The following is a 461,373-nucleotide window of genomic DNA, read 5'->3' as shown; positions in this document are numbered from 1 at the left end:
TCGGCGGGGGCGCTGCCGGTATTGCGGCCCGCCGACACCAGGTCCAGTTCGGCGCGGAGCCGCTCGGGCGCGGTGGCCCGGATCGCCTCAAGTCCGGCTTCCAGCCCGCCACCGGCTCCGGGCGGAGTGAGAAAGTCCGGGAAATAGCCGCGCGGTGGGACCAGAGCCGACAGCAGGCTTGTTTCACCATTCAACCGCGCCCGGGCTTCCGATCGCCATTCGCCGAACATCTGAGCGCGCCGCCGCTCCCTCAATCGGTGAAAACTGAGAATCGTTTCCCACAAGGCGTCAGGCTTGACGGCCATTCGCACCCTGGCGAGGTCGTCGCCGGTGAAATGGATACGCAGCACGGAACCCCCACTGTTGCACCCGCAATTGCCCCCGATCATCGAGTATGCACCCCATCACAGCCGGTTACCACGGGGTTTCAGCCAGAGTTGAAATGTCTCGCCCGGGTTGGGTGCGAACCGAAAGGCTGTACGGCGTCGGGCAGGTTCCTTCTGTCTCCGATGGATGCACGAAGACCGTGGGGGGCTTCGCACATCCGGCGGCGGGTGACAGACGGTGCGGCTCCCTGTCCGGCTGGGGTAATGGGGCGCGGCCGTGGATGGGGATCTACGGCCGCGCTCCGCCCTGCATATTCCCCCGCTTCCCGCCCCCGTTCAGCGGGTCGAACGGTGTGAATTGGCGCACGTGCGGCCCGTGCCCGTTCCCGGATGTGTTCGGTCTCACAGCCCACCCACTTCGGTGGTACTTCGACGCCACTTCGGTACCACTTCCGCGGCCCACGAGCCGATAAATCGACAGGGTCTTTACAGAAACCACCGCCGGAACGGGCAGCCCCGGAGGAAGATCCGCGGGAAGTCCCGGGACACCGCGGGACGCCCCGGCGAGAAGACGATCAGCGGCCCCCGCCGTGCCGGGAGAGAAGCGCCGCACGGCCCGCCTCCAGCCGCGCCACCGGGATGCGGAACGGCGAGCAGGAGACATAGTCCAGGCCCACCTCGTGGAAGAAGTGCACCGACTCCGGATCGCCGCCGTGCTCCCCGCAGACCCCCAGCTTCAGCCCGGGCCGGGTGGCCCGCCCGGCCGCCGCCGCGCTGCGCACCAGCGAGCCCACGCCGTCCCGGTCGATGGTCTCGAAGGGCGAGACCCCGAAGATCCCCTTCTCCAGATACGCGGTGAAGAAGCTGGCCTCGACATCGTCCCGGGAGAAGCCCCACACCGTCTGGGTGAGGTCGTTGGTGCCGAAGCTGAAGAACTCGGCCGCCTCGGCGATCTGCGCCGCCGTCAGCGCGGCGCGCGGCAGCTCGATCATGGTGCCGAGCGCGAGCCGCAGCCCGACCCCGGTGGCCCGCTCCACCTCGGCGATGACCTGCTCGGCCTCGTCGCGGACGATCTCCAGCTCCTGGACGGTGCCCACCAGCGGGATCATGATCTCGGCGCGCGGGTCGCCCTTGGCGTTCTTCCGGGCCGCCGCGGCCTCGGCGACGGCCCGTACCTGCATGGTGAAGAGACCGGGGATGACCAGGCCGAGCCGGACCCCGCGCAGCCCCAGCATCGGGTTCTGCTCATGCAGCCGGTGCACCGCCTGGAGCAGCCGCAGATCGTTCTCGTTGTGGTCCTCGCGGGCCTCGGCCAGCGCGACCCGTACCGACAGCTCGGTGATGTCGGGCAGGAACTCGTGGAGCGGCGGGTCGAGCAGCCGTACCGTCACCGGCAGCCCGTCCATCGCCTCGAACAGCTCGACGAAGTCCTGCCGCTGGAGCGGGAGCAACTGCTCCAGGGCCTCGGTGCGTTCGCCCTCGGTGTCGGCGAGGATCAGCTTCTCCACCATGGAGCGCCGCTCGCCGAGGAACATGTGCTCGGTGCGGCACAGGCCGATGCCCTGGGCGCCGAAGCGCCGGGCGCGCAGGGCGTCCTCGGCGTTGTCGGCGTTGGCGCGCACCCGCAGTCGGCGGACCCGGTCCGCGTAGGCCATCATCCGGTGCACGGCGACGACGAGTTCGTCGGCGTCCTCGGCCCCGGCGTGCATCCGGCCCTCGAAGTACTCGACCACCGGGGAGGGCACGACGGGCACCTCGCCCAGGTAGACCTTGCCGGTGGAGCCGTCGACAGAGACGACGTCGCCCTCCTCGACCACCGTGCCGCCCACGGTCATCCGGCGCCGCTTGGTGTCGACGTCCAGCTCCTCGGCCCCGCAGACACAGGTCTTGCCCATGCCGCGGGCGACGACGGCGGCGTGGGAGGTCTTGCCGCCGCGCGAGGTGAGGATGCCCTCGGCGGCGATCATTCCGTCGAGGTCGTCGGGGTTGGTCTCCCGGCGGATCAGGATGACCCGCTCACCCGAGCGGGACCACTTGACGGCGGTGTACGAGTCGAAGACGGCCTTGCCGACGGCGGCGCCGGGGGAGGCGGCGATGCCCCGGCCCAGCAGCTCGACCGTGGCCTCCTCGTCGAACCGGGGGAACATGAGCTGGGCGAGCTGGGCGCCGTTGACCCGCCGCAGCGCCTCGGCCTCGTCGATGAGTCCCTGGTCGACGAGTTGGGTGGCGATCCGGAAGGCGGCCCCGGCGGTCCGCTTGCCGACCCGGGTCTGGAGCATCCAGAGCTGTCCGCGCTCGATGGTGAACTCGATGTCGCAGAGGTCCTTGTAGTGGTTCTCCAGCGTCTCCATGATCTGCATCAGCCGGTCGTACGACGTCTTGTCGAGGGTTTCCAGCTCGGCGAGCGGGACGGTGTTCCGGATACCGGCGACGACGTCCTCGCCCTGGGCGTTCTGGAGGTAGTCGCCGTAGACGCCCTGCTGGCCGCCGGCCGGGTCGCGGGTGAAGGCGACGCCCGTGCCGGAGTCGGGGCCGAGGTTGCCGAAGACCATGGAGCAGATGTTGACGGCGGTGCCGAGGTCGTGGGGGATGCGCTCCTGGCGGCGGTAGAGCTTGGCCCGGTCGCCGTTCCACGAGTCGAAGACCGCCATGACCGCGAGGTCCATCTGCTCCCGGGGGTCCTGCGGGAACTCCCGCCCGGCCCGCGCCTTGACGATCTTCTTGAACGCCTTGACGAGTTTCCGCAGCTCGTCCGGGCCGAGATCGGTGTCGACGGTGGCCCCCTTGGCGGTCTTGGCCGCCTCCAGCGCCTCCTCGAAGAGGTCGCCGTCGATGCCGAGCACCGTCTTGCCGAACATCTGGATGAGCCGCCGGTACGAGTCCCACGCGAAGCGCTCGTCCCCCGCCTGCCGGGCGAGACCGGCCACGGACGCGTCGGACAGACCGATGTTGAGGACGGTGTCCATCATGCCCGGCATGGAGAACTTGGCGCCCGAGCGCACCGAGACCAGGAGGGGGTCGTCCGCCTGGCCGAGCCGCTTGCCCATGCGCCGCTCCAGGGCGTCGAGGTGCGCACTCACCTCGTCGCGCAGGGCGGGCGGCTCCTGTCCGCTGTCGAGATAGACCTTGCACGCCTCCGTGGTGATGGTGAAGCCCGGCGGAACGGGCAGCCGGAGGTTGGTCATCTCAGCGAGGTTGGCGCCCTTGCCGCCGAGCAGGTCCTTCATGTCCCGGTTGCCTTCGGTGAAGTCATAAACGAACTTCTGGGCCGGGTGATCTTCGCGTTCCGACACGGCTCTCGACCTTTCGAGGCTCGGTGGCTGCCCTGACGGCGAGGAACATACCCAGATCGAAGGCGTCTGGGTACGTCCACTTGGTCGTCATACGGCTGCAACCACCCGTCCGCCAGCGGATCGAAAGGTGAGGCTCCATCGAGGGACGGAGCATGCTTTCGTTCAAGCCTTGAAGCCATCCCCACGGAAGGCGACCCGCTGCCCGCGTAGAGCTGACACAGAGTGCCGTTCAAGTGGAAGGGTGAAGCCGGAAGGGGTGGCACTGGGTGCCACCCCTTCAGAAAGATGCCGCCCCTCACAAAGTGCTCATCTGAGCGAGACCTCTATCAAGGGTGGCGAGAATCACGTATGGACGGAGGGCCCGCACCCGGGACCGCGGCCGTAGCTCAGCCGCCCGAGGTGTCCAGTTCGGCGTCGGCGCTGACGGCGGAGCAGTCGTAGGGGTCCTTCAGCCAGCCGTCGGGCAGCACCACGCGGTTGTTGCCCGAGGTACGGCCGCGCGGGCCGTCCGCCCCGAGCGGCCAGGGCTGGTCCAGGTCCAGCAGGGCGAGCTGCTCGTCCAGCTCGGCGAGGGAGGAGGTGATCGCCAGTCGCTTGCGCATCTCGGAGCCGACCGAGAAGCCCTTCAGATACCAGGCCACATGCTTACGGAAGTCGATCACTCCGCGCGCCTCGTCGCCGATCCACTCCCCCAGCAGCTCCGCGTGGCGCCGCATCACGGCGGCGACCTCCCGCAGGGTGGGGGCGGCGGCCGAGCCGTCGCCCTCGAACGCCGAGACCAGATCGCCGAAGAGCCAGGGCCGCCCCAGACAGCCGCGCCCGACCACCACGCCGTCGCAGCCCGTCTCGCGCACCATCCGCAGCGCGTCCTCCGCCGACCAGATGTCCCCGTTGCCCAGCACCGGGATCTCCGGCACATGCTCCTTCAGCCGGGCGATGGCCTCCCAGTCCGCCGTGCCGCCGTAGTGCTGGGCCGCCGTGCGCCCGTGCAGGGCGATCGCCGTGACCCCCTCGTCGACCGCGATCCGGCCCGCGTCGAGGAAGGTGAGGTGGTCGTCGTCGATGCCCTTGCGCATCTTCATCGTGACCGGGAGCTGCCCGGCGTTCGACACCGCCTCGCGCAGGATCGCCCGCAGCAGGGGGCGCTTGTAGGGGAGCGCCGAGCCGCCGCCCTTGCGGGTGACCTTGGGGACCGGGCAGCCGAAGTTGAGGTCGATGTGGTCGGCCAGGCCCTCGTCCACGATCATCCGCACCGCCTTGCCGACGGTGACCGGGTCCACCCCGTAGAGCTGGATCGACCGCGGTGTCTCGCTCGCGTCGAAGTGGATCAGCTGCATGGTCTTCTCATTGCGCTCGACCAGGGCGCGGGTGGTGATCATCTCGCTGACGAACAGCCCCTTGCCACCCGAGGCGCCACGCACCGGGGGCCGTCCCCCGAACGCCCGGGAGCCCTCGGCGAACTCCCGGCACAGGGTCCGGAAGGGCGCGTTGGTGATCCCGGCCATGGGGGCGAGCACCACCGGGGGCGACACGGTGTGGGGTCCGATGGCCAGCGCGGGCACGGCCGGCGCCGGGGTCGGCGACCCGGCCGCCGGGGCGGCGGTCGGCGCGGGCGTCGGAACGGGGGCGAGCGTGGTCATCCGTCCATTGTCGCGTATGGTCCGCGCTTCACCGGGCACATGTGATTAGTTAGTCGTACTATCGACAGCATGCCCGAGCTGACTTCCCGACGGCGGCTTCTGGTGCTGGCGATCTGCTGTATGAGTCTGCTGATCGTCAGTCTCGACAACACCATTCTGAATGTGGCGCTGCCCTCCATCGGCAGGGAGCTGAACGCCTCGGTCACCGGGCTCCAGTGGACGATCGACGCCTACACCCTGGTCCTGGCCTCGCTGCTGATGCTCTCCGGCTCCACGGCCGACCGGATCGGACGGCGCAGGGTCTTCGTCGCCGGACTGGCCCTCTTCACCCTCGGCTCACTGCTCTGCTCGCTCGCGCCCAGCCTGGAGACGCTGGTCGTGTTCCGCATGGTCCAGGCGGTCGGCGGCTCGATGCTCAACCCCGTCGCCATGTCGATCATCACCAACACCTTCACCGACCCGGCCGAGCGGGCCCGTGCCATCGGGGTCTGGGGCGGGGTCGTGGGCATCTCCATGGCCGCCGGGCCCCTGGTCGGCGGCCTGCTGGTGGACACCGTCGGCTGGCGCTCGATCTTCTGGGTCAATCTGCCGGTGGGCATCGCCGCCCTGCTGCTGACCCTGCGCTATGTGCCGGAGTCCCGCGCGCCCCGGCCCCGGCGGCCCGACCCGGTGGGACAGGTGCTGATCATCGCCCTGCTCGGCTCGCTCACCTACGCGATCATCGAGACCGACGCCGTCTTCGCGGGGATCGCGGTCCTCGCCCTCGCCGGGGTCCTGTACTACGAGCCCCGGCGCCGGGAACCCCTGATCGACCTGCGCTTCTTCCGCAGCGCCCCGTTCAGCGGGGCCACCGTCATCGCCGTGTGCGCCTTCGCCTCGCTCGGCGGCTTCCTCTTCCTGAACACCCTCTACCTCCAGGACGTGCGGGGGTACACGGCCCTCCACGCCGGGCTCTACATGCTCCCCATGGCGGGACTCACCCTGATCTGCTCCCCGCTGTCGGGGCGGCTGGTGGGCAGCCGGGGGCCGCGGCTGCCCCTGCTGATCGCGGGGACCACGATGGGGGCGTGCGGGGTGCTGTTCGCCGCGTTCGAGGCCGAGACCTCGAACGCGCTGCTCTTCCTCGGCTTCGCGCTCTTCGGTATCGGCTTCGGCCTGGTGAACACGCCCATCACCAATACGGCGGTCTCCGGGATGCCGCGCGCCCAGGCGGGCGTGGCCGCCGCCGTCGCCTCCACCAGCCGCCAGATCGGCCAGACCCTCGGCGTCGCCGTGATCGGCACGGTGCTCGCGGCGGGCGTCACCGTCGGCGCGCACGGCCCCGGCTACGCGGCGGCCTTCGTGGCCGCCAGCCGCCCGGCCTGGTGGATCATCGCCACCGCCGGGCTGGTCATCCTGGTGGTGGGCGCGGTGACGAGCGGACGGTGGGCCATGGGCACGGCGCTGCGGTGCGCCGACCGCCTCGACCGCCCCGAACAGCGGGGGGCGCCGGAACACGCCCGGACGCAGGGGCCCTGACCCCGAGGGCCCCGGCCGCCGGGGCGTCCGGCCCGGCACGCCCCGGCCCGGGACATGCCGGGCCGGGCACGGCGGCCGGGGCGGAGTCGACCGCGCGGTCCGGGCGGCGTCCGGGCCGTTCCGGGCGGGAGTCCCCGGGCCTGACCGGGCCGGGCGTCCGGCCCGGTCAGGGAGGAAAAGAGGAAAAGGGGTGGGGAGGAAGGGGCGGGGACGTGCTCCGGACCGGGTGGGACGGCCGTCCGCGCGGCCACCGCACGCCGTCGCGCCGTCCCTCCGTACCGTCGTCCGTCGGCCCACCGGCGCCGCCACGGCACAGGAATCTCTCATGAGACCCACATGAGTCTCTGTGGTTCTCCACAGCGGGCTCCGCCAGGATGCGGCGGATGAGGGTCGACCGAAGGTGCGAGATATGCGGGACCGGTCTGCCGGGCCGGGGCAGCCGCGGGGGCCGGCCGGCCCGGTACTGCTCCGGTGTCTGCCGACAGCGGGCCTTCCGCCGCCGGACCACCACCCCTGTCAACGCCCCCGCCGCCAAGGGCGTCACCACCGCTGTCACCGGCACCGCCGCTGTCACCGCCGCGGACCGTACCGCGGGGCACGGCCGCTCCGGGGCCGAGCGGCACCCCGCCGCCGTCCGGGGCAGAGCGGACGGCACCGCTCCGGCCGTCCGGACCGGCACGCCCCGGGGGCCCGCCGACACCCGCCCCCCGCATGCCCCCTCCGGCGGGGAGACGATCCTCCCCGGACCCGGCGGAGCCTCCGGCGACCGCTCCGGTGGCACCCGGGACGCCCCTCCCGGGAGCGAACCTCCGCGCCCCCTGGACCCGTTCGTCGGCCGCCGCCGCGAACTCGACCGGCTGCGCACCCTGCTGCGGACCTCCCGGCTGGTGACGGTCACCGGCCCCGGCGGCGTCGGCAAGACCCGGCTCGCCCTGGAGTACGCCGCGGCGCGCCGGGGACCCACCCGGCTGGCCGAACTGGCCCCGCCCACCGGGCCCGTCGGGGCCGACGGGCTGTCCCGCGCCGTGGCCGCCGCGCTCGGCGGCGCCGCGACCGTCCCGGGCGGACCCGGCGGGGTCGGCCCCCTCGCCCGCGCCCTCGACGGCCACCGGCTCCTCCTCGTCCTCGACAACTGCGAGCACCTGGCCGACGCCTGCGCCCGGCTGGCGGCGGAGCTGCTGGGCCGCTGCCCCCGGCTGCGCATTCTCGCCACCAGCCGCGAGGGGCTGCGGGTCCCAGGCGAAGTGGTGTTCCGGCTGGACGAGCTGCCCCTCCTGCCCGCCGGGCCCGGTCGGCCGTCCGACGCCGTACGGCTGTTCATGGAACGCGCCGCCGCCACGGTCCCCGGCGCGGTCCCCGGCGCGGGAGCGGCGGTGTACCCGCGCGGGAGCGGGGACGGAAGCCGGGACGGGAGCCCGCACGGCGGCGCGCGGCGGGACCTGGCCGTGATCGCCGAGATCTGCCGTCGGCTCGACGGACTGCCGCTCGCCATCGAACTGGCCGCCCGCCGCGCCGCCGTCCTGCCGCCGGGCGAGATCCTGGCCGGGCTCGACGAGGGTCTGACCCTGCTCTCCGACGGCAGCAGATCCGGCCCGGGGCGCCACCGCGACCTGTCCGCCGCGATCGACTGGAGCCATCGGCTGCTCACGCCCCGGGAGCGGGAGGTGCTGCGGAAGCTCTCCGTCCTGCCGGGCGGCTTCGACGCGGACGCGGTCGCCGCCGTCTGCGCGGCGGACAGCCGTGCGGAGGTGCTGCGGACCCTGTGCGCGCTGGAGGCGAAGTCCCTCGTCGTCCGGGTCCCCGGGCCCGGCGGCCACGAGCGCGCCCGGTTCCGCCAGCTCGGCACCGTCCGGGCGTACGGCCTGGCCCGGCTCACCGCGTCCGGCGAACTGCACGACACCTGGCGCCGGGCCGTCGAGCGGCTGACCCGGCTGGTGACCGCCGAGGACCCGGCAGGGACAGTGAACCCTGCGGGGACGGCAGGGACGGCAGGGACGGCGGACGCCCCGTGCGCGGCGGACCCGGCGGACACCACACGCATCGGGACCACCGGGAGCACCGAAGGCACCGGGAGCGGACCGGCGAGGCCAGGGGAACGGGGCACCGTACCGGCCGCCCCGGGGCCCCGGCGGCGCACCTTCCCCGACCACACCCCCGCCCCCTGGGACCACGAACGGAAGAATCTGGCCGCCGCCGTCGCGTACACCGTCACCCGGAACGGCACTCCGTCACCGCGGCTCGCGCTGGAGCTGGCCCGGACGCGCTTCCGGCAGGAGGAGCCCGCCGCCGCGTACGCCCTGCTGGCCGACGCCGGGCTGCTCGCACCGCACGCCTCACACCGGAGCCACGGCGGTCACGAAGGTGACGACAGCGCGGCGACGGCCCTCGCCGCCCGGGCCCTCCACCGGGCCGGAGACCCCGCGACCGCGTTCCGCCTCGCCGCGCGCGCGGTGGCGGCGGCGCGCGCCGGCGGTGACCCGGCGCTGCTCGCCAACGCCCTGGACGCGCGGGCGGAGGTCCGGTCCCACGCGGGGGCCCCCGCCGAGGCCGTCACCGATCTGACCGAGTGCCTGGCCCTCGTCGCCGCGCTCGGCCGCCCCGTCGACACGGCCCGGTGCGAACAGCGCCTCGCCTGGGCGCTGCTGCACACCGGCGCCGCTGCCGAGGCGGAGGCATGGATCGTCCGCTGTCTTCCGGTACTGCGCCCTCAGCCCTTCCGCCACGGACGGTCGGCGGCGCTCCGCACAGCCGGGGCGATCCGGCTGGAACTGAACGATCCGGAAGGGGCTCGGGAGCTGTTCGCCGAGTCTCTGCGACACGCCGGGGAGCCGGACCGGGAGGCCCTGTACGCCCTGGAGGGGCTGGCGGCGACCGCCGTGGAACAGGGCGCGGCACACCGGGCGTTACGGCTCTTCGCCGCCGCGTCGGCGGTGCGCGGACGGCTGGGCGCCGAGGCGGACGCCCCCTGGCGGCGGCGGACCGCCGGCGCGGCGGCCCGCGCGGAGGCGGCGCTGCTGCCCGCGGCACGGGAGCGGGCCCGTGCCGCGGGCCGGGGGCCGCGCTGGCCGCGGCTGTGTGCGTATGCGCTGGCCGACGGTTCCGCCCCGGGCCCGAGCGGCGGTTCCGCTTCCTTGTCTGCGGCCGTTCCGTTCGGGGTTGACTCCCGGTCCTCGGCCGACCTTCCCGGGGCTCTTGAGGGCGGTCTCACCGGTCGGGAGACGGAGGTCGCCCTGCTGCTCGCGGAGGGGCTGACCAACCGGGAGATCGCGGTCCGGCTCCGGCTCTCCCCGAGCACCGTCGCCACCCATCTCAATCACATCCGCGACAAGCTCAACATCCGTTCCCGCACCCGCATAGCCCTCTGGGTCACCAAAAATCACTCTGCAACTCTCGCACCTCTCTCGTCACGCTGGTGACCCCTCAGACGCTCTCCCCTGTCCGGTAATGGCTGTGGCTGGAACCCAACTCGACAAGCGGGGGTGGTGCGGTCACGCTGCTGCTCTAGCGGCAGTCAGGGGGCTGCCCAAGGGGGAGACCATGCCCCAGGGGGGTGCCGTCGTGCACGGCGGATGTCCCCAGGGGTGCCGGGGGGACATCACGTTCCACTTCTCGGCTCAGTGAGGTCAGTGAGAAACCGGCGCCCGGAGCAGCCGCTGTCCGCTCCGGGCCCGTGAGTTCCCGTTCTTACCTTCTCGAACCGGAAAGCAGGGCACGCTGTGCGCACACCACACCCACGTATCACGGGACGGACCGGCCCATGGAGAAGTCTGCGGGACCGGCTGCGGTTACGGCTGCTGGCACTCGCCGCCGCCTCCGCCGTCCTGGTCGTGTCACCGGGGCTGACGGCGACGGCCGGGGCGGCTGAGGCGACCGGCGCGCCGCCCGCCGCCGCGTCCGGCCCGGCGGCCGGAACCGCGCGGGACACCGGCACCCGGGCCGTACCGCTGTGGGGCTCGTCCATCGCGGTCGCCCGCAACGCCGACGGACGGCTCCAAATCTTCGGCACCAACAGCTCCGACCACGTCTACACCCGTGCGCAGAGCTCGCCGGGCGGCCCCCTGTCCGGCTGGGTCCGGTTGGACGGCGCCCTGCGGGCGGTCGCCGCCGAGACCAACGCCGACGGCCGGGTCGAGCTGTTCGGCGTGAACGGCGCCGGGGACATCTACCACCGCTGGCAGACCTCACCGGGCGGGGCCTGGTCGGGCTGGTCGCGGATGGACGGCAACCTCACCTCGATCGCGGCGGCCCGCAACGCCGACGGACGGCTCCAGATCTTCGGCGCCAACAGCGCCGGGGACATCTACACCCGCTGGCAGGTCGCCGCGGGCAGCGGCTGGAGCGGCTGGACCCAACTCGACGGCGGACTGACCCAGGTGGCGGCCGAGACCAACCTCGACGGCCGCATCCAGCTCTACGGGGTGAACAGCTCGGGTCAGATCTGGCACCGCTACCAGCTCTGGCCGGGCGGCCCGTGGGGCGGCTGGGACCAGATCCCCGGTTCGCTGGACTCGATCGCGGCGGCCCGCAACGCCGACGGCCGACTGGAGATCTTCGGCAGCAACGCGAGCGACGCGATCTACCAGAACTACCAGCAGTGGCGGGGCGGGCCCCTGGTCGGCTGGAGCCAGATGGACGGCCGGCTCACCCAGGTGGCCTCCGAGGTCAACGCCGACGGCCGGATCGAGCTGTTCGGCGTGAACCGCGCCGGGGACATCTACCACCGCTCCCAGACCGTGCCCAACAACGGCTGGGGCCCGTGGGTCCGCACGGACGGCTCCCTCAGGCCCTGACCACCGGCCCGGACACCACCCACCGGGCCCGTACCGGCGGGGTCCCGCGCCGTCCCGGACGACCCGGACGGCCCCCGTCCGGCGAGCACCCGGCGAACAGCCGGTGGGCATCCGGCACGCACCCGGTGAGCACCCCGTAGGCACCCGCGCCACGAAGACCTCCGGCACGACGACGGCCCACCGTCACCGTGCCGGAGGTCTTCCGCGTGCCCGCCACACATCTCCCCCGCCCTCCCCCGTTGCTCCGGTCCTCCGGTCCTCCGGTCCTCCGGTCCTCCGGTCCTCCGGTTTCGTAACGCGGTGGCGTCACCGGCACACCCGGCCGACCAGGTGACCGATCCCCGGCTCCGCCCCGGCGGCCACGCTGGACAGGCGGGGCACCTCATACAACACGTTCGTGGGTCCCCGGGGGTGCCCCGCCTCTGTTCGGCGTTCACCCGCGCTCACCATCCCCCCACCGCCCCCGGACGAACGAGGAGAGAAGACCCCCATGCACGACGACCACCCCGGCCGCCAGACCGGACAGGACCCGGGCGCCGACGGCACCACCCGGCCCGGCTCCCGCAGATCCTTCATCAGGACCGGTTCGCTCACGGTGACCGCCGCCGCCATCGGCGCGGCGGGAGCCTCGGCGCTCACCCCCTCGGCCGCCGCCGCGCCGACGACCTCGGTGGAGGAGGCCCGCCGGGCCGGGCGCCCGGTGCCCCTGACCCCCGCGTGCGGCGGCCACGAGACGCCCTCCGCGGTAGAGGGGCCGCTCTTCAAGCCGGAGTCCCCCGCGCGGACCGATGTGGTGACCCCCGGTACCCGGGGCGTCGAACTCGTGCTGACCGGAACGGTCTACGACACCGCGTGCCGCCCGCTGCCCGGCACGCTGATCGAATTCTGGCAGTGCGACCAGAACGGCGACTACGACACCTCCGGCTTCTCCCTCCGCAGCCATCAGTACGCCACCGGACGGGGCACCTACCGGCTGCGGACGATCGTCCCCCGGGACTACACGGGCCGCTGGGGCACCCGCACCCCGCACATCCATGTCCGGGTCCAGACCCCCGGCGGACCGCTGCTGATCACCCAGATCTACTTCCCGGACACCACCCGGGCGTACGGGCGCGACTTCGCCGCCCTCAACGCGGCCGACCAATTCTTCAACCGCTCCTGCCTCATCGCCCTCGCAGGCCCCACGGGCGGCGCGTACACCGGCGCCTTCGACTTCGTCGTCAAGACCACCGCCCCGTGACCGGCCCCCGTCCCACACCCCGCGGAGAGGAAGAGAGCAGAGCCGTGCTGACCCAGAGGACCCCGACGACACAGACGACGGGCAGAAAGGCGAAGGGCCTGCGGTGGCCCGTGCTGACGGCGGTGCTGACAGCCGGGGCCATAGCCTCCGGCGGTCTGCTCACCGCGGACATCGGCGCCGACCGCCCGGCGTCCACCGCGCCGGTGGCCGCCGCCGCCCCGCTCGCGGCCGACGGCCCGTGGCGTGCCACGGCGGTCCCGGTCAAGAAGGGCGATCTGACCGCCGTGGACGGCCTGGACGCCGCGAACGTCTGGGCCGTCGGCTATCGGCTGATCGGTCTCTCCGGCGGCGAGCCGGTGGCCCTGCGCTGGAACGGCACCTCCTGGCGGGAGGAGTCGAAGCTGCCCACCGGCCTCTGGCCGCAGGCGCTGTCGGTGCGTTCCGCGAACGACATCTGGGCGGCGGGGGCCCAGACCGCGCACTGGAACGGGACCTCCTGGACGCACCACACCCTGGCCGCCGACCCCGCGGGCCAGGTCACCCCCGACGCGCTGGACACCGCGCCGGACGGCTCCGTCTGGGTGGCAGGCCGGGCGATAACCAGCCCGGGCAGCATCAAGGTGGCCGCACCCGCGGTCCAGCGGTGGAACGGCACAGCCTGGCAGCGCCAGCCCCTGCCGGACGTCGGCGCGGGTGAGCTGTCGGCGGTGAAGGCCGTCGCGGCCGACAACGTCTGGGCCGTGGGCGCCTCCTTCGCCCCCGAGGGAGGCAAGCAGTCCGCCCTCGCCCTGCACTGGAACGGCAGCTCCTGGAAGCGGGCGACGCTCCCGGCCGCACGGGCGGGCGAGCACCGCTGGTTCAACGGTGTCACCGCGACCCGGTCCGGTGAGATCTGGGCGGTCGGCGCCACGGTGGCCGCCGACGGCACCGAGCGCCCGTACACCGCCCGCTGGGACGGCCGGACGTGGACCGAGCCGAAGACGCCCGCGGTCGCGGACGGCAGGCTGCGGTCCGTGACCGAGACCTCCGACGGCGCCCTGTGGGCGGGCGGCGGCAAGGGCGCGGCCTCGCTGCTGCTGCGCTGGGACGCCGCGAACCGCCGCTGGGAGAAGGCCGCCGACCCCGGTCTGACCGTCCGGTCGATCACCTCGGTACCGGGGAGCCGGACCCTGTGGACCGTGGGCGTCGCCACGTCCGGCGACATGCTGCCGACGGCGGCCCGACTGCCGCGCTGACCTGTCCCGTCCCCGCTGATGGACCAACTGTTGGACCAACTGATGGACCGGCCGGTGGACCGGTTGTCGTGTGCTGCCCCGCGAGGCCCCGCCCGGTAGGACCGTACGACCGTACGCATGTGTGAAGAACGACGGGCCCCCGGACCGGGATCGGTCCGGGGGCCCGTCGGTACGGGGCTGCCTCAGCCGTTCGCGCCGCCGTCGGCGGCGGGGCCGGAGGCACCCGTGGAGCCGTCGGTACCGGCCGCGGCGGCCGTGCCCCCGCTCCGCTCACGCATCCGGCGCAGCAGCTCCGCCTTCTGGTCCGCGGCGTTCTTGCGGTCGGTCTGGCCCGAGGGGCCGTTGCCCTGCTGATCGGCTCGGGACAGCTTCTTGCGCTGTCCGCCCACGCCGAGCAGGTTGTTGCGGCTCTTGGCCATGGGGCTCTCCCATCGTGGTGAGAAGTGGCTGGGACTTTCGTCGGACGCTGATGAGGACGGACCCGGTCCGCCGCTCTCTCACTCGTAGATCTGGAAGAGAAGCATGCGGGTGAGCGTACGCGCACCGCCGCCCCGCCCGCATCCGCGTTTCGCCGTGGCGCCCGCGGTACACCGGGAAACACCGCAGGCCGGCCGGGCGATACGGCCCGGCCGGCCTGCGGCGGCGTACGGGATTCAGCCGGCGGGACCGGCCCTCCGGTGCGGGACTAGCAGCCGAGGAGCCGCGCGCCCAGGTACGCCTGGATCTGGTCCAGGGAGACCCGCTCCTGCTGCATGGTGTCGCGCTCGCGCACGGTCACCGCGTTGTCGTCGAGGGTGTCGAAGTCGACGGTGACGCAGAACGGCGTGCCGATCTCGTCCTGGCGGCGGTAGCGGCGGCCGATGGCACCGGCGTCGTCGAACTCGATGTTCCAGTGCTGGCGCAGGTCCGCCGCGAGGCCCTTGGCCTTCGGGGAGAGCTGCGCGTTCCGCGACAGCGGCAGCACCGCGACCTTGACCGGCGCGAGGCGCGGGTCGAGGCGCATGACGGTGCGCTTCTCCATGACGCCCTTGGCGTTGGGGGCCTCGTCCTCGTTGTACGCGTCGAGCATGAACGCCAGCATGGCGCGGCCGACACCCGCCGCGGGCTCGATGACGTACGGCGTCCAGCGCTCGCCGGCCTCCTGGTCGAAGTACGACAGGTCCTGGCCGGACGCCTTGGAGTGGGCGCCCAGGTCGTAGTCGGTGCGGTTGGCGACGCCTTCCAGCTCGCCCCACTCGTTGCCGCCGAACTGGAAGCGGTACTCGATGTCAGCGGTCCGCTTGGAGTAGTGGGACAGCTTCTCCTTGGGGTGCTCGTACCAGCGCATGTTCTCTTCGCGCATGCCAAGGCCGGTGTACCAGTTCCAGCGCTGGTCCATCCAGTACTGCTGCCAGTGCTCGTCCTCGCCCGGCTTGACGAAGAACTCCATCTCCATCTGCTCGAACTCGCGGGTGCGGAAGATGAAGTTGCCGGGCGTGATCTCGTTGCGGAACGACTTGCCCATCTGCGCGATGCCGAACGGCGGCTTGCGGCGCGAAGTGTTCTGCACCAGGCCGAAGTTGGTGAAGATGCCCTGCGCGGTCTCGGGCCGCAGATAGGCGACGGAGCCGGAGTCGGCGGTCGGGCCGAGGTGGGTCGAGAGCAGACCGGAGAACTGCTTCGGGTCGGTGAACGTGCCCTTGTTGCCGCAGTTGGGGCAGTTCAGGTCCGCGAGGCCGTTCTCGGGGGCGCGGCCGTTGTGCTTCTCCTCGTACGCCTCGATCAGGTGGTCCGCACGGTAGCGCTTGTGGCAGGAGGTGCACTCGGTGAGCGGGTCGGTGAAGGTGGCGACATGGCCGGACGCCTCCCAGACCTCGCTGGCCAGGATGACCGACGAGTCGATTCCGACGACGTCCTCACGCGAGGTGACCATGTAGCGCCACCACTGACGCTTGAGGTTCTCCTTCAGCTCCACGCCCAGCGGCCCGTAGTCCCAGGCGGCACGCTGACCGCCGTAGATCTCACTGCACGGGTAGACGAAGCCACGGCGCTTGCTGAGGCTGACGATGGTCTCGATCTTGTCGGCGGCCACGGTGCTCTCTTCATTGATGACGACGGCGAACGGCGATTGATTCAGGTTACCGGCGCCCGTACCCCTCGGACCAAATCGATTGCCCGGGCAAAGGACGGTGTTTGCCCTGCTGGCGGGAGCCCCTGGACGACCGGTCCGGCCAGGGACCCCCCACCCCGCTTGTTGACAATCGTTTCCACTTTTGTTGAAAATGACTGTCATGAACGTACGACGCCACATACGCACCACCGCCATCGCCGGGGCCCTCGCCCTCGGGCTGATGGCGGTGTCGGCCTGTTCCCTCACCGACGGCGGGGACGGGCGGGAGGGCGGAAAGCTGAAGGTGACGGCGTCGTTCTATCCGATGACCTTCCTCGCCGAGCGGGTCGGCGGGGCGCATGTGACCGTCTCCACCCTGACCAAGCCGGGTGTCGAGCCGCACGATCTTGAACTCACCCCGCGCCAGACCGCCCAACTCGGCGAGGCGGGCTGGATTCTCCACCTCAAGGGCATCCAGCCCGCCGTGGACAAGGCCATCGAGCAGGCGGACGTGGCGCACAAGACGGACGCCGCCACGCTCACCGCGAGCGACCCGGGGGCTCCGGAGCGCACCGGGTCCGCCGCCGGGAAGTCGGCGGCGCCCGCCCCGGCCACGGAGCCCGCCACCCCTTCCGCGGAGCCGGAGAGGAAGTCCGCGGAGCCGCGGAAGCAGGATGGGCACGGCGACCACCCGGGGCACGAGGACCACACGGACCACGGCGGGTCCGGCCATGAGGCCCACGGCGCCCAGGGCGCCCAGGGGGAGTCCGACCACACCGACCACACCGATCACGGCGACCACGGTGACCACGGCGGTCACAGCGGCCAGGACGACCACGGCGATCACGGCGACCACGGAACCGGGTCCGACGGCGCCACGCACGGCGGGACCGGCACCGCAACCGACGGCACCGATGGCAGCGACAGCACCGGGGCCACCGGCGGCGGCGACCACGACGGCCACAGCCACGACCACGCGGGCGGCGGCGATCCGCACCTCTGGCTCGACCCGGTGAAGTACGCGGAGATGGCCCGGGGCGTCGGCACGGCGCTCGCGAAGGCCGACCCCGAGCACGCCGACACCTACCGCGCCAACGCGGACACGCTGGCGGACGAGCTGACCGAGCTGGACACCGCCTTCCGCGAGGGCCTGCGGACCGTCGAGTCGAAGACCTTCATCACCACCCACTCCGCCTTCGGCCATCTCGCCGGGCGCTATGGACTGATCCAGGAGGGCATCTCGGGCATCAGCCCGGAGGCCGAGCCCAGCCCCGCCCGGATCAAGCAGCTCCAGACCATCGCGGAGCAGGACGGGGTGACCACGGTCTTCTTCGAGACCCTGGCCAGCGACCGGACGGCGAAGACACTCGCCGCCGACACCGGGATGCGCACGGCCGTCCTCGACCCCCTCGAAGGGATCACGGACAAGTCCCCCGGCTCGGACTATCTGGAGGTCATGCGGGCCAACCTGGCCGCGCTCCAGAAGGCGCTGGGGGCGAAGTGACCGCGCCCGCCCCGGCCGCCCCCGGCACCACCACCGGCCCGGCCGGACCCGACAGGACCCAGCGGAGATCGGAGACCACGGTGGGTGACAGGACCGCGCACGACCCCGCCATACCCGTCCTCTCCCTCCGGGGGGCGCGGGCCTCGCTCGGCTCCCGCCCCGTGCTGCGCGGCGTGGATCTGGCCGTGGCCCCCGGCGAGGTCGTGGCCCTGCTCGGCGCCAACGGCTCCGGCAAGTCCACCGCCGTGCGCGCCGCGATCGGGCAGGTCCCCCTCTCCGAGGGCGAGATCTCCCTCTTCGGCACCCCGCTGCGCCGCTTCCGCCAGTGGCACCGGGTCGGCTACGTCCCCCAGCGCACCACCGCCGCGAGCGGAGTGCCCGCGACCATCCGCGAGGTCGTCTCCTCGGGGCGGCTCTCGCGCGCCCGCTTCGGCCTGCTCTCCCGCGCCGACCGGGCCGCCGTGGACCGGGCCATCGACCTGGTGGGCCTCGGCGACCGGGCCCGGGACTCCGTCGCCGCCCTCTCCGGCGGCCAGCACCAGCGGGTGCTGATCGCCCGCGCGCTCGCCGCCGAACCCGAGCTGCTGATCATGGACGAGCCGATGGCGGGCGTCGACCTGGCCAGCCAGGAGGTCCTGGCCGAGACCCTGCGCGACCAGGTGGCCGCCGGGACCACCGTCCTCCTCGTCCTCCATGAGCTGGGGGCCGTCGAGCCGCTGATCGACCGGGCCGTGGTCCTCCGCGACGGCTGCGTGGTCCACGACGGACCGCCCCCGGAGGCCGTCGGGCAGCACGCCCTCCCCGGCCACGACCACGTACATCCGCACGCGGCCCATGAGCCGCTCCGCACGGGACTGCTGACCTGACGGACATGGAAATCCTCGAAACCGCCTTCATGCAGCGCGCGCTGCTCGCCGCCCTGCTGGTCGGCGTGACCGCGCCCGCCATCGGCATCTATCTGGTGCAGCGCCGCCAGGCGCTGATGGGCGACGGCATCGGCCATGTGGCGATGACCGGCGTCGGCCTCGGCTTCCTGCTCTCCACCAACCCGATCTGGACGGCCGCCCTGGTCTCCGTGGCCGGTGCGGTGATCATGGAGCTGATCAGGATCTACGGGCGCACGCGCGGCGACATCGCGCTGTCGATGCTCTTCTACGGCGGCATGGCGGGCGGTGTGCTGCTGGTCAATGTCTCGGACACCGGCTCCACCGGCGACCTCGGCTCCTTCCTCTTCGGTTCGCTCTCCACCGTCTCCGACGCCGATCTGCTGGCGATCACGCTGCTGGCCTTCTTCGTGCTGCTGGTCTGCGTCGGGCTGCGCAAGCAGCTCTTCGCGGTCAGCCAGGACGAGGAGTTCGCCCGGGTCACCGGGCTGCCGGTGCGGGCGCTGAATCTGCTGATCGCGGTCACGGCCGCGGTCACGATCTCGGTCGCCATGCGGGTCGTGGGGCTGCTGCTGGTCAGCGCCCTGATGGTGGTTCCCGTCGCGGCGGCGCAGCAGATCTCCCGCTCGTTCCGCGCCACGTTCGCCCTGGCGGTCGGCATCGGTGTCGCCGTGACGCTCGCGGGCACCACCACCTCGTACTACCAGGACGTGCCCCCCGGCGCGACGATCGTGCTGCTCGCGATCGGGATCTTCGTGGTGCTGGCCGCGCTGGCCGGGCCGCTGGCGAGGTACCGGGCCCGGCGGGCCGAGCCGCCGGGGGCCGGGGGCGCACGGGCCGGGGCCCGGGCGTGCACGGCCGCCGACTCCGCGACGGTGCCGCCCGCCCGCGCGCCCCGGCGGGAAACGGAAGCGGACGACGTACGGATCTGAGCCGCCCGCCACCGCGGTCCCGCCCCGCCGGTGGGCGGGCCACCAGCGGGAAAAGGAGGCGCGGAGAGGGAGGACGTACGATCCGGAGAGGCCGGCCTGGCAGAATTGGCCCCGACAGGAATGGGTGGGGCTAAGCGAGGAGGCACCTGTGGCCACGGCGCCAAGCGGAGGTAACACCGTCCCTGTGCGAGGCCGGTCGACCCGGCAGCGCGCCGCGGTGGCGGCGGCGCTCGACGAGGTGGACGAGTTCCGCAGCGCACAGGAGCTGCACGACATGCTCAAGCACCGGGGCGACTCGGTGGGACTGACCACGGTCTACCGCACGCTCCAGTCGCTGGCCGAGGCCGGCGAGGTCGATGTGCTGCGCACGAGCGACGGCGAGTCCGTCTACCGCCGCTGCTCGACCGACGACCACCATCACCACCTCGTGTGCCGTCTGTGCGGCAAGGCCGTCGAGGTCGAGGGCCCGGCCGTGGAGCAGTGGGCGGAGACGGTGGCCGCCGCCCACGGCTTTGTGAACGTCGCCCACACGGTGGAGATCTTCGGTACCTGCGCGGAGTGCGCCGCGAAGTCCTGACCCGGGCACCGCCTCAGGGGCGGGTCACTGCGGCTGGTCGATCTGGTTGGGGATGGCCCCGCCGAACCGCCGGTCCCGCTTGGCGTACTCCAGGCACGCCCGCCACAGGTCACGGCGGTCGAAGTCGGGCCAGAGCACGTCCTGGAAGACCATCTCGGCATAGCTGCTCTGCCAGATCAGATAGTTCGACGTGCGCTGCTCACCGCTGGGGCGCAGAAAGAGGTCCACATCCGGCATGTCCGGGTAGTAGAGGTACTTCTGGAAGGTCCGCTCATTGACCTTGCCCGGGTCCAGCCTCCCGGCCGCCACATCCTGGGCGATCTTCTGCGCGGCGTCCGCGATCTCCGCCCGGCCGCCGTAGTTGACGCAGAAGTACAGCGTCATGGCGTCGTTGTCCTTGGTCATCTCCTGCGCGACCTGGAGTTCCTGGACGACGGACTTCCACAGCCTGGGCATCCGGCCGACCCAGCGGATGCGGATGCCCATCTCGTTCATCTCGTCCCGGCGGGCCCGGATGACATCCCGGTTGAAGCCCATCAGAAAGCGGACCTCGTCGGGGGAGCGCTTCCAGTTCTCGGTGGAGAAGGCGTACAGGGAGAGATTCTGGACGCCCAGTTCCAGACAGCCCTTGAGCACGTCGAGGACGACGGCCTCGCCCCGCTTGTGCCCCTCGGTGCGGGGCAGGCCGCGCTCCTTGGCCCAGCGGCCGTTGCCGTCCATGACACAGGCGACATGGTTCGGGACGAGTTCGCCGGGGATCTTCGGGGGCTGCTCACCGGAGGGGTGCGGGTCGGGGGCCCGGTAGTCGCGGCGGGGTCGGCCGAGCATTCCGCGTCGTGCCATGCGGCTCACATCTCCTAGCTGATTCTTTACTTCTCGACGTACCGGAGCGATCGCAGGCCACGCTCCAGATGCCAGTGCAGATACGCGGACACCAGCCCGCTGCCCTCTCTGACATGACGCGCCTCGCACGCTTCCGCCGCGGGCCAGTCGCCCGTCAGCAGCGCGCTGAGCAGTCCTATGGCCTCGGCTGAGGGTACGACGCTACCGGGGACCCGGCAGTCCCCGCAGATGACTCCCCCGGCTGCGACGGAGAAGAAACGGTTGGGGCCGGGCAGACCGCAACGGGCGCAGGCGTCGAAGCTGGGCGCGTAGCCGTTCACGGCGAGGGAGCGGAGGAGGAACGCGTCCAGCACCAGATGGGGCGCGTGCTCCCCCCGGGAGAGTGCCCGCAGGCCGCCGACCAGCAGCAGATACTGCTGCACCGCGGGCTCGCCCTCGTGGTCGGTGAACCGCTCGGCGGTCTCCAGCATGGCCGTGCCCGCGGTGTAGCGGGCGTAGTCGGTGACGATGCCGCCGCCGTAGGGGGCGATCGTCTCGCTCTGGGTGCAGAGCGGCAGCCCGCGGCCCACCAGCTCGCTGCCGCGGGCGAAGAACTGCACGTCGACATGGGAGAACGGCTCCAGCCTGGCGCCGAACCTGGACTTGGTGCGGCGCACCCCGCGGGCGACGGCGCGGACCCGGCCGTGGCCCCGGGTGAGCAGCGTGATGATGCGGTCGGCCTCGCCCAGCTTCTGGGTGCGCAGGACGACGCCGTCATCACGGAACAGGCTCATGGCCCCATTCTCCCGTACCCGGGCGCGCTCCCGTACGCGATGGCCCGGCCGCCGCGGCCCGGTACCCGGAGGAACGGGCCCGAAGGCGACGGCGACCGTCGGAAACACCCGTCACCGGCGGGGAAGTTGAGTAGCGCATGTCACATAACTCTCGACACGGGGCCTCCGGGGACGCCACAGTCCGTACGGGCGTACGCCGAAGATCAAGGGGAGGACGAACATGCGGAGAACGCTGATAGCGGCCGTGTCGCTGGCGCTGCTCACGGGCACCGTGTCGACGGCGGGGGCGACGGCCGCCGAAGCGCCGGAGGCGGCGGAGACGGTGGTCCGCGCCGGGGCGGACACCCGGGCGGACATCAGGGAGCGACTGCTCGCGATCCCGGGTATGGCACTCGTCAGTGAGGAGCAGGTCGGTCGGCACCGCTTCTTCATCCTCACCTATGAGCAGCCCGTCGATCACGAGGACCCGTCGAAGGGCACCTTCCGGCAGCGGCTGTCCCTGCTGCACAAGGACACCGGCCGCCCGTCCGTCTTCCACACCACGGGCTACCACCTGTGGCCGAACCCGGAGCGCTCCGAGCCCGCCCGGATCATCGACGGCAACGAGGTCTCGCTGGAGCACCGCTACTTCGCCCCGTCGATCCCCGCGCCCGAGGACTGGACCGAGCTGAACATCCGGCAGGCCGCCGCCGATCAGCACCGGCTGTTCACGGAGCTGAAGAAGGTCTACCCACAGAAGTGGATCTCCACGGGCGCCTCCAAGGGCGGCATGACGGCGGCGTACTACGAGCGCTTCCACCCGGGCGACATGGACGCCGTGGTCGTCTATGTCGCCCCCGCCGACGTCCACGACAAGGAGGACTCGGCCTATGACCGCTTCTTCCGCCGGGTCGGGACCACGGAGTGCCGCGACCGGGTCAACGCCCTTCAGCGCGAGGGGCTGATCCGGCGCGCGCCCCTGGTGCGGGCGCTGACGGAGGCGGCGGCGCGGGACGAGGTCACCTTCCGGCAGATCGGCGGGGTCGACCGGGCCTACGAGAGCGCCGTGACGGGGTGGTCCTGGGGCTTCTGGCAGAACTACGGCCTCGACTACTGCGGGGAGCTGCCCGCCGAGCCCGCGAAGGCGGCCGACGGGGAGCTGTTCGCCGCCTTCCGGCAGTTCGGGGGCTTCTACGGGGGCAGCGACGACAGCCTCGCGACCTACCGCCCGTACTACTACCAGGCGGGCACCGAGCTGGGCTCCCCGTCCACGCGGACACCCCGGCATCTCAGGGGGCTGGTGCGATACCCGGAGCAGGGTCCGCGCGACTATGTGCCGAGCGAGATCCCGATGGCGTTCCAGCCGAAGGCGATGAAGGACATCGACCGCTGGGTTCGGCGCAACGCCGACCGGATGCTCTTTGTGAACGGCGCGTGGGACCCGTGGTCGGCGGAGCCGTTCCGCCTCGGCGGGGGCGCGCGGGACAGCCATGTCCTCACCGCGCCGGGCACCGGCCACTGGGCGGACGTCTCCTGGCTGCCGGAGCGGGAGCGGGCGTTCGCGACCGCCCGGATCCAGCGGTGGGCCGGGGTCGCGCCCGCCGTGGTGCGCGCGGACCCGTCGAAGGCGAGGCCGCTGGCGCGCCATGACGCACGGCTGGACGGGAAGGACCGCGAGCGGCAGCAGCGGAGGCTGGGGGCGCTGCCGCGCTGACCCGGGGCGGCAGCGGTACCAGTGGGGGGCGGGCCCTCGGCGGCCCGTCTCCCCGCGTTCCTCCGCGCTTCTTCCGCCGCTTCTTCCGCCGCCCGGCCCGGAAGGTCCGAAGCGCCCGAAGGGCAGGGGGCTCAGGGGCTCAGGGGCTCAGGGGCTCAGGGGCTCAGGGGCTCAGGGGCTCAGGGGCTCAGGGGCTGAGCGTACGGGCCGTCGACAGCAGCCGGTCCGTGTCGTCCGGGTGGAGCTGGAGGGCGGCGCCCACCGTGGCCAGCACCTCGCGCTCGGCCGGGCTGTAGGGGCCGTCGGCCAGCGCGATCCGCGCGCCCTGGAGCAGGATCGATTCACGTCCGGCGGGAGCGAGGTGCGGGGAGAGCGGCTCCAGGGCCTCGTGCAGCTCGATGGCGAGGGCCGCGCCGTAGGGGCCGACATCGGTGACGAAGCGCCCGGTGTCCGCCGCCAGCGCCTCGATGAGCCCGGTGAGCTGGTCCTCGGTGCAGTCGTGGAGCCCGGCCGCGCGAACGGTGGCCACGGCCGTCTCCCGCACCGGACGGGAGGAGGTGCCGCCGGAGGCGAGCACCGCGAGGGCGACGGTGTGCACCGCGTCACGGAGCATCGCCGAGAAGCGGGCAGTGGTCGGATGATCGAGGGCGTCCATACCGAAGTGGCCCTGACAGGCCGCGCACTCGACGACCGGCCCGGCCGAACCCCGGGGCATCAGCGGGACACCGAGCAGGGTGAAGCGCCGACGGCCCGTGCGGCGGCGGTAGTTGCGGTCGCCGCCGCAGCCGGGACAGAAGAACTCGCCGTCCCCCACTGTGTTCCATGACGTATGAATGCCGCAGACCATCAGCTTTCGGCCAAACATACCCCGGTCTGCGCGCACCGCGACCTCCGTGACGCTCCAGCAACCTGCAACCAACCCCGCGTTGACGTGATGTTAGCCACATGCTCACGGTGTCGTCAGCACCCCGGCGGCCGGACGCCCGCACATGGCCGATTCCGCGCCCTGGCCGAAGGGCCCCGGAAACCGGCCCGCCCCCGGTCGCGTCTTCCGTGGAAGGCGCCGGGGGCGGGGTGGTTGAAGGTGAACCCGAATCAGCGAGCCGCGCGGTTGACGGCCGAGACAACCGCCTTCAGCGAGGCCCGGGTGGTGTTGGCGTCGATGCCGACGCCCCACAGCACCTGGCCGTCGATGGCGCACTCGATGTACGAGGCGGCCTGGGCCGAAGCGCCCTCGCTCATGGTGTGCTCGGTGTAGTCGAGCAGCCGGACATCCACTCCGACCGCGTTCAGCGCGTCGAAGAAGGCGGAGATCGGACCATTGCCCGTACCCGTCAGTACGGTGGTGGCGCCGTCGACGACCGCCTCGACGGTCAGCGTGTCGACGCCGTCGGTGTCCGCCGTCGACTGTCCGGAACGCAGTTGGATCCGGCCCCAGGGGTTCTCCGGGTTCGGCAGATACTCGTCCCGGAAGACGTCCCAGATGGCCGCCGGGGTGACCTCGCCGCCCTCGCTGTCCGTCTTCGCCTGGATGATCCGCGAGAACTCGATCTGCATCCGCCGCGGCAGATCCAGCTTGTGGTCGTTCTTCAGCACATAGGCGATACCGCCCTTGCCGGACTGCGAGTTGACCCGGATCACCGCCTCGTAGGAGCGGCCCACGTCCTTCGGGTCGATCGGCAGATACGGAACATTCCACTCGATCTCGTCGACCGGCTTCCCGGCCGCCGCGGCGTCCGCCTCCAGCGCCTCGAACCCCTTCTTGATCGCGTCCTGGTGCGAACCGGAGAACGCCGTGTAGACCAGGTCGCCCACATAGGGGTGGCGCGGGTGGACCTCCATCTGGTTGCAGTACTCGCTGGTCCGGCGGATCTCGTCGATCTGCGAGAAGTCGATCTGCGGATCGACGCCCTGCGAGAACAGATTCATCCCCAGGGTCACCAGGTCGACATTGCCGGTCCGCTCGCCCTGCCCGAACAGGCACCCCTCGATCCGGTCCGCCCCGGCCATGATCGCCAGCTCGGCGGCGGCCACGGCCGTGCCCCGGTCGTTGTGCGGATGGACCGACAGACACACGAACTCACGGCGGGACAGATTCCGCGACATCCACTCGAACCGGTCCGCGTGCGTCGACGGCGTGGAACGCTCCACCGTCGCCGGCAGATTCAGGATGATCTCGCGGCCCGGCTCCGGCTGCCAGACGTCCATCACGCCCTCGCAGACCTCCAGCGCGAAGTCCAGCTCGGTGTCCGTGAAGATCTCCGGGCTGTACTGGTAGCCGAAGACCGTCTCGGGGCCCAGCAGCTTCTCGGCGTACTCCATGACCAGCCGGGTGCCGTCCACCGCGATCTGCCGCACCTGCTCCTTCGAGCCGCGGAAGACGACCCGGCGGAAGGTGGGGGCGGTGGCGTTGTACAGGTGCACGGTGGCGCGGTGCGCACCGCGCAGCGACTCCACGGTGCGCTCGATCAGCTCCTCGCGCGCCTGGGTGAGGACGGAGATCGTCACATCCTCGGGGATCAGCCCCTCCTCGATGATCGAGCGGACGAAGCCGAAGTCCGTCTCGCCCGACGCCGGGAAACCGACCTCGATCTCCTTGTATCCCATCCGCACCAGCAGCTCGAACATCTCGCGCTTGCGGGCCGGGGACATCGGGTCGATCAGCGACTGGTTGCCGTCCCGCAGATCCGTGGACAGCCAGCGCGGCGCCTTCGTGATCCGCCGCTCAGGCCAGGTGCGGTCCGGGATCTCCACGGCCTCGTACCGGCGGTACCGGTGGATCGGCATCCCCGACGGCTTCTGGGCGTGCGTGGCATTGGTGACGGGCGTGGCCCGGCCGACGGAGATCTCCGACGGCGCGGACGGATCGGACGGCACGGAAGGGGGTACGGACTGGGTCACGACAGGGCTCCTCGGATGAAGCTGCGGTTCCGGCGGAATCCCCCGCCTCGTCCAGGGCCATGGCGGATGGCGGGAGGCTGGGGGTCGAGGCCGACGGAGTCGAAGCAGCACGCGATCCCGCGGGGAGGGGGTCGGCCTACGACTACAGGCCCTCGCCGCGGCAGCTAAGAAGAAGCAGCCCGAAGTGCATGATGCGCCGAAGCCTAACCGAGGACGCCGCCGCACGCGCCCCACGTTTCACTATGCGGGACAGCGCATGACGACACACCGCGCCCACGCCCTCACGGTGCGGATTCTCCGCCCGTCAATCAGCCAACCCGCATGTCACTCTATTTCCGTAATCGCCATTACTTCTCGCGACAACACCATCACGTGATGCGACATTGCGGGCATGGCGAACTCGCACCCCACGTTCTGCACGATCATTCCGCCCCATGTCCTCGACAAGGTCGCGACCTCCGGTGACCCCGATCTCGCGCCCGTCGCCCGCCACACCCTGGAGACGGACGCCAAGCAGCGCACCCGGAGGCAGCTGAACATCGCCCTCGGCGTCCCGGACGAGGTCGGCATCATCCGGGGCAGCGGCCCCACGGAGCACCCGACCCGCACCCTCCACGACTGCGGCAACAGCACCCGGCTGCCCGGCGCCAAGGTCCGCGACGAGGGCCAGGACCCCGGCCAGGACGCCACCGTCAACCGGGTCTACGCGGGCCTCGGCTCCACCTTCGAGCTGCTGCTGTCCGGCTACGGCCGCAGCTCGCTCGACGGCGAGGGGCTGCCGCTGGTGGCGAGCGTCCACTACGGCCGCGGCTACGCCAACGCCTTCTGGAACGGCCAGCAGATGGTGTTCGGCGACGGGGACGGGGAGGTCTTCCTCGACTTCTCCCAGTCCGTCGACGTCATCGCGCACGAGCTGACGCACGGCCTGACGCAGTACACCGCCAACCTCACCTACTTCGGTCAGCCGGGCGCGCTCAACGAGTCCGTCTCGGACGTCATCGGCTCCCTCGTCAAGCAGTACGTCCTCGACCAGACCGCCGACCGGGCGGACTGGCTGCTCGGCGCGGAGATCCTCGGCCCCCGGGTGAACGGGGCCGCGCTGCGCTCGCTGAAAGCGCCGGGGACCGCGTACGACGACGAGATCCTGGGCAAGGACCCGCAGCCCGCCACGATGGACGGCTATGTCCGCACCGGACGGGACAACGGCGGGGTGCACATCAACTCCGGCATCCCCAACCACGCGTTCTACCTGGCCGCCACCGAACTCGGCGGCAAGGCGTGGGAGCGGGCGGGGCAGATCTGGTTCGACACCCTCACCGGGGGCGCGCTCCACGAGGACGCCACCTTCCGGGACTTCGCGGGCGCCACCCTGGACGCGGCGCGGGAGCGCTACGGTGACGGCGAGGAGCTTCAGGCCGTCACGAAGGCGTGGGCCACCGTGAAGGTGCCGACCGGCTGACGGCGACGATCACCGCTCCGGCCCCGGACCGCGCGGACGGGGGCGGACGGATCAACCGGACCGGACGGGCCCGGGGCGGCGGTCCAGATCCTGACGCCCCGGGCCCGTCCTTGAGAAGGGGAGCCATGCGCATCCAGGTGACACGGACGGGCGGATTCGCCGGCATCGAACGGCAGGCGGAGATCGACACCGACGCCCTGCCCGAGGACGTGTCCGAGGGCGTGTCCGACGCCGCGGGCTGGCGGGACCTGGCCTCCCGCGCGCTCGCCGAGGCACAGGGCAGCCCGCACACCGGGGTGCCGGACGGCTTCAGCTACGAGATCACCGTGGACGGCCGCACCGTCCACTGCTCCGACCCGGAGCTGGGCGAGGCCCAGCGCGAACTGATCTCCCGGGTCCTCCGCACGGGCGCCTGAGCCCCGGCCGCCGTCGCTGCGCGGACGTCTGCCTCCGCCCTGCGGGCGAGTGAGCCGAAGGGGTGCCGCGGGTGCCGAAAGCGGAGAGCGCGCGGAGGTTCCGAGGAACGAGGAACCGAGCACGGTCGACCGTCGGCGCACGCTCTGGCACCCCGGAGGCGAACCGAGCCGCAAAAGGATTCAGAAGCCGAGGCGGCGGAGCTGCTTGGGGTCGCGCTGCCAGTCCTTCGCGACCTTCACATGCAGATCGAGGAAGACCGGCGTCCCGAGCAGTGCCTCGATCTGCTTGCGGGACTTCACCCCGACCTCCTTCAGGCGCTTGCCCTTGGGGCCGATGATGATCCCCTTCTGGCTGGGGCGCTCGATGTACACGTTCGCGTGGATGTCGAGCAGCGGCTTGTCCGCCGGGCGGTCCTCGCGCGGCAGCATCTCCTCGACCACGACGGCGATGGAGTGCGGCAGCTCGTCGCGGACCCCTTCCAGCGCGGCCTCGCGGATCAGCTCGGCCACCATGACCTGTTCGGGCTCATCGGTGAGATCGCCCTCCGGGTAGAGCGCGGGGCCCTCGGGCAGCAGCGGGATCAGCAGGTCGGCGACGAGCTGGACCTGCTGGTCGCCGACGACCGAGACCGGGATGATCTCGGCCCACTCGATGCCCAGCTCCTCGCCGAGCCGGCTCACGGCGAGAAGCTGTTCGGCGAGGGTCCGGGAGTCGACTAGGTCGGTCTTGGTGACGATCGCCACCTTGGGGGTCTTCTTGATCCCGGCCAGTTCCTTGGCGATGAAGCGGTCACCGGGGCCGAGCTTCTGGTCGGCGGGCAGACAGAAGCCGATGACGTCGACCTCGGCCCAGGTGGTGCGGACCACGTCGTTCAGCCGCTCGCCGAGGAGGGTGCGCGGCTTGTGCAGACCGGGGGTGTCGACCAGGATCAGCTGCGCCTCGGGCCGGTGGACGATGCCGCGGACGGTGTGCCGGGTGGTCTGGGGGCGGTTGGAGGTGATCGCCACCTTCTGGCCGACGAGAGCGTTCGTCAGGGTGGACTTGCCCGCGTTGGGGCGGCCGACGAAGCAGGCGAAGCCCGACCGGTGGGGGACGGACTCGGAGGACTGGGTACGAACGCTCATGCCGCCCATTCTCCCTGATGCCGGGGGCGCCGGTGCGCGCGAGGGCCGCGTTCGGGCCGCCGGGTGCGCCGAGCGGCGGTCATCGGCAGGTCAGAGGGGTGATGGTTTCGGCTGCGGGGCCCGGGTTCCGTCGGGGCGGCGGGCCGCCCGCCGCCGGAGGGCCGCGCGGGCGGCGAGGAGCGCCGCAGCCACCGCGAGCAGCCCGGCGGGCAGCCAGGGCACGGCGAGGAAGGAGATCGCGGCGGAGTCCCGGGCCGCTGCGGCCTCGGCGGTGACACGGACCTCGCCCCGGTCCGCCCAGGGCGCGCCGGGCCATCGTTCGGTGAGCCGGACGCGCTGGCGGGGCAGGAGTTCGGAGGGGACCCCGGTCGCCCCCCGGTCCAGCAGTCGCCGTCCGAAGAGTCCCCCGGCGGTGATCCGGACCCGGGGGCTCAGGGTGACATTGCCCCGGTTGTGGAGGGTGTACGAGACCAGAGCACTGCTCTCGCCGGTGCCGGGCACCAGCGGCCGGTCCTGGTCGATCCGCAGGTCCTCGACGGTGAGCGCGGGGACGGCGGGACCGTTCACCCGGAGATAGATCCGGGCGCCGACGGCCTGGCGCACCCCCAGACCGGTCCCGGTCCCGGCCGCCGCGACCCGCTCGTCGAGCGCGACCAGCGCTCCGGGGTGATCGCCGGGCGGGGCCTCGTCCGGGACGGTGATCGTGTACGGGACGGTGACCGAGCCGCGCGCCGGTACGGTGACCCGTTCGCGCTCGGGCCGGGCCCAGGCGCCGACACCCCGTCGCCGCTCCTCCGGGGCGCGGACCGCGAACCCTCCGTCGCGGGCGGTGTTGTGGGCGTCGGCCGCGTACAGCCGGAGGGTGAGCGGCGCGGCGGTCCGGTTGGTGACGGTGACCTCGTCCCGCAGGGTCTGCCCGGGGTCGGCGGAGAGATGGAAGTACGGCCTGCTGCCGGGCTGGGATGCGGCCGGGAAGACGGACCAGTGGCCGTTGTCGGCCGCGCGGGCCGGGGGCGCGAGCAGGAGGGCGACGGCGGCGAGGGCGGCGGCGAGCGGCGCGGGGAGCGTCCGGCAGCGCCGGAGCCGGTGCCGGGCCGCCGCGGCGGAACGGGGGTGGGGGTGCGGTAGGGGCATGGGGTCGTGGGCGTCCCCTCGGGTCGGACCGGACGGGCGGACCGGGCGCGGGCCCGGTCCGCCCCTGTGCGACAGCCGTTGCGGGCGGTTCAGGTGAGCGTCAGGGTGAGCACCCCGGCGTAGGCACCGGGCGGGGTGAAGGCGGGGACCTTCAGCGAGAGCCCCGCGTCCACGGTGAACTCGCCGCCCGTGAGAGCTCCGTCGGGCGCCGACGCGAGGGTGGCGCCGGAGCTGCCGACCGGCCCTTCGGACCCGGCGGCACAGGTGCTCGGGCTGCCGGGCGCGGTGGTGCAGGCCGGGGCCCAGTGGAACCGGTCGGCGCCGATGGTGCTGCCGCCGGGCCCGGCGAAGTCGCTGACCCTGCCGGTGAGGGACCACCCGGCCGGGCCGCCCCGGAAGTCCTTCACCGTCACCGTCCGCAGCGCGCCGTCGGCGCCCCCGCCGGTGCCGAAGTCGACCTTCGAGAGCTGGACGGTGTCCCCCGCCTGGGACATGGACAGGGTGCCGTTGGCGACCAGGGCATGGATCTTCTGGGTGTTCTTCGGCAGCGGGCTGTCGTCCTTGACCGTGTACGGGGCCGGGCCCGCGCCCTTGGCCCCGGTCCAGGAGGCGCCCTCGTACGCCACGATCCCCGTGGTCGCCGTGTCGTTGACCTTGAGCCGGGCGGTGAAGCCGCCACCGGAGTCGGTCGTGAGCGTCATCCTGTCGGCGGTCTGGGCCGCGCCCGCCCGTCCGGCGACGGTGACCGCGGTGAGCGGCGCGAACTTCGTCCCGGTGACGGTGACCCGCTCGCCCGGCTTCCCGGACGCGGCGCCGAGCGTCACGGCGCGCTGGTTCGCGACCGGCCCGCCGCTCGCGGTGATCGTCAGGGAGACCGGCGCGGGCGGCCGGGAGACGGCGCAGGGGGTGTCCAGCTCCATGATGTAGCTGGTGTGGATGGTGTAGTCGCCCGGCGACAGGGTGATCGACCCGGCGGCGGTGACCTTGAACGTGCCCGTCATCGAGAAGCCGGGGAACGCGCCCTTCCCGGGGACCGGTGGGTTCTTCTTCGGCCCCTTGACGGCGATCTGCCCGGTCTGCGCGCCGCCGAGGACCACTTTCCCGGACGGGGTCATGATGTCGGCGGGGAGGGCGATGTCCACCGGGTTGCTCGCGGCGGGCTTGGTCACCCGGTAGGTGACGGTCACCGTGTCGCCGACCTTCGGAGCGGTCCTGTCGACGGAGATCTCGGCGGTGGTGGTGCCGTTGATGGGCGGGAGACCGGCGACCGGCGGCGGTACACAGCGGGTCGCGAAGTTCACCGGTACGGGTGGAGCGGCGCGCGCGGTGGCGGGTGCGGTGAGCGCCGCGCCGGTGGCGGCGAGGGTGAGCGCGCCGAGGCCCGCCGCCCAGCGCCACCGGGCCGGGCCTGCTGCTCTTCGGGCGGTGGGCGGTCGGGTGGCCAAGGCCATGGGATGCCCCCTTCGACGATGTGCAGGGGGCCATTGACGGGTGGGGGCCATGAGAAGTCAATGGCGCCGGGGGTGTTGGCTGACGGTTCGTCAGCCCTGGCGCCGCGCGCCCGGAGCCGGTGCCGTCGGGGTGCGGCACCGGCTCCGGGAACCTCGGGAACGGCCCGGACGGCCGTCGGTCAGCTGTAGACGAAGGGGCCCGGTGTCTGCGAGGTGACCGCGTCGCAGTTCACCGGGAAGCCCAGGACGTTCATGGTGAGAGCGGGCCCGGCGAAGAAGGAGTTCAGGCTCGCGCCGGAGGTCACCGTCCCGGTCAGGGGGCCGATCCGCACCGCGCCGCCCGCGGGGAGCGCCGGATTCTTCCGCCCGGTGAACTTGACCGTGCCGCCGCCCGCCTTCGCCAGGGTCAGCGTCGCGTTGATGGTGTCCCTGGCGACCGCGATGGGGGTGGTCACCGCCGAGGTGATGGTGATGGTGGCCGATGTGCCGTTCTGGGTGGCGGCGAGCGTGGCCGCGCCGCCGCCCCAGGAGCCGCAGTCGTATCCGGCCTGGGCCGTGCCGGGGGTGACGGCCGCCGCGGCGGGGGCGAAGACGAGGGCGCCCGCGGCGAGTGCTCCCGCCGCCAGGGCCGTGCCGATGAGTGGTCTGCTGCCTCGCATGGGGGTTCCCTCTCCCGTTCGGCGCAGGGGTGCGCTGGGGTCATCGATACGGTGGAGAGCCGTGGGCGGGGTGCGCACGCCGCACGGACGGGCGGTGCGGCCGACGGAGTACGGGACGGCGGCTCGGTCCCGGCCGAGCCGTCCCGCGGAAACTGACGGTCCGTCGGTGGAACTGCTGTTCATTGAGACGCACCCGGGCGGCGATTGCAAGACAGAGTCGGGTGATTCTTCCGCCGGACAGCGCGGGTGCGCCGGACTGCGCCGGGGCTCATCGGGTTACGCGCTCGCGCGCCGTCGCGACGGCGCGCGAGCGGTGACGCCGGGGTGGACGCGGGCGCGGGCCGCGCGGGCTCCCCGGCGGGCGGGGAGCCCGAAGGCGGAGGGACGGGCCCGGAGCGCGGCGGGCCGAAGAGTGGGCGGGGGCCGGGGAGCCCGAAGGGCGGGCGGGGCGCGGCGGCCCGGGGCTCAGCCCGCGGCGACGGTGGAGCGCAGGGCGCCGTCCGGCCCCGCGAGCAGGACCGGCGTACCGGCGCCGCCCAGATCCGCCACCGCCGCGCGGTCGGCGTCGGTGACGGCGTCCGCGTCGGCGACCACCGCGGCGGCCTCCAGCGACTTCGCGCCACTGGCGACGGCCATCGCCACGGCGGTGCGCAGCGCGCTCAGCTCCAGCGAGGGCAGCGAGACTGTGCCCGCGACATAGGTACGGCCGGTCTCGTCCCGCACGGCCGCGCCCTCGGGCACTCCATTGCGGGCCCGGGCGCTGCGCGCCAGGGTGATGATCTTGCGGTCCTCGGGGTCGAGTTCGCCGGTGCCGGTGGTCTGCGTCATGGCCCGAGCATAGTTCGGCCCCGTCCCGGCCCTGGTGCGGGCCCGGGGCGGCGCGGGGTCAGCCGCGGACGCCCGCGACGAACTTGTCCCCGGCGCGCCGCGCGAGATCGGCGAACTTCTTCTTGTCGGCCTCCTGGCCCGGGACATGGGTGAGGCGGGTCATCCCGGTGCCCTCGCTCGCCACCAGCACCTGGATGTCGAACGTCATCTGGAGCTGCTTGATCTCGGTGGTGAGGTTGAGGCTGTGGGACTCCTCCCCGACCTCGGGGCCGTCGATCTTCCGGACGCCTATGGTCATCTTCTCGCCCGCCACGGAGGCGCCGAAGTCCGTGCACCGCTCCAGCGCGGCGCCGATCCCCCGGACGAAGCCGGCGGCCTCTCCGCCGGGGAAGGTGAACACCTGCTGGGAGAGTTGGGTACCGCCGCCGGGGCCCTCGAAGTCGACGGACCCGCCCTTGGCCGCGCCCTTGATGGTGTCGTTCAGGAAGACCGCGATCGGCTCGCACTCCGGCTTGTCCGCCGTGGTGGCCGGGCCACCGCTCGGCCCCGGCTGACCGGCCTGGTACCCGGACGGCAGATCCTCGGCCGTCAGCAGGGCCGCCTTCATCGTCGCGGCGCTCAGCTCACCGTTCTTGCCCGCCTTGTCGCCCTGGTCGTCGCCGGAGCCGCAGGCGGCGGTGAGCAGCAGGCCGGAGACGGCGAGTACGGCGGCGGCGCCACGGCGGATACGGTGCGGCATGTGGGTGACACTTCCCTGAGAACGTGGTGCGCTGGGGAGTCTCCCCCCTCCCCGCCGGACTGTTCGAGAATAGAGGAAGGCGATCGTCCGCTCATGGACGGGGCGGATCGGGTCGCCCGCCCCGGGCAGGGGCGCCCGTCCGGCCCGGGGTTCAGGAGAGACGCAGTCTGACCGCGCGGGGAAGGCCCGCGACCACCAGGTCGTAGGAGTCCTCGATCAGCTCCTCGACCATCCGCGCGGGCAGCTCCGGGACCGTCACCGTGTTCCAGTGGCGCTTGTTCATGTGCCAGCCGGGGACGATCGCCGGATACTCCGCGCGCAGCCGGAGGGCGATCTCCGGCTCGCACTTCAGATTCAGCCTCAGCGGCGCCGCGTCCAGCGCCCCGAGCGCGAACATCTTTCCGGCGACCTTGAACACCGAGGTCTCGGGGCCGAAGGGGAACTCCTCCACCGCGTCGTTGAAGTCCAGGCAGAACGCCCTGATCCCGGACGCCGAGGCGCGTCCCGGCGGTCGGCCCTGCCCGGCCGTTCTCCCTCTCGGCACCCGTGGCACCCCTTCGGCTCACTCGCCCCGGAGCCCGGGGCGATCGGCTACACAGACATGGGCCCGGACTCGGACTCGGGCTCGACCAGCACGGTCACGATCTTGTTCCGGCGGCCCGCGGGGGACTCCGCGGTCAGCCGCAGCGCACGGCCGTCCGGGAGGTCGACCACCGCGGTCGCGCCCGCGATCGGGACCCGGCCCAGGGACTTGGCCAGCAGACCGCCCACGGTCTCCACGTCCTCGTCGTCCAGCGCGTCCACGCCGTAGAGCTCGCCCAGATCGCCGATGTCGAGCCGGGCCGTGACCCGGCGGCGGTCCCCGCCCAGCTCCTCGACCGGCGGCAGCTCACGGTCGTACTCGTCGGTGATCTCCCCGACGATCTCCTCCAGGATGTCCTCGATGGTGACGATCCCGGCCGTGCCGCCGTACTCGTCGATGACGACGGCGACATGGTTCCGCTTCTGCTGCATCTCCTTCAGCAGATCCCCGGCGTTCTTGGTGTCGGGGACGAAGACCGCCGGGCGCATCGCCGTGGCGACCAGATCGGCCTCGGCGTCCCGGTTGATGTGCGTCTTGCGCACCAGGTCCTTGAGGTAGACGACACCGACGATGTCGTCCTCGTTCTCCCCGGTGACGGGAATCCGGGAGAAGCCGGAGCGCAGCGCGAGCGTCAGCGCCTGGCGGACCGTCTTGTACCGCTCGATGCAGATCAGATCGGTGCGCGGGACCATCACCTCCCGGACGAGGGTGTCGCCCAGCTCGAAGACGGAGTGCACCATCCGGCGCTCGTCGTCCTCGATCAGCGACTCCTGCTCGGCCAGGTCCACCAGCGCCCGCAGCTCGGCCTCACTGGCGAAGGGGCCCTTGCGGAAGCCCTTGCCGGGGGTGAGGGCGTTGCCGATCAGGATCAGCAACTGGGGGACGGGGCCCATGATCCGGGCCAGCGGCAGCAGCACATAGGCCGCGGCCGTCGCCGTGTTCAGCGGGTGCTGGCGGCCGATCGTACGCGGGGAGACACCGACGGCGACATAGGAGACCAGGACCATCACCGCGATGGCGACGGTCAGCGCCTCCCAGGTCTCGGCGAACTCCTGGAGGCAGACATAGGTGACCAGCACCCCGGCCGCCATCTCGCAGGCGACCCGCACCAGGAGGGCGACATTGAGATAGCGGGTGGGGTCGGCGGCGACCTGTTCCAGCCGGGCGGCGCCGCGCCGCCCGGAGCGGACGGCCTCGGCGGCGCGGAAGCTGGAGATCCGGGCGATGCCCGCCTCGGCGCACGCCGCCAGCCAGGCGACGACGACCAGCGCGACCGCGCCCAGGACGAGGGGGGCCGTCATGAGACGGTCGGGGCCGGGGAGGGACCCGTCAGCCCCTGCTCGGCGCGCCAGCCGTCGACGATCGCCGCCTGGAGCCCGAACATCTCGGCCTTCTCGTCGGGCTCCTCGTGGTCGTACCCCAGCAGATGGAGCACCCCGTGGACGGTGAGGAGCTGGAGCTCCTCGTCCATGGAGTGCCCGGTGGGCGCCTCGGCGCCCTGCCGGGTGGCGACCTCGGGGCACAGCACGATGTCCCCGAGGAGGCCCTGCGGGGGCTCCTCGTCGTCCTTGGCCGGGGGACGCAGCTCGTCCATCGGGAAGGACATGACATCGGTCGGACCCGGCAGGTCCATCCACTGGATGTGCAGCTGCTCCATGGCCTCGGCGTCCACGACGATCACCGACAGTTCGGAGAGCGGGTGGATGCGCATCCGGGCCAGGGCGTAGCGGGCGATATCGAGGATCGCCCGCTCGTCGACCTCGGTTCCGGACTCGTTGTTGACGTCGATCGACATGGTGTGCTGTACCGCTGCTTCCCGTTTACTTGCCGCTGCCGCCGCGTCCGTGGCGGGCGGAGTCCTGTCCGCCGCTCCGGCCGCCCTGGTGGTGGCCGCCGCCGTTGACGCGCACGTCGTACTTCTCGTACGCGTCGACAATACGGCCGACGAGCTTGTGCCGTACGACGTCGTGGGACGTCAGCCGGGAGAAGTGGACGTCGTCCACCCCGTCCAGGATGTCCTGGACCTGGCGCAGACCGCTCTTGGTGCCGCCGGGCAGGTCGACCTGGGTGACGTCACCGGTGATGACGATCTTCGAGTCGAAGCCGAGCCGGGTCAGGAACATCTTCATCTGCTCGGGGCTGGTGTTCTGGGCCTCGTCCAGGATGATGAAGGCGTCGTTGAGCGTCCGGCCGCGCATGTACGCCAGGGGCGCGACCTCGATGGTCCCGGCGGCCATCAGCCGGGGGATCGAGTCGGGGTCGAGCATGTCGTGCAGCGCGTCGTACAGCGGGCGCAGATAGGGGTCGATCTTCTCGTACAGGGTGCCGGGGAGGAAGCCGAGCCGCTCCCCCGCCTCGACGGCGGGCCGGGTCAGGATGATCCTGTTGACCTGCTTGGACTGGAGGGCCTGGACCGCCTTGGCCATGGCGAGATAGGTCTTGCCGGTGCCCGCGGGGCCGATGCCGAAGACGATCGTGTGCTTGTCGATCGCGTCGACGTACCGCTTCTGGTTGAGCGTCTTGGGGCGGATGGTCCGGCCGCGGCTGGAGAGGATGTTCTGGGTGAGCACTTCGGCGGGGGTCTCGGGGCCGTCCCCACTGCCGTTCTCGCTCGCCCTGAGCATGGCGATCGAGCGTTCCACTGCGTCCTCCGTCATCGGCTGCCCGGTGCGGAGCACGAGCATCATCTCGTCGAAGAGCCGCTGGACGAGGCGGACTTCCGCCGCGTCCCCGACGGCACTGATCTCATTGCCCCGGACATGGATGTCGGCCGCCGGGAAAGCCTTCTCGATCACACGCAACAGGGAGTCGCCCGAACCGAGGACCGTCACCATGGGGTGCTTGGCGGGAACGGCGAACTCGGCTCGTGCCTGCGGGGGCGCGGTCTTCTCCCCCGGGCCCTCGGAGCGTCGGGACCTGGACTGGGCTGTGGGTGTCTGAGTCATGGGCCGGCTCTGTGGCCTGCGCATACCTCCCGTTGCAGGGTTCTCGCCGCTCGACAACCTCTGGACACCAAGCGTACGACGCCACACTGACAAGGGCCGAGGGCTTTTCCGGTACGCGGCGGGAGTGCCGCGCCGGGTACCCGGGGAACCTCGCCGGGTACCCGGGGAGCCGTGCCGCCCACCCGGGGGGCCGTGCCGGGACCGCTCAGACCGGGGGGCGGAAGCCGATGGTGGGGACGGCCCGGCGCAGCGGCCAGGGGCGGGCGTCCGCGGGCAGCAGCTCGTCCAGGAAGGCGTAGCGGCGCAGCGCGTCCGGTGGCTGCCCGGTCAGCGACCGGACCTGCCGCCACCAGCCCGCGATCTCCAGCCAGCCGGGCGCGGAGAGCGAGCCGCCGAACTCCTGCACGGAGAGCGCGGCGGTGAGGCCCGCGAAGGCCAGCCGGTCCGCCAGCGGCCACCCGGCGAGGGTCCCGGTGACGAACCCGGCGACGAAGACGTCACCCGCCCCCGTCGGGTCCAGCGCCTCCACCGCGATGGCCGGGACCTGGGCGCTCTCGCCGGTCGCCCCGTCCACCGCGTACGCGCCCCGCGACCCGAGGGTGACGACGGCGACGGGCACCCGCCCGGCCAGCGCGTGGGCGGCGGCCAGCGGGCAGTCGGTGCGGGTGTAGCGCATCGCCTCCTCCGCGTTGGGCAGGAACGCCTCGCAGTGCTCCAGGTCCGCGAGGTCGGCGGGGTCCCAGCGGCCCGACTCGTCCCAGCCCACGTCGGCGAAGATCCGTGTGCCCGAGCGGGCGCCCTGCCCGATCCAGGTCTCGCGGCGGCCCGGGGTGAGCGAGGCGACGGCGGCGCGCGCGGGCGGCGGGCAGTCGGGGGCGGGCCCCGGCGGCGGGGCCTCGTGGCCGTGGGAGACCATGGTGCGCTCGCCCTCGTACGCCATCGAGACGGTGACGGGCGAGTGCCAGCCGGGGACCGTGCGTGACAGCGAGAGGTCGATCCCCTCGCCCTGCTCCAGGGCGTCCCAGCAGTAGTCCCCGTAGTGGTCGTCGCCGAAGGCCGCCGCGAGGGAGGTGCGCAGCCCCAGCCGGGCGAGGGCGGTGGCCATGTTGGCGACGCCGCCGGGGCTCGATCCCATGCCGCGGGCCCAGGACTCCGTACCGCGCACGGGGGCGGAGTCGAGGCCGGTGAGGATGATGTCCAGGAAGACCGTGCCGGTGAGATAGACGTCCCGGTCCGGGTCGCCGGGGGCGCGCAGCCGCGCGAGCGGATCCAGGCACGGGGGCCGGTCACCGGTCGCCGGGGTGCCGTGGTGGGTGCCGTGGGTGCCGTGCCGAGTGCTCACTGTGCCGCCGCTCCTGCGCTGCGCTGCGCCTGTGCTGGTGCCTGTGCCGCCGGTGTCCGCCGTGTGCCGCTGCCGCCGGTGCCGTCCGTGCCGCCGCTGCCGCTCTGTCGTCCGGGGGCTGTCCGTGCCGCCGCCGCCGTCCGTGTCACCGGTGTCCCCCGGTGACACGGACCGCACCGGTGCGATCCGTCTGCCGCCCGGACGCGGTGCCGCCACCGGTACGTCTGCCCCGGTGTCCGGGGCCGACGCCGCCCGCCCCGCTACTCCGGCAGCTCCACCGTGAAGTCGTAGGCGTCGACCTCCGCGATCAGCCGGGCCCGCCGCTCCTCGTCGTCCTCCAGGAAGGAGGCGAGGAACGAGTTCCGCGCCAGCTCGCGCAGCCGCTCCTCGTCCAGGGCCAGGGCCTCCCGCACCGCGTGGAAGGTGTCGCCCACATAGCCGCCGAAGTAGGCGGGGTCGTCGGAGTTGACGGTGCAGAGCAGCCCCGCGTCCATCATCCGGGGCAGCGGATGGTCCTCCAGGACGCCGATGGCGCGCAGCCGGACATTGGACAGCGGGCACAGCGTCAGCGGAATCCGCTCCCTGGCCAGCCGCTCCACCAGCGCCTCGTCCTCCATGCAGCGCAGCCCGTGGTCGACGCGTTCCACACCGAGGACGTCCAGCGCCTCCGTGATGTAGGAGGGCGGGCCCTCCTCGCCCGCGTGGGCGACCTTGCGCAGCCCGAGGGCTCCGGCCGCCTCGTACACCTCGCGGAACTTCGACGGCGGATGGCCGACCTCGGCGGAGTCCAGGCCGACGGCGGTGATCCGGCGCAGATACGGCTTGGCCTCCTCCAGTGTCCGCAGGGCGGACTCGGCGGACTCGTCGCGCAGGAAGCACATGATGAGCCGGGTGGAGACGCCGTGGCGGCGCTCGCTCGCGTCGAGCGCGCGGGCCAGGCCCTCGATCACGGTGCCGATGGGGACGCCGCGGGCGGTGTGCGCCTGCGGGTCGAAGAAGATCTCGGCGTGGCGCACGCCCTGGGCGGCGGCGCGCTCCAGATAGGCGTCGGCCAGCTCGGCGAAGTCGTCCTCGGTGCGCAGGACGGCCATCAGCCGGTAGTAGAGGTCGAGGAAGGACTGGAGGTCCTCGAAGAGATAGGCGCGGCGCAGCGCCTCGGTGTCCGGGAAGGGCAGCTCGACGGCGTTGCGCCGGGCCAGCGCGAAGGCCAGCTCGGGTTCGAGGGTGCCTTCGATGTGGACGTGCAGTTCGGCTTTGGGGAGGGACACGGATCCAGCTTCGCTCATGGGTGACGTGGGGGCACAGGGACGCGCAGAAGGTCGGACGCGACGGTGAGACCGCCGGTGAACCCGGCCGCGCGCGCCTGCTGTTCAAAGACGGCGGGGTCGCCGTAGCGCTGCGAGAAGTGGGTGAGGACGAGATGCCGTACGCCCGCGTCGCGCGCGACCCGGGCGGCCTGTCCCGCGGTCAGATGGCCGTGCTCGGCGGCCAGCCGCTCGTCCTCGTCGAGGAAGGTCGACTCGATGACGAGCAGGTCGCAGCCGTCGGCGAGGGCGTGGACGCCGTCGCAGAGACGGGTGTCCATGACGAACGCGAACCGCTGGCCCCTGCGGGTCTCGCTGACCTCGTCCAGGGTGACGCCGCCGAGCGCTCCCTCGCGCTGGATCCGGCCGATGTCGGGGCCCTCGATGCCGTGGGCGGCGAGCCGTTCGGGCAGCATCCGGCGGCCGTCGGGTTCGACGAGGCGGTAGCCGAAGGACTCGACGGGGTGGGAGAGCCTGGCGGTCTCCAGCGTGTACGAGGGGGTGCGCGCGAGCACGCCGTCCGCGGCGACGGGGGCCTCGGTGAGACGGACGGTCTCGCGGTAGGCGGTGGCGTACCGCAGCCGGTCGAAGAAGCGCTGTCCGCTCTCCGGGTAGTGGGCGGTGACCTCGTGGGGGACCCGGTCCAGATTGATGCGCTGGATGACTCCGGCGAGACCGAGGGAGTGGTCCCCATGGAAGTGGGTGACGCAGATCCGGTTCAGGTCGTGGGCGGCGACCCCGGCGCGCAGCATCTGGCGCTGGGTGCCTTCGCCGGGGTCGAAGAGCAGCCCCTCCCCGTCCCAGCGCAGCACATAGCCGTTGTGGTTGCGGTGGCGGGTGGGCACCTGACTGGCGGTGCCGAGGACGACGAGTTCACGTACGGACACGGGGAGCCTGCTCGTTCCAGTGGTGGTGCCGGTGGTGCCCACCGGATGTGGACCGGCCGCGGGCCGCGCGGGGTGCTCCGCGCGGCCCCGGGGCGGTTATCCGGGGGGCCATTCCAGGCCACGGCCGCCGAGCACATGGGCGTGCGCGTGGAACACGGTCTGCCCGGCCCCGGAGCCGGTGTTGAAGACGACCCGGTAGCCGGTGCCGTCGGTCTCCTCCTGCTTGGCGACCTCGCCCGCCTCCCGCAGCACGTCGGCCGCGATCGTGGGCTCGGCGGCGGCGAGGGAGGCGGCGTCCGGGTAGTGCGCCTTCGGGATCACCAGCACATGGGACGGCGCCTGCGGGTTGATGTCGCGGAACGCGACCACCGTGTCGGTCTGCCGTACCACCGTCGCGGGTACGTCACCGGCCACGATCTTGCAGAACAGGCAGCCTGCCTGGGGTTCTCCCGCCATACCGGGGTTCCTCCTCGCGTGGTTCGTCTCGTCGGCCCCGAGCGGGCCCGGCCGCGGCGCGTGGTCCCCGGTGCCCGGTCCTCGATCAGTCGGCCGAATACCGGGCCATGCTAGCGAGCCCCGCTCTCGGCCCGGCCTCCGCGCCCGGGACTGACCCGGGCGCGGAGGCGGCGGAGGCCGAAGCAGGCGTACCGCTCAGAGCAGGGTGGGCGGGATCGCGGCCGGGGTGGCCGCGAGGGCGTCCAGGGCGATCGAGACGGACCTGTCGAGCTGGGGGTCGCGGCCCGCGACATGGTCCTGCGGGGTGACGACCACCTCGACGTCCGGGTCGACGCCGTGGTTCTCCACGGACCACTCGTACCCTTCGAGCCAGAACGCGTACTTCGGCTGGGTCACCAGCGTCCCGTCCACCAGGGTGTACCGGCTGTCGATCCCGATCACCCCGCCCCAGGTCCGGGTCCCCACGACCGGGCCGATCCCCAGGGCCTTGATGGCCGCGTTGACGATGTCCCCGTCCGAGCCGGAGAACTCGTTCGCCACGACGACGACGGGGCCGCGCGGCGCGTCCTGCGGATAGCTGTACGGGCGGCGGTCGCGGGGGAAGTCCCAGCCCACGATCCGGCGGGCCAGCTTCTCCACCACCAGTTGCGAGGTGTGGCCGCCGCGGTTCTCCCGGACGTCCACGATCAGGCCCTCGCGCGCCACCTCGCACCGCAGATCGCGGTGGATCTGCGCCCAGCCAGCGCCCTGCATGTCCGGAACATGGAGATAGCCGAGCCGTCCGCCCGAGCGCTCGTGCACATAGGCCCGGCGGTCGGCGACCCAGGCGTGGTAGCGCAGCGGCTCCTCGTCCGCGAGCGGCACCACGACGGCGTGCCGGGGGTCGCCGCCGCCCGCCGGGGCGACGGTCAGCTCGACCGGTTTGCCCGCGGCGCCCATGAGCAGCGGGCCGGGTCCGGCGACCGGGTCGACGGGGCGGCCGTCCACGGCGAGGATCGCGTCCCCCGCGCGCACGGCGACACCGGGGGCGGCGAGCGGGGAGTGGGCCTCCGGGTCGGAGGTCTCCGAGGGCAGCACCCGGTCGATGCGCCAGGCGCCGTCCTCGGCGCGGGAGATGTCCGCGCCGAGCAGCCCCTGCCGGGTGGAGCGGTTCCCGTACCAGCCCCGGGGGGTGACATAGGCGTGCGAGGTGCCCAGTTCGCCCTGGACCTCCCAGAGCAGGTCCACCAGGTCGTCGTGGGTGGCCACCCGGGACAGCAGCGGACGGTAGCGGGCGAGGACGCCGTCCCAGTCGACGCCGCCGAGGTCGGCCCGCCAGAAGTTGTCCCGCATCAGCCGGCCGGCCTCGTCGTACATCTGGCGCCACTCGGCCCCCGGGTCCAGCGGCTGCCGCACCCGGGAGAGGTCGACGGTGATGTTGGTGTCGCTGTCCTCGTCGCGCGAGGCCCGGCGGTCGCTGGGGACGACCTTCAGCGCGCCGTCCAGCCGCAGCAGCACCCTCTTGCCGTCGCCGCTGACGGAGTATCCGCCGACATCGGCCGCCAACTCCTCGCCCTGCCGCTGGACGAGGTCGTAGCGCTCCAGGGCGGTCCGCGGGCCGGGGGCGTCCGGCGTGGCCTTGGTGGCGCCCAGCACCCCCCGTACGGGGTGGCGCAGCCACAGCACCCCGTCCTTGGCGGCCCGCAGCGTGGAGTAGCTGCCGGCCTCCACGGGGAACGGCACTATCCGGTCGGCGAGCCCGTCGAGGTCGATCCGGGTGACGGGGGTCCCGTCCCCGCCGCCCTCGCCGCCGGTGCCCTCGCCCGCGGGGTCCTTGTCCGCCTCGAAGGGGCGTCCGTGGCGCTGTGGCCCGAACGGGGACGGCGTGGTCGCGGCGAGCGTGATCAGGTGCGGGCGGCAGCCGCCGACGAACGCCAGGTCGAAGACATGGGCGTCGTACACCGGGTCGAATGCGCGCTCGGAGAGGAACGCGAGGTGCTTGCCGTCGAGGGTGAACGCGGGCTGGTAGTCGCGGAAGCGCAGCGGGGTGGCCTCGGACACCGACAGATCGGCGGTGTTGGCCAGTTTGAGCTGGCGCAGCGGGGTGGGGCCCGCGTGCGACCAGGCGAGCCACCCGGAGTCGGGCGAGAAGGTCAGCCCGGTGGCCTCGCCGTGCTCGCCCCGGTCGACCTCCCGGATCTCACCGGACTCGCGCTCCACGAGCAGGACACGGCCGTCGTGGGAGGCGACGGCGGCCCTGCTGCCGTCGGGGGCGACGGCGAGGCCCAGCACCCGGCCGAGCCGTCCGGCGCCCAGCCTGCGGGGCGCCGCCCCGGCCGTGGCGCCGGTGGCGGGCGCGAACTCCAGCGCGTCCTCGCCCTCCGCGTCGGTCACCCAGACGACGTGCTCCTCGCCGTCGGCCCGGAAGACGCGCGGAATCCTGGCCCGTACCCCGGGTTCCACGGCGAGCGCCCGCGCCGGGCCCTCGCGGTGGGTGACCCAGTGGACGCCGCCGCGGATCTCGACGGCGCTGCCCCGGCCGGTGTGGTCGGGGGCGGCGGAGCCCACGAAGTGGTCGGCGTGGATGATCCGGGGGCGCAGATCGGTGCGCTGGCCGCCGAGGCGGACGGGGACGGGGCGGGGTTCGCTGTCCTCGCCGAGGCCGTCGACGATCCACAGCTCACCGGCGCTCGCGTAGACGACGCGGGTGCCGTCGGTGGCGGCGTGGCGGGCGTAGAAGCCGTCGACGGGGGTGTGGCGGCGCAGCCCGGAGCCGTCGGGGAGGGAGGAGTAGAGCGCGCCGACGCCCTCGTGGTCGGAGAGGAAGGCGATCCGCTCCCCCACCCACAGCGGATACTCGATGTTTCCGTCGAGGTCCTCGTGGATACGTGTGAACTCCCCGGCGCCCTCCCGGTCGATCCAGAGTTTGCCCGCCGTGCCGCCGCGGTAGCGCTTCCAGCCCGCGGCCTCGCGGCCCATGGTGGCGGAGAGCAGCAGGACGCCCGCCGCGCTGTGGGCCACGTCCCCGACCGGGCCGTACGGCAGGGTCGCGGCGGGGCCGCCGTCCAGCGGCACGGCCCGCGCCAGGGTGCGGCGCAGGGATGCCTGGCCCTGGGCGGAGACGGCGAGGATCTCGCCCCCGGGCGTCCAGCCGCGGACGCCGGTACGGGCGCTGCCCCAGTGGGTGAGCCGGGTGGTGGGGCCGCCGTCCAGGGGTCCGACATGCACCTCGGGGGCCCCGTCGCGGCGCGAGGTCCAGGCGACATGGGTGCCGTCGGGGGAGATACGGGGGTGGTCGACCGGGATGTCGTCGGAGCTGACCCGCCAGGCGCGGCCACCGTCAAGCGGAGCGGCCCAGACGTCGTCCTCGGCCGTGAATGCGATCAACTCGCCATGAATATGCGGATACCGAAGGTAGGCATGCTGCGTCACACCGTCACCCTAGGCAGGTCAGGGCGGCCCGGTCAGAGGTTTTCCGGATCAGACCCTCCGGGGTGGACCCCAGTACACGCGGACGGTACGGGAGCCCGCCCCGAGGGCGCGGAACGGAACGCGGGCGGCGCGCGCCGGGGCGCGGACGCGCGGGCGGCGCCGTGAGCCGCGCTCTGTCCCCGCGGCCCGTGCGCTGTGCCCCGGGGGCCGCCGGCGGTGTCCGCCGCCCCGGCGACCGGTCGTCAGGTACGCGGCACGGCCGTGACGGTCTCGGTCACGGTGACCGTCACGGTGGGCCGGGGCCGGGGCTCGCCGCCGGGCGTGTAGGGGGTGTGACGTGGCGTCACCGCGCTCGGCCGGGCCGAGCAGTCCCCCAGATAGGTCGCGTCGAAGGCGGTCCGGCCGCTGATCCGCACGGTGAGGTCGCCCCGGACGCAGACACCGCCCCGCTCCTCCGTGACCCGGCCGGTGAGTGTGATCTTCTGGCCGGAGTCGGTCTCGCCCCTGCAGTCGACGGTCGCGTGGGCGGGCGGGGCGGAGGCGCCCTCTCCGGCGACATCCGCATCACAGGTGAACCAGTTGACCGCGACACCGAGCCGTTCCAGGGTCTTCGTGGTCATGCGGTCGGTGGTGAGCGCGACGGAGCCGGAGCGCAGCCGCTCGCCCGATCTGGGCTCGCAGGCGGCCGTCCCGGCGGCGATCGCCCCGGCGACGGCGATCGCGACGAGCCCCCGGGAGCGGCGGCGCCCGCGCGCCGTGCCGTGGATGGTCATGCCGTTCATGGACGGCAGAGTGACACCGGGCGGCGCTCAGTGAAAGAGCGGTTGCGGCCACAGATGACCCGTACGGGGGATGTACGGGAGATACCGGAGACTGCCTTCCGGCTATTTTCGGCCATTTCCGGCGACCACCCCGGCCGCGCGCCCCGCGAGCACCCCGGTGAGGAGCCGGGACGGGAACGGCGCCCGCCCCGGACGGTCCCCCGATCGCGGCCGGGGACGGTCCGGGGGCGGTCGGCGGCGTCCGGCGCGGGGCTACGACCAGCGGCCGGTGCGGCCCAGCAGCAGGGCGACGCCCGCCGTGCCCGCCGTGGAGGTCCGCAGCACACTGTGGCCCAGCCGGAACGGGCGCGCCCCGGCCGCGGCGAAGGCGTCCAACTCCTCCGGCGACACGCCCCCTTCGGGGCCGACCACCAGCACGATCGAGCCCTCGGCGGGGAGTTCGGCGGTGGCCAGCGCCTCGGCGCCCTCCTCGTGCAGCACGGCGGCGAAGTCGGCCTCCGCGAGCAGCGCGGCGACCTGCTTCGTGGTCGCCGCGTCGGCGACCTCGGGGAAGCGGAGCCGCCGGGACTGCTTGCCCGCCTCGCGGGCGGTGGCCCGCCACTTGGCGAGGGACTTGGCGCCCCGTTCCCCCCGCCACTGGGTGATGCAGCGGGCGGCGGACCAGGGCACGATCGTGTCGACACCGGTCTCCGTCATGGTCTCGACGGCGAGTTCGCCCCGGTCGCCCTTGGGGAGCGCCTGGACGACGGTGATCCGGGGCCGGGGCGCGGGCTCGTCGCGCAGCTCGCGCACCTCCACGACCAGGGTGTCCTTGCCCTCGGTCCGCAGCACCGCACCGGCGGCGCCCCGGCCCTGCCCGTCCGTGAGGACGATCTCCTCGCCGCTGGTGAGCCTGCGGACGGAGACGGCGTGGCGGCCCTCGGGGCCGTCGAGGGTGAACGGGGTGCCGGGAGCGGCACCGTCCAGGGAGCCGACGACGAAGACGGGGGCGGTCATGACGGGACCCCCGGCAGCCGGGTGGACGGAGCCTCGGGGGCCCGGCCGGGCCTCCGGGGCTCCGGGGGCTCCCCCGGTGCCCGCGCGGCGCCCGGCGCGGCGGTCCCGGCCGCCGTGTCCCCGGCGGCTCCGGGGCCGCCGGGAGCGGCAGGGCCCTCTGCGACAGCACGGGCGGCGGGGGCGAACTCCGCCCGCGCCGCGGCCAGCTCGGCGGCCAGCGCCTCCACCAGTTCCCCGGCGGGCAGCTCGCGCGCCAGCCGGTGCCCCTGCCCGGCCCACAGCGACATGCCCTGCGCGTCGCCCACCTTGGCGGCGGCCTTCCGCAGACCGCTCGTCAGATGGTGCACCTGCGGGTAGGCGGCGGGCGCGTACGGCCCGTGCTCCCGCATGAACCGGTTGACCAGGCCCCGCGCGGGCCGCCCCGAGAACGCCCGGGTCAGCTCCGTCCGGACGAAGAGCGGATCGGTCATCGCCTGCTTGTGCAGGGTGTGGGCGCCCGACTCGGGGCAGACGAGGAAGGCGGTGCCGAGCTGCGCGGCGCTCGCCCCGGCCGCGAGCACGGCGGCGATCTGGTCGCCCCGCATCAGCCCACCGGTGGCGATCACGGGCAGCCGGACCGCCTCCCGGATCAGCGTGATCAGGGTGAGCAGCCCGATCCCGGCGCCGTCCGTCGCGGGGTCGTCCCGGTGGGTGCCCTGGTGGCCGCCCGCCTCGACACCCTGCACACACAGGGCGTCGGCCCCGGCACGCTCGGCCGCCAGCGCCTCGTCGGGGGTGGTCACGGTGACCACGGTGGCCGTCCCGGCCCGCGCGAAGGACGCCAGTACCTCGGGCTCGGGACACCCGAAGGTGAACGAGACCACGGGCACAGGGTCGTCGCGGAGAATGGCCAGTTTCGCCTCGTACCCGTCGTCGCCGCCGGACTCGGGATCGCCGAGCGGGGTCTCGTACCAGGAGACCTCACCGGCGAGCTGCTGGCTGTAGACCTCCACGGCGCTCGGATCGGCGGTCGCGGGCTGCGGCATGAAGAGATTGACGCCGAAGGGACGGTCCGTCAGTCCCCGGATCTGCTTGATCTCCTGGTACATCCCGCCCGCCGTCTTGTATCCGGCGGCGAGGAACCCGAGCCCGCCCGCCTCGCCGACGGCGGCGGCGAGCTGCGGGCACGAGGCCCCGCCGGCCATGGGGGCCTGCACGATCGGATACCTGGAGAGATCGGTCAGTACGGAGGACATGCCTGCATCGTCGCATGCCGCTCGCACACCACCGAACCGGGCGCCCCCGGGCACGCGTCCCGGTGCGACCGCGCGGAAACCGGGGCCGAAGAACGCAGAGAACGCAAAGAACACAGAGAACGCGGCGGGACCGCCGTTCCGAAGGGGTCCGGGGAAAGCGGCGGGGCCGCCGTTCCGAAGGGGTCCGGGGAAAGCGGCGGGGCCGCCGTTCCGGAGGTTCCGGAGCGACGGCCCCATCGACACGGGGGTACGGGCGTCGGAGCCCGTCCCGCGCCTGGTGGCTAACGGCCGTTGAACGCGTCCTTCAGCCGGGAGAACAACCCCTGCTGCCCGGGCTGGAACTGCCCCATCGGGCGCTCCTCGCCCCGCAGCTTCGCCAGCTCGCGCAGCAGCCGCTCCTGCTCGGTGTCCAGCTTGGTCGGGGTCATGACCTCGACATGGACGATCAGATCGCCGCGTCCGCCGCCCCGCAGATGGGTGACGCCCCGGCCGTGCAGCGGGATCGACTGCCCGGACTGGGTGCCCGGCCGGATGTCGACCTCCTCCAGCCCGTCCAGGGTCTCCAGCGGCACCTTCGTCCCGAGCGCGCCCGCTGTCATCGGGATCGTCACCGTGCAGTGGAGATCGTCGCCGCGCCGCTGGAAGACCGGGTGGGGCAGCTCATGGATCTCGACATAGAGATCACCGGCCGGGCCGCCGCCGGGGCCGACCTCGCCCTCTCCCGCGAGCTGGATCCGGGTGCCGTTGTCGACACCCGCCGGGATCTTCACCGTCAGTGTGCGGCGCGAGCGGACCCGTCCGTCACCCGCGCACTCCGGGCACGGCGTCGGGACTACGGTCCCGAAGCCCTGGCACTGGGGGCAGGGGCGGGAGGTCATGACCTGGCCCAGGAAGGACCGTGTGACCTGCGAGACCTCACCACGGCCCCGGCACATGTCACAGGTCTGCGCCGAGGTGCCCGGCGCCGCGCCCTCACCCGAGCAGGTGGTGCAGACGACGGCCGTGTCGACCTGGATGTCCTTGGTGGTGCCGAAGGCCGCCTCGTTGAGCTCGATCTCCAGCCGGATCATCGCGTCCTGGCCGCGCCGGGTCCGCGAGCGCGGTCCCCGCTGCGACGCCGTTCCGAAGAACGCGTCCATGATGTCCGAGAAGTTCCCGAAGCCACCGGCGCCGAAGCCACCCGCGCCCGCACCGCCCGACTGGGAGAGCGGATCGCCGCCGAGGTCGTAGACCTGCTTCTTCTGCGGGTCCGACAGCACCTCGTAGGCGGCGTTGATCTCCTTGAACCGCTCCTGGGTCTTCGGATCGGGGTTGACATCCGGGTGCAGCTCGCGGGCGAGCCGCCGGAATGCCTTCTTGATCTCGTCCTGGGAAGCGTCGCGGCGCACGCCGAGTACGGCGTAGTAGTCCGTGGCCACTTACGACTCCGCCAGGATCTGTCCGACGTAACGTGCCACTGCGCGTACTGCTCCCATCGTTCCGGGGTAGTCCATGCGGGTCGGTCCGACCACGCCGAGTTTGGCGACTGCCTCGTCGCCCGAACCGTAGCCGACCGAGACCACGGACGTTGCGTTGAGCCCTTCATGGGCGTTCTCGTGACCAATGCGGACGGTCATGCCCATACCGCCCGACTCCTTGGCCTCTCCGAGCAGCTTGAGCAGCACCACATGCTCCTCCAGCGCCTCCAGGACGGGCCGGATCGTCAGCGGGAAGTCATGACCGAAACGGGTGAGGTTCGCCGTGCCGCCGATCATCAGCCGCTCCTCCTTCTCCTCCACCAGGGTCTCCAGCAGAGTGGAGAGAACGGTGGAGACGGCCCCCCGGTCCTCGGGCTCGAAGGAGTCGCCGAGGTCCTGCACCAGATGGGGCACGTCCGTGAAGCGACGGCCCACGACCCGGCTGTTGAGCCGCGCCCGCAGATCGGCGAGGAGATTCTCCCCGACCGGCGCCGGGCAGTCGACCAGGCGCTGCTCGACCCGTCCGGTGTCCGTGATCAGTACCAGCATCAGCCGCGCGGGAGCCAGGGACAGCAGCTCCACATGCCGGACGGTGGAACGGGTGAGCGAGGGGTACTGCACGACCGCGACCTGACGGGTGAGCTGCGCCAGCAGCCGCACCGTACGGCCCACGACGTCGTCGAGGTCCACGGCGCCGTCGAGGAAGCTCTGGATCGCCCGGCGCTCGGCCGCCGACAGCGGCTTGACCCCGGCGAGCTTGTCCACGAACAGGCGGTAGCCCTTGTCCGTGGGGATCCGTCCCGCGCTGGTGTGGGGCTGGGCGATGAAGCCCTCGTCCTCCAGAACGGCCATGTCGTTGCGCACGGTCGCCGGGGAGACCCCGAGCTGATGACGCTCGGTGAGCGCCTTGGAGCCCACCGGCTCCTCCGTGCCCACATAGTCCTGGACGATGGCACGCAACACTTCGAGCCTGCGTTCACTGAGCATCGCGCGCACCTCCAGTGGTGTTCCCTCGGTCGTGCTTCGGTCACTGTCTGGCACTCACAGGTGGCGAGTGCCAGTTTTCCCCGTGCCAGTGTACGGCCGTGGGGTACACCCCTAGCAAGGGCGACCGACCACGCTACCGCGCGCCCGCGCTGGTCGTTGCCAGTAGCGTCGCGGTATGAACGTGAGTTGGGAAGACCTCGGCTGGGAGCGGCTGGCCGCGGGGGTGGGACGGCGCAGGCTCCCCGGCTGGGACGCGACCTGTGGATTGATCGTCGGCACGGAGGGCGTCCTCCTGTACGACACGGGCTCCACCCTCACCGAGGGCACGGAGCTGAGGGTCCAGGTGGAGACCCTGCTCGCGGGGAGGCACGTGACACATATCGCACTGAGCCATCCCCATTTCGACCATGTGATGGGCACCGCCGCGTTCCCGGGGGCGGAGGTCTTCGGCGCCGTGGGCCTGGACGCCCTGCTGCGGCGCGAACGGGAGGAGCTGCGGTCGGACGCCGTGCGCCACGGCGTGGACGGCGCGGAGGCGGCGCGCTCCGCGGAGCTGCTGGTGGCGCCGGGCCACCTGGTCACCGGGGAACGGATGCTGGACCTGGGGGGCGGACGGCGGGTGCTGCTCGCGAACGTGGGTCCCGGGCACACCGGCCACGATCTCGCCGTGCTGGTGCCGGGCGAGCCCGAGGTGGTGTTCTGCGGCGATCTGGTGGAGGAGTCCGGCGAGCCGCAGGCCGGTCCGGACGCCATCGGCGCGCGCTGGCCCGCCGCGCTGGACCGGCTGCTGGCGCTGGGCGGCGAGGACGCGGCCTATGTCCCCGGGCACGGCGCGGTGGTGGACGCGGCCTTCGTCCGGGCCCAGCGCGCGGCGCTGGCGGAGCGGTTCGCGGTGTCGTAGCGTCGGCCGGATGCGCAGCTACAGCCCCGATCTGACGCCCCCGTGGAAGCGGCCCGGCCGCCAGGCCGTCCCCGAGGTGCCCGCCGAACCCGATCTCGTGGTGGAGGAGGTGGCCACCGGGTACTGCGGGGCGGTGATCGGCTGCGAGGCCGGGACGGTGACCCTGGAGGACCGCTTCGGCAAGCGGCGGGTCTTCCCGCTCGCCCCGCGGGGCTTTCTGCTGGAGGGGAGCGTCGTCACCCTGGTCCGCCCGGCACGGTCGCCCGCCGCCCCGGCGCGCACCGCGTCGGGCTCGGTGGCCGTCCCCGGGACACGGGCCAGGGTGGCGCGGGCGGGCCGTATCTATGTCGAGGGCCGCCACGACGCCGAGCTGGTCGAACGGGTCTGGGGCGACGATCTGCGGATCGAGGGGGTGGTCGTCGAGTATCTGGAGGGCGTCGACGACCTGCCCGCCGTGGTCGCGGAGTTCGCGCCGGGGCCCGACGCCCGGCTGGGGGTGCTCGTGGACCATCTGGTGCCGGGGTCCAAGGAGTCCCGGATCGCCGCGTCGGTGACGGGGCCGGACGTCCTGGTCGTGGGGCACCCCTACATCGACGTCTGGGCGGCGGTGAAGCCGTCCTCGCTGGGCATCGGTGCCTGGCCGGCGGTCCCGCGCGGCCAGGACTGGAAGACGGGCGTCTGCCGGGCCCTGGGCTGGCCCGAGCGGACAGGCGCGGCCTGGCAGCACATCCTGTCGCGGGTCCACTCGTACAGGGACCTGGAGCCCGCGCTGCTGGGACGGGTGGAGGAGCTGATCGACTTCGTGACCGCGCCCCCGGGGGACGGGAACGGCTGACGGGGCCGGGCGCCCCCCCCCCCCGGTGGACGGGGAACGGCCGGCCCCCGGTGGGCAGGAGAACGGCCGGGGCTCAGTCGACGAGGTCGCGTACCACCGCGTCCGCCAGCAGGCGCCCCCTCAGGGTGAGCACGGCACGTCCCCCGTCGTACGCGGACGCTTCGAGCAGTCCGTCGGCGAGCGCGCGGCGCGCCGCTTCGAGCCCGGCGGGCCGCAGCAGCGACAGCGGCACCCCGTCGACGAGCCGCAGCTCCAGCAGGACCCGTTCGACCCGGCGGTCCTCGTCCGACAGCAGCTCCCGGCCCGCGCCCGGCGACCGGCCCTCGGCGAGCGCGGCGGCATAGGCGCCCGGGTGTTTCACGTTCCACCAGCGCACCCCGCCGACATGGCTGTGGGCCCCGGGTCCCGCGCCCCACCAGTCCGCGCCCCGCCAGTACAGCTCGTTGTGGAGGCAGCGCCCGGCCTCGGAGGTGGCCCAGTTGGACACCTCGTACCAGGAGTAGCCCGCTTCCGCGAGGACGGATTCGGCGATCAGATAGCGGTCGGCGTGCACGTCGTCGTCGGTCATCGGCACCTCGCCCCGGCGGATGCGCCGCGCGAGCTGGGTGCCCTCCTCCACGATCAGGGCGTACGCGGAGATGTGGTCGGGGCCCGCGCCGACCGCCGCCGTCAGGGACGCGCGCCAGTCCTCGTCGCTCTCGCCGGGGGTGCCGTAGATCAGGTCCAGGTTCACATGGCCGAAGCCCGCCGCACGCGCCTCGGCCACGCAGGCTTCGGGCCTGCCGGGGGTGTGGGTGCGGTCGAGCACCTTCAGGACATGCCGCCGGGCGCTCTGCATCCCGAACGAGATCCGGTTGAAGCCCCCGGCCCGCAGCTCCTCCAGATACTCCGGACCGACGGACTCCGGATTGGCCTCGGTGGTGATCTCCGCGTCCTCGGCGAGGCCGAACTCCTTCCGGACGGTCTCCACCATCGCCACCAGGTCCCGCGCGGGCAGCAGGGTGGGCGTACCGCCGCCGACGAAGACCGTGCGCACCGGGCGGGGGTCGTCGCCGAGCACCGTACGGGCGTGGCGGACCTCCTCCGCGACCGTCGCCGCGTAGTTGTCCCGGGAGGCGAGCACACCACCGGAACCGCGCAGCTCACTGGCGGTGTAGGTATTGAAGTCGCAGTAGCCGCAGCGGGTGGCGCAGTACGGCACGTGCAGATAGAAGGCGAGCGGCCGGTCGGCGGCGCCGTCGAGCGCGGCGGCCGGGAGCGACCCGTCCGGGGGCATGGGCTCACCGTCGGGCAGTACGGAAGGCATGCCCCCATTGTCCGTCACCCGGCCCGTGCCCCCGCCCCGGCCGGGCGGCCGGGGCGGATCAGCGCGGTCCGCGGGGGCGGCGGGAGGCCGTCAGCTCTCCCGGGCGCCCTGGTACATCTCGTCGATCAGGTGCTGGAACTCACGCTCGACCGCCGGGCGCTTCAGCTTGAGGCTCGGGGTGAGGTCGCCGTGCTCCACGTCGAGGTCCCGGGGCAGCAGCCGGAACTTCTTGATCGTCTGCCAGCGCTGGAGCCCCTCGTTCACCCGGGCCGCGTAGCCCTGGATCAGCTCCCGGGTGGCGGGCGCCGCCACCACCTCGGCGTAGGAGCGGCCGTCGAGCCCGTTCTCCTTCGCCCAGCCGAGCACCGTGGGCTCGTCGAGCGCGATCAGCGCGGTGCAGAAGTTCCGGTCCGCGCCGATGACCACGATGTTCGAGACGAAGGGGCAGGCGGCCTTGAACTGGATCTCGATCTCCGTCGGGGCGATGTACTTGCCGCCGGAGGTCTTGATCAGGTCCTTCTTGCGGTCGGTGATCCGCAGATAGCCGTCGGTGGAGAGTTCACCGATGTCGCCGGTGTGCAGCCAGCCGTCCGGCTCCAGCACCTCGGCGGTCTTCTCGGGCTGCCCGTGGTAGCCCTGCATGATGCCCGGGCCGCGCAGCAGGATCTCGCCGTCGTCGGCGATCCGCACCTCCGTGCCGGGCAGGGGTTTGCCGACCGTGCCGGTGCGGTAGGCCTCGCCCGGGTTGACGAAGGAGGCGGCGCTCGACTCGGTCAGCCCGTACCCCTCCAGGATGTGGATTCCGGCGCCCGCGAAGAAGTAGCCGATCTCCGGCGAGAGCGCGGCGGAGCCGGAGACGGCGGCGCGCAGCCTGCCGCCGAACGCCTCGCGCAGCTTGGAGTAGACGAGCGCGTCGGCGACCTTGTGCTTGGCGCTCAGCGCGAACGGGACGGAGCGGGTGCCCGTCCGGCGGAAGTTGTCCTGGCCGGCCTTGGCGTACTCGCGCGCGACCTCGGCGGCCCAGCGGAAGATCTTGTACTTGGCGGGTCCTCCGGCGCGCGCCTTGGCGGCGACGCCGTTGTAGACCTTCTCGAAGATCCGCGGCACGGCCGCCATATAGGTCGGCTGGACCACCGGCAGATTGTCGATGATCTTGTCGATGCGGCCGTCGACGGCGGTGACATGACCGACCTCGATCTGGCCGGAGGTCAGCACCTTGCCGAAGACATGCGCGAGCGGCAGCCAGAGGTACTGCACATCGTCCGCGTTGACCAGGCCGGAGGCCCCGATCGCCCGCGCCATGTACGACCAGTTGTCGTGCGGCAGGCGGACACCCTTGGGACGGCCGGTGGTGCCCGAGGTGTAGATCAGGGTCGCGAGCTGGTCGGAGGTGATCGCCCCGACGCGCTCCTTGACCGCTCCGGGGGTGGCCGCGAGGTACGCGGCGCCGCGCGCCTCCAGCTCGGCCAGGGTGAGCACCCATCCCTCGGGGTCGGCCGCGTCCGGCTCGACGCCCGTGGCGTCGATGACGACGACATGCCGCAGCCCCGGCAGCTCGGCGCGGCGCTCCCGCGCCTTGGCGAGCTGTACGGCGTCCTCCGCGATGAGGACCCGGCTCTCGGAGTCCGCGAGGATGTACGCCGACTCCTCGGCGTTGGTGGACGGGTAGATCGTCGTCGTGGCGCCGCCCGCGCACATCACCCCGAGGTCGGCGAGAATCCACTCGATCCGGGTGGCGGAGGCCAGCGCGACACGGTCCTCGGGCTCGACGCCGAGGCCGATGAGCCCCGCCGCGACGGCGTGCACCCGCTCGGCGGCCTCGCTCCAGCTCAGCGACTTCCACTCGTCAGGGCCCTGGCCCGACGCGGACGGCACCGGGTAGCGGAACGCCTCGGCGTCCGGAGTGGCCGCCACGCGCTCGGCGAAGAGGACCGCCACGGAGGGCGGCCGGTTCTCGATCAGGGTCTGTGTGTCGCTCACGACGTCCTCCGGGCCTGCGGCAGCACTGCACGACGGGCTGGTTTATAACTGGCGAGTAACCATCGAGCCGTGATCAGGGTAGAGCGCCCTGTCCCGGTGCGTAAGGGTCTACGGTCCCTCGCTTCAAAACCGCTTCAAAACGCTTCCCCACCGCTTCCCCGCCGCTTCAGGGCCGCTCCACCGCGGGGAGTGGTTTCCGGGCAGGCCCCGAAGGGCCCCGCGGCACCGGGCCCCGGATGATCCGGGGCCCGGCCTCCCGCCCACTTCCTGGTCCTGCTCCTGGTCCTGTCCCAGGTCCTGCTTCTCGGTCCTGTTCTTGGTCCTGCTTCTCGGTCCTGCCGTGCTACTTCTTGGTCTTGCCGCCGCTCTCGTCGCTGGACAGCACCGCGATGAAGGCTTCCTGCGGCACCTCCACGCTGCCGACCATCTTCATCCGCTTCTTGCCTTCCTTCTGCTTCTCCAGCAGCTTCCGCTTACGGGAGATGTCACCGCCGTAGCACTTGGCGAGGACGTCCTTGCGGATGGCGCGGATGGTCTCCCGGGCGATGACCCGGGAGCCGATGGCCGCCTGCACCGGCACCTCGAACGCCTGCCGCGGGATCAGCTCCTTCAGCTTGGCGACGAGCCGCACCCCGTAGGCGTACGCCTGGTCACGGTGGGTGATCGCTGAGAAGGCGTCGACCTTGTCGCCGTGGAGCAGGATGTCCACCTTCACGAGGTGGGCGGACTGCTCGCCCGTGGGCTCGTAGTCGAGCGAGGCGTATCCCCGGGTCTTCGACTTCAGCTGGTCGAAGAAGTCGAAGACGATCTCGGCGAGGGGCAGGGTGTAGCGGATCTCCACCCGGTCCTCGGAGAGGTAGTCCATGCCGAGCAGGGTGCCCCGGCGGTTCTGGCACAGCTCCATGATCGAGCCGATGAACTCGGTGGGCGCGAGGACGGTGGCGCGGACCACCGGCTCGTACACCTCCGCGATCTTCCCCTCGGGGAACTCGCTCGGGTTGGTGACCGTGTGCTCGACGCCGTCCTCCATGATCACGCGGTAGACCACATTGGGGGCCGTGGCGATCAGATCGAGGCCGAACTCGCGCTCCAGCCGCTCCCGGATCACATCCAGGTGCAGCAGACCGAGGAAGCCGACGCGGAAACCGAAGCCGAGGGCCGCCGAGGTCTCCGGCTCGTACACCAGCGCGGCATCGTTGAGCTGGAGCTTGTCGAGGGCGTCGCGCAGCTCGGGGTAGTCCGAGCCGTCCAGCGGGTAGAGGCCGGAGAACACCATCGGCTTGGGGTCCTTGTAGCCGCCCAGTGCCTCGGTGGCGCCCTTGTTCTGCTGGGTGATGGTGTCGCCGACCTTGGACTGGCGGACATCCTTCACACCGGTGATCAGGTAGCCCACCTCGCCCACGCCCAGACCGTCGGCGGACAGCATCTCGGGCGAGTTGGTGCCGATCTCCAGCAGCTCGTGCGTGGCCCCGGTGGACATCATCCGGATGCGCTCGCGCTTGCCGAGGGTGCCGTCGACGACCCGGACATAGGTCACGACGCCCCGGTAGGAGTCGTAGACCGAGTCGAAGATCATGGCGCGGGCGGGCGCGTCCTTGACCCCGACGGGGGCGGGGACGTCCCGGACCACGCGGTCGAGCAGCGCCTCCACTCCCAGACCGGTCTTCGCGGAGACCCGGAGCACATCGCCCGGCTCGCAGCCGACCAGGTTCGCCAGTTCCTCGGCGAACTTCTCCGGCTGGGCCGCCGGCAGGTCGATCTTGTTGAGGACGGGAACGATGGTGAGGTCGTTCTCCATCGCCAGATAGAGGTTGGCCAGGGTCTGCGCCTCGATCCCCTGGGCCGCGTCCACCAGCAGGACCGTGCCTTCGCAGGCCGCCAGGGAACGGGAGACCTCATAGGTGAAGTCCACGTGCCCCGGGGTGTCGATCATGTTCAGGATGTGGGTGCTGCCCTGGCCGGGGCCCTCGGTGGGGGCCCAGGGCAGCCGGACGGCCTGGGACTTGATCGTGATGCCGCGCTCACGCTCGATGTCCATCCGGTCGAGGTACTGCGCGCGCATCTGCCGCTGCTCGACCACCCCGGTGAGCTGGAGCATCCGGTCGGCAAGCGTCGACTTGCCGTGGTCGATGTGCGCGATGATGCAGAAATTGCGGATCAGCGCCGGGTCGGTACGGCTCGGCTCGGGCACGTTGAGAGGAGTCGCGGGCACGCAGGGTCCTGATTCTTGAGACGCCGGGCGTCTCGTCTCGGGCGATGGCGGATCGATACGTAGCCTCCATCGTCCCATGGGTGCGGGACTGCGACCGGTTTGGGCCGCCGGGAGAGCTGCTGGTAGCGTAGACAGCTGTGTCTCGTGTCATGGTGCATGCCAGGACCCACGGGACACACCTCAGAGATCATTCGAACCTGAAAAGGCTCTTTCGTGGCGAACATCAAGTCCCAGATCAAGCGGAACAAGACGAACGAGAAGGCGCGCCTGCGCAACAAGGCCGTCAAGTCCTCGCTCAAGACCGCGGTCCGCAAGGCCCGCGAGGCCGTCGCCTCCGGCGACCTCGAGAAGGCCACCGTGGCCGCTCGCGAGGCCGCCCGCAAGCTCGACAAGGCCGTCTCGAAGGGTGTCATCCACAAGAACGCCGCCGCCAACAAGAAGTCGGCGCTGGCGTCCAAGGTTGCCTCCCTCCAGGGCTGAGCCTCCGCGGTAGCTCCGGGGCCCGGCCCCGGACTTCCGGCAGCGGCCCTGGTGCCGATCCGTCGGACCACTTGATCGCCGAACGGACCCGAGCGGGCCCTCTCTCATCCGCTCCCCGTACGGCATCCCCCGGGCTCGCACTTGGACCTGCGTTCGCCACGCGGGTGCGAGCCCACCCGGCAATACGTTCCGAGGCCCCGGCCGCTTCCCTCCCCGCCCTTCCCCAGGGCGGACGGAAAGCGTCCGGGGCCTCGGCATATCCAGGCCCGGGGCAGCCGACCGGCCCGCCCGGCGACCGTGACGGGCCCGCGCGGACGGACGGACCACGGCCGAACAGCCGGAGCGTGACGCCGTCCCCGCCCCGGCACCGGGATCGGGATCGGTGACGGCATCGGTGACGGGACGGACGGCTCCGGCGGACAGAAGCCCGGGCCGACGGAGCGCGGCCGGAGCCCGGAGCCCGGAGCCCGGCGGGCGGAGCCAGAAGGGCCGAGCCAGAAGGGCCGAGCCAGGGGCGGGCGGCGCGCCGCCCGCCGGGGCGGTGGCGGGTCAGCGGCGGGAGCGGGCGGCGCGGGCGATGGTCACGACCGCCTTCTCCAGGGCGTACTCGGGGTCGTCCCCCCCGCCCTTCACCCCGGCGTCGGCCTCGGCGACCGCGCGGAGCGCGACCGCGACCCCGTCCGGGGTCCAGCCGCGCATCTGCTGCCGGACCCGGTCGATCTTCCACGGGGGCATCCCCAGTTCCCGGGCGAGATCGGCGGGCCGTCCTCCCCGCGCGGCGGACAGCTTCCCGATCGCCCGCACTCCCTGCGCCAGCGCGCTGGTGATCAGCACCGGCGCCACCCCGGTGGCCAGCGACCACCGCAACGCCTCCAGCGCCTCCGCCGCCCGGCCCTCCACCGCGCGGTCGGCGACCGTGAAACTGGACGCCTCGGCACGGCCCGTGTAGTACCGCCCGACGACGGCCTCGTCGATCGTGCCCTCGACATCGGCCGTGAGCTGCGAGGCCGCGCTCGCCAACTCCCGCAGATCGCTGCCGATCGCGTCCACGAGCGCCTGACACGCCTCCGGTGTCGCGGACCGGCCCAGCGTCCGGAACTCCGCCCGCACGAACGTCAGCCGCTCCGCGGGCTTCGTCGTCTTCGGACAGGCGACCTCCCGCGCCCCCGCCTTGCGGGCGGCGTCCAGCAGCCCCTTGCCCTTCGCACCGCCCGGGTGGACGAAGACCAGGGTGATCTCCTCCGCCGGTGCGGTGAGATAGCCCTTGATGTCCTTGATCGTGTCGGCGGACAGATCCTGGGCGTTGCGGACGACGACGACCTTGCGCTCGGCGAAGAGCGACGGGCTCGTCAGCTCGGCGAGGGTGCCGGGCTGGAGCTGGTCGGCCGTGAGGTCCCGGACGTCCGTGTCGGCGTCGGCGGCGCGCGCCGCCGCCACCACCTGCCGCACCGCGCGGTCGAGTAGCAGATCCTCCTGGCCCACGACGAGAGTGACGGGGGCGAGCGGATCGTCGGTCGAGTTCTTCCTGGTGGCCATCGCCTCCAGCATCCCACGGGCCACTGACACTCCCGCCCGTGCCGGAGAATGAACGGATGAGCGAAGGACGTCATGTACTGGTACTGCCCGACCGGGACACCGCCGAGGAGGTGGCGCGGGAGCTGGCGGACCGCTTCGGCGTGACCGACGAGCCCCAGCTCGTCCGGGACTCGCTGGCCGGTGAGGACGACGCCGAGGACGCCCAGTGGCTGGTCGTCGTGGAGGACCCCGGGGGACGGCTGGACCCCGACGCCCTGGACGACTTCGCCGCGGAGTTCGACGGCTGGCTGGAGGCTTCGTAACGGCCCTCCCCCGCCCCGGCGGCCGGAACCCGCGTACTCAGCCCCGCCCGCCGCGCGGATCGCGCGGCAGCCGGTCCAGACGCAGCCCGAAGTGGTCCCGGTAGGCGGCCAGCACGGCCGCCCCGTCCGCCAGCAACTCCTCGTGCCGCTCCCCGTCGGCGGTGACGACCAGCTTCCGGCCGCTGAGGGTGACCCGTCCCCCGGTGGTGACCAGGGAACAGACCAGGGACCGGGTGAAGGGGGACCCGGGGGACGTCCGGTGCCACCAGGCCCCCACCCGGAAGTCCGCCAGCTCCCGCGCCCCCGGCTCCAGCCGGTACTGGCGCCGGCCGTCCCGGGACACCTCCAGCACACCGCCCCCTGCCGCCTCGACCCGGAAGACACCCGCGGGGTCCCTCTGGTCCCCGCGCTCGTCCCAGGCCAGCGGCTGGTGGGAGTTGTCCCCGAAGCCCACATCCACCAGCCAGGGGCGGCCGTCCTCGGTCTCCACGCGCAGCGCGAGATGGTCATAGGGGATGCCGGGGCGGCCGTCGCCGCCATAGGCACGCGCCTGGAGCAGGGCCACCGTGAACCCGAGATGCCGCAGCAACGCCGCGAAGGCGCCGTTGAGTTCGTAGCAGAAGCCGCCGCGCCCCCGGTCGACGATCTTCGCGAGCAGGGCGTCCTCCTCCAGGACGATGTCCTCGTGGAGATGGATGGAGAGATTCTCGAACGGCACCGTCCGCACATGGCACAGCATGAGCGAGCGCAGCGCCGCGGGATCCGCCCGCTCCGGTCGCCGTGCTCCGATCCGGCGCAGATAGGCGTCCATGACGGATACGACGGTGTCGGCTGGTGCTTCCCTGGCGTCCATGGCAGCAGTCTGACCGCCACGACGATCACGGGCCATGCGTCTGCCGACCGGTAACAGCCGCCGACGGTCCTAGATCCTCCGCCCGATGCGGGCAGGGCCGCGGGCCGTCTACGGTACGCGGCGTGAACGAGACCCAGCCGACACCGGCACCGACGCCGACGAACCTCCAGCAGCCGGAGCGGGACCCCGCCCGGGGCCGGAGCACCGGGCCGGACCGGGGCGAACGGCCCGGCCCGCCGCCCGCCCGCGCGGCCGGGCAGCGCAAGCGGGACACCCTGGCGCGGCTCACGGACGACACCGACGCCTGGGTCGCCACCGCGTCCGCCGCCGGAAGGCCGACCCTGGTGCCCCTGTGGTTCCTCTGGGACCGCGACACCCTGCTGATGGCCACCCGGCGCACCAACCCGACCGCCCGCAACGTGACCCCCGCCGGGACCATGGTCGTCACTCTCGGCCACACTCGTGACGTCGTGCTGATCGAGGGCCCCGCCCGGGTCGTGGAGGGCGGGGCCCTGGAAGCGGACTCCGGCGACGCCTTCGCCGCGCGCTTCGACGGCTGGGACCCGCGCACCACCCCGTCGTGGGTGTTCCTCCGCTGCGCCCCGCAGGCCGTGAAGGCATGGCGGGGGGTGAACGAACAGGCCGGACGGGAGCTGATGCGGGATGGACGGTGGCTGGTCTGATCTGCGCCGCCCGGATCGCCCCAGGGCCGCACGCGGCGGACCGCCGTGTCCCGGCACCGGGGCGGCCGGGCGCGTGCTCCGGTCCACGGCGGCCCCTCGGCGGACATGCGCCCGCAGCCGGGGGCCCGTGCCCGTGACCGCGATCGCCCCGTGCCGGTCGGTACGGAGCACCAGGGCGCCCGCGTCGCGGAGTGCGCCGACGGTGCTCGGCGCCGGATGCCCGTAGAGGTTGTCCCGGCCCGCGGAGATCAGGGCGAGCCTCGGCCGCACCGCCCGCAGCAGACCGGGGTGCTGATGGGCGGAGCCGTGGTGCGCCACCTTCAGCACGTCCACCGGGGGCAGCGCCGGATGCGCCAGCAGCAGACCGCGCTGGGCCGGTGGTTCGAGATCTCCGGGCAGCAGCAGTGTGGGGCCGCCCGCGACACGCACCAGGAGGGTCACACTGGCGTCGTTGGCCCCGGACCCGGGCTCCTCGGCGTACCCGTCCGCCGTCGTGGCCGCCCACGGGGGTCCGGCCGGGGGCCAGAGGACCTGCCAGTCGAGCCGCCCCAATCTGCGGCGCTCGCCGGGCACCGCCCTGAGCAGGGGCACTCCCGCCGCTCCCGCCGTCCGGCGGACGAAGGCACTCTGCTCGGGCGGCTCGTCCAGCGTCGTCGTCTGCACGGCACCCACCTCGCGGCCCCGGAACACCCCGGGGAGCCCGCGGACATGGTCCGCGTGAAAGTGGGTCAGCACGACGAGGGGCACCCGGGTGACGCCCAGCTCCCGCAGACAGCGGTCGACCGGCCCGGGCTCGGGGCCCGCGTCCACGAGCACCCCGCGCCCCGTCCCGTCCCCCGCCGCCAGCACCGTGGCGTCTCCCTGCCCGACATCGCACACCGCGACGGCCCAGCCCGGCGGCGGCCATCCCGTGAGCACCCGGGTCAGCGGCGCCGGGCGGACCACCACGAGCAGGAGCAGCAGCGCGCAGACGGCGGCCGCCCAGGGACGGCGGCCCAGGGCCCGCAGGAGGAACAGCAGCGGCACGAGCGCACCGGCCAGGAGCAGCCCGCCGTCGAGGCCGTCGGGCCAGTCGAACCAGGCTCCCGGCAGCGAGGCCCCGAACCGGGCCACCGAGGCGACCCACCCGGTGGGCCACCCCGCCGCGCCGGCCAGCAACTCCGCCACCGGCATCGCCAGCGGAGCCGCCACGAGCGCCGCGAACCCGAGGACGGTGGCAGGAGCCACCGCCACCTCGGCGGCCAGATTGCACGGGATCGCCACCAGGCTGACCCGGCCCGCGAGGGCGACCACCACCGGCGCGCACACCACCTGCGCCGCCCCGGCCGCCGCCAGGGCCTCCGCGAGTCTCGGCGGCACCCCCCGCCGCCGCAGCGCCCCGCTCCAGCGGGGAGCGACGGTGAGCAGCGCGCCGGTGGCGAGAACGGAGAGCAGGAATCCGGGGCTCCGGGCGAGGCCGGGCAGGAGGAGCACCAGCAGCAGCACAGCGGCTGCCAGCGCGGGAAGGAGCGATCTGCGGCGGCCGGTGCCGATCGCGAGCAGGGCGATCGCCCCGCAGGCCGCGGCCCGCAGCACACTCGGCTCCGGTCGGCACACGACGACGAACGCCAGCGTCAGGGCTCCGCCGGTCAGGGCCGTCCCGCGCAGGGAGAGACCCAGCCGGGGCGCGAGACCGCCCCGCTCGGCCCGCACGGCCCTGCCCGGCGGCCCGATCAGCAGCATCAGGACCACCGTGAGATTGCTCCCGGAGACGGCCAGGAGATGGGTGAGGTCCGTGGCCTGGAAGACCTCCCGCAGCTCCGGGGTGATCCGTGAGGTGTCCCCGACGACCAGCCCGGGGAGCAGGGCGCGGGCGTCCGGGGCGAGCCCGTCCGACGCCTCGCGCAGTCCCGCCCGCAGCTCTCCCGCCCCGCGCTGCACCGCGGTCGGGCCTCCGACGACCTCCGGGGCGCCGCCCTGGACCCGCAGGTCGGCGGCGTACCGGTCGGCGCCGTGCAGGGGCGGGGCGAGGCGGCCCGTCAGCCGGAGCCGCGTCGAGGGCAGCAGCCCCTCCCACCGGTCCGGCGCGGCACGGGTGCCGGGCCGCACCACGACCCGTACCGGCGTCCGGGTCCGGGTGGCCGTGCCGTCCCCGGTGGTCACCCGGGTCGCTTCGGCATCGAACAGCAGGGCCGTCGGGGCCATGCGGTCCCCGCGCACCCGGGGTACCGTCCGCCGGGCGTCGGAGGTGAGGGTCAGCTCCACCGTGGCGGTGGCGTAGCGCTCGGCGAGCCCGGGCACCGGTCCCCGCCGCAGATCGGCACCGTGCAGCCCACCGGTGGCCGCGCCCGCCGCGAAGCACAGCAGCGCCCCGGCCACCGCGACACCGCCGTGCCGCGTCCTCCCCCACCGCCGGGACCGGGACCGGGCGGCCCGGACGGCGACGAACGCCACGACGGCCGGGGCCACCCCGGTGCAGAGCAGGACCACGGCGGCCGTCCACCGGCCCGGGGCGTCCAGGGCCAGCGCCGACCCGGCCCAGGCGGCCAGCGCCGGTGGCACCAGCCGCAGATCGGCCAGCCCCTCCCGGCGCCGGTCCGCCCCGTCCGGGGCCGACTCCGGCACCCGGTGCTCCGCACGGCTCCCCCCGGTGGTCACGGACGTCATGGGCGGACCAGCGGGCGGAGGTCCGCGAAGCGGCGGTCACCGATCCCCCGCACCTCACGGAGCTGGTCGACCGAGCGGAAGCCTCCGTGCCGGGTGCGGTGGTCGACGATGTGGCGGGCGAGCACCGGGCCGACACCCGGCAGCGCGTCGAGTTGCTCCACGGTGGCCGTGGCGAGGCTCAGCGGGGCCGTCGGCTGCGCGCCGCCCACGCCGCCCACCACCGGGCCGTGACCCGGTGGCTGGGGTGGCGGAGGCGGGGCGCCCACCACGACATGCTCACCGTCGGTGAGGACGCGCGCCCGGTTGAGCCCCGTCACATCCGTCCCGCGGACGACGCCTCCGGCCGCGGCGAGCGCGTCGGCGACCCGGGACCCGGTGGGCAGCCGCAGCACCCCCGGCCTTCTGACCTTGCCGCTGACATCGATGACGACCCGGGCTCCCGCCCGTTCCGCCGGGGGCAGCGGAGGAGGCAGGGGCCGCGGGGCCGGGACGGACGCACCCTGCCGGACGGTCTCCGGGGCGCGCACCTCCTCGGGGCGGCCGGTCAGGAAGTGGTGGGCGGCGAGAACGACAGCGGCCACCAGGACGACGGAGAGCGCGGCGAGGGTCCGGGGCGCGAGCCCGCAGCGGAGCCGGAACCACAACGGCAGCCGCTCCCCCGGCGCGGGCCCCGGCCGCCGCCGCACCCCGCCCGGGGCCGCTTCCCGGCCGTCCGGCTCCCGGGCCCCTCCCCCGCCCGGTAAGGGGCCGGTCCAGGCGGTCAGGCGTCCGGCCCGGGCCCGGGAGACCGCCGCCGCGTCCCGCACGGCGGCGTCGGTCTCCCGGGGCCGCCGTACCGGCCTCGCGACCGCCACGGCGGGCCGGTGCCCTCCCCGTACGCGTAGCGCCGGACGGGCCGGGGCACGGCTTCTCCCGGGACCCGGACCCGCGCCCCGCCGGACGCGGGAACGGCTGTCGGACACCGGGGCGCGGCCCGGCCCACTCGTTGCGGTACGTGTTCGTAGAGCCATGGACAGGACGGTAGGCACATCCGTCCGAACCCGCTGAGCCGCGTCGATTCCGGTGGACAACCGTCCCGTTGTGGATAACCCGGCCACTCGTACGGGTGGTGTTTCCGGGCCGTGGAGCACCCGCCCGCCCGCGTTCGGCGCACCAGGGGCAGGACGGGGACGCGACACAGGGACGCCGCGGGGCGCATCAGGGTGCCCGGCACGGGCGATCGGAGTCCCGGACCGGCGAGCGGCCGTCTCAGCGCGGGGAGATCACAGCCCCGAGCAGACCGGGCCCCGTGTGCGCGCCGATCACCGCGCCCACCTCGCTGACGTGCAGCTCGATCAGCCCGGGGACCCGCTGTCGCAGCCGGTCGGCGAGGGCGTCGGCCCGCTCGGCCGAGGCGAGATGGTGCACGGCGATGTCCACCGCGCTCGTACCCGCCCGCTCGGCGGCGATCTCCTCCAGCCGGGCGATGGCCCGGGACGCGGTGCGGACCTTCTCCAACAACTCGATCCGGCCGCCGTCCAGTTGCAGCAGGGGCTTGACCGCGAGCGCCGATCCGAGCAGGGCCCGCGCGGCACCGATCCTGCCGCCGCGCCGCAGATGCTCCAGAGTGTCGACATAGAAGTAGGCGGAGGTGTTCGCGGCGCGTTTCTCGGCCGCCGCGACCGCCTCGTCCAGGGTTCCGCCCGCGTCCGCGGTCTCCGCCGCCGCCAGGGCGCAGAAGCCGAGGGCCATGGCGACCATCCCGGTGTCCACCACCCGTACCGGCACGGGAGCCTCCCGGGCGGCCAGCACGGCGGCATCGTAGGTCCCGGAGATCTCCGCCGACAGATGCAGCGAGACGATGCCCGTCGCCCCCGCCTCCGCCCGGGCCCGGTAGACGGCGGCGAAGGTCTCGGGGCTGGGCCGGGAGGTCGTGACCGGCCGCCGCTTCTGCAGGGCCAGGGCCAGGGCACGGGAGGCCGTCTCCGTGCCGTCCTCCAGCGCCCGGTCACCGAGGACGACGGTCAGGGGCACCGCCTCGATGCCGTGGCGCTCCATCGCCGGCGGCGGCAGATAGGCCGTGGAATCGGTGACGATCGCGACATGGCGGGACATGAGCGGGAGGTTACCGGTCCCGGGCTCCGGACGGCAGCCCGCTCCCGACCTGTGGTCTTCCCTGGCCGGGAAACACCCGGAGGGCGGCTCTGACCTGCCCGGGAGCAACCGTCGTCATCTGCCCGCACACCGTGCGGGAGTCAGTTCGTGGTCTCCGGGCGGGTGGTCTTCCGGGTGGCCTTCTCCCAGGAGTAGGTCATCCGCTGCTGCGGGTCGGACGCGGTGATGGCACGCGGCTCCCCCGTACCGTCCGCCGCACCGGGCTCCGGCCGGTCCTGGCCCGCCGTGCCACCCGTTCCCGCCGCGGCCGGGCCGCCGTCCGCCGTACCGGCCGACCGGCCGGGCGGACCCTCCGCGGGGTCGGCACCGGTCTCCGCGGCGGACCAGTGCCGCAGCGCGCCCGCCTCCATGTCGATCTCCGCGCTGAGCAGGTCCAGCTCGTCGTCCGCGAACTTCTGTGCCCGGTCACGGGCCGCCCAGCGCAGGGACTCCGCCGAGTGCACGATCCGCTCGGTGCGCTCCTTCAGCTCGGGCAGCCGCGAGGAGACAGCCGCCCGGTCGGGCTCCCGCTCCAGCCGCTTCAGCTCCTCGTCCAGCTCGTGGCCGTGCGTGCTCAGCCGCTCGAAGAGGGCGATGGACTCGGAGAGCGAGGCGTCCTGCTCCGCCCCCGCGTGCAGGGCGTCCTGGGTGGCGCGCATCGACGTCCGCAGCTTCAGCCGGAGCTGGGCCAGCTCGGCGGCCGGGCCGCCCTGACCATAGCTCTTGGCCCGCAGGGCGGTGTCCTCGACGGTGCGCCGCGCCCGCTGCGCCTGGGTGACCGTCCGTTCCACGCCCCGCTTGGCGGCCTTGACGGCCTTGGAGGTGGCGTAGGCGCCCAGGGCCAGGAGGGCGAAGAGCAGCAGCACGACCAGCGTGATCACGACTTCCATGGGCGCCCCTTCGGCGTCGGCTGCTCCGGTCCGGCCCGCTCCGTCCGGCGGGGTGTCCGTCCCGCCGGTCTTCCCGGTGTTCTTCTCCACCGTAAACGGAGTGGGCGGGCCGAGGGTTCCATCGAGAACCCCCAACCTGCCTTTGAGGAATACTCCTCCGTGCTCTCCGGGTGCGGACGGCGGCGCCCGCACCCGGTGTCCGGCTAGGCCGGGACGATGTTCACCAGCTTCGGCGCCCGCACGATCACCTTGCGGATCCCGGCGCCACCGAGGGCCGCGACCACCGCCGGGTCGGCCAGCGCCAGCGCCTCCAGCTCCTCGTCGGAGATCGACGGGGCCACCTCGATCCGCGCCTTGATCTTGCCCTTGACCTGAACCACGCAGGTCACGGACTCGTCCACAACATAGGCAGGGTCGGCGACCGGGAAGGACCGGTGGACCACGGAGTCCTGGTGGCCCAGGCGGCGCCACAGCTCCTCGGCGATGTGCGGAGCCAGCGGGGCGATGAGCAGCACCAGCGGCTCGGCCACGGCCCGGGGGAGCGGGCCGCCAGTCTTGGTCAGGTGGTTGTTCAGCTCGGTGAGCTTGGCGATGGCGGTATTGAAGCGCAGGGCCGCCAGGTCCTGTCCGACGCCGTCGATCGCCTTGTGCAGGGCGCGCAGCGTGGCCTCGTCGGGCTCGCCGTCGACGACCGTGACCGCGCCGGTCGACTCGTCGACGACGTTGCGCCACAGCCGCTGGAGCAGTCGGTACTGGCCGACCACGGCACGGGTGTCCCAGGGCCGCGAGACGTCCAGGGGGCCCATGGCCATCTCGTACAGACGCAGGGTGTCCGCACCGTACTCGGCGGCGATCTCGTCGGGCGTGACGGCGTTCTTCAGGGACTTGCCCATCTTGCCCAGCTCGCGCTTGACCGGCTCACCGGCGTAGACGAACGTGCCGTCCTCGCGCTCCTCGACCTCGGCGGCGGGCACCGCGAAGCCTCGGCTGTCCCGGTAGACATACGCCTGGATCATGCCCTGGTTGAACAGCTTGTGGAACGGCTCCGGGGAGGAGATGTGCCCCAGGTCGAACAGCACCTTGGACCAGAACCGCGCGTACAGCAGATGCAGTACGGCGTGCTCCGCGCCGCCCACGTACAGGTCGACACCGCCGTGCGGCATGCCCTCGCGGGGGCCCATCCAGTACTGCTCGATGCCCGGGTCGACCAGCTTCTCGCTGTTGTGCGGGTCCAGGTAGCGCAGCTCGTACCAGCAGGACCCGGCCCAGTTGGGCATGGTGTTGGTCTCCCGCCGGTAGGTGCGGGGACCGTCGCCCAGGTCGAGGGTGACCTCGACCCACTCCTCGTTGCGGGAGAGCGGCGGCTCGGGGCGGCTGTCGGCGTCGTCGGGGTCGAAGGTGCGCGGCGAGTAGTCGTCGATGTCGGGCAGCTCCAGCGGAAGCATCGACTCCGGCAGGGCGTGCGCGATGCCGTCCTCGTCGTAGACGACCGGGAAGGGCTCGCCCCAGTACCGCTGGCGGCTGAACAGCCAGTCACGCAGCCGGTAGTTGATCGTGCCCTCGCCGATGCCGCGCTCGGTCATCCACCGGATGATGCGGGACTTGGCCTCGTCGACGCCCAGGCCGTCCAGGGAGATCTCGTCGTTGGAGGAGTTGATGGCCGGGCCCTGGCCGGTGTACGCCTCGCCCTCCCAGCCCTGGGGCGGCTGCACGGTGCGGACGATCGGCAGCCCGAACGCCTCGGCGAACTCCCAGTCGCGCTCGTCCTGGCCGGGGACGGCCATGATCGCGCCGGTGCCGTAGCCCATGAGGACGTAGTCGGCGACGAAGACCGGGATTCGAGTGCCGGTGACCGGGTTGACGGCGTACGCGCCGGTGAAGACACCGGTCTTGTTCTTGTGCTCGGTCTGCCGCTCGACGTCGCTCTTGGTCTGGGCCTGCTTGCGGTACGCGGAGACGGCCTCGGCGGGGGTGCCCGCGCCCGAGGTCCATGCCTCCTTGACGCCCTGGGGCCATTCGGCGGGCAGCACGGAGTCGATCAGGTCGTGCTCGGGGGCCAGGACCATGTAGGTCGCGCCGAACACGGTGTCGGGACGGGTGGTGAAGACGGTGATCCGGGCGTCGTCGTGGCCGTCGACCCGGAACTCGACCCGCGCGCCCTCGGAGCGGCCGATCCAGTTGCGCTGCTGGAGCTTGATGGCCTCGGGCCAGTCCAGGGCGTCCAGGTCCGCCAGCAGGCGGTCGGCGTAGGCGGTGATGCGCATGTTCCACTGGCGCAGGTTGGCCTTGAAGACCGGGAAGTTGCCGCGCTCGGACCGGCCGTCGGCGGTGACCTCCTCATTGGCCAGCACCGTGCCCAGGCCGGGGCACCAGTTGACGGGGGCGTCGGCGGCGTACGCCAGCCGGTACCCGCCCAGCACGTCGGCGCGCTCGACGGCGCTCAGTTCGCTCCAGGCGCGTCCGTCCGGGAGGGCCCGTTCGCTGCTCTCGAACTGCTCCACCAGCTCGGCGACGGGGCGCGCGCGGCCGGCCTCGGTGTCGTACCAGGAGTTGAAGATCTGGAGGAAGATCCACTGCGTCCAGCGGTAGTACTCGGGGTCGATCGTGGCGATCGAGCGGCGCTGGTCGTGGCCCAGGCCCAAGCGGCGGAGCTGGCGCTTCATGTTCGCCATGGCGTCCTCGGTGGACACCCGGGGGTGTACCCCGGTGGCGACGGCGTGCTGCTCCGCGGGCAGGCCGAAGGCGTCGAAGCCCAGCGTGTGGAGCACGTTGTGGCCGGTCATGCGCTGGTGGCGGGCGTAGACATCGGTGGCGATGTACCCCAGGGGGTGACCGACGTGCAGACCGGCGCCGGAGGGATAGGGGAACATGTCCATCACGAACTTCTTGGGACGGGCCGCCACGGCCGGGTCCCCGGCGAGATCGCCGCTCGGGTTCGGGGCCTCGTAGGTGCCGTCGGCCTCCCAGAAGTCCTGCCAGCGTGCCTCGATCTCGGCGGCCAGCGCGGCCGTGTAGCGGTGGGGCGCGGCCACCTCGGCAGCGGAGGCAGCGGAATTCGTCTCGCTCATGATCCTTAAGGCTCCATCGATCGTCTCTGCCAGCGGTTCACAGCGGCAGGGCCCACAAACAAAAGGACCCCTCGCACAGGAGGGGACGCCGCGCTGATTCCGACCGGACCGTCGTCCGTTCGTCGGGACTGATCAGCGCGGCTCGCTAAGCAGAAGGCGTACGGCACGCATGGCGCCAGGGTACCGCAGGGGCGGTTCCAGCGCTCAGGAACGGGCGCCGGGACGGCCCGGGGGGCGGACGGGGCGACGGGGCGCGGACGGGCCGGGAGCAGACAGAAGCGGCGGCTCACCCGATCGGGTGAGCCGCCGCCTGTTTCCTGTGGAGCTAAGGAGAATTGAACTCCTGACCTCTTGCATGCCATGCAAGCGCTCTACCAACTGAGCTATAGCCCCTTGCGAGATGTCCTCCGCCCCGGTTTTTCCTCCCCGTTGCGGCGACGTGGACAACATTAACCCTGCCCCCCGCGCTTCACCAAATCCGCTCCCCCGCCCCCGGGAGAGGGGTGAGCAGGCATACCCGTTCGGGTCGGTTTGCCATGGGATGCCCGTTAGCGAGCGGGCGAGTGTTCACGCGGTGGCGAAGGAGTAGAAGCGTTTGAGCGTGCAGTGCTCGTCCAGGAGGCGGCCGTAGATCGGCTCGCCCTCCAGTTCCCGATAGGTCTCGATCGGGTCGCCTTTTATGATCAGCGCCCGCGCGCACTCCTCGCACCAGTACTGGTACTCGGGGTTGAGAGGTTCCATGTCCCGGACGATGGGCGTGCCGCTGCCGCACCAGTCGCACTTACGCCTGTGTGCCCCCATCACTCAGCTCCAGCTGTGACCGCATGACGTGCACACGTAAGTAACCCCGCCGTTGTCGCCGAGGACCTGGGCGACATTCACCGAGCCGCAGGACGGGCAGCTCAGGAGGACGGTCATCACGCCCTCCCCCCGTCCTGGCCGGATGGTCCAGTCCGGCCGTCCGATTCTGCCACGGCAAGGGTCCGAGGTCAGCGGCGTTGACACGACATTCCCTCCTCAAACGCGAAATCCCGCCCTCTTGCGAGGACGGGATCGGCGTGATGCGTTCTGTGGAGCTAAGGAGAATTGAACTCCTGACCTCTTGCATGCCATGCAAGCGCTCTACCAACTGAGCTATAGCCCCTTGCGTTCTTCGCGCTCTGCGCTGCGAACAAGAAGAACTTTAGCCTGTGACCTGCCGAAAAGTGAAATCCGGCGGTCGGGGCGCCCGGACCGGGCCGCCGGGGTGGTGCCCGGCGGCCCCGCGGACCGTCACCGCACGGCCGCCCCCGGCACCCGGACGAGGGCCTGTGCTGCGTCCGGACGGGGGTCCGCCCTGGTCTGTGCGGTGCCCGACCGGGTCAGTCGTCGTCGCCGAGGACCGGCTCCGGGAGGGTGCCGGCGTTGTGCTCCAGGAGACGCCAGCCCCGCGCGCCCTCGCCCAGGACCGACCAGCAGCAGTTGGAGAGCCCGCCGAGGCTCTCCCAGTGCCGCGGTTCCAGACCGAGGAGCCGCCCGATCGTGGTGCGGATCGTGCCGCCATGGCTCGCCACCACCAGGGTGCCGTCCTCCGGGAGGCGCTCGATGTGGCGCAGCACCACCGGGGCGGCCCGGTCGGCGACCTCGGTCTCCAGCTCACCGCCGCCGCGCCGCACGGGCTCACCCCGCTTCCACGCGGTGTACTGCTCCTCGTACCGCTGCTTGATCTCCTCGTGGGTCAGCCCCTGCCAGACCCCCGCGTACGTCTCGCGCAGAGCCTCGTCGTAGACCACGGGCAGACCGGTCAGCTCGGACAGTTCGACGGCGGTGGCCGAGGCCCGCTTGAGGTCGGAGGCGATGATCGCGTCCGGCTTGAGGGAGGCGAGCAGCCGCGCGGCCCGGCGCGCCTGGGCCACGCCGCTCTCGGTCAGCGGGATGTCCGTGGTGCCCTGGAAACGGCGGTCCAGATTCCATGCGGTCTGCCCGTGCCGCCACAGGACGATGCGGCGGCCGGTGCGCTTGTACGCGTCCTCGTTCAGCTCAACTCACCGTCCGGGGAGCCGGTGCCGGTGCTGCCGGTGAGCTCGGCGTGTTCCTGGGCCTTGCCGCGGGTCTTCTGGGCGTCCTCGGGCAGCGGCAGCTCGGGGCAGTCCTTCCACAGCCGCTCCAGGGCGTAGAAGACCCGCTCCTCACTGTGCTGGACGTGGACCACGATGTCGACGTAGTCGAGCAGGATCCAGCGGGCGTCGCGGTCGCCTTCCCGGCGCACCGGCTTGGCGCCCAGCTCCTTGCTCAGCCGCTCCTCGATCTCGTCGACGATGGACTTGACCTGGCGGTCGTTGGGCGCGGATGCGAGCAGGAAGGCGTCGGTGATCGACAGCACATCACTCACGTCGTACGCGATGATGTCGTGCGCGAGCCGGTCGGCAGCCGCCTGGGCGGCGAGGTTGACAAGCTCGATGGAGCGGTCCGTAGCGGTCACAAGCAGGCTTTCGTCAGCGGTCCGATAGTCCCCTCCAGGGTCTCATGTACCGCCGACAGTCCTCTCCAGGATTCCTCACCCCCACTGATCGACATGCCGTTCTCCCTGTTCAGCGGGGGTGGGACAGGGTGTGGACCGCGCCCGCACACCGGCTCGGGACCCGGCCGGGAGCCCGGCGGCGGCCCCCGGTCCGAGCCGGGGGCCGCGCTTCGTCAGCCGGTGGGGAAGTCCTGGCCGAGCACCACGGCGACCGCGCTGCCCGCTGCCCGGTCCGTCTGCCGTACGGCGCTTTCCGGGAGTCCCAGGGTCTTGGCGACCTCCACGGCGTCCGCCCTGCGGGCCTCTTCGCCGTAGCTGACCTCGGAGGTGGCCGCGGGATCGGCCGTTTTGCTGTCGGTGACCGAATATCCGCCGTTGACCAGCAGAACCCGGGCGCGCTCGGAGACCGACGGCTGTCCGGTGGCGTTGCGGATCTCCACCCGGAGGGCCGCGTCCTTGTCCGGCGTGGCGACCGAGCCGCCGAGGACGTCCTTGACGACCGCGTCCACCGCGTCGGCGGTGAGGCCGCCGTCCTGCTGAACGGGAAGCAGCTCGGTGCGGTAGTCGCCGCCCTTGGCGTACTCGGAGAGCGTGGCGAGGGACGCGCCCAGGGCGCTCTCGGTGAGGGAGGGGTCGAGGATCTGGCCCAGGGTCTCGACGGTGACCGTGGCCGATTTCGCATCGCTCGGGAGCTTGCGCAGGACCGCCTGCATGATCTGGCCGAACCGCTGGAGCTGAGCGGTCTCTGCCTCGCCGGTGCCCCGGTGAGTGGCGTAGGCGACGGCGGCTCTCCCGTTGAGTGTCTGGTTCTCACCCTTGCGGACGAGGGGGTCACCGCCCTTGGGAGCCGGGACGGCCGTGTCGGTGGTGAGGTCGACACCGCCGACCAGTTCGACCAGGTTCTCCAGGAAGGGGGTGTCGAGCCGCCAGGTTCCGGTGATCTCGGCGCCGAGCAGGGCGCCGACGGCCTCACGGGTGCCGTCGGACCCGTCCTCGTCGACGGAGGCACCGAGAGTGGTGCCGGTGCCGTCGTCGCGGGTGACGGACAGGGCGTTGGGCAGCAGCACGGTGGCACCCTGACGGGTCGTGGAATTGGCCACGAGGAGCGCTGTCGACGTGCCCTTCTTCTTGGTGTTGTGCAGATGCACCACGATGAGGTCCCGCTTCTGCGGCCCGGCTGCGGCCGTACCCGCGGGGCTGTCCTCGGAACCGCCGGGCAGACCGCCCGAGTACCAGAGATAACCGGCGCCGCCCGCGAGCAGCAGGACGACGACGGCCACGAGGGCGATGACCCGGTTGCGCCCGCGGCGCCGGGCCTCCTCCCGCCGCTCGGAGCGGCTCTCGGTGAACTTCAGCCAGTCGATGACGTCTTCCGACGTCTCGTCCTGCTCCTCGATGAACGAGAACTGCCCGGTGCGGTACTCGCCGCCGTCCGCCGAGGGCCCGCGCTGGTCCGGCACGGTGAACACCTGCGGGGCGGGAGCCGGGGCCGGTGCTCCGCCGGTGCCCTCGGGGTACTGCGGGAACGGCGACGGCGGATGCGGATACGGCTGCTCGTACGGCACGGCCGGCTGCGGCTGCGGCTGCGGGGGGAACGACCCGCCCTGCTCATAGCTCTGGTACGCGTACGGGTCGTACTGCGGGGGCTGCTCGTAGACCGGCTGCCCGTACTCGTCGTAGCCGATGAGCCGCGGCTGCGGGTAATACGGGTCGTACGGGTTCTGCTGGTCGTTCACCGATGCCCCTCTCCACGGCTCATGTGCCGCGGTACAACTGGCGCTTGTCGATGTAGCGCACCACACCGTCGGGCACCAAATACCAGACGGGATCGTCCTTGGCGACCCGGGCGCGGCAATCGGTGGACGAGATCGCCAGCGCCGGGACCTCCACCAGCGACACCTTGCCCTCGGGCAGCCCGTCGTCCGTCAGGTCGTGACCCGGCCGGGTCACCCCGATGAAGTGGGCCAGGGAGAACAGCTCGGTCGCGTCACGCCAGCCGAGGATCTGCGAGAGCGCGTCCGCCCCGGTGATGAAGAACAGATCCGCGTCCTCGTTGAGGGCGTGCAGATCCCGCAGTGTGTCGATGGTGTACGTCGGCCCCGGACGGTCGATGTCGATCCGGCTGACCGAGAACTGCGGATTGGAGGCCGTGGCGATGACCGTCATCAGATAGCGGTCCTCGGCGGGCGACACGGCCTTGTGGGTCTTCTGCCACGGCTGCCCGGTGGGAACGAACACCACCTCGTCCAGATGGAACAGGGCGGCCACCTCGCTCGCGGCCACCAGGTGGCCGTGGTGGACCGGGTCGAACGTCCCGCCCATCACCCCGAGCCGCCGCCGGCCGCCGCCGGAACCCCTCGGCACTTCCTGCTCTCCCATGCGTGCAGAGCCTACTGACACAGTCGCGCGGTGCGCCCCGGCCGCCCCGTTCAGCGGTCGCGGTTGAAGCTCACGGTGATCCACAGCAGCAGGAGCAGCGCGATCAGCGCTCCACCGCCGGTGACCAGCGGCTCAAGGCTGGGGTGGTTGAGCGCCTTGTCGCCCTCGGCGAGAGTGACCAGGTTGGCTGAGGTGCTGGTGAGGCTCATCTTCGGCGGGCCCTTATCGAATCGGAGGAACAGAAGCGGAGAGACTTCGCCCACATCGTATGCGGCACCCTCGGGCACGCTCACGCCGACTCAGGCGTTGTGAGGATCAAGGCGCCGTTCCAGCGGTGCCGCACCGCCGGGCCAGGGGTGGGGACACCTCCCTTTCCAGGTTATCCACAGGCTCCGCGCCCGGCGATTCCACCACCTACGCTGAGATCCGTCAGGGGGCGACTCCGGATCGGATACGGATCGACAGCACCCACGCACGACGTATCAACCGGTTTACAGGGGGCATGAATGTCCGAAAGCAGCCAGATCAACGTGCCGAGCAGGCAGCGCAAGCGCTTCCCGGGCATCTCCTCACGGGCGTACGAGCACCCCGCGGACCGCTCCGCGCTGGTCGCCCTGCGCAAACTCACCGGCTTCGACACCGTCTTCAAGGCCATGAGCGGGCTGCTGCCCGAGCGCAGCCTGCGGCTGCTCTTCCTCTCCGACTCGGTGCGGGTGGGCGATGAGCAGTTCGCGCACCTCAACTCCATGCTGAGGGAGGCCTGCTACATCCTGGACCTGGAGAAGGTCCCCGCGATGTATGTCACGCAGGACCCCCGCCCCAACGCCATGTGCATCGGCCTCGACGAACCGATCATCGTGGTCACCACCGGTCTGGTGGAGCTGCTGGACGAGGAGGAGATGCGGGCGGTCGTGGGGCACGAGGTGGGCCACGCCCTCTCGGGTCACTCCGTCTACCGCACGATCCTGCTGTTCCTGACCAATCTGGCGCTGAAGGTCGCCTGGATTCCGCTGGGCAATGTGGCGATCATGGCGATCGTCACCGCGCTGCGGGAGTGGTTCCGCAAGTCGGAGCTGTCCGCGGACCGGGCGGGGCTGCTGGTGGGCCAGGATCTCCAGGCCTCGATGCGGGGGCTGATGAAGATAGCCGGGGGCAACCACCTCCATGAGATGAACGTCGACGCGTTCCTGCGCCAGGCCGACGAGTACGAGAAGGCGGGCGACCTCCGCGACTCCGTACTGAAGATCCTGAATGTGCTGCCGCGCTCGCACCCCTTCACCACGGTCCGCGCGGCGGAGCTGAAGAAGTGGGCCGAGAGCCGCGACTACCAGCGGATCATGGACGGTCACTACCCGCGGCGGTCGGAGGACCAGGACACCTCTGTCACCGACTCCTTCCGGGAGACGGCCTCGCACTACGCCGACACAGTGCGCACCAGCAAAGATCCGCTGATGAAACTGGTCGGTGACATAGCCGGTGGCGCGGGCGACCTGGGGGGACGGCTGCGCGACAAGTTCACGGGCGGCGGCAGCGGCGACGGCGCCAAGGGCGGGGAGGGCAAGGGAGGTACCGGCGGCGACGCCTGAGGCCCTGGGCCCCGGGAGCGACGGAGCCCCCGGCTCCGCCGGTCCCGTCCGTCCCTGCGGCCTCACGGGGGACGGCGCCCCGGCAGAGCCTGACAGCCGGAGCCACGCCGGGGCCCACCGGGGCGGTCATGGCCGTCAGGGGCGGGCCCCGGAGCCGGCCGGGGCACTCGGCTGGGCCGCGGGGGCGAGAGAGCCGCAGAGAGCTGCGGGAGCGCCCTCCGGGGCGTAGGGGTCGGTGACAGCCGGGAGACCCGTCACGGCACGCTGACCGGCCAGCAGCGGGCGCAGCACGCCGGACGTGTCGGTGGAGCAGTTGTGCGGCCCCGCCTGGACACGGCTGGAGAACAGTTCCGCACGGCGGCGGTCCAGGTCGTCCCGGTCGAAGCGGAAGTGCAGCTCCCGCCGGACGGTGAAGAGCGAGGCATCGTCGATCCGCCCCGCTCCACTCACTCCGGCGCCTGGCGGGACCAGCCGTCCCCCGGCCGCACCGGCGGCGCCGATGGCCGGGCCCGCGCCGGAAGCCGGACGGTCCGCGTCCCCGGACAGCCCCTGTCCGGTGCGGCCCTCCGGGCCCGCGGCCGCAGGGCGGAGGGCGTAGACGAAGGTGTGGTCGGACATCACCTCCAGGGCACCGGAGCCCGTCTCGGTGACGGTCAGTGTGCCGCGCACCCTGACCGCGGGATCGGCGAGGGAGACCCGGGCGGGGTCGTAGCGGACGAGCCATCCGGTGGCCGCGTGGCGGCCGTCGGGCACGGGGGCGGTCATGCTGCGGTCGAACTGCTGATGCTGCTCGGGATCGAGGAGCAGCCGTACGGGGCGGACCGCGCCGCCCGTGAGGACATCGGGGTTGAGTGAGGACTCCACCAGGTAGTCCTTGGCGATGGTGAGAGCGGCCAGCACCTGGCCGGTGGAGAAGTTCTCGGTGCGGCGGGCACCGGGCAGGCCGATGCCGGCCGCACCGGCACGGAAGTGCGCGGCGGGGCCGCGGGCGTGGAGATCGGCAGGGGCACCCCCGGGGACGGGGCCCTGCGGAGCGAGAGGGATCACGGTGATGCGCAGCGGGGCGGGCCGCACGGCCGGTCCGGGGGCGAGGGAGGGATGGATGCCGAGATAGACGGCGGTGCCGAAGACCAGGGCGATCAGCAGGGAGAGCAGCCCGACGACGAACAGGGTCGGCAGGGAGCCGGACCTCGGCGCACGGGAGGGGAGGGTGCGAACGGCACGGGTGTGCCCGTCGAGCCGTTCCAGGGCGGAGTACTCCTGGAGCCGTGCCGCCTGTACGAACGATTCATCGAAGACGATGGACCTGTACTCGTCCTCGCCGCCGTCGGGGAGACCGTCGGGGGTTCCTTCGGGCGGGTCTCTACGACCAGTCATACCTTGAGGGTTGGTTCTCCGGGGCCGCGATAAACGTGACGACCCAGGGCATATGGGGGAGCAAGGGGGTGTCAGGGGGCGCTCGGGTCGGCCGCTACCGGGGGTCCGGAGCGCACCGACGGGGCTGTGGGAGTGACCGGGTCGACGGGGGCCGCCCCCGGGGGCACGGTGGCGTCGACACCGGTGGGAGCGGGGGACGGCACCTGACTCTCACGGCTGCCGGAGGCCCCCCGGTAGACGGCGGCGAAGGCCAGAGCCACCATCCCGATGCCCATCAGCAGAGCCAGCACCCAGGCGACCGGCCGGTGCCAGCGGGCGCTGCTCCGATAGGGGCGCAGGGTCCCGCCGTGGGGGCCGTACGGGTCGAGGTCCGCCAAGTCGTCTTCGGCGCCGCCGAGAACCCGGTCACGGCCGTCGTAGATGTCGTCGTGGACCCCCATGGCCGCTCCGGCGGCACGGGCCTCGGCCTCGGCACGGGCCTGGGCGGCGGCGAGAAGGCGTTCCACCGCGGTGGGCTCGTGGATCGTGGCGGCCCTGACGAAGTCCTCGTCGAACACCACGGAGGCGAAGTCCTCGTCCGCGCCTCCGCGGTCGTCGTCGGGCTCCCAGCCGTCCGGGAACGGCCTGCCCCCCACGTCGTCCGGCACGGAATCAGAGTAGACCCGGCCGGGGGGTTTGGGCAGTGCGGGACGGAATCCGGCGGGGGTGGGGACGGGGTGGAGGGGTGCGGGTGGAGCGAGGTGGGCGGGGGCGGGGTGGGGGGCCGGGGGGGGAGGGGCCCCCTCCCCCCCGGCGCCTCTTTCCGGTGTCGGTGACCGGCCGCCCGGCCCCTGCCGGCCCCGGAGGCAGCGGGATCAGAGGGTCAGCGGGTGTGGCCGTCGCCCGTCACGATGTACTTGGTGGAGGTCAGCTCGGGCAGACCCATCGGACCCCGGGCGTGGAGCTTCTGGGTGGAGATGCCGATCTCGGCGCCGAAGCCGAACTGGCCGCCGTCCGTGAAGCGGGTGGAGGCGTTCACGGCGACGGTGGTGGAGTCGACCAGTTGGGTGAAGCGGCGGGCCGCGGCCTGGGAGGTGGTGACGATCGCCTCGGTGTGGCCCGAGGACCAGCGGCGGATGTGGGCGACGGCGTCGTCGAGCGAGTCGACGACGGCCGCGGCGATGTCGTACGACAGGTACTCGGTCTCCCAGTCCTCGGGGGTGGCCTCGACGACGGTCGCCTTGGTGGCCGTGGCGTGGGCGCGGACCCGGTCGTCGGCGTGGACGGTGACTCCGGCGTCCGCGAGGGCGTCCAGGGCCCGGGGGAGGAAGGCGTCGGCGATGTCCTGGTGGACGAGCAGGGTCTCGGCGGCGTTGCAGACGCTGGGGCGCTGGGCCTTGGAGTTGATCAGGATGTCGACGGCCATGTCGAGGTCGGCGCGGGCGTCGACGTAGACATGGCAGTTGCCGGTGCCGGTCTCGATGACGGGGACGGTGGACTGTTCGACCACGGTGCGGATGAGTCCGGCGCCGCCGCGGGGGATGAGGACGTCGACGAGTCCGCGGGCCCGCATCAGTTCCTGCACGGACTCGCGGGACTCGCCGGGGACGAGCTGGATCGCGTCGGCGGGAAGGCCCGCGGTGGCGACGGCGTCGCGCACCACGGCGACCAGGGCGGTGTTGGAGGAGTAGGCGGAGGACGAGCCCCGGAGCAGGACGGCGTTGCCGGACTTGAGGCAGAGGGCGGCGGCGTCGGCGGTGACGTTGGGGCGGGCCTCGTAGATGATGCCGACCACGCCGAGGGGGACCCGGATCTGCCGGAGGTCGATGCCGTTGGGGAGGGTGGAGCCCCGGACGACCTCGCCCACGGGGTCGGGCAGGGCGGCCACGTGGCGGACATCGGCGGCGATGGCGCCGATCCGCTCGGGGGTGAGGGTGAGCCGGTCGATGATCGACTCGCTGGTGCCCGCTTCCCTCGCACGGGTGACGTCCTCCGCGTTGGCGGCGAGGATCTCGTCGGCACGGGCCTCCAGGGCGTCGGCCATCGCCAGCAGCGCCGCGTCCTTCGCCGAGCGCGGCAGCGGTGCGATGTCGGCGGCGGCGGTGCGGGCCCGCCGGGCGGCCTCGGTGACCGGGGAGAGGGTGTCGTGCGGCGTGGGCGACGTGGCGCTGGTCATACCCCGCAGGGTAGTGCGCCTGCCGGGGAGCCCGGCCCCGATGGGCGGTCCGTCCCGTACTGCGAGACGGAATGCCCACGGAGCGGGCCCCGCCGGAGCCCGGGCCGCTCAGGGGCACCCGGAGCACCTGCGGCACCCGCCCTGGCACGGGCGGCCCCGGCCTTCCGGTCGGGTGCCGTTCGATCACCCGCCGTCCGGTCATGTGCCGTCCGGTCATGTGCCGTTCGATCACCGGCCGTCCGGTCACGTGCCGTCGCACGGTCACCCGGCCCGTGCCGTCCGCGACCACTCCGGTGGTGCGGTCGGCACGGGGCCGGGCGGGCGAAGGGTTCAGAAGGGTCAGAAAGGGTGGACTCCCACCGGGGACGCGGGTGGCGGGCCGTAGCCCTCCGCGATCCGCTGGTGGTAGGTCTGGCGGTCGATGACCTCCAGTCCCACGATCTTCCACGGCGGCAGCTTGGCGGTGGAGCGGTGCTCGCCCCAGAGCCGGAGCGCCACGGCCGCCGCGTCGTGCAGGTCCTGGGCCTCCTCCCAGTAGCGGATCTCTGCGTGGTCGTTGGCGTAGCGGCTGGTCAGCAGGAACGGGTGGTCGTGTGCCAGCTGTTCGAGGCCGCGCCGCACCTCCTTCAGCGGGGCTTCCTCCCCGGAGACGCTGAGGGTGATGTGCCACAGCTTCGACGGTGTCCGGTTCTCGTCGGTGGGGTCGGTCTCGTTCTGTGGGGTGCTCCGGGGCTCGCCCGTTCCCGGTCCGGCCGGCGGTTCCTGGCCCGTGTCCCGGCCCGCGGCCCGGAAGCCGCCTCCGCGCGGGCCGCTTCCACGCGGGCCGACGCCGCGCGGGCCGACGCCGCCGAGACCGTACGGACCGACGGGTTCCGCTCCGCCCGGGGCTTCGGCGCCCTCACCCGCCGTCCCGGACCCGCTGTCGATATCGATGACGTTGATGTCGTCGGCGACAGCGGCGGTGTCGTCGGCGCCGGTGACTGCTTCGACGGCCCTGAGCGTCCTCTCCTCGCCCGCTGCCCTGCGCACGGCCTCGGCCGCCGTTCTGCGGGGCTGTTCGCCCTTTGTCCTGCGGGTGTCCCCCGCGGTCCTGCGGGTGGTCTCCCCCGCCGGCCTGCGGATGTGCGGGACGACCCCGTTCCCTCGGGGCACATCCCCTGGGCGCGCTCGTCTCACCGGCGGCCTCCTGTTTGCATGGTCGTCGTGCTGTACCCCGTCATCCCCCCGCAACAAAGTTGACCAGCCCCGGACCGACCGTGGGGGGCTTTTGGTAAAGGTCCCTGTTGGTTGGCGGGACTTTCAGCCGTTTCAGGGGTGGAGAACGACCAGATCGTCCCTGTGTACGACTTCCCGCTCGTACGCCGGGCCGAGTTCCGCCGCGAGTTCGCGGGTGGAGCGGCCGAGGAGCTGGGGGATCTCCTTGGCGTCGAAGTTGACCAGACCGCGGGCGACGGCGGTGCCCGCCGCGTCCCGCAGCTCCACCGGGTCCCCGGCGGAGAAGTCGCCCTCGACGGCGGCGATACCGGCCGGAAGCAGCGACTTCCGGCCGTGCACCACGGCCTGGACGGCGCCGTCGTCCAGGACGAGCGCGCCCCGGGGCGTGGAGGCGTGCGCCAGCCAGAGCAGCCGGTTCGCGGAGCGCCGCCCGGTGCGGTGGAAGAGGGTGCCGGTGGGGCGGCCCGCCAGGGCGTCGGCGGCGTGGACGGCGGAGGTGAGGACGACGGGGACGCCCGCCGCCGCCGCGATCCGGGCCGCGTCGACCTTGGTGACCATGCCGCCGGTGCCGACGCCCGCCCGGCCCGCGCTGCCGATCTCGACATGGGCGATGTCGGCGGGGCCGCGTACCTCGGCGATCCGGGAGGTGCCGGGCCGGGCGGGGTCCCCGTCGTAGAGGCCGTCGACGTCGGACAGGAGCACCAGCAGATCTGCCTGGACCAGATGGGCGACGAGGGCGGCCAGCCGGTCGTTGTCGCCGAAGCGGATCTCGTCGGTCGCGACGGTGTCGTTCTCGTTGACGACGGGGACCGCGCCCATGGCGAGGAGCTGGTCCAGGGTGCGGAAGGCGTTGCGGTAGTGGGCGCGGCGGCTGGTGTCGTCGCCGGTCAGCAGTACCTGGCCGACGCGGACGCCGTAGCGCGCGAAGGAGGCGGTGTAGCGGGCGACCAGGAGGCCCTGGCCGACGCTGGCGGCGGCCTGCTGGCGGGCGAGGTCCTTGGGGCGGCGGGCCAGGCCGAGGGGGGCGAGTCCGGCGGCGATGGCTCCGGAGGAGACCAGCACGATCTCCTTCTCCCCGCCGCTGCGCACGGTGGCGAGGACGTCCACGAGCGCGTCCACCCGGTCGGCGTCGAGTCCGCCCGACGCGGTGGTCAGGGAGGAGGAGCCGACCTTGACGACGATTCGGCGGGCCTGGGTCACGAGCTGTCTTGCCTCTGTCACGGACCGAATCTATGCCAGAGGGCGGGTGCGGCGCGGGGCCATTTCAGCGGCTGGACAGCGCCGTGGGTCCTGTGCTGGTAAAGCCGCCGGGCAGCGCCCTGGGTGGTATGCCGGCACAGCGGCCGGAACGGCCGGGGGCCCGTACGGGATGTTCCGTACGGGCCCCCGGCAGCGGTCGGAGCGAACCGGTCGAAGCCGACCGACCGGAGCCGACCCGGTCGAAGCCGGGCGGACCGGCCAAAACCGACCGGGCGGAGCAGACCGGCTCAAGCGGCCCGGCGGACCGGCTCGGTACCGGCCGACGCGACACCGGTCGGCGCGACACCGGCTCGATGTCAGCGCGGCAGCGGTGCCTGGGCGTCGCCCGCGCCCGTGGAGCCGAACCGCCCCGAGCCGAGCGTGTCCGTGCCGAAGCCCTGCCGCGCCCCGAAGGACCCGGCGGCGCCGGGGCCGTCGCCCTCCCCGAGCGCCAGCTCCGCCAGCCGCTGTTCGACGCCCGCGTTCCGGGCCTCGGACTCGGCGGACAGGGCGCGCACGGCGTCGTTGAAACGGTCCATGGAGGTGGGCTCGTCGGGGCCGAGGAGGTACTCCTTCAGCTCCTTCCGCGCCTGCGCCAGGGTGTCGCGCTCCAGCGAGGAGACCGCCGCGAGCAGTTCGTCCAGCTCGGCCGCGCTGTTGGTGAGGATCACGGCGGCGCGGGCGGCGGTGTTCTGGAGCCGGAACTCGTCGGCGCCCAGTTCGGCGGAGTCGGTCAGGGCGTAGGGCTTGCCGCTCGCCATGAAGTCGGAGACGACGCTGGAGATGTCGGAGACCATGGCGTCGGACTCGTTGAAGCAGTCGTAGAGCCGGGGCTCGGGGCCCGTCACGACGAGGTGCTCCCACCAGCCGACGGAGCGCCAGTAGGCGTCGTTCCAGTCGGCGCGCAGGACCTTGATCCGGGCCAGGCGCTGGGGGTCGGCGAGGGAGTCGCGGGAGAGCTCGGCGCCGTCCCGGCCGGACTTGCCGGTGATGGCGAGTTCGGCCAGTTCGGCCTCGATGCGGACCATCTCGGCCTTGGCGGCTGCCTGGTCCTGCTTGGCGGCGACGGCCTGGGCGGCCCAGCGGGGGTCGGCGGCGCGGGCGGCGTTGGCCTCCGCGATCATCGTGGTGATGGTCGCGGAGACGATCTTCGCCTGCTTGTCGCGGATGCCGGTGAACGGGTGCGGCTTGAAGATGACGCGGACCGGGTTCTCGGCGTTGAGCAGCCTGCGGATGATGTTCTCGCCGGCGAGCAGGATCGAGGTGTTGCCCGGGTTGGTGTCCCAGCCCTCCCAGGTGGGGGCGTAGAGGACGGTCGGGACGGGGTTCTTCGGGGTGCCGTCCCAGGAGGTGATGGGCGCGAGCTGGGGCCGTCCGACCTCGACGATGTCGTCGTCGCGGACGCCGACGTCGGCGAGCGCGTAGCGGTCGCGTCCGGCGCGTCCGGCGGTCCAGACCTCGTCGTACACCTTGCTGTACGGGTTGACGCTGGCGAGCTTGTCGCTGTCGCCGTGGCCGATGAAGACGTGCTGGATGGTGGGGACGCGCAGCAGGTGGATGTTCTTGCCGACGTTGGCGGGGTAGAGGGCGACCCGGACGCTGGAGAGGTCCAGGTTCATCAGGTGGGTGGCGCCGGGGACGCAGATGACGGGGACGGTGGTCGGCTGGAGCTTTCCGACGAGGCCCCGTTCCCGCATGATGATCAGCGGGCGGCCCTCGATGTCCTCCATCGTCTCCAGCCACATGTTGCCCTGGTAGGCGGATTCGCTGGAGCCGGAGAAGTAGAGGACAGCGGTGGGCTGGTACTGGCGCAGCCACTCGCTGACGGCTTCCAGGACGACGGGGGCGGCCGGGACGCGCTTGTCGCGGCGGAGGTAGGGGGCGAGCGCGGCGATGTAGCCGAGGCCGAGGGCGACGCTGAGGGCGAGGCCCGCGTATCCGATGGCGGTGGTCCCGAGGGCGGCGGCGAGCAGGACGCCGAGCATGGCCGGGATGTCCATGTGGAGGATCTTCTCGGCGGCGCGGCGGCGCAGGAAGAGCGGGGCGGCGTCCGGGATACGGATCTGGAGGTCGACGTTCCGGGTGACGACGGGCATCGCGCGGCGCAGCCGGATGAGGGTGGTGAGCGCGCCGTGCGGGGCCTGGAGCGCGTAGAAGACGAGGAATCCGGCGACGGCGGAGTAGAAGAGGGGGTCTTCGGCGAGGCCCTCGCGGGCGAGCAGCAGGACCAGCAGCACCTGGCGGAGCAGGAAGCGGATGGTGAGGCCGACGCGGACCTTGGCCAGGCGGTTGATCAGGTAGCTGCCTTTGTGGTGCAGGTACCAGTCGGCCGCGTAGGTGACGGTCGCGAAGGCCGCGAACAGCCAGACGTTCGGCAGCAGCGCGGCGATCATGACGCATGGATAGCCGAGTCCGATGAGCGCCGCGGCGATCAGCTCGGATGGGCTGCCGACGCGCGCCAGACGAATGGCGGTGGAAATCACGAAGAACCTGCTCCAAAGGGTGCCGATGTGGTCCTTTTGCGAGAATTGCCGAGGACGGCGAATCCGGAACTTCGCGACCCGAAGACGGAGTCAGGACCTCTCACAGCACATGACCGGGCCTCCGCGGCCCCTGATCGTCCCCGGTGAAGGTGCACGTCGGGGTGGGTTCGCGGAGGCCCAAAACTGCTGTGGCAGCATTCATCGCTTTAACAGCGAATTATTGCATATCTTCGCCACGGGCCAGGACGGCGGCGAGTGCCTGCTCGAATCCGGACGCCTCGCTCGCGCCGCGGGTCGGGTCCTGCTGACGCACGTCGATCACATGTCCGGTCAGCTCGGAGAGGAGGACGTCGAGCGAGGTGCGGGCCACGGCCTCGGAGGAGAGCAGGGAGCCCGCGGGCTCGGTGCCGAACGCCTTGGTGCGCATGGGGGTGGCGGTGCGCTCGGGGTTCACGCAGTTCACCCGGATACCGTCGCCCGCCCACTCGTCGGACAGCGCCTGGGTCAGGTTCACCATGGCGGCCTTGGTGGACGAGTAGAGGCTGTACTCGGCGCGGCCCCGGGTGTAGCTGGAGGAGGTGTAGAGCAGCAGCTGGCCCTTGGTCTCGGCCAGGTACTTGTAGGAGGCGCGGGCGATGTGGACGGGCGCCAGGTAGTTGACGTTCAGCGCTTCCTGGATGGTGTTGTTGTCCGTCTCGGCCAGCTTGCCGATGCGCAGGACGCCCGCGGTGTTGATGACGTAGTCGATGCGGCCGGTCTCGGAGTACGCCTTGGAGAGGGCGTCGTCCACATGCTCCGGGTTCTCGACGTGGGTGCCGGTGGTGGAGCGGCCCAGGGCGTAGACCTTCGCCCCGTACTGCTCGGCCAGCGCGGCGATGTCGGCGCCGATGCCGTACGAGCCGCCGAAGACGACGAGGGTGCGGCCCTGGAGCAGCTCGCGGTAGGCGGCCTCGTCGGCCTGGGCGGGCGCGGCGGTGGAGCCGAGCTGGAAGAGCTTGTCGGCGATGAAGACGTCGACCGGCTGGGTCACCTTCATGTTGTACTCGTCGCCGGCGACCACGTGGATCGGGACGTCGGGCAGGTACTTCAGCACCACGGAGCAGTCGTCGGTGGCCTGGAAGTTGGGGTCGCCGGCGGCGACCTCGTAGGCCCGGCGGATGGTGGAGAGCTTGAACGCCTGCGGGGTCTGGCCGCGGCGCAGCCGGGAGCGGTCGGGGACGTCGGTGATGAACTCGCCGTCCTCGCCGTGGGTGCGGGTGACGATGATGGTGTCCGCGGAGGGGATGGCGACGTCGACGGCCTGGAAGCGGTCGAGGGCGTCCACACAGTCCTGGATCACTCGCTGTGACAGCAGCGGGCGGACGGCGTCGTGGAAGAGGACCTTGCGGTCCTCGCCCTCGGCCAGGCCCTCACCGAGGGCGGCGATGGCGCGCTCGGTGGTCTCATTGCGGGTGCTGCCGCCCTCGATCACCTTGACGACCTTGTTCAGGCCCGCCTTGGCGACGATCTTCTCCACGTCGGGGACATAGCCGGGGGCCATCAGGACGATCACGTCGTCGATGGAGTCGGCCTGCTGGAAGATGGTCAGGGTGTGCTCGATGACAGCCTTGCCGGCGATCTTCAGCAGCTGCTTCGGGATCGACAGACCCACGCGCTGACCGGTACCACCGGCCAGGACGACAGCCGTGGTACGGGGCTTGGCTTCGTGCGGCACAGACACAGAACGACCTACCTTCAGACGAATGAGACCGTGCGATGGTCGCACTCTGTGTGACCGTCTCGCAAGGTGGACAACGACCGCCCCTCCCCCGTCGGCCACCGGGTGTCCACCGTGGGAGCTGGGCGGTTGGCTCCGACGGTACGGCCCCGTGAGGTGACGGAAACCACAGTCTGACCCGGTTTGGCAGGCCCGGCCGCCGGAGCGGCCGGGCGGTGCGCGGCCGGGTCAGCGATCGGTCACCCGCACCAGGAGTTCGTTCTCTCCTCCGTAGATCAGCGAGATCTTCACGAGTCGCTGTTCACGGCGCTGGAGCTTGCGCAGGGCGCGGCGGGCGAGCAGCAGCGGGCGGGGCTTGTGGGTGAGGGCGTCGGGGTAGACGAAGACATCACCCTTCTGGATCACGTCGTCAAGGAGTCGGCCCACCCGTACCGGCTCGTGGCCGGAGGTGAAGCGGAGGCGGACGTCCCACAGGTCCTTCTCGCCGCTCTGGCGGCGGGCGAGCGCGGCGCCGGGGAGGGTGACCTGGAAGCCGCGGGTGCCCTCGCGGGTGCCGGGGAGGACGAGTTCGTCGGTGGCGTCGCCGCGGCGGCGGAGGACGAGCGCGGGCTCGCCGGAGGGTTCGACGGGGCCGAACACCCGGCCTTCGAGGATCATGTCGGGTCCGTTGCGGCGGATGCGTCCCGCTTCCACGTGCACGGGCCGTACCCAGGAGCGGAGCGCGAGGTGCTGCGCGGGGGCCTGGCGGTGGGCGACGAGATGGCGGACTCCGGCGTCGACGGCCATCCGGTCGGTGACTCTCAGTGAGCCGCGCTGGTCGACGGAGCGGCAGGAGAGGGGGGCGCGGCGGCCGGTCGCGGGGTGTTCGGCGCGGCAGGTCCAGCGGCCCTCGGCGAACTCGTCGTCCGCGGGGATGACGACGGTGCCCGCGCGGTTGAAGGGGTAGACGCGTTCGTCGGCGGTGCCGTCGGAGCGGGTGCGGGAGCAGACGAGCTGGAGCCCGGGGTAGGTGCGGAAGGCGTCTTCGGGCGCGGGCGAGACGACGGTGACGGTGAGGGAGCCGTCGGCCTCGGCGACGCAGTCGGCGACCGGGGCGAACTCCGCGGCGGCGGGGGCGGCCTTCGCGGCGCTGTCGGCGGGGGCGGCGGGGGCGCGGCGGCCCGTGGTGTCCTCGGCGCCCAGTTCGGCGAAGAGGTCCAGATAGCGCTGGGCGACGGCGCCGGGGTCGAAGCGGCGGGAGTTCTCGATCGCCGCCTTGCCCATGCGGCGGCGCAGTTCCTCGTCCTCGATGAGGGTGAGGAGGGCGCGGGCGACGGCGTCGGCCTTGCCGACCGGTACGAGGAGTCCGTCCTCGCCGGAGGTGATGATCTCGCGGGGGCCGTAGTTGCAGTCGGTGCTGACCACGGGAAGTCCATTGCGCATGGCTTCGACGAGGGTCATGCCGAAGGACTCGTGGCGGGAGGTGGAGACGGCGATGGCGCCCTTGACCCACTCGGGGTCGATCGGTGAACGGGGGCCCATCAGCTGTACCTGGTTGGCCAGTTTGTATTTGAGGATGTGCCGGCGGAGATTGTCCTTCTCGCCGCCCCAGCCGCACATACGCAGGGTCCAGTCCGGGTGCTTGGCCGCGACCTTGGCGAATGCCTTGATCAGAATCTCGTACTGCTTCTCGCGGGAGAGCCGTCCGGCGGCGACCACGAGATTGCCGCTGAGATCGGACGGGGCGACCGTCGGCTGGGGGACGCTGTTGGGGATGGAGAGGATACGGGTGTCCTCCAGCGGCATGTGCTCGCGCCAGACGGCGGCGTCGCCCTCGGAGACGGTGACGAACGCGTCGAGGTCGGCGAGGAAGGGGCGCATCTCCTCCCGCAGCGCCTTCTTGTGGTGGTTGTGGGTCATGTGTTCCTGACCGATGACCACCGCGCCGCCGGGGGCGAACTGGGAGACGTACGCGACCAGTCCGGGCCGGGTCCCGATGACGACGTCCGCGTCCGACGCGGCGTAGTGGTCCCGCACCCGCTGGTCGATGAGCTTGCTGTACTCCTTGTAACGGGCCTCGTTGCGGGGGAACGCCTCGGCGGGCTCCTTGTGGAGCGGGTTCTCCAGCTCGCAGCCGGGGGACTTCTTGTTGTTGTTGAAGAGCGGTACGAGGCTGATCCGCGGGTCTATGTCGAACGCGGAGTCGTCCCGGTGCTTGAAGATCGACACGATCTCGATCTCATGCCGGCCGACCAGTTCCTCCGCCAGATTCAGCGTGGTGCGGATCGTGCCACCGATCCCGTAGATCGTGTGGATGAGGAAAGAAATCTTCACCGGTGCTCCGCTCGTCTTCCGGGACCCGTCCTGCGTGCCCGAGTGATAGACGGACAACAGGGGTCGAGGGTTGTACGGAATTTCGAAAGGAATCTGAGACGAAAAACGCATCGGCGCGGGGTTGCCCACGGATGGTGGGGCGGCCCCGCGCCGATGCGGTCGGTCACTGGAAGGGGTCGAACTCGTCGTAGGCCTGCTGGGACTCGTCGCGCTCGGCGTCCCGGTCGCGGCGGCGCTGTGCCGCGGGCCGCGGGGCCTCCATCCGGTGGTCCTCGCCGCGGCGGCCGAGCATCTCGGCCCCGGCCGTCATGGTGGGCTCCCAGTCGAAGACCACGGCGTTGTCCTCGGGGCCGATGGCGACGCCGTCGCCCGCGCGGGCGCCCGCCTTCATCAGCTGGTCCTCGACGCCGAGGCGGTTGAGGCGGTCGGCGAGATAGCCGACGGCCTCGTCGTTGTTGAAGTCGGTCTGGCGGACCCAGCGCTCCGGCTTCTCGCCGCGCACCCGGAACAGCCCGTCGGCCTCGCGCACCACGGTGAAACCAGCGTCGTCGACGGCCTTGGGCCGGATCACGATCCGGGTGGCCTCCTGGACCGGCTTGGCCGCGCGGGCCTCGCCGACGATCCCGGCGAGCGCGAACGACAGCTCCTTGAGCCCGGTCCTGGCGACCGCCGACACCTCGAAGACGCGGTAGCCGCGGGCCTCCAGGTCGGGGCGGATCATCTCGGCGAGATCGCGGCCGTCGGGGATGTCGACCTTGTTGAGGACGACGATCCGGGGCCGGTCGCCGAGGCCGCCGTACTCCTTCAGCTCGGCCTCGATCACATCGAGGTCGGAGACGGGGTCCCGGTCGGACTCCAGTGTGGCCGTGTCCAGGACGTGCACCAGCACCGAGCAGCGCTCGACATGGCGCAGGAACTCCAGGCCGAGGCCCCTGCCCTGGCTGGCGCCGGGGATCAGCCCGGGGACGTCGGCGATGGTGTAGACGGTGGAGCCCGCGGTGACGACGCCGAGGTTCGGCACCAGGGTGGTGAAGGGGTAGTCCGCGATCTTCGGCTTGGCCGCGCTGAGGACCGAGATCAGCGAGGACTTGCCCGCGCTGGGGTAGCCGACCAGGGCCACGTCCGCGACGGTCTTCAGCTCCAGGACCACATCGCGGGCCTCGCCCGGCTCGCCGAGCAGCGCGAAGCCGGGGGCCTTGCGGCGGGCCGAGGCCAGGGCCGCGTTGCCGAGGCCGCCCCGGCCGCCCTGTCCGGCGACGAAGGTGGTGCCGTGGCCGACCAGGTCGGCGAGGACCTCGCCGTGCGCGTCGAGGACGACGGTGCCGTCCGGGACGGGGAGCACCAGGTCGGTGCCGTCGCGGCCGGAGCGGTTGCCGCCCTCGCCGGGCATGCCGTTGGTGGCCTTGCGGTGCGGGCTGTGGTGGTAGTCGAGCAGGGTGGTCACCGACTGGTCGACCACGAGGATCACATCGCCGCCCCGGCCGCCGTTGCCGCCGTCGGGGCCGCCGAGCGGCTTGAACTTCTCCCGGTGCACGGAGGCACAGCCGTGGCCTCCGTTACCCGCGGCGACATGCAGCTCGACGCGGTCCACGAAGGTGGTCATGGTGGTGCCTCCAGTACTGAGGGAATGGGTCTAGCTGTAACACAGCGAAGGCGGACCCGCTTCCCCGGGAGAGCCCCGGGGAAGTGTGGTCCGCCTCCGCAGAAAAAACGTCGTGGGGACGCCGTGATTACTCGGCGACCGGAACGATGTTCACGACCTTGCGGCCACGGTGACGGCCGAACTCGACCGCACCGGCGTTCAGCGCGAACAGGGTGTCGTCGCCGCCGCGGCCGACGCCCGTGCCCGGGTGGAAGTGGGTGCCGCGCTGGCGGACCAGGATCTCACCGGCGTTCACGACCTGACCGCCGAAGCGCTTCACGCCGAGCCGCTGAGCATTGGAATCGCGACCGTTCCGAGTGGACGATGCGCCCTTCTTATGTGCCATGTCTCCTCAGTCCCTTACTTCGCGGCGGCGGGGATGCCGGTGACCTTGATCGCCGTGTACTGCTGACGGTGACCCTGGCGGCGGCGGTAGCCGGTCTTGTTCTTGTAGCGCAGGATGTCGATCTTCGCGCCCTTGTGGTGGTCCACGACCTCGGCCGTGACCTTGATTCCGGCCAGCACCCACGGGTCGCTGGTCACGGCGTCGCCGTCGACCAGGAGCAGGGTAGAGAGCTCTACCGTGTCGCCGACCTGGGCGGTGGAAATCTTGTCAACCTCAACGATGTCGCCGACAGCAACCTTGTGCTGGCGACCACCGCTGCGCACGATGGCGTACACGCGGAACTCTCTCTCGCTCGGAACGGGACCTCTGATGCCAGCCGCCCGCACGGGCCGGGGCCCGTGACGATCCGGAAGGACGAACGGCCTCTCCCGGTCCGGCGCACCGGCCGCCGTGTCCGGCTGACGCACGGAGGGGACGGGGCCCGGCGGCACCGGTGGGAGGAAGGTGCTCAGGGGTGGGTGTGCAGGGAGACACACCGAGGGTCAAGGTTACGGTGACCGCTCCGGAGGGTCAAACCGGGCCCATGCCCGGCGCCCGGTGTCCGCGTACGGAGAGGGCGTCCCCGGGTGCGGTACAGGGTACGGCCCACCGCGCGGATGGACCCGGGTGCCGGGATCGGCGCGGGCGGCGGCGTCCGGGAACCGGCCCGGAACCGGGAGCAGAAGCGGAAGCGGAAGGGCGCGAACGGTCCGACGGCCCGGTCCGCCGCCGTCCCGGGTGCCGCGGCGGCCCCGGGCCCGCCCGCCCGCCGCACCGCAGGCGTACCGGTACCGCGCCGCGCCGGGGTGCACCGCGGCTCACCGGATGTGCGGCGGGCCCGGGCGGTCCGGCAGCAGCCGGGTGTAGAGCTGGTCCAGCACCCGCGCCTGCGCCTCCCAGGTCCAGCCGTCCAGCAGCCCCGGCCGCTCGTACGCCGCGCGGTAGCGCCCCGGGTCGGCCAGGACCGCCTTCGCCGCCCGGACGAAGTCCTCGGTGTCCCCCGCCCGGAAGACCTCCCCCTGCCCGGTGGAACGGACTGTCCTGGCCATCGTGCGGACGTCGCTCACCAGCAGCGGCAGCCCGGCCTGCGCGTACTCGAAGAACCTGTTGCTCAGGGCCAGCTCGTGGTTGGCCAGGTGCTGGAGCGGGCTGACGGCCGCGTCCGCCGCCGCGAGGAAGCCCGGCACCTGCCAGTGCGGGACGTACGGCAGGAAGTGCACCCGGTCGGCGACCCCGGCGGTCGCGGCGGCCCGGCGGGCCCCGTTCACCGCCTTCATCTTCCGCGGGGTCACCGACACCAGCGCCAGATGGACCCCCGGCAGCGCGGGCAGCGCGGCGACGACCGTGTCCACCCCGCGGACGGGGCTGATCCCGCCCGCGTACACCAGCAGCGGGACCCCGGGGCCGATGCCGCACAGCTTCCGCAGATCGGGCACCGGCGGGGCCTCCGCGACCTCGTCGGCGGCGGGCTCCATGACCGGGGCGTTCAGCACCACGGAGGGCAGCTCCCGCAGTCCGTGCCCGCGCTGGAGCATCCGGGCCAGCGGCGGCGAGACGGTGATCACCGCGTCGGCGAAGGCGGCGTGCTCCTTCTCCCAGGCGATGTGGCCCGGCAGCCAGCGGCCGTGCGGCGCGGGCAGCCCGGGCACATACTCATGGGCGTCCCAGACCAGTCTGACCGCGCGGCCCCCGGCCCGGCCCCGGACGGCGGCGCGCGCCCCGACCCCCAGCATCCGGACGTCGTGGGCGTGGATCAGATCGGGTTCGAAGGCGTCGATGTGGGCGGCGAAGGCCAGCTCGTAGTCCCAGAGGTTGGGCGTCAGCCGGCGCCAGGCCCGTTCGCCGAGGAGGAAGGACCACAGGGCGGTCGCGGCGCGGTCCACCGGGGCGGTCAGCGGGGCCCGGGTCTTCTGGAGCGCGGCGGTCTGGCGGGTCCGCAGCCGTACCCAGGAGTTCAGGGCGCGGGCCAGCAGCCGGGGCAGCAGCAGCCGCAGCGCGGAGCCGCCCGCGTGGTGGCCGGGGTGCCCGGCGCGGGCGGCGCGGGCGGCGGCCCGGCGGAAGGCGAGGTCGGAGCGCCATGCCTTGACCGACTGCACCCGGTAGCGGGCGAGCTGCTGGGAGCGGTACGCGAGCGGGCGGCGCAGCAGGGGGTGGCGCAGCTCGTGGCGGCGGGGCTCCAGATGGGCCGGTTTGGGCACCAGGCGGACCTGGGCGCCGCCGAGCCGGAAGGTCTGGATCTTCGCGGTGGGCGACACCCCGAAGAGGATGACGTCCCAGCCGGCGCGGGCGGCGGAGCGGGCGGCCTTCTGGACCCGGGAGTCGGCCTTGACGCCGTTGTCGACGAGCATCACCACCCGGCCCCGGGCCGCCGTCCGCGCCGCCGGGTCCGCCGCGTCCGCCGCCCCGTCCGGTGGTGCGTCCGCCGTGTCCGTGGCCGGTGTCGTCCCGTGGCTCATCCGCGCACCCTTCCGCCGCCGCTGTCGCCTGTCGCGCTCCCTGCCGGTGCGGGCGGTTCGGTGGCCGCCGGTGCGCCGGGCACCATCGTCCCGTTCCGACCTGGTTTCCGACACATTCGCCACGCGCCATGTGGCCCCGTTGTCCCCCCTGTCCCTCTGTCCGTAGATCCGTGCTCCGCGCGGACGGCCCCGGGAGAGCAGCCGGATGAAGGGCCTCCACGTCGTCGGTGCCCGGCCCCGGTCCGTGGAGCCGGTGCCCGGTCGCGGCGGCCCTCGCCACCACCGGGCACCGGCATGTGATCGTCCACACGGGCCGGTACGACGACCCCGGGCTGTCGGACGTCTGTCTTCTCCGGGCCGGCGATCCCGGCGCGGAGAGCCGTCCCGGGGGTGGGCTCGGGCCGTCACGGGGAGCAGCCGGGGCGGCACTCGCGGGGCTGGACCCGGTGGTGCGGGAGCGGCGCCCGGACTCGGTGCTGGTCCACGGCGACACGCGTGCGATGCCGGCGGGCGCGCCGGCGGCGGTGAAGCCGCGGCTGCCGCCGCCGCGCGGAACGTGCCGCCGGGCCCTCGGACACGCGTGCCCCCGCCCCGGGGTCGGGGCGGGGGCACAGTGCTCGGTGCGGCGCCGGGGTCAGCTCTCGGCGGACGCGGTGACCGAGGCGGGTGACTGGCGCTCGGCCGCGGCGGTCTTCTTCGCCGTGGCCTTCTTGGCGGTGGTCTTCGTCGCCGCCTTCTTCGCCGTCGTCTTCTTCGCCGCGGTCTTCTTGGCCGCCGTCTTCTTCGTGGCGGCCTTCTTCGCCGTGGCCTTCTTGGCGGTCTTGCGGGCCGCCTTCTTGGCCGGAGCGGGCGTCTCCTCGTCGGCCACCGGCTCGGACGGCGTGTCGACCACGACGACCGCGGCCTCCTCGGCGCCCGCCGGAGCCCCGGCGGGGGCGCTGGCCTTACGGGTCACCCGGCGACGGGCCCGCGGGGGCGCGGCCTCCGTGTCCGCGGGGGCCTCCGGCGCCTGGGGCGCCTCGGGCTCCACGACGGGCGCGACGGGCTCGGGGGACGGTGTCTCCTTCGCCTCGATCACGACCTCCGACCCGGTGGACCTGGGCGCACCGGCCGGAGCCGATGCCCTGCGGGTCGCCCGGCGGCGGCCACGGCCGCGGAACGCGGCGGCCTCCGCCTCGGCGGCGCTGCTGTACAGCTCCTCGTCCGGGACGAACGCGGGCTCCGGCAGCGCGACGGGCTCGGCCACCTCGGCCGCGACCTCCGCCACGGTCTGCGGCGCCTGCTCCGGCTCGGGGACCGGGGCGGCGGCCTGCTCGTGCTCGTGCGGGTGCTCGGCACCGCCGCGCCCGCGCTTGCGGGCCCGCTTGCCGCCGCCACCGCCGCCGCCGACGGCCTGCGGCTGCTCCATGTGCACGATCACACCGCGGCCGTTGCAGTGGACGCAGGTCTCGGAGAAGGACTCCAGCAGACCCTGGCCCACCCGCTTGCGGGTCATCTGCACCAGACCCAGCGAGGTGACCTCGGCGACCTGGTGCTTGGTCCGGTCCCGGCCCAGGCATTCCAGCAGCCGCCGCATCACCAGGTCCCGGTTGGACTCCAGGACCATGTCGATGAAGTCGACGACGACGATCCCGCCGAGGTCGCGCAGCCGGAGCTGACGCACGATCTCCTCAGCCGCCTCCAGGTTGTTCCTGGTGACGGTCTCCTCCAGGTTGCCGCCCTGGCCGGTGAACTTCCCGGTGTTGACATCGACCACGATCATGGCCTCGGTCTTGTCGATGACCAGGGAGCCGCCCGAGGGCAGCCAGACCTTGCGGTCCAGCGCCTTCATCAGCTGCTCGTCGATCCGGTACGTCGCGAAGACGTCGACCTCGCTGGTCCACCGCGTCAGACGGTCCGCCAGGTCCGGCGCGACATGCGAGACATAGCCGTGGATGGTCTCCCAGGCGTCGTCACCGCTGACGATGACCTTGGAGAAGTCCTCGTTGAAGATGTCGCGCACGACCCGGACGGTCATGTCGGGCTCGCCGTACAGCAGGGTCGGGGCGCTGCCGCTCTTCGCCTTCTGCTGGATGTCGGCCCACTGCGCCTGGAGCCGCTCCACATCGCGGCGCAGCTCCTCCTCGCTCGCGCCCTCCGCGGCGGTGCGGACGATGACGCCGGCGTCCTCGGGGACGATCTTCTTGAGGATGGTCTTGAGCCGGGCCCGCTCGGTGTCGGGCAGCTTGCGGCTGATCCCGGTCATGGAGCCCTCGGGCACATAGACCAGATAGCGGCCGGGCAGCGAGACCTGGCTGGTGAGCCGGGCGCCCTTGTGTCCGATGGGGTCCTTGGTGACCTGGACGAGCACGGACTGGCCGGACTTGAGCGCGGCCTCGATCCGGCGCGGGCCGTGGCCCATGCCGAGTGCCTCGAAGTTGACCTCGCCCGCGTACAGGACGGCGTTGCGGCCCTTGCCGATGTCGACGAACGCGGCCTCCATGGACGGCAGGACGTTCTGCACCTTGCCCAGGTAGACGTTGCCGACGTAGGAGGTGGCCTGCTCCTTGTTGACGTAGTGCTCGACGAGGACGTTGTCCTCCAGCACGCCGATCTGGGTGCGCTCGCCCGCCTGCCGGACGACCATGACCCGCTCGACGGCCTCACGGCGCGCCAGGAACTCGGCCTCGGTGATGATCGGCACCCGGCGGCGGCCCTGCTCGCGCCCCTCACGGCGGCGCTGCTTCTTGGCCTCCAGACGGGTGGAGCCCTTGATGGACTGCACACCGTCCTCGGTGGTCTCCTCGGCGCGGGCCCGGGCGGCACGCGGCTCGCGCACCTTGACGACGGTGCGCTCCGGGTCGCCCGCGGTGGCGGCCTCGTCGCCCAGCGCGTCACCGCTGCGGCGGCGACGGCGGCGACGGCGACGGCTGCTGGAGCTGCCGGCGGAGGCGGAGCCCTCGTCGGTCTCGTCGGCCTCCTCTAGCTCCTCGTCGGCCTCGTCGGCCGCGGAGTCCTGCGGCTCCTCGTGGGCCTCGGCGCCTTCGGCGTCCTCGGCGGACTCGCCACGGCGGCGGCGACGGCCACCGCGGCGACGGCGGCGGGAGGGACGCTCCTCGAACTCGTCCTGCTCGTACTCCTGCTCCTCGGAGACCTCGGCCTCGACGGCCTCTTCGGTCTCGTCCGTCTCCTCGGCCGCCTCAGCCTCTTCGGCGTCCTCGGCCTCCTCGGTGACGGGGTGCTCCGCGACGGGCGCGGGCGCCTCGGCGCTCTCGCCCCGGCGACGGCGGCGACGGCGGCCGGTGGGCTCGGCCGGGACCTCCCGGACCTGCTCCTGCTCCTGCTCCTCCTCCTGCTCGACGGCCTCCTCCTGGGCCTCCAGCGCGGCGGCGGCAGCGGCGGCGGCGGCAGCCGTCTCGGGGGTCTGGAACATCGGCTCGGTGAACACCGGCGCCTGGAAGACGGCGACGGCGGGCCGCGCGCCGCGGCGGGCGGGCGCGGCCTCGACGGGCTGCCCGGTGAACTCGGGCGAGACGACCCGGCGGCGGGCCCGGCCACCGCGGGTGGCGGTCGCCGTCGGCTCGGCGGTCTCGGCGGCGGGCGCGGTGGCCTTGCGGGTGGCACGACGGCGGGTACGCGGAGCCGGGGCCTCGACAGCCTCGGCGGCGGCTTCCCCGACGTTCTCAGCGGTCTCCACGTTCTCCGCGGACTCCACGGCGGGAGTGCTCACGGCACGCGTCGCACGACGACGCGCACGCGGCGCCGGAGCCTCGGCGGCCTCGGGCTCGGCTGCGGCGGGTTCGGCCACGGCCTCGGCGGCCGGAGCGGACTCGGCGGTACCGGCGGCGGTCACCGGGGCGCTCGCGGCACGCGTGGCGCGGCGGCGGGCACGGGGCGCGGGGGCCTCGGCCACCGGCTCGGCGGCGGGCTCGGCGACAACCTCAGAGGTCTCGACCGACTCCACCACCTCAGCGGCGGGCGCCGTCACCTTACGCGTGGCACGACGACGGGTACGCGGAGCCGGGGCCTCAGCGGCCTCGGCGGCGGCTTCCTCGACGACCTCAGTGGACTCCGCGGTCTCCACGACCGGAGTGCTCACCGCACGCGTCGCACGACGGCGCGCACGCGGCGCCGGAGCCTCGACAGCCTCGGCGGCGGGCTCGGCAGCGGCTTCCTCGACGACCTCGGCACCCTCCGCCACGGGCGCGCTCACCGCACGGGTCGCGCGGCGGCGGGCACGGGGCGCGGGGGCCTCGGCGGGCTCGGCCACCGGCTCGGCGACAACCTCAGAGGTCTCGACCGACTCCACCACCTCAGCGGCGGGCGCCGTCACCTTACGCGTCGCACGACGACGCGCACGCGGAGCCGGGGCCTCAGCGGCCTCGGCGGCGGGCTCGGCAGCGCCCTCCTCGACCGCCTCCACGACCGGAGTACTCACCGCACGCGTCGCACGACGACGCGCACGCGGAGCCGGAGCCTCGACGGCCTCGGCTGCGGCTTCCTCGACGACCTCGGCGGCGGGCGCCGTCGTCTTGCGCGTCGCACGGCGGCGCGTACGCGGGGCCGGGGCCTCAGCGGCCTCGGCGGCAGGTTCGGCAGCGGCACCCTCCGCGGCCGTCGGCTCGGCGGTCGTCACCGATCCGCCCGGCGGACCCGCGGGCCGCGACGCGGCCCGCCGCCGACGGCGCGGCGGCAGCGTGTCGCTGGGGGTGCTGTTGTCGATGGTGTTGTTGGTGTCGTCCCCGGTGGTGCCGGGTTCGTTGGGCTCGTGCATGCGGGCGGTTCTCCCGTCACGCTCCCGGGCGCCGCGCCGGTGTCCGGCCGACGGACCGCGCGGGGCGCGGCACGTCGCCCGGGGCGCGGGCGCCGCACGGGAGCTGCTCTGTCTGGCTCGCCGGTTCCGTACGCGAGCTGCGTACGGCCTGGCGAAAGTCTCCTGTGGTGGTGCGCGACCCGACCCAGGTGGCTCCCGAGTACCAGGGCCGCGCTGACAACGACTGCCTGTGGGCGCGGCGGGACCGGACATCCCGCCCGCGGGGGACCCCCTGCCGTGGCTAGGGGGAGGCGGTACCGGCGGCCATGGGTGATGCGGCCGGAACTGCCTCGCGGTCGAGCGCGAGCGGATCGGTCACCGTGCCGGACTCCTCGTCGAAGAGCCCCTGCGCCAGCCTGGTCACCGCTGCGGGGACCGGCGGCGCCAGGTCGGCCACAGCGCGGAGACCGGACAGGACGTCGTCGGGTCGTACGGCAGGTGTTACGTGCCGAACAACCAGCCGCAGTATCGCACAGGGGCCGTCCACGGGCCTATCAGGCTGTGGACGGACCACCTCCAGCTCCACCACGGCACCGCGCGCGTCGAAGCTCCGCATTCCGTTCTTGGTCCTGCGCTGGACCTCGACGGTCCCGGCGGCGAGGAACGCCGCGACGGCGTCCTTCGCCGCCTCCTCCGGGACACCGTCGAGCCGCAGCTCCCACTCCGACGCGGTGAGCCGGTCGGCGAAGGCGGACGTCCGCGCTTCGACGGCGTCCGTGATGTCGAGGCCGACGGGCAGCGACTCGTCGAGCAGTTCCCGCAGCGTGGCGGGGTCGCGCCGCTCGACCAGGGCGATCTCCAGGAACTCGGCCTCGCTGCCCGTGCCGGTGGGTGCGGCATTGGCGTACGACACCTTCGGGTGCGGGGTGAAGCCCGCCGAGTACGCCATGGGCACCTCGGCACGCCTCAGCGCCCGCTCGAAGGCGCGCTGGAAGTCACGGTGGCTGGTGAACCGGAGGCGGCCACGCTTGGTGTAACGCAGTCGGATGCGCTGCACCGCCGGTGCGGGCGGCGGGCCTTCGGGCTGTCGCTTGCCCAGTGGTTCTTCTCCTCGGTGCGGGACGGCGCGGGGAGCGCCGCCCTCGGAATGCGGGTGCCCCGCGCGGGCCCGCCCGGCTCACCCCCGGTAGGGAGGGATCTCGGGCCCGGCCGTCGCGCCGGGAGCAGTCGTTGTACCCCCAGAGTACGCGCCGCCGGGGCGCCGGGTTCCCGGGGACCGGCCCCGAGCGCCCCACCGGGCCCCGGGGGCGCTCCCCCGCGGGCGCTCGCGCACCCTCCGCCCCCCGGGTGCCACCCCGCCCGCCGCTTCCGGCACCCGCGCAGCACACCCCCCGCCTTTATCGCACACCAGTTTGGTTTGTCGGGGGCAGCACGTCGCCGCCCGCACCGGAACAGGCTCCCGGAGTGCACGAGGGCCCGGCCCGGGTCTCCCCGGCGCCGGGCCCTCGCCCCGCACGCGTACGGCCGCGCGGCGCGTACGCGCCGACGGACAGCTACTTGTTGACGACCGACAGCGGCAGCAGCTTCTTGCCCGTCGGGCCGATCTGGATCTCGGTGCCCATCTGGGGGCAGACACCGCAGTCGAAGCACGGCGTCCAGCGGCAATCCTCGACCTCGGTCTCGTCGAGGGCGTCCTGCCAGTCCTCCCAGAGCCAGTCCTTGTCCAGACCGGAGTCGAGGTGGTCCCAGGGGAGCACCTCCTCGTAGGTGCGCTCCCGGGTGGTGTACCAGTCGACGTCCACCCCGAAGCCGGGGAGCGTCTTGTCCGCGCAGTTCATCCAGCGGTCGTACGAGAAGTGCTCGCGCCAGCCGTCGAAGCGCCCGCCGTCCTCGTACACGGCGCGGATGACCGCGCCGATCCGGCGGTCGCCCCGGGAGAGCAGGCCCTCGACGATGCCCGGCTTGCCGTCGTGGTAGCGGAAGCCGATGGAGCGGCCGTACTTCTTGTCGCCGCGGATCTTGTCCCGGAGCTTGGCCAAGCGGGCGTCGGTGTCCTCGGCGCTGAGCTGCGGCGCCCACTGGAAGGGGGTGTGCGGCTTGGGGACGAAACCGCCGATGGAGACGGTGCAGCGGATGTCCTGGGAGCCGGAGACCTCACGGCCCTTGGCGATCACGTTGACCGCCATGTCGCCGATCTGGAGCACATCCTCGTCGGTCTCGGTCGGCAGACCGCACATGAAGTACAGCTTCACCTGCCGCCAGCCGTTGCCGTACGCGGTGGCGACGGTGCGGATCAGGTCCTCCTCCGACACCATCTTGTTGATGACCTTGCGCATCCGCTCGGAGCCGCCCTCGGGGGCGAAGGTCAGTCCGGAGCGGCGGCCGTTGCGCGTCAGCTCGTTGGCGAGGTCGACGTTGAAGGCGTCCACACGGGTGGAGGGCAGCGAGAGGCCGATCTTGTCCTCGGTGTACCGGTCCGCGAGACCCTTGGCGATCTCGCCGATCTCGGAGTGGTCGGCGCTGGACAGCGAGAGCAGGCCGACCTCCTCGAAGCCGGTGGCCTTGAGTCCCTTCTCCACCATCTCGCCGATGCCGGTGATGCTTCGCTCCCGCACGGGACGCGTGATCATGCCGGCCTGGCAGAAACGGCAGCCGCGGGTGCAGCCGCGGAAGATCTCGACGGACATCCGCTCGTGGACGGTCTCCGCGAGGGGGACCAGCGGCTGCTTGGGGTAGGGCCACTCGTCCAGGTCCATGACGGTGTGCTTGGAGACCCGCCACGGCACACCGGAACGGTTGGGCACGACGCGGCCGATCCGGCCGTCCGGCAGATACTCCACGTCGTAGAAGCCGGGAACGTAGATGTTGCCGGTCCGCGCGAGCCGGAACAGCACCTCCTCGCGTCCGCCGGGGCGGCCCGCGGCCTTCCACTCCCGGACGATCCGGGTCATGTCGAGGACGGCCTGCTCGCCGTCGCCGATGACGGCGCAGTCGATGAACTCCGCGATCGGCTCCGGGTTGAAGGCCGCGTGGCCGCCCGCGACCACGATCGGGTGGTCCACCGTGCGGTTCCGGGCCTCCAGCGGGATGCCCGCGAGGTCCAGCGCGGTGAGCATGTTGGTGTAGCCCAGCTCGGTGGAGAAGCTGAGGCCGAAGAGGTCGAACGCGCCGACGGGCCGGTGCGAGTCCACGGTGAACTGCGGGACGCCGTGCTCGCGCATCAGCTCTTCGAGGTCCGGCCAGACGCTGTAGGTGCGCTCGGCGAGGACGCCCTCCTGCTCGTTGAGCACCTCGTAGAGGATCATGACGCCCTGGTTGGGCAGACCGACCTCGTAGGCGTCCGGGTACATCAGCGCCCACCGCACATCGCACTCCGCCCAGGGCTTGACGGTGGAGTTCAGCTCACCGCCGACATACTGAATGGGCTTCTGCACATACGGGAGCAGCGCTTCGAGCTGAGGAAACACCGAAGCAGCGGCAGTACCGACAGCAGACTCAGCAGCAGACATCTCGGACCTTCGTGGGCGGGCAGGGGGTGATCCCCAAGCGTAACCCGCCGATGGGCCGCGCCGGGCCGTCCGGACCCGGCCCCGTACGGCCCGGCGCGGGTCCCCACCGGCCCGGCGCGGCACGGGTCAGCCGTCGAGCAGAGCCCGGATCTCGTCCGCCGACGCCTGCTCCCAGACCCCGGGCAGCTCCCGCTCGCGGTCGGACGCCGAGCGCTGCTCCTGGCCGTGGAGCAGCCCCCAGGTGAACGCGGACTCGCCCGCCTGGTGCGCCTGGACGGCGATGCTCCGCAGCGCGTCCCGGGCGACGACGCTGTCCTGGTGGTCGCCGAGCACGGTCTGTACGGCCTTCATCCGTCTGGCGAACCGTTTCGCGGGCCGTCCGAGCGCGGGGCCTGCGGCCTCTCCGGCGTAGCGGGCGCGCTTGGCGGCCTTGCGGGCGTCGTGCAGCGCGAGGTCGCGCTCGGGGCCCGGCTCCAGTGCCAGGGCGTGGCCGACGCGTTCCGCGAGCCGGTCCCAGTCCTTCAGCAGCGCCCGGGGGATCTCCCGCTCCGGGGCGCCCCCGGCGGCCTTCAGCAGCGGCGGATCGGCGAGCAGCGCGTCCAGGGAGTCCAGCAGGGCCAGATAGCGCTTGCTGTCGAGGGTGACGAGGGCCTTGCGGCGGGCGCCCGAGCCGTGGGAGCCGGACCAGATGCGCAGCCGGCCGCGGACGGGGCCGAGCAGCAGGGTGCGGGGCAGTTCGACGATCCGGCCGCGCAGCCGCTCGGTCAGCACCTCCTGGTCGCGGGCGTGGCCCAGCTCGGCGGCGAGCCACTTCAGCTCCTCGCCGACGGGGTCGGTGACGGTGCGGTCGAGGATGCGGCGGTAGGTGCGGAAGGCACTGCGCAGGCGGCGGGTGGCGACACGGGTCTGGTGGACGGCGTCGGGGAGGTCGCGGCGGACCCCGGGGTCGTGGGCGAGCAGGGCGTCGACCTGTTCCCGCAGATAGGCGAGGACGTAGTCGCCCGCGGTGTGCGGCGGGGCGTGTTCGCGGGGCGCGGGGACGGGCACCCCGGTCTCGGCCAGGGCGCGGGCCAGTTTGGAGGGGAGGTCGGCGGGGCGCAGCCCGGCCTTGCGGAGCTTCTTCGCGATCCGGTCGAGGAGCCGGGGGTCGGCGCCCTCGGCGAGTTCGACCTCGATCTCGTCCCAGGCGGCGCGGCCCTCCGCCGGGGTGCCGTCGGCGGGGGCCTGCGGGGTGTCGGAGCCGTTGGCCCGCGGGAGCCGTTCGGCGCGGACGGCGTCCCGGCTCAGCTCCGCGAGCGGGGTCCCTCCGGCGCCGGTCAGGAGGGTGAGCCGGCGGGTGGAGCGGAGCCGGATCACGGGGGTGAGCGGGGCGCCCCGGGTGCGGGCGCGGACCAGGCCCGCGAGGACCCGGGGGACGGTGCCGGAGAGCGGGGCGTGGATCTCGTCCCGTACCCCGGGGGCGACGGGCAGTTTGAGATGCCAGCCCGCGTCGTCGCCGCCCGTTCGCCGCCGGAGGGTGAGGGAGGCGGCGGCGAGCCGCAGATCCGGGGTGTCGTAGTAGACGGCGTCCAGTTCGGCCGTGCCGCGGTCCTCGGCCGCGGCGACTGCGGGCACCCGGGTCAGGTCCGGCAGCTCGGCGTCGGGGGTGGCTTCGTATTTCCGCTCGATCTCGCGCTTCGTCTCCGCCATGCACCGAATCTAGTCCGCTCCGCGCGCTCCCGGCAGACCCGGAGATCCTTCCGGTCCGGATACCGCCGCCCCGGAGCAGGGCCGGGGCGGCGGTATCCGCTGTCTGCCGCTATGCCGATATCGGCCGTTGCACCCGGATGGACTGGAGCAGTCCGATCGCCACCCAGACCGCGAACATCGAGGACCCGCCGTAGGAGACGAAGGGCAGCGGCAGCCCAGCGACCGGCATGATCCCGAGCGTCATCCCGATGTTCTCGAACGACTGGAACGCGAACCAGGCGACGATCCCGGTGGCCACGATCGTGCCGTACAGCTCGGTGGTGTCCCGGGCGATCCCGCAGGCGCGCCAGAGGACGACGCCGAGGAGGACGAGGATGAGCGCCCCGCCGACGAAGCCCAGCTCCTCGCCCGCGACGGTGAAGACGAAGTCGGTCTGCTGCTCGGGGACGAACTGTCCGGTGGTCTGGGAGCCCTTGAAGAGGCCGGTGCCCAGCAGTCCGCCGGAGCCGATGGCGATCCGGGCCTGGTTGGTGTTGTACCCGGCGCCCGTGGGGTCGAGCGAGGGGTTGGCGAAGGCCGCGAACCGGTTGATCTGGTACTGGTCCAGCAGTCCCAGCGCGGCGACCAGCACCGCTCCGGCGACCCCGCCGCCGATCAGTCCGAGAATCCAGCGGTTGGGCGCGCCGGAGGCCATCAGCACGCCGAGCACGATGACGACCATGACCATCACCGAGCCGAGGTCCGGCATCCGCATGACGATGAGCATCGGCAGCACGGCCAGGCCGAGGGCCTTGGCGACCGTGCGGTGGTCGGGATGCTCCTGGTCGCCCGCGTCGACGCGGGCGGCGAGCAGCATCGCCATCCCGAGAATGATGGTGATCTTGACGAACTCGGAGGGCTGGAGGGAGAAGCCGCCGCCGACCACGATCCAGGCGTGCGCCCCGTTGATGGTCGCGCCGAGCGGGGTGAGCACCAGCAGGATCAGCACGATCGAGATGCCGTAGAGCACCGGGACGGCGCCGCGCAGGGTGCGGTGGCCGAGCCAGATGGTGGCGATCATCAGGGTGATGCCGATGCCGGTGTTGAGCAGATGGCGCAGCAGGAAGTAGTAGGGGTCGCCCTGGTTCAGCTCGGTGCGGTTGCGGGTCGCCGACCAGACGAGCAGGGCGCCGATGCCGGAGAGGGCGAGCGCGCAGAGCAGCAGGGGCCAGTCGAGTCGGCGTACGACGGAGTCGCGGGCGGAGAGCCGCTGCCAGACGCCGCCGCGCCGCGGCCCGTATCCGGAGACGGAGAAGCCGCTGGTGTGTCCGGCCATGGGGTTCAGTCCCTCCCCACGGGCGGGCCCGCGAGCTGATTCCTCTGGGTGGTCCCCGGCTGCCGTCGGGTGTCCGGCGGGGTGGTGCGGGGCGGTGCGGTGGCGGGCGGTCTCACCGCGGGCGGGCTCACGACGGGCGGACTCGCGCCGGGCCGGGTGGTGCCCGGCCGGGTGGTGCCCGCGGGCTGTCCGTCCTCGCCCTCCGCCGGGGGTTTGGGCGGCTGGTAGGGGCGGACCTCGGGCGCGTCGATCGAGCCGTCGGGCTGGATCTTCGGCAGGGTCTTCTGCGGCACGGGCAGCAGCGCCCGGCCGAGGTCCTGGTTCCCCTTCTCGTCCAGCCCGTAGAGGGCCTCGTAGATCTTGCGCACGGCCGGTCCGGAGGCGCCCGATCCGGTGCCGCCCTGGGAGATCGTCATCACGATCGTGTAGTCCCGGGTGTAGGTGGCGAACCAGGACGTCGTCTGCTTGCCGTAGACCTCGGCGGTGCCGGTCTTGGCGTGCATGGGGATGCGGTCGTGCGGCCAGCCGCCGAAGCGCCAGGCCGCGGAGCCGACGGTGGCGACCCCGGCGAGCGCCTTGTCGATCTTCTTGGCGGTGGCGGGGTCCATGGGGAGCCTGCCGTGCGGCCGGGGCTTGATCTCCTCGACCGTCCTGCCGTCGGCGCTGACGACGGCCTTGCCCACGGTGGGGTCGTGGAGGGTGCCGCCGTTGGAGATCGCGGCGTAGATGGTGGCCATCTGCACCGGGGTGACGAGGATGTCGCCCTGCCCGATGGAGTAGTTGACGGCGTCACCGGCGCGCATACGGTTGCCTTCGAGGCAGTTCTCGTACGCGATCTGCTCCACGTAGTCGCCGCCCTTCTTCCCCTCCCGGCACCAGCTCTCCTTCATCTGCTCCCAGTAGCTCTGCTTCCACTGGCGGTCGGGGACCCGGCCGCGGATCTCGTTGGGGAGGTCGATGCCGGTCCGCTCGCCCAGGCCGAACTGGTGGGCGGTCCGGTAGAACCAGTCCCCCGGGTTCTTCTTCGGCTTGATGCCGCCGTCCTTCAGCCACTCCCGGTGGGCGAGCCCGTAGTAGACGGTGTCGCAGGAGACCTCAAGGGCCCGGCCGAGGCTGATGCTGCCGTAGCCGCGGGACTCGAAGTTCTTGAACTCCCGGCCGCCGAAGGAGAGGGAGGAGGGGCAGGGGTAGTTGCCGTCGAAGGGGTAGCCCGCGTTGACGGCGGCCGTCGACGAGACCACCTTGAAGATCGAGCCGGGCGCCGCGCCGCTCTGGATGGCCCGGTTGATCAGCGGGTAGTTGGACTTCTTGTCGGTGAGCCGCTGGTAGTCCCCGCCGGAGATGCCGCCGACCCAGACATTGGGGTCGTACGTGGGCAGCGAGGCCATCGCGACCACCCGGCCGGTACGGCTCTCCAGCACCACGACGGCCCCCGCGTCGGCCTTGTAGTTCACCCCGGTGACGTTCTTGTCGATCTCCTTGCGGGCCGCCTTCATCGCCGCGTCCAGCTCGTACTCGGCGACGGCCTGCACCCGGGCGTCGATGGAGGTGACGAGATGGGCCCCGGCCACCGCCTGGTCGTGCTCGGCCTCGCCGATGACCCGGCCGAGGTTGTCCACCTCGTAACGGGTGATCCCGGCCTTGCCGCGGAGCGCCTTGTCGTAGGTGCGCTCCAGACCGGAGCGGCCGACCTGGTCGGAGCGGAGGAAGGGCGACTCGGTCTCCTTCGCCTCCTCGATCTCCAGATCGGTGACGGGGGAGAGATAGCCGAGCACCTGCGCGGTCCTGGCCTTGCCGGGGGCGGTGTAGCGGCGGACGGCCGCCGGTTCGGCGGTGATGCCGGGGAAGTCCTCGGCCCGCTCGCGGATCTGGAGGGCCTGCTGGGTGGTGGCGTCGTCGGTGACGGGGATCGGCTGGTACGGGGAGCCGTTCCAGCAGGGCTTGGGGGTCTTGGCGTCGCAGAGCCGGACCTTGTCCCGTACCTCCTGGGCCTTCATCCCGAGGACGTCGGCGAGCCGCCCGAGCACCACCCGGCCGCCGTCGCCCATCTTCATCAGCCGGGTGCGGGAGGCGGAGACGACGAGCCGGGTCTCGTTGTCGGCGAGGGCCACGCCCCGGGCGTCGAGGATGGAGCCGCGCACGGCGGGCTGCACCACCCGCTGGACGCCGTTGTTCTTGGCCTGGTCGGAGTAGTCGTCGCCGTTGCGGACCTGGAGGTACCAGAGGCGTCCGCCGAGGGTGAGGAAGAGGGAGAAGATCAGTACCTGGAGGACGACAAGCCGGATCTGGACCCGTGGGGTGCGTCCGGTCTCCGGGATGGCGCTCACAGTCGCTTGGCTCCCCTGAGGCGTCCGGCGCGGGAGACCCGGCCGCGGGCGGACCTCATCCGCATACCGCCGCGCTGGCTGCCGATGCGCAGCCCGGTGCCGGAGGCGAGCCAGCCGGAGGAGACGTCGCCGGACGCGCCGCGGTCCTCGGTGAGCGGATCGCTGTCGGCCCGCCGGGCCAGCGCCATGATGAGGGGAACGGTGAAGGGCGCGAGCAGCAGGTCGTAGATGACGGCGGTGAGGAGCAGCGAGCCGACGCCGCCGGGGGCGGTGTCCCCGACCAGGGTCCCGACCAGCGCGTACAGCAGGGTGGAGCCGATGGCCGCCGCGACGACCACCAGCATGGGGACGGTGGCGGACTTCAGCCGTCCGCTCTCGGGGCGGGCGAGACCGGCGAGATAGCCGATGACGCAGAGGACCAGGGCGTAGCGGCCCACCGCGTGGTCGGCGGGGGGCGCGAGGTCGGAGAGGAGTCCCGCGCCGAAGCCGACGAGGGCGCCGGTGACATGGCCGTAGACGAGCGCCAGCCCGAGGACGGTGAGCAGCACCAGATCGGGGACGGCTCCGGGGAGCTGGAGGCGGGCGAGGACGGAGACCTGGAGGACGAGCGCGACCACGGCGAGGGTGGCGGAGAGAAGCATCCGGTTGAAGCGCATGGCGGCTCAGCTCCTAGTGCTGCTGCTGGGTGTTCTGGTCGTCGCTCCGGGGGGACGCGCTGCCCCGCGGGTCCGGGGAGAGGCGGGGCGCCGGGGAGTCCAGTGGGCGGCGGTCGCCCTGGACATCGGTGCCGTCGGTGCCGTCGGTGCTATCGGTGCCGTCGGTCTCCGTGGCTCCGTCGGTCCCGTCCGTGCCCTCGGCCCCGTCGGGCCCGCCGGTCGCGCCCGGGGTGACGGTCACCGTGACCGTCGGCGCGGGCCGGGGCTTCTCGGGCTTCGGCGGCAGTACGACGTCCCGGGGGTCGGTCCGCGGCGCCTGCACCACCACACCGACGACGTCGAGTTTGCTGAAACCGGCGTACGGCTCCACGTAGATGGTCCGGGTCAGATCGCCGCGGGAGGGGTCGACCCGGACGACCTCGCCGATCGGGACGCCGGGGACGAAGGGCCGGTCGGCCTGGGAGCCGAAGGTGACGAGCCGGTCGCCCTTCTTCACCTTGTGCTTGCCGTTGAGGAGCTGCACGGAGAGCGGGCGGTCGCCCTGGCCGTTGGCGAAGCCCAGCTCGTCGCTCTTCTCCAGCCGGGTGCCGACGGCGAAGTCGGGGTCGATGGCGAGCAGCACGGTCGCGGTGTGCGGGCCGACGGTGGTGATCCGGCCGACCAGTCCGTCCCCGTTGAGCACGGTCATGTCCCGCTTGACGCCGTCGCGGGAGCCGATGTCGATGGTGACGGTCCAGGAGAAGCCCTGGGCCGCTCCTATGGCGACGACCTCGGCCGCCTTGATGCCGTACTGGCCGGCCCCCGCGGTCCGCAGGATGCGGTCCAGCTCGCGGGCGCGGCTGCGGTTGCGGTCGTCGCTGCCGAGTCTGGTCCGCAGCTCGGCGTTCTCCCGTTCCAGGGTGCGGACACGGTCGTGGCGCTCGCCCGAGTCGCGGACGGCGGCGATGGCGTTGCCGACCGGGTCGACGGCCGTGGCGACCCCGTTCTGCACCGGTCCGAAGACCGTGGCGGCGGCCTGCCGGGCGCCGTCGAGCGGTGAGTCCTGTCCGCCGCGGATGTCCACCGTGATCAGTGCGAACGCGATGGCGATCAGCAGCACCAGGAGCAGACGGCTCTCTCGTGTGTCCCTCACGTGCGGCGGCCGTGCCTTCCTCGTAGGAATGGAGATGTCTGTATATCAACGATCAGCTGCATGGACCGGCAGGCACCCATACAGGGGCTCCCCCCGGGACCCGAAGGGACCCAGGGGGACGGATCGCGCCCCCCGCTCTCGACCGGCCGCGGCGCCGTCAGCGGCGCGGCTGGGCGTCCAGCACCTGCTGGAGCGCCTCGAACTCCTCCACGCACTTGCCCGAGCCGAGGGCCACCGAGTCCAGCGGGTCCTCGGCGATATGGATCGGCATTCCGGTCTCCCGGCGCAGCCGCTCGTCCAGCCCGCGCAGCAGCGCGCCGCCGCCGGTGAGGACGATGCCCCGGTCCATCACATCGCCGGACAGCTCCGGCGGGCACTTGTCGAGGGTGGTCTTGACGGCGTCGACGATCGAATTGACGGGCTCCTCGATGGCCTTGCGGACCTCGGCCGCCGAGATGACCACGGTCTTGGGCAGTCCGGAGACCAGGTCACGGCCGCGGATCTCGGTGTGCTCGTCCTGGTCCAGGTCATAGGCCGAACCAATGGTGATCTTGATTTGCTCGGCGGTCCGCTCGCCGAGAAGAAGGGAGTACTCCTTCTTGATGTGCTGGATGATGGCGTTGTCCAGCTCGTCCCCGGCGACCCGGATGGACTGCGCGGTGACGATCCCGCCGAGCGAGATCACGGCGACCTCGGTGGTGCCGCCGCCGATGTCCACGACCATGTTGCCGGTGGCCTCGTGGACGGGGAGACCGGAGCCGATCGCCGCGGCCATCGGCTCCTCGATGATGTGCACCTGACGGGCTCCGGCCTGGGTCGACGCCTCGATGACCGCGCGGCGCTCCACTCCGGTGATCCCCGAGGGCACACAGACGACGACCCGCGGCCGGGCCAGATAGCGCCGCTTGTGGATCTTGAGGATGAAGTAGCGCAGCATCCGCTCGGTGATCTCGAAGTCGGCGATGACGCCGTCCTTCAGGGGCCGGACGGCCACGATGTTGCCCGGGGTCCGGCCGATCATCTTCTTCGCCTCGGAGCCGACGGCCAGGATGCCGCCGGTGTTGGTGTTGATGGCGACGACGGACGGCTCGTTGAGAACGATCCCGCGGCCCCTGACGTACACCAGCGTGTTGGCGGTCCCGAGGTCGACAGCCATATCACGGCCGATGAACGACATGTTGTTCCCCATGAGGATGCGTCTGGCCTTCCCAAATCGAGCGTTGACGGCTTTTCAGGATGGCGAGGTGGGTGCTCTGGCGTGAGGGTTCCATCGTAATGCCGCTTCCCTGCGCACGGCGCGGTGGTCCACCTCTGTACAGGTGACGAAGTGTTGCGTCGATCCGTTCCCGCATTGCGTTCGCATATACCGAAGGGCGACCGAATTCCTTCGGTCGCCCCAGGTCAAGAGCGCTGTTTGGCTGAGGGAAGGTCAGGAGAGTCCCGGAAAGAAAATCTTCAGTTCCCGAATGGCGGACTCCTCCGAGTCCGAGGCGTGGATCAGGTTCTCCCGGACGATGGTGCCGAAGTCGCCACGGACGGAGCCGGGGGCGGCGGCGATGGGGTCGGTCGGCCCGGCGAGCTGCCGGACGCCCTCGATGACCCGCTCGCCCTCGACGACCAGCGCGACCACCGGGCCGGAGGACATGAAGGCCATCAGCGGCTCGTAGAAGGGCTTGCCCCGGTGCTCCCCGTAGTGCTGCTCCAGGGTCTCAAGACCGAGAGTCCGCAGCTCCAGAGCGGCGATGGTCCAGCCGGCCTTGGCCTCGATGCGGCCGATGATCTCGCCGATCAGCCCGCGCCGGACGGCGTCGGGCTTGAGCAGGACGAGGGTGCGCTGGGTCATGTGGCAGCTCCTTGCAGACATACGTGTGCGGTGAGCCGAGGCTACAGGGGGCCGTCACAGGGGCAGGCGCGGCCCCCGTTCCGGTACGGACCTCTCCGGTACGGACTCGTTCCGGGAGGGACCTCGCCGGGAGGGAGTCGTTCCGGTGGGGCCCGTTCCGCCACCCGGTGCGCCCGCCACCCGGATGCGGGTACGCGCGCACCCGTGTACGAGGGGACGGCGCCCCTATCCCGCTGCCTGCTCCGCGCCCTGATCGGCGGCCTGCTGCTCCGCCCAGCGGGCCTTCGCCGCGTCGATCTTGCCGCCGTAGTGGACGGAGGCCCACCACAGACCGGCGAAGCAGGCGCCGAGGAAGAACATCACCGGGACCACGAAACCGCTCAGGACCAGGCCGATCTGGAGCACCCAGCCGAGCTGGACCCCGCCCGGCCGGGAGAGCGTCCCGCACAGCAGGACCGACAGGACCATGGCGACCCCGCAGACCGTCCAGACCGTGCCCATGGTCAGGTCCGGGTCCTTCATCGCGACCAGACCGGCGAAGCCGATCACGAAGAACTCACCGATCAGCGTGGAGGCGCAGAGCGTGCGCATATCCGTCCTCAGCCCTTCCCCAGCAGCAGCCGGGCCTCGCCGACCGTGATCACCGACCCGGTCACCAGCACCCCGGCACCCGCGTACTCGGCCTCCTCCTCGGCGAGCGTGACCGCCGCCTCCAGGGCCTCGTCCAGCCGGGGTTCGACCACCACCCGCTCCTCGCCGAAGACCTCCACGGCCAGCGCCGCCAGCGCGTCCACGTCCAGGGAGCGCTCGCTGGAGTTCCGGGTGACGACGATCTCCGCGAGGATCGGCTCGAACGCTTCGAGCAGCCCCCGGACATCCTTGTCGCCGCTGGCGGCGACGACGCCGATCAGCCGGGAGAAGTCGAACGCCTCGGTGACCGCCTCGGCGGCGGCCCGGGCGCCCGCCGGGTTGTGGGCCGCGTCCAGCACCACGGTGGGGCTGCAGCGGACCACCTCCAGACGGCCCGGGGAGGAGACCGACGCGAACGCGGTACGGACGACCTCCACGTCCAGCGTGCGGGCGTGCTGGGCGCCGATGCCGAAGAACGCCTCGACCGCGGCGAGCGCCACGACCGCGTTGTGCGCCTGGTGGGCCCCGTACAGCGGGAGGAAGATCCCCTCGTACTCGCCGCCGAGGCCGCGCAGGGTCAGGAGCTGGCCGCCGACCGCGACCTCCCGCGAGACGATGCCGAACTCCATGCCCTCACGGGCCACGGTGGCGTCGACCTCGACGGCCTTCTTCAGCAGCACCTGCGCCGCGTCCACCGGCTGCTGGGCCAGGATGACCGTCGCGTCCTGCTTGACGATCCCGGCCTTCTCGGAGGCGATCTCGGCGGGCGTGGCGCCCAGCCGGTCCGTGTGGTCCAGCGAGATGGGCGTGACCACCGCGACGGAGGCGTCGATGACATTGGTGGCGTCCCAGGCGCCGCCCATGCCGACCTCGACGACCGCGACATCGACCGGGGCGTCCGCGAACGCCGCGTACGCCATACCGGTCAGCACCTCGAAGAACGACAGCCGGTGCTCCTGCGCGGCGTCCACCATCTCGACATACGGCTTGATGTCCGCGTAGGTGGCGATGAACCGCTCGGCGTCGATCGGCGCGCCGTCCAGGCTGATCCGCTCGGTGACGGAGTGGATGTGCGGGGAGGTGTAGCGGCCGGTGCGCAGCTCGAACGCGGAGAGCAGGGCCTCGACCATGCGGGCCGTCGACGTCTTGCCGTTGGTGCCGGTGATGTGGATGGACGGGTACGAGCGCTGGGGCTCGCCCAGGACGTCCATCAGGGCCTCGATCCGGGCCAGCGAGGGGTCGAGCCTGGTCTCGCCCCAGCGGCCCGCGAGGTCGGCCTCGACCGCGCGCAGCGCCTTGTCCACCTCGGGGTCTGCGGGGCGGGACGGGACCGCGTCCGCCCCGGGCGCCCCGGTACGGGCGCGCAGGGTACGGCTTCCGGCCTCGATCACCGCCAGATCGGGGTCACGGTCGGTCTCGGCCGCCACGATCTCGTCGAACTCGTCGAACTCGTCGAAGGGGCCGGGCTCCGCGGGATGCTCACTCACGGGGTCCAGTCTAGGGTCCGGGCACTCCGCGGCCTCTTCGGGCTCACCCTCCCGGGCGAGCGGGGGGTTTCCCCGGGGTGCGGGGCGCCCCGGGGGCGGCGGGCGGCGGGGGCTCCGCGGCCCGCGGGCGCGGGTGTCCCAGGGGGTCGGGCGCCCCAGGGGTACGGGCAGCCCGGGGGGGCGCGGCACCTCAGGGGGTGCGGCACGTCGGGGGGTACGGGCACCCCAGGCAGTACCGGCGTCTCAGGGGGTGCGGGCCGCCGAGCCCTCCCCCATCCACCAGCGGCCGGGTTCGGGGCGCAGCCAGCCCGCGGGCAGCAGGGCGAGCACCTCGTAGCTCCCCGAGTCGGCGTCGGCGCGCGCCGTCAGGGTGCCGCCCATCGAGCGCACCCGTTCCCGCATGGAGAAGGTGCCGGTGCCGCTGGAGACGGGTTCGGTGGACGGCGCGGACTGCGGCAGCGCGTTCCGGGCGACGATCCGCAGCCGGGAGCCCTCCAGTCCGATGGCGACGGTGACCGGCTCCCCGGGGGCGTGCTTGGCCGCGTTGATCAGGCACTCCTGGACCACGCGGTAGACGGCCGTCTGGCGCAGCGGGGAGAGCCGGCTGGCGTCCGCGCCGATCCGCAGGGTCACCGGGCTGCCCAGCCGGCCGCTCTCCTCGGCCAGCGCGGGCAGGCCCTCCAGGCCGGGGGTGGCGGTGCGCTCGTCGGCGCGGTGCACGATCGTGTCGTTGAGCATGAGGTGGGCCCGCCGGGCGGTGTCCGCCAGCTCCTCGAAGTTCTTCTCCTGCGGGGTGCCCCGGGCCCGTACGGAGAGCACCTCGGCCCGGACCGCGAGGACGGTCAGCTCCCGTCCGACGAGGTCGTGGACGTCCCGCGCGACCGATATCCGTTCGTCGCGCACGGCCTGGAGGGCGGCGGTCTCGGCCCGGCGGGCCTCCAGTTCGCGGACGAGGTCGTGCCGGTAGGCGGCGACGCCGACGCCGGAGGCCAGCACCCCGACCGGGACGATCAGGCTGAGGAAGTCGCCGAGGGAGCCCGCGTGGTGCTCGGGCCAGCCCGGCAGATGGAAGAGGACGAAGGCGACGAGGACATAGCCCGCGGTCGAGAGCACACCCGCGCGGCGGCCCCGGAACCGGCCCAGGGAGTAGAGCGCGAACTGCGCCAGGGTCAGTTCGTGCAGCCAGGCCAGGAGCAGCAGGGCCACCCCGTAGGGCAGCCAGGGGGCCCGCCGCCGCACCAGCAGGGACGCGGCCCCGGCGGTGAGCACCAGGGTGGCGGTGAGGCTGGTGAGACGGTTGTCGCCGTCGGCGAGGCCGGGTACGTCGAGGACCATCAGCGCGAGACAGCCGATCGCCGTGATCACGTCGACCGCGCGCGGGGACGTGGTCCAGCGCTGCGCGTATCTGCGGCTCACCGCGACGAGGCGGCGCCGCCCGTACGACGCGGTCGTGAGCTGCATGCCCCCATCATCCAGGGCCGGTCCCCGGCCCCTCACAGGGGGTGGCGGGCCGGTCCCCGGGAGCGGCCGGGAACGGCCGAAGGCCCCGGCGGGTGCGCCGGGGCCTTCGGACAGGGTCAGCTCCCTCTCACGCCTCGGGGAGGCGGGAGAGCTGGGCGGTGATCCGGTCGATGTCCTCCTGGGCCCGCTCCAGCCGGGTGCGGATCTTCGCGACGACCGGCTCGGGCGCCTTGGCGAGGAAGGCTTCGTTCCCCAGCTTGGCCTCGGCCTGCTGGCGCTCCTTCTCGGCCGCCGCCAGGTCCTTCGCCAGCCGCTTGCGCTCGGCGGCGACATCGATGGTGCCGGAGAGGTCCAGCGCCACCGTGGCCCCGGCCACCGGCAGGGTCGCCGTGGCGCTGAAGCCCTCGCCCTCGGGCTGGAGCCGCAGGAGCTGGCGGATGGCCGCCTCGTGCGGGGCCAGGCCGGTGCCGTCGAGGCCGAGGCGGGCCGGGACCTTCTGGCCCGGCTGGAGCCCCTGGTCGCTGCGGAAGCGGCGGACCTCGGTGACGACCCGCTGGACCAGCTCGATCTCCCGCTCGGCGGCCTCGTCGCGGAAGCCGCTGTCCACCGGCCACTCGGCGGTGACCAGCGTCTCCTTGCCGGTGAGGGTGGTCCACAGGGTCTCGGTGACGAACGGGACCACGGGGTGCAGCAGTCGCAGCGTCACATCCAGGACCTCCCCGAGGACCCGCGCGGAGACCTGGGCCTGCTCGCCGCCCTCGAAGTACGTCGTCTTGGACAGCTCGACATACCAGTCGAAGACCTCGTCCCAGGCGAAGTGGTAGAGGGAGTCGGAGACCTTGGCGAACTGGTAGTCGTCGTAGAAGGCGTCGGCCTCGGCCACGGTCCGGTTCAGCCGGGACAGGATCCAGCGGTCGGCCGCCGACATCTTCTCGGCGGGCGGCAGCTCGCCCTCGACGGTCGCGCCGTTCATCAGCGCGAAGCGGGTGGCGTTCCAGATCTTGTTGGCGAAGTTGCGGGACGCCTGGACCCAGTCCTCGCCGATCGGGACGTCCGCGCCCGGGTTGGCGCCGCGCGCGAGGGTGAAGCGGACGGCGTCGGAGCCGTACGCGTCCATCCAGTCCAGCGGGTCCACCGAGTTCGGGTTGGACTTGGACATCTTCTTGCCGTGCTCGTCGCGGACGAGTCCGGTCAGGGCGATGGTGTGGAACGGCGGCTCGCCGTCCATCGCGTACAGACCGAACATCATCATCCGGGCGACCCAGAAGAAGATGATGTCGTGGCCGGTGAGCAGGACATCGGTGGCGTAGAACTTCTCCAGGTCCGGCGTCTGCTCGGGCCAGCCGAGGGTGGAGAAGGGCCACAGGCCGGAGGAGAACCAGGTGTCGAGGACGTCCTCGTCCTGGGTCCAGCCCTCGCCGGTGGGCGGCTGCTCGTCGGGGCCGACGCAGACGACCTCGCCGTTCGGCCCGTACCAGACGGGGATGCGGTGGCCCCACCAGAGCTGGCGCGAGATGCACCAGTCGTGCATGTTGTCGACCCAGTCGAAGTAGCGCTTCGACAGCTCGGCCGGGTGGATGGCGACCTTGCCGTCCCGGACGGCGTCGCCCGCGGCCCGGGCCAGCGGGCCGACCTTGACCCACCACTGGAGCGAGAGCCGGGGCTCGATGGTGGTGAAGCAGCGGGAGCAGTGGCCCACGGAGTGGACGTAGGGGCGCTTCTCGGCGACGACGCGGCCCTGCTCGCGCAGCGCCTCGACGATCGCGGAGCGCGCCTCGAAGCGGTCCAGACCCTGGAACGGGCCGGGGACGGTGATCACCCCGCGCTCGTCCATGATCGTGAGGGATTCCAGCTCGTGCCGCTGCCCGATGGCGAAGTCGTTCGGGTCGTGCGCCGGGGTCACCTTGACGGCGCCGGTGCCGAACTCGGGGTCGACATGGGCGTCCGCGACGACCGGGATGGTCCGGGCGGTCAGCGGGAGCTTGATCCGCTTGCCGATCAGATGGGCGTAGCGGGGGTCCTCCGGGTGGACGGCGACGGCGGTGTCGCCGAGCATCGTCTCCACCCGGGTGGTGGCGACGACGACGGTCTCGTCGCCCTCGCCGTACTTCAGCGAGACCAGCTCGCCGTTGTCGTCCTGGTACTCGACCTCGATGTCGGAGATCGCGGTGAGACAGCGCGGGCACCAGTTGATGATGCGCTCGGCGCGGTAGATCAGCTCGTCGTCGTAGAGGTTCTTGAAGATGGTCTGGACGGCCCGGGACAGGCCCTCGTCCATCGTGAAGCGCTCACGGCTCCAGTCGAGCCCGGCGCCGAGGCGGCGGAGCTGACCGAGAATCCGGCCGCCGTACTCGTCCTTCCACTGCCACACCCGCTCCGTGAAGGCGTCCCGGCCCAGGTCGTGGCGGGACTTGCCCTCCTCGGCGAGCTGCTGCTCGACCTTGTTCTGGGTGGCGATGCCCGCGTGGTCCATTCCGGGGAGCCACAGGGTCTCGAAGCCCTGCATCCGCTTCCGCCGGGTGAGGGCGTCCATCAGGGTGACCTGGAAGGCGTGTCCCAGGTGGAGGGCGCCGGTGACATTCGGCGGCGGGATGACGATGGTGTACGGCGGCTTCTCGCTCGTGGCGTCCGCCGTGAAGTAACCGCGCTCCACCCAGCGCTCGTACAGCTTCCCCTCTACCTCGGCCGGCGCGTACTGGGTCGGCAGTTCGGGGTTGCTGGCTGGCGTCTGCTGAGTTTTCTCGGTCACGCGCACATTTTAGAGGTGTCACGGCGCCGTACTGAAACAGGAAAGTTCCGTAACGGTGTGACCCCCACCGCTTCGACGGGCCCCGCCCTGGGTCAGGATGTTCGAACAAGATAAAGATCTGGAGGGGAACCCAGAAATGAGCCATAACGAGGCGGGCCCTTACGGCGGAGCGCACCAGCAGCCCGGCCCGTACGGCGGGCCGGGGCCCTATGGCCTGCCGCCTCAGACCCCCCAGCAGGGATACGGCCACTCCCCCCAGCCCGGTTACGGCCACTCCCCGCAGCAGCCGGAGCCGGGCTACGGCTATCCGCAGCAGATGCCCGGCCACGGGTATCCGCAGGGCGCCGGGGTCCAGTCCCCTCCGGGCGTGCCGCCCCAGCCGGGCGCCGGGCCCAACCCCTACGCCCAGCAACCGGGGCCGAACCCGTACGCCCAGGAGCCGGGGCAGCCGCAGCCGAACCCGTACGCCCAGCCGCAGCAGCCGGGCGGCTGGGGTCCGCCGCCGGGGCAGCCCGGGGTGTACTCGACGCCGCAGTACCCCGGCGAGGTGCCGTACCCGCCGTCGGGCGGCGGCAACCGGAAGAAGACCCTGGCGATCGTCGGCGCGGCCGTGGTCGCCCTCGCGGTGGTGGCCGCCGGTGCCTATCTGGTGCTGAACGGCGGCGACGGCGGCAGCGCGGTCTCGTCCGCCACCAAGGGGTACAGGCTGACCCCGCCCGCGACGGTGGCGGAGTTCGAGCGCAAGGAGCTGCGCGACGACAAGCGGATGGGCGACGCGGACCGCGAGGAGGCCAGGAAGATCGGCATCAGGAACCCCCAGGAGGTCCAGGCCGAGTACCAGGCGGGCTCCCCGGCCGAGCCGCTGAAGCAGCGCATACTGGTGGTGAACGGTGTCTGGGGCGAGATCGACGACCCCGAGCGGACCATCGACCGGCACTTCGCCCTCGCCGAGAACGACGTGGCCGAGACGGGGGGCACCAAGGTCAAGCTGACGGGCACGGCGAAGTCCGTCTCCCCCGCGGGGCTCGACGGCGCCGTGATGAAGTGTCAGAAGGCCATCTTCACCCCGGGCGGGGCCAACGCCTCCCTGTCGAAGAACTGGGAGGTCCCGATCTGTGCCTGGGCCGACCACAGCACCGTCGCCACGGTGATCGCCCTCGATCTGGCCACCATGATGGGCGGTCAGGGCGAGTTCACCGAGGAGTCGCTCGCCGCCCTGGCCGCCAAGCTGCACGCCACGGGCCGGACCAAGGTCTGACCACGGCCACCGCGCCCGTCCCGTGGGGACGGACGCGGTGGCCGGTACGGGACGGCCGGGACGACCGGCACAACGGAGAAGGGGCGCCCCCGAGCGGGGGCGCCCCTTCCGTGATCCGTCGCGGCTCAGGCCGACTTCTCGTGCCGTCCGTCGTTCTTGACGATCCTCGGCACCAGCGTCGGATTGACGTTGTTGCGCACCACGTCCGCTGTGATGACGACCCGGGCCACGTCCTTGCGGGAGGGCACCTCGTACATCACCGACTGGAGGACCTCCTCCATGATGGCGCGCAGTCCGCGGGCGCCCGTGCCGCGCAGGATCGCCTGGTCGGCGATGGCCTCCAGGGCGGGGCGGTCGAAGTCCAGCTCCACACCGTCGAGTTCGAAGAGCCGCTGGTACTGCTTCACCAGCGCGTTGCGCGGCTCCACAAGGATCTTCAGCAGTGCCTCGCGGTCCAGGTTGTGCACGGAGGTGATGACGGGCAGCCGCCCGATGAACTCGGGGATCATCCCGAACTTCACCAGGTCCTCCGGCATGACCTCCTGGAACTGGTCGCTGGCCTCGATCTCCCGCTTGGAGCGGATCGTGGCGCCGAAGCCGATGCCCTTGGCCCCCGCCCGGGACTCGATGATCTTCTCCAGACCCGCGAACGCGCCGCCCACGATGAACAGGACGTTGGTCGTGTCGATCTGGATGAACTCCTGGTGCGGGTGTTTCCGTCCGCCCTGCGGCGGCACCGAGGCGGTGGTGCCCTCCAGGATCTTCAGCAGCGCCTGCTGCACACCCTCGCCGGAGACATCACGGGTGATCGACGGGTTCTCGCTCTTGCGGGCGACCTTGTCGATCTCGTCGATGTAGATGATCCCGGTCTCGGCCTTCTTGACGTCGTAGTCGGCCGCCTGAATCAGCTTCAGCAGGATGTTCTCGACATCCTCGCCGACATAGCCCGCCTCGGTGAGCGCGGTCGCGTCGGCGATGGCGAACGGGACGTTGAGCATCCGGGCGAGGGTCTGCGCCAGCAGGGTCTTGCCGGAGCCGGTGGGGCCCAGCAGCAGGATGTTGGACTTCGCCAGCTCGATGGCGTCCTCACGGCCCTGCGCGCCGCCGGTCTCCCCCGCCTGGACCCGCTTGTAGTGGTTGTACACCGCGACGGAGAGAGCTTTCTTCGCGGGCTCCTGCCCGACCACATAGCCTTCGAGGAACTCGTAGATCTCACGGGGCTTGGGCAGTTCCTCCCAGCGCACCTCGGAGGACTCCGCCAACTCCTCCTCGATGATCTCGTTGCAGAGGTCGATGCACTCGTCGCAGATGTACACACCGGGGCCTGCGATGAGCTTCTTCACCTGCTTCTGGCTCTTTCCGCAGAACGAGCACTTGAGCAGGTCGCCGCCATCACCGATGCGTGCCACGAGGTGCTTCCCCTTCGCCTGGGAGCGGCTTGGTGCAGCCGACTCCTGGTGCCTCATATCCGACGGTACCTTGCCGGGGCCCGTGTTCGGGCCCCCCTTGGCGCGGTTCACAAGGTCGTGATCCGCGCCAAGGGCTGCGCGCCGGTCAGGCAGCCGCCGCGGCCGTGCTCTTGCGGGTGGAGACGATCTGGTCGATGAGACCGTACGCCAGCGCGTCCTCAGCGGTGAGGATCTTGTCGCGCTCGATGTCGTCGCGGACCTTCTCGATCGGCGTGGTGGAGTGCTTGGCCAGCATCTCCTCCAGCTGCACCCGCATCCGCAGGATCTCCTTGGCCGCGATCTCCAGGTCCGAGAGCTGCTCCCGGCCGGTCTGCGAGGAGGGCTGGTGGATCAGGACCCGCGCGTGCGGCAGGGCCATCCGCTTGCCCGGCGTACCGGCGGCGAGCAGGATCGCGGCGGCGGAGGCCGCCTGGCCCATGCAGACCGTCTGGATGTCGGGCTTGACGAACTGCATCGTGTCGTAGATGGCCGTCAGCGCGGTGAACGAGCCGCCCGGGCTGTTGATGTAGATCGAGATGTCCCGGTCGGGGTCCATCGACTCCAGGCAGAGGAGCTGCGCCATGACGTCGTTGGCGGAGGCGTCGTCGATCTGCACGCCGAGGAAGATCACGCGCTCTTCGAAGAGCTTCGCGTACGGGTCGTACTCGCGCACGCCCTGCGAGGTGCGCTCGACGAAGCGCGGGACGACATAGCGGCTGTCCGGCTGCGGGCCGGTGTAGAGACCGCTCGCGGAAAAGTTGCTCATGGTGGTGTTCTCTCGTCCCTTCGGTGTTCCGCGGGGAGCTTCAGCGGGCTTCCCGCGGAACTGGATGGCTGGAGGTCTGGGGCCGGGCAGCCGGGTCAGGCTCCGGTGCCGCCGCCGCCCGGAACGCCCGAAGCAGCCGTGATGATCTCGTCGATCAGGCCGTACTCACGGGCCTCCTCGGCGGTGAACCAGCGGTCGCGGTCACCGTCGCGGATGATCGCCTCCACGGTCTGGCCGGAGTGCCGGGCGGTGATCTCCGCCATGCGCTGCTTGGTACGGAGCAGATACTCGGCCTGGATCTTGATGTCGGAGGCGGTGCCGCCGAGTCCGGCCGAGCCCTGGTGCATCAGGATGTCGGTGTGGGGCAGCGCGAAGCGCTTGCCGGGGGTGCCGCCCGTGAGCAGGAACTGGCCCATCGAGGCCGCCATGCCCATACCGATCGTCACCACGTCGTTCGGGATGTACTGCATGGTGTCGTAGACCGCCATGCCCGCCGTCACCGAGCCGCCGGGGCTGTTGATGTACAGGAAGATGTCCTTCTCGGGGTCGGCGGCGAGAAGCAGCATCTGCGCGGTGATCTTGTTGGCGATGTCGTCGTCGACCTGCTGGCCGAGGAAGATGATGCGCTCGCCGAGCAGCCGGCTGTAGACCTGGTCACCGAGGCCACCGAGGGACGGCTCTCCGGCGAGGTAAGGCATCGGATTCGTCACGTATCCACCTGCTCGTCTCTGACGGCCTGCCTGCCGTCGTCAGCGTCTGTGTCGCCGGGGCTGTCTGCTCCCCGGGGCTGGGGCCGGGTACTCCCCCGCCCTCGTATCCATGGACCCTAACGCGCAGGTCGGACAACGCCATCCCGGTTCCCGAACTGTTCGCTCGGAGCGCAAGGTGCGCACGGGAGGGTTGAGCGGGGTGTCCGACGGGATCGCGGCGGGCCGCGGCGCGGTCGGGGAGGGCCCGGGGGCGCGCCCCCGGGGACGGGACAGGGCCCGGACGCGAGTGGCGTCCGGGCCCTGTGCGCACGGCTGCGCGGGTGGGAGAACGGCCGGGGCGAACGGGCCCCGGCCGGTCCGGCGGCTCAGGCCCCCGGCTTCTCCTCGCCCTTGGCCTCGTCGCCGTCGACCACGGACTCGACCGTCTCGGCGGCGGCCTCGACCGTCTCGTCCTCGTCGTCCGACATGTCGACGGTCTCACCGTTGGTGTCGACCACCTTGGCGGACTCGACGACCAGGGCCAGCGCCTTGCCGCGGGCGACCTCGCCCACGAGGACCTGGACCTGGTTGCCCTCGACGACCGCCTTGGCGAACTGGTCGGGGCTCATGCCGGAGGAGGCGGCACGGCGCATCAGGTGCTCCGTCAGCTCCTCCTGGTTGACGTTGAGCTGCTCCTTGGAGACCAGCTCGTCCAGGATGAACTGGGTCTTGATGCCCTTGACCGCGGCTTCCTGGGTCTCGGTGTCGAACTCCTCCTGGCTCTTGCCCTGGATCTCCAGGTACTTCGCCAGGTCGAGGCCCATCTGGCCGAGCTGGTGGTGCTCCAGGTTGTGCTTGCGGGTGTTGACCTCGTCCTCGAGCAGCTTCTCGGGCATCGGGATCTCGACCAGCTTCAGCAGCTCCTCCAGCACCCGCTCCTGCGCCTGGGTGGCCTGGTCGTACTGCTTCATGGTGGTGAGGCGCTTGCGGCTGTCCGCCTTCAGCTCCTCCAGCGTGTCGAACTCGCTCGCGAGCTGCGCGAAGTCGTCGTCCAGCTCGGGAAGCTCACGCTGGGCGACCGCGGTGACCTTCACGGTGACCTCGGCGTCCTTGCCGGCGGCGGAGCCGCCCTTGAGCTGGGAGGTGAAGGTGGCCTCGCCACCGGCCTCCAGGCCCTTCACGGCCTCGTCGATGCCGTCCAGCAGCTCACCGGAGCCGATGGTGTAGCTGACGCCCTCGGCGACGCCGTCCTGCAGCACCTCGCCGTCGACCTTGGCCTCCAGGTCCACGGTGATCACGTCACCGTCACCGGCGGCGCGCTCGACCGGGGTGGTGGACGCGAAGCGCCCGCGCAGCTCCTCGACGGCCTTCTCGACGTCCTCGTCGGTGACCTCGATGGCGTCGACGGTGATCTCGATGCCGGAGTAGTCCGGGATCTCGATCGTCGGGCGGATGTCGACCTCGGCGGTGAAGTTCAGCGTCTCGCCGTCCTTCAGCTCGGTGATGTCGACCTCCGGCTGGCCCAGCGGGCTGATCTCAGCCTCGTTGACCGCCTCGGTGTAGAGCTTGGGAAGGGCGTCGTTGACGGCCTCCTCCAGCACCGCACCGCGGCCGAACCGCTGGTCGATGACCCGGGCCGGGATCTTGCCCTTACGGAAGCCCTTGACCGTGACCTGCTGGTTGATCTTCTTGTACGCCGCGTCGAGGCTGTCCTTGAGCTCCTCGAAGGGCACCTCGACAGTGAGCCGAACCCGGGTCGGGTTCAGGGTCTCCACGGCGCTCTTCACGGTTCGGTCTCCTTGATGGCTGATTCCTGGGTTCTGCCGCGGGTCGCCGCAGAGACGGCGGCACAACGGCCGAGCGTGCCCGGACGTCGTCGTGGTCGTCTCACTCGGTCGGACGCATCGCCGAACACACGCGGGCACGTAGTTTGCATAGTAGCCGCATGCGGAAGGAGCCCCACAACGCGATCTTCGGCGGGGGCGTCAGAGGTGCTGGTCGGGGTGGCCGGATTCGAACCGACGACCTTCCGCTCCCAAAGCGGACGCGCTACCAAGCTGCGCCACACCCCGTCGGTGCGAGACGTAGGGTACATGCTCGGCGCGGTCCCGGCGGCCGGATTTCCGGGCGTACGGCGGTGGACCGCCCGAGCCCCGCCCACCGCGGGGCGCGCGGCGGGTGCCGGCGTGCGAAGGGGGTGTGCGACCGCCGCCCGCGACCCGCTACGATGCTCCTCGTACCGCGGTCGTGAGGGCCGTCGCCCCAGGGTCCGCGTGTACGAACCGTGCGGGCGTAGCTCAATGGTAGAGCCCTAGTCTTCCAAACTAGCTACGCGGGTTCGATTCCCGTCGCCCGCTCCATGTGTGGCCGTGGGCCCGATCGGTATCCCCGATCGGGCCCACGGTCTTTTTCTTCGGCCTGAGAAGTCCCAGAAGCCTCGGAAGCCTCAGAAGCTGATGTCGTTGATCGCCTGCGCTATCGAGTTGAGCGTGCGCTCGATGGGCGGGGCCAGGCCGGACGAGGCCAGGAAGAAACCGAACAGTATCGGGACGATCGACGTACCGCCCTTGATCTGCCCCGAGCGGATCATGATCACGAGGATGATGCCCAACAGCACCACGACTGACAGTGAAATGGCCACGACTGATCACACTCTCGCTCGGTCTCCACCGGCCGGGACCCCTGCCGCGCACACCCCGCCTCGCAGCAATCGTGCCACCAACCGGGGCCGCTCATTCCCCGTCGGACGATCCGTCACAGGCGGAATCACGCCATCCGGATGGCGTCCGCCGCCACCCGTCCACCGCGCCGCCACCCCGGGGACCGTCCCGCGGACCGGGCTGGGGGCCGGCCCGCGGACCGGCCCGGGGACCGGCGCGGGGAAATACAGCGACGGAATACGCGGAAAAAGTTTCCGGGTCACCACACCACGGTCACGAGAAATTCAAACACGGCGGCAGGGTCGATGACCCAGGGTGAATATCTCAATCAATATGCCCAATTTAAGATGGATTAATAGGAGCATAGCGGACAGTTCGGTATGGCTGAGCCTTGTCCTGTGAATTCACCGGCAGCGGGCCCGCACATTCCCTTCGGCGCGTTTACGCATTCCCTGGACGCGGCTAGGGTGCCTCGAATGTTCCACGCTCCGCTCGGATATCGCAGGGCACCGGGACCGAAGGCCCGGGAGCCCGCCGTCAGCCCTCCCCCGTCCCCGGGGCAACCACCCCCGGCGCAGCCGTCCGCCACCCCGCGGACGGGCCGCGACCCCTTCTTCGACAACGCGAAATACCTGGCGATCGTGCTGGTGGCGGTCGCCCACGCCTGGGAGCCGGTGATGGAGGGCAGCCGCGCCACCCGGGCGCTCTACCTCCTCGTCTACACCTTCCACATGCCCGCGTTCATCCTTGTCTCGGGCTATTTCTCCCGGAGTTGGACCGGCGACCCGCGCCAACTGCGGCGGCTGCTGACCACGGTGGCCCTGCCCTATGTGGTCTTCGAGACCGTCTACTCCCTCCTCCGCCGCTGGGCGGACGACACCCCCGAGCAGCCGATCTCCCTGCTGGACCCCTTCTATCTGACCTGGTTCCTGGCGGCGCTCTTCATCTGGCGGCTGCTGACCCCGCTGCTGCGGCAGCTCCGCCGTCCGCTGGCGGCCGCCCTCGCCGTCGCCGCGCTGGCCTCGGTCACCCCCGGGATCGGCGCCGATCTGAACCTTCAGCGGGTGCTCCAGTTCCTCCCGTTCTTCGTGCTCGGGCTGGTGCTGCGGCCCGAGCACTTCCAGCTCGTGCGCCGCCGGGAGACACGGATACTGGCGCTGCCGCTGTTCGCGGCGGCCCTGGGCCTCGCCTACTGGGTGGCGCCCCGGGTGCGGCTCGACTGGATCTACCGCTCGTCCAGCGCCCAGGAGGCGGGGGCGCCCTGGTGGGGCGGGGTGGTCGCGACCCTCGTCCTGTTCGTTCTGGGGACGCTGCTGACGGCCGGGTTCCTGGCCTGGGTGCCGCGGCGGCGGACCTGGCTGACGGCCCTCGGGGCCGGGACGGTCTGCGGCTATCTGCTGCACGGGCTGCCGCTGAAGGCCGCGGAGTACGGCGGGCTCTTCGAGGCCCTGCCGCAGCTCGGCGAGCCCGTCGGCCTGGTGCTCGTGAGTCTGCTGGCCGCCGCCGGGGTGACGCTGATGTGCACCCCGCCGGTGCGGCGGGCGCTGCGCTGGGCGACCGGGCCCGAGCTGCGCTGGGCCTTCCGCCGGGACGCCGCCGAGCTGGGGCCGGTCCCCGGTGCGGGGGACCGGCCCCGCACCGGGTACGGGTTCTAGGGAGTGTCGAGCTTCAGCAGTTCCCGGGTCCTCGCGTACTTCGCGGTGAGCCGGGCCCGGGTCACCTCGTCCAGCAGGGCGAGCCGGTCCGGGGCGCTGTTGCTCGCGAGGTCGGCCTCCTTCACGAGCCGTGCCCCGGGGGTCTCCAGGATGCGCCGCGTGTAGGACTCCAGGTCCTCGTCCTCACCCCGGGTGAGGGCGAGGACCATGTCCTTCACGGACTGCGGCAGCCGTACCTCCCGCAGCCACTCCAGGGAGAGCCGGTGGTCCTCGACGGTGTCGTGCAGCCAGCCCGCGGCGATCTGCTCGGCACTGCCGCCCCGGGCCCTGACCCCTTCGGCCACCTCGGCTATGTGCCGGGTGTAGGGCCGTCCCGCCTTGTCGAGCCGGCCGGAGTGCGCCCGCAGGGCGATGGCCTCGACCTCCGCCAGACTCCACGTCTGCCGCATATCCCCGACGGTAGATCCGAATCCGCCGGTCCGCCCGGTGCGGCCGTCGCCCCGGGGACGGTCGGCGACCACCCCGAGCCCGCTCTCCCGGGGGTGTCCGCGCCGTCCGCCGACCCGGGTCCTGCCGCCCGCGGCCAGCACCAGGACGGGCGCGACGCCCACCAGCAGCCCCGCCTTCCGGGCGGCCCCGAGGGCGGCCCTCACCCGGCTCAGCATCGGACCGACGACGCGGAGTCGCTCTCGGCCCGCGTCACGTTCACCCGGTACCCGTCGGGCATCGGGTGGGCGCCGCCGCCCTGGCCCATGTGCTCCCACCAGGTGCAGGTCCGGCCGGTGTCGTTGGACCAGGAGGACATCACGTCGTTGACGTCGTAGGCGACGGTGCCCAGGTCGACGAGGCTGTCACCGGCGCTGATGGCGCTGCCCCCGCCGATGGAGCCGAAGTCCCGGTACAGGCAGAGGGCGTCCTGGGGGCAGGCCCGGCCGGAGAAGATCCTGGCGTACGCGGCCGAGGGGTCCGGGCCCGCGGGTACGGCGACCCGGGCGGCCTCGGCGGCGTGGGCCGCGGCGATCGGGGTGGCGAGGGACAGGGCCACCGCCAGGGCGGCGAAACGGCGCACGGATACCTCCTGAGCATCCTGAGGAGACGGGGGACGAGCGGGCGCGGGCCCCGGCCGTCGGCGGCCGGGGCGGGTCCGTCGCTCATCCGCACGGACCACGGAGCGGGCCGGACGCGGTGACGATCCCCACAGGGCACGCCGTGAACCGGGGCCCCGGTCGGGCCGTGAGCGGGCGCGGCCCCCGTTCCGTCCCCTCCGGTGGGTCAGCCGGTGCGGCGCAGCCGGTAGAGCTGGCGCGATCCGCCCTCCGGGCCGGGGTCCGCCGCCGGTCCCGGGGTGAAGCCGAGACGTTCGTAGAAGACACGGGCGCCGCTGGTGACGGCGCCGGGGTGGTCGGCGCCGAAGGTGATGACCTCGACGGTGGCCGGGGCCGGGGCGAAGCGTTCCAGCGCCCGGGCCAGCAGGGCCCGGCCGACCCCGGTGCCGCGGGCCCGTTCGGAGATCACCAGCCAGTCGACATGGTGGACGGGGCCCTCGGCGGACTCGCGGTCGGGGGACGGCCGGTCGACGGGCACGGCCGGACCGCGGGCGCCGTCCGGGCCGGGGACGGCGGCAGGGCCCGGGACGGGGGCAGAGCCAGGGCCGGGGGCAGGGCCAGGGCCGGGGCTGTCGGCGGCCGGGGCGAAGAGCAGTCCGCCGACAAGGGCTCCGTCGGCCGTCTCCGCGACCAGGGCGGTGGAACGCCCGAGATGGGTGCGCAGGGCCCGGTGGAAGCCCGGTTCCGCCACCATCGGGCCGAACCAGTGCTCGACCTCGGCGGCCAGTTCCAGCAGCCCCGCGAAGTCGCTCTCCCCCGCCGTGCGGATTCTCGTACCGGTGATCATCCCGGCATGATGGCATCCGCCCCGCCGGGCGCCGGCGGGGCGGACGTGGTCCCGGGGGTCCGCGGGGGTGTGGCGCCTCAGACCCCGCCGGGGGCGGGGGTGCGGCCGGGCAGGGCGCGGGCGAGCAGTGAGGAGCGTCCGGCGCTCAGCGGTCCGAGGACCGCCAGCAGCAGGACGTATCCCGCGATGAACGGGGAGAGCCGGGCGTCGAGCCCCGCTCCCGCCGCCATGGTGGCGAGGATGAGCGCGAACTCGCCCCGTGCCAGCAGGGTGGTGGAGATATTGGCGGCGGGCCCGGGGCCGAAGCCGTAGATCCGCGCGGCGGCCAGCCCGGCGAGCACGTTCATCGCCAGGGTGAGGGCGACGGCGGCGAGCACCGGCCAGAGCACACCGGTCAGGTCGCCCGGGTCGATCGAGAGGCCGAAGGCGAAGAAGAAGATCGCGCCGAAGGCGTCCCGGAGCGGGTGGACCAGCTTGCGGATGCGCTCGCCCGACGTGGTGGAGCCGAGCATCAGACCGACCATGAAGGCGCCGATGGCGTCGGCGACGCCGAACCACTCGGAGACCCCGGCCATGAAGACGGCCGCGCCCAGGAAGGAGATGACGAGGAGTTCGTCGTCGCGGGTGGCGATGAGCCGTCCCACCAGCTTGGTGCCGTAGCGGGCGGCGAGCGCCAGCAGCAGCAGGAAGCCGAACGCCTTGCCGCCGTCCAGGACGGCCGCCGCGAGGCTGTCGGCGCCGGAGAGGATGGGCTGGAGCGCGGCGAGGTAGAGGGCGAGGAAGACGTCCTCGACGACGATGATGCCGAGGATCGGCTTGGTCTCGGGGTTGCCGATGCGGCCGAGGTCGACCAGGACCTTGGTGACGATGGCCGACGAGGAGATGCCGAGGACTCCGGCGAGCACCAGCGCCTCAGAGGTACCCCAGCCGAGCGCGAAGCCGAAGCCGAGTCCGGCGCCGACGTTGAGCAGGAGATAGGTCCCGCCCGCGAGGGCCATCCTCCTGCCGCCGGACTTCAGGTCGTCCAGATGGAACTCCAGGCCCAGGTAGAAGAGGAGCAGGACGAGGCCGAGGGCGGAGAGCATCTCCAGGTCGTGCGGGTCCGACAGGAGCACGATGCCGGGCGTGTGCGGGCCGAGGAGGATTCCGGCCAGGATGAACAGGGGGATCGTCGGCAGGCCGATCCGGCCGCCGACGCGGGCGAGCAGGGCGGCGGCGAGGAAGGCGCCGCCCATGGCGATGAGGGTGTCTGCGTGTCCGATGGGCTCGTCCTCACGTCTGTGGTGGTCACTGACAACGGGGGTGCGTCAAGAGGGCGTCAAAGAACCGTAAAGGAACCGTCAGTAATTAGGGTAACAAATAATTGACTGAGCAAGTAAGTGGGGGTGGAGGGCTTCCCTCCGGAACCTCTGCGGGACCTGCGGCCGGACCAGCGGCCGGGGTCGGTCGCCGGGGTCGGCGGCCGGAATCGGGGTCGGCGTACCCGGTCGCCGGCCCGGGAGAACGGGGCCCGGGCCGGCGGATGGAGGGGCGCGGCCCGGTCAGCGGACCGGGAAGGCGATCGCGCAGACCTCGTCCTCCGGAGCGGCCGGCGCCCAGTCGGCGAAGTAGATCTCGCGGCCCGGCCCCACACGTTCCAGACCCTGGTCGAGGGCCCACTGGGCCACGGCGTCGTAGACGGGGAGCATCCGGGGGTAGACCATCAGGGACTTGGTCACCCGGGCGGCGGCGAGCCGGCGGGGCGGTTCCGGCCGGGCGGACATGGCGCCCGCGTCCGGCTCGGCGGGGGCCGCGGTGGCGCGGTGGACGGCCGCCCGGGCCGACGGCACATCGGCGGCGACCGGGAGACAGACCTCGGCGGGGCTGTCGCTCTCCTCGGAGACCTCCCCGTGGTAGACGACGAACGGCGGGCCCGCCGCCCCTCCGCAGCTCTCCGCGAGGGCGTGCAGCCGCTCGCAGGAGCGCGGTATCCACCGTGGCAGCTCCCCCGCGAGCACCCTCCGGCGCTCGGTGAGCACGGTGTGCCCGGCGGTTTCGGTGAGGGTCACCTCGTACATGTCCTGGCTCCTTCCTGACAGTCGGTCCTGGAGGAGACCCGCCACCGCCCGCTGCGCGGCGAACCGCTCCTCGGCGGCCGACCAGTGGGCGGCGACCGCGTCGGCGGCCTCGGGCCCCGGCAGCTCGACGACCTCGGCGATCCGCGCCAGCGGCATGTCGAGCCTGCGGAGCAGCACCACCAGCCGGGCGCGGTCCACCTGGTCCGGGTCGTACCAGCGGTAGCCGGTGGCCTCGTCCACCCGGCGCGGGGTGAGCAGACCGAGCCGGTCGTACAGACGCAGCGCCTTGGGCGAGAGCCGGGCCCGCCGGGCGAAGGCGCCGATGGTGAGCTGTTCCACGGTGTCTTCCTCCGCCGCGCACTCTGGGGGCTGCCCCAGGGACAAGGTCAACGGGTCGCCGCCCCCGGCGGGGCCGGGCCCGGGGACGGTCAGGCGTCGCGGGTGAGGATCAGCAGCGCGCGGTCGTCGTTGACGTCCTTCGCGACGGCCTCGATCAGATGCCAGGCGGCTCCGGCGAACCCGGCCGGGACATAGCGGTCGGCCTCGCCGGTGAGCCGGTCCATGCCCTCGGTGAGATCGCGTTCCGGCGACTCCACCAGGCCGTCGGTGAACAGCATGAGGACATCGCCGGGGCGCAGCGCCCCCTTGACCGGGTCGAACGCGGCGCCGTCGTAGACGCCGAGCAGCGGTCCCTCCGCGCTCTTCTCCTCCCAGCAGCCGGTGCCGGCGTTGAGCTGGAGGGCGGGGAGATGGCCCGCGGAGAGGAGTTCGTAGTCGCCGGAGTCCAGGTCGAGGACGAGATGGATGGAGGTGGCGAAGCCCTCGTCCCAGTCCTGGCGGAGCAGATAGCCGTTGGCGGCGGGCAGGAAGCCGTGCGGCGGCAGCGAGCCCAGGAGGCCGCCGAAGGCGCCGGAGAGCAGCAGGGCGCGGGAGGCGGCGTCCATGCCCTTGCCGGAGACGTCGGTGAGGACGACCTCCAGGGTGCGTCCGCCGTTGGTCCGGGCGGCGACCACGAAGTCCCCGGAGAAGGACTGGCCGCCCGCGGGCCGCAGGGCCATCTCGTGGTGCCAGCCCTGGGGCAGCCCGGGCAGGGCGCTCTGTACCCGGATGCGTTCGCGCAGGTCGAAGAGCATGGTTCCGCCGCGCCGCCAGGGCACGCCGACCCGGGCCCGGAACTGGGCGATCAGCAGCCCGAAGAATCCGCAGGCGGCCACCACGAGCACCGTGCCGGGTGTGACCCGCGCGGGGCCGAGGGTATAGGGACCGAGGGCGACCGTCTCGACGATCAGCCCGGCGGCGCAGGTGGCGTAGAGGCCGAGCAGGCTCGCCGGGCGCAGCAGCAGGGCTCCCGCCACGATGGGCAGGACGAGCGCGGCCGGTGAGATCCACTCGGGGAGCACGATCGTCCCCAGGGTGAAGGCCGGGACGGTCAGCAGCAGTCCGGCGAGGGCGAGGGTGTCCGAGCCGTCGCCGCGGAAGTAGTCGACGGCGGACTTGCGCAGCGCGACACGGACCCGGTGTGCCGACTTCCGCCACCGTGCCTTGATCGAATCCACTCCGCCGCCATGACCCATTGTCGTGTGACCTTATCGATCCATCGCCCTTTCGTGCAGAGGGACCCCTGCGGCAGTGCGGTCAAAAGGGGATCACTGTATCGATGTATCGACTGATAGTCATGGCATATGACACATGCACGGGGCGCAGGGTTGCCTCTGTCGGACCGTGCCGGTCGGAGCCGGTCGGAGCTGGTCAGAGCTAGTCGGAGCCAGTCGGCAACGAGCGGACATCCGGCCGGAATCCGGCCGGGACCAGCCGGAGCCGCGCCCGCGGGGCCCGCGCCGGGTGTTGCGCGGGGCGGTCCCGACCGCCGTCCGGCGCGCCGTCCCTGACACCGGGTCACCGCCGTGCGCCCGCGCCCTGAATTCGCTCGCCCCGCCCGGTGGCGCCTGGTAGGGATGGCATATGACCACTGAACCGCGCGTTCTGCGCGCCACCGAATGGGACGACTGGTACGCCAGTCTGGAGCTGGCCTTCGGTGGGGTTCCGCTGCCCGCCGAGAAGCGTGAGCTGTACCGGGAGATCACCGATGTCGAGCGCTCGCTCGGCGTCTGGGACGGCGGGGAGCCGGTGGCCACCGCGGGGTCGCTGGGGTTCGAGGTCACCGTGCCCGGGGGCGGGCGCGCGCGGATGGCGGGCATCACGATGGTCAGCGTCGCCTCGACGCACCGCAGGCGGGGGCTGCTCACCGCGATGATGCGGCGCCAGCTCGACGACCTCCGCGCCTGGGGCGAGCCACTGGCGGCCCTCTACGCCTCCGAGCCGGGCATCTACGGGCGATTCGGCTACGGCGCGGCGACCCGGCTGCTGCGGGCCGAGATCGACACCGACCGGGTACGGCTGTCCACGCTGCCGGAGGGCACCGACGAGGTGCGGCTCCGCCGGGTGCCGGTGCCCGCCGACGCGCTGGCGGAGTGCGAGGCCGTCTACGCGGCGCACCTCCCCACCCGCCCGGGGATGATCGCCCGGCTCCCCCACTGGGACCGGCTGTTCGTGCTGGACCCGGCGGCGGAACGGGGCGACAGCTCACCGCTCCAGTGCGTCCTGGCCGAACGGGACGGCGCGGTCACCGGCTATGTCCGCTATCGCGTCCGGGCCGCCTGGGACGAGGCGGGCCCCAAGGGAAAGGTCGAGGTCCAGGACTTCTACGGCATGGACCCCGCCTCGTACGCGGCGCTGCTGCGCCACCTCTGCGGGATCGATCTCACGTCCACCGTGGTCCTGGACGACCGGCCGGTGGACGACCCCTGGCAGCATCTGGTCTCGGACATACGCCGCTGCCGGGTCCGGAGCAGCGACGGTCTGCACATCCGGCCGGTGGAGGTGGGCGCGGCGCTGGCGGCGCGTGCCTACAGCGCCCCCGTGGACGTGGTCCTGGAGGTGGCGGACGCCTTCTGTCCCTGGAACACGGGCCGCTGGCGGCTCTCCGGCGACAGCGGCGGCGCGGTCTGCGAGCGCACCGCCGACCCGGCCGACCTCTCCCTGTCGGTACGGGAGCTGGGCGCGGCCTGTCTGGGCGGGGTGCGGCTGGTCTCCCTCGCCGACGCGGGCCTGGTGCGGGAGGAGCGCGCGGGGGCCCTGGCGGCGGCGGACGCGGCGTTCGTGTCGGCGCGGGCCCCGTGGGGATCGCATATGTTCTGACGGTTCCCGGCCGCCGGACGGCGTGGTCAGCGCCGCTGGCAGGCGGGGCACCAGAAGAGGTTGCGGGCGGCCAGCCCGGCGGTACGGACCTCCGTGCCGCAGACATGGCACGGGCGCCGGTCCCGGCGGTAGACGTACACCTCGCCGCCGTGGTCGTCGACGCGCGGGGGACGGCCCATCGCCTCGGGCATGTGCTCGGGCCGGACGGTGTCGATCCGGTTGTTCCGGACGCCCTCGCGCATCAGCTCCACCAGGTCGGCCCAGATCGCGTCCCACTCGGCGCGGGTGATGTCGCGGCCCGCGCGATAGGGGTCGATACCCAGCCGGAACAGCACCTCGGCGCGGTACACATTGCCCACCCCCGCGATGATCTTCTGGTCCAGCAGCAGCGCCGCGACGGTCGTCCGGGAGCGGGAGAGCCGGGCCCAGACCCGGTCGGGGTCGTCGTCCGGGCGCAGCGGGTCGGGGCCGAGCCGCTCATGCACGGCGGTCTTCTCGCCGTCGGTGATCAGCGCGCAGGTGGTGGGGCCGCGCAGATCGACATGGGCCTTCGGGGTGGTGAGCCGGAGCCGGACGGTGTCCGTGGGCGGCGGCGCGGGGGCGTCGCCGAAGTCGACCTTGCCGAAGAGGCCGAGGTGGATATGGACCCAGCCGAGGGCGCCGAAGCCGAGGAAGAGATGTTTGCCGTGGGCCTCGGCGTCCGTCAGCGGCTGCCCGTCGAGGAGGGCGGCGGCGTCGGAGAACTTGCCCTGTGGGCTGCTCACCCGTACCGGCCGGTCCAGGAAGCGGGCGCGGTGGTCCTCGGCGAGGCGGTGGATCGTATGCCCTTCGGGCACGGCGGGCTCCCCATCGGACGAGAGGCGGACGGACGGCGGCGGGACGGCGGGACGGCGCCCGCTCGCCGCCCCGGTGGCGCACGGACGGCGGGGCAGCGGGACGGTGCCCACTCGCCGTCCGGGTGGCGGGCGGCGCGGCGACGGCAGACGACGACGGCCGCCCCGGTGGACGCGGGAGGCGCGCGGTGCCCCGGTGGCCCCGCGCGCCTCCCGTACCCGTTCCGGATCGGGCCGGATCAGCCCTGCGGGTGGTGGGCCGGGATCGGGGGCAGCTCGCCCGTCGTCTCGTACGCGGAGAGCATCGCGATCCGGCGGCTGTGCCGCTCCTCCTGCGAGTACGGCGTGTTGAGGAAGATCTCCACGAACTTCGTGGACTCCTCCGGCGTATGCATCCGGCCGCCGATGGCGATGACGTTGGCGTCGTTGTGCTCACGGCCGAGCGCCGCCGTCTGCTCGCTCCAGGCGAGGGCCGCGCGGACGCCCTTGACCTTGTTCGCGGCGATCTGCTCGCCGTTGCCGGAGCCGCCGATCACGATGCCCAGGCTGGTGGGGTCGGCGGCGGTCCGCTCTGCGGCGCGAAGGCAGAACGGCGGGTAGTCGTCCTGCGCGTCATAGATGTGGGGGCCGCAGTCGACGGGCTCGTGGCCATGGGCCGTCAGCCACTCGACGAGGTGGTTCTTCAGTTCGTAGCCCGCATGGTCGGAGCCGAGGTACACACGCATGTTCCGAGTGTGGCACGGGAGCGGCCGGGTATCAGTCAGCGGGGTCAGCCCCCGTCCGAGAACAACGCCGTTCCCGACCTAAGGAATCCACCATGACATCCCAGGACACCCTGTCAATGGAAGGTGGGCAGCCCGATGAACCGCCCAAGTCGCAGTCAGCGGAGTCCGGCGGTGACAGTCTGCGGGCGGGACTCAAGAACCGTCATCTCTCCATGATCGCGATCGGCGGGGTGATCGGGGCGGGGCTCTTCGTGGGCTCGGGCTCGGGCATCCACGCCGCCGGGCCCGCCATCCTGCTCTCCTACGCGCTGGTCGGCGTCATGGTCGTGCTGGTGATGCGGATGCTCGGGGAGATGGCGGCGGCGCACCCCGCGTCGGGTTCGTTCTCCGAGTACGCCGACCGCGGGCTGGGCCGCTGGGCCGGGTTCTCGATCGGCTGGCTCTACTGGTTCTTCTGGGTCGTGGTGCTGGCCGTCGAGGCCACGGCGGGCGCCGTGATCCTGGAGGGCTGGATTCCGTCGGTGCCGCAGTGGGCCTGGGCGCTGATCGTGATGGTGGTGCTGACCGCGACCAATCTGGCGTCGGTGGGGTCGTACGGGGAGTTCGAGTTCTGGTTCGCGGGGGTGAAGGTGGTGGCGATCGCCGCCTTCGTCGGCGTCGGGCTGCTGGCGGTCTTCGGGCTGCTGCCGGGCTCGGACAACCCGGGGAAGGGGCTCGCCCATCTCACCGACACCGGGGGCTTCTTCCCCGAGGGGTACGGGGCGGTCCTCACCGGGGTGCTGATGGTGGTCTTCTCGTTCATGGGGAGCGAGATCGTGACCCTGGCGGCGGGCGAGTCGGCCGATCCGCAGCGGGCCGTGACCAAGGCGGTCAACAGTGTGATCTGGCGGATCGCGGTCTTCTATCTGGGCTCGATCTTCGTGGTGCTGACCCTGCTGCCCTGGAACGACCCCGCGATCACCCAGGACGGCTCCTATGTGGCCGCGCTGAACTCCATCGGCATTCCGCACGCCGGGGAGATCATGAACGTCATCGTGCTGACGGCGGTGCTGTCCTGTCTGAACTCCGGGCTCTACACGGCCTCCCGGATGGCGTTCTCGCTGGGCAGGCGGGGTGACGCGCCGGCCGCCTTCGCCCGGACGGACTCCCGCGGGGTGCCGCGCGCGGCGATCTGGGCCTCGGTCCTCTTCGGCTTCGTCGCCGTCTTCTTCAACTACCGCTGGCCCGACACCGTCTTCGCCTTTCTGCTGAACTCCTCGGGCGCGGTCGCCCTCTTCGTCTGGCTGGTGATCTGCTGCACCCAGCTCAGGATGCGGGGCATCATCCTGCGCGAGACGCCGGAGCGGCTGGTGGTGCGGATGTGGCTGTTCCCGTATCTGACCTGGGCCACGATCGGGATGATCGTGTTTGTCCTCGTCTATATGCTCTTCGACGACACCGGGCGTGAGCAGGTGCTGCTGTCCCTGCTGGTGGCGGCCGTGGTGGTGGCGATCGCACTGCTGCGGCAACGGAGCAGGTCCCGCGCCGCCTCCTGACCCACGGCGAGCCTCCTGACCCACGCCGGCAGAGCGCGAGAAGAGGGGGGAGCAGCGTCCGGCCGGACGCTGCTCCCCCCTCTCCGTGCCGAGGGCCGGGTACGGGCTCAGCCCTTGCGGCCGATCAGCTTCCAGGCCGTGGGCAGCGCGCCCATGGCCAGGGCGGCCTTGACGGCGTCACCGATGAGGAACGGGGTGAGCCCGGCGGCGACCGCCTGCGACAGGCTCATCCCGGTGGCGAGGGCGAGGTAGGGGACACCGACCGCGTAGATGACCGCCGAGCCCAGGACCATCGTGGCCGCCATGCGCGGGACGGAGCGGTCGGCGCCGCGGCGGGCGAGCGCGCCGACGACGGTCGAGGCGAGCAGCATGCCGAGGACATAGCCGAAGGACGGCATCCCCCAGCCGGAGGCGCCCTCGGCGAACCACGGCATTCCGGCCATGCCCGCGACCGCGTAGAGCCCGAGGGAGAGGAAGCCGAGCCGGGCGCCGAGCGCGGTGCCGACGAGAAGGGCGGCGAAGGTCTGCCCGGAGACGGGGACCGGGGAGCCGGGGACGGGCACGGAGAGCTGGGCGGCGATGCCGGTGAGGACCGCGCCCGACACGACGAGGGCGATGTCCCGGGTACGGGTGGCGGGGAGCAGGTCCGCGAGGACCGCGCCCGGGCGGGAGAGGACAGTGGCAGTGCTCATCGGGGCTCCGCGGCGGTGAGGGAGGGACGGTGGCAGGGGACGGATCGTCGGCCGGTGGGTGCCGGACGCGTCGGGAACACAGCGACCGTAGTCCAGGGGCGGGAAGCGCACCATTGGGCCGATGACAAAGCCGGGGAGGGGGAGTTCATGGAGATCACACAAAGAGAGCGGATCACTCACGGGGCAAAGTGATGTCTATCACTAGGTGACCTCCGAGGAGGGCTGTAGAGTTCTCACAAACTCGACATATGCGCAGGCCGCCTCCGCTCCGCACCGCCGTGTGTACTTTGCGTAAGGCTTGTGATCGTTCCATGGACATCCGTTGCCCTGTGATCTGCGCTCATGCTCAGTTGGAGCCACCGCTCACCCTCAGCCAGAAGAAACAGGGCACCCCTATGTCCAAGACTTCAGCGCCCCCGCCGGCCGGGTCCCCGTCCGACGGCGGCCCCGGCGCGCCGGGCCTCTCGCACGGCCTGAAACAGCGCCATCTGTCGATGATCGCCCTGGGCGGCGTCATCGGCGCCGGACTCTTCGTCGGGTCCGGCGCCGGTATCTCCCAGGCGGGTCCGTCGATCATCATCGCCTATACCCTCTCCGGGCTTCTGGTGATGCTGGTGATGCGCATGCTCGGCGAGATGTCGGCGGCGAACCCCGCGTCCGGCACGTTCTCCGTCCACGCGGAGCGGGCCATCGGCCCCTGGGCCGGATTCGCCACCGGGTGGATCTTCTGGTTCCTCCTCTGTGTCGTCGTCGGCCTGGAAGGCATCGGCGCGGCGAAGATCATGACCGGCTGGCTGCCGGGGACCCCCGAGTGGATGTGGGTCGCCGTCTTCGTCGCCGTCTTCACCACGGCCAATCTGGCGGCGGTGAAGAACTTCGGCGAGTTCGAGTTCTGGTTCGCCGCGCTCAAGATCGTCGCGATTGTGACCTTCCTGGGGATCGGTCTGCTCGCGATCACCGGCGCGCTGCCGGACACGGACGCGCCCGGCCTCTCGAACCTCACCGGCGCGGGCGGCTTCCTCCCCAACGGCACCGAGGGGCTGATCTTCGGTCTGCTGGCCTCCGTCTTCGCGTACGGCGGCCTGGAGACGGTGACGATCGCGGCGGCCGAGTCCGAGCATCCCGTCCAGGGGGTCGCACGTGCGGTGCGCACCGCGATGTGGCGGATCGCGATCTTCTACATCGGCTCGATGGCCGTCGTCGTCACGCTGGTGCCGTGGAACGACCCCCGGGTGGTCGAGAAGGGCCCGTATGTCGCGACGCTGGACCACCTCGGGGTCCCGGCGGCCGGACAGATCATGAACGCGGTCATCTTCATCGCGCTGCTGTCCGCGATGAACGCCAACATCTACGCCGCGTCCCGGATGTCCCGCTCGCTGGTCGCCCGCGGCCAGGGCCCCGCCTTCCTCGGCCGCACCCGCAACGGGGTGCCGTGGACGGCCGTCCTCGTCTCGTCCGGCTTCGGTTTCCTGTGCGTGCTGCTGAGCTACTGGCGGCCGGACGACGTCTTCATGTGGCTGCTCAACATGATCGGCGCGATCATCCTGGTCGTCTGGTTCTTCGTCGCCGTCTCCCAGCTCATCCTGCGCCGCCGCACCGAGCGCGAGGCGCCGGAGAAGCTGGTGGTGAAGATGTGGCTGTTCCCCGGTCTGACCTATGCGGCGCTGGCCGCGATGGTCACGGTCTTCGTCCTGATGGCCCGGGAGCCGGACACCCGTACCCAGCTCTACTACTCGGGCGCGCTGACCCTGACGCTCTGTCTGGTGGGCTGGGTCCGCCAGCGGGCGGCGGCCCGCCGCCCGGCCCTGGCGGAGGCGACCGACGCCTGAGCCCGCGCCCGCACCCGGCCGAACGGCTCCGTCCGCACCCCGCGGGCGGAGCCGTTCGCCGTCCCCGGGGGCGGCGGGCCGGGTCAGCCGTCCGTCCCGGCCGGGGGCTCGACCGGGACGTTCAACGCGAGCAGCGCGGCCCGGGGCGGTGCCGCTCCCCGGCCGGGGGCGAGCCGGAGTTCGGTCACGGCCGCGTTGCGCAGCGCCGGGAAGACGCGGCGGTACTCGCCGAGCGGGATGCCGAGCAGTGCGCACAGGACGAGCCGGAAGAGGGTGTTGTGGGCGACGACGAGCACCCGCCCGCCGTCGTGGGCGGCGGCGATACGGGCCAGGGCCGCGGCGCCCCGGGCGGCTGCGGCGCGGGGGTCCTCGGCGCCGGGGAAGGGGTGTGCAGCCGGGTCGCGGGTGAAGGCCGCCGCGGCCTCGGGGCACTCGGCGGCGAACTCGGCGAGGGTACGGCCCTCGACCGTGCCGAAGTCGCACTCGCGCAGGTCGTGTTCGCGGTGCGGGGTCAGCCCGAGGGCGGCGCAGACGGGGGCGGCGGTCTCGATGGCGCGCGGGACGGTGGAGGTCCAGACCGCGTCGGGCCGGTGCGGCTGCCACACGGCCCACCCGGCGAGCCGGCCGGCCTGGGCGCGGCCCTCCGGGGTGAGGGCGACATCGCTGATCCCGGCGTAGCGGTTCTCGGCGTGCCAGACGGTCTGGCCGTGCCGGGCCAGCAACAGGGTGGCGGTCATGACATCTCCGGTGAGAGCGGCGGACGGTGAGGGTGGCGGACGGCGGGCCCGGCCGGACGGTGCGGGGCGCGGTGGGAGGGGCGCCCGGGACGGACTTCCCCGCGCGGGCCCGGCGTCCACGGCCTGCCGGGCAGAGCACAAGCACGGGGCACGGGCAGGGGGCAGAGGGGACGGGGCGCGACGGGCCGGGCGTTCCCCCGCGGGCCCGGTGTCCACGGCCCGCCCCGGGCAGGGCGGGAAGGGCGGGACGGGACAGGTGACGGGACACCGGCAGGGCACGGCGGGGCGGGCGCGCACCCCGCGCGGGCCTGGCATCCCCTGGCCCGTACCGGGCGGAACGCGGCGGGCAGAGCGGCAAGGGGCGGGACACCGACGGGGCACGGCGGACCAGGCGCGCACCCCGCACGGGCCCCCGCGTGTACCGGGCAGGGCGTGAGGACGGGACACCGGCAGGGCACGGCAGGCGGAGAGCAAGCCGGGCGGGGCACGGTGGGCCGGGCACGTTCCCCGCACCGGCCCGGTGCCCACCGCCCGCCCCGGGCAGGGCACGAAGGGCGGGACGCGACAGGTGACGGGACACAGGCAGAGCACGGTAGGCCGGGCACGTTCCCCGCGCGAGCCCCCGCGCGTACCGCGCAGAGCACAAGCACCGGGCACGAGCAGGACACGGCGGGCAGCGAGCACAGCAGGCAGAAGGGACCGGGCACGGCAGACCGGGCACATTCCCCCGCAGGTCCGACGTCCCCCGGCCCGTACCGGGCAGGGCGCGAAAAGCGGGACGAGGCGCGGCAGGTCGAGCACGTCCCCCGCACCGGCCCGGCGTCCACGGCCCGTCCGGGCCGAGCACAAGGGGCGGGACACCAGCAGAGCACACCAGGCAGCTGAGGACGGGGCGTTCCCGCCCCCTGGGCAGAGCACAAGCACCGGGCACGAGCAGGGCGCAGCGGGCAACGAGCACAGCAGGCAGAAGGGACCGGGCACGGCGGACCGGCACGTTCCCCCGTGGGCTTCGGCCTCCCGCCCGGAGGGGGCCGACCGGGCGCCGTGCGGACGCTGTGGTGAGCGGGCCGCTCGCCCCGGCGCGGGCATGCGGCCGGGGCCGGGGCTCACCGCGGGGTGTCCGCGCGGGTGCGGGCGTGGGCGGCGAGGTCCGACGGGAGCCAGGCGCGGCGTTCCAACGCGTCGACCAGGGCGAGGTACGGCTCCGTGAAGCGGCCCCGGTGTTCCGGACGGACGGTCTCCCGGAGACGGGTCATCCGTCCCGCCGCCGCCGCCAGCGTGGGCGCGGCGCCCGCGCCCAGCGCCGCGAGCACGGCCATGCCGAGGGCGGACTCGCTGACCTCGGGGACCCGGACCGGACGGCCCAGGACCTCCGCCCTCAGCCGGTTCCAGTACCCGCTGCGGGCCGCTCCCCCGGTGACGGTGACCGGCCCGTCGACGGGGGCGCCGATGAGGTCGAGCCGGTCGTAGCAGAGCCGTTCCACGAAGGCCACGCCCTGGAGCAGGGCGGCCCAGTGGTCGGCGTCCGACGCGGGGGTGCCGAGGAGGAACCCGCTCGCCCCCGGCGCGGCGAAGGGGAAGCGCTCGCCCTGCCCGGTGAGCGGATAGGCCACCGCGCCCGCCGGTTCACAGGCGGCGGCGAGGGCGTCGAGCGCGGCCGGGTCGGCGCCGGGGAAGGCCGCCGTCAGAGCCCCGCCGCCGACGTTGGAGGCGCCGCCGGGGAGCCAGTGGCCGTCGGGCGAGAGATGGCTGTAGACCACCCCGGCCGGGTCGCGGAGCGGGGTCGCGGTGACGCCCTTGAGCACCAGGGTGGTCCCGAGGACGGAGTTCCACGAGCCGACGGTGAGCGCGCCCGAGGCGATCTGGGCCGCGCAGCCGTCGGTCATCCCGGCGACGACGACGGTCCCCGCGGGGATGCCCGTCTCGTCCGCGGCCGCGCGGTCCACCGCGCCGAGCGGGGTCCCCGGGGGCACCACCTCGGGCAGTCCGGGCACGTCCGGGCCGGTGAAGGCGCCGCGCTCGGGGTCCCAGCCGGTCTTCAGGGCGTGGCTGGAGTCCGTGGGGGGCAGCCGGCCCAACAGCCGGGCGGCGATCAGGTCCGCCTGGTGCAGGACGCGGCCGGGCCCGTACTCCCGCTGGAGCAGCAGGGCCCGCCCCGGGCCCCGGCCCGGGGCCCGGCCGTCGTCGTACATCACGGCGGGGGTGAGCGGGCGGCCCCGGTCGTCGCCGAGGAGCACGGTGCCGGAGGTGGAGCAGATCGCGAGGGCGCGGGGGCGGCCCCCGCCCGCGAGGGCGCCGCGGACGGCGGCCTTGACGGCCGTCCACCAGTCGGCGGGCGACTGTTCGTGGAGCGGTCCCTCGCGGCGGCCCGTCAGCGGGGCGGAGCCGCCGCCCCTGACGGTGCCGTCGTCGTCGGCGAGCAGGGCGCGCACGCTCTGGGTGCCCAGGTCGATCCCCAGCCACATGACGGTTGCCTCCCGGTGGTCCGGTGTCGTCTCGGACGTGACGTTCTCACGCGCCGGGGGGAGAAACCCCCTGCGCGGAGGATTGACGCTCCCCGGCCCCTGTCTCAAGCTCTGTTGCCATGCGCGGACCGCCGCCCGGCAGCAGGCGAACGCCGGGTATGTCCCCGTTCCGGGGCCCGGCGACGGCTACGATCCGCTGCGCTCCCCCTTTCCCGGGTGCCCCGAAGGGGCCCGTCCGCCGTGCGGCGCCCGCCGGTGTCCGCGCGGACCCGCGCACCAGCAGGAGCAGAAGGCCCCCACCGGCCCGGACCCCGGGCGTACGGGGGCACCCCCGCCGCCCGGGTCCGGGCGGGGACGACGACGACGCGGAGGTAACGCATGAAAGTCCTGGCCGCCGGTGACCATTTCGTCCGCAATTCCCTGATCTCCGCCGCCCTGCACCGGGCCCTGCCCGGCACCCCGCTGGAGCTGACCGAACTGACCCTGCCCTGGCCGCTGGAGCCGTTCGGTCCGGTGGCGGAGGTGACGGAGGCGAGCGACACCGAGGACGAGCTGATCAAGGCGTTGACGGGGGTGGAGGTGTGCGTCACCCAGATGGCCCCCTTCACCGAACGGGTCCTGGCCGCCTCCCCGGGGCTGCGGATGGTCGCGGTCTGCCGGGGCGGACCGGTCAACGTCAACGCGGCGGCGGCGCGCGCCCGGGGTGTGCGGGTGTGTTTCGCGCCGGGCCGGAACGCCGCGTCCACGGCCGAGTTCACGATCGGCCTGATCCTGTCGGCGCTGCGCCGTATCCCGCAGGCGCACGCCTCGCTGGCGTCGGACGGCGACTGGGACGGCTCGTACTACACCTATGAACACGCGGGTCTGGAGCTGGAGGACACCCCCGTCGGGCTGGTCGGCTACGGCGCGGTGGGCAGCCGGGTGGCCCGGGTGCTCAGCGCGTTCGGCGCGGAGGTGGAGGTGTACGACCCGTATGTGCGCGGCGATGTGCACGGGATGCGGGCGAAGTCGCTGGAGACGCTGCTCACCCGGTCCCGGGTGCTGACGCTGCACGCCCGGCTCACCCCGGAGAACACGGGGATGATCGGGGAACGCGAGCTGGCGCTGCTGCCGAAGGGCGCCGTGGTGGTGAACGCGGCGCGGGGCGGGCTGCTGGACACGGACGCGCTGTGCGACGCGCTGGACAGCGGGCATCTCGCGGCGGCGGCGCTCGACACCTACGCGGAGGAGCCCATTCCGGCGGATTCGCGGCTGCTGTCGACGCCCCGTCTGGTGCTCACCCCGCATATCGCGGGCGCCTCCCGGGCGGTGGCCCGCAAGGCCGCGGAGATCGCGGCGGCGGAGGTCGCCCGCTACGCCCGGAACGAGCCCCCGGCCCACGCCCTGCCCTGACCCGGCGCCCGCCCCCGGACCGGCCGGACGACGGCGGACCGGGGCCACCCGCACCACACGCACACACGCACGCACACGGACGGATCGATCCCGAGACGAGGAGTGCCGACAGTGACAGGGGCAGAGGCAGACACGAAGTCAGGGCCGGCGGCAGCGGCGGCCGGACGGAAGTACATCGGTATCGACGCCGGGACCTCGATGGTCAAGGCCGCGGTCTTCGACGCACGGGGACGGGCCCTGGCCACCGAGTCCCGGCCGGTCGCGCTCTCGCTCCAGGGCGGGCGGGCCGAGCAGGACATGGACGAGGTGTTCGGCGCGGTCACCGAGGTGCTGGCCGCGCTCGCGGCCGGGGTCCCGGGACCGTTCGAACTGATCGGGCTGACCGGCCAGGGGGACGGGGTCTGGCTGGTGGACGCCGAGGGCCGCCCGGTGCGGTCCGCGATCTCCTGGATGGACGGGCGGGCGAACGAACTCGTCGACGCCTGGCAGTCGTCGGGTGTGGTGGAGTCCGTCTTCCGGCGGACCGGGAGCGCCATGTTCCCCGGCTGCCCCGGGCCCGTGCTGGCCTGGCTCGACCGGCACGAGCCCGCCGCCCTGGACGCGGCCGAGGCGGCCGTCTACTGCAAGGACATGGTCTTCCAGCGGCTGACGGGCATCCGGGCGACCGATGTGTCGGACGCGTCGATGCCGTTCCTCGACCCCCGTTCCAGAACCTACGACGACGGGGTGGTCGAGGAGCTGGGGCTCGGCCACCGGCGCGGGCTGCTGCGCGGGATCAGCGACCCGATCGCCGTCGGCGAGCTGGGCCCGGACACCCCGCTCGCCGGGACGCGGATCTCCGGCGGCCCCTACGACCTCGCGGCCTGCGCGCTGGGCGCCGGGGTCACCGCCGAGGGCGACGGACTCCTGATCATCGGCACCTGTCTGGCCGCGCTGGTCTCCGTCCGCGCGGTGGACCTGGACGGGGAACCGGCCGGGCTGCACATCTCCACCGACCGGCCGGGGCACTGGCTGCGGGCCATGCCCGCGATGGTGGGCACCGCCGCCCTGGACTGGGTGCTGCGCACCACGGGCACACCGCTCGCGGAGGTCGACGGGCTGCTCGCGGCCACCCCGCCCGGCTCCCACGGGGTGCGGGTGCTGCCGTACTTCGCGTCCTCCGGGGAGCGGGCGCCCTTCGTCGAGCCCCGGCTGCGGGCCGAGCTGACGGGGGTCTCGCTGGAGACGACCCCCGCCGACCTGGTGCGCGCGACCTGCGAGGGGATCGGCTTCGCGGCCCGGCACTGCCTGGACGCGGCGGGGCTGACCGGGTCGCTGGCCATCTGCGGCGGCGGTACCCGCTCCGGCGCCTGGACCCGGCTGTTCGCGGATGTCCTGGGCCGGCCGCTGCGGATCACCGAGGGCGAGGTCGGGGCCCGGGGCGCGGTGCTGGCGGCGGCCGAGCGGTACGGGGTGGAGCTGGACACGGCCGCGTGGACCGAGCCCACGGCGGTCGTCGAACCCGATCCGGCGCGCGCGGAGTTCTACACGAAGGCGTACGCCGACCATCGGGAGCGGCTGGCGGCGGCCCGGGAACGGGCCCGCGCGAGCTGAGCCGCGCCACGGCACCGCGGCCCGCGCGAGCCGGGCCGCGGGACCGGGTCCGCCGCCCGGCCGCGGTGCGCGGTACGCGGGCACCTCCGCGGCCCCTCCGGGAAGGGGCAGCGGAGGTGTCTCTCCGTCCGGGACGGATTCCGAGGGCAGGGCAGGCTCCGGGAACGGACACCGGGGACAGATCCCGGGAACGGGCTCCGAGCGGGCTCCGGGCCGGTTCAGGACAGGGCTCAGGACAGGGCTTTGGACCGGCCGGGACCGGACCCGCGACCTAGGACCAATGCCTGATCACCCACCGCCCCCACCTGCTGCTAACGTGCACTTGCGAAGGATTCGCAATAAGCAGTCGGAGGGACCGGACCCATGGCCATCTACACGCTTCCTGATCTGCCGTACGACTACACCGCGCTCGAACCGGTCATCGACCCGCAGATCGTCGAGCTGCACCACGACAAGCACCACGCCGCCTATGTCAAGGGTGCCAACGACACCCTTGAGCAGCTCGCGGAGGCGCGGGACAAGGACCAGTGGGGGGCCATCAACGGCCTGGAGAAGAACCTCGCGTTCCACCTCTCCGGCCACATCCTCCACAGCATCTACTGGCACAACATGACCGGCGACGGCGGCGGGGAGCCGCTGGACAAGGACGGCGTGGGCGAGCTGGCGGACGCCATCGCCGAGTCGTTCGGCTCGTTCGCCAAGTTCCGGACGCAGCTCTCCAAGGCGTCCGCCACCACCCAGGGCTCCGGCTGGGGCGTTCTCGCCTATGAGCCGGTCAGCGGGCGGCTGATCGTCGAGCAGGTCTACGACCACCAGGGCAACGTCGGCCAGGGCTCCGTGCCGATCCTGGTCTTCGACGCCTGGGAGCACGCCTTCTACCTCCAGTACAAGAACCAGAAGGTGGACTTCATCGAGGCCATGTGGAAGGTCGTCAACTGGCAGGACGTGGCCAATCGCTACGCCCAGGCCAAGGAGCGCACCCCGCTCATCGCCCCGTGACGCGCCCCGCGCCGACCGCACCGTGACCGACGGGCCGCGCGCGCCGATGGCGTGCGGCCCCCCACGGTCGTCCGACTCGTGATCGTCTTCTCACCTTTCACGTGCGGACGGATGAAAGAAGGACCCCCGCGAGGACATGACTCGCGGGGGTCCTTCCCTGTTCGGGGACGTTCGGAGGCGTTCGGAGGCGTTCGGGGGCGTTCGGGGGCGCTTTCCCCCGGGCGTCAGGACGGCAGGTTCGAGAAGTCGGGGCCCGCGGTGCGGGTGCGCTTGATCTCGTAGAAGCCGGGGATCGAGGCCACCAGCAGGGTGCCGTCCCACAGCTTCGCCGCCGCCTCGCCCTGCGGGGCGGGGGTGACGACCGGCCCGAAGAACGCGATCTGCTCGCCGTCCGGGCCGGGGACCGCGATCACCGGAGTGCCGACCTCCTGGCCGACCTTGTCGATGCCCTCCTGGTGGGAGGCGCGCAGCTCGGTGTCGTAGGTGTCCCGGTCGGCGTGGTCGATCAGCTCGGCCGGGAGCCCGGCGTCCGCCAGCGCCCCCGCCAGCGCCTCGCGGGTGTTGCCCTCGCCCCGGTTGTGGAAGCGGGTGCCGAGCGCGGTGTAGAGGCGGCCCAGCGCCTCGCCGCCGTGCTCCTGCTCGGCGGCGATCGCGACCCGGACCGGCCCCCAGGCGCCCTTGAGCAGCTCCCGGTACTCCTCGGGCAGCTCGTCCAGCCGCTCCTCGTTCAGTACGGCGAGGCTCATCACATGCCAGCGGACCTCGATGTCGCGGACCTTCTCGACCTCCAGCACCCAGCGGGAGGTCATCCAGGCCCAGGGGCACAGCGGGTCGAACCAGAAGTCGACGGGGGTCTTGCCGTTCTCGGACATTTCGCTCCTCATCGCGGTCCTCCGGCCCCGACCGGGCCCGGCGGTTCTTCACCCGACGACAACGATGGCGTCACCCGGCCGATTCCCGGATACCGGCGCACGGGCGCACATGGGAGTATCGGGGCGTTTGTCGCTTCTGCTGAGGCGGTGCCGTTTCCGCGCTGCTGCACACGATATGAAGGAGTGCCCGTGTCCGGTGAGAATCTGACCCGCGACGAAGCCCGACTGCGGGCGGAGCTGCTGTCCGTCGACGGATACGAGGTCGCGCTCGACCTGCGCTCGGCCGTCGGGGACGACCCGGCCGGGGACGGCGACGGACCCCGCACCTTCCGTTCGCTCACCACGATCCGCTTCCGCTGCGCGCGGCCGGGCGCCTCGTCCTTCGCGGATCTGCTCGCCCCCTCGGTGACGGCCGTGACGCTGAACGGGGAGTCCCTGGACCCGGCGCGGGTCTTCGACGGCTCCCGGATCGCGCTGGAGGGCCTGGCCGCCGAGAATGTGCTGGTCGTGGACGCGCAGTGCGCCTACAGCCGGACGGGCGAGGGACTGCACCGCTTCGTCGACCCCGAGGACGGCGAGGTCTACCTCTACACCCACTACGAGCCCGCCGACGCCCGCCGGGTCTTCGCCGACTTCGAGCAGCCCGATCTGAAGGCGCCCTACCGTTTCACGGTGACCGCCCCGGAGGGCTGGCAGGTCTGGAGCAACAGCGCGGGCGAGCGGGGCGCGGACGGGGTCTGGGACTTCGCCGAGACGCTGCCGATCTCCACGTACATCACCGCCGTCGTGGCCGGTCCGTACCACCATGAGACGGATGTCTACCGGCGGACCGCCGAGGACGGCACGGTACGGGAGATCCCGCTCGGCGCGATGTGCCGCAAGAGCCTGGCCCGGCACTTCGACGCCGACGACATCTTCCTCGTCACCAAGCAGGGACTGGACTTCTTCCACGACCGCTTCGACTTCCCCTACCCGTTCGGCAAGTACGACCAGGCGTTCGTCCCCGAGTACAACATCGGCGCGATGGAGAACCCGGGGTGTGTCACCTTCAACGAGGACTTCGTCTTCCGGGGCAAGGTCACCCAGGCGTCCTACGAGCGCCGCGCCAATGTGATCCTGCACGAGATGGCGCACATGTGGTTCGGCGACCTGGTCACCATGGTGTGGTGGGACGACCTCTGGCTGAAGGAGTCCTTCGCCGACTTCATGGGCTCGTACGCGATGGTCGGCGCGACCCGCTTCGACAACGGCTGGATCACCTTCGCCAACAACCGCAAGGCGTGGGCGTACCGGGCCGACCAGCTCCCGTCCACCCACCCGGTCACGGCGGACATCCGGGACCTGGAGGACGCGAAGCTCAACTTCGACGGGATCACCTACGCCAAGGGCGCCAGCGTGCTCAAGCAGCTCGTCGCCTACGCCGGTGAGGACGCCTTCCTCGAAGGCGCGCGGCGCTACTTCAAGCGGCACGCGTACGGGAACACCCGCCTCGGCGATCTGCTGTCGGTCCTGGAGGAGACCTCGGGCCGGGACATGACCGCCTGGGCCCGCTCCTGGCTCCAGACCGCCGGGGTCAACACCCTCACCCCCGAGCTGCGCGGCGACGAGCGGGGCAGGATCACCGAGCTGGCGGTGGTCCAGGGCGGCGAGGAGCTGCGCCCGCACCGGGTCGCGGTCGGGCTCTACCGCCACGAGGGCGAGGCGCTGGTGCGCTACGCGCGGGCCGAGGTCGACATCACCGGCGGGCGGACCGTCATCGGCGAGCTGGCGGGGGCCGACCTGCCCGCGCTGGTGCTCGTGAACGACGAGGACCTGACCTACTGCAAGATCCGCTTCGACGCGGGCTCGCTGGCCACCCTGCGGACCGCGCTCGGCGACCTCCGCGATCCGCTGGCGCGGGCGCTGGCCTGGTCGGCGCTGTGGAACCTGACCCGGGACGCACTGCTCCCGGCGCGGGACTTCATCGATCTGGTGCTGCGCTTCGCGGGCCGCGAGACCGATATCGGTGTGCTCCAGACGCTGCACGCCTGGGCCGATTCCGCGCTCGTCCACTACGTGGCGCCCGAGTGGCGCGAGGAGGGCGGGCGGCTGCTCGCCGAGGGGGCGCTCGCCGAGCTGCGGGCGGCCGAGCCGGGCAGCCAGCACCAGCTCACCTGGGCGCGCTTCCTCGCCGCGCGGGCCTCGTCGGCGGCGGATCTGCGCCTCCTGGAGGGGCTGCTCGACGGCTCCGAGAAGATCGACGGCCTGGACGTGGACCAGGAGCTGCGCTGGGCGCTGCTGCTGCCGCTGGTGGCGCGGGGGGCCGCCGGTGAGGACGCCGTCGCGGCGGAGCTGGCGCGCGACGACACCGCGTCCGGCAAGCGCCATCAGACGCGGCTGCTGGCGGCCCGGCCGTCGGCGGCGGTGAAGGACCAGGCGTGGGCGGCGGTCGTGGAGTCGGACGCGCTCTCCAACGCGCTGGTGGGGGCGGTGATCTCCGGCTTCGCCCAGCCGGGGCAGCGGGAGCTGCTGGCGCCGTACACCGAGAAGTACTTCGCCGCCGTCGAGCGGGTGTGGGAGGAGCGCTCCATCCAGATCGGGATGGACGTGGTGGAGGGGCTCTTCCCCGTCTTCCAGGGGGAGTCCGCGCTGGCGGCCGCGGACGGCTGGCTGGCGGCGCACGAGAACGCCGCGCCCGCGCTGCGGCGGATCGTCCTGGAGCGCCGGGACGACCTCGCGCGGGCGCTGCGGGGCCGCCGGCGGGACGCGGAGGCGGCGGCCGGGGCAGCGGGGGCGGCAGCGGCTGAGGCAGCGGGGGCGGCCGTCGACGGCTGACGCCCCGGCCGGGCACCGGCACATTTCCTTCACGGGCACGCACCGCGCCATGCGCAGTGCGTGCCCGTGGCTGTTTTCCGCCCCTGAAAGTCCAGGATATGGACAGCGCTGTGCGCTGGGGCTGCTGCTCTTCAAGGGAAGCGGCGTGCCTAAAAGCCTGTTTTGTGGCCGGTGTTGCACTCCCTATCTCCCTTTATGTTCTCGATGGCACATCGTCCACGCTGGCGGATCTCTGCCATGGGCACATCAGCTCTTCGCTGGCTCTCCACAAACCCCTGTCCGATACGTAAGGCTGAGCGGTCATCCGGCACCGAATTCCGGACTGACACGCATCAACAGACGCGTCAACAGGGGACCCGTCTCCTTCACACCCAGGGATGCTGATGACCCTCGATTCCCCGCGCTCCATATCGGGGCGTTCCACGGCCGGCCGCGGGCGCGCCGCCCGTGTCGCGGCGGCTGCCTCGTTGGTGACCGCGCTGGTGGCCGGCGCCGCCGTACCGGCGTTCGCCTCGGGTACGGGTGAGGACCCGTGGCTCGACGCCGGTACCAAGGTGGCGCAGACCTCCGAGAAGCTCGGCGAGGCCGACGAGCAGTTGCTCGCCGAGGCCGAGGCCGCGGGCGAGAAGACCGTCACGGTCATGATCGCCACCAAGCCCGGTGAGACCGAGCAGGTCGCCCGGCAGCTCGACGCCGTCGAGGGCGCCTTCGTGGGCAAGGTCTACGACCGCCTCGGCTATGTCCGGGCCACGATCCCCACGAAGCGGGCCGAGGCCACCCTGCTGGCCGCGACCAAGCTCAGCACCGTGCAGGGGATCGACCTCAAGCACGAGATCGAGCGCGAGGACCCGACCCCGGGCGGCGACCGCTCGAAGGCGGCCCGCACCGCGGGCAAGCAGGCCGCGGCCTACCCGGCCCCCGGCAAGGACACCCCGGCGCGGAACCCCTACAACCCGTCCTTCGAGACGGGCGCGGTGGACTTCGTCAAGAAGAACCCCAAGGCCGACGGCCGGGGCATCACCATCGGCATCCTGGACTCGGGTGTGGACGTCGCCCACCCGGCGCTCCAGAAGACCACCACCGGCGAGCGCAAGATCGTCGACTCGGTCACCGCGACCGACCCGGTCGCCGACCGCGACCGCACCTGGCTGAGGATGGACCGCGCGGTCACCGGCCCGTCGTTCACCTTCAACGGGCGCGCCTACACCGCTCCCGCGGGCAACCACCGGGTGGCCCTCTTCGAGGAGAGCGCCACCGTCGGCGGCGACATGGCGGGCGACCTCAACCGCGACGGCGACCGCACCGACTCCTGGGCCGTGCTGTACGACGCCGAGACCCGGACCGCGCGCGTCGACCTCGGCAACAACGCCGACTTCCGCGACGACACCGTGATGAAGCCGTTCCGCAACGGCCACCAGATCGGCTACTTCGGCAAGGACGACCCGGCGACCCCGATCGCCGAGCGGATCCCCTTTGTCCTTGAGGTCCGCGAGGACGTCGTCGTGGACGACAAGGGCACCAAGGTCGACTACGTCAACATCGGTGTGATCGAGGGCTCCCACGGCTCCCATGTCGCGGGTATCGCCGCCGCCAACAGCCTCTTCGGCGGCGCGATGAACGGTGCCGCCCCCGGCGCCAAGATCGTCTCCTCGCGCGCCTGCACCTGGACCGGCGGCTGCACCAACATCGCCCTCACCGAGGGCGTGGCCGACCTGGTCATCGACCGCGGTGTGGACATCGTCAACATCTCCATCGGCGGTCTGCCGGCGCTGAACGACGGCAACAACGCCCGTGCGGCGATGTACAACCGGCTCATCGACCTCTACGGCGTCCAGCTGGTGATCTCGGCGGGCAACGAGGGCCCCGGTGTCAACACCATCGGCGACCCGTCCGTGGCCGACCGGGTCATCTCGGTCGGCGCGTCGATCACCAAGGAGACCTGGGCCTCCAACTACGGCTCCGTCGTGACGAAGAAGAACGCGATGATGCCGTTCTCCTCCCGGGGCCCGCGTGAGGACGGCGGCTTCACGCCGACCATCACCGCCCCCGGCGCCGCGATCAACACCACGCAGACCTGGCAGAAGGGCTCCCCGGTCGCCGAGGCGGGCTACCAGCTGCCGCCCGGCTACACGATGATGCAGGGCACCTCGATGTCCTCGCCGCAGGCGGCGGGCGCGAGCGCGCTGCTGCTGTCGGCGGCCAAGCAGCGCGGGATCGAGCTGACCCCGGCGAAGCTGCGCACGGCGCTGACCTCGACGGCCGACCGGATTCCCGGCGCCAAGGCCCATGAGCAGGGCTCCGGCCTGATCGACGTCGTCGGTGCCTGGGACGCGATCCGGAACGGCGCCAAGGCCCACGAGTACGGCGTCAAGGCCCCGGTCGACACCGCGATCGACCAGGCGCTGAAGACCCCCGGCTTCGGCACCGGCCTGTACGACCGCGAGGGCGGTCTCCAGGCGGGCAAGGCCAAGACGTACGACGTCACCATCACCCGCACCACCGGCCCCAAGGGTGCGCTGGCGCACACGCTGAGCTGGAAGTACAACGACGGCACCTTCCGGCTGCTCGGCGGTGACCTGGTGCGGCTGCCGCTGAACCAGCCGGTGACCGTCACCGTGCAGGCCCGGCCGAAGACCGCCGGTGTCCTCAGCGCGATCCTCCAGGTCGACGACCCGCGCACCGAGGGTGTCGACAAGCAGATCCTGTCGACCGTGGTGGTCTCCGCCCCGCTGGACGCCTCGACGAACCACGCCTTCTCGGCGCGGAACACGGTCCAGCGCAACAGCCACCAGTCCTACTTCGTCACCGTGCCGCAGGGCGCGAAGACGCTGGAGGTCGCGCTCGGCGGGCTGGACCAGGGCAGCCAGACGCGGTTCATCTCCATCCACCCGTACGGGGTGCAGATGGAGGACAGCGCCACGATCTTCTGCTACCCGAACTACACCAACCCGGCCAACACCTGCCGCCCGGACCTGCGCTCGTACGAGAACCCGGCGCCGGGCGTCTGGGAGATCGAGATCGAGTCGCGCCGTACCTCGCCGCTGCTCGACAACCCCTACGCGCTGGACGTCAACGTGCTCGGGGCCGAGTTCGACCCGGCCGTCCGTACGGTCCCCGAGGCCAAGGCGGGCACCCCGACCCCGGTCCAGTGGACCGTGAACAACAAGGGCGCCGCCGTCGACGGCAAGCTGGTGGGCGGCCCGCTGGGCTCCGCCCGGGTGGAGCGTCCCACGTTCACGAAGGGGCAGAGCACCCCGGTGGACCCGGCGCTGCTGGAGCGGAAGGTCGTCATCGGTGAGGGCGTCGAGCGGCTGGACGTCGCCGTCGGCAACACCTCCGACCCGAACGCCGACCTCGACCTGTATGTGTACCGGCAGGACGGCAGCCTCGCGGCCTCCTCGGCGGACGGCGACTCGGAGGAGTCCGTCAGCCTGACGAAGCCCGCGCCGGGCGAGTACAAGATCCAGGTCGCCCCGTACGCCGTGGCGGCCGGCACCACCTCGTTCGACTACCGCGATGTCTTCTACGCGCCCTCGCTGGGCCGGGTGACGGTCGGCGCCGATGCGTCGGTCAAGCTGGGTGCCGGTGAGTCCACGCAGGTCAGCGCGGAGATCGTGGCGGCCGGCACGGTCACCGAAGGCCGTCAGCTCTTCGGTGAGGCCCGGCTGGAGAACGCGCGCGGCACGGTCGCGGGCGCGGGTCGCGCGGTGATCGAGAAGGTCGTCCCGTAACGGACCGCGGGAACGGGACCGTGTGAACGGGCCCGCGTGAACAGGACCGCGCGAGCTGATCGCGTGAGCTATCGAAGGGGGCGTCCGCCGACCAGGCGGGCGCCCCCTTCCATTGGCTCCGGGCGCTCCTGCCCCGTCCCTTCGCCGCCTTCTCCGCATGGTCCAGGTCACACATTCCGCCCCTTGGACAATGGACTGGACAACCTGGCCGGGGACATACGCATGATGGGGCGGCACCCAGGCCAGTAAAATCAGTACAGACAGGCACAAAGGAGATGTCCGTGAGGGTCGGAATCGTCGGAGCGACCGGTCAGGTCGGCACAGTCATGCGCAAGATCCTCGCCGAGCGGAAATTCCCGGCCGATGAGCTGCGACTGTTCGCGTCGGCACGGTCCGCCGGGTCCACCGTCGTGTGGGAGGGCCGGGAGATCACCGTCGAGGACGCCGCCACGGCCGACTGGTCCGGACTGGACATCGTGCTGTTCTCGGCGGGCGGCGCGACCTCCCGCGCGCTGGCCGAGAAGGTCGCGGGGCAGGGCGCGGTCGTGATCGACAACTCCTCCGCCTGGCGGATGGACCCCGAGGTCCCGCTCGTCGTCTCCGAGGTCAACCCGCACGCGGTCAAGGACCGCCCCAAGGGGATCATCGCCAACCCGAACTGCACCACCATGGCCGCCATGCCGGTGCTGAAGCCGCTGGACCGGGAGGCCGGGCTCACCGCGCTGGTCGCCACCACCTACCAGGCCGTCTCCGGCTCGGGTCTGGCCGGTGTCGCCGAGCTGGACGGCCAGGTCAAGAAGACCGTCGAGGAGGCCGCCGCGCTCACCCACGACGGCTCGGCCGTGGCCTTCCCCGAGCCCTCCGTCTACGCGCGCACCATCGCGTTCAACGTGCTGCCGCTCGCGGGCAATCTGCTGGACGACGGCTCGTTCGAGACCGACGAGGAGCGCAAGCTCCGCAACGAGTCCCGCAAGATCCTGGAGCTGCCGGAGCTGAAGGTCTCCGGCACCTGTGTCCGCGTCCCGGTCTTCACCGGCCACTCCCTCCAGATCAACGCCCGCTTCGAGCGTCCGCTGAGCGTGGAGCGCGCCCATGAGCTGCTGGCCGGGGCGCCGGGCGTCGAGCTGTCCGACATCCCGACCCCGCTCCAGGCGGCGGGCCAGGACGCCTCGTACGTGGGCCGGATCCGGGCGGACGAGACCGTCGAGCACGGGCTCGCGCTCTTCATCTCCAACGACAACCTGCGCAAGGGCGCCGCGCTGAACGCGGTGCAGATCGCCGAGCTGGTGGCCGAGGAGCTGGCGGGCTGACGTCCCCGCCGCACGCGCACACAGGCCCCCGGGCGCCCTCCACGGGCACCCGGGGGCCTCGCGCGTCCGGGACATCCGGGACGTCCGGGGGTCCGCCCCGGCAGGCTTCACGGCCCCAGAGCCCCAGGGCTTCGGGGCTTCACGGCCTCAGGGCTTCGGGGCTTCGGGGCTTCAGGGGCGGCGCACCTCGAAGAGGAAGCAGCCGTACTCGACGGCCCGCAGATGCACCAGGGCCACCCCCGGATCGGCGAACGCCTCGTCCAGGGCGCGGTCCACGGCGGGCGCCGGGTCCTCGGGGAACTCCAGCAGCCGTCCGCCGGTGATCCGCCCGTCGGCGCCGTAGCGGCGCAGGGTGCGCAGGACCCCCGGGCGGACGAAGGGATACCCGCCCCCGGCGCCACCGGACTCCGGTGCGGCGGGGCCGCCGCACTCCCGGCCGTGGATGAAGACCGGCCCCTGTTCGTCGTAGGCCCCGGGCCGGACCCCGCGCTCCGCCGCCCAGCGCCGCAGCGGCGCGTAGGAGACCAGGGCGATCGACTCCCCCGCCCGGGCGGCCCGCAGACAGCAGCGCAGCGGAGCGCCGTCCTCGGTCACGGTGTACGGCCGGGCCGGGCGTCCGGCGTCGTCCGCGGTGCGGAGTGCGGCGAGGGTCTGCGGAGCGATGGGGCGGGCCGCTCGGCGCGGCGGGGTGAGGATCATGGGGCCAGCGTGCCGCGCGGGCCCGGCGGACGTCCGGCGGCTTTCGGACCTCGCGCTGCCGGGGCCGCGCCGGGCCCGGTACGGGGGCGGAGCCACCGGCACCGCCGGGCGCCACCGGCCGTTACCGCCGCGCGCCCCGGCGCCCTGGCGTGGAAGGATGGCGGCAAACCTCACGAAAACACGTCATGAACGAGGAGATGACCGCGTGCCTGGCACGAATCTGACCCGCGAAGAGGCCCAGGAGCGGGCACGGCTGCTCACCGTCCACGCGTACGAGATCGACCTCGATCTGAGCGGTGCGCAAGAGGGCGGTCTGTACCGTTCGGTGACCACCGTGCGCTTCGACTGCGCCGAGCCGAACGCGGAGTCGTTCCTCGACCTGGTCGCCCCGGCGGTGCACGAGGTCGTCCTGAACGGCAAGAGCATCGACGTCGCCGCCTACTTCCGCGACTCCCGGATCACCCTCCCCCATCTGCACCAGGGGCCGAACGAGGTGACGGTGGTCGCGGACTGCTCGTACACCAATACGGGTGAGGGCCTGCACCGCTTCGTCGATCCGGTGGACGACCAGGCGTATCTGTACACGCAGTTCGAGGTGCCGGACGCGCGCCGGGTGTTCGCCAACTTCGAGCAGCCGGACATGAAGGCGACCTTCCGGTTCACCGTGAAGGCGCCCGAGGGCTGGACGGTGATCTCGAACTCGCCGACGCCCGAGCCGCAGGACAACGTGTGGCGCTTCGAGGCCACGCCGCGCATCTCGACCTACATCACGGCCCTGATCGCCGGTCCGTACCACTCCGTGCACAGCTCCTACGAGCGGGAGGGGCAGTCGGTCCCGCTGGGCATCTACTGCCGTCCCTCGCTCGCCGAGCACCTGGACTCGGACGCGATCTTCGAGGTCACCCGGCAGGGCTTCGACTGGTTCCAGGAGAAGTTCGACTACGCGTACCCGTTCGCCAAGTACGACCAGCTCTTCGTGCCGGAGTTCAACGCGGGCGCGATGGAGAACGCGGGCGCGGTGACCATCCGTGACCAGTATGTCTTCCGCTCCAAGGTGACGGACGCCGCGTACGAGGTGCGCGCCGAGACCATCCTGCACGAGCTGGCCCACATGTGGTTCGGCGACCTGGTCACCATGGAGTGGTGGAACGACCTCTGGCTGAACGAGTCGTTCGCCACCTTCACCTCCATCGCCTGCCAGGCGTCCGCGCCCGGCTCCCGCTGGCCGCACGCGTGGACCACGTTCGCGAACTCCATGAAGACCTGGGCGTACCGGCAGGACCAGCTCCCGTCCACGCACCCGATCATGGCGGAGATCCGGGACATCGACGATGTGATCGTCAACTTCGACGGCATCACCTACGCCAAGGGCGCGTCCGTCCTCAAGCAGCTCGTGGCGTATGTGGGCGAGGACGCCTTCTTCCAGGGCGTGCGGGCGTACTTCAAGGAGCACGCCTTCGGGAACACCGTGCTCTCGGATCTGCTCGGCGCGCTGGAGACCACCTCAGGACGGGATCTGAAGACCTGGTCCGGGAAGTGGCTGGAGACGGCGGGCATCAATGTGCTGCGCCCGGAGATCGAGGTCTCGCCGGAGGGCGTCATCACCTCCTTCGCGGTGCGCCAGGAGGCCCCGGCGCTGCCGCCGGGGGCCAAGGGCGAGGCCACGCTGCGTCCGCACCGGATCGCGATCGGCTTCTACGACGCGGACGCCGCGGGGAAGCTGGTGCGGACCGAGCGCTTCGAGCTGGACGTGGACGGCGAGCTGACCGAGGTGCCCGTCCCGGCGGGCACCCGCCGTCCCGCCGTGGTCCTGCTCAACGACGACGATCTGTCGTACGCCAAGGTGCGCCTGGACGAGGAGTCGCTGAAGGTCGTCACCGAGCGCCTCGGCGACTTCGCGGACTCGCTGCCGCGCGCCCTGTGCTGGGCCTCCGCCTGGGACATGACGCGGGACGGCGAGCTGGCCGCCCGGGACTATCTGGAGCTGGTGCTCTCGGGCATCGGCAAGGAGTCGGACATCGGTGTGGTGCAGTCGCTGCACCGCCAGGTGAAGCTGGCGATCGACCAGTACGCGGCGCCCGAGTGGCGGGAGCTGGGGCTGACCCGCTGGACCGACGCCACGCTGGAGCGGCTGCGGGCGGCCGAGCCGGGCAGCGACCACCAGCTGGCGTGGGCGCGGGCCTTCGCGGCGACCGCGCGTACCCCGCTCCAGCTCGATCTGCTCCGGGCGCTGCTGGACGGCACCGAGACGATCGAGGGCCTGGCCGTCGACGCGGAGCTGCGCTGGACGTTCGTGGAGCGGCTGGCGGCGACCGGGGTCGTCGGCGAGGACGGGATCGCGGCGGAGTACGAGCGGGACCGCACGGCCGCCGGTGAGCGCCACGCGGAGACCGCGCGGGCGGCCCGGCCGGACGCCGGGGCCAAGGCGGCGGCGTGGACGGCGGTCGTGGAGAGCTCGGACCTGCCCAACGCCAAGCAGGAGGCCGTGATCGCGGGCTTCGTCCAGACGGACCAGCGCGAGCTGCTGGCCCCGTACGCGGAGAAGTACTTCGCGGTGGTCCAGGAGGTGTGGGCCGCGCGCAGCCCGGAGATGGCGCAGCAGATCGCGATCGGTCTCTACCCTTCGCTCCAGGTCTCGCGGGCCACGCTGGACGCGACGGACGCCTGGCTGGAGTCGGCGCGGCCGGTCCCGGCGCTGCGGCGGCTGGTGCTGGAGTCGCGTTCGGGTGTCGAGCGCGCCCTGAAGGCGCAGGCGGTGGACGCGGCGGCGCACTGACGCCCCACCGTCCGTCCTCCCCCGGTCGCCGACGGCGGCCGGGGGGTGCACGCGGGCCCGGTGCCGACAGCGGTCGGCGCCGGGCCCGCATGCGTCCGGGCCCCGGCACCGTTCTGTGGGGCGCGCGCCGCATCCGCCCGGGCCCGCGTGCCCCCCGTCCGACCCTCGGCACCGTCCGCCCCGGCCCCCGGCGCCGTTCGGTGGGGGCCACGCCGCATCCGCCCGGCCCCGGCGCCATCCGTCCGGGCCCGCGCCCGTCCGGGCCCTGGCACCGTCCGCCCCGGCCGCCGGGGCCCGCGAGCCGGGACCCGGCGGCCCCTCAGCCGCCCGCGCCGGTCAGCCACCCGCGGTCGGCACCGCCCCGGCCCGTTCCCCGGGGAGCCCCGGGTGCCCTCTCCAGGGGCCCGGGAGGCCGCCCGGCGCGGCCCCGGCACAGCCCCCGGCGCGGCCTGACCTCGACGGCCGGTCCAGGCCGCGGCGGGCCGGACAGCGGCGGCCCGCGCCCCTGGTCGGCGGTGCGGAGTTGGCCGATTCCCCTCCCCGGCGGCCACCGGGGCCCGCGCCGCCGACCCCGTTCACCAGCGCCGGAGCCGACCTCCGCCCCGACTCACCGCCAACCCCTCCCATTTGGCTGAAAATCGACGTTCCCTCGGGACCCTGCCTGGACCTGGGCTTCTTCGCCAATCCCAACCGTCTACTTCACGCCAAATTCACCATCTGACGCCAACTGTCCCAACCGGTCATGGATATGCTCGCCGACTGTCGTCATATGATCATTCCCGTTCCGATGGTTTGAGGGTGCTGATGGTCCGACAGGAAGCGTCGACCGAAGAACCGCGGCCCGCGGCTTCCTTCGCGTGGCTGGTGCCCGTGGTCGTCACCGCCGTCGCCGCGGTCGTCCCGGCCGCCGTGGTGTCCGGATCGGCACGCACCGTCGTGATCTGGGTGGACATCATCGCCGTGCTGGCGATCGCCATCTCCTGCGCCGAGACCGTCCGCAGAGGACGCCGGGTCACCCTGCTCTCCGCGCGGCTGGCCGAGCGCGAGGCGGGCCTCGCCCGCGCCCAGGCCGAGAACAACCGGCTCGTCGCCGAGCTGCTGCCCGAGGTCGTGGAGCGGCTGCGCGCGGGCGAGTTCCCCGAGGACATCCTCGACTCCGTGGACGCGTCCCCCGAGCACCGGATCGTGCTCGGCTCCATCCTGGACGCGGTCTCCCGCGAGGAGGACCTGCGCGAGTCCGCCCAGCGCGCCTTCGTCAACATCGCCCGCCGCGTCCAGGCCATCGTGCACCAGCAGGCCCACCAGCTCCGGGAGATGGAGGACCGGCACGGCAAGAACCCCGAGGTCTTCGGCGATCTGCTCCGGATCGACCACGGCACCGCGCTGATCGGGCGGCTCGCCGACTCCATCGCCGTCCTCGGCGGCGCCCGCCCCGGCCGCCAGTGGAGCAGGGCCGTCCCCCTCTACAGCGTGATGCGCGGCGCCATGTCCCGGATCACCGACTACCAGCGGGTCGAGCTGCACTCCGTCTCCGAGGTCGCCGTCGTCGGCACCGCCGTCGAGCCGCTGATCCACGCGCTGGCCGAGCTGCTCGACAACGCCACCCGCTACTCGCCGCCCCAGACCAAGGTCCACATCACCGCCCTCGACGTGAACTCCGGCATCGCCGTCGAGATCGAGGACGGCGGTGTGAACATGAGCGAGGAGGCCCGCGACCGCGCCGAGCGCATGCTGCGCCAGGCCCAGCAGGGCATCGACGTCAACGACCTGGGCGAGACCCCCCGCCTCGGCCTCGCCGTGGTCGGCCGGCTCTCGCAGGCGTACGGCTTCCAGGTCTCCCTGCGCTCCTCGGCGTACGGCGGGGTGCGCGCCGTCCTCGTCGTCCCCATGAGCCTGATCACGACCGTCGCCTCGGCGACCGGTCTGGCGCACGGCATCGGCGTCGCCTCCGGCCCCCGGCCCGGCGAACCGCCCGCCGTCGACGGCGCCCACGGTCTGCCCGGCGAGGCGCGTCCGGCCCGGCTGCCGACGGGACCCACCGCCCCGGCCCCCCACCCGGAGGCCGACGACCATCTACCCGTGATCACCGAACGGACGGCGAACGGTCTGCCGCAGCGCCGCCGCAAGACCCCCGCCGCCCCGGCACCCGCCGCCGCCCCCGCCGTGCCGGCGCCGGACGACACCGCCCCCGCGGTGCAGCCCGGGATCTGGCTCACGGCGTTCCAGAACGGCCTGGCCGGTGAGGCACACCCGACGAGCAAGGGGAGTACGCAGCCATGATGCAGCAGTCCAACCAGACCAACATGGACTGGATGCTCAAGGACCTGGCGGAAGGCGTACCGCAGACGAGACACGTCATCGTGCTCTCGGCCGACGGTCTGCGCATCGCGCAGTACGGAGCGGACAACGACACCGCCGACCGGCTCGCCGCCGCCTGCGCCGGGCTCCAGAGCCTCGCGGGCGCCGTCGCCTCCGAACTGCCGGGCAGCGACGGCCGGATGCGGCTGGTCGTCATCGAGATGAGCGGCGGCTTCTTCTATCTGATGGCGGCGGGCGCGGGCGCGTTCCTCGCCGTCCTCGCCGACGAAGGGGTCGACGCCGGTCTCATGGGCCAGCGGATGCGGGACCTCGTCCTGCGCATCGGAGAGCATCTGTCCAGCCCGCCCCGGCAGGAGAGGCACCCGGCGTGAGTGACGCGGGGGACTGGGAGAACTCCAGCCCCGAGCGGCTCTACGTCATCACCGGCGGCCGGAGCGGGGCCTCGGTGCCCGCCGCCCTGGACCTCGTCACCCTGATCGTGGCCAAGTCCACCCCGCGCCACGGGATGCAGCCGGAGCACGCCGCCATCATCCGGCTCTGCCACCATCCCCTCTCGGTGGCGGAGATCTCCGCGTACATCGGTCTGCCGGTGAGCGTCGTCACCGTCCTCCTCAGCGATCTGCTGCTGGAGGACCAGGTGATCGCCCGCGCACCGGTCCAGCCCGCTCTCATCCCCGACCGCGCTTTGATTGAGGCAGTGATCGATGGACTTCAGAAACTCTGAGCCGCGCAGCGAGGACATGCTGCCGGAGACGGCCACCGCCGCCGTGAAGGTGGTCATCGTGGGCGGCTTCGGAGTGGGCAAGACGACCCTGGTGGGCTCGGTGAGCGAGATCAAGCCACTCACCACCGAGGAGACGATGACCCAGGCCGGGGTCGGTGTCGACGACGTCCACGGGGTGGAGCGCAAGACCGCGACCACGGTCGCCATGGACTTCGGCCGGATCAGCATCAACGAGGAGCTGGTGCTCTACCTCTTCGGCACCCCGGGGCAGCAGCGCTTCTGGTTTCTGTGGCGCGGGCTCTTCGAGGGCGCGCTCGGCGCGGTCGTGCTGGTGGACACCCGTCGGCTGGAGGTCAGCTTCGATGTCATCGGGCGGCTGGAGGAGCGCCGGGTGCCGTTCGTGGTGGCGATCAACACCTTCCCCGACGCCCCCGCGTATCCGATCGACGAGATCCGGGGCGCGCTCGACCTCCCGGCGACGGTGCCGATCGTGGAGTGCGACGCCCGGGTACGGGGGTCCAGCCGCGATGTCCTCATGACACTGATGCGGTATCTCCAGTCGCTGGCGGCGTCGGCGCGCGCCTCCTGACCGCCGCTCCCCCTGCCCGTCCCGACCGCCCGGCCCCTGCCGGCCGTCGCCTCCCCCTGCCCCGCCCGTTGTCCGGGACCGGGTCCGCCCCGGACCGGGGCGCCGGGCAGGGAGTCCGGACCTGGGCTCCGGGCATGGCGAAGGCACTCCGGGCGCGATCTGCGCACCCGGAGCGCCGGAAGGACTCAAGGGCGGGCCGGAAGCCCGGTGGATCAGACCTGGCCCTGCTTGTGGGACTTGTCGAGGACCATCACCAGGCCCGCGATCACCAGGAAGATCACCAGCGGTGCGGCCACGAACCAGCCGAGCGTCTCGGCCACGCTCAGCCCCTGGCCCGGGTCGTCGCCGTCGTCACGCGTGAGAGCGAACGCGGGCGACGAGAGGAGCAGCATCATCAGCGTCGTACCGGCCGCCACGCTGCCGGCGCGCAAAGTGTTCTTCTTGTCCACGGTCCCCAACGTAGCGAACGGCTGAACGGGTCGCTCGTCCGGGGTGCCGTATGGACGACAATCCGACGAGCGGCGGACGGACGGCACCGGCCTCGCACCGGGGCGGACGGGCCCGGGCCGGTGGCCGGACGGAGGTCGCACCGGCCTCGCACCAGCGGCGGACCGGCCTCGGACCGGTGGCCGGACGGACGCCGCGCCTGCCTCGGGCCGGTGGCGGACCGCCGGGGCCCGCTCAGCGCCCCTCGGCGTCCGCCCCGAACACCTCCATCAGCGCGCGCAGCCGGGGCGAGGCGGTCAGCCGTTCCAGGGAGAGGGGGCGGCCCTCGGCGTCCGCGATCGGCAGCCGCCAGTTCGGATGCTCCTGCCAGGTGCCGGGGAGGTTCTGCGGGCGGCGGTCCCCCACGGTGTCCGGCAGCCAGATCCCCACCAGCAGCGCGGGCGTCCGCAGCAGAAAGCGGTGGAACGCGCGAATCCGTTCCTCCTCCGCCTCCCCCGTGCCGTCCGCCACGCCGTCCCCCGCCCCGTCCGCCAGCAGCCCGAGGCCGGTGAGCACCCGCAGCCACTCCCGCAGCTCCGCCCGCTCCCGCCGCCGCTCCTCGTGGACGGGTCCGGCCAGCAGCCCCAGCCGGTGCCGCAGCTCCACATGGTCGCCGCCGAGCCGGGCGGCGAGCGGCGGCAGATCGTGGCCCGCCGCGGTCGCCGCGCAGCCGGCACGCCAGTGCTCGGGGGGCAGCGGGCGGCCGTCGCCCGCCCAGTCCCGCTCGAACCAGAGGACGGAGGTGCCGAGCACGCCCCGCCGCTCCAGCGTCTCGCGGACCCCCGGTTCGACCGTGCCCAGGTCCTCGCCGATGACGGTGGCCCCGGCCCGGTCGGCCTCCAGGACCAGCAGCGCGAGCAGCGCGTCCGCGTCGTACCGGACATAGGTCCCCTCGGTGGGGGGCCGCCCCTGGGGGACCCACCAGAGCCGGAAGAGCCCCATGACATGGTCGATCCGTACCGCTCCCGCGTGGGCGAAGAGGGCGCGCAGCAGTTCGCGGTAGGGGGCGTAGCCCTGCTCGGCGAGGATGTCGGGGCGCCAGGGGGGCAGTCCCCAGTCCTGGCCGAGCGGGCTGAAGGCGTCGGGGGGCGCGCCGGTGGACATGTCCCGCGCGTACAGCTCCGGCCGGGCCCAGGTGTCGGAGCCCTCGGGGTGCACGCCCACGGGGAGGTCGTGGACGACGCCGAGGTCCATCCCGGCGTCGGCGGCGGTGCGGGCGGCGTGGGCGAGCTGTCCGTCGGTGAGCCAGAGGGCCAGGGTGTGGACGTCGATCCGGTCCATCAGCCCGCCGCGGGCGCGGGCGACCCCGGGGGAACGGGGGTCGCGCAGCTCCTCGGGCCAGCTCCGCCAGTGGGGGCCGTGCAGCTCGGCGAGCGCGCACCAGGTGGCGTGGTCCTCCAGGGCGCGGCCCTGCCGGGCGAGGTAGGCGCAGTAGTCGGCGTGGCGGCCGGGGCCCAGCGGTACCCGGGCGAGCCGTTCCAGCGCCTCCCGTTTGAGGGCCCAGACGGCGTCCCGGTCGATCGGCTCGCCCTGGTCCAGGACGGCGGACCTGAGCCCGGCGGCGCGTTCGCGCAGCGCGTCCAGCCGGGCCCGGTCGGGGGCGGGGAGGTGGGCGTACTCGGGTACGGACTCGATCCGCAGATGGACGGGGTCGGGGAAGCGCCGGGACGAGGGGCGGTAGGGGGAGGGGTCGGAGCGGGAGCCGGGGGCGGCGGGCACGGCCGCGTGGACGGGGTTGATCTGGAGGAATCCGGCGCCGGTGGCGCGGCCCGCCCAGGAGGCGAGTTCGGCGAGGTCGCCGAGGTCGCCCATGCCCCAGGAGCGCTCGGAGAGCAGGGAGTAGAGCTGGACGAGGAAGCCGTGGGAGCGGCGCGCGGGGCGGGGGGCGCGCGCGGGGGCGACGACGAGGGCGCAGTGGGCGGCGCGGCCGTCGGGCGCCCGGGCCGCCAGCCGGTGGACCCCGGGGGGCGGCTCCCGCCAGTCGGCGCTCCGGCCGCCGTCCTCGTGGGTGACGGTCAGACAGGTGCCCTCGGGGAGCGCGGCCAGGGCGGGCGGGTCGGGGTCGCCGAGCCAGCGGACCACGACGGGCGGCAGCAGCCGTTCGGCGGCGGACCCGGCCTCCGTGAGCGCGCGTGCCACGGCCTCGGGTCCGGTGGCGTCCACGCCGAGCGCGCCGAGGACCGCGACGAGGGTGGCCTCGGGGACGGGGGTGGTCCGTCCGTCGGCCGTGGTGGTGGCGGTGGCGACGTGGTGCAGTTCGGCGAGCCCGACCAGGCTCATGGGTCTCCCTTCAGCGGCCCCCCGGGGCGGCCGGATCGCCCCACGGCGCGCGGGCGCCGGTGAGCGGGGGCTCTGCGGTGCACGGGGGTTCGCTGGTGAGCGGGGTGAGGTCGACGAGCGGCGGTTCGCTGGTGAGCGGCTCGGCCCGCAGCGGCGGCTCGCTCGTCAGCGGCCCGGCCGGGGGTGGCGCGAGCGGGGCGACGCGGGGCGGGGGGACGGCTGCGGCCATGTCGGGTACTCCCTGTGGACGGTACTGACGGTAGTGGCTTCTCCGAGCCCTACCCCGTGGACCGCACCGCAGACATACCCCCGCAATCGACGTGTTCCGCGTCACATTTCGTTCCCCGTACAGCGTTTGCCTCGAACGCAGCACCAATGGTTCGTCATGAACGGGACGCGACCGCGCCGGAAGGGGCGGGACGCGACGGAACGGGGGGAGCCCGGCGGCCCCTGGACCGCCCGGCTCCCGTGCCGCGTGCCCCGGACACCGCTCGGCACGCGCCCCAAACAAAAAAGAGGCCGGGTCTCAGGCCGATATGCCGTCGATCCGGGCCATGGCGTCCTCCGCCCCGTACGGTTGCAGATACGGCAGCCAGCGGGGGTCCCGATGGCCGGTGCCGATGATCCGCCAGGCCAGACCGCTCGGTGGCGCGGGCTGATGGCGCAGCCTCCACCCCAGCTCCCTGAGCTGGCGGTCGGCCTTGACGTGGTTGCAGTGGCGGCAGGCCGCCACCACGTTGTCCCAGGCGTGCTGGCCGCCGCGGCTGCGCGGAATGACATGGTCGACGCTGGTCGCCACACCCCCGCAGTACATACAGCGCCCGCCGTCGCGGGCGAAGAGGGCCTTGCGCGTCAGGGGGACGGGCCCTCGGTAGGGGACCCGGACGAACCTCTTCAGGCGGACGACGCTGGGTGCGGCGATGATCCGGGTGGCACTGTGCAGAAAGGCGCCGGACTCCTCAAGACACAGAGCCTTGTTCTCCAGGACGAGGACGAGCGCGCGGCGGAGCGGTACGACACCGAGGGGCTCGTACGACGCGTTGAGAACCAGGACGTGCGGCACGGCGGATGCCTCCTTGTACGCCGGCGGCGCGTGGCTCGCGCCGGGACGATCTGAGTTCAGTCTCTCCTCAGGCCAGGTCCGAGCGCCACCACGTGGCCGTAACGGGCTCGGAGTGTTTTCCACCACACCTCGGGCGGCATCCATCACAACGCCCGGCCTCCCGAATTCATCCCCGGGTGAGACTTGTCTCTCCCTCGAACAGGACATCGGGAACCGCGCTCCTGCCCCGTTACTGTGGTTGGCCAGCCGTACGCAATGCCTGGAGGTCATCCCCCCGTGACCCATGTCCCCCTGTCCTCCCCCCTCACCCGGCTGCTCGCCTCCGAGGACCCGAACGCCGCCGTGCCCGGGGTGGTCTCCCTGGACGACGCCGCCAAGCAGGCGACCGACGCAGCGGGCTGGGTGGAGCAGAACTGGTCCACCTGGCTGAACACCGGACTGCGGATCGCGCTGATCCTGGTGGTCGCCCTGGTCCTGCGGATGCTGGTGCGCCGGGCGCTGACCAAGCTGATCGAGCGCATGAACCGTTCCGCGCAGGCCGTGGAGGGCACCGCGCTCGGCGGACTCCTCGTCAACGCCGAACGGCGGCGGCAGCGCTCGGAGGCCATCGGCTCCGTACTGCGCTCGGTGGCGTCCTTCCTGATCCTCGGCACCGCGGGACTCATGATCCTCGGCGCCTTCGAGATCGATCTGGCCCCGCTGCTGGCCTCGGCCGGTGTCGCGGGTGTGGCCATCGGTTTCGGCGCCCGCAATCTGGTGACGGACTTCCTCTCCGGCGTCTTCATGATCCTGGAGGACCAGTACGGGGTCGGGGACTCGATCGACGCGGGGGTGGCGTCGGGCGAGGTGATCGAGGTCGGTCTGCGGGTGACCAAGCTGCGCGGCGACGACGGCGAGATCTGGTACGTCCGCAACGGCGAGATCAAGCGGATCGGCAACCTCAGCCAGGGCTGGGCGACCGCGGCGGTCGATGTCACGGTCCGCCCCTCGGAGGACCTGGACCGGGTCGGCGCGGTGATCGCCGAGGTCGGGGAGGAGCTGGCCAAGGCCGAGCCGTGGAACGAGCGGCTGTGGGGCCCGGTGGAGACGCTGGGGCTCACCGAGGTGCTGCTGGACTCGATGACCCTGCGGGTCGCGGCGAAGACGATGCCGGGCAAGGCGCTCGGGGTCGAGCGGGAGCTGCGCTGGCGGATCAAGCGGGCCTTCGACGCGGCGGGCATCCGCATCGTCGGCGGCCTCCCCCTGGCCGTCGAGGAGCCCGCGCCCACCGACCCGTCCGCCACGGTGGCGCCCCCGTCCGCCCTGGCCAGCCCCACGTCCCCGCAGTCCCTGGCCACCAACCCGATACCCCCGGGCCCGAGCCTGACCAAGTAGTCGGCGTAGTCGGCCTATTCGGCCTGTTCGGCCTCTTCGGCGTGGTCGGCACAGCCCGGCCGCCGATGGGGAAGGGCCCCGCGGACGCGCTGTCCGCGGGGCCCTTCCCGCTGTACCGGCCTCGCGTGCCGGTCAGGACTCAGCGCACCCAGTTCTTGAGCGGTTCCGTGTCCAGGGTGATGCCGATCGGGTCGGGGAGAGTGATCTCCTTGCCGAAGGGCACCGTGAGCACACTCTCGTAGCGGGTGCCGTCGGGGCCGCTGTGCACCTTGACCTCGCAGGTGTCCCGGTCGATCAGCAGACAGACGGGGATGCCGGTCTCGGCGTAGGACCGGGGCTTCTCCACCCGGTCGCGCCGGTCGGTGTCGGTGTCGGTGTCGTACGAGGTGATCTCCACCACCATGAGCACGGGCGCCGGGTCGGCCCACTCCCCCGCCCCCACGAACGCCTCCGCGTCCGCGAGTGTGCCGTCCGGGCGGGCGTGGCCCTTGCGACACGTCTCGACGAGCAGCCCCTGGCCGGTCGAGAGCCACAGCTCCGGGCGGTGCCGGAGACAGATCCGGATGAGCCACTGGATGATGCGCTCGTGATCGCCGTCGGGCACCGGCTTGATGCCCATCTTGCCGTGGATGAACTCCGGGCGGACGCCTTCGACCGCGCCGGTCAGGGCACGCGCGGCGGCCTCGAACTCCTCGGGCAGCATCTGCGGCCGATCGGTGGTCACGGTCACGGCCGCCTCCTGCTGCTCGCGCGGACTGCTCCGCCGGACCCGTCCTCGGGTCTCAGAGTCCCACAGAACGGGCGGCGCACGGCCTGGAACGGCGCATGGCCGCCGCCCCCGTCCGGGCGGCGGTTTCCCGCCCCGCAGGCATGGACCATTGACGCCAAGCCGACATGAGTCCTATTTTCCTCCTGGGTTAGGAAACTTTCCTAACAGTCCGGCTCCGGTGGACCCGGGCGGTGACACGATCGGAAGCCGGAAGGCAGGTGCGACATCCGTGGCCGGATCTCATCCCTCCCCAGGGACGACCCCCGGTACACCTCGTGTGCTCCGCGCCATGAACGACCGTGCCGCGCTCGATCTGCTGCTGGCCCACGGACCTCTGTCGCGCACCCGGATCGGCAAGCTGACCGGCCTCTCCAAGCCCACCGCCTCCCAGCTCCTGGCCCGGCTGGAGTCCGCCGGGCTGGTCGTCGCCACCGGGACCACCGAGGGACGGCCGGGGCCCAACGCGCAGCTCTACGCGGTGAACGGGCGGGCCGCCTTCGCCGCCGGGATCGATGTGACCCCGCTGCGCATCCGCGCCGCCGTCGCCGACCTCACCGGCCGCACCGTCGGCGAGTTCGAGCTGCCGACCCCGGGGCGGCGCGCCGAGAACGCCGTCCGCCGGGTCGTCGCCGCGCTGGAGGGCGCGGCGGAGGCCGCCGGGATCACCACGGCGGACGTGCACCGGCTGGTGATCGGGACCCCGGGCGCCTTCGACCCCTCGACGGGACGGCTCCGCTACGCCTCCCATCTGCCCGGCTGGCACTCCCCCGACCTCCTGGAGGAGCTGGACGCCGCCCTGCCGATGCCGGTCGGGTACGAGAACGACGTCAATCTCGTCGCCGTCGCCGAGCAGCGGCTCGGGGTCGCCCGTGACCACGAGAACTTCGTCCTGCTGTGGAACGAGGAAGGGCTCGGCGCCGCCGTCGTCATCGGCGGACGGCTGCACCGGGGCTCCACCGGCGGCGCGGGCGAGGTCGGCTTCCTGCCGGTCCCCGGCACCCCCCTCGTCCGCGGGGTGACGAAGGCCAACAGCGGCGGCTTCCAGGAGCTGGCGGGCGCCCAGGTGCTGCCCCGGCTCGCCCACGAGCTGGGGGTGGAGCCGGTGGGCCAGGGCCACTACGTGCAGGTCGCGGGCGCGCTCGTGGCCCGGGCCGCCGAGGCCGACTCGGGTCCGTACCGCGCCTTCCTCGACACCTACGCCACCGGGCTCGCCACCGGACTCGCCTCCCTCGTCGCCGTCCTCGACCCGGAGCTGGTGGTCCTCTCCGGGGAGGCGATCGCGGCCGGAGGGGAGCCCCTGCGCGCCCGGGTCCAGGCGGAGCTGGCCGAACTGGCCGCCTCCCGGCCCCGGCTCGTCATCGGCTCCGTGCGGGACCACCCGGTGCTGCGCGGGGCCCTGGAGAGCGCGCTCGCCGCCACCCGTGACGAGATCTTCGACACCACCGCCCAGCGCCGGGCCCCGTAGACCGGCGCCCCCCGCACCCCCGTCCCCATCCCCGTCCCCCATCCCCGTCCCGTCCTCGTCCCCCGCTCCCCGTTCCCGTCCTCGTACCGGCGCCACCCACGCCACCAACCCCCCACGGCACTTCCGACAGCACGACACGACCGGCATATCCCACCCCTTCAGCCCGCTTTCGCGAGGGAGACACCGCCATGTCCATACGCACCAGGAAATCCGCGGCAGCGCTCGCCACCACCGCCGCCCTGGCCCTCTTCGCCACCGCCTGCACCGGGTCGAACGAAGAGACCGCCAACGACGACCCCAAGGCCGAGACCACCCTGACCTTCTGGCACGGCTGGTCCGCCCCCAGCGAGGTCAAGGCGATCCAGAAGAACATCGAGCGCTTCGAGGCAGCGCACAAGAACATCAAGGTCAAGGTCGTCAGCAATATGACCGACGACAAGGTGAACCAGGCGTTGCGCGCGGGCGGTTCCAAGGCTCCGGACGTGGTCTCCTCCTTCTCCACCACCAATGTCGGAAAGTTCTGCGCGACGCGCGCCTTCACCGACCTCACGCCCTTCCTGGAGAAGTCGGGCATCGACCCGGCGAAGGTCTTCCACAAGCCCCTCCTCGACTACACCCGGTTCGACGGGAACCAGTGCTCGCTGCCGCTGCTGAGCGACGCCTACGGCCTCTACTACAACAAGGACGCCTTCGCGAAAGCGGGCATCAAGGCGCCGCCGAAGACCTGGAGCGAGTTCGAGAAGGTCGCCCAGCAGCTCACCGAGGCCAAGGGCGACAGCTATGAGCAGCTGGGCTTCATGCCCAACTACCACGGCTACGAGACGACCATCTCGCACTATGTCCCGCAGTGGTCCCCGACCTACTTCGACGCCGAGGGCAAGTCGAACATCGCCAAGGACCCGGCGTTCTCCCGGATGATGACGTTCCAGAAGAATCTGGTCGACAAGCTGGGCGGCTATGGAAAGCTGAAGAAGTACCGCAATACCTTCGGTGACGAATGGGGCGCGAAGCACCCGTTCCACACCGGTCAGGTCGCCATGCAGCTCGACGGCGAATGGCGGCTCGGCATGGCCAAGGACGCCGGGGTGAAGTTCGGTATCGGCACCGCCCCGCTGCCCGTTCCCGACGACCAGGTCGCCGACTACGGCAAGGGCTATCTCTCCGGCACCATCCTCGGTATCGCCTCCACCAGCAAGAAGCAGAACGCCGCGTGGGAGCTGGTGAAGTTCATGACCACGGACACCGACGCCGTGGTCGCGTTCTCCAACGACATCCGCAATGTGCCCTCCACGATCGAGGCGCTGAAGTCGCCGGGGCTGAAGCACGCGCCGGAGTTCCAGACCTTCATCGACATCGCGCAGCACCCGAAGTCCAACACCAGCCCGGCCAACGTCGACGGCGGCGCCTACCACACCACCCTCCAGGACGTCGGTCTGCGCTATGAGTCGGGCCAGCTCAAGGACCTCCAGGCGGGTCTGGAGAAGGCCGCGCGGCAGATCGACACCGACATCGCCAAGCTGAAGTGACCCAGCCGCCGCGATGACCACTCACACCCTGCGTTCGAAGCGCCGCCGGTCGGCGCTTCGGACCCTGGCCTTCCTCTCGCCCTGGTTGATCGGATTCAGCGTCTTCTTCGCCTATCCACTGATCTCCACCGTGTACTTCTCCTTCATGAAGTACGACGGTTTCCGTCCGCCCGAGTTCAACGGCCTGGACAACTGGACGTATGTCTTCAACGACTACCCCATGTTCTGGCCCGCCTTGCGCAACACCCTCTGGCTGGTGCTGGTCATGGTCACCTGCCGGGTGGCCTTCGGTCTCGGCATCGGCCTGCTGATCACCAAGGTCAAGACGGGGACCGGGATCTTCCGGACCCTCTTCTACCTGCCCTATCTCGCCCCGCCCGTCGCCGCCACGCTCTCCTTCGTCTTTCTGCTCAACCCCGGCACGGGCCCCGTCAACACGGCGCTGGAGTCGGTCGGACTCTCGCCCCCGACCTGGTTCACCGACCCCGCCTGGTCCAAACCCGCCCTCACCCTGCTCGCCATCTGGGGTATCGGCGATCTGATGGTGATCTTCATGGCGGCCCTGCTCGACGTGCCCAAGGAGCAGTACGAGGCGGCCCAGCTCGACGGCGCCTCGGCCTGGCAGCAGTTCCGTTTCGTCACGCTGCCGAACATCTCGCCGATCGTGCTGTTCGCCGTGGTGACCGGGGTCATCGCCACCATGCAGTACTACACACAGCCCCTGGTCGCGGCGAAGGTCGCCTCGGGGAACATGGGCGGCAGCGGCCAGATATTCGAGCCGGGGTATCCCGAGAAATCCACGCTGACCCTGCCCCAGACCATTTTCAACGCCGGTTTCCAGCGGTTCGACTACGGCGCGGCGGCGGTCGTCGCCCTGGTGCTCTTCGCACTCGCCATGGCCTTCACCTCCCTGCTGATGCGGCGGCGCGGCGGCCTCATCCGGATGGGGGACTGAGTCATGGCCCAGGTACTCGACAGGAAATCCGCGGCGAAGGAAGCCCCGCCGACTCCGGCGGCCCGGGCGGCCCGCCGGAGGGTGCTGCTCCACTGGATCGGCGTGCACTCGCTCGCGATCGCCGCCGCGCTCTTCTTCGTCCTGCCCTTCGTCTTCGTGGTACTGACCTCGCTGATGAACGGTCAGCAGACGCTCACCCGCGATCTCATTCCCACCACCTGGGAGTGGGGCAACTACACCAAGGTGCTCGACACGCCCGGCTTCCTCACCTGGTGGCGGAACACCCTGATCTACGCCGGTCTGGGCACGGTCCTCACGGTCGTCTCCTCGATCCCGGTGGCCTACGCGCTGGCGAAGTTCCGCTTCCGGGGCCAGCGGCTGGCGATGATGCTGGTCATCTCGATGATGATGCTGCCGCCCCAGGTGATCGTCGTCCCGATGTACCTCTTCTGGGCGAAGGAGCTGGACCTCACCGGCACGCTCTGGCCGCTGATCATCCCCATGGCCTTCGGCGACGCCTTCGCGATCTTCCTGCTGCGGCAGTTCCTGCTGACCATTCCGAACGAGTACATCGACTCGGCCCGGGTCGACGGCTGCGGCGAGGTGCGCACCCTGCTCAGGGTGGTCCTCCCGATGGCCAAGCCCGGTATCGCCGCGGTCGCGCTCTTCCAGTTCTTCTACGCCTGGAACGACTACTTCGGCCCGCAGATCTACACGTCCGAGAATCCGGCCGCGTGGACGCTCAGCTATGGACTGGAGTCGTTCAAGGGCGCGCACCACACCGACTGGAATCTGACCATGGCCGCGACCGTCCTGGTCATGGCCCCCGTGATCCTCGTCTTCTTCTTCGCCCAAAAGGCGTTCGTCGAGGGTGTCACACTGACCGGAGTGAAGGGCTAAGGAAAAGAAATGAAGCTCGCAGTCGTGGGTGGCGGCTCCACCTATACCCCCGAGTTGATCGACGGCTTCGCCCGATTGAGGGACACCCTCCCCATCAGCGAGCTGGTTCTCATCGACCCGGCGGCCGACCGGCTCGACCTGGTCGGCGGGCTGGCCCGGCGGATCTTCGCCAAGCAGGGCCACAGCGGCACCGTCGTCACCACCTCCGACGTGGACGCGGGGGTCGCCGACGCCGACGCGGTCCTGCTCCAGCTGCGGGTCGGCGGACAGGCCGCCCGGCTCCAGGACGAGACCTGGCCGCTGGAGTGCGGCTGCGTCGGCCAGGAGACCACCGGCGCGGGCGGGCTCGCCAAGGCGCTGCGCACCGTCCCCGTCGTCCTGGACATCGCCGAACGCGTCCGCCGGTCCAACCCGAACGCCTGGATCATCGACTTCACCAACCCGGTGGGGATCGTGACCCGGGCGCTGCTCCAGGCCGGGCACAAGGCCGTCGGGCTGTGCAATGTGGCCATCGGCTTCCAGCGGCGGTTCGCTCGGCTGCTCGACGTGGACCCGGCGCAGGTCCACCTCGACCATGTGGGGCTGAACCATCTCACCTGGGAGACCGGGGTCCGGATCGGCGGCCCCGAGGGCGCCGACCGCCTCCCCGGGCTGATCGCGGAGCACGGCGAGTCCCTCGCCTCGGACCTCGGGCTGCCGAGGCAGCTCCTCGACCGGCTCGGCGTGGTCCCCTCGTACTATCTGCGCTACTTCTACGCGCACGACGAGGTCGTCCGGGAGCTGCGGACCAAGCCGTCCCGGGCCGCCGAGGTCGCCGCGATGGAGAAGGAACTCCTCGCGATGTACGCAGACCCCACCCTGGACACCAAGCCGGAGCTGCTGGCCAAGCGGGGTGGCGCCTTCTACTCGGAGGCGGCCGTCGACCTCGCCGCCGCGCTGCTCGGCGGGGGCGGCAGCCCGTACCAGGTGGTCAACACCCGCAACGGCGGCACCCTGCCGTTCCTCCCCGACGACGCCGTCATCGAGGTCCAGGCGGCGGTGGGCAACGCGGGCGCGGCGCCGCTGCCCGTGGAGCGGGTCGACCCGCTGTTCGCGGGGCTGATCGCCCAGGTCACGGCGTACGAGGACCTGGCACTGGAGGCGGCCCTCAAGGGCGGGCGCGAGCGGGTCTTCGCGGCGCTGCTGTCGCATCCGCTGATCGGTCAGTACGAGTACGCCGAGGCACTGACCGACCAGCTCGTCGCGCACAACCGGGAGCATCTCGCGTGGGCCTGAGCGCTTCCGTCCTCGCCATCGACGCGGGCAACAGCAAGACCGACGTGGCCGTGGTCGGTCCCGACGGCTCCGTCCTCGCCGCCGTCCGGGGGCACCACGGCTTCCATCCGCCGAGGGAGGGCATCGAGCCGGCCGTCGACCGGCTCGCCGCCACCGTGGAGCAGGCGTTCGCCGCCGCCCGGGAACGCGGTGCCGCGACGGACTCCGTCGCCCATGTCTCCGCGTGTCTCGCCAACGCCGACCTCCCGGTGGAGGAGGAGGAGTTGAGCGCGGCCCTGGGCACCCGGGGCTGGGCCCGTTCGGTCACCGTCCGCAATGACACCTTCGCGGTGCTGCGGGCGGGTCTGGACGAGCCCCGCGGAGTGGCGGTGGTGTGCGGCGCGGGCATCAACTGCGCGGGCATGCTGCCGGACGGGCGGACGGCCCGGTTCCCCGCGATCGGGAAGATGTCCGGCGACTGGGGCGGCGGTCTGGGGATGGCCGAGGAGGCCCTCTGGTACGCGGCACGGGCCGAGGACGGCCGGGGCGAGCCGACGGCGCTCGCCCGGACGCTGCCGGAGCACTACGGCGTGGAGTCGATGCCCGCCCTGATCGAGGCCCTGCACCGGGGGCGCATCCCGGCCGAACGTACCCACGAGGCCACTCCGGTGCTCTTCGCGACCAGCGCGGCGGGGGACCCGGTCGCCCGCTATCTGGTGCGGCGGCTGGGGCAGGAGGTCGTGGCGATGGCCACCGTGGCGCTGACCCGGCTGGGGCTGCTGGACGAGGAGGTTCCGGTGCTCCTCGGCGGGAGTGTGCTGGCGGCCCGCCACCCGGAGCTGGACGGGCACATCACCACCCTGCTGGCGGCGAAGGCCCCGAAGGCGCTGCCCCAGGTGGTCACCGCTCCCCCGGTGCTCGGCGCCGCCCTGCTCGGCTTCGACCACACCGGCGCACCCGCCGAGGCACGCGCCCGGCTGCGGGAGCACTACACCTCCGGCGGACCGGGGAACTGACGGGGCGCCGCCGCTCCGTGGGCCGGGGCCACGACCTGTGCCCCGGCCCCGGAACGGCAGAAACAGCCCGCCCAGCCGCACGGGATGGACGGGGGCTCCACCCGCACAGGCGGACGGGCACGTGCCGGAAGACCCCGGCGACTGCGGCCCGTCGGCCGAGGCAGCCCCCGTGCCCGCACCGGGGCACGGGCCCGGCTGCGGCAGCGATACGCATCCGGCGCACCGGGGAACCGACAGAGCGCCGCCGCTCCGTGGGCCGGGGCCACAGGCCCCGGAACGGCAGAGACAGCCCGCCCGGCCGCACCAGGCGGGGGGCCGGGACGGGGCCCGAGCCGTGGAGTCGGGCCCGCCGGAATCCGCACCCCGCCCGCACCCGGCGCGCGGACCCGGCGGAGGCAGGGCACCCGGCCGCCTGCCGAGCCCGTACCGGACCGCTCGGGACGGACGGGGGGCTCCAACCGCACCGCCGGACGGGCGCGTGCCAAAAGACCCCCGCGGCTGCGGCCCGTCCACCCGTCCCGGCCGGATCAGCGCGGCACCCCGCCCGGCCCACGGAACCGACAGGGCGCCGCCGGTTCCGTGGGCCGGGGCCGGGGCCGGTGTCCTGGCCCGGCGCCCGCGCCTGCCTCGTGCCGGACCCGCGCCGGGCCGCACCAGGCGGACGAGGCTGGAACGCGGGCCCGAGCCGCGGAGTCGGGCCCGCCGGAATCCGCGCCCGGCGCGCGGACCCGGCGGAGGCAGCGCACCCGGCCGCCTGCCGGGCCCGTACCGGACCGCTCGGGACGGACGGGGGACTCCGGCCGCACGAGGCGTTCGGGCCGGACGGGTGCGTGCCGGAAGACCCCCCGCGGCCGGGGGCCGTCCACCCGTCCCCGGCCGGATCGTGGCCCCCGGCCCGCACCGGAGCACCCCGGGCACCGGCACGGACCGGGGCCCGGCAGGCGGTCGCGGACCGGGGCCGGGCCTGGTCCGGGGGCCGGAGTCGGGAAATCCGTTACGGGGCAACGGAGTCGGGCCCGCCGGGACACGCATCCGCGCGCGGAACCGGTGGCGTGGCCGGGAACCAGTCCGGGTGCCGGAACGTATTCATGAAGGGGACAGAACGGGGAGACGGCGGGGGGACTACGGGGAGGAACGGGGGAGGCGCGGCGCGGGGCCGCGGCATGCGGCGCCGCGCTCACGGCACGGCGGCGGTGCCGCACAGGTCCGGCGGTGTCCACGCCCGTTCAAGATCGTGGCAATCGGGCTGTGCGTTCCGGCCTTCTTGGCCATACTGCTGGCCAGGTGGCCACTCCCCCGACCCGCCGGGCAGTGGGCCGCCGTCAGCGACCGAGGGGGAGGTCAGATGACACGACTTCAGGAGGCCGTGCGCGGACGGCCCGCGTCCGCGGAGGGCCCTGCGGGCCGCCCGCCCGCCGGCCGCACCGCGCTCACCGAGGCCCGGGGGCGGCTGCGGGCCATGGCCACGACGGAGCCCGGACGGCTGCGGATCATCGGGGCCGCCCTCGCGGCGCTCGTGCTCGCGTTCGGCGCCGCGACCGCGCTGGACGTCACCGACCGGGCCCGGGCCGCCGACGACGTCGTCAGCCGCAGCCAGCCGCTGAGCGCGCGGGCGGGCGAGCTGTACCACTCCCTGGCCGCCGCCGACACCGCCGCCTCCAGCGCCTTCCTCGCCGAGTCGGACGAGGAACCCCCCACGGTGCGCAAGGAGTACGAGGACCGGATCGCGCACGCCTCCACCCTGCTGATCACGGCCGCGTCGCACATGGGGGATTCCGACGCGGCGGCCGCCCAGATCACCCGGCTCAACAGGGAACTGCCGCTGTACCGGGGCCGGATCGAGACCGCCCGCACCTACAACCGGCAGGGGCTGCCGCTCGGCGGGGCGTATCTGCGCTTCGCCAACGACCAGATGACGCGGATGCTGCTGCCCGCCGCCGAGCGGCTGTACCGGGAGGAGGCCGCCCGGCTCGGCGAGGACGACCGCGAGGCCCGGTTCTGGCCCGTGGTGGCGCTGACGGCCGGGGTGCTGGCGCTCGGGGCGCTCGGCTGGGCCCAGTGGCGGCTGCGCCACCGCACCAACCGCGTGGTCAACCCCGGTCTGCTCGCCTCGACCGCCGCCGCGGCGGCCCTGCTGCTCTGGCTGGCCGGCGCCCACGGCATGGCCGTCGCCGGGCTCGGGGAGGCCAAGGAGAAGGGCCAGGACTCCCTCCAGGTCCTCACCGACGCGCGCATACACGCGCTGAAGGCACGGGCCCAGGAGAATCTCGCCCTCGTGGCCCGGGGCGCCACCCTCACCGACGAGGAGGGACGGGACCAGTACGCGACGGAGTTCGACCGGGGGATGAGCCGGTTCAAGGAGCGGCTGAGCAGAGCGGTGGAGCTGGCCGACGACACCGCGGGCCGGACCCCGTTGAAGACCGCCGGGACGAACGCCGGCGCCTGGGAGGTCCGCCACGGCGAGGTGAGCCGGGCGGAGCAGGCCGGGGACTACAAGGGGGCACTGCGGAAGGTCATCGGCGGCGACGACACCAGCCAGGGGATCTTCGACCGGCTGGACAGGGCGCTGGAGGAAGCCATCGGCCATGAGCAGCGGGAGTTCACCCGGGCCGCCGAGTCCGGGCGGGACAGCCTGGACCCGCTGCCCGCGGGGGCCGCGCTCCTCGCCGTCCTGGGCGCGGCGGGTGCGGTCCTCGGCCTCAACCGCAGGCTGGCGGAGTACCGATGACGCCGCGGAACAGCGCGGGTCCTCAGCGGACGGCGGGGGCACGCGGACGGGCGGCGGCGAGCACGGGAGAGGGCGGGCGATGACAGCGAGGAACACCGGGGCCCCGCCCCGGTCCCGGAGGGATGCCGGGAGATGGGCGGCGGCACGCGGCTGGGGCGGACCGGCCCTGTCGGCCGCGGCGGCCGTCTGCGCGCTGACCTCGGCGGCCGTGCTGCTCCCGCTCACCCAGGGCGCGGGGTCCGGTGGCACCGGGGGCCGCGCCGGGGAGCGCCCCCCGGTGACGTCGGTCGCGGCGGACGACTGCACCGAGCCCGAGCGCTCCCTGACTCCCTCGGCCGCCGACGGCCCCTCGGTCCGGGAGATCCAGAAGCGCCGCAAGCTGATCGTCGGCGTGGATCAGAACAGCTACCGCTGGGGCTATCGCGACCCGGCGACCGGCGATCTCATGGGCTTCGACATCGACCTCGCCCGCGCCATCGCGGAGGATCTGCTCGACAAGGACGGCACGGTCGTCTTCCGTGCCGTCTCCACCGACCAGCGCGCGCCCCTGCTGCAGGAGGGCAAGCTCGACCTCGTCGTCCGCACCATGACGATCACCTGCAAACGGGCCAGGGAAGTGGCGTTCTCCACGGCATACTTCGAGACCGGGCAGCAGGTACTCGCGCCCCGGCAGTCGAAGATCACCGGCCATGACGCCTCCCTGAAGGGCAAGAAGGTGTGCACGGCGGAGGGCTCGACGGCCTTCGACGCGCTGGAGGAGAACGCGTACGGCGCGATCTTCCGGGACCCGGGCGACGGCACCGCCGCCGACGAGGACATCCTCACCGTCCCCAATCAGCTCGACTGTCTGGTGCGGGTCCAGGAGGGCCTGGCCGACGCGGTGGTCACGGACAGCGCGCTGGCGGCCGGGCAGGCCGCCCAAGACCCCACGGTCGAACTGAAGGGGCCGCGCTTCAAGAAGGTCGAGTACTACGGTGTGGCCGCCGCGCCCGGCAAGGACGACCTGGTGCGCCGGGTCAACAAGGTGCTGGAGGAGTACCGGGAGGACGGGCGCTGGCTGAAGGCGTACCAGGACTGGCTGGCCGAGGATCTGCCCGGGGTGACCGAGCCGCCCGAAGCCAAGTACCACCTACGGGAGAGGTGATCGATGGGCGTCGCGGAAGCGGCCTCCGGGTCCGGCGCGAAGGTCCCGGGGCGGACGATGGACCGGGACGAGGTGGATCGCGCGCTGGCCCGCCTCGGCGCGGAGCACGAGGCGGTCGAGACCTCGCTGCTCGCCCTCCAGGACCACGCGGGCCGCAGGCTGCTGGAGGGGGCCGAGCTGACCGGGGTCACCCGGGACCGCTGGGTCACCACGGAGGAGTCGGTCTCCCGGCTGTGGGACCTCTTCGACGCGTACACCGACGCGCTCACCGGGCTGCGCGAGGTCCGGGCGCGCCACCGCTGGCCCGGCCGGGACGACCTGGTGGAGCTGACGGACCGGCTGCTGGGCCGCCGGGTGGTGGTGGCGGCACCGCCGGGCCGTATCGGGCTCGCGGCCGGCGGACCGTCGCGGCTCACCGAGGAGTTCACCCTCCACGAGCTGGTGGAGCGGATGAACGAGCTGTACGCCGCCTCGCTGGACGTCGTGGTGACGGCGGACGCGGTCTGGTCGGCGCTGCCCGCGCGGATCGACCTGCTCGCGGCGGAGCTCCAGCGGACGCGGTCGCTGGCGCACGCGGCCGGGGTGCGGCCGGGGGAGCACCCCGCCGGGGACGAGCTGGAGGAGATCACCCGGGAGCTGACCGGTCTGCGCGCCCAGGTGATCTCCGATCCGCTGGCCTTCTGGCGTCCGGCGCCGGGCAGTTCGGCCCCCGGCGGCGGCCGTCCCGACACCGAGCGCTACGACATCGCGGCCCGGGCCCTGGACGAGATCCGGCGGGAGGTCGAGGCCGTGCTCCAGGTCCGGCAGGACTCCGAGCAGCGGCTGCTGCGGCTGCGGGACGTCCTCTCCCGCGCGGACCGCACCCTGGCGGAGGCGCGGAACGCGCGGGGCGAGGTGCTGGCGAAGATCGCCGCCTCGGAGGTGCCGGTGGTCAGCGGTCCGCCGACGGCGCTCCAGGAGCGGCTGGCGCTGGCGGCGGAGTACCGCAGAGGGGCCCGGTGGCACCGGCTCTCGCCGCTGTTGGAGGCGCTGGAGCAGGAGGCCGAGAGTGAGCTGCTGCGGGCCCGGGAGTCGCTGACGGCGGTGACCGCGCCGCTCGCCGTCCGGGCGGAGCTGCGGGGCCGGCTGGACGCGTACCGGGCGAAGGCGGTCCGCCACGGGTGCGACGGGGATCCGCTGCTGGTCGAGCGGTACGACCAGGCGCGCCGGATGCTGTGGAGCGCGCCGTGCGACCTGCGCGCGGCCGAGCAGGCGGTGCTGCGCTATCAGTGGGCGCTGGCCGACGTGCTGGGCGGCCGGGAACCCGGTCCCGGTCCGGTGGACGCGAGGGGGCGGCAGTGAGCGGCGAGCCCTGTCTGCGGCCCGGCTGCGAGGGGCGCTACGAAGACGTGGGGGCCATGGGGGCCGCGGGCGGCGGGCTCTACTGCGATGTCTGCGGGCTGGCGCCCGTGGCGGAGGCGGGCCCCCCGGAGCTGTCGGAGCCGACGGTGCGTTCGGCGCCGCCGGGGGCTTTGCCGGGCGCGGGGCGGCTGCCCCGGTCCCGGTCCGGTTCGGCCTCGGGCCGCGCGGTGTCCTCCCGGGGCTCGGGCTCGTCGTCCGGTCCGTCCGGCTCCTCCGGTCCGTCCGGGCGGGGCAGGCTGGGCGCGGGGCTGGTCTCCGTGCCCGGGGTGCCGCGCCCCGATCCGCGCGCGGCGGTGCTGGAGCACCCGGAGGTGCCCGAGCGCAGGCGGTTCTGCTCGCGGGGCGAGTGCGGCGCCCCCGTGGGGCGGGCGCGCGGTGGGCACGCGGGGCGCACGGAGGGGTTCTGCACCTCCTGCGGCCATCCGTACTCGTTCGCCCCCAAGCTGGCCGCCGGGGACGTGGTGCGCGATCAGTACGAGGTGGTGGGCTGTCTCGCCCACGGCGGTCTCGGCTGGATCTATCTCGCCGTGGACCACGCCGTGTCGGAGCGCTGGGTGGTGCTCAAGGGCCTGCTGGACCGGGGGGACGAGGACGCGATGGCGGCGGCGATCGCCGAGCGCCGCTTCCTCGCCGAGATCGAGCACGCCAACATCGTCCGCATATACAACTTCGTCGAGCACCTCGACGAGCGGACCGGCTCGCTCGACGGCTACATCGTCATGGAGTACGTCGGCGGCAAGTCCCTGAAGGAGCTGGCGGACGACCGGCGGGACGCCTCCGGGCGCCGCGATCCGCTGCCGGTGGAGCAGGCGTGCGCCTACGGCATCGAGGCGCTGGACGCGCTGGGCCATCTGCACAGCCGGGGCCTGGTGTACTGCGACTTCAAGATCGACAACGCCATCCAGCAGCAGGATCAGCTCAAACTCATCGACCTGGGCGCGGTCCGGCGGATGGACGACCAGGAGGGCGCGATCTACGGCACGGTGGGCTACCAGGCGCCGGAGGTCGCCGTGACCGGCCCGTCCGTCGCCTCGGACCTGTACACCGTCGCACGGACGCTGGCGGTGCTGACCTTCGACTTCCAGGGCTACACCACGGTGTTCGCGGACTCGCTGCCGTCCCCGGAGCACATCGCGGTGTTCCGGACGTACGAGTCGTTCTACCGGCTGCTGGTACGGGCCACGGACCCGGATCCGGCGCGGCGGTTCTCCTCGGCCGCGGAGATGGCGGAGCAGTTGACGGGGGTACTGCGGGAGGTCGTCGCGCTGCGGACGGGCACTCCGCGTCCGGCGCTGTCGACGCTCTTCGGCCCGGAGGTCCGGGTGGTCGGCACGGAGGTGTTCGACGCGCCGCCCGACGAGGTGTCACGGCTGGGTTCGCGCGCGGTCACCCGGCGGGAGCGGCGCACGGCACAGCTCCGGGCGGCGGAGGCCCGGAACGCGGCGGAGTCCCTGAGCACAGCGGCCCGGCTCGGCTCGGCGATCGCCCCGGTGGACGTCGGCGCGGCAGCGCTCGCCCTGCCCGTCCCCCGGGTCTCCCCGGACGACCCCCACGCGGGTTTTCTGGCGGGGCTGCCCGCGTCGGCACCCTCCGAACTGATCGCCGCACTGCGCTCGGTGCCCACGCCGTCCCCCGAGACCCGGCTGCGGGAGCTGCGCGCGCTGCTGGAGCTGGGCGATACGGCGGGGGCCGGGGCGGTGCTGATGGCGCTGGAGGCGCCCGGGTCCCCCATGAACGGCGGGACGGACGGGACCGGCGGAGCGGGCGGGACCGGCGGGGCCGATGGGACGGACGGGGCGGACGACTGGCGGACGGTCTGGTCGCGGGGGCTGGTCGCGCTGGTCGGCGGTGACCCCGGGACGGCGGCGCGGTCCTTCGACGCCGTGTACGACGTGTTCCCCGGGGAGCCCGCGCCCAAGCTGGCGCTCGGCCTGTGCGCGGAGGTGCTGGGCCACCCGGACGACGCGGACGCGTACTACCGGCTGGTGTGGACGACCGATCCCGGCCATGTGAGCGCGGCCTTCGGACTGGCCCGGGTGCGGCTCGCGGAGGGCGACCGCGCGGGGACGGTGCGCGTCCTGGAGTCGGTTCCGGAGCTGTCCGTCCACGCCACGGCCGCCCGGGTCGCCGCCGTCCGGGCGAGGTTGCGGCTGCGTGTCGCCGGTGAACCGGTTCTGGACGAACTGACCGCCGCGGCGGCCCAGGTCGCGGAGTTGGAGGCGGCGGGACTGGACCCGGTGCGCCGTGAACGACTGGCCACGGAGGTACTGGGGACGGCGCTGGACTGGGTACTCTCCGGAAGTCCCGGAGCCCAGCCGTCCGTATCGGCCCGGCCGAGCGCGCCGGGGCCCGGCGGTGCCCCCGCCGCGCCCAGCGCACTGCTCGGTCACGAGTTGGACGAACGTGGTCTGCGCTTCGGACTGGAACGCTCCTACCGGGCACTCGCCCGGCTCGCCCAGCGGGGCGAGGAGCGGATGAACCTGGTGGAGCGCGCCAACCGCTACCGCCCCCGGACGTGGGTGTGATTGATGTCGCCGCAGATGCACCGGCCCGACGCCGGCCCGATGTGCCCCGCCTGCGCGGAGCCGCTGGAGCAGAACGACCGCTACTGCGGGGCCTGCGGGCGGGAACTGTCGGGCTTCCCCGCCCCTCCCGACGGCCCCTGGCCCGATCAGCCCACCCTGATGATGGGCCACCACCCCGCGGTCGCGGCCCCGGGGCAGCCGTACGGCACTCCGCCGGGCGCGCCCGGACCGGACGCCGGGCACCACAGCACTCCGGCCGAACCACCGCAGTCGGGCGCCGCGCCGCCCCACGGCGCGCCCGGCACCGTGGGCGCCGTACCCGGCGGGCCGGAGGCGGATCACCACACCCTCTGGCCCACCGCCGGTGCCGTGACGACCGGTCAGCCCACGGCCCCGGCCGCGGCGCCGCAACCGGGGACGGTGCCCATGGCACAGACCGCGCACCCGGACGCCGGGCAGACCGGCGACCCCGGAGGCGCGGCGTCCGGAGCCGGCCCCGGCGGACCGGCCCCCGATCACCGGTCGGCCCCCGGCGGACCGCAGGCAGCGCGCCCCGCCCCGGGGCAGCCGTACGGCACCCCGCCGGGCGCCGGACCGCAGACCGCGCACCCGGACCCCGGGCGGACCACTCCCGGCGGTGATCCGCGGGACGGGGACGGGGTGCCCACGGCCCCGGTTCCGGTGGTGGGGCCCGTGTGCGTGCTGTGCCGGGCCGGGCGGGTCGGCGCCGACGGCTACTGCGGGAACTGCGGGCACGCCCGGCCCGCCGAGCGCGACCACCAGGAGCTGGAGTTGAGCTCGGTCGCGGCGGTCAGTGACCGCGGCCTGCGCCACCACCGCAACGAGGACGCCTTCGCCGTCTCCACCACGGCCCTCCCGGACGGCTCCCCCGCCGTCATCGCCATCGTCTGCGACGGGGTGTCCTCGGCGTCCCGCCCCGACGAGGCGTCCCGGGCCGCCGCCCGGGCGGCGGACGAACTCCTCGTGGAGCGGCTGCCGCGCGGGGTCCACCCGCAGCAGGCCATGCAGGACGCGATCGTCGCCGCCGCGGCGGCCGTCAGCGACCTCGCCGGGAACACCCCGGCGAACCCGCGCGCCCCCGAGGCGCACCACCAGTCGAACGCCCCGGCGTGCACCATCGTCGGCGCGATCTCCGCGGGCGGGCTCCTGGTGGTCGGCTGGGTCGGCGACAGCCGTGTCTACTGGGTGCCCGACGACCGCTCGCAGAACCCCGCCCGGCTCACCGACGACGACTCGTGGGCCGCCCAGATGGTGGCCGCGGGCCTGATGAGCGAGGCGGAGGCGTACGCGGACGAACGCGCCCACGCCATCACCGGCTGGCTCGGCGCCGACGCCTACGAACTCGACCCGCACACCGCCACGTTCGCCCCGGACCGGCCCGGTGTCGTCGTCGTCTGCACCGACGGGCTCTGGAACTACGCCGAGAGCCCCCGGGCGATGGCCCGCGCCGTCGCGCCCGACGCCGCGAACCGCCCGTTGCACAGTGCGCGCCTCCTGGTGGGCCACGCCCTCGACGGAGGCGGCCACGACAACATCACGGTGGCGGTGCTGCCGTTCCCCGTGGCGGTGCCGTCCGGGACGGTGTGACGGGAGAGCCGGAACAGCCCCGGGAAACCCAAGAAACCAGAGAAACCGGCGAGGCGGAACGAAGCGGAACGAGGCGGGGAGGAACGAGCAAGGCAAGCACCACGGGAGCCCGCGACGGGGCGGGCTCCCGGCACCAGGTACCGGCCGCGGGGCCCGGCCCCGGGCGGGGCCGCCGCCGTGCGGCCGTGCGTACCGCCCGATGTACGGACCACCCCGAGTGGAGCCCGCAAGGAGTCCAGCAGATGGCCAATTTCGCCAAGTCGCAGGTGCCGCAGTTCTCCGTCGACGTGTATCAGAACAAGTTCCTCCCCGAGGGCGGCCAGGAGGTGAACGCGATCGTCACGGTCACCTCCACCGGCGGCGGCACCACCGGCGGCGCCCCGCTGGGGACCGGCGCGGCCGGATCGCCGGAGGACGGCTCCGGCGGCCCGGGCGCCGCCGTGGTGATCATGGTGGACTGCTCCGGCTCCATGAACTACCCGGTGGCCAAGATGGACCACGCCCGGGAGGCCACCGCGGCGGCGATCGACAGCCTGCGCGACGGCGTGGAGTTCGCGGTGGTCGCCGGTACCCATCACGCCGTCGACGTCTTCCCCGGCGGCAGACGGCTCGCGACCGCCGACGCCACCAACCGCGCCCGCGCCAAGGCCGCGCTGCGGGAGCTGAGGCCCAACGGCGGCACCGCGATCGGCACCTGGCTCACGCTGGCGGACCGGCTCCTGTCCACCGCCCGCAGCGAGATCCGGCACGGCATCCTCCTCACCGACGGGCGCAACGAGCACGAGAGCCCCGAGGCGCTGCGGTCCGCGCTGGCCGCGGTGACGGGGCGCTTCACCTGTGACGCGCGGGGCGTCGGCACCGACTGGGAGGTCAAGGAGGTCGCCCAGATCGCCTCGGCGCTGCTCGGCACGCAGGACATCGTCGCCGATCCCGCCGGGCTCGCCGCCGACTTCACCGGGATGATCGAGAAGATCATGGGCAAGGGCGTCGCGGATGTGTCCCTGCGGCTGTGGACGCCGATGGGAGCGGAGATCCGTTTCGTCAAGCAGGTGGCGCCGACCGTGGAGGACCTGACCGCCCGGCGGTCCGAGGCGGCCGCCCGGACCGGGGACTACCCGACGGGCTCCTGGGGCGACGAGTCGCGCGACTACCACCTGTGCGTACGGGTCCCCGCGGCCGGGGTCGGCCGGGAGATGCTGGCGGCCCGGGTCTCGCTGGTCGTCCCGGCGCCGGGCGGGGGCGCCCCCGAGGTGCTGTCGCAGGGGCCGGTCCTGGCGGTCTGGACGGACGACCCGGCCAGGTCCACCACCATCGATCCGCAGGTGGCCCACTACACCGGGCAGGCGGAGCTGGCCCAGGTCATCCAGCTCGGCCTGGAGGCCCGCAAGCTGGGCGACGTGTCCGCCGCGACGGCCCGTCTGGGCCGTGCGGTGCAGCTCGCGGCGGCCTCCGGGAACGAGGACACTGCGAAACTGCTTTCGAAGGTGGTGGACGTGGTCGATGCCGCGACAGGTACTGTGCGACTGAAGGCCAAGGTCACCGAGGCCGACGAGATGACCCTCGAAACGCGCTCCACGAAGACCGTGCGCGTCACGGGGTAGTCCCGCCGGACGGTGCTCCGAGGCCGCGTGGGCGGTTCCGTGCGAGCGGTTCCGTGTGACGCGCTCCGCACCGGCGGACAGCAGGACCCAGCAGCACACGACGACGCACGAGACGCACGACACGACACGGCCCTCGGGCCGGACGAGGAGAGGGGGAAGCGCCTCCATGCCGACCTGCCCGAACGGACACCAGTCGGGAGCCGACGACTGGTGCGAGGTCTGCGGCCACCGCATGGCCGGTCCCGGCGCTCCGCGAACCGCCGAGGGCGGAGCCGTACCACCTCCCCCGCGGCCCGGCTACGGCCACCCGGCGGCGGGCGGCGGTCCGCACCCCACCGCGCAGGCGGAGCTGTGCCCCCAGTGCCGTACCCCGCGTGAGGCGATGGCGCCGTTCTGCGAGGAGTGCCGGTACAACTTCCTGACGCAGCGCGCCACCTCGTACACACCGATCGCGCCCGCCCCGCAGGCGCCGTCACCGGGATTGAATCTGCCGCCGGGCTTCACCCGGCCGCCGGGGCCGCAGGTGCCGCTCGCGCCTCCGCCGCCGGGGCCGCAGCGGCCGATGGCGCCGCCGCCCGGCCCGCAGGGTCCGGGGGCTCCCGGGGCGGCCCCGGGAGGCTTCGGGGACCCCATCGGCCAGGCGGGCCCCACGGGTCACACCGGTTACCCGGACCCCGTCGGCCACCCGGACCCCCTGAGCGGTCCGAACGCGCCCGGCGGTCCCGGCTCCGGCCCCACCGGGCCGGGCGGACCGGGCGCCGGTGCCGACCCGTTCGGCTACCACCCGTCCCGGCCCTCGCAGCTCAACCGGCCCGCCGAGGTGCTCGGCGAGGAACCGGGCCGGGCGCCCTTCCCGCCGGGTCCGGCCTCCCCGTTCCCGCAGGGCCCGGCGGCACCCTCGGGCGGTCCGGGCGCGCCGGACGGCCCCGGTGCCGCGCACGGCGCCTTCGCCCAGCAGCCCTCGTCCACCCCCACGCAGCAGCGGCAGCCGCCGTCCACGGACGACTGGATGCTGCCGCCGCCCGCGCAGTCCTCCTCGCCCTTCCCCCAGGGCCCGGGGCAGCCGGAGCCCGGACACCGGGACCCGGGGGCGGCGCCCGGCGGGCACCCGTCCCCCGGGTATCCGTCCCCCGGCACGTGGACCGCCGTCATCGGGCCGGACCGCGCGTACTTCACGGCGATGATGCAGCGCAGCGGCCCCGACGCGGACGGTCTCAACCTGCCCGCGTACGCCCCCGAGCAGAGTGTTCCGCTCTCCGGCGGCCAGCTCACCATCGGCCGCCGCAGGCAGTCCACGGGTGAGGCCCCCGACATCGACCTGTCGGTGCCGCCGGAGGACCCGGGGGTCTCGCACAAGCACGCCGTGCTGATGCGGCAGGCGGACGGGAGCTGGGCGGTCATCGACCAGAACTCCACCAACGGCACCACGCTCAACGGCGGTGAGGAACCGATCCAGCCCTATGTCCCGGTGCCGCTGAACGACGGCGACCGGGTGCATGTCGGCGCCTGGACGACGATCACGATCCGCCGCGACTGAGTCACCGCGCGCCCGGTGCGCGGGTCCGTACGGAACCCGCGCACCGGTCCGGGCCGGTCCGCGTCGGAGGCGGTCCGCGTCCGGTCACCGCGCTGCGTCCCGGCACGACCCGCCGCCGCCCCGGTCACAGCTCACCGCCCCGGTCACAGCTCGTCGTCCCGGTCACAGCCCACCGCACTGGTCACAGCTCGTCGTCCCGGTCACAGCTCGTCGTCCTGGCCGCCGAGCGGCCACACATACGGACCGGCGGGGTCGTCCAGCCAGGCCCACTGGCGGCGCCCGCGCACGGTGACCCCGAAGCGGTCCCGGTCCAAGCGGCGCTCCCGCCGCCACAGCGACAGCGCCTCATGCGGGTCGAGCCCGCCCGAACTGAGCTCCAGCAGGAAGCGGAAGAGATCGTTCTGCATCGCGCGCCGGGGCAGCGGCCCCCGCCGGGGCTCCGGCGCGGACGGCAGGCCCCGCAGCGGGACGAAGTACGCCGGGGTCCGCAGAAAACGCCCCTCCGCGGCGCGGCCCCCCGGTCCGCCGCGCACCCGCAGCACGACCAGCCCGGTGGAGAGCGGGGCGACGATCAGCGCGTCCGGGCGGCACTGCGGCAGCCACTCGTACGGGATGTACGGCACGGTGCAGGTGGCGATGATCCGGTCGAACGGGGCCCGCTCCGGGCAGCCCCGCGCGCCGTCGCCGACGACGGCCACCGGCCGGTAGCCCGCCCGGGCCAGATGGGCCCGCGCCGAGTCCACGATCTCCGGTTCGCTGTCGACCGTGGTGATCAGCGTCTCACCGAGGCGGTGGCAGAGCAGCGCGGCGTTGTAGCCGGTGCCGGTGCCGATCTCCAGCACGGTGTCCCCGTACCGCACCCGGAGCGCGTCGAGCATCAGCGCCATGAGCGAGGGCTGACTGCTGGAGGAGATCAGCTCCCCGTCGCGCACCCGGGTGGCGAGCGGACCGTCGTAGTACGCCCCTCTCAGCCAGCGCTCGCGCCGCACCGGGTCCGGGTCCTCGCCCCAGAGCCGTTCGTATCCCGGGGTCCGGCCCCCGGTCCGCGCCCCGCGCCGGTCACCGTCCTGGTCACCGCCCTGGTCAGCGCGCGGATCACCGTCCTGGTCACCGGTCCGGTCCAGGGTCTGCGGGACGAAGTAGTACGGGACGAAGAGATGCCGGGGCACCTCCTCGAAGGCGAGCCGCCAGAGCGGGTCGCCGAGCCCGCCGCCCGCCGCCATCAGCCGCACCAGGCCCCGCCGGGCCTCGGTGGCGGGCTCGGCGTACGGCTCCAGGTACGTCCCCATGCCTCCACTGTCCTGCACCGGCGGCCGCGCGGGCGAACACCCCACCGTGCCGGAATCCCGCGCCCGTGCCGGAATCCCGCGCCCGGCCCCGCTCCGCCGGGACCAGGGGCCCTTCACGGCGGGTCCTAGGGCCTCGGTCCTCGGCCGGGGCGTCTGAGACGATGGACGGGTGAATGAGATCCGGCGCGGCAGCCTTCAGGAGCAGACCTTCTACGAGCAGGTCGGCGGGGAGCCCACCTTCCGGCGGCTGGTGCACCGCTTCTACCAGGGGGTGGCCGGAGATCCACTGCTGCGGGCCATGTACCCCGAGGAGGACCTGGGACCGGCCGAGGAACGGTTCGCGCTCTTCCTGATGCAGTACTGGGGCGGGCCCCGCACCTACAGCGACGAGCGCGGCCACCCCCGGCTGCGGATGCGGCACGCGCCCTTCGCCGTCGACCGGGCCGCCCACGACGCCTGGCTGAAGCACATGCGGGACGCCGTCGACGAGCTGGAGCTGTCCCCGGAGCACGAGCAGCAGCTCTGGGACTATCTGGTCTACGCCGCCGCCTCGATGGTGAACACCCCGGGCTGAGCCCCGGCCCTCCGGCGGTCCCGCCGCCCTCAGGCGAGCATCCGGGTCACCCACGCGTGGAACTCCCCGATGTGGTGCTCGGCGGGGACGAGCACCCCGCCCGCCCGGTAGGCGCGGGACGCCATGCCCGGCTGGGTCCGCTCGCAGACGGCGAAGTCCTGCTCGTTGACCCGGTGGAACAGCTCCACGGAGTGCGAGAGATCGGCGCCGGACGCCACCACGTCGGGCGCGTACAGCCAGTCGCACTCGACGACCGTGCGGTCGTGCGCGTGCGGGAACATCCGGTGCAGGATCACATGGTCGGGCACCAGGTTGATGAAGACCTGGGGCCGGACGGTGATCGCGAAGTAGCGGCGGTCCTGCTCCTCGGCGAGGCCGGGAAGCCGCTCGAAGCCCGGACCGCCGTCGACCGTGAAGCCCCGCGCCGCCCCGGCGAAGGAGGCGCCCTGGCCGACCTTGGTCTGCGCCGCGTAGCCCCCGCCGAACTCCGGCAGCACGGCGACCAGTTCGGGGTGGATGGTCGAACAGTGGTAGCACTCCATGAAGTTCTCGACCAGCAGCTTCCAGTTGGCGCGCACGTCGTAGCGGACACGGTGGCCGAGCATCAGCCCCTCGGCGTCGTAGCGGTCGATCGCGGCGGGGTCGCCGAGCCGTTCGGTGGCCGCGCCCCGGACGTGCTCGTCGAAGGAGGGCGGCTCCTCGGCGAGACAGAGCCAGGTGTAGCCCAGCCACTCCCGCAGCGCGACCGGCCGCAGCCCGTAGGCGGTGCGGTCGAGGTCCGGCATTCTCGCCAGATTGGGGGCGGCGACGAGCGTCCCGTCGAGGTCGTAGCTCCACGCGTGGTACGAGCAGCGCAGCGTACGGCGGACCGTGCCCGACTCCCCGGCGCACAGCCGGGTGCCGCGATGGCTGCACACATTGAGGAAGGCGCGCAGCTCGCCCGCTGTGTTCCGGAGGACGAGGACGCTCTCCCGGCCGACGGTGACGGTGCGGAAGTCGCCGGGGGCGGCGAGTTCGGCGGAGCGCAGGACGCAGCACCAGAGGTTCTCGAAGACGGCCTCCTGTTCGCGGGCGAAGATCTCCGGGCTGCTGTAGGCGGCTCCGGGGAGGGTGGCGATCAGACTGCCGCCCGGGGTGGGTGCCGGAGCGCCGGGTGAAGCACCGGTGATACCGGAAGCGCTGGTGGTGCCGGGTCTCGACGGTTCTGCCATGGCGGTCTCCCTCAGGCGGGCGCGGGCGCGGCGAAGCGGCCGGGGTCGAAGAGCGCGATGGGGTGGCGGGTGGTGCCGTCCAGGGCGAGATCGGCCAGGATCTCGCCCACCACGGTGACGAACTTGAACCCATGGCCGGAGAAACCGCAGGCCACCGTGGTGTGCCCGGGGTGCTCCGGATGGCGGGCGATGACGAAGTGCTCATCGGGGGTGGTCGAGTACATGCAGGTGACGGCCTTGAGCAGGGTCCCGGGGAGGGTCGGCAGACAGCCGTCGAGCTGCCGGGCCATGGCCCGTACCTCGTGCTCGTGGACCGTGCGGTCGATCGTCTCGGGGGTGCAGGGGGTGCCGTTCCTCCGGAAGAACGCGGCCTTCGCGCCGCCGTCGGGTCCGTCGATGGCGGGGAAGCCGTAGACCTGGACCCCGGCGGCGTCCTCCCAGACATAGATCGGATGGCGGTCCGGCGCATACGGCCCGGTGCCACCGCGCGGCTGGAACCAGTACATGATCTGCCGTTCGATCCGGATCGGGACACCGAGGTCCGCGAGCAGCCGCGGGGCCCAGGCGCCGGGGCAGATCACCAGGTGTCCGGCGGTGTAGGTGTCCTCGGGGGTGTGGACCCGTACCCCGTCGCGGTACGGCTCCCAGCGGACGGCCGGTTCCTGGAAGTGCAGCTCGGCGCCGTGGCGGAGGGCGAGCTGGAGATGGGCGGCGACGGTGGACTCGGGCCGCAGCAGTCCGGCGCGGGCCTCGTAGAGGCCGATCTCGTTCTCGGCGGGGGTGAAGGTGGGGAAGCGGCGGCGGAGTTCACGGGCGTCGAGGAGTTCGTGCGGCAGCCCCCACGCCTCGGCGGAACGGCGTGCTCCGGCCACGGTGCGGGAGGCGGGCGTACCGACCATCACCCCGCCGCAGAGCAGCGCGATCTCGCGCCCGGTGTCCCGTTCGACCTGTTCGTACAGCTCATAGGCGCGCAGCAGCAGCGGTACATAGGCGGGGTCCTCGAAGTAGGACTGGCGGGTGACCCGGGAGCCGCCGTGGCTGGAGCCGTGGCGGTGCACCGGGCCGTGTTTCTCCAGGCCGAGGACGCGGGCGCCCCGGGCGGCGAGATGCGCGGCGGCGGCGCTGCCCATGCCGCCGAGCCCGAGCACGATCACATCGTGGGCGGCTTTCCGCCGGGCCGTCCGGGCCGCACCAGCCGTCCGGGCCGCGCCGGGTGTCCGGGCCGTCCTGGGCATCGGGGGCATCGCGGGGGTCCCTCCCGTCTCTCTCACCCCGCCGCGCTGCGGATACGGGTCATCTCGGGGTCGACGAGGGGTTCCTCGGCGACGGTCGCGGGGATCTTCTCGCCGAAGTACGCGATATGGACGGGGGTGCCGACGGGGAGCGCGGGCAGCCAGGCGTAGGCGACACAGCGGCCGATGGTGTAGCCGTACGCGGCGCTGGTGACATGCCCCGCCGGGGCGGGGGCGCCGAGGAGGTGGACGGGTTCCTTGCCGAGGACGACGGCGGCCGGGTCGTCCAGGGTGAGACAGGTGAGCCGGCGGGCGGGGTTCCGGGGGCCGAGCGCGTTCCGGCCGGTGAAGTCGCCCTTCTCGGGGCGGACCACAAAGCCGAGACCGGCCTCGTAGGGGGTGTCCTCGGTGGTCATGTCACGGCCCCAGGCCCGGTAGCCCTTCTCCAGCCGGAGCGATTCGAGGGCGCCGCGCCCGGCGGCGGTCAGCCCCAGGGCCGCTCCGGCCTCCCAGAGGGTGTCCCACAGCCGCAGCCCCAGGTCGGGGGTGGTGTACAGCTCCCAGCCCAGTTCGCCGACATAGCTCAGGCGCAGCGCGAGGACGGGCACGTCCCCGAGGTGGGTCCGCCGGGCCCTGAAGTAGCCGAAGCCGCGGTGCGAGAAGTCGTCCCGGGTCAGCGGCTGGATCAGGGCGCGGGCGCGCGGACCCCAGACGCCGATACAGCAGGTGCCGGAGGTGATGTCCCGGATCTGGACGGCGGCGGGGGCGTGCCGCAGCAGCCAGTCGAGGTCGGCGGGGGTGTTGGCGCCGAGCTGGAAGCGGTCCTCGCCGAGCCGGGTGACGGTCAGGTCGGAGCGGATGCCCGCGCGCTCGTCCAGGAGGAGGGTGTAGCTCACCGAGCCGACCGGGCGGGCGAGCTGATTGGTGGTCATCCGCTGGAGGAACGCGAGGGCTCCGGGGCCGGTGACCTCCAGCCGCCGCAGCGGGGTCATGTCGTGGAGCGCGACCCGCTCCCGGGTGGCGCGGGCCTCGGCGGCGACGACGGGCGACCAGTGGCGGGCGGCCCAGGTGTCGCGCGCGGGCGGGCGCTCCCCGCCGGGGAAGAGGTCCGGGTCGTCGAGGAGGGCCGCGTTCGCCCCGTACCACTGGGGCCGTTCCCAGCCGCCGCCCTCCAGGAAGTGGGCGCCGAGTTCGCGCTGACGCTGATGGAACGGGCTGATCCGCAGCGGGCGCGGCGCCTTGGGGGGATCGAGCGGATGGACGATGTCATAGACCTCGGCAAAGGCGCGCGCCCCGCGTTCGGCGGTGTAGGCGGGTGAGCGCTGGGCCTCGTCGAAGCGGGCGATGTCGCATTCATGGAGGTCGAGCGCGGGGTGGCCGTCGGTCATCCACTGGGCGAGGGCTTCGGCGGCACCGGCGGAGTGGGTGACCCACACGGCTTCGGCGAGCCAGAAGCCGCCCAGTTCGGGGGCCTCACCGAGCAGGGGCATGCCATCGGGGGTGAAGGAGAAGACCCCGTTGAAGGCGTCGGCGACGGCGGTACCGCCGAGCGCGGGCAGCAGGGAGACGGCCTCGTCCCAGCTCGGGGCCCAGTCCTCGGGGGTGAAGGGGAGCGACGAGGGCATGACGGGGGCCTCGTCGTACGCCGGGAGGGCGCGGGGGTCGACGGGCAGCACCCGGTGGGCGTACGAGCCGATCCCGAGGGTGTCGCCGTCGTGGGCGCGGACGTAGAGGTCCTTCTCCTGGTGGCGCAGGATGGGCAGCCCGCGCGGGAGGGGGCGGGGCAGCTGGCCGGTCCTGGCGTACTGGTGGGCCAGCGGCAGCAGCGGGACGGTCACGCCCGCCATCGCCCCGATGACCGGGCCCCATAACCCGGCGGCGGCGACGACCCGTCCGGCGGGAAGGCAGCCCCGGTCGGTGACGACCGCGCTGACGTGGCCGTTCTCCTGCTCGATGGCGGTGACGGTGTGCCGGTCGAGGAAGCGGGCGCCCCGGGCGGCGGCGCGTTCGCGGTGGCGGGTGGCGGCGGTGAGGGCGTCGGCGATCCCGTCGCCGGGGGTGTGCAGTCCACCGAGCACGGCACCGGGTGCGAGCAGCGGCCACAGCTCCCGGCACCGGGCGGGCGGCACCACCTCGGCGGGCAGCCCCCAGGAGGCGGCGAGTCCGGCACGGCGGTGGAGGTCGGCGAGACGTTCCTCCGTGGTGGCGATCTCCACGCCGCCGACCGGGTGGAAGGCTCCGAGGCCGCTGAACGCACGGACCGTGCGCGCCGCCAGACGGGCCATCGTCCGCGAGGCGTTGAGCTGGAAGACCAGCCCGGGCGCGTGCGAGGTCGAACCGCCGGGCGCGGGCAGCGGTCCCTGCTCGACGACGGTGACCGCGCTCCAGCCGCGCGCGGTCAGCTCATCGGCGAGCGCGCACCCGACGATCCCCGCGCCGATGATCACCACGGGCACCCTGCGGGGGTCGGGCGCGCCCGGCGGCACGTCCGCCCGGCGCGCCGGGGCCGGTGTCTCCGGCGCTCGGGACGCTCCGGGCCCCCCGGGTCTGCTGGCCATGCCTCAACCCCCGGTCGTCACGGTGTGCACGATGGGTGGTGCGCGATGGGAGCCATAGTGGGAACGCCTGTACGTCACCGTCAAGACCGACGGAACCCCGCCCACCGCCCCGCACCGGGCGAACGGCGGGAAAGCTCCCCCGGCGCGGTGCGGTCCTGCGGGCGGTCCGCGAGCCCGGCAGGGCCGGGGCGGGGCGGGGGCAGCCAGGCGCGGGGTGGGTCCACGAGCGAGCGGACCGGGGACGGCACAGGCCAGGAGACGGGGCCGGGCTCGCGGGCGGGGCGGTGGAGCCGGGCGGGGGCGGGTCGGGAGCGGGGTCTCCGACCGGGGCGCCCCGCCCGGGCCTCCGGGCCCGACAGCCGACGCCTCCCGCGCCCATGGACACCAAAGAAACAAGCCATGGGCACGGGCCCCGAGATTCATCGGGAGCCCGGCGCGGTCAGTGCTGGTGCGGCGGCCTGGTGGGGGTGACGCTCAGCGGGCCGAGGCCGCCCGTGCGCAGCGCGACGGAGCCGAAGGGGGTACGGAGCCGGAGCCAGGACCCGCTGGCGAGCAGCGCCGCCGGGACCCCGGGCCGCAGGAAGCCCAGCGACTGGGCGGCATGCACGGCCCGCAGCGGCAGGGGGGTGTCGCCGAGGGTCCGCGACCAGATCTCCCGGCCGACGCGGTCCCGCTCGGCGCGGGTCCGCCGCTCCTCGGGAAGCGCCTCGTCCCGGGCCCGGAACTCGGCCACGGCGGCGGCCACCGCCTCCCGCATCCGGTCGGCCCCGGGCAGACCCGCGAGATCGCGCCAGCCGCCCCGGGGCGGGAGCACCCCGGCCCACGGCGGGCCGGTGACCGGCCCCGGCACGGTGAAATCCGCCCCCTGGATCGCTTCGAGCAGTTCACCGGCGGAGACGGTGACATCGAGCCGGGCCGGTTCGGCGAGGCGCGCGGCACGGATCGCCAGCACCTCGAAGGACGGCGGCCGGCCGAAGACCGCGAGCTGCGGCAGGGCCCCGTCGGGGCCCCCCGCCTGAAGCCGTACCGCGGCGGCGCGGTCATAGCGGAGCAGCCGGGCGAGAAAGGCGGAGAGATCCTCCGCCTCTCTCGCGTCGGCGCAGCTCAGTCGCTGCACGGGCACGCTCATCCGACGAGAGCGTCCTCTTCCACCGGGGGCAGATACCGCTGGAGGTAGGACTTCTCCTCGGCGGAGATCCGGCGCGGCCGTCCGGCCTCCAGGTCGTACGGGACCACGATGGTGGAGGCCCGCGCATAGACCAGGTCGGCCCCCTCGGCGTCCTTCACCTCATAGGCGATGGTGAGGGCCGCCGCGCCGATCTTCGTCACCCAGGACTCGATGACCACCGGCTCGTGCCGGTGGACGAGGGGCCGCACATAGTCGATCTCGTGCCGCGCCACCACGGACCCGCCCGAGAAGGACGGGGAGCCGTCCGAGGGCCGGAGCCGGAACATGAAGTCGATCCGCGCCTCTTCCAGATAGCGCAGGAAGACCACGTTGTTGACGTGTCCAAAGGCGTCCATGTCCGACCAGCGGAGCGGACAGCGATAGATGTGCCGGGTCATGGGTGAGTCTCCGACCTCCTCAGCCCCGGGTGAGCTTCTTGTACGTGGCACGGTGCGGACGGGCCGCGTCCGGGCCGAGACGCTCGACCTTGTTCTTCTCGTACGACTCGAAGTTGCCCTCGAACCAGAACCACTTGGAGTCACCCTCGTAGGCGAGGATGTGGGTGGCGACCCGGTCCAGGAACCAGCGGTCGTGGGAGACGACCACGGCCGCGCCGGGGAACTCCAGCAGGGCGTTCTCCAGCGAGGACAGCGTCTCGACATCGAGGTCGTTGGTCGGCTCGTCGAGGAGCAGCAGGTTTCCGCCCTGCTTGAGGGTGAGCGCGAGGTTCAGCCGGTTGCGCTCACCGCCGGAGAGCACCCCGGCCGGCTTCTGCTGGTCCGGGCCCTTGAAGCCGAACGCCGAGACATAGGCGCGGGAGGGCATCTCCACCTGGCCGACGTTGATGTAGTCCAGCTCGTCGGAGACCACGGCCCACAGCGACTTCTTGGGGTCGATGTTGGCGCGGCTCTGGTCGACGTAGGAGATCTTGACGGTCTCGCCGACCTTGATCGAACCGGAGTCCGGCTGCTCCAGGCCCTGGATCATCTTGAACAGCGTGGTCTTGCCGGCACCGTTGGGGCCGATGACACCGACGATGCCGTTACGCGGCAGGGTGAAGCTGAGGTTGTCGATGAGGAGCTTGTCGCCGAAGCCCTTGGAGAGGTTCTCGACCTCGACCACGATGCTGCCCAGCCGGGGCCCCGGCGGGATCTGGATCTCCTCGAAGTCCAGCTTCCGCATCTTGTCCGCCTCGGCGGCCATCTCCTCGTACCGCGCGAGACGGGCCTTGGACTTGGCCTGGCGCCCCTTCGCGTTGGAGCGGACCCACTCCAGCTCTTCCCTGAGCCGCTTGGCGCGCTTGGCGTCCTTCTGGCCCTCGACCTTCAGACGGGTCTGCTTGGTCTCCAGGTAGGTGGAGTAGTTGCCCTCGTAGCCGATGGCACGGCCGCGGTCGAGTTCGAGAATCCAGCCCGCGACGTTGTCGAGGAAGTAGCGGTCGTGGGTGATCGCGACGACGGTGCCGGGGTACTTGGCGAGGTGCGCCTCCAGCCACTGGACGGACTCAGCGTCCAGGTGGTTGGTGGGCTCGTCGAGGAGGAGCAGGTCGGGCGCTTCGAGCAGCAGCTTGCAGAGGGCGACCCGGCGCTTCTCACCACCGGAGAGGTTGGTGACCGCCCAGTCCCCGGGGGGGCAGCCCAGGGCGTCCATGGCCTGCTCCAGCTGGGCGTCCAGGTCCCACGCGTTGGCGTGGTCCAGCTCCTCCTGGAGCTTGCCCATCTCGTCGAGCAGCGCGTCGGAGTAGTCGGTCGCCATCAGCTCGGCGATCTCGTTGAACCGGTCGAGCTTGCCCTTGATCTCGGCCACACCGCCCTGGACGTTCTCCAGCACGGTCTTGGACTCGTCCAGCGGCGGCTCCTGGAGCAGGATGCCGACCGTGTACCCGGGCGACAGGAAGGCGTCGCCGTTGGAGGGCTGCTCAAGACCGGCCATGATCTTGAGCACGGTGGACTTACCGGCGCCGTTCGGGCCGACCACACCGATCTTCGCGCCGGGCAGGAAGCTCAGCGTCACGTCATCGAGGATGACCTTGTCGCCGTGCGCCTTGCGCGTCTTGCGCATCGTGTAGATGTACTCAGCCAAGAGAAACCGTCCGGCAGCTAAGTGGGTGGGCAGAGATACACCCCATCTTGCCGTACGTCCATCCCCCGACGGAAACCGGTTGGCGGGCGACGGCACACCCGGGGGCCACGCGCCGTACGGGCCCGGTCACGGTGCGCCGTCCCGGCGGGCCCCGGCCGCTCCGGGGCGGCCGCGGTCCGCTCCGGCCGGGCGGACCGGGACGGACGGCCGAGGGGGACGGCCGGGGGGCGGCGGCCGAGGGGACAGCGGCTCACTCCCAGGTGGGGTCCCGGCGCTCGGCGCCCGCCGCCCGGGGCTCCTTGCGGCGCAGGGTGAAGAGGACACCGCCGCCGATCGCCATCAGCACGGCGGCCCCTCCGGCTATCAGCGGAGTGATGCCGGTGCTGCCGGTGGCGGCGAGATCCTCGTCGGGCAGGGCCGGCGCGGTGTCCGCCGACGCGGGCGCCAGCCGGGGGACGGTCATCGGCGAGGGGCCGCCGGTCCCCGGCTCCGCGGCGGACCCGGTACCGGAACCCGGCGCCGTGGCCGACGGCGCGGGCACCGCGGCACCGGCCGTACGGCAGTCGAGGACGCCCCGGAAGCTCTTCCGGAAGCCGTCGGCCCCGGTGATCGGCACCTCGTAGGGCTGGTCCTCCACCGCCGGGAGGCGGACCGTCCTGCTGCCCCGCGCGGGCACGGTGTGCTCGGCGTCGGCCAGTGTGAAGGTGAACGGCGCGGTGTCGGCGTTGGCCGCGGTGATCTCCACCTGGGACGCGGCGCAGTCGTGCCGCGCCGAGAGCGCCGGTATCGGGCCCTTCTCCGCCCAGACGGCCAGGGTCTGCGCGGTGACCGTGGACTCGCTGGAGTGGGCGAGGATCTGGGCCTGGCTCCCGGTGGCGGAGGTGAGGGCCCGGCCCACCGGCACGGAGGTGGCCGTCTGGGCGGTGAGCGCGGCCGAGCCGTCCCGGGCGCCGGACGGCACCCGGATGTACACCCGCGCGCCGTCCGCCACGGAGGTCACCGGCTTCCCGGCGGCGTCGGTGACCTCGACCCCGTCGGCGGCGGCGGCCGGAGCCGGGGCCAGGGAGACCCGTTCGGCCCCGGTCCGCACCGTCACCGGCCCGATCCGGGTCCCGGGCCTGCCCGCGACCGCGCTCGGCTCCAGGGCGACCGACGCCCGCGGCTCCGTGCCCGGGCGGGCCCGCCTCTCCAGCCAGTCCGCCAGCTTCTCCGCCGCGGGGTCGAGCGCGACGACGTCGGCCCCGTCGGAGTAGCGCCAGATGGCGACCTGGGTACCGGCCGCCGCCGTACGCGGGGTGAGCGGCCCGGTGCCCGCGGCCTCGGCGAGCCGGGTGAGGTCGTCGACCTGGGGGTAGGAGTTCCGGAGAATCCAGTGGATCCTCCCCGCCTCGCGCCGGGCGCCGAGCGCGGTCTGCCGCCAGGGGGTCTCCCGGTAGCGCGCCTGGTCCTGGGCGGGGTCGTGGAGGTCGACCCCGTAGGTCTTGAGCCGGCCGCCGCCCTCGACGGTCATCTCGAAGAGGCCCGCCGGAATGGAGTGGCTGCGGCCCTTGGCGCGGACCACGGCCCGGTCGAAGGTCTTCAGCCCGTCGAGCGTGGCGAGGGCCCCGTCCTGCGGGCGGACCCCGTCATCGGCGCGTGCCGTGCCCGCGCCCAGCCCTGTCAGCGCGCCCGCCAGAAGCAGACCCGACGTCAGGAACGCGGCCGTGGAACGGCGTAGCGATCGGCGCCCCCGTCCGTTCCCGTCTCCGGTCGGCGCGCAGAAGTTCGCACACACAGAATTCCCTCCAGGCGAGGCGGTATTCGCAGCGGACGCGCACTCGTGTGCACGGAGTACCCCTGTGCGTACCGCGTGTTCACAAGGGGCGCATGGGGTGGGTGCCTCGCCGGCAGACTCAAGTGACCCGTGAATACCGGGAAATCCTAGAGACGCGCACATGGCACAAGCTCCCGTCCTGCGGTCGGACGAGCATTCCGAATCAGAATCGTTATCCCCGTCGGCAGGACCATCGCCGTTCCCCCTTCAGCGGTCGACACATCTCCACATCCCGCCGTCGGCGGCCCGCCGACGGTTCCCGGCCGACCCGGTCGGATCGGATCACGCCGCGCCGGGCCATGCCGGGCCATGCTGGACCGGGCCGGGCCCGTGTCAGCCCCGGTCAGGCCGGGCCGGGTCACGGCCGGGCCGGGGCCGTGTCTGGCCCGGCCGGGGCCTCGCCGGGGCCCGGCCGGGGCCCGTCAGAAAGGCGGCACCACCGCCGTGGCGGGAACCCCGGGAGGCATCCCGGGACGCACCGTGGAAGGCAGCCCGGAATCCGCGTCCACCGGGTCCGCCGCGGCGCCGGGTACCGCTCGCCCTTTCTCGTCCCACTCATCGCACAAAGGGTCTTCCACGGCGTCACCGGCCGGGCCCGGAGCGGGTTTTCCCCGGGGGTCGCGCTCCGGGCCGAGGGAATCCGCCGGAGGCACGGCGGTGGGCGGCGGCGCGGCCGACAGCGGCGGAGCGGCCGTGGGCGGAGCGGCTTTCGGCGCGCGGCGGAATGCGGCCGTCCCCCGGCTGAGATCGTGGCCGACCGCGACCGCGTCGATCTCCACGGAAGTCCACCGCCGTACCGCGGACCGGTCCTCGCCCCCGCCGTCGTCGCCCCGGGTGTCCCGGTACCCCTCGGCGTCCCCCTCCCGTACCCGCAGCCGCCCGTGCACCAGCAGCGGCTCGCCCACCGCCACCGAACCCGCCAGGTTCCTGGCGAGACCGCGCCAGGCGAGGACCGTGTAGAAACTCGTACGGCCGTCCACCCAGGTCTCCCGCACGCGGTCCCAGCGGCGCGGGGTGACCGCGAGCCGGAATCTCGCCATCCCGCCCGTCGCCGTCTCCCGGTACTCCACCTGGGTGGCGGCATTGCCCACCAGCGTCACCGTCGGGTCGTTCACGACGGCCACCTCCCCGTCCGCTCCGGTCGGCCCCGTGCCGACCGATTCCCATGCTGGAGCGGACGGGCCGTTCCCGCCGGGCCCTGTGGACGGCGGCCCGGCTGTGGACAACTCCGTCACCCTCCGGGGGCACCCTGGCCCCGATGGACCCGGTGACCCCGATGCCCCCGGTGGACCCCGATGGACCCCGGTGAATCCTGACGGCCCCCGAGGCAGCGGCCCGTCAGCGGCCCCGCGCCCGCGAGCCCATCCGCGCGGACCGGGTACGGCGTCTGGCGGACCGGCCCACCAGCGTCGTGGCGTTCCGGCCCGCGACCGTGCCGTACCGCTCCCGCACTTCCCGGTACCGCATCAGCTCCCCCGCGACCGGATCGAGGACCATGGCCCGTCCGCACCCGGCGGCGGCCTCCCGCAGCCGTCGTCGCGCGTCCTGCCCGTACCGCCGCGCGGGCCCCCGTACCGCGGCGGTGCACGCCCACTCGACCAGCGGCCCGCCGATGACACCGGCGGCCATCAGCAGCGCGGGCACCGTCAGCCCGGGGGGCAGCACCCCCACGATCTGGCCCGTCAGCCAGAGCCCCCCGTACAACTGGAGCAGGGTCATCGACATCTGCGTCAGGACCGCGGCGGGCCACCAGGCGGGCCGCAGCGGCCGTTTCCCGGTCTCCGCCGCCTCCCGCGCGGCCAGTTCGTCCAGCGCCTCCGGCAGCCCCTCGGCGCCCCGTACCGCCGTCTCGCGCACCGCCTGGGCCCAGGGCGCGGGCAGTCCCGCCGCCGCCTCGTCCGCGACGGCGCGCACCGCCTGCTCCACCCGCTGGCGGGCGGTCGGCTCCTCCTCCACCGGCGCGACCGCCGACGGGGAGCCGCTCCCGGGTGTGCGGACCCGTCCGTACCAGCGCCACAGCCTCAGCCAGGGGGTCCGGCAGGCGCGGACGGCGTGTCTGCGCCACTCGCGTTCGGCGGCCTCGCCCGCGGCGCCCGCCCCGACAGCCTCGGCGAGCCGGGCGGCGAACTCGTCGCGGGCCCGCTCGTCCAGACCGGTCCGCCCCCCGGCGACATAGGCCGGACGCAGCTCCTCCGCTGCGGCGTCGACGTCGGCGGAGAGCCGGCGCGCGGCGGCGGTCCTGCTCCGGACGAAGTGGCCCAGCGCCTCGCGCAGCTCGCCGACGCCCTCCCCGGTGAGCGCCGAGAGCGCGAGCACGGTGGCGCCGGTCTCGCCGTGTTCGCCCAGCGCCATGCCGTCGTCGTCGAGGAGGCCGCGCAGATCGTCGAGGACCTGGTCGGCGGCGTCGGCGGTGAGCCGGTCGACCTGGTTGAGCACCACGAACATCACCTCGGCGTGGCCCGCGAGCGGACGCAGATAGCGCTCGTGGAGGGCGGCGTCGGCGTACTTCTCCGGGTCGACGACCCAGATCACGGCGTCGACCAGGGCCAGGACCCGGTCCACCTGCTCACGGTGGCGCACCAGGGCGGAGTCGTGGTCGGGCAGGTCGACGAGGACCAGGCCCGAGAGTGCCTCCTCGCCCCCTGCGAGCGGTCTGCGGCGCAGCCTCGGGGGGATGGCGAGCCGGTCGAGGAGTCCGGCCTCGCCCTCCGACCAGCTGCACGCGATCGGGGCCGAGGTGATGGGGCGGCGCAGTCCGGTCTCGGAGAGCGGGACCTGCGCGAGGGCGTTGAAGAGGGTGGACTTGCCGCTTCCGGTGGCTCCGGCGATCGCCACGACCGTGTGCCGCGAGGACAGCCGCTGCCGGGCGGACGCCTCGTCCAGGACCCGGCGGGCCTCGGCGAGAGCACTGCTCTCCAACCGGGTGCGGGAGAGTCCGATGAGTTCGCGCAGGGCGTCGAGACGGGCGCGGAGGGGGCCGTCGTAGGTGCCGCCGAAGGGGGGCGGCTCGTCGCCCCGGGGGCGGACGGCGGCGCCGGAGCCGCCGGGGTATCCGGTCAGGTCCTCGCTCCCGGGCCCGTCGCCCGGCCCGGCGCCCGCCGCGTTCTCCGGGGCGCCTCCCGGGCCGCTGTCCGCGCCGGGGCGGGGGGTGCCCGGCGCGTCGGCGCGGTCGCCCGGGTGGCTCCGGCCGTCGGGGCGGGCGCGGCGGGCGATGAGTCCGTCGTCCCAGCGGACGGCTTGTGGCCGGGAGCCCCGGGGGCGGCGCCCGGCACCGGTGTCCGGTTCCCGCTCCTTCCCTTCTCCGGGCCCGTCCGTGGTCTTCTCGTACGGATTCACACCCTCACAGTCCCCTTCTGTCCCGCGCTGAGACCCACCGACTGTCCCGCGCTGAGATTCGCCGACCGATCCGCTTCCCGTACTCCTTGTGCTTCGCATGCTCCTCTGTGGGCTGACCGTGGTGTCCGGGGCGATGTCGTCAAAGGCGGCGGCCACCGTTCTCACTTCACCCTCTGGAGCACGGACAGCGCGGCGATCAGCTCGGCCTGCGGCTCGGGGGAGACGTCCAGGGCGTCGAGGGGGGCGAGTCTGCGGTCGCGTTCCCCGCCGAGCAGGGTCCCGACACAGATGTGCAGCAGCTCACCGCCCCGTTCCCGCAGGCGCAGCGCGCCCGGCATCCCGATCCGTTCGGCGAGGCGCCCGCCCGCGCCCTTGGCCCGCCGCCCGCCGAGCAGGGCCGCGGCGAGCAGCGCGGCGACGGTCTCCGGGTCCGGCGCGGTGTTGAGGTCGGCCCCGCTCACCTCGTCCTCCGCCAGCTCCTCCAGCTCGCGCCGCCAGCGGCGGACGGTGATCCCGATCCGTTCGGCCGCTTCGGGGTCGAGCCGCCCGGCGGGGTCGAGGGCGCCCGCGCCCGGTTCCCACCGCCAGGAGTCGCACACCTGCTCGTCGGCGGCGGCGACCGCGCACTGCACCAGCGAGCAGAGGCTGCCGGTCAGCGAGTCGAGCACCTCCCCGGCGGAGCTGTCGCGCGGAAAGCCGCGCCAGCGGGTCCGGGCGTCCCCGGCGAGCACCGCTCCGGCCGCGAGCTGCCGGTTCAGCCGGGCGTGTTCCGCGTCGTACGCGTCCTCGACGACGCCCATGAGCCGGACGGCGGCGGCGTACTGCCCGGCCACGGCGGCGGCCAGCTCCGGCATCCGGGCCCGCAGCGAGTCGATCACCCCGGTGGCCGTGCGCCCCAGGGCCTGCTGACGGGCGGCGGGGTCCTCCACCCGGTGGGCGAGCCAGCCGAAGAGCGGCGCCACGGCGGTGGTGGGCAGCAGCCCGCTGCCGCCCCCGGCGGACTCGGGCAGCTCCGGAATCGTGAAACGGGGCACCTCGCCCAGTCCCGCCTTGGTGAGCAGGGCCGCGTACTGCCGGGAGACCTCGGTCACGACCTGGTGCGGAACCCGGTCGAGAACGATGACGAGCGTCGCGTCGTACTCCTTGGCGGTACGCAGCAGATGCCAGGGGACGGCGTCCGCGTACCGGGAGGCGGTGGTCACCATGACCCAGACGTCCGCCGCGCAGATCAGCTCCGCCGCGAGCAGCCGGTTCTCAACGACCAGGGAGTCGATGTCGGGAGCGTCGAGCAGCGCGAGCCCGCGCGGCAGGGAGGGTGCTGTCTCGATCCGTAGACGATTACCCCCTTCGGGGGTGTTTTCGCCGGGGTCTCCGCCTTCGTCACCGTCGTCGTCCTGGCGCGGCAGCCAGACCCGGGTGAGGTGGGGCAGCACCCGCATACCCTCGAACCAGTGAAGATCGTCGGGATGGCAGACGAGTACGGGCATCCGCGTGGTCGGCCGCAACACCCCGGCCTCGCTGACCCGCCGCCCCACCAGCGAGTTCACCAGCGTGGACTTCCCGGCTCCGGTCGATCCGCCCACGACGGCGAGCAGGGGCGCCCCGGGGTTCTTGAGCCGGGGGATCAGATAGTCGTCGAGCTGGGCCAGCAGCTCCCTGCGCGTCTGACGTGCCCGGGGCGCTCCGGGCAGGGGCAGCGGCAGACGCACGGCGGCGACCCGGTCGCGCAGGGCGGTTAGTGCGTTGATCAGCTGAGGCCGTGCATCCAAGGTCACCACATGCGAAGAATGCCCAATTTCGATGTGATTTTGAAGCGTATGGGACCCCCTGCGCGCCGATAGGACACTGGGAACAGAAGGGACGAGTAGGGCGCAGGCATAACGACTGCACAACACCCGGTACCGGAGACGCCAAAAGCGCTGCGGGAATCGCACCTGCCTGCGATTATCGGTTCGCTTCACCGAACCTCCACATCGTGCCACGGAGGTGAAGCAACCGGGGCAAGGCGTCTGGAGCCCTATCCTTGTCCCCGGCAAGGTCACGGACCCATGGGCTCCGGGCACCATGGCCACACCATCGGCCCCCGTAGCTCAGTGGATAGAGCAGGCGCCTTCTAAGCGCTTGGCCGCAGGTTCGAGTCCTGCCGGGGGCGCACATCGCCCGATCATGTAGACCTCCCCCCGGAGGGCCGCCCGTGACACTTGGCGGGCACCTCTGGCCTCGGCGGGTGCATTACCGTCGGGTCGCTGCGGGAGTGGCTGGCCGAATGCTCCGCGTACGTCATCCCGTCGTCATCAGCCCTGGTGGGTTCGCAACCAAGGCCGACCCGATCGCGGACGAGCTTGACCGGCTGGTCGTCATCAGCCCTGGTGGGTTCGCAACGCGTCGGCCTCATCGAGCCAGCGTCGGGTCTCCGCCGTCGTCATCAGCCCTGGTGGGTTCGCAACATGTGATTGCGTGGGACGGTGACCGTGCCGGTGCGGGTCGTCATCAGCCCCGGGGGGGTCGCAACATGACCATGCGGACGGCGGCGACCATGGCGTCGGGGCGTTGCCATCAGCCCTGGTGGGTTCGCAACAGTGGCTGGTGACCCGCGTGCAGATGGCTGATCTCAGTCGTCATTAGTCCCTGGTGGGTTCGTAACGGCCTGGAGAAGGAAGCAGGGACGGATCGCCTTGCCGTCGTCATCAGCCCCTGGGGGATTCGCAACATCCGTTCGGCCTGACCGGCGACTGCCCAATTCCCCCCTCCGTCAACGCGGACCCGGGATACAGCGACGGAGAGCATCAGGACCGTCTGCGCCCCGCCCCCTGTCAGGCAGGCCGGTGAGGATGATGCAGATTGCGGTGACCCCAGCGCTCACGTTCAACAGCCACGCATCAGACTTAGCCGCTTTCGCGGCAGCCCGGCCATTCACGTACACCACCAAGAGCCCCGCACCGCAAAAAATATGATTACTTCGTCGGCCAAATTTAGCCAGCGCGCATGCGCCGATGCAGCCCATTGATCTCCCCTACGGTCAGCCCCTCTCGGATGGAGTTGTAGTTCAGCTCTTTCCGAGCAAGACCGTTGGCATACGAGCGCCACGAATAATCGACCCGTTCAGCGCAGGGCCACTGGACAGGTGAGGCCGTCGGCCCTCACAGCCGACGGCCTCGCCCTCAACCCAACAGGGCTGATAACGAAAAACCTAACTGCAACTCCACCATTGAGATCCCACCAGGGCTACAGGCAAACCATCCGCCCCTCAAATCCGGCGAACCTTCCATGCTACCCCCCAAAAGACGGGGCAGAAGAATTGCTCATACTATTTACCCATCTTCGGAATGTCCGCTAAGAAACTCTGCGGCAACTCTTCGGTAGCGAACATCCGCAGGTCAGACGCTTTTGCGCAAGCTCACCCAAGGGCAGCAGACTGTCGTCAAATCCAGCACCGCCAGAACAAAGGTTCGCCCGCATGGAAATTCCCGGGAACCCGACTCACAGTCCGGCTCCGCTGACTACCGTGCAGCGCATGGCAATTGACTCCTCGGCGTGCGCCCACCTCAAACTCCTCGGCGGTCGCACATGCGCATAAGAGTGGACGTCGCGACCGACGCGCCCCACTTGACGTGGGCAGACGTGCATGGGCCCGCGCGAGCGGTCGTCTACCGCCTGTTGGAAGAGCACGATCCCGCCATCGCGCGTTCGCTGCATGACGACGGATGGAGGGGTCACCCTTTGAAACCGATCGGTGTGACCAGTCCTCAGTTCAAGGGGGCTCCCCAAAAGAATGGCGTCTACACCACATCGCCACACGGGGCCATCTGGTTCGGTTCACCCGTGCCAGAAATCGCGGCGGCTCTCGTGACGGCTCTGGCGAGGCGCACCGAGATCGTCTGGGGAAATGCTCGGCTCCGTGTGCGCGGGTTCAGCATTGAGGTGGCGGCGCCCGCTCCCGTCGAGGGGCTGGTCGAATTGGAGACCGCGACTCCGGTGGTCGTGCGTCATGAGCGGCGCGAGTTGCTGCCCGGGGACGAGCACTACATCGAGCGGTTGGCGCACAATCTCACACACAAGGCCGACGTACTCGGACTTCCCGCTCCGCGCTCGCTCCGGCTGCTGAAAGCCGGGCCCCGGCGGCGGTTTTCCGTGCGGGGGGCTCCCAGGATCGGGGCTCAGGTGCGGGTGTCCATGGAAGCCGACCCGCGGTTCGTGGACGCGATCCGTTCATGGGGGCTCGGGCTCGACACCGTGCAGGGTTTCGGGTGGATCAGATGAGTGCGCGGATGACCGCCCCGCATCCGGCCCCGACCCCGGACCCGGCGCCGCTCGCCCTGACCGGGCATCCCCTCCAGCGCGCCGGGGCCTGGGCCGTAACCGTCATGGCCGGGAGGAAGCACCCGGAAGAGGTGAGCGCGGACGATCTGAACCAGGTCATGGAGACCGTGCTCACCGATGCCGCTGGAGCCGGGGCCGCCGCGAAGACGGACAGCTCCTACGACTGGTGGAAAGTCCTGTTCGCGCTCTACCCGAACGCCAAGGTGACACACGCCGGCCGACCCCGCGACGCGGCGGCGCTGCGGGGCGCCCTCACACCGATGTTCGCACCGGACGGCACCGGTCCGGGACAGTTGCCCTGCACCTTCTGCGGCACCCCGGCGACTGCCGTCTGGGCCAAGTCCATGCTGCCCCTCTTCGACTCGAACACCGCGTTGAACACGCTCCCGCCAGGCGTCCCCGGCTGGCCGGTGTGCCGGGGCTGCCGGATCGCCATGTGGGCGCTGCCGTACGGCTCATGGGTCACCGCCGGTTCGGCGACCGTCCTGTCGTGCGAGACGACAGCCGCCGAGCGGGAATTCGCGCTGCGCAATGTGAGACGCGCGCAGCGGATCGTCCACGCCGGGTTCGAAGGGTCGGCCGCCGGTGTCCGGCCGGAGCTGGTCACCCTGCGGGCCCTGCGCGCGGTCGGGAGCGAGTTGTCGGCCACCACCCTGTGGAGCTTCAAGAACGACAACCAGGAGCCGTGGCTGCGGGTCACCCGGACCCGCCGGGCGGTACCCCGCTTCCTCGCGGCGGTGGAGGGGAACGCAGCCCTCCGCCGCGGTTGGCGCCTGCTGGAACTGGCCCTCACCCAGCGGGACACGGACGGCCGGGTCACGGCCCAGGGTTCCGTCGAGGCGGCCCGGCTGCTCTTCGAACCCGAGGACGGGCGCGGGCGCTATCTGCCGTCCCAACTGCACCAACTGCTGTCGGACACCGAGCGCTGGCCCCTCCGGGACCGCACCGCACTCACCCGGCTCGCCCTTCACTACGAGAAAGAGGTGTACGGCATGGCGCCCGACCTGGAAGGCGTGGCGACCCTCATCGTCGACTGGATCGAGCACGGCAGCGGCAGCCCTCGCGGGCGGCTCGCCGAGTACAAGTCGGCGGGGCTGAGCGACTACCGGCTCGGCCTCCTTCTCCACCAGGCATGTTTCCGGCTGTCCTTCGACGGCCGCCGGCCCGTCACCGGACCGGACGACTGGCGTCCGTTCCTGGAGAAGCGTCCCCGGGCGTGGGAGCACCGGATGCTGCTGACCGCCGAGGTCTTCCGGCTGCTGCACCAGCGCGGCATCGCGGTCGGCGATCCACCCGAGGACCCGAAGGAACGCGAGCAGGTCGAGCGGCAGGTGAACCAGCCGCTCCTGGACACAACACCCGAACCGGGCTACGACGACTACTTCGGAGGCGCGTGATGGCGTATCTGGCAGGCAGGATGCTGGTCTCGGTGGAGGCCGGGGCTCCGAACAACGGCCGGAGCGCGGACACCACAGCGCGCGTCAAGTACGCGACGGTACGGGGTCGGCGCCACCCGTATGTGTCGGCGCAGGCCGTGCGCCGGTGGATTCGCGACGGCATGGTGCGACAGGGCGTCCCCGCCTCTCCGGTGACCCGGGTCGGCAAGGCGCAGCAGCGCGCGCAGAAGGCCAACACCGACGCCGACCCGATCACCTACCCCGACGACGACCTCTTCGGGTACATGCGCGCGGGGGCGAAGAAGGACGACGACGCCACGACGCTCCGCGACAGCCCGTTCATGCTCGGAACCCTTCTCTCCGTCACCCCGGCCCACCCGACCGAGGACTTCGGCGTCATGGCGCGCGGGGTCAGTGAACCGGTGCTGCACGGGCACGAGTTCTACAGCGCCGACCTCGCGGCGCCGTTCCTTCTCGACCTCCCCAGGATCGGAACGTTCACACTGCCGAACGCCCACGGGGTGGGACGGCCGAACTACCTCTCCCAGGAGGCGGCCCTCCAGGTCGCCCGGGCGGCGGCGCTCGGAGCCGGTGCGGAGTCGTTCCGCGGACAGGACTCCGTCCGCCTGCCGGTGGCGGAACGCAGGCGCCGCGCCGCGCTGCTCCTGGAGTCCATCGCCCATCTGCACGGCGGGGCCAAGCAGGCGCTGCACTACGGCGATCGCGTCCCCCATGTGATCGTGCTGGTGCCCTTCCACGGCGGCGTCAACCCGCTCACCCATGTGATCACGGGTGACGAGGAAGGGCTCCGCATCCGCGGCGATGTCCTGCGCGGGGAGCTGGAGGCGTGGGCCGGGGAGTGGGAAGCCCCGGTCCGTATCGGCTGGCGGCCGGGCTTCCGTGACGACCTCCGGGAGCGCTTCGAGAAGGAGTGCGCGGCGGAGATCGCCGACCGCACCGTCGTCATCGGGCATCCCCGTACGATCCTGCTGGAGCTGGCGGCCGAGATGCGGGACGGCACCACCCTGGACCACTGGTTCGAGGACCCCGTCCGGGAGCCGGTCCGAGAGCCTGTCCGGTGACCGGCGGACCCCGCCCGGGAGCCCGTCCCCCGACCGGTGTCCCTGTGACCGAGCCCCTGTCCGCCTGGCGGGTGGTGTTCTACGCGCCGGTGGCGTCGTTCCGCGACCCGCTCTTCCCCGGGCTCACCCGCGGCCTTCCCGTGCCGCCCCCGTCGACCGTACGGGGGCTGCTCGCCGCCGCCACCGGGGAACCCTCCGAGTCCCTGGCCTTCGGCATGGCCGCCTGGTCCGAAGGCGGCGGCACGGACGACGAGACGTACCACCCGATCAGCGCCTCCGGGCTCAATCCTTCCGTGGCCGGTCGCGTACGGCCGGGCAAGGGCGGCATGACGATCCGGAGCCGCCCCTTCCTGACCGGTGTGCATCTGACCGTCTGGCTGCCGGGTCCGGACGGTGCCCGCATCGCCGACGCGCTGCGGCGGCCCCGCTGGCCCCTGCGGCTGGGCCGTTCCCAGGATCTCGTCCATGTCGGGGAGCGCACCCGGGTGACGCTGAACCCCGCGGAGGAGGCGGCCGTCGGCTCCGCCCTGGCGCCCCTCTCCGGGCACGACGTGCCGAGCGCCACCGTCCACCGCCTGGCGGCATCGGTGTCGACGGACCGCATGGCCTCGCGCTGGACCGACTATCTGTGGTGCGACATCCCCGCCGGTCGCCATCCCGTACGCGGTGCCTACGAGGACGCCACCTGTCGCGCACACCCCGGTGCGGAGAAGGGACAGGCCCTGTGGCTCCTGGAGCCCTGACGAACCCGCCGCCCCGGGCCTCCCTGAACGACGTCCGCGCCAAGTCCACCCCCGCCGAGGACCGGGAGCGGCTGACCACCCACTCCCGTACCGTTCACGCGGCGGTCGGCCTGATCGAGGACCGCATCGCGAACGCGGGCGTCCTCGCCGACTCCCCGGCCTTCTGGTCCCAGGTCCGCCGGGCCGCGCTCCTCCACGACGCGGGCAAGATCGCCGAGGGCTTCCAGCGGCAGGTGGAGCCCCGGGGCATCCCCTGGGGCGAACGCCACGAAGTGCTGTCCCTCGCCTATGCCGACCTTCTCGCGGGCGCCGCCGCCTGGAGCGAGGACGATCTGACCATGGTCGCCACCCTGGTGGCCACCCATCATCGGGCCCTGCACAACGACGGCGGCACCGGCCACGGAGGCAAGCCCGCCCTGAGCCGGATCTACAACAAGGAGACCGACTGGGAGGAGGCGTTCGGCACCAGCGTCGAGGACGTGGACGGCCGACCCGTCGTCCAGGTGCCGCGCTTTCTCCACCGGGAGCTGCTGGCCTGGTTCTGCGGCTTCCTGGCGGTGGACCCGCCCAGCACCCGGCCCGGAGACCCCTCACTGGCGCAACGGGCCCGCCACCTGCTGCAACGGCTCCTGGACACCTGGCACCACCCCGTCAGACCCCACCGGGGTCTGCTCGCGGTGCTCGCGCAGGGCGCCCTCACCCTGGCCGACCGCTCCGGCTCCGCCCACATCGGGCTCCAGACCCATATGCCGCTGCCGTACGACTACCTCGCCCGGCTGCCGTACCACCCGCACAGCCATCAACGGCAGGCTGCGGAAACCCTGGGTCATCTGACGTTGGTGGCTCCGACCGGCAGCGGCAAGACCGAGGCCGGGCTCGCCTGGGCGGCCACCCAGATCGGCACGATGCCCGGACGCCCCCGGGTGGTCTGGACACTTCCGTACCGCGCTTCCCTCAACGCGATCCGCCGCCGGCTCAGCGAGGATCTGATCCCCGTCCCCGGCGAACGGAAAGCCGACATCGGGCTGCTGCACGGCACCGTCGCCCAGACCCTGCTCGCCGACGGACTGGACGACGACTGCCCCGGACGCGAACCGAACACCCCGCCCACCGCCGACCAGGCCCGCAAGGCACGCGCGCAGGCGGGCGCCATGCGCCTCTTCACCCAGCGGGTCCGGGTGGCGACCCCGCACCAGCTCCTCAGCGGCGCCATCGCGGGACCCGCGTACTCCTCCGTCCTCCTCGAACAGGCGAACTGCGTCTTCGTCCTCGACGAGTTGCACGCCTACGAGCCCCGCACCTTCGGCCGGCTCTGCGCCGCCATGCGGCTGTGGGAACGGCTCGGCAGCCGGTTCGCCGTGCTCTCGGCCACGCTCGCCGAGGTGATGATCCGGATCATCGAGGAGAGCGTGGAGCAGCCGGTCACTGTGCACCGGTCGCCCGAGGGCTCCGGTCCCGTACGGCACCGGCTGACCCTGGACGAGCTGCCGATCGACGCGCCGGAGAGCGTCCAGCGCATCAGGGACTGGCTGAACGAGGGCCACAGCGTGCTGGCCGTCGTGAACACGGTCGCCCGCGCACAGGAGCTGTTCGGGCAGCTCGCCGACGACGCCCGCGCGGCCCGGCCCGGCGATCCGCACGCGGCGCTGCTGCTCCACTCCCGGTTCAGGAACGGCGACCGGGACACCATCGAGAGGGCGCTGCTGCGCCGCCATCCCGAACGGCGTCCCGGCGACGGCGCCCTGCGCGGCGGGCTCGTCGTCGCCACCCAGGCGGTGGAGGTCTCCCTCCAGCTCGACTTCGACCGCGCCGCCGTGGAGTGCGCTCCCGTGGAAGCCGTCGCCCAGCGGGCGGGACGGGTCAACCGACGGGGGCTGCATCCGGACGGCCCGGTCGAGTTCCGCGTCCACCGTGTGGACGGGCCCCGGCCGTACGACCCCGACGCCATGGACGCCGCCTGGGCCGCTCTGCGCGGTCTCGTCGCGGACGGCGCCACCGCGCTGAGCGAGCAGGACATCGACGAGCTGCTGCGACGGGCCTACGCGACGGAGTGGGGGAAGGGGTGGGAAGAGCAGGCACGGGCGGCGCGGGACGCGTTCGCCGCGCGCTTCCTCACCTTCACCGACCCCTTCCACGACCGGAGCGAGTTCGCGCGCGAGCTGAGCGAGGCGTTCGACAGCACCGAAGTGCTGCACCACGACGACGCGGAGGAGTACCGCGCCCTCACCCGAGGGAAGGCGGGGGACCCGCTGCTCGCCTCGCGTCTCCTCATCCCGCTTCGGCTCGGACAACTGAGGCAGTTCGACTGCTCGTTCGACCCCTATCTGAAGGTGAACATGACCGACAGCGCCTACGACCCCACTCTCGGCCTCCAGCCACCCGCCGCACGGGAGACCATCCTGTGAGCCCTTCCGCGGATCCACTGAGCGACGGAGCTGCCCCGGTGGGCGGCGTCCACATCACGTACCTCGTCCACTGCCCGCGCCAGCTCTGGCTGTACGCCCGGGGGTACCGTCCCGAGCAGCGCAGCGACCTCGTCGCCTTCGGTGAGGTGGTGAACGAGACGACCTTCCCCCGGCGGCGCGATGTCGATCTCGGCGAAGCGAAGATCGACTGGGTGACGACCGGAGCCGTCGTCCACGAGACGAAGTCCTCCCGGGCGCCCGCGCCCGCGCACTCCGCCCAGGTACGGCACTACTGCCTTCTCCTGGAGCGCCGGGGGGTCAACGTGCGCGGGGGCGTCGTCCACTACCCCCTCGTCCGCCGGACCGTCGATGTCCTCTGGGACGACGACGCCCGCACCCGGGCGGAGGACGCGGAGGCGGACGCCCAGGCCGTCATCGCCGCCGCCACCGCACCCGAGCGCCTCACCCGCGACCAGTGCCGTGGGTGCTCGTACCTCGACTACTGCTGGGGAGACTGATGCCCGCCGTCGGCCGTACCTACTGGCTGACCGAACCCTGTCGCATCCGCCGCGAGGACAACAGCGTCCGCGTCGAGCGCCAGGACGGCAGCCCGGTCCGCATTCCCATCACCGACATCCGCGACCTCGTCGTCTTCGACCATGTGGACGTGAACACCTCGGCCCTGTCGCTGCTCAGCCGCAGTGGCGTGACCCTGCATGTGCTGGACCACTACGGCAATCACGCGGGGCATTTCAGCCCGGCCGAGTCCATGGCCTCCGCCGCCGTGGTCCGCCGCCAGGTGGAGATCACGGCGGACGAGGAGCAGCGGCTCGCGATCGGACGTTCCCTGGTCCTCGCCTCGGCCCAGAACCTGCGCTGGTCGCTCGACACCGACCTGCTCGATCCGGCGCTCGACTCCCTGAACGCGGCGCTGCCCGGGTGCGGCAGCAGCGAGGCCATCATGGGCGAGGAGGGCAACTTCCGCCGCACCGCCTGGGCCGTTCTCGACCAGCGGCTCCCCCCGTGGCTCCGCCTCAACGGCCGCACCCGCCGCCCGCCCACCAACGCGGGCAACGCCTTCATCAGCTACCTCAACTCCATCGTGTACGCCCGTGTCCTCACCGCGCTGCGCAGCACCCCGCTGCACCCGGCCATCGGCTTCCTCCACGCGGACACCGACCGCCGCCGCAACACCCTCGCCCTGGACCTGGCGGAGCCCTTCAAGCCCCTCTTCGCGGAACGGCTGCTCCGCCGGACCGCCCATCAGAAGCATCTGAAGCAGAACGACTTCGAGACGGACGTCGGCCGCGCCTCACTCAGCAAGGACGGCCGCAAGAAGATCGCCGCGCTGGTCCGGGAGGAGCTGGCGACGACCGTTTACCACCGCTCCCTCAAGCGGAAGGTGAGCTACGAGGAGCTGATCCACCTGGAGGCCCTGAAGATCGTCCGCCTGTGTCTTGAGGGCCAGCCATACAAGCCGTTCCGGCCGTGGTGGTGAGGGGTTGTGTTCGTGATCCTCATCTATGACACGGCAGTGGAACGCAACCCCAGGGTGCTGAAGACCTGCCGGAAGTATCTGCACTGGACGCAGCGCAGCGTCTTCCAGGGCGAGCTGTCGGCGGCGCAGTACCGGGCGCTGATGGCCGCGCTCAGCGGTGCGATCGATCCGGGGTACGACAGCATCAGGACCTATACCGTGCGGTCTCCGGAGATGGTCGAGACGGATACGCTGGGCGTGGACCTCGGGGGGCCGGGGGACATCATCTGACCTGGGCGGATGCAGTACCGGCGGGTCGCCGCAGAAGCCGCCTCCAGCGAGGCTCGCGGATGGCCTCTGAGCTGCGATTTTACTCTCGGGTCGTCATCAGCCCTGGTGGGTTCGCAACACCCACGCCGAGTCGGGAGCGTCCTGGCGCAGTGTGGTCGTCATCAGCCCTGGTAGGTTCGCAACGAGATGGCCCAGTCGCCTTCTGCGGAGACGTGGAGGTCGTCATCAGCCCTGGTGGGTTCGCAACGTGATCCGGGCAGCGGGGTAGCCGAGAGCGCGCGCGTCGTCATCAGCCCTGGTGGGTTCGCAACAGGGTGAACGCCATGGGATGGCGTCGCCCGTCAAGGTCGTCATCAGCCCTGGTGGGTTCGCAACCGGTGGGTGAGCTGGACGTGGAGGCCGAGGGCCTGGGTGTCGTCATCAGCCCTGGTGGGTTCGCAACGACCCCTCCCCCGCCCCTTCCCGGGGCCCTCCCCAGTCGTCATCAACCCTGGTGGGTTCGCAACTCGCCGACGACGGCCAGGGGCTGGCCGAGCCAGTGCGCGCGTCGTCATCAGCCCCCGCAGGCTCCCACCCCCACCTGACAGAACGCCAATTCAGTCAACCTTCCCCCCACCCCAAGTCATTCTTTGCCGCTTCATAGCCTTCGCAAGGTTTTCGCTTGACCCTGTGCGGAAGGCGGGCCGCCCTCGGGCCCGTACAGATGATCCTCGCGGGTCACGCCTGACCCGTGAGGCCGGTGAGCAATGCTCATGGCCGAAGGAGCCTCGGCATGATCCGTTTTTCCAGGACGCTTTCCTCACCTTGGTCCGCCGCAGCGGTCGGCGCGGCCGTTCTGTTCGGTGTGGCGGCGCCCGCGCCCGCGGCCCACGCCGCGCCGCTCGCGTGTGGGCAGACCGTCACGGTCAGCGTCGTGCTCAGCGCGAATCTGCTCAACTGTCCCGGTGACGGTCTGATCGTCGGGGGCAACGGCATCACCATCGATCTCAACGGGCGTACCGTCGACGGCGTCGGGCTTGGGGTCGGTATCCGGAACAACGGGTTCGACAACGTCACGGTCACCAACAGCGGCAGCACCCCCGCCCGCGTACAGGAGTTCGACCACGGGGTGCAGCTCAATGCAGGGACCTTAGGCAATATCGTCGAGAAACTCACCGTTCAGAACAATGAATTCTCCGGGATCGGACTCAACAACGCCCACAGCGACAACCGCGTACGCAACAACCATATCGACCGGCAGGCCCACCGAGGTGTCGAGATCACCGCCGGGTCCAGTGGAAATCTGATCGCGGACAACAGGATCACCGGCAACCAGGGCGGAGGCGTCTTCGCGCAGAACGCCGTCGGGAATCGGGTGGAGCGGAATCAGATCTCCGGGAGCGGGGGCGCCGGGCTGGCCCTGGAGGGGTCGCGGACGAACACGTTGCTGGCGAACACCGTCGGGACCAGCAGCGACGGCGCGATCGTGCTGCGGCTCGGGTCGGACGGGAATCTCGTCCAGGGCAACTCGTCCAGCGGGAGCGCGGACGCCGGGCTGACCGTCTCCGGGTCGGCCGGGAACCGGATTCTGTCCAACACGCTCCACGGGAGCGGCGACAGCGGAATCGTCCTCGACTCGGCCCACGGCTCCACGGTCACCGGAAACGACGTCAGCAGGAATACCGGCGGTATCGAGCTGAGCTTCGCCAACAACAACACGATCGAGTCCAATATCGCGAGCAACACCACCGGGGACGGCATCAGCCTGAACGGCTCGCTCAACAATCAGCTGCGGCTCAACAAGGCCGAGAACAACGGGTCGAGCGGCATCTACGTGGTCGGGGACGCGGCGGCGGGGAGCGGCAACCAGTTGGTCGGCAATATCGCCAACGCCAACAAGGGCAGTGGCATCTTCGTCTCCAAGGCCGTGCACACCCTCCAGGGCAACACCGCGCGCGGCAACAACAGCTGGGGCATCTCCGCCGACCGGGGCAACGTCGACGGCGGGGCGAACCGGGCCGGTGGCAACGCGCAGAGCGGTCAGTGCACCGGCGTCGTCTGCGCTCCCTGAGGTCCGGACCGCCCGCCTCCACCGGCCGGGACGCCGATCGCGCGGCGTCCCGGCCCGCCGCCGGCGTCAGAGGGTGATGACCGCCTCCATCGGAACGCCGTCCAGCGTCGGGTGGAGGCGGTCACGGCCGCCGAGGAAGCCGAGTTCCATCAGCAGACCGACGGCGACGACCTGTGCGCCCGCGTCGCGGATCAGCCGGATCGACGCCTCCAGGGTGCCGCCCGTCGCGAGGACGTCGTCGACGACGAGGACCCGGCTGCCGGGGGCGAAGGCGTCCCGTTGGACCTCGATCTCGGCGGTGCCGTACTCCAGCGCGTACGACTGGGCCAGCGTCGGGCCCGGCAGCTTCCCCGCCTTGCGGACCGGGACGAAGCCCAGTCCGGCCTTGAGCGCGACCGGGGCGGCCAGGATGAAGCCGCGGGCCTCCAGACCGGCGACCGCGGTGGCCCCCTGGCGGACGGCGAGATCCGCGAGCGCGTCCACGAGGTCCGAGAAGGCCCCGGGGTCGGCCAGCAGCGGGGTGATGTCCTTGAAGACGATCCCCTCCTGGGGGAAGTCGGGAACATCACGTATGCGGCCGAGCAGTCGCTGTGACAGCGGGAGCGACTCGTCGGGAGCGATGCCGGTCTGATCCACGAGTGGGGTCCTTCCTGGGTGGGGCGATATCAACGGGGGAGTAAGCAGAGGCACGCGGTCGTCATGTCAGAACCACACACCCTCTCTGTTCGAGAGAGGACACCCACGCGGGCAGCGGATCGAGAGCGAGAGGGTTCCACCGCAGATCGAGCTTCTCCAGCCGGGGAAGTGCGGCCAGGGTGGGCGGAAGCTCATGGAGACGGTTGTTCCGCAGGTCCAGATGGGTCAGCCGGTCCAGCCGCCCGATCGCGTCGGGAACAGCGCGCAGCTCGTTGTTCCGCAGGTCCAGACGGGTCAGCCGGACGAGCCCGCCGATCGTGTCGGGCAGCGCCGTCACCCGGTTGTCCATCAGCCGCAGCTCCCGCAGATCGGCGAGGCCGCCGATCTCCTCCGGGAGGCCGGTGAGGCGATTGCCCATGAGATGGGCCTCCCTCAGCTCCCGGAGGGCGCCGATCGACCGGGGGAGCCCCGTCAGACGGTTGTGGTAGAGGCGCAGCTCCCGCAGGGAGGCCAGGTCCCCGAACCGTTCGGGGAGGGCGGTCAGCCGGTTGTCGGTGATGTTCAGATAGCGCAGATGTCCCAACCGGCAGAGCGAGTCCGGTACCGACGTGATTTTGTTGTCGCTCAGATAGAGATACCGGGAGAGCCCGGTCACATCGCCCAGGGACGGCGGAATATCGGTCAGTTCATTGTGTCCCAGGTCGAGCGTGTGCAGCCGGCTCAGTGCGCCGATTTCGGCGGGGACGGAGGAAAGGCGGTTCCCGGCGAGGTTGAGAACGCGGATCTCGCGGAGTCCGCCGAGTCCGGAAGGCACGTTCGACAGGCCGTTGCGGTACAGGCTCAGCACCTGGAGTCCGGTCAGCCCGAGGACGGCATCCGGAAAGCGGCTGAATTGATTGCTGTCCAGGCGGAGTTCGGTGAGGCGGTGGAGTCGTCCCAGGTCAGCGGGGAGATCGTCCAGCAGGTTGAAGGAGAGGTCGAGTGCCGCCAAATCCTCCAACCGCGCTATTTCCGGCAGGGCTTCGGGGAGGGACCGCATTCCCTGTTCCCGTGCGGAAAGGGATACGACCTTGCCTGTCATGTCATCCGTGACGGATGTCCATGTACAGGACGAGAGACCATGATCGGTCACAAAGACTGCCCCTCGGGAGGTACTCGATGTTCCGGCACCGGACAAGAACCGACGTACTGTACCACCGTGAACATCCGTGAATCCGCGTTGTGTTGGCGCGGCGGAACACGCCATCACCTACCAGGTGGGGGCCGAGGAAACCCCGCCGTCCACGACGAGATCGTGGCCGGTGATCCAGGACGCCAGCCCGGAGGCGAGGAAGACGCAGGCGTTCCCCACGTCCTGCCCCGTGCCGAGCCGCCCCAGGGGTGCGGCCTGCTTCCAGCGCCGGACCCCTTCGGGCCACTCCCCGTCGAGTCCCGGCCGGTCGATCAGCCCGGGTGACACGGTGTTCACCCGGACCCCCAGCGGCCCGTACTCCAGCGCGGCGGAGCGGGCGTGCATGATGAGGGCGGCCTTCGAGGCGCAGTAGTGCGCGTGCTGGAAGGCCGGGTGGCTGCCCTCGATGGAGGCGATATGGGTGACGCTGCCGCCGCCGTGGGCGGCCAGGACGGGGACCGCCGCCTGGGTGCAGGTGAAGGCGCCCGCCAGATTGGTGTCCACCACCTGCCGCCACTCGGCCGTGGTCATCTCCGCGAGCTGCCGCACCGGCTGGACGCCCGCGCAGTTGACGAGCCCGGTGAGCCGCCCCGACCAGGCCGCGCTGTCCGCCACCAGGCGGCGGCAGGCGGCCTCGTCGGTGAGGTCGGCCGTGAGGGCGACGGCCCGGCACTCCCGCGCCGTCAGTTCGGCGGCGAGCCGTTCGGCCTGCTCCCTGCCGTGGTGGCCATGGACGACCACGGCCGCGCCCGCGTCGGCGAACCGGCGGGCGACGGCGCTGCCGATACCGCCGCTGGCGCCGGTGACCAGGACGGTCTGCCCGGTCAGATCGGGCAGGTCGGAACGGGTCACCTCAGCCCTCCGAGCCGGTCGCGGACGATCCGCCGGGCCCGTCGAGCGCGCCCTCGGAACCGGCCGGGTGGCGCAGCGGGACACCGGGGCGGCACAGCGCCTCGATACGGCCCGCCACTTCGGGGTACCGGGCGGCGAGCGCCCCGGCGTCGCCCCCCTCGTAGTCCTCCGAGCTGAATCCGGGCGCCATGGTGCAGCCGAAGAGCGCCCACTCGCCCCCGGCGGCGACCCCGCCGCCCATCCAGGTCCCGGCGGTGACCGTGAACTGGACGAGCTGCCCGCCCAGGACGTCCGGGCCGAGGACGACCACCCGGCTGGTGCCGTCCGCTTCGAGCAGCAGCAGTTCGACCGGGTCGCCGAGGTAGAAGTGCCAGACCTCGTCGGTGGGGAGCCGGTGCATGGCCGAGAACTGGTCGTCCTCGGTGGAGAGCAGCACGACGATCGCCGAGCCGACGGGGTGTCCGTCGGGGCCGGGCGGCCCCGCCCACGTGCGCCGGAACCGTCCTCCCTCCAGCGGCATGGGTTCGAGGCCGTAGAGGGCGGTCAGGTCGGCGACCGTGGGTCGAGGGGCGCGCATGGCTTCCTTTCCGGTGTTCCCGGTCTTTCCGGTCTTCCCGGTCATCAGGCGGTCCGGCTCCGGCCTTCCGGCGGTCCGGTCATCCGGCGGTCCGGTCCCGGCTCCCGGTGCCCCGGGTACTCCGGTGGTCCGGCGGTACGGTTCCGGCTCCCGGCCCCGGCGGTCCGGGGTCCGGACCGGCCGGGCGTCAGGTGGTGCGAAGCGCCGGCGGCAGATGGTCCCACAGATTGATGTGCACCACCCGCCAGCGCCCGTTGGCCCATTCGATCTCGTTGATACCGCAGTTGTACAGCTTGAGACAGAACGTGTCGGACTCGGCGATCGTCCGGACGACCGTCTTGATCAGCCCGCCGTGGGTGACCGCGAGCACCGGCTGCCCCGTCTCCTCGGCCCTGCGGGTGAGTTCCTCCAGGGCGGTCCGCGCCTGCGCCCGGAAGTCGCGGTAGCGCTCGGAGAGCGGTTCCGCGGGCCACGGGGCGAACGGCGCGGACGCCTTGGGGAGTTCGGAGACGACGTGGAACGCGGCCTCCTTGAGGGTGGGCTGCACCCCGGCGGTGACTCCGAGGGAGTCGCAGAGGTGACCGGCGGTCTCCCGGGCCCGCTTCAGCGGGCTGGTCACCACGCTGCCGACGGACAGCCGGGAGGTCCCGTCGAGGGGGGCGCCCTCGGCGAACCACTTGCCGAGGTGCCCGGCCTGCTCGTGTCCGAGCGGGCTGAGGCTGGTGTCCCAGTCCTCACTGGGGCTGACCTGCCACTGCGACTGGCCGTGGCGCACGAGATAGATCTTCACTGCTCCTCCTCCACAGGTGACCTCCGCGACTCGGGAAGACGCGACGGGACGGAGCCGGTCCCGGGCGGCCCGGACCGGCCGGGACCGCCCCGGACGGTCCGGCTCCGGACGGGTTCAGCGCCCGCCCATGCCCAGGGCCGTCGCCGAACGCTGGTACTTGATGTCGGAGGTGACCCGCGTGTCGAAGCGCGCGCACAGGTCCTCGGAGAGCACCTTGATCAGCTCGACCACCCGGGGGTCCTGGGCGATCTCGGGCTCGATGCGCGGGTAGATCGCCAGCTCGACCTCGGAGACGGGCCGCTCCACCCGCTCGGCCTCGGGCAGCCGCAGATTGGACACGGTGGCCCGGTCGATGCTGCACCGCAGCGCGTCCCGCTTGTCCAGCCAGACGAAGAAGGTGTAGCGGAGGTCGTCCAGCTTGACGGTCGGGATCAGCTCGGTGCGCGGAATGCCGTACGACTCCTCCAGGAACGTCCCCGGGTGCTGGATGTCCGTACGGGCCATCAGCCGCTGGACGACCGCGACCGCCTCCGGGGAGGAGGGCGCGGCCTGGATCGTGGCCTTCTCCTCGCCGTCGAAGACATGGCGGTGGTCGCGCCGGACGTGGTTCTCGTCCTGGGCCGCCTTGAAGGCGCAGAAGGCGTGCGTGATCTTGTTGCAGGAGGTGCGCAGCAGCGCGCCGGTGTGGAGGATGCGGAAGTCCTCCGTGTCGTAGTAGATCGCGGTGTTCAGCGGAGGCGTCTGGCGGGCGCCCTCCTTCTCCACGATCTTCGCGCCGGGGACGCGCTCGCCGATGGTGGCGATCATGTCGTCCAGCCAGCGGTAGTAGTCCTCGTTGCTGACCTCGTCCATCTCTATCTTCAGGGCGAGCTGGTTGAAGACCACGGAGTCGCCGCTGCGGCTGTAGACGGACTCGTTCTGCGGCATCTTGGGGCTGATCATGTGAAAACCCATCCTGTGAGAGGTGAACGGTAGGAACGGTGCGAACGGGAGGAACGGGGAGCCGGCGCTACCGGCCGGTGTTCCGTGTACCGGCGCGGGCCGACGCCGCGTCCTCGGATGTCGATGTCGATGTCGATGTCGATGTCGACGAGTCCGAGTCCGGGGCCGAGTCCGGGGCCGGAGCACCGGCGGCGGGCGGCATGAGCGGCTTGCCCTGGGCGACGACCCTGCCGAGCCAGGCGCCGGCGATCTGCGAGGAGATGATCGAGAGCAGGACCAGCGAGGTGAAGAAGCTCTCGTTGATGATGTGGGCGCCGAAGGCGACCGAGGCGAGCACGATCCCGGGGCCGCCGCGGGCGTTCATCGCGACCGCGAGGTTCATCGCCGCCGGGTGGGACTCCCCCGCCGCCCGGGCCCCCAGCCAGACGCTGAACGTCTTCACCAGGCAGGCCAGAACGAAGAACCAGAGGAAGAACAGCGGGTCGAAGTTCCGGATCAGATCGAGCTTGACGCCTACGATGGCAAAGTAGATCGGAACGAACAAGCCCATGGAGACATGTCGCAGGGTTTCCTGGGACTCCTTGGCCCGTTTCCCGGTGTCACCGGCGGTGCACATGCCCGCGACCAGGGCCCCGAAGATCGGGTCGATGCCCAGACCGGTGCAGGCGGCGCAGAGCAGGAAGACCACGACCAGCCGGAACGCCAGCGGGCTGCGCTGTTCCACCACATTGGCCCGGGACGCCGTCAGACCGCTGAACGAGCGCGGTCCCAGCCACAGCAGCAGACCGAGGAAGACCAGTGGGACGACGCTGAAGTAGCCGATGGCCACCGGGAGCGAGTCCACGTCGAGCCAGGCCCACAGTCCATAGGTCTCGTCGGCGTTGGCCTGGGCCACACCCAGGACCACGGCCAGGATGACATAGAGCAGGATGTCCTCGATCACGGCCACGGCGAGCACGATCCGCGCGAACAGCGACTGGAGGATACCCAGGTCCATCATGATCCGGGAGATCACGGGCACGCTGGTCACCGCCACGGCCATGCCGAAGACCAGGGCGAGGGTCGTGGGGGAGCCGTTGGGGCCGATCAGGTCCTCGGTGTCCGCGACGGAGGCGATGGCCAGGCCGAAGCCGAAGGGGAGGACGAGTCCCGAGACGGTGATGAAGCCGATGGCGCGCTGCCCCTTCTCCTGGCGGCTCGCCCGGAGTTCGGTGCCCGTCAGATAGACGAGCAGCAGCAGACCGATCTGGTAGAAGGCGCCCAGGACATGGCCGGTGGCTCCGTCGGTCGGGAGTAACCAGCGCTGGGCGTCGGGGGCGATCTCCCCCAGTACGGTCGGGCCGAGCATCAGCCCGCCCAGGATCTCTCCGATGACCTGGGGCTGGCGCATCCGCGCGAAGAGGTATCCGCCCAGGTGCGCGGCGACGAGGAGAGCGATCAGCGCGAGCAGGACATGGGCGACCTCAGCGGTTTCCAGGGACACTGCCCTGCCTCCTTTCCGTTCCACTGGCTGTCAGTACCGCGTCGACGAGTGTCAGAGCGGCGAGTCCGTCATCGAATCCGGGGGTCAGGCCGACCCGGGCGTGCGGGTCGTCGGCGAGACGGCGGTAGGGGTTCATGGGGTGGGCGCCGAAGACCTGCTGGGCCTCCCGCGCTCCGGTCGCGAGGGTGAGCAGCCCGGAGCCGTCGGCGGTGTCGACCCGGGTGTGCAGGACTCCTCGGTCGCCACGGACGGTGACGAGGAGCTGCGGCCGGGGCGCGGGGGTCCGTGACACGGTCACCCGGGCCCTGGCCGGGCGGACGACGGTGCGCAGTTCGGCCTGGGCGATGTCGTCGCCGCCGCGGTCCGGGCGGTCCGTCTCCCGGGCCGGGTACGGGGTGTCCTGAACGCGGTGGGTCCAGGCGGACGCCACCTCCCACAGGTCCGTCCCGGTCAGCCAGGGCACCAGGTCGAGGGCGTGCGTGCCCCGTTCCACGAGGACACCGGCGGCCCGGCGGCCCGGTGCGGTGCGGTCCGGTCCCGCGGCGCCGTCGTGCAGTTCGACATCGAGGGTGAGGAGGTCGCCGATCGCGCCTTCGGCCAGGGCCTTCCGGGCGTGCCGCAGTGCGGGGTTCTCCCGCAGCGGGAGGGCCACATGGGCACGTGCGGCCCGGGTGTGGGCCTCTTCGGCGAGCCGCAGCGCGGTGGAGCGGTCGCGGGCGAGCGGGGCCTCGCACATCACGAGGAGTCCGCGGGCCAGCGCCTCCGACACCAGCGTGTCGCGGGCGGGTCCGAGGCCGTGGCCGTCCGCCGGGCCGGTGAGGGCCACCGCGTCGATCCGTCCGTGCCGGATCAGGGCCAGGGCGTCCGCGGCGGGTTCGGCGTGTGGATGGTACGTCCGGACGGCGTCGAGAACGGCCCCGGCTCCGGTCCCGACGGCTCCCGATCCGGCGGTTCCGGATCCGGAGCGTCCGGATCCGACGGTCCCGGCCTCACCGGTCCCGGTCCCGAATCCGTCGGTCCCGGCTTCGGCTTCGGCTTCGGCGGCCCGGTCGCAGGCCACCGCCGTCACGGAGAACGCGGGACACTCGGAGATCCAGCGCGCGTGGACGCCGCTGTCCCGTCCGGTTCCGACTATCGCTATGTCCACGGGTGTTCCTTGTCTCGCTGTGCTGTTCGGTGTGCTGTCGTTCGCGGGGACGGCGGGGGCAACGGGGCCGGGGAGCCGGGTGCACAGTCGGACGCCTCGGCCAGCAGGGCTTCCAGCCGGTGCGCCACTCCGTCCTCGTCGTTGGAGAGGGTGGTCTCGTCCGCGGCGGCGAGCACGTCCGGATGGGCGTTGGCCATCGCCACGGAGCGGCCCGCCCAGCGGAGCATGGGCAGGTCGTTGGGCATGTCCCCGAAGGCGACCACCCGTTCGACGGGGATGGACAGCCGGCCGGCGAGCAGGTCCAGGGCCATGGCCTTGGTGACACCCCGGCGGGTGATCTCGCAGAACGCCGGGGTGGACACCGTCACCGTGGCCAGACCGGGGGGCAGGGCGTCGGCGGCGACCCGGTAGTAGTCGTGGGCCGACCCCTCCGTCTGGACGATGAGCTTGCCCAGACCGCGTCCGTCGATCTCCTCCTCCAGCGCGCGGACCCGGCGGGCCTCGGGGCTGAGGGCGGGGTCGAGCGCGAACCCGTCCTCCAGGAGGAGGTCCGGCCAGCGTTCGCAGCCCAGCCGGACGCCGGGGAACCGCCGCCGGAGCGCCGTGATCACCCCCATGGCGTCGGCCTGCTCCATGGGGTGGTGGTCCACGACGGTGTCGCGGGCGTAGTCGTAGGAGACGGCCCCGTTGCTGCACACCGCGATGGCCCGATGGCCGAGGGCCTCGGCGATGGGCCGTACATCGCGCACGGGCCGCGCGCTGGCCAGCACGAAGACATGACCGGCCCGGTGTGCCGCCCGGACCGCGGCCCGGGTGCGCTCCGATATCCCGCCCCGGGAGTCGAGCAGGGTGCCGTCGAGGTCGGAGACGATCATCAGGGGCCTCATGACGCGGCCTGCTTCCCGCTCAGGGCGGTGGGGCCGCCGAAGCCGCTTCGGCCCCGGCGGAAGAGCGCGGCCGTCGCGAACGCGACCGCTCCCGCCACCACGAGGACGAGGAAGGAGGCCCAGATGCCGACCTGCTGTTCGGCGGTGCCCGCGGTCGAGCTGCCCAGGGCGTTGCCCGCGAGGACGGCGGTGACCATCCAGGCGAACGCCTCGGTGACGGTGCCCTGCGGCGCGACCTCGCCGATGATGGCGAATCCGCAGGTCAGCGCGGGGGCCAGAAAGAGCCCCGAGCAGAAGACGAGGACCCCGACGACGATCGGGTGCGGGACCAGGACCAGCGGCAGATTGCACAGGAACATGCCCAGCAGCAGCACGGTCAGCCGCTGCGAGGTGTCGGCCCGCCACTCGCGGGCCCCGTAGTAGAGGCCGCCGATGAGGGCACCGGCCGCGTTGACGCCCAGCAGGATGCCGGAGAGTCCGTCGCTGCCGACGTGCTCCTGGTAGGCGACGGTCGCGATGTTGAGCGCGCCCAGGCCCGCGCCGACGAAGGCCAGGCTCACGAGCAACTGCCGCAGCCGCACGGAGCGCAGGGGCCCGGCCCAGTCGGGTGTCCTGGGCTCGGCCCGCCAGTGCCGCACGGGCTCGGGGACGATATAGGCGAGGGTCCCGACGAGCATGGCGACGGTGGTGACGACGAGCGCGACGGACGGATCGGCGACCGAGGTCAGCCCGACCACCAGCAGCGGCCCGGCCACGAAGACGACCTCCTGGAGCGAGGCGTCGAGCGCGTAGGCGGCGCTGATGTCGCGCGGGTCCTTGAGGACGCTGGGCCACAGGGTGCGCAGACAGGGCTCCAGGGGCGGCGAGAAGAGACCGGCGAGGACGGCCGCCGCCGAGGCCGCGGCCACACTGCCGTCGCCGGCCCCCACCAGCGCCAGGAAGCCGACGGCCGAGATCCCGGCGCTGACGGGCAGGACACGGACCTGGCCGAAGCGGTCCACCGCCCGTCCCAGCAGCGGGCCGCCCACGGCCATGGAGAGACCGTAGAGCGCGGTGACGGCTCCGACCGTCCCGAATCCCAGCCCCTGGGAGCGCAGGAACAGCGCGATGGCCAGCGGTGCCATGCCGTTGGGCAGTCGGCCGAGCAGATTGGAGATGAGCAGGTACTTGGAGTGCTGCGGGCTGAGGCAGCTCCGGTAGGCGGCCAGCATGGTCAACGACGGTCTCCGGGCATCGGTGCGGTGGTGGGGTCCGGGGCCGGTCCGGCCCCGGGGGGACGCGAGAGGGGCCCGGCCCCGGTGGCGGGGCGCGGAATCGGTCCGGTCCCGGTGGTGGGAGGCGGAGCCGGTTCCGCCTCGGCGGTGGGGCTCAGGGTCAGCTCGACCTCGGCAATTCTGCTGCCGTCGAGGGTGATACGGACGTGTGCCGTCCCGCGGAGCTGCTCCGCGGGCACACCGTCGGCGAGGTGGAGCCACAGCCACCCGGCGTCGGTGTCGAGGGCGATGCCGTCCTGCGGCGACCTCCGGACCGAGACGGCGTACCGGGCCAGGGCGTCCGCCACCCGGTCGGGCAGCGCCATGATGTCCACGTCGACGGCGCCGCCCTGCCCGTCGAGCACGACCCGGGCCGGCACGGAGACCTCCTCCTGCCGGGGGTGGTCACCGGCAGCCCCGTAGCCGACGAGGAGACGGCGGCGCGCGGCGTCCCAGTCGACGCCGGGCCGGGGGGTGGGACGGGTCATGACCACGGCGACCGCCCATAGGTCTCGCACCAGATCCAGGCGATCTCCTCGCACTGTTCCCGGGAGAGTCCGCGGACCCCCGGCGGGCGCGGGCCGCGGGCCAGCTCCCGGACGCACAGATACAGCTCGCAGCAGAGGAGGTCGTGCAGCCTGCCGACGATCCGTTCGTCGACATGGCTCGGGGCGCATCCGGTGAGCAGGTACAGCGGCTTGTCCTGGAACCGGCAGACGGCCAGGCCCTCGTTCCGTTCCACCCGGGTGAGCGCCCCGAAGGTGCCGTCCGGGTGCTGGTCCGGCGGGTGGAAGCCCTCCGTGACCACCACCGCGCCCGCCTTGAGCAGCCGCAGGGCGTCCCGGTCCGGGGGCAGGTCGCCCTGGAGGTCGACCACCACGTCAGCGCCGCCGAGCAGTTCGGCGCGGTCGGTGACCCGGTAGCCCGCGAGGACGGCGGCGCACGCGGCGAGGGAGTCCCGGTCGCACACGCTCACCTCGGCGCCGAGTGCGCGCAGGGCGGCGGCGACGGCCGCGTGCCGCCCCCCGAAACCGAGGACCGCCACCGTGCACTCGGAGAGGGAGCGGGCCAGGTCGTGGCGGAGCCGGTGCTCCAGGGTCTGGGCGATGGCGTGCCCGGCGGGGGCGTCGATCAGCGGGTCGAGCGCGCTGCCCGCGGTGGTGAAGACCGGCAGCCGCAGCCGGGACGGCTCCGTGGTCCGCCGGGGCACACCGCACTGCGCGCTCCACACGGCGCCGCGTGCCCCCTGCTCGGCGAGGAGTCCGGAGCCCTCGTCGGAGAGGAGGCAGCCCGGTCCCTGGACCACGACGGGCACCGAGGTGCGGCGGGTGAGCCGTCCCGTGTACTCGGCGACGGTGCGTACCAGGTCCTGGGGGTGATCGGGCGTCAGTACCAGGGCGCCGCCGAGGTGCGCCGCGCACTCCGCGCCGCCGGGCCCCGGCGGGGTGATCACTGCGCTGACGTCGAGGGCGTCGGCGAGCACCCGGAGGTAGGCGACGGTCCCGGGGGCGACGTCGCCCGTGACGACCAGGGACACCCCGTCGGCCGGGAAGGACTCCACGACCTTGCGCAGGGCGGGCAGCCGGGGCCGGCCCGTCCGTGGCCCCGGGCCCACGGCGGAACGGGTCCTGGCGGAGGTGGCCCGGGTCGCCCGCGAGGGCTTCCCCGGTGTGGCGGGTCGTCTCAGATAGAGGGCGGTCTCAGAGGCCGGACTCTGTGTCATGGGGTGTCCTTCCTCCCGTTCCCAGGTTCCCGGGCGCGTGGTTCGCCATCGCCGTCTCACACGTGCTGGAGGCGGGCGATACCGGAGATCTCGGGGTCGGGCAACTGGGCGGGACGGAGCTCGATATCGCCGATGACCAGGTCGGACGGCTGGTCCTGGACGAGGGCGCCGACACAGCGGGCGACGGACCCGGTGGCCATCTTGTACGGGGTGTCGTCCCCGTCCTCGTTGGCGATGGCGCCGGGGCTGACCAGGGTGGCGCGCACCCCGTGCACCCGTTCCTCCAGCAGCACCGTCTCCACCAGCGCCTTGAGGGCCGCCTTGGTGGCGCTGTAGGAGGCCCCGCCCTCGAAGAAGCGGGTGCCGGCGTGGCTGCCGAGGATCACATACAGGCCGCCCGCGGCGCGGACCGCCGGGAGTGAGGCCCGCACGATACGGAAGACGGAGGTGAGGTTGACCGCCAGGGAGCGGTCCCAGTCCGCGGGGTCCATCTCGGCGACGGGCGCGAAGACGCGGTCCACGGCGTTGGTGACACAGACGTCGATCCGTCCGAAGCGGGCGAGCACCGCGCCGACCGCGCCGTCCACGGCGTCCGGGTCGGCGAGGTCGCACGGGAACTCGTCCAGCCACTCCTCGTGGCGCAGGGTGCGGTTGAGGGCGGCCACCCGGTAGCCGCGGTCGTGCAGCTCCCGGGCGATGGCCAGCCCGGTCCCCCGGTTCGCCCCGCTGACGAGGGCGACCGGGGTACCGGCGGGGTCAGCCGATCTCATCGAGCAGCCTCTGCCACGCGGTGACCAGCTCCTCCGAGGAGGCGCCGTGCCGGAAGAGGTCCTTGTCGAGGGAGGAGCCGTCCGGGTGGCGCAGCCGCATGCAGTCGGGCGACACCTCGGAGATCAGCACGGGCTCGCCCTGCGGGTCGAGTCCGAGGATGATGCAGAAGTCCCAGACCTCCAGCGGGGCGAGCCAGGAGATCAGGGTGTCGTTCACGGCGAGGGCGATCCGCCGGAACTCCTCGACCGGGAGATCCAGGGCGCGCAGATAGTCCTCGCCGATGGGCTGGTCCTCGGGGTCGATCCGGTAGTCGAACTTCACCACGGGCTTGGGAAGTTCGGAGTTGGCCGGAAAGAGTCCAGGGTATTTCACCAGGGTCGAGCCGACGGCCCGGTTCTTCACGACGACCTCGAACGGCGGCGCCTCGTGGAACTCGGAGAGATAGACCGTCGGGGCCAGTCGGCGGACGAATCCGGTCCGGACGCCTCCCTTGGCGAGCCGGGCGGCGGCACGATCGTAGAATTCCAGCCGCAACGGGCCGGTCTCCTCGACGAGTTCATCCCGGCTGTAGGTGAAACTGCGCAGGCTGGGAATCATCTCCACCACACACAGTCCGCCGGAAAGCAGCCAGATGCGCTTGGAGCGCCCTTCGATGTCCGGCGTGCCCGCGTCGCGGACGGCGAGCAGTTCCGCGTCGCTCATGGCGAGGGTCGTGGCACGGTCAGCGGCTGACGCGTGCTGGGGGTGCTGCTCCATTGACGGTGCCTTTCGCGGTGGTGTTCTTCGTGGTGATGTTCTGGGCAGTGGGATTCTTCGGGGCGGCGCTCTTCGGGATGGCCGGAGGTCTTCCGGCCGGTTTCCGTCGGGTGGTTCAGCGGGCGCAGAGTCCCTGATTCCGGGCGTGCAGCAGCAGAAGCAGGGTCTTGGCGTCGGCGGCCTCTTCGTTCAGGACCCGTTCCAGGGCCTGTTCCAGCGGGAGTTCGAGAACGTGGATGTCCTCGCCCTCGTCCACTTCGCCGCCCCCGGGGCCCGGGCGGATCGCGGGGTCGTACTCACCGGTGAAGAGGTGGGTCCGCTCGCTGCTGAGCTGGGGGCAGAGATAGGTCGTGAACGCCCTGCGCAATCCGGTGACCGTGAATCCGGTCTCCTCCTCGGCCTCCCGCCGGACCGCTTCCTCCGCCCCGGACTCGTCGAGGAGTCCGCCGGGGGCCTCGGTCAGTCGGCCGTGCGGATCTCCGTGGAGAAAGACCGGTAGGCGGAACTGGCTGGTGAGGACCACCGTACCGGCGGCCGGCGCATGGAGGAGGACGGCCGCCCGGTCGCCGCGGCGGAGGTCGATCCGCGACAGCCGCTGGGTCGCGCCGTCGGTCCGGGTGACGTCGAGACGGTACTGGCGCAGGGCGAACCAGCCTTCGCTCAGGATCTCGGTGTCGTGCACCCGGACCGACGGCCGACGGATCGGTCCGTTCTCAGGCACCGTTGACGTTCGCGAGGATGCCCGCGAATTTCCCGGCCAGTTCCTCCCGGCTGAACATCACATTGCCGTTGGAGGTGTCGGTGTTGGGGTAGGCCGTGTTGTACACATTGGAGAAGTTGCGCTCCCGCGGCCCCCGCAGCACCAGGGTGCAGGTCATCGACTCCCGCGGGAGTACGACGCGGTGGATGCGGTGGTACTTGAGGTGGTAGGCGTTGCCCTGTTCCTCCACGGTCTCGCCCGTCACCTCCAGCTCGGTCTCCCCGATGAACTCGTAGAAGTTCGAGGTGGTGGAAGTGCCCTGCTTTTCCGGGACATACCGGTACTGCTGGAAGTCGACCCGCGGAAGCGTGGAGGACGCGTCCGCGTTCTCCCCCCGCGCGAAGTTCTGCGAGACCAGTCGTCCGGTGAGGATGGTGGACCAGAAGCTGAACCGGTGATCGTGGATCAGCTCGTCCTTGAGCTCCTTCTCGGTGTACGGCGGGCACCACGCGTGCAGTGTCAGCCGGTAGCCGAGCTGGGCGCCCGTGTCCACCAGAACGATTTTGTCAAAGTGATTGACATGACGGTAGGAACGGCCGGCGATTTCATCCATAAGGACGTCGTCCTGAAGAATCCCGCCGATCAGGCCAGAAATGCAAGGCGCTTCGCCAAGCCTTCTCACCAGATTCAGATTGTATTCACTCTGACGTTCGTCCACTTCATGCGGAAGACCGTTGAGCAACGTTATCAGATCGCTTGGACCCAGACCAGTCAAACTGTCACTCGACGTTGCGAGAGCAGTCATGAGTCCCCCCTTTTCTTTGATTTCCGAGTCGGATCGGCACTTCTGCGGGGCGCTTATCAAGAGCTCCCGCCGCGTTGCCTCATTCCTGTGTAAGGCAGCCCTCACAAGCAGATCAAGTACTCCAAAGTGGCGCCCGATGAGAGGTAGCCGATCGGTCACCTCCATCGGGGCGCACTCATGTGCACCTGTTTCGATCCGCCCCGCCACGGGAGGGTTGACCAGGAAAAAACCGCCGATGGCCGGCCGTGCGCACCCTCAGGACCGGGTGCGCGCACCGCAGTGGAACGGTTCGGCCGGCCGCGGTTCGAACGGACTGACGACACAGGGGGCGCACTTCGTGGCTACCGAGATCGAGCGAAAATTCGTCGTGGGAGACCTCGGTGCAGTTCTGCGGATTCCGGCGGTGACGGTGCGCCAGGGATACCTGGCGCGCAGCACCGACGAGGAGGTACGCGTCCGCCAGATAGGCGACGAGTACACGCTCACCGTGAAAAAGGGCAACGGACTCCAGCGGTCGGAGTTCGAGATCTTGATCGACGCTTCGCAATTCAATGCGCTCTGGCCTGCGACAGAAGGAAGCCGCATCGCCAAGACCCGCCGTGAGGTGGAGCTGCCGGAGAACCGTCTCGCCCATGTCGATGTCTTTGAGGGCCACCTCGAAGGGCTGGCCACCGTGGAGGTGGAGTTCGCCGATACCGGGGCCGCCGGGGCCTTCACCCCGCCCGCCTGGTTCGGGCGTGAGGTGACGGAGGACCGCCGTTACTCGAACAAGGTGCTCAGCTCGGAAGGGGCACCCGTATGACCCGCGTCGCGGTGCTGGGTCTCGGCGCCATGGGCCGGTCCGTGGTGACCCGGCTGCTGCTCGCCGGGCATGAGGTCCTGGTGTGGAACCGGGACCGCACGGCCTGCGAGCGGCTGTCCGCCGGGCCCGTCGTCCCGGTCGCCACCCCCGCCGAGGCGGCCCGCCGGGCCGAGGCCGTGATCCTGGTGGTCTCCGACGAGAACGCCGTGCGGGACGTGGTGTCGGGGCCGGACGGTGTCGCGGCGGGGGCCGCCGCATCGCCCGTCACACTGATCCAGATGTCCACCGTGGCACCGGCCACCCTGCACTGGCTCGCGGGCGCGCTGCCCGAGGGCTCCCCGGTGCTGGACGCCCCCGTCATGGCGGGCCCCGGAAAGCTCGCGGCGGGCAGGGGGACGGTGTACGTCGGGGGCTCCGAGGAGCTGGTGCGCCAGTGGACGCCCCTGCTGCGGGACATCGGGGAGATCTCGCACGTCGGCCCGGTGGGGGCGGCGTCCGCCGCGAAACTCGTCGCGAACTCGGCGCTCTTCGGGATCGTGGCCCTGCTCGGGGAGTCCGTGGCCCTCGCGGAGGGCCTGGGCCTGGACCGGGACACGGCCTTCGAGGTGCTCGCGGCCACCCCGCTGGCCGCCCAGGCGGAGCGCCGCCGCGCCTCGATGGAGGCGGACGAGTACCCCACCCGGTTCTCGCTGCGGCTCGCGGCCAAGGACGCCCGGCTCATCCACGAGGCGGCCGAGGAGGGCGGTGTGGAGCTGCGGATCGGCGCCGCCACGCGTTCCTGGATCACCGGGGCCCAGGACTCGGGGTACGAAGAGGAGGACTACACGGTCATCCTCCGCGCGGCGGCGGCCGGGAAGCAGCAGACACCGGAACGGCCCTGACCCGGGGGTCAGTTCCGGTAGGTGGGCAGCAGACCGAGCTGGGTGACCTTCAGGGCCACCTCGGTGCGGTTGGAGCTGTCGAGCTTGATCAGCAGATTGGAGACATGCCGCTTGACCCCGTGGATGGAGATGCCGAGGGCGCGCGCGATCTGCTGATTGCTCAACCCCTGTGCCAGCAGCGACAGCACCGCGCGCTCCCGCTGGGTCACCCGGTTCAGGCCCCGTTCCAGCAGCGTTCCGGAGGAGTGGGGCGAGCGCTCCGCCCCGTCCGGGCCCGCGTTCGCGTCGACGAGTTGCTGGAGGACCCGCTGGATCACATGGCAGTCGATGCGCTGCTCCTGGAGCCAGGCGTCCGCTCCCCTCGCCCCGTCGGCCGTGTCACCGAAGGACGGCCGCCGGGCGTGCGGGCTGGTGAGGACCAGCCGGGCCCCGGTCTGCCCCACCCAGGTGGCCACGGGCGCCGAGTACGACTGCGAGGGCACCACACAGATGTCGAAACGTTCCTCCTGGAGCAGCCCGTGGAACGCCTCCACGGTCCGGCAGAGCCGGTAGAGCCGTACCAGGGTCAGCCGGGCCAGCAGAATGGGAAGTCCGTGGAAGGACACCTCGTCGTGCGCGAGCCACAGAACCCTCAGGCCCTCGGCTCCGTCCCCCTCTTCGTCCTCCACGCACCCTCCCTGTTCCGATGCGTCGTCCTGTCTCAGAGCAGCGGTGGCTCCACCGGCTTCCATCTCGTCCCCCCGCCAGATCACCCTGCCGAAGGGCAGGATTTCGTCATGAACCTGATTAACTTACTGGACCATTTGGGATGTGTGTCCGGGACATTCAGGCCAAGATCTCAGCCATATCAGGAGCTCTCGTGACCACTTCCCGACCCGACGAAACCACCCCCGCGGCGGCGGAGCGCACCCTGGTGCTCATCAAGCCGGACGCCCTGCTGCGCGGCCTGGCGGGCCGGGTGCTGACCCGCTTCGAGGAGGCCGCCCTCAAGGTCGTGGGGGTGAAGATGCGGACCATGGACGACGCCTTCATCCGGAGGCACTACTTCGACCTGGAGGACCGTCTCGGTCCGGCCGTCTACAACCGGTCCGCCGCATTCATGAAACAGAGTCCGATCATCGCCTTTGTCCTTGAGGGGTACGACGCGGTGGCCACCGTCCGGAAACTCATCGGCGCTTCATGCCCCAATGAGGCCGCTCCGGGAACGATACGCGGTGACTTCTCCCATTTCAGCAGCGCGGCGAGCAGCGCCACCGGCAAGGGCATGGCCAACGTCGTGCACGCCTCCGCGAATCGGCGGGAGGCCGCGTACGAGGTGGAGCTGTGGTTCGCCCCGGAGGAGCTGCACGACTACCGGACGCTCGCCGAGACACTGACCTACTGACGGACGCCCCGACCGGGGGTCCGTCCGCCGACGGGCGGGTGGGCGTACGCCGTCAGCGGGCCAGGCGGCCCATCAGGGCGGAGGCGCAGGCGATGCCCACGGCCGCGGCGAAGCAGAGCACGGCGAAGTCCAGCGGGAGATGGGCCGGGGTGCCGATGAGCAGCCCCCGCAGGGCGTCGACCTCGTAGCTCAGCGGGTTGACCTTCGCGACGGCCTGGAGCCAGCCCGGCATCAGGGCCAGCGGGTAGAGGGCGTTCGAGGCGAAGAAGAGCGGCATGGTGATCGCCTGGCCGATGCCCATCAGCCGGTCCCGGGTGAGGACGATGCCCGCGATGCTCATGGAGAGACAGGAGAAGAACGCCGACCCGAGGACGACGGCCACCACGACGCCCGCCAGCTTCAGGGGGTTCCAGGTGAGCGCCACGCCCAGCACGGCGGCGATGAGGACGACCACCGCCGCCTGGATCACCGCCTTCACCCCGGACGCGAACGCCTTGCCGGTGACGAGGGCGGCTCGCGGGGTGGGTGTCACCAGCAGTTTGCTGAGGACGCCCGCGTCCCGCTCCCAGATGATCTGGATGCCGTAGAAGATGGCGATGAACATCGCGGACTGGGCGATGATCCCGGGCGCGAGATAGTCGAGATACGGCACCGGGCCGGTGGGGATGGCCCGGATACGGGTGAAGGTCTCGCCGAAGATCAGCAGCCAGAGCGCGGGCTGCACCGCCCGGGTGTAGATCTCGGTGCGGTCGTGGCGCAGCTTCTGCAACTCCACGGTGCACAGGGCGGCGATCCGCGAGGGCAGCGCGGCCCAGCCGGGGCGGGCCCGGGGGGCCGAGAGCAGCAGACCGGGGGCGGGTGCGGGCTCCGGGGCGGCGGGCGCGGAGGCGCCGTCGGCGGAGGCCGGTGCCGGCCCGGGGGCCGGTGCCGTGGCGGCGTCGGACACCGGGGCGTCAGTGGCCGGTGGTGCGTCCGGGGCCGGTGGTGACCCGGGGGCCGGCCGTATACGGTCCGGGGCTCCCGGGGCGGGGCCGCCGCCGCCCGGGGCGACCGTCTCAGCCGAGCCGGGATGCCGTTCGGCGGGTGCTGCGCACATCGCGGAATCCACCTCCCGCGTGATCGTCGTCGAGGCCGCTGCCCGCGTGGTGGCGGAAGACGTCCTCCAGCGTGGCCGTCCCGGACGCCGCCGCGCCGGTGTGCCGCCGCAGCTCCCTCAGCTCCTCCTTGAGCTGTGCCGGTGTGCCGAGCGCCCGGATGCGGCCCAGGTGCATCAGGGCCACGCGGTCGCAGTACTGGTCCGCCTCGTCCATGTAGTGCGTGGTCACCAGCACGGTCATGCCGGTGGCCCGCCGTACGTCGGTCAGCCGGGCCCAGACGCTCGTCCGGGCGATGGGGTCGAGCCCGATGGTCGGCTCGTCCAGGATGAGCAGCCGAGGGGCGCTGACCAGGGCCTGGGCGAGTTCGAGACGGCGGACCATACCGCCGGAGTAGGTGCTGACCAGGCGGTCGGCCGCGTCCGTGAGACCCACGGCGGCCAGGGCCTCGTCCACCCGGGGGCGGCGTTCGCGGCGCGGTACGTCGTACACCTTGGCGAAGAGACCGACGTTCTCACGGCCGGTGAGCGAGCCGTCGGCGGAGAGCTGCTGGGGGACGTAGCCGAGCAGCCTGCGCACCGGCATCCGCTCCCGGGCGACGTCGTGGCCGAAGACCCGGATCATTCCGGCGGGCACCGGGAGCAGGGTGGTGATGGCCCGGATCGCGGTCGTCTTGCCCGCGCCGTTGGGGCCGAGGAGGCCGAAGACCTCGCCCGGTTCGACGGTGAAGTCGACGCCGTCGACGGCGCGGGTCTCGCCGAAGCGGTACGCGAGATCGGTGCACTCGATCGCGGCGGCGGTGCCGGTGGGGTCCGCGGTGCCGGTCGCTCCGGTGCCGTGGTCGGTACGGCGGGTCATCGGGCCGGTGCCTCCTCTCCTGTGGTCCGCGCGGAGGAGTCCGCTGCGGCGGCCTCCTCGTGGAGGTGCGCCGCCAGGGCGCGCAGGGCGGGCAGCGCCGCGGCGAGCGCCGTCCGGTCGGCCGGGCCGAGCCGGGCGAACTGCCGGGCGAAGAGCGCCGCCCTGCGGTCCTCCCAGACCGTGAGCCTGCGGTTCGCCTCGGGGGTCACGCTGAGCAGGACCGCCCGTCCGTCGCGTGGATCGGCGGCCCGTTCCAGCAGCCCGAGGGCGGTGAGCTGGTGGACGAGGGTGGAGACCGAGTTGCCCGCGAGACGCAGCTCCCGGGCGGCGGCGGAGACCCGTGTGCCGGGGCTGGCCCGCACCAGTCGCAGCAGTTCGACCTGGGCCCCGCGCAGCGGCGGCCCGGTCAGCCCGCCGCGCAGAATTCTGCGGGCCAGACGGTTGATCCCGACCAGCAGCATCCCCAGCTCCGCACTAGGCCCCATTTCAGCCATATGCCTATTTTAATGCCGTTTACCTCTCAGTGAGAGTCAAAGGGGGAAACCCCGTGCCGGGCGGCGCCCGACCGCCCGCGGCACGGCCCTCGCCGCCCCCGCGGCGGCGTGCCGTCATGCCCCGGAAGCATCCATGATCCAGAAGCGGCGCGCTCCCCGGGCGTTCCGGGACGCCTACCGCGCGGCGCTCGGGGTGCTGCCCGGGCAGAAGCTGGTCCTCCTCACCACCACCCGGGGCGAGGGCTCACTCCTCGGCGGCGCGCCCGACACCGTGCGGCGGATGGTCGCCGAGCTGCCGCGCGACGCGTACCGCTGTGCCGCCGCCGTCCATCCCAACGCCTGGTACCACCACGGCGGTCACCAGCTCAGATCCTGGCTGGAGCCGTGCACCCGCGGTGGGCTGGTGCTGCCGCACCCCGCCGGGGACACCTGGAAGGCGGCCCTCGTCGCCGCCGACGCCTTTGTCGGGGACCACGGTTCGCTGCCCCTGTACGCCGTCGCGCTGGGGCTGCCGGGGCTCCTCGCCTCGTTCGACTCCCCCGGGTCGCGGCGGACTCGCCGATGGCCGGGCTCGGCGCCGCCCTCCCCCGGCTGGTACCGCACCGGCCGCTGCTGCCCCAGCTCGAACGGGCCCTGCGGGAGCACCGCGCCCCCGGCGGCACGGATCTCGTCACCTCCTGCCCGGGTGAGGCGCTCGCCCGCTTCCGGCGGCTGTGCTACAGCAGACTCGGGCTGGCCGAGCCCGCCTGTCCGGCCGTGCCCCGCCCGGTCCCGCTGCCCGCCCCGCCCCGCCCCGCCCCGCCCCGCCCGCCACCGCAGTCCACCGCTCCCCGCTGACCGAACCGCTGATCGTCGACACGGAGATCGCCGCCGACCCGCAGTCCCCCGGGGACGTCCGGATCTCCGTACGGGGCTACCCGGTGCTGCGCCAGGAGGGCCCGGCGGGCTCCCCCGCGGACGACACCTGGCTGCGGGACCCGCATATGGTGGCCGACGAGGGGGAGCCGGACGGACGGCCGCGGAACGACGCCGATGTCCTCCTGGCCCGGAGCACCCCGGCGAAGGAACTCTTCGCCCGCCACCCCGGCTGCGCGACGGTGGCCGTCCCCCTCCAGGAGGGCGTCCGCGCCGTCCGGCGGCGGGACGGCACGGAGTACACCGCGACCTGGACCGGCGCCGCCCCGTGGGCCGACGCCCCGCTGGCGGCGTCCGCGGTCCACGCCTGGCTCACCCACCGGGAGACCCCGCCCGGGACCACCGGGCCCGTGGAGCTGCTGGTGGACACGGGCGCCGGGATCTCGGCCCTCACCGTCGGCCCCTCCGCCCCGGACCCGGCCGGGCCCCGGCCCCGGGGGACGAAATCTCAGTCCGCGGCGAGGAGTTCGGCGATCTCGTCGTGAAGGGCGACGGGCAGGGTGATGCCCCAGCGGGTGGCGGCGGCGGAGGCCAGTTCGCGGGTCCAGTGCCAGGAGGCGAGGCCCGCCGTGCGGATGCCGGCCGGGTGGGCGGGGGATGTGGTGGCGGTGTGGCGGGCGATGTCGGCGGGGGGCAGGTCGGTCTCCAGGGCGCGGCTCGGGGTGAGCCAGTGGGCGGTGCTGCCGCGCAGCAGCCTCAGCAGCCGGAGCTGTTCGGGGGCGACGACCGTGTGCAGCAGGGCGTGCGCGCGGGCGGTCTCGCCGCGGGCGCGGACGTGGGCGAACATCAGCGTCCAGTTGGTGAGTTCGTCGACGAGCTGCCGGGCGGTGGGCGCCGGGTCGGGCGGCGGGCAGTCGGCGAGGGCCCGGGCCGCGCGGGTGAGGCTGCCGGTGCGGTCCAGGAGGACGGCGCGTTCGGGCTCGGGGAAGTGGATCAGGCCCCGCCAGCCGGCGATCCCGGCGATGCCCCGCCCGGCGGGTTCGATGTGGAACTCGCCGCGCATCAGGTCGTCGAAGACCACGGAGAGAACGCCGTACATATTGGTGTACGCGAGTTTCAGCGGGGCGAGGCGGCCGAGGAAGGCGGGGCCGTCGAAGGCCGCGGGCCCGGCGTCGTCCGCCGTCCCGCCGGTGCCGTCCCCGGCGCGCGGGGACCCAGCGCGCGGGGACCCGTCGCCCAGAACCCCGTCACCCGGGGACCCGTCGTCCGGGGACCCGGCGCACGGGCCCTCGTCCCGTACATACAGATACGCCTCGATGTCGGAGTGCGCGTCGGCCTCGCCGAGGGTCCAGGAGCCGTACAGCAGGACGCCGTCCAGCCGGGGTTCGGCGGCGGCCAGCTCCCGCAGCCGGTCGATCCGGCGGTCCAGCGCCGGGGCGGAAGCGGCGGAGGGGACAGAGGGGACAGGGGGAAGCGTCATGAGGGGGCTCCAGCGGATGGCGGGCACACGGACATCGCCCGGTGGTCCGCACCGGGCGGCTCGGCGGTACTGCCCGCAGGCTCAGGAGACTCCCACGCCCCGCACCCTAGGGGCCGCTCCCCCGGGCGGCCACTTCTTTTCGCGTGCCGCCCCTTCTCAGAGCACCACGACCGCGCGCCCCAGGACGGTGCCGTCCCGCAGCCTCTCGTACGCGAGCGGGGCCTGCTCCAGGGTGAAGGTCTCGGTGAGGGTGGTGACCCTGCCCTCCCGGGCGAGGGCGAACACGTCCAGCAGATCCTGCCGGGTGCCCCAGTAGGGCGCGGTGACGGTCACCCCCGGCCGGGTCGCGCCGAAGGCGACGGGCACGCTCCCCCGGCCGATGCCGAGGAGGGCGATGTATCCGTCGGCCGCGGTGACGGCGGCGGCCAGGGCGGTCGTCTCCGGGGACGCGACGAGGTCGTAGACGGCGTCGGGCCCCTGCCCTCCGGTGAGTTCGTCGAGCGCCGCCCGGGCGCCGTCGTCGGCGACCAGGGTGTGGTGGGCGCCCGCGTTCCGGGCCAGGGCGAGCCGTTCGCCCGTCAGATCGAGGGCGACGATCCGGGCGGGGGTGAGCGCGCGCAGGATCTGCACGGCCAGATGGCCGAGCCCGCCGACGCCGATGACCACCGCCGTACTGCCCGGCGGCAGCTTGTGGCGGCTCGCGCGGATCGCGTGGTACGGGGTGAGCCCGGCGTCCGTCAGCGGCGCGGCCCGCACCGGGTCGAGGCCGCCGAGCGCGACCAGATGGCGGGTGTGGTCGACGAGCAGATACTCGGCCAGCGCCCCGGGGGCGCCAAGACCGGGCGGGTGGATCCCCTGCGCGGGCGCGTACGGGCAGTAGTTCTCCCGGCCTTCCGCGCAGGCCCGGCAGGCCCCGCAGCCCCAGGCGCCGTAGACGGCGACGGCGTCCCCGACGGCCGGCCAGCCCCCGTCCGCGCCCGGTCCCGTCCCGGGGCCCAGGGCCTCGACCACACCGGTCGCCTCATGGCCGAGGGTGACGGGCAGCCCGAACGACAGGGTCCCCGGCTCGGCGTCCATCAGGGTCAGGTCGGAGTGGCAGATGCCCGCGGCGGTGACCTTGAGCAGCACCTGTCCGGGGCCGGGTTCGGGGTCGGGCAGGGTGACCAGTTCGGGGCCCTTGCCCGGGGTGCGGTACTGAACGGCTCTCATGCGGTGTCTCCTCCTGTGGAGGGGCGGCGGGTACGGGTATGCGGGCGGACGTGTCCACGAGGCTCCGGCCCGGGTGCGGGCCGCTCGCGGCGGGGCCCCGGCGCGGGCCCGTCACGGCGCGGTGAGCATCGGCAGGTCCCCCAGGTGTTCCTCGGGCACGTCGAAGGCGTCGGCGATCACCCCGAGATGCGGGGTGAGACCGGCGGTCAGCCGGTCGACCGTATCGGGGATCGCCCGTACCTGTGCGGCGGTGAGATGGCCGTCGGCGAGAAGTTCGCCGGAGCGCGGAGCGAGCGCGTCCAGCAGAAAGAGGGCGCACAGGTCCCGCAGCAGGGAGCGTGTGGGGGCGTGGGGGACCGTGCCCGCGGCGGCGACGAAGGCGTCCGCGGCCAGCAGGGTGGCATGCGCCTCGACGAGTTCGAGCGCGGCGCCTGACGCGTTGTTCCAGCGGCCGAGCGAGTCGCCCGAAGGCCCCGATCTGAGGTTCAGCCGGGCCCGGTGGTGCCAGCGGCCCTCCACCACCGCGAGCAGGTCCCTCAGGAAGACCGGGTCCCCCAGGGCGTTGACACCCTGGGGGACCGCGGTGGAGCGGAGGGACGGTTCGGCAGGTGTATGGCCGAAGATCATCTCGGCTCCCGCCTTGCACCAGATGGCGAGGTTGTCGCCCTCGGCGGTGATGGCCCCGTCGGCGTTGGCGGGATACTCGGCGAGGCCGTTCACCGGGAAGAGGGCCCGCGCTCCGCACCGTTCCCTGGCCTCGATGGTGATCGCACGGGCGTTCCAGGTGATCCACCCTTTCGCGACCGCGACCAGCCGTTCGACGCGGTCCCGGTCGGCGGGTTCATGGTGGACCCAGGTGTCGACGACACTGCGGTGGAGGAAAGTCATCGCATAGGCGGTGGCCAGCGATTTCAGCAGTCTGCCGACATGGCTGCGGTGGGCGGCGAGCGGGATTCTGCTGCCCGCCGTCGGCCCCGAGATCCGGCGGGTATGGGCGTAGCGGACGGCGATGGACAGGGCCGCGCGGCAGCCGCCGAGGGTGCTGGCGCTCATGCAGAGCTTGCCGGTGGTGACCCGGCCGATGGCGTGCAGGAAACGTTTGCGCTGGCTGCCGACATCGGTGTGGAGGACGCCGTCGGGGAGCAGCCGCCCGTGCGGCCCCTGGATGAGGGCGGTGCGCGGGAGCCGTACCCGGTCGAACGAGGTGACGCAGTGGTCGACGGGGCTGCCGATCCGGTCGGGCAGCGGTTCGACGGTGACGCCCGGCAGGGTGCCGTCCGCGTCGGTCAGCGGGACGAGGAAGAGGAAGACGCCCCGGTCCTCGCCGTCCACGCGCAGCCGGGCGGCGACCACGGCCGACTTGGGGCCGCCCGCCGGGCTGGTGTTGGGCATGTACTTCTGCGCGCGTTCGTGCGGTGTGTGCAGGATGAATTCCTGGGCTCCGCGGTCATAGGTGACCGTGGTCTCCAGGGCGGCGGCGTCATTTCCGTGCCCGCGCTCCGTGCAGAGGAACGTTCCTGTACGCGAGAGCGTATGAAAGGGGACGAGATCCCGCTCCGTGGATTCGTCGTCCACCAGGCTGCCCAGGAAGAGGTTGTAGTGGATGCCGGCCACGGTGGCGAGGGCTCCGTCGACCACCGCCGCCCATTCGTGCAGCGCGGCGAGCCCCCGGGGATCACGGGCCAGCTCTTCGGGTGATTCGATTTCCTCATTGAACGCGCGGAGCCTGGCATAGGACAACTCCCAGCGTTCTTCGGTCCGCAGCCCGGAACGGAATCGAAAAGGCTCTGTCGAGATGGTTTTCCGCCACTTCCTATGAGCATCGGCGGAACCGTCCTTGAACAGGACGGCGGTCAGTTCACGTCGGGCAGGCGACGCCGATCCGGTGGCGTCGGCTGAGATGTCGGCACGGGCACAGGCGGGGGTGTCGGCATGGGTGAACACGGCGTTCTCAACGATCATGCGCCCTCGGGGTAATCGCCACCCCTGTCGCTCATTTGAGTGATGATCACCCGTCAGGTCCGTGGGAGTGCCTGGGTAACGGAGATAGCGGGCGAAACGGTCTTCCATGGGCGCTATAAAGACCGTTGCCGGATGGCGACTGCTTTCCACCCGTTCGTCATCACGTCGGATTGTATGACATATTCAGGGGATTGCCATGGCCGTGAAATCACCGGAGAAAATGGCCGGAAACTATATTCTGGGGGATCGTGAAGAGACGGCCCGGCGCCTTCTCGACGCCAGCGCCCGGCACAGCTTCGACCCGGACCGCGAGCTGGACTGGGACGCCCCCTTCGTGGAGGGAAAATGGTTCTGGCCGCCGGAGCTGATCTCCCTCTACGACACTCCGCTGTGGTGGGCGATGGACGAGGAACGACGACAGCGGCTGGCCCGGGTCGAAAGCGCGTCACTCGCCTCGATCGGTATCTGGTTCGAGATCGTGGTCATGCAGTTGCTGCTGCGGCATATCTATGACAAGCCGGTCACGAGCAAGCATGTCCGTTTCGCCCTGACGGAGATCGCCGACGAGTGCCGCCACTCCATGATGTTCGCCCGTTTCCTCGCCAAATCGGAGACGCCCGTCTATCCCGTGTCACCGTTCGTCCAGAATCTCACCCGGGTCTTCAAATCCTGTTCCACCACATCGTGTTCCCTTGTCTTCACGCTGCTGTGCGAGGAGGTCATCGACTGGATGCAGCGGCTGACCTTCCCCGACGACCGGGTGCAGCCGCTGGTGCGCGGCGTCACCCGTATCCATGTGGTGGAGGAGGCCCGGCATGTGCGGTACGCGCGGGAGGAGTTGCGGCGGCAGATGGAGCGCGCGGGACGGCTGGAGCTGCGGGTGACGCGGGCCGTGACCGGGGAGCTGGGCCGGGTCTTCGCCCGGTGCCTCGTCAACTCCCAGGTCTACCCGGACTGCGGACTCGACCGCAGACTGGCCGTGAAGCAGTCCCGCGGCAGCGAGCACCGGCGGGAGGTGCTCCGGGCGGGTGCGGCCCGGCTGAGCGGCTTCCTGGAGGACGTGGGGGCCTTCGACGAACGGGGGCGCAGACTCTGGCGGGCGGGCGGGCTGCTCTGACCGCTCCCCCGTCCGATGCCCCGGGCATCTCCCCGCGCCCTGCCGCTCCCCCGGTGCCCCGCCGTTTCCGCGGCTCCGGCCCGGCGGGCGTCCGCTCCGCCCGCGCGGAGCGACGAAGGCCGGGCGGAGCGGCGGAGGCCGGGCGACCCGGCCGCATTCCGGGTCGCCCGGCCGGTCCTCGCCGCCGGGGGCACCACCGCCGGGGCCTGCGGCCCGGGGCCCGTCTCCACCCCCGCACGGGCGGACGGCCGTACCGGCCCCCTCAGGCTAGTGGCCGAGGCCCTCGGCCACGCGGGAACCCCGCCCGGCGTGGCCGGTCCCGACCCGTCCTCCCGCCGGTCCTCCCGGCCGGCCCCTCGGCCCCCTCGGGCGTCCGGTCCCGTCCCCGGGAACGACGGCGGCCCGGAGTCCGCGGCGGGCTGCCGGGGCTCCGGGCCGGGGTGCGGGCCGCCCCCGGGTCAGGACACGATGTCCTTGCGGGAGAAGTGGCGGAAGGCCAACGCCGTGAACACCAGCGCGTAGGTGAGGGAGACCGAGGCCCCCTGCACCATCCCGCTCCACTCCGCCTGCGGCTGGAGCACGTCGATCCAGTCGAACTGCCAGTGGGTGGGGAGCACCTGGCGCCAGTCGCCGAGCGCCGTGACCGCGTCCAGCACATTGCCGACGATCGTCAGCCCGACCGCCCCGCCGACCGCGCCCAGCGGCGCGTCCGTCCTGGTGGAGAGCCAGAAGGCGAGCCCCGCCGTGGCCAGCAGGGAGACGAGGACATACAGCACGGCGAGGCCCAGCCGGGCCAGGGCGGTCCCGGCGGGGAGCGAACCCCCGGTGGGCAGCTCCAGCGGGCCCCAGCCGTAGGCGACCGTACCGGCCGCCAGGGCGACCAGCGGCAGCAGCAGCACGGCCGCCGCGCTGAAGCCCAGCGCCACCGCCAGCTTGGACCAGAGCAGCCGGGTCCGCGGCACCGGAGCGGCCAGCAGATAGCGCAGCGAGGACCAGTTGGCCTCCGAGGCGACGGTGTCCCCGTGGAACAGCGCCACCGGCACCACCAGCAGAAAGCCCGCCGAGACGAAGAGGCTGGTCGCGGCGAAGTTGGCGGCGGAGGCCGTGGCGGTGTCCATCAGCGTGATCCGGTCGTCGGGCCCGCCGTCGCCGGGCGTCCCGCCGACGGCGAAGGCGGCGATGAGCACCAGCGGCAGCGCCGCCAGCAGCCCGGCCATCACCATCGTCCGCCGCCGCTTGAGCTGCCGTACCGCCTCCACGCGCAGCGGCAGGGTGTGCCGGGCGCGGTAGCCGGGCGCGGCCTCGGTCAGGGTGCTCACGCGGAACCTCCGATCAGGGTGAGGAAGGCGTCTTCGAGACGGCGGTACGGGCCGACACCGGTCAGCGGCACGTCCAGCCGGACGAGTTCGCCGATCAGCGCCGTGGTGGTGGCCCCGTCGAGCCGGACGAGGAGCCCGTCCTCGGTCCGCCGGGCCGAGCCGACCCCCGGCAGCGCGGCGACCTTCTCGGCCAGCGGCTCGGAGATCTCCCCGGCGAGGGTGACGAGCACGGTGTCGCTCTCCCCGGTGATCTCGGCGACCGGCCCGGCCTGCACCAGCCGGCCGCGGTCCATGACGACCAGATGGGTGCAGGACTGCTCGACCTCGGAGAGGAGATGGCTGGAGACGATGACGGTGCGGCCCCCGGCCGCGTACCGGATCATCACGTCCCGCATCTCCCGGATCTGCGGCGGGTCGAGTCCATTGGTCGGCTCGTCGAGGATCAGCAGATCCGGCAGGCCGAGCATGGCCTGGGCGATGGCGAGCCGCTGCCGCATGCCCTGGGAGTAGGTGCGCACGGCACGGGCGAGCGCGTCGCCGAGTCCGGCTATCTCCAGGGCCTCCTCGGCATGGGCGTCGGCGGCGGGGCGGCCGGTGGCGCGCCAGTACAGGTCCAGGTTCTCCCGGCCGGACAGATGGGGGAGGAAACCGGCGCCCTCGACGAAGGCGCCGACCCGGGAGAGCACGGGCGCGCCCGGCCGGATCGCGTGCCCGAAGACGCGGATCTCGCCCTCGTCCGGCCGGATCAGCCCCATCAGCATCCGCAGCGTGGTCGTCTTGCCCGCGCCGTTGGGGCCGAGCAGTCCGAGGACCTGTCCCTTCTCGACGCGGAACGAGAGGTCCCGCACGGCGTAGCGGTCGCTGGCCCCGGCGTAGCGCTTGGCGAGGCCGGTGATCTCCAGCGGGACGTCCGCGCGGCCGGGGTCGGGCGCGGGGGCGGTGGCCCGGCGGCGGGCGGTGAGCAGCAGCGCGGCGGCGAGGGCCGCGCCCCCGGCCGGGAGGGCCCAGGTCCACCACGGCAGCCCGGTGTCCTGGGTGCGCACGGCGGGGGCGGTGGGGACGGCCAGTTCGCCCGCGCCGGTCAGACCCACGGTGTAGCGGGCGGGGGCCACGGGCGACGCGTAGCCGAGGTCGGTCGCGGAGAGCACGAGCCGGAGCCGGTGGCCCGCCTCGACCCGGTGGTCCACGGCGGGCAGGGTGAGTGTGACCTCCTTGCCCGTACGGGCCCCGGTGATCCTGACGGGGGCGACGAGCTGCGCGGGCAGCACCTGCGTCCGCCCGTCGGGGCCCACGTCGTACACCTTGGCGAAGAGCACCGCGTCGCCGGTGGTGGAGGCGACCTTGACCCGGACCCGCGGCGAGCCGGTGATCCGCAGATCGTCCGGCAGCGGACGGGAGTCGAAACGGGCGTGCCGCCCGGGGACGTCGGTGGCGAAGCCGACCCCGAGGGAGGAGAACTGCCCGAGCGCGCCGCTGATGCCGGGGACGGCGGAGACGGCGGGCGGGGCGGCCCCGGCGGGGTTGGAGAAGCGCTGCTCGCCCGCGGTGAGCGGGATGTTCCGCACCCCGCCGTGCAGACCGGGGTAGCGGTCGTCCCAGGCGCCGCGGAGCACGGCGTGGCCCTCGCCGGAGTCGAAGCCGCCGGTGCGGCTGACGCGGAACGCGGGGCCGGGGTCGGCGCCGCGGTCCCCGTTCAGATGGCGGTCGAACCAGGCCGTGACCCGGTTCTCGATCCGCCGCTGCTCCCGGTCGCCGCCGTCGTGGCCGCCGGAGATCCAGTCGACGGCGACGGGTGCGCCGTTGGCCTTGATCCGCTGGGCCATGGCGTCGGCGTGGGAGAGCGGGAAGAGGGAGTCGGACTGGCCCTGGACGATCAGGGTGGGGACGGCGATGCGGTCGCCGACGGCGGAGGGGCTGCGGCGTTCGAGGAGGGCGCGGGCGGCGGGGTCGGGCTCTCCGGCCACGGCGACCCGTTCGTACATCGCGCACAGTTCGGCCGAGAAACGGCCGCAGCCCTCGGGGTCGGCGGGGGCGTCCGCGCCGGTGGCCGGGGCGCCCGTCGCGGCGCGCGGCGCGCCCGGCGGGTCGGCGACACCGGGGGGCGGTCCGGTCGGGCCGGTGGGGCCCGCCGCGCCCGCGGTGAAGAAGAGGCCCGCCCAGAGTTTCTTGAAGACCCCTTCGGGGAAGAGCGCGTCGGCGAGGTTCCAGTAGGTGATCGACGGCGCGATGGCGTCGACGCGGCGGTCGTGCCCGGCGGCGAGCAGCGCGGCGGCTCCGCCGTAGGAGGCACCGGCGACGCCGACCCGGGGGTCGCCGTCGGCGTCGAGCCGTACCTCGGGGCGCCGGGCCAGCCAGTCGAGCAGCCGGGAGACGTCCTTGACCTCGTGGGCGGGGTCGTTGAGCCCGATCCGGCCGGTGGAGGCGCCGAAGCCGCGGGCGGACCAGGTGAGGACGGCGTAGCCGTCCCGGGCCAGCCGTTCGGCCTGCTCCCTGACGTCGTCCTTGCTGCCGCCGAAGCCGTGTCCGATGAGGACGGCGGGTCTGCGGCGGTCCGGGTCCCCCGAGGTGAAGAACGAGGTGTCGACACCGGCTCCCGGCATCTGGTGCACCCGGTCCTCGCGGTGCACCGCCGGGGCGTCGCCGTCGGCGACGGCGGTCCATGTGCCCGCTCCGGCGAGCACCGCGAACGCGGCCGTCCCGGCGAGCCATCGGCCCCGGCGGCGGGGCCGGGGGATTCGGATCTGCATGGGGGCAACCTTAAGCGGGGCGCCTGTGGGGGCGGTGGGCCCCGTGCCCGGGCCCCGTGGCCGTACCGCGCACGGGCCGGGCCGAGGGGACGGCTGCCGGGCCGCGGACGCCGGGCCGCGGGGCGGACGCCGGGCCACGGGCGTGGCCTCGTGCCGGGACACCCGCACCCGACAGCGGCCGTGGCTTCGCGGCGGACGCCGGGCGGCGGGCAGCGGGCAGCGGGCAGCGGGCAGCGGGCAGCGGCCGTAGCTTCGCGGCGGACGCCCGACAGCGGCGGCCACGGCCCCGCGGCGGACGCCCGGCACCGGGCGTGACCTCATGCCGGACGCCGGGCATGACCTCGCAGCGGACACCGGACGCCCGACAGCACCGGCCCGTGACCCCGCGGCGGACACCCCGCCCGCACCGGCCCGTGTACGGTCCGGGCGACAGCGGCGGCGCCCCACCGCGCGCGGGGCCGGGAGTGTGCGCCCGGGTGCGGAGCGCGGGGCGGCGGGGCACGGCGGGGCCGGACGCGGTCCGGCGCGGGCTGTGTGGCCAAAACGCCTCGGCCGGTGGCGTCGGTGACACGGTGTCCCCAGACAGACTCTTGTGTCATGTCTCATGTCAGGAGACAGTGTTCGACGCGTCCGGTCGCTCCGGGTATCCCGCACCACCGGTACGCCGAGGCACCGCGCGCCCCCGCGCGTCCATGTGCCCCGTTCACGCATGGCCCGGCACCCCGCACACCCCCGTACACCCGTGATTCCTTGCGATCCGGTCAACGAGAGGTCAGGTGCACGAGATGAGAACAACCACCCGCCGCTTAGGCGCCCTGCTGCCCGTGGTCACCCTCGCGGTCGGTCTACAGTTCGCCGTCTCCCCCTCGGCGCACGGCGCGACCGCGCCCGAACGGGGCGGAGACCTGCGTCTCGCTCCTTCGGCGACCGCCGTTCCCGGGAGCTGGATCGTGGTCCTGAAGGACGGCCGGACCCGCGCCGCCGACTTCGGGGTCACCCCCAAGTACACCTACCGCAGCGCCGTGCAGGGCTTCGCGGCGAAGATGTCCACGGCCAGGGCCGCCGAACTGGCGGCGGACCCCCGGGTCTCCTATGTGGAACAGGATTCCAAGGTCAGTCTCGCGGCCACCCAGACCAATGCCACCTGGGGCCTTGACCGGATCGACCAGCGGGATCTGCCGCTGTCGACGACGTACACGTACAACACCACCGCGGCCGGGGTGAACGCGTACATCATCGACACCGGTATCCGCACCTCCCACAGCGACTTCGGCGGCCGGGCGAGCGTCGGCACCGACACCGTGGGCGGCGGGCAGAACGGCCAGGACTGTCAGGGCCACGGCACCCATGTCGCCGGTACGGTCGGCGGCGGCACCTGGGGCGTCGCCAAGGGCGTCAACCTGATCGCCGTCCGCGTGCTCAACTGCCAGGGCTCCGGCACCAACGCCGGAGTCATCGCGGGCGTCGACTGGGTGACCGCCAACGCCCGCAAGCCCGCCGTCGCGAACATGAGCCTCGGCGGCGGCGCCAACGCCACCCTGGACAACGCGGTGACACGGTCCGTCGCCTCCGGCGTCAGCTACGCCATCGCCGCGGGCAACGGCAATATCTTCGGCCAGGCCGTGAACGCCTGCACCGTCTCGCCCGCCCGGGTCCCGACGGCGATCACGGTCGGCGCCACCGACCGCACCGACACCAAGGCGTCGTTCTCGAACTTCGGCACCTGCCTGGACATCTTCGCCCCGGGCGTCGGCATCACCTCGGCCTGGGCCACCAACGACACCGCCACCAACACCATCTCCGGCACCTCCATGGCCGCCCCGCACGTGGCGGGCGCCGCGGCGCTCTATCTGGCGGCCAACCCGACCGCACCGGCGGCCCAGGTCCGTGACGCCCTGGTGAACGGCGCGACCAACAACAAGGTCATCAACCCCGGGACCGGTTCACCGAACAAGCTCCTGTACACCCTCTACTGATCCCGTCACCCGCCACCGCGCGGACCGGACGCCGACGCCCGTCATCGCACGGGCGTCGGCGTCCGCGCGCCGGCCTCGGAGTCCGCGTCCGCATCAAGGAATGGGAGCGGGAACGAGACCGGCCCGTCACCGCCCCGCCCGGTGGCGAATCCGCTTGCCCCACGATCACGCGCACGGTGAGAATCCCCGTATCGCACCACGCGCCACAAGGGGGCCACGCGCTATGACGGAGCAGGTCAAGGGACCGGCCAGCTACTTTCCCGCCATCGAGAAGAAGTACGGCCGTCCGGTGACGGAGTGGAAGGAACTGATCCGTTCCTCCCCGCTGACCCGGCACATGGAACTGGTCGCCTGGCTCAAGAGCGAGCACGGACTCGGCCACGGCCACGCCAACGCGCTGGTCGCCCACACCCTCGCCGAGGGCGAGGCGTAACGGCCCTACGGGTGCGGGTCCCTGTGGACCCGCACCCGTAGGGGCGGGCCGCCCGCGCGGCTCAGTGGTTGCGCGGGAAGCCCAGATCGACACCCGCGTGCGGCTCCGACGGGTCGGGCCAGCGGGTCGTCACCACCTTGCCGCGGGTGTAGAAGCGCACCCCGTCGTTGCCGTAGATGTGGTGGTCGCCGAAGAGCGAGTCCTTCCAGCCACCGAAGGAGTGGTAGCCGACGGGCACCGGGATCGGGACATTCACCCCGACCATGCCCGCCTGGACCTCCAGCTGGAAGCGGCGCGCCGCGCCGCCGTCCCGGGTGAAGACCGCCGTGCCGTTGCCGAACGGCGAGGCGTTGATCAGCGCCAGGCCCTCCTCGTACGTCTCGGCGCGCAGCACGCACAGGACCGGGCCGAAAATCTCGTCCCGGTAGGCGTCGGAGTCCGGGGAGACCCGGTCCAGCAGCGAGATGCCGATCCAGTGGCCCTCCTCGTACCCCTCGACGGTGTAGCCGGTGCCGTCCAGCACCACATCCGCGCCCTGGGCCGCGGCGCCGGTGACATAACCGGCGACCTTGTCCCGGTGGGCCCGGGTGATCAGCGGACCCATCTCGGACGCGGGGTCGTCGCCCGGGCCGATCCTGATCTTCTCGGCCCGCTCACGGATCTTCTCCACCAGCGCGTCGCCGGTGGCACCGACCGCCACGACCGCCGAGATCGCCATGCAGCGCTCGCCCGCCGACCCGTACGCCGCCGAGACCGCCGCGTCGGCCGCCGCGTCCAGATCCGCGTCGGGGAGGACCAGCATGTGGTTCTTGGCCCCCCCGAGCGCCTGGACCCGCTTGCCGTGCGCGGAGGCGGTGGCGTGGATGTGACGGGCGATCGGGGTGGAGCCGACGAACGAGACCGCGGCGACGTCCGGGTGCGCGAGCAGCGCGTCCACCGCGACCTTGTCGCCGTGGACCACGTTGAGCACCCCGTCGGGGAGCCCCGCCTCCGCCGCCAGCACGGCCAGGAGGTTCGCCGCCGACGGGTCCTTCTCGCTGGGCTTGAGGACGAAGGTGTTCCCGCAGGCGATCGCCAGCGGGAACATCCACATCGGCACCATCGCGGGGAAGTTGAACGGGGTGATGCCCGCGACCACGCCCAGCGGCTGGCGGATCGACGCCACGTCCACCCGGCCGGCCACCTGTGTGGACAGCTCGCCCTTGAGCTGGGTGGTGATCCCGCAGGCCAGCTCCACGATCTCCAGTCCGCGCGCGACCTCGCCGAGCGCGTCGGAGTGCACCTTGCCGTGCTCGGCGGTGATCAGCGCGGCCAGCTCCTCCCGGCGGGCGTCGAGGAGGGCCCGGTAGCGGAAGAGGATCGCGGTGCGCTGCGCCAGCGAGGACGTGCCCCAGGCGGTGTACGCCTCGCGCGCGGCGGCCACGGCGGCGTCGACCTCGTCCGCCGAGGCCAGCGCGACCCGGGTGGTGACCGCGCCGGTCGCCGGGTCGGTGACCGGGCCCCACGCGCCGGACGCGCCCTCGACGCTCCTGCCACCGATCCAGTGGTTGACGGTCCTGGTCATGACGTATGGCTCCTTCGGAGATGCCGCTCCACCGGGTCACCGGGTCGTCCGTGGCGGTTCACGGCCGGCGCGGCTCGCGGGACTTCACGGCGGGCGGGGCTTTCACGGCTGACGGTTGCACGGGGGGCGGCTCATGGACGGCTCACAGCGGACGGCGGCGGGCCGCGCGCTGCCTCTCGTACTCCTCACGGGCCCCGACCGCGGCGGAACGGGTCGCGGTCTCGGCCACGGGTACATCCCACCACGCCTGGGCCGGGGGCGGGCCCGACACAGTGTCGGGCGTCGCGGTCTCCACATAGACACCTGTGGGGACGTCGGACGCGCGGGCGGCGGCGAGGGCCCGGCGCAGCTCGGCCACGGTCCCGGCGCGCAGGACGCGCAGCCCGAGCGCGGCGGCGTTGGCCGCGAGGTCCACCGGCAGCGGGTCGCCGCTGTAGGTGCCGTCCGGGGCGCGGTGGCGGTAGGCGGTGCCGAAGCGCTCGCCGCCGACGGAGGCGGAGAGCCCGCCGATGGAGGCGTATCCGTGGTTCTGCACGATGACCACCTTCACCGGGATGTTCTCCTGGACGGCGGTGACGATCTCGGTGGGGTTCATCAGATAGGTGCCGTCGCCGACGAGCGCCCAGACCGGCCGTCCGGGGGCGGCCATCGCCACGCCGATCGCCGCCGGGATCTCGTATCCCATGCAGGAGTAGCCGTACTCGACGTGGTACTGGTCGGCGGAGCGGGCGCGCCACAGCTTGTGCAGATCGCCGGGGAGCGAACCGGCGGCGTTGATGACGATGTCCTCGCCCGTGACCAGGGCGTCCAGCGCACCGAGCAGTTGGCTCTGGGTGGGGCGGGCCCCCGGGTCGGCGGCCGCGTACGCGGTGGAGACCCGGCTCTCCCAGCGCTCCTTGGCGGCGCCGTACTCCGCCGGGTACGCGGGAGGCACCGCCGGGGCGGCATCGGCCAGCTCGGTGAGGACGGCGCGCGCGTCGCCGACGAGGGAGAGTCCGGCCATCTTGTGCGCGTCGAACGGGGTGATGTTGACATTGAGGAAGCGGACGTCCGGGTTCTGGAAGAGCGTGCCGGACGCGGTGGTGAAGTCGGACCAGCGGGTGCCGACACCGATCACCAGATCGGCGGTCCGGGCCAGTTCGTCGGCGGTCGCCGTGCCGGTGTGGCCGATGCCGCCGACGTCGGCGGGGTGGTCGTACGGCAGCGAGCCCTTGCCCGCCTGGGTGGAGGCGACGGGGACGCCGGTGCGCTCGGCGAAGGCGCGCAGCGCGTCCTCGGCCTCGCTGTGGTGGACCCCGCCGCCCGCGACGACGAGGGGGCGGCGGGCCGTGGCCAGGGCCCGGCGGGCGGCGGCCAGGGCGTCGGTGTCCGGCCGGGGGCGGGCGACCCGCCAGATCCGCTCGGCGAAGAACTCCTCGGGCCAGTCGTACGCCTCCGCCTGGACGTCCTGCGGCAGGGCGAGGGTGACGGCACCGGTGTCGGCCGGGTCGGCGAGGGTGCGCACGGCCTGGAGCGCGGCGGGGATCAGCGCCTCGGGGCGGGTGATCCGGTCGAAGTAGCGGGAGACGGGGCGCAGCGTGTCGTTGACCGACACATCGCCCGCGTACGGGACTTCAAGCTGTTGGAGGACGGGGTCGGCGGGCCGGGTGGCGAAGGTGTCGCCGGGCAGCAGCAGCACCGGCAGCCGGTTGACCGTCGCGAGCGCCGCGCCCGTGACGAGGTTGGTGGCGCCGGGGCCGATGGAGGTGGTGACGGCGTGCGCGGAGAGCCGCCGGGACTGACGGGCGTATCCGACAGCCGCGTGGACCATGGCCTGTTCGTTGCGGCCCTGGTAGTACGGCATCGCGGCGTCGCGCCCGGTGCCCGACTCCAGCAGCGCCTGGCCGATCCCGGCGACGTTGCCATGGCCGAAGATGCCCCAGGTGGCGCCGATCAGCCGCCGCCGTCGGCCGTCCCGCTCGGTGTACTGGCGGCTGAGGAACATGATCAGGGCCTGGGCGACGGTGAGCCGCCGGGTACCACCGGTACCGGCTCCCGCCCTGCCGCGCGCCCGTACCTCCGCCGACCCGGTCGCCGCTGCCGTCCCTGCCGACTCCGTCGTCATGCGCCTTCCTCGGTCGTCTCCGGGCGCTCCCCGTCCCCGTCCCTGGCCGTGTCCGGGGCCGGGGAGCCGTCACCGGGCACCGCCGGGGAGCCGTTCCCGGACGCCGCCGGGGAGCCGCTGCCGGACGCCGCCGCCGGGGGGAGGTAGAGCGGCAGCCGGGGGTCGACGGGCTCCTGCGGCCAGGTGCCCCTGATCCAGGCGTGGTCGGGATGGTCGCAAATCAGCCACTCCCGGGTCGCTCCGGGGCCCGCCATCACATTGAGGTAGTACAGGGTGCGGCCGGGCGGGGCGATCGAGGGGCCGTGCCAGCCGTCGGGGATGAGCACCGCGTCCCCGCCGCGCACTTCGGCGAGGACGTCCGTACCGCCGTCCCGGGACGGCGAGACCCGCTGGTAGCCGAGCCCGTCCCGCTCGATCTCGAAGTAGTAGATCTCTTCGAGCACCGACTCGCTGCCGGGCCGGTGCTCGTCGTGCTTGTGCGGCGGGTACGAGGACCAGTTCCCGCCGGGGGTGAGCACCTCGACGGCGATCAGCCTGTCGCAGTCGAAGCTGTCGGCGGCGGCGAAGTTGTTGACCTGGCGGGAACAGGTGCCGGAGCCGCGCAGCTCCACCGGAACCTCCGGCGCGGGGCCGTAGCGGGCGGGGAGTCGTCGCCCGCACTTCGCCCCTGCCAGTGCGAAGCGGCCTCCCGCGCCGGAGGTGATCTGTGCCCGGGCGGAGCGCGGAAGATAGGCGAAGTCGGTGACTCCGCCGAAGACGCTCTCCCTGCCCAGGAGTTCAAAGGTGGTGCCGTCGACCTCGACGGCGCAGCCGCCGTTCAGCGGGAGCACGATCCACTCGCTGTCACCGGTGTCGAGGGTGTGCGTGCCGCCGGGCTCCAGCTCCAGGACGCGCAGGGACGAGTGGGTCCACCCCGCCCGCTCCGGGTCGACGCGGAGCGCGTAGGGGCCGTCGGCCGCGCTGCCCGCCGGGAGGTGCCGGTCGGGGCGGGCCGCCGTGGGGCCGCCGTGCGTGTGCTGCGTGCTCATGAGTTCTCGTATACCCCTCGTACCCCGTGTACCCCACGTCCTCTGACCGTCCGTACCGTCCTGGCCCGGGTACCGCCCCGGGCACCGGGTGCGCCCCGTACCGCCCGTGCGGCCCGGCGGTGCGCCGGCCGGGTCACAGCAGCCCCACCGCCGTGTCCACCGCCGCGGCCACGTCCCCGTCCGCCGGATAGAGCAGCGAACGGCCCACCACCAGCCCCTGGACGGTCGGCAGCCGCAGCGCGCCGCGCCATTTCTCGTACGCGCCGTCCTGGTCGCCGCCGATCTCGCCGCCGAGGATGACGGCGGGGAGGGTGGAGGTCTCCATCACGGCGGCCATGTCGTCGGGGTTCTCGGTGACGGGGACTTTCAGCCAGGTGTACGCGGAGGTCCCGGCGAGTCCGGACGCGATGGCGATGGAACGGGTGACCGCCTCCGCGCTCAGATCGGTCCGCAGCCGCCCGTCCACCCGGTGGCAGATGAACGGCTCGATGAAGACGGGCAGCCGGCGCTCGGCCATCTCGTCCACGACCCGCGCGGTGGAGTGCAGGGTCTCCACGGACGCCGGGTCCTGGTAGTCGATGCGCAGCAGCAGCTTCCCCGCGTCGAAGCCGAGCCGGTCGAGATCCTGCGCGCGGTGGCCGGTGAAGCGGTCGTCCAGTTCGAACGAGGCGCCCGCGAGGCCGCCCCGGTTCATCGAGCCCATCACGATCCGGTCGTCGAGCGCGCCGAGCAGCAGCAGGTCGTCGAGGATGTCGGCGGTGGCGAGCACCCCGTCGACACCGGGCCGGGAGAGGGCGAGACAGAGCCGTTCCAGCAGGTCGAGGCGGTTGGCCATGGCGAGTCTGCTGTCGCCGACGGCGAGCGCGCCGCGCGCCGGGTGGTCGGCGGCGATGATCATCAGCCGTCCGCTCGCGCCGATGGGTCCGGGCCGTCGGCGGCGGTGGGCCGCGGCCTCGGCGACGGCCTCGGGGTGGCGGGTGCGGATGCCGACCAGCTCGGCGATGTCGATCCGGGTCACGACGGCTCCCCGGGCCCGGCGGGCGGCTGCGGCGGCGCGGGCGGGACCCCGGGCCCGGCCGGGGGTCGCGCCGGTGCCATGGCCGGGGCCGATCCGGGAACGGCCGGTACGGGTCCGGCGGGAGGCTGCGGCGGTGGCGTGGGCGAGGGCGGCACCGGGCCGCCCGCGAGGACCTGCTCGACCTCGTCCGGGTACGGCATCGCCGTGGAGCAGGCGAGCCGGGCCGCCACGATCGCCCCGGCGGCGTTGGCGTACCGCATGACCGCGCCCGGCTCCCAGCCGGAGAGCAGCCCGTGGCAGAGCGCGCCGCCGAAGGCGTCGCCCGCGCCGAGGCCGTTGACCACCTCGACCGGGACGGGCGGCACCACCACCCGGGTCCCGTCGCGGTGGAGGGCCAGCACGCCCTCGGGGCCCTGCTTGACCACGGCCAGCTCCACCCCGGCGGCGAGCAGCGCGCGGGCCGCCGCGTCCGGTGCGCGCTCACCGGTGGCGATCTCGCACTCGTCCAGGTTGCCGACGGCGACGGTCGCGTGGGCGAGCGCCCGGCGGTAGTGGGGCCGCGCCTCCTCGGGGTCCTGCCAGAACATCGGCCGCCAGTCGAGGTCGAAGACGGTGATCCCGGCGCGGTCGCGGTGGGCGAGCGCGGCGAGGGTCGCGCCGCGGCTCGGCTCGGCGCACAGGCCGGTGCCGGTCATCCAGAAGACCCGGGCGGCGCGCACGGCGGCGAGGTCCAGCTCCTGGGGCAGGATCTCCAGGTCGGGGGCCTTGGGCTGCCGGTAGAACCAGAGCGGGAAGTCGTCCGGGGGGAAGATCTCGCAGAAGGTGACGGGGGTGGGGTACGCGGGGACCGGGGTGACCCAGCGGTCGTCCACCCCGAAGCCGCGCAGGGCCTCGTGCGCGTACTCCCCGAAGGCGTCCTGCCCGGTGCGGGTGATCACGGCGGTGCGGCGGCCGAGCCGGGCGGCGCCGACGGCGACATTGGTGGCGGAGCCGCCGAGGAACTTCCCGAACACGTCGACGCGCGCCAGCGGAACACCCGTCCGCAGCGGATAGAGGTCGACCCCGATCCGGCCCATGGTGATCACGTCGTACGGCTCGGGGCCGTCCGACCTGTCCGCCCCGCCCGGCCGAGAGCCGTCCGCCAGCGTCATCCGCGCCCCTTCACTCCTGGCTCCTGTCCGCCCGTCCCGGTCCGGTCCCATTGCCGGTCCGGTCCCGTTGCCGTCCCGTTCCGGCTGCCCCGTCCGCGCGTACGGTCCCTCCAGGTCTAGTCGCCGGGACCGAGCCCTGTCAACATTTTGTCCTTACATTCGGACGTAGCCTTGACACCCTTCCGAGATGGCCGGAAAGCTCTCTTCCATGACCTCCTCCGCCCGCTCCCTGCACCGCATCCGGGTCGGCTCCGCCCCCGACTCCTGGGGGGTGTGGTTCCCCGACGACCCGCGGCAGGTGCCCTGGCAGCGCTTCCTCGACGAGGTCGCCGAGGCCGGTTACGAGTGGATCGAGCTGGGTCCGTACGGCTATCTCCCCACCGACCCGGCGCGGCTGGCCGACGAGACCGCGCGGCGGGGGCTGCGGGTCTCGGCCGGAACGGTCTTCACCGGGCTGCACCACGGGCCCGCCGTCTGGGAGGAGACCTGGGCCCATGTCTCGGCCATCGCCGGGCTCACCCGGGCGATGGGCGCGGAGCACCTGGTGGTCATCCCCTCGTTCTGGCGGGACGACAAGACCGGGCAGGTACGGGAGAGCAGCACCCTGACGGCCCGCCAGTGGCGGGATCTGGCCGCTCAGACCGAGCGGCTGGGACGGGAGGTGCGCGAGCGGTACGGGCTGAGGATCGTCGTCCATCCGCACGCGGACACCCATATCGACACCGAGGAGAACGTCGCCCGCTTCCTCGACGCCACCGATCCCCGCGATGTCTCGCTCTGTCTGGACACGGGGCACTACGCGTACTGCGGCGGGGACAGCGTGAAGCTGATCGAGACCTACGGGGAGCGCATCGGCTATCTCCACCTCAAGCAGGTGGACCCGGAGGTCCTCGCCGGGGTGGTCGCCGAGGATCTGCCGTTCGGGCCCGCCGTGGGGCGCGGGGTGATGTGCGAGCCACCGTCCGGGGTGCCCGCCCTGGAGCCGGTGCTCGCGGCGGCACAGGCGCTGGACGTGGACCTCTTCGCCATCGTGGAGCAGGACATGTACCCCTGCCCGCCGGACCGGCCCCTTCCGATCGCCCGGCGGACCCGGCGTTTCCTGCGCTCCTGCGGCGCCTGACACCCATCCCGCGCAGCGCGGTCCGCAGCCCCCGCCGGGCCGTCCGGCGGGGGCGCCGCGCGCGGCCACGGCGGCACTGCGGGCCACCGCACGCGGGGCCCGTGGACAACAGCCGCCGTCCGGGTGAATTGTCGCCCGCTCATCACACGTGTCTCCGTTGCGCGGACCTTCCGTCACGAACGGTCGACATCCTTGCTCTCCCTCTCCACGCGGGGCCCTTCCGGGGCGCAGGCTCAGTGATCGATCGCCAGCGTTCGCGCGACAGGCCGATCGACGGTCCCCCGGCCGCCGCTGCCGCGCGTACAGGGAGGTGTCACACCGATGACGGAACGCGCGCTCTGGTCGTACAAGGACATCGCCACCCACATCCGGGTGCAGCCCGACACCGTCCGCACCTACCGCAAGCACGGTCTGCTCCCCCCGCCCGACGTGGTGGAGGGCGGCAGGCCGTTCTGGTACGTGGAGACCATTCATGTCTGGGTGGCCGGGCGGCCCGGATACCGGCGCGGCGCGAACCGGGGCGGCAGGGGCTGAACGTCCGCCGTGCGCACGGCTCCGCGCCCCGCCCGGGGCGCGGAGCCGCCCCCGGGACTCGCCATACCCCCTAGGGGTATTGTAGGGTGAGGGCCACAGGGAGGCGGGAGAGAGACCCGGCAGCCCCTGAACCGCCCATCCGTGCGCGCCATCCGCGCGCCGGACGTCCCGCGAGGAGAACGACATGACCGCGAAGACCGAGAACGAGATCGAGATCACCGCGACCGGCTCCGCCTCCGGCTGCTGCGGCGGCGGCTCCTGCGGCACGGGCGCGGCACCCGCGCAGACGGCCGGTGTCACCACCGTCTACCAGGTCTCCGGGATGACGTGCGGCCACTGCGAGGGGGCCGTCTCGGCCGAGGTCTCGGCCATCGCCGGGGTCTCCTCGGTGACCGCCGAAGCCGCGACCGGCAGGGTCACGGTCGTCTCCGAGGCGCCGCTGGACGAGGAGGCCGTGCGCGCCGCCGTGGACGAGGCCGGATACGAGCTGGTGGGCCCGGCCGCCTGAGCACCGGCGGCACCGCCGTCGGCGCCGGCAGCGCCGACACCTCGGACCTTCGGGGCCGTACCGATCAGCCGCACGACGGCCCGGTACGGCCCCGCTCCGCTTCCGGACACCGGCACCCCGGCCCGCCCCGGACCCCGCGCAGGTCACCCGGGCGTCCCGCGCCGGGTCGACAGGGCGTCGGCCGAGGCCACCGGAGCCCCTTGGAGAAATCTTTTCCGGCCACCCGCCGGGGCCACCGCACCAGAGGGCCCATCGGCGCCGAATGGCATCTGAGCAGGTCAAACCCATGATCCTAAAATCGGCCGACTCCGATTCGCCCGGTTTGCCCAGCGGCCGACACAGAGCCGTGACGCTTCGGTCGACTACATGTGACGCACAAGACCTTCACAAAGAGACCTAGATCACAGATATTTGGGGGTAACCATCGAGGCTCTTCATGAGTCTATGTGGGCGATGCCGAGAACGTCTTGGGGGACGTTCATGGGATGTCTTGGGGGACGTCCCAGGCAAGCGTTGGCCGGGGCACGTACCCGGGGAGCTATGAGCGGCCCTCCCGTGTGTGCGTACCCCGGCAGACCGCGCGGACACTCCGCGCCCCGAAACACCCGGCCGGGTCCCGTGGGGGGAATCCGCTCCGGGGATATGGGAAGCGCCCCGTTCGCCGACCCGTGGGGGGATCGGCAACGGGGCGCTTTCGTCTCTCCCGGGGCCGTACGGCCCCGCAGGGCCCCGGGCGGACACATCCCGGCCGCGGGGGCCGGACGGGGCCGTCCGGCCGGCACAGAGCCGTTCAGAGCGCCGCCCGCGCCGTGACCCCGAAGGGCGACGGCGCGGGCGGGCGGGGAACAGCGGGGGACGGCAGGCGTCAGCGGGCCTCGACCGGGACGAAGTCGCGCTCGACGACACCGGTGTAGATCTGGCGCGGACGGCCGATGCGGGAACCCGGCTCCTTGATCATCTCGTGCCACTGGGCGATCCAGCCGGGCAGCCGGCCGAGCGCGAAGAGCACGGTGAACATCTCGGTCGGGAAGCCCATGGCCCGGTAGATCAGACCGGTGTAGAAGTCCACGTTGGGGTAGAGCTTGCGCTCGACGAAGTAGTCGTCGGAGAGCGCGTGCTCCTCCAGCTTCAGGGCGATGTCCAGCAGCTCGTCGGACTTGCCGAGGGCCGAGAGGACATCGTGCGCCGCCGCCTTGATGATCTTCGCCCGGGGGTCGAAGTTCTTGTAGACGCGGTGCCCGAAGCCCATCAGGCGGACGCCGTCCTCCTTGTTCTTCACCTTGCGGATGAAGGTGTCGACATCGCCGCCACCGGCCTGGATGCCCTCCAGCATCTCCAGCACCGACTGGTTGGCGCCGCCGTGCAGCGGACCCCACAGGGCGGAGATGCCCGCGGAGATCGACGCGAACATATTGGCCTGCGAGGAGCCGACCAGCCGGACGGTGGAGGTCGAGCAGTTCTGCTCGTGGTCCGCGTGCAGGATGAGCAGCTTGTCCAGCGCCGCCACGACGACCGGGTCGAGGTCGTACTCCTGCGCCGGGACGGAGAACGTCATCCGCAGGAAGTTCTCCACGTAACCCAGGTCGTTGCGCGGATAGACGAAGGGGTGGCCGATCGACTTCTTGTAGGCGTACGCCGCGATCGTCGGCAGCTTGGCCAGCAGCCGGATCGTCGAGAGGTGGCGCTGCTTCTCGTCGAACGGGTTGTGGCTGTCCTGGTAGAACGTCGACAGCGCGCTGACCACCGAGGAGAGCATCGCCATCGGGTGGGCGTCGCGCGGGAAGCCGTCGAAGAACCGCTTGACGTCCTCGTGCAGCAGCGTGTGCTGGGTGATCTCGCCCTTGAAGGCGGCCAGCTCGTCCACGGTCGGAAGCTCGCCGTTGATGAGGAGGTAGGCCACCTCAAGGAAGGTGGAGCGCTCCGCCAGCTGCTCGATCGGGTAGCCCCGGTAGCGCAGGATGCCCCGCTCGCCGTCGAGATAGGTGATCGCGGATTTATAGGCGGCCGTGTTGCCGTAGCCGCTGTCCAGGGTCACCAGACCGGTCTGGGCTCGGAGCTTCCCGATGTCGAAGCCCTTGTCACCGACGGTGCTCTCGACCACCGGGTAGGTGTATTCACCGTCCGCGTACCGCAGTACTACAGAGTTGTCGCTCACGTCATCCCTCACCGACGTAGTGCCTCTTCTTCGAGGTGCCCTGACTGTCTCTACCATCCCCCATTTGGCCCAGCAGAGTGCACTCGGGGTCGACCGTTGGGCCTGTTGGCGGCACTCAGTGCCGTCAGCCTGCTCATCCTGCCCCGTTCGCCCTGATTCTGGAAGTCGGGGTGGCATTTCCCACCCCGGCACCGGGGGGCTTCCCCCGCCCGGCGCAGCCCCCGCCCTCAACGCCCCGCAAGCCGGTGATCGAGCGCGGTGAACCGTCTTCCTGCGGAAACGGTGCGCACGGCCTGCCCGATCGCCTTGCGTGAGCCGACCAGCACCACCAGCTTTCTGGCCCGGGTGACCGCCGTGTACAGCAGATTGCGCTGGAGCATCATCCAGGCACCTGTGGTGACCGGGATCACCACGGCGGGGTATTCGCTGCCCTGGGAGCGGTGGATGGTCACGGCGTAGGCATGGGCCAGCTCGTCCAGTTCGTCGAAGTCGTACGGCACCTCCTCGTCCTCGTCGGTCCGCACCGTCAGCCGCTGTTCCTCCAGGTGGAGGGCGGTGACCACGCCGACCGTGCCGTTGAAGACGCCATTGGCGCCCTTCTCGTAGTTGTTGCGGATCTGGGTGACCTTGTCGCCGACCCGGAAAATCCGGCCGCCGAAACGCTTCTCGGCCAGGTCCGGACGTGCGGGGGTAATGGCCTGCTGGAGCAGGCCATTGAGGACGCCCGCGCCCGCCGGACCCCGGTGCATGGGGGCCAGGACCTGGATGTCCCGTCGGGGGTCGAGACCGAATTTGGCCGGGATGCGATGGGCAGCCACTTCCACGGTGAGCCGTCCGGCGTCCTCCGTCTCCTCCTCGGCGAAGAGGAAGAAGTCCTTCAGCCCGGTGGTGAGGGGCGGCGCGCCGGAGTTGATGCGATGGGCGTTGGTCACCACGCCCGACTCCTGGGCCTGCCGGAAGATACGGGTGAGGCGCACCCTCGGAACCGGACCCTCCGCCGCCAGCAGGTCCCGCAGCACCTCCCCCGCGCCCACGCTCGGCAACTGGTCCACATCCCCGACGAGCAGCAGATGCGCCCCGGGGGCCACCGCCTTCACCAGCTTGTTGGCGAGCAGCAGATCGAGCATCGACGCCTCGTCGACGACGACGAGATCCGCGTCCAGCGGCCGGTCCCGGTCGTAGGCGGCGTCCCCGCCGGGCTTCAGCTCCAGCAGCCGGTGGACGGTGGACGCCTCCGCGCCGGTCAGCTCCGACAGCCGTTTCGCGGCCCGTCCGGTGGGCGCGGCGAGCACCACCTTGGCCTTCTTGGCGCGGGCCAGCTCGACCACGGAGCGGACGGTGAAGGACTTGCCGCAGCCGGGCCCGCCTGTCAGCACCGCCACCCTGCTGGTCAGCGCGAGCCGTACCGCCTGCTCCTGCTCGGGGGCCAGCTCGGCCCCCGTCCGCCGGGCGAGCCACTGAAGGGCCTTGCTCCAGTCCACGTCCTGGAAGGCGGGCATCCGGTCGCCGTCGGCGTGCAGCAGCCGCAGCACCTGGGCCGAGAGCGACAGCTCGGCACGGTGGAAGGGCACCAGATACACCGCCGTCACCGGCTCGCCGCCGTCCGGCGCCGGAACGGTCTCGCGGACGACCCCCTCCGCGTCCGCCGCCAGCTCCGCCAGGCAGTCGATGACCAGACCGGTGTCCACCTGAAGCAGTTTCACGGCGTCCGCGATCAGCCGCTCCTCGGGCAGGAAGCAGTGCCCCTGGTCGGTGGATTGCGACAGCGCGTACTGGAGCCCTGCCTTGACCCGCTCCGGGCTGTCGTGCGGAATCCCCACGGCCTGGGCGATCCGGTCGGCGGTGAGGAAGCCGATGCCCCAGACGTCCGCCGCCAGCCGGTAGGGCTGATTGCGGACCACCGAGATCGAGGCGTCCTCGTACTTCTTGTAGATGCGCACGGCGATCGAGGTGGAGACCCCGACCCCCTGGAGGAAGACCATGACCTCCTTGATGGCCTTCTGCTCCTCCCAGGCGGCGCCGATCAGCCGGGTCCGCTTGGGGCCGAGCCCGGGGACCTCGATCAGCCGCTTCGGCTCGCGCTCGATGACATCGAGCGTGTCCACACCGAAGTGGTCGACGATCCGCTCGGCGATCCTGGGCCCGATGCCCTTGATCAGGCCCGAGCCCAGATAGCGGCGTATGCCCTGGACGGTGGCGGGGAGGACCGTCGTGTAGTTCTCCACCGTGAACTGCTTGCCGTACTGCGTATGGGAGCCCCAGCGGCCCTCCATCCGCAGCGACTCCCCCACCTGGGCGCCGAGCAGCGACCCCACCACCGTGAGGAGATCGCCGGAGCCGCGGCCGGTGTCGACCCGGGCCACCGTCCAGCCGTTCTCCTCATTGGCGTAGGTGATGCGCTCCAGAACGCCTTCGAGCACTGCCAGATTGGACATGCCCCCGACGCTACCTCCGCCCTCGGACACCCGGCGGAGCCTGTGGAAAACTCCGGGCCGCGGGCCCCTCCCGCCGGGGCACGCGGACCCGCCCTCAGGCCCCGACCCCGGCGAGGGCACTCCCGTCGGGCCCGTACGCCACGGCCTTCACCCGCTGGCCGGAGCCCGGCTTCGGAGTCGAGTGGATGAATGTGTAGAAAGTACCCCAACCAGGGTAAGTGCCACGCAAACGGATAACGTTTGCCCGGTACTCCACCTTCCGGTACTCCACCACCACCCTCGTCGGCATGCGCTGGAGCCGGAACGTCCCGACGACGAGGCCCCCACCCCCGCCGGTGCGGAACACCTCGACGTCCAGACCTTCCGGGCCGACGCACCTGCCGCACCGGTAGCGGGCCCCGACCGGCCCGGTGACGAGGACATTCGGCTCCCGGTCCGCCCCCAGGACGGCGTGGAAGTCCGGTTCGATGACGACCCGTTCACCGGGCGCCACCTCGGTCGTCCCGTTCGCCACGGTCAGCGTGTCCGGCCTCGCCCCTGAGCGCGGTTTGGCGGCGTTGTCAGCGTTTCCGGACGAGGCCGGCCTCAAGTGGTGCAGGGCGCCCGTGCCCCAGAGCCCCAGCACCAGACAGAGCGCCAGGGTCACCGCCGCGTACGTCCGCCGCCGGACGGTCCGCGCGTACCGGGCCAGGCCCCCCATCCGCACCACCTGGTTCACGGGCGCCAGGGCGGTCGGCGGTTCGCCCGCCTCCCTCAGCAGGGCCGCCCGTACGGCGTTCTCCAGGCCCGTCAGATCGCCGGGCGCCGCCGTGAGCCGACACCGGCTCACCGGGGTGCCGTTGACGTGCCCGCCCCCGGCGCCACGGCCGGGAGCGGGTCGTCCTTCGCTCATGAGCGGGCCTCCTCGGCCTTCGGGCCGACCCCCGTGCGGTCCGCGCCGGGAGTACCCGCCCACTCCTGAAGCACCCCCGGCTGTTCCCGCAGCCGGTACAGGGCGCGCGCGGCGTGGCTGCGCACCGTACCGACGTGGGTGCCGAGGATATGGGCCACCTCCGATTCGCTGCGGTCCTCCAGATACCGCAGGACGATCACCGCCCGCTGACGGGCGGGCAGTCGGCGCAGGGCCTGGGCGACGGCCCCCGCCTCCGCGATGCCGTCCACGCGGTCCGGGGCCACGGTCTCCGGGAAGCAGGGCGTGAGCCATTCCCGGACCCGCTTCAACCGGGCCCGGTCCGCGTTCGTGTTGAGCAGAATGCGCCACACATAGGCGTCGGGTTCGTCGGCGCGCCGCACCCGTTCCCATTTCACATAGGTCTTGACCAGCGCCGATTGCACCAGGTCCTCCGCGTCGTGATGATTGCCCGTCAACAGGCGGGCGGTCCGTAACATCCGTGGCCACCGGCTCACCACGAAGGCCCGGAACTCGATCTCCGCGCTCGTCTTCACTCTGTCCGGTCCTCCGTGTCGGGGGCCGCTGTCCTCCGCACGGGCCGCGCGCCGCGTGCGGATGCGCCCGCCCCGTGGACCCGTACACCCTTCAGACGGCGTACGGGCCCTGCGGCTATGTCATCCCGCGCGAGATTTCCGCGGTCTGGCCGAAAATCACTGGTGGACGGTCAGAGCACCTGCTCCCGGAAGCGGGTGGCCGTCTCCGCCAGGAGCGACGCCCCGTCCCCGGCCCACAGGTCCTCGTTGAACAGCTCGACCTCGATCGGTCCGGTGTATCCGGCGGCGTCCATCAGCTCCCGCCAGTGGCGCAGCGGGATCGAGCCGTCGCCGAGCTGGCCGCGTCCGGTGAGGACCCCTTCGGGCAGCGGGGTGATCCAGTCGGCCAGTTGGAAGGCGGCGAGCCGGCCGTCGGCTCCGGCGCGGGCGAGGGCCGCGGGGGCCGTGTCGTCCCACCAGAGGTGGTAGGTGTCGACGACGACGCCCACATGCCCGGGCGGGAAGCGTCCGGCCAGCTCCAGGGCCTGGCCCAGGGTGGAGACCACCGAGCGGTCGGCGGCGTACATCGGGTGCAGCGGCTCGATCGCGAGCCGTACCGCGCGCTCGGCGGCGTAGGGGGCGAGCACGGTCAGGGCGTCGGCGATCCGCTCCCGGGCCCCGGTGAGGTCGCGGCTGCCCGGGGGCAGCCCGCCGCAGACCAGGACGAGGACGCCGGTGCCGAGCCCGGCCGCCTCGTCGATCGCCGCGCGGTTGTCGTCGAGGGCGCCCCGCCGGGCGTCCGGCTCCCGGGCGGTGAGGAAGCCGCCCCGGCACAGGCTGGTGACGGTGATCCCGGCGCCCCGGAGCAGCCGGGCGGTGGCCTCGACGCCGTGGGCGCGGACGGGTTCGCGCCAGAGTCCGACACCGGGGACACCGAGCCGCAGACACTCCTCGACAAGGGCGGGCAGCGGCAGTTGGCGGACGGTCATCTGATTGATGCTGAAGCGTTCCAGACCGCGCGCGGGGACCACCGGCGGCACCGGTGCGGCGGGGGTCACGCGCCGACCCCGTACACGGCGAGCAGGGAGCGCATCCGGGCCTCCGCGAGCGCCGGGTCGGGGAAGAGCCCCAGACCGTCGGCGAGTTCGTAGGCGCGGGCGAGGTGGGGCAGGGAGCGGGCGGACTGGAGGCCGCCGACCATCGCGAAGTGCGACTGGTGCCCGGCGAGCCAGGCCAGCAGCACCACACCGGTCTTGTAGTGGCGGGTCGGGGGGCCGAAGAGATGCCGCGCGAGCGGCACGGTCGGATCGAGCCGGGCCCGGAAGGCCGGGGTGTCGCCCCGGTCCAGGGCCCGTACGGCGTCGGCGGCGAGCGGACCCAGTGGGTCGAAGATCCCCAGCAGGGCATGGCTGAAATCGCTCTGATTGCCCGCGATCAGCTCGGGGTAGTGGAAGTCGTCCCCCGTGTAGCAGCGCACCCCGGCGGGGAGCCGCCGCCGCAGCTCCGTCTCGCGGCCCGCGTCGAGCAGGGAGATCTTGACCCCGTCGACCCGGTCCGGGTGGGCGGCGATCAGCTCCAGCAGGGTCCCGGTGGCCCGGTCCAGGTCGGGGCTGCCCCAGTAGCCGTGGAGCGCGGGGTCGAACATCGGGCCGAGCCAGTGCAGGATCACCGGTCCCGACGACTGCCGCAGCAGTTCGCCGTAGACGTCGAGATAGTCCTCCGGGCCCCGGGCGGCGGCGGCCAGCGCGCGGGACGCCATCAGGACCGGCCGCGCCCCCGCCTCCTCGACCAGCGCGAGCTGTTCGGTGTACGCGCGGCGCACGGCGGCGAGCGGCGCGGGGCCGCGGTCCCGGACGGCGGCGGGCGCGGGGCCGTGCCCGGCGGGCGGCACGCGGTCGTGGGCGGCGGCGGGCGCGGGGAGCTGATCGGTGCCGACCCCGCAGACCAGGGCCCCGCCCTCGGCCCTCGCCTCGGCGGCCGTCCGCCGGATCAGCTCCGCCGCCGTGGGCCAGTCGAGCCCCATGCCGCGCTGGGCGGTGTCCATGGCCTCCGCGACCCCGAGCCCGTACGACCACAGATGGCGGCGGAAGGCGAGGGTGGCGTCCCAGTCCACGGCGGGCGGTCCCGAGGGGTCCGCCCGGGGGTCGGCGACCACATGGGCCGCCGCGAGGACGGTACGGGAGCGGGGCGGCGGCCCCGGGGCGCACACCAGGGGGTCGGCGCGCGGGGTGTGGGCGCGCAGGCTCCCGTCCGCGCCGGGCAGCCGGAGGGTCACAGCGTCAGCTCCGGCACCTCGATACGGCGGCCCTCGGCGGAGGACCGCAGGCCCAGTTCGGCGAGGTGCACTCCGCGCGCGCCCGCCAGCAGGTCCCAGTGGTAGGGCTCGCCGAGGGCCACATGGCGCAGGAACAGCTCCCACTGCGCCTTGAAGCCGTTGTCGAAGTCCTCGTTGTCGGGGACCTCCTGCCACTGTTCGCGGAAGGGCTCCGTGGCGGGGAGGTCCGGGTTCCAGACCGGTTTGGGGGTCGCGGCGCGGTGCTGGGCCCGGCAGTGCCGCAGTCCGGCAACGGCGGAGCCATGGGTTCCGTCGACCTGGAACTCCACCAGCTCGTCGCGCATCACCCGGACCGCCCAGGAGGAGTTGATCTGCGCGACAGCCCCGCCCGGGAGCTGGAAGACGGCGTAGACGGCGTCGTCCGCCGTGGCGTCGTAGGGCTCGCCGCGCTCGTCCCAGCGGCGCGGGAGGTGGGTGGCGGTCTGCGCGTAGACGCTGGTGACCCCGCCGAACAACTCGCGCAGGAGATAGTCCCAGTGGGGGAGCATGTCGGCGGTGATGCCGCCGCCGTCGGCGGACCGGTAGTTCCAGGAGGGGCGCTGGGCGCTCTGCCAGTCCCCCTCGAAGACCCAGTAGCCGAACTCGCCCCGGACGGAGAGGATGCGGCCGAAGAACCCCCCGTCGATCAGGCGCTTCAACTTGCGCAGCCCCGGCAGGAAGATCTTGTCCTGGACCACTCCGTGCCGTACTCCTGCGGCCTCGGCGAGGCGGGCCAGCTCCAGGGCCTCCGCGAGGGAGGAGGCCGTCGGCTTCTCGACGTAGATGTGTTTCCCGGCGGCGACGGCCCGGCGGACGGCGGCGGCACGGGCGCTGGTCACCTGGGCGTCGAAGTAGACCTCCACGCCGTCCTCGCCCTCGGCGGCGAGCAGGGCGCCGAGGTCGGTGGTCCAGTGGTCGAGGCCATGGCGCCCGGCGATGGCGCTCAGCGCCTCGGGGCGGCGGCCGACGAGGACCGGTTCCGGCCAGAGGACATCGCCGCCGCCGAGGTCGAGACCGCCCTGTTCGCGGAGGGCCAGCAGGGAGCGTACGAGGTGCTGGCGGTAGCCCATGCGGCCGGTGACGCCGTTCATGGCGATCCGCACGGTTCTGCGTGTCATGACGTGCCTTTCTGGGCGTCGGCTCCCGGGTGCGGCCCGGGCCCGGACACGGGTGGGACGTGCGGCGCGCCGCCGCCGGACGGACGCGCACCGCCGCCGGACGGGACGCGCACCGCCGTCGGCCGGACGCGCGGCGGCCGCGGGACGCGGTGCGGGCGGCGGATACGGCGGGCGCGGCGATCCGGAGCGGTACGGCGGGACGCGGCGCTGTACGGCTGGATGCGGCGGGATATGGCGGGAGAGGGACGGTACGGCGGGATACGGCAGGTCGTGGTGCGGCGCGCCGCGAGGGGTCGGGGGCGTGCGGCGCGGGCGCTCGGGGACGCGGGGCACCGTGGGCACGGGGCGCCGGGCCGGGGTCGCTCGCGTCGGCGGTCGTGAGGACGGTGTCGTCGTGATGCGGTGTTACCGGGACAACGTCGCAGCAAGCGCTTTCTACGAGGTATGAACGCTAGCCTGCCGACAACGGCGCGGACAAGAGCCCCGGCCCATCTCCCCCGGAGGAAGCCATGACAGTCACCCTGGCGGATGTCGCGGCCCGCGCGCGGGTGTCCCCGGCGACCGTGTCCCGGGTGCTGAACGGGAACTACCCCGTCGCCGCCTCGACCCGGGAGCGGGTGCTCAGGGCGGTGGACGAGCTGGACTATGTCCTGAACGGCCCGGCCAGCGCGCTCGCCGCCGCCACCTCCGACCTGGTGGGCATCCTGGTCAACGACATCGCGGACCCCTTCTTCGGGATCATGGCCGGGGCCGCGCAGACGGAGATCGGCGGCGGGGACGGCCCACGGACGGCCGCCGGTGCGCCGGGGAGCGCCGATCCGGTCCGCGGGCAGGGCGGGCGCTCGGGGCGCGCCGGGGGCGAGAAGCTGGCCGTCGTCTGCAACACCGGGGGATCGCCGGAGCGCGAACTGACCTACCTCACCCTGCTCCAGCGGCAGCGGGCGGCGGCGGTGCTCATCACCGGGGGCGCGCTGGAGGACCCGGAGCACATCGCGGCGATGACCGCGAAGCTGGCCCGGCTCGCGCAGGCGGGCACCAGGGTGGTGCTGTGCGGCCGTCCGCCGCTGCCCGACGGGCTCCCGGCGGCGGAGAACGATCCGATACTCGCGGCGCTCACCTTCGACAACCGGGGCGGCGCCCGGCGGCTGACCGATCATCTGCTCGCTCTCGGCCACCGCCGGATCGGCTATGTCGCGGGGCCCACCGGGCGCACGACCACCCGGCACCGGCTCGAAGGCCACCGCCGGGCCCTCGCGGCGGCGGGGATCGCGTCCGGCCAGGACCGGCTCACCGTCCACGGCCCCTACACCCGTGCCTCCGGCTACGCGGCGACGCTGGAGCTGCTGCGGCGGGAGCCCCTGCTGACCGCCGTGGTGGCCGCGAACGACACGGTGGCCCTGGGGGTGTGCGCGGCGCTGCGGGAGCAGGGGCTGCGGATTCCGGACGATGTCTCCGTGGCCGGTTTCGACGATCTTCCGTTCGCCCTGGACGTGGGTCCGGCGCTGACCACGGTACGGCTGCCGCTGGTCGAGGCGGGGGCGCGGGCGGGCCGGATCGCCCTGGGCCGGGAGCCCGCGCCGGACGGGGGCATCGCCACCATGGGGGCCACCGTGCTGCCCCGGGCCTCCACGGCGCCGCCGCGCGGCTGAGCCGCCGCCCCGGCCGGGGGCCGTCGGTCCCCGGCCCGCTGTTTTCCGCCATGGACCGCGGCATCCGCCGACGGACGGACAGCGGCGCATGGGAACCGGCGACGCGGGAAGGTGCGGTGCATGAGGTTCGCGTTCTCCACCCTCGGGGTACCGGGCATGCCGATGGCCGACGTGGCCGCGCTCGCCGCCGACAGCGGTTATCAGGGCGTGGAGCTGAGAGCCGCCCCGGACGAGCCGGTGCACCCGGGGCTCAGCGGTCCGGAACGCCGTTCCGTGGCACGGGAGTTCGAACGGGCCGGGGTGAAGATCCTCGCCGTCTGCGGCTACACGGCGGTCGCGGCGGAGGGCGACGACGCCCGGGTGCTCCAGGAGATCGGGGAGCTGATCCGGCTGGCACGGGACCTGGGGGCGGCCGGTGTCCGGCTCTTCCCCGGCGGAACCGCCGACGCGCCCGTCGGCCCTCCCCTCGACGGAACGCCCGGCGACGTGTCCACGGACGGCACGACCGGCGGGGCGGCCGGGGACGGGACCGGGAGGCCGGGCGGCGGCCCCGACGCGATCGCCGCCCGCAGGCTCGGCCGGGCGGCCGGGGCCGCCGTCGGCGCGGGCGTCCGGCTGCTACTCGAAACCCATGACTCGCACCCGACGGGCGCCGCCGTCTCCCGTGTCCTGGGCCCGGTCGGCCACCAGGGCGCCGGGGCCGTCTGGGATGTGCTCCACCCCTGGCTGGGCGGCGAGGAACCGGCCGCGACCCATGCCGCGCTCGCGCCCTTCCTCGGCCATGTCCAGGTCAAGGATGTCGCGGGCCGGGACGACCTCGCCCCGCTCCCCCTCGGCGCGGGGGCGCTGCCGCTGGCGGAGTGTCTGGCGCGGCTCGCCCCCGGCACCTGGCTGAGCTGGGAGTACGAGAAACGCTGGCATCCGGGCGCCGAGGAGCTGCCCGGTCTGCTCGTACCGGGCCGCGTCCATCTGGAGGAACTGCTCGCGAGGAGGGACTGAGCGGCCCGTCAGAGATCCCTTCGAAGATCCCTCCAGAGATGCCTTCAGAGATCACTCCAGGGATGCCTTCAGAGACCCCTTCAGGGCTGCCTCCACCGCCGCCTCCAGGACTGCCCCGGGGCGCCCACGGGCGGGACCGGGGCACGGTCCGGCGCTGTCCCTGCCGTCCGTCCCCGTGGCGTGATCTCGTCCCCCTGCCACCGTCCCGGAACGCCGTCCCCGTGCCCGTCGTCCCCCGGAACGCCGCGACGGCCCTGCCGCACGGGGCGGCAGGGCCGGAACGGGCCGTTCGCCCGCCGGGGACCGGGGAACGGCCGGGAACGGGCGGGCCGCCCAACGGGAGGCCCCGCCCAGGTGCACGGACCGGCGGGGTGCTCCGGGCCGTGTCACGGAGAGTCGGCCCGGAGAATTGGCCCGGAGAGTCGGCCCGGATCGGTCCCGCCGGGTGGACCGGGTCGGTCCGGATGGCTCAGGGAGCGAGCGTCCACCGCTGGCTGGCGGTGCCGTCACAGCCCCAGACGCCGAGCGCGGCGTTGTGGCGGGAAGCCGTCAGACAGCCGCCGTCGTGCCCGACGACCTCGTACTGTCCCCCGGCGATCTGACGCAGGGTCCACTTCTGGTTCTCGCCGTTGCCCCAGCCCCAGATCTGGGCGAAGTGGGATGTGCCGTCGACCACCCGGGAGCGGTTCGTGTTGGCGTCGAGGACCTTGCTCGCGTCGAGCGCCGAGGTGACCCGGTAGCGGCCGTCGGAGAGCTGGTCCAGGTTCCAGCGCTGGGCCGGGTGGCTGCTGCTCAGCTCGGCCTTGACCTTGGTGCCGTTGGCGGTGCTGCCCATGTCCACGTCGGCGGACCAGCCGCCGACCGCGCTGCGGAGCTGGGCCTGGGTCGGCATCGGCTGGGAGCCGCCGCCACCGCGTATCAGGAAGCGGCTGTTGGCGATGTTCCAGTTGCGGGTGAGGTAGCTGCCGGGCTGCGGGTTCGGGTTGAAGTACATGTTGCGGTTGCAGTCGATGACAGCGCGCTGCGGGTAGTCACAGGGGACGAGCCGGCCCGGCGGGTTGGGGATGTTCCCGTCGTTGTAACACATCAGATCGCCGTCGACGTAGCAGTGGGCGCCGTTCGGACCGGTCGACTTGGGCGCGTTGCGCTGGACCGCTCCCATGGTGTGCAGCAGCTCGTGCACATCGACGTTGATGTCGCCGAAGCACCCGCCCTGGCCCATGCCGATCATCGGCCAGCCCACCTGGGTGTTGTTGAAGTTCTCCTGCCCGGGGCGCTCGTCGTTGTGGTAGCCGAAGCCGAGGCCGCAGACGCCGTTCTCGGCCCAGACCAGGTACTTGCGGTCGTTGCTGGTGTGCCCCTGGGCGGCTATGGCCTGCTGGGTGGTCTGGCCGCCGCCGTCGATGGCGGCCTGGGGGACGGTGACCCGCAGGACGGTGGGGGTGCAGCCCGCGTCATGGACGAAGCGGACCTCGCGGCGCTCGCCGCCCATCCGGGCCGACGCCTCGACGAACTTGGTGTTGAGGTTGACGGCGCGGGCCTGGAACTGCGTGCGGAACTGGTCGAAGCGGTCGGGCTGCCGGTCGCCGCGCACATACATGAGCTGGACCCGGGGGCCGCTGGTGCCGTTCCCGTCGCAGCGGGGCGCCGACGCGATACCGGCCCCGGAGCGGGCGGACTTCGACGACAGGGGCAGGCGCTTGTCCTCGATGGTCCGGGGCTTCGGGTCGGCGGCGGTGGCCGCGGCGGGCCGCGGCCCAGCGGCGGCCGATCCGACCGGGTCGGCCTGCGCCGCGGCCCCGGCGGCGACAAGGGTGGAGAGGGTGGCGGTGGCCAGCGCCAGGATGGCGGCACCCCGCACACGGGAGGCCGGCCGTGCGGACGTTCGTCGGAAAATCATGCGGCGGAGTCTGTCCGGTACGTGTCAACGTCCGCTCAACGCTGCCTGGAGCGGCACGACGGAATTGTTTATTCCGCACCCTGCCGCTCATAAAGTCCCCCCTTGCCCCCGTGTCACGGAACAAGGGAGTCCAGATCCTCATCACACCCCGCTGACCAGTTATCACCGCCACCGGGGAACCCTGCTCCGGGATTCTCCGTCTAACCTGCCGGTTCCGCCGGGTGGGTCCGCGGCGCGGTGCCGTCACGGGTTGTTCGGTGCAGCCCGTCACGGCGACCCCTCTCCAGCCGCCCGCGGTCGGCGGGCCACCGCCTGCCACCGGTGCGTTACCTCCCAACAGCGCCGGTGGCGGGCGCCGTCGGCACAGTGCCCCCGTCCGGGGCGGGACGGCCGCACCCCTCGTACACCGCCGTATCCCCCGCCTTATCGGTGGCCTTTTCCCCGGCCTGTGCGTTTTCCCTTGCCGGACCCGACACCCCTGGCTACTTTCCGACTGTCCGCCTGCTTTCGGGGTTTTCTTCAACTCATGTATCGAACAAGGCCAGAAGGGGAAACAATGGCCGATCGGAATCTTTCCCGACGTACTCTCCTCGCCGCCGCCACCGCCACCGCGTTCGCCGCCGGGGTCACCTCCTCATCCACCGCCGCCGGGCACACCGGCGCCACCGGCCCGCACGAGAGCGCCGCCGCCCGCGACCGCCGCCTCAGACGGATGATCTCGGCCATGTCCCTGGAGCAGAAGGTCGGGCAGGTCTTCTGCACCTGGGTCGCCGGCCGGGACGCCGACGAGCCGGGCGCCGAGGCGGCCGAGGTGAACCAGCGGCTGCTCGGGGTCCGCAGCGGCGCCGAGGCCGTCGCCCGCTGGCATCTCGGCGGGGTCATCTACTTCCTCTGGTCGGGCAATCTCGTGGAACCCCACCAGATCGCCGATCTCTCCAACGGCCTCCAGCGGGCCGCCGTGGACTCCTGTGGGGTGCCCCTGCTCATCTCCGTCGACCAGGAGCACGGAGCGATCGTCCGGATCGGCCCACCGGTCACCCAGCTCCCCGGCGCGATGGCGCTCGGTGCGGGCGGCTCCGTGCGCGACGCCAGGGACGCGGGCCGGATCGCCGGGGCGGAACTCGCCGCCCTGGGCATCCGGCAGAACTACGCCCCCGTCGCCGACGTCAATGTGAATCCGGCCAACCCCGTCATCAACGTCCGTTCCTTCGGCGCCGATCCGCGGGCCGCCTCCCGGATGGTCACGGCCCAGATCCACGGGTACGAGGACGCCGGGGTCGCCGCCTGCGCCAAGCACTTCCCCGGCCACGGCGACACCACCGTGGACAGCCACTACGGCCTGCCGGTGATCAACCACACCCGGCAGGAGTGGAGCACGCTGGACGCGCCGCCGTTCCGGGCCGCGATCGCGGCGGGCGTCGACGCCATCATGACCGCGCATCTCCAGGTCCCCGCGCTGGACCCGTCCGGCGACCCCGCGACCCTCTCCCGTCCCATCATCGACGGCGTCCTCCGCAAGGAGCTGGGATACGACGGTGTCATCGTGACCGACGCCCTCAATATGCGGGGCGTTCTGACCAAGTACGGGGAGGAACGGGTTCCGGTGCTCGCGCTGAAGGCGGGCGTGGACCAGCTCCTCTACCCGAACAATCTGCCGCTCGCCTGGAACGCGGTCCTCAAGGCGGTGCGGGAGGGCGAGATCACCGAGGCCCGGCTCGAAGAATCGATCCTCCGGCTGCTCCGCCTCAAGGACCGGCTGGGGCTGCTCCGCCGCCCCTATGTCACCCATGCCGGGGTCGACCGGACGGTGGGCGTCCGCCGCCATCTGGCCGCCGCCGACCGGATCGCCGAGAACACCACGACCCTGCTGGTCAACCGGGACGGGCTGCTGCCGCTCAGCCGCCGACGGCAGCGGAGACTGCTGGTGACGGGGGCGGACCAGCCCTTCCCCACGGACCGGACCCGCAGCTCCGTCCCCGCCCTGGGCGCCGCGCTCGGCGGGCTCGGCTTCACGGTGACGGCCCTGCCCACCGGGCTCTCCCCCGCTCCGGAGCGGATCGCGGAGGCGGTGGCCGCGGCCCGGGGCCAGGACGCCGTGGTGGTGCTCACGTACGACGTCGCCACGGCCGCCGCCGGGGGCCAGCGGACCCTCGTCGAGCGGCTGGCCGACTCCGGGGTGCCGGTGATCCAGCTCGCCGTGCGCAACCCGTACGACATCGCCCGGCTGAACGGGGTGGACGCGGCGCTCGCCCTCTACGGCTGGACCGATGTCGAACTGCGGGCCGCCGCCCGCACGATCGCGGGCCGCAACGAACCCGGCGGGGCGCTGCCCGTCCCCGTGCCCCGGGCCGACAACCCCACCCGGGTGCTGTTCCCCGTCGGCCACGGACTCTCGTACGACGACTGACGACCGACGGCTGACGACCGACGGCGGGGCCGGGGCCGGAGACGGACGGTGCCCGCCACTCCGGGTGGGGAGTGGCGGGCACCGTCCGTTCCCCGGCGGGCCGCCGGGGACACGCGGGTCCGTCAGGACAGGCAGGTCCCTCGGGTCACGCGGGGCGGAGGGTCAGCCGCGCAGACCGCGGTCCAGCCGGAGCTGACGCGCGTCGACCTTGTCCAGCCTGCTGTCCGGGCGGGCCAGCGGCTTCGCCGCCGACTCGTCCTTCTGGACCGCCGCCGGGGCGACGCCCGCCCAGCGCAGGATGGTGGCGGTGGCGGCGGTCCGCTCCGCCTCCGGCAGGGCCGAGATCCGGGCCCCGTGGTTGCCGCCCGGCTGGGTGTAGACATAGCTGTCGCGGCTGCCCCGGTCGAGGCGGAAGGGCTCCGCGCTCCACGGGTCGTTCGCACCGTTGACGAACATCATCCGGTGGGCGTTGCCGCGCACCCAGCGGTCGATGTCCGCCATCGCGTGCTTCTGGAACTTCATCGGGATCTCCCGCGGCACGAAGTTCCGCGGCGGCTGGTACCCGTACCGGCTCAGCCCCTTGAGGTGCGGCTGCTCGATGTCGGGCGAGCCCAGCTCCACCCCGGCCTGGTAGTAGTACGGGACATACGGCTCAAGGCCCTGGTCGGTGTAGGACTTCCAGCCGCCGATCTCGTCCACGATGTCGTAGAGCTGCTGGTCGGTCAGGTCCTTGGCGACCGGGATACCGGCGCAGGCGGACTCCATCTGGTACTGCCAGAAGCCCCAGGTGAAGTCGAGCACCACGGCTTCGAACGCCTTGTCCAGGCTGCCGATCGTGTTGAACGTGAGCTGGTTCTTCTCGGCGTAGGAGCGGTACAGGTCCTGCATCGGCCCGCGCCGGATCAGCGACTCGCGCTGGATGTTGTTGAGCTTGGTGCGGCACTCCGCGGTGCCGACGTTCTCGAAGAACCGGTCGTACGCCGCGTCCTTGTCGTTCACGACGTCGTTCGGGGCGACGTAGGCGACCACGGCGTCCATGTCACGCGGGTAGAAGCGCTCGTAGTAGGTGGCGGTCATGCCGCCCTTGGAGCCACCCGTGGACAGCCACTTCTCGCCGTAGATCCGCTTCAGCGCGGTGAAGATGCGGTGCTGGTCGCTGGCCGCCTGCCAGATGGTGAGCTTGGACCAGTCGGCGGGCTGCGGCCGGGACGGAGTGAAGAATCGATACTCCATGGAGACCTGATTGCCGTCGACAATCGTGGTCGGCTCACTGCGGGACGGAGTGGTCCGCAGGCCGTAGCCGCTGGTCTGGAAGACCGTGGGGCGCTCCGTGTCCTTGTGCAGCAGGCTGATCCGCTGCTGGAAGGTTCCCTTCCAGGGCTTGCGGTGGTCCACCGGCTGCTCGAAGTTGAGCAGGAAGAAACGATACCCCGGATAGGGCTTCTCCTCGATGAGGCTCATGCCGGGTATCGCGAGAATCCGGTCCTTGATGTCCTGCTCGGCCTGTTCGCCGATGGACCGGCCCGCCCGCTCGTCGACCGCGACCGCCGTACCCGTGGCGGCGGTCACCGTACCGATGAGCATGGCGAGCGACACAACCCCTGTGAGCGCCTTGCGCATGAAGCCTCCCCTGATTCTTCCATGGGTCCCGGTGAACCTAGCGGTGCGGACACGGGACCCGCCAGACCCGATTAGCTGCAAATGGCATCGGTTGGGGCGACAGAAGGGGACCTATGGGTTCAAGCCAGTCAACAGAGAATCCAGCCAGTGGAAACGGTCGAGCCGGAGATCTTGCCCACGGCGCGGACGCAGCGGTTCTTGGCGTACACCCTGACCGGTCCGGCGGAACGGGTGAAGTACCCCTGGTCGACGGCGGCCCGGCCGCCGCGCGGCTGGAGGGAGACCAGCATGAACCGGCGCGGTCCTGGCCGGGCGGCGACGGTGACGGCGCAGGCGTGCTGCGGGCCCCCGTGGACCCTCAGCTCACCGGCGGCGAGGCGGAGCACCTTCTTCGGCCGCCCGGGGCAGGCCGAGGGGGACGCGTCGGCGGACGGCACCACGGGGCCGAGGACGGTCAGACCCGTCATGGCCAGCAGGATGACGAGCAGCCGCGCCAGCAGCCGGGGCCCCAGGGCCCCGCGCCGGGCGGCCCCCGGGCGGCCCGGGGCACGGTGCGGGAACACCCCCGGTGGAGCGGCCGGATCGCCCGCCCCCGCCGACGCGGCCGGGCGCGCCGGACCCGCCGGGACCGCCCACCCGGTCGGCCGCTCCACCGGCTCCGGCTCCCTGCAACTGAGTGCCACTGGCGCTCCTCACCACTCGTCTCGTCCTGCCGCTTCCTCGGATGTCCGCGCGCTCGCGCCGTACGGCCCCGGCCGCGCCCCGCGCCTCGTTCCCGCGCGCCCGCATCCGTCGCTCCGTACTCGCCCCGTACTCGCGTACGACGCCTACGACGCGTCCGCACACCGATTTGGTTGTCGGGGGCCTCGATCGCTCACACCACCGGCGCACTGCGACCCTTGGAGCACGTGTCACCACGGAATGATCGGACCAGCCGGTGATAACCCGCCCCGGTGTTAGGCTCCGGACGAAACGGGCATGGGGGGCCCGGAACGCGTGGACCGGGGGGTCCGTCGCGGCCTCTCCGCCCGACACCGCCGGTCCCGCGGCGGCGGGCGTCCGTGCGACAGCCCCCCGCGGGACGGCCGCACCCGAGGGGGGAACGGCTGTGTCGCCGTCAGAGCATTCCCATACATCCCGACCGTCTCCACGGTCCCTTGCGCCCAGCACCTCCCGGACCGCCCCGAGATCCGGCGTCCCCCGGGAGAGAGCCGGGGAGCGCCCCGCGCCGATGTCCCGCACGGTGCTCGGCACGGCGCTCGCCGCCGGAATCGCGCTGACCGCCGGGGCGTTGGCCGCACCGGCGGGCGCGGCGCCCGAGCCCGGTCCCCGGCCCGCCGCCGTGGAGGCGTCGAAGCCGGGAGAACCCGGGCGGGCGGCGACGGCGGGGAAGCCGGGCGGGCCCGGGCAGGCGGACAGGAGCGGCGCGCGGTCGGCGTGGCTCCCGCCCGGCTCCGAGGTGGTCAGTTCCAGCGCCAACGGCTATGTCACCGCCGACGCCCGGGGCAGGCACCACTGGCACGGCGACGGCGGGGCGCCCGTGCCCCTCGAAGCCGGATACGCGCCCGCGCCGCTCTCCGACTCGGCGGTGTCGGTCCAGGGCAGCGTCGTCCGACTGCGCGACATGGCCCGGGACGCCGGGACGGTCACCGTCGACCTCGCGGCGGACGGCCGGGACTACACCTACATCGGCGTGGCCTCCAACACGGTGATCGCGCGCCAGGGGACGGTGATCCGGCTGCTGTCGCACTCCGGCGGCGTGCTCACGGACACCCCCGTCACCGGGCTTCCCGCCGATGCCGGATCGTTCCGTCTGGTGTCCGCGACCGACAGCAATGCGCTGCTCCAGTACGCGACCGGCCCCGCCGACGCCCCGCGGTGGCATCTCGCGGTGATCAGCCGTGACTTGGGCGCCCTGACCGACACCTTCCCGGTGGCCGCCCCGCAGGGCCCGCGGGCGGCAGCGGTGTCGGGCGGCCATGTCGCCTGGATGGAGCCCGGCGCCACCGCTGACGCGATGACACTCGTCATCGCCGAGCGCGGCTCCACCGCCGCGCCGCAGCGGCAGGCGCTGACGGGAATCCCGTCCCCGCTCCTCGGACTCGCCGGGGAACAGGTGGTGTACGCCAACAGCACCCCGCTGGACCAGGGCGCGGCGGACGCGCCGCACACCGCGCTCACCGTCCGTTCGATCAGTACCGGCCAGATCTGGAAGTCACTGGAGCACGCCACCACCCTCGTCCCCGGGATCGACGACGCCCTCCTGGTGATGGGCGGACGGCAGGACCGGCAGAACCCCGACTACAGCGGCGAGGGCGTCTACGCGGTCTACGGGACCCGTGACGGCAGCGAGCCCACCACACAGCTGCGGAGGTCCACGGGGGAGCCCACCGAGGTGCGCTCCCCCGACCACTCCGTCCCGCCCCGGCCCGAACTCGACCGGAACAACGGCCGGGTGCGCCTGGAGTGGCACCTCACCCGGACCAACGTGGACGCGACGCTCACGATCCGCGACGACCGCGTCCCCGGCGCCACCCCGGCCGGGGAGTGGACCGTGCGGCTCGATCCGCAGAGCGGGGACAGCTCGGGCCCGGGGCGGCTCACCCACACCTGGGACGGGCTGCTGCGGGACACGAGCGGACGGGAGTTCGCGCCCGCGGCCGGAATTCACTCCTGGACCCTCACCGTCCGCCCGGACAACGGGGTCGGCGAACCCCTGACGGTGACGGGCTCCTTCACCGTCGGCTACCGCGACGACCCGCGCAGCCTCTTCGTCCCCAACGGCTCCCCTGACCTCCTGGCGTACGACGGCAGCGGCGGACTCTGGTACGAGGACACCTACCACGACCCCCGGAAGTCCACCTTCGAGGGACGGGGGCGCCAGTCGGTCGGCGGGGACTGGAAGGGGTACGACCGGGTGGTGCCCGCCGGTGACCTCAACGGCGGGGACGGCCGTCCTGAGCTGCTGACCCGGGACACCGCAGGGGTGCTCTGGCTCCACCCGGGCACCGGCACGCCCGGCGCCTTCGCGCCGCGGACGCGCGTCGGCGGCGGCTGGAACATCTTCGAGCGGCTCTCCGGCGGCCGGGACCTGACCGGTGACGGCAGACCCGATCTGGTGGCGCTCGACAAGGCCGGTGGGGTGTGGCTCTACCGGGGCACCGGCAGCCCGACCGCGCCCTTCGGACCCCGGGTCGAGGTGATCGGCGGCGCGCAGCCGTACGACCGGCTCGTCTCCGCGGGCGATCTCGACGGTGACACGGCGGGCGATCTGCTGACCCGGGACACCGCAGGGGTGCTCTGGCTGCACCGGGGCACCGGCACGGGCGCCTTCACGGCCCGCGTCCGGGTCGGCGGCGGCTGGAACGCCTTCACCCATCTCGTCGCCATCGGCGACGGCAACCGGGACGGCAGGCCGGATCTGTATGCCTTCGGACCGGCCCCGGCGGGCTCCTCGGCCACGGCGGGCTGGTTCTACGAGGGAACGGGCAACGCCTCGGCCCCGTTCACCCCGCGCAGGAGCACCCCGGTGCTGAACGAGGCGCCGAACGGCTACCGGGACGTGGGCTGAGCCGGCGGGCGGCTGCCGGGTGGGGCCGGGACCAGGGCACCGGGCGGCGGCCCGGACAGCGGCCGGGCCCGCCGGGTGGGCCCGGGCCGGGGGCGTTGTCCCCGCCCGGCTCCGGCCCGGCCCCGGCCCGTCCCGGCCCGTTCCGGGGTGCTCAGCGGGCGACGGCGGCGGCTTCCTCGCGCCCCGGGTCCCCGGGCCCGTGGGAGCCGATGAAGGTGTGCCACAGCGTGGCGTACCGGCCCTTCCTGGCGAGCAGTTCCTCATGGGTGCCGTCCTCGGCGACCCGGCCGTCCGCCATGACGACCACCCGGTCCGCGCGGGCGGCCGTGGTCAGCCGGTGCGCCACCACCAGTGTGGTGCGCCGACCGCTCAGCCGCTCCGTCGCCTGGTTGACCTGGGCCTCGGTGGCCAGGTCGAGGGCGGCGGTCGCCTCGTCGAGGAGCAGGATGTCCGGGTCCACCAGTTCGGCGCGGGCCAGGGCGATCAACTGCCGCTGTCCGGCGGAGAGGTTGCGTCCGCGCTCCGCCACCTCATGCAGATAGCCGCTGTCGAGGGTGGCGATCATGTCATGGGCGCCGACCGCGCGGGCGGCGGCCTCCACCTCGGCGTCGCTCGCGCCGGGGCGGCCGTAGGCGATGGCGTCCCGGACCGTCCCCGGGAAGAGATACGCCTCCTGCGGGACGACGCCGAGCCGGTGCCGGTAGGCGGTCAGATCCAGCTCGCGCAGATCCGCGCCGTCGGCGGTGACCCGGCCGCCCGTCGGGTCGTAGAACCGTGCCACCAGCTTGACCAGCGTGGACTTGCCCGCGCCGGTCTCGCCGACGAACGCGACGGTCTGTCCGGCCGGTATCCGCAGCTCGATCCCGCTGAGCGCCTCCTCCTCGTCCCCGTAGGAGAAGTCCACGCCCTCGAAGGCGATGTCGCCCTTGAGCGCGCGGACCCGGGCGGGGCGGGGGGCCGGGACCGTGGAGGGACGTTCCTCCAGCAGCTCCTGGATACGGCGGACGGAGACAGCGGCCTGCTGATAGCCGTCGAAGACCTGGGAGAGCTGCTGCACGGGGGCGAAGAACAGCTCGATGTAGAGGAGATAGGCGACGAGGGCGCCGGTGGTGAGGGTGCCCGCCTCGATCCGGTGGGCGCCCACGACCAGGACGGCGGCTGCGGCCACCGTCGACAGGAGCTGCACGAAGGGGAAGTAGATGGAAATCAGCCACTGGCCGCGCACCCTGGCGCGGCGGTAGCTGTCGCTGCCCGCCCGGTAGCGCTCCCGGCCCGTCTCCTCCCGGCCGAACGCCTGGACGACCCGCAGCCCGGAGACGGTCTCCTGGAGGTCGGAGTTGACGGTGCTGACACGGTCGCGGGCCAGTTCGTACGCCTTCACGCTCTGCCTGCGGAAGTAGTACGTGCCCACGATCAGCACCGGCAGGGTCGCGAAGACCACGAGCGCCAGCGAGGCGTCGATCACGATCAGGGCGACCAGGATGCCGAAGAAGGTCACCACCGAGACGAACGCGGTGACCAGGCCGGTCTGGAGGAATGTCGAGAGCGCGTCGACGTCGGTCGTCATCCGCGTCATGATCCGGCCGGTCAGCTCGCGCTCGTAGTAGTCGAGCCCCAGCCGCTGGAGCTGGGCGAAGATCCGCAGCCGGACGGAGTACAGCACCCGTTCACCGGTACGGCCGGTCATCCGGATCTCGCCGGTCTGGGCGATCCACTGGACGGCCACGGTCAGCAGCGCGAGACCGGAGGCCACCCAGACGGCGGCGAGCGCCGCCTGTTCCACGCCCTGGTCGATGCCGTGCCGGATCAGGACCGGCAGCAGCAGCCCCATGCCCGCGTCGACGGCGACCAGCAGCAGGCTGAGGAGCAGCGGGAGACCGAAGCCGCGCAGCAGCAGCCGCAGCCCCCGGCTCCGGCGCCCGGGGTGTCCGGCGGGTGGGCCGTCGGCGCGGGTGGCGCGGTCCTCGTCGATGTCGGGGGTGTCGTCGGCGGGCGGCAGGGCGGCGACCTGGGCGAGGAGTTCGGGGGTCGCGCCGGGGGCGACGGACTCGTTGGCCGAAACCGTGTCCTCCCGGACCCACAGCCGGGGGGTGATCCCGCGTTCGGCGTCGAACTCGGCGTCGAGTTCGGCCCGTACGGTCCGGCCCTCGTCCTCGGCCGGGGCGGCCGGGCCGGGCGGGATGTGGCCCGGGGAGACGCCGCCCAGCTCCTCGGGGTCGGTCAGCAGCCTGCGGTAGAGGGGCGATCGGGCGGTGAGTTCCTCGTGGGTGCCGATGTCGGCGAGGCGTCCGCCGTCGAGGACGGCGATCCGGTCCGCGAGGTTCAGGGTGGAGCGGCGGTGGGCGATCAGCAGCGTGGTGCGGCCCGCCATCACCGAGCGCAACGCCTCGTGGATCTCGTGCTCGACCCGGGCGTCGACGGCCGATGTGGCGTCGTCGAGGAGGAGGAGCCGGGGGTTCGCGAGGATCGCGCGGGCGAGGGCGATCCGCTGGCGCTGGCCGCCGGAGAGGGTGAGGCCGTGTTCGCCGACCTCGGTGTCGTACCCGCGGGGCAGCTCATCGATGAAACGATCCGCCTGAGCGGCGCGGACGGCGGCCTCGATCTCCGCGTCGGTGGCGTCCGGCCTGCCGTAGACGATATTGGCGCGGACGGTGTCGGAGAAGAGGAAGCTGTCCTCGGGGACGAGGCCGATCGCGGAGCGCAGCGAGGCCGTCGTCAGCTCGCGCACATCGTGGCCGCCGACGAGGACGGCGCCCGAGGTGACGTCGTAGAAGCGGGGCAGCAGCAGCGAGACGGTGGACTTGCCGCTGCCGGAGGCGCCGACGACGGCGACCGTCTCGCCCTCGCGGATCTCCAGCGAGAAGCCGTCGAGCACGGGCCGCCCGGGGTCGTAGCCGAAGGTGACGTCGTCGAACTCGACGGTGGCGGGGGCGTCGGCGGGCAGTTCCCTGGTGCCGTCGCGCAGGGTGGGCTCGGTGTCGATCAGCTCCAGGACGCGTTCGGCTCCGGCGCGGGCCTGCTGGCCGACGGTGAGGACGAGGGCGAGCATCCGGACCGGGCCGATGAGCTGGGCGAGATACGCGGAGAAGGCGACGAAGGTCCCGAGGGTGATCTGGCCGCGGGTGGCGAGCCAGCCGCCGACGGCCAGCATGGCGACCTGGCCGAGCGCGGGAACGGCTTGGAGGGCGGGGGTGTAGCGGCTGTTCAGCTTGACGGTGCGCAGCCGTCCGGCGAAGAGTCTGCGGCCGACCGCGCGCAGTTTGGCGGCCTCCTGCTCCTCCTGGCCGAAGCCCTTGACCACGCGGACGCCGGAGACGGCGCCGTCCACGACCCCGGCGACGGCGGCGGCCTGGCTCTGGGCGTACCAGGTGGCGGGGTGGAGCCGGGTGCGGCTGCGGCGGGCGATCCACCACAGGGCGGGGCCGACGGCGAGCGCGATCAGGGTGAGCGGCAGCGAGAGCCAGGCCATGACCGCGACGGAGACGAGGAAGAGGAGGGCGTTCCCGATCGTCATCGGGAGCATGAACAGCAGGCCCTGGATGAGCTGGAGGTCGCTGGTGGCGCGGCCGACGACCTGTCCGGTGGAGAGTTCGTCCTGCCGCCGTCCGTCGAGGCGGGTGACGGTGTCGTACATCCCGGTCCGCAGATCGTGCTGGACGTCGAGGGCGAGCCGGCCGCCGTAGTAGCGGCGTATGTACGTCATGACGTAGACGACGACCGCGGCGGCTATGAGGAGGCCGGTCCAGACGGTGAGGGAGCGGGTGCGGTCGCCGATGACATCGTCGACGATCACCTTGGTGATCAGGGGGATGAGGGCCATGACGGCCATCCCGGCGAGGGAGGAGCCGAGGGCGAGGAGGACATTGCGCCGGTAGTGCCAGGCGTACCCCCACAGCCGCCGGGCCCAGCCGTCCGCCCCGGTCGCTCGTTCCTGTGCCGCTGGCTGTCGCTCTCCTGTCGCTGCGCTGGCCGCCGCCACGTCGGTGCCTCCCGGTCCATCGTTCCGCCGTAATCCGCCGGAAGACACCAACGCCGCGGTCGGTCGATTTCATCCCGCTGTCATGAAACGCCGCTGTGCGGCGGGTCAGCGCGGGGCGACGACCAGGTCCCGCGCGGCCCGCTCGGGGGTGGCCGGTACGGACTCGCGGGCCACGGCGGGCGGCACGAACGTGGTGCGCGCCGTCGGGGCGAGGGCCTTGTGGATGGCGCGGGAGACGGCCTGGATGCTGTTGATCCCGTCCCGCTGGGTCCGGTTGCCGTGGGTGAGGACGGAGATCTGGTAGTCGTCGCCCTTCTTGGTGAACGCGCCGACGCTGTGCACCCGCCAGCCGTGGGTCTTCCGTTCCAGCCAGCCGTTCTTGACCTGCACGGTGACGGTGGAGGGCGCGCCCGCGGGGGTGCCCCAGCGCTGGTCGCTGACGACCTGGCCCATGAGCTTGAGGGCGTAGGTGCGGGAGGCGTCGGTGAGCAGGGTGTTCCGGGTGGTCAGCCGCTCCAGGAGGCGCTGCTGGTCACGGACGGTTATCTGGGTGAGCCCCCAGTAGCCGTCCGCGCCGGGGACGGTCTGGGTCATCCCGGCGCCGCCGAGGAAGCGCTTGATCTTGGTCAGGCCGAGCTGCCGCCACAGGGTGGAGGTGGAGGCGTTGTCCGACTTGGTGATCATCGCCTTGGCGAGGGTCTGCTCGCGGGAGGTGAGGTTCCGCTTCTGCTGCTGCGCGTCCAGCAGCAGCGCGCCGAGCACGGTGACCTTGACGACGCTGGCCGAGTCGAACCTCGTCGCCGCCCGCAGCGAGCAGACGGTGCCGGTGGCCTTGTCGTCGACCTGTACCGCGATGGTCCCGGCGCGGCCCTTGAGCGCGGCGGTGATGTCCCGCTTCAGCCGGTCCGCCAGCCCGGCCTTCTTCGACGTGCAGACGACCTGCGGCGCCGCCGCGGCCACCGCCCCGGGCGCCACGACAGCGCCCGGCACGAGCACTGCCGCCGCGACACCCGCCACGAGGGCGGCGCGGCGCGCGGCTATTCGGTGGTGAGTCATGAAGGTTCCCGTCCCCTGAGGTGCTGTGCGGGCGCGCCGGGGTGGCGTGCCTGTCTCCGTTGACCTCTGGGAGGCGGGAAGGTTGTACGGGGTTGAGCGGGTCCGGGGAACGGTTACGAGGTGGTGACAGAGGTGGTGGCCCGGGGATCAGGTCGGGAACTCACCGACCCAGTCACGGGTGATCAAGTGGCGCGGGAGGTAGCCGGACTCGACCTCGATCGGAATCCCGCCGTCGTAGGCGAAGCAGGTCACCGCCAGCAGGCCGAGCGCGACATGCCCGGCGGGGTCGTCCTCCCGGTCCTCGTCCGCGGACCAGTACCTCTTGTGGAGCTCCAGCCCTTCCTCAAGGGCCTGGTTGAAGCCCTCCGGATCATTGGTCACAAATCGGTAGAAGAGGTTGATCGGCGGGTAGAGCACCTCTTGCAGCAGATCGACCGGGGCCTCGGTCACGGCGTCGGGCGCGGACATCTCCATGGTCCGGGTCAACTTCTCCACCAGCCCCGGACGTCGGAGCCAGTAGGTCTGGAGGGTGTCCACCCAGTGCAGCGCGTAGTCGTCGTAGCCGCGCCTGCTCAGACGGTCGAGCGGGATCTCGCACAGCTCCGTCATACGCTTCTTGTCCCGGCACGCCACGGCCAGCCAGAACGTGGTCAGCCAGTTCCCGAGGCCGGCGAACCCGGCGGGGCCCTCCAGGGGAAGGGTGCGCGTCTCCCTATTGATCACACACTGCACCGTGCCCTCGGTACCGGCCGTGGTGGCGAACATCGCCGAGCCCACCTGGAGGGCGTTGACCGCCGCTTCCCAGGTCTCCAGACGATCAGCCACAGGATCGATACCACAGCGCGCGCCGAAGTGGAGGAGTGCGTTATTGAAGACCGAGTCGATCATGTGGGGAAAGCGCTCAAGCTCTCCGATCGTCTTGGCCACCCTGTCACCGAGATGGCCCGCCCACTCCTCGTCCTTGGGCCCAGGAGAGTAGTGCCGGCTGACGGTGGCGGTCACGGAAGACTCCTCTTGCTGATGTCAAAGCGCTGGTACCTGTAGCCAGTGTACTGGGGTGATTTGGGCTCTCCCTTGACAACTGCATACTCAAGGTTTCCCCGAGCGAGCGCATCCTCCAGCGCGTCGGCGAGCAGCCTTTCGCTATCGATATCCTTGCCGCGTCGCCGCATCACCCGGATGATGTCCTCAAAGTATTCCCGGGTGCCCTGGGAGACCCGGCGGCCGTCCGGCAGGTTCCGGGCGCCCAGCCGTGTATCGACACTGCTCTTCGCCTCGACCACTACATATTTTCCATCAGGCAGCCGCCAGACCTGATCGAACTGGTGATTTCCGTTCTTCGGGCCGTGCAGGGTCTCCTTGACCGCACCGGGGTGGTTCTCGGGTATGTAGTGATGCTCCGCGACGTATTCACCGAACTGTCCGGCTTCCTTACCCATGGCGGTATGGGATTCCTTGTAGAGAATCTCCCCGTCCTTCAGGAGCGCTGCGGATTCTTCGCTCTTGACGACGCCATGGACTTCCCCGGCCGCGTCCTTGTAATACTTTACGATGTTGTCGAACTCAATCGCCATATAGCGCTTCCGGGCAGCCTCATCCAGACCCTCAAGGCGCTTCTGGTCGGTGACCGTATCCCGGCCGCGGCTGATGTAGTCGGGTTCGAGATAACTGGGAGGGGGAGGATCTGGAGCGTCCTTGGCACGAACCCAGGGCTCATTCGGACCGGAGCGGGTGAGCTGCGGCGGCGCGAGCTCACTCGCGTCCGTTCTGGAGAGCAGCCGACGGTCGCCGTTCTTCTTGTAGAACTCCTCGAAGTACCCGGGTTCGGTGTTCGCCCGGTACACCTGGATGCGCTCGATCTGCTCCAGCGTCAGGCTCCCGGGAGGGCCATACGGATTCTTGCCGTCCCGCATGTAGCTGGGGCGTTCCAGCGGATTGGGCGGGCCGTCGTCGCCCCCCGAGCCGCCCGGAGAGCCGTCGCCGCCACGACCACCGCCGGAGGTCACATCGTCCGCCGTGGAACCGCCACCGCCCGCGGGCGTGGTGTCCGGAGTGCTGTTGACCGCGCCGCCACCGCCGGGGGCGCCGTCGGACGTACCGCCCCGGCTCCCGGTCCCCGTGTTGTCGACCGTGTTCGACGGAACGTTGTCCGCCGCGCCACCGGAGACGTTGTCGCCGAGGGACGCCAGGGGCGGGTTGTTCACCGTTCCGCCCGGGAGGTGGTCCGCGACACCCCCCGGCGTCCCGTTCACCCCGTCGCCCAGCGTCGCGGACAGGTTCGGGACCACCGGGTCGCCGAGGTCCGAGCCGAGGCGGATGGGGTCGTCCGCCGTGCGGACGGAAGCGCCGACCAGGGCCGGTTCGCGGAGGGGGGACGGGGTGGTGGTGGTCGGGGCGGTCTCGCTGGGGGCGTCGGTGGCGCGCTGGTGGAGGGTGCCGTCCTCCTTGTAGAGGTTGCCGTCCTGGTCGATGTAGCGCACCGGGCCGTCCTCGAAGGGGAGCTTCGCGGTGCCCGGGGGGAGGACGACCGTGCCCTCCGGGAGGCGCACCGTGCCCTCGGGGGTGCGGGTGGCTCCCGGGGGGAGGTCCGCGCCCTCCGGGAGGCGGAGGGTGCCGTCCGGGAGCCGGAGCGTGCCCTCGGGGACGCTGTAGGCGCCGTCGGAGATCCGGGGGATCTCGATCCGCCCCAGGTTCCTCAGGCCCGCCATCACCTCACCGGCCTTGGAGAACCCCGCGCCCACCCCCTTGAAGAGATAGGTCGTCGGGTCGACCGCCCGCCCGGTCTTCCCCAGCGCCGACAGCACCTTCGCCGACGCGCCCGCCTTGCCCGCCCCGGCCACTCCCGCGCCCGCGCCACCGGTGAAGATCGTCGTCACCACGTTGAAGGTCACCGCGCCCGCCGCCCGCGAGGGGTTGGTGTCCCACTGGTCCCACGCGACGAGCGCCTTGCCCGTCTCCTTCATCGCGGTCCGCGAGTCCCGCAGCCAGGACGGCAGGTCCTCGTCCTTCGCCGTCCAGAACGACGGCCCCGCGACCACCGTCACCACCACACCGGTCGCGAGCTGCGCCAGCCCCTTCCACGCCTGCCCCGCCGCGTCCAGGCCCTCGAAGCCGACCAGGACGCTCAGGCCCTTGGCCGTCGCCCAGACCCCGTCGATGACGAAGCCCGTGACGAAGTCGGCGGCGTGCTCCCACACCTGCCACCACGGTGTCGACTCCGCGACCGCGTCGCCCCACGGGAGCGACTTCGACGCCTTCATCGCCTCGGCGTCGTACCCGTACATGTCGGCCGCGTTGGACCCGTCGTTGAGCCGCAGGGGCTTGCCGCCCACCAGCGCGACGATCGTGGCGTGGGCGGTCCGCTCCGCCTCCTGGAACCGGGCCCAGACCTCGGCGACCTCATTGCGGCGGCCGAGGTTCTCGTCGATCAGGTCGCCGTCCTCGCGCCACTTGTCGTCGTCCTTGATCTGCTCCCGGAACGACACGGCCTCGGCGCGCAGCACCTCGAAGCGGGCGATCAGCGGGCGGACCTCGTTCGCGTACGTACCGAGCGCGCCCGCGAGCACGCAGGTGTCCGAGCTGATCCGCCCGGCGGTGGCCGTCACCGGCTGGGTCGTCGCGAAGAGCTGTTCCGCCTCCGGGGCCCGGTAGAACGCCGAGAGCCCACCGAAGGACGTGTGGACGTCGTCCGCCGCGTCGACCACCTTCGTGCCGTGGCCCGCGAGCGCCTTCACCTGGCCGTCCAGCGCGGCGAGGTCGCCGGTGAAGACGGGGATCTCCGCCGGGTCGACCGGTGCGTTCCCGCTCACCTGCCGCCACCTCCCGGCAGCTCGCGGCGGAGCGCCTCCAGATTGAGCGAACGCGCGGCCTCCTGGGCCTCCCGCGCCGCCTCCAGATCGCCCTCGACGTACTCGTTGGTGGCCTTGGCGGCGCCGAGGACGCACGCCTCGATCCGTTCGGCCATGGCGTTGAAGTCCTTCTGGCGCCCGCTCAGATACTCGCCGAGTGCCGCGGCGACCGGCCCCATGGTGGTGCCGCCCCGCAGCGGTGCCCGCCCGGGGGCGACCGGGCCGTGCAACCGCGGCCCCGCCGCCGAGCCGGGGACCGCGGTGCCCGCCGCGCTGGCCGCGTCGGTCACCGTCCCCACCAGCCCTTCCAGCGCCTTCTGAAGATCGCCCGCGTGGCCACTGACGATCTTGAGCTGGCCCTGCACCCCCTGCGGCTGAATGTCCCAGCCCGTCATCCCTGCCCCCGTATCGCCCCGTGATACCGACCGGCCGTGCCGTCGTCGCCGACAGCGGTGCCCGGCTCCGCCGGCGCCGTCGATCAGCCGATGCCGTCGACCGCGCCCTTCGCCCGTGTGAGCGTCTGCTGCGCGGTGACGTCGTTCTTCTCCAGCGTCGTCCGCAGCAGTTGGATGATGGTGCGGACCTCCTGCGACGCGCTGTTCCAGCGCAGCTCCTTGGCGTGGTACTCCTCGGCCACCCCGTCCGCGGTGAAGTCGCTCATCGCGGCCTTCACCTGTGCGTCGCGATCGGAGATCACCTGCTCCAGCCGGCCGATCACGGCCTGGAGGTTCGTCTGCGCCTCACCGGACGCGCCCGTGTCGTACGAACGGCGGTCAGCGTTCGCTGCCATCACACATCACCCCTGGGGTCAGCGGCCGGAGAACCGGGCCGCGTCGAAGTTCGCCGTCGACATCTGCGTCTGCGCGTTGTCGCTCTGCTCCTGGACGCCCGTGCCGAAGGCGTTCTCCATGCCGGACTGGCCGCCGAGGATCGCCGACAGCGCCCCGTTGAGCGCGGCGGTGATCTCGTCGGAGCGGCCCTTGAAGGTGTCGAACGCGGCCTTGCCCGCCCCGTTGAACTTCCCTTCGAGCGGCTGGGCCGCCTGGATCAACTGCTGGATCAGCGCGCCGAGATCACCGCTCGACGACTGCGACTTCGAGATCAGGGACGACAGCGTCTGTGCGCCCATGTCGAATTTCATCGGACTCCCCCCGCAGGGCCTTTCGACGCGAACATGCGTGCCGCACGGCCGTTTCGCGCACACGCGAGCGGACCGGGCCTGCTCTCATGCCTATCAAGCCCCGCCCGCTCAGGCAATTCATTACCAGGCATCCACCATGAGGATATGACGAATCCTTACACATCCTTCAGATGCCGCATCAACCGCTCGAAGTCGGTCCAGCTCGACAGATCCGATGGATTCCCCGGAAAGCGGTAGTACAGCGCGGGCCGGGACGCCGGTCCCAGCTCCTCGGGCGCCGTGGGCAGCGGGGTGCGCCGCGCCCGGTCGCCCGGCAGGGACCGCACCTCCTCGGCGCCGAGGACGAACGCCAGCGGTACCCCCGGCCCCTCGAAGCGGGGCGGTACGGCGAGATCGCGCCGCGCCCTGCGGAGCTGTGCCAGCAGCGACTGGAGACGGTGCCGGGAGGCCAGCGCCCCGGCGGCGGCGGGGAGCGCGTCCAGCGGCGGCCGTTCGCCCCGGCCGTAGCCGAACGCGAGCGTGACCTCCTCCTCCACCCCCGCCTCGGTGCGCCGGACCCGGACCGTCGCAAGACCCGGCCGCCCGGGGGTGCCCACCACCACGAACCAGGTCGGCTCGGGTGCCCTCGCGTACGCGATGTCCGTCAGCCGCCGGGGCGACCAGGGCAGGTTGGCGGGCTCCGCGGTGCCCCAGCCGCCGGGCGCGGTGCCGGTCAGCTCCCGCCACACCGTCTCGACCGCGCCGCCCAGCACCAGCCGCTCGTCGGCGGGGTGGACGGTACGGAAGGTCAGCGCGAGCTGCCGCTCCCCGGTGTCGCCCGCGACGGGGCGGAAGGCGGCGGCCACCGGACCGTCCGGCGGCTCGGCGATCCTCGGGTCCACCGGGCCCGCCGCCGCCGCGTCGACGGGCGCGAACATGCCCTCCTGCCAGCGCAGCACGGCTCCCGTGAGCCCGTCGTAGTAGCCGTCCCGCTCGTCCTGGACCACCCAGCGGCTGGGCCAGGACGACAGGGGTTCGCGGACCGCCGGGGAGAGCGCCGTCCCGGTGGGGGTGACGATCTGGAGGCCGAGCCCGGCCCCGGCGGCGGCGCGGTACGCGTCCGCGAGCCAGGCCGTCATGGCGACCACGGGACGGTCCTGGATCACCACCGCGACCCGGTCGGTGAGGACGTCCACGGCGGGCGCGGCGGACGGCGGCACCGGGACGGCGCTGATGCCCCGGCCCCCGGCGGCTCCCCCGGCTTCCCCGGCTCCTTCCTCCCCGGCGGCTCCCCCGGCTCCTTCACCTCCCCCGGCTCCTTCACCTCCGCCAGCTCCTCCGGCGGCTCCTCCGGCGGCTCCGCTCCCGACCACCGCCAGCGAGGCCGCCGCCGCGCGCGGCCAGCCGGTGCCGCCCGCGATCTCGGCGACCCGGGCCGCGAAAGTGCCCGCCAGCCGTTCGGCCTCCGGCACCCCGGTGGTGGCGCGGGCCTCGGTCCACCAGTACGGCACCCGGGGCGGCTCTGCCCCCAGCAGCCGTTCCGCCTCGCCCTCCACCTGGATCAGCAACGGGGCCTCCACCGACACCAGGGGGCGGCCCTGGGCGTCGCAGAGCTGGATCACGGCCCCCTCCGCCCCGGTGCCGAGCAGCCGGTCCGGGCCGCCCGCGAGCAGCCCCGCGAGCACGGTCGCCGGGTCGGGCATCCGGGGGGTGAGAGCGATCATGTCCTTGGTCATGAGGGAAACGGTCCTTCGTCCGTCCGGGCCGTGGAAGTCGCCGGGGCGTCCGCCGTCACCACAACCGCCGCCCTCGTCGTCACCGCCACCGTCGCCATCATCGTCGTCACCGCCACCGTCGTCGTCACCGTCGTCGTCATCGCCGTCATCGTCATCGTCATCGGGCCGCCGTGTACACGGTCTGGATCAGCCGGTTCGGCCGTCCCCGGCGTACCAGCACCCCGCGCCCCGGCGGCTGGTGCGCGGCGTACACCCCCGGGAAGAGCTGCCCCTCGCTCCGGTCCCCCGCCATCACCAGCGCCGTGGCGCCCGACTCGCGCAACCCCTGCACCAGCGGCTCGTACACCCCGCGCGACGCCCCCGCGACCCGCCGGGTCACCACGAAGTGCAGCCCGATGTCGACGGCGGACGGCAGATACGGCAGGAAGGGCGCGAGCGGGTTCTGTCCGGCGGTGGTGAGGACGTCGTAGTCGTCGACGAGGACGACGATCCTCGGCCCGCTCCCCCAACTCCCGGGCTCCAGCGCCGCCAGGGAGGCGCTCTCGTCGGGGAGCCGCCGTTCCAGCTCGGTCGCGATCCCGGCGGAGAGCCCGGCGGCCAGCTTGGTGTTGTACGCGTAGCCGCCGAGGAACTCCTCGGGGACCGCGCCGCGCAGCCCGCGCCGGGGGTCCATCACGGCGAGGACGAGTTCCTCCTCCCGGTACCGCTCGACCAGCCCGTTCGCGAGGGTCCGCAGCAGGCTCGTCTTGCCGCACTCGCTGTCGCCCATGATCAGCAGATGCTGGTCGTGGGCGAACAGGTCCAGCAGCACCGGCTCCAGCGCCGACTGGTCCAGGCCGATCGGGACCCGGTGCGGCTCGGCCGCCGGACCCGGCAGCTCCTCCGCCTGGACGAGCTGCGGCAGCACCCGGACCGGCTGCGCCCGCTCCCCGCCCCAGGTGGCGCGGACCGTCCGGGCGGTGTGCTCCAGGAACGGGCCGAGGCCGTCGGGGTCGGGGCGGCCGTCCGTACGGGGCAGGGCGGCCTGCGCGAACAGCTTGCCGTCCGTCAGCACCCGGCCCGGTTCGTCCGGGGTCAGGGTCTCGGCGAGCCGCCGCTCCACACTGGACTCGGAGGGATCGTTGAGCCGCAGCTCGACCCGGGTGCCGAAGGCGGACTGGGTGGCGATGCGGACATCGTTCCAGCGGAACATGGCCGCGACGACATGGATGCCGTAGCCGCTGCCGCGCCGGAGGATGTCCACCACGGCGTCGTCCAGCTCTTCGAAGTCGTCGCGGAGCGCGCCGAAGCCGTCGACGACCAGCACGATGTCGGCGGAGGCCAGCTCGGGGAGGCCGCCCGCGGCGTGCCGGGCGCGCAGTTGCTCGACGGAGTCGATGCCGTGCACCCGGAACAGCTCCTCGCGCAGGGCCAGCATGGCGCGGACCTCCTCGACGGTCCGGGCGGCCCGCTCCCGGTCGGCGCGGCCCGCGACCCCGCCGACGTGCGGCAGTCCGCCGAGCGCCTGGAGGCCGCCGCCCGCGAGGTCGAGCCCGTAGATCCCGACCTCCCGCGGGGTGTGCGTGAGCGCCAGCGCGAGGACAAGGGTCCGCAGCAGGGTGGTCTTGCCGGACTGGGGCCCGCCGATGACGGCTGCGTGCCCGCCCGCGAGGGTGAGATCGAGGAACCACTGCCCCTGCCACTGCCGGGTGGGGTCGTCGAGCAGCCCCAGCGGGATCTGGAGCGGGCCGCGGCGGCGGGCGAGCTGGGTGCCGCGCTCCCCCACCTCCAGCGGTCCCGCGACGGCGTCGAGGGTGAGGGCCGCGGGCAGCGGCGGCAGCCAGATCTGCCGGACCGGCTCGACGGCGGCGCGCTCCAACTGCTCCACCATGACGCCCATCTCGGTGGGGCCGGTCTCCCGGCGGCGGGCGGCCGGTTCCGCCGGGCCCCGCTCCGGGCCGCCGAGGGTGTTGAACGCCGGGTACTCCAGGGCCAGCGGGCCGCTCTCCCCGTCGCCGCCGCCATCGCCGAGGGACCCGGAGGACCCGGAGCCGGACCGCCGGACCGGGCCCCGGTAGCCGCCCGAGACATAGCCCGCCTTGAACCGCTCGTAGTGGCTGGTGTCCACCTTCAGATAGCCGAAGCCGGGCAGCGGCGGGAGCTGGAAGGCGTCGGCGGTGTCCAGCACGGTGCGGGACTCGTCGGCGGAGAAGGTCCGCAGCCCCAGCCGGTACGAGAGATAGGTGTCCAGGCCCTTGAGCCGCCCGCCCTCGATCCGCTGGCTGGAGAGGAGGAGATGGACGCCGATGGAGCGGCCGATCCGGCCGATGGAGAGGAAGAGGTCGATGAAGTCGGGTTTGGCGGTGAGCAGTTCGCCGAACTCGTCGATGACGACGAAGAGATGGGGCAACGGGGCGAGGTCGGGGCGGCGGTCGGCGCGCAGGGCCGCGTAGTCGCCGATGTCGGCGACGTTCCCGGCGTCCTTGAGGACCTGCTGGCGGCGTTTGACCTCGCCGGCGAGGGAGGCGTGGACGCGTTCCACCAGACCGGCCTGGTTCTCCAGGTTGGTGATGACCCCGGCGACGTGCGGCAGCCCCGCGAACGGCGCGAAGGTGGCGCCGCCCTTGTAGTCGACGAGGACCAGCGCCAGGTCCTGGGGCGGATGGGTCGCGGCCAGCGCGAGGACGAGGGTGCGCAGCAGCTCCGACTTGCCGGAGCCGGTGGCGCCCACGCAGAGCCCGTGCGGGCCCATGCCCAGCTCGGAGGATTCCTTGAGGTCGAGCAGGACGGGTTCGCGGGAGTCGCCGACACCGATCGGGACCCGCAGGAACGCGCGCTCCGCGCGGGGCGCCCACAGCCGGTCGAGGTCGAGCCGGGCGACGTCGTCGATGCCGAGGAGTTCGGCGAAGTCGACGGGGCCGGAGAGCGGGGCGTCGGCCAGGGACTCGGCGGACAGCCGCAGCGGGGCGAGCATCCGGGCCAGGCCCTCGGCGAACGGGGTCCCGGCGGCGTCGGTGGTGCCGTGGGCGCCGACCGGCTCGTCCCCCCGCAGATCCTCGATGTGCGTCCGGTCGCCGTCGACGGTGATCCGGACCGCGACCCGGCCGGGCTCCTGCACCCGCCGCTCCAGCAGATGGAGCACGGTGACGCCCATCTCGCGCAGCCCGACGGCCTCGTCGGGGAGCGGCAGCTCCACGGCGTCCGCGCCGTGCCCGTCGGCGATCACCAGCAGCCGGGAGGTCAGCCCGAGGGCGCCCGGGCCGGAGAGTCCGCGCCGCACCTCGGCCGCGTAGGAGGCCCGGCGCCGCAGCTCCGCGCCGAGGGCGCGGGCGAGCTGCGGCAGGGAGGGGGCGATCCGGCGGGCGGCCACGGGGCCGTCGAACCGTTCCTGGTCGAGGAGGTGGGGCAGCCACTTGGCCCACTCCCAGTCCGCCATCCGCTCGCCGGGGACGGCGAGGGCGACGGCGACGTCGTCGGGGGCGTGCGCGGCGGCGGTCTGCGTCAGCAGGGCGCGGACGAGCCGCAGGCAGTCCTCGCGGGGGCCGATGACGCTGACGTCGCCGACGCGGTCCAGGGGGACGGTGAGCGGGAGTTCGGTGCCGGTGCGGAACCGGTCCCGCAGCGCGGACGCCTCGTTGAGCATGAAGCGGTCCGGCGGGGTCAGCACCGTGGAGCCCGGGTCGGCGATCCGCAGCTCCCGTACGGGCGTCTCGCCGGTGCCGACCCGGACCCGCAGGAAGTCCTCGTCGCCGCGGCGGCGCTCCCACAGCCGGGCCGGGTCGCGGACGATGTCGTAGAGGGCGGACGGGGGCGGGTCGAGCACCCCGGCGCGCTCGCGGCGTTCGCGTTCCTCCGCGGACAGCTCCTCGCGCAGCTCCTCCAGATAGGCGAGGTACGCCTCGCGCTGGGTGCGGCGGGTGCGCTGGGCCTTCCCCCGCTGGGAGAAGACGAGGGCGAGCGAGCCGATGACGGTGACCAGCAGGATCAGCGCGCCGAGCGCGGCGAACTGGCTGTTGCGGACGACGGTCATCATCACGACCGAGGACATCACCCCGGCCACGGGCAGCAGGGACATGGCGATGCCGCCCGCCGTGCCCTCGGGCAGGTTGGGCGGGGCCTCGATGACGCGGTCGGTCGGCGCGGCCGGCGGCCGGGTGGTCCGGGCCGGGCGGTGTATCAGTCGGGTGCTCATCGTGGTGTCCGGTCGTCGGTTCGGTGGCGCGGGGCCGCTCGGTGCCGGTGGCGGTGGCAGTGGCAGTGGCGGAGTGTCGGCACCGGAGCGCCGCCCGCCCGGAGCGCGGGGCCGGCGGCGTCCGGTGCGTGCGGTACGTGCAGTGCGTGCGGTCGCGAGGCGGGGAACGGGGGTACTCCCCCTCGCTCCGCCGGGGCACCCCCGCCCCGGGCCGCCGGGCACGGGGGGACACCGGCGACCGGCGGCGGCGCGGCGGGCGCGCGGGTCCGGGGGGTGTCGACCGGACGGGATGCGGACTCCATGGCCTAGTGGCGTTTCAGGGAGAGCTGGAGGACGTCCGCCGCGAGCCGGGTGGCGGCCTGCCGGGTGGGCAGGGCCAGGCGTTCGGTGCGCAGGGCGCCGCCGCCCGCGAGATGCCGGTCGTAGGGCAGGAGGTGCACCCCGGCGCCGGTGGAGCGGAGCAGTTCGGCGGCCTCGTCCAGATCGAGCCCGCTGTGCGGGGACAGTTCGGTGAGGGTGACGACGGTGCCCGCGATGACATGCCGGGGCAGGCCCTGGAGCCACTGGAGGACGGCGTAGGCGCTGCTGACGCCCTCCAGGGTGGCGGGGGCGGCGAGCACCCTGGCCTGGGAGGCGGTCAGGGCGACCCGGGCGACCTCGGCGGGCAGGGTCTCGCAGTCGACGACGGTGACACCGAAGTAGCGGCGCAGCGCCACCATGACGCGTTCGTAGGAGCGCAGGTCGAGCATGGCGCCGATCTGGCCCTGGCTGCCGGGGAGCAGCCAGGCGTTGTCGGGGAGCTGGACCAGATAGCCGGTGATGTCGAGCAGGGACATCTGCGGTTCGACGATCGCGGCGAGGTCGCCGGTGGTCCAGCGGAGCGTCTCGGCGCCGAGGCGCAGCGGCAGGGACCCGAGGGCCGGGTCGGCCTCCACGAACAGGACGGGGTCCTGGCGGTAGTGCGCGTAGGTGAGCCCGAGCAGCGCGGCGAGGGTGCTCTTGCCGGAGCCGCCGCGGATGGAGGTGACGGCTATCTGACGGCCCGTGGTGACGGGCTGCTGGAGCGTTTCGGCGGTACGGGTGGCCTCGGCGACCTCCCGCGCGGTCGAGGACGAGACCGTCTGCCGCAGCGTCCGTCCCGCGCGGACGGCCGCGCTCTCGCCGTGCCGGGCGCGCTGCCCGATCCCGGCGAGCCCCCGGTCGAGCACGGGCCGCGACTCCGGCGCGGGCCGCCGGGCGGGCGTCCCGTACGCCGGGGGCGGCTGCCGGGTCTGCCCGGAGGGCATCCCCTGCTCCGGAACGGGCGCGGGCGGCCCGGGGAGGGACGCCGCGTGCGCCGCGCCGGAGCCGGACGGCCCATGCGCCGGCCAGGCCGGCAGGGCGCCTTCGTACGGCGCCGGGCCGGGCACGGCGGAGGTGCTGTCCGCGGCCCGGTGGGGCCCCGCCGACGACGGCCCCGGGGCGGCGGCTTCACCCGCGGCCCCCCGGGCCACCGGGCCCGCGGCGGGCTGCCCGACCCCGGGGAGGCCGGACTCCGGAGCGCCCTGCGCGGACCACCCGGACGGAGGGGCCACCGACCGGCCGGACGGCGACGCCGGGGGGACGGACGGCCCGGACACCGCCGACGACGGACCCGGCAGGCCGCCCTCGTCCGCGAGCCACCCGGACGGCGTCGCCACCGGCCCGGACGGAGGGGATCCGGCGGCGGACGGTCCGGGCGCGGAACGCTCATGGGGCGGCTGCGGAGACGGCGACTGCCCCGGTACGGCGGCTTCGTGCACCGGCCGCCGGGGCACCGGGTCCGCGGCGGTCTGCCCGGCTCCGGGGAGGCCGTGCTCCGGGGCGCTGTGCGCGGGCCGCCCGGACGGAGGGGGTCCGGCGGCGGACGGTCCGGGCGCGGGACGCTCGTGGGGCGGCTGCGGCACCGCGTCCTGGGGCGCGTCGTCCTCGGTCGGCGACTGCCCGGGGGCGGATGGCTCGGGCGCCGGGCCCGGCAGGGGCTCCCCCGGGGCCGACGGGTCGGGCGGCGTCGACCGGTCCGGCGCGTCGGCCGGGTCGGGCCGGGGGGCGCCGGGTCGGGCCGGGGCCGGTGGGCGGTGGGTGCCGCCGCGCAGGTCCTTCAACACATCGGCCTGCCAGTTGTCCCCGTTCGGCATGTCCGTCCTTCTTCTTCCTGCCGCTGTCTTCCGCTGCCTTCTGCTGCCGCCGTGGTGACGTCAGAACTTGTCGAGGAGCTGTCCGTACACGCCGAACACACCGACCGCGAGCGGGAACAGCGCCACCATGCCGATGGACTCGACCAGGTCGGCCGTGCGCCGCAACCGGACGCGGACGTGCTCGGGCGGCTCCACCGCGAGGACCACCAGCGGCACCACCGCGGCGGCGGCGAGCACCAGCAGCGGTCCGACGCCGCCGGAGTGGTCGAGCCAGACCACGACCAGCCGGACCACCAGCGCGGACGCCGCGGCCAGCAGCGCGACCACCTCGGCGACCAGCGGGAAGGCCCGGGCCCTGGAGAGCAGGACCACCGTGACCACGACCGGGAGGGTCGCCGTCCACACGGTCTGCTCCTCGGCCCGGGTGAGCAGCCAGCCGCCGACGGCCGCCGACGCGGCGGTGACGACGGTCGCGAGGGCGAGCCCCCGGTGGGTCGCGGCGAGCGCGTTGGTCACCTCGTGACGGCTCACCGAGGTGCCGCCGGAGCGGCGGTCGTCCAGCGCGGTGAGGCCGGAGGCCATCAGCGCGAGCCGGGGCAGCAGTCCCAGCAGCACCACGGAGACCAGCGCCAGCACGGTGCCGAGCCGGGCCGGGTCCTCCTGGACGGCGGCGACGGCCTCCCACGCGGCGGCGAGCGCGGCGGTGGCGCCCGCGCCCAGGAGTCCGCCACGGCCCAGCGGGGAGAAGTACCCGAGCAGCAGCAGGGTGAGGACCAGCGCGCCCGCGACCGCGGCGAGCCGCAGGGCGCCGGGCCAGCCGTGGGCGTCGGCGGCGGTCCAGGCGGTGAGCACCGCGAGGGCGCCGGAGGCCAGCAGCAGCGCGGTGGCCAGCCCCCGGTTCCCCCCGCTCTCCGCCCGGTCGCCGCCCCCGCCGCCGATCCGCGCGGCGAGCGCGCCGCCCGCCATCAGCAGCACGGCGAGGGCGCCGAGCACGGCGGCCAGGGTGTCGAGGGCGAACTCACGGCGGGCCAGCACGGCGGCGGCGACCCCGAAGCCGACGCTCGCGGCCCCGGCGCTCACCCGGCGGGCGGCGGGCCGCCAGCGCCAGGCACGCAGATCGAGGTCGTCGGCGACGAGGTCGGTGACGTCGTGGACCACGGGCGCGGGCGGCGCCGCGTGGGTGCGCACCAGCCGCAGCACGGCCCCGTCGGCGACCCCGGCGGACGCGAGGGTGCTGTCGTGCGGCAGCACCGAGCCGTCGGACGTGGTGAGCTGACGGGTCAGCGGACGGTCGGCGGCCCGGTCGTCCAGCAGCTGGAGGATGTCCGGGAGCAGCCGCCCGATCGGGGTGTCGGCGGGCAGGACGATATCGGCCCGGCGCCGCTCACCGACCAGGGTGACCCTGCTCAGTTGCGTCCGGGAAGTCGGTGCTGCGGCTACCACGTGCGGGAACCTATCATCGCGTGCTCCTCGGCCCTCCGGGCCGGTGCCCGGGGCGAACGGCGGCTCATGGGCGCGGACTCGGGCCCGCACCCGGGCCGGTGGCGGTGCCGGTGTCCGGGCCCGGCGGGGTCGGCAGGGCCCGCTGGAAGCGCTGCTCCTGCTTCCGCTTCTCCGCCTCCTGCCGGTCCAGGGTGTGCTGGAGAAAGGACCAGCCGACACAGCCCGCGCACAGGACGGCGGCGACGGCGATGCCCGCGAAGAGCTTCCCCAGCCGCTCGTCGGCGGTGCGCCGCACCCGCTGCGGGCCGAACAGCAGCGCGTCGCGTATCCGGCGGCGGCGCACCGCCACCGATTCCAGCAGTTGGCTGTCGTAGTCGCGTGCCATGTCCCGTTGTCGCCTCCCCCGCGCTTTGCCTCCGCAACATCCACGGCCCGGCGTCTGCGTCCGTCCGTACCTTACGCAGCCCGCGACCGGTCCGCACCCGCCTGGGGATATCTCCGGTTCCGGTGGTACGCGGCCGTTCTCGACGGGCTCCGGCGGCTCCCCCGACCGGCACGGTCCGACGGCCGGTGCCACCGGCGGGGGGAGCGGAGGGGTGCGCCGGGAGCACCGCCCGGGGCGCGCGGCGGGGGCGGGCGCGGGCGCTGTGGTCGCCGCGCTGGGCGCTGTGGTCGCCGCGCTGCGCGGAGAGCCGGGCCCGGGGACCCGGAGACCGGGCTCGGGGGCGCCGGAGAGCCGCGCTCGGGGACCCGGAGGCGGGGAGCCGGGCCCGCCCGTGTTCCTCCGGGCCGCCGGGGGCGCGTCTCGCGGCGGGGACGGGCCGGAGGAGCGGCTGCTCCCACGGGACGCGCGGGTCGCGGCCGGCGCCGGAGGCTCCCGCCTCCCGCCGTCCTGCGTCTCCCGCCGTCCCGCGCCGCCGGACATCCGTCCGCCCGTGTCCCGGGGCCCGCTGTCGGCGGCGCCGGAGGGCGGGCGCGGGTCCAGCCGCGGCTCCGGGCCCTGCCACCGCCGCCGGGCAGCGCGGTTCCGGGCGGCCGTCGGGGCCTCGGCCACGCCCGGCGGCCCGGCCGCGCGGCCCGCGGCGGGCCGGAACCGCCGAGCCGCCCCGCTGGTCGCCGCTCTCCAGCGGGGCGCCTGTTCCCGTTACGGCAGATGCGTCGGCTCGAACATCCGCAACAGTGCCGGGAGGACCACCACCGACGGGCCGGGCGCGGCCAGGGCCGCGGTGAGGTCGGCGGTCAGGTCCTCCGGGGTGGTGCGGACGGCCGGGACGCCGAAGGACTCGGCGAGGGCGACGAAGTCCGGGCGGGCCAGTTCGGTGCCGGTGGCCGCGCCGAAGGCGTCCGTCATGTACTCGCGGAGGATGCCGTAGCCGCCGTCGTCGACGATGAGCCAGGTGACGGAGGCGTCGTACTGGCGGGCGGTGGCCAGTTCGGCGATGGAGTACATCGCTCCCCCGTCGCCGGAGACGGCGAGCACGGGGCGGCCCGGGTCGGCCGCCGCCGCGCCGAGGGCGGCGGGGTAGGCGTAGCCGAGGCCGCCCGCGCCCTGCGCGGAGTGCATGGTGCCCGGGTGGCGGGGGTCGAACGCGGACCAGGCCCAGTAGGCCAGGATCGTCATGTCCCAGAAGCTGGGCGCCTCGTCGGGCAGGGCCGCGCGGACGGAGTCGAGGATCGACCGCTCCAGGGTGCGGCCCTGCGCGTCGATCCGTTCGCGCACCCGGTGAAGGACCGTCCGCACCCGTTCCGGGGCCTGCTCGTCGGGGCGTTCGGGCACGGTCTCCAGCAGGGCGGAGAGGGCGAGCCTGGCGTCCGCGTGGATGCCGATCCCGGCGTGGTTGGACTCCAGCTTCCCGGCGTCGGCCTCGATCTGGATCACCCGGCCGCGCGGGGCGAAGGTGTGGTAGTTCGAGGAGAGTTCGCCGAGCCCCGAGCCCACCACCAGGAGGACGTCCGCGTCCTCCAGGAAGTCGGTGGTGTGCCGGTCCTCCAGCCAGGACTGGAGGGAGAGGGGGTGCTCCCAGGGGAAGGCGCCCTTGCCGCCGAAGGTGGTGACGACGGGCGCGGCGATCCGCTCGGCGAGCGCGAGCAGCTTGCCGGAGGCGTCGGAGCGGACGACTCCGCCGCCCGCGATGATCGCCGGGCGTTCGGCGGTCGCCAGCAGATGGGCGGCGAGCGCGGTGAGTTCGACGCGCGGGACGAGGTCTTCGGGGGTGGCGTCGACGGCGGTGACGACGGGCAGCACCGTCCCGGCGAGCAGGACGTCCTGCGGGATCTCCACCCAGACCGGCCCGTGGGGCGCGCTGAGCGCGGAGCGCCAGGCGTCGGCGATCGCGGACGGGATCTGGGAGGCGGTCCGCGCGGTGTGCACGGACTTGACGATGTCCCGGAAGGACGCCTGCTGGTCGCGGAGTTCATGGAGATAGCCGCGGCGGCGGCCGCCGAGCCCGGCGGACGGGATCTGGCTGCCGATGGCGAGCACGGGCGCGGAGGCGGCGGCGGCCTCCTGGAGCGCGGCGAGCGACATCAGCGCGCCGGGCCCGGTGGACAGCAGCAGCGGGGCGGCCTCGCCGGTGATCCGGCCGTACGCGTCGGCGGCGAAGCCCGCGTTGTTCTCGACCCGCAGCCCCACATACGTCAGCGAGGAGCGGCGCAGCGCGTCGAACATGCCGAGGGCGTGCTGTCCGGGGAGGCCGAAGACGGTGGTGGCGCCGAGGCCCTGAAGGGTCTCGACGACGAGGTCGCCGCCGGTGCGCCCGGCGGGCGGGTTCAGCGCGGCCTCCGTCTGGGCGGCGGTGGGGCGCAGGACGAGGTCGTGGTCGTGGGTCATGGGGTCCCTCTGGGCATGCGTCGTGAGGCGGGTGCGGCCCGGTGGCCGGGGGTGTGCCCGTCCGTTCCGCGGCGCGGAAGGACCGGTCGTACCCCCGGCGGCGTCAGCGGCTCGCCGCGATCTGGCGGGACATGATGGTGGTCAGCTCGTACGCGGTGTGGGACGCGGCCACGGCGGTGATCTCGGCGTGGTCGTAGGCGGGGGCGACCTCGACGACGTCGGCGGAGACCAGGTTGCAGGAGGCGAGGCCGCGCAGGATCTCCAGGAGTTCGCGGGAGGTCATGCCGCCGGCCTCGGGGGTGCCGGTGCCGGGGGCGTGCGCCGGGTCGAGGCAGTCGATGTCGATGGAGATGTACAGGGGCCGGTCCCCGATGCGCTGCCGGAGCTGGTCGGCGACCTCGTCGGCGCCGCGCCGGTAGATGTCGGCGGAGGTGACGATGCCGAAGCCCATCTTCTCGTCGTCGGTGAGGTCCTGCTTGCCGTAGAGGGGGCCCCGGGTGCCGACGTGGGAGAGGGCGGAGGTGTCGAGGATGCCCTCCTCGACGGCCCGGCGGAAGGGGGTGCCGTGGGTGTACTCGGCGCCGAAGTAGGTGTCCCAGGTGTCGAGGTGGGCGTCGAAGTGGAGCAGCGCCACGGGGCCGTGCTTCTTGGCGACGGAGCGCAGCAGCGGCAGCGCGATGGTGTGGTCGCCGCCGAGGGTCATCATCCGGGCGCCGGTGGCGAGCAGGTCGTCGGCGGCGGCCTCGATGGTCTCGACGGCCTCGTCGATGTTGAACGGGTTGGCCGCGATGTCGCCCGCGTCGGCGACCTGGGCCAGCGCGAAGGGGGAGGCGTCCTGCGCGGGGTTGTACGGGCGCAGCAGCCGGGACGCCTCGCGGATGGCGTTGCCGCCGAAGCGGGCGCCGGGCCGGTAGGAGACACCCGCGTCGAAGGGGACGCCGACGACGGCGACATCGGCGGTGCCGACCTCGTCGAGCCGGGGCAGCCGGGCGAACGTGGCGGGTCCGGCGTACCGGGGAATCCGGGAGGAGTCGACCGGGCCGCGCGGCTGCTCGTTGCTGCTCATGGGGGATGCCTTCTTTCCTGCGGTGGGCCGCGGTGTCGCGGTTCGGGACTCTGGAACGGGTCAGGGCGCCGGGTGGGCGTCCCGTCCGTCCAGGGCCGGGGCGGTGGCGGGGGTGCCCGCCGGGGTGTTCCGGTCCGTCGCGGCCCCGTCCGTCGCGGCCCGGTCCGGAGTGCTTCCGTCCGTCGCGGTCCCGTCCGGAACGTTCCCGTCCGAAGCGTTCTCGTCCGGGGTGCCGCGACCGGCGAGCCGCTCCTGCCAGTGGGCGAGGACGGCGGCGTCGGTCGGCCGGGTGAGCAGGCTGACGGCGATGTAGACCACGAGCGAGGAGAGCAGTCCGTAGTAGACGGGCTCGTTGGCGAGGATGCCGTACGCGGCCATGAGGCCGATCACCGCGAGCCCGCCGACGGCGACGGCGGCGAGGGCCCCCTGAACCGTACCCCGCCGCCACAGCAGTCCGCCGAGGATGGGGACGAGGAGTCCACCGACGAGCAGGTTGTACGCCACGGTCAGGGCCTCGACGACATCGTTGAGCGCGATGGCGATGAGGATGACGGCCACGCCCATGGCGAGGATGAACAGCCGGTTGCCCTTGACCTCGTCGTGGTCCTCGTCGTGGGCCCGCGCGGCGGCGGTGCCGCCCCGGGCGGCGAGGGTGGCGCGCAGCCGGGACCAGATGTCGTGGTTGGCGACGGTGGCGCAGGCGATGAGGGCGCCGGAGGAGGTGGACATCACGGCGGCGAGGGCGGCGGCCAGCACCAGGCCCCGGACGCCCATGGGCAGCTCGTCCTTGACGATCAGCGCGAAGGCGTCGTCGGGGTTGTCCAGCTTGGGGTAGAGCACCTTGGCCGCCGTGCCGATCATCGCTCCGGCGACACCGTAGACGAGGCAGTAGACACCGGCGGCGGTGCCGCCCCAGCGGGCCGTGCGGTCGCTGCGGGCGGTGAAGACCCGCTGCCAGATGTCCTGCCCGATGAGCATGCCGAAGGTGTAGATCAGCACATAGGTGAAGATCGTCTCGCCGCCGATGCCGAGCGGGGCGAAGTACTCGGTCGGCAGCTCCGCCTTCATCTCGCTGAAGCCGCCCGCCTTGACGACCGCGACCGGCAGCAGGATCAGCAGCACACCGATGGTCTTGACGACGAACTGCACCATGTCGGTGAGGGTGATCGACCACATGCCGCCGAGGGTGGAGTAGGCGACGACGATCGCGCCGCCGAGGACGATCGAGACGGTCCGGTTCACATCGAAGAGGACGTCGAAGATCGTGGCGTAGGCGATGGTGGAGGTGACGGCGAGCATCAGGGTGTACGCCCACATCACGACGCCGGAGATCACCCCGGCCCGGCCGCCGTAGCGCAGGTCGAGCATCTCGGAGACGGTGTAGACCTTCAGCCGGGCGATCCGCGCGGAGAAGAGGATCGAGAGGGCGAGCAGCCCGAGGCCGATGGTGACGACCATCCAGCCGCCGGAGAGGCCGTACTTGTAGCCGAGGCCGACGCCGCCGATGGTGGAGGCGCCGCCGAGGACGATGGCGGCCATGGTGCCGGAGTACATCCAGGGGCCGAGCCGGCGGCCCGCGACCAGGAATTCGCTCTTCGAGCGGGCGCGCCGCATGCCCCACCAGCCCATGCCGAGCATGCCGGCCAGATAGACGGCGATCACCGCGTAGTCGACTGCCATCGGCGCTCCTCCCACCTCGTTCCGGGGCGGCGGGTCTCCTCCCGGTATCCGGGGCCCGTTCCCTGGCCCCTGACGGTAGGTGGCCGGAAAGCAACGCTGAAGTGTACGTTTCATCCATTGTTCGCCTCCTCGCTGGATGGACTGTCCATGGCGGAAACCACGGCACCCCCACCCACCCCGGCCGTCCCGCTGGCCGCGCTGCTGGCCCAGGGGGAGCTGGGGCTCCGGCAGATCGCGGGGCCGGAGCGGTCCGACGCGGTGGTGCACTGGGTGCACACCTCGGAGATGGCCGATCCCTATCCCTATCTCCTCGGCGGGGAGCTGCTGCTGAGCGCCGGGGTGCTGCTGGAGGACCCGGACACCTATGTGGCGCGCAGCGTGGCGGCGGGGGCGGCGGCGCTGGGCTTCGGGGTGACGCCGGTGTACGACACGGTCCCGGCGGGGCTGGTCGAGGCGTGCGACCGGCACGGGCTGCCGCTGCTGGAGGTGCCGCCATCGACCACGTTCACGGCGGTGGCCCGCGCGGTGTGGCGGCTGCTGGCGGAGGCCCGGCACCGGGAGCTGCGCCGGGTGAGCCGGGCCCAGCAGGGCCTGGCGACGGCGGCGGCGCGCCCCGACCCCGTACCGTCGGTTCTCGGCCAACTGGCGAGTCGACTGGGGGGACGGGCGGTGCTGCTCGCCGCCGACGGCCGGGAGCTGGCGGCGGCCGGACGACCGCCGTCGGCCGGGGCGCTGCGGGCGCTGGAGCGGCTGGTCCGGGTGGTGCGGGGCGCCGCGCCGACGGGCGCCGGGGGCCCGGGGGGCGCCCTGGACGCAGGCGACCCGGGGAGCGCCGGAACCGCGCCCTCCACCGCCAGTGACACCGCCGACGGGGTCCATCTGGCCGCGTACGCGATCGGCGGCGGCCGAGGGCTCACCCTGGGGCTGGCCACGCCCGCGCGCGAGCCCGGGGACCACACCGTCGCCGGGGTCGCCGTCGTCCTGCTCTCCCTGCTCACCGCCCCGCACCAGGGCGCCGACAGCGGGCGGCGCGGCTCCGCGCTGGTGCGGCTGCTGCTCGGGGCCGATCCCGCCGGGGTCGCCGCCCGGCTCGGCGGCGGGCGCTGGACGGTGGTCCGGGCCAGGGGCGGCGGACAGCGGCCGTTCGCGGCCTCGGCGCTGGGGGCGGCGCTCGGCAGCGCCCTGGTGGACCCCGTGGACGAACGGACCGTCCGCGTCCTGATCCCGTCCGACGCCGTGCCCGCGCCCCAGCCGGGCTGGGTGCTGGGGGTGAGCGGCCCGGTGCCCCCGGCGGAGCTGGCCACGGCGGACGCCCAGGCCGAACGGGCGCTGCGGCGCGCCCAGGAAAGCGGCCGGGAGCTGGTGCGGCACCGGGGCAGCGCGCTGAGCGAACTGCTCACCCCCGAGGAGGCCGCCGCCCACGCCCGGCTGCGGCTGGCCCCGCTCGCGGGCTCCCCCGCGCTGGTGGAGACCCTGCGCGCCTGGCTGGCGGCGCACGGCGGCTGGGACCGTACGGCCGGGGAGCTGGGGGTCCACCGCAACACCGTCCGGCAGCGGATCGCGCGCTGCGCAGCGCTGCTCGGGGAGGACCTGGACGACCCCGACGTCCGGATGGAGCTGTGGTTCGCCCTGCGCTCCCGCTGAGAACCCGATTCGCCCTGCGCTCCCGCCGAGGACCCGAATCGGGCACTCGCCCACACCCCTGTGCGGGTCAGCGCCCCACCCCGCCCCGCCCTGATCCGGCACGCCCGGCGAGTGGGCCGAAGGGGCGCGTGGCCGCCGAAAGCGGAGAGCGCCCCCGCCCCTTGGGCTGGACGTCTGCCTCCGCCCTGCGGCAAGTGAGCCGAAGGGGTGCCGCAGGCGCCGGGAACGGGGAGCGCGGGCCCTGTGCTTTTGGGCTGGGCGTCTGTCTTCGCCCCACGGCGAGTGGGCCGAAGGGATGCCGCAGGCGCCGAGAGCGAAGAACGCGCCCCCGCCTCTCTGGGCCGAGCGATGGCCCCCGCCCCGCGGCGGGTGAGCCGCAGAGGTGCCGCAGGTGCCGAAAGCGAAGAGCGTGCCCCCGCCTCTTTGGGCCGGGCGTTTGCCTCGGCCCGGGGCGAGTGAGCCGAAGGGGTGCCGCGGGTGCCGAAAGCGGAGAGCGCGCGCAGGCCGTGAGGAACGAGCGGCCGAGCACGGTCGACCGTCGGCGCACGCTCCAGCACCCCCGGAGGCGAACCGAGCCACAAAGAAAAGGGGGGTGTGACGTACCGGGCTCCGCCTGCTCTGGACAGCGTTCTACACCAGCCGGTAACTTCGAACGGAGTAGCCTGAGCAAGCGCTTAGCCATGCCCGGTCCGTGCGGACGCGCAGACGCACAGGGGTGCCACGCCCGGGCTCGTCCCGTCCCGTCCGTCTGTCAGCAGTCAGCAGTCAGCAGTCCGTACCCAGGATCGACCCCCAGGGAGGCGTCCGTGCGCCGCAGTGTTTACTCCGAGGACCACGAGGCGTTCCGGGAGACCCTCCGGGCCTTCATCGAGGCCGAGGTCGTCCCCGTCCACGACGAGTGGTACGCGGCGGGCCAGACGCCCCGCGACTTCTACCACAAGCTCGGCGAGCTGGGGATCTTCGGCATCGAGGTGCCGGAGGAGTACGGCGGTGCGGGCGAGCACTCGTTCAAGTACCAGGCCGTCCTCACGGAGGAGGTCGCCCGCGCCGGCGTCTCCTTCGGCGGCTCCGGGGTCCATGTCGCGCTGTGTCTGCCGTATCTGATGGCCTACGCCACCGAGGACCAGAAGAAGCGCTGGCTGCCCGATTTCGTCAGCGGCGCCTCGATGTACGCGATCGCCATGACGGAGCCCGGCACCGGCTCGGACCTGGCGGGCATGAAGACCACGGCGAAGCGCTCCGAGGACGGCACCCACTACGTCCTCAACGGCGCCAAGACCTTCATCACCGGCGGCGTCCACGCCGACAAGGTGATCGTCTGCGCCCGGACCGCCGCGCCCACCCCCGAGGACCGCCGCCACGGCATCTCCCTCTTCGTGGTGGACACCGGCCTTGAGGGGTACGCGGTCGGCCGCAAGCTGGACAAGCTGGGGCTGCGGACGTCCGACACCGCCGAACTGTCCTTCACCGATGTGCGGGTGTCCGCCGGGGATCTGCTCGGCGAGGAGCACAAGGGCTTCTCCTACCTCGGCCAGAACCTGCCGCAGGAGCGGCTGGCGATCGCCGTCGGCGCGTACGCGCAGGCGTCCGCCGCGATCCGGTTCACCCAGGAGTACGTGCGCGACCGCACGGTCTTCGGCCAGTCGGTGGCCTCGTTCCAGAACACCAAGTTCGAACTGGCCTCCTGCAAGGCCGAGGTCGACGCCGCCGAGGCGGTCGTGGACCGGGCGCTGGACGCCCATGACGCGGGCGAGCTGACGGCGGCGGAGGCGGCCTCCGCGAAGCTGTTCTGCACCGAGGTCGCCCACCGGGTCATCGACCGCTGTCTCCAGCTCCACGGCGGCTACGGCTATATGAACGAGTACCCGATCGCCCGGCTCTACGCCGACAACCGCGTCAACCGCATCTACGGCGGGACCAGCGAGGTCATGAAGTCGATCATCGCCAAGTCCATGGGCCTGTAGGGCGCGGCACCGCGATGGGTCCGGCACTCGACGGGCTGCTCGCCCTGCTCGACCTGGAGCAGATCGAGCGGGACATCTTCCGGGGGCGCTCCCGCGCCTCGGTCACCGGCCGGGTCTTCGGCGGCCAGGTCGCCGCCCAGGCGCTGGCGGCGGCGGGCCGCACGGTGCCCGGCGACCGCCCGGCGCACTCGCTGCACGCGTACTTCCTGCGCCCCGGCGACGCCGCCGCGCCCGTCGTCTACACCGTCGACCGCATCCGGGACGGGCGCTCCTTCACCAGCCGCCGGGTGGTGGCCGTCCAGCACGGGGAGCCCGTCTTCCATCTCTCGGCCTCCTTCCAGGTGCCGGAGGAGGGGTTGGAGCACCGGACGGGGATGCCGGACGCGCCCGACCCCGAGTCGCTGCCGACGGCCGCCGAGACCCTTCCCGCGTTCGCGGCGGACTTCGTCCGGCCGGGGGTGGTGGAGCGGCTGCTCCGCTCCCGGGAGGCCGTCGATCTGCGCTATGTGAACCCCCCGCCGTACGGGGCCGTCGGCACCCCCCGCCCGCCCCGCTCCCAGGTCTGGTTCCGCGCCCACGGGGAGCTGCCGGACACCCCGCTCCTCCACGCCTGCCTGGTCACCTATGTCTCCGACATGACCCTGCTCGACCCGGTCCTGCTGGCCCACGGCCGGGGCGGCTGGGCGGTGGGCGACGTGGTGGGCGCCTCCCTGGACCACGCGATGTGGTTCCACCGCCCGCTCCGCGCGGACGAGTGGCTGCTGTACGACCAGGAGTCCCCCGCCTCCGCGGGCGGCCGGGGCCTCGCCCAGGGCCGTGTCTGGACCCGCGACGGCGAACTGGCGGTCTCCGTCGTCCAGGAGGGCGTGATCCGCGTCCCCCGCTGAACCGGCCCGCGTCCGCCCGGCGCGAACCGCCCCGCGTCCTCCACCCCGCACGAACCGGCCCGGGGCCCGTCCCCGGGCAGCGGACGGTCCCCCGGCGGCCGGTGCTCCGCCGGGGGACGGCTTTTCACCGGGTGGCCCGGTCAGGCGGGGCCACCCGGTCGCCTCACCAGGTCACCCGCAGCTCCGCGAGACCGGCCACCAGCCGGTCGCCGCGCCAGGCGAGGGCGGTGAGGTCGGTGTCGACGGGGCGGAGGCCGGGGAAGCGGCGGTTGAGGGTGCCGATCGCCACCTCCAGTTCGATCCGGGCGAGGGCGGCGCCGAGGCAGGAGTGGGGGCCGTGGCCCAGACCGAGATGGCCGGTGTTCGCACGGCGGATGTCGAACCGGTGCGGGTCGGCGAAGCGGGCCGGGTCCCGGTTGGCGGCGTGCGGCAGCGGCATGACCGCCTCGCCCGCGCGGATCGTCACCCCGCCCAGCTCCAGCTCGCCCCGGGCGACCATCATGCTGAAGAAGAGCCCCATCGGCTGATGGCGCAGGATCTCCTCGACCGTGCCCCGCAGCAGCCCCCGATCCGCCCGCACCGCCGCGAGCTGCTCCGGGTGCTGGAACAGCCGCCACATGCCCGCGCCGATCGCGCTGACCGTCGTCTCGAAACCGGCGATGAGAACGGACTGCGCCAGGAGGTTCACCTCCTCGTCGCTGAGCCGGTCGCCGCCCTCCTGCGCCGTCAGCCAGCCGCTGAGCAGGTCGTCGCCCGGCCGGGCGCGGCGCTCCGCGATCAGCCCGTCCAGGTACGCGCGCATCGCGGCATGGGCGTCGTCGACCTCCTGCTCCGTGATGCCGAACAGCGTCACGATCCGGTCGGACCAGCGGACGAAGTCCTCCCGGTCCCGCTCGGGCACCGCGAACAGCTCCATGATCACGGCGATCGGCAGCGGCTGCGCCAGGGCGCCGAGGAGGTCGGCGGGCGGGCCGGACTCCTCCATCGCGTCGAGGCAGCCGTCGGTCAGCTCCTGCACCCGCCGCCGCAGCCCCTCGACCCGGCGCGGGGTGAACGGCCGGGCGGCCAGCCTCCGCAGCTCGCCGTGGGCCGCCCCGTCGTTCTGGAGGGTGCGCACGTCCCAGCGGGACGTGCCCATCGCCCCGCCCGTTCCGGCGCGGGGCCCGTGCTTGCCCACGTCCCGGGAGAGCAGGGGGTGCGCGAGCGCGATCCGTACCTCGTCGTATCCGCTCACCAGCCAGACGGTGTCACCGCTGGGCAGACGCACCTGGGCCACCGGCTCCTCGGGCAGTGGGACCGGGTCGCCCGTGAAGGCGGCGGAGGGATAGTCGGACACAGTGATCTGCTGCATGGGACCTCCTCGATTCTCTGCCCGCAGCCACGGGCCCGGAGCTCTCCCGGTTCACAGACCGGGAGATTGTTCACATACACGAACACCATCGGGAACGGGGACGGCCCGCCCCGGAGCGGTCCCGCCGCGTTCCGCAGCAGCCCACCGGCGCCCCACAGCAGCCCGGCCGTGTCCCGGCACGGCTCCGCCGGGCCTCAGAGCAGTCCCGCCGCGTCCAGCAGATACGCCGTCATCGGCTCGTAGAACCTCGGATCGGTCACATGGTCGTCCAGCGGCACCGTCACCTGGACGGTCCCCTCGGCCTCGCCGATGAAGAGCGCCGGGTCGTTGGAGTCGGCGTACCCCACCGCGTCCAGCCCGCGCTGCCCCGCGCAGCCCGCCCAGCCGTGATCGGCGACGACCAGGTGGGGCAGGGGCCGGCCGGCGCGCTCCAGCGCGTCGAGCACGGCGGCCATCGGGGCCGGGGAGTGGGTGTGCCAGAGGGTGGCGCCCCGCTCCAGCACGGCCACATCGCCGAACTGGAAGACCATCGCCTCGTCGGCGACGACGCCGCCGGGAGTCCGGACGATCTCGCAGCCCGCCGCGCGCAGGGCGTCCGCCGTCGCCCGGTGGACGTCGAGCAGCCCGCCGGGGTGCCCGGTGGCGAGCAGGACCCGCTCCCGCCCCTCGGCGGCCTTGCGGAGCCGCTGGGCCATCCGCTCCAGCGCGGCCACCGTCAGTTCGGGGTCGATGGTGTCCTGGCCGACGCGGTGCCCGGGGTCGTCGTTCACCCCGCAGCGCTCGGCCATCACGGCCAGGACGTCCTGCTCGTCGCTCCAGCGGTCGCCCAGCTCCAGGCCCAGCCAGTAGTGGCGGTTGCCGTTGGCCAGCTCGCGGTAGTGGGCGAGGTTGTTGTCGCGCGGGGTGGCGATGTCTCCGGCGATACGGGTGCGGACGAGATGGTCGATCAGGGCTGCACGGCTCGGTATCGGCATGGGGCCCATTGTGCCGTCACGGCCACGGACCGTGCCGCCGTTCCGCCTCAGCCCCCGCCCCGGCCCCGTCTCAGCCCCCGTCTCAGCCCCCTGTCCAGGCCCCCGCCTCGGCCCCGTCTCAGCCCCCGTTCCGCGCCAGCGACGCGAACGCCCCGTGCGCCAGCCTCCGCAGCAGTTCCTCCGTCGCGGCCCGCGCCGCCGCCGCGTCGGCGCCGTCCTCCCCCGTCCCCAGGTGCGGGGTGGAGTTCAGCAGCCCGAAGACCGCGTGCACGGCCGCCCGCGCCTCGGTCTCCGGGACCTCGGGGTGCACCCGCCGCACCGCCGTCACCCACAGCTCCGCGTACTGCCGCTGGAGCTGCCGCACCCGCTTGCGGTCGCTCTCCCGCAGCCGGTCCAGCTCCCGGTCGTGCAGGGTGATCAGCGGCCGGTCGTCCAGCGCGAAGTCGATGTGCCCGTCGATCAGCGAGGCGAGCAGCGCGGCCGGGTCGGCGGCCGACTCCTCCACCCGCAGCCTGCCGCCGCTGAGCAGCCGGTCGCTGATCCCCACCAGCAGCTCCGCCAGCATCGCGTCCTTGCCCGCGAAGTGCCGGTAGAGCCCGGGTCCGCTGATCCCGACGGCGGCCCCTATCTCGTCGACGCCGACCCCGTGGAATCCACGCTCGGCGAAGAGCCGGGCAGCCGCCTTGAGGATCTGTTCGCGTCGTGTGGGCGCGTCCGTCCTGGTGCTCATGGAATCCGATTCTAGACAAGCCTGTTAGCGATCGTTAACCTGAAGAGGCGCGTTAACGCTCATTAACAGGAGTGACCCACAGGAGTGACACGATGCAGCAGGCACCCGTGCTCACCAGCGCGGCGGACCCCGCGTCCCCGGCCTGGCGGGCCCATGAGGCCGCCCACCGGGAGCTGGCCGAAACCCTGCGCCGCAAGCTGGCCCGGGCCCGGCTCGGCGGCGGCGAGAAGGCCCGCGCCCGCCACACCGCCCGGGGCAAGCTCCTCCCCCGCGACCGGGTGGACGCCCTGCTCGACCCCGGCTCCCCCTTCCTGGAGCTGGCCCCGCTCGCCGCCGACGGGATGTACGAGGACCAGGCCCCGGCCGCCGGGGTGATCGCGGGCATCGGCCGGGTCAGCGGGCGCGAGACGGTGATCGTCGCCAATGACGCCACCGTCAAGGGCGGCACCTACTATCCGATGACGGTGAAGAAGCACCTCCGCGCCCAGGAGATCGCGCTGGAGAACCGTCTCCCCTGTCTCTATCTCGTCGACTCCGGCGGGGCCTTCCTGCCGATGCAGGACGAGGTCTTCCCCGACCGGGACCACTTCGGACGGATCTTCTACCACCAGGCCCGGCTCTCCGCCGCCGGTATCCCGCAGATCGCGGCCGTCCTCGGCTCCTGCACGGCGGGCGGCGCCTACGTCCCCGCGATGAGCGACGAGGCCGTGATCGTCCGCGGCCAGGGGACGATCTTCCTGGGCGGCCCGCCCCTGGTGAAGGCCGCGACCGGTGAGGTCGTCACCGCCGAGGAGCTGGGCGGCGGCGAGGTGCACTCCCGGGTCTCCGGCGTCACCGACCATCTCGCCGAGAACGACGCGCACGCGCTGCGGATCGTCCGGAACATCGTCGCCACCCTCCCCGCGCGCGGCCCGCTCCCGTGGACCGTGGAGCGGGCCGAGGAGCCGAAGGCCGACCCGGCGGGGCTGTACGGGGCGGTGCCGGTCGACTCCCGCACCCCCTACGACGCCCGCGAGATCATCGCGCGGATCACCGACGGCTCCCGATTCCAGGAGTTCAAGGCCGAGTTCGGGCAGACCCTGGTCACCGGCTTCGCCCGGCTGCACGGCCACCCCGTCGGGATCGTCGCCAACAACGGCATCCTGTTCGCCGAGTCCGCCCAGAAGGGCGCGCACTTCATCGAGGTGTGCGACCAGCGCGGCATCCCGCTGATCTTCCTCCAGAACATCTCCGGCTTCATGGTCGGCCGGGCCTACGAGGCGGGCGGCATCGCCAAGCACGGCGCCAAGATGGTCACCGCCGTCGCCTGCGCCCGGGTGCCCAAGCTGACCGTCGTCGTCGGCGGCTCCTACGGCGCGGGCAACTACTCCATGTGCGGCCGGGCCTACTCCCCCCGGTTCCTGTGGATGTGGCCCAACGCCAAGATCTCCGTCATGGGCGGTGAGCAGGCCGCCTCCGTCCTCGCCACCGTCAAACGGGACCAGATCGAGGCGCGCGGCGAGGAGTGGCCCGCCGAGGACGAGGAGGCGTTCAAGGCGCCCGTCCGCGAGCAGTACGCACGGCAGGGCAGCGCCTGGTACGCCACCGCCCGGCTCTGGGACGACGGGGTGATCGACCCGCTGGAGACCCGCCAGGTCCTGGGGCTGGCCCTGACCGCCTGTGCCAACGCCCCCCTGGGTGAACCCCGGTTCGGCGTCTTCCGGATGTGAGGGGCGTGAGGGGCGTGAAGGACATGAGTGATGTGAGAGGTGTGAGCGGTGTGAGGGGAGCGCCATGACGATGTTCGACACGGTCCTGGTGGCCAACCGGGGCGAGATCGCCGTCCGGGTCATCCGCACCCTGCGGGCCCTCGGGATTCGCTCGGTCGCCGTCCACAGCGACGCGGACGCCGGGGCCCGGCATGTCCGCGAGGCCGACACCGCCGTACGGATCGGCCCGCCGCCCGCCGCCGACAGCTATCTGCGCACCGATCGGATTCTCGCCGCCGCCGCCCGCACCGGCGCGCGGGCGGTCCACCCCGGCTACGGCTTCCTCGCGGAGAACGCCGCCTTCGCGCGCGCCTGCGAGGAGGCGGGACTCGTCTTCATCGGGCCGCCCGCCGGAGCCATCGCGCTGATGGGCGACAAGATCCGCGCCAAGGAGACCGTCCGCGCGGCCGGGGTCCCGGTCGTCCCCGGCTCCTCGGGCAGCGGTCTGAGCGACGCGGAACTCGCCGACGCGGCCCGGGAGACCGGGATGCCGGTGCTGCTCAAGCCCTCGGCGGGCGGCGGCGGCAAGGGCATGCGGCTCGTCCGTGACGCCGCCGCGCTCCCCGAGGAGATCGCCGCCGCCCGGCGCGAGGCCCGCGCCTCCTTCGGCGACGACACCCTGCTGGTCGAGCGGTGGATCGACCGCCCCCGCCATATCGAGATCCAGATCCTCGCCGACGGCCACGGGAACGTGGTCCACCTCGGCGAGCGCGAGTGCTCCCTCCAGCGCCGCCATCAGAAGATCGTCGAGGAGGCCCCGAGCGTGCTGCTGACACCGGGGCAGCGCGAACGGATGGGCGCGGCGGCCGTCGACGCGGCCCGCTCCTGCGGCTACCGGGGCGCGGGCACGGTCGAGTTCATCGTCCCCGGCGGCGCCCCGGACGACCACTTCTTCATGGAGATGAACACCCGGCTCCAGGTCGAGCACCCCGTCACCGAGCTGGTCACCGGGCTCGACCTGGTCGCCTGGCAGCTCCGGGTCGCGGCCGGGGAACGGCTCTCCTTCGGCCAGGACGACATCGTCCTGACCGGGCACGCCGTCGAGGCCCGGATCTGCGCCGAGGACCCCGCGCGCGGCTTCCTCCCCTCCGGCGGCACCGTCCTCGCCCTGGCCGAGCCCGGCGGTGAGGGGGTGCGCACCGACTCCGGCCTGAGCGAGGGCACCGAGGTCTCCAGCCTGTACGACCCGATGCTGGCCAAGGTCGTCGCGCACGGCCCCGACCGCGCCACCGCGCTGCGCCGGCTGCGGGCCGCGCTCGCCGGGACCCTCACCCTCGGCGTGCCCACGAACGCGGGCTTCCTGCGCCGTCTCCTCGACCTCCCGGAGGTCGTCTCCGGGGACCTGGACACCGGTCTGGTGGAGCGCGAGGCCGCCGGGCTCGTCCCGAGGGCCGTCCCGGACGAGGTCTACGCGGCGGCCGCCGCGCTCCGGCTGGCCGCGCTCGCCCCCGCGCCCGGCCCGGCGGGGTGGACGGACCCCTTCTCGGTCCCCTCCGGCTGGCGGCTGGGCGGCACCCCCGCGCCGCCCGCCTTCCCGCTGCGGGTCCCGGGCCACGAGCCGGTGACGGTCACCGCGCCCGCCGGGCACACCGTCGGCCCCACGTCGGTGAGCGTCGTCCTGGACGGGGTCACCCACACCTTCGCCCACGCCGGGCAGTGGCTCGGCCGGGACGGCGACTCCTGGCACGTCCAGGACCACGACCCGGTCGCCGCGCTGCTCGGCGGCGCGGCCCGCGCCGGGGCCGACACCCTCGCGGCGCCCATGCCGGGCACGGTCACCGTGGTCAAGGTGGCCGTCGGGGACACCGTCGCCGCCGGGCAGGGCCTGCTGGTGGTGGAGGCGATGAAGATGGAGCACGTCATCTCCGCCCCGCACGCGGGGACCGTGACCGAGCTGGACGTCACCGCCGGGACCACGGTCGCCATGGACCAGGTCCTCGCCGTGGTCACCCCCCGGGAGGAGGCGGCCGATGACTGAGACACCCGAGGAGAGGGCGCCCGCCGCCACGGGCCCCGCCGCGCTGCCGATGCGGGTCCCCGCCCCCGGGCTGCCGTCCCGGGTGCGCATCCACGAGGTCGGCCCCCGCGACGGCCTCCAGAACGAACGGGCCGTGGTCCCCACCGAGGTCAAGGCCGAGTTCGTGCACCGCCTCGCCGCCGCCGGACTCACCACCATCGAGGCGACGAGCCTGGTGCGCCCCGAGTGGGTGCCCCAGCTCGCCGACGCGGAGCGGCTCTATCCGCTGCTCGGCGACCTCACCGGCGTGGAACTCCCCGTCCTTGTCCCGAACGAACGGGGTCTGGACCGGGCCATCGCCCTCGGTGTGCGCCGGATCGCCGTCTTCGGCTCGGCCACCGAGTCCTTCGCCCGCCGCAACCTCAACCGGAGCGTGGACGAGTCGCTGGCCATGTTCGCCCCGGTGGTCGAGCGCGCCCGGGCCGAGGGGATCGCGGTGCGCGGCTATCTGTCGATGTGCTTCGGCGACCCCTGGGAGGGCCCGGTCCCGGCCGGACAGGTGGTCTCCGTCGCGCGCGGGCTGTACGGGCTGGGCTGTACGGAGCTGTCCCTCGGCGACACCATCGGGGTCGCCACCCCGGGCCAGGTGCGCGCCCTGCTGACCGCGCTCGGCGCGGCGGGGGTGCCCCTGTCCGCGCTCGCCGTGCACTTCCACGACACCTACGGCCAGGCGCTGGCCAACACCCTGGCCGCGCTGGAGCACGGCGTCACCACCGTGGACGCGTCGGCGGGCGGCCTGGGCGGCTGCCCGTACGCGAGGAGCGCCACCGGGAACCTCGCCACCGAGGACCTGGTGTGGATGCTCCGGGGCCTCGGCATCGAGACCGGTGTCGACCTGGCCGGGCTCGCCGCCACCAGCGTCTGGCTCGCGGGGCGGCTGGGCCGCCCCAGCCCCTCCCGTACCGTCCGCGCCCTGAACCCCGAGGACTGAATCGCCATGCCACTGGACCACCGGCTCACACCGGAGCACGAGGAACTGCGCCGCACCGTCGAGCAGTTCGCGCACGACGTGGTCGCCCCCGCCATCGGCGACCTCTACGAGCGCCATGAGTTCCCCTACGGCATCGTGGCCGAGATGGGCCGGATGGGGCTGTTCGGACTGCCCTTCCCGGAGGAGTACGGCGGGATGGGCGGCGACTTCCTCGCGCTCGGCATCGCCCTGGAGGAGCTGGCACGGGTGGACTCGTCCGTCGCCATCACCCTGGAGGCCGGGGTCTCGCTCGGCGCGATGCCCCTCTACCGCTTCGGCACGGAGGAGCAGAAGCGGCGGTGGCTGCCGAAGCTCTGCTCGGGCGAGATGCTCGGCGCCTTCGGGCTGACCGAGCCGGAGGGCGGCTCCGACGCGGGCGGTACCCGGACCACCGCCGTGCGCGACGAGGCGGCGGGCGAATGGGTGATCAACGGCTCCAAGTGCTTCATCACCAACGCCGGGACGGACATCACGGGGCTGGTGACCGTCACCGCCGTCACCGGCCGCACCCCCGAGGGCAAGCCGCTGATCTCCTCGATCATCATCCCGTCGGGCACCCCCGGCTTCACCGTGGCCCCCGCGTACTCCAAGGTCGGCTGGAACGCGTCCGACACCCGCGAGCTGGCCTTCGACGGGGTACGGGTACCGCTCGCGAACCTGGTCGGCGAGGAGGGCCGGGGGTACGCGCAGTTCCTGCGCATCCTGGACGAGGGCAGGATCGCCATCTCCGCGCTGGCGACGGGCCTGGCCCAGGGCTGTGTGGACGAGTCGGTGGCGTACGCGAGGCAGCGCCACGCCTTCGGCCGCCCGATCGGCGCCAACCAGTCCATCCAGTTCAAGATCGCCGACATGGAGATGCGGGCGCACATGGCCCGGGTCGGCTGGCGGGACGCGGCCTCCCGGCTGGTGCTGGGCGAGCCCTTCAAGAAGCAGGCGGCGCTGGCGAAGCTGTACTCGTCCACGGTCGCCGTCGACAACGCCCGGGACGCCACCCAGATCCACGGCGGCTACGGCTTCATGAACGAGTACCCCGTGGCCCGGATGTGGCGGGACTCCAAGATCCTGGAGATCGGCGAGGGGACGAGCGAGGTCCAGCGGATGCTGATCGCCCGCGAGTTGGGGCTCACGGGCTGACGGCACGGGGCGGCACCGTCCGGGGCCCGGCGGCACCGGCGGTATCCGCCCCCGGCCCCGGACCGCCTCAGGGGGACGGCCGGGGCCGTCCGCGCACCCGGGGGCGCACCCGGGCGGCGCGGACTCCGTCCCGCCCCCCTATAGAAGATCGAAATGAGGTTAGGCTAACCTATTTCCCATCCTGCTCCACGGGCTCCCGCCGCCCGTATGACAGAAGAAGGTCGCCTGCCCATGTCCACCACGGCCGAGCCCGCGATCCCGTTCCGCTACTTCTCCCTCCAGGTGGACCGGGCCGTGCGGCTCTCCCCCTCCCTGGTGCGCGTCACGTTCCACGGCTTCCCCGGCGACGACGAGCTGAAGGACTTCCACGCGGGCGGCCGGGACCAGTCCCTCTCGCTCTTCCTCCCGCACCCGGGCCAGGACGCGCCGGTGGTCCCGGTGGACCCGGCGGGCTACCGCGCCACCTTCGCCGCCTGGCGGGCGCTCCCCGCCGGCGTCCGGGCGGTCATGCGCTCGTACACCGTGCGCGAGCAGCGCCGCCCCGAGGGCGGGCCCGTCGAGGTGGACATCGACTTCGCGGTGCACGAGGACGGCGGCCCGGCCTGCCGCTGGGCGCTCGCCGCCGCGCCCGGCGACCGGGTGATGGTGCTCGGCCCGACCGCCGCCGACAACGGCTCGGTGCGCTGCCAACCCCCCGCGGACACCGACTGGCTGCTGATGTGGGGCGACGAGACCGCGCTGCCCGCCGTCGGCGGAATCCTCGACTGGCTGCCCGCCGGGACGCGGGCCAGGCTCTGGCTGGAGGTCCCGCACGCCGGTGACCGGCTGGAGTTCGCCACCGCGGGCGAGGTCGAGATCACCTGGCTGGTGCGGGACGAGGGGGCGCCGTCCGCGGTGGACGCGATCGCCGCCGCCGAACTGCCCGGCGGCACTCCGTACACCTGGCTCGCGGGCGAGTCCGGCACCATGAAGGCGCTCCGCCGCCATCTGGTGGGCGAGCGCGGCTTCGACCGCCGCCGGATCACCTTCGTCGGCTACTGGAAGCGCGGGGTGAGCGAGGACGGGCTGCGGGAGCGGCCCGCCACCGACGACGAGGGCTGAGCGGACGGGCCGCGCGAGCGGTCCGCCGACGGCGAGGGCCGCCCCGGGGCACCCGCGGCCCTCCCGTCCGGGCGCCCGGCTCCTCCCGGCCCAAGCGCCCGGGGCCTCCCCACCGCCCCCCCACATCAGCTCGTTCAGCCCCGCCGTCCGGCACGGGCGCTCTCTCCCCATGCCGTCCGACCGCCCCTGACCTGCCCTTCCACCGGCCCGGCCAGGAATTGCCCGACCGGGGACGCCCTCGGGGTGGCATTGGAAATTAGGTTAGGCTAACCTCAGTTGAGGTCGTTCCGCCCCATCCCCCTGTCCGCGGCGGACGGCCTGATCCCCCACACCCAGAAGGGCATCGCATGCGCTCGCAGCTCCTCAACGACGGCACGGCGGAGGTCTACCGGCGCGCCGTGACAGAAGGCGTCGAGCGGGTGGCGAATCGATTCGCCACGACCCGGCGGCCGTTCACCGGCATCACCCCGGAGGAACTCGCGCCCGAGATCTCGGCCGTCGACCTCGACCGGCCCCTCGGCGACACCTCCTCCGCCCTGGACGAGCTGGAACAGATCTATCTGCGGGACGCGGTCTACTTCCACCACCCGCGCTACCTGGCCCACCTCAACTGCCCGGTCGTCATCCCCGCCGTCCTCGGCGAGGCCGTGCTCGCCGCCGTCAACTCCTCGCTGGACACCTGGGACCAGAGCGCGGGCGGCACCCTGATCGAGCGCCGGCTGATCGACTGGACCGCCGGGCGGATCGGCCTCGGCGGCGCCGCCGACGGCGTCTTCACCTCCGGCGGCTCCCAGTCCAACCTCCAGGCGCTGCTGCTCGCCCGTGAGGAGGCCAGGGCCGCCGACCCGGGCAGACTGCGCATCTTCGCCTCCGAGTGCAGCCACTTCAGCGTCCAGAAGTCCGCGAAACTGCTGGGCCTCGGCCCCGACGCCGTCGTCTCGGTCCCCGTCGACCGGGACAAGCGGATGCAGACCGTCCTGCTCGCCGCCGAGCTGGAGCTGTGCGCCCGTGAGGGGCTGGTCCCGATGGCGATCGTCGCCACCGCGGGCACCACCGACTTCGGCTCCATCGACCCGCTGGAGGAGATCGCCGAGCTGGCGGAGCGCCACGGGACCTGGATGCACGTCGACGCCGCCTACGGCTGCGGACTGCTCGCCTCGCCCGCCCGCCGCCACCTCCTGGACGGCATCGAGCGCGCCGACTCCGTCACCGTCGACTACCACAAGTCCTTCTTCCAGCCGGTCAGTTCCTCCGCCCTGCTGGTGCGCGACAGCGCCACCCTGCGGCACGCCACCTACTACGCGGACTACCTCAACCCCCGGCGCACCGTCGAGGAGAAGATCCCCAACCAGGTCGACAAGTCCCTCCAGACCACCCGCCGCTTCGACGCCCTGAAGCTGTGGCTGACCCTGCGGGTGATGGGCGCGGACGGTGTCGGCGGACTCTTCGACGAGGTCTGCGACCTGGCCGCCGAGGGCTGGGAGCTGCTGGCCGCCGACCCCCGTTACGACGTCGTGGTCCGCCCCTCGCTGTCCACCCTGGTCTACCGCTACATCCCCGAGGCCGTCACCGACCCCGCCGAGATCGACCGGGCCAACCTCTACGCCCGCAAGGCGCTCTTCGCCTCCGGCGAGGCCGTGGTGGCCGGGACCAAGGTCGGCGGTCGCCAGTATCTGAAGTTCACCCTCCTCAACCCCGAGACGACGGTCTCCGACATCGCCGCCGTCCTCGATCTGATCGCCGGCCACGCCGAGCAGTACCTGGGAGAGAATCGCCTTGTCAGCGCCTAACGAGCCCTTCGACTTCATCGGTATCGGGCTCGGGCCCTTCAATCTCGGCCTCGCCTGCCTCACCGAGCCCATCGACGAACTGAACGGTGTCTTCCTGGAGTCCAAGCCGGACTTCGAGTGGCACTCGGGCATGTTCCTCGAAGGGGCCCACCTCCAGACCCCGTTCATGTCTGATCTGGTCACCCTCGCCGATCCGACCTCGCCGTACTCCTTCCTCAACTACCTCAAGGACCGGGGACGGCTCTACTCCTTCTACATCCGGGAAAACTTCTACCCGCTGCGGACGGAGTACAACGACTACTGCCGCTGGGCCGCCGCGCAGCTCTCGTCGATCCGCTTCAGCACCACCGTCACCCGGGTGGAGTACGACGAGGCCGCCGAGGTCTACACGGTGCGCACCGAGGCCGGTGAGGTCCTCACCGCCCGCCGGCTCGTGCTCGGCACCGGCACCCCGCCGCACCTCCCCGACGCCTGCCAGGGCCTCGGCGGCGACTTCCTCCACAACTCCCGCTACCTCGACCACAAGCAGGAGCTCCAGCGGAAGAAGTCGATCACCCTGATCGGCAGCGGCCAGAGCGCGGCGGAGATCTACTACGACCTGCTCTCCGAGATCGACGTCCACGGCTACCGGCTCAACTGGGTGACGCGCTCCCCGCGGTTCTTCCCGCTGGAGTACACCAAGCTGACGCTGGAGATGACCTCCCCGGAGTACATCGACTACTTCCACGCCCTGCCGGAGGAGACCCGCTACCGGCTGGAGAGCGGACAGAAGGGCCTCTTCAAGGGCATCGACGGCGATCTCATCGACGCCATCTTCGACCTGCTCTACCAGAAGAACATCGCGGCCCCCGTCCCGACCCGCCTGCTCACCAACTCGGCGCTGACCGGGGCCCGGTACGCGGACGGCGTGTACACCCTCGCGCTGCGCCAGGAGGAGCAGGGCAAGGCGTACGAGATCGAGACCGAGGGCCTGATCCTGGCCACCGGCTACAAGTACGCCGTCCCCGCCTTCCTGGAGCCGGTCCGCGACCGGCTCCGCTGGGACGGGCAGGGCCGCTTCGACGTGGCGCGCAACTATGCGATCGACACCACCGGGCGCGGGGTCTTCCTCCAGAACGCGGGGGTCCACACCCACTCGATCACCTCGCCCGACCTGGGCATGGGGCCCTACCGCAACGCCTACATCATCGGGGAGATGCTGGGCTCGCAGTACTACACCGTCGAGAAGTCCATCGCGTTCCAGGAGTTCGCCGTATGACCGCCCTCGTCGACCGCCTCACGGTACGGCCGCTCGACCCGGCCGCCGACGCGAGGCTGATCCATGGCTGGGTCACCCATCCGAAGGCCGCGTTCTGGATGATGCAGGACGCCCGCCTCCAGGACGTCGAGCGCGAGTACACGGCGATCACCGCCCATGAGCACCACCACGCGTTCGTCGGACTGCTCGACGGGGAGCCCGTCTTCCTGATGGAACGGTACGACCCGCACCATCTGGAGCTGGTCGGCCTGTACGAGCCCGAGCCCGGCGACGTCGGTATGCACTTCCTGGTGGCGCCCAGCGACACCCCCGTCCACGGCTTCACCCGCGCGGTGATCACCGCCGTCATGCGGGAGCTGTTCGCCGATCCCGCGACCCGCCGGGTCGTGGTGGAGCCGGACGTCCGCAACGCGGCCGTGCACGCCCTCAACGCGTATGTCGGGTTCACCGTGGTCGACACGATCGAGAAGCCGGAGAAGGACGCCTCGCTGAGCGTCTGCACCCGGGAGGACTTCGCGCACAGCGAGGCGATACGGGGGGCCGCGCGATGACCGCGTTCAACGGCAGCAACAGCAGCAACGGAACGGACGGAGCGAACGGAATGCAGGGCATGAGCGGCACGAACGCCGCCGAGGCCGTCACCCACCTCACGCCCGAGCTGTGGGAGCGTGCCGGCCGTCAGCTCATCCGCAAGGCGCTGGCCGAGTTCTCCCACGAGCGGCTCCTCACCCCCGAGGCCGTCGCCGACGGGGCGGCCGAGGCGGCCGGGTCCCGCGCGTACCGTGTGCTCAGCGACGACGGGACGGTCGAGTACCGCTTCACCGCCCGCCGCTTCGCCCTCGACCACTGGCAGGTCGACGCCGCCTCCGTCAGCAGGCACCGCGACGGCGCCCCGCTGCCGCTGGACGCGCTGGAGTTCTTCACCGAGCTGCGCACCTCCCTGGGGCTGAGCGAGCAGATCCTCCCGGTCTATCTGGAGGAGATCTCCTCCACCGTCTCCGGGACCGCCTACAAGCTCACCAAGAAGCCGGTGACCTCCGCCGAGCTGGCCCGCTCCGGCTTCCAGGCCATCGAGACCGGGATGACCGAGGGCCACCCCTGCTTCGTCGCCAACAACGGGCGGCTCGGCTTCGGGGTGCACGAGTACCACGCGTACGCCCCCGAGGCGGCGAACCCGATCCGGCTGATCTGGCTGGCGGCCCGGCGCGACCACGCCGCGTTCACCTCGGGCGAGGGCCTCGACTACGACACCCTCGTCGCCCAGGAGCTGAACGAGGCCACCCGCGAGCGCTTCACGGCCCGGCTCACGGCCCTGGAGCTGGACCCGGCCGAGTATCTGCTGCTGCCGGTGCACCCCTGGCAGTGGTGGAACAAACTCTCCATCACCTTCGCCGCCGAGGTGGCCCAGCAGCGCCTGGTCCTGCTCGGCGAGGGCGACGACGACTATCTCGCCCAGCAGTCCATCCGGACCTTCTTCAACACCAGCGCACCGGAGAAGCACTACGTCAAGACCGCGATGTCGGTCCTGAACATGGGCTTCATGCGCGGACTCTCGGCCGCCTACATGAAGGCCACCCCCGCCATCAACGACTGGCTGGCCCAGTTGATCGAGCGGGACGACATCCTCAAGGAGGCCCGTTTCTCGATCATCCGGGAGCGGGCGGCCATCGGCTACCACCACCGCGCGTACGAGGCCGCCACCGACCGCTACTCCCCGTACCGGAAGATGCTCGCCGCGCTCTGGCGGGAGAGCCCGGTGCCCACCCTGGCGGAGGGCGAGCGGCTGGCGACGATGGCCTCGCTGCTCCACACCGACCACGAGGGCGCCTCCTTCGCGGGCGCGCTGATCGACGAGTCGGGGCTGGACGCGGTGGAGTGGCTGCGGCCCTATCTGCACGCCTACCTCACCCCGGTGCTGCACAGCTTCTACGCGTACGACCTCGTCTACATGCCGCACGGGGAGAATGTGATCCTCGTGCTCGGCGCGGACGGCACGGTCAGCCGGGCGATCTTCAAGGACATCGCCGAGGAGATCGCGGTCATGGACCCGAACGCGGTGCTGCCGCCCACCGTGGACCGGATCCGCGTGGAGGTCCCCGAGGACATGAAGCTCCTGTCGATCTTCACGGATGTCTTCGACTGCTTCTTCCGCTTCCTCGCGGCGGCGCTCGTCGGTGAAGGGCGGCTGTCGGAGGAGGAGTTCTGGGGCGCGGTGGCCCAGTGCGTCCGGTCGTACCGGGAGTCCGTACCCCAGTTGGCGGACCGGTTCACCGAGTACGACCTGTTCGCCGAGGAGTTCCGGCTCTCCTGCCTCAACCGGCTCCAGCTCAGGAACAACGCCCAGATGGTGGATCTCGCCGACCCGGCCGGCGCCCTCCAGCTCGTCGGCACCCTCAAGAACCCCCTGGCGGGGCTCGCCTGAGACGGCGGGCGCGCGTGACAACGGTCCCTCACGCGCGCCCGTCCCCCCGCTCCCGGCTGTCCGGTGCTCCGGCCGTCCGGCGTTCCGGCGTTCCGGTGCCGGGAGCATCCCCCATCGGCCGATGGGGTGAAAGAATCACTTCATGGCAGAAATCATCCAGAAGGACGGCACCTGGACCTTCGACGGAGAGACGGTACGCATCGTGCCGGGCTCCGACAAAGGGGTGAGCCTGCTGCGCAAGACGCTCGGCGAGCTGGCCGTGCCGCTGGCTGCCGTCGCCGGGGTGTCGTTCGAGCCGGGGAAGAAGAGAGGGCGGCTGCGGCTGCGGCTGCGCAACGGCGCCGACCCGCTGCTCCAGATCACCGGGAGCAATCTGACCGACGGCTCGGACCCGTACCACCTGACCGTCGAGAACGACCGGACCGGGACCGCCGAGTACTTCGTGGACGCCGTGCGGAACGCGCTGATGCTGGAGCAGATCCCCGCCGACCCGGTGGACCGCTATCTGCTGCGGGGGCCCTCGCTGCCGATCACCGTGGGCGCCGGGGACGGCACGGTCTCCTTCGACGGGGAGCAGATCAGACTTTCGTGGAACTGGAAGACCCAGGAGTCCAAGGCGTCGGGCGGGCCCCGGACGATCCTGGTGGAGGACGTGGAGGCGGTCGAGTGGCTGCCGCCCTCCGGGCTCGACAACGGTTATCTGCGCTTCACCGTGACCCGGTCGGCGACGACCGCCCCGCCGAAGTACGACCCGCACGCCGTGGAGCTGTGGGGCTTCCGCAAGGACCCGCTGATGGCGCTGGTCGCCGCCGCCGTGGTGGCCCGGCTGCCGCATCCGTACGGGAGCGCCAAGGGCACGACGCCGGTCCTGCCCGCCGCCCAGGCCGCCGAGGCGGGCACCGGGGCCGACGCCGCCGATCATGACGTCCTGCTGCGGCGGCTGCGGGAGCTGGGGGAGCTGCACCGCAGCGGTGTGCTCACCGACGATGAGTTCGCCACGGCCAAACAGGCGATCCTCACCCGCCTCTAAGACGGAATCCTGCCCGGAATCGGGCAGAAATCTTGCACAACCCCCGATCCGGCCCGCAGTATCTACGAGTGCTCGAACAACACCGGCCCGGTCGTGTGCCACCCTCGACGCCGCCGACGGCGACGTCGCACGACGACCTCATAGACCATCTGGTCCGCAGTACCGCGCTCCGGCGCGGCGAGGCGGCCCGGGTGGTGCTGGATGTGCTGGCGTACTTCGACGAGCGCACGGAGGACTACGTACGCCGCCGCCACCGGGAGCTCCAGTCCGGCGGCCTGGCGAACGCGGAGATCTTCGAGCGGATCGCGGCCGAGCTGCCGCACCGCGCCGTGGCGCCTCCGGAGCTGTCGCTCCGGCAGTTGCGCCGCATCGTCTACGGCTGAGCCGGGCGGCCGGAAACGGCCCGGACGATCCGGCGGAACGGCGCGGGCCGCCCGGTGCGGCGCGGCTCGGGCGCTTCCGGCCATGGATCGGTCAGCGAGCTACGGATCATCCGGCGATGATCCACGGAGGGGCAGAATCTTATGTGCGGAATTGTCGGATATATCGGCAAGCGTGATGTGGCGCCGCTGCTGCTGGAAGGGCTCCAGCGGCTGGAGTACCGGGGGTACGACTCCGCCGGTCTGGTGATCACCGGCCCCCGGGGCGGCGGACTGCGGATGGTCAAGGCCAAGGGCCGGGTCCGCGACCTGGAGGCCCGGGTCCCCAAGCGCTTCGCCGGGACCACCGGCATCGCCCACACCCGCTGGGCCACCCACGGCGCCCCCAGCGACGAGAACGCCCACCCCCACCTCTCCACCGGCGGCGAGGTCGCCGTCGTCCACAACGGGATCATCGACAACGCCGCCGAGCTGCGCGCCCGGCTGGAGGCGGAGGGCGTCGTCTTCGCCTCCGAGACCGACACCGAGGTCCTGACCCATCTGATCGCCCGCTCCGCCGCCGAGACCCTGGAGGAGAAGGTCCGGCACGCGCTCAAGGTGGTCGAGGGCACCTACGGCATCGCCGTGATGCACGCCGACTTCAACGACCGCATCGTGGTCGCCCGCAATGGCTCCCCCGTGGTCCTGGGCATCGGCGAGAAGGAGATGTTCGTCGCCTCCGACGTCGCCGCGCTGGTCGCCCACACCCGCCAGATCGTCACCCTCGACGACGGCGAGATGGCCACCCTCAAGGCCGACGACTTCCGTACGTACACCACGGAGGGCTCGACCACGACCGCCACGCCGACCACCGTGGAGTGGGAGGCCGAGTCGTACGACATGGGCGGCCACGACACCTATATGCACAAGGAGATCTGCGAGCAGCCCGACGCTGTGGACCGGGTGCTGCGCGGCCGGATCGACGACCGCTTCTCCACCGTGCACCTGGGCGGGCTCAACCTGGACGCCCGCGAGGCCCGCTCCATCCGCCGGGTGAAGATCCTCGGCTGCGGCACCTCGTACCACGCCGGACTGATCGGCGCCGGACTGATCGAGTCGCTGGCCCGTATCCCGGCGGACGCCGAGCCCGCCTCCGAGTTCCGCTACCGCAACCCGGTCGTGGACCCCGACACCCTCTATGTCGCGGTCTCCCAGTCCGGCGAGACGTATGACGTGCTCGCCGCCGTCCAGGAGCTGAAGCGCAAGGGCGCCCGGGTGCTGGGCGTGGTCAACGTGGTCGGCTCCGCGATCGCCCGCGAGGCCGACGGCGGCACCTATGTGCACGCCGGGCCCGAGGTCTGCGTCGTCTCCACGAAGTGCTTCACCAACACGGTCGTCGCCTTCGCGCTGCTCGCACTGCACCTCGGCCGCGTCCGGGACCTCTCCGTCGCCGAGGGCAAGCGGATCATCGAGGGGCTGCGCAGGCTGCCGGAGCAGATCACCGAGATCCTCCAGGCCGAGGACGACATCAAGAAGCTGGCGGAGGAGTACGCCGGGGCCCAGTCGATGATGTTCATCGGCCGGGTGCGCGGCTACCCGGTGGCCCTTGAGGCGTCGCTGAAGCTGAAGGAGATCTCCTACATCCACGCCGAGGCGTACCCGGCGTCCGAGCTGAAGCACGGTCCGCTGGCGCTGATCGAGCCGGCGCTGCCGACGGTGGCGATCGTGCCGGACGACGATCTGCTGGAGAAGAACCGGGCGGCGCTGGAGGAGATCAAGGCGCGCAGCGGGCGCATCCTCGCGGTGGCCCACCGGGAGCAGGAGAAGGCGGACCACACCATCGTCGTGCCGAAGAACGAGAACGAGCTGGACCCGATCCTCATGGGCATCCCGCTCCAGCTCTTCGCGTACCACACGGCGCTGGCGATGGGCCGGGACATCGACAAGCCGCGCAATCTGGCGAAGTCGGTCACGGTCGAGTAGACCGGACGGGCCCGCTCGACTCCCCCCATCCGTGCGGGGCGGGGGGAGTTGACCGGGCGTCAGTCCGGGCCGGCGGGCGCACAGGAGCGGGGCCGAACGGGCTTCCGGGAGAGCCGGGCTCAACGGGCGGAAACGGGCCCGGGGGTGAACGGACTCAGAGGGTGAACGGGCTCAGGGGATGACGACGACGGGGCGCTGGGCGCGCCGGGCGAGCCGTCCCGCGACCGAGCCGAAGATCCGGCCCACGATGCCATGGGTGGAGCCGACCACGATCGCGTCGGCGGAGTACTCCCGGCCGACTTCCTCCAGTTCATGGCAGATGTCCCCGCCGCGCTCCACCAGGATCCACGGGACCTCGGCGAGATAGTCGGCGCAGGCCAGCTCCAGCCCCAGCACCTCGGTGCGGTGGTCGGGGACATCGACGAAGACGGGCGGCTCGCACCCCGCCCAGACCGTGGTGGGCAGCCGGTTGGCGACATGAACGATGATCAGACCGGAACCGGAACGCCGGGCCATGCCAATGGCGTAGGCCAATGCGCGCTCGCTGGAGGTCGAACCGTCGAATCCGACCACGACGCCGTGCCGGAAGGCGGGGTCGCAGGGATGGCGTGACTCTTCCGCCGCCCGCAGTTCCGCCGTGGGATCGGCGATCTGCTTGCGGTCCGCGGGTTCGGGGATCTCGTGACCTGCCATCGGTGTCTCGGCGAAGAAAGTCCTCGGTTGAGGGATCGACATGGCGACAGACTGTTGTGTCCGGGAATCATCTTCCCTGTCCCTTACCCGTAAGGGTACGGCGACACTCCTCTCCTGCCCAGGGCCGCTCGGCCCAATCGCGCGTCCCAGGGAGCATGCCTGAGGTCGTGCCGTATGGCAATGCCGCATGGCGTCTACAGCCGCCCGCGCACGGCGTCGACGGCGCTCCGGCGCGACCCCGGTGCCACTCCGGTGCGGCCCCCGGCCCGACTCCGGCGGCGCGACCGCGCTTTCACCACGACACACCGGACATCCAGGATTTCCTGGCCATCACCGGGCGCACCGGGACAGTGCGCCGACGGCGCCCGGACGGGGTGCGCCCGCCGGGCCGGTGCGCGGCCGGGCCCGGGGCGGGCGAGCGGCCACCGCCCGGGGCCGGGGCGGCGCGCCGTCGAGGGCATGGAGTCCCTGACCCCGGCTCCGGAAACGACACGCGACCCGGCCAGGACGGACACCGTACGGACACGAACGCACACACAGCGACACGGCGGGGCGCGGCCGGATTCCACGGCGGAGCGGCCGGGAAGGGGACGGGGAAAGGACGCGGCGGCTGGAAGCGGGCGGACGGAGAACGTCCGCATCCGGCCGGAGAAAGGATCACGGTGGCAAAGCCGCACACACCCGGAGGCGGGTCCGCACCCCTCCCGCCGGTCCGGGCCGGTGGACGGCGGCGGCCTGCGCGGCGGCGTCACGGTCCGGCCGTATTCGGCTCCCCCCGACGGCCCTCGCGCGGCACCCCGTGCCGCAGTGACCGGAAGGCTCCATTCCTCGTTGGCACCTCGGTCACCCCCGAGGCCCGAGGAGCCCGTGTGCCCGAACCAGCGTCCCACCGCCCCCGGGGCCGGGCCCGCGGTGCCCGCCCCGCCCCCGCGCGCCCGGCCGGGGACGCTCCGCCCGGGCCCTCCGCCACCGCCCGCCCCGGCCGCCGCGCCGCCCCCGGCGACCCCGTGGGCGAACTGGTGCGCTGGGCGGCCTTCGGCTGTCTGCTCGTCCCCGTCGCCCTTGTCGGATACGGATACCCGGCGGGCGACGCCATGACGGCGGCACTCGGGCTCGCCGCCCTGACCACCGCCTGCCGGGCGGCGCTGCGGTACGCGGAGCGCCGGGCCGGACGGGGCGCCCACGCGGCCCCGGGCGGCGCCGCTCCCCCGCCGGACCCCGGCCGAACGGGACGGACCGGACGGCGCACCGGGCCCGGTGGCCACCACCGCAGGACACGTGACACCCCGGCACGGCGCCGCACAGGCCGCCACGGAGGCGGGCGCACCCCGCGCGACTGACCCATTCGCACGCTCGCACCCGTATAATTTCAGCCAACTTCGCGCCGGTACCCATCCCTTGGGGAAATGACCGGACTACCCCCTTGTCACCTGGAAGGGAAGGGGCAAAGGCGTCCCCCGCACCCTATGGGGACGGGCCATGCGCGGGAGGCGGACTTCCCTGCGGGGCCCGCGAGTGGAACGCTTCGTGATCGAATGCTTCGCGCCAAGTTCTCATGGAGACATAGCGGGGCATGCCGAACTTGTCACGGCGGCGTCACGGGACACAGTAGATTCGATCTTGGGTATCGAAGGCTCGTAACTCGTGCAAAACCGAGGGGAAACGTGCAGGAGCGAAAGGCCCGAAACGAACGGGGAGACGCGAATACCGAGGGGGGCTTAGCGTCATGAGTCAGGACTCCGCCGCACCGGAGGCGGCACGGAAGCTCTCGGGGCGCCGGCGCCGGGAAGTCGTCGCCGTGCTGCTCTTCAGTGGCGGCCCCATTTTTGAGAGTTCCATCCCGCTCTCGGTGTTCGGAATCGACCGTCAGGACGCCGGAGTTCCTCGCTACCGACTGCTCGTGTGCGCGGGCGAGGAAGGGCCGCTGCGGACCACCGGCGGTCTCGAACTGACCGCACCGTACGGCCTGGAGGCCATCGGCAGAGCGGGCACGGTCGTCGTACCGGCATGGCGGTCCATCACATCGCCGCCACCGCCGGAAGCGCTCGACGCGCTGCGTCGCGCGCACGAGGAAGGAGCGCGGATAGTCGGACTGTGCACGGGGGCGTTCGTCCTCGCCGCCGCCGGACTGCTGGACGGCAGGCCCGCGACGACGCACTGGATGTACGCGCCGACGCTGGCCAAGCGGTATCCGTCCGTCCATGTCGATCCGCGGGAGCTGTTCGTCGACGACGGCGATGTGCTCACCTCGGCCGGCACGGCGGCGGGCATCGACCTCTGTCTGCACATCGTGCGCACCGACCACGGCACCGAGGCCGCCGGGGCGCTCGCCCGCAGGCTGGTCGTACCGCCCCGGCGCAGCGGCGGTCAGGAGCGCTACCTGGACAGGTCTTTACCAGAGGAAATCGGGTCGGACCCGCTGGCCGAGGTCGTCTCCTGGGCGCTGGAACATCTTCACGAGCAGTTCGACGTGGAGACGCTGGCGGCCAGGGCGTACATGAGCCGACGGACGTTCGACCGGCGATTCCGCTCACTCACCGGCAGTGCTCCGCTCCAGTGGCTGATCACTCAGCGGGTGCTCCAGGCGCAGCGGCTCCTGGAGACGTCGGACTACTCCGTGGACGAGGTCGCGGGGCGCTGCGGCTTCCGTTCGCCGGTGGCGCTGCGCGGACACTTCCGCAGGCAGCTCGGCTCGTCCCCGGCGGCCTACCGGGCGGCCTACCGGGTGCGCAGGCCCCAGGGCGACTCCGCCCCGGCGTCACTGGTGGACTCGGTGGTACCGGTCCAGGCGAGACGTACGGCGGCAGCCGCGGCAGGTCCGGGCGGGCCCTCGTCCGTCCCTCCTGAGCTGGGGAAGCCTCCGTCCGGCGCCTATGCGGCGGGCCACGGGCGTCCCAGCCTGCCCGGGCAGCGGAGCGCGCCATAAGGTAGTCGCATGAACGACCGCATGGTGTGGATCGACTGCGAGATGACCGGGCTCTCGCTGACGGACGACGCACTCATCGAGGTGGCCGCGCTGGTCACCGACTCGGAACTGAATGTGCTCGGCGAAGGGGTGGACATCGTGATCCGCCCCCCGGACGCGGCCCTCGCGACCATGCCCGAGGTGGTGCGGCAGATGCACACCGCCTCGGGCCTGCTCGACGAGCTGGCGGGCGGCACCACGCTCGCCGACGCCGAGGAGCGGGTGCTCGCCTACATCCGGGAGCATGTGAGGGAACCGGGGAAGGCTCCGCTGTGCGGGAACTCGGTGGGCACGGACCGCGGCTTCCTGTCGCGGGACATGCCCGCCCTGGAGAGCTGGCTCCACTACCGGATCGTGGACGTCTCCTCGGTGAAGGAGCTGGCCCGCCGCTGGTACCCGAGGGCCTACTTCAACAGTCCGGAGAAGTCCGGCAACCACCGGGCGCTCGCGGACATCCGCGAGTCGATCGCCGAGCTGCGGTACTACCGGGAGGCGGTCTTCGTACTGCAGCCCGGACCGGACTCGGAGACGGCGAGGACGATCGCGGCGAAGCACGTGCTCCCCGCGGAGTGACGCTCGTCGGGGACGGGAGGGGCGCCCGCGCGGGCCACCGGAAAAGAGTGGCGCGAGCACCCTCCCGGACCCTGTAGACTTCTTCTCGGCCGGTCGGGAAAACGACCGGACATGGTGGGTGTAGCTCAGCTGGTAGAGCACCTGGTTGTGGTCCAGGATGCCGCGGGTTCGAGTCCCGTCACTCACCCTGATGGACCAAGGGCCCCGGTCGGAAGACCGGGGCCCTTGGCATGTTACGGGGTCTGCGGTTCACCGGTTCACCGGTTCACCGCCGCGTGATCCGGCACGGAGACGGAAACAGCGCGTCCCGGTCGGATTGGGGCCGACCGGGACGCGCCGGTGGGGGGTGGGGATTCGCTCGGGTCCACCCGAGGGGGGCCGGGTACTGACCCTGCGAGGGGATACGCCAGCACCATACCCACGGGCATCCCGGCGAAAGAGACATAGGTCACTCGCCCCGGCGGATTTAGGGTGCGCTTAAGCCGCTCCTGCGCGGGGGTTAAGCAGAACCCCGGCGACAGCCCCGTACGCGAGCCGACGCCCCTCCGCCCCCGGAACGGCGCGCCGCCCGGGGCGGTTCCCCCGCGGCGAGTGGGCCATGGGGCGCGTGACCGCCGGGAGCGGAGAGCGGGCCCCTGTCTCCTGGGCCGGGCGTTTGCCTCGACCCTGCGGCGGGTGAGCCGAAGGGGTGCCGCGGGTGCCGAAAGCGAAGAGCGCGCCCCTGGCTCTTGGGCCGGGCGTTTGCCTTCGCCCCGCGGCGAGTGGGCCGAAGCGGTGCCGCGGGTGCCGGGAGCGGAGAGCGGGCCCCTGTCTCCTGGGCCGGGCGATGGCCCCCGCCCCGCGGCGAGTGAGCCAAAGGGGTGCCGCGGGTGCCGAAAGTGGAGAGCGCGCGGAGGTTCCGAGGAACGAGGAACCGAGCACGGTCGACCGTCGGCGCACGCTTCAGCGCCCCGGAGGCGAACCGAGCCACAAAAAAGCGGCGCCCCTCAGTTCAGGACCCGGGTGCGGTGGCCGCGGCGGCGGTCGGGGGTGGTGTCGGTGCGGAGGTCCAGGCCCAGCCAGACGCGGACTTCCGTGCCGCCGAGGACCGAGCGCCCTATGCGGACGTCTCCGCCGGTGGACTCCGCGACCCGGCGGACGATGTCCAGGCCGAGCCCGGTGGAGCCGTCCCGGCCGTTGCTCAGGCCGCGGGCCATCGCCGCCTCGGGGTCGGCGATCCCCTGCCCCGCGTCGGAGACCAGGATGATCACCGCATCGTCGCCGTTGTGGACGTCGACCGAGAAGGCGGTGCCCTCGGGGGTGTGCCGGAACACATTGCCGAGGAGCGCGTCGAGCGCGGCGACCAGTTCGGGGCGGGCCACCGGGATGCGGACGGGGCGGTCGACGCCCGCCACCCGGACCTTGCGGCCCTCGTCCTCCGCGAGCGCGGACCAGAAGTCCATGCGTTCGCGGACCACCTCGGAGACATCGCAGCCGGCCCCGGGGCCCGCGGCCGTGGTCTGCGGCTTGGCCTCGCGGGCGGTGCGGATGATGATGTCGACCTCGCGCTCCAGTTGTTCGACGGCCGCCCGGGTCTGTTCGGCCGCCGGGCTCTCGCCCAGGGACGCGGCGTTCAGCCGCAGCACGGTCAGCGGGGTGCGGAGCCGGTGGGAGAGGTCGGCGGCCAGTTCCCGTTCGTTGGCGAGGAGTTGGACCACCTGGTCGGCCATGGCGTTGAAGGCGATCGCGGCCGAGCGCAGCTCCGGCGGTCCCTCCTCGGGGACCCGTGCCCCGAGTCTGCCCTCGCCCAGTTCGTGCGCGGCGCCCGCGAGCCGCTGGGCGGGCTGGACCATCCGTATCCCGAGCCGGTCGGCGACGGCCACCGAGCCCACGATCAGGGCGACGCCGACGCCCGCGAGCACCAGCCAGGCGGTGGTGACGCCGCGGGAGACCTCGTCGTCGGGGATGAACACCTCGACGAGCGCGATCTGCCCGGTGCTGATGCCGGTGGGCTGGACCAGTGCCCAGCCGTCCTCCACCTCCAGGGTGGCGCCCTCGGAGGAGTGGCCCTGGACGCGGGCCAGGTCGGCGTCCGAGACCCGGGGGGAGCCGATCTCGATGGGGACGCCGTCCGGGACGACGGAAGGGATGTGCACCGCGAGCCGTCCGTGCACCCACGCCGGGGCGGACTTCACGGCCAGTTCCAGCTTGGCCCGGTCGTCGGTGATGGACAGGGCGGGGCCGATGGTGGCGGCGTGGCGTTCCGCGTTGGTGAAGGCGCGGTCCCGGGCCATCTCCTTGATGACCAGCCCCAGGGGTACGGCGAACGCCACCACGACCATCGCGGTGACGGCCAGGCAGACCTTGACCAGGGCCCATCTCATCGGTGCTGTCCTCGGGGGGGTCCGGTGGGGGAGCCGTCCGGCGGTTCGAGCTTGACGCCGACTCCGCGGAGGGTGTGCAGATAGCGCGGCCGGGCCGCCGTCTCACCGAGCTTCCGCCGCAGCCAGCTCAGATGGACGTCGATGGTCTGGTCGTCGCCGTAGCTCTGCTGCCAGACCTCCGCCAGCAGCTCCCGGCGGGCGACGACCACGCCGGGCCGCCCGGCGAGGAAGGTCAGCAGATCGAATTCACGCCGGGTCAGGTCCAGTGGCACGCCGTCGAGTTCGGCCTGCCGGCGCAGGGGGTCGATGGCGAGGCCGCCGACGCGCAGCACCCTGGGGGGCGGCGCCTGGCCGCCGTTGCCCCGGGAACGGCGCAGGACGGCCGCCATCCGGGCGGAGAGGTGTTCCACGGAGAAAGGTTTCGTGAGGTAGTCGTCGGCACCGTCGTTGAGCAGCCGGACGATCTCCGCCTCGTCGTCCCGGGCGGTCGCGATGATCACGGGGACATCGGTGATGCCCCGGAGCATCTTCAACGCCTCGGAGCCGTCCAGGTCGGGCAGCCCGAGATCGAGAATCACCACGTCGAACCGGAAATGAGCCACCTCCCGCAGCGCCTCCAGAGCCGTGCCGACGCTGCGGACCGTGTGGGACGCCTCCGTCAGATGCCGGATGAGGGCGGAGCGTACGAACTGATCGTCCTCAACCACGAGCACTCGTGCCATGGGCCGCACCGTACGCCATTCGGAGTACCCCGGTCGCCCCTTGACGGGACTCGACCGGAATCCGGAACTGCCCGATCCTGTCAGGGACAGATGAGGGGGGCGTGGTGCACTATGGGGCGGATGCGTAGAGGACTTGTACATGCTATGGCGTGGACGATGGCCACCGGAGCGGCGGTGACCCTGTCCTGGTGGGGTGTGCACACGGTCATGTCCGGGACCGCGTACGACCGTCCTCGGGCGCTGCCGTTCAACAGGGACACCGACGAGGACTCCGACGACGCGGGCGAGGACCGGCCCGAGCCGCAGGCGTCCTCGACGATGCGACCGCTGCCGAGTCCGCACCGGAAGCCGGTGCGGACCGATGCCACCGGGACCTCGGACGGCACAGGTACGGGTACGGGTACGGGGTCCTCGCGGGTGTCCGGGTCGGCGTCCGCGGCGGGCGGGCCGACGGGGAAGCCGACGGGCCCGACCCCGGCGGACGGCGGGCAGAGCCCGCTGGCGTCGGCGACCGCCCCGGCGTCCCCCGAGGAGGGCGGGCCCGGGGCGAAGGCGTACACCGTGGAGGGCGGGCGGGTGGTCTTCGACATGAAGGAGAGGTCGGCGGAGCTGGCGTTCGCGACGCCCAACCCGGGCTGGCGGATGCAGGTCTGGAAGCAGGAGTGGATGATCCGGGTGGCGTTCACCAAGGACGGCCGGGAGGAGTCGGTCTTCTGTAGCTGGCACCCGGATGTCGCGCCCACGGTGGAGTTCTACCGGCGCTGAGCGCTCCCCCCGCTCCCGTGGCCGCGCCCCGCGGCCGGGTGTCAGCCGCGGTCGAAGACGGCGGGCGGCGGGGCGGGCGAGGGCCGGGCGCTGTCGTCGGTGACGACGGCCGCGCCACCGGTGAAGTCGAGGAGCGCACGGCCGTGTTCGACCCGTCCGGGGTGTGGATCGCCCGCGACCCGCCGGGTCAGCTCGGCGAGCGGCAGCGGGGCGTCCGACGCCACCAGGACGGCGTTGCCGAACCGCTTGCCGCGCAGCACCGCCGGGTCGGCGGCGAGCGCGAGTTCGGGGAAGACGGTCGCCGCGGTGGCCACTTGGGCGCGCACATGGGCCAGCGGGGGGCCGTCGGCGAGATTGGCCAGGTACTGGCCGCCGGGTGCCAGGACCCGGCGGACCTCGGCCAGGAACTCCGCGCTGGTGAGATGGGCGGGGGTCCGGGCGCCGCTGAACACATCCGCGATGATCACGTCGGCCCAGCAGTCGGGGATCTTGGCGAGCCCGGCGCGGGCGTCGAGGGAACGGACCCGGATCCTGGCGTTCGGGTCGAGCGGCAGCCGCTCCCGGACCAGCCGTACCAGGGCCGCGTCCACCTCCACGATCTGCTGGGTGGAGCGGGGGCGGCCGGCCGCGATGTACCGGGCGAGGGTGAAGGCGCCGCCGCCGAGGTGCACCGCGTGCAGGGGGCGGCCCGCCGGGGCGGCGAGGTCGACGGCGTGGCCGATGCGGCGCTGGTAGGCGAAGGTGAGGCGGCCCGGGTCGTCGAGGTCCACGTGGGACTGCGGGGCGGAGTCGAGATACAGGGTCCAGCCCCGGGGGCGGTCGGGGTCGGGTATCAGCTCCGCCGTCCCGCCGTCCACGGGCGCGACGACGGGTTCGGGTCTGCCGCCGGACCCGTCGGAGTGCCGCCGCTTGCTCTTCGCCATGGGGCCATTATCGGCGGGGGTGGGGGTTGTGTGCCGGGTGGGGCGTATGTGACGGGCGGGGGCGCCCCCGGGCCGCCGGGGCGAGCGGCTGCGGGGCGCGTGCCGGGGTGGCCAGGGACGGTTGTCGACATGGCCTAGCGGTGGTTGTCGGCGGCCTCGATCAGACGGGCCGCCTCGCCCAGTGCCCTGCGGAGGACCACCGGGTCGGTGACGCGGCCCGCCTCGCCCTCGCCGGGCGGCAGCAGCCAGCCGCAGCCGCGCACCGGGGGCTCCGTGAGGGGCCGGGCGCCTCCGCCCCTGGTCCGGGTGCAGGCGCTGCCCGGCAGGTCCCAGGCGTCGGCGGTGCCGGGCGGCACCAGGAAGGCGAGGGTGTCGTGGGGACCGTCGTGGAGCACGGGGCCCATGGGCGCGGCGGTGGTGCGGCGCAGGATGTCGACGGCTTCGAGCCCTTGCCGGGTGGGGACGGTCACCAGGTCGCAGCGGCCCGGCCGCCACCCGGCCGGCGGGGCGCTGCTGTCCGGGGTGGGCAGTCTGCGCGCGGTGGTGGGCTGGGTGGCGGGCCGCGGCGCCGGAACGGAGAGCGCGGTGACAGCGGTGGTGCGCGGTGCCCTGGTCATGGCGCGTGCCGCGGGCGTCGTCCGGACGCCGCCGACGCTGGTCTCCATGCCGACCTCCATCACGGGAATCCTCTCGTCACTCGACAGGGAGCACGGTGCGCGTGCCCGAAGGGTTCAACGCCCGTCCCCGTCAAGGGCTACGGCCCGCCCCGCCCGGACGAAGGCATGTCCCGGCACCGCTCACCCCGACGGCGCACACCCCAGGGCCACCACCGGCCCCCGCCCCGCGCCCGCCCCCCCAGGACCCGACGGCGCACACCTCACCCCCGCCGCACCCCGCACCCCACCCGGCGGACCCACCGCGCACACCCCCGAGACCACCCGGCGGAACAGCTCACAACAACACCGCACACCTCACCGCCGCCACACCACCCGATGCCCCGACCACCGGTCCCACGTCGCCATCATCGCCTCCCACCCGTCGGGGGCCGTACCCGATCGCCGCCTCCGGCGGCACGCCGGACTCCGTCCGGCCCCACAGACCCGGACCCCGCCCCAGGCCGCCGCGCCCACAGCCCACCCACACCGGCGGACCCACCGCGCACACCTCCGAGACCACCCGGCGGAGCAGCCCACGACAACACCGCACACCTCACCGCCGCCACACCACCCGATGCCCCGACCACCGGTCCCACGTCGCCATCATCGCCTCCCACCCGTCGGGGAACTTGACGGTGACGCCGAGCTGGACCGGTTCGGTCGAGGGGTGGTCGTCGAGGAGGTCGGCGACGCCCGCGCGGCAGACGACGACGCAGGCGTTGCGGTGGCGGGAGGTCAGGACGCAGAGGCGGCCGGTCTCCAGGTGGAAGGCGGTGGCGTCGGGGCGGCCGGAGAGGGGGTGGAGGACGACGGTGACGTCGAACTCGCGGCCCTGGAGGCGGTTGGCGGTGTCCACCGTGACCCCGGTGACGCCCAGCTCCAGCAGGGCCGCGCGGACCGCCGCCGCCTGGTCGCGGTGGGCGGTGCCGACGGCGACCCGGTCGGCGGTGACGGGGGTCGGCGCGGAGTGCGCGGTGCTCGTCGCCGCTCCCCCGCGGTCGAGCAGCCGCCGGACGACCAGCGCGACCGCGCGGACCGCCTCGGGGTCGGTGCGCGGGGTGTGCCGGGGCGGCAGCTCCAGCAGGCCCCAGCCCGACTCCGCGGCCTCGTCCAGGACGCGGTCGTACGCGGACCCGTCCGACCCCACCCCGAAGCTCAGTCTCCGGTCCTCGGGCCCCGTGCCGCTGCGGAAGGGGGTGTACGGATAGAACGCGCTCGACACCAGGTCCGCCGCGGAGTGCGGCAGCCGCCAGGAGACCGGCAGCCGTAGCTGCGGCAGCTCCGGGTTGTGCGCCAGCAGCGTCGAGACCGCGCTCGCGGAGGGGTCGTACGACAGCCCCGCCCACTGCTCGGCGCCCACGATCGAGAACGGGTCGAGCTGCCCCGGGTCCCCCACGAACAGCGCCCGTTCGAAGAGGCCCGCGACCGCGAGGAGGGCGTCCGAGCGCATCTGGTACGCCTCGTCCACGATCGCGTGCCGCCAGGGTTCGACGCCCCGCACATGCGCCCACTTCGCGGCCGTCGAGACGACGACGTCCAGGTCCCCGAGGTCCGCCGCCTTCGCCGAGGTCCGCACCTGCGGCAGCGCGTCCAGCGCCTTGTCGTAGGGGTCGGCGTCGCTGCTGTGCAGCCGCCCCACCGGCAGCTCGGGCTCCTGCCGGGCGAGCCGGAGCACCAGATCGTCCACCTGGGCGTTGGTCTGGGCGACGATCATCAGTCGGCGGCCGGTCGCGGCCAGTTCCCGGGCCGCGCGCACCACCAGCGTCGACTTGCCCGCGCCGGGCGGCGAGTCGACGACCACCCCCCGGTGGTCCCCGTGCAGGGTGGCGGCGAGGATGCGCTCGGTGGCCTCGGCTGCTGCCGCCGCCGGGTCGAAGGCGGCCGGGCCGGAGGTGGCACGGCCGGAGTCGGCGGGATCGACGACGGTCTCGGTCACAGCAGGTCCTCCGGGGTCACCGGGTCCGGGCTCTCCGCCGCCGTGTCCGGCGGGCCGCCGTGGGTCCACGGCGTCTCCTCCGGCTCCGGCAGCTTCGGCCCGCCCCGCGCGTCGTGCTCGAACAGGGTCCAGACGATCCGGTCGCCCTTCTCGGGAACGGTGCCCTCCGCCGGGTCCCTGGCGCGGCCCATCCGGTCGAGGAGACGGAGGACGAGTACGGAGCCGTCGCTGTCGGCCTCCTGGCGTACCAGCTCCGCCGACTGCTGACGGCCGTCGAGGCAGCGGTACACCTTCAGTCCCTCGGCCGCCGGGACGGTGTCGTCGGTGCGGAGCGTCAGCAGCGGCCGGGGCGCGGGCCGCTTCGACTCCGTCCACGCCATCGCCACCTCGGTGACCTCCGCCGCGAACGCCTCCCCCGCCAGCCTGCGGCCCGCGAGCACCAGCGGGTCGTCCAGCGCCTCCTGCGCGTCCAGGCGGGCCTGCGCGCTCTCGCGCACGGCCAGTTTGCGTGCGGCGGTCACCGCGTCGTCCCGGCGGGGCTGGGGCGGCTCACCGGCCCGTACCCGGTCCCGGTGGGCCGTGAACGACCAGCGGTCACGGGTCCAGCGGTCGGCGACCCTGGCGCCCTCCGGCAGCTCCCGCAGCAGGTCCAGCGCGTGCCAGACCGCCCGCCAGGTGGGTTCGAGCTGGGAGCGGAGCACGGCCCCGATCTCCCGCTCGGCCGCGGTGAGCAGGCCGAGCCGCTCGTCGGCCGCCGCGCCGTCCTCGGCCGCCGCCAGTGCCTGCCGGGCACGGTCGTACGCCTCGACGGCCGGGGCCAGGACCTTGTTGTCGAACGCGGGGTCGGTCGCGGGTCCCGCGGGCGGGCACAGGAGCTGCCCATGCGCGTCCCGGGCCGTCTCCGCCCACAGCGCGGCCTCGGCACCGGAGCGGCCGTCCGGCGGGTCGATCCAGGCGAGCAGCGCGCCCAGGTGCTGGTCCTCCACCGAGGACTGGCCGGTGGCCCAGTGCCGCCCCAGCAGATCGGTCGCGGCGAGCAGCAGCGAGGAGCCGGGGACACGGGCGCGCTCACCGTAGTGGGTGAGCCAGCGGCCGAGCAGCGGGACGTACGGGGGCGCGGGGTAGGGCGCGTCGGGGTCCTGCTCGGCGGTGCGGCGGAACCGCATGGAGCGGCCGAGCAGTTGGACGAACCCGATCGCGGCCCGGCCGGGGACGACGATCTGGGGCGCGTCCGCGCACAGCTCCGTCTCGACCCGTGCGCGTCTGCCGGTGGCGGGGTCCGTCTCCATCCGTTCGACCGCTTCGACAGCGGCGGCGTGGCTCTCGATGTACGGGAGGACCGTGTCGGCCAGCGCCGCGAGGAAGGCGAAGCGGAGTTCGCGGTCGCGCGGCTGGGCCACGGTCAGCAGCACGGGCCGCTCCCGGTCGGTGCCGACGAGCGCGCCGAGCGGGGCGCCCGCCTCCCCGGCGGTGGTCAGCGGGACGAGCACCAGGGGCCGTTCGCCGATGTGGCGGTGGCGCACGGTGGCCAGCGGCTGCGCCCGGCCGGACTCGACGGCCTCCAGCCGTGCCAGTGTGGAGATCAACGACATGGTCCGGACTCTTCCTCGGCGGCGGCGGGGGCCGCGGGGTCCGCGGGGTCCGCGGCGTGAACGGGGTACGCGGCGCGCCGGACATCGTCCCGGGCGTGTCCGACGGGGCCCGTGTCCGCGACGTATCCGGGGCCACCGGTACGTCCGACGTCCGCCGTGCGCCCCGCGCCGTCCCTGGCGTGTTCGGCACGGCCGGCGTCACCAGTGCGTCCGGCGTCTCCGGCATGAACGGTATCCGCGACGCGTCCGACACCGTCCCGGGCACGGTCGGCGCCCTCCCGGGCATACCCGGCGTGCTCGGCGTATCCGGGGCCACCGGTGCGTCCGACGTCCACGGCGTGGCCGGTATCCACAGTGCGCCCCGCATCGTCCCGGGCACACCCGGCACGGTCGGCGTCCGCAGCGTGCCCGGGCTCAGCGGCACACCCGACGTCCACGGCACGCCCAACGTCCACCGTGCAGCCCGCGCCATCCCCGGCATGCTCGGCACAGCCGGTGTCCCCGGTGCGTCCGACATCCCCGCCGTGAACGGTATCCGCGACCTGTACGAGACCGTCCCGGGCACACCCGACGCAGTCGGCGTCCGCGACGTATCCGGGGCCACCGGTACGTCCGACGTCCACGGCATGGCCGACGTCCGCCGTGCGCCCCGCGCCGTCCCTGGCATGCTCGGCACAGCCGGGGTCACCGGTGCGTCCGGCGGCGTCTCCGGCGTCTCCGGCACACCCGACGTCCACGGCACGCCCAACGTCTACCGTGCGCCCCGCGTCGTCCCCGGCGTGCTCGGCACAGCCGGTGTCACCGGCACGGCCGGTGTCCCCGGCGTACCCGTGGGCGTCGCCCTCCGGGACGGCCTCCGCGCGGGCTCCGGGTGCCGCGGGGCGGCGGGCTCCCGGGAGGGTCGGGCGGGAGCGGTCCAGGGCCTCGGCGCGCAGTGCGGCGGCCCGGCGGAGGGCCACGACGGCGGGGTCGGCGGGGTCGCCGCTCTCGCCCCGGGCCGCCGCCAGCACCTCGCCGACGGTGGTGAGCCCGCCCAGCTCGCCCCGGACGGACCGGCCGAGCGCCGTCACACCGCCCTCGTCCCTGGCCCGTTCCCGGCAGTGGAAGGCGAGTTCGCAGGAGGCGAGGCAGTCGGGCGCGTAGACGGCGGTGACGGCCTCCACGGCGGCGGTCAGCTCTTCGGCGGGGCGCTCCGGGTCGAAGGTGCAGCCCTGGGGGAGCGCCGCCGCGATGTCCTCGATCCGGGTCAGCCTGCGGAGCTGCCGCGCGGTGACGGCACGCTGCTTGCGGACGTCCACCCAGGAGCCGGTGGGCAGGTTGGAGAAGTCCTTGGGGCAGACGAGCAGGACATCGGTGCCCGCCTCGGCGCCGGGGACGTGCGCGGCGACCCGTTCCAGCGCCAGCACGTAGACGGCGGCCTGCCGGGCGGCCGACCCCACCTTGGCGGGGTCGGCGGCACCGTCGATCATCGGGAAGGACTTGATCTCGACGACGGTCCACCGGCCGTCGGGGTGGACGACGACCGCGTCGGGTTCCAGATAGGCGGGCGAGCCCGCGACCTCCAGCATCAGCATGGGGTGGCGCAGCAGGCTCCAGCCGCCGTCGGCGACGGCCTCCCGCAGCGCCAGCGAGGTGCGCGCGGCCCGTCCCTCGGGGCCCGCCGCCGTCAGCTCGGGCACCCGGAACCGGCCGCTCTCCACCCCCAGCAGCCGCATCAGCTCGGCGCCGCCGTCGGAGGTCACCCGCGCCTCGAACGCGTTCCCCCGCATGAAGGCGAACTGCGACTGGCCGTGGGCCGCGGGCGAGCCGAGGGCCGCGGCCAGCGCCGCCTTGTCGATCCCGGCGCCGTCCAGCAGTGCCCGCCGGGAGCAGCCGGGGTTGGCCGCGAGGGCGGCCAGCGACCGGGCGTCCAGCGGGCGCGGGCGGACGGCGGGGCCGCGCAGTTCAGCGAGCCGCTGCCGGAGTGGTGTCGTCGGCGCCTGCGGAGGGGGTGCCTGCGGAGGTGGTCCGCTGTCCAGGGATTCGCTCACCCGGGGCAGTCTGGCATTCGGCACCGACAATCGGGGACTCCCCCGGGGTCTTCACCCCCGGCTCCCCGCCGCTCCGGTCGGCCGCCGAGGGGGCGACCACGTCGGAACGCGTTGTTCCGTTCACCGTCCGGCCCGTCGCGGCACCGGTCGCGCCGGCCGCCGCGCGCCCCGCCCCGACGCGCTGGAGCACCCGGTCGGCCAGCCGCGTCGCGGGCTTCGTCAGCAGCAGACCGATCCCCATCACGGCGGCTCCCGCCACCGCGTCGAGGAAGTAGTGGTTCGCGGTGCCCATGACCACGATCACGGTGAGCAGCGGATAGGCGACGGCGAGGGTGCGCATCACCGGGCCGCGCCCGTACTTCCACATGATCACGCCGCACCACAGCGCCCAGCCCACATGGAGGCTCGGCATCGCCGCGTACTGATTGGTGAGGTTCCCCATGCCGCGCGGCGCGCTGGCCTCGGCGCCCCACCAGCCGTACGAGCTGTACTGCGCCATGGTGTCGACGAATCCGTGCTTCGCGTCCAGCAGCCGGGGCGGACAGGTCGGCATCAGGGTGAAGCCCACCAGGCCCAGCAGGGTGGAGACCATCAACCAGGTGCGGGCGGCGCGATAGCGCACGGCGTGGCTGCGGAAGAGCCAGATCAGCACCACGGGGGTGACGGCGTAATGCAGTGAGGCGTAGAAGAAGTCGGCGGGTATGCCGATCGCCGGGGTCGAGGTGAAGAGGTCGTTGAGCGGGGTCTCGAAATCCAGGTAGAGGGCCCTTTCGGCCCTGAGTATCGCGAGTCCGTGGTCCACGGCGGTGGTCACGTCGCCGCGGGCGAGCAGCCGTCCCGCCGAGTAGGCGACGTAGACGACGGCTATGAGGGTCAGTTCGGTCCACCAGCGGGGCCGATGACCGGGTGCGAGGTGGGGCATCCGAGCGGTTTCTCCCCCTGGTTGTGTCTTGTGGTGGCGCGGTCTTCCGTCGGTCGGCGGCCACCGGTCAACCGTACGGTGTTTCGAGGCGCCGTCCCGCCAGGGGGCCCGACTCACCCGACGCAGGCTAGGGACGCAGAGAGCGTCCCACAGGTTGCCTGATCGGGGCCTGAGCGATGATGGACCGCGATCACCTGCACTGATTACCTACGGAGGCCGCGATATGGCACCGCGCATCCTGCTCGTCCGGCATGGACAGACCGCATGGTCCCTGCTGGGCAGGCACACCGGCAGGACGGACATCCCGCTCCTGGAGGAGGGGCGGCGCGGGGCCGGGCTGCTGGGCGAACGGCTGCGGCGGGCCCCCTGGTCGGGGCTGCCGGACGTGGAGGTGCGGACCAGCCCGCTGGCGCGGGCGGCACAGACCTGCGCGCTCGCCGGTTTCGGGGAGCGGGCGACGTCCTGGGACGCGCTGATGGAGTGGGACTACGGGGCGTACGAGGGGCTGACCCCGCCGGAGATCCGGAAGCAGGCGGGCCCCGACTGGCTGATCTGGCGGGACGGGGTGCGCGACGGGGAGGCGCTGGCCGAGGTGGGCGCGCGCGCCGACGAGGTCATCGCCTGGGCCAAGGAGGCCGACCGGGACGTCCTGGTCTTCGCGCACGGCCACATCCTGCGGGTGCTGGCGGCGCGCTGGCTCTCGTTCGACCCGTCCTTCGCGGCCCGGCTGAAGCTGAACCCGGCCTCGCTGTCGGTGCTGGGCTGGGCGTACGGGGAGCCCTCCGTCGACCACTGGAACGACGTCGCCCATCTGGAGGGCGGGGCGGAGCACTGACACCGGGTGCCGGACGCCGACGTCCTGTTCCCGATGTCCTGTTCCCGATGTCCGGCGGCCGGAACGTCCGGGGAGGGCGGCGGGGAGCGGACGCGGGTGACCGGGACGCGGGACCGCGTCCGGCGGGGTCCGGGCCTGGTGGGCGCAGCGGGCCGCGCCCCCTTGCGCGGGGCTGGACAATGGAGGGCGGTCCGGAAGAGCCGGTGGACCCCGTGCGAGGAGGAAGCAGCACATGGTGGAACCCCAGCAGCCCGCGCCCAGGATGCGGCCCGCGCCCCTGCTCTTCGAGCCCTCGGAGGCGGTGGCCGACCCCGAGCACTTCTTCGACCTGGAGTCGATGGAGGACCCCCGGGAGCTGCTGTCCCGGGCCACGGAGCTGACGCTCGCCTTCCGGGCCGCCGCGGACCGGGCCACGGAGTTCCAGGCGCTGGCGGCGGCACAGCTCGGTGATCCGCGCCGGTTCGACCGGCTGACGGCCCGCGACATCGCCGACCGGGCGGGGTGGACCGAGGACTACGCCCGGAAGATGATCGAGTTCGGGCGGGGCCTGATCCGGGACGGCGGCGTCCCGCAGTAGGAAGGGCCGCACGGCCCGGGCGCGCGGGCTGCGGGCTGCGGGCCGTGCTGCTCCGGCGCTGCGGCCCGCGACGCGACCACGCGGCCCACGGCGTGCCGGAACGAGCCCTACCGGCGACCACCGCCCGGCGCGGCGGCCCGCAGCAGCACCACGCGGCCCACAGCAGGACCATGGGCCCGAGCGCGGCCGCTCGCGGCAGGAAGGACCGCGCGGGCCCGGCGGGCCGGAACCGTACCGGCGACCGCCGCCGCCCCTCGGGACGCGGGCCAGGCCCCGCGAGGACCCGCCCGGCACGGCGGCCCGCAACAGGACCATGGGCCCGGCGCGGCATGCCCGGACCGTGCGGCGGCCCGGCCGCCGCGCTCGGGCCTGTGCACCGGCACCGCGACGGCCCCGCCCCGCCCCGCCCGGTCGCGGCGGGCCGGCCCGGCGCCCGTCGCGGCCGGGGGCCGCGCATGCCGCGCCCGTTTGCCACCCGTTTCCCGCCCCCGGCATATGCGGGGCGGGCACGATACCGGGTCCGGGGGGCCGCTGTCACGGAATTCCCCAACCCTGAGCTATCACGTGATCACTCACGGTAGATCTATGGGTATGAGCGCACCGAGAGCGATGAGCATCTGGGCCCCGGCGGGCAGCGGCACCCGGGGAGCGGGCGACGGCCGGGGAACGAGCGGCGGGGGACGGGACGCGGGCGGACGCGGCCCCGGCGGCCCCGGCAGGCGGCCCGGACGGGAGCCGCGGGCGGGCGAGCCGACCGGCCCTGGCATCCAGTGGCTGGCCTCGGCAGGAACGTATCCCCGTGCCCTGCTCGCCCTCTGGGAGGCCGACCCCGAGGCCCCCGCCGCGCTCCCCTGCGGCTCCGTCTTCGACGTCGTCAGCGTGGTCTCCGTCTTCGGCCGCCAGATGCTGGACCAGCTCTGGGCCGAGGGCCCCGGCTCGGGGCCCGTCGCCTGCCACCGCGGCCGGACGCTGGTCTTCGCCGCGCCGGGCACCGCCGCCCGGCTGCCCGCCCTGCTGGGCTGGGAGGAGTGGGGCCAGAGCGTGCCGCCGCTGCTGTGCCACGGGCCCGGTGACGCGATCACCGTGCCGCCGGTCTCCCCGGCGGACGCCGGCACCCCGGGCTCCCGCTGGCTGCTCGCGCCCGACGCCCGGCACCCCTGGCTCCCCGGCCCCGAGGTGCTGCTGTGGGCCTGTGTCCGGGCGGCCCGCGCCGCCGCCTCCCCGGAGGCCCGTGGATCGATTTTTCTCCATGCCGACCAGGGTGCTAATGTCTACGACGTCAGCAGGCGCCGCTAGCTCAGTTGGTTAGAGCAGCTGACTCTTAATCAGCGGGTCCGGGGTTCGAGTCCCTGGCGGCGCACCGACGGAAAAGGCCCCCTCGCCCAGGCGAGGGGGCCTTTTCGCGGTTCCGGCGAGGTCATCGCGGCGTGTCGTCGGCGCTGCGGATGCGCACCGTCCAGGCGCCGGAGGGGGTGCGATCGGTCACCTCCACCCGGACGCGCTCCTCGGCCAGGGTGACGGTCTCCCCCACCCCCAGGGGCGCGTCCGCCAGCTCCGGATAGACGGAGCGGTCCCAGCACGCCTCGCTCCCCGGGTGGGTGTCCACCACCTCCACGGGCCCGGAGCCCGACGCGGCGTCCGACCGTACGCGGTAGATCAGCACCCCCTCCGTGCACAGCCCGTCGTCGTTGCCGACCGCGCCGCGCGCCTCGACGGCGAGCGCGGAGCCGGGGCCGGTGCGGACGACGGCCAGCCGGGTCCCGAGGCCGCCGCCCGGGGCGGGCGCGGCGATCGGCTCCAGGGTGATCAGCTCCGGCCCGGTCACACAGCGCACGGCCCGCCCGTCCAGCCAGCCCAGCTTCCACTTGTGCCAGCCGAAGAGGTCGGGGGCCATGCCGAACTGGCTGCCCATGACGTCCCAGTCGCCGACATGGGTGTCCCAGTCGCCCCTGCCGTCGACGGGCCGGTGGTACAGGTCCGGCAGATCGAAGACATGCCCGGTCTCGTGGGCCAGGACATTGCGGTCGGGCGGATGGCGTTCGAAGACCGTCACGACCCGTCTGATCCCGACGCCGTCGACCCGGGGCGGGCGGTCGAAGTTGACGACCTTGGTGGCGTCGGAGTCCACACCGGGGGCGTCGGGGTCGGCCACGAGATAGACGATGTCGTAACGGGAGAAGTCGACGGCGGCGTCGGCGGCGGCGAAGGCGTCCCGCAGATAGGAACCGCGCCGCTCGGCGTCCCAGTCGCGGCTTATCCCGTACGCGGTGGACTCCTTCGGCATCTCCACCCAGCGGCGCAGCGGATGGGGCCGCAGCGAGAACCGCCCGTACGAGGAGCGTTCGAAGAAACCGCTGGTGGCGGGGAAGTGGTCGGCGGCGAGCCGCTCCGGGGTGTGGTGCGGCTCGGCGTCCGGGAAGGAGAGGAAGACCATGACCGCGTCGAGCGCGCGCACGGGACGGGGGTAGGCCGGGTTCCAGGTGTCCAGGCCCAGGGAGTGATGGGCCGAGGTCCGGGGCAGGGCGCAGGGGGAGACGGCGTCCTTGGCGACGGCGGGGCCCGCGACCAGGGAGGTGGCGACCAGCGCCATGAGGGAGGTGCAGGCGGCGGCGGCACTGCGCAGCCGCCCCCGCTCCCCGGGTCCGGACGGCCCGCCCCCCGGCCTGTCACCCGACCCGTCACCCGACCCGCCGGCGGAGCCCGCGCCGGGGCCGCCGCGCCGGGGCCGCCCGCCGCCGCCCTTGCCGCCGTCCGCGCCACCGCCGCCGTACCGGCCGCCGTCTTCGCAGCCGCAACCCCCCGGGTCGCCGTCGCACCGGGTCCCGCCGTCCACCCCCTCGGGTGTTCCCGAGGGTGACTGCTGACCCGCCACGTGGACCTCCGGCTCCGGTTGGGACGACATCGCAACCACTTTGTCGATGTTTGGTGATATACGCCCTGTTCCGGTGCCCCACTCGGGTGACCGATCCGGCCCTGTCCCCCGTTGCGCCGACACTCCGAAGAGTCACGGAATGTCACAACCGTTCATCTCGGAAACGACCTCGGCAAAGACCCGCGCAGAAACGATCGTCCGGGGACCCCGGACGGACCGCACCCAAGTGGCGGAGCTGGAACGCCCCTGGGGCAGCCCCTATGATCGGCACACTTTCCCGACCTCTTTGCCCAAGTCCCCGACCCTTCGCGACCACATCTGTACGCGCCTGTACGAGCTGTACAACCCTGTACGAGACCACTGCACTGCGGGAGTGAGCGGTGAGAGCAACCACCGATGGAGCAGGGCCCACGGACACCGAGGCCCCCGGCGGGACCCGGCAGGCGATAGCGGAGCGTGACGGCCGCCTCGCCCGAGCGGGCGGCCACCGCCGCTTTGGGCAGGTCGACTACCGGTCCGCGTTCGCCTCGGCCCCCGCCGCCCTGGCCCTCCTCGACCCCGAGGGCTCGGTCGTCCACGCCAACCCGGCCTTCGCCGCGCTGATCGGCGGAGAGCCCGCGGCCCTGCGCGCCCGGCCCGCCGCCGACCTGCTCGACCTGGCGTCCGACCGCCACGCCTGGCACGCGTACCGCGAGGTGCTGCGCGGGCGGCGGTCCCGGTTCCGCTGCACCCGGCGGCTCAAGCACTCCGACGGCAGCGTCCTGTGGGCGGAGGTGGCCGTGGCCCCGCTGAAGGGCGGCCCCGGCGCCGTGCTCTCCGTCACCGACGTCGGGGAGCGGCGCGAGCTGCGGGCCCGGCTGCGCCACCTCCAGATGCACGACGCGGTGACCCGGCTGCCCAACCGCGCGCTGTTCTTCGAACGGCTGACGGCGGCGCTGGAGTCCTCCGCGTACGACCACGGCTCCACCGGCCGGATCGGGCTCTGCTACCTCGATCTGGACGGCTTCAAGGCGATCAACGACACCCTGGGGCACCGGATCGGGGACCGGCTGCTGGTGGCGGTGGCCGAACGGCTGACGGAGTGCACCGGCGACGGCCATCTGGTGGCGCGGCTCGGCGGCGACGAGTTCGCCGTCCTGGTGGAGGAGTCCACCGGGACCGAGCAGGTCACCGAGGTCGCCCGGACCGTGCTCGACGCGCTCCAGCGGCCGTTCGACCTAGACGGGCAGCGGCTGTCGGTGTCGGCGTCGATCGGGGTGGTGGAGCGCGCCGTCGCGGGCACCACCGCCACCGGGCTGATGCAGGCGGCCGACACCACGCTCTACTGGGCCAAGGAGGACGGCAAGGCCCGCTGGACCCTCTTCGACCCGGAGCGCAACGCCCACCGGGTGACCCGGCAGGCCCTCTCCTCCACCCTGCGGCCCGCCGTGGAGCGCGGCGAGTTCGCGCTGGAGTACCAGCCGCTGGTGGGGCTCGCGGACGGGGTGACCCGGGGGGTCGAGGCGCTGGTGCGCTGGAACCACCCCGAGTTCGGCACCCTGACGCCGAATCGGTTCGTCGGTATCGCCGAGGAGGACGGCTCGATCGTCCAGCTCGGCCGCTGGGTGCTGCGCACCGCCTGCCGTCAGGCCCGGCAGTGGCAGCGGGACCATCCGCACGCGCCGCCGCTGTTCGTGAGCGTCAATGTCGCCGTCCGGCAGGTCTGGGACTCGGACCTGGTGGCGGACGTGGCGGAGATCCTGGCGGAGACCGGGCTCGCGCCGCGGCTGCTGCAACTGGAGCTGACCGAGTCGGCCGTCATGGGCTCGGCGGGCCGGCCGCTCCAGGCGCTCCAGGCCCTCAGTGACATGGGGGTCCAGATCGCCATCGACGACTTCGGGACCGGCTACTCCAACCTGGCGTATCTCAGCAGGCTGCCGGTGTCGGTGCTGAAGCTGGACGGGTCGTTCGTCCGCGGGTTCCAGGACGAGGCGCACCCCAACCCGGCGGACGAGACGATCGTCGAGGCGATGGTGCAGCTCGCGCACCGGCTGGGGCTGACGGTGACGGCCGAGTGCGTGGAGACCTCGGGGCAGGCCGCCCGGCTCCGGCGGATCGGCTGCGACACCGGTCAGGGCTGGCTGTACTCGCGGGCGGTGCCGCCGGACCGGATCGGGGAGCTGATCGACGCACCGCTGTCGGCCTGAGTCCGCCGCTCCCGTCCGGCGGGCGGCCTCCCGGTGGAATGGAGGCCGCCCCCGGGCGGAAGGGGTGGCTTCCGGCCGGGGGCGGCGGTGTGGGGGGTCACCTGGTCCCCGCCGGCCGTGTGGGGCCGGACCCGGCGGGGACCCGGTGCGCGGGTGAGTGGTTCAGTGGCGCGGCTGCCCGGTGGCGCAGCCGTGCGGTGCGGTCAGCAGGGACCCTGGTCGCGCCAGACGCCCCACTGTCCGGTGGTGCCGGGCTCCTCGCCCTGCGTCCACCAGCCGGCCTTCCAGACCCGGCCCTTGTGCGACACGAGCGCGTTGGTGTTGTACGTGCCGCTCGCCGCCCAGGCCGCCGCGGTGCAACCGGGGCTCGGCGTGGGAGTCGGGGTGGGGGTGGGAGTGGGGGTGGGAGTCGGGGTCGGCGTGGGGGTCGGCGTCGGGTTCGGACCCGGCTCCACCGGGGACGGTCCGACCGCCGCGACGATGTCGTTGAGCAGCGTCGTCCTGTCGTCCAGGCCGATCAGCGAGTACATCATCGCGCCGCCGAGGCCGCGCTGGTGGGCGTAGGAGGCACGGGCCTGGATGGCCCGCTTGTCCAGACCGGTGAAGAACTCGCCGTTCTTGTAGAAGTAGGCGGCCTTGGCCTCGTCGTCCCAGAACGTGGTCGCCGGGTTGTCGACGATCCCGCCCAGCTCCTTGTAGTTGGCGATGCCCGCCGCCTGGCTCAGCGGACGCGGGGCGCTGCCGCCGTTCGCGGACTGACCCAGTCCGTTCTTCGCTCCGGCCGGGACGTTCTTCCAGCCGCGGTAGTACATCTCGTACCCGAGCGTGATCTTCTTCGCCGGGAAGCCGCCCGCGATGTTGTAGGCGGGGCTGCCGTCGATCCACGCCTTGACCGCGTTGTCGATCGAGTACTTCTCGGTGCCCGGGGCGATCGGGTCGGTCGGGTCGGACGCCGGGGAGTACAGCGGCGACTGGTGGTACGTCGGGCCGGTGGTCCGCCAGGAGCCGTGCATGTCGTAGGTCATGATGTTCGCGTAGTCGAGGTACGCGCCCACCTTGTCCGTCTCGATGTGCTTGATCTTGTCCTGACCCGCCGGCATGGCCGCGGTCAGCAGGTACTTCTTGCCGCCGTTGGCCGCCCCGTACACATCGAGCTGCTTGCGGAACTCGGCGAGGAGCAGGGTGAAGTTGGCCTTGTCCTCGGGTCCGTAGTGGTTGCCGAGGTGGCCGCCGTTGGAGCCGGGGTACTCCCAGTCGATGTCGATGCCGTCGAAGACGCCCGCGGCCGAGCCGGGCCCGCCGAAGCCGTCGGCGACCGGCAGATCGCCCTTGAGGTACTGGTTGATACAGGAGGAGACGAACTTCTTCCGGCTGGCGTCGGTCTTCGCCGCGTCATGGAAGTACTTCGAGTAGGTCCAGCCGCCCAGCGAGATATTGATCTTCAGCTTGGGGTACTTGACCTTGAGCTTCCGGAACTGGTTGAAGAGACCGGCGATCGGCTGGTCCCAGCGGTCCGCGACGCCGTCGACGCTGGTCTCGGCGTTGAAGGTGCGCTGGTAGTCGGCGTACGAGTCGCCCGCGCCGTCACCGGCGTTGGGGTTGTTGTCGTCCCCCGCCGCCTTGTTCGCCTGGAAGCAGGTCAGCTCGGTCGGGTGGATGTTGCCGAACGAGTAGTTGATGATGTCCAGCTTCCCCGCGATGCCCCGGGTGTCCAGGTGCTTGGGGTAGAAGGCGTTCCCGTACACGCTCCACTGGTCGTAGTACGCGATCTTCACACCGCCGGTGGTGGGGGCGGCGGCGGCAGTGGTCTGCGGGGCCGAGGCGTTGGCCGTGCCGCTGGTGGCGGCGACTGAGGCCAGACCACCGGCGGCGAGCGCCGCGGTGGTCAGGGCCGCGATCAAGGTTCTGCGGGAGCTCACGAACAGCCTCCGTGTGGGGGAAACGGGGGTACTGCGACAGGAGTTGATGCAGTGGTGTAGCAACAGATAGCGATCCAGCCATGCTCGCGTCAATGGTCTCGACCAAACCAGGACTAGACCAATTCATTCGAGAAAGTGCTCGTCACCGCCGTGCGCACACCAGTAAGCCGCCTGCCACCAGCGGTGACAAGCGGCTTAAGGGCCGGTTAAGGGAATGTTGAACAAGCCATAGGAACCGTTCAGTCATAAACCACAGCGGATGCCTCATCCCTGGGCAGACCGCAGGCGTCGGCGATCAGCTCGTACGAGCGCAGCCGCGCCTCGTTCCCGTGCACGTTGGCCGTGAGCATGAGTTCGTCGGCGTCGGTCCGTTTGCGCAGGTCCTCCAGGCCGGACCGGACCTCGTCGGGGGTGCCGTGGACCACGTTCGCCAGCCAGTGGGCGACGAACTCCCGCTCGGCGGCGGTGTACGGGTACCGCTCCGCCTCCTCGGGGGTCGGGATCGGCCCGGGGCGGCCGGTGCGCAGCCGCAGCATGGAGAGCGCCCCTGTGCGGACCTGGCGGCGGGCCTCGCGTCCGCTGTCGGCGGCGAGCGCGGCCACGCCGATCAGGGCGTACGGGGAGTCCAGCACGGCCGAGGGACGGAACGACTCCCGGTAGAGGTCGAGCGCGGGCAGGGTGTTCTGCGCGGAGAAGTGGTGGGCGAAGGCGAAGGGCAGCCCGAGCGTCCCCGCGAGCCGGGCGCTGTAGCCGGAGGAGCCGAGCAGCCAGACGGGAGGCCGGGAGCCGGCGCCCTGGACGGGTCCGGGGACGGCGCGGACGCGGGCGAGCGGATGGCCGTCGGGGAAGTCGTCGTCCAGGAAGCGCACCAGCTCGGCGAGTTGGCGGGGGAAGTCCTCGGCGCCGTCCCCGGGTGCGCCGCGGCGCAGCGCGGCGGCGGTGGCACCGTCGGTACCGGGCGCCCGGCCGAGCCCGAGGTCGATCCGGCCCGGCGCCAGCGCCTCCAGGGTGCCGAACTGCTCGGCGACCACCAGGGGCGCGTGGTTGGGGAGCATCACACCGCCGGAGCCGAGCCGGATGCGGCGGGTGTGGGCGGCCAGATGGGCCAGGATCACGGCGGGGGACGAGGAGGCCACACCGGGCATGGAGTGGTGCTCGGCGAGCCAGTGGCGGTGGTAGCCGCGGGACTCGGCGAGGCGGGCGAGGCGCACGCTGGTGCGCAGGGCGTCGGCGGCGGTGCGGCCCGCGCCGACGGTGGCCAGGTCGAGGACGGACAGCGGTACGGGGCAGGCGCCCCGCGCCACTCCTCTGATCGCGCCGCCGCTGCTGCCGGTGCCGATCGCGCCGCCTGCTCCTGTCGCACCGCCGCCACCCGCGCCGACGGTGCCGAACGCGCCGGTACCGCCCGTGCCGCCGGTGCCGCCGGTACCGCCGGTTCCAGTCGCGCCGCCGTCACCCGCGCCGCCCGGTGGTCCCGCCGTACCGATCGCGCCGTGATCACGCGCACCGGACGGGCGGAAGGGCGCCCCGGGGGTGTCCCCGCCGCCGCTCCGCCCGTCGTCCCGTGTGCCGTACGCGCCCCTGCCGGCCGTCTCCGCCACGCTCCCCGACCTCCTCCTGCTCCGTCCGCGGACCCTGCACCCGGACTCAACAGGAGGCTGTCTCCGTTTTGTTCCCCGCCACCGCCCGGACGGGCACGGAAGCAGGCACGGAAGCGGGTACAGAAGCGGGTACGGGTCTCAGAGCCCCGGCCGGGCGAAGAGGGTGCCCAGATGGAAGGCCCAGGCCCGGCGGTCCGCGAGCCGCAGCCCCTCCCACACGGTGACCTGACTGGCGGTGAGCACCGGTTTGGCGAGCCGCTCCTCCAGCTCGTCCAGATGGGCCGCGGTGTGCAGGGCCGTGTCCGGCAGCAGCACCGCGTCGGCGGTGGGGTGGTCGGCGGAGACGGCCAGGCCGAGCACCTCCTCCCGGCCCCAGGACACGACCTCGGCCACCGGGGCCAAGGCGCCGCCCGTCGCCACCACCTCCACGCCCTCCGCCGCCAGGAACGCGGCGCAGTACGCCTGGATCTCCTCCGGCCAGGCCGCCGCCACCGCCACTCTGACCGCCTTCAGCCGCCGTGCCGCGTGCGCGAAGCCGAACGCCGTACTGGACGCGGGGAGCCCCGCCGCCAGCGCCAGCTCCCGGACCTGCCGGTGCGCGCCCTCGGGGCCGTGGACGAACCCTCCGGCCGCCGAGGCCCACACGACCGACTCCGCGCCCGCGAGCCGCAGCTCGTCCACGCCCGCCGCGAGCCGCTGCGGCGCGCTCATCTCCCGCAGCGCGTCCCCGTGGCGGCTGTCCTCGGTCCGGTCGGTGTGGACCAGTGGCAGCCTGATGTCGCTGTCGAGCAGCACCTCCAACCGGGGGAAGTCCTCCTCGGCCAGATGCCCGGGATAGAGAAGTCCGACCGTGGTCATCGTCCGGTCCAGCCTTTCTGTCGCTTCGCTCCGTCTGCTCGTGCCGTCCCCGCCCTCCCCGCCGTCCGCGCCGTCCCCCACCGGTCGGTGCGGCGCGGGCGTGGACGGACTGCGGCTCGCGGTCATCAGGTACCACCGGACCTCCCGGCCCAAGCATCCTTGGCGCCGTACGTGAGCCGCGCACCCGCGGGGTACGTCCCCCCTATGACTGCTGACCGCGCCGAACGGCCCGCACCGCACACCCCCGTCCCGCCCGGAACACCCGCCTCCGTCACCCCTCCGGCCCCCGTCGCCGCACCGGGCGGCCCGGCCGACCTGACCGCCTGTGAGCTGCTCGCCGGATACGCCCGCGGGGACCTCTCCCCCGTCGACGCGGTCCGCGCGGTGCTCGACCGGGCCGAGCAGATCCAGCCACAGGTCAACGCGTTCGTCCGGATCGACGCCGAGGCGGCGCTCACGGCGGCGGCGGAGTCGGCGGAGCGCTGGCGGCGGGGCGAGCCGCGCGGGCTGCTCGACGGGGTCCCGGCGACCGTGAAAGACCTGCTGCTCCAGCGCGGGGTCCCCGCCCTGCGCGGCTCGCTGACCACGGGCGACGGAGTGGTCTCGGCCGAGGACTCCCCCTCGGTGCAACGGCTGCGCGAGCACGGCGCGGTGCTGATCGGCCGGACCACGACCCCGGAGTTCGGCTGGAAGGGCGTGACCGACTCCCCCCGGCACGGGGTGACCCGCAACCCGTACGACCCCTCCCGGACCTCCGGCGGCTCCAGCGGCGGCAGCGCGGCGGCGGTGGCCCTGGGCGCGGGGCCGCTCTCCCTGGGCACCGACGGCGGTGGCTCGATCCGTATCCCGGCCGCCTTCTGCGGCGTCTTCGGGTTGAAACCCACCTACGGCCGGGTGCCGCTGTACCCCCCGAGCCCCTTCGGCACCCTCTCGCACGTCGGTCCGATGACCCGGGACGCCGCCGACGCGGCGCTGATGCTCGACGTCATCAGCGGCGCCGACTGGCGGGACTGGTCGCACCTGGGCCCCGCCGACGCGGTACGGGCCCGCCTCGGGGACGGGGTGCGGGGCCTGCGCATCGGCTACTCCCCCTCGTTCGGCGGACAGGTGCCCGTGGACCCGGCCGTGGCGGCGGCGGTCCGGGGCGCGGTCTGCGCGTTCGCCGCGCTGGGGGCCTATGTGGAGGAGGCCGACCCGGACTTCGCCGACCCGGCGGAACCCTTCCACACCCTGTGGTCGGCGGGGGCGGCCCGGCTGGTCCAGCCGCTGGGGCCCGCCCAGCGCAAACGGCTCGACCCGGGGCTGCGGGAGCTGGCCGCGGCCGGGGCGGGCGTCAGCGCGGTGGAGTATCTGGCGGCGGTCGACGCCCGGGCCGAGCTGGGGCGGCGCATGGGCCGCTTCCACACCGCGTACGACCTGCTGGTCACACCGGCCCTGCCGGTCACCGCGTTCGCGGCGGGGGCGCAGGCGCCGCTCGCCTTCCGGCACCGGCGCTGGGCCGCGTGGACCCCGTTCACCTACCCGTTCAACATGACCCAGCAGCCCGCCGCGAGCGTGCCCTGCGGGGTGGACGGGGACGGGCTGCCGATCGGGGTGCAGCTCGTCGGGGCCCGGCACGCCGACGCGCTCGTCCTGCGGGCCGCCCACGCGCTGTACGCGTCGGGGACCGCGGTCCTCCCCCGCCCGGCGCCGCCCGCCCCCGGCCCGGCCCCCGCCTGAGCACGGCCCCACCAGCCCCTCTGTCCACCCTGGCCCTGGCTGCTTCACTGGTCCCTATGCTCACCCGGGCCCCGGCTGCCCCACCGGTCACCGGAACCCCTCCGCATACCCGGGGACCGGCGGGGTAGCCGCGCGACCATGGCTCGCCCACGGAACAGCACATCCACCGGAACGAGAACGCGAGGAAACCCCGGCCCCGCGCCCACGGCCCCGGCCAAGACCGCCGCCGGGGCTCCCCGGCGGCGCGCCCTGCTGACCGGGGCCGCCGCCCTCGGCGCGGCGGCGGCCCTCGGCGCGGCCTCCGGGTGCAGCCGGGTGACCACCGCCGGGGACGGCGACGGCGGACAGCTCCTCGAACGGCTGCGCGCCCAGGGCCGCGTACGGCTCGGCCTCGCCGGGGAGCAGCCGTACGGCTACATCGGCAAGGACGGCCGGATGACCGGCTCCGCGCCCGCCGTCGCCCGCCGGATCTTCCGTGCGCTGGGCGTCGACGAGGTGGAGCCGTTCCCCACCGAGTTCGGCTCGCTGATCGCCGGGCTGAACTCGCTCCAGTTCGACGTGGTGGCCGCCGGGATGTACATCACCCCGGCCCGCTGCCGCCAGGTGATCTTCGCGGAACCCGAGTACCGGATGCTCAGCGCCTTCGTCGTCCCGAAGGGCAATCCGCGCGGACTGCGCTCCTACGAGGACGTCGCACGGTCCGGCGCCCGGCTGGCGACCGGGGTCGGCTACGCGGAGATCGCTTATGCCGAGGCGGCGGGCGTCCGGAGCGTCCGCGCCCTGCCCGACCAGCTCGCCGGGCTGCTCGCCGTGGAACAGGGCCGGGCCGATGTCTTCGCGGGCACCGCCGTCGCCGTCCGCAAGGTGGTGCGGGAGTCGGGCTCCACCCGTATCGAGGCGACCGACGAGGTCACCCCGTATGTCGACGGCGAACCGGTGGTGGACATGGGCGCCTTCGCCTTCCGCACCCCCGAGACCGGGCTCCGCGACGCCTTCAACCGGGAGCTGCGCGCGCTGAAGCGGAGCGGTGAGCTGCTGGAGATCATGCGGCCCTTCGGCTTCACGGAGAAGCAGATGACGACCGGGACCGCCGAGGAGAAGTGCCGCCCATGAGCGAGATCACGCCAGGGCTCTGGCAGCTCCTGCTCTCCGGTCTGTGGGTCACCGTCCAGCTCACCGTGGGCAGCGCCGCGCTCGGCGGGGCCGTCGCCCTCGTCGTCGGAGTGGCGAGGACGCATCGCCGGTGGATCGTCCGGTTCGCCGCCGGGTGCTACTTCGAGGTCTTCCGGGGGATGTCGGCGCTGATCCTGATGTTCTGGATCTTCTTTGTGCTGCCCCTCGGCCTCGGCTGGCAGCTCGTCCCGATGTGGGCGGCGGTGCTGGCCCTCGGCCTCACCTATGGCGCGTACGGCTCCGAGGTGGTGCGGGGCGCGCTCGCGGCCGTGCCCGCGGGACAGCGGGAGGCCGCCCTCGCCCTCGGTTTCGGCCCGGCGCGGACGACGGCGCGCGTCCTGCTGCCGCAGGCGTGGCCCGAGATGATCAGGCCCCTCAACAATCTGCTGGTCGAACTGGTGAAGGGCACCGCGCTGGTCTCGGTCATGGGCGTGTCCGACCTCGCGTTCGGCGCGGCGCTCGTCCGCAACGCGACGGGTCAGAGCGCGCCCGTCTACACGGTGATCCTGGTGGCGTACTTCCTGCTCGCCTTCGTCCTGACCCGGGGGATGCGGGCGCTGGAGCGGCGGGCCCGGCCGGGCGCTGTGCCCCCGGAGCCCGCTCCCGGTCCGGCCCCCGGCACGGTGCCGCCGCCCGCCGTGCGGACCCCGGCCACGGCCGCGCCCGGGGCGGGTGAACGGCGATGAGCTGGGACTGGTCCGCCGTCGACGCCTTCATGCCCCGGTTCTGGGACGGTCTGTGGGTCACCCTCCAGGCCCTGGCGCTGGGGGCGCTCCTCGCCTTCGGGCTCGGCCTGGTCTGGGCCCTCGCGCAGCATTCGGGCCCCGCCGCGGTGCGCCTGCCGGTGACGGCGGTGACGGAGTTCGTGCGCAACACCCCGCTGCTGGTGCAGCTCTTCTTCCTCTACTACGTCCTGCCGGAGTGGGGCATCACCCTTTCCGCGACGGCCACCGGAATCCTCGGGCTGGGACTGCACTATTCGACCTACACCGCCGAGGTCTACCGCGCGGGCATCGACGGCGTTCCGGAGGGCCAGTGGGAGGCGGCGACCGCGTTGAATCTGTCGCGCCGACGGACCTGGTCCGGGGTGATTCTCCCGCAGGCGCTCCGCAGGGTCGCCCCGGCACTCGGGAATTACGTCATCGCGATGCTGAAGGACACCCCGATGCTGTTTGTCATCGGGGTGATGGAAATGCTCGGCGCCGCCCGGCAGTTCTCGTCCGAGACGTTTCTGACCGTCGAGGCGTTCACGGTCGTCGGGGTCGCCTTCCTTGTTCTCTCCTGTCCGGCATCCCTTCTTCTGCGAGCACTGGAGCGTCGTCTTGTCCGCTGAGAACGAGCTGATCCGCTTCGACGGTGTCACCAAGCGCTTCGGCGACCGCACCGTCCTCGACTCCCTCGACCTCACCGTGCTGCCGCGCAGACATGTGACGCTGATCGGCCCTTCCGGCTCGGGCAAGACCACGATCCTGCGGCTGCTGATGACCCTGCTGAGGCCGGACGAGGGCACCATCCGGGTCGGCGGCGCGTATCTGAGCCACGAGGAGCGCGGCGGCCGGCTGGTGCCCGCCGGGGAGAAACATCTGCGCGCGGCGCGCAGGGACATCGGCATGGTGTTCCAGCACTTCCATCTCTTTCCGCACATGAGTGTGGAGCGCAATCTCACCGAGGCCCCGGTGCACGTCCTCGGCCTCTCCCCGGACGAGGCCGCCGAACGCGCCCGTGAGCTGCTGGAAATGGTCGGGCTCGGGGATCGCGCGAGCGCGTTTCCGGGCCATCTCTCCGGCGGCCAGCAGCAGCGGGTGGCCATCGCCCGCGCGCTGGCCATGCGCCCGAGGGTGCTGCTGCTGGACGAGGTGACGTCGGCGCTCGACCCGGAGCTGGTGGCCGGGGTGCTGGACCTGCTGCGGGACATCGCCCGCTCCACCGACATCACCCTGGTCTGCGTCACCCATGAGATGGGCTTCGCCCGGGACATCTCCGACTGCGTCATGATGTTCGACGAGGGCCGGGTGATCGAGTACGGCCCGCCGGAGCGGATCTTCGACGCCCCGGAGCGCGCCCGCACCCGCGCGTTCCTCGGCGCGGTGCTGTGAGACCGGTGCGGTGGGACCGTGCGGGGGCCACGGGTGCGTCGTACAAAAGGGTGGCGCCGGTAATTCTCGCCAACAGTCGCCCATTCGGTCGCCCCCGGCCGCTATCGTGATACGGATGCTGCTGTGCGGTGACCGACCTGCTAGGGGGAGACCGTGGCGCTGAAGCCGGAGCCGACCGCGCCGTTCCACTCGGTGCAGTACGTCCTGCGCGTGCTGGAGACGGTCTCACGGCACACCGGCGGGGTCACCGACGCGCAGATCGCCCGGGAGACCGGACTGCCCACCGGCCATCTCGCCCCGCTGCTCGCGATGCTCCTGCGGGAGGGATATGTCGAGCGGGTGTCGGACGGCGCGTATGTGATCGGCGACTCCCTGGTGCTGCTGGGATCGGGGGCCAGCAGACAGCAGGCCCTGGAGGCCAAGCTCCAGGAGACCCTGGCGGAGATCCGGGACTCGGTGGGCGCGGCGGTCTATCTCAGCCGCTATGTCGACGGCGAGGTCCGTATCACGCAGTACGCGGACGGCCCGCACACCCCGAAGGTGAACGAGTACGTGGACTTCCGCTCGGCGGCGCACGCCAGCGCGCTCGGCAAGTGCCTGCTGACCCAGCTCGACCGGAACGGCCGCCGGGACCATCTGGCCCGGCACAAGATCACCCGATTCACCTCGCGCACGATCACCAGCGAGAAGCTGCTCTTCTCCAAGCTGGACAGCCAGCCGCCCACGGTCCCGGTGCTCGATCTCCAGGAGTACGCGCTGGGCACGGTCTGCGCGGCGGTCCCGCTGACGGCGGGGGCGGCCGTGGGCTGTCTGGCCCTCTCCCTGCCGATCGAGCACGCCCACCGGCTGCGGTCGGCGGCCGACAAACTCAATCGCAAGGCGGCACCCGTGGTGCTCTCGCTGGTCCTCTAGGGAGTGCCGGGCCCGCCGGGGCACATGGTCGGGAGCACCCCCGGAAGCGGGTAATATTGATGCCGTCAGGCGCCGCTAGCTCAGTTGGTTAGAGCAGCTGACTCTTAATCAGCGGGTCCGGGGTTCGAGTCCCTGGCGGCGCACTTTCCGCCTCAAGGCGTTCTGGATTTCCAGGACGCCTTGAAGTGTTTCCCGAAGATGTTTTCCCTTTTCCGGGGCATGGGGACGTTTCCGGGGCATGGGGAAAGGGGCTGACGGACCCGGCTCCGGTCCATCAGCCCCTCATGTGCGAGGTCACCCCACCGTCAGAGCGACGTGCCGCCGCCGTTACCGGCGGCTTCCGTGCCCGGAGATCAGAACTTCACGTCCGAGCAGGCGTAGAACGCGTTGGGCGTGTCGTGGACGGTCCAGACGGCGAGGACCACGTGCTTGCCGGTACGGGTGGGCAGCTTGCCGGTGTGCGACAGGGTCTCCGGGGGCTGCTGGCCGTTGAAGGGAACGGTCAGGAAGGGCTGCGACTCCAGGGCGGAGCGCGTCAGCTTCTGGTTGGGGTTCCAGCCCTGCTTGGTGATGTAGTACTTGAAGTCGGTGGTGCGGTGCCGGGCGGTGAAGCGCCAGGTGAAGGTCTGGTTCTGGCCGGACGACACGGTGGTGGCGGGCCAGTTGCCGCCACGCGGGTCGTCGAGCTGGGAGAACTGGCCGTTGCCGCCGGCACAGATGGTGCCGTCGGACGGGCCCTGGGCCGGGAAGCCCTTGAGGCCCTCAACGCTCTGCGGCTCCCACTGGATGTTGCCACAGCCGGTCACAGCGCCATTGGCGCAGACCTTCTGACGGCTGGGCAGCGGGGAGTCGGTGTAACCGTGGCTGCTGGCGCTGCCGGTGGCGACGGCGGAGGCGCCGGCGACCAGCAGGCCGAGGGTGGCGGCGGTGAACTTCTTGCGCATGCTTCGCTCCAGGGAAACGTGGGGGTGTCCAACGAGCCGTGCTGCACGAACAGGGATTAGGTCTAGACCAAGCACCAATGTAGGGACGGAGGTTCACCATGTCCAGACCAATCCGCAAGCTCCCCTTGGCCCAACCGATCCTTCCCCTTTACCTGGATGCCGTTCCTCCGGATGCCGGAGGCACTGCGCTGACCTGATCGGACGGGCTTCCGGAGCAGCCGCGCCAGGCACCGGACACACCGGGGACAGACTCCGTTTGGCCTCGCGGCGGCAGACGGAAATCCCCGGGCGGTGAAGGTTTCCGGCACCGCCCGGGGATACCGGGGACCCTGTCGTCGCTGCCGCGCCCTAATCCTCCAGAGCGCCGGTACGACCGGCGTAGAAGGCCACCGTCAGATCCTTCACCAGCGCCTTGCGCTCGTAGTCGTCCAGTTCGACGAGACCGCGCGCGGTCAGCCGGGTCACCGTGTCATCGACCGCGTCGACCACCGAGGTCAGGACGGACTCACGGTGCCGGGCGTCGATCGCCGCGATCCGGCGGCGCTGCATCGCCGCCGCGACCTCCGGGGCGTACTCGATCACCACCGGCTGGGCCGAGAAGACCTCCAGCCCCACCGGGGCGCACTCCCCCGCCAGGGTCCGGGTGAGCGCGGCGCCGACCGACTCCGCGTCCCGCAGCGTCGGGGCGGACTCCCGGCCGGGCCCCTTCCCCAGGCCCGGCGCGTCGACGGGCAGTTGGGACACCACCCGGGCCAGCGCGGACTCGACCTGCTCGCTCAGATAGTCCTCGTGGTCCTCGATCCCGAGCACCGCCCGCGCGGTGTCCCGTACCCGCCACACCACCAGGACGATCACCCGCAGCGCGGTGCCGTCCGCGTCCACGGCGGGCATCGGCTCACTGCGCCAGTGCCGCAGCCGGACATCGACCCGGCGGCGCAGCAGCAGCGGGTTCACCCAGAAGAGCCCCGGGCGGCGCACGGTCCCCCGGTACTCGCCGAACAGGGTGAGCACCCAGGCGTGGCCGACCTGCCCCCGTCCGATACCGCCGAGCGCGAAGAGCGTGATCAGCACCCCGAGCGTCAGCAGACACCACAGCCCCAGCCCGAGCCCCTGGTACGGGTACGAGGCCAGCCCGAGCAGCCGGGTCACCATGCCGGGGAACACGCCCGCGCCCCAGAGCACGGTGCCCACCCCGGCGAGCGCCAGGGCCCCGGCGACCATGCCGGTCCAGCCGGGCAGCGCCCCCGGGGCGGGGCGCTCGATCAGTTCCGGGTCGGCGGCCGGGGCGGGCCGGGGCGGGGCCGGGACCACGGCGGCGGGGCGCGCGGGCAGCGGGTCCCGGCCGATCCTGGGCTGTTCGCCGGTGCCCCGGCGGCGGGCGACCACGGCGGGGCGCAGCGCCAGGGGCGGGCAGTCGTTGTCGCGGAAGAGGAGGTGCACGGGGATCTCGCAGGTCGTCTCCTGCGCGATCACCGGGGTGCGGCGGGAGGCGCCGGGGGGTGCGTCGCCGCCCTCGGGCTCCGATGTCGTCGTACTCATGGCCGTCCTCCGCCTCCGCGTCGCGCTCCGGTCCTGCCCGTGCCGTCCGCGCCCCGTACGGGCCCCGGTCTCCCGGCGGTCCGCGCCTTCTTCCCGGTCCGCTTCTGCTGCGCGGCCCGCTGCCCCGCGGCCCGCGTGCCCTCCGTGCTCTCCGGGGTGTCCGGGGAGGCGGCGGGCGGGGCCGGTGCGAAGAGCCGCCGCCAGGTGTGGGGGCCCGGGTAGCCGTCGGCCTCGGTGCCGCTCCAGCCCTGGGCCCGCTGGAACGCCTCCACATTGCGGCGGTCCGCCTCACCCCAGTCCGGCCCCGGCCCCGAGGTGTAGTGCCGTCCGTAGCCGAGCTGCCGCAGCCGCTCGCCGAGCCGGGTGACCGACGGGCTCACCGCGCCGGGCCGGAAGTGCCCGGGGCCCGGGTAGGCGGGGGGCGGGGCCGCGGTCCCGGCCCCCGCCGGGATGTCCTTGCCCCGGCCGCTGACCAGCAGCCGCCAGGTGTCCTTGCCGGGCACCCCGTCCGCCTCGCGGCCCTTCCAGCCCTGGGCCCGCTGGAAGGCGGCGGTCGCCCTGCGGTCCGCGTCGCCCCAGCGCGGCCCGGGGCCGTCCGCGTAGAAGCGCGCCGCGCCGCGCCGCACCAGCATCCGGCCGAGCACGGTGATGTACTCGTTGACCGCTCCGGGCGCGAACACCGAAGGGCCGGGGAACATCTCCGTGGCCCCCGCCGTCCCGGGGAGGGAGTCGACCACCCCGGCGTAGCGGTAGGCCAGGTAGCGGTCGGAGTTGTTCCAGTACGCCATGGGGGTGGACTGCCGCCGGGTGTGCGGCTTGGCCTGCTCATAGGCGATGTACCGGGTGCGGCTCCGGTCGGCCCAGCCGCCGAAGAGGGTGACGTGGGAGCCGGTGGTCGGATTGGCCGGGTTGTGGAAGAGCAGCATGTCCCCGGGCTGGAGCTCCGCCCGTTCGATCCGTACGGCGTAGCGGGCGAGGGAGCCCGTCCACTCGTTGCCGGGGAGGTTCCAGGCCATGGAGACATAGCCCGAGCAGTCCTGGCGGTAGCCGTCGTCCCAGTACCGCCGGGTGCTGTAGGGGACCTTCTCCGTCAGCCAGGTCCTGGCCCGCTCGATGATCTCCGCCCGGGTGATCGGCCCGCCGGGGAGGTGGACCAGGGGAACGGCGGGGACGCCGGGGAACGGGAGGGACGCGGCGGTCGACCCGGCCGGGACGGGCAGCCGCTCCGGTCCGGCGGCACCGCCGCCCGGCACCCCGCCGAAGGCCCCCGCGCCGGGCAGGGCCGAGCCGGGCAGCGGGCGCACGGGCGGCAGCGGCGGCGGTGGCCCGCCGTGCAGCGGCGCGCTGCCGCCCTGATCCTGTCCGTCCGTGTCCCGCACCGGGGGCGCCGCCCCGGGGCCGCCGAGCGCGTGCGCCGCCGGACCGCCGCCGAGCACCACGCCCGCCGCCGTGACCAGCACCAGCGCCCGACGGCAGCCCTGGGCCGCCGGATGGCCGCCGGCCGCGCGCACCCGGCGGCGCTCGACACAGCCCGGACAGCCGCAGTCGGCCGCCGGCTCGTACTCCTCGAACACGGGCGCAGCCATGGGTCTCCCCTCCGTACCTTCTCCGCTCGGCCCGGTCATGGGCGTCTTGATCCAGGGGGTCCTCCGCGGTTCCGCCCTGGGCCCGCTCTGTCTTCCGGCCCTATTTTGGGGGACTAAGTGGACAAAACGACCATTCGACAGGCCGTGGGCGGTCGGATAATGGTCAGGACCACCCCTCGGGGTCCGGTAGAGTTGTCGATGTCAGCAGGCGCCGCTAGCTCAGTTGGTTAGAGCAGCTGACTCTTAATCAGCGGGTCCGGGGTTCGAGTCCCTGGCGGCGCACGCGCAACAGAGGCCCCCTCGCCATGGCGAGGGGGCCTCTGTCATGCCCGTACGGGGAGCGCCCCGAAGGGCGCCCGGGGCACCCCTGGGAGAGGCCCGTACAACGACCCCGGCATCCACCTATCGGTTTTCGGCCAGGCCACCATATGCTTTCGGCATTTTCATAAGATCACTGCCGATCGCACGTATGACCGATTAGTGGCCCCTTGTCCGCAGGGCCCACACGGACGGCCCAGGACCCTATCCTGAATCCCGTCCAGGGGACAGAGGTCGTGCTCCAGCCCAGTTGAGAGGCGATGGACCCGGCCATTCCAGGCTGGCCGGAGGAGGGGGCCCCTGCTCGCCGCGGACGGGGGAAGAGGCATCATGCATCCGACAAGCGACTGTCCCGTGTCAACACGGGCACGCGCTCGTCACCCATCCGTTCAGGCCAGCGGGTCGAGGGGGCTCGCGGTCCGGACGCACCGACCTACCAACACCACACGCGCTCACCACGCGTGTCGGGGGGATGACTCATGACAACGCCCAGTGGCGCTGGGGAGTCCGGCGACCCCACCCGGACCACCCAGCTCAGAGTGCCCGCTCATCTGAGATCCGGCGGGCAGCGGCAACGGCAGCACCCGGCCAAGGCGCTGCCGAAATACGACTACGAGCACTACAGCAGGCTGGCCGGCCCCCTCACCCAACCGGAACCGGGGAAACCGTACCGGGTCCAGTACCGCTCGCTGATCTCGCAGGAGCCGCACCGCGTCCGCGCGGCCCTGCTGCTGGGCTCCGCCCCCCTGGTCTCCCTCGGGCTCTTCCTCTGGCTGATGCAGCCCGACCACTGGACCGAGCGCGACCCCAACCTCAACGACGACACCCTGCTCGTTCTTGACGTGATCATGCTGGTCTCGATCGGCCTGATCGAGCTGTTCCGCACCATGAACGTGCTCTCGAACGCCCATGCCACGCTCGTCGCGCGCGACCCCGTCCCCGTGGTGCCCGAGGAGGGCACCCGGGTCGCCTTCCTCACCTCCTTCGTCCCGGGCAAGGAGCCCCTGGAGATGGTGACGAAGACCCTGGAGGCCGCCGTCCGCATCCGCCACCGCGGGGTGATGCACGTCTGGCTGCTCGACGAGGGCAACGACCCCGAGGTCAAGGAGGTCTGCGCCCGGCTCGGCGTGCACCACTTCTCCCGCAAGGGCGTGCCCGAGTGGAACACCGAGAAGGGCCCGCACCGCGCGAAGACCAAGCACGGCAACTACAACGCCTGGCTCCAGGCCCACGGCGGCGGCTACGACTTCTTCGCCTCCGTGGACACCGACCACGTCCCGCTCCCCAACTATCTGGAGCGGATGCTCGGCTACTTCCGCGACCCCGACGTCGGCTTCGTCATCGGCCCGCAGGTCTACGGCAACTACGACACGTTCGTCACCAAGGCCGCCGAGTCCCAGCAGTTCCTCTTCCACGCCCTGATCCAGCGCGCGGGCAACCGCTACGGCGCCCCCATGTTCGTGGGCACGTCCAACGCGGTCCGCATCTCGGCGCTGAAGCAGATCGGCGGTCTGTACGACTCGATCACCGAGGACATGGCCACCGGCTTCGAGATGCACCGCGCGAAGAACCCGGCCAGCGGGAAGAAGTGGCGCTCGGTCTACACCCCCGACGTGCTGGCCGTGGGCGAGGGCCCCTCCGCCTGGACCGACTTCTTCACCCAGCAGCTCCGCTGGTCCCGCGGCACCTACGAGACGATCCTCAAGCAGTACTGGAAGGGCTACGGCTCACTGCCCGCGGGCAAGCTCTTCAACTACACCATGATGATCATCTTCTATCCGATGTCCGCCCTGAACTGGATTCTGGCCGCGCTGAGCTGCGCGCTCTTCCTGGGCATGGGGGCGTCGGGCGTCCAGATCGATCCGTTGATCTGGATGATGCTGTACGGGAACGCCTCCGCGCTCCAGATCGGTCTCTACATCTGGAACCGGCGGCACAATGTCTCCCCGCACGAGCCCGAGGGCTCCGGCGGCCTCGCGGGCATGGTGATGTCGGCGCTCTCCGCCCCCATCTACGCCCGTTCGCTGATGGACGCCGCCCTGCGCCGGAAGAGCAAGTTCGTGGTGACGCCCAAGGGCGACTCCTCCAGCCCCGACACCCTCTTCGGCACCTTCCGGATTCATCTGTTCTTCATCATGGTGTTCGGGGCCTCCCTCGGCTCGTCCTTCTTCTTCGGCCACGATCACCCGGCCATGATCACGTGGGCCACGCTGGCGCTGCTGATCACGGCGGCACCGATCTTCGTCTGGCGGCACACCCTCCACGAGGAGAAGAAGGAGCGGAGGCGGGGACGGCGCCGGCGGCGCGGCGGACCGGACGGCGGCCGGGGCACCCCGGCGCCCGCCGGTGGCCCGGCGATCGCGGGCAACCCCGAACAGACCATGCAGATCTCCCTGGGGGGACGTAGGAAATGAGCAGGCAGGCCGCCCGTGCCCAGCGGAGGGGACGGGTCAACCACCGCAAGCGGCGCGCCCGCCGGATAGCCATCGGGGTCACGGTGGTCGCCGCCGTCGCCGGGATGAACGGTCCGGCGATGTGGCGCTTCGGCAGCGCGAAGTACCACGAGTACAAGATCGACCAGCCGGAGTACAAGGCCGCCAACGGCCGGTGGGACTTTCTGGACATCCCCGCCGACAGCCGCGTCAACGGCATTCACGCGGCGCTGCTGCACACCGGCAAGGTGCTGCTGATCGCGGGCTCCGGCAACAACCAGAAGAACTTCGACGCCAAGAAGTTCGAGTCGGTGCTGTGGGACCCGAAGAACGGCACGTTCAAGAAGATCCCCACCCCCAACGACATGTTCTGCGCGGGACACACCCAGCTCCCCGGCGGCAATCTCCTGATCGCGGGCGGCACCAAGCGGTACGAGAAGCTGGAGGGCGATGTCACCAAGGCGGGCGGTCTGATGATTGTCCACAACGAGGACCCGGACGAGCCCAAGACCATCCCCGCCGGGACCGCGTTCACCGGCCGGGACAACGGCAAGACGTTCATCTCCAAGGACCCGGTCCTGGTGGAGAAGGCGAAGAAGATCTTCGATCCGGGGACCGGGCGGTTCCTGCGCACCGAGGCGGGGCTCGGCCGGATCTATGTGGAGGCCGAGAAGACCGGCAAGGCGTACGAGACCGGGACCGAGGACAACTACCGGATCGCGGGGCTCACCGGCGACGACGCCCGCAATGTCTATGGCATGGCCCAGAAGCTGGCCCTCGACAAGAAGGACTTCCAGGGCATCAAGGACGCCTATGAGTTCGACCCGGTGGCGGAGAAGTACATCCCCGTCGACCCGATGAACGAGGCCCGCTGGTACCCCACCCTCACCACCCTGGAGGACGGCAAGGTCCTCTCCGTCTCCGGTCTCGACGAGATCGGGGCGGTCGTCCCCGGCAAGAGCGAGGTCTACGACCCGAGGACCAAGTCCTGGGAGTACACGGGCAAGGTCCGCCGCTTCCCCACCTATCCGGCGCTCTTCCTGATGGACGACGGGAAGCTCTTCTACTCCGGCTCCAACTCCGGGTACGGGCCCGCCGACGTCGGCCGTGACCCGGGTGTCTGGGACATCGGCACCAATGAGTTCGACAAGATCCCCGGGCTGAGCGACCCCGACCAGATGGAGACCTCGGCCACGGTGATGCTGCCGCCCGCCCAGGACCAGCGGTTCATGGTGATCGGCGGCGGCGGGGTCGGCGAGTCCGAGAAGGCCAGCAAGAAGTCCCGGCTGGTCGACCTGAAGGAGGACGAGCCGCGCTTCCGCGACGGCGCGGCCCTGGAGAAGGGCACCCGCTACCCCAGCGCCTCCCTGCTGCCCGACGACACGGTGCTCGTCACCGGCGGCTCCGAGGACTACCGGGGCCGTGGCGGCTCCAATGTGCTCCAGGCCCGGACGTACGACCCGAAGACCGGCGAGTACCAGCGGGTCGCCGATCCCCGGGTCGGGCGGAACTACCACTCCGGTTCGGTGCTGCTGCCCGACGGCAGTGTGATGATCTTCGGTTCGGACTCGCTCTTCGCGGACAAGGCCAACACCCGGCCGGGCGTTTTCGAACAGCGGATCGAGATCTACAAGCCGCCCTATCTCTACCGGGACAGCCGCCCCGAGGTGAGCGGCGGACCGAAGAGCATCGAGCGCGGCGGGTCGGGGAGTTTCACCGTCGGCGGTGGGCGTCCTGCGGCCGGCGCGAAGCTGATCCGGCCCAGCGCCGTCACCCATGTGACCGATGTGGACCAGCGCTCCATCGCACTGGAGATGGAGCGGACCGCCGACGGGATCACCGTGAAGGTGCCGGAGAACCGGGCCCTGGTGCCGTCCGGGTGGTACATGCTCTTCGTGACGGACGATCAGGGGACGCCGTCGGAAGCGGTGTGGGTGGAGGTGCCGTAGCGGTACCTCCCCGGACGGGGAACGAACGGGAACGGGAACGGGGCGGGGGCCTTCGGGCACCCCGCCCCGTTCCCGTTCCCGTTCACGGCTGCTTGCTGTTGCGGGCCAGCTCCAGGGCGTACTCGGGCCACCACTCGCCCGCCTTCGGACCGCCCTTGCAGTCCCCGTCGGACTCCCCCGGACGTTTGATCCACAGATAGGCGTCGACGAGCGGGTCCCCCGTGGCGGTGGTCGGCACCTCGCCGAGCGCCCGCCCCGGGGGGTTGCACCAGTTCTCCCGGGGGTCGCCCCCGGTGTAGGGGCCGTTGCCGTTGCGGCTGGTGTCGATGACGAACGGCTTGCCGCCGACCTTCGCGGACAGCCGCTTGCCGAACTCGGTGCTCGCGTCGGTCGGATAGAAGTTGGAGACATTGAGCGAGAAGCCGTCCGCGCGGTCGATCCCGGCCCGGCGCAGCGGCTCGTGCAGCACATCGGGCCGGTACCAGCCCGCGTTGCCCGCGTCCAGGTAGACCGAGGTCCCGGGCTGCCGCTTCAGCCGCTCCACGGCGCCGCGCAGCAGCGCGTACCGCTCCTCGTGGAACTCCTTCGGGGTGCAGCTGTCCACGAGGTGGAGCACGGCGTCCGGCTCCAGGATCACGGTGGCCTTCCGGTCGCCGACGCCCCGGGCGACCCCGTCGATCCAGGAGCGGTAGGCACCGGCGTCGGCCGCGCCGCCCTTGGAGAACTGTCCGCAGTCGCGGTGCGGGATGTTGTAGAGGACGAGCAGCGCCTCCCGGTCGGCCGCCGCGGCCTGTTCGGTGAGGTCGCGGACGGCGCTCTCCGGGTCGTCGGCGCCGATCCAGTCGGCGGTCGGCTGACGGGCGATCCGGCCGATCAGCCCGGCCTTGGCGTCCTCGCCCTCGGCGTGGTACTCGGCGAGCTGACGGGCGGCGCTGCCGTCGGGGTTGACCCAGTAGGGGTCGGTCGCCTTGGGCTGCTGGCCCAGGTCCGGGCCCTTCTTCTGCTCGGAGGAGCAGCCGGAGAGCAGCAGCGCCACCACTCCCGCTCCCGCGACGGCCCGTCCGGTCCGCGTCCCGTACATGCGTTCCCGCTCCCCCTCCGGCCATGGTGCCGCGCTCGTTGTCAAGACCGCGTTGTACAAGACTCGTACAAGATCGCCCCTGGTCATCCTGGCATACGGGGATGCGGGCCCACGAGAGGGCCGTCCGCCGTTCCCGGGGCCGGACCGCGCGGGCGCCCGCCGGGGGGTGGCGGACCGCGCGGGCCCGCCGGGGGCGGTGGCGGGTCAGGAGGGCTTCAGTCCGGTCAGATACGCGGAGACGACCACGTTGGACGTGTAGCTGCCGCTCGCCCGGTCGAAGGTGCCGCCGCAGGTGATCAGCCGCAGCTCGGCCCGGCCGTCGCGGCGCGGCCCGTACACCTTCCGGGCGTCGAACCGCTTCCGTTCAAAGACCTGGACGTCGTCGACGGTGAACCGGGCGACCGAGCCGTCCGCGCGGGTCACCCGGACCTCGGCGCCGGGGCGGGCCGCGCTCAGCCCGTAGAAGACCGCCGGGCGGGTCTCGGTGTCCACATGGCCGACGAGCAGCGAGGCGCCGCGCGCGCCCGGCTGGGTACCGGCGCCGTACCAGCCCACGGTCCGCGCCAGCGCGTACGGCGGGGGGTCGACCGCGCCCGCCGCGTCCAGTCCCCGGGGGACGACGGGGGCGCTGATGCCCAGGGAGGGGATCTCCACCCGCTCCGGGCGGGCGGGGCTCACCGGGTCGAGGGCGGGCGGCAGCGGCACCCTCAGGGGGCGGCCGACGGCGGCGACGTCGCCGGTGGTGGGCGCGGTGCCGGGGTCCTGGGCGCCGCCCCGGCCCCAGAGCCACAGGCCGAGCAGGAGGACGGCCCAGGTGACACCGGTGAACAGCCGTCCCCGGCCGGCGGTGCCCGGCGCCCCGGGGGCCGCGGCGGGCCCGGTGCCGCTCGGGGGGCCCTCGGGGCCCGGTGCGGACGGCATCTCAGCCGGAGCCGGAGCCGGTGCGGCGGCGGCGTGAGGAGCGGAGGGCGACCACGACACCCGCGGCGCCCGCGAGCAGCAGCCCGATGACGGTCTGCGGGGTGCTGGGGCCGCCGACGGCCCGGTCCGCCTCGTCGTCGCCGGGTCGCTGCCGCCCGTCGCCCGCCGCGGCGAGCGACGTCCCCCCGCCGCCCGCCCGGACGGGGGCCACGGGCGAGGGTCCGTCCCGGCGCGGCTCGCCCCCGGTGACCCGGAGGGTTCCGGCGGCCCGGTGGTCGCGGCCGTCGCAGGTGACGGTGATGCGGTGGTTGCCCTGGGCCGCGCGGGAGCGGACGGCGGCGCTCCCGACGAGGGAACGGGTGCCGCTCCCGCCGCCGTCCCGCTCCTCCGCCTCGTCCGCCCGGGTCCCGTCGTCCGCCGCCCGGGGTCCGCCGCCGGTGAGCCGGGCGTCCGCCGTGAAGACCGGCGAGGACGCGGCTCCGGAGCGGCCCCGGCACCCCTGGACCCGGATCTCGACCTCGTCCCCGGCGCGGGCCTCGGCGGGGTGGACGGTGACGGTCACCGGGTCGTCGGCCTGCTCGGCGCGGGCGGCGGGGGCCCCGATGACCGGGGGACCCATGACCAGCGCGGCGGCCACACCCGCGGCACGGAGAGCGATGGAAGTGGAACGCATCGTGAACCTCCTGGTACGGAAAGATTCACGCGTCTGGCGCGTTTTCGCATCCGCAGCGGCGGTCAGTCGCCCGGTTCACCCGTCTGAGCTGCCCGGATACGGAAAGAGGAGGAAGCAAGCGGGTGGTGGCCGACCCGGATGGCCCAGCGGCCCGGGGCGCCCCGCTCCCCGTTCCCGGTCCCCGGTCCCGACCCCCGGTCCCGTTCCTCATCATTCCCTTCCGGCCGTTCCCCTTCCGGCCGTTCGCGATCCGGCCGTTCGCGATCCGGCCGTTCGCGTTCCCGCTGCGGCCGTTCGTGGTCTAGATGCGGTCCACCAGGTCGGCGATCGAGTCGACGACGGTGGAGGGGCGGAAGGGGTAGCGGTCGATGTCCGCGAGCCCGGTGAGCCCGGTGAGGACGAGGAAGGTCTCCATGCCCGCCTCCAGACCGGCGAGGACGTCCGTGTCCATCCGGTCGCCGATCATCGCGCTGGTCTCGGAGTGCGCGCCGATGGCGTTCAGCCCCGTCCGCATCATCAGCGGGTTCGGCTTGCCCGCGAAGTAGGGGTCCTTGCCGGTGGCCTTGGTGATCAGGGCGGCGACCGAGCCGGTGGCGGGCAGCGGGCCCTCCGTCGACGGGCCGGTCTCGTCCGGGTTGGTGCCGATGAACCGGGCCCCGCCGTTGATCAGCCGGATCGCCTTGGTCAGCGCCTCGAAGCTGTAGGTGCGGGTCTCGCCGAGGACCACGTAGTCGGGGTCGTGGTCGGTGAGGACATAGCCGATGTCGTGCAGCGCGGTGGTGAGCCCCGCCTCGCCGATGACATACGCGGTGCCGCCGGGGCGCTGGTCGTCCAGGAACTGCGCGGTCGCGAGCGCGGAGGTCCAGATGTTCTCCACCGGGACGTCCAGGCCCATCCGGGCGAGGCGGGCGTGCAGGTCACGGGCCGTGTAGATGGAGTTGTTGGTCAGTACCAGAAACGGCTTGCCGGTGTCCCGGAGCTTCCTGATGAACGCGTCGGCGCCCGGGATCGGCACGCCTTCGTGGATCAGGACACCGTCCATGTCGGTGAGCCAGGACTCGATGGGCTTGCGTTCTGCCATCAACGGGACTCCTGCCGTGCTGAGGCGTACGGGACGCGTGGTGCTCGTGTGCCGGAGTCACGGCTCTGTGGCACCCGACACCGACAGCCTAATGGCGTCACCCCATCGGCGGCCTGGTCAGCGCGGGGTTTCCGCCGCCGACGGGGGGCCGGGGGCCCGCTGACACCCGGTGGCGGTGGTTCAGCGGGCCGGGGGGCGGCGGCGCGCCGTGTCCCGGCGGGCGGCGCGGGCCGGCCGCCCGGAGACCAGGGCGGCGAGCACACAGCCGCCGAGCAGCAGCGAGCCGACGGCCACGGCGAGCCGGACGAGCGATCCGGTGCCGGTGGTGGCGAGTTCGTCGCGGGTGACCGCGGCGCCGTAGCCGGTGTCGTCGAGCACGGCGAAGCGGTAGTCGTCGGACTCGCCGACCCAGTCGCCGTCGTCGCCGTGCCGCTGGATCACGGCCGCGTTGACGGTGACCTGGTTGGGCGGGGTGTCCTCGGCGAGCGCCATCCGTACGCCGACCCGCGCCTCCTCCCGGCCGGGCACCGCGAAACCGCTGGTGGCGTCCGCGTCGAGGACCGCGAGCACCTCGCCCGCGCCGCTGGTCTCCAGCTCGGCGGGGCGCCAGCGCGCGGCGGCGGCGTCGAAGAACTCCAGGGTGACGCGGTCCTGGGTGAAACCCCGGTCGCGCGCGGAGAAGACCAGGACGGGGTGGATGTTGCGGCAGGGTTCGCGGGTGCGGTTGGCGAGTTCCACCGTCCACCCGGCGAAGCCGCCGCCGGGGTGGTGGACGGAGGGGCCGCCGCTCATCCGGGTGTCGATGGGGAAGTCCCGTGCGGAGGCGGCGGCGCAGCGGGGGGCCCGGACACCGGCGCCGAGGGGGTCGGTGGCGGCGCGGGCGGGCCCGGCGGCGCACAGGGAGAGCGCGGCGGCGAGGGCGGCGGCGGGCCGAAGGGCGCGGGCGGCGGAGGCGAGAAAGGTGCCGGGGGCGGGGCCGGGGGCCGGGGCGGGGCCGGGGGCGGGGCGCGGTCGCATGGGTGGGTGACCTTCGCTGATCGTGCGGTGGCCCGGTGAGGCGGGTCGACGGACCCCTTCCCCGAGGGCGTTCCCGGTCTGTGTTCCCGGCGGCGCACCGCCCCGAACAGCCGTGCAACTCCGCCCCATCAGCGTAGACCGGCACCCGCCGCCCCACGGTGTGCGCCGCGTTGTGACCGCGCGGCACCGGCTGCTTAAGTGGCCCCATGACTGGCACTGGCACGGCTACCGGCACCCGCCGCGCGCTGCGGGTCGCGCTCGTCGGCTACGGCACGGCGGGGGCCGTCTTCCACGCCCCGCTGATCGCGGCCACGGAGGATCTCGCGCTCGACACCGTCGTGACCGCGAACCCGGAGCGGCGGGAGCGGGCGGCCGAGGAGTTCCCGGGGGTGCGGTTCGCCGCCCGCCTTGAGGAGGTGTGGGAACGCCGGGACGCAGTGGACCTGGTGGTGCTCGCGTCCCCCAACCGGACCCATGTCCCGCTCGCCACGGCGGCCCTGCGGGCGGGGCTCCCGGTCGTCGTCGACAAGCCGATCGCCGCGACCGCCGCCGAGGCCCGCGCGCTCGCCGCCCTCGCCGCCGAACGCGGCCTCATGCTCTCCGTCTTCCAGAACCGCCGCTGGGACGGGGACTTCCTCACCCTGCGCCGGTTGCTGGCGGAGGGCGTCCTCGGCGACGTCCACCGTTTCGAGTCCCGTTTCGAACGGTGGCGGCCCCGGCTCAAGGGCGGCTGGCGGGAGTCCGGCGACCCGCGGGAGATCGGCGGACTCCTCTACGACCTGGGCAGCCATCTCGTCGATCAGGCGCTGACGCTGTTCGGCCCGGTGGTGCGCGTCTACGCGGAGGCGGACGTGCGCCGCTCGGGCGCGGAGGCGGACGACGACACGTTCATCGCCCTGACCCACGCGGGCGGTGTCCGTTCCCATCTGTATCTGAGCGCGACGGCGGCACAGCTCGGCCCGCGGTTCCGGGTGCTCGGCAGCAGCGCCGGGTTCGTGAAGTACGGGCTCGACCCGCAGGAGGCGGCGCTGCGCGCGGGGGCGCGGCCGGTCGCGGGCGAGCCGTGGGGGGTGGAGGAGGAGTCGTACTGGGGCGGGCTGGGCGCGGGCGAGTCCCCGCTGACGGGCGGCGGGGGTCCGGTGGAGACGGTCCCCGGGGACTATCCGGCGTACTACGCGGCGGTCGCGCGCTCGCTGCGGGAGGGCACGCCGCCGCCGGTGACGGCAGAGGAGGCGGCGGCGGCGCTGGATGTGCTGGAGGCGGCGCGGAGGTCGGCGGAGGCGGGGGTGACGGTGGCGGTGCCGGTGGCGTAGGCCCGGGCCTCGGCCGTCGCGGGCCCGTGGCTCCTGCGGCTCACCCGCCGCGGCCCGCCCGCCATGCACCTCCGACGTGGCTCATCTCCCGTGGCCCGCCCGCTGTGGACCTCCGACGCGGCTCACCGCCCGCGGCTCACCCGCCGTGGACCTCCGACGCGTCCCGGAACCGCTGGCGCTGCCGCCCCAGACCCTCCACCTCGACCTCGACCACGTCCCCGGCCCGCAGATAGGGCTTGGGCTCCGGCTGTCCGAGGGCCACCCCCGCCGGGGTGCCGGTGTTGATCACGTCCCCCGGGTACAGGGTCATGAACCGGCTCACGTACCGCACCAGCTCGGCGACCGGGAAGATCTGGGCGCCGGTCGTCCCGTTCTGCCGCAGCTCCCCGTTGACCCAGAGCCGCAGCGCCAGGGACTGGGGGTCCGGGACCTCGTCCGCGGTGACCAGCCAGGGCCCGAGCGGGTTGAACGTCTCGCAGTTCTTGCCCTTGTCCCAGGTGCCGCCGCGTTCGAGCTGGAACTCGCGTTCGGAGACATCGTGGGAGGTCGTGTACCCGGCGACATACGCGAGCGGGTCCTCGTCGTCGGCCACATACCGGGCCGTACGTCCGATGACCACGCCGAGTTCGACCTCCCAGTCGGTCCGCGCACTGCCCCGGGGCACCAGGACCGTGTCGTACGGGCCCACGACCGTGTCGGCGGCCTTGAGGAAGACCACGGGTTCGGCGGGCGGCTCCGCGCCGGTCTCGGCGGCGTGGTCGTGGTAGTTGAGCCCGATGCAGACGACCTTGCCGATCCGGGCGAGCGGCGGGCCGACCCGTACCCCGTCGGAGGGGATCACCGGCAGGTCACCGGCTTCGGCGGCGGCCCGTACCCGTTCCAGGGCGGCGGGGTCGGCGAGCAGGCCGCCGTCGATGTCCGGGACCAGCCCGGAGAGATCGCGCCAGGTCGTCCCGTCCTCATCGAGCAGGGCCGGTCGCTCCGCGCCCGCCGTACCGACACGCATCAGCTTCATGGTCCGTCTCCCTGACAGCACCGGCCGGTGATCGAGCGCCCGGCGAAGAGTCCGACGAAAGGTCCGACCGATCGTGACAACAGATCCGGCCGATCCGCAAGAGCGGCAGGGCCGTCGGGCAGATCGCACCGGCCGGGGCCGCCCGTCCGGGGTCGTCGGCGCGGGGCCGTCCGGGGCCGTCCGGGCGAGGCGGTCGGGGCGGGGCCGTCCGGACGGGGTCGTCGGCGCGGATGTCAGAGCGGACCGGCCAGGGCACCGGCCGCCGGGAGGTCCCGGTAGAGGACGATCCGTTCGACGGCGGACCAGGTGGTACTGGTGACGACGTACAGGGCGGCGGCGAGCGGCACCACCGCGACCGTGATCAGGGTGGCGAACGAGAGCAGCGGCAGGAACCTCATCATCGCCCCCATACCGGGCGCGGCGGTCTGAAGTTGGGGTCCGGCCGCCATCTGCTTCCGGGTGCGGCGGTAGTTGACGGCCGCGACGACGGTGACGATCGCGAAGAGCACCAGATAGACGGCGCCGGCGCCGTTCAGCACCTCGCCGCCGCCGACGGCGTCGGTCCAGCGGTCGCCGAGCGGGGCGGCGAGCAGGGTGTGGTGCAGCAGCTCATTGGGTTCGCCACCGATGTCGGCGCTGGAGAAGAGGTGGTAGAGGACGAAGAAGGCGGGGAGCTGGAGCAGGCTGGGCAGACAGCCCGCCACCGGCGAGGTCCTCTCCTTCGCGTACAGATCCGCCAGCTCCCGCCGCAGCCGCTCCGGGTTCCCGCCGTGCTTCTCGCGCAGCTCGGCGACGCGGGGCGCGAGCCGGGCGCTCGCCTTCTGGCCCCGGGCGGCGGCCCGGGAGAGCGGGTGGACGGCGAGACGTACCAGCGCCGTGAAGACGACGATGGCGGCGGCGGTCGCGGAGCCGAGGAAGAGGGGCTGGAGCAGCTCGGCGAGCCGTTCCACAAGGGTGGCGAAAACGGACATGGCGGGGTGAACCCTCCGAGGGGTCGTCGTGCCGGGTGGGAGAAGGACAGCGGCATGACGTGTCCGCGTGGGGAGCCGGTCCCTCGAAGGGGTCGTTCCGAGGGGTGGGAACCGGTGGCGCCGGGCACCCGGTTTCCCCGACGGGCACCCGGCGGTCCCGGCGCCCCGCGGGGCGGACCGGGCCCGACGTTCCCGTGGAGGCTCTGCTACGCGGCCGTCGGAAGAGGGCGGCCGGGCGCGCGCGGGCGGGTGCGGCCCCGGGCGTCGGGGTCGCGCTGCGGCAGGAACGCGGTGCGTTGCTCACGGTCGCGGATGGCCGTCCGGACCCGGGCGCGGGGCACCACGGGCACACAGCGGGCGCTGATGACGGCACAGACGAGGAGCGCGGTCGCGGCGGCGGCCGTGGTGGCGGTCGCGGTCGCGGTCAGCGCGAGGAGGGCGGTGAGACCGCTGCCGTCGAGGAGCAGCAGCTCCAGCGCGATCAGCAGGGCGAGGACGGCGGGCTTGAGCGCGCGAGCGAGCGGCTTCGGCTCCATGTCCCCTCCCCCCGGTCCGGTCTGTCGCCGGTCCGCACCCGTCCGGCATTCCGTCCATCCGTTATCCCCGACGACGACAGGAGGGGGCAGGCGCCAGGGATCCGTCGCGGCAGTACGGTGTCCCCCATGCGCCCCGACACGCCTGCCGACCACATCTCCGAAGCCGAGCGTCTGCTGCGCACCGCGACGCAGTACCCGGAGGACGGAGAGCCACTGCTGCTCCAGGCCGCGGCCCATCTCGAACTGGCCGGTGACCGCGAACGCGCCTCCACCCTCTACGACCGGCTGCTGGCCTCCGCTCCCGAACGCCCCTTCCTGGTGAAGGCCCTCCAGGCGGCGAACCTCTGGGAGTTCGGCCACGAGGCCGAGGCCCGCGCCCTGATCACCGGCATCCGCTCGGCGGCCCCGGCGGACCCCGCGCCCTGGGAGATCGTCGCGGAGACGCTGGAGGCCCATGACGAGCTGGACGCCTCCCACGAGTGCTTCACCGCCGCCGTCACCCTGCTGCTGCCGCCGGGGGACGAGGAGGTCCCGTACGAGGTGCAGCCCCTGCTCACCGGCCGGCACCGGGTCCGCCGGCTGCTCGGCCACGCCCACGACGGCTGGGACGGCCTGGCCGACCGGCTCCACTCCGCCCAGTCGGCCATCCCGCTGGACGAGCTGCACGATCCCAAGCGCCTGTGGGCCCTCGGCTCCGACAACCCGGCCGAACTCCGCGCCGAGATCGCCCGCCTCCGCTCCGAACTGGGCTCCTACCGCTCGGCCCTCTCCCGCCCCTTCCCGGTCGCGGTCCTCCACTGGCCCGAGCCCGAGCTGACCGAACTCCTCGCCGCCCACCCGGAACTCGAATCCGAGTACCCGACCCACGCGGCCCACCTCACCGACATCGAAGCATCCCTCCGCGACCTGGCCTCGACCGGCACGGCCAACCTCGGCATCGTCACCGCGGCGGTCCCGTCCTACGAGGCCTTCGCCGCCTCCGAGGGCTCCTCCCCCGCCGACGCCGACCTCCTCCCCCAATTCACCACCACCCTCGCCGCCCGGGGCCACGCGGTGGCGTGGCCACCGCACAGGACCGCGCCGTGCTGGTGCGGGTCGGGGACGGGGTACCGGGAGTGCCACGGGGGCGCCGACTTCTGATCGGAAGATGGCTTCATCTGATCATGTTTGTCAGTAGCCCCTGATATCACTGGAGGACGCCAACGGGGAGAGGGACGCGATGACAGACTCCGCCCAGGAACGTCAGCCGGAAATCGGGCTCTACGAGCGGCTGATCACCTTGCGCCTTGAACAGCAGCTCGCGTCTCTTAGCTCGCAGGATGGCTTGCGCGTCATCGACGGCGTCGTGGGGCAGGAGGCATCGCCCCAGGCCATCGCGCGCCACGTCGCGCACACAACGCAGCAGATTCTGGGGCAACTTCCCCCGGAAGAGCGCGTCGATGCGGCCAACCACATCCTGGAGTCGATGAGCAGCATCCAGGGGGCACAGGAGTTGATCGACCTCATCGCCAAGGGGCCTCGTCAACTGCTCGCCATCGCCAAGCAGGAGGCGCCCGGAGCCTACTCCCTACGACCTGCAACGCCTCTGTCGGAGACTGCCCTCATCACCAACTCCTCTGGGGACACCAGTCTGGGGTCTGAGCTGCGCACCGAACTCGCGACAGCCGACCGTGTCGATCTACTCTGCGCCTTCGTCAAATGGCATGGGCTGCGCGTGATCGAGCAAGCTCTAACAGCAGCAAACGCCCGGAATGTTCCCATCCGAGTCATTTCCACTACCTATATGGGTGCCACCGAGCAACGCGCGCTCGATAGGCTGGTTCAAGACTTCGGGGCCGAGGTGAAAATCAACTATGAAGTTCGATCGACGCGCCTCCATGCCAAAGCATGGCTCTTTCGGCGCCGCAGTGGCTGTGACACAGCTTATGTGGGCAGTTCCAACCTCTCCAAAGCCGCTCTCCTCGATGGCATCGAGTGGAACGTCCGCCTCTCGTCGATCGCAGCCCCTGACGCGATGCGAAAGGTTGAGGCAACCTTTGACTCGTATTGGAATGACTCAGCATTCGAGTCATACGACCCCATCCGGGATGGCGACCGCCTCTCGAAGGCACTAGATCTCGCTAGCCGCGATAACGAGAACTCATCGGAGCGCAGCACCTCACCGTCCGGGCCGGATATTCGCCCCTATCCTCATCAGCGTGACATGCTGGAGCGGCTTGAGGTAGAGCGCACCGTTCACGACCGTCATCGCAATCTGCTCGTCGCGGCAACAGGCACTGGCAAGACCGTGATGGCGGCTCTCGACTACAAGGCTCTGCGCCAGCAGCATGGACCGGATCTCACTCTGCTGTTTGTCGCTCATCGTCAAGAAATCCTGACGCAATCCCTCAAGACCTATCAGGATGTATTGGTTGAGGCAGACTTCGGCGAGGAGATGCATAGCGGTATCCGCCCAACGAAGGGCCAACATATATTCGCCAGCGTCCAGAGCCTCAATGCTCAGCCGCTAGACCGTTTCGCGCCTGATTACTTTGATGTCATTGTTATCGACGAGTTTCATCACGGCGTCTCACCTACCTATCGCAAGATCATAGATCACTTCACCCCGAAAGAACTTCTGGGCCTAACCGCCACACCCGAACGCATGGATGGGCAGAACGTTCAGGACGAGTTCTTCGAGGGGCGAATAGCGGCTGAAATGCGGCTGTGGGAAGCACTAGATAATGAGCTCCTCAGCCCTTTCCACTATTTTGGAATCGCCGACAGTACCGACATGAGATCCATCACTTGGAAACGAGGAACATACGATCCATCAGAGCTGAGCAACCTCTTCACTGGAAACAAGGCCAGAGCTCGCCTCATCCAACAGGCCGTACGGGATAAAGTGGTTAACCCAGACACTATGCGTGCTCTCGGATTCTGCGTCTCGGTACAGCATGCTCACTATATGGCCGAGGAATTCCGTCGCAACAACCTTAACGCTGTAGCGCTCTCCGGAGAGTCATCGAACTCCGATCGACGTAAAGCTCTCGACGATCTCAAGTCAGGTGCAGTGCAGATCATCTTCTCGGTCGATCTGTTCAATGAGGGCCTGGATATACCGGACGTCGACACCGTGCTCATGCTCCGCCCAACGTCGAGCGCAACGATTTTCCTTCAGCAACTCGGGCGCGGGCTGAGGCGAAGCGAAGGCAAGCCCTTCCTCACCGTTCTGGACTTCATTGGCAACCATCGGAAAGAGTTCCGATTTGAAGAGCAGTACCGCGCCCTCACCAATCTGACCCGCAATCGCCTGATCTCCGAAATCGAACACGACTTCCCCCAGCTACCTTCAGGCTGCAAGATCATCCTTGAACCCAAGGCCAAAGAAAGGATCATCGAGAATATACGCAGCCAGATCAGCGTCAATGTCACACAGCTAGCCCGAGAGGTAGCCCAGTACGGCGATCCGCGACTTGCGGAGTACCTGGAGAAGAGCAGTCGCGGCATCAGGGAAATCTATCGCGGCAGCGGAAATTCCTGGACGGGACTCTTGCGCCGAAGCAAGCTGCTCACATCCCCCACACCAGACGGCGAGACCGATCTCCTTAAGCGAGTACCGGCTTTCCTTCACGTGGACGACCCCGAGCGAATATCCACATACACCAAGATCGTCTCCGACGATGCCCCTCCATATGAAGAACTCTCGAAGCGGGAGCAAGGCTATGCTCGCATGCTCGCCTTCACCCTCTGGCCACTCGGTGGGTTTGCCACTTATACAGAGGCCATGGACAGGCTCCGTCCGCAAACCGCCTTCCGCCATGAAGTCCAACAGGTCCTGGCCCACGCCCTCCATCAGATTGACCACGTCCCCCTCTCCCTACCGAGCGCCCTCGCCCATCTCCCACTGACTGTGCACGCCTCATACAGCCGCGAAGAGATGCTTCCGGCCCTGGGGCAGTCTTCTATTGGCGGCCTCATGCCTGGCCACTTCCGCGAGGGAGTAAAGTGGTGTGAGAATATTCAGACAGATGCCTTGTTCGTCACCTTGGAGAAAGACGAGAAAGACTTCTCGCCGCAAACCCGCTATCGCGACTATGCCCTGACTGAGCTCCAATTTCATTGGGAGTCACAGAACCAAACATCTGAGACCTCACCTACAGGAGTTCGCTATCAGGAACACCAGAAAGCCGGGTCCCATGTGCTGCTCTTTGTTCGCCGGTTCAAAAAAACCGACATCGGCGGACCCCAGCCTTGGCTCCTTCTCGGCCCTGCTCGCTATGTAAGGCACACTGGCAGCAATCCGATGGCCATTGTCTGGGAACTGATGCAAAAAATCCCGGCAGACGTCTGCTCATACTCGCGCATCGCCAGCTAGCGTCCAAAGCTCAGAAGGGAGACGCCCCATTCCCGGTGACCCCCGCCGGCGGGGGATGTACGGCGTTCGGTCACCGGGAATGGGTAGGGCCGCAGCAGCCAGGGGGACAGTTCCGGCCGCCGCGGGTTCTTGGGGTGGGGCGGGGAGTGCGGGAGAGGGCGGGGTCAGGCGGGGGTGCGGATGAGGTTGCCGTCGGCGGCGAGGGTGAACCATTCGCCGTCGACGCCCTGGCCGTTGGTGTCTCCGGGGAGCGCGTCGCCGACGTAGTAGTAGAGCGGCCAGTCGCCGTAGACGGCCTGTTCCGCGCCGGTGGTGTGCGCGGTGCGGGTCAGCAGGGCGGGGCGGGTGCCGGGGCCGGCGGTGACGGGGCGGGTGGAGGTCAGGGCAGGCCAGGCGGCGACGCAGTCGGCGGCGCAGGTGCCGGTGCCGGGCCGGTCCTGGGTGAAGGCGTAGAGCGTACGGCCGGTGCCGTCCACGAGGATGCGGCCGAGGCCGGAGTCGGCGACCTTCACGGACGTGGCCGGGAAGGGCTTCGCCGCGGTGCTCCGGGGAGCGTCCTGCGCCTTCGGGGCGTCGCCGTCGGGGCCCGAGCAGGCGCCCGCCGCCAGCAGCGACAGCGTGGCCGCCGTCGCGGCGATCCAGGGCGTCGAACGGTTCCTGGGCATGGTCGTTACCCCCGAGTGGCGAAGTCGTGCGGTCTGCCAGATAGAACGGAGGCAGCCGACCCCCGGTTCAAACCGGGGAAAAGAAAATTTCTGCTGAACAGTGCTGAACACTTCGGGGCCGCCACCCGTACTTGTTGGCGACCGACCCAGACCATGTCGGCCTCTAGGGGAGGACCCAAACCATGCAGAAGCGAGTCATCGCGGCGATCGCCGGCACCCTGGTGCTCGGTGTCACGGGCGCCTCGCCCTCCGTCGCGCACGGGGGACACGGAACGCCCGGAGCGGCCGGGGGGCACAGCACAGCCGGAGGGCACCACGGACACGGCGGCACCGCCGCCCAGGGCGCGACGGGTTTCACCGCGCCGTCGCGCGGGCCCGCCGTCACCTTCGCCGTGGAGCTGTCCGGCGCCAACGAGGTGCCCACGCCCGGCGGGCCCATCGTGAACGACCCCGACGCGAAGGCCGCCGGCTATGTCCAGATCAAGGGCGACCGGGTGACCTACGCGTTGCGCTGGAACGGAGTGGTGCCCAGCCTCGGCCACATCCACCAGGGCCCGGCGGGCAAGAACGGCCCCCTGAAGGTGCTGATGTTCGGCGCGATGCCGGACTCCGTGGACCGGGCCGCCGGACATGTCTCCCTCACCGACGCCAAGCTCGCCGAGGACATCCGGAAGGACCCGGCCGGGTTCTATGTCAACCTGCACAGCGCCGAGTTCCCCGGCGGCGCCGTCCGCGGCCAGCTCAAGCCCACCAGCAGGCCCGTCAACCCGCTGGACATCCTCCGCGGCGGCAAGCTGACGGCGCTGTCCAACGGTGGCCAGGAGGTCCCCAAGACCGACGCCTCCAAGGTGGGCGACCCCGACGGGCACGCCGTGACCTTCCTCAACCCCAAGGGCACCCAGGTCGGTTACTCGATGGCGTGGGTCAACATCCAGAGCCCGTCCCTCGGCCATATCCACAAGGGTGCCTTCGGCAAGAACGGCGATGTCGTTCTCAACCTCTTCAACCGGCCCGTGCCCGAAGGGGTCTTCGCCGTCTCCGGCAGGCTGACCGGGCAGAACGCCGCCACCGTCGCCCGGGTGCGCGACTACTCCCGGGAGTACTACTCCAACATCCACACCCCCGAGTTCCCCGACGGGGCCGTCCGCGGCCAGCTCTTCGGCTGACCCCCAGACGGAGGTGTGGCGCCGCCGACCGCGGTGGGCGCACGGGCGGGTCGCTGAGGGGGCCGTCCTGCGCACCGGTGCCGTCGCGGGAGACGCGTCACACCTCCTTGCCCCGTGCCCGCGGCGGGCCCACCGGATCACACGGCCGGGCGGGCCCGCCCGGGCACGGGCACACTCAGGCACGGGCACACAGGCACAGGAGCACTCAGGCACGGGCCCGCCTCGGCCCGCGAACACCCCCGCCACCTCGCGCGCGCTCAGCCCCCGAACGCCCGCGCCACCGTGTAGATCAGCAGTCCCGCCAGCGCGCCCACCACCGTGCCGTTGATCCGGATGAACTGGAGATCCCGGCCGATGTGCGCCTCGATCTTCCGCGAGGTGTGCTCCGCGTCCCAGCCCGCGATCGTCTCCGAGATCAACGAGGTGATCTCGCCGCGATAGGTGGTGACCACATACACCGCGGCGTCCTCCACCCAGCCGTCCACCTTCCGCTGGAGCCGCTCGTCGGTGGCCAGCCGGGCGCCCAGGGAGAGCAGCGAGGCCCGGGCCCGCAGCCGCAGCTCGCTGCGGTCGTCCTCCGCCGCCGAGAGGATCATGGCGCGGACCGAGGACCACGCCGAGGCGATCACGTCCTGCACCTCCTCGCGGGAGAGCAGATCCGACTTCATGCGCTCCACCCGCGCCCTGGTCTCCGTGTCCGACTGGAGGTCGGACGCGAAGTCCGCCAGGAAACGGTCGATCGCGCCGCGCGCCGGATGCTCCGGCATGTCCCGCATCTCCGTGACGAAACGCAGCAGCTCGCGGTAGACCCGTTCGCCCACCTTCCGGTCGACGAACCGCGGCGTCCAGCCCGGCGCGCCGCCCTCCACCGCGTCCATCACCGACACCGCATGGGTGACCAGCCAGTCATGGGCGCGGGCGCAGATCAGATCGACCGCCCGGCGGTGCGCCCCGTCGGCGACCACCTTGTCCAGGGTCTTGCCGAGGCCGGGCGCGATCTCCGCGCTCTCCGCGCGCCGGGTGATGGCCTCGCCGACGACGGCCTGGACATCGGAGTCCCGCAGCACCGTGAGCGCCCCGCGCAGCGCGGTCGCCAGCTCGGCGGTGACCCGGTCGGCGTGGGCGGGCTCGGCGAGCCAGGCGCCCAGCCGGCCGCCGATGCCCAGCGCCCCCAGCCGGGCGCGCACCACCTCCTCGGAGAGGAAGTTCTCCCCGACGAAGGTGCCCAGCGAGGCGCCGAGCTGGTCCTTCTTGTTCGGGATGATCGCCGTGTGCGGGATCGGCAGGCCCAGCGGGTGCCGGAAGAGCGCCGTCACCGCGAACCAGTCGGCCAGCGCGCCGACCATGCCCGCCTCGGCCGCCGCCGCCACATACCCGGCCCAGGGCCCGGCGCCCGCGTTCTTCGCCCAGGTCGCGAGGGCGAAGACCACGGCGACGCCGATCAGCAGCCCGGTCGCGAAGAGCTTCATCCGGCGGACGCCGCGCTGCTTGGCCGCGTCCGCCTCGGTGTACGCGAACGAGGGCAGACCCGTCCGCCGCCGCGCCCCGCCGGTCCCCGTGCCCTCGGGGGAGTCCCCGGCGCCGCCCCGGTCCGCGGCACGATCCGCGCGATCCGGCCCGTCCGGCCCGCCCGCGCCGCCCGCGCCGTCCGTCTGATCTGTGCGTTTCATCCGCTCCACCCGTTCACACGCACCCCGTACGCATTTCCTTACCTGACGTACTCCCGGCGCGCATCCGGAGTTCCCGGGACGGCCTCGACGGCGTCAGCGCGGCTCCTCGCGGGCGCCGCCGCCCTCCTCGTCCGGGCCCGGTTCCCGGCCCCGGCCGCCCTCCAGCCGGTTCCGCTTCCGCTCGGCCCGCAGCCGCTGCTTCTCCTCCTTCAGCCGCTGCCGCTCGGCCCGGGTCTGCTTCCGGACCACGTTCACCCCGCCCATCAGCGCGAATCCCGTGATCCGCACCCGGGGCGCCGACGGGTCGGGGACCGCGTCCAGGCCGCTCTCCGAGAAGCCGCCCATGAAGCCGAAGCCCGTGACGTCCACCGTCATGTCCGGCGGAACGATCACCTGTATCCCACCCATGACCGTGAAACAGCGGATCACGACCTCACGGTCCTCGAAACGCGCCTCGCGCAGATCCAGCTCCCCACCGCCCATCACGGCGACGGCGTCGAAGCGGCGCGGCACCGTCCAGCCCCCGTGGCGGCTGAACCCTCCCCACATCGCGAACGCCATCCTCGACGTCCCGGGGCCGCCCACCCGCTCGGGCCAGCCGCCGCCCCCGGCGGTCGGAACCGGCGCCGTGCCGGACGCCGCCGCCGAGGGGGCCGGGAGATCCCGCACCAGCGGCTCCAGCTCGCCATGGGTCCGCGCCAGAAAGGCCGCCTCCAGGCGCTCCTCGAACTCCTCCATCGTGAGCCGGCCCTCCGCCACCGCGTCCCGCAGCCGCTCGGCGACCCGCTCACGCTCACTGTCGGAGGCCCGCATATCAGGGAGTTCACTCATACAGGCAAGAATAGTCAGCGGAAACAGGCCGACCGGGGGCCCGGCGGCGCCACCGGGCGGGTCTTCACTCCCCGGCCGGCCCCTCCGCGTACATCTTCGCGATCACCGCCTCGATGTCCGGCTCCCGTACCGACAGATCCACCACCGGATACTTCTCCGCCACCGCCGCCACCAGCGGAGCCGCCGACTGCGACGCGGGGAACGCCAGCCACTGCCGGGGCCCCTCCACCCTGACGGTCCTGGCCAACCCGGTCGTCAGCGGCGGCATCTCCCGTGCCAGATCCACCACGAGCGTGCGCTCGCTCTCCGCCACCCCGTGCAGCCCTCCGAGTTCACCGTCGTACATCAGCCGGCCGTGGTCGATGACCATCACCCGGCGGCAGAGCTGCTCGATATCGGTCAGATCGTGCGTGGTGAGCAGCACCGTCGTCCCCGCCTCCGCGTTGAGGTCCCGCAGAAAGCCCCGGACCTTCGCCTTGGAGACGACGTCCAGGCCGATCGTCGGCTCGTCGAGGTACAGCACCTCCGGGTCGTGCAGCAGCGCTGCCGCGATGTCGCCGCGCATCCGCTGGCCGAGGGAGAGCTGCCGTACGGGGACCTCCAGCAGCTCGGCCAGGTCGAGGAGTTCGACACAGCGGTCCAGGTTCTCCCGGAACCGCCGGTCGGGCACCCGGTACATCCGGTGCATCAGCCGGTACGAGTCCCGCAGCGGCAGATCCCACCACAGCGTGGTCCGCTGGCCGAAGACGACACCGATCCGCCGGGCCAGCCGGGTGCGCTCCCGGGCCGGGTCGATACCCGCGACCCGCAACCGGCCCGCGCTCGGCGTGAGAATGCCCGTCAGCATCTTGATGGTGGTGGACTTGCCCGCTCCGTTCGGCCCGATGTAGCCGACCATCTCCCCCGGCGCCACCCGGAAACTGATCCCGTCCACCGCCCTGACCCGGTGTTTCTCCCGGCGCATCCGACCGGCCCTGCGCCGTACGTCGAAGACCTTCTCGACGCCGTCCAGCTCGATCACATCCGTCGTGTCCGGCATGTCCATCCACCCGCCTCTCTGTTCCGCCCCGGTCAGCTTCCGGTACTTCGGTACGCCCGCAGCCCCGCGCGCCAGGCGATCCCCGACGCCCAGCCCGCCGCGACGGCGACCAGCGGCGGTGCGAACGCCAGCCACTGCGGCACCTCCACCGGATAGGGCCGCCCCAGCACATACAGCGCGGGCAGCCAGTTGACGAAGGCCAGCGGCACCACGAACGTCACCCCGCGCACCAGGTCCTTGGTGAAGACCGTGGGCGGATACTGGAGCAGCGTGTTGCCGCCGTACGTGAACGCGTTCTGCACCTGCGCCGCGTCCTGCGCCCAGAACTGGAACGCCGCGCCCACGACGAACACCGCACCGAAGATCACCGCGCCGGTCAGCACCATCGCCGGGACCATCAGCGCCTTCAGCGGCGTCCAGGCGACGTCCACGGTCAGCAGGCCGTAGCCGAGGACCAGGACCCCCTGGGCGACACGGCCCACTCTGCGCAGCGCGAAACGGTCGGCCGCGATCTGGGCCAGCACCGGCACCGGACGCACCAGCAGGGTGTCCAGCGTGCCGTCGCGGACCCTGCGGCCGAGGCGCTCCACCGACCCCAGCACCAGGTCACAGAGGCCGAAGGCGGTGCCCGTGACCCCGTACAGCACCGCGATCTCGGCGAGGGAGTAACCGCCGAGCGCGTCGATGTGCGAGAACATCAGCAGGATCGCCACGAAGTCGAAGGCCGTCGTCGCGAAGCTGGCGAGCGTGGTCATGACGAAGGAGGCGCGGTAGGTCATCGTGGAGCGCACCCACATGGCCACGATGAGGCCGTAGGCCCGCACCCCGTCCGTCAGCAGGGCGCGGCGCGCCCGCGCTCCACCGTCGGCCAGCGCCCCGGTGCCATGGGACCCGCCGCCCGCCACCGCCCCGGCGCCATGGGTCCCGCCGTCGGCCACCGCCCCGGCGCCATGGGACCCGCCGCCCGCCAGCGCCTCGGAACCAGCCACTCCGGTGTCCGTCCCGTACGCCGGTCCGACCCGCTCAGCCACCCTGCACCACCACCCTGCGCGTCGCCAGCCGCTGGAGCACCCGGCCCGCACCCAGCAGCGCCACCGCCCACCCCGCCTGGAAGGCGTACACGCCCGCCAGTTCCCACCCCGTGTACATACCCAGCAGCACATCCGCCGGGAGCTGGAGCAACGAGGACCAGGGCAGCGCCCGCGCCACCTCCCCCAGCACGCCCGGGAAGACATTCAGCGGCAGCAGCATCCCGGAGAAGAACATCCCCGTGAGCCAGCTGACATGGCTCACCCCCGCGCCGTCCATCAGCCAGAACGCCGACAGCGCCACCAGGAACCGCAGCGCGAAGCTGACCACCACGCCGAGCAGCACCGCCAGCAGAAAGGCGCCCCAGGTCAGCGCGGACCCGGGCAGCGCCAGATCGAAGGCGAGCGCGCCGCACGCCATCGGGACCACACCCCGGCCCAGGATGTGGAAGGCGGCCCGGCCCAGATCGCCGGAGAGCCAGAAGAGCTGGAGATCGGCCGGGCGGTAGAGGTCGACGGCGATGTCGCCGGTGCGGATGCGTTCGATCAGCTCGTCCTCGAAACCGCCGCCCATCAGCGCGACGGTCACCAGCAGCGCCTGTCCCACCCAGACATAGGTCACCGCCTGGCTGACGTCGTAGCCACCGAGGTGCGGGCGCTCGTCCCACAGGGCGATATACGTATGCGCGATGATGAAACCGAAGACCGTGTTGGTGAACACCCCCGCCACCGTGGCCAGCCGGTAGGTCGCGAAACGGCGGAACCCGCCCGCCACGACGACCGCGTAGAGCCGCACACCGCCTCCCTCCGTGTCCGCTGCGCCCGCCGTGACCGCCGTGTCCGCTGGCCCGCACGGCCGTTGGGCCGGTCGGCACAGCTCCAAAGGGCCCGAGGCTAGTGCGGCCCGGCGTGCCGCCGCGAGGTATTTATGGGTGACGGTACGGGGGATATCGCCGCCCAAAGTGCACTATGGGCGCATGAGCGAGGAGCCACAGCGCCAGGGCGGCCGACCGGTCGGCGACAAGACCGCAGCGGGGCACGCCTCCGGGAACGGCCCCGCGTCCAGGGCCGCCGACGGGTCCGGGTGCACGGACCGGGCCGAATCCACGGACGGGTCCGGGCCCGCCGACGGAACCGCGTCCGCCGGTGGGCCCGCCGGGCGGCGGCCGCGGGAGCGCCGCACCGGACCGCGCCGGCTTCTCCCCACCTGGCGCACCGCGCTCGGCGCCCTCGTCCTCCTCGTCCTGCTCCTCGTCGGCGGGTTCGCCGCCGGTTACGCCCTTGTCGGCATCCCGCCCGCCAACGCCGCCGCCGTCGCCCAGTCCACCCTCTATCTGTACGAGGACGGCAGCCTGCTCGCCCGCGACGGCGAGGTCAACCGGGAGAACGTCCGCATCTCCCGCGTCCCGCTCCCCGTCCGCCGGGCGGTGCTGGCCGCGGAGGACCGCGACTTCTACTCCGAACGGGCGGTGGACCCCCAGGGAATGATCCGCGCCGCCTGGAACACCCTCCTCGGCAAGGGCAAGCAGTCCGGCTCCACCATCACCCAGCAGTACGTCAAGAATTACTACCTCGGCCAGGAGCAGACGCTCAGCAGGAAGTGGAAGGAGTTCTTCATCTCGGTGAAGCTGAGCCGGGAGCAGAGCAAGGACGACATCCTGCTGGGCTATCTCAACACCAGCTACTTCGGCCGCAACGCCTACGGCGTCCAGGCCGCCGCCCAGGCGTACTACGGCAAGGACATCGAGGACATCGACCTCGCCGAGGGCGCCTATCTCGCCTCGGTCCTGAACGCGCCCAGCGCCTTCGACGTCACCCTGCACCCCGAGAACAAGGACGCGGCGGTCGCCCGCTGGAACTACACCCTCGACGGCATGGTGAAGCAGAAATGGCTCACTTCCGGCCAACGGGCCTCGCTGGCCTTCCCCATGCCCCAGCGGGCCAAACCCGCCACCGGCCTCTCCGGGCAGCGCGGCTATGTCGTCCAGGCCGTCGAGGAGTACCTCACCGGCCAGGGCATCCTCGACGAGAACACCCTCGCGGCAGGCGGCTACCGGATCACCACCACCCTGGAACGGGCCAAGCAGGACGCCTTCGTCCGCGCGGTGGACGACCAGGTGAACGCCCGCCTCGACCCGCGCAGGGCCGCCGACCGCAACGTCCGGGTGGGGGGCGCCTCGATCGAGCCGTCCACCGGGCGCGTCGTCGCCCTCTACGGCGGCGTCGACTACACCCGGCAGTACGTCAACAACGCCACCCGCCGCGACTACCAGGTCGGCTCCACCTTCAAACCCTTCGTCCTCACCGCCGCCGTCGAACACCGCTCCCGTACCCAGGACGGCCGGCGCATCACCCCCGGCACCCGCTACGACGGCACGGACGGCCGCACCGTCCAGGGGTGGGGCGGCAAACCGTACGCCCCCGGCAACGACGACGGCCTCTCCTACGGCCGGATCACCGTCACCGAGGCCACCGACAAGTCCGTGAACTCCGTGTACGCGCAGATGGCGATGGACGTCGGACCGGCCAAGGTGCGGCAGACCGCGCTGGACCTCGGCATCCCCGCGAACACCCCCGACCTGAGCGCGTCCCCGTCCATCGCCCTCGGGACGGCCACCGCCAGCGTCCTCGACATGGCGGAGGCGTACGCCACCCTCGCCAACCACGGGCGGCACGGTGCGTACACACTCGTCGCCCGGGTCACCAAGGACGGCAGGGAGGTGGCGCTGCCGGGGCGGGCCGTCCGGCAGACGGTCGACCGGGTCGCCGCCGACACCACGACCGCGATCCTCCAGAGCGTCGTCACCAGCGGCACGGGGACGGCGGCGCAGTCGGCGGGCCGCCCCGCGGCGGGCAAGACCGGCACCGCGGAGGAGGACCGGGCCGCCTGGTTCGCCGGGTACACCCCGGAGCTGGCGACAGTGGTGGCCCTGATGGGGCAGGACCCCGACTCCGGTGCGCAGCGGTCGCTGTACGGGGCGCTGGGGCTGCCGCGCGTCAGCGGCGGCGGGGTGCCCGCCCGGATCTGGGGCCGGTTCACCGCGCTGGCGCTCGGGAACACGGCGATCACGGAGTTCGATCTGTGGCTCCAGCCGGGGAACTGGCTGGAGCCCGCTCCCGAGCCGAGCGGTTCCGGTGCCGCCCGCTCCACCGCGTCCGGGAGCCCGGGGCCGACCCGTTCACCCGGGGACGGGGAACCCGAAGGGGACGGAGCCGACGACGGCGCGAACGACGGTCCCGCCGACGGCACCGGGACGGACCCGGGGGCCGGGACCGAGGACGGCGGTCCGGCGGGGGCGGGCGAGCCGCCGGGGACCGCCACCGGGGCCGGTTCCCCCGCCGGCGGCGGCCTCTACCCGGGGCTGGGGAACGGCGGCTACGGCAGGCTCGACACCCTCGACGGCTCCGGCCAGGGCGCGGGCGGCGGCCCCGGCCCCGGTACGGGCTCCGCCGGTACCGGAGGTCCCCGGCGCGGCGACGGCTTCACCGGCGGCCCGGGCGGGGGCGCGGGACCGGGCCTCGGCCCGGCCGTCGGGGGGACCCGGCCCGGACTGGGCGGCCCGCCGGCGGTGGGCGGCGGCCCGTTCGGCCGCACGGGCCGCTGAGGGCGTACGAGCCGCTGAGGGCGCACGGGCGCTAGAGGGTGCGGGCGCGGGGCATCCGGGTACGGGCGCGGGCCCCGGCCGCCCACGCGGAAAGAGCCCCGGCCCGGGAGGCGGCCACCCGGTCCGGGGACCGCGGGCGCCTCCCGGGCCGGGGCTCAGGAGCGAAGCTCAGACGAGGACGACGGGGCAGCCGCTGTCGGCTGCGCGTCCGGTCAGTGGCCGGAAGTCGCCTTCAGACCCACCACCGCGACCAGCAGCAGCGAGACGAAGAAGATGCGGGCCGCCGTCACCGGCTCGTTCAGCGCCACCATGCCCACGATCGCGGCACCGGCGGCACCGATGCCCACCCACACGCCGTACGCGGTACCGATCGGCAGCGTCTTGGCCGCCTGGGCCAGCAGAAACATACTGGCGACGATTCCGAGCCCGGTGAACACACTGGGCCAGAGCTTGGTGAACCCTTCGGTGAACTTCATACCGATCGACCAGCCGACCTCCAGCAGACCGGCGATGATCAGCAGAACCCAGGCCATGGCGGCACCTCCGAGACGCGTACTTCAACGGGGTGCGTCGTCTTTGCGAAAGCCCGGTACGGCGCGTCTCGTCGGGTGTCCCCACCGTAGCAAAGCGGGGGCGCGGGGGGTGGTGACCTCGGTCACCGGAGACCGCCGCGGGCCCACGGGGCCACCGCGGGCCACCGGGCGTCACCGCAGCCAGGGGGCCACCGGGGCCGGGACCACCGGGGCCTACAGATACAGGCCCGTGGTGTCCTCGGAGCCCTCGAAACGGTCCGCCGCCACCGCGTGCAGATCCCGCTCGCGCATCAGGACGTACGCCACCCCACGCACCTCCACCTCGGCACGGTCCTCGGGGTCGTACAGCACCCGGTCACCCGACTCGACCGTCCGCACGTTCTGCCCCACCGCGACCACCTCGGCCCACGCCAGCCGACGGCCCACCGCCGCCGTGGCCGGAATGACGATGCCCCCGCTGGAACGCCGCTCGCCCTCCGGGATGTCGGTCCGCACCAGCACACGGTCGTGCAGCATCCGGATGGGCAGCTTGTCGTGATGGCTGTTCTGTTCATGGCTGTTGGCGCTCACGCGTCGAACTTACCTGCCCCGGGGCGATCCGCATGCCCGCGGGGCCGCACCGGGGCCCCGGGGGCCGGGACCGGGCGCGCGCCGCGCCCCGGCCGTCACTCCCCGTGCTTGCGCGAGGACCGCGAGGAGAGAACGATCAGCCCCACGAGCACCACCGCCGCGGCGGCCGGGAGCACCCGGTCCATCCGGGGCTCGCCGTCCACCCCCACGAACCGCGCCCGGACACCGTCCACCGTCCGGTGCACCGCCGCGAAGGCGCGCCCGGCGGTCCGGTCCACCTTCTCGGCGACCCTCGCCCTGGCGTCGCCCACGATCGTGCTGGGGTGCACCCGCACCCCGATCTCGTCGAGCGTCTCGGCCAACTGCTCGCGCCTGCGGACGATGTCCGCCTCGATCTGCGCAGGGGTCCTCGCGTCCGACACCGCGCTGCCTCCGTCGTCTGTCATCTGCCCGTGTACCCGCGTACCCGTGTCAGCTACCCGGTGGTTCTCCAGCGACAGTCTGTCAGCTCCATCGCGCGCGCACCCCACGGCACCCCTATTACGCTCGACGGCGTACACCCGCACGGGGCGGCGCGTCACCGCGTCCCCCGGCGGCCCTGACCTGGCGCGACGAGGAGAACCGAGAACATGAGCGAGCGGCTCACGCCCGGCGACACCGCCCCCGACTTCACCCTGCCCGACGCGGACGGCAACGAGGTCTCGCTCGCGGCCCACCGGGGCCGGAAGGTCATCGTCTACTTCTACCCGGCGGCCCTCACCCCCGGCTGCACCAAGCAGGCGTGCGACTTCACGGACAACCTGGAGCTGCTCGCGGACGCGGGCTACGACGTGATCGGCGTCTCCCCGGACAAGCCGGAGAAGCTCGCGAAGTTCCGCGAGAAGGAGAACCTGAAGGTCGCGCTCGTGGGTGACCCGTCGAAGGAGACGCTGACGGCGTACGGCGCCTTCGGCGAGAAGAAGCTGTACGGGAAGACCGTGACCGGCGTCATCCGTACGACGGTGGTCGTGGACGAGGAGGGCAAGGTGGAGCGGGCGCTCTACAACGTGAAGGCGACCGGCCATGTCGCGAAGATCATCAAGGATCTGGGCATCTGACGGGTCCCGGACCCGGGGGCCCGGCTCGCCGGAGGGCCCGGCTTCCCTGAGTGGCCTGCTCCGCTTCGTCCGCACACACGAAGCGGGGCAGGCCATTCCGCATATCGGACGTAACGCTCCGGAGTGCGGTTCGTTGGTCCGTTCGGGTCGCGATGGGCGCGGCCGGACGGAGGGGAACATGAGCAGAAGTCCCTACACCCAGGAACGGCTGGCCGGGGCTGCGGCCTCGTCGCGCACCCTCTCGGAGGCCCTGACCAGGCTCGGGGTCGACCCGATGAGCCCGTCCCGGCGGTATCTCCACGACCGGATGAAACGGCTGGGGATAGCCACCGATCACTTTGAACGCGAAGGGGCCCGCTGGACACGGGAGGTCCTGGAGCCCGCGGTGGCGGCGTCGGCGAGCGTCTGCGAGGTGCTGCGACGGCTCGGTATCGAGGTCGTGGGCGGGCAGCACACCCACATCAGCCGCAGGATCACGGCGCTCGGGCTGGACACCTCGCACTTCCGGCCGCCCGGCACCCGCCGCGCACGGCAGCGGAGGAAACCCGAGGATCTGCTCACCGTCCTGCCCCCGGAGCGGCACGGCCGAGTCCCCGGCGATCGTCTCAAGAGGGCGCTGATGGCCCTGGGGGCGGCAGAGCGGTGCGCGCTGTGCGGCTTGAGCGCGGAGTGGCGCGACCGGCCGCTGCCTCTTGAGATCGATCACATCAACGGCGACTGGCGCGACAACCGCAGGGAGAATCTGCGTCTCCTCTGCCCCAACTGCCATGCCACGACGGACACCTACCGGGGACGGGGCAAGGCACGGCGCACGCAACGGAAGACAAAGCCATGAGCCGGAGCCAGCGGTACACCCGAGAATTGCTCACCGAGGCGGCTGAGCGCTGCCAGAGCCTCGACGAGGTCATCGAGTTCATCGGAGCAGAGCCCTACGCATATCTCGGGCGCTATCTGCTCCGCCGGTTCCAGCACTACGGCATCGACGTCGCGCACTTCCCCCGCCGGCCGTACCGCCGCGCCGTCCAGCCACCGGATACGGCGGAGCTGCGCGGAGCGATCACATCCTCCCGCTCCGTCTCGGAGACGCTGCGACGTCTGGGGAGGCCGGACAACTCCTGGCAGCGGGGCGCGCTGCGACGCTGGGCCGCCGAAGCGAACATCTCGATGAGTCACTTCCTGGGCCAGGCTCATCAGCGCGGAGGACCTGGGACGACTCCGCTCAGGCCCGCGGAGGAAATCCTTGTCAGGACGGAGAACGGCCGCCGCACCGGGAGCCATCTGCTGCGCCGGGCCCTGCGCGGCATCGGGATACCCGAGCAGTGCGCGGAATGCGGCACGGGTACCACCTGGCACGGCCGCCCCCTGACTCTTGAGGTGGACCACATCAACGCCGACTGGAGCGACAACAGGCCGGACAACCTCCGGCTGCTCTGCCCCAACTGTCATGCCGTCACCCGCACCTGGTGCCGGGGAAGGGCCCGGGCGAGACCCCGGTAACCACCACCCACCCGTATCCGCCTCAGCCGCCTGCCCGGTAACATGGCAGGCGGCTCGCGGCGGTGGCGCAGCCGGCGACGCAGCAGATTTAGGTTCTGTGGCCCGTATAGGGCTTGAGGGTTCGAATCCCTTCCGCCGCACCACTCACGGCCTGCGAATCGAAGTCTTCGGTTCGCAGGCCGTTTGTGTGTCAGCCCAGCAGCTCCCCGACCATCGGCACCAGCGCCCGGAACGCCTTCCCCCGGTGGCTGATCGCGTTCTTCTCCTCCGGGGACAGCTCCGCCGCCGTGCGGGCCTCGCCCTCCGGCTGGAGGATGGGGTCGTAGCCGAAGCCGCCCGTGCCGGTGGGGGTGGTCCGGAGGGTGCCGAGGAGGCGGCCCTCCGCCACGCGTTCGGTGCCGTCGGGGAGGGCGAGGGCGGCGGCGCAGAAGAATTGGGCGGCGCGGTGTTCGGGGGCGATGTCCGAGAGCTGGGCGAGCAGCAGGGCGAGGTTGGCGGCGTCGTCGCCGTGGGCTCCGGCCCAGCGGGCGGAGAAGATGCCGGGGGCGCCGCCGAGGACGTCGACGCAGAGGCCGGAGTCGTCGGCGATGGCGGGCAGTCCGGTGGCGCGGGCGAGGGTGTGGGCCTTGAGGAGGGCGTTCTCGGCGAAGGTGACGCCGGTTTCCTTGACGTCGGGGATGTCGGGGTAGGCGTCCGTGCCGACGAGTTCATGGGGGAGGCGGGCGTCCGCGAGGATCTGCCGGAGTTCGGTGATCTTTCCGGCGTTGCGGGTGGCGAGAACGATACGGGTCATGGCCCGATTATCCGTATCCGTATCCGCTGGTCGTGGTCGGGCGGGGGGCGGCCGTGCGCCAGGGACCCGGCGGGGCGGGTGCCTGGCGGGGCGGGTCAGGGGGAGCAGACCTTGCCGATCTCGCCGGCGGCGTCCTTGAGGGGGTTGAGGTCGGGGGTGGGGTCTCCGCCCTCGATGGCCTTGCGGACGCTGTCGACTCCGCTGTTGAGGTTGTCGACGGCCTTGCTGAGGTCGGCGTCGTCGGTCTTGTCGCCCAGGCTCTCCAGTTCCTTCTCTATGGTGTTGAGGGCCTCGCGGGTCTCGGTGGGGTTCTCCGCGGCGCCTGCGGCGGCGTCGGTGAGGCTGTCGACGCTCTTGGTGATGGCCTCGGCCGTCTCGACGCAGTCGAGTGCCTTGTCGATGGCGCTGCATCCCGTGGCGATGGGTACCACGAGGGCTGCGGTGGCGAGCGTGAGTGCGATACGGCGGCGCGCGGCCATGGGTCTTGTCCCTCCCCGGATATGGCCGGGCGCACGGTGGTGTCCGTGCGCCCGTGCCCAGAACGACGCCGGCTCCGGCGTCTTGGTTGCTTCTTTACCCACCCATGCCCGGGATGATCTGCACCGGGCGGTTCTTCACGCTGTGGAGACGGTGCGCGCGAGGGCGTCGTTCTGGAGGGCGGCGAGGTCGGCGCAGCCTCCGGCGGCGAGGTCGAGGAGGGCGTCGAGTTCGGCGCGGTCGAAGGGCTCGGCCTCGGCGGTGCCCTGGACCTCGACGAAGCGGCCGTCGCCGGTGCAGACGACGTTCATGTCGGTGTCGGCGCGGACGTCCTCCTCGTAGCAGAGGTCGAGGAGGGGGGTGCCGTCGACGATGCCGACGGAGACGGCGGCGACGGTTGTGGTGAGGGGCTGGCGTCCGGCGCGGACGAGTTTCTTCTCGCGGGCCCAGGTGATGGCGTCGGCGAGGGCGACGTAGGCGCCGGTGATGGCGGCGGTGCGGGTGCCGCCGTCGGCCTGGAGGACGTCGCAGTCGAGGACGATGGTGTTCTCGCCGAGGGCCTTGCAGTCGACGACGGCCCGCAGGGAGCGGCCGATGAGGCGGCTGATCTCGTGGGTGCGTCCGCCGATCTTGCCGCGGACGGATTCGCGGTCGCCCCGGGTGTTGGTGGAGCGGGGCAGCATCGAGTACTCGCCGGTGACCCAGCCTTCGCCGCTTCCCTTGCGCCAGCGCGGCACGCCTTCGGTGACGGAGGCGGTGCAGAAGACCTTCGTGTCGCCGAAGGAGATGAGGACGGAGCCCTCGGCGTGCTTGCTCCATCCGCGTTCGATGGTGACCGGGCGGAGCTGTTCGGGGGTGCGGCCGTCGATTCGAGACATGGCCATGAGCCTATCCGCTGTGGTGCGGGGCCCGGGGGGCCGCGGCCGGGCCCGGGGCTGTGCGGCCGGGGGTCCGGGGCGGGGCCGGTGGCTCAGGGGTGCGGAACCCCGGCCTCGGCCGGGGTTCCCGATCGCGGGGGCGCGACCGTCGTCACATCATGTCTTCGATCTCGCCCGCGATGGGGTCGGCGTCGGTGCCGATGACGACCTGGACCGCGGTGCCCATCTTGACGACTCCGTGGGCGCCGGCCGCCTTCAGCGCGGCCTCGTCGACGAGGTCGGCGTTCTCGACCTCGGTGCGGAGGCGGGTGATGCAGCCCTCGACCTCCACGATGTTGTCGATGCCGCCGAGCCCGGCGACGATCTTCTCAGCCTTGCTGGCCATGTTGTCTCCCTGCGTTGAGAACGGCGCCCGTGCGGGCGCTCAGTGCCGCGCCGGCCCACCGGCGTTCCGCTTTGTCACGGTAACCCACGGTTGGCCCACCTTCACGGGCGGGTGATAGCGATCTGCCCCATGATGTCGATCATCGGCACTCCCGGTCAAAGCAGGCAAAGCACCCCTGATTCGGCTGATCCGGCGCCGATCGCAGAACTGGTCTACACCAATTGAACGCACCCGCCAAAACGGCGCCGCAGGCGCCGGCGCCGGAGACCGGCCCGGGAGACGGCACCGCCTCCGGTGCCGGAAACGGCCCGGGGGACGGCCCGGGAGGCGGCCCGGCGGCGGCGCGCCCCGCGCGGAGAGGATGCCGATGAGTGCACAGGGCGCCATCGCGGCGCGGCCGAGCCGCTGGAACGTGCTCTTCCAGGGCCTCCAGAAGATGGGCCGCAGCCTTCAGCTCCCCATCGCGGTCCTCCCGGCGGCGGGCATCCTCAACCGGCTCGGCCAGGACGATGTCTTCGGCAAGAACGGGCTGGGCTGGAACGATGTCGCCAAGGTGATGGCCGGGGCGGGCGGCGCCCTGCTCGACCCCAATATCGGACTGCCGCTGCTGTTCTGCGTCGGCGTGGCGATCGGGATGGCGAAGAAGGCGGACGGCTCCACCGCGCTGGCCGCCGTCGCGGGCTTCCTCGTCTACTACAACGTGCTGCGGCAGTTCCCCGAGGTCTGTGTCCCGGGGACCAAGCCGGTGGGGGCGGGCTGCCAGGCCACGGACGGCACGGTGACGGTGTTCACCTACCAGAACCCGGGGGTCTTCGGCGGCATCGTGATGGGGCTCCTCGCCGCCTTCTTCTGGCAGCGCTACCACCGCACCCGGCTGGTGGACTGGCTCGGCTTCTTCAACGGCCGCCGACTGGTGCCGATCATCATGTCGTTCGTGGCGATCGGCTTCGCCGTGCTCTGTCTGTGGATCTGGCCGCCGATCGGGCGGGGGCTGGAGTCCTTCAGCGACTGGCTGGTGAGCCTCGGCGCCTGGGGCTCGGGGATCTTCGGGGTGGCCAACCGGGCGCTGCTGGTGATCGGTCTGCACCAGTTCCTCAATGTGCCCATCTGGTTCCAGCTCGGCAGTTACACCAAGCCGGACGGCACGGTGGTGCACGGCGACATCACCATGTTCCTCCAGGGGGACCCGGATGCCGGTCAGTTCACCACGGGCTTCTTCCCGATCATGATGTTCGCGCTGCCCGCCGCGGCGCTGGCGATCGCGCACTCGGCCCATCCGCACCGCCGCAAGGAGGTCGGCGGGCTGATGCTCTCGGTCGGCCTGACCTCGTTCGTGACCGGTATCACGGAGCCGATCGAGTACTCGTTCCTCTTCGTCGCCCCGGCGCTGTACGCGGTGCACGCACTGCTCACCGGGGTGTCGATGGCGCTGACCTGGGCACTCGGCGTGAAGGACGGATTCAGTTTCTCGGCCGGGCTGATCGACTATGTGATCAATTGGGGGCTGGCCACCAAACCCTGGCTGATCATTCCGATCGGGCTCGGTTTCGCCGCCGTCTATTACGTGATCTTCCGGGTGGCCATCAAGGTGTTCGATCTCCCGGTGCCGGGAAGGGAGCCCGAGCAGATCGAGGCGGAGCTGGAGCGGGACAACATCAAATAGCCGACGTTGGGCCAGGGGGCCGTTTTCGGGGGCCGGTCCGTGCCGGGGACGGGCCGCGGGGCCTGATGCGAACATTATGGAAGGACCCTGTAAATCTCACGCTATTCGCAGGTTCCTTATCTATCGCCCACATGTTACAAAGGTCTACACCACTCTAGGTGGTGTAGACCTCGCCGCTGTCTGCCGCGGCTTTCCCCCTCCCCCGTGCTCCCTGGAGATCGCGCATGTCCGTGACCACTGGCGCCGCCCCCGCGGCCGAGAAGAAGAAGGGCGCGGGTGCGATGGCTGTGATGCAGCGCATCGGCCGCAGCCTGATGCTGCCGGTGGCGGTCCTGCCGGCCGCCGCGCTCCTGGTCCGCCTCGGCAACGAGGACATGCTCGGCCGGGACTCGTTCCCGGAGTTCGTCACCCGGATCGCCGGTTATATGTACGCGGGCGGCAACGCGCTGCTCGACAACATGCCGCTGCTCTTCGCCGTCGGTATCGCGATCGGCTTCGCGAAGAAGGCCGACGGCTCCACCGCGCTGGCCGCCGTCACCGGCTACCTCGTCTTCAAGAGCGTGCTGGGCACCTTCACCGACAAGAATCTGCCGCAGGTGGCCAAGGTCATCGACGGCAAGATCGTGATGCAGGACGCCCCGGTGGACGCCAAGGTCCTCGGCGGTGTGGTGATGGGCATCGTGGTCGCCCTGCTCTACCAGCGGTTCTACCGCACCAAGCTGCCCGACTGGGCGGGCTTCTTCGGCGGGCGGCGGCTGGTGCCGATCCTCTCCGCCTTCGCCGGTCTGGTCATCGGTGTGCTCTTCGGCTTCATCTGGCCGGTCCTCGGCACCGGTCTGCACAACTTCGGTGAGTGGCTGGTCGGCTCCGGCGCCGTGGGCGCGGGCATCTTCGGTGTCGCCAACCGTGCGCTGATCCCGGTCGGCATGCACCATCTGCTGAACTCCTTCCCCTGGCTCCAGGCCGGTACCTACGAGGGCAAGAGCGGCGACATCGCCCGCTTCCTGGCGGGCGACCCGACCGCCGGACAGTTCATGACCGGCTTCTTCCCGATCATGATGTTCGCGCTGCCCGCCGCCTGTCTGGCGATCGTGCACTGCGCCCGGCCCGAGCGCCGCAAGGTCGTCGGCGGCATGATGCTCTCCCTCGCGCTGACCTCGTTCGTCACCGGTGTGACCGAGCCGATCGAGTTCACCTTCATGTTCATCGCCCCGGTGCTGTACGCGGTCCACGCGGTGCTCACCGGTGTGTCGATGGCGCTGACCTGGGCACTCGGCATGAAGGACGGCTTCGGCTTCTCCGCCGGAGCGGTGGACTTCCTGCTGAACCTCGGTATCGCGTCCAAGCCGCTGGGGCTGCTGCTCGTGGGGGTCTGCTTCGCGGTGGTGTACTACGTGGTCTTCCGGTTCGCGATCACCCGCTTCAATCTGCCGACGCCGGGCCGGGAGTCCGACGAGGAGCTGGCGGAGATCCTCAAGGCCGAGGGCAAGTAGCCCCGTCCCACCCGCCCCGCTGTGCGGGAGCCCCCTGCCGTACGGGAGCCCCCGGTGCCGTCCGCACCGGGGGCTCCCGCCGTTCCACCGGGCTCCCGCCGTTTTGGGGCCCGCCCTTCCGGGACCGCTCAGATGTCGTACTCCGCGCCGGACACCGCCAGCTCCGCCGGACCCCGGTAGACGGCGCGGGCGTCGGCGAGATTGCGGTCGGCGTCCGTCCACGGCGGCACATGGGTGAGCACCAGCCGTCCCGCACCGGCCCGCTCGGCGTGGGCCCCGGCCTCCCGGCCGTTGAGGTGCAGATCCGGGATGTCCTCCTTGCCGTAGGTGAAGGACGCCTCGCAGAGGAAGAGGTCCGCGCCGTCGGCCAGCTCGTGCAGCGGCTCGCACACCCCCGTGTCACCGGAGTACGCGAGGGTCCGGCCCTCGTGCTCCAGCCGGATGCCGTACGCCTCGACGGGGTGCGCGACACGCTCGGCGCGCACCGAGAACGGGCCGATGTCGAACGTGCCCGGCTTCAGGGTGCGGAAGTCGAAGACCTCGCTCATCGAGGTGGGCGAGGGGGTGTCCGCGTAGGCGGTGGTCAGCCGGTGTTCGGTGCCCTCGGGGCCGTACACGGGCAGGGCGTCGCAGCGACCGCCCTCGTGCCGGTAGTAGCGGGCGACGAAATAGCCGCACATGTCGATGCAGTGATCGGCGTGCAGATGGCTGAGGAAGATGGCGTCGAGGTCGTAGAGACCGATGTGGCGCTGCAACTCGCCGAGGGCGCCATTGCCCATGTCGAGAAGCAGCCGGAAGCCGTCGGCCTCGACGAGGTAGCTCGAACAAGCCGATTCCGCGGACGGGAACGACCCCGAGCAGCCGACGACGGTGAGCTTCATGGAGCTGGGACCTCCATTGACGGGGAGGACGGGGAGGAGGGCTGGGGGGTGGGTCTGGGTCGTGCGGTCCGTTGAGCGTAAAGCGCAAAAGGGGGTGCCGCCCCTTGGGGGCGGGGCGTTGTGGGGGAACTCACCTGCGCTGTCACCGATTCGGAGGGGGGCGGGGCCGACGCGGGAGCGACCGCCGGAAGAGATCACCGGGAGGGGCCGGACCGGCGGCCCCACCGGGGGCCCTGACCGGGGGAACCGCCGGAAAGCCCGGGGAGCCCCGGACCGGGGAACCACCGGGGTGCCCCGGAGACGGAACCGCCCGCGCCGGGCGGCTCTCCCGCTCGGTGTGAACGGGGGCCGCCCGGCGCGGGCGGGAGACAGCGGGTCGGGGACGATCCGGCGACCGGGCGGATCAGGCCCAGAGCTGGCCCTGAAGGGTCTCGATGGCCGCCTCGGTGGTGGGGGCGGTGTAGACCCCGGTGGAGAGGTACTTCCAGCCACCGTCGGCGACGACGAAGACGATGTCGGCCCGCTCCCCGGCCTTGACCGCCTTGCGGCCGACGCCGATGGCCGCGTGGAGCGCGGCCCCGGTGGAGACCCCGGCGAAGATGCCCTCCTGCTGGAGCAGCTCGCGGGTGCGGGTCACGGCGTCCGCGGAGCCGACGGAGAAGCGGGTGGTGAGCACGGAGGCGTCGTACAGCTCGGGGACGAAGCCCTCGTCGAGGTTGCGCAGCCCGTACACGAGGTCGTCGTAGCGGGGCTCCGCCGCCACGACGCTGATGCCGGGGACGTGTTCGCGCAGATAGCGGCCGACGCCCATGAGGGTGCCCGTGGTGCCGAGGCCCGCGACGAAGTGGGTGATGGAGGGGAGGTCGGCCAGGATCTCGGGGCCGGTGGTGGCGTAGTGCGCGCCCGCGTTGTCGGGGTTGCCGTACTGGTAGAGCATCACCCAGGAGGGGTTCTGCTCCGCCAGTTCCTTGGCGACGCGCACCGCCGTGTTCGACCCTCCCGCCGCGGGCGAGGAGATGATCTCCGCGCCCCACATGGCGAGCAGTTGCCTGCGCTCCTCGCTGGTGTTCTCCGGCATGACGCAGACGATGCGGTAGCCCTTGAGCCGGGCCGCCATCGCCAGCGAGATGCCGGTGTTGCCGGAGGTGGGCTCCAGGATCGTGCAGCCGGGGGTGAGGCGTCCGGCCTTCTCCGCCTGTTCGATCATATGGAGCGCGGGGCGGTCCTTGACCGAGCCGGTCGGGTTGCGGTCCTCCAGCTTGGCCCAGATGCGGACCTCGTCCGACGGGGAGAGCCGGGGGAGCCGGACCAGCGGGGTGTTGCCGACCGCCGCGAGCGGGGAGTCGTAACGCATCGGTCTCAGCGCATTCCGCCGGCGACGGCCGGCAGGATGGTGACGTTGTCACCGTCGCTCAGCTCGGTGGCGATACCCTGGAGGAAGCGGACGTCCTCGTCGTTCAGGTAGATGTTGACGAACCGGCGCAGGTCTCCGCTCTCGTCCACGATGCGGGCTTGGATGCCCGCATGGCGGGTCTCCAGGTCGGCGAGGAGGTCGGCGAGGGTGGTTCCGCTGCCTTCGACGGCCTTCTCCCCGTCGGTGTAGGTGCGGAGGATGGTCGGGATACGAACCTCGATGGCCATGGCGTGGACTCCCGTCGGGAACGGTGGAGAGGCGGCGTGCGCGCGGCTTCTTCCCCCGCGCGAAGGGTGGTGCGTCGGTGTTTCCGGGTCGATACTTCCGGGTCTTCCCGGGATTTTCCGGGCTTTTCCCCAGTGGTTCCTGGTGCCGACCGCGGTACCGGAACGCTCCCCGGGCGGGCCCGGGGCCGGGCTCAGGGACACATCGCGCTGGCGAGACGGCACAGGTCGACATGGAGCCGCGCCACGAGCAGCAGGGTGCCGCCCGGCGTCGTGTCGCTCATGTCGTGGAGAACCATGCGGTCATCGTATCGATTCCCGGTCCGTATCCCGGAAGACCATCTCGTATGTCGGATGGATGCCGCTCACCATGCGGGCGGGAGATAGGTGATCGAGGGTGATCCGGTGGCCGGGTGGACCGTTATGTCCGCCTCGACGCGGTAGACCTCGGCGAGCAGTTCGGGGGTGAACACCTCCTCGGGGGGACCGGCGGCGACGACCCGGCCGGCGGCGAGGACGACGATCCGGTCGCAGTAGTGGGCGGCGAGGTTGAGATCGTGCAGGGCGAGCACGGCCGTGGTGCCGAGCGACCGGACCAGGCCCAGGATCTCCATCTGGTAGCGGATGTCGAGATGGTTGGTCGGCTCGTCCAGGATCAGCAGCGCGGGGCGCTGCACCAGGGCGCGGGCGACCAGCGTGCGCTGGCGTTCGCCGCCGGAGAGGGAGGGGAAGGGCCGGTCGGCGAGGGTGTCGACGGCGAGCCTGGCCAGGGCCTCGTCGACCTGTGCGGCGTCGGCGGCGGTGTCGGGCTCCCAGAACCGCTTGTGCGGGGAGCGGCCCATGGCGACGATCTCCCGTACGGTCAGCTCGAACTCGGCGGGGCTGTCCTGGGGGACGCTCGCGATCCGCCGGGCGCGGGCCCGGGTGCCGAGGGCGAGCAGATCGTCCCCGTCGAGCAGGATCGTTCCGGCGGTGGGGCGCAGGGCGCCGTACACACAGCGCAGCAGGGTGGTCTTGCCGCTGCCGTTGGGGCCGACCAGGCCGACGGTCTCGCCGGGGGCGGCGGTGAGCGCGACGCCGTCGAGGAGGAGGCGGCCCCCGGTGCCGTAGCGCAGCCCGGTCACGTCGAGCGCGGCCCGCGCGGGTCCGGGCTCCGGGAAGGGCGCGGGCGCGGCCGGGGAAACGGGCCCGGTGGAGGGGGCGGCCCCGGCGGGGGAAGCAGGCCCGGTGGGGGAAGCGGACCCGGTGGAGGGCGGAAGGCTCACAGCGCTGCTCCTTGTGCGGTGCGGCTCCGCATCAGCCACAGGAAGAGCGGCCCGCCGATCAGCGCGGTGAGCACGCCGACGGGGATGTCCTGCGGGGACGCGACGGTACGGGCCGCCAGGTCGGCGACGATCAGCGCGGCGGCCCCCGCGAGCGCCGAGACCGGCAGCAGGGCCCGGTGGGTGGCGCCGACCAGCAGCCGGGCGGCGTGCGGCACCATCAGCCCGATGAAGCCGACGGCCCCGCTCGCGGCCACCAGCACGGCGGTGATCAGGGAGGCCAGGACGAACACGGCGGCGCGGAAGCGGGCCACGTCGAGGCCGAGCACGGTCGCGCTCTCCTCCCCCACCAGCATCAGGTCCAGCGGCCGGGAGAGCGCGAACAGCAGCGGCAGCGCGGCGCAGGTGACGGCCGCGGGCAGCCAGACGGTGTCCCAGCGGGCGCTGCCGAGTCCGCCGAGGGACCAGTACAGGGCCTCCCGGAAGTGCTCGGGCCGGGCGGAGGCCACCAGGACCAGGGTGGTCAGGGCGGTGAGGATGTAGGAGACGGTGACTCCCGCGAGCACCAGCCGGGTGCCGGTCATCCCGCCGCCCCTGCTGGCCAGCGCGTAGACGAGGACCAGTGCGCCGAGGGCGCCGAGGAAGGCGCCGACGGGCATGGCGACGGCGGTGGTGACGCCGATGCCGAGGGTGAGGACGAGGACGGCGCCGGTGGACGCCCCGGAGGAGATCCCCAGCAGGAAGGGGTCGGCGAGCCGGTTGCGCACCAGGGCCTGGAGGACGCAGCCGACGACGGCGAGTCCGGCCCCGACGACCGCCCCGAGCAGGACCCGGGGCAGCCGTACCTCGACCACGATGGTGCGGAAGGGGCTGGGCGCGGCGCCGGGCAGCAGGGCCCGGACGACCTCGCCGGGCGGGATGCGGACCGAGCCGAGCGCGAGCCCGGCCACGGCGGCGGCGACGAGGGCGAGCGTCAGCCCGGTGAGGACGGCGGCGCGGCGGAGCCAGGACGCGGCCGGGGCGCCCGGGGCCTTCGGCGACCCGGCGGGCACCGTCCGGAACAACCGCTTCCCCGTCTTCCCCGGCTGCTCGGTGCCCGCCGGTCCCGCCGTCCCCACCGCCTTCACCGGTCGGCTCACCGGTCGAACTGGGCGGACAGCTTGGCGATGGCGTCGGGCGCCCGTACCCCGAGGACCGCGTCCGACAGCGGCAGCACCGCGAAGCGCTTGTTCTTGATCGCGGGAACGTCGCGCAGGGCCGGGTCCCTGAGCAGCCGCTCCTTCTTCTGGGCGACGCTGACGGAGCCGTAGTCGAGGATGAGGACGACCTCCGGCTTGCGGGCCACGACCTCCTCCCAGGTGGCCTCGCCGAACGACTTGTCGATGTCGGCGAAGAGGTTGCGTCCGCCCGCGCGGGTGATCAGCTCATGGCCGATGCCCTTGCCGCCCACGGTGGTGGCGGTCTTGTCCCCGGCGTCGTAGACGAAGACGGGGACGGGCGGCTTCCCGTCGCGCCGCTGCTCGGTCCCGGCGACCGTGGCCCGGGCCTTCGTGATCCACCGCTCGGCGCGCTCGGGGACGCCGAAGGTGCCCCCGACCTCCTCGATCTCCTGGTAGAGATCGTCCATGGTGGTGCGCTTCTCGGTGCAGTACTCCACATTGAGCCTGCTGTCGATGCCGGAGTCCTTCAGGGCGTCGCGGGTGCGGCCGTCCTTGGCGTCGAAGGCGGTGGCGTATCCGCCGTAGACGAAGTCGGGGTTGGCGGCCAGCAGTTTCTCGCGGGAGGGGTACTCCTTGGCGATGACGGGGATGGCCTCGTACGCCTGGCGGTAGCGGGGCAGGACCGCGTCGTCGAGGTAGGCGGTGCCGACGACGGACTTCTCCAGCCCCAGTTCCAGCATGATCTCGGTGACGTGCTGGTTCATGGTGACGACCCGCTGCGGGGCGGCCTTGTAGGTGGTCTTCACCCCGCAGTTGTCGACGGTGTACGGGAAGGGACCGCCGGGGCGGGCGGCCTCGGTCCCTCCCTTCCCGCCGCTGTCGGAGCTGTCGGAGCCGCAGGCGGTGAGCGTGAGCAGCAGGGCGGTGGTCAGGGCGGCTGCGGTGGCAGCGGAACGGCGCCTGGACATGGCGGGGTACGGCCTCCTTGGGGATTTCCACGTCCCCTGTGATGGGAGAAGGGCGGCGGGTCAGTTCCTGACTGCCGGGCCGGGGCCCGGGTCACAGTGGCGGGACCGTGCCGGAGTCACACCGGCTTCCTGGGTCCCGCCGCCCTGCTGTGCAGTAGTGCGGTGCGGTGATCGTACGTGGTCAGTAGGCGTCCACGACCTTGACGTCCTCCTCGGTGACGGTGCCGTCCACGATCCGGAAGGAACGGAACTGGAAGGGCCCGGCGCCGTCGGTGTCCGCCGTGGAGACGAGGACGTAGTGGGCGCCCGGCTCATTGGCGTACGAGAGGTCGGTACGGGAGGGGTATGCCTCGGTGGCCGTGTGGGAGTGGTAGATGATCACGGGCTCTTCGTCCCGGTCGTCCATCTCGCGGTAGAGCGTGAGGAGGTCGGCCGAGTCGAATTCGTAGAACGTGGGCGAGCGGGCCGCGTTCAGCATGGGGATGAAACGCTCGGGGCGTCCGGTGCCCGCGGGGCCCGCGACGACGCCGCACGCCTCGTCGGGGTGGTCGGCGCGGGAGTGCGCCACGATCTGGTCGAAGAGGGCCTTCGTCAGCGTCAGCATGCGGATCAGCATAAGCAGACGAGCTGCGGAAACGTTCCGTCCGAGAGAACCGGGAGCAGGTGCTCCGAGCCTCCGCGGGAACGGGGGAAACGGGAGAGACAGAAGACAAGGGCGGGGCCGTACGGTGTCGTACCGTACGGCCCCGCCCTGGTGTGTCCGGTGCCCGCCCCTCGGGGCGGCCCCGGGGTCAGTCCTTCTTGCTGAAGGCGTCCCCCTGGGGGTTGCGCCGCTTGAGCACCAGATAGGCGACGCCGAGCAGCAGGGCCCAGACCGGGGCCACATAGAGCGAGATCCGGGCGTCCTTGTCGATGCCCATGAGCACGATCACCATGCCGATGAAGGCGAGCGCGAACCAGCTCGTCCAGGGGGCGCCGGGCGCCTTGAACGTGGAGTGCGGCAGCTCACCGCGGTCGGCCTTGGCGCGGTAGCGGATCTGGCAGACCAGGATCATGATCCAGGCCCACATGCCGGAGATGGTGGCGAAGGAGACGATCTTGTTGAACGCCTCGCCGGGCCACTGGTAGTTGATCCAGACACCGATCAGCATCAGACCGGCGGAGAACGTGGTGCCCAGCAGCGGGGTGCCGTTCCTGGTGAGCCGGGTGAAGATCCCCGGGCCCTGTCCGTTGAGCGCGAGGTCGCGCAGCATCCGGCCGGTGGAGTACATGCCGGAGTTGCAGGAGGAGAGCGCGGCGGTCAGCACGACGAAGTTGACGATGGCGGCGCCGACCTGGAGCCCCATCTCGTCGAAGGCGGCGACGAACGGCGAGACCCCGGGCTGGAACTTGGTCCAGGAGACCACCGACAGGATCATGATCAGGGCGCCGATGTAGAAGATCGCGATACGGACCGGGACGGTGTTGATCGCCTTCGGCAGGTTCTTCTCGGGGTCCTTGGACTCACCGGCGGTGACGCCGACCAGCTCGACGGCGAGGAAGGCGAACATCACGATCTGGAGGGTCATCAGGGTGCCGCCGATGCCCTTGGGGAAGAATCCGCCGTCGTCCCAGAGAAGGGTGACGGACGCGGTGTCCCCGGCGTCGGAGAAGCCGATCGTCAGAATGCCCGCACAGATGAGGATCATGCCGATGATCGCGGTGACCTTGACCATCGAGAACCAGAACTCCAGCTCGCCGAAGAGCTTCACGGAGATCAGGTTGGCGCCGTAGAGAATGATCGTGAAGGCGAGCGCGGAGATCCACTGGGGAATGTCCCACCAGTAGGTCATATAACTGGCCGCCGCGGTGACCTCGGTCATTCCGGTGACCACCCAGAAGAGCCAGTAGGTCCAGCCGGTGACGAAGCCCGCGAAGGGGCTGACGAACTCCCGCGCGTAGTCGGAGAACGAGCCCGCGACCGGGCGGTACATCAGCAGCTCGCCGAGCGCGCGCATGATGAAGAAGATGACCACGCCCGCCACGGCGTAGGCGAGGATCAGACTGGGGCCCGCCTTGGAGATGCCCTTGCCCGCACCGAGGAAGAGTCCGGTGCCGATCGCGCCGCCGATGGCGATCATCTGTATCTGCCGGGCGTTCAGCGCCCGGTGGTAGCCCTGGTTCTCGCCCTGGGCCGCGGCCTCGGGCGGTGGGGACCCGTCGGGTCCCGCGACACCCTTGCCGTCGTGCCCGTCTTCCTTGCCGACCTGCACTGAGGTCATGGTGATGCGCCCTTTCTCCATGCGGACCCGCTCCCGCTGCGATGCGTGCGCGCGGACGCGGATCAGGTCCTGATCCCCCCGGATACGGATGGAGTGCCACCGGCGATCCGCCGGCTCAAGCGCCTCCAGGAGCATGGGTGGCGCCCCTGGCGGAAGTGAAGGTTTATCACGGGTTTATGGGCCGTACAGATGGCCGAGTGTGGTTCACGCCACCCTGAAATCAGCACAAAAGACACGAAGACGGGCAAAGTATGCCCTTGTGGTAACAGGATCGTTATTCGGATTTGAGTGTCCGCTGAGGGTTCACCCCTCGTACGCTGTCCGAATGCCGGACATACACCCCCGCACAACGGTCATATGGGGCCGTGGAAAGGCCCCCGGACCCGGTGCGGGGCCGGGGGCCGGGGGGTGATCAGGGCAGCAGCGTCTCGACCAGCGTCTCCTGGAGGACGCCCAGCCAGAGGTAGGCCATCACCATCGGCTTGCGCGGATCGGAGTCCGGCAGCCGGTAGAGGGCGCTGGACTCGTCCTCGTCGGTGACCTCAAGCCGGGTGCCGATGGTCAGCCGGAGGTCGTTGAGCGCCCGCAGCCAGCGCACGCAGTCCTCGGGGGAGAGCTTCAGGACCGCCCCGCCCTCGGCGGCCGGGGCGAGGGAGTCCAGCGTCCGCACCACCGCGAGCGCGTCCTCGCGCTTGTGGGTGCGCAGATCGTTCTCGGTGAAGCGGCGGAACTCGGCGGACGCCTCCTGTGTCCCGCTGCCGGACCCGTCCGCCCCCGGACCCGCGTACGCGTCGGGGAAGAGCCGGGCCAGCGCCGGGTCGGACGGGGGCTCGCTCGGGCCCTCGGCGAACAGCGCCGCCAGCGGGTCCTCGCCCTCGACGGGGGTGTCCCCCGGCCCGATCAGCTCCAGGAGCTGCACGGCGAGCGAGCGCAGGATGGAGACCTCGACATCGTCCAGCGCCACCGCGGCGCCACCGCCGGGAACCGGCTCGAAGTGTCCCGGCATCAGCCGCGGTCCTGGGAGAGGGTCGCCCAGAGCCCATAGCCGTGCATCGCCTGCACGTCGCGCTCCATCTCCTCACGGCTGCCGCTGGAGACCACCGCGCGCCCCTTGTTGTGCACGTCGAGCATCAGCTTGCGCGCCTTGTCCTTGGAGTAACCGAAGTACGCCTGGAAGACGTAGGTCACATAGCTCATCAGATTGACCGGGTCGTTGTGGACGAGCGTCACCCACGGCACGTCCGGCTCGGGCACGGCGAAGGTCTCCTCCGCCGGTGCTGGGCGTTCGATCTCGGTGGGAGCAACACTCACCTGATCCATGCTGCCACCCGACCGGGCACGGCGCATAAACGGCCACCACATCTCGTCAGTTTGACGAGATGTGGGGTAGCATCCGGGCCATGGCCGAATCGCCCGGGGTCCGCGGCTGACACCGTGCCGCGCCACGGGCGGGACAGGGCCGCCACAGAGCCGCGACCAAGACGAAAGTACGAGGTGGAGTGACGTGAACACCGCTGACCTGGGGCTGCCGGTGGACGTCCCCTCGACGGCCCTCTTCACCGACCAGTACGAGTTCACCATGGTCCAGGCGGCCCTGCGCGGGGGCACCGCGGAGCGCCGCTCGGTGTTCGAGGTGTTCACCCGCCGCCTCCCCGAGGGCCGCCGCTACGGGGTCGTCGCGGGCACCGGGCGGCTGCTGGACGCCGTGGAGAACTTCCGCTTCGACGCCGGGGTGCTCGGCTTCCTGCGCGAGCGGCGGATCGTGGACGAGCCCACGCTGGCCTGGCTGTCCTCGTACCGCTTCAGCGGGGACATCTGGGGCTACCCGGAGGGCGAGGTCTACTTCCCCGGCTCGCCGCTGCTGCGCGTGGAGGGCTCCTTCGCCGAGTGCGTGCTGCTGGAGACCGTGATCCTGTCGATCCTCAACCACGACTCCGCGATCGCCGCCGCGGCCTCCCGGATGTCCTCGGCCGCGGGCGGCCGGCGGCTGATCGAGATGGGCGCCCGGCGCACCCACGAACTGGCGGCGGTGGCCTCGGCGCGCGCCGCGTACGTCGGCGGCTTCGACTCGACCTCCGATCTCGCGGCCGGGTTCCGCTACTCCATCCCGACCGTGGGCACCAGCGCGCACGCCTTCACCCTGCTGCACGACAGCGAGCGGGACGCCTTCCGGGCGCAGGTCGACTCGCTGGGGCGGGGCACCACCCTGCTCGTCGACACCTATGACGTGGCGGAGGCCGTCCGGACCGCCGTCGGGATCGCGGGGCCCGGCCTCGGCGCCGTCCGGATCGACTCCGGCGATCTGCTGCTCGTCGCCCACCGGGTGCGGCAGCAGCTCGACGAGCTGGGCGCCCGGGACACCCGGATCACGGTCACGTCCGACCTGGACGAGTACGCGATCGCCTCGCTGGCCGCCGCGCCGGTGGACGCGTACGGGGTCGGCACCCAGCTCGTCACCGGCAGCGGCCACCCCACCTGTTCCATGGTGTACAAGCTGGTCGCCCGCGCCACCTCGGCCTCGGGCCCGCTGGTGCCGGTGGCGAAGAAGTCGCTGGGCGCGAAGACCTCCCTGGGCGGCCGGAAGTGGGCCGCCCGGCGCGCCGACGCCGAGGGGGTCGCCGAGGCGGAGGTCGTGGGGACCGGGCCGGTACCGGAGGTCCTGGTGGCCCGGCAGCTCCTGGTGCCGCTGGTCCAGGGCGGGGAGATCGTCGCCAGGGAGCCGCTGGACGCGGCCCGGGACCGGCACATCGCGGCCCGGGCGGCACTGCCGCTGTCGGCCACCCAGCTCTCCCGGGGCGAGCCGGTACTGCCGACGGAGTACGTATAGGTGTGCGGCGCCCCGTCCCGGGGCGGACGGGGCCGGACAGGAGCGGGGCAGGCGGACGCGGGCGCGGCGCGCGGCGCGCGGACGGGCTCCGGGGCCCGCGCCCGCGGCGGGACCGCGTACTCTGCCATGCACATGAAGAGCCCCTGCGCGTCTTCCGGACTGCCTAGGCTGGGACTATGCGCCCGGCTCCGGGGCATCCGGGTACGGCCGCACTACTCACCGCTCACCGAAGGACAGCCGCCATGCACCGCGCCTTGATCGTCGTCGACGTTCAGAACGACTTCTGCGAGGGCGGCAGCCTCGCGGTGGCGGGGGGTGCCGAGGTCGCCGCCGCCATCACCGAGCTGATCGGCCAGGCCGTGCCCTCGGGCTACCGCCGGATCGTCGCCACCCGGGACTGCCACATCGACCCGGGCGACCACTTCTCGGACACGCCCGACTACGAGAAGAGCTGGCCCGCGCATTGCGTGGCGGGCACGGAGGGCGTGGGCTTCCACCCGAACTTCGCCCCCGCGGTGGCCTCCGGCGCGATCGACGAGGTCTTCGACAAGGGGGCCCACGCCGCCGCCTACAGCGGCTTCGAGGGCGCCAGCCAGAGCGGCCGGACGCTCGCGGAGTGGCTGCGCGAGCAGGAGGTGACCGAGGTCGACGTGGTCGGCATCGCCACCGACCACTGTGTGCGGGCGACGGCCCTGGACGCGGTCCGGGAGGGCTTCACCACCCGGGTGCTGCTGGATCTGACGGCGGGCGTGTCGAAGGAGCGCACCGGGCGGGTCCTGGAGGAGCTGCGGGCGGCCGGGGTCGAGCTGACCGGTGAGCCGGTGGTCTGACCCCTGGGGCGACCGGGCGGACCGGGCGGATCGGCTCAGCGGGTCCGGTCCCCCTGATCACTCTGGTCTCCCTGGTCCCCTTGATCCCTCTGGTCGAGTAAACGGGCGCGCTCCCGCAGCAGGGCCCGGAAGGGGCGCCACAGCTCCCCGGCCGACTGCGGCCGGTCCCGCCGCCACACCAGCCCGTCCGGGTGGTGCAGCACCGCCGTGATCTCGTCCGGGGTGGGCGGCTCCGCGTTCCCGCGCAGATACACCGCACGGAGCCCCAGATTCCGCAATCGGGTGAGCGCCCTCGCCCGATTCGCCGCGTGCACCAGGAAGCGCGCGGGGCGCCCGTCGTCCAGCCCGCTGGGCAGGCTGAGCGCGACCACCACACTGCCGTTCGGCAGTTTGCTGAATCCTCCGCCGGGCATATCGATCGACTCCCCGTGAGATGGTGTGTCAATAAGAGTCTGGCACCCCGCACCTAAACACGATCGGCCGCCGCCCGCCAGGGGGCAACGGCCGATCATGGTCTGACCTGCTTATTCACCAATTATTTGGTGGAAGGACCCACCTTTACGGTGATCGTCTCACCGCTTCGCGGCTCCTTGACGATCGAGATCTTCGTATTGGTGTCAGCAGTCTTCACACCCTGCGTGGGGTTCGCGGGGGACCAGTAGACGCCCTTGCGGTCGTCGAAGACGCTCACGCCCTTCTTGGCCGGGACCCGGGTCGGGACCCCGCCCTTGTGCAGCGTGAACCCGTCGTAGGGGCGGGTCGAGAAGGTCGAGTCGAACGCCTGGATACGGTTGCGGATCAAGGTGCCGTCCGACCACTTCAGCGGCGTCGGGTTGGCGTCGATCGGCAGGACCAGCCCCTCACCGGGGTGGGAGCCGACGTTGTTGTCGAGCTGGAAGGTGTCCCAGAGCCAGATCAGCAGGCCGTTCTGGTACGGGTACCGCTCCACCCACTGGTTCTTCGGCGCCTGGAAGCCGAAGTTGTACGGGCCGACCTGAAGCGTCTTGTCGTACGACACGTACTGCCGGTTCTCGGCGATGTAGTACTGCTCGTAGTCCTTCGTGTACGAGGCGCCGACCCGGCTGAAGCCCTTGCTGGTCCAGCCCGCCGCCTCGGTCTCGGCGCCGTCGCTGAACAGCGTGGCGCCGTCCGCCTTGATCACCACGTCGTCGGCGGTGAAGCCCTTGTCGGCGGTGGCCCCGTCGGTCCGGTAGTGGAAGCGGACGTCGATCTTCTTGCCCGCGTACCCGTTCAGCGGGTAGACGAGCGCCTTGTGTCCGCCGGAACGGCCGGTCAGTCCGGGCTTGCCGCCCCCGTCACGGGTGATGGGCGCGCCGTTCGCGGTGCCGTCGACCGGGGTCCAGGTGGCGCCGTTGTCGGCGGAGACCTCGGTGTAGAGGAAGTCGTAGTCCTTCTCGATCTGCCACCAGCCGGTCAGCTCCAGCGAGGCCGTCGACCTGCCGGTGAGGTCGACCGAGCGGGTCAGGGTGTTCTGGAGGTCGTCGCCCAGGTCGCTCCACCACTGCTTCTCACCGCTGCTGGGCTTCACCACCGGCCGGGTGCCCGGCTTCTTCGGCAGTTCGACCACGAGCGCCTGGGGGCGCTTGGTGTTGAACGCGGACACCCCGAGGGTGTGCGTGGAGGCGGTGGCCGCCTTGCCCTTGGTGTAGTTGAGCCAGCCGAGCTGGAGCTTGTCCCAGGCGGTCATGTCGCCCGGCATCTCGCCGATGGTGTCCTTGCCGTTGTTCAGCCAGGAACCGGCGGACATCAGGCTCCAGAACCCGGTGGAGTTCTCGCCCGTGTAGTCGTACAGGTCCGGCAGCCCGAGGTCGTGGCCGTACTCGTGGGCGAAGACGCCGAGTCCGCCGTTCTCCGGCTGGACGGTGTAGTCGCCGACCCAGACGCCGGTCCCGCCGATCTGCGTGCCGCCCGCCTTGTTGAACGCGGGGCCCGTCCTGCCGTTGTCCGAGCCGTACGCGTACCAGCGGTGCGCCCACAGCGCGTCGGTGCCCTGGGCGCCGCCGCCCGCGGACTCGTCCTCGCCCGCGTGGACGAACTGGAAGTGGTCGATGTAGCCGTCGCGCTCGTTGAAGTTGCCGTCGCCGTCGTGGTCGTTGCGGTCCCAGACGTCGTACTCGGCGAGCGTGGCCTTGATCTGCTCGTCGGTGCGGCCCTTGGCCTTCTGGTCGGCCACCCAGGCGTTGACGCCGTCACGGACCGCGTCCCAGGCGTTGACGCAGTTGTTCTCGCCGCAGTAGTTGGACCCGTAACGGGCCTCGTTCCACTCGACCTTGACCCAGTCGGAGACGGCGCCGTCGACCGAGTAGCGGCCCGACGAAGCCTTCTCGAAGTAGGTCTTCACCGAGTGCTTGGGCTGCCCCGCGGCGTCCTTGCCGGTACCGAAGTACAGGTCCTCGAAGTGCTCGCGGTTGTAGTCCTTCTGCCAGATCGTGGAGTTGTTGACCTTGCGGTCGGGCTCCGCGATCCGGTTGTGCAGCGGGCCGGGGGTGCCGCCGTACTTCTTGACGGGCGGCTTCGGGCCCTCGGGCCCGTCCGGGTCGTGCAGGGTGGTGTCGTCGACCTTGTCGCCGAACTCCACCAGGATCGTGAAGATCTTGTCGGTCTTCTCCCGGCCCAGCTCGACGTACTTCCCCTCGTCGAGCTTGACGACCTTGGACGCGCCGCGCTTCTGCACGGTCGCGTCCCCGGATATGACCTGCTCCAGCGCGGCCTGGCGGTTGAGCTTCTGCTGCTTGCTGAACGGACCGTCGAGGTCGTGGTCGACATGGTCCTTCCGCGGCGCAGGGTCCACACGTGTCACCGGCGCGGCGCCGTCACCGGGCGCCCGGTCTCCCGCCTGGGCGGTGCTGAACGCCGAAGCCGCCGCGGTCGCCGCGGCGAGCGCGACGATGACGGCGGACGCTCTGGTCGTCCGTCTTCTCGTGGTCACTTGTCGGTGTCCTCCCCCGCGCCGCCGCTGCGGATTCCGGGGGTGGGAGGTCCGGCGTGTCGACGCGTCACAAGTGACGGCATTCGACCGTAACTGGCGAAGAAAAGACAACCCTTGACTAAGACGTTCCTACTGCACTATGCAAAATTTCCCTTCCGTTATCCGGACACCTCTTGGGGAAAATGCGTGGTATGAGGCCGTTGAATCAGACGGAAAGGGAGGGGAATTAGCCAGATGGTGATGGGTGGCACTGTGCACCCCGTTATGCACCGGGTTCATGGAACACACCGGACGTGTCCCGGTTCTCCCGGGACACGTCCGGCGGCAGCGGTGTCCGCCGGGCCGTCAGCCCGCCGGGGGCGGCTCGGCCCCCTCCGGGACGGCGACCACCACGGTCCGCCCCGCCTTGTCGTGCAGCCCCTGCTTGTAGGGCTTGTCGACGAGGATCGAGATGATGATGATCAGCCACCACAGACAGAGGCAGCACAGCAGCGCCGGGACCCAGAGCACCACCGCGCGCAGCAGTGCGGCGCGGGTCTCCGGGACGCTGCCGTCGTTGAGCATGGCGACCCGCAGCCGTAGCAGTTTCTTGCCCACGGTCTGGCCGTGCCGCTTCACCGTCAGCCAGGTGTCGTAGCCGACGTAGGCGACGATCGAGATCAGGGACCAGGCCCACTGGCGGCCCGTGTTCACGTCGTTGGCGATGTCGTTCAGGCTGTCGCCGCTGTCGGCGTTCACGTTCCAGCCGCCGAAGACCAGCGACAGCAGGAAGAGCGGGATGAAGACGATCACCAGGTCGATGACGCGGGCGGCGAAGCGCCTGCCGAAGTCGGCGAGCGGCGGCATGCCCGCGAGCGGGTCGGGGGCGCCGCCGTAGGGGCCGCCGCCGTAGCCGCCGCCGGACGGGGGCGGGCCGCCGGGGCTGCCGCCGCCGTAGGGGCCGCCCGTGCCGTACGGTCCGCCCGCGCCGCCCGCGCCCTGGTCGCCCGGCCAGGCTCCCCCGCCGCCGGCGGGCGGGGGTCCGGGCGGCTGCTGCCCCTGGCCGCCGGGGTCCGAGGGGCCCTGCGGGCGCTTGAGGAAGGGGTCGTCCTCGGGGCCCCCGGGGCCGGGGGGCGGCGGCTGATCGCTGCTCATGAGGGCAGTGCACCGCGGGGTACGGGCTCCCGCAATCGGGGGTACGCCGTTCGGAGGCACGGCCCGGGACGGGCCCCAAACGCCGGACGGGGCCCGGCGGAAGACGGCGCGGCGCGGGCCGGGCGGGGCGTGGCCTCGGGCCCGGGGCGGCGGTGGGCGGGGCGTGGCTTTCGGGCGCGGCACCGGGGCCGGGCGGGCCGCGGCTCGGTGCAGGCTGCGGCGTGAAACGGGCCACGGCCTCGGGCGGGCCGCGGCCTCAGATGCGGCGCGGGGCCGGGCGGGGCGCGGCTTCAGACCGGCGCCGGGGTCGGGTGGGGCGTGGCCTTCGGGCGCGGCGGCGAGGTCGGGCGGGCCGCAGCCTCGGGCGCGGCACCGGGGACAGGTGAGGCGTGGCCTTCGGGCGCGGCACCGGGGCCGGGTGGACCACTGCTACAGAACGGCACCGGGGACGGGCGCGACGCGGTGACGGGCACGCCGTGACTCCAGACGGACCGCGGGGCCGGGCGGGCCGCGGCTTCAGACCGGCGCCCGGGCCGGGCGGGGCTTTCGGGCGCGGCGCGGCGGCGGGCGACCCGCTGCCCCAGGCCCGGCACGACGGCAGCCGGACCGCACCCTCAGGCGGGCCCGGCCTCGGACACGGCACCACGGCGGACGGCCCGCTGCCCCGAGCCCGGCACGACGACGAGCGGACCGCCGCCTCAAGCCCCACGCGGCGACCGGCGGGCCACCACTTCAGGCAAGCCGCGACGTGAAACGGACCGCGCCCTCAGGCGGACCCCGGCCTCAGAAACGGCACCACGACGGACGACCCACAGCCCCGGACCCGGCACGACCACGGCCGGACCGCCGCCTCAAGCCCCACGCGGCGACGGGCGGCGGACGGCGACGAAGGTGCGGGCCGCCTTGTCGTGCCAGCACTGCCGCCACGGGTGGTCGAAGAGCGCCCACAGCACGCCGAGGGCCCCGATCGCGATCAGCCCCAGCAGGGTGTGCGTCAGCCAGCGGCGCAGCGAGGCCCCGAAGGAGGGGAGTCGCTGGGAGCCCATGTCGAGCACCGTGACCCCGCAGAGCTGTTTGCCGACGGTCCGGCCCCACCAGGCCGTCGGCAGCACCTCGTACACGAATCCGAAGATCAGCAGTGCGCCGAGGACGACGGCGAGGTGGGCGCCGGTGGTGCCGTCCACCAGCCAGACGGTGACGGTGCGGCCGGAGTGGCGGGCGGCCTCGATCTTGTGGTCGACGTGCTGGAGGGTGCGCAGCCCGACGGGGACCGCGACGGCGGCGACGAGCGCGCCCAGGAGGGCGCTGTCGACGAGCCGGGCCGTGAACCGGCGCCCGAGCCCGGCGGGGCGGACCCTGGCGCGCTCCCGGGCGGCCCGCGCGAACGGCTCCTCGGCCGGGGGCTGTTCGGGTTCGCCGCCCCGGGCGAGCCGGTGCACCTGCTGGGACCAGGAGGCGACCGCCTCGCCCGCCTCGTCGACGGCGGGCGGGCGGCGGAGCTGCGGCCGGGTCGGGGCGACCGGCGCGGGGGACCGTACGGCCGGTACGGGGCTGAGGGGACCGGCGGGCGCGAGACCGGGTGCGAGAGGGGGCGGGCGGTCCGCGGGATGCCGGTCGGCGGGCGGCGCGTCGCCCGGCGGCGGGTCGGCGGGGAGCCGGTCGGCGGGGGCGTGCTCCGCCCGCGGCCGTTCCGTCCGTTCCCGTTCGGCCTGTCCCTCGCGGGCGGCCCGGGACGCCGCCTCCGCGCGTTCCTGCTCCCGCTGGGCGCGGGCGCGCCGCAGGGCACGGATCGTCAGGGTGCTGTCGGTGGGCGGCTCGGCTCCGGTCCTCGGCCGCAGGGGCCGGATCGGCAGCGTCCCCTCGGGGCGCGGCCCGTCCCCCACCGCCGTCGTCCCCACCGGGCGGACGGCGGACTCACCACCGCTCTGGGCGGGCAGCCTGGGGGCCGTCTCACGGGGTCGTCCGGCGGTGGTGGACGGGGGCCGGAGCACCCGGAACGGGTCGGCGCCCGGGGGCCCGGCGGCCATGGGCGGCGAGCCCTCGCGGGGCCGGTCGGCGCTCGTGTTCCCGTGGCCGGCCGCGCCGCCGGGGCCCGGCCGGTCCTGGAGCGCACGGCTGTCCTGGACCGTGCGGCGCCCCTGCGGAGCAGGCGAACCGTGCGGACTGTGGGCGCTGTATCCGCCGTGCTCGCCGTCGGCCGGGCGGGCGCCGTGCCCGCCGTCCACGGCGCTCGCTCCGTACCCGTCGTGCACGGCGTTCGCCCCGTACCCGTCGTGTGCGCCGTACGGCGGCGGACCGCCGGACGTCACCGACCCGCCCTGACCCGCCCCGGCGCCGTGCGGGCCGCCGGAGGCTTCGAGGGCGCCGAGGCCACTGAGGCCGCCGGGGTTCCCGTGGTCCGCGTGGCCGCCGGTGCCTCCCGGGCCGTCCGCGCCCCGGGACCCGCCCGGCCCGGCCGTGCTGCCCGGGCCGTCGGGCGGCGGCCCGTCCACCGGGCCGGGAAACGGGGTCCGGCCCGCGTTGTGGGGGCTCCCGTTCCAGGAGACCCTGCGGTCGTGCTCGCCCCCGAAACCGGTCTGCCGGGAGGCGTCCGCGCGCCACGCGGTCGCCGGTTCATGGCGCTCCGGCCCTCCCGCCCCGTCCCGCCCGTCCAGCGGACCGAGCGGATCGGGCCGGTCCGGCGGCTCCTCGTCGAGGAAGACCGGTCCGGTCTCCTCGATCCGCCCCGGCCCGGCCGCCGCCGACGGCTCCGGCGCCCGATGCCCCCGCCCGGCGGCGGGCTGCCGTTGCTGGCCCCGGCCGCCGCGACCCGGCAGCGGCGGCGTCGACTCGCCCGCCTTGGGCGCGGGCCGACTGCTGCCGGGCACCCAGGCGGCGCCGTTCCAGTAACGGATGTAGTGCGGGATGGAGGGGTCCGGATAGTAGCCGGGGGTGGGGCTCTCGCCGTCTCCGGCCGGGGTTGGGGCGCTCATCACCGTGGTCCCGTATCTCCTCGGAGAGCCTTTCCAGGCTCTGCGTCTTTCCGGATCTCTCCGAATCTTTCGGACACTTGCGGCCGACTGGGCCCCGTCAGGCTGTAACGACCGGGGCTCCCTGAGGTTCCGTTCCCGACCGCGAAGCCTCCCTCGGCGCAACGACCCGGGCCCGTGCGACGGCACCCGAGCACCCCCTCCCGTGGGGCCGGTCGGGTGCGCCGGTCCACCCGAATGGCCCTCACCGGTCCGCCGGAGCGGGCGACGGCCCGGACGCGCGCCGCCCCCCGCCGCGCGCGGGCTGACAGGCTCCCCTGTATGCGGCTGACGAGTGTGCTCGCGAACGCCGGGCTGGTGCTCTGGGCGGGGTACGAGCTGCTGCTGCGCCACCGGGACCGCACCGCCGCCTCCTGGCGTGCCGGGGCGGCGGACCGGGGCAGCACGGCCCTGCTGCCCGCCGCCTTCGCGGGCGCGCTCCTCCTCGGGGCGCTGCTGCCGGGGGCGCTGCCCGCCGCGGCCCGCTGGGCCGGGGTCGGCGCCGTCGCCGCCGGGCTGCTGCTGCGGGCGTGGGGGATGCGGACGCTGGGCGCGTACTACACCCGGACGTTGCGGACGGCCCCGGGCCAGCGGGTGGTGCGCACGGGGCCGTACCGGCTGATCCGGCACCCCGGGTACGCGGGCAGTCTGCTGGTGTGGACCGGCTGGGCGCTGGGGCTGGGGAAGGGGCTCGCTGCGGTGGCGGTCGCCGTCCTGCTGGGCGCGGCGTACGGATGGCGGATCGCGGCGGAGGAACGGATACTGCTCGCGGTTTTCGGCGAGGAGTACGCGGAGTACCGGCGGCGGACGAAGCGCCTGCTCCCGTATGTGTACTGACGGCTGTGTACCGACGGCGCGCCCGGGTCCGTGCGGACAGGCGCACCGCACCGGGCCCCTGGGCACCGGACCACCCGGACCACCCGGACCACCCGGACGATCCAGTCACTCACCGCAGCGACAATGTCACGGAAAGTTTTTCGCGAAAGTCGCGTCATCGTGGACGGCGAGCCCGCTCTCACCGTGCAAGGGCCTGTCCCAGGCCCGGTACGCACAACGAAAGCGAGCCTGTCATGCACTCCGTGGTCGAGCGTGAACTGGAACTGCGGCTGGTGCTGTCGCCCGAGCGCAGCATCCCCGTACCCGCCCGGATGGTGTACCGCACCGACGACCCGTATGCCGTGCACATCACCTTCCACATCGGTTCGGCGTCCCCGGTGACCTGGACCTTCGCCCGGGAGTTGCTGGTGGAGGGGGTGTTCCGGCCCTGTGGTCAGGGGGATGTGCGGATCTGGCCGAGCAGGACGGACGGCAGGAGCGTGGTGCTGATGGCGCTGGCGTCGCCCGACGGCGAGGCGCTGCTGGAGGTCCCGTCGGTCGCGGTCTCGGCCTGGCTGGAGCGGACCCTGCGGGTGGTGCCGCCCGGCTCGGAGCGCGACCGGCTCGATCTGGAGGGCGAATTGGCGGAGTTGCTGTCGCCCGGCCGGGCCCAGCGGCTGTGGGCCCGGGGCCACTCCCCCGCCTGCGGCAAGGAGACCCCCCGGGCCACCGACGAGACGCCGGACGCGGACGAGGGCTAGACGGTCCCGTCCAGAGTCGGTGAACTACTCGATGACATAGGTATGCGTTATGAATTCCAGCCAGTGACCGTCCGGGTCGGCGAGGTAGAAGCCCCGGCCGCCGAAGTGGTGGTTGATCTCCTGGGGTTTCTCGGCGTGGGGGTCGGCGAAGTAGGGCAGCTCCCGTTCGACGACCTTCGCGAGCACCGTGTCGAACTCCTCGTCGGAGACGAGGAAGGCCAGGTGCTGGGAGGCGATCTCGCCCTCCACGTCGAGATAGTCCAAGGTCACCCCGCCCGCCAGCGCCAGGCTGGCGAAGGGGCCGAACTCCCGGGGCTCGGGCTCGCCGATCAGCTCGGCGAGGAAGCGGGCCCCGGCGAAGCGGTCATGACTGCGGACGACGGTGTGATCCAGTGTTGCGGGCATGGTTCCTCCTTCGGCGGTGGTGCGCCGATCCGACCGGGCGCGGTGCGCACCCGCTCTTTCACCGTAGAAGGGCGGACCGTGTCCGGGCATCGGGCTGTGGCCCTACTCCCTGGGCAGGAGCGAATATCGGAACGGAGGAGTCGATATCGGGCCGGGGTGGCTCAGAACAGCTTGCCGGGGTTGAGGATGTTCAGGGGGTCGAAGGCGGCCTTGATGCCCCGCTGCATCTCCAGACCCACCGGGCCCAGCTCTCTGGCCAGCCACTCCTTCTTCAGGACGCCCACACCGTGCTCGCCGGTGATCGTCCCGCCCAGCTCCAGCCCCAGGGCCATAATCGCGTCAAAGGACTCCCGCGCCCGCCGGGACTCCTCCGGGTCGTGCTGGTCGAAACAGACCACGGGGTGGGTGTTGCCGTCGCCCGCGTGGGCGCAGACCCCGATCGTCAGACCGTACTTCTCCGCGATCCGGGCGGTGCCCTCGATCATCTCGCCCAGCCGGGAACGCGGTACGCAGACGTCGTCGATCATCGTCGCCGTGCTCAGCGACTCCAGGGCGGGCAGCGCCGACCGCCGGGCCTGGAGCAGCAGTTCGGACTCGGCCGGGGTGTCCGCCGGGACGACCTCGGTCGCGCCCGCCGCCCGGCACAGCTCGCCCACGGCGGCGAGGTCGGCGGCCGGGTCGGGGGTGTCGAACGCGCACAGCAGCAGCGCCTCGGTGGTCTCCGGCAGCCCCATGCCGGTCGTGGCGTTGACCGCGCGCACCGTCGTACGGTCCATCAGTTCCAGCAGGGACGGGGTGTGTCCGCGCTCCATGACGGCGCAGATCGCCGCGCAGGCCGCGGCGGCCGAGGGGAACTCGGCCCCGAGCACGAGCTGCGCGGGCGGCTTGGGCCGCAGCGCGAGGACGGCCTTCACCACGATGCCGAGACTGCCCTCCGAGCCGACGAAGAGCCGGGTGAGGTCGTATCCGGCCACGCCCTTGGCGGTGCGGCGGCCGGTGTTCAGCAGCCGTCCGTCGGCGAGGACGACCTCCAGACCGAGGACGTACTCCGCCGTCACGCCGTACTTCACACAGCACAGCCCGCCCGACGCGGTGCCGATGTTCCCGCCGATCGTGCAGCTCTCCCAGCTCGATGGGTCCGGCGGATAGGCGAGGCCCAGCTCGCCGACGGCGCGGGACAGATCGGCGTTGACGACGCCGGGTTCGACCACGGCGATCCGGTCCACCGGGCTGATCTCCAGGATGCGGTCCATCCGGAGCAGGGAGAGCACGATACAGCCGTCCGAGGCGTTGGCCGCGCCGGACAGGCCCGTACGGGCGCCCTGCGGGACCACCGGGACCCGCAGCGCCGTCGCCGTGCGCATCACATGCCGGACCTGCTCGACCGTGCGCGGCAGCACCACGACCGCCGGGGTCCCCGCCGCGCAGAAGCCCGCCATGTCCCGTCCGTAGGAGACGGTCACATCCGGATCGGTGATCAGCGCCTCGGCGGGCAGCCCCGCACGCAGCCGTTCGATGAGATCGTCCATGGGGCCAGCCTGGCACCCGGGGCCATCGGTGTGAACCCGTCCGCCGTCCGTGTCACGGGCCCGGGCGGCATTCCTCGTATGGACTGATGATGGGCGCACAGTGGCGCCATGGGCACGGAACGTGTGAAGAACGCCGCCGTGGCGGCCCTGGTCGCCGCCACCCTGGCGGGCGGGGTGCTCATGCTGGTGACCGAGGAGCACGACGCTCCCCCGCCCGCGCCGGGGCCCGCCGCCCGGGCCAGGGCGGCGGCCGTCGCCGGGGCCCCCGCCTCCCGCGCCGAGCTGGACGCGCTGATCCGCGACCGGACGCGGTGGCTGCGCGCGCACCCGGGGGACGAGGAGTCCTGGGCGGCGCTCGGGACCGCGTACGCGGAACGGGGCGCCTGGTGGGCCGACTGGGCCGCGCTGGCCCGGGCCGAGAGCGCGCTCAACCGCTCGCTGCGGGAACGCCCCGCCGCCGCCGGGAACACCGAGGCGCTGCTGGGGCTCGCCGTACTCGCCGGGGCGCGGCAGGACTTCGCCACCGCCCGGGACGCGGCGGTACGGGCGCAGCAGCAGCGGCCCCGGCGGTGGACGGTGTACCGGGCGCTGATCGACGCGCAGAGCGGGGTCGGCGCGTACAAGGCGGTGCACGGGGCGCTGGACCGGCTCACCGCGCTGTACCAGGGCTCGCAGTCCCGGGCGCTGGCCGCGCAGGTCTACCGCGAACGGGGCTGGCGCGAGGACGCGTCGGCCAACGCGTACGACGCCGTCGCCGCCGCGGCCGGGACGACCGAGCGGGCGGTGGCGCTGCGCCGTCTCGGCGATCTCGCCTGGGAGCGCGGCGAGCCCCGTGAGGCGGTCGCCGGGTACGACGCGGCGCTGCGGCTCGCGCCCGAGCTGCACCCGGCGCGGGCGGGCCGGGCGCGGGCGCTGGCGGCCCTGGGGCGGACCGACGCGGCCCTCGCCGAGTACCGGGCGGCGCTGACCCGCTTCCCGCTGCCGGAGTACGCCCTGGAGGCCGGGGAGCTGTACGAGTCGCTGGGGCGGCACGAGGAGGCCGAGGAGAGCTACGCGGCGGTGCTGGAGACGGCGGACCGCGCCGAGCGGTACGGGGTCGACCAGACGTTGACGCGGGGGCGTTACGAGGCCGACCACGGCGATCCTGACGAGGCGGTGCGGCTGCTGACGGACGCGTGGGAGGCGGGGCGGCGCAGCACCCAGATCGCGGACGGGCTGGGGTGGGCGCTGTACCGGGCGGGCCGGGCGGACGAGGCGCTGCCGTACGCCAAGCGGGCGACGAAGGAGGGGTTGCGCAGTCCGCTGTTCGCGTACCACCGGGGGCAGATCGAACGGTCCCTGGGGCTGTACGGGTCGGCGCGCCGGAACATCGGCACGGCGCTGCGGGTCAATCCGTTCTTCTCGCCGCTGCTGGTCCCGCCCGCGCGGAGCGCGCTGGCCTCGCTGGGCGAGCCGCCCGGGGGCGGGCCGCGGCGGATGACCGGCCGGGAGGCCCTGTACCCCGCCGGGCGGGGCCGGCAGGGCGCGGCGGGCTCCCGGTGGTGGGGGTCGGGGGGCGCGCGCTGAGGCGCCCGTCAGCGGCGGGTGGCGTAGACGATCAGGTTGTCCACGGGGTGGCCCGCGGCGTCGAAGGCCCCGTCGCAGGTGATCAGCCGGAGTTCGCGGCCGTTGGTCGCCCCGTACACCCGCTGGGTGGGGAACGCCTTCTTGCTGACGGTCTCGCGGTGCGTGACGGTGAACCGGGCGGTGTCCCCTGACGCGTTGCGGACGGTGACCTCGGCGCCCTTGGCGATCTTCTTCAGATCGTGGAAGACGGCCTTCCCGTGGACGGTGCTGTTGTGCCCGATGATCACGGAGGCCCCGGGCTCCCCGGGGACGGCGCCCCCGGTGTACCACCCGGCCGTCATCCCCTTCGCGGGCGGCGGGACCTCGACCGTCCCGTCCTTGTTGAGCCCGAGCCGCATCAGGGCGCTGTCGACCCCGACCGACGGAATCGTCACCCGCACGGGCGCGGCGGGCTCCTCGGCGCCCCGCTCCGGCCGCCCTCGGGTCCCGCCCGGCTCCGCCCCGCCGTCGGGGGTCGCGGGCCCGTGGTCCACGACCCGCCCGGCCGTCTCCCCGCCACCCGCCGCACCACCGCTGCCGGACGAGCATCCGCCGGTGGCGACGGCCGCGGTGAGCACGACCGGGACCACCAGGGCGGCGGGACGGTGGCGGAGGACCCGCCGAAGTGTCTTCATTCGTCTGCTCCAGAGCTACGTCCGCCCTCGCCGGACCCGGGCCCGGCGAGGGCGGCCAGTCGTCATCGTTCACATTCCGGATCCACCGCCCCCGCCCCGGACCCGCATACGGAGGCCACAGGCCCGGGACGGCGCCGTCACCACCCGACCCGCGCCCGGGGCCACGGCGGCGGGTTCCGCCGACGCGGGCACAACGGACCGCGCGTCCGGCTCCGGCCGACGACCGGACCGAGGGCGGCCCGCCGACGGGCCCGCGTACCGCGGCCATCCGGGGACGAGCCCCGGTGCCGACGGTGCGCGACGCGACGGGCGCGAAACCGCCGACCGGACGGCACAGGACCACCGCGGCGGACCGCAGGCCCGGGACAGCCGCGCTCGGCGGCGGCCCGCGCCTTGGACGGGTCCGCCGGCCCGGGACAGACCGTGCGGCGACGCAGGCCACACCCCCGGCAGGACCGACGGCACCGTGTACCGCGGCCATCCGGGGACGAGCCCCGGTGCCGACGGTGCGCGACGCGACGGGCGCGGAACCACCGCCCGGACGGCACAGGACCACCGCGGCGGACCACAGGCCCGGAACGGCCGCGCCCGGCTCCGGCCGACGCGGCCGTCGACGGGCCCGTGTGCGGCGACCGCGCGGCGCCGTGCCCCGGGACGCGTCCGGATGGGGTGCGGCGGCCCTCAGCGGGCGTGGAGCCGCCGGGCGGACGGCACAGGCCCGGGACGGACGCGTCGGCGTGGGAGAGGCCCCGGCTCGGTGGTGGGCGTCTCGGTGTACCCCGTCGGGACGGGGTACACGGGGCTGGTGGGCGCTTTTCCCACGCCGTCCACAGACCGCCCGCGTGAAGCGCACGGCATCACGCGGGCCCACGCATCAGAGCTGGTGGGCTGCGCGGCGGCGGAGGAGGAGGCCGCCGGTGCCCGCGAGGACGGCGAAAGCGGCGACCGTGCCGCCGATGACGGCGGAGTCGGTGGCGCCGCCCGCGGTGGCGGGCTGTTCGCCCGCGGCGACCCCGCCGCGCGGCACGGTCACCGAGCCGGCGCCGGCGCCGGCGGGCGTCACCTTCAGCGCCGGTGCCGGGGCGGGCTTGTCACCGGCGGCCACACCGCCGCGCGGCAGCGACACCGTCCGCTCCGGCACGACGACCTTCCCCCCCTTGACCACCTCGGCGCGACGGAGGTCCATCGGCGCGGGCTTGTCACCGGCGGCCACGCCACCGCGCGGCAGCACCGACGGGCTGCGGGAGTCGAGGACGACGCGCTCCGGCGCGGGCGCAGCCGACGGGGTCGCCCGGTCGGAGCTGACGGAGGCCCAGAGGCCCGCCCCCGCGCCCTCGGCGGGCGCGGGGGTGTCCGGGCGTTCGTCGGCGAACCGCAGGCTCGGGGCGGGCGTGGAGTCGGCGAAGGCGGCGCTCGCCGGGACGATCACCGCGGCCGGGGCCGCCGTGATGACGGCGAGGGCACGCAGGGACAGTCGACGGATCATGGAGATGGCTCCCTTTCCAGCTTTCCGGGCTTGGCTCGGGCGGCACGGGCCCGGCGTAGCGATCGCCGCCCCGTTCCGCTCCGCCCACCAGGCTGGCCGGAAGGTGTGAAGAACCTGTCAGACCGCCGTGGTGTCCCTGTCAGCGCGGTCCGCCCCGGCCCCGTCGCCGGGCGGATCGAACGGCAGCAGCAGGGTGAAGACCGAACCCCGGCCGGGCTCGCTCTCCACCGTCACCGCCCCGCCGTGCGCCTCCGTCAGCTTCCGTACGATCGCGAGCCCGAGCCCGCTGCCCCCGGTGCGGCGGCTGCGGGACTTCTCCGCGCGCCAGAACCGGTCGAAGACATACGGCAGATCCTCCGCCGCGATGCCCTGCCCGGTGTCGGCGACCTCGATCGCGAGCCGTTCCCCGCGCACGGCGGCGCGCAGGGTGACGGAGCCTCCGCGCGGGGTGTGCCGTACCGCGTTGGAGAGCAGATTGCCGACCGCCTGCCGCAACCGCACCGGGTCGGCGCTCAGCACCGGAACCGGATGCGGAACCTCCACCCGGAGGTCGGTGCCCGCCTCGTCCGCGCGGGCCTGGTGCGCGGAGGCGACCTGTCCGAGCAGTTCGGCCGGGCGGACGGGCACGGGCCGCAGCCGCAGCGCGCCCGCGTCCGCCTCGGCCAGGTCCCTCAGGTCGTCGATGATGTGCTGGAGCTGGACGGCCTCCTCCAACAGCGAGTCCACGAAGGCCGCGTCGGGCTCGGCGACACCGTCCTGCGCCCCTTCCAGCCAGCCCCGGATATTGCTCAGCGGGGTCCGCAGCTCATGCGCGACATCGCTCACCATGGCCCGCCGCTGGGCCTCCAGCCGGGCCCGGTGGGCCGCCATGTCGTTGAACGCGGCGGCGAGCCGCCCTACCTCGTTGTCGGTGGTGACCGGTACGGGCTCGGTGCGTTCGCCGTCCTTCATCCGCTGGGCGGCTCCGGTGAGCGCGCGCAGCGGACGGACCAGCCGGGTCGCGGCGATCACGGTCGCGCCGACGGTCAGCGCGAGCACGCCGGCGGCGACCCCGGCGATCTTCGCGGTGTTCCGGGGCGAGAGGTCGAAGCCGGGCACGGTCGTCCCGTCGGTGTCCCCGATGTACAGCAGGGCGGGGGGCGACACATGGGCGGTGAGCTGTTCCTGGCGGGAGCTGTCCACGCAGGTGGCGATGGCCCGGTCGCGTTCGCTGTCCTCGGGGGTGAGGAACAGCGGGCGGCGTTTCTCCGCACCGGCGCCGCCGCCCTCGTCGAGGGGGGCGGGCGCGGGCAGGGGCACGGTGGCCCCGGGGCGCAGGACGCCCGGGTCCGGCGGCTCGTCGGGGGCCGGCCGGGCGGACGGGGTGACCGGTGAGAGAGACGTCCACGCGGGGTCGGGGGTGTGCCAGGTCAGCCCCAGGCCGAGCCGGACCCCGCGATGCCCCTTCCGCTGGAGACAGGCGTCGGAGAGGGTGTTGAGCGCCTTGAGCGCCTTCTGTTCCGTCCGGGTCGGCTCGGCGAGGGAGTCGAGGCCGCAGCGGGCGTTCTCCGCCACGTCGGTCTTGTCGCCGACGATCTGGACCCGGGGGCGCCCGCTGGGCGTGTAGACGATGTCGGAGGCGACGCCCCGGCTCGTCAGACAGGTCACGATCCGCCGCGCGGTCTGCCGGAGCACGGTCCGCTCCTCCCGGGGCAGCCGGAACGGCCCCACCGCGCGGGGGTCGATGGGGTCGGCCGCCCGGCCGCCGGTCTCCTGGCCGCCGGGGAGGAACGCCGCGTCGGAGGTGAGGGGGTCGACCCGGGCGGCGGGCCGGGACGGCAGCTCGGGCGGCGGCTCACCGGCCCCCAAAGCAGAACCGGAACCAGAACCGGAGCCAGGGCCGGTACCGGGCCCGGGGTCGGGGTCGGCGGCCGAGTCGGCGACGGTCCGCCCGTCGGGGGTGGTGAGCGCGATCCGGCGGTCGTAGGTACGGGCGAGTTCGCGCACGGTGCGCTGGACCCCGTCCCACCGGGGGTGGGTGGCGGCGTGTCCGCGCAGGGTGTTGTAGATCCTGGTGTCGTCGGTGAGGTTCCGGCCCTGCTGCTCGCGGATGGCGCCGGAGGTGGTCTGGACGGCGAGCCAGGCGGTCGCGACGACCGAACACGCGGCCACGAGCGCGGAGACGGCGAGCAGCCGCATCAGCAGACTCTTGCGGAGGGGCACCCCGGTACGGGTGCGCCCCCGTCCCGTACCCCGACCCGTACCCCGATCTCTCCCCCGGCGCCGCCCGCCGCCCGGCCTCTCGGCCCCGCCGCGGACCTCGCCCCCGTCCCCGTTCCCGTTACGCGTCCGCACGGCCGTCCCCCACGGGTCCGCCCGCCGCCGGGCGCGCCGGGGCCGTGGCGGCCGGTGGCGCCACGGGGGCCCGGGGAGCCGGTGGTGCCGTGGCCGCCGCCAGCTTGTAGCCGACGCCGAAGACCGTGAGCAGCCGGACCGGCTTCCGGGGCACCGGCTCGATCTTCTTGCGCAAATTCATGATGTGCACGTCCACGGTCCGGACGCCGATGTAGCGCGCGAAGCCGTGCAACTCCTCCAACAGCCGCTGTCTGCCGAAGACCCGGCCCGGTTCGGCGGCCATCGCCACGAGGATGCGGAACTCGCCGGGGGTGCACTCCACCCGTTCCCCGTCGACGGTGACCTCGTGCCGCACCGGGTCGACGACCAGACCGCCGACGCTGAGGACCGGCTCCCCGGCGGGATGGGACGGCGCGGCGGGCACGGCCGGGGCGGCGGCGGGTCTCGCGGTGCGGCGCAGCAGGGTGCGGACCCGGGCCATCAGCTCCCGGGGGCTGTACGGCTTGGTCATGTAGTCGTCGGCGCCGAGGTCCAGGCCGAGCAGCAGATCGTCCTCGGTGGTCCGCGCGGTCAGCATCAGCACCGGCAGCTCGTACCGCTCGGCGCGCAGCACGCGCAGCACGTCGAGCCCGTCGGTCCCGGGCATCATCACATCGAGGACGAGCAGTTCGGGCGGGCACCGGCGCACCGCTTCGATGGCGGAGCGCCCGTCCCGGACGAGGGTGACGCCGTGCCCCTCCCGTTCGAGGTAGCGGCGGACCAGTTCGGCCTGCTTCTCGTCGTCCTCGGCGATCATCACTTGTGCGCACACGCGTCCGATCGTAGGCAGTCGGACGACCGGACGGGTGGCGGAGAGGTGGCCGGGGCGGGCGTCAGAGGTTGCCGCGCCGCTCCTGTTCGCGCTCGATGGCCTGGAAGAGGGCCTTGAAGTTGCCCTTGCCGAAGCCCATCGAGCCGTGCCGCTCGATCAGTTCGAAGAAGACCGTGGGCCGGTCCTGCACCGGCTTGGTGAAGATCTGGAGCAGATAGCCGTCCTCGTCCCGGTCGACGAGGATCTTCAACTCCCGCAGGGTCTCCACCGGGACGCGGGTCTCGCCCGCCCACTCGCCGAGGGTGTCGTAGTACGTGTCGGGGGTGTCGAGGAAGGAGACACCGGCCGCGCGCAGGGTCCGCACGGTGGCGACGATGTCGTTGGTCGCGAGCGCGATGTGCTGGACTCCGGCGCCGCCGTAGAACTCCAGATACTCGTCGATCTGGGACTTCTTCTTCGCGATCGCGGGCTCGTTGATCGGGAACTTCACCTTGCGGGTGCCGTCCGCGACGACCTTCGACATCAGGGCGGAGTACTCGGTGGCGATGTCGTCGCCCACGAACTCCTTCATATTGGTGAAGCCCATGACCGCGTTGTAGAAGGAGACCCACTCGTTCATCCGGCCGAGTTCGACATTCCCGACACAGTGGTCGATGGCCTGGAACGTCCTCTTGGCGGGCGGCTCGACGAGCGGGGCGGCGGCGACGAACCCGGGCAGGTAGGGGCCGTCGTAGCCGGAGCGCTCGACCAGGGTGTGCCGGGTCTGTCCATAGGTCGCGATGGCGGCCAGCACCACCGTGCCGTGCTCGTCCTTCAGTTCGTACGGCTCGGTGATCCCGCGGGCGCCGTGCGCGGTGGCGTAGGCGTAGGCGGCGCGGGCGTCGGGCACCTCGATGGCGAGGTCGACGACGCCGTCCCCGTGCTCGGCGACATGCCCGGCGAGGAAGGCGCCCCACTCGGTGGACTGCTTGACGACCGAGGTGAGGACGAACCGCGCGGAGCCGTTCTCCAGGACATAACTGGCCGTCTCACGGCTGCCGTTCTCCGGTCCGGAGTAGGCCACGAGCTGCATGCCGAAGGCGGTCGAGTAGTAGTGCGCGGCCTGCTTGGCATTGCCGACGGCGAAGACGACCGCGTCCATCCCCTTCACCGGGAAGGGGTCGTCCTCACGCGCGGTTTCCAGGTGGTGATCAAGGATCTCAGTCATGCTCTCACCCTCCGCCGGTTCTGCAAGGTGCGCAATAGTTTGCGTTTTCGCTGGGCAATATGCATGGTGCCGACCCGGTCGGCAGCGGCGTTCTGTACATGATGACCATTGAGGAGGAGCTGTGGCGATCGATCATCTGGACAGCCGGCTGATCGTGCTGCTGGCACGGGAGCCACGGATCGGGGTGCTGGAGGCGTCCCGCAGACTGGGGGTCGCACGGGGCACGGTACAGGCGCGGCTGGACCGGCTCCAGTCGCAGGGGGTGATCCGGGGCTTCGGTCCCGACGTCGATCCGGCGGCTCTCGGCTACCCCGTGACGGCCTTCGCCACGCTGGAGATCAAACAGGGGCAGGGCGCGGATGTGCGGGCGCATCTGGCCACCGTTCCGGAGGTGCTGGAGCTGCACACGACCACGGGGCACGGGGACATGCTCTGCCGGCTGGTGGCCCGGTCCAACGCGGATCTCCAGCGGGTGATCGACCGGGTGGTGGGCTTCGAGGGGATCGTCCGGGCGTCGACCGCGATCGTGATGGAGAACGCGGTGCCCCTGCGGATCATCCCGCTGGTGGAGCAGGCGGCGCAGGACGTCTGAGCGCCCGGCGGGAGCGGCGCCCCGGCGGCAGCGGCGGGAGCGGTGGACCCGGCGGGACGGTGGCTCAGCAGGAGGGGACCTCGCCGCCCCGCTCCAGGGCGGTCAGCGAGTCCACGGCCCCCTGGAGGCTGGAGACGGGGATCAGCCGGAGCCCCTTCGCCCCGCCCGCGCGGGCGTCCGCGCACTCCCCCGCGGGCACCAGGAAGACGGTGGCGCCGTCGCGCTTGGCCGCCTGGGTCTTGAGGGAGACCCCGCCGACCGGGCCGACCTTGCCGTCCGGGGTGATCGTTCCCGTTCCGGCGATGCTGCGGCCCCCGGTGAGATCGCCGCCGGAGCCGTCGCCGCGCAGCTTGTCCACGATGCCGAGCGAGAAGAGGAGCCCGGCGCTGGGCCCGCCGACATCGGCGAGACGCAGGGTGACCTTGACCTTCTTCGGGTCCTCACCGAGGTAGGAGAGCGCGGCCCGGGTGGCGGAGTGCTGCGAGTCGGCCATGTCCTTGAGGTTGCGCTCGGCGACCTGCTCCACGGATTTGCCCGGGGGGTAGACGGAGTCGCGCGGCAGCACGGTGCGGTCGGTGCGGAACCAGCCGTCCGCCACGTCCCCGAGATCCACATCGGTGTCCGGCCCGGTGGCGAGGATCGTGGTCATCCGCAGGGCGCCGGACGTCTCACGGACGGGCGCGCCGCTGATCGAGATGATCGGGGTGCCCTTGTGCTCCGCGAGGACATCGGCGGTGGCCCCCGGCTGGGCGATCACATACGGGAGCGGGGCGAAGGCGGCGACGGCGAGCAGCGCGACGACGGGGACGGCGCTGAGCGCGACGGCGCGGGCACGGGTGAGACGGGAGAGCACCGGCCCAATCTATCGGGCCACCCGCCCGCCCGACGCCGACGCCCGCCCCGGGGCCGCCCTCCGGGGCCGCCCCGCCCCCCGTCGGAGGGTGCTCGCGGGCACCCGCCGGACGGACGGTGTGGCACCGCCCCGAGCGCTCCCGGCCTTCCCCGGAGCCCGCCCACGGACACCACCGGGACGCTCGCGGGGCACCCATGGGCCTCGGTACGGGGCACCGGCCACCGGCGCTTCCACCGGACCCCGCCGCCCCGGGGCCACCCCGGATCGTCCCGCGGCACCCGCGGGACACCCCCGGCAGCCGGACACGGGCCGGGCGACCGGACGCGATCCAGACGCCGCACGGGGACACCCCGACAACCGCACACGGACCCGGCGCCCCACGGGACCGACGGTCCCTGGGCGCGGGCCGGGCGTCGCGCGGGGCGGACGGACCAGGCCCCCGCCCCCTCAGCCCCCCGCAGGGGCTACCGCAGGGCCTCGACGACCTCGCGGGCCGCGTCCATGACCCGGGGGCCGACCCGTTCGGGTACGGAGTCGCTGAGCATCACGACGCCCACACTGCCCTCTATCCCGGTGAGCCCGAGCAGCGGAGCCGCCGCGCCGCTGGCGCCCGCCTCCAGTTCCCCGTGGGTGAGGGTGTAGCCGGGGTGGCCCCCTTCGCCCTGGCGGGCGGAGAGGATCGCGCGGCCCGCGGCGCCCCGGTCGAGGGGGTGCCGGAAGCCCGCGCGGTAGGCGACGTGGTAGTCGGTCCAGGTCGGCTCGACCACGGCGACGGCGAGCGCCTCGGCCCCGTCCACGAGGGTGAGGTGCGCCGTCGCGCCGATGTCCTCGGCGAGGGCGCGCAGCGCGGGCATCGCCGCCTCGCGCACCAGCGGGTGCACCTGGCGGCTGAGCCGGAGCACCCCGAGGCCCACCCGGGCCCGGCCGCCGAGGTCGCGGCGGACCAGGGCGTGCTGTTCCAGCGTGGCGAGCAGCCGGTAGACCACGGTGCGGTTGACACCGAGCCGCTGGGACAGCTCGGTGACGGTCAGCCCGTGGTCGGTGTCGGCGAGCAGTTTGAGGACACGCAGTCCCCGGTCGAGCGTCTGGGAGGTCTCCGCGGTCACGACGCCCCCTCCTCCGGAGTGAGTGACGGCAAAACCCACCCCCTGGTGTTCAGCGGCGCGGCGCCGGTCCCGTGGGCGCCGCCCTTTCCAGAGGCCCGTCGGCGGGCGAGCGCACACCGACGGGCTCCGCGGCCCAACTGCCGCGGGGCGTTTGCATTGTGTCGGGGACAGTAGCGAGCCGGTCCGCTCAGCGGAAGACCTCGTCCAGAATCCGGGCGCGGAACGGGGCCGCGCGCACCGCCGGGTGCGGGGCCGCCGCATCGGGGACGGGCGGCCCCAACTCACCGGGAACGGGGCGGGATCAGCGCATCCGGGTGGCCCACTCCTGGACCTTCTTGATCCGCTCCCGGAGCTGTCCCGCGGTGGCCTCCGCGCTCGGCGGGCCGCCGCAGACCCGGCGCAGCTCGGTGTGGATCACGCCGTGCGGCTTGCCGCTCTGATGGACATAGGCGCCGACCATCGTGTTCAACTGCTTGCGCAGTTCGAGGAGTTCCTTGTGGGAGACCACGGGCCGCCGCTCGGCGGGCAGCTCCAGCAGATCGGCCTCGGTGTCGGGCCGCTTGCGGCTGTGCGCGATCTGCCGCGCCTGCCGCTTCTGGAGCAGCATCTGCACCTGGTCGGGCTCCAGGAGGCCGGGGATGCCGAGGTAGTCCTGCTCCTCCTCGCTGCCCGGGTGGGCCTGCATGCCGAACTCGGCGCCGTTGTACATGACCCGGTCGAAGACGGCGTCGGACTCCAGCGCCTCGAAGGGCAGCATGTCCTGTTCGCCGGTCTCCTCGTCCTGCTCCCTGTTGGCCTCGTCCATCTCCTTCTCGGACTCGGCGTACGGGTCCTCGTCCTCCCCGTCCTTCTTCGGCCGGTCGAGGACATGGTCGCGCTCCACCTCCATCTCGTTGGCGAAGCCGAGCAGCATGGGAATGGTGGGCAGGAAGACGGACGCGGTCTCGCCACGTCTGCGCGAGCGGACGAAACGGCCCACGGCCTGGGCGAAGAAGAGCGGGGTCGAGATGGTGGTGGCGTACACACCGACCGCGAGCCGGGGCACGTCGACGCCTTCAGACACCATCCGGACGGCGACCATCCAGCGGTCGTCGCCCTCGCTGAACTCGTCGATCCGCTTCGACGCCCCGGTGTCGTCGGAGAGGACGACGGTCGCGCCATCGCCGGTGATCTCCCGGATCAGCTTGGCGTACGCGCGGGCGGAGTCCTGGTCGGAGGCGATCACCAGGCCACCGGCGTCCGGGATGGACTTCCTGACCTCGGTCAGCCGCTGGTCGGCGGCGCGCAGCACATTGGGCATCCACTCGCCGCGCGGGTCGAGCGCGGTCCGCCACGCCTGCGAGATCGCGTCCTTCGTCATCGGCTCGCCGAGCCGGGCGGCGACCTCGTCACCGGCCTTGGTGCGCCAGCGCATGTTGCCGCTGTAGCTGAGGAAGATCACCGGCCGGACGACGCCGTCGCCCAGCGCGTTGCCGTATCCGTAGGTGTAGTCGGCGGCCGAGCGGCGAATCCCGTCGTTGCCCTCCTCGTAGGTCACGAAGGGGATCGGGTTGGTGTCGGAACGGAACGGAGTGCCGGTGAGCGTGAGCCGGCGGGTGGCCGGGTCGAAGGCTTCCAGGCAGGCTTCGCCCCAGGACTTGGAGTCGCCCGCGTGGTGGATCTCGTCCAGGATGACGAGGGTCTTGCGCTGCTCGCAGCGGTTGCGGTGGAGCATGGGCCGCACGCCGACACCGGCGTAGGTCACGGCGACGCCGTGGTACTCGCGGCTGAGCGGGCCCGCGCTGTACTCCGGGTCCAGCCTGATCCCGATCCGCGCGGCGGCGGCGGCCCACTGCTTCTTCAGATGCTCGGTCGGGGCGACGACGGTCACCTGCTGGACCACGTGGTGGTGGAGCAGCCAGGAGGCGAGGGTGAGGGCGAAGGTGGTCTTGCCCGCGCCGGGGGTGGCGACGGCGAGGAAGTCGCGGGGCTGCTCCTGGATGTACTTGTCCATGGCCGCCTGCTGCCAGGCGCGCAGCTTGCCGGCGGTGCCCCAGGGGGCGCGGCCGGGGAAGGCGGGTGAGAGGTGGTGGGAGTGGGAGGCGGTAGTAGTCACGGTCTCCGGTTCGGCGCTGGTCCAGTCACGACGGATATGACGACGACGTATATGACAACCGGGCCACCCTACCGGTGCTCCCCCGGTGCCCCGGGCCGTTCTCCGGACCCCACCGGACGGGTGAGACCCGCCTCACAGCGGCCCGGCGGGGGCGCGCTCAGCGGGCGAAGCGCAGCAGCCCCGACGCGATCTTGGGGACGTCGAGTGCCCCCTGGCAGACGTCCAGAACAAACCGTTCCGCCTCGTCCACGTCGAATTCCGGGTCCAGCGGATGGCCGTTCACATGGAGAAAGACCCAGGTGGCATACCAGGCGATCCGCTTGTTGCCGTCGACCAGTCCGTGGTTGCGGGCCAGGGACTCCATCAGGGCGGCGGCCTTCTGCCAGACATCCGGGTAGGCGTCCTGGCCGAAGACGCTCGCCTGGGGGCGCGCGAGGGCGGAGTCCAGCAGACCGTAGTCGCGCACCTCGGCCGCCCGCAGCCGCTCCGCGAGGTTCAGCAGCTCGGGCAGGGTGAGGTAGTGCATCAGGCGAGCCTCCGGTTCAGCTCCTCGCTCGCCCTCAGCACATGCTCGGCGGCCTCGTTGAACAGCCGCGCGCGTTCGTTGATCGCTCTGATCACCGCGTCGTGCGCGAAGGACTGCATACTGCGGCCCTCCGCTTCGGCCCGCTCCCGCAGGGCGGTGAGCTCTTCCTCGGTGAATCGCACATTGAGACCAGCCATGGACCCGATGGTACCGCCCGGTACCACCCGGTGTCAGAGCTTTTCCGACGTCCGCAGCCGGGTCGCCACCCACGCGCCCGCGAGGGCCACCACCGCCATCGGGACGAAGACGACGGCGAAGGCCACGGGGTTCGCGGCGGACCCGCCCGACGCGGTGTGGCCCGCGATCGAGCCGCCGCCCAGGGCGGCGAAGGCGGCGCCGCCCGCGGCCAGCAGGAGGACGTTGGAGAGGCCGTCCGAGATCTGGAGGGCGGCCGAGTTCGAGCCCGCCTCCTCGGGGGCGGAGAGCTTCAGCAGCAGCACGCTGGTCGAGGCGATCACCATGCCCAGGCCGAAGCAGCCGGACGCCCACGCCACACCCACGATCCACACCGGGACCGCGTCGATCAGCACGGTCGGCAGGGTCGCGATCGCCGCCGTGTTCAGCAGCATGCCGATGACCATCAGCCGCTCCCGGTGCGGCTCCATCCGCGGCCTGGACTGGAGGAACGAGCCCATCGCCCAGGTCACCCCGCCGACGCCGATCGACAGCCCCGCCAGCGTCGGCGACAGCCCGCGCTGAGTGACCAGCATCAGCGGGACGAACGACTCCGCCGCGACGAAGGACCCGGCGGCCATACCGCGCAGCAGCACCACCGACGGCAGCCCCCGCGCGGCGCGCCAGGTGCCCTGGGGCAGCAGCCCCAGCACGACGGGCACCAGCAGGGCCGCGCCCGCCGCGGCGGGGAGCATCGACAGCCAGGCCAGGTCCTGGGCGGCGTACTGGAGCAGCCCCACGCCCACCGAGATGCCGAGGGCGAGCCGTATCCGCCGGGCGTCGAACGCCGTCCGGGGCGCGGTGGGGTCGGCGGGCCCGGAGGCCATGCGCCGGATCGCGGGCAGCGCGAGCGCCAGCGGGAGGGCCACCAGGACAGGGGTCCCGTTGAAGACCCAGCGCCAGCCCAGCTCCTGGGTCACCGCGCCGGAGATCAGCGGACCCACGATGGACGGGATGACCCAGCTCGCGGCGAACGCGGCCATGATCCCGGGCCGCAGCCGCTCCGGGTAGGCGCGTCCGATCACCACATAGAGGGAGACGATCACCAGCCCGCCGCCGAGGCCCTGGACCGCCCGCCCCAGGATGAACAGCCACATCGTCGTGGCCGTACCCGACAGCAGCAGCCCCGCGGCGAACGCCAGGATTCCCGCGGTCAGGGGCCGCAGCGGCCCGTCCCGGTCGGCCCACTGGCCCGCGAGCACCATCGCGAAGAGGCTGGTCGTGAAGTACGAGGAGAAGGCGAACGCGTACAGCCCGATGCCGTCCAGCTCCCGCGCGGCGACGGGCATCGCGGTCCCGACGGCGGTGGCCTCGAAGGCGATCAGCAGCACGACGGCGACGGTCCCGATGCTCAGCGCGCGATAAGTGCGCCCCAGGATGCCGCCCCCGGACTCCTCGTCGGGGCGGAGCGCGCGGGGAGCGGGCCGGGATATGGAGGGGTGCTCGGGGGTCGGGGACGGGGGTGAGGTGACGTCGGTGTCACGGGACTCGGGGGCACTCATGGCCCAAGAGTAAGGGGCATGGACGAATATGGGGCCTGTCGCTGGGCGGGGTACCGGCTGGTCCCTTGGTCGTACGACTGTGAACGGCGTATGGCGGGCGTATGTCAGTCGCATGGCACGCCCCGACGCTCCCTTGAACCGCCCGCCGCCCGCCGCCTACGGTCGGATCACTGCACAGCACACGGCCGTGTGCCCGAGTGGTTCAGGGACTCGCCTGCAAAGCGAGTTACACGAGTTCGATTCTCGTCACGGCCTCCACGGTCCACCGACCGGCCCCACCCCATGAGCCCCCGACCGGGGGTCCGGGGGTGGCCCCCCGGGTCAGCACAGCACGAGTCCGATTCTCGTCACGGCCTCCAGGGACGGGCGGGTGGCAGCTCTCCGGAGCCACCACCCGCCCGTTGTCCGTGCCCAGCCCCGCGTCCCCGCGTCCCCGCGCCCGCCCGCGTCCGCCCGCGTGCTCCCGGCCGGGGACCGGCCGGGGACCGGCCGGGGACCGGCCGCAGCCGGTCAGACGCGGGCCTCCGGCAGGCGCGCGAGGATCGTGTCCACCGTCTCCTCGGGGGTCCGGTACGAGGTGTCCAGCCAGAGGCCGACGCGCGGGGTCTCCTCGCGGAGGACGCGGTCCAGGTGGTCCACCGTCGTCGTCGCCGAGTAGCCCGTCTTGGCGCGGGCGGACTCCCGTGCGCGCACGGCCGACGCGGACGGCGCCAGGACGACCGCGTAACGCGGGCGGGTCCGCACCAGGGCGAGATACGCGGGCAGCTCGGCGCCGATCACGATGTCCTGGACCACCGCCGTCCAGCCCGCGGCGGCGTAGGTGTCGGCGGCGGACGCCGACAGCCGGTACCGCAGCCGTAGCTGGGCCAGTGCCTCCGCCTCGTCCGGGGAGCCCATCTCCACCCGGCCGGAGACCGTCATCCGGCGGAAGGCGTCCCCCCGGACATGCGCGGACCTCGGCAGGCGTTCGGCGAGGGCCTGCGCGACGGTCGACTTCCCCGCGGCCATGACGCCCGTGATCAGAACGACAGCGGGGCCCGGTCCGGCGGGGTTCGGTCCCACGAGCGCGCTCATGGGGCGACGCTACGGGCGAATGCCCCCTCGCGTCGCCCCGTTTCCCACCGGCGGGTGAACCCGCCCGGCGAACCGCCGCCGCGAACCGGCGCACGGCCGTCCGGCAGGACGCCCGCAGCTCAGACCGTCGGCGGCGCGACCGCCGCCTGCGGCCGGATCGGCAGCCGGTTGACCGGGCGCCCCGTCGCGGCCCGCACCGCCGACGCGACCGCCGCCGGGGACGTCACCACGGGCACGGCGCTCGCCGCCTTCGCGCCGAAGGGGGCGACGACGTCCCGCTCCTCCACCAGCTTCACGATGCGGATGTCGGGCGCGTCCAGCGCGGTCGGCAGGGCGTACCCGGTCAGGTCCGGGTGCCGGACCACTCCGCGCGCGGTCCGCAGGTTCTCCGTGAGCGCGGTGCCGACCCCGAGGGTGACGCCCGCCTCGATCCGCGCGGCGAGCTGCGCCGGGTTGAGCACCCGCCCCACGTCCTGGGCCACCGCCATCTCGACCACCCGGATCGACCCCAGCTCGATGTCCACGTCGACCACCGCGCGGACGGCGCAGAACGCCATCCCCACGAAGGCGTCGCCCTGGCCGTTCTCGTCCAGCGGCTCGGTGGGGTGCGGACGGCACTGTGCGGTCGCCCACAGCTCCTTGCCGTCCATCGCCTCCATGACGGTCGTGGAGAGCACCCCGTCATACGAGGTGATCTTGCCGTCGGTGATCTGGAGCAGCTCGGTCGACATCCCGAACTTGTGCGCCAGCGGCTGGAGCAGTTGCGTCCGGACCATCTTCGCGGCCCGTTCGACCGCGCCGCCGGAGACCCAGGTGTGCCGGCCGTGGGCGGCGGGCCCCGCCGGGGGCTGATCGGTGTCGACGGCGGCGACGTGCACCTCGTCGATGCCCAGGGTCTCCTGGACGATCTGCCGGGCGAGCGTCGTGAAGCCCTGGCCGGTCTCGACGGCCGCACAGATCACCGTGGCCATGCCGTCGTGGACCTTGACGGTGGCCGTGGAGACCTCGTCGGCCCCCTCGGCGCCGAGCATATGGACCATGCCCAGCGCGTAGCCGACGCCCCGGCGGACCGCGCCGGGCTCGCCCGCGCCCTCCGGGCCGCCCGGCAGCAGCCAGTCGTCCTCGGGCGAGTCCTTGGGCAGCGGCGGCAGCGGGAAGTCCCGTACAGCCTCCAGCAGTTCGGCCACCGGGGCGGGGCAGGTCACGGTCTGGCCGGTGGGGAGGATGTCCCCGGTCGCCAGCGCATTGCGCAGCCGCAGCTCCACGGGGTCGAGCCCCAGCTTCGCGGCGAGCTTGTCCATCTGGGCCTCGTACGCGGCGCACACCTGCATCGCGCCCTCGCCCCGCATATGGCCGGAGGGGGGGTTGTTGGTGCGGACCGCCCAGCCCTCGATGAAGGCGTGCGGGACCACATAGGGGCCGCAGGCGAAGGCGACGGCGGCGGCCAGCGACTCGGCGGAGGTGTCCGCGTACGCGCCCGCGTCCAGCAGGAGCTGTGCCTCGACCTTGAGCAGCCGGCCCTCGGTGTCCGCGTGGTGGCGGTAGCGCAGCAGCGCCGGATGGCGGTGCGAGTGGCCGAGAAAGGACTCCTCGCGGGTGGCGGTCAGCTTGACGGGGCAGCCGGTGCGCAGCGCCAGCAGCCCCAGGGGAAGGTGGAAGCCGTGCTCCTCGCGGTCGCCGGTGGCGCCGGGCACGCCGGTCACCACGACCTTCACCCGCTCGGGCTCCAGCCCGTAGCAGGCGGCGGCCAGATCGCGGTCGGTGTGCGGGTCGGTGGAGGCGACGTACAGCTCGACGCCGCCGTCCGGGCGGGGCACCGCGAGCCCGGCCTCGGCCCCGATGGGCGCGGGGTCCTGGCGGCCGACGCGGTACAGGCCCTCGACCACGACATCGCCGGTGAGGTCGGGGTCGCCGTAGCTCAGCGGGATATGGCGGACGAGGTTGCCGTCCGGGTGGAGCGGTTCGGCGGCGAAGGACTGCTCGGGGTCGGTGACCGGCTCCAGCACCTCGTACTCGACGGTGATGGCGGCGGCGGCGAGCCGGGCGGTGTCGGGGTGTTCGGCGGCGACGGCGGCGATCGCCTCGCCGTGGTGGCGCACCAGGTCGGAGGCGAAGACGGGCCGGTCGGCGATCCGCCTGCCGTAGCAGCGGTCGCCGGGGACGTCCTCGTGGGTGACGACCGCGCGGACCCCCGGCATCTCCAGCGCGCCGGAGGTGTCGATGGCGGTGATCCGGGCGTGGGGGTGCGGCGACCGCAGTATGGCGGCCCACAGCAGGCCCTCGGCCCACAGGTCGGAGGCGTACGGGAAGGTGCCCTCGGTCTTGGCCCGGGCGTCGGCCGCGGGGAGGGAGACCCCGAGTCCGTGGGCGGGCTCCTCCGGCAGGGGATGGGGGGGAGCCGTCCGGGTCGTCGCGGTGGTGGCCGCGTCGTTGGTCACGCCATGCCTCCGTCGTGCGGGTGGGGCTGCACACTACCGGCGCCGGGGGGCGCCTGGTGCGGAATGCGGGCATCCGGGAGGGGGGTGGCGGGGGCCCCGGCGCTTCCCTCCGCCGCCTCCGCCGCCGCTTCCGCCGTGGCGGCGGACGCCTCGCGCTCGGCGACGACCTGGCTGACGGCGTCGAGCACCCCGCGGTAGCCGGAGCAGCGGCAGAGGTTGCCGCAGAGGGCCTGGCGGGTCTCCAGCTCGGTGGGGCTGTGGTTGCCCTCCAGGAGGTCATGGACGGTCATCGCCATGCCGGGGACGCAGAAGCCGCACTGGACGGCTCCGCAGGCGGCCAGCGCCCGCTGGACGTCGGAGGGTTCGCCGCCCGCGGCGAGTCCCTCGACGGTGCGGACCTCGGAGCCCGCCGTGGTCGCGGCGGGCACCAGGCAGGAGGCGACGAGCCGCCCGTCGACCTGGACGTTGCAGGCGCCGCACTCGCCCTGCGAGCAGCCGTCCTTGGCACCGGCGAGGCCCAGGCGCTCCCGCAGGACATAGAGCAGGGACTCCCCGATCCAGGCGTCGGTGACGGAGCACTCGGCGCCGTTGACCCGCAGGACGTAGGAGGTCAGCGGGTGTTCCTGGGCCTGGGCGGAGGGCGGTCCCGCGACGGCCGCGGCCGGGTCGGGTGCCTGCGCCGGGACCTGGGGGCGGTCCGCGTCCGGGGCGGCCTCCGGGGGGACGGGGGCGACGGCCGCCGGGTCGCCGAAGTCCTCGGCCGCATCGGTCGCGTCGGGCACGGCGGACGCGTCGGGCGGCGCGACGGGACCGGGCTCGTGAGCGGCCTCGTACGGAGCGGGGTGCGGCCGGTGTGCCGGGACCTCTTCGGTGTCGGCCGTCCCGACGGCTTCCGCCTCGACGGCCTCAGGTGCCTCCAGGACCTCGGCGGTCCCGGTGGTGTCGCGTGCCTCGGCCGCCTCCGTCTGAGCGGACACGGCCTCCTGTTCCCGCCCGTGCTCGTACCCGTCGGGAACGGGAACGGGAACGGGAACGGCGGGGACGTGAACGGGGACGGGGACGGGCTCCGGCCCGGCGGCCACCGGGGCCTGTGCCTCCGGCTGGTTCTCCGGCTGGGTGTGGGGCTGTGCGTGGGGCTCCGGCAGGGGCTCCGGCGACGGCGGGACGGGCTCGTGCGCGACCGGCGTTCCGGGGTGCGCGGCGGGTGCCGCCGGGGCGGGTGCCGGGGCCGGGGCGGCGTGGGTCCGTGCCGGTTCCCCGGGCGGGGGCGCCACCGGTGCCACCGGGCTCGCCACAGCGGCCTCGACCGCCTCGACCGTCCCGTCGGGAGCGGTCGGCACGGCGGCGGCCGGGGGCGGCGGCACGGCGGCCGGTACCACGGGTGCGGGAGTCGGGCGCTCCACCGTCCAGGGGGCGGCGGCGCCCCCCGGCAGCGTGGTGGGCGCCGTGTTCCACTGCTCCTTCAGCATGGAGGTGGTGAACTCGCCGGTCTCGTCCGGGAGGTCACCGCGGGCCACGGGGATGGTCCACTGTCCGGTCATGTCCGCCGTGTCGGCGGCCTGCTGCTGCACCGCCTCGGGGAAGAGCCACTGCTCGGTGGCGTTCGGGTCCCCGGCCTCCGCCCCGGCGCCGTGCACCGGCGCACCGTGGCCGTCGGTGCCGTACGGAAGGGCCACCGGAACCCCGTTGACCCCGTTGACCCCGGGGGCCCCGTGGAGCGCCGTCCCCCGGCCGCCCGCGCCGTCGCCCCGCGGCCCGGGTCCGTCCGCGGCCGCATGCACCGGCAGACCGTGGCCGTCGGCCGTGTGCACCGAGAGCCCGTGGCCGTCGGTCGCGTGCGGGCCCACCCCGTGGACCTCCGCGCCGTGCTGCGCCATCGGGTGCGGCTCACCCGCGCGGTGGTGGTCGGCGGGCTCGGGCCAGCCCTGGCCCGGGTGGGCCGGGAGCTGCCCGGTGTCGTGCGGAACCCGCCACTCGGCGGGCACCTGCGGCTCGGCCGCCGGGGTCAGCGGCAGGATCATCGGCGGGACGAAGTCGTGCCCCGGTGCCTCCAGCGGCGCGGCGGCGCCCAGCAGTTCCTCGGGCGGCAACTGGACGAAGGCCGTGGCGTCGTAGTCGTACTCGCCCTGCGGGGTCGGCTGCCAGACGCCGTGCGGTGCCGGGTGCCCCTCCCCCTGGGGCTGCTGGGGGGCCTGCCGGGCCCCCTGCGGGTTGGTCTCGTCGCTCATGACAGCGCCCTCCCCAGCGCACGCCGGGCCAGCGCGGCGACCGTGCGCCGCAGATGCAGTACGGCCGGTGGGTGAACGGGCTGTTCCATCCCCGCCGGGGCGGGCGGCGGGTCCGGGATGCACGCGGCGGCGACGTACTCGCCGAAGGCCACCAGCGCCTCCCCCGCGAGCCCGCGCTCGCCGTCCCAGTCGATGTACGAGGCGATCCACTGCTCGGCCTCCAGGGGCCGCAGCGGCATCGGCGCGATCGCGCCCACCGCGCAGCGCACCCCGCGCCGCGCCGGGTCGAGCACGACGGCCACCGACGCGGTGGCCCGCCCGGGGCCGGTGCGCCCGGTGGCCTTGAGGAAGACCTGGGGCGCGTGCAGCAGCGGTACCCGGACGTAGCCGATCAGCTCGGCGGGCGCCAGCATGTCGCGCCCGGCGAGGAGCTGGGCGACGGGGATCTCGCGGCGCGCCCCGCCGGGTCCGGCGATGATGAGGTCGGCCTCCAGCGCGGCCAGCACCGGCAGCGTGTCGCCGGTCGGCGCGGAGGAGGCGATATTGCCGCCCAGGGTGCCCGCGTTGCGGATCTGCGGGGGTCCCGCGGCGCGCGCGGACGCGGCCAGCGCGGGGATGAGGGCGGCGAAGTCGGGGCGTCCCATGCGCGCGTGGGTGAGCCCGGCGCCGAGGAGGGCGTGGCCGTCCTGGTAACGCCAGCCGCGGATCTCACTGATCCGGCTCAGTCCGACGAGTCCGGCCGGGCGCAACCGGCCCTTGTTGACGGCCACCATGAGGTCCGTGCCGCCCGCGATGGGCACGGCGGCGGGCATGGCGGTCAGGGCCGCCACGGCCTCGTCCAGCGAGGTCGGCAGCGTCACCGACCGCGTCGTCTGCGGTGCGTGCGTGGTCACCCAGCGGCCCCTTCCCGGTGTCCGGCCATCCCGCCTGTGTTGCCGTACCGTACGTGCTCACAGGCCGGACGGGGCAACTCTGGCACATCTTCCGGACGCACCGGCGCGAGGGTCCGGCAAGGACGCATCCGCGTCGGATGCGTCCTTGCTGTAGTGACGACCCGTTTTGCCATCTCTTGGGCATGACAGGTGCAATGCCTGGCTTCAAGGGCGTTGACGGTGTTGTGCGGCTTGTTCCTCATGACCGGTCCACCGTCCCAGAGTCCGGGGCGGTGGACACGGCCTTGGCCACCGGCTCACACGTTCGGAGGCGCGCCCTCCCGTGGGAACCCGGCCACACCGGGCCGCTTCTGCCAGGGCAGGGGGCCGCCGGGGGGCCGGTAGTCGACACCCAGGGCGTCCAGCCGCCGGTAGTGGACGGCCATCCGCCGGGAGAAGTCCGCGTAGTCGCGTTCCCCGGACGGCGGCAGCGCGGACCAGGCGACTTCGGCGAAGGCGACGAGCCGCGGGAAGACCTGGTAGTCGACCCGGGAGCGGTCGTGCATGACCTCGGTCCAGACATTGGCCTGGGTGCCGAGGACATGGGCCGCCGCCTCGGGCGACAGACCGGGTGGAACCGGCTCGAACCGATAGACGTCCTCCAGGGTGCGGATGTACCCGATGGGCATCGGCTCGTCCGGGCCGCCGTCCTGACGGAAGTCCAGATAGACCTGCTGCTCGGGACACATCACCACATCGTGTCCCGCTTCGGCGGCGGCGATGCCGCCCGCGTAGCCGCGCCAGGAGGAGACGGTGGCGCCGGGGGCGAGCCCGCCCTCCAGGATCTCGTCCCAGCCGATCAGGCGACGGCCGCGCGCGGCGAGCCAGGTATCGAAGTGGCGGATGAACCAGGACTGGAGTTCGTCCTCGTCGGCCAGGCCGAGTTCGGCGATCCGGGCCTGGGCCGCCGGGGACGCCTTCCACTGGTCCTTGGGGCACTCGTCGCCCCCCATGTGGATGAACGGGGACGTCGCGGCGGGGAAGAGGTCGAGGACCTCTTCGAGCACGCCCTCGTAGAAGCGCAGGGTGTGCTCGGTGGGCGCCAGGACGTTCGGGGAGACCCCCCAGTTGTCCCAGGGGGTGAGCGACGCGGTGTCGACGACATCGGTGTTGCCCAGCTCCGGGTAGGCGGCGATGGCGGCCTGCGAGTGGCCGGGGAGATCGATCTCGGGGACGACCCGGATGTGCCGCTCGGCGGCGTAGGCGACGATCTCGCGGATGTCGTCCTGGGTGTAGTAGCCGCCGTGCGGCTTCTCGTCCCACAGTTCGGAGTAGCGGTGTCCCCACTTGCTCCGCGTCCGCCAGGCACCGACCTCGGTCAGTTTCGGATAGCGCTTGATCTCGATGCGCCAGCCCTGGTCGTCGGTGAGATGGAAGTGGAAGACATTGAGCTTGTGCGCGGCCATCAGATCGAGGAAGCGCAGCACGTCGGTCTTGTGGGTGAAGTGCCGGCCGACGTCGAGCATCACCCCGCGCCAGCCGAGGCGGGGGGCGTCCACGACGGTCCGCGCGGCGAGCGTCCGGGTGGCGCCGGGGGCGACCGGGGCGCGGCGGAACGCCTCCGGTCCGAGGAGCTGGCGCAGCGACTGGACGCCCCAGAACACGCCCGCGGGGCCGCCGCCGCGGATCTCGACGCCCCGGCCGGTGACCGTGAGGCGGTACGCCTCGGCGGCCTGCCCTCCCCCGTTCGCTGCGTTCTGGACGTTCTGGACGTCCTCGTCGATGAGCAGCGTGACGGAGTTCTCGCCGCCGGGCTCCGCGGCGGGCGCCAGCGGCAGCCCGAGCGCCGCCCCGACGGTGGAACGCAGCCAGCGCTCGGCCGTGCCGGTGCCCGCTCCCGCGTGGAGGGTGGTCCGGATGTCGGGGGTGAAACCGCCGTCCTCGTGGGCATCGGCGGAGAGCGGGGCCGGAATCAGCTCCGGAAGGCGATCCGGAGGGTTCCCGTCAGCAGTCATGGCAGCCACCCTTCATGGCGTTCTTTCGTGGTGTTCTTCATGTCGGTGATGCTCGATATGATCTCGGGTCGTTTTCCGGCGGGAGCGCGCGGGACCGTCTTTTCCCGGATTCCGGTGCTGCTCAGTCCTTGACGGCGCCGCCCAGGCCCGAGACGAGCCGCCGCTGCACGAGGACGAAGAAGACGAGCACGGGGATCGTCATGATGGTGGAGCCCGCCATGATTCCTCCCCAGTCGTTCTCATCGGGTTTGAAGAAGACCAACAGCGCCATCGGCAGGGTCTGCTGCGAGGTGTCGCTGATGATGAACGACTTGGCGAAGAGGAAGTCGTTCCAGGTCGAGATGAAGGAGAAGACGCTCGTCGCCACGAGACCGGGGAGGACCAGCGGGAAGAGGATCTGCCAGAGGAAACGGGTACGGCTCGCGCCGTCGATGTAGGCGGCTTCCTCCAGCGCCTCGGGAACCGCCTTCACAAATCCCCTGAGCATCCAGATGGCGAAGGGGAGCGAGAAGGCGATGTGCGGCAGGATGAGCGACCAGAGGGTATTGAGCTGTCCGGCGTCCCGCATCAGGAAGAAGAGCGGAATGGTCAGCGCCTCGATGGGCACCATCTGGGCCACGAGGAACATGATCAGCAGGGTCGTGCGGAACTTGAAACGGAATCGGGTGACGGCGGTGGCCGCCAGAAAGGCGATCAGCGCCGACGCCACCACGACCACCGTCGCGACGAACAGACTGTTGAGGAAATAGCGTCCGAAGTCCTGCTGCTCGAAGACGCGCCGGAAGGAATCCAGCGTCGGATTCAACGTCCAGGGGCGGGCCTCGGTCGACTGGATCTCACCCGCCGGTTTGACCGCGGAAAGCACCATCCAGTAGAGCGGGAAGGCCACCACGGCGGCGACGAGCAGGGCGGACGCCTCGGCCGCGAGCCGCCAGGGACGGCGGAGGCGGAGCGGACCGGTTCGGCCGGGACGGCTGGGGGTGCTCACAGTTCTTCTCCCTGGCGTCGCAGCAGGCGCAGATAGACGAGGGTGACGGCCAGCAGAATCAGCAGCATGACCACACCGATCGCGGACCCCAGGCTGTACTGGGAGGACGCGAACGCCTTCTGGTACGCGTACACATTGAGGACGAGGTTCTGTCCCGCGATGCCTCCGCCGTTGGTCATGACATAGATCTGGGTGAAGACCTTGAAGTCCCAGATGATCGACTGAATGGTGACGACGACGAGGATGGGCCGGAGCATCGGGGCGGTGATCGAGCGCCAGATGCGCCACTGGGACGCGCCGTCCAGCGCGGCGGCCTCCAGCACCTCGGCCGGGATGGCCCGGATGCCCGCGTACACCGTCACCATGACGAACGGGAACGAGCACCAGACGACCTCGAAGAGGACCAGGGCGAACGCGCTGAAGCGGTCATAGGTCCAGGAGTGGTCGCCGAGCCCCAGGAGCCGGTTGACCGGGCCGTAGTCGGGGTCGAAGAGAAAGACCCAGACGGTGGAGCCGGTGACGGCCGGGGTGGCCCAGGCGCCGAGCGCGGCCATCATCAGGGCGAGCCGGGGCACCGCCCTGATCCGGGTGAGCAGCACGGCGAGCGCGCACCCGACGGCGAGGGTGGCGATCACACAGGCCGCGGCGAACACCACCGTCGCCAGGAGGACCTGCCAGAACTGTTCGTCGGCGAACAGCGTCCGGTAGTTGTCCAGTCCCTTGAAGGTGGTGGGCTCGCCCCCGCTGACCTGGGCCTGGGTGTATTCGAGGAAGGAGATCAGGCCGAGCTGGTAGATCGGGTAGACCAGCAGTCCGGCGAGGACGACCAGGGCGGGCACCAGATAGAGCCAGGGGGTCCAGCGTCCGCCGCGCCGCGCGGAGCGGCGGTCCCCCGGGGAGGACGAGGAGGCCGAGGGCGACGAGGACGGCGTGGGTGCGGCGGGCGGCGGGGCGGCCCCGTCCGGCACGGTGTCCGTGCCGGACGGGCCGCCGGATGCGCCGGGGCCGGTGTCTGTCGTGGAGTGCTTCATACCGTCAGCCCGCGTCGCGGAATGCCGTGTCCATCTTCTTCGCCGCGTCGGCGGACGCCTTCGCGACGTCCTTCTTGCCGCTGACGATCTCCTGGAACATGGTCGGGAGCACCTGGGAGGCGTCGATCTGGCCCCAGCCGGGCGAGGCGGGGACGAATTTGGCGCCCGCGCCGAGCGTCTGCACGAAGGGCCCGAGGAACGGCTCCTTCGCGGCGACCTCCTGGCGGACATCGCTGTAGGTGGGCAGGAAGCCCATGGCGTCGAAGAGCGCGCGCTGGTTCTCCTTGCCCGCGAGCCGCTGGAGCAGGTCGATGGCGAGGGTGCGGTGGGAGCTGCTCTTCAGCACGCCGAGATTGTTTCCGCCCGCGAAGGCCGGGGCGATCTCGCCCTTCTTGAGGCCGGGCAGCGGAACGACGGCGTACTTGCCCTTGACCGCGCCCGCCTCGACGGCCTGGTGGCTGAAGTCACCGCCGACGGCCATGGCCGCCTTGCCGGACGCGAAGGCGGTGACGACCGCGTTGCCGGTCATGGCCGCGCACTTGGCGGCCGGGCAGTTGTCGTCGCCGAAGAGCGAGGTGTAGGCGGCGACGCCCTTCTGTGCGGCCGGGCTGTCGATCGTCGCCCGGTAGGAGCCGGAGGCGCCCTCGGCCAGGTCGCCGCCGTGGGCCCAGACGAAGGGCATCGCGCCATAGGTGTAGGCGCCGCCGACGGCCATGCCGTACAGCTCGGGCTTCTCCTTGCGGATCTTCTTGGCGGTGGAGATCAGCTCGTCCTGGGTGCTGGGCGGTTTGAGGCCCAGTTCCTTGAAGACGTCGGTGCGGTAGTAGAGGGCACGGACCCCGACGAAGAGGGGCGCGCCGTAGATCTTGCCGTCGACGGTGACGCCCTGGACGGCGGTGGGGTCGGCGTTCTTCGCCTCGCCCCAGGCGTTGAACTCTCCGGTGATGTCGGCGAGTCCGCCGTCCTTCACATAGCCGGCGGTGTCGGTATTGCCGTACTCGACCAGGTCGGGCGCGCTCTTGGGGTCGTTGAAGGCGGCCTTGATGCGCTGGGCGCGGGTCTCGACCGGGATGTACTCGACCTCGACCCGGGCGTCCTTGTGCTGCTGGGTGAAGGCGGCCACGGCCGCGTCCACGGCCTTCTTCTTGGGGTCGTTGTTGACCTCCTGGAACAGCCAGACCCGCAGGGTTCCGGACTTCTCGTCCTTGTCGGCGCTGTTGTCCGAGGTCTGAGGGGCACACGCGGTGGCGGTGAGGCCCGCCAGCGCCAGTGCCGAGAGGGATGCGGCGATACGGGAGCTGAGCTTCATGCGAGGTCCCCTACGCGTAGCTGTTGCAGCATCTGCAACGAACGTTTCGTACTGCACAACAGGGAAGAAACTAGAGGTGCCACTCAGCCGCGACAAGAGATCTCAACCACTCTGTGACCGGGCGACGCATCCTGTGCAACGCTCACCGGTCCGGGGGAACCCCATGTGAGCGCACGGGTACGGAACGGGCGCGGAAAGCACGAAACGGCCCGGGACGCGCGATCGCGCGTCCCGGGCCGTCACCGGGGTACGGGGCCGGGCACTCCCGGCCGGGCAGGGCCTGGGGCCTAGCCGTCCTTGCCCTTGTCCTTGCCGCCGCCGGGACCCATCGAGTCGTAGATCTCCTTGCAGAGCGGGCAGACCGGGTACTTCTTGGGATCGCGCCCCGGCACCCAGACCTTTCCGCACAGGGCGACCACGGGAGTGCCGTCGAGGGCGCTCGCCATGATCTTGTCCTTCTGGACATAGTGGGCGAAGCGCTCGTGATCGCCGTCGCCGTGCGACACCTGCGGCGTCGGCTCTACGAGGGTTCCCGTCCCTGTCCCGCGCTCGGGCTCACCAAGAGTGCTCATGACCTCCAAGGGTACCCGGGCCGGAGGGCGGCTCGGCGGCAAGGGGGAGGGTCAGTTGAGGGACGGGTCGTCGGGGTAGGTCGCGAACATCGCCAGCTCGCTGCGCTGCCGCCGGAGCACCGCCCGCCACAGGTTCTCCGGCTTCGGCGAGGAGACATCACCGGGCTCGGAGTCCACGACGTACCAGGCGCCCTCCTCCAGTTCGGCTTCGAGCTGGCCCGGGCCCCAGCCCGCGTACCCGGCGAAGATGCGCAGCGAGCCGAGGGCCGCGCCCAGCAGTTCGGGCGGGGTCTCCAGATCCACCAGGCCGATCGCCCCGTACACCCGGCGCCAGCCGATCGGGCCCTCGTCACCGGGGATGACGGCGACGCCGAGCGCGGAGTCGAGCGAGACCGGTCCGCCCTGGAAGACCACACCGGGCTCCCCGGCGAGCGCCGCCCAGGACTCCAGGATGTCGGCGACCCCCACCGGCGTGGGTCTGTTGAGCACCACGCCGAGGGTGCCCTCGTCGTCGTGGTCGAGCAGCAGGACGACCGCGCGGTCGAAATTCGGGTCCGCGAGGGCGGGTGTGGCGACGAGCAGCCGCCCTGTGAGCGAGGACACCTCGGTCATGCGAGACATGATCCCGCATCTTCGCCCGCCGCGGGGGCCGACCGGCGGCCGTCCCCGCGGCGCAGCTCAACGGGGCCGCCGAGGCCATCCGGAAGGTGACACTCCGCAAACTGCCGTGAACCCAGCGTGCTGTAGCCGTTTCATGACGTCACACAGGCTCCTCGCCCTGTGAGGACAGGGCCTGCGGCCCTTTACCCTTTTCTCTGATCCCCTGCCCGACTCCCCCTCGCTCCGCTGGGGGGACACCCTCCGGAACGCGAGATTCATGACCGGCACAGACGATGTACTGCTTGTCCATGGCGGAACCCCGCTGGAGGGCGAGATCCGTGTTCGCGGCGCCAAGAACCTGGTCCCGAAGGCCATGGTCGCCGCTCTGCTCGGCAGCGAGCCCAGCAGGCTGCGCAATGTGCCCGACATCCGCGATGTGCGGGTCGTGCGCGGGCTGCTCCAGCTCCACGGTGTGACCGTCCGGCCGGGCGAGGAGCCGGGCGAGCTGGTGCTCGACCCGACCCATGTCGAGAGCGCCAACATCGCCGACATCGACGCCCACGCCGGTTCCTCGCGCATCCCGATCCTCTTCTGCGGCCCGCTGCTGCACCGGCTCGGCCACGCGTTCATCCCCGGGCTCGGCGGCTGCGACATCGGCGGCCGGCCGATCGACTTCCACTTCGATGTGCTGCGGCAGTTCGGCGCGCGCATCGAGAAGCGGGACGACGGCCAGTACCTGGAGGCCCCGCAGCGGCTGCGCGGCTGCAAGATCCGGCTGCCGTACCCCTCGGTCGGCTCGACCGAGCAGGTGCTGCTGACGGCGGTGCTCGCCGAGGGTGTCACCGAGCTGTCCAACGCCGCCGTGGAGCCGGAGATCGAGGATCTGATCTGCGTGCTCCAGAAGATGGGCGCGATCATCTCGATCCAGACGGACCGGACGATCCGGATCACCGGTGTCGACCGGCTCTCCGGCTACACCCACCGGGCGCTGCCGGACCGGCTGGAGGCGGCGTCCTGGGCCTCGGCCGCGCTGGCCACCGAGGGCAACATCTATGTGCGCGGCGCCCAGCAGCGCTCGATGATGACCTTCCTCAACACCTACCGCAAGGTCGGCGGCGCGTTCGAGATCGACGACGAGGGCATCCGCTTCTGGCACCCCGGCGGCTCGCTGAACGCGATAGCCCTGGAGACGGACGTCCACCCCGGTTTCCAGACCGACTGGCAGCAGCCGCTGGTGGTCGCGCTGACGCAGGCGGCGGGGCTCTCCATCGTCCATGAGACGGTCTACGAGTCCCGGCTCGGCTTCACCTCCGCGCTCAACCAGATGGGCGCGCACATCCAGCTCTACCGCGAGTGCCTGGGCGGCTCGGACTGCCGCTTCGGCCAGCGCAACTTCCTGCACTCGGCCGTCGTGTCGGGCCCGACGAAGCTCCAGGGCGCCGATCTGGTCATCCCGGACCTGCGGGGCGGCTTCTCGTATCTGATCGCGGCGCTGGCGGCGCAGGGCACCTCCCGGGTGCACGGCATCGACCTGATCAACCGCGGCTACGAGAACTTCATGGCGAAGCTGGTGGACCTGGGGGCCAAGGTAGAACTGCCCGGCTCCGGCCTCTGAGCCGCGCCTGAGCCGCCTCCCGGCCGCTGTCCCCGCCCCGGCCCGTTCCGACGGTCCGGGGCGGTGGCATGTCCACGGGCCTCAGGGGCGCGGCACGGCGGGGAGCCCCGGGCACGGCGAGGGCGGCCGTCCCGGTGGGGACGGCCGCCCTGGTGGTGCCGAGTGGAGAACCCGGGGGTGTCCCCGCGGGTCCGGCCGAGGAGCTTACTTGCCCTTCGCCGCTTCCTTCAGCTTCGACCCAGCGGAAACCTTCACGCTGTAGCCCGCCGGGATCTGGATCGGGTCGCCGGTCTGCGGGTTGCGCGCGGTGCGAGCGGCACGGTGGGTGCGCTCGAAGGTCAGGAAGCCGGGGATGGTGACCTTCTCGTCGCCCTTGGCGACGATCTCTCCGACGGTCTCGGCGAGGGCTGCCAGCACGGCGTCGGCGTCCTTGCGGGTCACCTCGGCGCGGTCGGCCAGCGCGGCCACCAGCTCACTGCGGTTCATGTTCTTACTCCCGTATTTCTACTTGCCTGTGAGGCGTGAGATCGAAGCCGATGCTGCCAGGGCCCTCTGACACTCCCCGGACCAGGGTCTGCATCAGATCCTCCTGGCCCGGTGGGGGATTCCCCCAGGACAGGTCCTCGGGTGAGCATCCTGCCCCCACCAACGGCGGGAAAGCCAATCCGGCACCCGCCTGGGTCACACGAAAAGCGCCACTACCACATCGTGGTGACACTCCGTTCACCGGGCGGGGCTCCTTCGAGCCGCAGGGCCATGGTCCGCCACCCTAGATCGGCGGCGGTGGACCGGCGACCCGCGACGCGCCGGAGCCCGGAGCAGGGGAACGGCGCTCCTGCCCCTCACGGGGCGGGGTCCGCGCCCCCGTGATCATTCCGGGGCCAAGGGCTACGGTACGTGACCGCCGGGGCGGCTGCGACCGGAGGGCCGCCCCCACGCCGTGGAACCCCCGGGGCGGCCCAGGGGCGGTCCAGGGCCCCCTGGGGCGCCGTGGAACCCCCGGGGCGCGGCGGCCGGTCCGTCAGCCCTCGACGGGCCCGGGGGCCGCCGCGGCGGCCTTCGCCGCCGTCCGCACGGCTCCGGCCACCGCACCGGCGACCTTGTCGTTGAAGACGGACGGGATGATGTAGTTCGGGTTCAGCTCGTCCTCGGTGACGACGTCCGCGAGGGCGCTCGCCGCGGCCAGCATCATCTCGGTGTTCACCGTGCGGGACTGGGCGTCCAGCAGGCCCCGGAAGACACCCGGGAAGACCAGCACGTTGTTGATCTGGTTGGGGAAGTCGGAGCGGCCGGTGGCGACCACGGCGGCGGTCTGCCGGGCGATCGCCGGGTCCACCTCGGGGTCGGGGTTCGCGAGCGCGAAGACGATGGCGCCATCGGCCATCGCGGCGACGTCCTCGGCCCCCAGCAGGTTCGGCGCCGAGACCCCGATGAACACGTCCGCGCCGACGACGGCCTCCCGGAGCGAGCCGGTGACGCCCTCCGGGTTGGTGTTGTCGGCGATCCAGCGCAGCGGGGAGCCGGGCGCGGCGTCGACCAGGTCGGCGCGGCCCGCGTGCACCACACCGTGGATGTCGGCGACGACGGCGTGCTTGACCCCGGCCGCCAGCAGCAGCTTCAGGATGGCCGTACCGGCGGCGCCCGCGCCGGACATGACGACCCGTACATCACCGATCGTCTTGCCGACCACGCGCAGCGCGTTGGTCAGCGCGGCGAGCACGACGATCGCGGTGCCGTGCTGGTCGTCGTGGAAGACCGGGATGTCCAGGGCCTCCCGCAGCCGCGCCTCGATCTCGAAGCAGCGGGGGGCGGAGATGTCCTCCAGATTGATCCCGGCGAAGCCCGGGGCGATCGCCTTGACGATCGAGACGATCTCGTCGGTGTCCTGGGTGTCCAGGCAGATCGGCCAGGCGTCGATGCCCGCGAAGCGCTTGAAGAGGGCGGCCTTGCCCTCCATCACCGGCAGCGACGCCTTGGGGCCGATGTTGCCGAGGCCGAGGACGGCGGAGCCGTCGGTGACCACGGCGACGGAGTTGCGCTTGATGGTGAGGCGGCGGGCGTCCTCGGGGTTCTCGGCGATGGCCATGCAGACCCGCGCCACACCCGGGGTGTAGATCATCGAGAGGTCGTCACGGTTGCGGATGGGGTGCTTGGACGCCATCTCGATCTTGCCGCCGAGGTGCATCAGGAAGGTGCGGTCGGAGACCTTCCCCAGCACCACGCCCTCGATGGAGCGCAGCCCCTCGACGATCTCTTCGGCGTGGGCGGTCGAGGTCGCGGCGATCGTCACATCGATCCGCAGCTTCTCGTGGCCGGACGCGGTGACGTCCAGACCGGTCACCGAGCCGCCGGAGGACTCCACGGCCGTGGTCAGCTGGGAGACCGCGGTTCCGCTCGCGGGCACCTCCAGCCGGACCGTCATCGAGTACGAGACGCTGGGCGCCGTTGCCATGACCGGGTTCCTCTGCTTTCCCTAGCTTCATTGCTACGCGCCCGCGCGGGGGCACCCCGGCGGACGCTCTCCCGATGGTCGCACCTACCTGCCAGTAGCAGGTAATAGTGGTCGTTTTGTTTCCGGAATAGCTTTTCCACCATACGAGATAACTCCATGTGATGGAACGGGTGTGCCCCGCCGGGGACCGAGCGGGGCACACCCGTTCCACCGCGGCCCGATCCCGCCCGGGGCGCCACCCCGGAAACCAGAACAGGTCCATGCCACGGATGGTGTGGCATGGACCTGAAGGAATGCTTGTAGTGACACCGACCCGCCATGCTCGCCTCGCGGCGGAAGGTCGCTCAAAGCGACAAAGGTTGGGCCCGGGGGCTTGGATCGGGCCGGTGCCACACCCAGGCTAACAAACCACCCCGGCAAGCGATTCCCCCGCGCCGGGTTGACAGCGTGTCAGCCCGGTGTTGACCCGGACGGCCCCCCGGGACCGCCGGGCCGGTCCCGGGGCCCGCCGCCGGGTCAGTCGCGGAGCAGCTCCGGCACCCCGTCCGCGTCCGGCGCGTCCCGCCCGTCCGAGATCACCGTCAGCTCCTGGGTGGCCCGGGTCAGCGCGACATAGAGCACCCGCAGCCCGACCGCCGTCCCGTCGGCGATCCCCGCCGGGCAGACCACCACCGTCGCGTCGTACTCCAGGCCCTTCGCCTCCAGCGAGCCGAGCGCCACCACCCGGTCGCCCAGCCCCGCGAGCCAGCGCGCGGCCTCGGCCCGGCGGTTCATGGCGACCACGACGCCCACGGTGCCGTCCACCCGGTCGAGCAGGCGCTCCGCCTCGGCCCGCACCGTCTCGCCGAGCGGACGGCCGACGGCACAGGCGAAGCGGGGCACCACCCCGGTGGAGCGGACCGCCACCGGGGACTCGGCCCCGGGCATCGCCCTGGCCAGCACCTTCGCCGCCAGTTCGGCGATCTCGGCGGGGTTGCGGTAGTTGACCGTGAGCTGGAAGCGGCGGCGGGGGCGGCTGCCCAGGGCCTCGTCCCGCAGTTCGGCGGCCTCCTCGGGCTCCGGCCAGGACGACTGGGCCGGATCGCCGACGACCGTCCAGGTGGCGTGCCGCCCGCGGCGGCCGATCATGCGCCACTGGAGGGGGGTCAGGTCCTGGGCCTCGTCCACGATCACATGGGCGTACTCGGTGCGCTCGGCCGCCAGCCGCTCCGCGCGCTCCCGCTGGGACTCCTCGCGCTGCGGCATCAGCTCCTCCAGACCGGTGAGCTGGTCCAGTGGATCGAGTTCCCGCTTGCGGCGGGGCCGGGCGGGGGCGCCGAGCAGCGCGTGCAGCTCGTCCAGCAGGGCCACGTCGTGGACGGAGAGCGGACCGGTGCCGTCCGGGCCGACCCGCTTGAGGGAGCGGGCGAGCCGCCGCACCTCACCGGGGTTGAGGACCCGGCGGGCCCAGCGGGAGAGCCGCCGTTCGTCGGCCATCGCCGCGAGCACCGCACGGGGGGTCAGCTCGGGCCACCACTCGTCCAGGAAGAGCCGGAAGCTGTCCTCGCCGGTCACGTCCTCGTCGAAGGAGGAGCGCAGCTCGGCGGCGAGTTCGGGGTCGGTGTGGCGGCCCGCGGCGCCGGAGCGGGACCACAGGGCGTCGAGCAGCAGCCTGCGGGCGCGCGGGCGGAGCAGGTTCACCGGGGCGGTGCCGCCGAGCGCGGTGTTGCGAATCCGCCGCAGCTCGTCGGTCTCCAGTTCCAGTCGGCGGCCGAAGGCGACGACGCGCAGCCGCTCGGGCGTGCCGGGGGTGTCCTCCCCCAGCGTGAGCTGTCCGTCCTGGACCGTCACGGTGGGCCGGGGCCGCTCCAGGGCGCCCCGGGCGGCCTTGCGCAGCACCTTCAGCATCCGGGCCGAGCCCTTGATCCGGGCGATGGCCTGCTCGTCGTAGACGGTGGCCTCGGCGCCGTCGACCAGATGGCCCACGGCGCGGATCGCGACCTGCCCCTCCTCGCCGAGCGAGGGCAGCACGCCCTCGGTGTAGGCGACGAGCAGCGGGGTCGGGGAGACGATCAGGATGCCGCCCGCGTACCGGCGCCGGTCCTGGTAGAGGAGGTACGCGGCCCGGTGCAGCGCCACCGCCGTCTTACCGGTGCCGGGGCCGCCCTCCACCTGGGTCACGGAGGCGGCGGGGGCGCGGATCACCAGGTCCTGTTCCGCCTGGATGGACGAGACGATGTCCCGCATGGTGTGGCTGCGGGCCCGGCCGAGCGCGGCCATCAGGGCGCCGTCGCCGATCACCGGGAGTTCCCGGCCGTCGAGGCGGGCGGTCAGCTCGGGGCGCATCAGATCGTCCTCGACGCCGAGGACCCGGCGGCCCTTGGAGCGGATCACCCGGCGGCGCACCACCCGGCCGGGCGCCACCGGCGTGGAGCGGTAGAAGGGCGCCGCCGCCGGGGCCCGCCAGTCGATGACCAGCGGGGCGTACTCGGCGTCGAGCACCCCGATCCGGCCGATGTGCAGGGTCTCGGCGATCTCGGCGCTGCCGTCGGGGCGCACGGCGTCCTCGGCGGGTTCCACCGAGGTGTAGGCGCCGTCGGGGCCCTTCTTGCCGTCCTGCCCGAGCAGCAGATCGATCCGGCCGAAGAGGAAGTCCTCGAATTCGTTGTTCAGCCGGGACAGATGGGCGCCCGCGCGGAAGACCTGGGCGTCGCGCTCGGCCAGGGCGCCGGGGGTGCCGACCTGGCCGAGTTTGGCGGCGTCCCGCATCAGGAACTCGGCGTCGCCGATCTTCTCTTCGAGACGGCGGTAGACCCGGTCGAGATGCGTCTGCTCGATGGCGATCTCCCGGTCCCGGACGGTGTCCCCGTCGGGCTCGGGGGCACGGCCCTCGGCCCCCTCTCGGGATCTGTCCTCCCGGACGGTCTCCTCCCGGGTCGGATCGGCGGAGTCGACAGCGTCGACAGCGGCTTCCTGCGCGGCCACCAGGGCCCCCTTCTGACGTGCACTGGGCAGCCGTCAACCGTACGCGAAGGGGGAGAATCTGTCAGGCGTGGAGCCCCGCGGGTGGCGCACCGTGCTCCCTCCGGGTGCCCCGCCGGGCCGGACGGGGCGCCGACGGCCGGGGGCGGGGGTGCGGGAGCGGCGCGCGGGACCCGGCGGCCGGGCCCGGCGCGCCCGGGGCGGGCGGGGCCCGGCGGGCTCAGGCGTCGACCTCCACGAGCTTCTTCCCGTCGGAGGTGCGGACCTCGAAGCGGTCGATGTCCGCGCGGGACATCGCGGTGCCGCCGTGCACATACAGCGGGTCCCGGGAGACGGCGCGGGGGCTGCCCTCGATGCCGTATCCCCACGTCGGCACCGCCCAGGAGGTCACGACCTCCTCCTCACCGCCGCGGGAGACGGCGATCAGGCTGCACTTCAGCGGGCCCTTGACATTGCGCAGCTCCAGGACGGCGTGGGTGCCCCACCCCTTCTTCTCGGTGCCGACGGTGGCGCGGACCCGGGTGGCCGTGTCGGTGGCGGCGGACTTGTCCTCCATGTCGTTGAAGAAGGCGTCCTTCGCGGGGGAGCCGGTGTGCGCGTGGCTCCGCCGGTCGCCGTCGCCGTCGCCGCCGGAGACCGCGACGACGGCCAGCGGACCGCCGATGATCAGTGCCGCCGCCGCGGCGACCAGATACATCCCGCGTCTGCGCCGGGCGGCCCGCTTGGCGGCGACCTCGTCCAGCAGCCCGTCCAGCAGCCCGGGGCCCGGGGTGACGGCCGTCGCCACCGGGGGCAGTCCGGCGGGAGCGGCGGCCGGGCGCGCCTCCGCGAGCGCCACCAGGCCCGGCGGCGGGACGGGCGGCGCCGGAGCGACCGCCGGAACGGGAGCCTCCGCCAGCAGCGCGAGCATGGGCTCCATCCCGGAGAATTCATCGAGGTGCGCCGCGCAGGTCTCGCACCCCGCGAGATGGTCCTCGAAGGCGGAGGCGTCCGCGTCGTCGAGAATCCCGAGCGCGTAGGCGCCCACCGCGTCATGCGCGGATTCCTGCTCGGGCATGGTCATGCGGTGACCCCCCTCTCCTCCAGTGCGAGCTTCATGGATCGGAGCGCGTAGAACACCCGGGAGCGCACCGTCCCACTGGGTATGCCGAGTGTCTCGGCCGCCTCGCTGACCGTACGCCCCTTGAAATACGTCTCGACAAGTACTTCCCGGTGGGCAGGGGTCAAATCATCGAGCGCGTCCGAGAGCGTCATCAACCACAGCGCCTTGTCGATCTCGTCCTCCGCGGGAATGACCTCCAGCGGCGACGGGTCGACCTCCTGCGGCCGGGCCTGCCGGCTGCGATGACCGTCGATGACGATACGGCGCGCGACCGTCACCAGCCAGGGTCTGACAGAGCCGGCAGCACGGTTGAGCTGACCGGCGTTCTTCCAGGCACGGATGAGCGTCTCCTGTACGACGTCCT

Annotated in this window: 364 protein-coding genes, 11 tRNA genes, 2 pseudogenes, 2 CRISPR repeat arrays and 2 riboswitches (2 of these 381 cut by a window edge); of the genes and pseudogenes, 129 read left to right on the top strand and 248 right to left on the bottom strand. The window is 72.7% G+C overall.

Annotated elements, in window-relative coordinates:
- The 3 genes from CRV15_RS20000 to dusB form a co-directional block, all read right to left on the bottom strand.
- Positions 1-350, bottom strand: partial view of an ArsR/SmtB family transcription factor gene (locus CRV15_RS20000; protein ID WP_029182910.1) — the start only. 688 nt of this gene lie to the left of the window's left edge; the window shows 350 of its 1,038 coding nt (coding positions 1-350); its start codon is at positions 348-350; the stop codon falls past the left edge of the window.
- Between the two features lie 551 nt (positions 351-901).
- Positions 902-3,553, bottom strand: a complete 2,652-nt coding sequence (ppdK, locus tag CRV15_RS19995; RefSeq protein WP_231629004.1) for a pyruvate, phosphate dikinase — start codon at positions 3,551-3,553, stop codon at positions 902-904.
- Positions 3,554-4,005: 452 nt separating this feature from the next.
- On the bottom strand, positions 4,006-5,259 hold the full coding sequence (dusB, locus tag CRV15_RS19990; RefSeq protein WP_003960403.1) for a tRNA dihydrouridine synthase DusB: 1,254 nt from the start codon (positions 5,257-5,259) through the stop codon (positions 4,006-4,008).
- A 69-nt stretch (positions 5,260-5,328) separates the two neighbouring features.
- Between dusB and CRV15_RS19985 the strand changes: the two genes are divergently transcribed.
- The 5 genes from CRV15_RS19985 to CRV15_RS19965 all read left to right on the top strand — a co-directional run bounded on the left by CRV15_RS19985 (position 5,329) and on the right by CRV15_RS19965 (position 14,042).
- A complete protein-coding gene (locus tag CRV15_RS19985; RefSeq protein ID WP_003960404.1) occupies positions 5,329-6,777 on the top strand; it encodes an MFS transporter in 1,449 nt (482 codons plus the stop codon).
- Positions 6,778-7,160: 383 nt separating this feature from the next.
- On the top strand, positions 7,161-10,193 hold the full coding sequence (locus tag CRV15_RS35985) for a LuxR C-terminal-related transcriptional regulator (RefSeq protein WP_009996149.1): 3,033 nt from the start codon (positions 7,161-7,163) through the stop codon (positions 10,191-10,193).
- Between the two features lie 300 nt (positions 10,194-10,493).
- Positions 10,494-11,567, top strand: coding sequence for a PLL family lectin (locus tag CRV15_RS19975; protein WP_009996153.1), 1,074 nt, complete (start codon positions 10,494-10,496; stop codon positions 11,565-11,567).
- Between the two features lie 490 nt (positions 11,568-12,057).
- A complete protein-coding gene (locus CRV15_RS19970) occupies positions 12,058-12,807 on the top strand; it encodes a dioxygenase family protein (RefSeq protein ID WP_003960407.1) in 750 nt (249 codons plus the stop codon).
- A gap of 44 nt (positions 12,808-12,851) precedes the next feature.
- Positions 12,852-14,042, top strand: coding sequence for a hypothetical protein (locus tag CRV15_RS19965; protein WP_009996154.1), 1,191 nt, complete (start codon positions 12,852-12,854; stop codon positions 14,040-14,042).
- Between the two features lie 182 nt (positions 14,043-14,224).
- Here CRV15_RS19965 and CRV15_RS19960 read toward each other — a convergent pair whose 3' ends face one another.
- Entirely contained in the window at positions 14,225-14,461 is a 237-nt protein-coding gene (locus tag CRV15_RS19960) for a DUF6243 family protein (protein ID WP_003960409.1), read from the bottom strand.
- Positions 14,462-14,727: 266 nt separating this feature from the next.
- Complete coding sequence (locus CRV15_RS19955) at positions 14,728-16,113, bottom strand: glycine--tRNA ligase (protein ID WP_003960410.1); 1,386 nt, start codon at positions 16,111-16,113, stop codon at positions 14,728-14,730.
- A gap of 199 nt (positions 16,114-16,312) precedes the next feature.
- Here CRV15_RS19955 and CRV15_RS19950 point away from each other — a divergent pair, with 199 nt between their 5' ends.
- From CRV15_RS19950 to CRV15_RS19935, 4 genes are all read left to right on the top strand, one after another.
- Positions 16,313-17,635: a metal ABC transporter substrate-binding protein gene (locus tag CRV15_RS19950; RefSeq protein WP_009996155.1), complete on the top strand. Its 1,323-nt coding sequence runs from the start codon at positions 16,313-16,315 to the stop codon at positions 17,633-17,635.
- Positions 17,636-17,715: 80 nt separating this feature from the next.
- Positions 17,716-18,501 (top strand): metal ABC transporter ATP-binding protein, encoded by a 786-nt coding sequence (locus tag CRV15_RS19945; protein WP_029182911.1) that lies wholly within the window; start codon positions 17,716-17,718, stop codon positions 18,499-18,501.
- Between the two features lie 5 nt (positions 18,502-18,506).
- Positions 18,507-19,451 carry a metal ABC transporter permease gene (locus CRV15_RS19940; RefSeq protein ID WP_003960413.1) on the top strand — a complete coding sequence of 315 codons (945 nt, stop codon included), beginning with the start codon at positions 18,507-18,509 and terminating at the stop codon, positions 19,449-19,451.
- Between the two features lie 148 nt (positions 19,452-19,599).
- Complete coding sequence (locus tag CRV15_RS19935) at positions 19,600-20,028, top strand: Fur family transcriptional regulator (protein WP_003957720.1); 429 nt, start codon at positions 19,600-19,602, stop codon at positions 20,026-20,028.
- A gap of 24 nt (positions 20,029-20,052) precedes the next feature.
- Here the strand turns inward: CRV15_RS19935 and CRV15_RS19930 are convergent, their stop codons facing one another.
- A complete protein-coding gene (locus CRV15_RS19930; RefSeq protein WP_003960415.1) occupies positions 20,053-20,871 on the bottom strand; it encodes an isoprenyl transferase in 819 nt (272 codons plus the stop codon).
- Between the two features lie 26 nt (positions 20,872-20,897).
- Positions 20,898-21,644 carry a DNA repair protein RecO gene (recO, locus tag CRV15_RS19925; RefSeq protein ID WP_003957722.1) on the bottom strand — a complete coding sequence of 249 codons (747 nt, stop codon included), beginning with the start codon at positions 21,642-21,644 and terminating at the stop codon, positions 20,898-20,900.
- Between the two features lie 220 nt (positions 21,645-21,864).
- On the opposite strand from recO, the gene CRV15_RS19920 reads away from it, so the two are divergent.
- Positions 21,865-23,337 (top strand): S28 family serine protease, encoded by a 1,473-nt coding sequence (locus CRV15_RS19920; RefSeq protein ID WP_003960416.1) that lies wholly within the window; start codon positions 21,865-21,867, stop codon positions 23,335-23,337.
- Between the two features lie 187 nt (positions 23,338-23,524).
- On the opposite strand, the gene CRV15_RS19915 is transcribed toward CRV15_RS19920, so the two are convergent.
- Positions 23,525-24,202 (bottom strand): tellurite resistance TerB family protein, encoded by a 678-nt coding sequence (locus CRV15_RS19915; RefSeq protein WP_003960417.1) that lies wholly within the window; start codon positions 24,200-24,202, stop codon positions 23,525-23,527.
- 230 nt (positions 24,203-24,432) lie between these two features.
- Entirely contained in the window at positions 24,433-26,124 is a 1,692-nt protein-coding gene (leuA, locus tag CRV15_RS19910; protein ID WP_003957726.1) for a 2-isopropylmalate synthase, read from the bottom strand.
- Between the two features lie 505 nt (positions 26,125-26,629).
- On the opposite strand from leuA, the gene CRV15_RS19905 reads away from it, so the two are divergent.
- Positions 26,630-27,697 (top strand): M4 family metallopeptidase, encoded by a 1,068-nt coding sequence (locus CRV15_RS19905; protein WP_003957727.1) that lies wholly within the window; start codon positions 26,630-26,632, stop codon positions 27,695-27,697.
- A gap of 125 nt (positions 27,698-27,822) precedes the next feature.
- Positions 27,823-28,113: a protealysin inhibitor emfourin gene (locus CRV15_RS19900; RefSeq protein ID WP_003957728.1), complete on the top strand. Its 291-nt coding sequence runs from the start codon at positions 27,823-27,825 to the stop codon at positions 28,111-28,113.
- 180 nt (positions 28,114-28,293) lie between these two features.
- On the opposite strand, the gene era is transcribed toward CRV15_RS19900, so the two are convergent.
- The 20 genes from era to hrcA form a co-directional block, all read right to left on the bottom strand.
- The gene (era, locus tag CRV15_RS19890; RefSeq protein ID WP_009996164.1) at positions 28,294-29,238 is read right to left on the bottom strand and encodes a GTPase Era; all 945 of its coding nucleotides are present in this window, start codon (positions 29,236-29,238) and stop codon (positions 28,294-28,296) included.
- A gap of 90 nt (positions 29,239-29,328) precedes the next feature.
- Positions 29,329-30,372, bottom strand: a complete 1,044-nt coding sequence (locus CRV15_RS19885) for a WxL protein peptidoglycan domain-containing protein (protein WP_003960419.1) — start codon at positions 30,370-30,372, stop codon at positions 29,329-29,331.
- Positions 30,373-30,461: 89 nt separating this feature from the next.
- Complete coding sequence (locus CRV15_RS19880) at positions 30,462-31,823, bottom strand: WxL domain-containing protein (RefSeq protein WP_009996165.1); 1,362 nt, start codon at positions 31,821-31,823, stop codon at positions 30,462-30,464.
- A gap of 179 nt (positions 31,824-32,002) precedes the next feature.
- On the bottom strand, positions 32,003-32,482 hold the full coding sequence (locus CRV15_RS19875) for a hypothetical protein (RefSeq protein ID WP_003960421.1): 480 nt from the start codon (positions 32,480-32,482) through the stop codon (positions 32,003-32,005).
- A gap of 465 nt (positions 32,483-32,947) precedes the next feature.
- The gene (locus CRV15_RS19870; RefSeq protein WP_003957733.1) at positions 32,948-33,310 is read right to left on the bottom strand and encodes a hypothetical protein; all 363 of its coding nucleotides are present in this window, start codon (positions 33,308-33,310) and stop codon (positions 32,948-32,950) included.
- Between the two features lie 58 nt (positions 33,311-33,368).
- Positions 33,369-34,049 (bottom strand): hypothetical protein, encoded by a 681-nt coding sequence (locus CRV15_RS19865; RefSeq protein ID WP_003957734.1) that lies wholly within the window; start codon positions 34,047-34,049, stop codon positions 33,369-33,371.
- Between the two features lie 151 nt (positions 34,050-34,200).
- Positions 34,201-34,593: an MmcQ/YjbR family DNA-binding protein gene (locus tag CRV15_RS19860; protein ID WP_003957735.1), complete on the bottom strand. Its 393-nt coding sequence runs from the start codon at positions 34,591-34,593 to the stop codon at positions 34,201-34,203.
- Between the two features lie 47 nt (positions 34,594-34,640).
- Positions 34,641-35,933, bottom strand: a complete 1,293-nt coding sequence (locus CRV15_RS19855; protein WP_003957736.1) for a hemolysin family protein — start codon at positions 35,931-35,933, stop codon at positions 34,641-34,643.
- Positions 35,930-36,427 (bottom strand): rRNA maturation RNase YbeY, encoded by a 498-nt coding sequence (ybeY, locus tag CRV15_RS19850; protein WP_003957737.1) that lies wholly within the window; start codon positions 36,425-36,427, stop codon positions 35,930-35,932. Before ybeY ends, CRV15_RS19855 begins: the two co-directional genes overlap by 4 nt.
- Positions 36,428-36,452: 25 nt before the next feature.
- Positions 36,453-37,577, bottom strand: a complete 1,125-nt coding sequence (locus CRV15_RS19845) for a PhoH family protein (RefSeq protein WP_003957738.1) — start codon at positions 37,575-37,577, stop codon at positions 36,453-36,455.
- 205 nt (positions 37,578-37,782) lie between these two features.
- Positions 37,783-38,850, bottom strand: a complete 1,068-nt coding sequence (locus CRV15_RS19840) for a carbohydrate kinase family protein (protein WP_044955847.1) — start codon at positions 38,848-38,850, stop codon at positions 37,783-37,785.
- A gap of 329 nt (positions 38,851-39,179) precedes the next feature.
- Positions 39,180-40,187 carry an adenosine deaminase gene (locus tag CRV15_RS19835; protein ID WP_003957740.1) on the bottom strand — a complete coding sequence of 336 codons (1,008 nt, stop codon included), beginning with the start codon at positions 40,185-40,187 and terminating at the stop codon, positions 39,180-39,182.
- Positions 40,188-40,201: 14 nt separating this feature from the next.
- The gene (locus CRV15_RS19830; protein ID WP_003957741.1) at positions 40,202-41,110 is read right to left on the bottom strand and encodes a ribonuclease Z; all 909 of its coding nucleotides are present in this window, start codon (positions 41,108-41,110) and stop codon (positions 40,202-40,204) included.
- Between the two features lie 96 nt (positions 41,111-41,206).
- On the bottom strand, positions 41,207-41,566 hold the full coding sequence (locus CRV15_RS19825) for a histidine triad nucleotide-binding protein (protein ID WP_003957742.1): 360 nt from the start codon (positions 41,564-41,566) through the stop codon (positions 41,207-41,209).
- A 195-nt stretch (positions 41,567-41,761) separates the two neighbouring features.
- A complete protein-coding gene (locus CRV15_RS19820; RefSeq protein ID WP_003960426.1) occupies positions 41,762-44,977 on the bottom strand; it encodes a S41 family peptidase in 3,216 nt (1,071 codons plus the stop codon).
- A gap of 242 nt (positions 44,978-45,219) precedes the next feature.
- Positions 45,220-45,759 (bottom strand): hypothetical protein, encoded by a 540-nt coding sequence (locus CRV15_RS19815; protein WP_003957746.1) that lies wholly within the window; start codon positions 45,757-45,759, stop codon positions 45,220-45,222.
- 252 nt (positions 45,760-46,011) lie between these two features.
- The gene (locus tag CRV15_RS19810; RefSeq protein WP_003960427.1) at positions 46,012-46,755 is read right to left on the bottom strand and encodes a 16S rRNA (uracil(1498)-N(3))-methyltransferase; all 744 of its coding nucleotides are present in this window, start codon (positions 46,753-46,755) and stop codon (positions 46,012-46,014) included.
- A complete protein-coding gene (locus CRV15_RS19805) occupies positions 46,752-47,990 on the bottom strand; it encodes a nitronate monooxygenase (protein WP_009996173.1) in 1,239 nt (412 codons plus the stop codon). The genes CRV15_RS19810 and CRV15_RS19805 overlap by 4 nt, the downstream gene beginning before the upstream one ends.
- 281 nt (positions 47,991-48,271) lie before the next feature.
- Positions 48,272-49,408, bottom strand: coding sequence for a molecular chaperone DnaJ (gene dnaJ, locus CRV15_RS19800; RefSeq protein ID WP_003957748.1), 1,137 nt, complete (start codon positions 49,406-49,408; stop codon positions 48,272-48,274).
- Complete coding sequence (hrcA, locus tag CRV15_RS19795; protein WP_003957749.1) at positions 49,409-50,434, bottom strand: heat-inducible transcriptional repressor HrcA; 1,026 nt, start codon at positions 50,432-50,434, stop codon at positions 49,409-49,411.
- Between the two features lie 175 nt (positions 50,435-50,609).
- Between hrcA and CRV15_RS19790 the strand changes: the two genes are divergently transcribed.
- Both CRV15_RS19790 and CRV15_RS19785 read left to right on the top strand, forming a co-directional pair.
- On the top strand, positions 50,610-51,335 hold the full coding sequence (locus CRV15_RS19790; RefSeq protein WP_003957750.1) for an MBL fold metallo-hydrolase: 726 nt from the start codon (positions 50,610-50,612) through the stop codon (positions 51,333-51,335).
- A 10-nt stretch (positions 51,336-51,345) separates the two neighbouring features.
- Positions 51,346-52,170 (top strand): DUF3097 domain-containing protein, encoded by an 825-nt coding sequence (locus CRV15_RS19785; RefSeq protein ID WP_003957751.1) that lies wholly within the window; start codon positions 51,346-51,348, stop codon positions 52,168-52,170.
- Between the two features lie 73 nt (positions 52,171-52,243).
- On the opposite strand, the gene hemW is transcribed toward CRV15_RS19785, so the two are convergent.
- The 3 genes from hemW to lepA all read right to left on the bottom strand — a co-directional run bounded on the left by hemW (position 52,244) and on the right by lepA (position 57,668).
- A complete protein-coding gene (gene hemW, locus CRV15_RS19780) occupies positions 52,244-53,476 on the bottom strand; it encodes a radical SAM family heme chaperone HemW (RefSeq protein ID WP_003960430.1) in 1,233 nt (410 codons plus the stop codon).
- A gap of 90 nt (positions 53,477-53,566) precedes the next feature.
- Positions 53,567-55,456, bottom strand: coding sequence for an AMP-dependent synthetase/ligase (locus CRV15_RS19775; protein ID WP_003957753.1), 1,890 nt, complete (start codon positions 55,454-55,456; stop codon positions 53,567-53,569).
- Between the two features lie 343 nt (positions 55,457-55,799).
- Positions 55,800-57,668 carry a translation elongation factor 4 gene (gene lepA, locus CRV15_RS19770; protein WP_003957754.1) on the bottom strand — a complete coding sequence of 623 codons (1,869 nt, stop codon included), beginning with the start codon at positions 57,666-57,668 and terminating at the stop codon, positions 55,800-55,802.
- 213 nt (positions 57,669-57,881) lie between these two features.
- Between lepA and rpsT the strand changes: the two genes are divergently transcribed.
- Entirely contained in the window at positions 57,882-58,148 is a 267-nt protein-coding gene (gene rpsT / locus CRV15_RS19765) for a 30S ribosomal protein S20 (protein ID WP_003957755.1), read from the top strand.
- 549 nt (positions 58,149-58,697) lie between these two features.
- On the opposite strand, the gene holA is transcribed toward rpsT, so the two are convergent.
- A complete protein-coding gene (gene holA, locus CRV15_RS19760) occupies positions 58,698-59,684 on the bottom strand; it encodes a DNA polymerase III subunit delta (protein WP_029182914.1) in 987 nt (328 codons plus the stop codon).
- 56 nt (positions 59,685-59,740) lie between these two features.
- Here holA and CRV15_RS19755 point away from each other — a divergent pair, with 56 nt between their 5' ends.
- Complete coding sequence (locus CRV15_RS19755; RefSeq protein ID WP_003960433.1) at positions 59,741-59,986, top strand: hypothetical protein; 246 nt, start codon at positions 59,741-59,743, stop codon at positions 59,984-59,986.
- 37 nt (positions 59,987-60,023) lie between these two features.
- On the opposite strand, the gene CRV15_RS19750 is transcribed toward CRV15_RS19755, so the two are convergent.
- Entirely contained in the window at positions 60,024-60,839 is an 816-nt protein-coding gene (locus tag CRV15_RS19750) for an arylamine N-acetyltransferase family protein (protein WP_044972177.1), read from the bottom strand.
- A 275-nt stretch (positions 60,840-61,114) separates the two neighbouring features.
- On the opposite strand from CRV15_RS19750, the gene CRV15_RS36330 reads away from it, so the two are divergent.
- Positions 61,115-61,522, top strand: a complete 408-nt coding sequence (locus CRV15_RS36330) for a pyridoxamine 5'-phosphate oxidase family protein (RefSeq protein ID WP_044972375.1) — start codon at positions 61,115-61,117, stop codon at positions 61,520-61,522.
- A gap of 108 nt (positions 61,523-61,630) precedes the next feature.
- Here the strand turns inward: CRV15_RS36330 and CRV15_RS19740 are convergent.
- The 13 genes and pseudogenes from CRV15_RS19740 to CRV15_RS35980 all read right to left on the bottom strand — a co-directional run.
- A pseudogene (locus CRV15_RS19740) lies at positions 61,631-64,168 on the bottom strand (ComEC/Rec2 family competence protein); the annotation flags it as partial.
- Positions 64,165-65,178, bottom strand: coding sequence for a ComEA family DNA-binding protein (locus CRV15_RS36325; protein ID WP_003960436.1), 1,014 nt, complete (start codon positions 65,176-65,178; stop codon positions 64,165-64,167). The pseudogene CRV15_RS19740 and the gene CRV15_RS36325, both read right to left, overlap by 4 nt.
- A gap of 238 nt (positions 65,179-65,416) precedes the next feature.
- Positions 65,417-66,262: a DegV family protein gene (locus CRV15_RS19730; protein ID WP_003958747.1), complete on the bottom strand. Its 846-nt coding sequence runs from the start codon at positions 66,260-66,262 to the stop codon at positions 65,417-65,419.
- 140 nt (positions 66,263-66,402) lie between these two features.
- Complete coding sequence (locus CRV15_RS19725; protein ID WP_029182918.1) at positions 66,403-67,191, bottom strand: hypothetical protein; 789 nt, start codon at positions 67,189-67,191, stop codon at positions 66,403-66,405.
- Between the two features lie 203 nt (positions 67,192-67,394).
- Entirely contained in the window at positions 67,395-70,259 is a 2,865-nt protein-coding gene (gene leuS, locus CRV15_RS19720) for a leucine--tRNA ligase (protein WP_003960439.1), read from the bottom strand.
- A gap of 320 nt (positions 70,260-70,579) precedes the next feature.
- Positions 70,580-70,652: transfer RNA gene (locus tag CRV15_RS19710), tRNA-Ala, on the bottom strand.
- A 174-nt stretch (positions 70,653-70,826) separates the two neighbouring features.
- Positions 70,827-71,060, bottom strand: a complete 234-nt coding sequence (locus CRV15_RS19705; RefSeq protein ID WP_003958744.1) for a hypothetical protein — start codon at positions 71,058-71,060, stop codon at positions 70,827-70,829.
- A 270-nt stretch (positions 71,061-71,330) separates the two neighbouring features.
- Positions 71,331-71,403: transfer RNA gene (locus tag CRV15_RS19700), tRNA-Ala, on the bottom strand.
- A gap of 217 nt (positions 71,404-71,620) precedes the next feature.
- On the bottom strand, positions 71,621-72,277 hold the full coding sequence (locus CRV15_RS19695) for a histidine phosphatase family protein (RefSeq protein WP_003958743.1): 657 nt from the start codon (positions 72,275-72,277) through the stop codon (positions 71,621-71,623).
- Positions 72,274-72,720 (bottom strand): ribosome silencing factor, encoded by a 447-nt coding sequence (gene rsfS, locus CRV15_RS19690; RefSeq protein WP_003958742.1) that lies wholly within the window; start codon positions 72,718-72,720, stop codon positions 72,274-72,276. Before rsfS ends, CRV15_RS19695 begins: the two co-directional genes overlap by 4 nt.
- A 212-nt stretch (positions 72,721-72,932) precedes the next feature.
- Positions 72,933-74,495 carry an LCP family protein gene (locus tag CRV15_RS19685; RefSeq protein ID WP_003958740.1) on the bottom strand — a complete coding sequence of 521 codons (1,563 nt, stop codon included), beginning with the start codon at positions 74,493-74,495 and terminating at the stop codon, positions 72,933-72,935.
- 19 nt (positions 74,496-74,514) lie between these two features.
- Positions 74,515-75,138 (bottom strand): nicotinate-nucleotide adenylyltransferase, encoded by a 624-nt coding sequence (gene nadD / locus CRV15_RS19680; protein WP_029182919.1) that lies wholly within the window; start codon positions 75,136-75,138, stop codon positions 74,515-74,517.
- Between the two features lie 50 nt (positions 75,139-75,188).
- Positions 75,189-75,347, bottom strand: coding sequence for a hypothetical protein (locus tag CRV15_RS35980; RefSeq protein ID WP_009996189.1), 159 nt, complete (start codon positions 75,345-75,347; stop codon positions 75,189-75,191).
- A 297-nt stretch (positions 75,348-75,644) separates the two neighbouring features.
- On the opposite strand from CRV15_RS35980, the gene CRV15_RS19675 reads away from it, so the two are divergent.
- The gene (locus CRV15_RS19675) at positions 75,645-76,724 is read left to right on the top strand and encodes a M48 family metallopeptidase (protein WP_003958736.1); all 1,080 of its coding nucleotides are present in this window, start codon (positions 75,645-75,647) and stop codon (positions 76,722-76,724) included.
- A 135-nt stretch (positions 76,725-76,859) separates the two neighbouring features.
- Here CRV15_RS19675 and CRV15_RS19670 read toward each other — a convergent pair whose 3' ends face one another.
- The 26 genes from CRV15_RS19670 to CRV15_RS19545 form a co-directional block, all read right to left on the bottom strand.
- Positions 76,860-78,101 carry an SCO2583 family membrane protein gene (locus tag CRV15_RS19670; RefSeq protein ID WP_003958735.1) on the bottom strand — a complete coding sequence of 414 codons (1,242 nt, stop codon included), beginning with the start codon at positions 78,099-78,101 and terminating at the stop codon, positions 76,860-76,862.
- Positions 78,102-78,172: 71 nt separating this feature from the next.
- On the bottom strand, positions 78,173-78,748 hold the full coding sequence (locus CRV15_RS19665) for an SCO2584 family spore wall biosynthesis protein (protein ID WP_009996191.1): 576 nt from the start codon (positions 78,746-78,748) through the stop codon (positions 78,173-78,175).
- A gap of 215 nt (positions 78,749-78,963) precedes the next feature.
- Positions 78,964-80,256: a glutamate-5-semialdehyde dehydrogenase gene (locus CRV15_RS19660; protein ID WP_009996193.1), complete on the bottom strand. Its 1,293-nt coding sequence runs from the start codon at positions 80,254-80,256 to the stop codon at positions 78,964-78,966.
- Positions 80,257-80,595: 339 nt separating this feature from the next.
- Entirely contained in the window at positions 80,596-81,198 is a 603-nt protein-coding gene (locus tag CRV15_RS37900) for a hypothetical protein (RefSeq protein WP_372461441.1), read from the bottom strand.
- 366 nt (positions 81,199-81,564) lie between these two features.
- Complete coding sequence (gene proB / locus CRV15_RS19650) at positions 81,565-82,692, bottom strand: glutamate 5-kinase (protein WP_003960448.1); 1,128 nt, start codon at positions 82,690-82,692, stop codon at positions 81,565-81,567.
- Positions 82,693-83,027: 335 nt separating this feature from the next.
- Positions 83,028-85,193, bottom strand: coding sequence for a hypothetical protein (locus tag CRV15_RS19645; RefSeq protein WP_003960449.1), 2,166 nt, complete (start codon positions 85,191-85,193; stop codon positions 83,028-83,030).
- A 217-nt stretch (positions 85,194-85,410) separates the two neighbouring features.
- A complete protein-coding gene (locus CRV15_RS19640; RefSeq protein ID WP_003957554.1) occupies positions 85,411-86,913 on the bottom strand; it encodes a bifunctional cytidylyltransferase/SDR family oxidoreductase in 1,503 nt (500 codons plus the stop codon).
- Positions 86,914-87,138: 225 nt separating this feature from the next.
- Positions 87,139-89,223 (bottom strand): glycosyltransferase family 4 protein, encoded by a 2,085-nt coding sequence (locus CRV15_RS19635; RefSeq protein WP_003957555.1) that lies wholly within the window; start codon positions 89,221-89,223, stop codon positions 87,139-87,141.
- A gap of 163 nt (positions 89,224-89,386) precedes the next feature.
- A complete protein-coding gene (gene obgE, locus CRV15_RS19630; RefSeq protein WP_003957556.1) occupies positions 89,387-90,826 on the bottom strand; it encodes a GTPase ObgE in 1,440 nt (479 codons plus the stop codon).
- Between the two features lie 127 nt (positions 90,827-90,953).
- Positions 90,954-91,211 (bottom strand): 50S ribosomal protein L27, encoded by a 258-nt coding sequence (gene rpmA / locus CRV15_RS19625; protein ID WP_003957557.1) that lies wholly within the window; start codon positions 91,209-91,211, stop codon positions 90,954-90,956.
- Between the two features lie 14 nt (positions 91,212-91,225).
- Positions 91,226-91,546: a 50S ribosomal protein L21 gene (gene rplU, locus CRV15_RS19620; protein ID WP_003957558.1), complete on the bottom strand. Its 321-nt coding sequence runs from the start codon at positions 91,544-91,546 to the stop codon at positions 91,226-91,228.
- Positions 91,547-92,068: 522 nt separating this feature from the next.
- Positions 92,069-93,706, bottom strand: coding sequence for a glycosyltransferase family 4 protein (locus tag CRV15_RS19615; protein WP_003960453.1), 1,638 nt, complete (start codon positions 93,704-93,706; stop codon positions 92,069-92,071).
- A 634-nt stretch (positions 93,707-94,340) separates the two neighbouring features.
- Positions 94,341-98,459, bottom strand: a complete 4,119-nt coding sequence (locus CRV15_RS19610; RefSeq protein ID WP_009996199.1) for an Rne/Rng family ribonuclease — start codon at positions 98,457-98,459, stop codon at positions 94,341-94,343.
- A gap of 280 nt (positions 98,460-98,739) precedes the next feature.
- Positions 98,740-99,495: a TIGR03936 family radical SAM-associated protein gene (locus tag CRV15_RS19605; RefSeq protein WP_003957563.1), complete on the bottom strand. Its 756-nt coding sequence runs from the start codon at positions 99,493-99,495 to the stop codon at positions 98,740-98,742.
- A gap of 496 nt (positions 99,496-99,991) precedes the next feature.
- Positions 99,992-101,947: a TIGR03960 family B12-binding radical SAM protein gene (locus tag CRV15_RS19600; RefSeq protein WP_003957564.1), complete on the bottom strand. Its 1,956-nt coding sequence runs from the start codon at positions 101,945-101,947 to the stop codon at positions 99,992-99,994.
- A gap of 126 nt (positions 101,948-102,073) precedes the next feature.
- Positions 102,074-103,636, bottom strand: a complete 1,563-nt coding sequence (locus CRV15_RS19595; protein ID WP_003957566.1) for a CYTH and CHAD domain-containing protein — start codon at positions 103,634-103,636, stop codon at positions 102,074-102,076.
- Positions 103,637-103,745: 109 nt separating this feature from the next.
- Positions 103,746-104,951: a rod shape-determining protein RodA gene (gene rodA / locus CRV15_RS19590; protein WP_003957567.1), complete on the bottom strand. Its 1,206-nt coding sequence runs from the start codon at positions 104,949-104,951 to the stop codon at positions 103,746-103,748.
- A gap of 5 nt (positions 104,952-104,956) precedes the next feature.
- Complete coding sequence (gene mrdA, locus CRV15_RS19585; protein ID WP_003960456.1) at positions 104,957-107,278, bottom strand: penicillin-binding protein 2; 2,322 nt, start codon at positions 107,276-107,278, stop codon at positions 104,957-104,959.
- Complete coding sequence (mreD, locus tag CRV15_RS19580; protein ID WP_003957570.1) at positions 107,275-107,934, bottom strand: rod shape-determining protein MreD; 660 nt, start codon at positions 107,932-107,934, stop codon at positions 107,275-107,277. Before mreD ends, mrdA begins: the two co-directional genes overlap by 4 nt.
- Before the next feature lie 13 nt (positions 107,935-107,947).
- On the bottom strand, positions 107,948-109,066 hold the full coding sequence (gene mreC, locus CRV15_RS19575; protein ID WP_003957571.1) for a rod shape-determining protein MreC: 1,119 nt from the start codon (positions 109,064-109,066) through the stop codon (positions 107,948-107,950).
- A gap of 157 nt (positions 109,067-109,223) precedes the next feature.
- Positions 109,224-110,243, bottom strand: coding sequence for a rod shape-determining protein (locus CRV15_RS19570; RefSeq protein WP_009996204.1), 1,020 nt, complete (start codon positions 110,241-110,243; stop codon positions 109,224-109,226).
- 252 nt (positions 110,244-110,495) lie between these two features.
- Positions 110,496-110,909, bottom strand: a complete 414-nt coding sequence (gene ndk, locus CRV15_RS19565) for a nucleoside-diphosphate kinase (RefSeq protein WP_003957574.1) — start codon at positions 110,907-110,909, stop codon at positions 110,496-110,498.
- Between the two features lie 225 nt (positions 110,910-111,134).
- A complete protein-coding gene (locus CRV15_RS19560; RefSeq protein ID WP_003957575.1) occupies positions 111,135-111,500 on the bottom strand; it encodes a DUF4233 domain-containing protein in 366 nt (121 codons plus the stop codon).
- Between the two features lie 8 nt (positions 111,501-111,508).
- Positions 111,509-113,026 (bottom strand): bifunctional tetrahydrofolate synthase/dihydrofolate synthase, encoded by a 1,518-nt coding sequence (gene folC / locus CRV15_RS19555; protein WP_003960458.1) that lies wholly within the window; start codon positions 113,024-113,026, stop codon positions 111,509-111,511.
- Positions 113,027-113,269: 243 nt separating this feature from the next.
- Positions 113,270-114,487, bottom strand: a complete 1,218-nt coding sequence (locus tag CRV15_RS19550) for a sensor histidine kinase (RefSeq protein WP_009996206.1) — start codon at positions 114,485-114,487, stop codon at positions 113,270-113,272.
- Between the two features lie 127 nt (positions 114,488-114,614).
- Complete coding sequence (locus CRV15_RS19545; protein WP_003957580.1) at positions 114,615-117,236, bottom strand: valine--tRNA ligase; 2,622 nt, start codon at positions 117,234-117,236, stop codon at positions 114,615-114,617.
- A gap of 136 nt (positions 117,237-117,372) precedes the next feature.
- Between CRV15_RS19545 and CRV15_RS19540 the strand changes: the two genes are divergently transcribed.
- Positions 117,373-118,494: a chromosomal replication initiator protein DnaA gene (locus tag CRV15_RS19540; protein ID WP_009996209.1), complete on the top strand. Its 1,122-nt coding sequence runs from the start codon at positions 117,373-117,375 to the stop codon at positions 118,492-118,494.
- A 125-nt stretch (positions 118,495-118,619) separates the two neighbouring features.
- Here CRV15_RS19540 and clpX read toward each other — a convergent pair whose 3' ends face one another.
- From clpX to CRV15_RS19515, 5 genes are all read right to left on the bottom strand, one after another.
- Positions 118,620-119,903 (bottom strand): ATP-dependent Clp protease ATP-binding subunit ClpX, encoded by a 1,284-nt coding sequence (gene clpX, locus CRV15_RS19535; RefSeq protein WP_003957582.1) that lies wholly within the window; start codon positions 119,901-119,903, stop codon positions 118,620-118,622.
- 145 nt (positions 119,904-120,048) lie between these two features.
- A complete protein-coding gene (locus tag CRV15_RS19530; RefSeq protein ID WP_003957584.1) occupies positions 120,049-120,708 on the bottom strand; it encodes an ATP-dependent Clp protease proteolytic subunit in 660 nt (219 codons plus the stop codon).
- 95 nt (positions 120,709-120,803) lie between these two features.
- Complete coding sequence (locus CRV15_RS19525; RefSeq protein ID WP_003960463.1) at positions 120,804-121,406, bottom strand: ATP-dependent Clp protease proteolytic subunit; 603 nt, start codon at positions 121,404-121,406, stop codon at positions 120,804-120,806.
- A gap of 377 nt (positions 121,407-121,783) precedes the next feature.
- A complete protein-coding gene (gene tig, locus CRV15_RS19520; RefSeq protein WP_003957586.1) occupies positions 121,784-123,184 on the bottom strand; it encodes a trigger factor in 1,401 nt (466 codons plus the stop codon).
- A 208-nt stretch (positions 123,185-123,392) separates the two neighbouring features.
- A tRNA-Pro gene (locus tag CRV15_RS19515) sits at positions 123,393-123,469 on the bottom strand.
- 214 nt (positions 123,470-123,683) lie between these two features.
- On the opposite strand from CRV15_RS19515, the gene CRV15_RS19510 reads away from it, so the two are divergent.
- Positions 123,684-123,757 (top strand) — tRNA-Gly (locus CRV15_RS19510).
- Between the two features lie 86 nt (positions 123,758-123,843).
- Here the strand turns inward: CRV15_RS19510 and CRV15_RS19505 are convergent.
- The gene (locus CRV15_RS19505; protein WP_003957588.1) at positions 123,844-124,038 is read right to left on the bottom strand and encodes a hypothetical protein; all 195 of its coding nucleotides are present in this window, start codon (positions 124,036-124,038) and stop codon (positions 123,844-123,846) included.
- A gap of 495 nt (positions 124,039-124,533) precedes the next feature.
- On the opposite strand from CRV15_RS19505, the gene CRV15_RS19500 reads away from it, so the two are divergent.
- Positions 124,534-125,712 carry an acyltransferase family protein gene (locus CRV15_RS19500; protein ID WP_009996212.1) on the top strand — a complete coding sequence of 393 codons (1,179 nt, stop codon included), beginning with the start codon at positions 124,534-124,536 and terminating at the stop codon, positions 125,710-125,712.
- Here CRV15_RS19500 and CRV15_RS19495 read toward each other — a convergent pair.
- The 6 genes from CRV15_RS19495 to CRV15_RS19470 form a co-directional block, all read right to left on the bottom strand.
- On the bottom strand, positions 125,709-126,161 hold the full coding sequence (locus CRV15_RS19495) for an HD domain-containing protein (protein WP_029182921.1): 453 nt from the start codon (positions 126,159-126,161) through the stop codon (positions 125,709-125,711). The two genes, CRV15_RS19500 and CRV15_RS19495, sit on opposite strands and share 4 nt — an antisense overlap.
- Positions 126,162-126,370: 209 nt before the next feature.
- Complete coding sequence (locus CRV15_RS19490) at positions 126,371-126,781, bottom strand: peptidase inhibitor family I36 protein (protein WP_003960468.1); 411 nt, start codon at positions 126,779-126,781, stop codon at positions 126,371-126,373.
- A 203-nt stretch (positions 126,782-126,984) separates the two neighbouring features.
- Positions 126,985-127,605: a GNAT family N-acetyltransferase gene (locus CRV15_RS19485; protein WP_003960469.1), complete on the bottom strand. Its 621-nt coding sequence runs from the start codon at positions 127,603-127,605 to the stop codon at positions 126,985-126,987.
- Between the two features lie 77 nt (positions 127,606-127,682).
- Entirely contained in the window at positions 127,683-128,840 is a 1,158-nt protein-coding gene (locus CRV15_RS19480; protein ID WP_003960470.1) for a cation:proton antiporter, read from the bottom strand.
- A gap of 306 nt (positions 128,841-129,146) precedes the next feature.
- Entirely contained in the window at positions 129,147-130,001 is an 855-nt protein-coding gene (locus tag CRV15_RS19475; RefSeq protein ID WP_009996213.1) for a MerR family transcriptional regulator, read from the bottom strand.
- 89 nt (positions 130,002-130,090) lie between these two features.
- Complete coding sequence (locus CRV15_RS19470; RefSeq protein ID WP_003960472.1) at positions 130,091-131,236, bottom strand: PP2C family protein-serine/threonine phosphatase; 1,146 nt, start codon at positions 131,234-131,236, stop codon at positions 130,091-130,093.
- A 388-nt stretch (positions 131,237-131,624) separates the two neighbouring features.
- On the opposite strand from CRV15_RS19470, the gene CRV15_RS19465 reads away from it, so the two are divergent.
- Positions 131,625-132,860 carry a GNAT family N-acetyltransferase gene (locus CRV15_RS19465; protein ID WP_003960474.1) on the top strand — a complete coding sequence of 412 codons (1,236 nt, stop codon included), beginning with the start codon at positions 131,625-131,627 and terminating at the stop codon, positions 132,858-132,860.
- Positions 132,861-132,886: 26 nt separating this feature from the next.
- Here CRV15_RS19465 and CRV15_RS19460 read toward each other — a convergent pair whose 3' ends face one another.
- Positions 132,887-133,696 carry an Fpg/Nei family DNA glycosylase gene (locus CRV15_RS19460; protein ID WP_009996215.1) on the bottom strand — a complete coding sequence of 270 codons (810 nt, stop codon included), beginning with the start codon at positions 133,694-133,696 and terminating at the stop codon, positions 132,887-132,889.
- A 236-nt stretch (positions 133,697-133,932) separates the two neighbouring features.
- On the bottom strand, positions 133,933-134,418 hold the full coding sequence (locus CRV15_RS19455) for a ribose-5-phosphate isomerase (protein WP_003960476.1): 486 nt from the start codon (positions 134,416-134,418) through the stop codon (positions 133,933-133,935).
- Between the two features lie 92 nt (positions 134,419-134,510).
- Here CRV15_RS19455 and CRV15_RS19450 point away from each other — a divergent pair, with 92 nt between their 5' ends.
- Positions 134,511-135,953 (top strand): amino acid permease, encoded by a 1,443-nt coding sequence (locus CRV15_RS19450; protein WP_003960477.1) that lies wholly within the window; start codon positions 134,511-134,513, stop codon positions 135,951-135,953.
- A gap of 107 nt (positions 135,954-136,060) precedes the next feature.
- Here CRV15_RS19450 and CRV15_RS19445 read toward each other — a convergent pair whose 3' ends face one another.
- Positions 136,061-136,645, bottom strand: a complete 585-nt coding sequence (locus CRV15_RS19445; RefSeq protein ID WP_009996218.1) for a biotin transporter BioY — start codon at positions 136,643-136,645, stop codon at positions 136,061-136,063.
- A 395-nt stretch (positions 136,646-137,040) separates the two neighbouring features.
- Here CRV15_RS19445 and CRV15_RS19440 point away from each other — a divergent pair, with 395 nt between their 5' ends.
- The gene (locus CRV15_RS19440) at positions 137,041-138,474 is read left to right on the top strand and encodes an amino acid permease (protein ID WP_009996219.1); all 1,434 of its coding nucleotides are present in this window, start codon (positions 137,041-137,043) and stop codon (positions 138,472-138,474) included.
- A gap of 83 nt (positions 138,475-138,557) precedes the next feature.
- Here the strand turns inward: CRV15_RS19440 and CRV15_RS19435 are convergent, their stop codons facing one another.
- Positions 138,558-139,211 carry a histidine phosphatase family protein gene (locus CRV15_RS19435; protein WP_003960480.1) on the bottom strand — a complete coding sequence of 218 codons (654 nt, stop codon included), beginning with the start codon at positions 139,209-139,211 and terminating at the stop codon, positions 138,558-138,560.
- A 1,106-nt stretch (positions 139,212-140,317) separates the two neighbouring features.
- Positions 140,318-141,676, bottom strand: a complete 1,359-nt coding sequence (locus CRV15_RS19430) for an FGGY-family carbohydrate kinase (RefSeq protein WP_009996220.1) — start codon at positions 141,674-141,676, stop codon at positions 140,318-140,320.
- 378 nt (positions 141,677-142,054) lie between these two features.
- On the opposite strand from CRV15_RS19430, the gene CRV15_RS19425 reads away from it, so the two are divergent.
- From CRV15_RS19425 to CRV15_RS19415, 3 genes are all read left to right on the top strand, one after another.
- On the top strand, positions 142,055-143,068 hold the full coding sequence (locus CRV15_RS19425; protein WP_003958624.1) for an NAD(P)-dependent oxidoreductase: 1,014 nt from the start codon (positions 142,055-142,057) through the stop codon (positions 143,066-143,068).
- 111 nt (positions 143,069-143,179) lie between these two features.
- Complete coding sequence (locus tag CRV15_RS19420) at positions 143,180-144,661, top strand: FGGY-family carbohydrate kinase (protein WP_009996221.1); 1,482 nt, start codon at positions 143,180-143,182, stop codon at positions 144,659-144,661.
- Positions 144,662-145,024: 363 nt separating this feature from the next.
- Positions 145,025-145,660: a superoxide dismutase gene (locus CRV15_RS19415; RefSeq protein ID WP_003958628.1), complete on the top strand. Its 636-nt coding sequence runs from the start codon at positions 145,025-145,027 to the stop codon at positions 145,658-145,660.
- Positions 145,661-145,884: 224 nt separating this feature from the next.
- Here the strand turns inward: CRV15_RS19415 and CRV15_RS19410 are convergent, their stop codons facing one another.
- The gene (locus tag CRV15_RS19410) at positions 145,885-146,532 is read right to left on the bottom strand and encodes a mycothiol-dependent nitroreductase Rv2466c family protein (RefSeq protein WP_003958630.1); all 648 of its coding nucleotides are present in this window, start codon (positions 146,530-146,532) and stop codon (positions 145,885-145,887) included.
- A 189-nt stretch (positions 146,533-146,721) separates the two neighbouring features.
- Here CRV15_RS19410 and pepN (CRV15_RS19405) point away from each other — a divergent pair, with 189 nt between their 5' ends.
- From pepN (CRV15_RS19405) to CRV15_RS19390, 3 genes are all read left to right on the top strand, one after another.
- Entirely contained in the window at positions 146,722-149,346 is a 2,625-nt protein-coding gene (pepN, locus tag CRV15_RS19405; RefSeq protein WP_009996222.1) for an aminopeptidase N, read from the top strand.
- Positions 149,347-149,723: 377 nt separating this feature from the next.
- A complete protein-coding gene (locus tag CRV15_RS19395) occupies positions 149,724-153,077 on the top strand; it encodes a S8 family serine peptidase (protein WP_003960484.1) in 3,354 nt (1,117 codons plus the stop codon).
- Positions 153,078-153,358: 281 nt separating this feature from the next.
- Positions 153,359-154,387 (top strand): aspartate-semialdehyde dehydrogenase, encoded by a 1,029-nt coding sequence (locus CRV15_RS19390; RefSeq protein WP_003958634.1) that lies wholly within the window; start codon positions 153,359-153,361, stop codon positions 154,385-154,387.
- 171 nt (positions 154,388-154,558) lie between these two features.
- On the opposite strand, the gene CRV15_RS19385 is transcribed toward CRV15_RS19390, so the two are convergent.
- A complete protein-coding gene (locus CRV15_RS19385) occupies positions 154,559-155,086 on the bottom strand; it encodes a DUF1203 domain-containing protein (protein ID WP_009996223.1) in 528 nt (175 codons plus the stop codon).
- 205 nt (positions 155,087-155,291) lie between these two features.
- Between CRV15_RS19385 and pepN (CRV15_RS19380) the strand changes: the two genes are divergently transcribed.
- The 5 genes from pepN (CRV15_RS19380) (at position 155,292) to CRV15_RS19360 (ending at position 161,494) form a co-directional block, all read left to right on the top strand.
- Complete coding sequence (gene pepN, locus CRV15_RS19380; RefSeq protein ID WP_009996224.1) at positions 155,292-157,862, top strand: aminopeptidase N; 2,571 nt, start codon at positions 155,292-155,294, stop codon at positions 157,860-157,862.
- Between the two features lie 804 nt (positions 157,863-158,666).
- Positions 158,667-160,142 (top strand): sensor histidine kinase, encoded by a 1,476-nt coding sequence (locus tag CRV15_RS19375; RefSeq protein WP_003960489.1) that lies wholly within the window; start codon positions 158,667-158,669, stop codon positions 160,140-160,142.
- On the top strand, positions 160,139-160,552 hold the full coding sequence (locus tag CRV15_RS19370; RefSeq protein WP_009996225.1) for a roadblock/LC7 domain-containing protein: 414 nt from the start codon (positions 160,139-160,141) through the stop codon (positions 160,550-160,552). The genes CRV15_RS19375 and CRV15_RS19370 overlap by 4 nt, the downstream gene beginning before the upstream one ends.
- Positions 160,549-160,905, top strand: a complete 357-nt coding sequence (locus CRV15_RS19365) for a DUF742 domain-containing protein (RefSeq protein WP_003960491.1) — start codon at positions 160,549-160,551, stop codon at positions 160,903-160,905. The genes CRV15_RS19370 and CRV15_RS19365 overlap by 4 nt, the downstream gene beginning before the upstream one ends.
- The gene (locus tag CRV15_RS19360) at positions 160,886-161,494 is read left to right on the top strand and encodes a GTP-binding protein (RefSeq protein WP_029182922.1); all 609 of its coding nucleotides are present in this window, start codon (positions 160,886-160,888) and stop codon (positions 161,492-161,494) included. Before CRV15_RS19365 ends, CRV15_RS19360 begins: the two co-directional genes overlap by 20 nt.
- Before the next feature lie 212 nt (positions 161,495-161,706).
- Here CRV15_RS19360 and CRV15_RS19355 read toward each other — a convergent pair whose 3' ends face one another.
- From CRV15_RS19355 to CRV15_RS19340, 4 genes are all read right to left on the bottom strand, one after another.
- Positions 161,707-161,943, bottom strand: coding sequence for a hypothetical protein (locus tag CRV15_RS19355; RefSeq protein ID WP_029182923.1), 237 nt, complete (start codon positions 161,941-161,943; stop codon positions 161,707-161,709).
- Positions 161,944-162,175: 232 nt separating this feature from the next.
- The gene (malQ, locus tag CRV15_RS19350) at positions 162,176-164,260 is read right to left on the bottom strand and encodes a 4-alpha-glucanotransferase (RefSeq protein ID WP_003960494.1); all 2,085 of its coding nucleotides are present in this window, start codon (positions 164,258-164,260) and stop codon (positions 162,176-162,178) included.
- A gap of 10 nt (positions 164,261-164,270) precedes the next feature.
- A complete protein-coding gene (locus tag CRV15_RS19345; RefSeq protein WP_003960495.1) occupies positions 164,271-164,489 on the bottom strand; it encodes a hypothetical protein in 219 nt (72 codons plus the stop codon).
- Positions 164,490-164,786: 297 nt separating this feature from the next.
- On the bottom strand, positions 164,787-165,323 hold the full coding sequence (locus CRV15_RS19340) for an HNH endonuclease (protein WP_009996227.1): 537 nt from the start codon (positions 165,321-165,323) through the stop codon (positions 164,787-164,789).
- Positions 165,324-165,599: 276 nt separating this feature from the next.
- Between CRV15_RS19340 and CRV15_RS19335 the strand changes: the two genes are divergently transcribed.
- Positions 165,600-166,697 (top strand): mechanosensitive ion channel domain-containing protein, encoded by a 1,098-nt coding sequence (locus CRV15_RS19335; protein WP_009996228.1) that lies wholly within the window; start codon positions 165,600-165,602, stop codon positions 166,695-166,697.
- A 139-nt stretch (positions 166,698-166,836) separates the two neighbouring features.
- Here the strand turns inward: CRV15_RS19335 and CRV15_RS19330 are convergent, their stop codons facing one another.
- Positions 166,837-167,427: a Uma2 family endonuclease gene (locus CRV15_RS19330; RefSeq protein ID WP_003958931.1), complete on the bottom strand. Its 591-nt coding sequence runs from the start codon at positions 167,425-167,427 to the stop codon at positions 166,837-166,839.
- A 328-nt stretch (positions 167,428-167,755) separates the two neighbouring features.
- Between CRV15_RS19330 and CRV15_RS19325 the strand changes: the two genes are divergently transcribed.
- The 13 genes from CRV15_RS19325 (at position 167,756) to CRV15_RS19265 (ending at position 187,126) form a co-directional block, all read left to right on the top strand.
- Positions 167,756-168,931, top strand: a complete 1,176-nt coding sequence (locus CRV15_RS19325; RefSeq protein ID WP_003960499.1) for an ROK family transcriptional regulator — start codon at positions 167,756-167,758, stop codon at positions 168,929-168,931.
- 188 nt (positions 168,932-169,119) lie between these two features.
- On the top strand, positions 169,120-170,457 hold the full coding sequence (locus tag CRV15_RS19320; RefSeq protein ID WP_003958929.1) for an ABC transporter substrate-binding protein: 1,338 nt from the start codon (positions 169,120-169,122) through the stop codon (positions 170,455-170,457).
- 13 nt (positions 170,458-170,470) lie between these two features.
- On the top strand, positions 170,471-171,412 hold the full coding sequence (locus CRV15_RS19315) for a carbohydrate ABC transporter permease (RefSeq protein ID WP_003958928.1): 942 nt from the start codon (positions 170,471-170,473) through the stop codon (positions 171,410-171,412).
- Positions 171,413-171,415: 3 nt separating this feature from the next.
- Positions 171,416-172,312: a carbohydrate ABC transporter permease gene (locus tag CRV15_RS19310; protein ID WP_003958927.1), complete on the top strand. Its 897-nt coding sequence runs from the start codon at positions 171,416-171,418 to the stop codon at positions 172,310-172,312.
- A 9-nt stretch (positions 172,313-172,321) separates the two neighbouring features.
- Entirely contained in the window at positions 172,322-173,587 is a 1,266-nt protein-coding gene (locus CRV15_RS19305; RefSeq protein WP_003958926.1) for a 6-phospho-beta-glucosidase, read from the top strand.
- Positions 173,578-174,582 (top strand): N-acetylglucosamine kinase, encoded by a 1,005-nt coding sequence (locus CRV15_RS19300; RefSeq protein WP_003960500.1) that lies wholly within the window; start codon positions 173,578-173,580, stop codon positions 174,580-174,582. Before CRV15_RS19305 ends, CRV15_RS19300 begins: the two co-directional genes overlap by 10 nt.
- A gap of 1,345 nt (positions 174,583-175,927) precedes the next feature.
- Positions 175,928-177,310 carry a hypothetical protein gene (locus CRV15_RS19295; protein WP_003960501.1) on the top strand — a complete coding sequence of 461 codons (1,383 nt, stop codon included), beginning with the start codon at positions 175,928-175,930 and terminating at the stop codon, positions 177,308-177,310.
- A 79-nt stretch (positions 177,311-177,389) separates the two neighbouring features.
- Complete coding sequence (locus CRV15_RS19290; protein ID WP_003960502.1) at positions 177,390-178,454, top strand: glutamate ABC transporter substrate-binding protein; 1,065 nt, start codon at positions 177,390-177,392, stop codon at positions 178,452-178,454.
- A gap of 3 nt (positions 178,455-178,457) precedes the next feature.
- Positions 178,458-179,795, top strand: coding sequence for a hypothetical protein (locus CRV15_RS19285; protein WP_003960503.1), 1,338 nt, complete (start codon positions 178,458-178,460; stop codon positions 179,793-179,795).
- Complete coding sequence (locus tag CRV15_RS19280) at positions 179,792-182,380, top strand: serine/threonine-protein kinase (RefSeq protein WP_003960504.1); 2,589 nt, start codon at positions 179,792-179,794, stop codon at positions 182,378-182,380. Before CRV15_RS19285 ends, CRV15_RS19280 begins: the two co-directional genes overlap by 4 nt.
- A gap of 3 nt (positions 182,381-182,383) precedes the next feature.
- Positions 182,384-183,988: a protein phosphatase 2C domain-containing protein gene (locus CRV15_RS19275; RefSeq protein WP_003960505.1), complete on the top strand. Its 1,605-nt coding sequence runs from the start codon at positions 182,384-182,386 to the stop codon at positions 183,986-183,988.
- 242 nt (positions 183,989-184,230) lie between these two features.
- The gene (locus CRV15_RS19270) at positions 184,231-185,589 is read left to right on the top strand and encodes a vWA domain-containing protein (protein WP_003955791.1); all 1,359 of its coding nucleotides are present in this window, start codon (positions 184,231-184,233) and stop codon (positions 185,587-185,589) included.
- A gap of 166 nt (positions 185,590-185,755) precedes the next feature.
- The gene (locus CRV15_RS19265) at positions 185,756-187,126 is read left to right on the top strand and encodes an FHA domain-containing protein (protein ID WP_009996230.1); all 1,371 of its coding nucleotides are present in this window, start codon (positions 185,756-185,758) and stop codon (positions 187,124-187,126) included.
- 200 nt (positions 187,127-187,326) lie between these two features.
- On the opposite strand, the gene CRV15_RS19260 is transcribed toward CRV15_RS19265, so the two are convergent.
- On the bottom strand, positions 187,327-188,415 hold the full coding sequence (locus CRV15_RS19260) for a methyltransferase domain-containing protein (RefSeq protein WP_009996231.1): 1,089 nt from the start codon (positions 188,413-188,415) through the stop codon (positions 187,327-187,329).
- A 169-nt stretch (positions 188,416-188,584) separates the two neighbouring features.
- Here CRV15_RS19260 and CRV15_RS19255 point away from each other — a divergent pair, with 169 nt between their 5' ends.
- Entirely contained in the window at positions 188,585-188,989 is a 405-nt protein-coding gene (locus CRV15_RS19255) for a globin (protein WP_003955788.1), read from the top strand.
- A gap of 29 nt (positions 188,990-189,018) precedes the next feature.
- Here the strand turns inward: CRV15_RS19255 and CRV15_RS19250 are convergent, their stop codons facing one another.
- From CRV15_RS19250 to CRV15_RS19205, 10 genes are all read right to left on the bottom strand, one after another.
- Positions 189,019-190,200 carry an aromatic ring-hydroxylating oxygenase subunit alpha gene (locus CRV15_RS19250; protein ID WP_003960509.1) on the bottom strand — a complete coding sequence of 394 codons (1,182 nt, stop codon included), beginning with the start codon at positions 190,198-190,200 and terminating at the stop codon, positions 189,019-189,021.
- A gap of 11 nt (positions 190,201-190,211) precedes the next feature.
- On the bottom strand, positions 190,212-191,444 hold the full coding sequence (gene solA, locus CRV15_RS19245; RefSeq protein WP_009996232.1) for an N-methyl-L-tryptophan oxidase: 1,233 nt from the start codon (positions 191,442-191,444) through the stop codon (positions 190,212-190,214).
- A 23-nt stretch (positions 191,445-191,467) separates the two neighbouring features.
- A complete protein-coding gene (locus CRV15_RS19240; RefSeq protein WP_003960511.1) occupies positions 191,468-193,990 on the bottom strand; it encodes a GcvT family protein in 2,523 nt (840 codons plus the stop codon).
- Between the two features lie 439 nt (positions 193,991-194,429).
- Positions 194,430-195,119: a DUF8010 domain-containing protein gene (locus CRV15_RS19235; protein ID WP_003955783.1), complete on the bottom strand. Its 690-nt coding sequence runs from the start codon at positions 195,117-195,119 to the stop codon at positions 194,430-194,432.
- Positions 195,116-195,556, bottom strand: a complete 441-nt coding sequence (locus CRV15_RS19230) for an acyl-CoA thioesterase (protein ID WP_003955781.1) — start codon at positions 195,554-195,556, stop codon at positions 195,116-195,118. The genes CRV15_RS19235 and CRV15_RS19230 overlap by 4 nt, the downstream gene beginning before the upstream one ends.
- Positions 195,557-195,575: 19 nt before the next feature.
- Positions 195,576-197,240 (bottom strand): energy-dependent translational throttle protein EttA, encoded by a 1,665-nt coding sequence (gene ettA / locus CRV15_RS19225; RefSeq protein WP_003960513.1) that lies wholly within the window; start codon positions 197,238-197,240, stop codon positions 195,576-195,578.
- Positions 197,241-197,490: 250 nt separating this feature from the next.
- Entirely contained in the window at positions 197,491-199,014 is a 1,524-nt protein-coding gene (locus CRV15_RS19220) for a thioester domain-containing protein (protein WP_003960515.1), read from the bottom strand.
- A gap of 461 nt (positions 199,015-199,475) precedes the next feature.
- Positions 199,476-200,168 (bottom strand): single-stranded DNA-binding protein, encoded by a 693-nt coding sequence (locus tag CRV15_RS19215; protein WP_003955777.1) that lies wholly within the window; start codon positions 200,166-200,168, stop codon positions 199,476-199,478.
- Between the two features lie 223 nt (positions 200,169-200,391).
- Positions 200,392-202,389 (bottom strand): YfjP family GTPase, encoded by a 1,998-nt coding sequence (locus CRV15_RS19210; RefSeq protein ID WP_009996235.1) that lies wholly within the window; start codon positions 202,387-202,389, stop codon positions 200,392-200,394.
- Between the two features lie 161 nt (positions 202,390-202,550).
- Positions 202,551-204,158 carry a dynamin family protein gene (locus CRV15_RS19205; RefSeq protein WP_029182926.1) on the bottom strand — a complete coding sequence of 536 codons (1,608 nt, stop codon included), beginning with the start codon at positions 204,156-204,158 and terminating at the stop codon, positions 202,551-202,553.
- A gap of 310 nt (positions 204,159-204,468) precedes the next feature.
- Here CRV15_RS19205 and CRV15_RS19200 point away from each other — a divergent pair.
- From CRV15_RS19200 to CRV15_RS19155, 10 genes are all read left to right on the top strand, one after another.
- Positions 204,469-204,541: transfer RNA gene (locus tag CRV15_RS19200), tRNA-Arg, on the top strand.
- 135 nt (positions 204,542-204,676) lie between these two features.
- Positions 204,677-204,967: a CRISPR direct-repeat array (repeat unit 29 nt; unit sequence GTCGTCATCAGCCCTGGTGGGTTCGCAAC).
- Positions 204,968-205,968: 1,001 nt separating this feature from the next.
- Positions 205,969-206,649 (top strand): CRISPR-associated endoribonuclease Cas6, encoded by a 681-nt coding sequence (cas6, locus tag CRV15_RS19195; protein ID WP_230864112.1) that lies wholly within the window; start codon positions 205,969-205,971, stop codon positions 206,647-206,649.
- A gap of 8 nt (positions 206,650-206,657) precedes the next feature.
- Positions 206,658-208,106, top strand: a complete 1,449-nt coding sequence (locus CRV15_RS19190) for a hypothetical protein (RefSeq protein WP_003955767.1) — start codon at positions 206,658-206,660, stop codon at positions 208,104-208,106.
- Positions 208,106-209,188 carry a type I-B CRISPR-associated protein Cas7/Cst2/DevR gene (cas7i, locus tag CRV15_RS19185; RefSeq protein ID WP_003955765.1) on the top strand — a complete coding sequence of 361 codons (1,083 nt, stop codon included), beginning with the start codon at positions 208,106-208,108 and terminating at the stop codon, positions 209,186-209,188. Before CRV15_RS19190 ends, cas7i begins: the two co-directional genes overlap by 1 nt.
- A gap of 44 nt (positions 209,189-209,232) precedes the next feature.
- On the top strand, positions 209,233-209,931 hold the full coding sequence (gene cas5 / locus CRV15_RS19180) for a CRISPR-associated protein Cas5 (protein WP_029182927.1): 699 nt from the start codon (positions 209,233-209,235) through the stop codon (positions 209,929-209,931).
- Complete coding sequence (locus tag CRV15_RS19175; protein WP_009996237.1) at positions 209,913-212,336, top strand: CRISPR-associated helicase/endonuclease Cas3; 2,424 nt, start codon at positions 209,913-209,915, stop codon at positions 212,334-212,336. The genes cas5 and CRV15_RS19175 overlap by 19 nt, the downstream gene beginning before the upstream one ends.
- The gene (locus CRV15_RS19170; protein ID WP_003955760.1) at positions 212,333-212,854 is read left to right on the top strand and encodes a CRISPR-associated protein Cas4; all 522 of its coding nucleotides are present in this window, start codon (positions 212,333-212,335) and stop codon (positions 212,852-212,854) included. Before CRV15_RS19175 ends, CRV15_RS19170 begins: the two co-directional genes overlap by 4 nt.
- Positions 212,854-213,834, top strand: coding sequence for a type I-B CRISPR-associated endonuclease Cas1b (gene cas1b / locus CRV15_RS19165; protein WP_003955759.1), 981 nt, complete (start codon positions 212,854-212,856; stop codon positions 213,832-213,834). Before CRV15_RS19170 ends, cas1b begins: the two co-directional genes overlap by 1 nt.
- Positions 213,835-213,846: 12 nt before the next feature.
- Positions 213,847-214,104 (top strand): CRISPR-associated endonuclease Cas2, encoded by a 258-nt coding sequence (cas2, locus tag CRV15_RS19160; protein ID WP_230864114.1) that lies wholly within the window; start codon positions 213,847-213,849, stop codon positions 214,102-214,104.
- An 89-nt stretch (positions 214,105-214,193) separates the two neighbouring features.
- Positions 214,194-214,610: a CRISPR direct-repeat array (repeat unit 29 nt; unit sequence GTCGTCATCAGCCCTGGTGGGTTCGCAAC).
- Between the two features lie 266 nt (positions 214,611-214,876).
- The gene (locus tag CRV15_RS19155; RefSeq protein WP_003955757.1) at positions 214,877-216,154 is read left to right on the top strand and encodes a right-handed parallel beta-helix repeat-containing protein; all 1,278 of its coding nucleotides are present in this window, start codon (positions 214,877-214,879) and stop codon (positions 216,152-216,154) included.
- Positions 216,155-216,220: 66 nt separating this feature from the next.
- On the opposite strand, the gene CRV15_RS19150 is transcribed toward CRV15_RS19155, so the two are convergent.
- From CRV15_RS19150 to CRV15_RS19075, 16 genes are all read right to left on the bottom strand, one after another.
- Positions 216,221-216,790, bottom strand: coding sequence for an adenine phosphoribosyltransferase (locus CRV15_RS19150; protein WP_003955756.1), 570 nt, complete (start codon positions 216,788-216,790; stop codon positions 216,221-216,223).
- 61 nt (positions 216,791-216,851) lie between these two features.
- Entirely contained in the window at positions 216,852-217,829 is a 978-nt protein-coding gene (locus tag CRV15_RS19145) for a leucine-rich repeat domain-containing protein (protein ID WP_230864117.1), read from the bottom strand.
- 210 nt (positions 217,830-218,039) lie between these two features.
- Positions 218,040-218,813 (bottom strand): SDR family NAD(P)-dependent oxidoreductase, encoded by a 774-nt coding sequence (locus CRV15_RS19140; RefSeq protein WP_003955754.1) that lies wholly within the window; start codon positions 218,811-218,813, stop codon positions 218,040-218,042.
- A 1-nt stretch (position 218,814) separates the two neighbouring features.
- A complete protein-coding gene (locus CRV15_RS19135; RefSeq protein WP_003955753.1) occupies positions 218,815-219,390 on the bottom strand; it encodes a cupin domain-containing protein in 576 nt (191 codons plus the stop codon).
- Between the two features lie 187 nt (positions 219,391-219,577).
- Complete coding sequence (locus tag CRV15_RS19130) at positions 219,578-220,180, bottom strand: histidine phosphatase family protein (protein ID WP_003955752.1); 603 nt, start codon at positions 220,178-220,180, stop codon at positions 219,578-219,580.
- A gap of 114 nt (positions 220,181-220,294) precedes the next feature.
- The gene (locus CRV15_RS19125; RefSeq protein WP_003955751.1) at positions 220,295-221,122 is read right to left on the bottom strand and encodes a hypothetical protein; all 828 of its coding nucleotides are present in this window, start codon (positions 221,120-221,122) and stop codon (positions 220,295-220,297) included.
- A gap of 67 nt (positions 221,123-221,189) precedes the next feature.
- Positions 221,190-222,605, bottom strand: coding sequence for a cation:proton antiporter (locus tag CRV15_RS19120; RefSeq protein WP_003960523.1), 1,416 nt, complete (start codon positions 222,603-222,605; stop codon positions 221,190-221,192).
- Positions 222,586-223,752 carry a Gfo/Idh/MocA family protein gene (locus CRV15_RS19115; RefSeq protein ID WP_003955749.1) on the bottom strand — a complete coding sequence of 389 codons (1,167 nt, stop codon included), beginning with the start codon at positions 223,750-223,752 and terminating at the stop codon, positions 222,586-222,588. Before CRV15_RS19115 ends, CRV15_RS19120 begins: the two co-directional genes overlap by 20 nt.
- Positions 223,743-224,639 (bottom strand): HAD family hydrolase, encoded by an 897-nt coding sequence (locus CRV15_RS19110; protein ID WP_003960524.1) that lies wholly within the window; start codon positions 224,637-224,639, stop codon positions 223,743-223,745. The genes CRV15_RS19115 and CRV15_RS19110 overlap by 10 nt, the downstream gene beginning before the upstream one ends.
- Positions 224,636-225,850 (bottom strand): MFS transporter, encoded by a 1,215-nt coding sequence (locus CRV15_RS19105; protein WP_003960525.1) that lies wholly within the window; start codon positions 225,848-225,850, stop codon positions 224,636-224,638. The genes CRV15_RS19110 and CRV15_RS19105 overlap by 4 nt, the downstream gene beginning before the upstream one ends.
- 2 nt (positions 225,851-225,852) lie before the next feature.
- A complete protein-coding gene (locus CRV15_RS19100; protein WP_003960526.1) occupies positions 225,853-226,380 on the bottom strand; it encodes a hypothetical protein in 528 nt (175 codons plus the stop codon).
- Positions 226,377-227,615 carry a hypothetical protein gene (locus CRV15_RS19095; protein ID WP_003955745.1) on the bottom strand — a complete coding sequence of 413 codons (1,239 nt, stop codon included), beginning with the start codon at positions 227,613-227,615 and terminating at the stop codon, positions 226,377-226,379. The genes CRV15_RS19100 and CRV15_RS19095 overlap by 4 nt, the downstream gene beginning before the upstream one ends.
- A gap of 56 nt (positions 227,616-227,671) precedes the next feature.
- On the bottom strand, positions 227,672-228,385 hold the full coding sequence (locus CRV15_RS19090; RefSeq protein ID WP_003955744.1) for an SDR family oxidoreductase: 714 nt from the start codon (positions 228,383-228,385) through the stop codon (positions 227,672-227,674).
- Positions 228,372-229,088 carry a phosphoribosylaminoimidazolesuccinocarboxamide synthase gene (locus CRV15_RS19085; RefSeq protein ID WP_003955743.1) on the bottom strand — a complete coding sequence of 239 codons (717 nt, stop codon included), beginning with the start codon at positions 229,086-229,088 and terminating at the stop codon, positions 228,372-228,374. Before CRV15_RS19085 ends, CRV15_RS19090 begins: the two co-directional genes overlap by 14 nt.
- Before the next feature lie 169 nt (positions 229,089-229,257).
- Positions 229,258-229,863 (bottom strand): NUDIX domain-containing protein, encoded by a 606-nt coding sequence (locus CRV15_RS19080; protein ID WP_003955741.1) that lies wholly within the window; start codon positions 229,861-229,863, stop codon positions 229,258-229,260.
- Entirely contained in the window at positions 229,856-230,395 is a 540-nt protein-coding gene (locus CRV15_RS19075) for a hypothetical protein (RefSeq protein ID WP_129555061.1), read from the bottom strand. Before CRV15_RS19075 ends, CRV15_RS19080 begins: the two co-directional genes overlap by 8 nt.
- 589 nt (positions 230,396-230,984) lie before the next feature.
- Here CRV15_RS19075 and CRV15_RS19070 point away from each other — a divergent pair.
- Both CRV15_RS19070 and CRV15_RS19065 read left to right on the top strand, forming a co-directional pair.
- The gene (locus tag CRV15_RS19070; RefSeq protein ID WP_003955739.1) at positions 230,985-231,449 is read left to right on the top strand and encodes a CYTH domain-containing protein; all 465 of its coding nucleotides are present in this window, start codon (positions 230,985-230,987) and stop codon (positions 231,447-231,449) included.
- Entirely contained in the window at positions 231,446-232,330 is an 885-nt protein-coding gene (locus CRV15_RS19065) for an NAD(P)-dependent oxidoreductase (protein ID WP_003955738.1), read from the top strand. Before CRV15_RS19070 ends, CRV15_RS19065 begins: the two co-directional genes overlap by 4 nt.
- An 8-nt stretch (positions 232,331-232,338) precedes the next feature.
- Here CRV15_RS19065 and CRV15_RS19060 read toward each other — a convergent pair whose 3' ends face one another.
- Entirely contained in the window at positions 232,339-232,998 is a 660-nt protein-coding gene (locus CRV15_RS19060; protein WP_009996242.1) for a response regulator transcription factor, read from the bottom strand.
- Positions 232,999-233,189: 191 nt separating this feature from the next.
- On the opposite strand from CRV15_RS19060, the gene CRV15_RS19055 reads away from it, so the two are divergent.
- Positions 233,190-233,714, top strand: coding sequence for a nucleoside-diphosphate kinase (locus CRV15_RS19055; RefSeq protein WP_003955736.1), 525 nt, complete (start codon positions 233,190-233,192; stop codon positions 233,712-233,714).
- Positions 233,715-233,766: 52 nt separating this feature from the next.
- Here the strand turns inward: CRV15_RS19055 and CRV15_RS19050 are convergent, their stop codons facing one another.
- The 4 genes from CRV15_RS19050 to CRV15_RS19035 form a co-directional block, all read right to left on the bottom strand.
- Positions 233,767-234,660, bottom strand: a complete 894-nt coding sequence (locus tag CRV15_RS19050; protein ID WP_003960531.1) for an ABC transporter permease — start codon at positions 234,658-234,660, stop codon at positions 233,767-233,769.
- A gap of 109 nt (positions 234,661-234,769) precedes the next feature.
- Positions 234,770-235,666, bottom strand: coding sequence for an ABC transporter ATP-binding protein (locus tag CRV15_RS19045; RefSeq protein ID WP_003955734.1), 897 nt, complete (start codon positions 235,664-235,666; stop codon positions 234,770-234,772).
- Positions 235,663-236,160 (bottom strand): MarR family winged helix-turn-helix transcriptional regulator, encoded by a 498-nt coding sequence (locus tag CRV15_RS19040; RefSeq protein WP_003955733.1) that lies wholly within the window; start codon positions 236,158-236,160, stop codon positions 235,663-235,665. The genes CRV15_RS19045 and CRV15_RS19040 overlap by 4 nt, the downstream gene beginning before the upstream one ends.
- Positions 236,161-236,404: 244 nt before the next feature.
- The gene (locus CRV15_RS19035; RefSeq protein ID WP_003955732.1) at positions 236,405-236,635 is read right to left on the bottom strand and encodes a hypothetical protein; all 231 of its coding nucleotides are present in this window, start codon (positions 236,633-236,635) and stop codon (positions 236,405-236,407) included.
- A gap of 86 nt (positions 236,636-236,721) precedes the next feature.
- Between CRV15_RS19035 and CRV15_RS19030 the strand changes: the two genes are divergently transcribed.
- Both CRV15_RS19030 and CRV15_RS19025 read left to right on the top strand, forming a co-directional pair.
- A complete protein-coding gene (locus tag CRV15_RS19030) occupies positions 236,722-236,997 on the top strand; it encodes a hypothetical protein (RefSeq protein ID WP_003955731.1) in 276 nt (91 codons plus the stop codon).
- Positions 236,998-237,080: 83 nt separating this feature from the next.
- Positions 237,081-237,560 carry a hypothetical protein gene (locus CRV15_RS19025; RefSeq protein WP_003960534.1) on the top strand — a complete coding sequence of 160 codons (480 nt, stop codon included), beginning with the start codon at positions 237,081-237,083 and terminating at the stop codon, positions 237,558-237,560.
- Here CRV15_RS19025 and CRV15_RS19020 read toward each other — a convergent pair.
- The 3 genes from CRV15_RS19020 to CRV15_RS19010 form a co-directional block, all read right to left on the bottom strand.
- The gene (locus CRV15_RS19020; protein ID WP_003960535.1) at positions 237,524-238,495 is read right to left on the bottom strand and encodes a hypothetical protein; all 972 of its coding nucleotides are present in this window, start codon (positions 238,493-238,495) and stop codon (positions 237,524-237,526) included. The genes CRV15_RS19025 and CRV15_RS19020 overlap by 37 nt on opposite strands.
- A 156-nt stretch (positions 238,496-238,651) precedes the next feature.
- The gene (locus tag CRV15_RS19015) at positions 238,652-239,704 is read right to left on the bottom strand and encodes an NAD(P)-dependent alcohol dehydrogenase (RefSeq protein WP_003955728.1); all 1,053 of its coding nucleotides are present in this window, start codon (positions 239,702-239,704) and stop codon (positions 238,652-238,654) included.
- A 111-nt stretch (positions 239,705-239,815) separates the two neighbouring features.
- Positions 239,816-241,666: an acyl-CoA dehydrogenase family protein gene (locus CRV15_RS19010; RefSeq protein WP_230864119.1), complete on the bottom strand. Its 1,851-nt coding sequence runs from the start codon at positions 241,664-241,666 to the stop codon at positions 239,816-239,818.
- 220 nt (positions 241,667-241,886) lie between these two features.
- Between CRV15_RS19010 and CRV15_RS19005 the strand changes: the two genes are divergently transcribed.
- Complete coding sequence (locus CRV15_RS19005; protein WP_009996245.1) at positions 241,887-242,783, top strand: AurF N-oxygenase family protein; 897 nt, start codon at positions 241,887-241,889, stop codon at positions 242,781-242,783.
- 458 nt (positions 242,784-243,241) lie between these two features.
- Here CRV15_RS19005 and CRV15_RS19000 read toward each other — a convergent pair whose 3' ends face one another.
- Positions 243,242-244,102, bottom strand: coding sequence for an ABC transporter permease (locus CRV15_RS19000; protein ID WP_003955725.1), 861 nt, complete (start codon positions 244,100-244,102; stop codon positions 243,242-243,244).
- Positions 244,099-246,849, bottom strand: a complete 2,751-nt coding sequence (locus CRV15_RS18995; RefSeq protein ID WP_003960537.1) for an alpha/beta fold hydrolase — start codon at positions 246,847-246,849, stop codon at positions 244,099-244,101. The genes CRV15_RS19000 and CRV15_RS18995 overlap by 4 nt, the downstream gene beginning before the upstream one ends.
- A gap of 776 nt (positions 246,850-247,625) precedes the next feature.
- Between CRV15_RS18995 and CRV15_RS18990 the strand changes: the two genes are divergently transcribed.
- A complete protein-coding gene (locus CRV15_RS18990) occupies positions 247,626-248,825 on the top strand; it encodes a S8 family peptidase (RefSeq protein ID WP_003955723.1) in 1,200 nt (399 codons plus the stop codon).
- A gap of 223 nt (positions 248,826-249,048) precedes the next feature.
- Entirely contained in the window at positions 249,049-249,258 is a 210-nt protein-coding gene (locus tag CRV15_RS18985; RefSeq protein ID WP_003955722.1) for a DUF4287 domain-containing protein, read from the top strand.
- Positions 249,259-249,319: 61 nt separating this feature from the next.
- Here the strand turns inward: CRV15_RS18985 and mmsA are convergent, their stop codons facing one another.
- The 5 genes from mmsA to iolC form a co-directional block, all read right to left on the bottom strand.
- A complete protein-coding gene (gene mmsA / locus CRV15_RS18980) occupies positions 249,320-250,822 on the bottom strand; it encodes a CoA-acylating methylmalonate-semialdehyde dehydrogenase (protein ID WP_003960541.1) in 1,503 nt (500 codons plus the stop codon).
- Positions 250,823-250,964: 142 nt separating this feature from the next.
- On the bottom strand, positions 250,965-252,926 hold the full coding sequence (iolD, locus tag CRV15_RS18975) for a 3D-(3,5/4)-trihydroxycyclohexane-1,2-dione acylhydrolase (decyclizing) (protein WP_003960542.1): 1,962 nt from the start codon (positions 252,924-252,926) through the stop codon (positions 250,965-250,967).
- Entirely contained in the window at positions 252,923-253,954 is a 1,032-nt protein-coding gene (gene iolB, locus CRV15_RS18970; RefSeq protein WP_003955719.1) for a 5-deoxy-glucuronate isomerase, read from the bottom strand. The genes iolD and iolB overlap by 4 nt, the downstream gene beginning before the upstream one ends.
- Before the next feature lie 133 nt (positions 253,955-254,087).
- Complete coding sequence (locus CRV15_RS18965; RefSeq protein WP_418346551.1) at positions 254,088-254,963, bottom strand: Cgl0159 family (beta/alpha)8-fold protein; 876 nt, start codon at positions 254,961-254,963, stop codon at positions 254,088-254,090.
- Between the two features lie 5 nt (positions 254,964-254,968).
- Positions 254,969-256,123 (bottom strand): 5-dehydro-2-deoxygluconokinase, encoded by a 1,155-nt coding sequence (gene iolC / locus CRV15_RS18960; protein WP_009996246.1) that lies wholly within the window; start codon positions 256,121-256,123, stop codon positions 254,969-254,971.
- A gap of 208 nt (positions 256,124-256,331) precedes the next feature.
- On the opposite strand from iolC, the gene CRV15_RS18955 reads away from it, so the two are divergent.
- The 3 genes from CRV15_RS18955 to CRV15_RS18945 all read left to right on the top strand — a co-directional run bounded on the left by CRV15_RS18955 (position 256,332) and on the right by CRV15_RS18945 (position 258,285).
- The gene (locus CRV15_RS18955) at positions 256,332-257,243 is read left to right on the top strand and encodes a sugar phosphate isomerase/epimerase family protein (RefSeq protein ID WP_003955717.1); all 912 of its coding nucleotides are present in this window, start codon (positions 256,332-256,334) and stop codon (positions 257,241-257,243) included.
- Between the two features lie 321 nt (positions 257,244-257,564).
- Positions 257,565-257,777, top strand: a complete 213-nt coding sequence (locus CRV15_RS18950; protein ID WP_003960546.1) for a MerR family transcriptional regulator — start codon at positions 257,565-257,567, stop codon at positions 257,775-257,777.
- 184 nt (positions 257,778-257,961) lie between these two features.
- The gene (locus CRV15_RS18945; protein ID WP_003960547.1) at positions 257,962-258,285 is read left to right on the top strand and encodes a heavy-metal-associated domain-containing protein; all 324 of its coding nucleotides are present in this window, start codon (positions 257,962-257,964) and stop codon (positions 258,283-258,285) included.
- 865 nt (positions 258,286-259,150) lie between these two features.
- On the opposite strand, the gene CRV15_RS18940 is transcribed toward CRV15_RS18945, so the two are convergent.
- The 7 genes from CRV15_RS18940 to CRV15_RS18910 form a co-directional block, all read right to left on the bottom strand.
- On the bottom strand, positions 259,151-260,440 hold the full coding sequence (locus CRV15_RS18940) for a citrate synthase (RefSeq protein WP_003955716.1): 1,290 nt from the start codon (positions 260,438-260,440) through the stop codon (positions 259,151-259,153).
- Between the two features lie 227 nt (positions 260,441-260,667).
- Positions 260,668-262,875, bottom strand: coding sequence for an SF1B family DNA helicase RecD2 (gene recD2 / locus CRV15_RS18935; protein WP_003960549.1), 2,208 nt, complete (start codon positions 262,873-262,875; stop codon positions 260,668-260,670).
- Between the two features lie 94 nt (positions 262,876-262,969).
- Positions 262,970-263,767, bottom strand: a complete 798-nt coding sequence (locus CRV15_RS18930) for a hypothetical protein (RefSeq protein ID WP_003955714.1) — start codon at positions 263,765-263,767, stop codon at positions 262,970-262,972.
- Positions 263,764-264,321 carry a SigE family RNA polymerase sigma factor gene (locus tag CRV15_RS18925; protein ID WP_003955713.1) on the bottom strand — a complete coding sequence of 186 codons (558 nt, stop codon included), beginning with the start codon at positions 264,319-264,321 and terminating at the stop codon, positions 263,764-263,766. Before CRV15_RS18925 ends, CRV15_RS18930 begins: the two co-directional genes overlap by 4 nt.
- Before the next feature lie 170 nt (positions 264,322-264,491).
- Positions 264,492-265,358: a sugar phosphate isomerase/epimerase family protein gene (locus tag CRV15_RS18920; protein ID WP_003955712.1), complete on the bottom strand. Its 867-nt coding sequence runs from the start codon at positions 265,356-265,358 to the stop codon at positions 264,492-264,494.
- Positions 265,355-266,575 carry a dihydrodipicolinate synthase family protein gene (locus CRV15_RS18915; RefSeq protein WP_003960550.1) on the bottom strand — a complete coding sequence of 407 codons (1,221 nt, stop codon included), beginning with the start codon at positions 266,573-266,575 and terminating at the stop codon, positions 265,355-265,357. The genes CRV15_RS18920 and CRV15_RS18915 overlap by 4 nt, the downstream gene beginning before the upstream one ends.
- On the bottom strand, positions 266,572-267,732 hold the full coding sequence (locus tag CRV15_RS18910) for a Gfo/Idh/MocA family protein (RefSeq protein ID WP_003960551.1): 1,161 nt from the start codon (positions 267,730-267,732) through the stop codon (positions 266,572-266,574). Before CRV15_RS18910 ends, CRV15_RS18915 begins: the two co-directional genes overlap by 4 nt.
- 509 nt (positions 267,733-268,241) lie before the next feature.
- Between CRV15_RS18910 and CRV15_RS18905 the strand changes: the two genes are divergently transcribed.
- Positions 268,242-269,381, top strand: a complete 1,140-nt coding sequence (locus tag CRV15_RS18905) for a LacI family DNA-binding transcriptional regulator (RefSeq protein ID WP_003960552.1) — start codon at positions 268,242-268,244, stop codon at positions 269,379-269,381.
- Positions 269,382-269,501: 120 nt separating this feature from the next.
- Positions 269,502-270,380 (top strand): sugar phosphate isomerase/epimerase family protein, encoded by an 879-nt coding sequence (locus CRV15_RS18900; protein ID WP_003960553.1) that lies wholly within the window; start codon positions 269,502-269,504, stop codon positions 270,378-270,380.
- 469 nt (positions 270,381-270,849) lie between these two features.
- Here CRV15_RS18900 and CRV15_RS18895 read toward each other — a convergent pair whose 3' ends face one another.
- The gene (locus CRV15_RS18895) at positions 270,850-272,280 is read right to left on the bottom strand and encodes an RICIN domain-containing protein (protein WP_003960554.1); all 1,431 of its coding nucleotides are present in this window, start codon (positions 272,278-272,280) and stop codon (positions 270,850-270,852) included.
- Between the two features lie 556 nt (positions 272,281-272,836).
- On the opposite strand from CRV15_RS18895, the gene CRV15_RS18890 reads away from it, so the two are divergent.
- Entirely contained in the window at positions 272,837-274,687 is a 1,851-nt protein-coding gene (locus CRV15_RS18890) for a glycoside hydrolase family 3 protein (protein WP_003960555.1), read from the top strand.
- Between the two features lie 162 nt (positions 274,688-274,849).
- Here the strand turns inward: CRV15_RS18890 and CRV15_RS18885 are convergent, their stop codons facing one another.
- Both CRV15_RS18885 and CRV15_RS18880 read right to left on the bottom strand, forming a co-directional pair.
- Positions 274,850-276,307: an alpha/beta hydrolase family protein gene (locus tag CRV15_RS18885; protein ID WP_003958329.1), complete on the bottom strand. Its 1,458-nt coding sequence runs from the start codon at positions 276,305-276,307 to the stop codon at positions 274,850-274,852.
- A 128-nt stretch (positions 276,308-276,435) separates the two neighbouring features.
- Complete coding sequence (locus tag CRV15_RS18880; RefSeq protein WP_230864121.1) at positions 276,436-276,990, bottom strand: hypothetical protein; 555 nt, start codon at positions 276,988-276,990, stop codon at positions 276,436-276,438.
- A 548-nt stretch (positions 276,991-277,538) separates the two neighbouring features.
- Here CRV15_RS18880 and CRV15_RS18875 point away from each other — a divergent pair.
- Complete coding sequence (locus tag CRV15_RS18875; RefSeq protein ID WP_003960557.1) at positions 277,539-279,878, top strand: FG-GAP repeat domain-containing protein; 2,340 nt, start codon at positions 277,539-277,541, stop codon at positions 279,876-279,878.
- Positions 279,879-280,029: 151 nt separating this feature from the next.
- On the opposite strand, the gene CRV15_RS18870 is transcribed toward CRV15_RS18875, so the two are convergent.
- The 16 genes from CRV15_RS18870 to CRV15_RS18800 all read right to left on the bottom strand — a co-directional run bounded on the left by CRV15_RS18870 (position 280,030) and on the right by CRV15_RS18800 (position 304,963).
- Positions 280,030-283,857, bottom strand: a complete 3,828-nt coding sequence (locus CRV15_RS18870; RefSeq protein WP_009996249.1) for an ABC transporter ATP-binding protein — start codon at positions 283,855-283,857, stop codon at positions 280,030-280,032.
- Between the two features lie 105 nt (positions 283,858-283,962).
- Positions 283,963-284,913 carry a serine hydrolase gene (locus CRV15_RS18865; RefSeq protein WP_003958325.1) on the bottom strand — a complete coding sequence of 317 codons (951 nt, stop codon included), beginning with the start codon at positions 284,911-284,913 and terminating at the stop codon, positions 283,963-283,965.
- A 147-nt stretch (positions 284,914-285,060) separates the two neighbouring features.
- On the bottom strand, positions 285,061-285,915 hold the full coding sequence (locus CRV15_RS18860) for an immunity 49 family protein (protein WP_003958324.1): 855 nt from the start codon (positions 285,913-285,915) through the stop codon (positions 285,061-285,063).
- Complete coding sequence (locus CRV15_RS18855; RefSeq protein WP_003960560.1) at positions 285,912-288,722, bottom strand: hypothetical protein; 2,811 nt, start codon at positions 288,720-288,722, stop codon at positions 285,912-285,914. The genes CRV15_RS18860 and CRV15_RS18855 overlap by 4 nt, the downstream gene beginning before the upstream one ends.
- Positions 288,719-289,156, bottom strand: a complete 438-nt coding sequence (locus tag CRV15_RS18850) for a DUF6507 family protein (protein ID WP_003958322.1) — start codon at positions 289,154-289,156, stop codon at positions 288,719-288,721. Before CRV15_RS18850 ends, CRV15_RS18855 begins: the two co-directional genes overlap by 4 nt.
- Positions 289,157-289,239: 83 nt before the next feature.
- Positions 289,240-289,551 carry a pore-forming ESAT-6 family protein gene (locus CRV15_RS18845; protein WP_003958321.1) on the bottom strand — a complete coding sequence of 104 codons (312 nt, stop codon included), beginning with the start codon at positions 289,549-289,551 and terminating at the stop codon, positions 289,240-289,242.
- An 18-nt stretch (positions 289,552-289,569) separates the two neighbouring features.
- Positions 289,570-289,902 (bottom strand): hypothetical protein, encoded by a 333-nt coding sequence (locus tag CRV15_RS18840; protein WP_003958320.1) that lies wholly within the window; start codon positions 289,900-289,902, stop codon positions 289,570-289,572.
- A 155-nt stretch (positions 289,903-290,057) separates the two neighbouring features.
- On the bottom strand, positions 290,058-291,617 hold the full coding sequence (locus CRV15_RS18835; RefSeq protein WP_003960561.1) for a DUF6177 family protein: 1,560 nt from the start codon (positions 291,615-291,617) through the stop codon (positions 290,058-290,060).
- Complete coding sequence (locus tag CRV15_RS35975; protein WP_003958318.1) at positions 291,614-291,778, bottom strand: hypothetical protein; 165 nt, start codon at positions 291,776-291,778, stop codon at positions 291,614-291,616. The genes CRV15_RS18835 and CRV15_RS35975 overlap by 4 nt, the downstream gene beginning before the upstream one ends.
- Entirely contained in the window at positions 291,775-295,788 is a 4,014-nt protein-coding gene (locus tag CRV15_RS18830) for a type VII secretion protein EccC (RefSeq protein ID WP_003960562.1), read from the bottom strand. Before CRV15_RS18830 ends, CRV15_RS35975 begins: the two co-directional genes overlap by 4 nt.
- 305 nt (positions 295,789-296,093) lie before the next feature.
- Positions 296,094-297,074 carry a MinD/ParA family ATP-binding protein gene (locus CRV15_RS35970; RefSeq protein WP_372461424.1) on the bottom strand — a complete coding sequence of 327 codons (981 nt, stop codon included), beginning with the start codon at positions 297,072-297,074 and terminating at the stop codon, positions 296,094-296,096.
- A 930-nt stretch (positions 297,075-298,004) separates the two neighbouring features.
- Positions 298,005-299,387, bottom strand: coding sequence for a type VII secretion integral membrane protein EccD (eccD, locus tag CRV15_RS18820; protein WP_003960564.1), 1,383 nt, complete (start codon positions 299,385-299,387; stop codon positions 298,005-298,007).
- Between the two features lie 64 nt (positions 299,388-299,451).
- Positions 299,452-299,772, bottom strand: a complete 321-nt coding sequence (locus tag CRV15_RS18815) for a hypothetical protein (protein WP_003960565.1) — start codon at positions 299,770-299,772, stop codon at positions 299,452-299,454.
- Positions 299,773-300,531: 759 nt separating this feature from the next.
- Positions 300,532-302,217 carry a thiamine pyrophosphate-binding protein gene (locus CRV15_RS18810; RefSeq protein WP_003960566.1) on the bottom strand — a complete coding sequence of 562 codons (1,686 nt, stop codon included), beginning with the start codon at positions 302,215-302,217 and terminating at the stop codon, positions 300,532-300,534.
- A 103-nt stretch (positions 302,218-302,320) separates the two neighbouring features.
- On the bottom strand, positions 302,321-303,283 hold the full coding sequence (gene speB / locus CRV15_RS18805) for an agmatinase (RefSeq protein WP_003960567.1): 963 nt from the start codon (positions 303,281-303,283) through the stop codon (positions 302,321-302,323).
- A gap of 60 nt (positions 303,284-303,343) precedes the next feature.
- A complete protein-coding gene (locus tag CRV15_RS18800) occupies positions 303,344-304,963 on the bottom strand; it encodes a sodium:solute symporter family protein (protein ID WP_009996252.1) in 1,620 nt (539 codons plus the stop codon).
- 147 nt (positions 304,964-305,110) lie between these two features.
- Here CRV15_RS18800 and CRV15_RS18795 point away from each other — a divergent pair, with 147 nt between their 5' ends.
- The 3 genes from CRV15_RS18795 (at position 305,111) to CRV15_RS18785 (ending at position 309,458) form a co-directional block, all read left to right on the top strand.
- Positions 305,111-306,607, top strand: a complete 1,497-nt coding sequence (locus tag CRV15_RS18795; protein WP_003960569.1) for a PucR family transcriptional regulator — start codon at positions 305,111-305,113, stop codon at positions 306,605-306,607.
- A gap of 806 nt (positions 306,608-307,413) precedes the next feature.
- Positions 307,414-308,571, top strand: a complete 1,158-nt coding sequence (locus tag CRV15_RS18790) for an acyl-CoA dehydrogenase family protein (protein WP_009996255.1) — start codon at positions 307,414-307,416, stop codon at positions 308,569-308,571.
- A gap of 14 nt (positions 308,572-308,585) precedes the next feature.
- Positions 308,586-309,458, top strand: coding sequence for an acyl-CoA thioesterase (locus CRV15_RS18785; protein ID WP_003960571.1), 873 nt, complete (start codon positions 308,586-308,588; stop codon positions 309,456-309,458).
- A gap of 163 nt (positions 309,459-309,621) precedes the next feature.
- Here the strand turns inward: CRV15_RS18785 and CRV15_RS18780 are convergent, their stop codons facing one another.
- The 3 genes from CRV15_RS18780 to CRV15_RS18770 all read right to left on the bottom strand — a co-directional run bounded on the left by CRV15_RS18780 (position 309,622) and on the right by CRV15_RS18770 (position 312,513).
- A complete protein-coding gene (locus CRV15_RS18780; protein WP_003958194.1) occupies positions 309,622-310,809 on the bottom strand; it encodes a cytochrome P450 in 1,188 nt (395 codons plus the stop codon).
- Positions 310,810-311,003: 194 nt separating this feature from the next.
- Positions 311,004-311,783, bottom strand: coding sequence for a phosphatase (locus CRV15_RS18775; RefSeq protein ID WP_009996258.1), 780 nt, complete (start codon positions 311,781-311,783; stop codon positions 311,004-311,006).
- Positions 311,784-311,901: 118 nt separating this feature from the next.
- Positions 311,902-312,513, bottom strand: a complete 612-nt coding sequence (locus CRV15_RS18770) for an SACE_7040 family transcriptional regulator (protein ID WP_003958192.1) — start codon at positions 312,511-312,513, stop codon at positions 311,902-311,904.
- Between the two features lie 92 nt (positions 312,514-312,605).
- Between CRV15_RS18770 and CRV15_RS18765 the strand changes: the two genes are divergently transcribed.
- The 12 genes from CRV15_RS18765 to glmS all read left to right on the top strand — a co-directional run bounded on the left by CRV15_RS18765 (position 312,606) and on the right by glmS (position 328,325).
- Positions 312,606-314,222, top strand: a complete 1,617-nt coding sequence (locus CRV15_RS18765) for a carboxyl transferase domain-containing protein (protein ID WP_003958191.1) — start codon at positions 312,606-312,608, stop codon at positions 314,220-314,222.
- A gap of 64 nt (positions 314,223-314,286) precedes the next feature.
- Positions 314,287-316,239 carry an ATP-binding protein gene (locus CRV15_RS18760; RefSeq protein WP_003958190.1) on the top strand — a complete coding sequence of 651 codons (1,953 nt, stop codon included), beginning with the start codon at positions 314,287-314,289 and terminating at the stop codon, positions 316,237-316,239.
- Positions 316,232-317,209 carry a hydroxymethylglutaryl-CoA lyase gene (locus tag CRV15_RS18755; RefSeq protein ID WP_003958189.1) on the top strand — a complete coding sequence of 326 codons (978 nt, stop codon included), beginning with the start codon at positions 316,232-316,234 and terminating at the stop codon, positions 317,207-317,209. Before CRV15_RS18760 ends, CRV15_RS18755 begins: the two co-directional genes overlap by 8 nt.
- Positions 317,210-317,215: 6 nt before the next feature.
- The gene (locus CRV15_RS18750; RefSeq protein ID WP_003960572.1) at positions 317,216-318,382 is read left to right on the top strand and encodes an acyl-CoA dehydrogenase family protein; all 1,167 of its coding nucleotides are present in this window, start codon (positions 317,216-317,218) and stop codon (positions 318,380-318,382) included.
- A 231-nt stretch (positions 318,383-318,613) separates the two neighbouring features.
- Entirely contained in the window at positions 318,614-319,483 is an 870-nt protein-coding gene (locus CRV15_RS18745) for a siderophore-interacting protein (protein WP_003958187.1), read from the top strand.
- Between the two features lie 347 nt (positions 319,484-319,830).
- Positions 319,831-321,273: a pyridoxal phosphate-dependent decarboxylase family protein gene (locus tag CRV15_RS18740; protein WP_003958186.1), complete on the top strand. Its 1,443-nt coding sequence runs from the start codon at positions 319,831-319,833 to the stop codon at positions 321,271-321,273.
- Complete coding sequence (locus tag CRV15_RS18735; protein WP_003958185.1) at positions 321,260-322,531, top strand: lysine N(6)-hydroxylase/L-ornithine N(5)-oxygenase family protein; 1,272 nt, start codon at positions 321,260-321,262, stop codon at positions 322,529-322,531. The genes CRV15_RS18740 and CRV15_RS18735 overlap by 14 nt, the downstream gene beginning before the upstream one ends.
- Positions 322,528-323,082 carry a GNAT family N-acetyltransferase gene (locus CRV15_RS18730; RefSeq protein WP_003958184.1) on the top strand — a complete coding sequence of 185 codons (555 nt, stop codon included), beginning with the start codon at positions 322,528-322,530 and terminating at the stop codon, positions 323,080-323,082. Before CRV15_RS18735 ends, CRV15_RS18730 begins: the two co-directional genes overlap by 4 nt.
- Before the next feature lie 50 nt (positions 323,083-323,132).
- Complete coding sequence (locus CRV15_RS18725; protein WP_044955890.1) at positions 323,133-324,953, top strand: IucA/IucC family protein; 1,821 nt, start codon at positions 323,133-323,135, stop codon at positions 324,951-324,953.
- A gap of 142 nt (positions 324,954-325,095) precedes the next feature.
- Positions 325,096-325,983, top strand: a complete 888-nt coding sequence (locus tag CRV15_RS18720) for a DUF4429 domain-containing protein (protein ID WP_003958182.1) — start codon at positions 325,096-325,098, stop codon at positions 325,981-325,983.
- A 95-nt stretch (positions 325,984-326,078) separates the two neighbouring features.
- On the top strand, positions 326,079-326,366 hold the full coding sequence (locus CRV15_RS18715; RefSeq protein ID WP_003958181.1) for a hypothetical protein: 288 nt from the start codon (positions 326,079-326,081) through the stop codon (positions 326,364-326,366).
- 141 nt (positions 326,367-326,507) lie between these two features.
- The gene (gene glmS / locus CRV15_RS18710; protein ID WP_003958179.1) at positions 326,508-328,325 is read left to right on the top strand and encodes a glutamine--fructose-6-phosphate transaminase (isomerizing); all 1,818 of its coding nucleotides are present in this window, start codon (positions 326,508-326,510) and stop codon (positions 328,323-328,325) included.
- A 171-nt stretch (positions 328,326-328,496) separates the two neighbouring features.
- On the opposite strand, the gene CRV15_RS18705 is transcribed toward glmS, so the two are convergent.
- Positions 328,497-329,018: a universal stress protein gene (locus CRV15_RS18705; protein WP_003958178.1), complete on the bottom strand. Its 522-nt coding sequence runs from the start codon at positions 329,016-329,018 to the stop codon at positions 328,497-328,499.
- 869 nt (positions 329,019-329,887) lie between these two features.
- Here CRV15_RS18705 and CRV15_RS18700 point away from each other — a divergent pair.
- The 4 genes from CRV15_RS18700 (at position 329,888) to CRV15_RS18685 (ending at position 332,743) form a co-directional block, all read left to right on the top strand.
- The gene (locus CRV15_RS18700; protein WP_009996264.1) at positions 329,888-330,358 is read left to right on the top strand and encodes a DHH family phosphoesterase; all 471 of its coding nucleotides are present in this window, start codon (positions 329,888-329,890) and stop codon (positions 330,356-330,358) included.
- 386 nt (positions 330,359-330,744) lie between these two features.
- The gene (locus CRV15_RS18695; RefSeq protein ID WP_003958174.1) at positions 330,745-331,944 is read left to right on the top strand and encodes a helix-turn-helix domain-containing protein; all 1,200 of its coding nucleotides are present in this window, start codon (positions 330,745-330,747) and stop codon (positions 331,942-331,944) included.
- Positions 331,945-331,953: 9 nt separating this feature from the next.
- The gene (orn, locus tag CRV15_RS18690; RefSeq protein WP_003958173.1) at positions 331,954-332,556 is read left to right on the top strand and encodes an oligoribonuclease; all 603 of its coding nucleotides are present in this window, start codon (positions 331,954-331,956) and stop codon (positions 332,554-332,556) included.
- 114 nt (positions 332,557-332,670) lie between these two features.
- Positions 332,671-332,743 (top strand) — tRNA-His (locus tag CRV15_RS18685).
- Positions 332,744-333,542: 799 nt separating this feature from the next.
- Here CRV15_RS18685 and CRV15_RS18680 read toward each other — a convergent pair.
- Together CRV15_RS18680 and CRV15_RS18675 are read right to left on the bottom strand one after the other, a co-directional pair.
- A complete protein-coding gene (locus CRV15_RS18680; RefSeq protein ID WP_003958172.1) occupies positions 333,543-334,919 on the bottom strand; it encodes a sensor histidine kinase in 1,377 nt (458 codons plus the stop codon).
- Complete coding sequence (locus CRV15_RS18675) at positions 334,916-335,641, bottom strand: response regulator transcription factor (protein WP_003960577.1); 726 nt, start codon at positions 335,639-335,641, stop codon at positions 334,916-334,918. Before CRV15_RS18675 ends, CRV15_RS18680 begins: the two co-directional genes overlap by 4 nt.
- A gap of 144 nt (positions 335,642-335,785) precedes the next feature.
- Between CRV15_RS18675 and CRV15_RS18670 the strand changes: the two genes are divergently transcribed.
- Positions 335,786-336,406 (top strand): hypothetical protein, encoded by a 621-nt coding sequence (locus CRV15_RS18670; RefSeq protein ID WP_003958170.1) that lies wholly within the window; start codon positions 335,786-335,788, stop codon positions 336,404-336,406.
- A gap of 41 nt (positions 336,407-336,447) precedes the next feature.
- Here CRV15_RS18670 and CRV15_RS18665 read toward each other — a convergent pair whose 3' ends face one another.
- The 6 genes and pseudogenes from CRV15_RS18665 to CRV15_RS18640 form a co-directional block, all read right to left on the bottom strand.
- Positions 336,448-337,329, bottom strand: a complete 882-nt coding sequence (locus tag CRV15_RS18665) for a spermidine synthase (RefSeq protein WP_003958169.1) — start codon at positions 337,327-337,329, stop codon at positions 336,448-336,450.
- A 134-nt stretch (positions 337,330-337,463) separates the two neighbouring features.
- Positions 337,464-337,994, bottom strand: a complete 531-nt coding sequence (locus CRV15_RS18660) for a hypothetical protein (protein ID WP_230864123.1) — start codon at positions 337,992-337,994, stop codon at positions 337,464-337,466.
- 544 nt (positions 337,995-338,538) lie between these two features.
- Positions 338,539-339,921 (bottom strand): AAA domain-containing protein, encoded by a 1,383-nt coding sequence (locus CRV15_RS18655; protein ID WP_003960580.1) that lies wholly within the window; start codon positions 339,919-339,921, stop codon positions 338,539-338,541.
- Positions 339,918-341,513: a hypothetical protein gene (locus CRV15_RS18650; RefSeq protein WP_003960581.1), complete on the bottom strand. Its 1,596-nt coding sequence runs from the start codon at positions 341,511-341,513 to the stop codon at positions 339,918-339,920. The genes CRV15_RS18655 and CRV15_RS18650 overlap by 4 nt, the downstream gene beginning before the upstream one ends.
- A 914-nt stretch (positions 341,514-342,427) precedes the next feature.
- Positions 342,428-343,543 (bottom strand): annotated as a pseudogene (locus CRV15_RS36785) (hypothetical protein); the annotation flags it as partial.
- On the bottom strand, positions 343,458-344,465 hold the full coding sequence (locus tag CRV15_RS18640) for a phosphatase PAP2 family protein (protein ID WP_003960584.1): 1,008 nt from the start codon (positions 344,463-344,465) through the stop codon (positions 343,458-343,460). The gene CRV15_RS18640 and the pseudogene CRV15_RS36785, both read right to left, overlap by 86 nt.
- A 223-nt stretch (positions 344,466-344,688) precedes the next feature.
- Here CRV15_RS18640 and CRV15_RS18635 point away from each other — a divergent pair, with 223 nt between their 5' ends.
- From CRV15_RS18635 to CRV15_RS18620, 4 genes are all read left to right on the top strand, one after another.
- Positions 344,689-345,300 (top strand): histidine phosphatase family protein, encoded by a 612-nt coding sequence (locus tag CRV15_RS18635; RefSeq protein ID WP_003960585.1) that lies wholly within the window; start codon positions 344,689-344,691, stop codon positions 345,298-345,300.
- Between the two features lie 232 nt (positions 345,301-345,532).
- Entirely contained in the window at positions 345,533-345,877 is a 345-nt protein-coding gene (locus CRV15_RS18630) for a hypothetical protein (RefSeq protein WP_003960586.1), read from the top strand.
- Between the two features lie 609 nt (positions 345,878-346,486).
- A complete protein-coding gene (locus CRV15_RS18625) occupies positions 346,487-347,173 on the top strand; it encodes a bifunctional DNA primase/polymerase (RefSeq protein WP_003960587.1) in 687 nt (228 codons plus the stop codon).
- Positions 347,164-347,237 (top strand) — tRNA-Lys (locus CRV15_RS18620). Before CRV15_RS18625 ends, CRV15_RS18620 begins: the two co-directional genes overlap by 10 nt.
- Positions 347,238-347,294: 57 nt before the next feature.
- Here the strand turns inward: CRV15_RS18620 and CRV15_RS18615 are convergent.
- The gene (locus CRV15_RS18615) at positions 347,295-348,779 is read right to left on the bottom strand and encodes a M6 family metalloprotease domain-containing protein (protein WP_003960588.1); all 1,485 of its coding nucleotides are present in this window, start codon (positions 348,777-348,779) and stop codon (positions 347,295-347,297) included.
- 350 nt (positions 348,780-349,129) lie between these two features.
- Between CRV15_RS18615 and CRV15_RS18610 the strand changes: the two genes are divergently transcribed.
- Positions 349,130-350,935: a putative bifunctional diguanylate cyclase/phosphodiesterase gene (locus CRV15_RS18610; RefSeq protein WP_003960589.1), complete on the top strand. Its 1,806-nt coding sequence runs from the start codon at positions 349,130-349,132 to the stop codon at positions 350,933-350,935.
- Positions 350,936-351,138: 203 nt separating this feature from the next.
- Here the strand turns inward: CRV15_RS18610 and CRV15_RS18605 are convergent, their stop codons facing one another.
- The 3 genes from CRV15_RS18605 to CRV15_RS18595 form a co-directional block, all read right to left on the bottom strand.
- Positions 351,139-352,854 (bottom strand): glycosyl hydrolase family 18 protein, encoded by a 1,716-nt coding sequence (locus tag CRV15_RS18605; protein WP_009996269.1) that lies wholly within the window; start codon positions 352,852-352,854, stop codon positions 351,139-351,141.
- Positions 352,855-353,093: 239 nt separating this feature from the next.
- Positions 353,094-354,158 carry an LLM class flavin-dependent oxidoreductase gene (locus tag CRV15_RS18600; protein ID WP_003960591.1) on the bottom strand — a complete coding sequence of 355 codons (1,065 nt, stop codon included), beginning with the start codon at positions 354,156-354,158 and terminating at the stop codon, positions 353,094-353,096.
- Positions 354,159-354,593: 435 nt separating this feature from the next.
- Positions 354,594-355,313, bottom strand: coding sequence for a maleate cis-trans isomerase family protein (locus CRV15_RS18595; protein WP_029182933.1), 720 nt, complete (start codon positions 355,311-355,313; stop codon positions 354,594-354,596).
- Between the two features lie 204 nt (positions 355,314-355,517).
- Between CRV15_RS18595 and CRV15_RS18590 the strand changes: the two genes are divergently transcribed.
- The 7 genes from CRV15_RS18590 to CRV15_RS18560 all read left to right on the top strand — a co-directional run bounded on the left by CRV15_RS18590 (position 355,518) and on the right by CRV15_RS18560 (position 361,356).
- On the top strand, positions 355,518-357,032 hold the full coding sequence (locus tag CRV15_RS18590) for an amidase (protein WP_003960593.1): 1,515 nt from the start codon (positions 355,518-355,520) through the stop codon (positions 357,030-357,032).
- Between the two features lie 138 nt (positions 357,033-357,170).
- Positions 357,171-358,145 carry an ectoine/hydroxyectoine ABC transporter substrate-binding protein EhuB gene (ehuB, locus tag CRV15_RS18585; protein WP_003960594.1) on the top strand — a complete coding sequence of 325 codons (975 nt, stop codon included), beginning with the start codon at positions 357,171-357,173 and terminating at the stop codon, positions 358,143-358,145.
- Positions 358,142-358,891, top strand: coding sequence for an ectoine/hydroxyectoine ABC transporter permease subunit EhuC (gene ehuC, locus CRV15_RS18580; RefSeq protein ID WP_003958730.1), 750 nt, complete (start codon positions 358,142-358,144; stop codon positions 358,889-358,891). Before ehuB ends, ehuC begins: the two co-directional genes overlap by 4 nt.
- Positions 358,888-359,538 (top strand): ectoine/hydroxyectoine ABC transporter permease subunit EhuD, encoded by a 651-nt coding sequence (gene ehuD, locus CRV15_RS18575; RefSeq protein WP_003958729.1) that lies wholly within the window; start codon positions 358,888-358,890, stop codon positions 359,536-359,538. The genes ehuC and ehuD overlap by 4 nt, the downstream gene beginning before the upstream one ends.
- Complete coding sequence (gene ehuA, locus CRV15_RS18570; RefSeq protein ID WP_003958728.1) at positions 359,528-360,301, top strand: ectoine/hydroxyectoine ABC transporter ATP-binding protein EhuA; 774 nt, start codon at positions 359,528-359,530, stop codon at positions 360,299-360,301. Before ehuD ends, ehuA begins: the two co-directional genes overlap by 11 nt.
- Before the next feature lie 153 nt (positions 360,302-360,454).
- On the top strand, positions 360,455-361,213 hold the full coding sequence (locus CRV15_RS18565; RefSeq protein WP_003958727.1) for an IclR family transcriptional regulator: 759 nt from the start codon (positions 360,455-360,457) through the stop codon (positions 361,211-361,213).
- Between the two features lie 69 nt (positions 361,214-361,282).
- Positions 361,283-361,356 (top strand) — tRNA-Lys (locus CRV15_RS18560).
- A 210-nt stretch (positions 361,357-361,566) separates the two neighbouring features.
- Here CRV15_RS18560 and CRV15_RS18555 read toward each other — a convergent pair.
- The 3 genes from CRV15_RS18555 to CRV15_RS18545 all read right to left on the bottom strand — a co-directional run bounded on the left by CRV15_RS18555 (position 361,567) and on the right by CRV15_RS18545 (position 365,282).
- Positions 361,567-362,157 (bottom strand): lytic polysaccharide monooxygenase auxiliary activity family 9 protein, encoded by a 591-nt coding sequence (locus CRV15_RS18555; RefSeq protein WP_003960595.1) that lies wholly within the window; start codon positions 362,155-362,157, stop codon positions 361,567-361,569.
- A gap of 348 nt (positions 362,158-362,505) precedes the next feature.
- Positions 362,506-363,696 carry an SPFH domain-containing protein gene (locus tag CRV15_RS18550; protein WP_003960596.1) on the bottom strand — a complete coding sequence of 397 codons (1,191 nt, stop codon included), beginning with the start codon at positions 363,694-363,696 and terminating at the stop codon, positions 362,506-362,508.
- Positions 363,693-365,282: a peptidoglycan-binding protein gene (locus CRV15_RS18545; protein WP_044972186.1), complete on the bottom strand. Its 1,590-nt coding sequence runs from the start codon at positions 365,280-365,282 to the stop codon at positions 363,693-363,695. The genes CRV15_RS18550 and CRV15_RS18545 overlap by 4 nt, the downstream gene beginning before the upstream one ends.
- Positions 365,283-365,490: 208 nt before the next feature.
- On the opposite strand from CRV15_RS18545, the gene CRV15_RS18540 reads away from it, so the two are divergent.
- The 3 genes from CRV15_RS18540 to glxA all read left to right on the top strand — a co-directional run bounded on the left by CRV15_RS18540 (position 365,491) and on the right by glxA (position 369,981).
- Positions 365,491-365,564, top strand: a tRNA-Lys gene (locus CRV15_RS18540).
- 515 nt (positions 365,565-366,079) lie between these two features.
- On the top strand, positions 366,080-368,014 hold the full coding sequence (locus tag CRV15_RS18535; RefSeq protein WP_003958722.1) for a glycosyltransferase family 2 protein: 1,935 nt from the start codon (positions 366,080-366,082) through the stop codon (positions 368,012-368,014).
- A complete protein-coding gene (gene glxA, locus CRV15_RS18530; RefSeq protein ID WP_003958721.1) occupies positions 368,011-369,981 on the top strand; it encodes a radical copper oxidase GlxA in 1,971 nt (656 codons plus the stop codon). Before CRV15_RS18535 ends, glxA begins: the two co-directional genes overlap by 4 nt.
- A gap of 82 nt (positions 369,982-370,063) precedes the next feature.
- Here the strand turns inward: glxA and CRV15_RS18525 are convergent, their stop codons facing one another.
- The 5 genes from CRV15_RS18525 to CRV15_RS18500 all read right to left on the bottom strand — a co-directional run bounded on the left by CRV15_RS18525 (position 370,064) and on the right by CRV15_RS18500 (position 374,754).
- Complete coding sequence (locus CRV15_RS18525) at positions 370,064-371,062, bottom strand: glycoside hydrolase family 6 protein (RefSeq protein ID WP_009996278.1); 999 nt, start codon at positions 371,060-371,062, stop codon at positions 370,064-370,066.
- Between the two features lie 204 nt (positions 371,063-371,266).
- Positions 371,267-371,983, bottom strand: coding sequence for a class F sortase (locus CRV15_RS18520; protein WP_003960599.1), 717 nt, complete (start codon positions 371,981-371,983; stop codon positions 371,267-371,269).
- Position 371,984: 1 nt separating this feature from the next.
- The gene (locus CRV15_RS18515; RefSeq protein ID WP_003960600.1) at positions 371,985-372,656 is read right to left on the bottom strand and encodes a hypothetical protein; all 672 of its coding nucleotides are present in this window, start codon (positions 372,654-372,656) and stop codon (positions 371,985-371,987) included.
- A 301-nt stretch (positions 372,657-372,957) separates the two neighbouring features.
- A complete protein-coding gene (locus CRV15_RS18505) occupies positions 372,958-373,737 on the bottom strand; it encodes an HAD-IIA family hydrolase (protein ID WP_003958720.1) in 780 nt (259 codons plus the stop codon).
- Between the two features lie 180 nt (positions 373,738-373,917).
- The gene (locus CRV15_RS18500; RefSeq protein WP_009996282.1) at positions 373,918-374,754 is read right to left on the bottom strand and encodes a hypothetical protein; all 837 of its coding nucleotides are present in this window, start codon (positions 374,752-374,754) and stop codon (positions 373,918-373,920) included.
- 206 nt (positions 374,755-374,960) lie between these two features.
- Between CRV15_RS18500 and CRV15_RS18495 the strand changes: the two genes are divergently transcribed.
- Complete coding sequence (locus CRV15_RS18495) at positions 374,961-376,067, top strand: Gfo/Idh/MocA family oxidoreductase (RefSeq protein WP_003960602.1); 1,107 nt, start codon at positions 374,961-374,963, stop codon at positions 376,065-376,067.
- 136 nt (positions 376,068-376,203) lie between these two features.
- Here the strand turns inward: CRV15_RS18495 and CRV15_RS18490 are convergent, their stop codons facing one another.
- The 3 genes from CRV15_RS18490 to CRV15_RS18480 all read right to left on the bottom strand — a co-directional run bounded on the left by CRV15_RS18490 (position 376,204) and on the right by CRV15_RS18480 (position 378,589).
- Positions 376,204-377,082 (bottom strand): fumarylacetoacetate hydrolase family protein, encoded by an 879-nt coding sequence (locus CRV15_RS18490; protein ID WP_003954847.1) that lies wholly within the window; start codon positions 377,080-377,082, stop codon positions 376,204-376,206.
- Between the two features lie 233 nt (positions 377,083-377,315).
- Complete coding sequence (locus CRV15_RS18485; protein WP_003954846.1) at positions 377,316-378,053, bottom strand: YidC/Oxa1 family membrane protein insertase; 738 nt, start codon at positions 378,051-378,053, stop codon at positions 377,316-377,318.
- A 206-nt stretch (positions 378,054-378,259) separates the two neighbouring features.
- Positions 378,260-378,589, bottom strand: a complete 330-nt coding sequence (locus CRV15_RS18480; protein WP_003960604.1) for a DUF6412 domain-containing protein — start codon at positions 378,587-378,589, stop codon at positions 378,260-378,262.
- A gap of 126 nt (positions 378,590-378,715) precedes the next feature.
- Between CRV15_RS18480 and CRV15_RS18475 the strand changes: the two genes are divergently transcribed.
- Together CRV15_RS18475 and CRV15_RS18470 are read left to right on the top strand one after the other, a co-directional pair.
- Positions 378,716-379,729: an SEC-C domain-containing protein gene (locus CRV15_RS18475; RefSeq protein WP_003954845.1), complete on the top strand. Its 1,014-nt coding sequence runs from the start codon at positions 378,716-378,718 to the stop codon at positions 379,727-379,729.
- A 79-nt stretch (positions 379,730-379,808) separates the two neighbouring features.
- Entirely contained in the window at positions 379,809-382,946 is a 3,138-nt protein-coding gene (locus CRV15_RS18470; RefSeq protein WP_003960605.1) for a DUF3427 domain-containing protein, read from the top strand.
- Positions 382,947-383,110: 164 nt separating this feature from the next.
- On the opposite strand, the gene CRV15_RS18465 is transcribed toward CRV15_RS18470, so the two are convergent.
- Positions 383,111-383,611: a COG4315 family predicted lipoprotein gene (locus CRV15_RS18465; protein WP_009996291.1), complete on the bottom strand. Its 501-nt coding sequence runs from the start codon at positions 383,609-383,611 to the stop codon at positions 383,111-383,113.
- Positions 383,612-383,793: 182 nt separating this feature from the next.
- Between CRV15_RS18465 and CRV15_RS18460 the strand changes: the two genes are divergently transcribed.
- Positions 383,794-384,777, top strand: a complete 984-nt coding sequence (locus tag CRV15_RS18460) for a CHRD domain-containing protein (RefSeq protein ID WP_003954842.1) — start codon at positions 383,794-383,796, stop codon at positions 384,775-384,777.
- A 257-nt stretch (positions 384,778-385,034) separates the two neighbouring features.
- Here the strand turns inward: CRV15_RS18460 and CRV15_RS18455 are convergent, their stop codons facing one another.
- From CRV15_RS18455 to CRV15_RS18435, 5 genes are all read right to left on the bottom strand, one after another.
- A complete protein-coding gene (locus CRV15_RS18455; protein ID WP_003960606.1) occupies positions 385,035-386,447 on the bottom strand; it encodes a DUF445 domain-containing protein in 1,413 nt (470 codons plus the stop codon).
- Positions 386,448-386,540: 93 nt separating this feature from the next.
- A complete protein-coding gene (locus CRV15_RS18450; protein WP_003960607.1) occupies positions 386,541-387,278 on the bottom strand; it encodes a DUF1707 SHOCT-like domain-containing protein in 738 nt (245 codons plus the stop codon).
- 64 nt (positions 387,279-387,342) lie between these two features.
- Complete coding sequence (locus tag CRV15_RS18445; RefSeq protein WP_003960608.1) at positions 387,343-388,323, bottom strand: ABC transporter ATP-binding protein; 981 nt, start codon at positions 388,321-388,323, stop codon at positions 387,343-387,345.
- Between the two features lie 26 nt (positions 388,324-388,349).
- Entirely contained in the window at positions 388,350-389,306 is a 957-nt protein-coding gene (locus CRV15_RS18440) for an ABC transporter permease (protein WP_003960609.1), read from the bottom strand.
- A gap of 34 nt (positions 389,307-389,340) precedes the next feature.
- A complete protein-coding gene (locus CRV15_RS18435; RefSeq protein ID WP_003954837.1) occupies positions 389,341-390,141 on the bottom strand; it encodes an ABC transporter permease in 801 nt (266 codons plus the stop codon).
- A 181-nt stretch (positions 390,142-390,322) separates the two neighbouring features.
- On the opposite strand from CRV15_RS18435, the gene CRV15_RS18430 reads away from it, so the two are divergent.
- Positions 390,323-392,950 carry a transglycosylase domain-containing protein gene (locus CRV15_RS18430; protein WP_003960611.1) on the top strand — a complete coding sequence of 876 codons (2,628 nt, stop codon included), beginning with the start codon at positions 390,323-390,325 and terminating at the stop codon, positions 392,948-392,950.
- 212 nt (positions 392,951-393,162) lie between these two features.
- Here CRV15_RS18430 and CRV15_RS18425 read toward each other — a convergent pair whose 3' ends face one another.
- The 3 genes from CRV15_RS18425 to CRV15_RS18410 all read right to left on the bottom strand — a co-directional run bounded on the left by CRV15_RS18425 (position 393,163) and on the right by CRV15_RS18410 (position 394,475).
- Complete coding sequence (locus CRV15_RS18425; protein WP_003960612.1) at positions 393,163-393,483, bottom strand: DMT family transporter; 321 nt, start codon at positions 393,481-393,483, stop codon at positions 393,163-393,165.
- A 31-nt stretch (positions 393,484-393,514) separates the two neighbouring features.
- A riboswitch (guanidine-III (ykkC-III) riboswitch) is annotated at positions 393,515-393,579 on the bottom strand.
- A 117-nt stretch (positions 393,580-393,696) separates the two neighbouring features.
- Positions 393,697-394,053: a GroES family chaperonin gene (locus tag CRV15_RS18415; protein ID WP_003954834.1), complete on the bottom strand. Its 357-nt coding sequence runs from the start codon at positions 394,051-394,053 to the stop codon at positions 393,697-393,699.
- A gap of 95 nt (positions 394,054-394,148) precedes the next feature.
- Positions 394,149-394,475 carry a DUF3618 domain-containing protein gene (locus CRV15_RS18410; RefSeq protein ID WP_003954833.1) on the bottom strand — a complete coding sequence of 109 codons (327 nt, stop codon included), beginning with the start codon at positions 394,473-394,475 and terminating at the stop codon, positions 394,149-394,151.
- A gap of 207 nt (positions 394,476-394,682) precedes the next feature.
- Between CRV15_RS18410 and bcp the strand changes: the two genes are divergently transcribed.
- From bcp to CRV15_RS18390, 4 genes are all read left to right on the top strand, one after another.
- Positions 394,683-395,150, top strand: a complete 468-nt coding sequence (gene bcp / locus CRV15_RS18405; protein WP_003954832.1) for a thioredoxin-dependent thiol peroxidase — start codon at positions 394,683-394,685, stop codon at positions 395,148-395,150.
- A 178-nt stretch (positions 395,151-395,328) separates the two neighbouring features.
- On the top strand, positions 395,329-395,985 hold the full coding sequence (locus CRV15_RS18400; protein ID WP_003960614.1) for an HNH endonuclease signature motif containing protein: 657 nt from the start codon (positions 395,329-395,331) through the stop codon (positions 395,983-395,985).
- Positions 395,982-396,647, top strand: coding sequence for an HNH endonuclease signature motif containing protein (locus tag CRV15_RS18395; RefSeq protein ID WP_003960615.1), 666 nt, complete (start codon positions 395,982-395,984; stop codon positions 396,645-396,647). Before CRV15_RS18400 ends, CRV15_RS18395 begins: the two co-directional genes overlap by 4 nt.
- Before the next feature lie 56 nt (positions 396,648-396,703).
- A tRNA-Leu gene (locus CRV15_RS18390) sits at positions 396,704-396,790 on the top strand.
- Positions 396,791-396,837: 47 nt separating this feature from the next.
- On the opposite strand, the gene rdgB is transcribed toward CRV15_RS18390, so the two are convergent.
- From rdgB to CRV15_RS18370, 4 genes are all read right to left on the bottom strand, one after another.
- Complete coding sequence (gene rdgB, locus CRV15_RS18385; RefSeq protein ID WP_003960616.1) at positions 396,838-397,440, bottom strand: RdgB/HAM1 family non-canonical purine NTP pyrophosphatase; 603 nt, start codon at positions 397,438-397,440, stop codon at positions 396,838-396,840.
- Between the two features lie 95 nt (positions 397,441-397,535).
- Positions 397,536-397,919, bottom strand: coding sequence for a hypothetical protein (locus tag CRV15_RS18380; protein ID WP_003960617.1), 384 nt, complete (start codon positions 397,917-397,919; stop codon positions 397,536-397,538).
- Between the two features lie 135 nt (positions 397,920-398,054).
- Positions 398,055-398,795 carry a ribonuclease PH gene (rph, locus tag CRV15_RS18375; RefSeq protein ID WP_003954828.1) on the bottom strand — a complete coding sequence of 247 codons (741 nt, stop codon included), beginning with the start codon at positions 398,793-398,795 and terminating at the stop codon, positions 398,055-398,057.
- 151 nt (positions 398,796-398,946) lie between these two features.
- On the bottom strand, positions 398,947-399,180 hold the full coding sequence (locus tag CRV15_RS18370; protein WP_003954827.1) for a PTS sugar transporter subunit IIB: 234 nt from the start codon (positions 399,178-399,180) through the stop codon (positions 398,947-398,949).
- A gap of 367 nt (positions 399,181-399,547) precedes the next feature.
- Between CRV15_RS18370 and CRV15_RS18360 the strand changes: the two genes are divergently transcribed.
- Positions 399,548-400,843 carry a PTS transporter subunit EIIC gene (locus tag CRV15_RS18360; protein WP_009996301.1) on the top strand — a complete coding sequence of 432 codons (1,296 nt, stop codon included), beginning with the start codon at positions 399,548-399,550 and terminating at the stop codon, positions 400,841-400,843.
- A 224-nt stretch (positions 400,844-401,067) separates the two neighbouring features.
- A complete protein-coding gene (locus CRV15_RS18355; protein WP_003960620.1) occupies positions 401,068-402,336 on the top strand; it encodes a PTS transporter subunit EIIC in 1,269 nt (422 codons plus the stop codon).
- A gap of 128 nt (positions 402,337-402,464) precedes the next feature.
- On the opposite strand, the gene CRV15_RS18350 is transcribed toward CRV15_RS18355, so the two are convergent.
- The 11 genes from CRV15_RS18350 to clpS form a co-directional block, all read right to left on the bottom strand.
- Positions 402,465-403,217, bottom strand: a complete 753-nt coding sequence (locus CRV15_RS18350; protein WP_003954823.1) for an MBL fold metallo-hydrolase — start codon at positions 403,215-403,217, stop codon at positions 402,465-402,467.
- A 403-nt stretch (positions 403,218-403,620) separates the two neighbouring features.
- Entirely contained in the window at positions 403,621-404,571 is a 951-nt protein-coding gene (locus CRV15_RS18345; protein ID WP_003954821.1) for a PLP-dependent cysteine synthase family protein, read from the bottom strand.
- 5 nt (positions 404,572-404,576) lie between these two features.
- Positions 404,577-404,858 (bottom strand): MoaD/ThiS family protein, encoded by a 282-nt coding sequence (locus CRV15_RS18340; protein ID WP_003954820.1) that lies wholly within the window; start codon positions 404,856-404,858, stop codon positions 404,577-404,579.
- Between the two features lie 191 nt (positions 404,859-405,049).
- Entirely contained in the window at positions 405,050-405,154 is a 105-nt protein-coding gene (locus tag CRV15_RS37705) for a putative leader peptide (protein WP_003954819.1), read from the bottom strand.
- 66 nt (positions 405,155-405,220) lie between these two features.
- Entirely contained in the window at positions 405,221-406,120 is a 900-nt protein-coding gene (locus CRV15_RS18335; protein ID WP_003960622.1) for an ABC transporter ATP-binding protein, read from the bottom strand.
- Positions 406,117-407,169, bottom strand: coding sequence for a FecCD family ABC transporter permease (locus CRV15_RS18330; protein WP_029182938.1), 1,053 nt, complete (start codon positions 407,167-407,169; stop codon positions 406,117-406,119). The genes CRV15_RS18335 and CRV15_RS18330 overlap by 4 nt, the downstream gene beginning before the upstream one ends.
- A gap of 83 nt (positions 407,170-407,252) precedes the next feature.
- A complete protein-coding gene (locus tag CRV15_RS18325) occupies positions 407,253-408,245 on the bottom strand; it encodes an ABC transporter substrate-binding protein (RefSeq protein ID WP_003960624.1) in 993 nt (330 codons plus the stop codon).
- Between the two features lie 23 nt (positions 408,246-408,268).
- A riboswitch (adenosylcobalamin (AdoCbl) riboswitch) is annotated at positions 408,269-408,404 on the bottom strand.
- 22 nt (positions 408,405-408,426) lie between these two features.
- The gene (locus CRV15_RS18320) at positions 408,427-408,849 is read right to left on the bottom strand and encodes a M67 family metallopeptidase (protein WP_009996303.1); all 423 of its coding nucleotides are present in this window, start codon (positions 408,847-408,849) and stop codon (positions 408,427-408,429) included.
- 187 nt (positions 408,850-409,036) lie between these two features.
- Positions 409,037-410,506 (bottom strand): amino acid permease, encoded by a 1,470-nt coding sequence (locus CRV15_RS18315; RefSeq protein WP_078504779.1) that lies wholly within the window; start codon positions 410,504-410,506, stop codon positions 409,037-409,039.
- A 412-nt stretch (positions 410,507-410,918) separates the two neighbouring features.
- Positions 410,919-411,512 carry a DUF2017 domain-containing protein gene (locus CRV15_RS18310; protein WP_003960627.1) on the bottom strand — a complete coding sequence of 198 codons (594 nt, stop codon included), beginning with the start codon at positions 411,510-411,512 and terminating at the stop codon, positions 410,919-410,921.
- Positions 411,512-411,826: an ATP-dependent Clp protease adapter ClpS gene (clpS, locus tag CRV15_RS18305; protein ID WP_003954814.1), complete on the bottom strand. Its 315-nt coding sequence runs from the start codon at positions 411,824-411,826 to the stop codon at positions 411,512-411,514. Before clpS ends, CRV15_RS18310 begins: the two co-directional genes overlap by 1 nt.
- A gap of 184 nt (positions 411,827-412,010) precedes the next feature.
- On the opposite strand from clpS, the gene CRV15_RS18300 reads away from it, so the two are divergent.
- Positions 412,011-413,333 carry a nicotinate phosphoribosyltransferase gene (locus tag CRV15_RS18300; protein ID WP_003954813.1) on the top strand — a complete coding sequence of 441 codons (1,323 nt, stop codon included), beginning with the start codon at positions 412,011-412,013 and terminating at the stop codon, positions 413,331-413,333.
- 242 nt (positions 413,334-413,575) lie between these two features.
- The gene (locus CRV15_RS18295; RefSeq protein ID WP_003954812.1) at positions 413,576-414,163 is read left to right on the top strand and encodes an isochorismatase family protein; all 588 of its coding nucleotides are present in this window, start codon (positions 413,576-413,578) and stop codon (positions 414,161-414,163) included.
- 35 nt (positions 414,164-414,198) lie between these two features.
- Here CRV15_RS18295 and CRV15_RS18290 read toward each other — a convergent pair whose 3' ends face one another.
- The 4 genes from CRV15_RS18290 to CRV15_RS18275 all read right to left on the bottom strand — a co-directional run bounded on the left by CRV15_RS18290 (position 414,199) and on the right by CRV15_RS18275 (position 421,219).
- The gene (locus CRV15_RS18290) at positions 414,199-414,576 is read right to left on the bottom strand and encodes a hypothetical protein (RefSeq protein WP_003954811.1); all 378 of its coding nucleotides are present in this window, start codon (positions 414,574-414,576) and stop codon (positions 414,199-414,201) included.
- A gap of 122 nt (positions 414,577-414,698) precedes the next feature.
- Complete coding sequence (locus tag CRV15_RS18285) at positions 414,699-417,113, bottom strand: immune inhibitor A domain-containing protein (RefSeq protein ID WP_003954810.1); 2,415 nt, start codon at positions 417,111-417,113, stop codon at positions 414,699-414,701.
- Between the two features lie 345 nt (positions 417,114-417,458).
- Positions 417,459-418,247, bottom strand: a complete 789-nt coding sequence (locus CRV15_RS18280) for an RDD family protein (RefSeq protein WP_003960632.1) — start codon at positions 418,245-418,247, stop codon at positions 417,459-417,461.
- Between the two features lie 851 nt (positions 418,248-419,098).
- Entirely contained in the window at positions 419,099-421,219 is a 2,121-nt protein-coding gene (locus CRV15_RS18275) for an RDD family protein (protein WP_003960633.1), read from the bottom strand.
- A 318-nt stretch (positions 421,220-421,537) separates the two neighbouring features.
- Between CRV15_RS18275 and CRV15_RS18270 the strand changes: the two genes are divergently transcribed.
- Both CRV15_RS18270 and CRV15_RS18265 read left to right on the top strand, forming a co-directional pair.
- The gene (locus CRV15_RS18270; protein ID WP_230864125.1) at positions 421,538-422,092 is read left to right on the top strand and encodes a methyltransferase family protein; all 555 of its coding nucleotides are present in this window, start codon (positions 421,538-421,540) and stop codon (positions 422,090-422,092) included.
- 233 nt (positions 422,093-422,325) lie between these two features.
- A complete protein-coding gene (locus tag CRV15_RS18265; protein WP_003960635.1) occupies positions 422,326-422,832 on the top strand; it encodes an SsgA family sporulation/cell division regulator in 507 nt (168 codons plus the stop codon).
- 24 nt (positions 422,833-422,856) lie between these two features.
- Here CRV15_RS18265 and CRV15_RS18260 read toward each other — a convergent pair whose 3' ends face one another.
- Both CRV15_RS18260 and CRV15_RS18255 read right to left on the bottom strand, forming a co-directional pair.
- A complete protein-coding gene (locus CRV15_RS18260) occupies positions 422,857-423,237 on the bottom strand; it encodes a VOC family protein (RefSeq protein WP_003954804.1) in 381 nt (126 codons plus the stop codon).
- A gap of 161 nt (positions 423,238-423,398) precedes the next feature.
- A complete protein-coding gene (locus CRV15_RS18255; protein ID WP_003960636.1) occupies positions 423,399-424,766 on the bottom strand; it encodes an FAD-binding oxidoreductase in 1,368 nt (455 codons plus the stop codon).
- Between the two features lie 108 nt (positions 424,767-424,874).
- Here CRV15_RS18255 and CRV15_RS18250 point away from each other — a divergent pair, with 108 nt between their 5' ends.
- Positions 424,875-426,332 (top strand): tetratricopeptide repeat protein, encoded by a 1,458-nt coding sequence (locus CRV15_RS18250; RefSeq protein ID WP_003960637.1) that lies wholly within the window; start codon positions 424,875-424,877, stop codon positions 426,330-426,332.
- A gap of 8 nt (positions 426,333-426,340) precedes the next feature.
- Here the strand turns inward: CRV15_RS18250 and CRV15_RS18245 are convergent, their stop codons facing one another.
- From CRV15_RS18245 to hppD, 5 genes are all read right to left on the bottom strand, one after another.
- A complete protein-coding gene (locus CRV15_RS18245; protein WP_003954801.1) occupies positions 426,341-427,006 on the bottom strand; it encodes a class F sortase in 666 nt (221 codons plus the stop codon).
- Between the two features lie 874 nt (positions 427,007-427,880).
- Positions 427,881-428,492, bottom strand: coding sequence for a hypothetical protein (locus tag CRV15_RS18240; RefSeq protein ID WP_003960638.1), 612 nt, complete (start codon positions 428,490-428,492; stop codon positions 427,881-427,883).
- A 117-nt stretch (positions 428,493-428,609) separates the two neighbouring features.
- The gene (locus CRV15_RS18235; RefSeq protein ID WP_009996312.1) at positions 428,610-430,694 is read right to left on the bottom strand and encodes a sensor histidine kinase; all 2,085 of its coding nucleotides are present in this window, start codon (positions 430,692-430,694) and stop codon (positions 428,610-428,612) included.
- Positions 430,695-430,812: 118 nt separating this feature from the next.
- A complete protein-coding gene (locus CRV15_RS18230) occupies positions 430,813-431,622 on the bottom strand; it encodes a response regulator transcription factor (RefSeq protein ID WP_003960640.1) in 810 nt (269 codons plus the stop codon).
- A 76-nt stretch (positions 431,623-431,698) separates the two neighbouring features.
- Positions 431,699-432,844, bottom strand: coding sequence for a 4-hydroxyphenylpyruvate dioxygenase (hppD, locus tag CRV15_RS18225; protein ID WP_003954797.1), 1,146 nt, complete (start codon positions 432,842-432,844; stop codon positions 431,699-431,701).
- 121 nt (positions 432,845-432,965) lie between these two features.
- Between hppD and CRV15_RS18220 the strand changes: the two genes are divergently transcribed.
- Positions 432,966-433,436 (top strand): Lrp/AsnC family transcriptional regulator, encoded by a 471-nt coding sequence (locus tag CRV15_RS18220; protein ID WP_003954796.1) that lies wholly within the window; start codon positions 432,966-432,968, stop codon positions 433,434-433,436.
- 64 nt (positions 433,437-433,500) lie between these two features.
- Here CRV15_RS18220 and CRV15_RS18215 read toward each other — a convergent pair whose 3' ends face one another.
- The 6 genes from CRV15_RS18215 to CRV15_RS18190 all read right to left on the bottom strand — a co-directional run bounded on the left by CRV15_RS18215 (position 433,501) and on the right by CRV15_RS18190 (position 439,752).
- Positions 433,501-434,289, bottom strand: coding sequence for a S16 family serine protease (locus CRV15_RS18215; RefSeq protein WP_003960641.1), 789 nt, complete (start codon positions 434,287-434,289; stop codon positions 433,501-433,503).
- Between the two features lie 464 nt (positions 434,290-434,753).
- On the bottom strand, positions 434,754-435,395 hold the full coding sequence (locus tag CRV15_RS18210) for an IclR family transcriptional regulator (RefSeq protein ID WP_009996313.1): 642 nt from the start codon (positions 435,393-435,395) through the stop codon (positions 434,754-434,756).
- A 301-nt stretch (positions 435,396-435,696) separates the two neighbouring features.
- Positions 435,697-437,490 (bottom strand): DEAD/DEAH box helicase, encoded by a 1,794-nt coding sequence (locus CRV15_RS18205; protein WP_003954793.1) that lies wholly within the window; start codon positions 437,488-437,490, stop codon positions 435,697-435,699.
- 157 nt (positions 437,491-437,647) lie between these two features.
- Positions 437,648-438,016, bottom strand: a complete 369-nt coding sequence (locus CRV15_RS18200; RefSeq protein ID WP_003960643.1) for a type II toxin-antitoxin system death-on-curing family toxin — start codon at positions 438,014-438,016, stop codon at positions 437,648-437,650.
- Entirely contained in the window at positions 438,016-438,213 is a 198-nt protein-coding gene (locus tag CRV15_RS18195) for an Arc family DNA-binding protein (RefSeq protein WP_029182939.1), read from the bottom strand. Before CRV15_RS18195 ends, CRV15_RS18200 begins: the two co-directional genes overlap by 1 nt.
- A 33-nt stretch (positions 438,214-438,246) precedes the next feature.
- Complete coding sequence (locus CRV15_RS18190; RefSeq protein WP_003954790.1) at positions 438,247-439,752, bottom strand: MFS transporter; 1,506 nt, start codon at positions 439,750-439,752, stop codon at positions 438,247-438,249.
- A gap of 183 nt (positions 439,753-439,935) precedes the next feature.
- On the opposite strand from CRV15_RS18190, the gene CRV15_RS18185 reads away from it, so the two are divergent.
- Positions 439,936-440,010, top strand: a tRNA-Cys gene (locus CRV15_RS18185).
- A 252-nt stretch (positions 440,011-440,262) separates the two neighbouring features.
- Here CRV15_RS18185 and CRV15_RS18180 read toward each other — a convergent pair.
- The 10 genes from CRV15_RS18180 to CRV15_RS18135 all read right to left on the bottom strand — a co-directional run bounded on the left by CRV15_RS18180 (position 440,263) and on the right by CRV15_RS18135 (position 452,891).
- Positions 440,263-440,826, bottom strand: coding sequence for an AAA family ATPase (locus CRV15_RS18180; protein ID WP_003954788.1), 564 nt, complete (start codon positions 440,824-440,826; stop codon positions 440,263-440,265).
- A gap of 119 nt (positions 440,827-440,945) precedes the next feature.
- A complete protein-coding gene (locus tag CRV15_RS18175; protein ID WP_003954787.1) occupies positions 440,946-443,264 on the bottom strand; it encodes a xanthine dehydrogenase family protein molybdopterin-binding subunit in 2,319 nt (772 codons plus the stop codon).
- On the bottom strand, positions 443,261-445,492 hold the full coding sequence (locus CRV15_RS18170) for a (2Fe-2S)-binding protein (protein WP_003960644.1): 2,232 nt from the start codon (positions 445,490-445,492) through the stop codon (positions 443,261-443,263). The genes CRV15_RS18175 and CRV15_RS18170 overlap by 4 nt, the downstream gene beginning before the upstream one ends.
- Positions 445,489-446,385: an FAD binding domain-containing protein gene (locus CRV15_RS18165; RefSeq protein WP_003954785.1), complete on the bottom strand. Its 897-nt coding sequence runs from the start codon at positions 446,383-446,385 to the stop codon at positions 445,489-445,491. Before CRV15_RS18165 ends, CRV15_RS18170 begins: the two co-directional genes overlap by 4 nt.
- A gap of 296 nt (positions 446,386-446,681) precedes the next feature.
- On the bottom strand, positions 446,682-448,379 hold the full coding sequence (locus tag CRV15_RS18160) for a beta-N-acetylhexosaminidase (RefSeq protein WP_003960645.1): 1,698 nt from the start codon (positions 448,377-448,379) through the stop codon (positions 446,682-446,684).
- 121 nt (positions 448,380-448,500) lie between these two features.
- Positions 448,501-449,367, bottom strand: coding sequence for a carbohydrate ABC transporter permease (locus CRV15_RS18155; protein WP_003954783.1), 867 nt, complete (start codon positions 449,365-449,367; stop codon positions 448,501-448,503).
- Entirely contained in the window at positions 449,364-450,398 is a 1,035-nt protein-coding gene (locus tag CRV15_RS18150; protein ID WP_003960646.1) for a carbohydrate ABC transporter permease, read from the bottom strand. Before CRV15_RS18150 ends, CRV15_RS18155 begins: the two co-directional genes overlap by 4 nt.
- Before the next feature lie 4 nt (positions 450,399-450,402).
- Positions 450,403-451,707, bottom strand: a complete 1,305-nt coding sequence (locus CRV15_RS18145) for an extracellular solute-binding protein (protein ID WP_003954781.1) — start codon at positions 451,705-451,707, stop codon at positions 450,403-450,405.
- Between the two features lie 287 nt (positions 451,708-451,994).
- Positions 451,995-452,279, bottom strand: a complete 285-nt coding sequence (locus CRV15_RS18140) for a DUF3039 domain-containing protein (RefSeq protein WP_003954780.1) — start codon at positions 452,277-452,279, stop codon at positions 451,995-451,997.
- A 51-nt stretch (positions 452,280-452,330) separates the two neighbouring features.
- A complete protein-coding gene (locus CRV15_RS18135) occupies positions 452,331-452,891 on the bottom strand; it encodes a YqgE/AlgH family protein (protein WP_009996325.1) in 561 nt (186 codons plus the stop codon).
- Between the two features lie 265 nt (positions 452,892-453,156).
- Between CRV15_RS18135 and murA the strand changes: the two genes are divergently transcribed.
- The gene (gene murA / locus CRV15_RS18130) at positions 453,157-454,494 is read left to right on the top strand and encodes a UDP-N-acetylglucosamine 1-carboxyvinyltransferase (RefSeq protein ID WP_003954778.1); all 1,338 of its coding nucleotides are present in this window, start codon (positions 453,157-453,159) and stop codon (positions 454,492-454,494) included.
- Positions 454,495-454,698: 204 nt separating this feature from the next.
- Here the strand turns inward: murA and CRV15_RS18125 are convergent, their stop codons facing one another.
- The 5 genes from CRV15_RS18125 to CRV15_RS18105 all read right to left on the bottom strand — a co-directional run.
- The gene (locus CRV15_RS18125) at positions 454,699-454,980 is read right to left on the bottom strand and encodes an HU family DNA-binding protein (protein ID WP_003954777.1); all 282 of its coding nucleotides are present in this window, start codon (positions 454,978-454,980) and stop codon (positions 454,699-454,701) included.
- A 535-nt stretch (positions 454,981-455,515) separates the two neighbouring features.
- A complete protein-coding gene (locus CRV15_RS18120) occupies positions 455,516-456,946 on the bottom strand; it encodes an NAD-dependent malic enzyme (protein WP_003960648.1) in 1,431 nt (476 codons plus the stop codon).
- Between the two features lie 516 nt (positions 456,947-457,462).
- A complete protein-coding gene (locus CRV15_RS18115; RefSeq protein WP_003954774.1) occupies positions 457,463-459,763 on the bottom strand; it encodes a HelD family protein in 2,301 nt (766 codons plus the stop codon).
- Positions 459,764-460,127: 364 nt separating this feature from the next.
- Positions 460,128-460,970, bottom strand: a complete 843-nt coding sequence (locus CRV15_RS18110) for a zf-HC2 domain-containing protein (RefSeq protein ID WP_003954773.1) — start codon at positions 460,968-460,970, stop codon at positions 460,128-460,130.
- Positions 460,967-461,373 carry the 3' portion of a sigma-70 family RNA polymerase sigma factor gene (locus tag CRV15_RS18105; protein ID WP_003954772.1) on the bottom strand. 181 nt of this gene lie beyond the right edge of the window, so the window shows 407 of its 588 coding nt (coding positions 182-588); its start codon lies off the right edge, out of view; its stop codon occupies positions 460,967-460,969. The genes CRV15_RS18110 and CRV15_RS18105 overlap by 4 nt, the downstream gene beginning before the upstream one ends.

Source organism: Streptomyces clavuligerus (assembly GCF_005519465.1).
In the GTDB taxonomy this organism is placed as follows: Bacteria; Actinomycetota; Actinomycetes; order Streptomycetales; family Streptomycetaceae; genus Streptomyces; species Streptomyces clavuligerus.
The sequence above is the reverse complement of the archived record's forward strand: the minus strand, read 5'-3'. Positions and strand labels throughout refer to the sequence as shown.

Excerpts from the sequence above, each read along its gene's own strand:
- ppdK (WP_231629004.1), bottom strand. The coding sequence starts at position 3,553 with ATGAAGGACCTGCTCGGCGGCAAGGGCGCCAACCTCGCTGAGATGACC.
- dusB (WP_003960403.1), bottom strand. The coding sequence starts at position 5,259 with ATGACCACGCTCGCCCCCGTTCCGACGCCCGCGCCGACCGCCGCCCCG.
- CRV15_RS19985 (WP_003960404.1), top strand. The coding sequence starts at position 5,329 with ATGCCCGAGCTGACTTCCCGACGGCGGCTTCTGGTGCTGGCGATCTGC.
- CRV15_RS35985 (WP_009996149.1), top strand. The coding sequence starts at position 7,161 with ATGAGGGTCGACCGAAGGTGCGAGATATGCGGGACCGGTCTGCCGGGC.
- CRV15_RS19970 (WP_003960407.1), top strand. The coding sequence starts at position 12,058 with ATGCACGACGACCACCCCGGCCGCCAGACCGGACAGGACCCGGGCGCC.
- CRV15_RS19960 (WP_003960409.1), bottom strand. The coding sequence starts at position 14,461 with ATGGCCAAGAGCCGCAACAACCTGCTCGGCGTGGGCGGACAGCGCAAG.
- CRV15_RS19950 (WP_009996155.1), top strand. The coding sequence starts at position 16,313 with ATGAACGTACGACGCCACATACGCACCACCGCCATCGCCGGGGCCCTC.
- CRV15_RS19940 (WP_003960413.1), top strand. The coding sequence starts at position 18,507 with ATGGAAATCCTCGAAACCGCCTTCATGCAGCGCGCGCTGCTCGCCGCC.
- CRV15_RS19930 (WP_003960415.1), bottom strand. The coding sequence starts at position 20,871 with ATGGCACGACGCGGAATGCTCGGCCGACCCCGCCGCGACTACCGGGCC.
- recO (WP_003957722.1), bottom strand. The coding sequence starts at position 21,644 with ATGAGCCTGTTCCGTGATGACGGCGTCGTCCTGCGCACCCAGAAGCTG.
- CRV15_RS19920 (WP_003960416.1), top strand. The coding sequence starts at position 21,865 with ATGCGGAGAACGCTGATAGCGGCCGTGTCGCTGGCGCTGCTCACGGGC.
- CRV15_RS19915 (WP_003960417.1), bottom strand. The coding sequence starts at position 24,202 with ATGTTTGGCCGAAAGCTGATGGTCTGCGGCATTCATACGTCATGGAAC.
- leuA (WP_003957726.1), bottom strand. The coding sequence starts at position 26,124 with ATGCCGATCCACCGGTACCGCCGGTACGAGGCCGTGGAGATCCCGGAC.
- CRV15_RS19905 (WP_003957727.1), top strand. The coding sequence starts at position 26,630 with ATGGCGAACTCGCACCCCACGTTCTGCACGATCATTCCGCCCCATGTC.
- CRV15_RS19900 (WP_003957728.1), top strand. The coding sequence starts at position 27,823 with ATGCGCATCCAGGTGACACGGACGGGCGGATTCGCCGGCATCGAACGG.
- era (WP_009996164.1), bottom strand. The coding sequence starts at position 29,238 with ATGAGCGTTCGTACCCAGTCCTCCGAGTCCGTCCCCCACCGGTCGGGC.
- CRV15_RS19885 (WP_003960419.1), bottom strand. The coding sequence starts at position 30,372 with ATGCCCCTACCGCACCCCCACCCCCGTTCCGCCGCGGCGGCCCGGCAC.
- CRV15_RS19880 (WP_009996165.1), bottom strand. The coding sequence starts at position 31,823 with ATGGCCTTGGCCACCCGACCGCCCACCGCCCGAAGAGCAGCAGGCCCG.
- CRV15_RS19875 (WP_003960421.1), bottom strand. The coding sequence starts at position 32,482 with ATGCGAGGCAGCAGACCACTCATCGGCACGGCCCTGGCGGCGGGAGCA.
- CRV15_RS19870 (WP_003957733.1), bottom strand. The coding sequence starts at position 33,310 with ATGACGCAGACCACCGGCACCGGCGAACTCGACCCCGAGGACCGCAAG.
- CRV15_RS19865 (WP_003957734.1), bottom strand. The coding sequence starts at position 34,049 with ATGCCGCACCGTATCCGCCGTGGCGCCGCCGCCGTACTCGCCGTCTCC.
- CRV15_RS19855 (WP_003957736.1), bottom strand. The coding sequence starts at position 35,933 with ATGACGGCCCCCCTCGTCCTGGGCGCGGTCGCGCTGGTCGTCGTCGCC.
- ybeY (WP_003957737.1), bottom strand. The coding sequence starts at position 36,427 with ATGTCGATCGACGTCAACAACGAGTCCGGAACCGAGGTCGACGAGCGG.
- CRV15_RS19845 (WP_003957738.1), bottom strand. The coding sequence starts at position 37,577 with ATGACTCAGACACCCACAGCCCAGTCCAGGTCCCGACGCTCCGAGGGC.
- CRV15_RS19825 (WP_003957742.1), bottom strand. The coding sequence starts at position 41,566 with ATGGCGGGAGAACCCCAGGCAGGCTGCCTGTTCTGCAAGATCGTGGCC.
- CRV15_RS19815 (WP_003957746.1), bottom strand. The coding sequence starts at position 45,759 with ATGAACGGCATGACCATCCACGGCACGGCGCGCGGGCGCCGCCGCTCC.
- CRV15_RS19810 (WP_003960427.1), bottom strand. The coding sequence starts at position 46,755 with ATGACCGCCCCCGTCTTCGTCGTCGGCTCCCTGGACGGTGCCGCTCCC.
- CRV15_RS19805 (WP_009996173.1), bottom strand. The coding sequence starts at position 47,990 with ATGTCCTCCGTACTGACCGATCTCTCCAGGTATCCGATCGTGCAGGCC.
- hrcA (WP_003957749.1), bottom strand. The coding sequence starts at position 50,434 with ATGCTCAGTGAACGCAGGCTCGAAGTGTTGCGTGCCATCGTCCAGGAC.
- CRV15_RS19790 (WP_003957750.1), top strand. The coding sequence starts at position 50,610 with ATGAACGTGAGTTGGGAAGACCTCGGCTGGGAGCGGCTGGCCGCGGGG.
- CRV15_RS19785 (WP_003957751.1), top strand. The coding sequence starts at position 51,346 with ATGCGCAGCTACAGCCCCGATCTGACGCCCCCGTGGAAGCGGCCCGGC.
- hemW (WP_003960430.1), bottom strand. The coding sequence starts at position 53,476 with ATGCCTTCCGTACTGCCCGACGGTGAGCCCATGCCCCCGGACGGGTCG.
- holA (WP_029182914.1), bottom strand. The coding sequence starts at position 59,684 with ATGGCCACCAGGAAGAACTCGACCGACGATCCGCTCGCCCCCGTCACT.
- CRV15_RS19755 (WP_003960433.1), top strand. The coding sequence starts at position 59,741 with ATGAGCGAAGGACGTCATGTACTGGTACTGCCCGACCGGGACACCGCC.
- CRV15_RS19750 (WP_044972177.1), bottom strand. The coding sequence starts at position 60,839 with ATGGACGCCAGGGAAGCACCAGCCGACACCGTCGTATCCGTCATGGAC.
- CRV15_RS36325 (WP_003960436.1), bottom strand. The coding sequence starts at position 65,178 with ATGGCTCTACGAACACGTACCGCAACGAGTGGGCCGGGCCGCGCCCCG.
- CRV15_RS19730 (WP_003958747.1), bottom strand. The coding sequence starts at position 66,262 with ATGTCCCGCCATGTCGCGATCGTCACCGATTCCACGGCCTATCTGCCG.
- CRV15_RS19725 (WP_029182918.1), bottom strand. The coding sequence starts at position 67,191 with ATGGAAGTCGTGATCACGCTGGTCGTGCTGCTGCTCTTCGCCCTCCTG.
- leuS (WP_003960439.1), bottom strand. The coding sequence starts at position 70,259 with ATGAGCGAGACGAATTCCGCTGCCTCCGCTGCCGAGGTGGCCGCGCCC.
- CRV15_RS19705 (WP_003958744.1), bottom strand. The coding sequence starts at position 71,060 with ATGGGGGCACACAGGCGTAAGTGCGACTGGTGCGGCAGCGGCACGCCC.
- nadD (WP_029182919.1), bottom strand. The coding sequence starts at position 75,138 with ATGGGAGAGCAGGAAGTGCCGAGGGGTTCCGGCGGCGGCCGGCGGCGG.
- CRV15_RS35980 (WP_009996189.1), bottom strand. The coding sequence starts at position 75,347 with ATGAGCCTCACCAGCACCTCAGCCAACCTGGTCACTCTCGCCGAGGGC.
- CRV15_RS19675 (WP_003958736.1), top strand. The coding sequence starts at position 75,645 with ATGTCCGAAAGCAGCCAGATCAACGTGCCGAGCAGGCAGCGCAAGCGC.
- CRV15_RS19670 (WP_003958735.1), bottom strand. The coding sequence starts at position 78,101 with ATGACTGGTCGTAGAGACCCGCCCGAAGGAACCCCCGACGGTCTCCCC.
- CRV15_RS19660 (WP_009996193.1), bottom strand. The coding sequence starts at position 80,256 with ATGACCAGCGCCACGTCGCCCACGCCGCACGACACCCTCTCCCCGGTC.
- obgE (WP_003957556.1), bottom strand. The coding sequence starts at position 90,826 with ATGACCACCTTCGTGGACCGCGTCGAGCTGCATGTCGCCGCGGGTAAC.
- rpmA (WP_003957557.1), bottom strand. The coding sequence starts at position 91,211 with ATGGCACATAAGAAGGGCGCATCGTCCACTCGGAACGGTCGCGATTCC.
- CRV15_RS19615 (WP_003960453.1), bottom strand. The coding sequence starts at position 93,706 with ATGAGCCACGGGACGACACCGGCCACGGACACGGCGGACGCACCACCG.
- CRV15_RS19610 (WP_009996199.1), bottom strand. The coding sequence starts at position 98,459 with ATGCACGAGCCCAACGAACCCGGCACCACCGGGGACGACACCAACAAC.
- CRV15_RS19600 (WP_003957564.1), bottom strand. The coding sequence starts at position 101,947 with ATGTCTGCTGCTGAGTCTGCTGTCGGTACTGCCGCTGCTTCGGTGTTT.
- CRV15_RS19595 (WP_003957566.1), bottom strand. The coding sequence starts at position 103,636 with ATGGCGGAGACGAAGCGCGAGATCGAGCGGAAATACGAAGCCACCCCC.
- rodA (WP_003957567.1), bottom strand. The coding sequence starts at position 104,951 with ATGGCCGGACACACCAGCGGCTTCTCCGTCTCCGGATACGGGCCGCGG.
- mreD (WP_003957570.1), bottom strand. The coding sequence starts at position 107,934 with ATGCGCTTCAACCGGATGCTTCTCTCCGCCACCCTCGCCGTGGTCGCG.
- CRV15_RS19570 (WP_009996204.1), bottom strand. The coding sequence starts at position 110,243 with ATGTCGTTCATCGGCCGTGATATGGCTGTCGACCTCGGGACCGCCAAC.
- ndk (WP_003957574.1), bottom strand. The coding sequence starts at position 110,909 with ATGACCCAGCGCACCCTCGTCCTGCTCAAGCCCGACGCCGTCCGGCGC.
- CRV15_RS19560 (WP_003957575.1), bottom strand. The coding sequence starts at position 111,500 with ATGCGCACGCTCTGCGCCTCCACGCTGATCGGTGAGTTCTTCGTGATC.
- CRV15_RS19550 (WP_009996206.1), bottom strand. The coding sequence starts at position 114,487 with ATGCAGCTCACGACCGCGTCGTACGGGCGGCGCCGCCTCGTCGCGGTG.
- CRV15_RS19540 (WP_009996209.1), top strand. The coding sequence starts at position 117,373 with ATGAGCCATAACGAGGCGGGCCCTTACGGCGGAGCGCACCAGCAGCCC.
- CRV15_RS19530 (WP_003957584.1), bottom strand. The coding sequence starts at position 120,708 with ATGAGCAACTTTTCCGCGAGCGGTCTCTACACCGGCCCGCAGCCGGAC.
- CRV15_RS19525 (WP_003960463.1), bottom strand. The coding sequence starts at position 121,406 with ATGCCTTACCTCGCCGGAGAGCCGTCCCTCGGTGGCCTCGGTGACCAG.
- CRV15_RS19500 (WP_009996212.1), top strand. The coding sequence starts at position 124,534 with ATGTTCCACGCTCCGCTCGGATATCGCAGGGCACCGGGACCGAAGGCC.
- CRV15_RS19495 (WP_029182921.1), bottom strand. The coding sequence starts at position 126,161 with ATGCGGCAGACGTGGAGTCTGGCGGAGGTCGAGGCCATCGCCCTGCGG.
- CRV15_RS19485 (WP_003960469.1), bottom strand. The coding sequence starts at position 127,605 with ATGATCACCGGTACGAGAATCCGCACGGCGGGGGAGAGCGACTTCGCG.
- CRV15_RS19480 (WP_003960470.1), bottom strand. The coding sequence starts at position 128,840 with ATGGGCGGCGCCTTCCTCGCCGCCGCCCTGCTCGCCCGCGTCGGCGGC.
- CRV15_RS19470 (WP_003960472.1), bottom strand. The coding sequence starts at position 131,236 with ATGGGTCATGGCGGCGGAGTGGATTCGATCAAGGCACGGTGGCGGAAG.
- CRV15_RS19465 (WP_003960474.1), top strand. The coding sequence starts at position 131,625 with ATGACCACTGAACCGCGCGTTCTGCGCGCCACCGAATGGGACGACTGG.
- CRV15_RS19455 (WP_003960476.1), bottom strand. The coding sequence starts at position 134,418 with ATGCGTGTGTACCTCGGCTCCGACCATGCGGGCTACGAACTGAAGAAC.
- CRV15_RS19450 (WP_003960477.1), top strand. The coding sequence starts at position 134,511 with ATGACATCCCAGGACACCCTGTCAATGGAAGGTGGGCAGCCCGATGAA.
- CRV15_RS19445 (WP_009996218.1), bottom strand. The coding sequence starts at position 136,645 with ATGAGCACTGCCACTGTCCTCTCCCGCCCGGGCGCGGTCCTCGCGGAC.
- CRV15_RS19440 (WP_009996219.1), top strand. The coding sequence starts at position 137,041 with ATGTCCAAGACTTCAGCGCCCCCGCCGGCCGGGTCCCCGTCCGACGGC.
- CRV15_RS19435 (WP_003960480.1), bottom strand. The coding sequence starts at position 139,211 with ATGACCGCCACCCTGTTGCTGGCCCGGCACGGCCAGACCGTCTGGCAC.
- CRV15_RS19430 (WP_009996220.1), bottom strand. The coding sequence starts at position 141,676 with ATGTGGCTGGGGATCGACCTGGGCACCCAGAGCGTGCGCGCCCTGCTC.
- CRV15_RS19425 (WP_003958624.1), top strand. The coding sequence starts at position 142,055 with ATGAAAGTCCTGGCCGCCGGTGACCATTTCGTCCGCAATTCCCTGATC.
- CRV15_RS19415 (WP_003958628.1), top strand. The coding sequence starts at position 145,025 with ATGGCCATCTACACGCTTCCTGATCTGCCGTACGACTACACCGCGCTC.
- CRV15_RS19410 (WP_003958630.1), bottom strand. The coding sequence starts at position 146,532 with ATGTCCGAGAACGGCAAGACCCCCGTCGACTTCTGGTTCGACCCGCTG.
- CRV15_RS19395 (WP_003960484.1), top strand. The coding sequence starts at position 149,724 with ATGCTGATGACCCTCGATTCCCCGCGCTCCATATCGGGGCGTTCCACG.
- CRV15_RS19385 (WP_009996223.1), bottom strand. The coding sequence starts at position 155,086 with ATGATCCTCACCCCGCCGCGCCGAGCGGCCCGCCCCATCGCTCCGCAG.
- CRV15_RS19375 (WP_003960489.1), top strand. The coding sequence starts at position 158,667 with ATGGTCCGACAGGAAGCGTCGACCGAAGAACCGCGGCCCGCGGCTTCC.
- CRV15_RS19370 (WP_009996225.1), top strand. The coding sequence starts at position 160,139 with ATGATGCAGCAGTCCAACCAGACCAACATGGACTGGATGCTCAAGGAC.
- CRV15_RS19360 (WP_029182922.1), top strand. The coding sequence starts at position 160,886 with ATGGACTTCAGAAACTCTGAGCCGCGCAGCGAGGACATGCTGCCGGAG.
- malQ (WP_003960494.1), bottom strand. The coding sequence starts at position 164,260 with ATGAGCCTGGTCGGGCTCGCCGAACTGCACCACGTCGCCACCGCCACC.
- CRV15_RS19345 (WP_003960495.1), bottom strand. The coding sequence starts at position 164,489 with ATGGCCGCAGCCGTCCCCCCGCCCCGCGTCGCCCCGCTCGCGCCACCC.
- CRV15_RS19325 (WP_003960499.1), top strand. The coding sequence starts at position 167,756 with ATGAACGACCGTGCCGCGCTCGATCTGCTGCTGGCCCACGGACCTCTG.
- CRV15_RS19320 (WP_003958929.1), top strand. The coding sequence starts at position 169,120 with ATGTCCATACGCACCAGGAAATCCGCGGCAGCGCTCGCCACCACCGCC.
- CRV15_RS19315 (WP_003958928.1), top strand. The coding sequence starts at position 170,471 with ATGACCACTCACACCCTGCGTTCGAAGCGCCGCCGGTCGGCGCTTCGG.
- CRV15_RS19310 (WP_003958927.1), top strand. The coding sequence starts at position 171,416 with ATGGCCCAGGTACTCGACAGGAAATCCGCGGCGAAGGAAGCCCCGCCG.
- CRV15_RS19305 (WP_003958926.1), top strand. The coding sequence starts at position 172,322 with ATGAAGCTCGCAGTCGTGGGTGGCGGCTCCACCTATACCCCCGAGTTG.
- CRV15_RS19295 (WP_003960501.1), top strand. The coding sequence starts at position 175,928 with ATGACACGACTTCAGGAGGCCGTGCGCGGACGGCCCGCGTCCGCGGAG.
- CRV15_RS19290 (WP_003960502.1), top strand. The coding sequence starts at position 177,390 with ATGACAGCGAGGAACACCGGGGCCCCGCCCCGGTCCCGGAGGGATGCC.
- CRV15_RS19285 (WP_003960503.1), top strand. The coding sequence starts at position 178,458 with ATGGGCGTCGCGGAAGCGGCCTCCGGGTCCGGCGCGAAGGTCCCGGGG.
- CRV15_RS19275 (WP_003960505.1), top strand. The coding sequence starts at position 182,384 with ATGTCGCCGCAGATGCACCGGCCCGACGCCGGCCCGATGTGCCCCGCC.
- CRV15_RS19270 (WP_003955791.1), top strand. The coding sequence starts at position 184,231 with ATGGCCAATTTCGCCAAGTCGCAGGTGCCGCAGTTCTCCGTCGACGTG.
- CRV15_RS19265 (WP_009996230.1), top strand. The coding sequence starts at position 185,756 with ATGCCGACCTGCCCGAACGGACACCAGTCGGGAGCCGACGACTGGTGC.
- CRV15_RS19260 (WP_009996231.1), bottom strand. The coding sequence starts at position 188,415 with ATGGGGACGTACCTGGAGCCGTACGCCGAGCCCGCCACCGAGGCCCGG.
- CRV15_RS19250 (WP_003960509.1), bottom strand. The coding sequence starts at position 190,200 with ATGGCAGAACCGTCGAGACCCGGCACCACCAGCGCTTCCGGTATCACC.
- solA (WP_009996232.1), bottom strand. The coding sequence starts at position 191,444 with ATGCCCCCGATGCCCAGGACGGCCCGGACACCCGGCGCGGCCCGGACG.
- CRV15_RS19240 (WP_003960511.1), bottom strand. The coding sequence starts at position 193,990 with ATGGCCAGCAGACCCGGGGGGCCCGGAGCGTCCCGAGCGCCGGAGACA.
- CRV15_RS19235 (WP_003955783.1), bottom strand. The coding sequence starts at position 195,119 with ATGAGCGTGCCCGTGCAGCGACTGAGCTGCGCCGACGCGAGAGAGGCG.
- CRV15_RS19230 (WP_003955781.1), bottom strand. The coding sequence starts at position 195,556 with ATGACCCGGCACATCTATCGCTGTCCGCTCCGCTGGTCGGACATGGAC.
- CRV15_RS19190 (WP_003955767.1), top strand. The coding sequence starts at position 206,658 with ATGACCGCCCCGCATCCGGCCCCGACCCCGGACCCGGCGCCGCTCGCC.
- cas7i (WP_003955765.1), top strand. The coding sequence starts at position 208,106 with ATGGCGTATCTGGCAGGCAGGATGCTGGTCTCGGTGGAGGCCGGGGCT.
- cas1b (WP_003955759.1), top strand. The coding sequence starts at position 212,854 with ATGCCCGCCGTCGGCCGTACCTACTGGCTGACCGAACCCTGTCGCATC.
- CRV15_RS19155 (WP_003955757.1), top strand. The coding sequence starts at position 214,877 with ATGATCCGTTTTTCCAGGACGCTTTCCTCACCTTGGTCCGCCGCAGCG.
- CRV15_RS19145 (WP_230864117.1), bottom strand. The coding sequence starts at position 217,829 with ATGCGGTCCCTCCCCGAAGCCCTGCCGGAAATAGCGCGGTTGGAGGAT.
- CRV15_RS19135 (WP_003955753.1), bottom strand. The coding sequence starts at position 219,390 with ATGCGCGCCCCTCGACCCACGGTCGCCGACCTGACCGCCCTCTACGGC.
- CRV15_RS19125 (WP_003955751.1), bottom strand. The coding sequence starts at position 221,122 with ATGATCAGCCCCAAGATGCCGCAGAACGAGTCCGTCTACAGCCGCAGC.
- CRV15_RS19110 (WP_003960524.1), bottom strand. The coding sequence starts at position 224,639 with ATGAGGCCCCTGATGATCGTCTCCGACCTCGACGGCACCCTGCTCGAC.
- CRV15_RS19105 (WP_003960525.1), bottom strand. The coding sequence starts at position 225,850 with ATGCTGGCCGCCTACCGGAGCTGCCTCAGCCCGCAGCACTCCAAGTAC.
- CRV15_RS19100 (WP_003960526.1), bottom strand. The coding sequence starts at position 226,380 with ATGACCCGTCCCACCCCCCGGCCCGGCGTCGACTGGGACGCCGCGCGC.
- CRV15_RS19095 (WP_003955745.1), bottom strand. The coding sequence starts at position 227,615 with ATGACACAGAGTCCGGCCTCTGAGACCGCCCTCTATCTGAGACGACCC.
- CRV15_RS19090 (WP_003955744.1), bottom strand. The coding sequence starts at position 228,385 with ATGAGATCGGCTGACCCCGCCGGTACCCCGGTCGCCCTCGTCAGCGGG.
- CRV15_RS19085 (WP_003955743.1), bottom strand. The coding sequence starts at position 229,088 with ATGAGCGACGCGGAACTGCTCGCCGTCCGCGACGCGGGCACGCCGGAC.
- CRV15_RS19065 (WP_003955738.1), top strand. The coding sequence starts at position 231,446 with ATGACCCGCGTCGCGGTGCTGGGTCTCGGCGCCATGGGCCGGTCCGTG.
- CRV15_RS19045 (WP_003955734.1), bottom strand. The coding sequence starts at position 235,666 with ATGACCCGCCGTACCGACCACGGCACCGGAGCGACCGGCACCGCGGAC.
- CRV15_RS19040 (WP_003955733.1), bottom strand. The coding sequence starts at position 236,160 with ATGGCTGAAATGGGGCCTAGTGCGGAGCTGGGGATGCTGCTGGTCGGG.
- CRV15_RS19030 (WP_003955731.1), top strand. The coding sequence starts at position 236,722 with ATGGCCGGGCTCGGCGCCGCCCTCCCCCGGCTGGTACCGCACCGGCCG.
- CRV15_RS19020 (WP_003960535.1), bottom strand. The coding sequence starts at position 238,495 with ATGACGCTTCCCCCTGTCCCCTCTGTCCCCTCCGCCGCTTCCGCCCCG.
- CRV15_RS19015 (WP_003955728.1), bottom strand. The coding sequence starts at position 239,704 with ATGAGAGCCGTTCAGTACCGCACCCCGGGCAAGGGCCCCGAACTGGTC.
- CRV15_RS19010 (WP_230864119.1), bottom strand. The coding sequence starts at position 241,666 with ATGATCGTTGAGAACGCCGTGTTCACCCATGCCGACACCCCCGCCTGT.
- CRV15_RS19005 (WP_009996245.1), top strand. The coding sequence starts at position 241,887 with ATGGCCGGAAACTATATTCTGGGGGATCGTGAAGAGACGGCCCGGCGC.
- CRV15_RS18995 (WP_003960537.1), bottom strand. The coding sequence starts at position 246,849 with ATGCAGATCCGAATCCCCCGGCCCCGCCGCCGGGGCCGATGGCTCGCC.
- CRV15_RS18985 (WP_003955722.1), top strand. The coding sequence starts at position 249,049 with ATGACGGAGCAGGTCAAGGGACCGGCCAGCTACTTTCCCGCCATCGAG.
- mmsA (WP_003960541.1), bottom strand. The coding sequence starts at position 250,822 with ATGACCAGGACCGTCAACCACTGGATCGGTGGCAGGAGCGTCGAGGGC.
- iolD (WP_003960542.1), bottom strand. The coding sequence starts at position 252,926 with ATGACGACGGAGTCGGCAGGGACGGCAGCGGCGACCGGGTCGGCGGAG.
- iolB (WP_003955719.1), bottom strand. The coding sequence starts at position 253,954 with ATGAGCACGCAGCACACGCACGGCGGCCCCACGGCGGCCCGCCCCGAC.
- iolC (WP_009996246.1), bottom strand. The coding sequence starts at position 256,123 with ATGACGCTGGCGGACGGCTCTCGGCCGGGCGGGGCGGACAGGTCGGAC.
- CRV15_RS18955 (WP_003955717.1), top strand. The coding sequence starts at position 256,332 with ATGACCTCCTCCGCCCGCTCCCTGCACCGCATCCGGGTCGGCTCCGCC.
- CRV15_RS18950 (WP_003960546.1), top strand. The coding sequence starts at position 257,565 with ATGACGGAACGCGCGCTCTGGTCGTACAAGGACATCGCCACCCACATC.
- CRV15_RS18945 (WP_003960547.1), top strand. The coding sequence starts at position 257,962 with ATGACCGCGAAGACCGAGAACGAGATCGAGATCACCGCGACCGGCTCC.
- recD2 (WP_003960549.1), bottom strand. The coding sequence starts at position 262,875 with ATGTCCAATCTGGCAGTGCTCGAAGGCGTTCTGGAGCGCATCACCTAC.
- CRV15_RS18930 (WP_003955714.1), bottom strand. The coding sequence starts at position 263,767 with ATGAGCGAAGGACGACCCGCTCCCGGCCGTGGCGCCGGGGGCGGGCAC.
- CRV15_RS18910 (WP_003960551.1), bottom strand. The coding sequence starts at position 267,732 with ATGACACGCAGAACCGTGCGGATCGCCATGAACGGCGTCACCGGCCGC.
- CRV15_RS18905 (WP_003960552.1), top strand. The coding sequence starts at position 268,242 with ATGACAGTCACCCTGGCGGATGTCGCGGCCCGCGCGCGGGTGTCCCCG.
- CRV15_RS18900 (WP_003960553.1), top strand. The coding sequence starts at position 269,502 with ATGAGGTTCGCGTTCTCCACCCTCGGGGTACCGGGCATGCCGATGGCC.
- CRV15_RS18895 (WP_003960554.1), bottom strand. The coding sequence starts at position 272,280 with ATGATTTTCCGACGAACGTCCGCACGGCCGGCCTCCCGTGTGCGGGGT.
- CRV15_RS18890 (WP_003960555.1), top strand. The coding sequence starts at position 272,837 with ATGGCCGATCGGAATCTTTCCCGACGTACTCTCCTCGCCGCCGCCACC.
- CRV15_RS18885 (WP_003958329.1), bottom strand. The coding sequence starts at position 276,307 with ATGCGCAAGGCGCTCACAGGGGTTGTGTCGCTCGCCATGCTCATCGGT.
- CRV15_RS18875 (WP_003960557.1), top strand. The coding sequence starts at position 277,539 with ATGTCCCGCACGGTGCTCGGCACGGCGCTCGCCGCCGGAATCGCGCTG.
- CRV15_RS18865 (WP_003958325.1), bottom strand. The coding sequence starts at position 284,913 with ATGACTCACCACCGAATAGCCGCGCGCCGCGCCGCCCTCGTGGCGGGT.
- CRV15_RS18850 (WP_003958322.1), bottom strand. The coding sequence starts at position 289,156 with ATGACGGGCTGGGACATTCAGCCGCAGGGGGTGCAGGGCCAGCTCAAG.
- CRV15_RS18845 (WP_003958321.1), bottom strand. The coding sequence starts at position 289,551 with ATGGCAGCGAACGCTGACCGCCGTTCGTACGACACGGGCGCGTCCGGT.
- CRV15_RS18840 (WP_003958320.1), bottom strand. The coding sequence starts at position 289,902 with ATGAAATTCGACATGGGCGCACAGACGCTGTCGTCCCTGATCTCGAAG.
- CRV15_RS18835 (WP_003960561.1), bottom strand. The coding sequence starts at position 291,617 with ATGACCAAGGACATGATCGCTCTCACCCCCCGGATGCCCGACCCGGCG.
- CRV15_RS35975 (WP_003958318.1), bottom strand. The coding sequence starts at position 291,778 with ATGACGATGACGATGACGGCGATGACGACGACGGTGACGACGACGGTG.
- CRV15_RS18830 (WP_003960562.1), bottom strand. The coding sequence starts at position 295,788 with ATGAGCACCCGACTGATACACCGCCCGGCCCGGACCACCCGGCCGCCG.
- CRV15_RS35970 (WP_372461424.1), bottom strand. The coding sequence starts at position 297,074 with ATGCCCTCCGGGCAGACCCGGCAGCCGCCCCCGGCGTACGGGACGCCC.
- CRV15_RS18815 (WP_003960565.1), bottom strand. The coding sequence starts at position 299,772 with ATGGCACGCGACTACGACAGCCAACTGCTGGAATCGGTGGCGGTGCGC.
- CRV15_RS18810 (WP_003960566.1), bottom strand. The coding sequence starts at position 302,217 with ATGACCCACGACCACGACCTCGTCCTGCGCCCCACCGCCGCCCAGACG.
- speB (WP_003960567.1), bottom strand. The coding sequence starts at position 303,283 with ATGAGCAGCAACGAGCAGCCGCGCGGCCCGGTCGACTCCTCCCGGATT.
- CRV15_RS18800 (WP_009996252.1), bottom strand. The coding sequence starts at position 304,963 with ATGGCAGTCGACTACGCGGTGATCGCCGTCTATCTGGCCGGCATGCTC.
- CRV15_RS18795 (WP_003960569.1), top strand. The coding sequence starts at position 305,111 with ATGGCGGAAACCACGGCACCCCCACCCACCCCGGCCGTCCCGCTGGCC.
- CRV15_RS18785 (WP_003960571.1), top strand. The coding sequence starts at position 308,586 with ATGGGTCCGGCACTCGACGGGCTGCTCGCCCTGCTCGACCTGGAGCAG.
- CRV15_RS18780 (WP_003958194.1), bottom strand. The coding sequence starts at position 310,809 with ATGCAGCAGATCACTGTGTCCGACTATCCCTCCGCCGCCTTCACGGGC.
- CRV15_RS18775 (WP_009996258.1), bottom strand. The coding sequence starts at position 311,783 with ATGCCGATACCGAGCCGTGCAGCCCTGATCGACCATCTCGTCCGCACC.
- CRV15_RS18770 (WP_003958192.1), bottom strand. The coding sequence starts at position 312,513 with ATGAGCACCAGGACGGACGCGCCCACACGACGCGAACAGATCCTCAAG.
- CRV15_RS18765 (WP_003958191.1), top strand. The coding sequence starts at position 312,606 with ATGCAGCAGGCACCCGTGCTCACCAGCGCGGCGGACCCCGCGTCCCCG.
- CRV15_RS18760 (WP_003958190.1), top strand. The coding sequence starts at position 314,287 with ATGACGATGTTCGACACGGTCCTGGTGGCCAACCGGGGCGAGATCGCC.
- CRV15_RS18755 (WP_003958189.1), top strand. The coding sequence starts at position 316,232 with ATGACTGAGACACCCGAGGAGAGGGCGCCCGCCGCCACGGGCCCCGCC.
- CRV15_RS18750 (WP_003960572.1), top strand. The coding sequence starts at position 317,216 with ATGCCACTGGACCACCGGCTCACACCGGAGCACGAGGAACTGCGCCGC.
- CRV15_RS18745 (WP_003958187.1), top strand. The coding sequence starts at position 318,614 with ATGTCCACCACGGCCGAGCCCGCGATCCCGTTCCGCTACTTCTCCCTC.
- CRV15_RS18740 (WP_003958186.1), top strand. The coding sequence starts at position 319,831 with ATGCGCTCGCAGCTCCTCAACGACGGCACGGCGGAGGTCTACCGGCGC.
- CRV15_RS18730 (WP_003958184.1), top strand. The coding sequence starts at position 322,528 with ATGACCGCCCTCGTCGACCGCCTCACGGTACGGCCGCTCGACCCGGCC.
- CRV15_RS18725 (WP_044955890.1), top strand. The coding sequence starts at position 323,133 with ATGCAGGGCATGAGCGGCACGAACGCCGCCGAGGCCGTCACCCACCTC.
- CRV15_RS18720 (WP_003958182.1), top strand. The coding sequence starts at position 325,096 with ATGGCAGAAATCATCCAGAAGGACGGCACCTGGACCTTCGACGGAGAG.
- glmS (WP_003958179.1), top strand. The coding sequence starts at position 326,508 with ATGTGCGGAATTGTCGGATATATCGGCAAGCGTGATGTGGCGCCGCTG.
- CRV15_RS18705 (WP_003958178.1), bottom strand. The coding sequence starts at position 329,018 with ATGGCAGGTCACGAGATCCCCGAACCCGCGGACCGCAAGCAGATCGCC.
- CRV15_RS18695 (WP_003958174.1), top strand. The coding sequence starts at position 330,745 with ATGAGTCAGGACTCCGCCGCACCGGAGGCGGCACGGAAGCTCTCGGGG.
- orn (WP_003958173.1), top strand. The coding sequence starts at position 331,954 with ATGAACGACCGCATGGTGTGGATCGACTGCGAGATGACCGGGCTCTCG.
- CRV15_RS18680 (WP_003958172.1), bottom strand. The coding sequence starts at position 334,919 with ATGAGATGGGCCCTGGTCAAGGTCTGCCTGGCCGTCACCGCGATGGTC.
- CRV15_RS18675 (WP_003960577.1), bottom strand. The coding sequence starts at position 335,641 with ATGGCACGAGTGCTCGTGGTTGAGGACGATCAGTTCGTACGCTCCGCC.
- CRV15_RS18670 (WP_003958170.1), top strand. The coding sequence starts at position 335,786 with ATGGCGTGGACGATGGCCACCGGAGCGGCGGTGACCCTGTCCTGGTGG.
- CRV15_RS18665 (WP_003958169.1), bottom strand. The coding sequence starts at position 337,329 with ATGGCGAAGAGCAAGCGGCGGCACTCCGACGGGTCCGGCGGCAGACCC.
- CRV15_RS18660 (WP_230864123.1), bottom strand. The coding sequence starts at position 337,994 with ATGGAGACCAGCGTCGGCGGCGTCCGGACGACGCCCGCGGCACGCGCC.
- CRV15_RS18650 (WP_003960581.1), bottom strand. The coding sequence starts at position 341,513 with ATGTCGTTGATCTCCACACTGGCACGGCTGGAGGCCGTCGAGTCCGGC.
- CRV15_RS18640 (WP_003960584.1), bottom strand. The coding sequence starts at position 344,465 with ATGCCCCACCTCGCACCCGGTCATCGGCCCCGCTGGTGGACCGAACTG.
- CRV15_RS18635 (WP_003960585.1), top strand. The coding sequence starts at position 344,689 with ATGGCACCGCGCATCCTGCTCGTCCGGCATGGACAGACCGCATGGTCC.
- CRV15_RS18630 (WP_003960586.1), top strand. The coding sequence starts at position 345,533 with ATGGTGGAACCCCAGCAGCCCGCGCCCAGGATGCGGCCCGCGCCCCTG.
- CRV15_RS18625 (WP_003960587.1), top strand. The coding sequence starts at position 346,487 with ATGAGCATCTGGGCCCCGGCGGGCAGCGGCACCCGGGGAGCGGGCGAC.
- CRV15_RS18615 (WP_003960588.1), bottom strand. The coding sequence starts at position 348,779 with ATGTCGTCCCAACCGGAGCCGGAGGTCCACGTGGCGGGTCAGCAGTCA.
- CRV15_RS18595 (WP_029182933.1), bottom strand. The coding sequence starts at position 355,313 with ATGACCACGGTCGGACTTCTCTATCCCGGGCATCTGGCCGAGGAGGAC.
- CRV15_RS18590 (WP_003960593.1), top strand. The coding sequence starts at position 355,518 with ATGACTGCTGACCGCGCCGAACGGCCCGCACCGCACACCCCCGTCCCG.
- ehuB (WP_003960594.1), top strand. The coding sequence starts at position 357,171 with ATGGCTCGCCCACGGAACAGCACATCCACCGGAACGAGAACGCGAGGA.
- ehuC (WP_003958730.1), top strand. The coding sequence starts at position 358,142 with ATGAGCGAGATCACGCCAGGGCTCTGGCAGCTCCTGCTCTCCGGTCTG.
- ehuD (WP_003958729.1), top strand. The coding sequence starts at position 358,888 with ATGAGCTGGGACTGGTCCGCCGTCGACGCCTTCATGCCCCGGTTCTGG.
- CRV15_RS18555 (WP_003960595.1), bottom strand. The coding sequence starts at position 362,157 with ATGCGCAAGAAGTTCACCGCCGCCACCCTCGGCCTGCTGGTCGCCGGC.
- CRV15_RS18550 (WP_003960596.1), bottom strand. The coding sequence starts at position 363,696 with ATGAGTACGACGACATCGGAGCCCGAGGGCGGCGACGCACCCCCCGGC.
- CRV15_RS18545 (WP_044972186.1), bottom strand. The coding sequence starts at position 365,282 with ATGGCTGCGCCCGTGTTCGAGGAGTACGAGCCGGCGGCCGACTGCGGC.
- CRV15_RS18535 (WP_003958722.1), top strand. The coding sequence starts at position 366,080 with ATGACAACGCCCAGTGGCGCTGGGGAGTCCGGCGACCCCACCCGGACC.
- glxA (WP_003958721.1), top strand. The coding sequence starts at position 368,011 with ATGAGCAGGCAGGCCGCCCGTGCCCAGCGGAGGGGACGGGTCAACCAC.
- CRV15_RS18525 (WP_009996278.1), bottom strand. The coding sequence starts at position 371,062 with ATGTACGGGACGCGGACCGGACGGGCCGTCGCGGGAGCGGGAGTGGTG.
- CRV15_RS18520 (WP_003960599.1), bottom strand. The coding sequence starts at position 371,983 with ATGCCGTCCGCACCGGGCCCCGAGGGCCCCCCGAGCGGCACCGGGCCC.
- CRV15_RS18515 (WP_003960600.1), bottom strand. The coding sequence starts at position 372,656 with ATGCGTTCCACTTCCATCGCTCTCCGTGCCGCGGGTGTGGCCGCCGCG.
- CRV15_RS18505 (WP_003958720.1), bottom strand. The coding sequence starts at position 373,737 with ATGGCAGAACGCAAGCCCATCGAGTCCTGGCTCACCGACATGGACGGT.
- CRV15_RS18500 (WP_009996282.1), bottom strand. The coding sequence starts at position 374,754 with ATGCGACCGCGCCCCGCCCCCGGCCCCGCCCCGGCCCCCGGCCCCGCC.
- CRV15_RS18495 (WP_003960602.1), top strand. The coding sequence starts at position 374,961 with ATGACTGGCACTGGCACGGCTACCGGCACCCGCCGCGCGCTGCGGGTC.
- CRV15_RS18490 (WP_003954847.1), bottom strand. The coding sequence starts at position 377,082 with ATGAAGCTGATGCGTGTCGGTACGGCGGGCGCGGAGCGACCGGCCCTG.
- CRV15_RS18485 (WP_003954846.1), bottom strand. The coding sequence starts at position 378,053 with ATGTCCGTTTTCGCCACCCTTGTGGAACGGCTCGCCGAGCTGCTCCAG.
- CRV15_RS18480 (WP_003960604.1), bottom strand. The coding sequence starts at position 378,589 with ATGGAGCCGAAGCCGCTCGCTCGCGCGCTCAAGCCCGCCGTCCTCGCC.
- CRV15_RS18475 (WP_003954845.1), top strand. The coding sequence starts at position 378,716 with ATGCGCCCCGACACGCCTGCCGACCACATCTCCGAAGCCGAGCGTCTG.
- CRV15_RS18470 (WP_003960605.1), top strand. The coding sequence starts at position 379,809 with ATGACAGACTCCGCCCAGGAACGTCAGCCGGAAATCGGGCTCTACGAG.
- CRV15_RS18465 (WP_009996291.1), bottom strand. The coding sequence starts at position 383,611 with ATGCCCAGGAACCGTTCGACGCCCTGGATCGCCGCGACGGCGGCCACG.
- CRV15_RS18460 (WP_003954842.1), top strand. The coding sequence starts at position 383,794 with ATGCAGAAGCGAGTCATCGCGGCGATCGCCGGCACCCTGGTGCTCGGT.
- CRV15_RS18455 (WP_003960606.1), bottom strand. The coding sequence starts at position 386,447 with ATGAAACGCACAGATCAGACGGACGGCGCGGGCGGCGCGGGCGGGCCG.
- CRV15_RS18450 (WP_003960607.1), bottom strand. The coding sequence starts at position 387,278 with ATGAGTGAACTCCCTGATATGCGGGCCTCCGACAGTGAGCGTGAGCGG.
- CRV15_RS18445 (WP_003960608.1), bottom strand. The coding sequence starts at position 388,323 with ATGGACATGCCGGACACGACGGATGTGATCGAGCTGGACGGCGTCGAG.
- CRV15_RS18430 (WP_003960611.1), top strand. The coding sequence starts at position 390,323 with ATGAGCGAGGAGCCACAGCGCCAGGGCGGCCGACCGGTCGGCGACAAG.
- CRV15_RS18425 (WP_003960612.1), bottom strand. The coding sequence starts at position 393,483 with ATGGCCTGGGTTCTGCTGATCATCGCCGGTCTGCTGGAGGTCGGCTGG.
- bcp (WP_003954832.1), top strand. The coding sequence starts at position 394,683 with ATGAGCGAGCGGCTCACGCCCGGCGACACCGCCCCCGACTTCACCCTG.
- CRV15_RS18400 (WP_003960614.1), top strand. The coding sequence starts at position 395,329 with ATGAGCAGAAGTCCCTACACCCAGGAACGGCTGGCCGGGGCTGCGGCC.
- CRV15_RS18395 (WP_003960615.1), top strand. The coding sequence starts at position 395,982 with ATGAGCCGGAGCCAGCGGTACACCCGAGAATTGCTCACCGAGGCGGCT.
- rdgB (WP_003960616.1), bottom strand. The coding sequence starts at position 397,440 with ATGACCCGTATCGTTCTCGCCACCCGCAACGCCGGAAAGATCACCGAA.
- CRV15_RS18380 (WP_003960617.1), bottom strand. The coding sequence starts at position 397,919 with ATGGCCGCGCGCCGCCGTATCGCACTCACGCTCGCCACCGCAGCCCTC.
- rph (WP_003954828.1), bottom strand. The coding sequence starts at position 398,795 with ATGTCTCGAATCGACGGCCGCACCCCCGAACAGCTCCGCCCGGTCACC.
- CRV15_RS18370 (WP_003954827.1), bottom strand. The coding sequence starts at position 399,180 with ATGGCCAGCAAGGCTGAGAAGATCGTCGCCGGGCTCGGCGGCATCGAC.
- CRV15_RS18360 (WP_009996301.1), top strand. The coding sequence starts at position 399,548 with ATGAGTGCACAGGGCGCCATCGCGGCGCGGCCGAGCCGCTGGAACGTG.
- CRV15_RS18355 (WP_003960620.1), top strand. The coding sequence starts at position 401,068 with ATGTCCGTGACCACTGGCGCCGCCCCCGCGGCCGAGAAGAAGAAGGGC.
- CRV15_RS18350 (WP_003954823.1), bottom strand. The coding sequence starts at position 403,217 with ATGAAGCTCACCGTCGTCGGCTGCTCGGGGTCGTTCCCGTCCGCGGAA.
- CRV15_RS18345 (WP_003954821.1), bottom strand. The coding sequence starts at position 404,571 with ATGCGTTACGACTCCCCGCTCGCGGCGGTCGGCAACACCCCGCTGGTC.
- CRV15_RS18340 (WP_003954820.1), bottom strand. The coding sequence starts at position 404,858 with ATGGCCATCGAGGTTCGTATCCCGACCATCCTCCGCACCTACACCGAC.
- CRV15_RS37705 (WP_003954819.1), bottom strand. The coding sequence starts at position 405,154 with ATGGTTCTCCACGACATGAGCGACACGACGCCGGGCGGCACCCTGCTG.
- CRV15_RS18325 (WP_003960624.1), bottom strand. The coding sequence starts at position 408,245 with ATGTCCAGGCGCCGTTCCGCTGCCACCGCAGCCGCCCTGACCACCGCC.
- CRV15_RS18320 (WP_009996303.1), bottom strand. The coding sequence starts at position 408,849 with ATGCTGACGCTGACGAAGGCCCTCTTCGACCAGATCGTGGCGCACTCC.
- CRV15_RS18315 (WP_078504779.1), bottom strand. The coding sequence starts at position 410,506 with ATGACCTCAGTGCAGGTCGGCAAGGAAGACGGGCACGACGGCAAGGGT.
- CRV15_RS18310 (WP_003960627.1), bottom strand. The coding sequence starts at position 411,512 with ATGCCGGGACACTTCGAGCCGGTTCCCGGCGGTGGCGCCGCGGTGGCG.
- clpS (WP_003954814.1), bottom strand. The coding sequence starts at position 411,826 with ATGGATCAGGTGAGTGTTGCTCCCACCGAGATCGAACGCCCAGCACCG.
- CRV15_RS18295 (WP_003954812.1), top strand. The coding sequence starts at position 413,576 with ATGCACCGCGCCTTGATCGTCGTCGACGTTCAGAACGACTTCTGCGAG.
- CRV15_RS18290 (WP_003954811.1), bottom strand. The coding sequence starts at position 414,576 with ATGCCCGGCGGAGGATTCAGCAAACTGCCGAACGGCAGTGTGGTGGTC.
- CRV15_RS18280 (WP_003960632.1), bottom strand. The coding sequence starts at position 418,247 with ATGAGCAGCGATCAGCCGCCGCCCCCCGGCCCCGGGGGCCCCGAGGAC.
- CRV15_RS18275 (WP_003960633.1), bottom strand. The coding sequence starts at position 421,219 with ATGAGCGCCCCAACCCCGGCCGGAGACGGCGAGAGCCCCACCCCCGGC.
- CRV15_RS18270 (WP_230864125.1), top strand. The coding sequence starts at position 421,538 with ATGCGGCTGACGAGTGTGCTCGCGAACGCCGGGCTGGTGCTCTGGGCG.
- CRV15_RS18265 (WP_003960635.1), top strand. The coding sequence starts at position 422,326 with ATGCACTCCGTGGTCGAGCGTGAACTGGAACTGCGGCTGGTGCTGTCG.
- CRV15_RS18260 (WP_003954804.1), bottom strand. The coding sequence starts at position 423,237 with ATGCCCGCAACACTGGATCACACCGTCGTCCGCAGTCATGACCGCTTC.
- CRV15_RS18255 (WP_003960636.1), bottom strand. The coding sequence starts at position 424,766 with ATGGACGATCTCATCGAACGGCTGCGTGCGGGGCTGCCCGCCGAGGCG.
- CRV15_RS18250 (WP_003960637.1), top strand. The coding sequence starts at position 424,875 with ATGGGCACGGAACGTGTGAAGAACGCCGCCGTGGCGGCCCTGGTCGCC.
- CRV15_RS18245 (WP_003954801.1), bottom strand. The coding sequence starts at position 427,006 with ATGAAGACACTTCGGCGGGTCCTCCGCCACCGTCCCGCCGCCCTGGTG.
- CRV15_RS18240 (WP_003960638.1), bottom strand. The coding sequence starts at position 428,492 with ATGATCCGTCGACTGTCCCTGCGTGCCCTCGCCGTCATCACGGCGGCC.
- CRV15_RS18230 (WP_003960640.1), bottom strand. The coding sequence starts at position 431,622 with ATGATCGCCGAGGACGACGAGAAGCAGGCCGAACTGGTCCGCCGCTAC.
- hppD (WP_003954797.1), bottom strand. The coding sequence starts at position 432,844 with ATGACTGAGATCCTTGATCACCACCTGGAAACCGCGCGTGAGGACGAC.
- CRV15_RS18200 (WP_003960643.1), bottom strand. The coding sequence starts at position 438,016 with ATGCACTACCTCACCCTGCCCGAGCTGCTGAACCTCGCGGAGCGGCTG.
- CRV15_RS18195 (WP_029182939.1), bottom strand. The coding sequence starts at position 438,213 with ATGGCTGGTCTCAATGTGCGATTCACCGAGGAAGAGCTCACCGCCCTG.
- CRV15_RS18190 (WP_003954790.1), bottom strand. The coding sequence starts at position 439,752 with ATGAGTGCCCCCGAGTCCCGTGACACCGACGTCACCTCACCCCCGTCC.
- CRV15_RS18180 (WP_003954788.1), bottom strand. The coding sequence starts at position 440,826 with ATGAGCGCGCTCGTGGGACCGAACCCCGCCGGACCGGGCCCCGCTGTC.
- CRV15_RS18170 (WP_003960644.1), bottom strand. The coding sequence starts at position 445,492 with ATGAGCGACGAGACCAACCCGCAGGGGGCCCGGCAGGCCCCCCAGCAG.
- CRV15_RS18160 (WP_003960645.1), bottom strand. The coding sequence starts at position 448,379 with ATGACTGCTGACGGGAACCCTCCGGATCGCCTTCCGGAGCTGATTCCG.
- CRV15_RS18150 (WP_003960646.1), bottom strand. The coding sequence starts at position 450,398 with ATGAAGCACTCCACGACAGACACCGGCCCCGGCGCATCCGGCGGCCCG.
- CRV15_RS18145 (WP_003954781.1), bottom strand. The coding sequence starts at position 451,707 with ATGAAGCTCAGCTCCCGTATCGCCGCATCCCTCTCGGCACTGGCGCTG.
- CRV15_RS18140 (WP_003954780.1), bottom strand. The coding sequence starts at position 452,279 with ATGAGCACTCTTGGTGAGCCCGAGCGCGGGACAGGGACGGGAACCCTC.
- CRV15_RS18135 (WP_009996325.1), bottom strand. The coding sequence starts at position 452,891 with ATGACCGAGGTGTCCTCGCTCACAGGGCGGCTGCTCGTCGCCACACCC.
- murA (WP_003954778.1), top strand. The coding sequence starts at position 453,157 with ATGACCGGCACAGACGATGTACTGCTTGTCCATGGCGGAACCCCGCTG.
- CRV15_RS18125 (WP_003954777.1), bottom strand. The coding sequence starts at position 454,980 with ATGAACCGCAGTGAGCTGGTGGCCGCGCTGGCCGACCGCGCCGAGGTG.
- CRV15_RS18120 (WP_003960648.1), bottom strand. The coding sequence starts at position 456,946 with ATGGCAACGGCGCCCAGCGTCTCGTACTCGATGACGGTCCGGCTGGAG.
- CRV15_RS18110 (WP_003954773.1), bottom strand. The coding sequence starts at position 460,970 with ATGACCATGCCCGAGCAGGAATCCGCGCATGACGCGGTGGGCGCCTAC.